This window comes from Bacillus vallismortis (assembly GCF_004116955.1).
Classification (GTDB): Bacteria; Bacillota; Bacilli; order Bacillales; family Bacillaceae; genus Bacillus; species Bacillus vallismortis.
Genome location: NZ_CP026362.1, coordinates 1,897,828 through 2,359,200 on the forward strand (window position 1 = coordinate 1,897,828; position 461,373 = coordinate 2,359,200).

General features: G+C 43.9%; 471 protein-coding genes, 1 tRNA gene, 14 pseudogenes, 10 riboswitches and 1 other annotated feature (2 of these 497 cut by a window edge). Of the genes and pseudogenes, 141 read left to right on the forward strand and 345 right to left on the reverse strand.

Translation table 11 applies throughout. The features are described 5' to 3' along the window. From BV11031_RS10305 to BV11031_RS10400, 20 genes are all read right to left on the reverse strand, one after another. Positions 1 to 101, reverse strand: partial view of a S8 family peptidase gene (locus BV11031_RS10305; RefSeq protein ID WP_010328071.1) — the beginning only. The gene continues 4,204 nt to the left of window position 1, outside the view; only the first 101 of its 4,305 coding nucleotides appear in the window; the start codon lies at positions 99 to 101; its stop codon lies beyond the left edge, outside the window. Positions 102 to 400: 299 nt separating this feature from the next. Further along, complete coding sequence (gene ftsZ / locus BV11031_RS10310) at positions 401 to 1,549, reverse strand: cell division protein FtsZ (protein ID WP_010328070.1); 1,149 nt, start codon at positions 1,547 to 1,549, stop codon at positions 401 to 403. Positions 1,550 to 1,584: 35 nt separating this feature from the next. Further along, positions 1,585 to 2,907, reverse strand: a complete 1,323-nt coding sequence (ftsA, locus tag BV11031_RS10315) for a cell division protein FtsA (protein WP_010328069.1) — start codon at positions 2,905 to 2,907, stop codon at positions 1,585 to 1,587. A gap of 174 nt (positions 2,908 to 3,081) precedes the next feature. Then, positions 3,082 to 3,447 (reverse strand): small basic family protein, encoded by a 366-nt coding sequence (locus tag BV11031_RS10320; protein ID WP_010328068.1) that lies wholly within the window; start codon positions 3,445 to 3,447, stop codon positions 3,082 to 3,084. A 17-nt stretch (positions 3,448 to 3,464) separates the two neighbouring features. After that, positions 3,465 to 4,172 (reverse strand): DUF881 domain-containing protein, encoded by a 708-nt coding sequence (locus tag BV11031_RS10325; protein WP_010328067.1) that lies wholly within the window; start codon positions 4,170 to 4,172, stop codon positions 3,465 to 3,467. Positions 4,173 to 4,195: 23 nt separating this feature from the next. Next, positions 4,196 to 4,891, reverse strand: coding sequence for a DUF881 domain-containing protein (locus tag BV11031_RS10330; protein WP_129550753.1), 696 nt, complete (start codon positions 4,889 to 4,891; stop codon positions 4,196 to 4,198). Continuing rightward, complete coding sequence (locus tag BV11031_RS10335) at positions 4,888 to 5,679, reverse strand: cell division protein FtsQ/DivIB (protein WP_010328065.1); 792 nt, start codon at positions 5,677 to 5,679, stop codon at positions 4,888 to 4,890. The genes BV11031_RS10330 and BV11031_RS10335 overlap by 4 nt, the downstream gene beginning before the upstream one ends. 129 nt (positions 5,680 to 5,808) lie before the next feature. Further along, positions 5,809 to 6,720, reverse strand: coding sequence for a UDP-N-acetylmuramate dehydrogenase (murB, locus tag BV11031_RS10340; RefSeq protein ID WP_010328064.1), 912 nt, complete (start codon positions 6,718 to 6,720; stop codon positions 5,809 to 5,811). Positions 6,721 to 6,750: 30 nt separating this feature from the next. After that, complete coding sequence (gene murG, locus BV11031_RS10345; RefSeq protein WP_010328063.1) at positions 6,751 to 7,842, reverse strand: undecaprenyldiphospho-muramoylpentapeptide beta-N-acetylglucosaminyltransferase; 1,092 nt, start codon at positions 7,840 to 7,842, stop codon at positions 6,751 to 6,753. Between the two features lie 120 nt (positions 7,843 to 7,962). Further along, positions 7,963 to 9,063: a stage V sporulation protein E gene (gene spoVE, locus BV11031_RS10350; RefSeq protein WP_010328062.1), complete on the reverse strand. Its 1,101-nt coding sequence runs from the start codon at positions 9,061 to 9,063 to the stop codon at positions 7,963 to 7,965. Positions 9,064 to 9,123: 60 nt separating this feature from the next. Next, positions 9,124 to 10,479 (reverse strand): UDP-N-acetylmuramoyl-L-alanine--D-glutamate ligase, encoded by a 1,356-nt coding sequence (gene murD / locus BV11031_RS10355; protein WP_010328061.1) that lies wholly within the window; start codon positions 10,477 to 10,479, stop codon positions 9,124 to 9,126. Continuing rightward, positions 10,480 to 11,454, reverse strand: a complete 975-nt coding sequence (gene mraY / locus BV11031_RS10360) for a phospho-N-acetylmuramoyl-pentapeptide-transferase (RefSeq protein ID WP_010328060.1) — start codon at positions 11,452 to 11,454, stop codon at positions 10,480 to 10,482. Between the two features lie 110 nt (positions 11,455 to 11,564). Continuing rightward, a complete protein-coding gene (locus BV11031_RS10365; RefSeq protein ID WP_010328058.1) occupies positions 11,565 to 13,049 on the reverse strand; it encodes a UDP-N-acetylmuramoyl-L-alanyl-D-glutamate--2,6-diaminopimelate ligase in 1,485 nt (494 codons plus the stop codon). A gap of 174 nt (positions 13,050 to 13,223) precedes the next feature. Beyond that, on the reverse strand, positions 13,224 to 15,164 hold the full coding sequence (locus BV11031_RS10370) for a stage V sporulation protein D (RefSeq protein ID WP_010328057.1): 1,941 nt from the start codon (positions 15,162 to 15,164) through the stop codon (positions 13,224 to 13,226). A gap of 133 nt (positions 15,165 to 15,297) precedes the next feature. Continuing rightward, positions 15,298 to 17,439, reverse strand: a complete 2,142-nt coding sequence (gene pbpB, locus BV11031_RS10375; RefSeq protein WP_010328056.1) for a penicillin-binding protein 2B — start codon at positions 17,437 to 17,439, stop codon at positions 15,298 to 15,300. Between the two features lie 5 nt (positions 17,440 to 17,444). Further along, complete coding sequence (gene ftsL / locus BV11031_RS10380; RefSeq protein WP_010328055.1) at positions 17,445 to 17,798, reverse strand: cell division protein FtsL; 354 nt, start codon at positions 17,796 to 17,798, stop codon at positions 17,445 to 17,447. A 39-nt stretch (positions 17,799 to 17,837) separates the two neighbouring features. Next, on the reverse strand, positions 17,838 to 18,773 hold the full coding sequence (gene rsmH, locus BV11031_RS10385) for a 16S rRNA (cytosine(1402)-N(4))-methyltransferase RsmH (RefSeq protein WP_010328054.1): 936 nt from the start codon (positions 18,771 to 18,773) through the stop codon (positions 17,838 to 17,840). A gap of 69 nt (positions 18,774 to 18,842) precedes the next feature. Continuing rightward, positions 18,843 to 19,274 carry a division/cell wall cluster transcriptional repressor MraZ gene (gene mraZ / locus BV11031_RS10390; RefSeq protein WP_010328053.1) on the reverse strand — a complete coding sequence of 144 codons (432 nt, stop codon included), beginning with the start codon at positions 19,272 to 19,274 and terminating at the stop codon, positions 18,843 to 18,845. A gap of 125 nt (positions 19,275 to 19,399) precedes the next feature. Then, complete coding sequence (gene bshC, locus BV11031_RS10395; protein WP_010328052.1) at positions 19,400 to 21,019, reverse strand: bacillithiol biosynthesis cysteine-adding enzyme BshC; 1,620 nt, start codon at positions 21,017 to 21,019, stop codon at positions 19,400 to 19,402. A gap of 70 nt (positions 21,020 to 21,089) precedes the next feature. Then, the gene (locus BV11031_RS10400; RefSeq protein ID WP_010328051.1) at positions 21,090 to 21,986 is read right to left on the reverse strand and encodes a 2-dehydropantoate 2-reductase; all 897 of its coding nucleotides are present in this window, start codon (positions 21,984 to 21,986) and stop codon (positions 21,090 to 21,092) included. A gap of 159 nt (positions 21,987 to 22,145) precedes the next feature. On the opposite strand from BV11031_RS10400, the gene BV11031_RS10405 reads away from it, so the two are divergent. After that, positions 22,146 to 22,628, forward strand: coding sequence for an N-acetyltransferase (locus BV11031_RS10405; protein WP_010328050.1), 483 nt, complete (start codon positions 22,146 to 22,148; stop codon positions 22,626 to 22,628). 55 nt (positions 22,629 to 22,683) lie between these two features. On the opposite strand, the gene gerR is transcribed toward BV11031_RS10405, so the two are convergent. From gerR to BV11031_RS10420, 3 genes are all read right to left on the reverse strand, one after another. After that, positions 22,684 to 23,268 (reverse strand): sporulation-specific transcriptional regulator GerR, encoded by a 585-nt coding sequence (gene gerR, locus BV11031_RS10410; RefSeq protein WP_010328049.1) that lies wholly within the window; start codon positions 23,266 to 23,268, stop codon positions 22,684 to 22,686. 145 nt (positions 23,269 to 23,413) lie between these two features. After that, on the reverse strand, positions 23,414 to 23,593 hold the full coding sequence (gene rpmF, locus BV11031_RS10415; protein ID WP_003154457.1) for a 50S ribosomal protein L32: 180 nt from the start codon (positions 23,591 to 23,593) through the stop codon (positions 23,414 to 23,416). A 21-nt stretch (positions 23,594 to 23,614) separates the two neighbouring features. Continuing rightward, positions 23,615 to 24,133, reverse strand: a complete 519-nt coding sequence (locus tag BV11031_RS10420) for a YceD family protein (protein ID WP_010328048.1) — start codon at positions 24,131 to 24,133, stop codon at positions 23,615 to 23,617. Between the two features lie 27 nt (positions 24,134 to 24,160). Between BV11031_RS10420 and BV11031_RS10425 the strand changes: the two genes are divergently transcribed. Together BV11031_RS10425 and BV11031_RS10430 are read left to right on the forward strand one after the other, a co-directional pair. Beyond that, positions 24,161 to 24,316, forward strand: coding sequence for a hypothetical protein (locus BV11031_RS10425; protein WP_052331635.1), 156 nt, complete (start codon positions 24,161 to 24,163; stop codon positions 24,314 to 24,316). Positions 24,317 to 24,342: 26 nt separating this feature from the next. After that, positions 24,343 to 25,590, forward strand: a complete 1,248-nt coding sequence (locus BV11031_RS10430) for a nucleotidyltransferase (protein ID WP_010328047.1) — start codon at positions 24,343 to 24,345, stop codon at positions 25,588 to 25,590. A gap of 17 nt (positions 25,591 to 25,607) precedes the next feature. Here the strand turns inward: BV11031_RS10430 and ddcP are convergent, their stop codons facing one another. Beyond that, positions 25,608 to 26,633, reverse strand: a complete 1,026-nt coding sequence (gene ddcP / locus BV11031_RS10435; protein ID WP_010328046.1) for a protease DdcP — start codon at positions 26,631 to 26,633, stop codon at positions 25,608 to 25,610. A gap of 1 nt (position 26,634) precedes the next feature. Further along, a complete protein-coding gene (locus BV11031_RS10440; RefSeq protein WP_010328045.1) occupies positions 26,635 to 27,417 on the reverse strand; it encodes a patatin-like phospholipase family protein in 783 nt (260 codons plus the stop codon). A 179-nt stretch (positions 27,418 to 27,596) separates the two neighbouring features. Here BV11031_RS10440 and spoVV point away from each other — a divergent pair, with 179 nt between their 5' ends. Beyond that, positions 27,597 to 28,823, forward strand: a complete 1,227-nt coding sequence (gene spoVV, locus BV11031_RS10445; protein ID WP_010328044.1) for a dipicolinic acid transporter SpoVV — start codon at positions 27,597 to 27,599, stop codon at positions 28,821 to 28,823. 12 nt (positions 28,824 to 28,835) lie between these two features. Here spoVV and coaD read toward each other — a convergent pair whose 3' ends face one another. From coaD to BV11031_RS10485, 8 genes are all read right to left on the reverse strand, one after another. Next, positions 28,836 to 29,321, reverse strand: coding sequence for a pantetheine-phosphate adenylyltransferase (gene coaD / locus BV11031_RS10450; protein ID WP_010328043.1), 486 nt, complete (start codon positions 29,319 to 29,321; stop codon positions 28,836 to 28,838). Between the two features lie 4 nt (positions 29,322 to 29,325). After that, positions 29,326 to 29,880 carry a 16S rRNA (guanine(966)-N(2))-methyltransferase RsmD gene (rsmD, locus tag BV11031_RS10455; protein WP_010328042.1) on the reverse strand — a complete coding sequence of 185 codons (555 nt, stop codon included), beginning with the start codon at positions 29,878 to 29,880 and terminating at the stop codon, positions 29,326 to 29,328. A 326-nt stretch (positions 29,881 to 30,206) separates the two neighbouring features. Continuing rightward, the gene (locus BV11031_RS10460; RefSeq protein WP_010328041.1) at positions 30,207 to 30,479 is read right to left on the reverse strand and encodes a YlbG family protein; all 273 of its coding nucleotides are present in this window, start codon (positions 30,477 to 30,479) and stop codon (positions 30,207 to 30,209) included. A 53-nt stretch (positions 30,480 to 30,532) separates the two neighbouring features. Further along, the gene (gene ricF / locus BV11031_RS10465) at positions 30,533 to 30,982 is read right to left on the reverse strand and encodes a regulatory iron-sulfur-containing complex subunit RicF (protein WP_010328040.1); all 450 of its coding nucleotides are present in this window, start codon (positions 30,980 to 30,982) and stop codon (positions 30,533 to 30,535) included. Between the two features lie 124 nt (positions 30,983 to 31,106). Next, positions 31,107 to 31,346 (reverse strand): YlbE-like family protein, encoded by a 240-nt coding sequence (locus BV11031_RS10470; RefSeq protein WP_010328409.1) that lies wholly within the window; start codon positions 31,344 to 31,346, stop codon positions 31,107 to 31,109. Positions 31,347 to 31,361: 15 nt separating this feature from the next. Continuing rightward, entirely contained in the window at positions 31,362 to 31,760 is a 399-nt protein-coding gene (ylbD, locus tag BV11031_RS10475; RefSeq protein ID WP_010328410.1) for a YlbD family protein, read from the reverse strand. A gap of 199 nt (positions 31,761 to 31,959) precedes the next feature. Beyond that, on the reverse strand, positions 31,960 to 33,000 hold the full coding sequence (locus tag BV11031_RS10480) for a CAP domain-containing protein (RefSeq protein WP_010328411.1): 1,041 nt from the start codon (positions 32,998 to 33,000) through the stop codon (positions 31,960 to 31,962). A gap of 81 nt (positions 33,001 to 33,081) precedes the next feature. Next, positions 33,082 to 33,528, reverse strand: coding sequence for a CBS domain-containing protein (locus tag BV11031_RS10485; RefSeq protein WP_010328412.1), 447 nt, complete (start codon positions 33,526 to 33,528; stop codon positions 33,082 to 33,084). A 139-nt stretch (positions 33,529 to 33,667) separates the two neighbouring features. Here BV11031_RS10485 and BV11031_RS10490 point away from each other — a divergent pair, with 139 nt between their 5' ends. Beyond that, complete coding sequence (locus tag BV11031_RS10490; protein WP_082022516.1) at positions 33,668 to 34,030, forward strand: YugN family protein; 363 nt, start codon at positions 33,668 to 33,670, stop codon at positions 34,028 to 34,030. A 31-nt stretch (positions 34,031 to 34,061) separates the two neighbouring features. Here BV11031_RS10490 and ctaG read toward each other — a convergent pair whose 3' ends face one another. The 6 genes from ctaG to cyoE (BV11031_RS10520) all read right to left on the reverse strand — a co-directional run bounded on the left by ctaG (position 34,062) and on the right by cyoE (BV11031_RS10520) (position 40,060). Then, complete coding sequence (gene ctaG / locus BV11031_RS10495) at positions 34,062 to 34,955, reverse strand: cytochrome c oxidase assembly factor CtaG (protein ID WP_010328414.1); 894 nt, start codon at positions 34,953 to 34,955, stop codon at positions 34,062 to 34,064. Between the two features lie 26 nt (positions 34,956 to 34,981). Beyond that, positions 34,982 to 35,314 (reverse strand): cytochrome c oxidase subunit IVB, encoded by a 333-nt coding sequence (gene ctaF, locus BV11031_RS10500; protein ID WP_010328415.1) that lies wholly within the window; start codon positions 35,312 to 35,314, stop codon positions 34,982 to 34,984. Positions 35,315 to 35,316: 2 nt separating this feature from the next. Beyond that, complete coding sequence (gene ctaE / locus BV11031_RS10505) at positions 35,317 to 35,940, reverse strand: cytochrome c oxidase subunit III (RefSeq protein WP_010328416.1); 624 nt, start codon at positions 35,938 to 35,940, stop codon at positions 35,317 to 35,319. Further along, positions 35,940 to 37,808: a cytochrome c oxidase subunit I gene (gene ctaD, locus BV11031_RS10510; RefSeq protein ID WP_026014445.1), complete on the reverse strand. Its 1,869-nt coding sequence runs from the start codon at positions 37,806 to 37,808 to the stop codon at positions 35,940 to 35,942. Before ctaD ends, ctaE begins: the two co-directional genes overlap by 1 nt. A gap of 32 nt (positions 37,809 to 37,840) precedes the next feature. Continuing rightward, positions 37,841 to 38,911: a cytochrome c oxidase subunit II gene (gene coxB / locus BV11031_RS10515; protein ID WP_010328418.1), complete on the reverse strand. Its 1,071-nt coding sequence runs from the start codon at positions 38,909 to 38,911 to the stop codon at positions 37,841 to 37,843. Positions 38,912 to 39,142: 231 nt separating this feature from the next. Next, positions 39,143 to 40,060: a heme o synthase gene (gene cyoE, locus BV11031_RS10520; protein WP_010328419.1), complete on the reverse strand. Its 918-nt coding sequence runs from the start codon at positions 40,058 to 40,060 to the stop codon at positions 39,143 to 39,145. A gap of 348 nt (positions 40,061 to 40,408) precedes the next feature. Between cyoE (BV11031_RS10520) and ctaA the strand changes: the two genes are divergently transcribed. After that, positions 40,409 to 41,326 (forward strand): heme A synthase CtaA, encoded by a 918-nt coding sequence (gene ctaA, locus BV11031_RS10525; RefSeq protein ID WP_010328420.1) that lies wholly within the window; start codon positions 40,409 to 40,411, stop codon positions 41,324 to 41,326. 40 nt (positions 41,327 to 41,366) lie between these two features. Here ctaA and BV11031_RS10530 read toward each other — a convergent pair whose 3' ends face one another. From BV11031_RS10530 to glsA, 5 genes are all read right to left on the reverse strand, one after another. Then, entirely contained in the window at positions 41,367 to 41,666 is a 300-nt protein-coding gene (locus tag BV11031_RS10530) for an FAD-binding domain-containing protein (RefSeq protein ID WP_082246293.1), read from the reverse strand. Positions 41,667 to 41,744: 78 nt separating this feature from the next. Continuing rightward, positions 41,745 to 45,191: a pyruvate carboxylase gene (pyc, locus tag BV11031_RS10535; protein WP_010328423.1), complete on the reverse strand. Its 3,447-nt coding sequence runs from the start codon at positions 45,189 to 45,191 to the stop codon at positions 41,745 to 41,747. A gap of 74 nt (positions 45,192 to 45,265) precedes the next feature. Then, positions 45,266 to 46,477, reverse strand: coding sequence for an FtsW/RodA/SpoVE family cell cycle protein (locus BV11031_RS10540; RefSeq protein WP_010328424.1), 1,212 nt, complete (start codon positions 46,475 to 46,477; stop codon positions 45,266 to 45,268). Between the two features lie 203 nt (positions 46,478 to 46,680). Next, the gene (locus tag BV11031_RS10545; RefSeq protein WP_003221339.1) at positions 46,681 to 46,962 is read right to left on the reverse strand and encodes an Fpa/YlaN family protein; all 282 of its coding nucleotides are present in this window, start codon (positions 46,960 to 46,962) and stop codon (positions 46,681 to 46,683) included. Positions 46,963 to 47,059: 97 nt separating this feature from the next. Beyond that, positions 47,060 to 47,989, reverse strand: a complete 930-nt coding sequence (glsA, locus tag BV11031_RS10550; protein WP_010328425.1) for a glutaminase A — start codon at positions 47,987 to 47,989, stop codon at positions 47,060 to 47,062. 102 nt (positions 47,990 to 48,091) lie between these two features. Between glsA and BV11031_RS10555 the strand changes: the two genes are divergently transcribed. Beyond that, positions 48,092 to 48,577, forward strand: coding sequence for a hypothetical protein (locus BV11031_RS10555; RefSeq protein ID WP_010328426.1), 486 nt, complete (start codon positions 48,092 to 48,094; stop codon positions 48,575 to 48,577). Positions 48,578 to 48,579: 2 nt separating this feature from the next. On the opposite strand, the gene BV11031_RS10560 is transcribed toward BV11031_RS10555, so the two are convergent. Beyond that, positions 48,580 to 49,908, reverse strand: coding sequence for a PhoH family protein (locus BV11031_RS10560; RefSeq protein ID WP_010328427.1), 1,329 nt, complete (start codon positions 49,906 to 49,908; stop codon positions 48,580 to 48,582). 154 nt (positions 49,909 to 50,062) lie between these two features. Between BV11031_RS10560 and BV11031_RS10565 the strand changes: the two genes are divergently transcribed. After that, positions 50,063 to 50,680 (forward strand): YhcN/YlaJ family sporulation lipoprotein, encoded by a 618-nt coding sequence (locus BV11031_RS10565; RefSeq protein ID WP_010328428.1) that lies wholly within the window; start codon positions 50,063 to 50,065, stop codon positions 50,678 to 50,680. 95 nt (positions 50,681 to 50,775) lie between these two features. Further along, positions 50,776 to 50,985: a YlaI family protein gene (locus BV11031_RS10570; protein WP_082246294.1), complete on the forward strand. Its 210-nt coding sequence runs from the start codon at positions 50,776 to 50,778 to the stop codon at positions 50,983 to 50,985. 155 nt (positions 50,986 to 51,140) lie between these two features. On the opposite strand, the gene BV11031_RS10575 is transcribed toward BV11031_RS10570, so the two are convergent. The 3 genes from BV11031_RS10575 to typA form a co-directional block, all read right to left on the reverse strand. Next, positions 51,141 to 52,493, reverse strand: coding sequence for an IS1182 family transposase (locus BV11031_RS10575; protein ID WP_010328610.1), 1,353 nt, complete (start codon positions 52,491 to 52,493; stop codon positions 51,141 to 51,143). Positions 52,494 to 52,617: 124 nt separating this feature from the next. Next, complete coding sequence (locus tag BV11031_RS10580) at positions 52,618 to 52,935, reverse strand: YlaH-like family protein (protein WP_003232274.1); 318 nt, start codon at positions 52,933 to 52,935, stop codon at positions 52,618 to 52,620. 56 nt (positions 52,936 to 52,991) lie between these two features. Further along, positions 52,992 to 54,830: a translational GTPase TypA gene (typA, locus tag BV11031_RS10585; RefSeq protein ID WP_010328432.1), complete on the reverse strand. Its 1,839-nt coding sequence runs from the start codon at positions 54,828 to 54,830 to the stop codon at positions 52,992 to 52,994. Between the two features lie 112 nt (positions 54,831 to 54,942). Between typA and BV11031_RS10590 the strand changes: the two genes are divergently transcribed. The 3 genes and pseudogenes from BV11031_RS10590 (at position 54,943) to BV11031_RS10600 (ending at position 57,440) form a co-directional block, all read left to right on the forward strand. Further along, the gene (locus tag BV11031_RS10590; RefSeq protein ID WP_010328433.1) at positions 54,943 to 55,131 is read left to right on the forward strand and encodes a YlaF family protein; all 189 of its coding nucleotides are present in this window, start codon (positions 54,943 to 54,945) and stop codon (positions 55,129 to 55,131) included. Between the two features lie 273 nt (positions 55,132 to 55,404). Next, a complete protein-coding gene (locus BV11031_RS10595; protein WP_010328434.1) occupies positions 55,405 to 56,016 on the forward strand; it encodes a hypothetical protein in 612 nt (203 codons plus the stop codon). A 77-nt stretch (positions 56,017 to 56,093) separates the two neighbouring features. Next, positions 56,094 to 57,440, forward strand: a pseudogene (locus BV11031_RS10600) (IS3 family transposase). Between the two features lie 56 nt (positions 57,441 to 57,496). Here the strand turns inward: BV11031_RS10600 and BV11031_RS10605 are convergent. The 4 genes from BV11031_RS10605 to BV11031_RS10620 are packed head-to-tail and all read right to left on the reverse strand — an operon-like array spanning position 57,497 to position 60,501. Then, positions 57,497 to 57,790, reverse strand: a complete 294-nt coding sequence (locus BV11031_RS10605; RefSeq protein WP_010328436.1) for an anti-sigma factor family protein — start codon at positions 57,788 to 57,790, stop codon at positions 57,497 to 57,499. Beyond that, positions 57,787 to 58,308 carry a sigma-70 family RNA polymerase sigma factor gene (locus BV11031_RS10610; protein WP_010328437.1) on the reverse strand — a complete coding sequence of 174 codons (522 nt, stop codon included), beginning with the start codon at positions 58,306 to 58,308 and terminating at the stop codon, positions 57,787 to 57,789. The genes BV11031_RS10605 and BV11031_RS10610 overlap by 4 nt, the downstream gene beginning before the upstream one ends. Continuing rightward, a complete protein-coding gene (locus BV11031_RS10615) occupies positions 58,308 to 58,577 on the reverse strand; it encodes a hypothetical protein (protein ID WP_010328438.1) in 270 nt (89 codons plus the stop codon). Before BV11031_RS10615 ends, BV11031_RS10610 begins: the two co-directional genes overlap by 1 nt. Next, positions 58,567 to 60,501, reverse strand: a complete 1,935-nt coding sequence (locus BV11031_RS10620; protein ID WP_121642508.1) for a hypothetical protein — start codon at positions 60,499 to 60,501, stop codon at positions 58,567 to 58,569. The genes BV11031_RS10615 and BV11031_RS10620 overlap by 11 nt, the downstream gene beginning before the upstream one ends. 286 nt (positions 60,502 to 60,787) lie before the next feature. Between BV11031_RS10620 and nprE the strand changes: the two genes are divergently transcribed. Beyond that, positions 60,788 to 62,353 carry a neutral metalloprotease NprE gene (gene nprE / locus BV11031_RS10625; protein WP_010328439.1) on the forward strand — a complete coding sequence of 522 codons (1,566 nt, stop codon included), beginning with the start codon at positions 60,788 to 60,790 and terminating at the stop codon, positions 62,351 to 62,353. Positions 62,354 to 62,584: 231 nt separating this feature from the next. Continuing rightward, positions 62,585 to 63,499 (forward strand): class I SAM-dependent methyltransferase, encoded by a 915-nt coding sequence (locus tag BV11031_RS10630; RefSeq protein WP_010328440.1) that lies wholly within the window; start codon positions 62,585 to 62,587, stop codon positions 63,497 to 63,499. An 80-nt stretch (positions 63,500 to 63,579) separates the two neighbouring features. On the opposite strand, the gene BV11031_RS10635 is transcribed toward BV11031_RS10630, so the two are convergent. From BV11031_RS10635 to BV11031_RS10645, 3 genes are all read right to left on the reverse strand, one after another. Beyond that, the gene (locus BV11031_RS10635) at positions 63,580 to 64,008 is read right to left on the reverse strand and encodes a GNAT family N-acetyltransferase (RefSeq protein ID WP_082246297.1); all 429 of its coding nucleotides are present in this window, start codon (positions 64,006 to 64,008) and stop codon (positions 63,580 to 63,582) included. A gap of 25 nt (positions 64,009 to 64,033) precedes the next feature. Then, entirely contained in the window at positions 64,034 to 64,831 is a 798-nt protein-coding gene (suhB, locus tag BV11031_RS10640; protein ID WP_010328442.1) for an inositol-1-monophosphatase, read from the reverse strand. Between the two features lie 138 nt (positions 64,832 to 64,969). Further along, positions 64,970 to 65,158 carry a hypothetical protein gene (locus BV11031_RS10645; protein ID WP_010328443.1) on the reverse strand — a complete coding sequence of 63 codons (189 nt, stop codon included), beginning with the start codon at positions 65,156 to 65,158 and terminating at the stop codon, positions 64,970 to 64,972. 237 nt (positions 65,159 to 65,395) lie between these two features. Here BV11031_RS10645 and BV11031_RS10650 point away from each other — a divergent pair, with 237 nt between their 5' ends. Then, entirely contained in the window at positions 65,396 to 66,034 is a 639-nt protein-coding gene (locus BV11031_RS10650) for a YktB family protein (RefSeq protein ID WP_010328444.1), read from the forward strand. 36 nt (positions 66,035 to 66,070) lie between these two features. Here BV11031_RS10650 and BV11031_RS10655 read toward each other — a convergent pair whose 3' ends face one another. After that, positions 66,071 to 66,337, reverse strand: a complete 267-nt coding sequence (locus BV11031_RS10655) for a UPF0223 family protein (RefSeq protein WP_010328445.1) — start codon at positions 66,335 to 66,337, stop codon at positions 66,071 to 66,073. Between the two features lie 184 nt (positions 66,338 to 66,521). Between BV11031_RS10655 and speA the strand changes: the two genes are divergently transcribed. After that, positions 66,522 to 67,994, forward strand: a complete 1,473-nt coding sequence (speA, locus tag BV11031_RS10660) for an arginine decarboxylase (protein WP_010328446.1) — start codon at positions 66,522 to 66,524, stop codon at positions 67,992 to 67,994. A 114-nt stretch (positions 67,995 to 68,108) separates the two neighbouring features. Then, positions 68,109 to 69,259, forward strand: a protein-coding gene (locus BV11031_RS10665; protein WP_129550754.1) for an IS3 family transposase whose coding sequence is annotated in 2 segments (ribosomal slippage) — positions 68,109 to 68,382 and positions 68,382 to 69,259 — 1,152 coding nt in all. Because the reading frame shifts where the segments join, the coding sequence is not laid out codon by codon here. Positions 69,260 to 69,319: 60 nt separating this feature from the next. Here BV11031_RS10665 and BV11031_RS10670 read toward each other — a convergent pair. Continuing rightward, on the reverse strand, positions 69,320 to 69,439 hold the full coding sequence (locus tag BV11031_RS10670; protein WP_082022512.1) for a GapA-binding peptide SR1P: 120 nt from the start codon (positions 69,437 to 69,439) through the stop codon (positions 69,320 to 69,322). A gap of 418 nt (positions 69,440 to 69,857) precedes the next feature. Here BV11031_RS10670 and slp point away from each other — a divergent pair, with 418 nt between their 5' ends. After that, on the forward strand, positions 69,858 to 70,232 hold the full coding sequence (gene slp / locus BV11031_RS10675) for a peptidoglycan-associated lipoprotein Slp (RefSeq protein WP_010328448.1): 375 nt from the start codon (positions 69,858 to 69,860) through the stop codon (positions 70,230 to 70,232). A gap of 46 nt (positions 70,233 to 70,278) precedes the next feature. Here the strand turns inward: slp and lpdA are convergent, their stop codons facing one another. From lpdA to BV11031_RS10700, 5 genes are all read right to left on the reverse strand, one after another. Beyond that, the gene (gene lpdA / locus BV11031_RS10680) at positions 70,279 to 71,691 is read right to left on the reverse strand and encodes a dihydrolipoyl dehydrogenase (protein WP_010328449.1); all 1,413 of its coding nucleotides are present in this window, start codon (positions 71,689 to 71,691) and stop codon (positions 70,279 to 70,281) included. A 4-nt stretch (positions 71,692 to 71,695) separates the two neighbouring features. After that, positions 71,696 to 73,027, reverse strand: coding sequence for a pyruvate dehydrogenase complex dihydrolipoyllysine-residue acetyltransferase (pdhC, locus tag BV11031_RS10685; protein WP_039073824.1), 1,332 nt, complete (start codon positions 73,025 to 73,027; stop codon positions 71,696 to 71,698). A 114-nt stretch (positions 73,028 to 73,141) separates the two neighbouring features. Beyond that, on the reverse strand, positions 73,142 to 74,119 hold the full coding sequence (gene pdhB / locus BV11031_RS10690; RefSeq protein WP_039073823.1) for a pyruvate dehydrogenase complex E1 component subunit beta: 978 nt from the start codon (positions 74,117 to 74,119) through the stop codon (positions 73,142 to 73,144). A gap of 3 nt (positions 74,120 to 74,122) precedes the next feature. Next, a complete protein-coding gene (gene pdhA, locus BV11031_RS10695; RefSeq protein ID WP_010328452.1) occupies positions 74,123 to 75,238 on the reverse strand; it encodes a pyruvate dehydrogenase (acetyl-transferring) E1 component subunit alpha in 1,116 nt (371 codons plus the stop codon). A gap of 423 nt (positions 75,239 to 75,661) precedes the next feature. Further along, a complete protein-coding gene (locus BV11031_RS10700) occupies positions 75,662 to 76,333 on the reverse strand; it encodes a YkyA family protein (RefSeq protein WP_010328453.1) in 672 nt (223 codons plus the stop codon). Positions 76,334 to 76,494: 161 nt separating this feature from the next. Here BV11031_RS10700 and BV11031_RS23360 point away from each other — a divergent pair, with 161 nt between their 5' ends. From BV11031_RS23360 to def, 3 genes and pseudogenes are all read left to right on the forward strand, one after another. Then, positions 76,495 to 76,632 (forward strand): hypothetical protein, encoded by a 138-nt coding sequence (locus BV11031_RS23360; RefSeq protein WP_411813429.1) that lies wholly within the window; start codon positions 76,495 to 76,497, stop codon positions 76,630 to 76,632. Continuing rightward, positions 76,599 to 76,697 (forward strand): annotated as a pseudogene (locus tag BV11031_RS23365) (YjcZ family sporulation protein); the annotation flags it as partial. The gene BV11031_RS23360 and the pseudogene BV11031_RS23365, both read left to right, overlap by 34 nt. 109 nt (positions 76,698 to 76,806) lie before the next feature. Beyond that, the gene (gene def, locus BV11031_RS10710; RefSeq protein WP_010328455.1) at positions 76,807 to 77,361 is read left to right on the forward strand and encodes a peptide deformylase; all 555 of its coding nucleotides are present in this window, start codon (positions 76,807 to 76,809) and stop codon (positions 77,359 to 77,361) included. A gap of 39 nt (positions 77,362 to 77,400) precedes the next feature. On the opposite strand, the gene BV11031_RS10715 is transcribed toward def, so the two are convergent. Then, the gene (locus tag BV11031_RS10715) at positions 77,401 to 78,174 is read right to left on the reverse strand and encodes a Cof-type HAD-IIB family hydrolase (RefSeq protein WP_010328456.1); all 774 of its coding nucleotides are present in this window, start codon (positions 78,172 to 78,174) and stop codon (positions 77,401 to 77,403) included. Between the two features lie 382 nt (positions 78,175 to 78,556). On the opposite strand from BV11031_RS10715, the gene rnpZA reads away from it, so the two are divergent. After that, the gene (rnpZA, locus tag BV11031_RS10720) at positions 78,557 to 78,766 is read left to right on the forward strand and encodes an RNA polymerase subunit omega 1 (protein ID WP_010328458.1); all 210 of its coding nucleotides are present in this window, start codon (positions 78,557 to 78,559) and stop codon (positions 78,764 to 78,766) included. A gap of 5 nt (positions 78,767 to 78,771) precedes the next feature. Next, complete coding sequence (rnjA, locus tag BV11031_RS10725) at positions 78,772 to 80,439, forward strand: ribonuclease J1 (RefSeq protein ID WP_010328459.1); 1,668 nt, start codon at positions 78,772 to 78,774, stop codon at positions 80,437 to 80,439. Between the two features lie 34 nt (positions 80,440 to 80,473). On the opposite strand, the gene ade is transcribed toward rnjA, so the two are convergent. From ade to abhA, 5 genes are all read right to left on the reverse strand, one after another. Further along, positions 80,474 to 82,207, reverse strand: a complete 1,734-nt coding sequence (ade, locus tag BV11031_RS10730) for an adenine deaminase (RefSeq protein WP_010328460.1) — start codon at positions 82,205 to 82,207, stop codon at positions 80,474 to 80,476. Between the two features lie 156 nt (positions 82,208 to 82,363). Further along, positions 82,364 to 83,029 carry a Ktr system potassium transporter KtrC gene (gene ktrC / locus BV11031_RS10735; protein ID WP_010328461.1) on the reverse strand — a complete coding sequence of 222 codons (666 nt, stop codon included), beginning with the start codon at positions 83,027 to 83,029 and terminating at the stop codon, positions 82,364 to 82,366. Positions 83,030 to 83,100: 71 nt separating this feature from the next. Further along, positions 83,101 to 83,928, reverse strand: a complete 828-nt coding sequence (locus BV11031_RS10740) for a gamma-glutamylcyclotransferase family protein (RefSeq protein ID WP_026014447.1) — start codon at positions 83,926 to 83,928, stop codon at positions 83,101 to 83,103. A gap of 13 nt (positions 83,929 to 83,941) precedes the next feature. Continuing rightward, positions 83,942 to 85,228, reverse strand: a complete 1,287-nt coding sequence (gene kinC, locus BV11031_RS10745) for a two-component sensor histidine kinase KinC (protein WP_010328463.1) — start codon at positions 85,226 to 85,228, stop codon at positions 83,942 to 83,944. Positions 85,229 to 85,416: 188 nt separating this feature from the next. Next, entirely contained in the window at positions 85,417 to 85,695 is a 279-nt protein-coding gene (gene abhA / locus BV11031_RS10750; RefSeq protein WP_003238863.1) for a transcriptional regulator AbhA, read from the reverse strand. Positions 85,696 to 85,978: 283 nt separating this feature from the next. Here abhA and mreBH point away from each other — a divergent pair, with 283 nt between their 5' ends. From mreBH to BV11031_RS10765, 3 genes are all read left to right on the forward strand, one after another. Next, positions 85,979 to 86,986, forward strand: coding sequence for a cell shape-determining protein MreBH (gene mreBH / locus BV11031_RS10755; RefSeq protein ID WP_010328464.1), 1,008 nt, complete (start codon positions 85,979 to 85,981; stop codon positions 86,984 to 86,986). 100 nt (positions 86,987 to 87,086) lie between these two features. After that, positions 87,087 to 87,221, forward strand: coding sequence for a protein YkpC (locus BV11031_RS10760; RefSeq protein WP_003238865.1), 135 nt, complete (start codon positions 87,087 to 87,089; stop codon positions 87,219 to 87,221). A 111-nt stretch (positions 87,222 to 87,332) separates the two neighbouring features. Continuing rightward, positions 87,333 to 88,565, forward strand: a complete 1,233-nt coding sequence (locus BV11031_RS10765; protein ID WP_010328465.1) for an aminopeptidase — start codon at positions 87,333 to 87,335, stop codon at positions 88,563 to 88,565. Positions 88,566 to 88,594: 29 nt separating this feature from the next. Here the strand turns inward: BV11031_RS10765 and BV11031_RS10770 are convergent, their stop codons facing one another. Together BV11031_RS10770 and BV11031_RS10775 are read right to left on the reverse strand one after the other, a co-directional pair. After that, on the reverse strand, positions 88,595 to 89,506 hold the full coding sequence (locus tag BV11031_RS10770) for a ketopantoate reductase family protein (protein ID WP_010328466.1): 912 nt from the start codon (positions 89,504 to 89,506) through the stop codon (positions 88,595 to 88,597). 62 nt (positions 89,507 to 89,568) lie between these two features. Next, complete coding sequence (locus BV11031_RS10775; RefSeq protein ID WP_010328467.1) at positions 89,569 to 91,188, reverse strand: ABC-F family ATP-binding cassette domain-containing protein; 1,620 nt, start codon at positions 91,186 to 91,188, stop codon at positions 89,569 to 89,571. 181 nt (positions 91,189 to 91,369) lie between these two features. Here BV11031_RS10775 and BV11031_RS10780 point away from each other — a divergent pair, with 181 nt between their 5' ends. Together BV11031_RS10780 and BV11031_RS10785 are read left to right on the forward strand one after the other, a co-directional pair. Beyond that, positions 91,370 to 91,639, forward strand: a complete 270-nt coding sequence (locus BV11031_RS10780; protein ID WP_010328468.1) for a hypothetical protein — start codon at positions 91,370 to 91,372, stop codon at positions 91,637 to 91,639. 79 nt (positions 91,640 to 91,718) lie between these two features. Then, a protein-coding gene (locus BV11031_RS10785; protein WP_128568190.1) for an IS3 family transposase occupies positions 91,719 to 93,067 on the forward strand; the annotation gives its coding sequence in 2 pieces (ribosomal slippage) (positions 91,719 to 92,163 and positions 92,163 to 93,067; 1,350 coding nt in all). Positions 93,068 to 93,115: 48 nt separating this feature from the next. Here the strand turns inward: BV11031_RS10785 and sipT are convergent. The 16 genes from sipT to BV11031_RS10865 form a co-directional block, all read right to left on the reverse strand. Next, positions 93,116 to 93,697, reverse strand: coding sequence for a signal peptidase I sipT (sipT, locus tag BV11031_RS10790; protein WP_010328471.1), 582 nt, complete (start codon positions 93,695 to 93,697; stop codon positions 93,116 to 93,118). 143 nt (positions 93,698 to 93,840) lie between these two features. Further along, positions 93,841 to 95,748, reverse strand: coding sequence for a PTS fructose transporter subunit IIABC (locus BV11031_RS10795; RefSeq protein WP_010328472.1), 1,908 nt, complete (start codon positions 95,746 to 95,748; stop codon positions 93,841 to 93,843). A gap of 14 nt (positions 95,749 to 95,762) precedes the next feature. Continuing rightward, positions 95,763 to 96,674: a 1-phosphofructokinase gene (pfkB, locus tag BV11031_RS10800; RefSeq protein WP_010328473.1), complete on the reverse strand. Its 912-nt coding sequence runs from the start codon at positions 96,672 to 96,674 to the stop codon at positions 95,763 to 95,765. Further along, on the reverse strand, positions 96,671 to 97,426 hold the full coding sequence (locus BV11031_RS10805; protein ID WP_010328474.1) for a DeoR/GlpR family DNA-binding transcription regulator: 756 nt from the start codon (positions 97,424 to 97,426) through the stop codon (positions 96,671 to 96,673). The genes pfkB and BV11031_RS10805 overlap by 4 nt, the downstream gene beginning before the upstream one ends. 278 nt (positions 97,427 to 97,704) lie before the next feature. Further along, a complete protein-coding gene (gene skiZ, locus BV11031_RS10810; protein WP_010328475.1) occupies positions 97,705 to 98,898 on the reverse strand; it encodes a sporulation-delaying-protein transporter subunit SkiZ in 1,194 nt (397 codons plus the stop codon). Next, positions 98,895 to 99,587, reverse strand: a complete 693-nt coding sequence (yknY, locus tag BV11031_RS10815; protein ID WP_010328476.1) for an ABC transporter ATP-binding protein YknY — start codon at positions 99,585 to 99,587, stop codon at positions 98,895 to 98,897. Before yknY ends, skiZ begins: the two co-directional genes overlap by 4 nt. Continuing rightward, complete coding sequence (locus BV11031_RS10820; protein ID WP_010328477.1) at positions 99,588 to 100,721, reverse strand: efflux RND transporter periplasmic adaptor subunit; 1,134 nt, start codon at positions 100,719 to 100,721, stop codon at positions 99,588 to 99,590. A 4-nt stretch (positions 100,722 to 100,725) separates the two neighbouring features. Further along, positions 100,726 to 101,421, reverse strand: coding sequence for a YknW family membrane protein (gene yknW / locus BV11031_RS10825; RefSeq protein ID WP_010328478.1), 696 nt, complete (start codon positions 101,419 to 101,421; stop codon positions 100,726 to 100,728). A 115-nt stretch (positions 101,422 to 101,536) separates the two neighbouring features. Then, complete coding sequence (locus BV11031_RS10830) at positions 101,537 to 103,351, reverse strand: ABC transporter ATP-binding protein (protein ID WP_010328479.1); 1,815 nt, start codon at positions 103,349 to 103,351, stop codon at positions 101,537 to 101,539. 10 nt (positions 103,352 to 103,361) lie between these two features. Continuing rightward, positions 103,362 to 105,119 (reverse strand): ABC transporter ATP-binding protein, encoded by a 1,758-nt coding sequence (locus tag BV11031_RS10835; protein WP_010328480.1) that lies wholly within the window; start codon positions 105,117 to 105,119, stop codon positions 103,362 to 103,364. Positions 105,120 to 105,339: 220 nt separating this feature from the next. After that, positions 105,340 to 105,573, reverse strand: a complete 234-nt coding sequence (moaD, locus tag BV11031_RS10840) for a molybdopterin converting factor subunit 1 (protein WP_010328481.1) — start codon at positions 105,571 to 105,573, stop codon at positions 105,340 to 105,342. Next, the gene (locus tag BV11031_RS10845; RefSeq protein ID WP_010328482.1) at positions 105,566 to 106,039 is read right to left on the reverse strand and encodes a molybdenum cofactor biosynthesis protein MoaE; all 474 of its coding nucleotides are present in this window, start codon (positions 106,037 to 106,039) and stop codon (positions 105,566 to 105,568) included. Before BV11031_RS10845 ends, moaD begins: the two co-directional genes overlap by 8 nt. Beyond that, a complete protein-coding gene (mobB, locus tag BV11031_RS10850) occupies positions 106,039 to 106,560 on the reverse strand; it encodes a molybdopterin-guanine dinucleotide biosynthesis protein B (protein WP_010328483.1) in 522 nt (173 codons plus the stop codon). Before mobB ends, BV11031_RS10845 begins: the two co-directional genes overlap by 1 nt. Continuing rightward, positions 106,521 to 107,813 (reverse strand): molybdopterin molybdotransferase MoeA, encoded by a 1,293-nt coding sequence (locus tag BV11031_RS10855; protein WP_010328484.1) that lies wholly within the window; start codon positions 107,811 to 107,813, stop codon positions 106,521 to 106,523. Before BV11031_RS10855 ends, mobB begins: the two co-directional genes overlap by 40 nt. Positions 107,814 to 107,830: 17 nt before the next feature. After that, the gene (locus BV11031_RS10860; protein ID WP_010328485.1) at positions 107,831 to 108,850 is read right to left on the reverse strand and encodes a molybdopterin-synthase adenylyltransferase MoeB; all 1,020 of its coding nucleotides are present in this window, start codon (positions 108,848 to 108,850) and stop codon (positions 107,831 to 107,833) included. 50 nt (positions 108,851 to 108,900) lie between these two features. Then, positions 108,901 to 109,500 carry a molybdenum cofactor guanylyltransferase gene (locus BV11031_RS10865; RefSeq protein WP_010328486.1) on the reverse strand — a complete coding sequence of 200 codons (600 nt, stop codon included), beginning with the start codon at positions 109,498 to 109,500 and terminating at the stop codon, positions 108,901 to 108,903. Between the two features lie 135 nt (positions 109,501 to 109,635). Between BV11031_RS10865 and BV11031_RS10870 the strand changes: the two genes are divergently transcribed. Further along, positions 109,636 to 110,601, forward strand: a complete 966-nt coding sequence (locus BV11031_RS10870) for a coiled-coil domain-containing protein (protein WP_010328487.1) — start codon at positions 109,636 to 109,638, stop codon at positions 110,599 to 110,601. A gap of 40 nt (positions 110,602 to 110,641) precedes the next feature. Here BV11031_RS10870 and rok read toward each other — a convergent pair whose 3' ends face one another. From rok to ahpA, 3 genes are all read right to left on the reverse strand, one after another. After that, on the reverse strand, positions 110,642 to 111,235 hold the full coding sequence (gene rok, locus BV11031_RS10875) for a transcriptional regulator Rok (RefSeq protein ID WP_010328488.1): 594 nt from the start codon (positions 111,233 to 111,235) through the stop codon (positions 110,642 to 110,644). Positions 111,236 to 111,689: 454 nt separating this feature from the next. After that, positions 111,690 to 112,142, reverse strand: coding sequence for a TlpA disulfide reductase family protein (locus BV11031_RS10880; protein WP_010328490.1), 453 nt, complete (start codon positions 112,140 to 112,142; stop codon positions 111,690 to 111,692). A gap of 67 nt (positions 112,143 to 112,209) precedes the next feature. Beyond that, positions 112,210 to 112,752, reverse strand: a complete 543-nt coding sequence (gene ahpA, locus BV11031_RS10885) for a biofilm-specific peroxidase AhpA (RefSeq protein ID WP_010328491.1) — start codon at positions 112,750 to 112,752, stop codon at positions 112,210 to 112,212. A 242-nt stretch (positions 112,753 to 112,994) separates the two neighbouring features. Between ahpA and BV11031_RS10890 the strand changes: the two genes are divergently transcribed. Both BV11031_RS10890 and BV11031_RS10895 read left to right on the forward strand, forming a co-directional pair. Further along, on the forward strand, positions 112,995 to 113,798 hold the full coding sequence (locus tag BV11031_RS10890) for a mechanosensitive ion channel family protein (protein WP_010328492.1): 804 nt from the start codon (positions 112,995 to 112,997) through the stop codon (positions 113,796 to 113,798). A 115-nt stretch (positions 113,799 to 113,913) separates the two neighbouring features. Then, positions 113,914 to 115,064, forward strand: a protein-coding gene (locus tag BV11031_RS10895; RefSeq protein ID WP_128568192.1) for an IS3 family transposase whose coding sequence is annotated in 2 segments (ribosomal slippage) — positions 113,914 to 114,187 and positions 114,187 to 115,064 — 1,152 coding nt in all. Because the reading frame shifts where the segments join, the coding sequence is not laid out codon by codon here. 61 nt (positions 115,065 to 115,125) lie between these two features. Here the strand turns inward: BV11031_RS10895 and BV11031_RS10900 are convergent. The 13 genes from BV11031_RS10900 to fadH all read right to left on the reverse strand — a co-directional run bounded on the left by BV11031_RS10900 (position 115,126) and on the right by fadH (position 124,867). Continuing rightward, entirely contained in the window at positions 115,126 to 115,371 is a 246-nt protein-coding gene (locus tag BV11031_RS10900; protein WP_010328495.1) for a YkuS family protein, read from the reverse strand. A 61-nt stretch (positions 115,372 to 115,432) separates the two neighbouring features. Next, positions 115,433 to 116,557, reverse strand: coding sequence for an N-acetyldiaminopimelate deacetylase (locus BV11031_RS10905; RefSeq protein ID WP_010328496.1), 1,125 nt, complete (start codon positions 116,555 to 116,557; stop codon positions 115,433 to 115,435). Positions 116,558 to 116,628: 71 nt separating this feature from the next. After that, positions 116,629 to 117,339 carry a 2,3,4,5-tetrahydropyridine-2,6-dicarboxylate N-acetyltransferase gene (gene dapD, locus BV11031_RS10910; protein ID WP_010328497.1) on the reverse strand — a complete coding sequence of 237 codons (711 nt, stop codon included), beginning with the start codon at positions 117,337 to 117,339 and terminating at the stop codon, positions 116,629 to 116,631. Between the two features lie 104 nt (positions 117,340 to 117,443). Further along, the gene (locus BV11031_RS10915; RefSeq protein ID WP_010328498.1) at positions 117,444 to 117,899 is read right to left on the reverse strand and encodes a flavodoxin; all 456 of its coding nucleotides are present in this window, start codon (positions 117,897 to 117,899) and stop codon (positions 117,444 to 117,446) included. 15 nt (positions 117,900 to 117,914) lie between these two features. Then, positions 117,915 to 118,808 (reverse strand): hypothetical protein, encoded by an 894-nt coding sequence (locus tag BV11031_RS10920; RefSeq protein WP_010328499.1) that lies wholly within the window; start codon positions 118,806 to 118,808, stop codon positions 117,915 to 117,917. After that, complete coding sequence (locus BV11031_RS10925; RefSeq protein ID WP_010328500.1) at positions 118,798 to 119,274, reverse strand: flavodoxin; 477 nt, start codon at positions 119,272 to 119,274, stop codon at positions 118,798 to 118,800. Before BV11031_RS10925 ends, BV11031_RS10920 begins: the two co-directional genes overlap by 11 nt. A gap of 111 nt (positions 119,275 to 119,385) precedes the next feature. Further along, positions 119,386 to 120,267, reverse strand: coding sequence for a transcriptional regulator CcpC (ccpC, locus tag BV11031_RS10930; RefSeq protein WP_010328501.1), 882 nt, complete (start codon positions 120,265 to 120,267; stop codon positions 119,386 to 119,388). A 147-nt stretch (positions 120,268 to 120,414) separates the two neighbouring features. Further along, complete coding sequence (gene cbpB, locus BV11031_RS10935; RefSeq protein ID WP_010328502.1) at positions 120,415 to 120,858, reverse strand: cyclic-di-AMP-binding protein CbpB; 444 nt, start codon at positions 120,856 to 120,858, stop codon at positions 120,415 to 120,417. Between the two features lie 137 nt (positions 120,859 to 120,995). Next, a complete protein-coding gene (abbA, locus tag BV11031_RS10940; protein ID WP_010886502.1) occupies positions 120,996 to 121,193 on the reverse strand; it encodes an AbrB antirepressor AbbA in 198 nt (65 codons plus the stop codon). Positions 121,194 to 121,326: 133 nt separating this feature from the next. Then, the gene (locus BV11031_RS10945) at positions 121,327 to 121,845 is read right to left on the reverse strand and encodes a ribonuclease H-like YkuK family protein (protein WP_010328503.1); all 519 of its coding nucleotides are present in this window, start codon (positions 121,843 to 121,845) and stop codon (positions 121,327 to 121,329) included. A 110-nt stretch (positions 121,846 to 121,955) separates the two neighbouring features. Continuing rightward, complete coding sequence (locus tag BV11031_RS10950) at positions 121,956 to 122,195, reverse strand: YkuJ family protein (protein ID WP_003218671.1); 240 nt, start codon at positions 122,193 to 122,195, stop codon at positions 121,956 to 121,958. A gap of 620 nt (positions 122,196 to 122,815) precedes the next feature. After that, positions 122,816 to 124,039, reverse strand: coding sequence for an EAL domain-containing protein (locus BV11031_RS10955; RefSeq protein ID WP_129550755.1), 1,224 nt, complete (start codon positions 124,037 to 124,039; stop codon positions 122,816 to 122,818). Between the two features lie 63 nt (positions 124,040 to 124,102). After that, positions 124,103 to 124,867 (reverse strand): 2,4-dienoyl-CoA reductase, encoded by a 765-nt coding sequence (gene fadH / locus BV11031_RS10960; RefSeq protein ID WP_010328505.1) that lies wholly within the window; start codon positions 124,865 to 124,867, stop codon positions 124,103 to 124,105. A 143-nt stretch (positions 124,868 to 125,010) separates the two neighbouring features. On the opposite strand from fadH, the gene BV11031_RS10965 reads away from it, so the two are divergent. From BV11031_RS10965 to BV11031_RS10980, 4 genes are all read left to right on the forward strand, one after another. Further along, on the forward strand, positions 125,011 to 125,871 hold the full coding sequence (locus BV11031_RS10965; RefSeq protein ID WP_010328506.1) for a metallophosphoesterase: 861 nt from the start codon (positions 125,011 to 125,013) through the stop codon (positions 125,869 to 125,871). 57 nt (positions 125,872 to 125,928) lie between these two features. Next, positions 125,929 to 126,423, forward strand: coding sequence for a L,D-transpeptidase family protein (locus BV11031_RS10970; protein ID WP_082246298.1), 495 nt, complete (start codon positions 125,929 to 125,931; stop codon positions 126,421 to 126,423). 75 nt (positions 126,424 to 126,498) lie between these two features. After that, the gene (locus BV11031_RS10975) at positions 126,499 to 127,791 is read left to right on the forward strand and encodes an MFS transporter (protein ID WP_129550756.1); all 1,293 of its coding nucleotides are present in this window, start codon (positions 126,499 to 126,501) and stop codon (positions 127,789 to 127,791) included. Between the two features lie 125 nt (positions 127,792 to 127,916). After that, the gene (locus tag BV11031_RS10980) at positions 127,917 to 128,381 is read left to right on the forward strand and encodes a YkyB family protein (protein ID WP_010328508.1); all 465 of its coding nucleotides are present in this window, start codon (positions 127,917 to 127,919) and stop codon (positions 128,379 to 128,381) included. A 42-nt stretch (positions 128,382 to 128,423) separates the two neighbouring features. On the opposite strand, the gene cheV is transcribed toward BV11031_RS10980, so the two are convergent. Continuing rightward, complete coding sequence (gene cheV, locus BV11031_RS10985) at positions 128,424 to 129,335, reverse strand: chemotaxis protein CheV (protein ID WP_010328509.1); 912 nt, start codon at positions 129,333 to 129,335, stop codon at positions 128,424 to 128,426. A gap of 206 nt (positions 129,336 to 129,541) precedes the next feature. On the opposite strand from cheV, the gene BV11031_RS10990 reads away from it, so the two are divergent. Together BV11031_RS10990 and BV11031_RS10995 are read left to right on the forward strand one after the other, a co-directional pair. After that, positions 129,542 to 129,703 carry a hypothetical protein gene (locus BV11031_RS10990; RefSeq protein WP_010328510.1) on the forward strand — a complete coding sequence of 54 codons (162 nt, stop codon included), beginning with the start codon at positions 129,542 to 129,544 and terminating at the stop codon, positions 129,701 to 129,703. 201 nt (positions 129,704 to 129,904) lie between these two features. Next, a complete protein-coding gene (locus tag BV11031_RS10995) occupies positions 129,905 to 131,086 on the forward strand; it encodes an aminotransferase A (protein ID WP_010328511.1) in 1,182 nt (393 codons plus the stop codon). 9 nt (positions 131,087 to 131,095) lie between these two features. Here the strand turns inward: BV11031_RS10995 and kinA are convergent, their stop codons facing one another. Next, positions 131,096 to 132,916 (reverse strand): sporulation histidine kinase KinA, encoded by a 1,821-nt coding sequence (gene kinA, locus BV11031_RS11000; protein ID WP_121642475.1) that lies wholly within the window; start codon positions 132,914 to 132,916, stop codon positions 131,096 to 131,098. A 163-nt stretch (positions 132,917 to 133,079) separates the two neighbouring features. Beyond that, complete coding sequence (locus tag BV11031_RS11005; protein WP_129550757.1) at positions 133,080 to 135,200, reverse strand: peptidoglycan D,D-transpeptidase FtsI family protein; 2,121 nt, start codon at positions 135,198 to 135,200, stop codon at positions 133,080 to 133,082. Between the two features lie 336 nt (positions 135,201 to 135,536). On the opposite strand from BV11031_RS11005, the gene BV11031_RS11010 reads away from it, so the two are divergent. Next, on the forward strand, positions 135,537 to 136,310 hold the full coding sequence (locus BV11031_RS11010; protein ID WP_010328514.1) for a CAP domain-containing protein: 774 nt from the start codon (positions 135,537 to 135,539) through the stop codon (positions 136,308 to 136,310). A 39-nt stretch (positions 136,311 to 136,349) separates the two neighbouring features. Here BV11031_RS11010 and BV11031_RS11015 read toward each other — a convergent pair whose 3' ends face one another. From BV11031_RS11015 to BV11031_RS11055, 9 genes are all read right to left on the reverse strand, one after another. After that, positions 136,350 to 137,216 (reverse strand): NAD(P)-dependent oxidoreductase, encoded by an 867-nt coding sequence (locus BV11031_RS11015; RefSeq protein WP_010328515.1) that lies wholly within the window; start codon positions 137,214 to 137,216, stop codon positions 136,350 to 136,352. Positions 137,217 to 137,355: 139 nt separating this feature from the next. Further along, the gene (mcpC, locus tag BV11031_RS11020) at positions 137,356 to 139,323 is read right to left on the reverse strand and encodes a methyl-accepting chemotaxis protein McpC (RefSeq protein WP_010328516.1); all 1,968 of its coding nucleotides are present in this window, start codon (positions 139,321 to 139,323) and stop codon (positions 137,356 to 137,358) included. Between the two features lie 584 nt (positions 139,324 to 139,907). Next, complete coding sequence (splB, locus tag BV11031_RS11025) at positions 139,908 to 140,936, reverse strand: spore photoproduct lyase (RefSeq protein WP_010328517.1); 1,029 nt, start codon at positions 140,934 to 140,936, stop codon at positions 139,908 to 139,910. 77 nt (positions 140,937 to 141,013) lie between these two features. Beyond that, positions 141,014 to 141,253 (reverse strand): splAB operon transcriptional regulator SplA, encoded by a 240-nt coding sequence (splA, locus tag BV11031_RS11030; protein WP_010328518.1) that lies wholly within the window; start codon positions 141,251 to 141,253, stop codon positions 141,014 to 141,016. A gap of 90 nt (positions 141,254 to 141,343) precedes the next feature. Continuing rightward, the gene (gene ptsP / locus BV11031_RS11035; protein ID WP_010328519.1) at positions 141,344 to 143,056 is read right to left on the reverse strand and encodes a phosphoenolpyruvate--protein phosphotransferase; all 1,713 of its coding nucleotides are present in this window, start codon (positions 143,054 to 143,056) and stop codon (positions 141,344 to 141,346) included. After that, positions 143,056 to 143,322 carry a phosphocarrier protein HPr gene (locus BV11031_RS11040; protein ID WP_003218637.1) on the reverse strand — a complete coding sequence of 89 codons (267 nt, stop codon included), beginning with the start codon at positions 143,320 to 143,322 and terminating at the stop codon, positions 143,056 to 143,058. Before BV11031_RS11040 ends, ptsP begins: the two co-directional genes overlap by 1 nt. Before the next feature lie 96 nt (positions 143,323 to 143,418). After that, positions 143,419 to 145,518: a PTS glucose transporter subunit IIABC gene (gene ptsG, locus BV11031_RS11045; protein ID WP_010328520.1), complete on the reverse strand. Its 2,100-nt coding sequence runs from the start codon at positions 145,516 to 145,518 to the stop codon at positions 143,419 to 143,421. Between the two features lie 229 nt (positions 145,519 to 145,747). Further along, positions 145,748 to 146,614, reverse strand: coding sequence for a glucose PTS transporter transcription antiterminator GlcT (gene glcT, locus BV11031_RS11050; RefSeq protein WP_026014449.1), 867 nt, complete (start codon positions 146,612 to 146,614; stop codon positions 145,748 to 145,750). Between the two features lie 62 nt (positions 146,615 to 146,676). Next, positions 146,677 to 147,642 (reverse strand): LacI family DNA-binding transcriptional regulator, encoded by a 966-nt coding sequence (locus BV11031_RS11055; protein ID WP_010328522.1) that lies wholly within the window; start codon positions 147,640 to 147,642, stop codon positions 146,677 to 146,679. Between the two features lie 106 nt (positions 147,643 to 147,748). On the opposite strand from BV11031_RS11055, the gene BV11031_RS23175 reads away from it, so the two are divergent. Beyond that, positions 147,749 to 147,874, forward strand: coding sequence for a hypothetical protein (locus BV11031_RS23175; RefSeq protein ID WP_010328523.1), 126 nt, complete (start codon positions 147,749 to 147,751; stop codon positions 147,872 to 147,874). Between the two features lie 49 nt (positions 147,875 to 147,923). Here the strand turns inward: BV11031_RS23175 and papB are convergent, their stop codons facing one another. Continuing rightward, positions 147,924 to 149,018: a di/tri-peptidase gene (gene papB, locus BV11031_RS11060; protein WP_010328524.1), complete on the reverse strand. Its 1,095-nt coding sequence runs from the start codon at positions 149,016 to 149,018 to the stop codon at positions 147,924 to 147,926. Positions 149,019 to 149,182: 164 nt separating this feature from the next. Between papB and BV11031_RS11065 the strand changes: the two genes are divergently transcribed. Further along, positions 149,183 to 149,386, forward strand: coding sequence for a hypothetical protein (locus BV11031_RS11065; RefSeq protein ID WP_010328525.1), 204 nt, complete (start codon positions 149,183 to 149,185; stop codon positions 149,384 to 149,386). Between the two features lie 37 nt (positions 149,387 to 149,423). On the opposite strand, the gene pfeT is transcribed toward BV11031_RS11065, so the two are convergent. The 5 genes from pfeT to BV11031_RS11090 all read right to left on the reverse strand — a co-directional run bounded on the left by pfeT (position 149,424) and on the right by BV11031_RS11090 (position 154,918). Next, positions 149,424 to 151,337, reverse strand: a complete 1,914-nt coding sequence (gene pfeT / locus BV11031_RS11070) for a metal-transporting ATPase PfeT (RefSeq protein ID WP_010328526.1) — start codon at positions 151,335 to 151,337, stop codon at positions 149,424 to 149,426. A 457-nt stretch (positions 151,338 to 151,794) separates the two neighbouring features. Next, entirely contained in the window at positions 151,795 to 152,292 is a 498-nt protein-coding gene (gene stoA, locus BV11031_RS11075) for an endospore biogenesis thiol-disulfide oxidoreductase StoA (RefSeq protein ID WP_026014450.1), read from the reverse strand. A gap of 49 nt (positions 152,293 to 152,341) precedes the next feature. Continuing rightward, the gene (gene ykvU, locus BV11031_RS11080; RefSeq protein WP_010328528.1) at positions 152,342 to 153,679 is read right to left on the reverse strand and encodes a sporulation protein YkvU; all 1,338 of its coding nucleotides are present in this window, start codon (positions 153,677 to 153,679) and stop codon (positions 152,342 to 152,344) included. A 117-nt stretch (positions 153,680 to 153,796) separates the two neighbouring features. Next, complete coding sequence (locus BV11031_RS11085) at positions 153,797 to 154,426, reverse strand: cell wall hydrolase (RefSeq protein WP_010328529.1); 630 nt, start codon at positions 154,424 to 154,426, stop codon at positions 153,797 to 153,799. Positions 154,427 to 154,723: 297 nt separating this feature from the next. Further along, positions 154,724 to 154,918 carry a hypothetical protein gene (locus BV11031_RS11090; protein WP_010328530.1) on the reverse strand — a complete coding sequence of 65 codons (195 nt, stop codon included), beginning with the start codon at positions 154,916 to 154,918 and terminating at the stop codon, positions 154,724 to 154,726. Positions 154,919 to 155,083: 165 nt separating this feature from the next. Between BV11031_RS11090 and BV11031_RS11095 the strand changes: the two genes are divergently transcribed. Next, positions 155,084 to 155,278, forward strand: a complete 195-nt coding sequence (locus tag BV11031_RS11095; RefSeq protein ID WP_010328531.1) for a YkvS family protein — start codon at positions 155,084 to 155,086, stop codon at positions 155,276 to 155,278. Positions 155,279 to 155,391: 113 nt separating this feature from the next. Here the strand turns inward: BV11031_RS11095 and BV11031_RS11100 are convergent, their stop codons facing one another. Beyond that, positions 155,392 to 155,682: a DUF3219 family protein gene (locus tag BV11031_RS11100; RefSeq protein ID WP_010328532.1), complete on the reverse strand. Its 291-nt coding sequence runs from the start codon at positions 155,680 to 155,682 to the stop codon at positions 155,392 to 155,394. 302 nt (positions 155,683 to 155,984) lie between these two features. Between BV11031_RS11100 and BV11031_RS11105 the strand changes: the two genes are divergently transcribed. Continuing rightward, positions 155,985 to 156,185, forward strand: coding sequence for a helix-turn-helix domain-containing protein (locus BV11031_RS11105; protein WP_010328533.1), 201 nt, complete (start codon positions 155,985 to 155,987; stop codon positions 156,183 to 156,185). Continuing rightward, positions 156,175 to 156,363, forward strand: coding sequence for a hypothetical protein (locus BV11031_RS11110; RefSeq protein WP_010328534.1), 189 nt, complete (start codon positions 156,175 to 156,177; stop codon positions 156,361 to 156,363). Before BV11031_RS11105 ends, BV11031_RS11110 begins: the two co-directional genes overlap by 11 nt. Positions 156,364 to 156,386: 23 nt before the next feature. On the opposite strand, the gene BV11031_RS11115 is transcribed toward BV11031_RS11110, so the two are convergent. Beyond that, positions 156,387 to 156,674: a DUF1433 domain-containing protein gene (locus BV11031_RS11115; protein ID WP_010328535.1), complete on the reverse strand. Its 288-nt coding sequence runs from the start codon at positions 156,672 to 156,674 to the stop codon at positions 156,387 to 156,389. Positions 156,675 to 156,784: 110 nt separating this feature from the next. Between BV11031_RS11115 and BV11031_RS11120 the strand changes: the two genes are divergently transcribed. Next, positions 156,785 to 158,206, forward strand: a complete 1,422-nt coding sequence (locus BV11031_RS11120) for a lipase (RefSeq protein WP_010328536.1) — start codon at positions 156,785 to 156,787, stop codon at positions 158,204 to 158,206. Positions 158,207 to 158,219: 13 nt separating this feature from the next. Continuing rightward, positions 158,220 to 158,531, forward strand: coding sequence for a hypothetical protein (locus BV11031_RS11125; protein WP_010328537.1), 312 nt, complete (start codon positions 158,220 to 158,222; stop codon positions 158,529 to 158,531). 475 nt (positions 158,532 to 159,006) lie between these two features. Here the strand turns inward: BV11031_RS11125 and queF are convergent, their stop codons facing one another. The 5 genes from queF to BV11031_RS11155 all read right to left on the reverse strand — a co-directional run bounded on the left by queF (position 159,007) and on the right by BV11031_RS11155 (position 162,699). Continuing rightward, a complete protein-coding gene (gene queF / locus BV11031_RS11135; RefSeq protein WP_010328538.1) occupies positions 159,007 to 159,504 on the reverse strand; it encodes a preQ(1) synthase in 498 nt (165 codons plus the stop codon). A 17-nt stretch (positions 159,505 to 159,521) separates the two neighbouring features. Continuing rightward, positions 159,522 to 160,253, reverse strand: coding sequence for a 7-carboxy-7-deazaguanine synthase QueE (gene queE, locus BV11031_RS11140; protein ID WP_010328539.1), 732 nt, complete (start codon positions 160,251 to 160,253; stop codon positions 159,522 to 159,524). Continuing rightward, positions 160,246 to 160,695, reverse strand: a complete 450-nt coding sequence (gene queD / locus BV11031_RS11145; RefSeq protein WP_082246295.1) for a 6-carboxytetrahydropterin synthase QueD — start codon at positions 160,693 to 160,695, stop codon at positions 160,246 to 160,248. The genes queE and queD overlap by 8 nt, the downstream gene beginning before the upstream one ends. Next, positions 160,688 to 161,347 (reverse strand): 7-cyano-7-deazaguanine synthase QueC, encoded by a 660-nt coding sequence (gene queC, locus BV11031_RS11150; protein WP_010328541.1) that lies wholly within the window; start codon positions 161,345 to 161,347, stop codon positions 160,688 to 160,690. Before queC ends, queD begins: the two co-directional genes overlap by 8 nt. 127 nt (positions 161,348 to 161,474) lie before the next feature. Then, positions 161,475 to 161,519: riboswitch (PreQ1 riboswitch) on the reverse strand. A 136-nt stretch (positions 161,520 to 161,655) separates the two neighbouring features. Next, on the reverse strand, positions 161,656 to 162,699 hold the full coding sequence (locus tag BV11031_RS11155) for a YkvI family membrane protein (RefSeq protein ID WP_010328542.1): 1,044 nt from the start codon (positions 162,697 to 162,699) through the stop codon (positions 161,656 to 161,658). A gap of 365 nt (positions 162,700 to 163,064) precedes the next feature. On the opposite strand from BV11031_RS11155, the gene clpE reads away from it, so the two are divergent. From clpE to motB, 3 genes are all read left to right on the forward strand, one after another. Beyond that, positions 163,065 to 165,164: an ATP-dependent protease ATP-binding subunit ClpE gene (gene clpE / locus BV11031_RS11160; RefSeq protein ID WP_010328543.1), complete on the forward strand. Its 2,100-nt coding sequence runs from the start codon at positions 163,065 to 163,067 to the stop codon at positions 165,162 to 165,164. Between the two features lie 389 nt (positions 165,165 to 165,553). Beyond that, a complete protein-coding gene (gene motA / locus BV11031_RS11165) occupies positions 165,554 to 166,366 on the forward strand; it encodes a flagellar motor stator protein MotA (protein WP_010328545.1) in 813 nt (270 codons plus the stop codon). Continuing rightward, entirely contained in the window at positions 166,338 to 167,123 is a 786-nt protein-coding gene (motB, locus tag BV11031_RS11170; protein WP_041952540.1) for a flagellar motor protein MotB, read from the forward strand. Before motA ends, motB begins: the two co-directional genes overlap by 29 nt. Before the next feature lie 38 nt (positions 167,124 to 167,161). On the opposite strand, the gene mhqR is transcribed toward motB, so the two are convergent. After that, positions 167,162 to 167,599, reverse strand: a complete 438-nt coding sequence (gene mhqR / locus BV11031_RS11175; RefSeq protein WP_010328547.1) for a MarR family transcriptional regulator MhqR — start codon at positions 167,597 to 167,599, stop codon at positions 167,162 to 167,164. Positions 167,600 to 167,794: 195 nt separating this feature from the next. On the opposite strand from mhqR, the gene kinD reads away from it, so the two are divergent. Beyond that, on the forward strand, positions 167,795 to 169,312 hold the full coding sequence (gene kinD / locus BV11031_RS11185; protein WP_162985562.1) for a sporulation kinase KinD: 1,518 nt from the start codon (positions 167,795 to 167,797) through the stop codon (positions 169,310 to 169,312). A 27-nt stretch (positions 169,313 to 169,339) separates the two neighbouring features. On the opposite strand, the gene BV11031_RS11190 is transcribed toward kinD, so the two are convergent. Both BV11031_RS11190 and spo0E read right to left on the reverse strand, forming a co-directional pair. After that, the gene (locus BV11031_RS11190) at positions 169,340 to 169,771 is read right to left on the reverse strand and encodes a hypothetical protein (protein WP_010328549.1); all 432 of its coding nucleotides are present in this window, start codon (positions 169,769 to 169,771) and stop codon (positions 169,340 to 169,342) included. An 85-nt stretch (positions 169,772 to 169,856) separates the two neighbouring features. Further along, complete coding sequence (spo0E, locus tag BV11031_RS11195) at positions 169,857 to 170,114, reverse strand: aspartyl-phosphate phosphatase Spo0E (RefSeq protein WP_010328550.1); 258 nt, start codon at positions 170,112 to 170,114, stop codon at positions 169,857 to 169,859. A gap of 202 nt (positions 170,115 to 170,316) precedes the next feature. Between spo0E and BV11031_RS11200 the strand changes: the two genes are divergently transcribed. After that, complete coding sequence (locus tag BV11031_RS11200) at positions 170,317 to 170,637, forward strand: YkvA family protein (protein WP_010328551.1); 321 nt, start codon at positions 170,317 to 170,319, stop codon at positions 170,635 to 170,637. A gap of 39 nt (positions 170,638 to 170,676) precedes the next feature. On the opposite strand, the gene mtnD is transcribed toward BV11031_RS11200, so the two are convergent. From mtnD to mtnE, 5 genes are all read right to left on the reverse strand, one after another. Continuing rightward, positions 170,677 to 171,213, reverse strand: a complete 537-nt coding sequence (mtnD, locus tag BV11031_RS11205; RefSeq protein WP_010328552.1) for an acireductone dioxygenase — start codon at positions 171,211 to 171,213, stop codon at positions 170,677 to 170,679. Between the two features lie 14 nt (positions 171,214 to 171,227). Further along, on the reverse strand, positions 171,228 to 171,857 hold the full coding sequence (locus BV11031_RS11210) for a methylthioribulose 1-phosphate dehydratase (RefSeq protein WP_010328553.1): 630 nt from the start codon (positions 171,855 to 171,857) through the stop codon (positions 171,228 to 171,230). Next, positions 171,815 to 172,522, reverse strand: coding sequence for a 2-hydroxy-3-keto-5-methylthiopentenyl-1-phosphate phosphatase (mtnX, locus tag BV11031_RS11215; protein ID WP_010328554.1), 708 nt, complete (start codon positions 172,520 to 172,522; stop codon positions 171,815 to 171,817). The genes BV11031_RS11210 and mtnX overlap by 43 nt, the downstream gene beginning before the upstream one ends. Continuing rightward, entirely contained in the window at positions 172,519 to 173,736 is a 1,218-nt protein-coding gene (gene mtnW, locus BV11031_RS11220) for a 2,3-diketo-5-methylthiopentyl-1-phosphate enolase (RefSeq protein ID WP_010328555.1), read from the reverse strand. The genes mtnX and mtnW overlap by 4 nt, the downstream gene beginning before the upstream one ends. A gap of 83 nt (positions 173,737 to 173,819) precedes the next feature. Beyond that, a riboswitch (SAM riboswitch) is annotated at positions 173,820 to 173,920 on the reverse strand. 41 nt (positions 173,921 to 173,961) lie between these two features. After that, positions 173,962 to 175,155 carry a methionine-glutamine aminotransferase gene (gene mtnE, locus BV11031_RS11225; protein WP_129550758.1) on the reverse strand — a complete coding sequence of 398 codons (1,194 nt, stop codon included), beginning with the start codon at positions 175,153 to 175,155 and terminating at the stop codon, positions 173,962 to 173,964. A 94-nt stretch (positions 175,156 to 175,249) separates the two neighbouring features. Here mtnE and BV11031_RS11230 point away from each other — a divergent pair, with 94 nt between their 5' ends. The 3 genes from BV11031_RS11230 to mtnA all read left to right on the forward strand — a co-directional run bounded on the left by BV11031_RS11230 (position 175,250) and on the right by mtnA (position 178,635). After that, the gene (locus BV11031_RS11230; protein ID WP_010328147.1) at positions 175,250 to 176,029 is read left to right on the forward strand and encodes a carbon-nitrogen family hydrolase; all 780 of its coding nucleotides are present in this window, start codon (positions 175,250 to 175,252) and stop codon (positions 176,027 to 176,029) included. Positions 176,030 to 176,112: 83 nt separating this feature from the next. After that, positions 176,113 to 176,267, forward strand: a riboswitch (SAM riboswitch). A gap of 105 nt (positions 176,268 to 176,372) precedes the next feature. Beyond that, positions 176,373 to 177,566 carry an S-methyl-5-thioribose kinase gene (gene mtnK, locus BV11031_RS11235; RefSeq protein WP_129550759.1) on the forward strand — a complete coding sequence of 398 codons (1,194 nt, stop codon included), beginning with the start codon at positions 176,373 to 176,375 and terminating at the stop codon, positions 177,564 to 177,566. 7 nt (positions 177,567 to 177,573) lie between these two features. Continuing rightward, entirely contained in the window at positions 177,574 to 178,635 is a 1,062-nt protein-coding gene (gene mtnA / locus BV11031_RS11240) for an S-methyl-5-thioribose-1-phosphate isomerase (RefSeq protein ID WP_010330203.1), read from the forward strand. 33 nt (positions 178,636 to 178,668) lie between these two features. Here mtnA and BV11031_RS11245 read toward each other — a convergent pair whose 3' ends face one another. The 3 genes from BV11031_RS11245 to kinE form a co-directional block, all read right to left on the reverse strand. After that, positions 178,669 to 178,794, reverse strand: coding sequence for a hypothetical protein (locus BV11031_RS11245; protein WP_010330202.1), 126 nt, complete (start codon positions 178,792 to 178,794; stop codon positions 178,669 to 178,671). Between the two features lie 90 nt (positions 178,795 to 178,884). Continuing rightward, on the reverse strand, positions 178,885 to 179,382 hold the full coding sequence (locus tag BV11031_RS11250) for a methylated-DNA--[protein]-cysteine S-methyltransferase (RefSeq protein ID WP_010330201.1): 498 nt from the start codon (positions 179,380 to 179,382) through the stop codon (positions 178,885 to 178,887). Next, entirely contained in the window at positions 179,379 to 181,595 is a 2,217-nt protein-coding gene (kinE, locus tag BV11031_RS11255; protein WP_010330200.1) for a sporulation two-component system sensor histidine kinase KinE, read from the reverse strand. The genes BV11031_RS11250 and kinE overlap by 4 nt, the downstream gene beginning before the upstream one ends. 252 nt (positions 181,596 to 181,847) lie before the next feature. Here kinE and BV11031_RS11260 point away from each other — a divergent pair, with 252 nt between their 5' ends. Further along, entirely contained in the window at positions 181,848 to 182,870 is a 1,023-nt protein-coding gene (locus BV11031_RS11260) for an acyltransferase family protein (RefSeq protein WP_010330199.1), read from the forward strand. 42 nt (positions 182,871 to 182,912) lie between these two features. Here the strand turns inward: BV11031_RS11260 and BV11031_RS11265 are convergent, their stop codons facing one another. The 4 genes from BV11031_RS11265 to htpX all read right to left on the reverse strand — a co-directional run bounded on the left by BV11031_RS11265 (position 182,913) and on the right by htpX (position 185,815). After that, the gene (locus BV11031_RS11265) at positions 182,913 to 183,083 is read right to left on the reverse strand and encodes a hypothetical protein (RefSeq protein WP_010330198.1); all 171 of its coding nucleotides are present in this window, start codon (positions 183,081 to 183,083) and stop codon (positions 182,913 to 182,915) included. Between the two features lie 2 nt (positions 183,084 to 183,085). After that, positions 183,086 to 183,241: a hypothetical protein gene (locus tag BV11031_RS11270; RefSeq protein WP_010330197.1), complete on the reverse strand. Its 156-nt coding sequence runs from the start codon at positions 183,239 to 183,241 to the stop codon at positions 183,086 to 183,088. A 153-nt stretch (positions 183,242 to 183,394) separates the two neighbouring features. Continuing rightward, positions 183,395 to 184,744: a TrkH family potassium uptake protein gene (locus tag BV11031_RS11275; RefSeq protein ID WP_010330196.1), complete on the reverse strand. Its 1,350-nt coding sequence runs from the start codon at positions 184,742 to 184,744 to the stop codon at positions 183,395 to 183,397. Between the two features lie 174 nt (positions 184,745 to 184,918). After that, positions 184,919 to 185,815 (reverse strand): protease HtpX, encoded by an 897-nt coding sequence (htpX, locus tag BV11031_RS11280; RefSeq protein ID WP_010330195.1) that lies wholly within the window; start codon positions 185,813 to 185,815, stop codon positions 184,919 to 184,921. Positions 185,816 to 185,984: 169 nt separating this feature from the next. On the opposite strand from htpX, the gene BV11031_RS11285 reads away from it, so the two are divergent. Together BV11031_RS11285 and sspD are read left to right on the forward strand one after the other, a co-directional pair. Continuing rightward, on the forward strand, positions 185,985 to 186,686 hold the full coding sequence (locus BV11031_RS11285) for a DUF1836 domain-containing protein (RefSeq protein WP_129550760.1): 702 nt from the start codon (positions 185,985 to 185,987) through the stop codon (positions 186,684 to 186,686). A gap of 130 nt (positions 186,687 to 186,816) precedes the next feature. After that, complete coding sequence (gene sspD / locus BV11031_RS11290) at positions 186,817 to 187,011, forward strand: acid-soluble spore protein SspD (protein WP_010330194.1); 195 nt, start codon at positions 186,817 to 186,819, stop codon at positions 187,009 to 187,011. Positions 187,012 to 187,021: 10 nt separating this feature from the next. On the opposite strand, the gene BV11031_RS11295 is transcribed toward sspD, so the two are convergent. From BV11031_RS11295 to BV11031_RS11310, 4 genes are all read right to left on the reverse strand, one after another. After that, the gene (locus tag BV11031_RS11295; protein WP_129550761.1) at positions 187,022 to 188,164 is read right to left on the reverse strand and encodes an anti-sigma factor domain-containing protein; all 1,143 of its coding nucleotides are present in this window, start codon (positions 188,162 to 188,164) and stop codon (positions 187,022 to 187,024) included. Next, positions 188,161 to 188,916 (reverse strand): RNA polymerase sigma factor SigI, encoded by a 756-nt coding sequence (sigI, locus tag BV11031_RS11300; RefSeq protein WP_010330193.1) that lies wholly within the window; start codon positions 188,914 to 188,916, stop codon positions 188,161 to 188,163. The genes BV11031_RS11295 and sigI overlap by 4 nt, the downstream gene beginning before the upstream one ends. A 320-nt stretch (positions 188,917 to 189,236) precedes the next feature. Beyond that, on the reverse strand, positions 189,237 to 190,025 hold the full coding sequence (locus BV11031_RS11305; RefSeq protein WP_010330192.1) for a TerC family protein: 789 nt from the start codon (positions 190,023 to 190,025) through the stop codon (positions 189,237 to 189,239). Between the two features lie 259 nt (positions 190,026 to 190,284). Continuing rightward, entirely contained in the window at positions 190,285 to 190,950 is a 666-nt protein-coding gene (locus BV11031_RS11310; RefSeq protein WP_010330191.1) for a DedA family protein, read from the reverse strand. A 173-nt stretch (positions 190,951 to 191,123) separates the two neighbouring features. Between BV11031_RS11310 and BV11031_RS11315 the strand changes: the two genes are divergently transcribed. The 3 genes from BV11031_RS11315 (at position 191,124) to BV11031_RS11325 (ending at position 196,338) form a co-directional block, all read left to right on the forward strand. Further along, positions 191,124 to 193,529 (forward strand): EAL domain-containing protein, encoded by a 2,406-nt coding sequence (locus tag BV11031_RS11315; RefSeq protein ID WP_010330190.1) that lies wholly within the window; start codon positions 191,124 to 191,126, stop codon positions 193,527 to 193,529. Positions 193,530 to 193,614: 85 nt separating this feature from the next. Continuing rightward, entirely contained in the window at positions 193,615 to 194,499 is an 885-nt protein-coding gene (gene ku / locus BV11031_RS11320; RefSeq protein ID WP_010330189.1) for a non-homologous end joining protein Ku, read from the forward strand. Positions 194,500 to 194,502: 3 nt separating this feature from the next. Next, entirely contained in the window at positions 194,503 to 196,338 is a 1,836-nt protein-coding gene (locus tag BV11031_RS11325; RefSeq protein WP_010330188.1) for a DNA ligase D, read from the forward strand. 86 nt (positions 196,339 to 196,424) lie between these two features. Here the strand turns inward: BV11031_RS11325 and BV11031_RS11330 are convergent, their stop codons facing one another. Together BV11031_RS11330 and BV11031_RS11335 are read right to left on the reverse strand one after the other, a co-directional pair. Continuing rightward, positions 196,425 to 197,444 carry a glycosyltransferase family 2 protein gene (locus BV11031_RS11330; protein WP_010330187.1) on the reverse strand — a complete coding sequence of 340 codons (1,020 nt, stop codon included), beginning with the start codon at positions 197,442 to 197,444 and terminating at the stop codon, positions 196,425 to 196,427. 12 nt (positions 197,445 to 197,456) lie between these two features. Then, positions 197,457 to 199,151 carry a DUF6044 family protein gene (locus BV11031_RS11335; RefSeq protein WP_010330186.1) on the reverse strand — a complete coding sequence of 565 codons (1,695 nt, stop codon included), beginning with the start codon at positions 199,149 to 199,151 and terminating at the stop codon, positions 197,457 to 197,459. 195 nt (positions 199,152 to 199,346) lie between these two features. Here BV11031_RS11335 and BV11031_RS11340 point away from each other — a divergent pair, with 195 nt between their 5' ends. After that, on the forward strand, positions 199,347 to 200,162 hold the full coding sequence (locus BV11031_RS11340) for a metallophosphoesterase (protein WP_010330185.1): 816 nt from the start codon (positions 199,347 to 199,349) through the stop codon (positions 200,160 to 200,162). Positions 200,163 to 200,189: 27 nt separating this feature from the next. Here BV11031_RS11340 and BV11031_RS11345 read toward each other — a convergent pair whose 3' ends face one another. After that, entirely contained in the window at positions 200,190 to 200,741 is a 552-nt protein-coding gene (locus BV11031_RS11345) for a YkoP family protein (protein WP_010330184.1), read from the reverse strand. 89 nt (positions 200,742 to 200,830) lie between these two features. Between BV11031_RS11345 and BV11031_RS11350 the strand changes: the two genes are divergently transcribed. Further along, a complete protein-coding gene (locus BV11031_RS11350; RefSeq protein ID WP_010330183.1) occupies positions 200,831 to 201,958 on the forward strand; it encodes an MGDG synthase family glycosyltransferase in 1,128 nt (375 codons plus the stop codon). A 4-nt stretch (positions 201,959 to 201,962) separates the two neighbouring features. On the opposite strand, the gene BV11031_RS11355 is transcribed toward BV11031_RS11350, so the two are convergent. From BV11031_RS11355 to BV11031_RS11365, 3 genes are all read right to left on the reverse strand, one after another. Next, on the reverse strand, positions 201,963 to 202,427 hold the full coding sequence (locus tag BV11031_RS11355; protein WP_014113553.1) for a MarR family winged helix-turn-helix transcriptional regulator: 465 nt from the start codon (positions 202,425 to 202,427) through the stop codon (positions 201,963 to 201,965). Positions 202,428 to 202,559: 132 nt separating this feature from the next. Continuing rightward, entirely contained in the window at positions 202,560 to 202,742 is a 183-nt protein-coding gene (locus BV11031_RS11360) for a hypothetical protein (RefSeq protein ID WP_010330181.1), read from the reverse strand. 81 nt (positions 202,743 to 202,823) lie between these two features. Then, positions 202,824 to 202,985 carry a hypothetical protein gene (locus tag BV11031_RS11365; protein ID WP_010330180.1) on the reverse strand — a complete coding sequence of 54 codons (162 nt, stop codon included), beginning with the start codon at positions 202,983 to 202,985 and terminating at the stop codon, positions 202,824 to 202,826. Positions 202,986 to 203,178: 193 nt separating this feature from the next. On the opposite strand from BV11031_RS11365, the gene BV11031_RS11370 reads away from it, so the two are divergent. Further along, complete coding sequence (locus tag BV11031_RS11370; protein WP_003239028.1) at positions 203,179 to 203,511, forward strand: MerR family transcriptional regulator; 333 nt, start codon at positions 203,179 to 203,181, stop codon at positions 203,509 to 203,511. Positions 203,512 to 203,553: 42 nt separating this feature from the next. On the opposite strand, the gene mgtE is transcribed toward BV11031_RS11370, so the two are convergent. From mgtE to ykoG, 7 genes are all read right to left on the reverse strand, one after another. Continuing rightward, on the reverse strand, positions 203,554 to 204,909 hold the full coding sequence (mgtE, locus tag BV11031_RS11375) for a magnesium transporter (RefSeq protein ID WP_010330179.1): 1,356 nt from the start codon (positions 204,907 to 204,909) through the stop codon (positions 203,554 to 203,556). A 17-nt stretch (positions 204,910 to 204,926) separates the two neighbouring features. Then, positions 204,927 to 205,049 (reverse strand): hypothetical protein, encoded by a 123-nt coding sequence (locus BV11031_RS23180; protein WP_010330178.1) that lies wholly within the window; start codon positions 205,047 to 205,049, stop codon positions 204,927 to 204,929. 90 nt (positions 205,050 to 205,139) lie between these two features. Then, a riboswitch (M-box (ykoK) riboswitch) is annotated at positions 205,140 to 205,307 on the reverse strand. A gap of 107 nt (positions 205,308 to 205,414) precedes the next feature. Next, positions 205,415 to 205,552, reverse strand: a complete 138-nt coding sequence (locus tag BV11031_RS11380) for a transcriptional regulator SplA domain-containing protein (protein WP_003218541.1) — start codon at positions 205,550 to 205,552, stop codon at positions 205,415 to 205,417. Positions 205,553 to 206,043: 491 nt separating this feature from the next. Next, positions 206,044 to 206,559 (reverse strand): PepSY domain-containing protein, encoded by a 516-nt coding sequence (locus BV11031_RS11385; protein ID WP_010328211.1) that lies wholly within the window; start codon positions 206,557 to 206,559, stop codon positions 206,044 to 206,046. Between the two features lie 91 nt (positions 206,560 to 206,650). Continuing rightward, positions 206,651 to 207,331 (reverse strand): PepSY domain-containing protein, encoded by a 681-nt coding sequence (locus tag BV11031_RS11390; RefSeq protein WP_129550762.1) that lies wholly within the window; start codon positions 207,329 to 207,331, stop codon positions 206,651 to 206,653. After that, on the reverse strand, positions 207,328 to 208,692 hold the full coding sequence (locus tag BV11031_RS11395) for an ATP-binding protein (protein WP_129550763.1): 1,365 nt from the start codon (positions 208,690 to 208,692) through the stop codon (positions 207,328 to 207,330). The genes BV11031_RS11390 and BV11031_RS11395 overlap by 4 nt, the downstream gene beginning before the upstream one ends. A gap of 3 nt (positions 208,693 to 208,695) precedes the next feature. Beyond that, entirely contained in the window at positions 208,696 to 209,382 is a 687-nt protein-coding gene (gene ykoG / locus BV11031_RS11400) for a two-component system response regulator YkoG (protein ID WP_010330480.1), read from the reverse strand. Between the two features lie 100 nt (positions 209,383 to 209,482). Then, a riboswitch (TPP riboswitch) is annotated at positions 209,483 to 209,595 on the forward strand. Between the two features lie 95 nt (positions 209,596 to 209,690). Between ykoG and BV11031_RS11405 the strand changes: the two genes are divergently transcribed. Genes BV11031_RS11405 through BV11031_RS11420 form a run of 4 tightly spaced genes read left to right on the forward strand, consistent with a single transcriptional unit; the run spans position 209,691 to position 213,254 of the window. Beyond that, positions 209,691 to 210,293 (forward strand): HMP/thiamine ABC transporter substrate-binding protein ThiU, encoded by a 603-nt coding sequence (locus tag BV11031_RS11405; RefSeq protein WP_010330479.1) that lies wholly within the window; start codon positions 209,691 to 209,693, stop codon positions 210,291 to 210,293. A gap of 1 nt (position 210,294) precedes the next feature. After that, positions 210,295 to 210,894, forward strand: coding sequence for an ECF transporter S component (locus BV11031_RS11410; protein ID WP_010330478.1), 600 nt, complete (start codon positions 210,295 to 210,297; stop codon positions 210,892 to 210,894). Continuing rightward, entirely contained in the window at positions 210,881 to 212,515 is a 1,635-nt protein-coding gene (locus BV11031_RS11415) for an ABC transporter ATP-binding protein (protein WP_010330477.1), read from the forward strand. Before BV11031_RS11410 ends, BV11031_RS11415 begins: the two co-directional genes overlap by 14 nt. Continuing rightward, a complete protein-coding gene (locus tag BV11031_RS11420) occupies positions 212,490 to 213,254 on the forward strand; it encodes an HMP/thiamine ABC transporter permease ThiX (RefSeq protein ID WP_010330476.1) in 765 nt (254 codons plus the stop codon). Before BV11031_RS11415 ends, BV11031_RS11420 begins: the two co-directional genes overlap by 26 nt. A 35-nt stretch (positions 213,255 to 213,289) precedes the next feature. On the opposite strand, the gene rsbRB is transcribed toward BV11031_RS11420, so the two are convergent. Next, positions 213,290 to 214,123, reverse strand: a complete 834-nt coding sequence (gene rsbRB / locus BV11031_RS11425; RefSeq protein ID WP_010330475.1) for an RsbT co-antagonist RsbRB — start codon at positions 214,121 to 214,123, stop codon at positions 213,290 to 213,292. Positions 214,124 to 214,344: 221 nt separating this feature from the next. On the opposite strand from rsbRB, the gene isp reads away from it, so the two are divergent. Together isp and metE are read left to right on the forward strand one after the other, a co-directional pair. After that, entirely contained in the window at positions 214,345 to 215,304 is a 960-nt protein-coding gene (gene isp / locus BV11031_RS11430; protein WP_010330474.1) for a serine protease Isp, read from the forward strand. A 131-nt stretch (positions 215,305 to 215,435) separates the two neighbouring features. Beyond that, positions 215,436 to 215,590, forward strand: a riboswitch (SAM riboswitch). 128 nt (positions 215,591 to 215,718) lie between these two features. Next, entirely contained in the window at positions 215,719 to 218,007 is a 2,289-nt protein-coding gene (metE, locus tag BV11031_RS11435; protein ID WP_010330473.1) for a 5-methyltetrahydropteroyltriglutamate--homocysteine S-methyltransferase, read from the forward strand. A gap of 37 nt (positions 218,008 to 218,044) precedes the next feature. Here metE and BV11031_RS23370 read toward each other — a convergent pair. The 3 genes and pseudogenes from BV11031_RS23370 to BV11031_RS11450 all read right to left on the reverse strand — a co-directional run. Then, a pseudogene (locus BV11031_RS23370) lies at positions 218,045 to 218,182 on the reverse strand (histidine phosphatase family protein); the annotation flags it as partial. Positions 218,183 to 218,439: 257 nt separating this feature from the next. Continuing rightward, positions 218,440 to 224,394 (reverse strand): pectinesterase family protein, encoded by a 5,955-nt coding sequence (locus BV11031_RS11445; protein WP_129550764.1) that lies wholly within the window; start codon positions 224,392 to 224,394, stop codon positions 218,440 to 218,442. A gap of 231 nt (positions 224,395 to 224,625) precedes the next feature. Further along, positions 224,626 to 225,450: a MerR family transcriptional regulator gene (locus BV11031_RS11450; RefSeq protein WP_010330470.1), complete on the reverse strand. Its 825-nt coding sequence runs from the start codon at positions 225,448 to 225,450 to the stop codon at positions 224,626 to 224,628. 777 nt (positions 225,451 to 226,227) lie between these two features. On the opposite strand from BV11031_RS11450, the gene BV11031_RS22945 reads away from it, so the two are divergent. Further along, the gene (locus tag BV11031_RS22945; protein WP_041952589.1) at positions 226,228 to 226,836 is read left to right on the forward strand and encodes a hypothetical protein; all 609 of its coding nucleotides are present in this window, start codon (positions 226,228 to 226,230) and stop codon (positions 226,834 to 226,836) included. Beyond that, complete coding sequence (locus tag BV11031_RS11455; RefSeq protein WP_052331650.1) at positions 226,837 to 229,740, forward strand: right-handed parallel beta-helix repeat-containing protein; 2,904 nt, start codon at positions 226,837 to 226,839, stop codon at positions 229,738 to 229,740. An 80-nt stretch (positions 229,741 to 229,820) separates the two neighbouring features. Here BV11031_RS11455 and BV11031_RS23260 read toward each other — a convergent pair. Further along, positions 229,821 to 230,182, reverse strand: a pseudogene (locus BV11031_RS23260) (histidine phosphatase family protein). A 178-nt stretch (positions 230,183 to 230,360) separates the two neighbouring features. On the opposite strand from BV11031_RS23260, the gene guaD reads away from it, so the two are divergent. After that, entirely contained in the window at positions 230,361 to 230,831 is a 471-nt protein-coding gene (guaD, locus tag BV11031_RS11465) for a guanine deaminase (RefSeq protein ID WP_010330468.1), read from the forward strand. Positions 230,832 to 230,835: 4 nt separating this feature from the next. Here guaD and BV11031_RS11470 read toward each other — a convergent pair whose 3' ends face one another. Continuing rightward, positions 230,836 to 231,939, reverse strand: coding sequence for a glycosyltransferase (locus BV11031_RS11470; protein WP_010330467.1), 1,104 nt, complete (start codon positions 231,937 to 231,939; stop codon positions 230,836 to 230,838). Positions 231,940 to 232,063: 124 nt separating this feature from the next. Further along, positions 232,064 to 232,474, reverse strand: a complete 411-nt coding sequence (gene ohrB / locus BV11031_RS11475) for an organic hydroperoxide resistance protein OhrB (protein ID WP_010330466.1) — start codon at positions 232,472 to 232,474, stop codon at positions 232,064 to 232,066. A 140-nt stretch (positions 232,475 to 232,614) separates the two neighbouring features. On the opposite strand from ohrB, the gene ohrR reads away from it, so the two are divergent. Next, the gene (ohrR, locus tag BV11031_RS11480; protein WP_010330465.1) at positions 232,615 to 233,067 is read left to right on the forward strand and encodes an organic hydroperoxide resistance transcriptional regulator OhrR; all 453 of its coding nucleotides are present in this window, start codon (positions 232,615 to 232,617) and stop codon (positions 233,065 to 233,067) included. Between the two features lie 23 nt (positions 233,068 to 233,090). On the opposite strand, the gene BV11031_RS11485 is transcribed toward ohrR, so the two are convergent. The 11 genes from BV11031_RS11485 to BV11031_RS11535 form a co-directional block, all read right to left on the reverse strand. Beyond that, positions 233,091 to 233,516 carry an organic hydroperoxide resistance protein gene (locus BV11031_RS11485; protein WP_010330464.1) on the reverse strand — a complete coding sequence of 142 codons (426 nt, stop codon included), beginning with the start codon at positions 233,514 to 233,516 and terminating at the stop codon, positions 233,091 to 233,093. A 126-nt stretch (positions 233,517 to 233,642) separates the two neighbouring features. Beyond that, on the reverse strand, positions 233,643 to 234,890 hold the full coding sequence (proA, locus tag BV11031_RS11490) for a glutamate-5-semialdehyde dehydrogenase (RefSeq protein WP_010330463.1): 1,248 nt from the start codon (positions 234,888 to 234,890) through the stop codon (positions 233,643 to 233,645). A gap of 11 nt (positions 234,891 to 234,901) precedes the next feature. Then, positions 234,902 to 235,999 carry a glutamate 5-kinase gene (gene proB, locus BV11031_RS11495; RefSeq protein WP_010330462.1) on the reverse strand — a complete coding sequence of 366 codons (1,098 nt, stop codon included), beginning with the start codon at positions 235,997 to 235,999 and terminating at the stop codon, positions 234,902 to 234,904. A gap of 360 nt (positions 236,000 to 236,359) precedes the next feature. Beyond that, on the reverse strand, positions 236,360 to 237,262 hold the full coding sequence (gene purU / locus BV11031_RS11500) for a formyltetrahydrofolate deformylase (RefSeq protein ID WP_010330461.1): 903 nt from the start codon (positions 237,260 to 237,262) through the stop codon (positions 236,360 to 236,362). 70 nt (positions 237,263 to 237,332) lie between these two features. After that, positions 237,333 to 237,650, reverse strand: a complete 318-nt coding sequence (ykkD, locus tag BV11031_RS11505) for a multidrug efflux SMR transporter subunit YkkD (protein ID WP_010330460.1) — start codon at positions 237,648 to 237,650, stop codon at positions 237,333 to 237,335. Continuing rightward, positions 237,650 to 237,988 carry a multidrug efflux SMR transporter subunit YkkC gene (ykkC, locus tag BV11031_RS11510; RefSeq protein WP_010330459.1) on the reverse strand — a complete coding sequence of 113 codons (339 nt, stop codon included), beginning with the start codon at positions 237,986 to 237,988 and terminating at the stop codon, positions 237,650 to 237,652. The genes ykkD and ykkC overlap by 1 nt, the downstream gene beginning before the upstream one ends. A gap of 77 nt (positions 237,989 to 238,065) precedes the next feature. After that, a riboswitch (guanidine-I (ykkC/yxkD leader) is annotated at positions 238,066 to 238,177 on the reverse strand. A 33-nt stretch (positions 238,178 to 238,210) separates the two neighbouring features. Next, the gene (locus tag BV11031_RS11515; protein ID WP_010330458.1) at positions 238,211 to 238,726 is read right to left on the reverse strand and encodes a GNAT family N-acetyltransferase; all 516 of its coding nucleotides are present in this window, start codon (positions 238,724 to 238,726) and stop codon (positions 238,211 to 238,213) included. Further along, positions 238,723 to 239,241 carry a DinB family protein gene (locus BV11031_RS11520; RefSeq protein ID WP_010330457.1) on the reverse strand — a complete coding sequence of 173 codons (519 nt, stop codon included), beginning with the start codon at positions 239,239 to 239,241 and terminating at the stop codon, positions 238,723 to 238,725. The genes BV11031_RS11515 and BV11031_RS11520 overlap by 4 nt, the downstream gene beginning before the upstream one ends. 88 nt (positions 239,242 to 239,329) lie before the next feature. Further along, positions 239,330 to 240,061 carry a DUF421 domain-containing protein gene (locus BV11031_RS11525; RefSeq protein WP_026014530.1) on the reverse strand — a complete coding sequence of 244 codons (732 nt, stop codon included), beginning with the start codon at positions 240,059 to 240,061 and terminating at the stop codon, positions 239,330 to 239,332. Positions 240,062 to 240,272: 211 nt separating this feature from the next. After that, complete coding sequence (gene hmpA / locus BV11031_RS11530; RefSeq protein ID WP_010330455.1) at positions 240,273 to 241,472, reverse strand: NO-inducible flavohemoprotein; 1,200 nt, start codon at positions 241,470 to 241,472, stop codon at positions 240,273 to 240,275. Between the two features lie 244 nt (positions 241,473 to 241,716). Next, positions 241,717 to 242,235 (reverse strand): acyl-CoA thioesterase, encoded by a 519-nt coding sequence (locus BV11031_RS11535; protein WP_010330454.1) that lies wholly within the window; start codon positions 242,233 to 242,235, stop codon positions 241,717 to 241,719. Between the two features lie 183 nt (positions 242,236 to 242,418). On the opposite strand from BV11031_RS11535, the gene BV11031_RS11540 reads away from it, so the two are divergent. Together BV11031_RS11540 and pgl are read left to right on the forward strand one after the other, a co-directional pair. Then, a complete protein-coding gene (locus tag BV11031_RS11540; RefSeq protein WP_010330453.1) occupies positions 242,419 to 243,279 on the forward strand; it encodes a dimethylarginine dimethylaminohydrolase family protein in 861 nt (286 codons plus the stop codon). An 89-nt stretch (positions 243,280 to 243,368) separates the two neighbouring features. Continuing rightward, complete coding sequence (pgl, locus tag BV11031_RS11545) at positions 243,369 to 244,418, forward strand: 6-phosphogluconolactonase (protein ID WP_010330452.1); 1,050 nt, start codon at positions 243,369 to 243,371, stop codon at positions 244,416 to 244,418. 42 nt (positions 244,419 to 244,460) lie between these two features. Here the strand turns inward: pgl and BV11031_RS11550 are convergent, their stop codons facing one another. The 10 genes from BV11031_RS11550 to proG form a co-directional block, all read right to left on the reverse strand. Continuing rightward, entirely contained in the window at positions 244,461 to 245,450 is a 990-nt protein-coding gene (locus tag BV11031_RS11550; RefSeq protein ID WP_010330451.1) for an ABC transporter ATP-binding protein, read from the reverse strand. Further along, entirely contained in the window at positions 245,447 to 246,352 is a 906-nt protein-coding gene (gene eepC / locus BV11031_RS11555; RefSeq protein ID WP_010330450.1) for a gamma-D-glutamyl-L-lysine dipeptidyl-peptidase, read from the reverse strand. Before eepC ends, BV11031_RS11550 begins: the two co-directional genes overlap by 4 nt. 17 nt (positions 246,353 to 246,369) lie before the next feature. Then, positions 246,370 to 247,449, reverse strand: a complete 1,080-nt coding sequence (gene ykfB / locus BV11031_RS11560) for an L-Ala-D/L-Glu epimerase (RefSeq protein WP_010330449.1) — start codon at positions 247,447 to 247,449, stop codon at positions 246,370 to 246,372. Next, a complete protein-coding gene (locus BV11031_RS11565) occupies positions 247,446 to 248,405 on the reverse strand; it encodes a S66 peptidase family protein (protein WP_010330448.1) in 960 nt (319 codons plus the stop codon). Before BV11031_RS11565 ends, ykfB begins: the two co-directional genes overlap by 4 nt. 87 nt (positions 248,406 to 248,492) lie before the next feature. Beyond that, a complete protein-coding gene (dppE, locus tag BV11031_RS11570; RefSeq protein WP_082246372.1) occupies positions 248,493 to 250,142 on the reverse strand; it encodes a dipeptide ABC transporter substrate-binding protein DppE in 1,650 nt (549 codons plus the stop codon). Positions 250,143 to 250,144: 2 nt separating this feature from the next. Continuing rightward, complete coding sequence (locus BV11031_RS11575; RefSeq protein WP_010330446.1) at positions 250,145 to 251,152, reverse strand: ABC transporter ATP-binding protein; 1,008 nt, start codon at positions 251,150 to 251,152, stop codon at positions 250,145 to 250,147. A 4-nt stretch (positions 251,153 to 251,156) separates the two neighbouring features. Beyond that, a complete protein-coding gene (gene dppC, locus BV11031_RS11580) occupies positions 251,157 to 252,119 on the reverse strand; it encodes a dipeptide ABC transporter permease DppC (protein WP_010330445.1) in 963 nt (320 codons plus the stop codon). A 5-nt stretch (positions 252,120 to 252,124) separates the two neighbouring features. Continuing rightward, positions 252,125 to 253,051, reverse strand: a complete 927-nt coding sequence (gene dppB / locus BV11031_RS11585) for a dipeptide ABC transporter permease DppB (protein WP_010330444.1) — start codon at positions 253,049 to 253,051, stop codon at positions 252,125 to 252,127. A gap of 18 nt (positions 253,052 to 253,069) precedes the next feature. Next, complete coding sequence (gene dppA / locus BV11031_RS11590) at positions 253,070 to 253,894, reverse strand: D-aminopeptidase DppA (protein WP_010330443.1); 825 nt, start codon at positions 253,892 to 253,894, stop codon at positions 253,070 to 253,072. A gap of 128 nt (positions 253,895 to 254,022) precedes the next feature. Then, positions 254,023 to 254,841: a pyrroline-5-carboxylate reductase ProG gene (gene proG, locus BV11031_RS11595; protein WP_010330442.1), complete on the reverse strand. Its 819-nt coding sequence runs from the start codon at positions 254,839 to 254,841 to the stop codon at positions 254,023 to 254,025. A 174-nt stretch (positions 254,842 to 255,015) separates the two neighbouring features. On the opposite strand from proG, the gene htrA reads away from it, so the two are divergent. Then, the gene (htrA, locus tag BV11031_RS11600; RefSeq protein WP_010330441.1) at positions 255,016 to 256,374 is read left to right on the forward strand and encodes a serine protease HtrA; all 1,359 of its coding nucleotides are present in this window, start codon (positions 255,016 to 255,018) and stop codon (positions 256,372 to 256,374) included. 438 nt (positions 256,375 to 256,812) lie between these two features. Here the strand turns inward: htrA and BV11031_RS11605 are convergent, their stop codons facing one another. The 4 genes from BV11031_RS11605 to BV11031_RS11620 all read right to left on the reverse strand — a co-directional run bounded on the left by BV11031_RS11605 (position 256,813) and on the right by BV11031_RS11620 (position 261,104). Then, the gene (locus BV11031_RS11605; protein ID WP_010330440.1) at positions 256,813 to 257,784 is read right to left on the reverse strand and encodes a glycosyltransferase family 2 protein; all 972 of its coding nucleotides are present in this window, start codon (positions 257,782 to 257,784) and stop codon (positions 256,813 to 256,815) included. A gap of 11 nt (positions 257,785 to 257,795) precedes the next feature. Next, complete coding sequence (locus BV11031_RS11610) at positions 257,796 to 259,928, reverse strand: glycosyltransferase family 39 protein (RefSeq protein ID WP_010330439.1); 2,133 nt, start codon at positions 259,926 to 259,928, stop codon at positions 257,796 to 257,798. Positions 259,929 to 259,950: 22 nt separating this feature from the next. Further along, a complete protein-coding gene (locus tag BV11031_RS11615) occupies positions 259,951 to 260,082 on the reverse strand; it encodes a hypothetical protein (protein ID WP_128568251.1) in 132 nt (43 codons plus the stop codon). 71 nt (positions 260,083 to 260,153) lie between these two features. Further along, entirely contained in the window at positions 260,154 to 261,104 is a 951-nt protein-coding gene (locus BV11031_RS11620; protein ID WP_010330438.1) for a ring-cleaving dioxygenase, read from the reverse strand. Between the two features lie 384 nt (positions 261,105 to 261,488). Here BV11031_RS11620 and steT point away from each other — a divergent pair, with 384 nt between their 5' ends. From steT to spoIISC, 6 genes are all read left to right on the forward strand, one after another. Further along, positions 261,489 to 262,805 (forward strand): serine/threonine exchanger, encoded by a 1,317-nt coding sequence (gene steT / locus BV11031_RS11625; RefSeq protein ID WP_010330437.1) that lies wholly within the window; start codon positions 261,489 to 261,491, stop codon positions 262,803 to 262,805. Positions 262,806 to 263,078: 273 nt separating this feature from the next. Continuing rightward, positions 263,079 to 263,696, forward strand: coding sequence for a DUF47 domain-containing protein (locus tag BV11031_RS11630; protein ID WP_003218470.1), 618 nt, complete (start codon positions 263,079 to 263,081; stop codon positions 263,694 to 263,696). A gap of 12 nt (positions 263,697 to 263,708) precedes the next feature. Further along, a complete protein-coding gene (locus BV11031_RS11635) occupies positions 263,709 to 264,710 on the forward strand; it encodes an inorganic phosphate transporter (RefSeq protein ID WP_010330436.1) in 1,002 nt (333 codons plus the stop codon). 109 nt (positions 264,711 to 264,819) lie between these two features. Continuing rightward, complete coding sequence (gene spoIISA / locus BV11031_RS11640) at positions 264,820 to 265,566, forward strand: toxin-antitoxin-antitoxin system toxin SpoIISA (protein ID WP_010330435.1); 747 nt, start codon at positions 264,820 to 264,822, stop codon at positions 265,564 to 265,566. Next, on the forward strand, positions 265,566 to 265,736 hold the full coding sequence (gene spoIISB / locus BV11031_RS11645; RefSeq protein WP_010330434.1) for a three component toxin-antitoxin-antitoxin system antitoxin SpoIISB: 171 nt from the start codon (positions 265,566 to 265,568) through the stop codon (positions 265,734 to 265,736). Before spoIISA ends, spoIISB begins: the two co-directional genes overlap by 1 nt. Positions 265,737 to 265,820: 84 nt before the next feature. Continuing rightward, complete coding sequence (gene spoIISC, locus BV11031_RS11650; RefSeq protein WP_121642401.1) at positions 265,821 to 265,958, forward strand: three component toxin-antitoxin-antitoxin system antitoxin SpoIISC; 138 nt, start codon at positions 265,821 to 265,823, stop codon at positions 265,956 to 265,958. Positions 265,959 to 265,989: 31 nt separating this feature from the next. Here the strand turns inward: spoIISC and BV11031_RS11655 are convergent, their stop codons facing one another. From BV11031_RS11655 to BV11031_RS11830, 36 genes and pseudogenes are all read right to left on the reverse strand, one after another. Next, complete coding sequence (locus BV11031_RS11655) at positions 265,990 to 266,883, reverse strand: N-acetylmuramoyl-L-alanine amidase (protein ID WP_010330433.1); 894 nt, start codon at positions 266,881 to 266,883, stop codon at positions 265,990 to 265,992. Positions 266,884 to 266,895: 12 nt separating this feature from the next. Next, positions 266,896 to 267,159, reverse strand: a complete 264-nt coding sequence (locus tag BV11031_RS11660) for a phage holin (RefSeq protein ID WP_010330432.1) — start codon at positions 267,157 to 267,159, stop codon at positions 266,896 to 266,898. Between the two features lie 15 nt (positions 267,160 to 267,174). Then, positions 267,175 to 267,444 carry a hemolysin XhlA family protein gene (locus BV11031_RS11665; RefSeq protein WP_010330431.1) on the reverse strand — a complete coding sequence of 90 codons (270 nt, stop codon included), beginning with the start codon at positions 267,442 to 267,444 and terminating at the stop codon, positions 267,175 to 267,177. A gap of 52 nt (positions 267,445 to 267,496) precedes the next feature. Further along, complete coding sequence (xepA, locus tag BV11031_RS11670) at positions 267,497 to 268,336, reverse strand: phage-like element PBSX protein XepA (protein ID WP_010330430.1); 840 nt, start codon at positions 268,334 to 268,336, stop codon at positions 267,497 to 267,499. A gap of 43 nt (positions 268,337 to 268,379) precedes the next feature. After that, positions 268,380 to 268,544, reverse strand: a complete 165-nt coding sequence (locus BV11031_RS11675; RefSeq protein ID WP_010330429.1) for an XkdX family protein — start codon at positions 268,542 to 268,544, stop codon at positions 268,380 to 268,382. Beyond that, positions 268,541 to 268,870 carry an XkdW family protein gene (locus BV11031_RS11680; RefSeq protein ID WP_010330428.1) on the reverse strand — a complete coding sequence of 110 codons (330 nt, stop codon included), beginning with the start codon at positions 268,868 to 268,870 and terminating at the stop codon, positions 268,541 to 268,543. Before BV11031_RS11680 ends, BV11031_RS11675 begins: the two co-directional genes overlap by 4 nt. Positions 268,871 to 268,884: 14 nt before the next feature. Beyond that, a complete protein-coding gene (locus BV11031_RS11685) occupies positions 268,885 to 270,942 on the reverse strand; it encodes a hypothetical protein (protein WP_026014528.1) in 2,058 nt (685 codons plus the stop codon). Between the two features lie 2 nt (positions 270,943 to 270,944). Continuing rightward, complete coding sequence (locus BV11031_RS11690; RefSeq protein WP_010330427.1) at positions 270,945 to 271,217, reverse strand: hypothetical protein; 273 nt, start codon at positions 271,215 to 271,217, stop codon at positions 270,945 to 270,947. Beyond that, a complete protein-coding gene (locus tag BV11031_RS11695) occupies positions 271,214 to 271,792 on the reverse strand; it encodes a YmfQ family protein (RefSeq protein ID WP_010330426.1) in 579 nt (192 codons plus the stop codon). The genes BV11031_RS11690 and BV11031_RS11695 overlap by 4 nt, the downstream gene beginning before the upstream one ends. Then, on the reverse strand, positions 271,776 to 272,822 hold the full coding sequence (locus BV11031_RS11700; RefSeq protein ID WP_010330425.1) for a baseplate J/gp47 family protein: 1,047 nt from the start codon (positions 272,820 to 272,822) through the stop codon (positions 271,776 to 271,778). Before BV11031_RS11700 ends, BV11031_RS11695 begins: the two co-directional genes overlap by 17 nt. Continuing rightward, complete coding sequence (locus BV11031_RS11705) at positions 272,815 to 273,240, reverse strand: DUF2634 domain-containing protein (RefSeq protein WP_010330424.1); 426 nt, start codon at positions 273,238 to 273,240, stop codon at positions 272,815 to 272,817. The genes BV11031_RS11700 and BV11031_RS11705 overlap by 8 nt, the downstream gene beginning before the upstream one ends. A gap of 58 nt (positions 273,241 to 273,298) precedes the next feature. Further along, a complete protein-coding gene (locus tag BV11031_RS11710; protein ID WP_010330423.1) occupies positions 273,299 to 273,565 on the reverse strand; it encodes a DUF2577 family protein in 267 nt (88 codons plus the stop codon). Beyond that, positions 273,565 to 274,542, reverse strand: a complete 978-nt coding sequence (locus BV11031_RS11715) for an XkdQ/YqbQ family protein (RefSeq protein WP_010330422.1) — start codon at positions 274,540 to 274,542, stop codon at positions 273,565 to 273,567. Before BV11031_RS11715 ends, BV11031_RS11710 begins: the two co-directional genes overlap by 1 nt. 15 nt (positions 274,543 to 274,557) lie before the next feature. Then, on the reverse strand, positions 274,558 to 275,217 hold the full coding sequence (locus BV11031_RS11720; RefSeq protein ID WP_010330421.1) for a LysM peptidoglycan-binding domain-containing protein: 660 nt from the start codon (positions 275,215 to 275,217) through the stop codon (positions 274,558 to 274,560). Beyond that, on the reverse strand, positions 275,210 to 280,144 hold the full coding sequence (locus tag BV11031_RS11725) for a transglycosylase SLT domain-containing protein (RefSeq protein WP_010330420.1): 4,935 nt from the start codon (positions 280,142 to 280,144) through the stop codon (positions 275,210 to 275,212). The genes BV11031_RS11720 and BV11031_RS11725 overlap by 8 nt, the downstream gene beginning before the upstream one ends. Next, complete coding sequence (locus BV11031_RS11730; RefSeq protein ID WP_082246371.1) at positions 280,145 to 280,285, reverse strand: hypothetical protein; 141 nt, start codon at positions 280,283 to 280,285, stop codon at positions 280,145 to 280,147. Between the two features lie 41 nt (positions 280,286 to 280,326). Beyond that, on the reverse strand, positions 280,327 to 280,773 hold the full coding sequence (locus BV11031_RS11735; RefSeq protein ID WP_010330418.1) for a phage tail assembly chaperone: 447 nt from the start codon (positions 280,771 to 280,773) through the stop codon (positions 280,327 to 280,329). Between the two features lie 87 nt (positions 280,774 to 280,860). Then, entirely contained in the window at positions 280,861 to 281,304 is a 444-nt protein-coding gene (locus BV11031_RS11740; protein ID WP_003220592.1) for a phage tail tube protein, read from the reverse strand. A 1-nt stretch (position 281,305) separates the two neighbouring features. Continuing rightward, positions 281,306 to 282,706, reverse strand: coding sequence for a phage tail sheath family protein (locus BV11031_RS11745; RefSeq protein ID WP_010330417.1), 1,401 nt, complete (start codon positions 282,704 to 282,706; stop codon positions 281,306 to 281,308). After that, positions 282,703 to 282,921: a YqzN/YkzM domain-containing protein gene (locus BV11031_RS11750; protein ID WP_010330416.1), complete on the reverse strand. Its 219-nt coding sequence runs from the start codon at positions 282,919 to 282,921 to the stop codon at positions 282,703 to 282,705. Before BV11031_RS11750 ends, BV11031_RS11745 begins: the two co-directional genes overlap by 4 nt. A gap of 3 nt (positions 282,922 to 282,924) precedes the next feature. After that, on the reverse strand, positions 282,925 to 283,365 hold the full coding sequence (locus tag BV11031_RS11755; RefSeq protein WP_010330415.1) for a phage tail terminator family protein: 441 nt from the start codon (positions 283,363 to 283,365) through the stop codon (positions 282,925 to 282,927). A gap of 12 nt (positions 283,366 to 283,377) precedes the next feature. After that, positions 283,378 to 283,863 (reverse strand): HK97 gp10 family phage protein, encoded by a 486-nt coding sequence (locus BV11031_RS11760; protein ID WP_010330414.1) that lies wholly within the window; start codon positions 283,861 to 283,863, stop codon positions 283,378 to 283,380. Further along, complete coding sequence (locus BV11031_RS11765) at positions 283,860 to 284,216, reverse strand: YqbH/XkdH family protein (RefSeq protein WP_010330412.1); 357 nt, start codon at positions 284,214 to 284,216, stop codon at positions 283,860 to 283,862. Before BV11031_RS11765 ends, BV11031_RS11760 begins: the two co-directional genes overlap by 4 nt. Further along, on the reverse strand, positions 284,213 to 284,596 hold the full coding sequence (yqbG, locus tag BV11031_RS11770) for a protein YqbG (protein WP_010330411.1): 384 nt from the start codon (positions 284,594 to 284,596) through the stop codon (positions 284,213 to 284,215). The genes BV11031_RS11765 and yqbG overlap by 4 nt, the downstream gene beginning before the upstream one ends. A gap of 21 nt (positions 284,597 to 284,617) precedes the next feature. Further along, positions 284,618 to 285,556: pseudogene (locus tag BV11031_RS11775) on the reverse strand (phage major capsid protein); the annotation flags it as partial. Positions 285,557 to 285,578: 22 nt separating this feature from the next. Continuing rightward, positions 285,579 to 286,406: an XkdF-like putative serine protease domain-containing protein gene (locus BV11031_RS11780; protein WP_010330409.1), complete on the reverse strand. Its 828-nt coding sequence runs from the start codon at positions 286,404 to 286,406 to the stop codon at positions 285,579 to 285,581. A gap of 19 nt (positions 286,407 to 286,425) precedes the next feature. Beyond that, positions 286,426 to 287,913 (reverse strand): phage portal protein, encoded by a 1,488-nt coding sequence (locus tag BV11031_RS11785; protein WP_026014527.1) that lies wholly within the window; start codon positions 287,911 to 287,913, stop codon positions 286,426 to 286,428. Between the two features lie 3 nt (positions 287,914 to 287,916). Further along, positions 287,917 to 289,218, reverse strand: coding sequence for a PBSX family phage terminase large subunit (locus tag BV11031_RS11790; RefSeq protein WP_010330407.1), 1,302 nt, complete (start codon positions 289,216 to 289,218; stop codon positions 287,917 to 287,919). Continuing rightward, positions 289,215 to 290,012 carry a phage terminase small subunit gene (gene xtmA / locus BV11031_RS11795; protein WP_010330406.1) on the reverse strand — a complete coding sequence of 266 codons (798 nt, stop codon included), beginning with the start codon at positions 290,010 to 290,012 and terminating at the stop codon, positions 289,215 to 289,217. The genes BV11031_RS11790 and xtmA overlap by 4 nt, the downstream gene beginning before the upstream one ends. Before the next feature lie 117 nt (positions 290,013 to 290,129). Beyond that, positions 290,130 to 290,639, reverse strand: a complete 510-nt coding sequence (locus BV11031_RS11800) for a sigma-70 family RNA polymerase sigma factor (protein ID WP_010330405.1) — start codon at positions 290,637 to 290,639, stop codon at positions 290,130 to 290,132. Between the two features lie 114 nt (positions 290,640 to 290,753). Next, complete coding sequence (locus tag BV11031_RS11805; protein WP_010330404.1) at positions 290,754 to 290,960, reverse strand: XtrA/YqaO family protein; 207 nt, start codon at positions 290,958 to 290,960, stop codon at positions 290,754 to 290,756. After that, positions 290,957 to 291,307: an XkdD/Y8K6 family phage-associated protein gene (locus BV11031_RS11810; protein ID WP_010330403.1), complete on the reverse strand. Its 351-nt coding sequence runs from the start codon at positions 291,305 to 291,307 to the stop codon at positions 290,957 to 290,959. The genes BV11031_RS11805 and BV11031_RS11810 overlap by 4 nt, the downstream gene beginning before the upstream one ends. Positions 291,308 to 291,391: 84 nt before the next feature. After that, a complete protein-coding gene (locus BV11031_RS11815; RefSeq protein ID WP_010330401.1) occupies positions 291,392 to 291,559 on the reverse strand; it encodes a hypothetical protein in 168 nt (55 codons plus the stop codon). Next, the gene (locus BV11031_RS11820) at positions 291,559 to 292,359 is read right to left on the reverse strand and encodes an ATP-binding protein (RefSeq protein WP_082246370.1); all 801 of its coding nucleotides are present in this window, start codon (positions 292,357 to 292,359) and stop codon (positions 291,559 to 291,561) included. Before BV11031_RS11820 ends, BV11031_RS11815 begins: the two co-directional genes overlap by 1 nt. Beyond that, positions 292,259 to 293,095, reverse strand: a complete 837-nt coding sequence (locus BV11031_RS11825; RefSeq protein WP_010330399.1) for a hypothetical protein — start codon at positions 293,093 to 293,095, stop codon at positions 292,259 to 292,261. The genes BV11031_RS11820 and BV11031_RS11825 overlap by 101 nt, the downstream gene beginning before the upstream one ends. Further along, positions 293,082 to 293,261 carry a hypothetical protein gene (locus BV11031_RS11830; protein WP_010330398.1) on the reverse strand — a complete coding sequence of 60 codons (180 nt, stop codon included), beginning with the start codon at positions 293,259 to 293,261 and terminating at the stop codon, positions 293,082 to 293,084. Before BV11031_RS11830 ends, BV11031_RS11825 begins: the two co-directional genes overlap by 14 nt. A 178-nt stretch (positions 293,262 to 293,439) precedes the next feature. On the opposite strand from BV11031_RS11830, the gene xre reads away from it, so the two are divergent. Together xre and BV11031_RS11840 are read left to right on the forward strand one after the other, a co-directional pair. After that, positions 293,440 to 293,781 (forward strand): HTH-type transcriptional regulator Xre, encoded by a 342-nt coding sequence (xre, locus tag BV11031_RS11835; RefSeq protein WP_010330397.1) that lies wholly within the window; start codon positions 293,440 to 293,442, stop codon positions 293,779 to 293,781. Between the two features lie 162 nt (positions 293,782 to 293,943). Continuing rightward, positions 293,944 to 294,539: pseudogene (locus BV11031_RS11840) on the forward strand (ImmA/IrrE family metallo-endopeptidase). 51 nt (positions 294,540 to 294,590) lie between these two features. On the opposite strand, the gene BV11031_RS11845 reads toward BV11031_RS11840, so the two are convergent. Then, the gene (locus BV11031_RS11845) at positions 294,591 to 295,427 is read right to left on the reverse strand and encodes a manganese catalase (RefSeq protein ID WP_026014525.1); all 837 of its coding nucleotides are present in this window, start codon (positions 295,425 to 295,427) and stop codon (positions 294,591 to 294,593) included. 74 nt (positions 295,428 to 295,501) lie between these two features. Further along, positions 295,502 to 296,104 (reverse strand): poly-gamma-glutamate hydrolase family protein, encoded by a 603-nt coding sequence (locus tag BV11031_RS11850; protein WP_010330394.1) that lies wholly within the window; start codon positions 296,102 to 296,104, stop codon positions 295,502 to 295,504. Positions 296,105 to 296,209: 105 nt separating this feature from the next. Between BV11031_RS11850 and BV11031_RS11855 the strand changes: the two genes are divergently transcribed. Beyond that, on the forward strand, positions 296,210 to 296,587 hold the full coding sequence (locus BV11031_RS11855) for a PH domain-containing protein (RefSeq protein WP_010328603.1): 378 nt from the start codon (positions 296,210 to 296,212) through the stop codon (positions 296,585 to 296,587). A 35-nt stretch (positions 296,588 to 296,622) separates the two neighbouring features. Here BV11031_RS11855 and BV11031_RS11860 read toward each other — a convergent pair whose 3' ends face one another. After that, a complete protein-coding gene (locus tag BV11031_RS11860; RefSeq protein ID WP_010330393.1) occupies positions 296,623 to 297,576 on the reverse strand; it encodes an N-acetylmuramoyl-L-alanine amidase in 954 nt (317 codons plus the stop codon). Positions 297,577 to 297,699: 123 nt separating this feature from the next. On the opposite strand from BV11031_RS11860, the gene BV11031_RS11865 reads away from it, so the two are divergent. Further along, entirely contained in the window at positions 297,700 to 297,954 is a 255-nt protein-coding gene (locus BV11031_RS11865) for a YciI family protein (RefSeq protein WP_010330392.1), read from the forward strand. A 124-nt stretch (positions 297,955 to 298,078) separates the two neighbouring features. On the opposite strand, the gene BV11031_RS11870 is transcribed toward BV11031_RS11865, so the two are convergent. From BV11031_RS11870 to yjoB, 4 genes are all read right to left on the reverse strand, one after another. Next, positions 298,079 to 299,431: an IS1182 family transposase gene (locus BV11031_RS11870; RefSeq protein WP_010328610.1), complete on the reverse strand. Its 1,353-nt coding sequence runs from the start codon at positions 299,429 to 299,431 to the stop codon at positions 298,079 to 298,081. A gap of 130 nt (positions 299,432 to 299,561) precedes the next feature. After that, complete coding sequence (gene phrA, locus BV11031_RS11875; protein WP_010330391.1) at positions 299,562 to 299,696, reverse strand: phosphatase RapA inhibitor PhrA; 135 nt, start codon at positions 299,694 to 299,696, stop codon at positions 299,562 to 299,564. Beyond that, positions 299,686 to 300,822: a response regulator aspartate phosphatase RapA gene (gene rapA, locus BV11031_RS11880; RefSeq protein WP_082246369.1), complete on the reverse strand. Its 1,137-nt coding sequence runs from the start codon at positions 300,820 to 300,822 to the stop codon at positions 299,686 to 299,688. Before rapA ends, phrA begins: the two co-directional genes overlap by 11 nt. A 140-nt stretch (positions 300,823 to 300,962) precedes the next feature. Then, a complete protein-coding gene (gene yjoB / locus BV11031_RS11890) occupies positions 300,963 to 302,234 on the reverse strand; it encodes an ATPase YjoB (protein WP_026014524.1) in 1,272 nt (423 codons plus the stop codon). Between the two features lie 149 nt (positions 302,235 to 302,383). Between yjoB and BV11031_RS11895 the strand changes: the two genes are divergently transcribed. After that, a complete protein-coding gene (locus BV11031_RS11895) occupies positions 302,384 to 302,848 on the forward strand; it encodes a DinB family protein (RefSeq protein ID WP_010330388.1) in 465 nt (154 codons plus the stop codon). Between the two features lie 224 nt (positions 302,849 to 303,072). Next, the gene (locus tag BV11031_RS11900; protein WP_010329479.1) at positions 303,073 to 303,837 is read left to right on the forward strand and encodes a sulfite exporter TauE/SafE family protein; all 765 of its coding nucleotides are present in this window, start codon (positions 303,073 to 303,075) and stop codon (positions 303,835 to 303,837) included. 38 nt (positions 303,838 to 303,875) lie between these two features. Here the strand turns inward: BV11031_RS11900 and BV11031_RS11905 are convergent, their stop codons facing one another. The 13 genes from BV11031_RS11905 to BV11031_RS11965 form a co-directional block, all read right to left on the reverse strand. After that, entirely contained in the window at positions 303,876 to 305,369 is a 1,494-nt protein-coding gene (locus BV11031_RS11905; protein WP_010329478.1) for a UxaA family hydrolase, read from the reverse strand. Further along, a complete protein-coding gene (locus tag BV11031_RS11910) occupies positions 305,366 to 306,808 on the reverse strand; it encodes a tagaturonate reductase (RefSeq protein WP_010329477.1) in 1,443 nt (480 codons plus the stop codon). Before BV11031_RS11910 ends, BV11031_RS11905 begins: the two co-directional genes overlap by 4 nt. Before the next feature lie 76 nt (positions 306,809 to 306,884). Next, positions 306,885 to 307,886, reverse strand: a complete 1,002-nt coding sequence (locus BV11031_RS11915; RefSeq protein WP_010329476.1) for a LacI family DNA-binding transcriptional regulator — start codon at positions 307,884 to 307,886, stop codon at positions 306,885 to 306,887. 84 nt (positions 307,887 to 307,970) lie between these two features. Continuing rightward, positions 307,971 to 309,239, reverse strand: coding sequence for an MFS transporter (locus BV11031_RS11920; RefSeq protein ID WP_010329475.1), 1,269 nt, complete (start codon positions 309,237 to 309,239; stop codon positions 307,971 to 307,973). A gap of 46 nt (positions 309,240 to 309,285) precedes the next feature. After that, on the reverse strand, positions 309,286 to 310,122 hold the full coding sequence (locus BV11031_RS11925; protein WP_010329474.1) for an SDR family oxidoreductase: 837 nt from the start codon (positions 310,120 to 310,122) through the stop codon (positions 309,286 to 309,288). Further along, on the reverse strand, positions 310,119 to 311,198 hold the full coding sequence (uxuA, locus tag BV11031_RS11930) for a mannonate dehydratase (RefSeq protein ID WP_010329473.1): 1,080 nt from the start codon (positions 311,196 to 311,198) through the stop codon (positions 310,119 to 310,121). Before uxuA ends, BV11031_RS11925 begins: the two co-directional genes overlap by 4 nt. Before the next feature lie 24 nt (positions 311,199 to 311,222). Beyond that, positions 311,223 to 312,242 carry a zinc-binding alcohol dehydrogenase family protein gene (locus tag BV11031_RS11935; protein WP_010329472.1) on the reverse strand — a complete coding sequence of 340 codons (1,020 nt, stop codon included), beginning with the start codon at positions 312,240 to 312,242 and terminating at the stop codon, positions 311,223 to 311,225. A 5-nt stretch (positions 312,243 to 312,247) separates the two neighbouring features. Beyond that, positions 312,248 to 313,249, reverse strand: a complete 1,002-nt coding sequence (allD, locus tag BV11031_RS11940) for an ureidoglycolate dehydrogenase (RefSeq protein ID WP_411813426.1) — start codon at positions 313,247 to 313,249, stop codon at positions 312,248 to 312,250. A gap of 115 nt (positions 313,250 to 313,364) precedes the next feature. Further along, positions 313,365 to 314,744: an MFS transporter gene (locus BV11031_RS11945; protein WP_010329470.1), complete on the reverse strand. Its 1,380-nt coding sequence runs from the start codon at positions 314,742 to 314,744 to the stop codon at positions 313,365 to 313,367. A 79-nt stretch (positions 314,745 to 314,823) separates the two neighbouring features. Further along, complete coding sequence (gene uxaC / locus BV11031_RS11950) at positions 314,824 to 316,245, reverse strand: glucuronate isomerase (protein ID WP_026014483.1); 1,422 nt, start codon at positions 316,243 to 316,245, stop codon at positions 314,824 to 314,826. A 198-nt stretch (positions 316,246 to 316,443) separates the two neighbouring features. Then, complete coding sequence (locus BV11031_RS11955; RefSeq protein WP_010329467.1) at positions 316,444 to 317,622, reverse strand: NAD(P)/FAD-dependent oxidoreductase; 1,179 nt, start codon at positions 317,620 to 317,622, stop codon at positions 316,444 to 316,446. 39 nt (positions 317,623 to 317,661) lie between these two features. Then, positions 317,662 to 318,084 (reverse strand): helical membrane plugin domain-containing protein, encoded by a 423-nt coding sequence (locus BV11031_RS11960; protein WP_010329466.1) that lies wholly within the window; start codon positions 318,082 to 318,084, stop codon positions 317,662 to 317,664. 391 nt (positions 318,085 to 318,475) lie between these two features. Further along, positions 318,476 to 318,973, reverse strand: a complete 498-nt coding sequence (locus BV11031_RS11965) for a cupin domain-containing protein (RefSeq protein ID WP_010329465.1) — start codon at positions 318,971 to 318,973, stop codon at positions 318,476 to 318,478. 130 nt (positions 318,974 to 319,103) lie between these two features. On the opposite strand from BV11031_RS11965, the gene BV11031_RS11970 reads away from it, so the two are divergent. From BV11031_RS11970 to BV11031_RS11980, 3 genes are all read left to right on the forward strand, one after another. After that, positions 319,104 to 320,078, forward strand: coding sequence for a DMT family transporter (locus BV11031_RS11970; protein ID WP_010329464.1), 975 nt, complete (start codon positions 319,104 to 319,106; stop codon positions 320,076 to 320,078). A 121-nt stretch (positions 320,079 to 320,199) separates the two neighbouring features. Beyond that, positions 320,200 to 320,952: an ABC transporter ATP-binding protein gene (locus BV11031_RS11975; RefSeq protein WP_010329463.1), complete on the forward strand. Its 753-nt coding sequence runs from the start codon at positions 320,200 to 320,202 to the stop codon at positions 320,950 to 320,952. Beyond that, positions 320,952 to 321,704 carry an ABC transporter permease gene (locus BV11031_RS11980; RefSeq protein WP_010329462.1) on the forward strand — a complete coding sequence of 251 codons (753 nt, stop codon included), beginning with the start codon at positions 320,952 to 320,954 and terminating at the stop codon, positions 321,702 to 321,704. Before BV11031_RS11975 ends, BV11031_RS11980 begins: the two co-directional genes overlap by 1 nt. Before the next feature lie 41 nt (positions 321,705 to 321,745). Here the strand turns inward: BV11031_RS11980 and BV11031_RS11985 are convergent, their stop codons facing one another. Genes BV11031_RS11985 through BV11031_RS12005 form a run of 6 tightly spaced genes read right to left on the reverse strand, consistent with a single transcriptional unit; the run spans position 321,746 to position 327,222 of the window. Continuing rightward, the gene (locus BV11031_RS11985; protein ID WP_010329461.1) at positions 321,746 to 322,618 is read right to left on the reverse strand and encodes a DUF6282 family protein; all 873 of its coding nucleotides are present in this window, start codon (positions 322,616 to 322,618) and stop codon (positions 321,746 to 321,748) included. Beyond that, entirely contained in the window at positions 322,615 to 323,289 is a 675-nt protein-coding gene (locus BV11031_RS22770; RefSeq protein ID WP_010329460.1) for an RraA family protein, read from the reverse strand. The genes BV11031_RS11985 and BV11031_RS22770 overlap by 4 nt, the downstream gene beginning before the upstream one ends. 13 nt (positions 323,290 to 323,302) lie before the next feature. Then, positions 323,303 to 324,412, reverse strand: a complete 1,110-nt coding sequence (locus BV11031_RS22775) for an isocitrate/isopropylmalate dehydrogenase family protein (protein WP_010329459.1) — start codon at positions 324,410 to 324,412, stop codon at positions 323,303 to 323,305. A gap of 6 nt (positions 324,413 to 324,418) precedes the next feature. Further along, positions 324,419 to 325,228: an alpha/beta fold hydrolase gene (locus BV11031_RS11995; RefSeq protein WP_208648963.1), complete on the reverse strand. Its 810-nt coding sequence runs from the start codon at positions 325,226 to 325,228 to the stop codon at positions 324,419 to 324,421. A 2-nt stretch (positions 325,229 to 325,230) separates the two neighbouring features. Next, on the reverse strand, positions 325,231 to 326,232 hold the full coding sequence (locus BV11031_RS12000) for a beta/alpha barrel domain-containing protein (RefSeq protein WP_010329457.1): 1,002 nt from the start codon (positions 326,230 to 326,232) through the stop codon (positions 325,231 to 325,233). Positions 326,233 to 326,262: 30 nt separating this feature from the next. After that, positions 326,263 to 327,222: a DMT family transporter gene (locus BV11031_RS12005; RefSeq protein ID WP_010329456.1), complete on the reverse strand. Its 960-nt coding sequence runs from the start codon at positions 327,220 to 327,222 to the stop codon at positions 326,263 to 326,265. Between the two features lie 366 nt (positions 327,223 to 327,588). Here BV11031_RS12005 and BV11031_RS12010 point away from each other — a divergent pair, with 366 nt between their 5' ends. Then, positions 327,589 to 328,380, forward strand: a complete 792-nt coding sequence (locus BV11031_RS12010; RefSeq protein WP_010329454.1) for a DUF4931 domain-containing protein — start codon at positions 327,589 to 327,591, stop codon at positions 328,378 to 328,380. 155 nt (positions 328,381 to 328,535) lie between these two features. Here BV11031_RS12010 and BV11031_RS12015 read toward each other — a convergent pair whose 3' ends face one another. Further along, positions 328,536 to 329,348, reverse strand: a complete 813-nt coding sequence (locus BV11031_RS12015) for a uroporphyrinogen-III synthase (protein ID WP_010329453.1) — start codon at positions 329,346 to 329,348, stop codon at positions 328,536 to 328,538. 172 nt (positions 329,349 to 329,520) lie between these two features. On the opposite strand from BV11031_RS12015, the gene BV11031_RS12020 reads away from it, so the two are divergent. Further along, positions 329,521 to 329,706 (forward strand): DUF8096 family protein, encoded by a 186-nt coding sequence (locus BV11031_RS12020; protein ID WP_010329452.1) that lies wholly within the window; start codon positions 329,521 to 329,523, stop codon positions 329,704 to 329,706. Positions 329,707 to 329,749: 43 nt separating this feature from the next. On the opposite strand, the gene BV11031_RS12025 is transcribed toward BV11031_RS12020, so the two are convergent. From BV11031_RS12025 to fdhF, 6 genes are all read right to left on the reverse strand, one after another. Further along, positions 329,750 to 330,928, reverse strand: coding sequence for a macrolide family glycosyltransferase (locus BV11031_RS12025; protein ID WP_010329451.1), 1,179 nt, complete (start codon positions 330,926 to 330,928; stop codon positions 329,750 to 329,752). Positions 330,929 to 330,950: 22 nt separating this feature from the next. Beyond that, positions 330,951 to 332,141, reverse strand: a complete 1,191-nt coding sequence (gene yjiB / locus BV11031_RS12030) for a monooxygenase YjiB (protein WP_010329450.1) — start codon at positions 332,139 to 332,141, stop codon at positions 330,951 to 330,953. A 513-nt stretch (positions 332,142 to 332,654) separates the two neighbouring features. Next, positions 332,655 to 333,281, reverse strand: a complete 627-nt coding sequence (locus tag BV11031_RS12035; RefSeq protein ID WP_082246331.1) for an NUDIX hydrolase — start codon at positions 333,279 to 333,281, stop codon at positions 332,655 to 332,657. Between the two features lie 76 nt (positions 333,282 to 333,357). Next, on the reverse strand, positions 333,358 to 333,999 hold the full coding sequence (locus tag BV11031_RS12040; RefSeq protein ID WP_010329448.1) for a DUF4352 domain-containing protein: 642 nt from the start codon (positions 333,997 to 333,999) through the stop codon (positions 333,358 to 333,360). Between the two features lie 197 nt (positions 334,000 to 334,196). Further along, on the reverse strand, positions 334,197 to 334,757 hold the full coding sequence (locus tag BV11031_RS12045; protein ID WP_010329447.1) for a helical membrane plugin domain-containing protein: 561 nt from the start codon (positions 334,755 to 334,757) through the stop codon (positions 334,197 to 334,199). Beyond that, on the reverse strand, positions 334,750 to 337,707 hold the full coding sequence (gene fdhF / locus BV11031_RS12050; protein ID WP_010329446.1) for a formate dehydrogenase subunit alpha: 2,958 nt from the start codon (positions 337,705 to 337,707) through the stop codon (positions 334,750 to 334,752). Before fdhF ends, BV11031_RS12045 begins: the two co-directional genes overlap by 8 nt. Positions 337,708 to 337,854: 147 nt before the next feature. On the opposite strand from fdhF, the gene BV11031_RS12055 reads away from it, so the two are divergent. Next, on the forward strand, positions 337,855 to 338,418 hold the full coding sequence (locus tag BV11031_RS12055; protein WP_010329445.1) for a YjgB family protein: 564 nt from the start codon (positions 337,855 to 337,857) through the stop codon (positions 338,416 to 338,418). A 98-nt stretch (positions 338,419 to 338,516) separates the two neighbouring features. Continuing rightward, positions 338,517 to 338,915, forward strand: a complete 399-nt coding sequence (locus tag BV11031_RS12060) for a ribosomal maturation YjgA family protein (protein WP_010329444.1) — start codon at positions 338,517 to 338,519, stop codon at positions 338,913 to 338,915. A 7-nt stretch (positions 338,916 to 338,922) separates the two neighbouring features. Here the strand turns inward: BV11031_RS12060 and BV11031_RS12065 are convergent, their stop codons facing one another. Beyond that, positions 338,923 to 339,822 carry a DUF2268 domain-containing putative Zn-dependent protease gene (locus tag BV11031_RS12065; RefSeq protein ID WP_010329443.1) on the reverse strand — a complete coding sequence of 300 codons (900 nt, stop codon included), beginning with the start codon at positions 339,820 to 339,822 and terminating at the stop codon, positions 338,923 to 338,925. Between the two features lie 125 nt (positions 339,823 to 339,947). Between BV11031_RS12065 and BV11031_RS12070 the strand changes: the two genes are divergently transcribed. Both BV11031_RS12070 and BV11031_RS12075 read left to right on the forward strand, forming a co-directional pair. After that, a complete protein-coding gene (locus BV11031_RS12070) occupies positions 339,948 to 340,115 on the forward strand; it encodes a YjfB family protein (protein ID WP_010329442.1) in 168 nt (55 codons plus the stop codon). A gap of 128 nt (positions 340,116 to 340,243) precedes the next feature. Then, a complete protein-coding gene (locus tag BV11031_RS12075; RefSeq protein WP_010329441.1) occupies positions 340,244 to 340,717 on the forward strand; it encodes a YjfA family protein in 474 nt (157 codons plus the stop codon). Positions 340,718 to 340,766: 49 nt separating this feature from the next. Here the strand turns inward: BV11031_RS12075 and BV11031_RS12080 are convergent, their stop codons facing one another. Then, entirely contained in the window at positions 340,767 to 342,167 is a 1,401-nt protein-coding gene (locus BV11031_RS12080) for a polysaccharide deacetylase family protein (RefSeq protein ID WP_010329440.1), read from the reverse strand. 253 nt (positions 342,168 to 342,420) lie between these two features. On the opposite strand from BV11031_RS12080, the gene BV11031_RS12085 reads away from it, so the two are divergent. From BV11031_RS12085 to BV11031_RS12100, 3 genes and pseudogenes are all read left to right on the forward strand, one after another. After that, positions 342,421 to 342,687, forward strand: a complete 267-nt coding sequence (locus tag BV11031_RS12085; protein ID WP_026014481.1) for a hypothetical protein — start codon at positions 342,421 to 342,423, stop codon at positions 342,685 to 342,687. A gap of 122 nt (positions 342,688 to 342,809) precedes the next feature. Next, positions 342,810 to 343,796, forward strand: a complete 987-nt coding sequence (gene cyoE / locus BV11031_RS12090) for a heme o synthase (protein WP_041952560.1) — start codon at positions 342,810 to 342,812, stop codon at positions 343,794 to 343,796. Between the two features lie 896 nt (positions 343,797 to 344,692). Beyond that, positions 344,693 to 344,878 (forward strand): annotated as a pseudogene (locus tag BV11031_RS12100) (DUF4177 domain-containing protein). A 105-nt stretch (positions 344,879 to 344,983) separates the two neighbouring features. Here the strand turns inward: BV11031_RS12100 and BV11031_RS12105 are convergent. From BV11031_RS12105 to manR, 5 genes are all read right to left on the reverse strand, one after another. Further along, positions 344,984 to 345,193, reverse strand: coding sequence for a hypothetical protein (locus BV11031_RS12105; RefSeq protein ID WP_010329435.1), 210 nt, complete (start codon positions 345,191 to 345,193; stop codon positions 344,984 to 344,986). Continuing rightward, on the reverse strand, positions 345,186 to 345,467 hold the full coding sequence (locus BV11031_RS12110) for a hypothetical protein (protein WP_010329434.1): 282 nt from the start codon (positions 345,465 to 345,467) through the stop codon (positions 345,186 to 345,188). Before BV11031_RS12110 ends, BV11031_RS12105 begins: the two co-directional genes overlap by 8 nt. A 298-nt stretch (positions 345,468 to 345,765) precedes the next feature. Next, a complete protein-coding gene (gene manA / locus BV11031_RS12120) occupies positions 345,766 to 346,713 on the reverse strand; it encodes a mannose-6-phosphate isomerase, class I (protein WP_010329432.1) in 948 nt (315 codons plus the stop codon). Positions 346,714 to 346,728: 15 nt separating this feature from the next. Next, positions 346,729 to 348,681 (reverse strand): fructose-specific PTS transporter subunit EIIC, encoded by a 1,953-nt coding sequence (locus tag BV11031_RS12125; RefSeq protein WP_010329431.1) that lies wholly within the window; start codon positions 348,679 to 348,681, stop codon positions 346,729 to 346,731. A 149-nt stretch (positions 348,682 to 348,830) separates the two neighbouring features. Further along, positions 348,831 to 350,777, reverse strand: a complete 1,947-nt coding sequence (gene manR, locus BV11031_RS12130) for a mannose transport/utilization transcriptional regulator ManR (protein WP_010329430.1) — start codon at positions 350,775 to 350,777, stop codon at positions 348,831 to 348,833. 537 nt (positions 350,778 to 351,314) lie between these two features. On the opposite strand from manR, the gene BV11031_RS12135 reads away from it, so the two are divergent. After that, positions 351,315 to 351,584 (forward strand): hypothetical protein, encoded by a 270-nt coding sequence (locus BV11031_RS12135; protein WP_010329429.1) that lies wholly within the window; start codon positions 351,315 to 351,317, stop codon positions 351,582 to 351,584. A gap of 193 nt (positions 351,585 to 351,777) precedes the next feature. On the opposite strand, the pseudogene BV11031_RS12140 reads toward BV11031_RS12135, so the two are convergent. Then, positions 351,778 to 352,059, reverse strand: a pseudogene (locus BV11031_RS12140) (antibiotic biosynthesis monooxygenase). A 284-nt stretch (positions 352,060 to 352,343) separates the two neighbouring features. Between BV11031_RS12140 and BV11031_RS12145 the strand changes: the two are divergent. Continuing rightward, positions 352,344 to 353,501, forward strand: a complete 1,158-nt coding sequence (locus tag BV11031_RS12145; RefSeq protein WP_010329426.1) for a response regulator aspartate phosphatase — start codon at positions 352,344 to 352,346, stop codon at positions 353,499 to 353,501. Between the two features lie 278 nt (positions 353,502 to 353,779). Here the strand turns inward: BV11031_RS12145 and BV11031_RS12150 are convergent. Beyond that, positions 353,780 to 353,852, reverse strand: a tRNA-Val gene (locus BV11031_RS12150). Between the two features lie 173 nt (positions 353,853 to 354,025). Here BV11031_RS12150 and BV11031_RS12155 point away from each other — a divergent pair. Both BV11031_RS12155 and BV11031_RS12160 read left to right on the forward strand, forming a co-directional pair. Beyond that, on the forward strand, positions 354,026 to 355,216 hold the full coding sequence (locus tag BV11031_RS12155; RefSeq protein ID WP_010329424.1) for a DUF819 family protein: 1,191 nt from the start codon (positions 354,026 to 354,028) through the stop codon (positions 355,214 to 355,216). 55 nt (positions 355,217 to 355,271) lie between these two features. Then, entirely contained in the window at positions 355,272 to 355,817 is a 546-nt protein-coding gene (locus BV11031_RS12160) for a GNAT family N-acetyltransferase (RefSeq protein ID WP_010329423.1), read from the forward strand. A 29-nt stretch (positions 355,818 to 355,846) separates the two neighbouring features. Here BV11031_RS12160 and metC read toward each other — a convergent pair whose 3' ends face one another. Then, positions 355,847 to 357,019: a cystathionine beta-lyase gene (metC, locus tag BV11031_RS12165; RefSeq protein ID WP_010329422.1), complete on the reverse strand. Its 1,173-nt coding sequence runs from the start codon at positions 357,017 to 357,019 to the stop codon at positions 355,847 to 355,849. After that, the gene (gene metI, locus BV11031_RS12170; protein WP_010329421.1) at positions 357,012 to 358,133 is read right to left on the reverse strand and encodes a cystathionine gamma-synthase/O-acetylhomoserine thiolyase; all 1,122 of its coding nucleotides are present in this window, start codon (positions 358,131 to 358,133) and stop codon (positions 357,012 to 357,014) included. The genes metC and metI overlap by 8 nt, the downstream gene beginning before the upstream one ends. Positions 358,134 to 358,201: 68 nt before the next feature. Further along, a riboswitch (SAM riboswitch) is annotated at positions 358,202 to 358,322 on the reverse strand. Between the two features lie 164 nt (positions 358,323 to 358,486). Here metI and BV11031_RS12175 point away from each other — a divergent pair. From BV11031_RS12175 to BV11031_RS12185, 3 genes and pseudogenes are all read left to right on the forward strand, one after another. Then, the gene (locus BV11031_RS12175) at positions 358,487 to 359,209 is read left to right on the forward strand and encodes an esterase family protein (RefSeq protein WP_010329420.1); all 723 of its coding nucleotides are present in this window, start codon (positions 358,487 to 358,489) and stop codon (positions 359,207 to 359,209) included. Positions 359,210 to 359,245: 36 nt separating this feature from the next. Beyond that, positions 359,246 to 359,760, forward strand: a pseudogene (locus tag BV11031_RS12180) (YjcG family protein). A gap of 3 nt (positions 359,761 to 359,763) precedes the next feature. Further along, positions 359,764 to 360,186 (forward strand): GNAT family N-acetyltransferase, encoded by a 423-nt coding sequence (locus tag BV11031_RS12185; protein WP_010329417.1) that lies wholly within the window; start codon positions 359,764 to 359,766, stop codon positions 360,184 to 360,186. A 103-nt stretch (positions 360,187 to 360,289) separates the two neighbouring features. Here the strand turns inward: BV11031_RS12185 and BV11031_RS12190 are convergent. Both BV11031_RS12190 and BV11031_RS12195 read right to left on the reverse strand, forming a co-directional pair. Beyond that, positions 360,290 to 361,440, reverse strand: a protein-coding gene (locus BV11031_RS12190; RefSeq protein WP_128568213.1) for an IS3 family transposase whose coding sequence is annotated in 2 segments (ribosomal slippage) — positions 360,290 to 361,167 and positions 361,167 to 361,440 — 1,152 coding nt in all. Because the reading frame shifts where the segments join, the coding sequence is not laid out codon by codon here. A gap of 110 nt (positions 361,441 to 361,550) precedes the next feature. After that, entirely contained in the window at positions 361,551 to 361,805 is a 255-nt protein-coding gene (locus tag BV11031_RS12195; protein WP_010329415.1) for a hypothetical protein, read from the reverse strand. 119 nt (positions 361,806 to 361,924) lie between these two features. Here BV11031_RS12195 and BV11031_RS12200 point away from each other — a divergent pair, with 119 nt between their 5' ends. Then, positions 361,925 to 364,204 (forward strand): ATP-dependent helicase, encoded by a 2,280-nt coding sequence (locus BV11031_RS12200; RefSeq protein WP_129550765.1) that lies wholly within the window; start codon positions 361,925 to 361,927, stop codon positions 364,202 to 364,204. 71 nt (positions 364,205 to 364,275) lie between these two features. Here BV11031_RS12200 and spoVIF read toward each other — a convergent pair whose 3' ends face one another. From spoVIF to BV11031_RS12220, 4 genes are all read right to left on the reverse strand, one after another. Next, the gene (gene spoVIF / locus BV11031_RS12205; RefSeq protein ID WP_010329414.1) at positions 364,276 to 364,530 is read right to left on the reverse strand and encodes a sporulation-specific transcription regulator SpoVIF; all 255 of its coding nucleotides are present in this window, start codon (positions 364,528 to 364,530) and stop codon (positions 364,276 to 364,278) included. A 136-nt stretch (positions 364,531 to 364,666) separates the two neighbouring features. Continuing rightward, the gene (locus BV11031_RS12210) at positions 364,667 to 364,831 is read right to left on the reverse strand and encodes a YjcZ family sporulation protein (RefSeq protein WP_010329413.1); all 165 of its coding nucleotides are present in this window, start codon (positions 364,829 to 364,831) and stop codon (positions 364,667 to 364,669) included. An 81-nt stretch (positions 364,832 to 364,912) separates the two neighbouring features. After that, positions 364,913 to 365,119: a hypothetical protein gene (locus tag BV11031_RS12215; RefSeq protein WP_010329412.1), complete on the reverse strand. Its 207-nt coding sequence runs from the start codon at positions 365,117 to 365,119 to the stop codon at positions 364,913 to 364,915. A 281-nt stretch (positions 365,120 to 365,400) separates the two neighbouring features. Continuing rightward, complete coding sequence (locus tag BV11031_RS12220; protein WP_010329410.1) at positions 365,401 to 365,757, reverse strand: DUF1360 domain-containing protein; 357 nt, start codon at positions 365,755 to 365,757, stop codon at positions 365,401 to 365,403. Positions 365,758 to 365,916: 159 nt separating this feature from the next. Between BV11031_RS12220 and cotV the strand changes: the two genes are divergently transcribed. The 5 genes from cotV to cotZ all read left to right on the forward strand — a co-directional run bounded on the left by cotV (position 365,917) and on the right by cotZ (position 368,482). Next, entirely contained in the window at positions 365,917 to 366,303 is a 387-nt protein-coding gene (gene cotV, locus BV11031_RS12225) for a spore coat protein CotV (protein ID WP_010329409.1), read from the forward strand. A 40-nt stretch (positions 366,304 to 366,343) separates the two neighbouring features. Further along, positions 366,344 to 366,667: a spore coat protein CotW gene (gene cotW / locus BV11031_RS12230; protein WP_010329408.1), complete on the forward strand. Its 324-nt coding sequence runs from the start codon at positions 366,344 to 366,346 to the stop codon at positions 366,665 to 366,667. Between the two features lie 94 nt (positions 366,668 to 366,761). Beyond that, positions 366,762 to 367,268 carry a spore coat protein CotX gene (cotX, locus tag BV11031_RS12235; protein WP_010329407.1) on the forward strand — a complete coding sequence of 169 codons (507 nt, stop codon included), beginning with the start codon at positions 366,762 to 366,764 and terminating at the stop codon, positions 367,266 to 367,268. Between the two features lie 151 nt (positions 367,269 to 367,419). Continuing rightward, positions 367,420 to 367,908 carry a spore coat protein CotY gene (gene cotY, locus BV11031_RS12240; protein ID WP_010329406.1) on the forward strand — a complete coding sequence of 163 codons (489 nt, stop codon included), beginning with the start codon at positions 367,420 to 367,422 and terminating at the stop codon, positions 367,906 to 367,908. Positions 367,909 to 368,038: 130 nt separating this feature from the next. Next, the gene (gene cotZ / locus BV11031_RS12245) at positions 368,039 to 368,482 is read left to right on the forward strand and encodes a spore coat protein CotZ (protein ID WP_010329405.1); all 444 of its coding nucleotides are present in this window, start codon (positions 368,039 to 368,041) and stop codon (positions 368,480 to 368,482) included. A 90-nt stretch (positions 368,483 to 368,572) separates the two neighbouring features. On the opposite strand, the gene cotO is transcribed toward cotZ, so the two are convergent. From cotO to BV11031_RS12295, 10 genes are all read right to left on the reverse strand, one after another. Next, positions 368,573 to 369,262, reverse strand: a complete 690-nt coding sequence (gene cotO, locus BV11031_RS12250) for a spore coat protein CotO (protein ID WP_129550766.1) — start codon at positions 369,260 to 369,262, stop codon at positions 368,573 to 368,575. A 100-nt stretch (positions 369,263 to 369,362) separates the two neighbouring features. Further along, positions 369,363 to 370,139 carry an enoyl-ACP reductase FabI gene (fabI, locus tag BV11031_RS12255; protein ID WP_010329404.1) on the reverse strand — a complete coding sequence of 259 codons (777 nt, stop codon included), beginning with the start codon at positions 370,137 to 370,139 and terminating at the stop codon, positions 369,363 to 369,365. A 122-nt stretch (positions 370,140 to 370,261) separates the two neighbouring features. Continuing rightward, positions 370,262 to 371,089 (reverse strand): bifunctional hydroxymethylpyrimidine kinase/phosphomethylpyrimidine kinase, encoded by an 828-nt coding sequence (gene thiD, locus BV11031_RS12260; protein WP_010329403.1) that lies wholly within the window; start codon positions 371,087 to 371,089, stop codon positions 370,262 to 370,264. A 19-nt stretch (positions 371,090 to 371,108) separates the two neighbouring features. Then, the gene (thiF, locus tag BV11031_RS12265) at positions 371,109 to 372,119 is read right to left on the reverse strand and encodes a thiazole biosynthesis adenylyltransferase ThiF (RefSeq protein ID WP_010329402.1); all 1,011 of its coding nucleotides are present in this window, start codon (positions 372,117 to 372,119) and stop codon (positions 371,109 to 371,111) included. After that, the gene (gene thiG / locus BV11031_RS12270; protein WP_082246328.1) at positions 372,116 to 372,886 is read right to left on the reverse strand and encodes a thiazole synthase; all 771 of its coding nucleotides are present in this window, start codon (positions 372,884 to 372,886) and stop codon (positions 372,116 to 372,118) included. Before thiG ends, thiF begins: the two co-directional genes overlap by 4 nt. After that, entirely contained in the window at positions 372,883 to 373,083 is a 201-nt protein-coding gene (thiS, locus tag BV11031_RS12275; protein ID WP_082246338.1) for a sulfur carrier protein ThiS, read from the reverse strand. The genes thiG and thiS overlap by 4 nt, the downstream gene beginning before the upstream one ends. Further along, entirely contained in the window at positions 373,083 to 374,192 is a 1,110-nt protein-coding gene (thiO, locus tag BV11031_RS12280; protein ID WP_010329399.1) for a glycine oxidase ThiO, read from the reverse strand. Before thiO ends, thiS begins: the two co-directional genes overlap by 1 nt. Beyond that, positions 374,176 to 374,793, reverse strand: coding sequence for a thiazole tautomerase TenI (gene tenI / locus BV11031_RS12285; protein ID WP_026014484.1), 618 nt, complete (start codon positions 374,791 to 374,793; stop codon positions 374,176 to 374,178). Before tenI ends, thiO begins: the two co-directional genes overlap by 17 nt. After that, positions 374,771 to 375,478, reverse strand: a complete 708-nt coding sequence (gene tenA, locus BV11031_RS12290; RefSeq protein WP_010329397.1) for a thiaminase II — start codon at positions 375,476 to 375,478, stop codon at positions 374,771 to 374,773. Before tenA ends, tenI begins: the two co-directional genes overlap by 23 nt. Before the next feature lie 81 nt (positions 375,479 to 375,559). After that, positions 375,560 to 375,668: riboswitch (TPP riboswitch) on the reverse strand. A gap of 61 nt (positions 375,669 to 375,729) precedes the next feature. Then, positions 375,730 to 377,574, reverse strand: coding sequence for a monovalent cation:proton antiporter family protein (locus tag BV11031_RS12295; RefSeq protein WP_010329396.1), 1,845 nt, complete (start codon positions 377,572 to 377,574; stop codon positions 375,730 to 375,732). A gap of 232 nt (positions 377,575 to 377,806) precedes the next feature. Here BV11031_RS12295 and prpE point away from each other — a divergent pair, with 232 nt between their 5' ends. Then, positions 377,807 to 378,541, forward strand: a complete 735-nt coding sequence (gene prpE, locus BV11031_RS12300; RefSeq protein WP_010329395.1) for a bis(5'-nucleosyl)-tetraphosphatase PrpE — start codon at positions 377,807 to 377,809, stop codon at positions 378,539 to 378,541. Between the two features lie 11 nt (positions 378,542 to 378,552). On the opposite strand, the gene BV11031_RS12305 is transcribed toward prpE, so the two are convergent. From BV11031_RS12305 to BV11031_RS12320, 4 genes are read right to left on the reverse strand one after another with little or no spacing between them, the layout of a single operon-like run. Further along, positions 378,553 to 379,452: an RluA family pseudouridine synthase gene (locus tag BV11031_RS12305; RefSeq protein WP_010329394.1), complete on the reverse strand. Its 900-nt coding sequence runs from the start codon at positions 379,450 to 379,452 to the stop codon at positions 378,553 to 378,555. Between the two features lie 12 nt (positions 379,453 to 379,464). Beyond that, positions 379,465 to 380,265, reverse strand: a complete 801-nt coding sequence (locus tag BV11031_RS12310; protein WP_010329393.1) for an NAD kinase — start codon at positions 380,263 to 380,265, stop codon at positions 379,465 to 379,467. Between the two features lie 17 nt (positions 380,266 to 380,282). Further along, complete coding sequence (yjbM, locus tag BV11031_RS12315; protein ID WP_010329392.1) at positions 380,283 to 380,918, reverse strand: GTP diphosphokinase; 636 nt, start codon at positions 380,916 to 380,918, stop codon at positions 380,283 to 380,285. Between the two features lie 28 nt (positions 380,919 to 380,946). Further along, positions 380,947 to 381,315: a UPF0738 family protein gene (locus tag BV11031_RS12320; RefSeq protein ID WP_010329391.1), complete on the reverse strand. Its 369-nt coding sequence runs from the start codon at positions 381,313 to 381,315 to the stop codon at positions 380,947 to 380,949. Between the two features lie 124 nt (positions 381,316 to 381,439). On the opposite strand from BV11031_RS12320, the gene BV11031_RS12325 reads away from it, so the two are divergent. From BV11031_RS12325 to BV11031_RS12350, 5 genes and pseudogenes are all read left to right on the forward strand, one after another. Further along, positions 381,440 to 382,012: a CYTH domain-containing protein gene (locus tag BV11031_RS12325; RefSeq protein ID WP_010329390.1), complete on the forward strand. Its 573-nt coding sequence runs from the start codon at positions 381,440 to 381,442 to the stop codon at positions 382,010 to 382,012. A 398-nt stretch (positions 382,013 to 382,410) separates the two neighbouring features. Next, positions 382,411 to 382,758: pseudogene (locus BV11031_RS23375) on the forward strand (lytic transglycosylase domain-containing protein); the annotation flags it as partial. 264 nt (positions 382,759 to 383,022) lie between these two features. Continuing rightward, positions 383,023 to 383,421, forward strand: coding sequence for a globin domain-containing protein (locus BV11031_RS12335; protein WP_010329388.1), 399 nt, complete (start codon positions 383,023 to 383,025; stop codon positions 383,419 to 383,421). Beyond that, on the forward strand, positions 383,418 to 384,317 hold the full coding sequence (spxH, locus tag BV11031_RS12340; RefSeq protein WP_010329387.1) for a protease adaptor protein SpxH: 900 nt from the start codon (positions 383,418 to 383,420) through the stop codon (positions 384,315 to 384,317). Before BV11031_RS12335 ends, spxH begins: the two co-directional genes overlap by 4 nt. A 313-nt stretch (positions 384,318 to 384,630) precedes the next feature. Further along, complete coding sequence (locus BV11031_RS12350) at positions 384,631 to 384,798, forward strand: hypothetical protein (RefSeq protein WP_010329386.1); 168 nt, start codon at positions 384,631 to 384,633, stop codon at positions 384,796 to 384,798. Between the two features lie 35 nt (positions 384,799 to 384,833). Here the strand turns inward: BV11031_RS12350 and pepF are convergent, their stop codons facing one another. The 4 genes from pepF to BV11031_RS12370 all read right to left on the reverse strand — a co-directional run bounded on the left by pepF (position 384,834) and on the right by BV11031_RS12370 (position 388,952). Further along, positions 384,834 to 386,663 (reverse strand): oligoendopeptidase F, encoded by a 1,830-nt coding sequence (gene pepF / locus BV11031_RS12355; protein WP_167470885.1) that lies wholly within the window; start codon positions 386,661 to 386,663, stop codon positions 384,834 to 384,836. A gap of 230 nt (positions 386,664 to 386,893) precedes the next feature. After that, entirely contained in the window at positions 386,894 to 388,045 is a 1,152-nt protein-coding gene (locus BV11031_RS12360) for a competence protein CoiA family protein (protein ID WP_010329385.1), read from the reverse strand. 158 nt (positions 388,046 to 388,203) lie between these two features. Next, on the reverse strand, positions 388,204 to 388,860 hold the full coding sequence (gene mecA / locus BV11031_RS12365) for an adaptor protein MecA (protein WP_010329384.1): 657 nt from the start codon (positions 388,858 to 388,860) through the stop codon (positions 388,204 to 388,206). Then, a complete protein-coding gene (locus tag BV11031_RS12370) occupies positions 388,827 to 388,952 on the reverse strand; it encodes a hypothetical protein (protein ID WP_120698858.1) in 126 nt (41 codons plus the stop codon). Before BV11031_RS12370 ends, mecA begins: the two co-directional genes overlap by 34 nt. Positions 388,953 to 389,136: 184 nt before the next feature. On the opposite strand from BV11031_RS12370, the gene BV11031_RS12375 reads away from it, so the two are divergent. Beyond that, positions 389,137 to 389,793: a TerC family protein gene (locus BV11031_RS12375; RefSeq protein WP_121642321.1), complete on the forward strand. Its 657-nt coding sequence runs from the start codon at positions 389,137 to 389,139 to the stop codon at positions 389,791 to 389,793. Positions 389,794 to 389,835: 42 nt separating this feature from the next. Here BV11031_RS12375 and spx read toward each other — a convergent pair whose 3' ends face one another. The 8 genes from spx to oppA all read right to left on the reverse strand — a co-directional run bounded on the left by spx (position 389,836) and on the right by oppA (position 398,077). After that, positions 389,836 to 390,231: a transcriptional regulator Spx gene (gene spx, locus BV11031_RS12380; protein WP_010329382.1), complete on the reverse strand. Its 396-nt coding sequence runs from the start codon at positions 390,229 to 390,231 to the stop codon at positions 389,836 to 389,838. A 180-nt stretch (positions 390,232 to 390,411) separates the two neighbouring features. Then, entirely contained in the window at positions 390,412 to 390,990 is a 579-nt protein-coding gene (locus BV11031_RS12385; protein ID WP_010329381.1) for a GNAT family N-acetyltransferase, read from the reverse strand. Positions 390,991 to 391,154: 164 nt separating this feature from the next. Continuing rightward, the gene (locus BV11031_RS12390) at positions 391,155 to 392,369 is read right to left on the reverse strand and encodes an MFS transporter (protein WP_082246327.1); all 1,215 of its coding nucleotides are present in this window, start codon (positions 392,367 to 392,369) and stop codon (positions 391,155 to 391,157) included. Between the two features lie 106 nt (positions 392,370 to 392,475). Further along, positions 392,476 to 393,393, reverse strand: a complete 918-nt coding sequence (gene oppF, locus BV11031_RS12395) for an oligopeptide ABC transporter ATP-binding protein OppF (protein ID WP_010329379.1) — start codon at positions 393,391 to 393,393, stop codon at positions 392,476 to 392,478. A gap of 1 nt (position 393,394) precedes the next feature. Further along, a complete protein-coding gene (gene oppD / locus BV11031_RS12400) occupies positions 393,395 to 394,471 on the reverse strand; it encodes an oligopeptide ABC transporter ATP-binding protein OppD (protein WP_082246326.1) in 1,077 nt (358 codons plus the stop codon). Positions 394,472 to 394,475: 4 nt separating this feature from the next. Continuing rightward, complete coding sequence (oppC, locus tag BV11031_RS12405; protein ID WP_010329377.1) at positions 394,476 to 395,393, reverse strand: oligopeptide ABC transporter permease OppC; 918 nt, start codon at positions 395,391 to 395,393, stop codon at positions 394,476 to 394,478. A gap of 3 nt (positions 395,394 to 395,396) precedes the next feature. Further along, a complete protein-coding gene (gene oppB / locus BV11031_RS12410; RefSeq protein ID WP_010329376.1) occupies positions 395,397 to 396,332 on the reverse strand; it encodes an oligopeptide ABC transporter permease OppB in 936 nt (311 codons plus the stop codon). A 107-nt stretch (positions 396,333 to 396,439) separates the two neighbouring features. Then, entirely contained in the window at positions 396,440 to 398,077 is a 1,638-nt protein-coding gene (gene oppA, locus BV11031_RS12415; RefSeq protein ID WP_010329375.1) for an oligopeptide ABC transporter substrate-binding protein OppA, read from the reverse strand. 473 nt (positions 398,078 to 398,550) lie between these two features. Then, positions 398,551 to 398,763 (forward strand) — a binding site (T-box leader). Between the two features lie 56 nt (positions 398,764 to 398,819). Between oppA and trpS the strand changes: the two genes are divergently transcribed. Continuing rightward, complete coding sequence (trpS, locus tag BV11031_RS12420; RefSeq protein ID WP_010329374.1) at positions 398,820 to 399,812, forward strand: tryptophan--tRNA ligase; 993 nt, start codon at positions 398,820 to 398,822, stop codon at positions 399,810 to 399,812. Between the two features lie 34 nt (positions 399,813 to 399,846). On the opposite strand, the gene BV11031_RS12425 is transcribed toward trpS, so the two are convergent. The 9 genes from BV11031_RS12425 to fabH form a co-directional block, all read right to left on the reverse strand. Beyond that, positions 399,847 to 400,599, reverse strand: a complete 753-nt coding sequence (locus BV11031_RS12425) for a YjbA family protein (protein WP_010329373.1) — start codon at positions 400,597 to 400,599, stop codon at positions 399,847 to 399,849. Between the two features lie 205 nt (positions 400,600 to 400,804). Further along, positions 400,805 to 401,719: an oligopeptide ABC transporter permease gene (gene opp4C, locus BV11031_RS12430; RefSeq protein ID WP_010329372.1), complete on the reverse strand. Its 915-nt coding sequence runs from the start codon at positions 401,717 to 401,719 to the stop codon at positions 400,805 to 400,807. Positions 401,720 to 401,734: 15 nt separating this feature from the next. Further along, positions 401,735 to 402,685 carry an ABC transporter permease gene (locus tag BV11031_RS12435; RefSeq protein WP_010329371.1) on the reverse strand — a complete coding sequence of 317 codons (951 nt, stop codon included), beginning with the start codon at positions 402,683 to 402,685 and terminating at the stop codon, positions 401,735 to 401,737. A gap of 74 nt (positions 402,686 to 402,759) precedes the next feature. Further along, entirely contained in the window at positions 402,760 to 404,388 is a 1,629-nt protein-coding gene (locus BV11031_RS12440; RefSeq protein WP_010329370.1) for a peptide-binding protein, read from the reverse strand. Positions 404,389 to 404,475: 87 nt separating this feature from the next. Further along, positions 404,476 to 405,465, reverse strand: a complete 990-nt coding sequence (appF, locus tag BV11031_RS12445) for an oligopeptide ABC transporter ATP-binding protein AppF (RefSeq protein ID WP_010329369.1) — start codon at positions 405,463 to 405,465, stop codon at positions 404,476 to 404,478. Continuing rightward, complete coding sequence (gene appD / locus BV11031_RS12450; RefSeq protein WP_010329368.1) at positions 405,462 to 406,448, reverse strand: oligopeptide ABC transporter ATP-binding protein AppD; 987 nt, start codon at positions 406,446 to 406,448, stop codon at positions 405,462 to 405,464. The genes appF and appD overlap by 4 nt, the downstream gene beginning before the upstream one ends. A 190-nt stretch (positions 406,449 to 406,638) precedes the next feature. Beyond that, positions 406,639 to 407,424 (reverse strand): DUF2268 domain-containing putative Zn-dependent protease, encoded by a 786-nt coding sequence (locus tag BV11031_RS12455; protein WP_010329367.1) that lies wholly within the window; start codon positions 407,422 to 407,424, stop codon positions 406,639 to 406,641. 75 nt (positions 407,425 to 407,499) lie between these two features. Then, positions 407,500 to 408,741: a beta-ketoacyl-ACP synthase II gene (fabF, locus tag BV11031_RS12460; protein ID WP_010329366.1), complete on the reverse strand. Its 1,242-nt coding sequence runs from the start codon at positions 408,739 to 408,741 to the stop codon at positions 407,500 to 407,502. A 22-nt stretch (positions 408,742 to 408,763) separates the two neighbouring features. Continuing rightward, positions 408,764 to 409,702 (reverse strand): beta-ketoacyl-ACP synthase III, encoded by a 939-nt coding sequence (gene fabH, locus BV11031_RS12465; protein WP_010329365.1) that lies wholly within the window; start codon positions 409,700 to 409,702, stop codon positions 408,764 to 408,766. Between the two features lie 188 nt (positions 409,703 to 409,890). Here fabH and BV11031_RS12470 point away from each other — a divergent pair, with 188 nt between their 5' ends. Next, entirely contained in the window at positions 409,891 to 410,094 is a 204-nt protein-coding gene (locus tag BV11031_RS12470) for a hypothetical protein (RefSeq protein WP_082246335.1), read from the forward strand. Positions 410,095 to 410,123: 29 nt separating this feature from the next. Here BV11031_RS12470 and comZ read toward each other — a convergent pair whose 3' ends face one another. The 4 genes from comZ to BV11031_RS12490 form a co-directional block, all read right to left on the reverse strand. Continuing rightward, positions 410,124 to 410,315 carry a ComG operon transcriptional repressor ComZ gene (gene comZ / locus BV11031_RS12475; protein WP_010329363.1) on the reverse strand — a complete coding sequence of 64 codons (192 nt, stop codon included), beginning with the start codon at positions 410,313 to 410,315 and terminating at the stop codon, positions 410,124 to 410,126. A 14-nt stretch (positions 410,316 to 410,329) separates the two neighbouring features. Then, positions 410,330 to 411,283, reverse strand: a complete 954-nt coding sequence (gene med / locus BV11031_RS12480) for a transcriptional regulator Med (RefSeq protein WP_010329362.1) — start codon at positions 411,281 to 411,283, stop codon at positions 410,330 to 410,332. A gap of 90 nt (positions 411,284 to 411,373) precedes the next feature. Beyond that, entirely contained in the window at positions 411,374 to 411,925 is a 552-nt protein-coding gene (locus BV11031_RS12485; protein WP_010329361.1) for a hypothetical protein, read from the reverse strand. Between the two features lie 80 nt (positions 411,926 to 412,005). Further along, positions 412,006 to 412,740, reverse strand: coding sequence for a lipase family protein (locus BV11031_RS12490; protein WP_010329360.1), 735 nt, complete (start codon positions 412,738 to 412,740; stop codon positions 412,006 to 412,008). 247 nt (positions 412,741 to 412,987) lie between these two features. Between BV11031_RS12490 and BV11031_RS12495 the strand changes: the two genes are divergently transcribed. Continuing rightward, positions 412,988 to 413,182, forward strand: a complete 195-nt coding sequence (locus BV11031_RS12495; RefSeq protein WP_010329359.1) for a YjzD family protein — start codon at positions 412,988 to 412,990, stop codon at positions 413,180 to 413,182. 48 nt (positions 413,183 to 413,230) lie between these two features. On the opposite strand, the gene BV11031_RS12500 is transcribed toward BV11031_RS12495, so the two are convergent. The 14 genes and pseudogenes from BV11031_RS12500 to BV11031_RS12565 form a co-directional block, all read right to left on the reverse strand. Beyond that, positions 413,231 to 413,410, reverse strand: coding sequence for a YjzC family protein (locus BV11031_RS12500; protein WP_010329358.1), 180 nt, complete (start codon positions 413,408 to 413,410; stop codon positions 413,231 to 413,233). Positions 413,411 to 413,533: 123 nt separating this feature from the next. After that, positions 413,534 to 414,684 (reverse strand): IS3 family transposase gene (locus BV11031_RS12505; protein WP_128568211.1). Its coding sequence is split into 2 segments (ribosomal slippage): positions 413,534 to 414,411 and positions 414,411 to 414,684, totalling 1,152 coding nucleotides; the frame shifts between segments, so codons are not numbered across the junction. 99 nt (positions 414,685 to 414,783) lie between these two features. Beyond that, entirely contained in the window at positions 414,784 to 415,743 is a 960-nt protein-coding gene (gene argF, locus BV11031_RS12510; protein ID WP_010329357.1) for an ornithine carbamoyltransferase, read from the reverse strand. Beyond that, a complete protein-coding gene (locus tag BV11031_RS12515; protein ID WP_010329356.1) occupies positions 415,731 to 418,823 on the reverse strand; it encodes a carbamoyl-phosphate synthase (glutamine-hydrolyzing) large subunit in 3,093 nt (1,030 codons plus the stop codon). Before BV11031_RS12515 ends, argF begins: the two co-directional genes overlap by 13 nt. Beyond that, positions 418,816 to 419,877: a carbamoyl phosphate synthase small subunit gene (locus tag BV11031_RS12520; protein ID WP_010329355.1), complete on the reverse strand. Its 1,062-nt coding sequence runs from the start codon at positions 419,875 to 419,877 to the stop codon at positions 418,816 to 418,818. Before BV11031_RS12520 ends, BV11031_RS12515 begins: the two co-directional genes overlap by 8 nt. A gap of 70 nt (positions 419,878 to 419,947) precedes the next feature. Continuing rightward, positions 419,948 to 421,105 (reverse strand): acetylornithine transaminase, encoded by a 1,158-nt coding sequence (locus tag BV11031_RS12525; protein ID WP_010329354.1) that lies wholly within the window; start codon positions 421,103 to 421,105, stop codon positions 419,948 to 419,950. Then, positions 421,102 to 421,878 (reverse strand): acetylglutamate kinase, encoded by a 777-nt coding sequence (gene argB, locus BV11031_RS12530; protein ID WP_129550768.1) that lies wholly within the window; start codon positions 421,876 to 421,878, stop codon positions 421,102 to 421,104. The genes BV11031_RS12525 and argB overlap by 4 nt, the downstream gene beginning before the upstream one ends. Before the next feature lie 14 nt (positions 421,879 to 421,892). Beyond that, positions 421,893 to 423,113, reverse strand: coding sequence for a bifunctional ornithine acetyltransferase/N-acetylglutamate synthase (argJ, locus tag BV11031_RS12535; protein WP_129550769.1), 1,221 nt, complete (start codon positions 423,111 to 423,113; stop codon positions 421,893 to 421,895). 19 nt (positions 423,114 to 423,132) lie between these two features. After that, complete coding sequence (gene argC / locus BV11031_RS12540) at positions 423,133 to 424,170, reverse strand: N-acetyl-gamma-glutamyl-phosphate reductase (RefSeq protein ID WP_010329353.1); 1,038 nt, start codon at positions 424,168 to 424,170, stop codon at positions 423,133 to 423,135. Between the two features lie 202 nt (positions 424,171 to 424,372). Then, a complete protein-coding gene (locus BV11031_RS12545; protein ID WP_010329352.1) occupies positions 424,373 to 424,912 on the reverse strand; it encodes an MFS transporter in 540 nt (179 codons plus the stop codon). Continuing rightward, a pseudogene (locus BV11031_RS12550) lies at positions 424,912 to 426,341 on the reverse strand (FAD-binding oxidoreductase). Before BV11031_RS12550 ends, BV11031_RS12545 begins: the two are co-directional and overlap by 1 nt. A gap of 61 nt (positions 426,342 to 426,402) precedes the next feature. Then, entirely contained in the window at positions 426,403 to 426,573 is a 171-nt protein-coding gene (locus tag BV11031_RS12555; protein ID WP_010329351.1) for a YqaE/Pmp3 family membrane protein, read from the reverse strand. A gap of 67 nt (positions 426,574 to 426,640) precedes the next feature. Next, entirely contained in the window at positions 426,641 to 426,949 is a 309-nt protein-coding gene (locus tag BV11031_RS12560; protein ID WP_010329350.1) for a metal-sulfur cluster assembly factor, read from the reverse strand. A 62-nt stretch (positions 426,950 to 427,011) separates the two neighbouring features. Beyond that, entirely contained in the window at positions 427,012 to 427,779 is a 768-nt protein-coding gene (locus BV11031_RS12565) for a prolyl oligopeptidase family serine peptidase (RefSeq protein ID WP_010329349.1), read from the reverse strand. A 120-nt stretch (positions 427,780 to 427,899) separates the two neighbouring features. On the opposite strand from BV11031_RS12565, the gene yitU reads away from it, so the two are divergent. The 3 genes from yitU (at position 427,900) to BV11031_RS12575 (ending at position 429,166) form a co-directional block, all read left to right on the forward strand. Further along, entirely contained in the window at positions 427,900 to 428,712 is an 813-nt protein-coding gene (gene yitU / locus BV11031_RS12570) for a 5-amino-6-(5-phospho-D-ribitylamino)uracil phosphatase YitU (RefSeq protein ID WP_010329348.1), read from the forward strand. 104 nt (positions 428,713 to 428,816) lie between these two features. Further along, a complete protein-coding gene (locus BV11031_RS22665) occupies positions 428,817 to 428,969 on the forward strand; it encodes a hypothetical protein (protein ID WP_010329347.1) in 153 nt (50 codons plus the stop codon). After that, positions 428,969 to 429,166, forward strand: coding sequence for a DUF3813 domain-containing protein (locus BV11031_RS12575; protein ID WP_010329346.1), 198 nt, complete (start codon positions 428,969 to 428,971; stop codon positions 429,164 to 429,166). Before BV11031_RS22665 ends, BV11031_RS12575 begins: the two co-directional genes overlap by 1 nt. A gap of 35 nt (positions 429,167 to 429,201) precedes the next feature. On the opposite strand, the gene BV11031_RS12580 is transcribed toward BV11031_RS12575, so the two are convergent. Continuing rightward, positions 429,202 to 429,657 (reverse strand): BsuPI-related putative proteinase inhibitor, encoded by a 456-nt coding sequence (locus tag BV11031_RS12580; protein ID WP_010329345.1) that lies wholly within the window; start codon positions 429,655 to 429,657, stop codon positions 429,202 to 429,204. Positions 429,658 to 429,675: 18 nt separating this feature from the next. Continuing rightward, positions 429,676 to 430,518 (reverse strand): YitT family protein, encoded by an 843-nt coding sequence (locus tag BV11031_RS12585; RefSeq protein ID WP_010329344.1) that lies wholly within the window; start codon positions 430,516 to 430,518, stop codon positions 429,676 to 429,678. Between the two features lie 137 nt (positions 430,519 to 430,655). Between BV11031_RS12585 and BV11031_RS12590 the strand changes: the two genes are divergently transcribed. After that, complete coding sequence (locus tag BV11031_RS12590; protein WP_010329343.1) at positions 430,656 to 431,507, forward strand: DegV family protein; 852 nt, start codon at positions 430,656 to 430,658, stop codon at positions 431,505 to 431,507. 64 nt (positions 431,508 to 431,571) lie between these two features. Here the strand turns inward: BV11031_RS12590 and BV11031_RS12595 are convergent. The 3 genes from BV11031_RS12595 to BV11031_RS12605 all read right to left on the reverse strand — a co-directional run bounded on the left by BV11031_RS12595 (position 431,572) and on the right by BV11031_RS12605 (position 434,135). Then, positions 431,572 to 432,722, reverse strand: a protein-coding gene (locus BV11031_RS12595) for an IS3 family transposase (protein ID WP_128568211.1) whose coding sequence is annotated in 2 segments (ribosomal slippage) — positions 431,572 to 432,449 and positions 432,449 to 432,722 — 1,152 coding nt in all. Because the reading frame shifts where the segments join, the coding sequence is not laid out codon by codon here. A 114-nt stretch (positions 432,723 to 432,836) separates the two neighbouring features. Further along, a complete protein-coding gene (locus BV11031_RS12600; RefSeq protein WP_010329340.1) occupies positions 432,837 to 433,127 on the reverse strand; it encodes a DUF3784 domain-containing protein in 291 nt (96 codons plus the stop codon). 111 nt (positions 433,128 to 433,238) lie between these two features. Beyond that, on the reverse strand, positions 433,239 to 434,135 hold the full coding sequence (locus BV11031_RS12605; protein ID WP_082246333.1) for a CvfB family protein: 897 nt from the start codon (positions 434,133 to 434,135) through the stop codon (positions 433,239 to 433,241). A 98-nt stretch (positions 434,136 to 434,233) separates the two neighbouring features. Here BV11031_RS12605 and BV11031_RS12610 point away from each other — a divergent pair, with 98 nt between their 5' ends. From BV11031_RS12610 to BV11031_RS12640, 6 genes are all read left to right on the forward strand, one after another. Next, on the forward strand, positions 434,234 to 434,725 hold the full coding sequence (locus BV11031_RS12610; RefSeq protein ID WP_010329338.1) for a YajQ family cyclic di-GMP-binding protein: 492 nt from the start codon (positions 434,234 to 434,236) through the stop codon (positions 434,723 to 434,725). A 105-nt stretch (positions 434,726 to 434,830) separates the two neighbouring features. Further along, a riboswitch (SAM riboswitch) is annotated at positions 434,831 to 434,948 on the forward strand. A gap of 91 nt (positions 434,949 to 435,039) precedes the next feature. Beyond that, positions 435,040 to 436,878, forward strand: a complete 1,839-nt coding sequence (locus BV11031_RS12615) for a bifunctional homocysteine S-methyltransferase/methylenetetrahydrofolate reductase (protein WP_010329337.1) — start codon at positions 435,040 to 435,042, stop codon at positions 436,876 to 436,878. A 297-nt stretch (positions 436,879 to 437,175) separates the two neighbouring features. After that, positions 437,176 to 438,033, forward strand: coding sequence for a GNAT family N-acetyltransferase (locus BV11031_RS12625; RefSeq protein ID WP_010329336.1), 858 nt, complete (start codon positions 437,176 to 437,178; stop codon positions 438,031 to 438,033). Positions 438,034 to 438,144: 111 nt separating this feature from the next. Next, positions 438,145 to 439,413, forward strand: a complete 1,269-nt coding sequence (locus BV11031_RS12630) for an MFS transporter (protein ID WP_010329335.1) — start codon at positions 438,145 to 438,147, stop codon at positions 439,411 to 439,413. Positions 439,414 to 439,420: 7 nt separating this feature from the next. Next, a complete protein-coding gene (locus tag BV11031_RS12635) occupies positions 439,421 to 440,536 on the forward strand; it encodes a mandelate racemase/muconate lactonizing enzyme family protein (RefSeq protein WP_010329334.1) in 1,116 nt (371 codons plus the stop codon). Positions 440,537 to 440,631: 95 nt separating this feature from the next. Next, positions 440,632 to 441,261, forward strand: coding sequence for a YitT family protein (locus tag BV11031_RS12640; RefSeq protein WP_026014477.1), 630 nt, complete (start codon positions 440,632 to 440,634; stop codon positions 441,259 to 441,261). A 43-nt stretch (positions 441,262 to 441,304) separates the two neighbouring features. Here BV11031_RS12640 and BV11031_RS12645 read toward each other — a convergent pair whose 3' ends face one another. After that, positions 441,305 to 442,063: a phosphosulfolactate synthase gene (locus BV11031_RS12645; protein WP_010329332.1), complete on the reverse strand. Its 759-nt coding sequence runs from the start codon at positions 442,061 to 442,063 to the stop codon at positions 441,305 to 441,307. Continuing rightward, positions 442,060 to 442,746 carry a 2-phosphosulfolactate phosphatase gene (locus BV11031_RS12650; protein ID WP_010329331.1) on the reverse strand — a complete coding sequence of 229 codons (687 nt, stop codon included), beginning with the start codon at positions 442,744 to 442,746 and terminating at the stop codon, positions 442,060 to 442,062. Before BV11031_RS12650 ends, BV11031_RS12645 begins: the two co-directional genes overlap by 4 nt. Before the next feature lie 186 nt (positions 442,747 to 442,932). Here BV11031_RS12650 and BV11031_RS12655 point away from each other — a divergent pair, with 186 nt between their 5' ends. The 3 genes from BV11031_RS12655 to cysC all read left to right on the forward strand — a co-directional run bounded on the left by BV11031_RS12655 (position 442,933) and on the right by cysC (position 445,532). Then, positions 442,933 to 443,646 carry a phosphoadenylyl-sulfate reductase gene (locus BV11031_RS12655; protein ID WP_010329330.1) on the forward strand — a complete coding sequence of 238 codons (714 nt, stop codon included), beginning with the start codon at positions 442,933 to 442,935 and terminating at the stop codon, positions 443,644 to 443,646. 108 nt (positions 443,647 to 443,754) lie between these two features. Beyond that, positions 443,755 to 444,924: a sulfate adenylyltransferase gene (sat, locus tag BV11031_RS12660; RefSeq protein WP_010329329.1), complete on the forward strand. Its 1,170-nt coding sequence runs from the start codon at positions 443,755 to 443,757 to the stop codon at positions 444,922 to 444,924. Beyond that, a complete protein-coding gene (gene cysC / locus BV11031_RS12665) occupies positions 444,921 to 445,532 on the forward strand; it encodes an adenylyl-sulfate kinase (protein ID WP_010329328.1) in 612 nt (203 codons plus the stop codon). The genes sat and cysC overlap by 4 nt, the downstream gene beginning before the upstream one ends. A 13-nt stretch (positions 445,533 to 445,545) precedes the next feature. Here the strand turns inward: cysC and BV11031_RS12670 are convergent, their stop codons facing one another. Next, positions 445,546 to 446,352, reverse strand: a complete 807-nt coding sequence (locus BV11031_RS12670) for an alpha/beta fold hydrolase (RefSeq protein ID WP_010329327.1) — start codon at positions 446,350 to 446,352, stop codon at positions 445,546 to 445,548. Between the two features lie 204 nt (positions 446,353 to 446,556). On the opposite strand from BV11031_RS12670, the gene BV11031_RS12675 reads away from it, so the two are divergent. Beyond that, complete coding sequence (locus tag BV11031_RS12675) at positions 446,557 to 447,195, forward strand: pentapeptide repeat-containing protein (protein WP_010329326.1); 639 nt, start codon at positions 446,557 to 446,559, stop codon at positions 447,193 to 447,195. Between the two features lie 7 nt (positions 447,196 to 447,202). Here the strand turns inward: BV11031_RS12675 and pdxR are convergent, their stop codons facing one another. Further along, positions 447,203 to 448,657: a MocR-like pyridoxine biosynthesis transcription factor PdxR gene (pdxR, locus tag BV11031_RS12680; protein WP_041952562.1), complete on the reverse strand. Its 1,455-nt coding sequence runs from the start codon at positions 448,655 to 448,657 to the stop codon at positions 447,203 to 447,205. 82 nt (positions 448,658 to 448,739) lie between these two features. On the opposite strand from pdxR, the pseudogene BV11031_RS12685 reads away from it, so the two are divergent. After that, a pseudogene (locus BV11031_RS12685) lies at positions 448,740 to 449,389 on the forward strand (LysE/ArgO family amino acid transporter). A gap of 49 nt (positions 449,390 to 449,438) precedes the next feature. Further along, positions 449,439 to 449,947 (forward strand): annotated as a pseudogene (locus tag BV11031_RS12690) (DinB family protein). 46 nt (positions 449,948 to 449,993) lie between these two features. On the opposite strand, the gene iolX reads toward BV11031_RS12690, so the two are convergent. The 3 genes from iolX to BV11031_RS12705 form a co-directional block, all read right to left on the reverse strand. Next, positions 449,994 to 451,022 carry a scyllo-inositol 2-dehydrogenase gene (iolX, locus tag BV11031_RS12695; protein ID WP_010329322.1) on the reverse strand — a complete coding sequence of 343 codons (1,029 nt, stop codon included), beginning with the start codon at positions 451,020 to 451,022 and terminating at the stop codon, positions 449,994 to 449,996. A gap of 198 nt (positions 451,023 to 451,220) precedes the next feature. Further along, positions 451,221 to 452,243 carry a LacI family DNA-binding transcriptional regulator gene (locus BV11031_RS12700; protein WP_129550770.1) on the reverse strand — a complete coding sequence of 341 codons (1,023 nt, stop codon included), beginning with the start codon at positions 452,241 to 452,243 and terminating at the stop codon, positions 451,221 to 451,223. Positions 452,244 to 452,260: 17 nt separating this feature from the next. Beyond that, positions 452,261 to 453,124 (reverse strand): AraC family transcriptional regulator, encoded by an 864-nt coding sequence (locus BV11031_RS12705; protein ID WP_010329320.1) that lies wholly within the window; start codon positions 453,122 to 453,124, stop codon positions 452,261 to 452,263. Positions 453,125 to 453,247: 123 nt separating this feature from the next. On the opposite strand from BV11031_RS12705, the gene BV11031_RS12710 reads away from it, so the two are divergent. Further along, positions 453,248 to 454,615, forward strand: coding sequence for an MATE family efflux transporter (locus BV11031_RS12710; protein ID WP_010329319.1), 1,368 nt, complete (start codon positions 453,248 to 453,250; stop codon positions 454,613 to 454,615). 29 nt (positions 454,616 to 454,644) lie between these two features. Here BV11031_RS12710 and BV11031_RS12715 read toward each other — a convergent pair. After that, a pseudogene (locus BV11031_RS12715) lies at positions 454,645 to 455,474 on the reverse strand (phytoene/squalene synthase family protein). A 207-nt stretch (positions 455,475 to 455,681) separates the two neighbouring features. On the opposite strand from BV11031_RS12715, the gene BV11031_RS12720 reads away from it, so the two are divergent. After that, positions 455,682 to 456,149 (forward strand): DinB family protein, encoded by a 468-nt coding sequence (locus BV11031_RS12720; RefSeq protein WP_010329317.1) that lies wholly within the window; start codon positions 455,682 to 455,684, stop codon positions 456,147 to 456,149. 144 nt (positions 456,150 to 456,293) lie between these two features. Here the strand turns inward: BV11031_RS12720 and asnB are convergent, their stop codons facing one another. Beyond that, positions 456,294 to 458,138 carry an asparagine synthase (glutamine-hydrolyzing) gene (asnB, locus tag BV11031_RS12725; protein WP_010329316.1) on the reverse strand — a complete coding sequence of 615 codons (1,845 nt, stop codon included), beginning with the start codon at positions 458,136 to 458,138 and terminating at the stop codon, positions 456,294 to 456,296. Positions 458,139 to 458,307: 169 nt separating this feature from the next. On the opposite strand from asnB, the gene BV11031_RS12730 reads away from it, so the two are divergent. Next, positions 458,308 to 458,865, forward strand: coding sequence for a DUF2777 domain-containing protein (locus tag BV11031_RS12730; RefSeq protein WP_010329315.1), 558 nt, complete (start codon positions 458,308 to 458,310; stop codon positions 458,863 to 458,865). Between the two features lie 30 nt (positions 458,866 to 458,895). Here BV11031_RS12730 and BV11031_RS12735 read toward each other — a convergent pair whose 3' ends face one another. Next, positions 458,896 to 461,373 carry the 3' portion of a peptidase S8 gene (locus BV11031_RS12735; RefSeq protein ID WP_010329314.1) on the reverse strand. Its footprint extends 204 nt past the window's final position, so 2,478 of the gene's 2,682 nt are visible here — the last part of the coding sequence; its start codon lies beyond the right edge, outside the window; it ends in the stop codon at positions 458,896 to 458,898.

Sequence of the window (461,373 nt, forward strand, 5' to 3'; positions counted from 1 at the left end):
CCTTTGCTGCTTGCCCCGGCTGCACCCGGAAACAGCAGTGAACCAATGACAACCGTACTTAAAACAGAGCTAATGAGTCTGTTTTTCGTTTGTTTCCTCATTTTTATCCCCCTTTTTCAACATGCTTTGCCAAAAAAAATGTCGTCCCTCCTTTTCCAAATGAATGGTTTGTCAGAACATCGCTGTACGTTAACTGTAGACAATTCACATTACAGATATTGTCGTTTTATGTCACTTTATTTCCATATATATGAAAATGATAAAATTGTCATGATATCCGAATGAGTCTTATAGTCTGCTTGGCGGCGATATGAAGGAATATATAGGAGAAAGGTCTTTAATAAGGAGAAAAGGTTGAAAAACAAAAAGGACAAAATCGAAAACGATTTTGCCCTTTCTATTAGCCGCGTTTATTGCGGTTTCTTAAGAATGTCGGGATATCAAGAGTATCATCAGCCGGCTGTGAGGTCTGACGGCTTACTGTGTTTTGTTGCTGAGGTTCCTCACGTTTCTGCTCACGCTTTGGAGCACTTTGATTATGTGTTTTAATGCTTTGGTTTAAACTTGGACGCTGAGGTTTTGTCACGTCCTTCTCTTGTTCAATGAAACCAGTCGCAATCACTGTCACCACAATCTCGTCTTTTAGATTTTCGTTAATAACAGAACCGAAAATCATATTTACGTCTTGATCAGACGCCGAAGCGACAATGTCTGCAGCTTCCTGAACTTCATACAAACTGAGATTTGTTCCCCCAGTGATGTTCATAAGGACGCCTTGCGCGCCGTCAATAGCCGCTTCAAGCAGCGGGCTGGAGATTGCTTTCTTCGCTGCCTCTGCCGCGCGGTTTTCTCCAGTCGCAATCCCGATACCCATCAAAGCAGATCCTTTGTTTGACATGATTGTTTTCACGTCAGCAAAGTCAAGGTTGATGAGACCAGGTGTAGCAATCAAGTCTGAAATACCTTGAACCCCTTGACGGAGGACGTTATCCGCTTCACGGAATGCTTCAAGCATCGGCGTGTTTTTATCAACAATTTCAAGGATTCGGTCGTTCGGGATCACGATCAGTGTATCCACCGCTTCTTTCATTGCTGTAATTCCGCCTGCAGCTTGAAGCTGTCTTTTGCGTCCTTCAAATGTGAACGGTCTTGTGACGACTCCGACTGTTAAAGCGCCTAAATCTTTCGCGATTTGTGCGATTACCGGTGCGGCACCTGTTCCTGTTCCGCCCCCCATACCAGCTGTCACGAATACCATGTCAGCGCCTTTTAACGCTTCTTCAATCTGCTCTTTGCTTTCTTCAGCAGCTTTTTTTCCGACTTCCGGATTCGCACCTGCTCCTAATCCTCTAGTCAGCTTTGCGCCGATTTGCATTTTCACTTCTGCTTTTGACAGGTTAAGAGCTTGAGCATCGGTATTCACCGCGATATACTCTACTCCTTGCACTTCATTTTCAATCATTCGGTTAACGGCGTTGTTACCGCCGCCTCCTACTCCGATTACTTTAATTGATGCTAAGCCGTCTATGTTTGTTTCGAACTCCAACATGCTAAATCCTCCTAATCTGCCGAATGACTATCTATCTATTCCCAAAACATGCTTAATAGTTTTTTCATTTTGCTCTGTTTATTATGTTCGGCTTGTGTTTTTTGTTTTCCTTTTGGCAGCTGCTGCATCTCACTCTGGTGATGATGCTGCTCTTGTTCCTCAATTGAAGAGACTGCGATTTCCTGTATCGCTTCTTCAGGCATCTTGAAGCCTATTTTTCTGCCTTGGATTCTTGCATTTCGGCAGGCGAATTGAATCAGGCCCACTCCCGTCATGTATTGAGGGTCTCTTACACCGATATAATTCGGGCTTGCCACCCTGACATTGTTTTGCAAAACATCCTGTGCCAATGACATGACACCCGGCATTGCTGCTTGTCCCCCTGTCAGCACGAAGCCTCCCGGCAGATCGGTAATTCCCATACTGCGAAGCTCTTCTGAAACAATTTCAAGAATTTCTTCAACTCTTGCTTCAATGATATTCGCTGCTTCCTGCTGTGTAAATGTTTGTTTTTGATTGGTGCCGATAACGGTTACCTCAAATACTTCATCTTCCGAAGCTTCGTCATAGTAGGCATGTCCAAATTGCTTTTTCACGCGTTCTGCTTCTTCTGTTGACGTCCTCAGTCCGATGGAGATATCTTTGGTGATATTTTCGCCTCCGAGTGGAATGACACGGGTAGAAGTGAGATGTCCATTCTCGAATACGGCAATGGTTGTTGACCCTCCCCCTATATCAATGAGAGCCACACCAAGATTTTTCTCGTCCTTTGACAATGCAGCAGAACCGGCTGCCAGCGGCTGAAGGCAAATATCAGTGATTTCAACACCGGCTCTTTCAACGCAGCGTAGCAAGTTATGTAAAATTGTTTTTGAACCGGTGATCAAGGTGCCCTCTACTTCTAAACGCACACCCAGCATTTTTTTCGGGTCGGTGATTTCATCTCTTCCATCTACGATAAACTGCTTAGGAATGACGTCCACAATCAGCTGTTCGTGCGGTACTGAAACAACCTGTGCCGCCTCCATCACTCGGCGCACATCTTCAACCTGAATTTCTTTATTTTCACTGGAAACTGCTACAACACCGTTTGTATCTTGAATATTGATATAATTTCCATTAACGCCGACAATAGCTTTTCTAAGCGGAAAACCTACCATTCTTTCAGCTTGGTCAAACGCTTTTCTAATAGAATGAACGGTTTCATCTATATCAACGATTGAGCCTTTTTTCAACCCTTCAGACGGCACATTTCCCACACCGATAATATTTAGGGAATCATCTGTCATTTCTCCGACGATCACTTTTGTATTGGACGTACCGATGTCAAGACTGACGTAAAGTTCATTGTTGTTCATTCTATGGCACCTCCTCACATTTCGATCATTTCTATTCTATTATTTGCGGAACAACAATACAATGAATGTGGCTTTACAAGTGTGTAACAAAAAATAACAACGGAATATTCCTTATGTGCTTTTCACATTTTATGTTTATTGAAAATATTCGTTATATCCTATGTATATCCTCTTTTATATCACATTTTTTTTATTTTTTTTAGAAAGAGTCCACTTTGTTAGTAGATTTCTTCTGATCACGGCAATATTCTGAAATAATCTGACACCAAATGCGAATATACCTGCTAAATACAAGTCTACACCAAGATGGACTCCCAGAAAAGCTAAACTTATTGCCAATATAATATTAAAAAAGAAACCGGAAACAAATACCATTTCATTATATGTACCTTGTAAATGCGCCCTGATTCCGCCGATTAATGTATCAAGTGCGGCAAGCACCGCAAGCGATAAATAGTTCGAGTATTCACTCGGGATCGTTAAGTTTGTCATCAGTCCAATCGCAATTCCGAGCACCAGCCCCAGCACGGGCAGCCACATGACGGTTCTCCTCCTTTTCAGTCTTTAAGCGGTGTTAGCTGTTGTACATCCAGTGGTCTGTCATATGCTTTTAATGTCAATTCGCTTTCAGATTTGCCGGCTTTTAATGCTAAATTTTCAGATGCAAAGAGATCCTCAAGACCTGATCCCTTCACTCTGCTGTACAGCATGTCCGGATCTTCGGCAAGCACATTTACTGTTAAAGGATAATCGTCAAGGTCGTATCCGTCTATTTTCGTTGTGCCATTTATATCCCTAATGACCGTATGATTCACAACTCTTCGCTCATTAATCGAGATATGCTCTGCACCAAAGGAGTTAAGTTCATTGATCAGCTTTTTCAGCAAATCCGGAGGCGGATTTTCAATCGGCTCTCCTGTTAAGCTTTCAGAAAAAAGCGGGGATATGGTGATGACAATTCCGCTACCTGTTATATCGGTCATGCCGGCTGTTTTTTTTAAGGTTTGCAGTGTATTATTAAGCGCGGTTTCTTTTGCCATTTCTTTCGTTTGCGAATAGCTATTCAGTAATTTATCATATTTGTTTATTTCATCCAGCAGCTTTTCCTGCTTCTTCTGCTCTGATGTCAGTTCTTCCCTTATATCCCACATATCTCTCGTATCACGGACTTGAGGGCGTTTTAACGAGTTAAACTGAACAGATATCATGAGCCCGAAGATGACCATAAGCACACTGATGCTCATGAAGGAACGCTTTATTTTCAATCTGTTTCACCCGCTTTTTACAGTCATTCCTTCGTTTTCAGAATCGGTTTTATTTGTACGTTTTTCTTTTTTTCTGCAGAAACAGAAATATGATCCATTGACAGCTGATTGATCAAACCGCCTGCTATATTTAATGAAGGCAACAGGACATCAGGATCTCCAATAGCGGATATCGTAAAGGGAGCGGGATGCTGCACTCCGTCTACCGTTACAACAGGACCGTTGCACTTGATATAGGAATCATGTGTCAAACGCTGGCCATTAACAGCAACGGCCGCCGCACCCGAAATATAGAGTTCGTTTACCACTTGAAAGATATGGCTTTCGTGAACGATGTAACTGTTCACATTCTCCCCTTCCGGTATGTAGGACGCATCTTCCAAGGTCACCTGAACACCCTCTCCCTGCACACCGACTTCCCCAATATACATTCTGTATTTTTCTGTATCTTCCAGGACGTTATAGTATTCCGTCTTTTCTTTCTTCAGCTTTTTCTCTTCCTCACGGACTTTGTTTTGCTTTTGATACAATTCTTTTTCAAGATTTTTATTTTCTTTCTCCTGTTTCAACAGTTCATCTCTCAGCGCATATTCTTTTTTCCACTCTTCCGGCCTAGCCGTGCCTGTCTCGTTTTCTTTGGTCGTTTGAAAAGAAAACGAAATCAAAAAGCCTGCGATCAGCATGATTAATGAAAGAAGGACTGCTGATTTGCCCCTCAATTTTCATCTTCCTTTTTAGCAGCTTTATCATTTTTTCCAAACTCTTCAAAATAGGTGGCAACTTCTAGATGAATAATTCCCTTTTTACTGCTGCTAAGCTGTGAAATGATAGAAGGGTACGTTTTCATTCGGTCTGCGAAGGTTTTTATAGACGCAGTGACAACATAACCGTCGTTCATGTACAATTTAATACGGTTTTCATCCATTTTTACAGGTGTATAGTAAATTTCTGAAATTGACTGACTTAAAGAATCTGACAAGGAATTAAGCTGTTTGGCCATTTGAGACCGTTTTTTCGCGTTAGTCCAATTCACCAAAATCGGCCCGGCATCATCCGGCGTTACTTCGGTTGGCAGAACAGAACCATTTTCAAGCACTTCATAGTACACATTGTTTTTTTGTAAATAAGCAATCGCCTTATATTCTTTGATTTCAATGTTAATTTTATTAGGAAGCGATTTGCTGATCACCGCTTTTTTCACTAATTTATTTTGCTGAATCTTCTCTTCTGTTTTTTTCTTGTCCAAACTCCAAAACTCAGTATCTCCGCTGTTAATATCGGAAAGGTCGATAATTTCCTTTTTGGATACATTCTCATTCCCTGTAACAGAGATTGTTGATACTTTACTGATTGGCGTCTGCAGGTACACGATGATCAACACCATCATAAAAAAGAGCATAATAAAAGAAATGAGACGGCGGTTTGCCTTCTGTTTCCGCTGCTCTTTAATTTTGGGAATCCGTTCTTCAATGTTTACAATTTTTTCTCGGTCATGCCCCGGGTTCATTGCCTGTTCACCTCATTCAAATGAAACAGCTGTTAAAAGTCTGTCTATTCCAAAACAAACGGCATACTATGATGCCGTTTGTCGTTTGCTTACAGTATATCATATGAACAGCTTCAGTCAGAACTTGAATCAGCGATTTTCACCGATGATTTCAACCTCTGTGTGCATATCAATCTCGTATTTTTCACGGATTGTCTTTTTCACATGGTCAATGAGATCAAGCACATCTTTTGCTGATGCGCCGCCCGCATTGACGATGAAGTTTCCGTGCATCTCCGATATCTTTGCACCGCCGATTTGATATCCTTTTAAGCCTGCTTTTTCTACAAGGTTTCCGGCGTGATTCGGAAGCGGGTTTCTGAATATGCTTCCCGCACAAGGGCTTGAATACGGCTGTGTATTTTTTCTGTAGTCTTTATTGCTTTGCATTTGCTGAACGATTGATTCCTTATCCTTCTGCTCCAGTTGCAGAACAGCTTCTAGGCAAACGCCCGGGCGTTTCTTTTGCAATACAGAAGTTCTGTAGCTGAAATCCATCTGCTCATTGGTCAGCCACTCAATCGTACCGTCTTCAAATAAAATATGTGCTTTAACGAGGATTTCGCTCATATCAGAACCGTGAGCGCCGGCATTCATATAAACCGCTCCGCCGACTGATCCTGGAATACCCGCAGCAAATTCCAAACCAGACAGGCCTTTTTTGCTCAATGATGTGGCAAGACGGACCACGGAATAACCGCCTCCGACCGTCACTCGTTCCCCTTCAAGCTTCAGATGGTCAAGACCGGCACCCAGCTTAATCACTACGCCTCTGATTCCCTCATCTAAAACAAGAAGATTCGATCCGCGGCCGATGACTGTCCACTTCACATCATATTTTTTAATAACGTCCATGATATCTTTGACAGCATCTACACTGCTTGGAATCACCAATACATCCGCAGGGCCGCCGATTTTCATCGTTGTATGATTCGCGAGCGGTTCATTTGCAAGGACCTTGCCGACTTCGCGTTCTTTTAATTCCTGTATCACTTTCTCCATCGTAAACCTCCGCATTCCATTGCTTTTCTATTATTTTTTCAATTCTTCGAGTACGTTGTATAAACGGGCAGCCGCGTCAGGAACGCCGAGTGACTTTGTCCGTTCGCTCATTTCCTTTAACGTTTGCTCATTTAGCACAATCCGGTCAAGCGCAGCAATCAGCTTTTCTCCGGTAAGCTCTGTTTCTTTCAGAACAATCGCCGCATCTTGCTGGCCGAGAGATCTCGCATTGACCTCCTGGTGATTCGCTGTTACGTATGGGCTTGGAATCAGCACACTCGGGATTCCAAGAGCAGTAATTTCAGCAATCGTCGTCGCACCGGCTCTGGCCACAATGACATCAATGGCCTTTAAATACTCCGGCATTTGATGAAGAAACGGCTTTGTGACCATATGATCAGCGGCACCTTTGGTTTTCAGCTCACTCATCACTTTTTCATAGTGAACTTCACCGGTAATATACAGCACTTGATAGTTTCTTGTTTTCAGCGCGTCCTGCATATCAATGACAGCACGGTTAATCGGTGCGGCGCCTCGGCTTCCGCCGAAAATTAAGACCGTTTTTTTCTCTTCAGAAAGCCCAAATTCAGCCATTGAACGGCCCGTCTTTATTGAGACGACTTCAGAGGCTCTCGGGTTTCCCGTAAATACAACTTTCTCGTTAGGAAAATGTGATTTTGCTTCTTCAAAACAGATCGCTACTTTATTAACATATTTTGCAAGAAACTTATTCGTGATCCCTGGCAGGCTATTTTGTTCATGGACAATAGTCGGAATTCCCATTTTCGCTGCAGCATAGACAACCGGCCCGCATACGTAACCGCCCGTTCCAATGACGGCATCGGGCTTAAATTCTGCTAAATACGATTTGCTCTTTTTTACACCCTTCAGAAAACGCATCACAGTTTTGACGTTTTCAAATGACAGCTTTCTTTTAAAGCCTGTAATTTCAATTGAACGGAACGGTATATTCTCCCGCTCAACTATTTTTTTCTCCAGCCCGTTTTCTGTTCCGATATATAAAAATTCCACTTCAGGATGACGGCGTTGTACTTCTTTAATAAAAGCAAGTGCAGGATAAATGTGTCCTCCAGTACCGCCTCCGCTTATTGCTATTCGCATATCTCTTCCCCCAGTCTACGTTCTCTATAACATAGCGATAACCCTGTTTTGTTGGACAGGGTTATCGCATCAATTGTTTCCCAGCTTCCTGTTTCATAGGACGCTTAGCAATACATTCCACTAATACCTCGAGTATCGGCTCACGTTCAGCAGAACGCCGACTGCCATCAGCATCAAGGTCAATGAAGAACCTCCATAGCTCAAAAACGGCAGCGTGATGCCTGTTACCGGAATAAGGCCTGTTACTACACCTATATTAATCATGACTTGAATGGCAATCATTGAAATAATGCCGACTGCGACAAAGCTTCCGTACAAATCAGGCGCACCGAGCGCAATTCTGATCCCTCTCCACAGCAGAACGCTGAAGAGGAGCAAAATAAGGGTTCCCCCGATAAAGCCAAGTTCCTCTGACAGTATGGCGAAAATAAAGTCTGTTTGCGGCTCAGGCAAATAAAAGAACTTCTGTCGGCTTTGCCCAAGCCCCATTCCGAACAATCCGCCGGGCCCCACTGCATAAAGCGACTGAATGATTTGGAAACCGCTGCCGAGCGGATCTTCCCATGGATTTAAGTAGGAGGTAATCCGCTTTATCCGATATGGAGCTGATAGGACGAGCCCAACAAATCCGCTGAGTCCGATGAGCCCGAGAAAGACGAAATGGGCGATGCGCGCGCCGGCCACAAAAATCATGACAATACAAGTTCCGACCATTACTGTCCCCGTTCCAAGGTCAGGCTGGCACATGATAATCAAAAAAGCTGAAAACACAATGCCAAGTGCCGGGACAAACCCCCGTTTGAATGATGTTATGTTTTTTTGCTTTTCAGAGAGAAATTTAGCAAGGAATGCAATCATCGCAAGCTTCATAAACTCTGAAGGCTGTATGCTGAATGCTCCGACTCCGATCCAGCTTCTGGAGCCATTCCGCACCATGCCGACGCCTGGTATCAAAACAAGCACCAGGAGGAAAAAGCAGATAACCATCAGTAATTTGGACCATGTCCTCCAAGTCCAATAATCAACATTCATGATAAAAAACATGGCAATGACGCCGATCCCCGCAAACAGAAGCTGCCGTTTCGCGAAAAAGAAAGAGTCGTCAAATTTATAATCCGCCCATACAGCACTCGCACTGTACACCATAATTAATCCGATTGTTAATAATAATAACGTAATGATGACCAATAACAAATCAGGCGATGTTTTTTTAGTAGTCAAAGCAACCGACACCCCAAGCTTAAAGTCATTAGGGCTGCCGATTTACTTCAAGACAAGCCCTTACTTAAGCATATGCACGGCATCTATAAACATGTCACCGCGTTCTTCAAATGTTTTGAATTGATCCCAGCTCGCACACGCAGGTGACAGCAGGATGACATCGCCTTCATTTGAGAGCGCAAACGCCGCAGATACTGCTTGTTCAACATTATCGACACGTTTGACATGTTGTATTCCCATCTCATTGCCGAGCTCCTCGAGTTTCGGTGCTGTCTGGCCAAATGTAAGCACCGCTTTGACATGCTTCATATACGGTTTTAAATCATCAAAACCATTTCCGCGATCCAGTCCGCCCGCAAGCAGAATGACCGGTTTGTCAAATGCTGAAAGCGCCTTGGTTGTCGCCAAAATGTTTGTTGCTTTACTGTCATTATAAAACTTGCGGTCTTTCACTGTTGTGACATATTGTAGACGGTGCTTCACGCCAGTAAAGCTTGTCAGCACCTTTTTGACAGCTTCGTTTGACACTCCTGCCGTTTTCACAACTGCGATGGCAGCTAGAATGTTCTCCATGTTATGAGTCCCGGGCAGCACAACTTCTTCAAGAGGAAGAATAGCTTCTCCGTTGAACATCAACATACCGTCTTTTGCGTAAGCGCCCTTTTCAAGCCTTTTGCTGACTGAAAAAGGAATGATGGCGGCTTTTCCGGCCTCAGCCAGCCGCACGACGGTTTCATCATCCTGGTTGACAACGGCTTTATCTGAAGCAGTCTGATGAAGGTACACTTTCTGTTTCGCTTTTTCATAGTTTTTTCGCGTATGGTGATAATCCAAATGAGCGTCAAATATGTTTAAAATCAAGCTGATTTCCGGTCTGAAAGCGTGTGTTCCCATCAGCTGAAACGATGACAGTTCAGTAACGATCCATTCATCCCCATCAGCATGATAGGCAACCTCACTTGCGACTGTGCCGATGTTTCCGGCAATCAGTGCTTTTTGCGAGTCAGCTTTGAGCATTTCATAAATCAGCGTTGTCGTGGTCGTTTTTCCGTTTGATCCGGTAATCCCGATAAACTTGGCGTTTGTCAGGTAGTAAGCGAGCTCTATTTCCGTCCAAACCGGAATGCCTCTTTTTTCCGCTTCCTGTACCATAATATTTTCATAAGGAATGCCAGGATTTTTGATCAGAACCGTGATTTGATGCTGATCGAACAGAGAAACAGGATGCTCTCCGCAAACAACCTCAATTCCTTTTTCAGAAAGCTTTTGCGCTGGTTCGTTTTCTTCAAAAGGCTTTTGGTCATTGACTGCAACATAAATGCCCTTGTCATGAAGAATAGATGCCGCCGCATACCCGCTTTTCGCAAGTCCCAGGATTAAAAAATGCTGATTCTGTAAAAATTGATCGTTTTCCACTTATAACCACACCTCGATGTAAATTCCTAAAACGGCAAGCAAAAGTCCCGCAGCCCAAAACGTTACGACCACTCTCCATTCAGACCAGCCGACAAGCTCATAATGGTGATGTAATGGACTCATTTTAAAGATTCGTTTACCTGTCGTTTTAAAGCTGATGACCTGCAGAATAACCGATAATGTCTCGATAACGAATACACCGCCGATGATAACCAGCAGGATCTCTAATTTCGTTAAAATAGCAATGGTAACAATGGCTCCTCCCAATGCCAGCGATCCCGTATCTCCCATAAAAACTTTGGCCGGATGAGCATTAAATACGAGGAAGCCCAGCACCGCTCCGACGACGGCAACTGAGAAAATCGCTACGTCATATTGAGACTGATTCCATGCCAGGATGGCAAAGGCGCCAAAAGCAATCGCAGCTGTGCCGGATAATAAACCGTCAAGACCGTCAGTCAGGTTAACTGCATTTGATCCGCCGACAAGCATAAATAGCACCAGGATAAAGTAAGCCCACCCAAGATCAAATGATAAGTCAGTTCCAGGCACGCGAATGTCCGTCGCAAAATTGTAGTAATGGTACACGGCATAAAATACAATCGCAATGATAATTTGTCCGATCAGTTTTTGCTTTGACGTCAATCCAAGGTTGCGCTTCATGACGACCTTGATGTAATCATCTAAAAAGCCAAGCAAACCGTAGCCGAGTGTTACAAATAGAAGCAGCACCATTTCCGGGCTTATTTCTGAAAACTTCTGTGTCATCACAATTGTTGTCACAATAATAGAAAGTATGATCATGACCCCGCCCATTGTCGGCGTCCCTGATTTTTTTTGATGTGATTTCGGTCCTTCTTCTCTAATACTCTGGCCGAATTTTAATCTTCTTAAAAACGGAATAAGAATCGGAGAGAGCAGAACACTAATTAAAAACCCCATTAAAATTGTAAACAGAATGACTTGCTCAAGCATTGTCCTTTTCTCCTCCTGTTTCTTTCAAACGACATACGTAGTTATCATATTCATGATTTTTTTCCATATGAGAAATCTTTTCAAGCTCCATTATTCAATAACACTCTTTCCTATGAATTTGTCTTATTCTTATTGAGTTCGACAATCGCTCTCGCCGCCACTTCAGCATCGTCAAAATCGAAAGTTTTGTTTCCGATCTGCTGATAGGTTTCATGTCCTTTTCCTGCAATGAGGACTACGTCGCCTTTTTTGGCATTGGCAATCGCGAAAAAGATCGCCTGTTCGCGGTTTGCAATGCTATGGTAGTATGCGTTCTCTACTCCGGCTTCCATATCTCTTAAAATCGCGCGAGGATCTTCACTTCTCGGGTTATCTGAAGTAAAAATCGGCTCGTCAGACAGCTCCACAGCGATTTTAGCCATTTTCGGGCGTTTCGACTTATCTCTGTCTCCCCCGCAGCCGACAACGACAAAGAGCTTTCCTTCTGTCATGTCTTTGCATGTTTTCAGGACATTTTCAAGGCTGTCCGGTGTGTGCGCGTAATCAACAATAACCGGAAACTCCTGCTGCTGATTCACCAATTCAAATCGGCCTCTTACACCATGCAATTCTTGAACCGCTTCAGTGATCGTTTCAAACGGTATGCCTGCTGCAATACATGTTGTAACAGCTGCCAGCACGTTATACACGTTAAACTGTCCAACGAGCGACATGGTGATATGTTTAGTGCCTTTGTTGGTCACAAGATCAAAGCTTGTGCCCTGTGCCGTGATCGTGATGTTTTTCGCCATTACATCAGCGTTGTTTTTTATTCCGTATGTAGAAATATGCGCTGCGGTCACCTTTTCAAAATAAGCGCTCGCCTCATCGTCAGCGTTCAGTACGGCACACTTTGGACGTTCATGGTTGAAAGCCCCGCCCAGCTGAGAAAAGAGCAGGCTTTTTGCCTGTCGGTACTCATCCATCGTTTTATGATAGTCCAGATGGTCCTGCGTTAAATTCGTAAACACGGCAATGTCATAATCACAGCCATGAACACGTCCTAAAGACAATGCGTGAGAAGAAACTTCCATGATGGCAGTGTCAACTTGCTTGTCATTCATTTTCTTAAACGTTTTCTGCAGCGTGACGCTTTCAGGTGTCGTGTTTTTAACGGGAAGTGTTTCATCGCCGATTTTCATGTACATGGTGCCGATCAAGCCTGTGCGTTTTCCCGCTTTTTTCAGAATCTCATCAACCATGTGGGTCGTTGATGTTTTTCCGTTTGTGCCAGTTATCCCGATCAGCTGAAGCTTCTTAGTCGGCTGTCCGTAAAACGCATCAGACAGAACGCTGAGCGCCCGCAGTGACTGCCGGACAATAATGACAGGCACATCCACATCAAGCTCTCTTTCTGCCACAATAGCCGCTGCGCCGCTTTCTACTGCTTTTTGGGCAAAATCATGTCCATCCACCGTATACCCTTTTACACATACAAAAAGACTCCCTTTCTTTACTTCCCTGGAGTCCATCTCAATTGAAGTTATTTCAGGGTCTTGTGAGTCGTTTACAGAAGGTTCGGTTGTTAAGTATCGTAGCAGCTTTGTTAGTTTCATCGTATCAAACCTCTCAACATTCTAATTCGTTCTTTTTATCATTGAAGTCACGTCAAATGATGTGATAATGATTTTAAGCATACAGTTCATATTTTAGCGTAAATAAAAGGATACATCCAGCTAATCTTGAAAGATATCAGCATTTTTCTGCAATAAAATAATAGGCAGCCCGAATCAATCGGCTGCCTCCTTTTCATCCTCTTCAGTCAAATAAACTCGTATCTTTGAGCCCTCTTTTACTTTCGTTCCGGCAGCCGGCGATTGTTTCACAATTTTGCTTCCTTTCCCGGAAGCATCCACATTGAGATTCACCAAAATCGACTCAAGATCTGAGACAGACATCCCTACAACATTCGGAACTTCTACTGTTTTTGTGTCGTTCCATTGGTACTTTTTCTCGATTTGATTTTTACGAGGTTTCACACCAAGCTCCGGCAGGCTGTCTCTCATCATATTCCCGACAATAGGCGCTGCAACCGTTCCGCCAAATTGAATCGTGCCTTTCGGGTTATCCACTGCGACATAGACGACAAGACTCGGATCATCAGCCGGAGCGAAACCGATAAATGATACAATGTGGTTGTTTTCAAGGTATTTTCCATCTTTAACCTTTTGTGCCGTTCCCGTTTTACCGCCGACACGATATCCTTCTACAAACGCGTTGCGGCCGGTGCCTTCTGCGACAACACTTTCTAAAGCATAGCGGATTTGTTTGGACGTTCCCTCAGAAATGACTTGTTTCTTTGCGATTGGCGATTGTTTTTTGACCGTTTTTTTCGTTACAGGGTCAATCCATTCCTTTGCGATATAAGGTGTATAAAGCGTTCCTCCGTTTACAGCGGCGGATACGGCTGCAACCTGTTGAATCGGCGTGACGGACACTCCCTGTCCGAAAGCTGTAGTCGCTTGCTCGACCGGGCCTACTCTGTCAAGCGGGAATAAGATTCCTGTTCCTTCACCTTGCAGGTCAATTCCTGTTTTTTGGCCGAAACCAAAGTCTTTAATATATTTAAAAAGCTTATCCTTGCCTAGACGCTCGCCCAATTCAACAAACCCCGGGTTACAGGAATTCTGTACAACTTCTAGAAACGTTTGCAGTCCGTGCCCGCCTTTTTTCCAGCACCGCAGTCTCGCTCCGTCCACTTCCACATGCCCTTTATCAAAAAATTGATCACGTTTCAAATTTACCTTTTGCTCTTCAAGAGCTGCTGCAAGTGTAATAATTTTAAAGGTAGATCCCGGTTCATACGTGCTCCATACCGGCAGATTCCGATTGTAGACGGACGGATCGACTGATTGATAAGCGGCCGGGTCAAAGTCAGGCCTGCTGGACATTCCCAATATTTCTCCGTTTTTCGGATTCATGGCCACTGCAATCATACCGTCTGGATGATATTTAGCTTCAGCGTTATCAAGCTCTCTTTCCAGTATCGTCTGAACCTTTGAATCAACCGTCAGCTTCAGATCAAGCCCGTCCTTAGACGGTGTATAATCGTCCGCTTCATCAGGCATTTTCTTCCCCTTGGCGTCTGTATAAAACTTAACAGAGCCCTTTTCCCCTTTTAAATCATCATCGTAATAAGCTTCCAGACCTAGGAGACCTTGATTGTCAATTCCAGCAAATCCGAGCACATGAGATAAAAAGCTTCCGAACGGGTAATGGCGGATACTGTCCTCCGCAACATACACTCCTTTTAAATCGAGCGCTTTGATTTCTTTCGCCTTTTCATTCGAAATCTTTCTCCCTTCAGGAGTTATCTTTTCGATTGACGCTTTTTTTGTCACATGCTTATATACTTTTTCTTCTGACATGTTTAAAACTGCCGCAAGCTGCTTGCTCGTATTCATCGGGTTTTGGACTTGGCGCGGCACGACGAATACGGTCGGCGCACTTTTGTTTGTTGCGAGCTTCACACCGTTCCGATCCAGGATTTCGCCTCTCTCCGGCTCAAACGGCAAGTTCCTGCTCCAGGAATCTTTTGCTAGCGAAGTCAGTTTTTCCCCCATCACAAACTGAACATACCCCAGCCTTGTATCAATGATCAGAAACACGATCACGCCAAAAAGCAAAACAAATAATAAACGTTTTCTAACCGTTACATTCGAGACGCGCAAGAGACCGTTCACTCCTTATTTAAGCTTGTTTCATTTTATGCCTGAACTTGGACAGGTAGAACGATGCTCCTCTGAAGGTATAAAAAAAGAAAGCCTGCATAATGGGGAAATCCCCAGCAAGCTTTCTTTCTATTTAATCAGGGTTTTTAAACGTCACCTTGATGACGGTTTTGTCTTTTATTTCTTTGTCCTTTTTAACGCTTTGGCTGACAGCGTAGCCTTGTCCGCTTACTTCCATATGAATCCCCGCCAGTTCGCCGTACTGAAGAACCTCTCTTCTCGACCAGCCAGTCATATCAGGCATTTTGATTTTTCCGCCCGTTTTCAGGAAGACCTTCTGATTGGTTAGAACCTCCTCATCCGCTTTCGGATACTGTTCTTTTACAGCGACATCACTGCCGATGACAACCGGTGTGAGATTCTCTTCCTTTGCTTTCTTTTGAGCACCAGCTACCGTTTGATCTGTCAAATCAGGCATCGTCTGCGCTTTTGTTTCTTCTTTATCCGAGTCAGATTTTTCAGTCGGTTCGATGTTCAGGTAGTGCAGGCTGTTTTTCATTGTTGGGTTGAAGATTTCAGAAACTGGGTCTGAACTGCTTTGTCCCGCTTTTAACTGCGGCTGCTGTACAGCAACATAAATCAAAAGCTCAGGATCATCTTTCGGAGCCATACCCATAAACGAAAAGATATAGTTATCTGTTCCGTCCAAATATCCGCCTTTACCTGCTATTTGTGCAGTACCTGTTTTTCCGGCAACATCAAACCCTTCAATTTTATAGGGCTTCCCTGTTCCGATTTTCGATGTAACGACTTCTCCCAAAATATCTCGCACTTTTTTCGCAGTGCTTGCAGAAATTGGAGTTCCGGCTGATTCCGGCTTATTTTGATAGACGGTTTTATCTGAGTCCGGATCAATAATATGGTCAATGACATAAGGTTTCATCATTTTGCCGTCATTTGCTATTGCTGTTGCGGCCTGAAGCTGCTGAATTGGTGTAACAGCAGACGCTTGGCCATATGCGGTTGATGCTTTATCGAATTCATACTTAAAGTTGATTTTACTTGAGACTTCTCCAGGCAAATCAATACCTGTTTTTTGATCCAAATTGAATTTGTGTAAATACTGATTGAGGCGATCGTACCCCAGCTTTTCTTTCGCCAGTTTCGCAAATGCAACATTAGACGATCTTAGGACGCCGTCATGATACGTTGTCGGCCCCCAGCCTACACCCTGATTATGATCCCTCACAGGTTCCCCGCCAACTTCAAACGTACCGGATTTGTATTTTTCATTCGGATTAAACACGTTTTCCTGCATCGCAGCAGCAAGTGTAAAAATCTTCATCGTTGAACCAGGTTCATACGCATATGAAATCAAATCATTATAGTAGTTTGTCACATCGCGTTTGTTCGGATCAAAGCTTGGGCGCTGTCCCATGGCAAGCACTTTGCCCGTTTTCGGATCGACGACTGCGGCCATGATTTTTTTCGGGTTATATTTTTTCGCCACTTTTGTCATGCTGTCTTCCAGAAAGGTTTGAATTTTCTGGTCAATGGTTAAATAAACATTGTCTCCATTTTTTGGCGCTGAAATTTTATTTTTGCTGTTCGGGAGCTCCCAGCCGGATTTGTCGCTTTCATAAGTCACATATCCGTCCTGCTCTTTCAAATACTTATCCAGTACCTTTTCTAGTCCCATCGCGCCGGAAATTTCATTTGTATCTCGATCAACCTCGGCATAGCCGATTAAATTAGATGCAAAAACACCGTTTGGATAGAAACGTTTTGTATCTCGTAAAAATGAAATGCCGGGAAGTTTTAGCTTTTCAATTTTTTTCTTTTGAGAATACGTGATATCCCGCCCCGCTGAACCGAACTCCACTTGTTTTGCATCCTTGTTTAAGATATCAAGGAGGTCAGCTTTGTCCATCTTTATCTCTTTAGACAGCGCTTCCGCCGTTTTTTCTTTGTTTTGAACATGCTGAGGGTGCTTTTTATCAGTGGTCATTTTTTCATCGAGAATAGCGATCAGCTTATACGTCGCTGTGTCCTCTGCAATCACTTTTCCGGTTCGGTCTAAAATCGAGCCGCGGCTTGCTTCGATGGTCCGTTTCTTTTCATGCTGTTCTGTCGCTTTTGTCGCAAGCACTTCACCATTTGCTTTTCCGGTTATTTGAATGTATGCCATTCTCCCCAGGATGACAAAGAAAAAGAGAGCGAAACAAATACTTAGAATCGCCGCTCCTCTATTCATAAATTTATTCTTTTTTGGCATTTGGATCATTCCTGTATGTTTTTCACTTTTTTATCTTTTAAATTCAAGCCGTTTTTTTCCGCAATGTCCATGATGCGCTGCGGTTTGCTTAAATCAGCAACGGTTTTTTCGAGGTCACCAATTTGCTTGTTTTCGGATGAAATTTGCTCCTCAAGTTTTTGTACCTCAATATTGGTTTGATATGCTGCATACGCCTTCGATACGATCAAAAGCGATACGCAGAGCACCACCGAAGCAAAGAGGACAAGAAGCACTTTTTCTCCGAGAGTAATGGAAGCCCTTTTCTTGACAATCACTTTTTTCTCAGGTCTGATCGCATGCCGCTGCTGTTTCTCTTGTTGGTAAGCTAAATTGCTCATAGGCTGATGACCTCCTTTTCATTTTGCCTTCGCGTTTCGTTATTTTCTTTTTTCGGCAATCCGGAGCTTCGCAGAACGGGCCCGATTGTTTTCTTCAAGCTCTTCTTGGGATGCCGTAATCGGTTTACGTGTGATGAGCTTCAGCTCTGGTTCAAACTCTGCCGGTATGACAGGAAGACCCGGAGGAAGTTCTGGAAGCGACGACTTTTCTTTAAAAGTGGTTTTGCAGATTCTATCTTCAAGCGAGTGGAAGGTAATGACTGATACCCTTCCTTCTGGTTTCAGAACCTCAATCGCCTGCTCCAATGCCTCTTCAAACACTTTCAGTTCATCGTTCACGGCAATTCTGATTGCCTGAAACACGCGTTTTGCGGGATGTCCTCCGCTCCTTCTCGCTGGAGCGGGAATCGCGTCTTTTATTAGATCGACCAGTTGGCCCGTAGTTTGAATAGGAGATTTGATTCTTGCCTCCTCAATTTTTCTGGCGATCTGTTTGCTGAACTTCTCTTCGCCGTATTTAAAGAAAATACGGACGAGATCCTCATAGCGCCACTCATTAACGACTTCTTTCGCCGTAAGCGTGGCCGACTGGTCCATCCTCATGTCCAACGGTGCGTCATGATGGTAACTGAATCCGCGTTCCGGTGTATCCAACTGCGGCGAGGACACCCCTAAATCAAATAAAATACCGTCTACTTCTGTAATGCCTTGTTCATTCAAACATTCTTTTAAATACCTGAAATTGCTTTTGATCAGAATGAGCTGCCCTTTATAATTGGACAACGTTTCTTTCGCATGCTGTAACGCCGTATCGTCTTGGTCAAAAGCGATTAAACGCCCCTTCTCGGATAACTGTTGCAATAAGTATGTACTGTGCCCAGCTCCGCCGAGTGTGCAGTCTACATATGTACCGTCCGGTTTAATATTGAGCCCGTCTACGGTTTCACGAAGAAGTACTGTCTTGTGTTGAAACATATTGTGTTGGTCCCACCTTTTATCAGGATGAATTGAAATTATTTGTAGAGTGTTATACACGAAGAATCATTATATATCAAACCCAATCATGTTTTCAGCAATTTCAGCAAATGAATCTTCTTGCTCTTCTGTGTATTGTTCCCAAATTACTTTACTCCACAATTCAATTCGATTAGAAACCCCGATAACAACACATTCTTTTTCCAGTTTGGCGTAATTCAATAGAGATGATGCAATATTTACCCTGCCTTGCTTGTCCAGTTCGCATTCGGTCGCCCCTGAAAAGAAGAAACGGGTAAACGCGCGGGCATCTTTCTTAGTGAGAGGAAGAGCTTTTAGTTTTTCTTCAATTTGTTTCCATTCGTGCATAGGGTAGCCGAAGAGACATTGGTCAAGCCCTCTGGTCAGCACAAACTGCTCGCCAAGGCCATCTCTGAATTTAGCGGGTACGATCATGCGGCCCTTCGCATCGATGGTATGCTGATATTCACCCATAAACATGATCTCTTGCCCCACTTTCTCTCCTTAACTCACCACTATCCACCACTTCTCTCCACAACTTCATTTTACACTGTTTACCCATAAAAAAAAACCCTGAACTAGTCAGGGTTCTTTAAAACTTTATTTCAAAGTTTGACAACTTGATGTTGATTTTGAAAAGAAAATGGCAGATTCTTGAATGAAATGAAGAATTTTGGGCCGTACCTGTTTAAATAATACATGATATTCCAAATTCGCTCTTGCGGCGCAAGCATCGGCTTAATGCTATTTTGGATTCTCTCATAATCCTTTAGGACGCAGCCTTCTTTTTCTTCAATTCGCTTTGTCACTGTCCGCTCTAAGAACTGTAGCTGATCCTGAATAAAAGCGGCATTCTTCAGGAGTAAAGGCTCCATGCTTTGGTCAACCTTTAACGCCTCCTGGCGGACTGTTTTGTGAATCGCTTCAATTTGGTTTTTTGCCTGATCTATGACCGCGGTAAACTCTTCTGGAATCTGGCGCTCAAAGTATGTCTCTCTTTGATTCTCCGTTCCGCGTTCAATCACGTCTTGTAATGAGATATTCCGTTCAAGCAACTTTTTCTCAATATGCCGTTCAAGTATCGTGATGTTCAGCCTTGGCATAACAGGAGGCATGTTGAAGCCCATCACCCGAAAGGCCTGTTTGAGCTCGCCCCAATAGTTGATTTCTCCGGGTCCTGCAATAAAGGCTAAAGTCGGAATGAGATATTCCTGCATTAACGGTCTCGTTACAACATTATTGCTGAAGCGCTCAGGATGTTCTTCTATATGTGTATAAAGTTCATCCATCGTCCATGCGAGATCAAGCTCATTTATGACAAAACGGCCGTTGTCTTTTTCAATTAAAAAACGCTCTTCTTCATATTCATAAAACAGATTCGCCTGCTCTTTTCCGGACTCAATAATGGGTTTGTAGCCAGCTTCACGCATGAAGGCCTGCTGATCTGAAACAGCAAGGGCGAGTTTATCATTTTCCTGAAGAATTTTTTGGAACATGGCCGTTTCCAGCTTTTTAATCCCCGGATCTCCAGAATTTAATAACACCAATCCCTCCTCTTGGAACAGATCCGCGATCAGCAGTTCAAAGAAATCAGTGAATGTAACAGATTCCCTTAAACATCGTTTCACGTTGTCGAGAAGTGCATTCGTATGATCTGTTTCTTCAAAAGCGGCAAATACATCATCGACCCATGCGGCGCATTTTTCCTGATCAAGCGATGTGCTCGCTGCCGAAGATTTCTTCCAATAAGACTGGGCCAGCTTTGTCTTCGCAGGACCATTCTCTCCAGATGTATGGACAAAATTAATCTCATCCAAATCGTGGTCTTCTCCGGCCACCCAAAAAATCGGTATGACAGGCACTTGCAGCTGCTTTTCTTGTTCCTTTGCTAACACAATGATTGAAATGATTTTATGTATAGTATAAAGCGGCCCTGTTAAAAGTCCGGCCTGCTGTCCGCCGACAACAGCGGCACTTGACGGATCCTTCAGCTTCTCAATAGCAGACTGCATGGCACTCGAACCAAATTTATGATGGTAGGAGGATAAGTACGCCGCCAATTCCTCTCTTGCGAAAAACCGGGAGGATAAGTCTTTCAGTCTGTCGCGCCATATGTCCTTATGATGAATGCTGTAATCAAAAAAAGAAGACATTTCTTCTTTGCCATCTATATAGTGCTGTACAAACACGTTCTGATTTTTGATGGAAAGTTCAGTTAGCTGCATCTTCTAGAACTTCCTTTCTCCAATAAATAGTTAGTTATCCGAAATGAGTATAGCATGTTACCGAAAAAGCTCAAAAGACTTTGTTTGTATTTCGCTCCAAAGCTTTAATGCTCCCATATAAAAACTCAAGGTGAACAGCATCAAGGCCTTGAAGGCTTGCTTCCTTCAATAAATATCCGATAATGGCGTCAGCTTCCGTCTGCCGGCCTTCGATAATATCAACCAGCATAGAAGAACGGTTTTCTTTTGTTTGCCCGCAAACGGCCAGAACCCGCTCCCAAGCCTCTTCTTCGTTTTCAAGCCTTAAAATGCGGGATGCCTCCTGAAAAACCAGCTTCATAAAAGCCAGATAAGCGGGGGTTGTCAGCAACTCTCCATTTTTCACCTGCAGTAACGCGGTTAATGGATTGATACAAGCATTTACAATCAGCTTGCCCGTCAGCAAGCGGTACCAATCCGCCTCATAACGAATTGGAAAATCCGAATGATTATGCTGAAACAAAGTGTTAAGTCGATCTGGTTCAGCGTCGTCGAACGTGCTCCATTTTATCGCACCCAAGCCGGTATGTTCAACAACTGTATCTGATTTTCTTACAGCTCCGTGCTCAACGATTCCAACATAAATGGAATGTCCGACGCGCCAGTCTTTCAAATCGTGGATATGCCCCATGCCATTTTGCAAAAACAATATATTCGTTTTCCCGACCCGTTCAAACAACGAAAAAACAGACTGAAGCTGATGCTGCTTCACTGTCACGACAAGAAGATCGAAATCCGAATTCAGACTCGTGTCCGCATTGCAATCAGTGCTGAATTCTTCTCCGCCTCTATCAAGCCGGACCCCTTCCGACTGAATAGCCGCAGCCTGCTCTTCCCGCCTCGTCACAACAGTCACCTCGTGATGAAGTGAAAAATAATAGGCGCATAAAAGACCGACGGAGCCTCCGCCAATAATCCCAATTTTCATGTTGTCACACCCAATTTAACATTTACGTATTATCATAGCAGAAGTACGAAAAAATTACTTCTCAAAGATTCCGTGTGCTTAAAATCAAAATTTAAATATTTGGATTTTTTAAATAAAACGTTTACAATATATGTAGAAACAACAAAGGGGGAGATTGGAATGGTAAAGGTAGAACGTCTGCTCGTCAACTATAAAACGCTTGAAGAATTCAAAAGGTTCAAAGAATATGGCATTCAGGAACTGTCCATGCTTGAAGATCTTCAGGATAATATTATTGAAAATGACAGCACCTCGCCTTTTTACGGGATTTATTTTGGGGATAAACTTGTAGCGCGAATGAGCCTATATCAAGTTAACGGCAAATCGAATCCTTATTTCGACAACCGTCAGGATTATTTGGAGCTGTGGAAGCTTGAGGTTCTTCCGGGCTACCAAAAGAGGGGATATGGAAAAGCGCTGGTTGAATTCGCAAAATCATTCAACATGCCGATACGGACAAATCCGCGAATGAAATCAGCGGAATTTTGGAATAAAATGAATTTTGAAGCTGTTAAATATGATATGGCGCGGGATAAAGGGGAAAACCCGCTCATCTGGCATCCTGATATGGACCAAGAAATGACACCGGGAGAGTCTGCATAGAAATAAAAACAACCGGCCTATACACACTCTATGGCCGGTTCATTTCAGGCGTTCCTTACGTTTCTTGAGCCGCTTTTTTCATTCTTCCGTCTTCTTTTGAAACAACCATTTTTCTGGCCCGATCCATAATATCGATCAGTGCCTTGTAATCCTCTTCTGTCATCTCTAGCTGGTTCCTCAATGTTTGGTTTTCACTCCGTACATCCTCAAGCTCTTTTTGCAGCGATTTGATTTCCTCCTGCAGTTTTTCCCTTTCAAGCTGAAATTCATGCACAGACGGCGTTTCTTTGAATTGTTCAAGAAATTGAATGACATCCTGAATGGACAAATCTCGTTTTCCTTCTGCTGACGGTGCCGCGGCAGTCTGCTTGACGGAATTCGGCATATTGACCGAATGAACGCCGATTTGTTTTCTCAGTTCTTTCCTCTGCTTTTTCGCAAGCTCTATGCCTGATTGGTATTGTTTTCTCACATATGAGTTCCATCTGAACCCGCATGCTGCCGCGGTTCTGGTCAGCGCCCTTCCAACCTCCTCAAAGGCGGATAGCTGTGTTCCTCCCTCTCGAATATGACGAAGCACTACTTCTGCCAGCAGCAAATCCTCATCCTGAGTCCAAGCATCTTGTCTTGTAATGGTCAAATTCAATCTCCCTCCATGTCAGCTTATTTATCTCATACATATGCCGGTAATAGATTAGATAGACTATTTGCACTCACAAATTTTCCGCAAGCTGACAAGGAGAGAAAAAGAAAAAGCGCAGGGCTTTCACCCAGCGCTTTTCTTATTAGTTACTTTTTACATTTATGTCTTTGCCGTTGTATGATCCGCATGCTTTGCATACACGGTGAGACAATTTCATCTCTCCGCATGACGGACATTCTGTCATACCAGGTACATTAAGTTTGAAATGTGTACGGCGCAATCTTTTCTTCATTTTAGAAGTTCTTCTAAAAGGTACAGCCATTATTCCCACCTCCTTAAAGAGTTAAGATTCATCATCTTGTTTTAAGAGCTTTTCTAGGGCTGCAAGTCTTGGATCAACTTGATTCTTCTTGTCTTCCTCCGAAATGACTTGCCAGTCCTTTCCTTCTTGAGGAGCAGCTCCTTTTTCTTGTTCAGATTCACAAAAGATTTGCATAGGGATTTCTAAAAGAATTTCTTCTTTCACGATCGGAGTTAAGTCGATAGCATCGTCCTCAACAATGTGAACGTCATCATCTTCTATATCATCCGTCTGATGAAATATAAACAGTTCTTTTGTTGAAATTTCAAATGGATACGGAACATCAACGAGTGTTCTTGAGCATGGCAAAATCATTTCGCCTGAAATTGTAAAATCAAACGAAACCTGTTTGGATTTGATATCCGCTCTGCCCTTCACCCGAACGGGAGAAATGCGGCGAATGTCAGAATTCACCTTTGTCAGCTCATGTAACTCAACTGTTTCATCAAACTCAAAACTTTGGTTCGGCATTTGATGCAGCTGATAAATCGTCCATTTCATTTGTATCACCTCATGAAAGCAACAAACATGATTATAGCTTTTAAGATTGTTTTTGTCAATATTTTTTCTTTACAGCATAATGCTGCCATTGACGTATCGTTGACAGCGGCATATGCGATGCATACACTTAAAATAAATATAAGGCGTAAGAGTTTTCATCAGCAAATGTACCATACGTTTTGAAACATAGCAAGAAAGGCGGAAAAAATATGAAAGCTGTCGGATTGGTGGTTGAATATAATCCCTTCCATAACGGTCACCTTTATCATGCCCAAACAGCAAAGCGGCAAACCGGATGTGACACGGCTGTTGCTGTCATGAGCGGACATTTTTTACAGCGCGGCGAGCCGGCGGTTGTGTCAAAGTGGGCCCGTACAAAAATGGCTCTGCAAAGCGGAATCGACCTGGTCATTGAGCTGCCCTATCTTTATGCGGTGCAAAAAGCGGAGATTTTTGCGCGCGGCAGTGTTTCCACCCTGAATAAACTTGGGTGCGAGGCGCTTTTTTTCGGAAGCGAAAATGGTGATATTGCGCCGTTTTTAGAAACAGCAAAGCTTATTGATGAGCATAAGGATACGTTTGATCAATGTGTCAAGGAAGAACTTAAAAAGGGGGCCAGTTACCCAGCCGCAGCAGCTATCGCCTTCAGATCCATTTTACATACTGAAAACGCACTTGATTTGTCAAAACCAAACAACATTCTGGGATATCATTATGTCACGTCCATTCTTTCCGGGGGATACTCAATGAAACCTTCTACCACAGCGCGCATTTCCTCGGACTATCATGATGCTGACCTTCCTGAAGGCGAAAACCATATCGCAAGCGCCACAAGCATCAGAAAAGCCATGTTTGAACAGAGTCTTGAAGCCTGCCTTCGTTTTCTTCCTGATACATCTGTAAGTGAATTAGCACATTACCGAAAATCTTTCGGACTGTGGCATACACCTGAAAGCTATTTTTCTTACTTAAAATACAGCCTGTCGATCGTAACAGCACAGGAATTACAGCAAGTATACGAGGTGGAGGAAGGCTTAGAGCACAGAATTCTTCGTTCGATCAGAAAAGCCAGCTCCTACCAGGAATTTATGCAGCTGCTGAAAACGAAACGTTATACGTGGACAAGGCTCCAGCGGATGAACACGCACATTTTAAACAGGGCAAACAAACAGGAGATGCATAATCTGCTTGCCGATAAAGAGGTGCCGTATATTAGGCTTCTTGGCATGACGAAAAAAGGACAGGCTTATTTAGCGGAAAAGAAAAAAGCGCTGTCTGTTCCGCTTGTCAGCAAACTGTCCTCATTCTCCCATCCTGTACTCGATCTGGATATAAAAGCAAGCAAAATCTACAGCCTGGCGATAGAAGAACCGCTGAGAACTGAATTTGACCTGCAGGAATACGGGCATGCACCGATTCGATATGACGAGGATGAACAACGTTTTTTTAATATATAGAAAAGCACCTGAGAATATCAGGTGCTTTTCGCTTTCAGCTTATTCAAATAATCAATCGCGTCCTGAATCTTATCAACAGGCACAATCTTCATATCTGAATCAATATCTTTTGCTGTTTTTACTGCGTTTTTATAATCGGAATTGCTGGCGCCGTTTTGATTTGGCGCGAAGAAAATGTCTTTTCCGGCTTTGTCTGCGGCGACGACTTTTTGATCAATGCCGCCGATCGGGCCTACTGTTCCGTCAACATCAATCGTACCGGTTCCCGCAATATCGTAGCCTTTTGTCTCGTCTGGTTTTGTCAGCTGATTATAGATTTCAAGAGACATCATTAACCCTGCTGACGGGCCGCCAATATTTTCGATTTCAAAATCAATATCAGGCTCCACTTTGACGTTTCTGTCCGTATAGAGCGAAACGCCGATTCCTGCGCGATCCGGCTCATCAGGAAATTGTTTTAATGTAAGGGTGACACGCTTTTCTTTTTCTTCTCTTTCGATTTTCAACCGTACTTTATCTCCCGCGTTTTTGCTGCTGATATAATCAATCAGCTTTTCAGCAGACTGATAGTTTTTGCCGTCTGCACTGATGATTTTATCACCGACTTCTATTTTCCCTTTTGCAGGCATGTTTTCTACAACTGAGCTGGCGTATATGCCGTTAAACGAATAGCTGACTTTTTTTCCTGCCTTTTGATAGGCGGCTATAACCGCGTTTTCTTGCGAGCTCTGCATCATTTGGAGCTGCCTTTTCATATACTCCTTATCTGATTCCCCTTCTTCCTTGATGCTTTCATCAGGAACAATTTCATAATAAGGGTGCATCTTTGCCCACACATATGTAAACGGATTAGCCGGCCCCACTTTGACAGTCATTAACGACAGACTCCCCGTTTCCGGATAGCCTCCCTCCACTTTTATCAGTGAAGCAAGCTCTGTCGCTTCTCCCGGTTTTGTAATATAGTATGGAAGTTTTATAAATGATAAAACGGCAATCAGAATGAGGATGACAAGCATCCAGCTAAAATGTTTTTTACGAAGCAAATTATGAGCCCTCCCAATTCTCTATTTCTTTTCTTATATTGCTGATCATTTGATTTGTCGCCTCCTCGCCTGCCGCTATCATTGCTTCAATATTGGCAAACGAGCTTGAGCTGTATGTTTCAAGAGAAGGGCGAATCATGATATCCGCGGCGATCGTCTGATGCCGCACCAATTCATTTTGCAGTATATCCATACTTTGCATAATCACATCAAAAATATGCCCCGCCGTTTCGGTTTTTCGAACTCTGGAGACATCTGAAGCGATGATAACATCAGCCCCCATGTCTTTGACAACCGAAACCGGAATTCGGTCGACGACCGCGCCGTCCACAAGCAGCCGCCCGTCCAGCTTCTGCGGAATAAAGATACCCGGTATGCTGATGCTGGCCCGCACCGCATCTGACACCGAACCCTTTCGGAACACAATCTTTTCTCCTGTCTGTAAATCACACGCAACAATGCCCAGCGGGATTTGAAGCTCTTCGATCGGTTTTCCGAATGTATAAGCATGCACAAGCTGCCTGACGCGATCGCCTTTTAAAAAACCGAGTCTTGGAACTGTATAATCAGCATAAAGCCGACGTTTAAAGGCTTTAGCGACTTTTTTCATCGTGGCTACGTCATGGCCGGCTGCATAGAAACTGCCTACCAAAGCGCCCATGCTGCTCCCGGCAATCATATCCACTTTAATGTGATGCTTATGTAAACTGGAGAGCACACCGAGATGAGCGAGCCCTCTGGCCCCTCCCGATCCTAACGCCAAGCCGATTTTAGGTTTAGCCAACGCGTTAACCTCCTGCCTGAATTCCCTGTATACCGAATTCTATGGTCTAAACTGAACCCCTATGCTCGTATATTAGTACAAAGATTCAAGAGGACAGGTACTGCTTGGCCGTTTCGTGTCATACATATTTTATCATGATATTCATGTTATTGGGCATTTTTAGCATCGGGGAGGTAAGAATGAACTTGTCGAAGATTCATACACTTTTAATTGCTTCGTTTTTTCTTTTTTTAACAGCGACTGTCATCTCACATCCACAGGCTTCATTCGAAGCCTCTAAAACCGGGCTTTCTATGTGGTGGGAGGTTGTGTTTCCGTCATTGCTGCCATTTTTTATTCTGTCTGAACTCTTAATCGGTTTTGGCATTGTGCGGTTTGTCGGTGTATTGCTTGAACCTTTTATGCGGCCGATCTTCCGGGTGCCGGGTGTCGGCGGCTTCGTTCTTGCAATGGGGATGGCATCAGGAAATCCGGCGGGAGCTAAACTCACTGCCCGTCTTCGGCAGGAAAAACAGATTTCAAGAGTAGAAGCAGAACGGCTTGCGTCGTTTACCAACTCTTCAAATCCGCTCTTTATTTTTGGCGCTGTTGCCGTCGGTTTCTTTCAAAACGCGTCATTGGGCATTTTATTAGCCGCTGCACACTATTTGGGGAATCTGGCTGTCGGTTTAACGATGCGTTCATATGGACGCAAGGAAGAGCAGCACCTCAGAGGAAAAAATACAATACCTTTTCCTTCGATCAAAGATGCCTTGCACGCTCTGCATACCGCCAGACTTGCGGAAAAACGGCCTTTGGGCAAAATTTTAGGCGATGCCGTAACCTCTTCTGTTCAAACCCTTCTTATGGTGGGCGGGTTTATTATTTTGTTTTCTGTCTTTAACAGGCTGTTATCCGTGGTGCAGCTGACTGATATTCTGTCTGTATTCACAAAAGGCGCGCTGACCTTGTTTCAGCTTCCGGCTCAACTGGACATCCCTCTATTATCAGGAATGTTTGAAATCACATTAGGAAGCAAACTTGTCAGCGAGACAGACGTTACTCTTCTGCAAAAAGCCATTATCGTCAGCTTTATTCTCGGGTTTAGCGGCTTTTCCGTTCAAGCTCAGGTGGCAGGTATTTTATCGGAAACCGATATCAGATTTAAACCATTTTTTATCGCGCGTTTGCTGCAGGGCGTGTATGCCGCTGTCTTCGTCATGCTTTTATGGAAGCCTCTATACACGGCATGGAATGATCCGTATCAGAATGTGTTCAAATCCCTTCATAGCGGCGAAATGCCAACAGCACTGATAAACGGCTGGAATCTGCTTGTACAAATTGGACCTGCTGTCACATTATGCGCGCTGTTTACGTACATTATCATTTTTACTTACAGACTGACAAACGGCACAAAAAAAGGATGAGTCCAACCCCCCTCATCCTTGTCTGAATTTTTGCTGAAGCGCCAGCTCTACTTCCGGCGGCACAAATTCTGATACAGAGCCATTGTATTTTGCCACTTCTTTGACGATGCTTGAACTTAAAAACGAATATTGATTGTTTGTCATCATAAAAAACGTCTCAATGGATTCATCAAGCACACGGTTAACAGATGTCCCCTGCATCTCATATTCAAAATCAGACACTGCTCTCAAACCTCTTAAAATCGCTTTCGCATTTTTTCGTTTGGCATAATCAATTAACAGTCCTTGCGACGTTTCAACTGTTATATTCGGAATGTCCTTTGTCACTTCTCTCAGAAGCTCACACCGCTCTTCAACACTAAACAAAGGTTTTTTTGAAGAGTTATTCAATACACACACATACACTTGTTCAAAAATATGCGCCCCGCGTCTGATAATGTCCAGATGCCCGTAGGTCACCGGATCAAAACTGCCGGGACAGACAGCTATACTCGCCACATCACTACCCCCTCTTTTTATAAATCGCTACACCTGTTAGCCCATAGATTTCTTTTCTTGTCATAACAAGATTTCCTACGGTTTCGGGAAGCTCGACCTCTCTGTCATGTTCAGCAACGATAAAGCCGCCGTCTTCCAGCATCTGATATTCATCAATCATCGTTAAAAGCGCTTTCAGCCTTTGTTCCTTATATGGCGGATCAAGAAAAATTCCCCGAAAGCCGGTTTCTCTTTTTGCAGCAGCTTGCAAAGCCCGTTCCGCATCATTGCGGTATACCTGTGCGTGTTTTGTAAGCTCCAGCGATTTTAAGTTTGATTTGACCGTTTGAATTGCTTTAAAATCACGGTCAACGAATATGCAATGCTCAAACCCTCGTGAAAGCGCTTCGATTCCAAGACCTCCACTTCCCGCGAATAAGTCCAGTCCCCTGCCCCCGTCAAAATAAGGGCCGATCATATTGAAAATGGATTCCTTCACTTTATCGGTTGTCGGTCTTGTTGACGTTCCCGGCACAGCCTTTAGTGAACGGCCTTTTTTTGATCCAGAAATTACTCTCATGTTCCACACCACTTTTTCTAAAAGCTATTTTGTTTTCTTATCCGGCCGGACGCCGCTATGTACATAGAAAAAAATCAACCCTATCTTAACATAAAGCATTCTTTCAAACAATGAACGCTAATCTTGATCAAACATGTGTATAGGCAGGTTGATCCTTGTCCATACTATAAGCAACAGCATCTAGAGGATGTTGTTGCCAACCGCGGAGAAGACTTACGTTTCCCCATAAGTTCTTCCTCCGGTTTCTCCTCTCCCTTTGCCTTCTCCTTAACTTGTTAAGGAATAGAAGGACCCCGCAGAAGTCTGCGGGGATTTTTTTTATACTGCTATATGCCGATTTTATAATCGTATTCCTTCGCTTTATCAAGCTTTGACTCAAATTCCAATTTTAAAAACGGTTTATAAGAAGGCTCCACTTTCTTTACAAATGAGTAAGATGCGATCTTTTCCATTGTTTTTTCAATTTGGTTCATATCGCAATATAGGACGACATATTTTAAGCGTTTTGATACATAGTGCACATTTCCGAACTTCCTCAGCATTTTGCTTTGTTTTAGGGAATGCAGATACACAATCATGCCCTGGCGCCTATTCTCCAATACAATCACCTGCCTGATTTCTCTTATATGTAAAGACGAGACGGCCAGTCTCGTCAGGACACTTTACATCCGCAGCTTCCGCCTGAACCGCAGCCGCCTCCGCATGAAGACAAACCGTCAAAATAAGGGTTCCCAGTCGGCACTTTCACATGCTCTGAAACAGCTGTTCCAATCTCGACGCTGACCTCATCAAGAATAGACTGGAGTTCATTTTCAGCTCTCTTAAAGTCAGCCACCTTATTGTTCAGATCCAGCTCCCGCTTGATCTCCCTCATTTTCCGGGATATTTCTCTATAGTCAGGATGATATTTGCCAAAACGCTGTACATCCTCATACTGCTCTTTTATTTTGATAAAAGAACGAATAATCCGCCCTGCCTCTTCATCTTCTTGGAGACGCTTGTAACAATTGCGGTAGTTCTCAGCCGTCTCCGACTGCAGAATCATCTCGGCAAGCTGCTGAGCTTCACTTTGAAGCCGCACGGATTCCATCGTCGCATACATAGCACGCACCTCCAGTTGTTAGTTTACCACGAAACCAGCCAATTGGAAAATGCTTAATCCGCAGCCCGAAAACAATCTGTCTCTCTGCATTTACATCATGAAAAAAGACCCTATTTCGGGCCTTTTAATCTTTTGTCCGCATCGCTTGAAACATTTGCATCATCATTTGCGCCATTTGAATCCCGTTTGTAAATTGATTCACCCTGTGCGGTATGGTTTTTTCATAAAAGTTCATCATCTCAAGCTGAAAGGAGGACAGATCATCCGGTTTCCTCGAAAGCCTGCGGTACCATATCGGCTGTTCTCTGATGAATCGTTTCCGTTGTTCGTTGGCTAGAATAAATTCCTGAACCTCTTTGCGCATACGAGTTCCCCTTTTTTAATCCTTTCGAAATGAAAAAGGATGCTGTCCTGATCCTGGCTGAGATTGGTTCTGGCCGCTCCCGGAAAATGTATGAAGAAGACTTTGCAGTGATGAAATTGACTGGCTCATTTTATTGATTTGTTCGTTCATTTGATTGACATCCATTTTTTTCACCGCTGTCACCATTTTAGAGACAAAATCATTTTTTTCCGATGTTTCCGGCACAGCTTTGGCAGCTTCTTCCGGTTCCCGATATGGATCCCAGATCGGGTCGCCCTCCCCGAAAAGGACCCAATTTTCATAGACGTCCTGCCAGCTTCTTTGTTCTTTACGCACTTCTTTTATCAGCTTGGGATGCTTTTTGACGAATTGTTTAAAGTCGTTGATTGAATGATTGGCATGTTGATTCGCCACAATCCTCACCCCCTCCGAAAATCGATACCTACTACAATGTATCGTTTTGCGAGGCATTGTGTTCGCCTATATTCATTCACAAAATAAATTTTTAGCTTTTCTCGATACACTCGTGAAAAACCCTTATTGAAGGATGCATTCAGATCAACAAGCCTTTGAAATTAGAAAAGCCGCGGAACCATTTGGCCGCGGCTTTTCATTACCATCGCTTAATAAAATTTTGAGTGTAATATTTCCGGTCTACTCCGACACCTAGATGCGTATAATCTGCATTTAGAAGCGCTTTTCGATGGCCTTCACTATTGAGCCAGCCTTCTACAGCGGCCGGACCGTCCACATAATTGTATGCGATATTTTCCCCCGCTTGCTGAAAGTCAACATTCCCTTTTTCTAATCGGTCTTTCAATGTCCCGTATTTTTTAGAAACATGGGAGAAATAGTTATTGTCCTTCATATCCTCGCTATGCCCAAAAGCCACTTCTGCCGTCGGCTGGTCCCACTCAAGCTTCGCAAGCCCATGCTTGACACGTATCACATTCGTCAGATCAAATATTTGCTTTTCACTCGTCGTTTGGATCTTTTTCCACTTATCATCTGAAACAGCTTCTGGTTTCATTAATTCACCGCGGTATACAACCTCATAAGGCCTTTGCTTGACAAAGGTTTGCGCATCAAATGCCCTGATGCTGGATAGCTTCCCCTCAAATTTGTCCATATACAGCTGGACATACATTTTTCCTATCTTTACAGTCGGCCTTGTATTGATATCCTCTTCAGAAAACTCAAAACGATAGGAATTTCCTTTATACTCTACATTCACAAACGGTGCAACCTGAGTCGTCTTGAATACTTCTCCGGTTGATTCGCCAATTTTGAATGGCTTTGCGTTAATATCATTCCCAGCTGCAAATAATGTGACTACTTTATGATTTAATACTCCGATTTGGACATACTGGTCCTTTCCTTGACTGTAAATCCACCAATTGTAGTCATAAGCGGAAGGGTCAATGCGTTCAGGTTCCCCAAGCTTTTTCGTTACTTCTTCGGCGGACTTGCCCATAAAGGACAATAACCCTGATGTCGGCATATGTATTCGTTTGCCGCTTTGCGCTTCCTCATTAGACACCTGAGGTTCACTGTCATTTGATTTTTTTTCAGGAGAAGCTCCATATTGAATAAACAGAACATAAGTTCCGCAGATAATCAAGAGGACAACCATTGCTCTCAATATATTTTTCAATCTATCACCCCCGTGCCATCACGTGTCTTGCCTTACATCTCATTACAATACAGCCTATTTAACATGTCAAAGATTTATGTGTTAATGAAAAAAGCCTTCTCTTCTGTCATCACCCTCGGATATATCCGATAGGGCGGTGCCTGCACGTTCATTCGTTTGCTCAGATAAAGATAGATCACCAAGCGTGACGATTCCAGTCAGCTTTTTGTTTTTTGTAACAGGTATCCTTCTGAGCTGATGTGATGCCATCAAATGAAGAACCTCATCAACTGAAGCATCTTCCTCCACACTGACAGGTTTTTCGGTCATCGCGTCAGTGATTTTTTGCGAGTTCGGTTTTTTTATCGCGATCCCTCTTAACACGAGATCACGGTCGGTCACGATGCCAACAAGTGTTTCTCCATCCTTATCAACTACCGGAACCGCACCTATATTCGCGTCCTTCATCTTCACTGCAGCTTCATATACATTATCTAATACCGTGCAATATTGCAAGTCGGCTGTCATCAGATCTTTTATTTTTGTCATCCGTATAACCTCCTTTAGTCTAGTGCTATTGTCGTCAAAATTTATTTTTTGCATACTTTCAAAGGAAGAAGATCCATTGAAAGTTTAACGCTTTCATACTATGATTGTCAGGAAAGGTAAATTTTATAAGGAGGGGTCAGTGTTGAAGTTTACTGAAAGCGGGCTTGAAGGGGTAAAGGCTGAGCTCAGCTGGCTAGACGACTTGATGGAAAGCAAAGGTCTCATCAGAGCGGGTCAATGGGATTATGAAAGAGTCACCTATGACAGAAAGTTTTCGACGATTGAGGGTACGTTTTACCTGCGGATACCGGGCATTGCGGCTGAGGGCGATGTAGGAAGCGGCCGCGCCGTGATTCAATTAATGTCCCCTCTCTTAGGCAAGCATTACTACCCGCACGGCGTAGAATATGGAGAAACGGAATTGTTCCCTGTACAGGTTGTAACAAAAAGCAAGGCACTGATTCAGGACATAACCGACACGCTAAAAACAGTTCAAATGTAATGAAAAGGTACAGCATCTTCTGCTGTACCTTTTATGATATGGTCTGCTGAATATACGGCGGTTCTTCCTGCCCGTCCTTTTCTCTTTCTTTCTTCACCCATTGGAAAAAAACAATCGCCAAAAAAGTGCCGTATACAATTTCCTGAATGATTTTCATCATGACTGCTCCGAGCTGCTGATCCTCCAACAAAGGGAGTGTATTGAACATCTCTGGTCCTGTTAATGGGATCTGCCCCATCATATCCGCAGGCACACAAAGCTTCATTGCTTCAGCCCACGCAGATGGATCTGTATAGGTGGCATATAACGGCGCACCGCTGAACATGATCAGCGCGCAAGCTGGCGTAAGCAGCATACCGTCCGCCATAATATATCCCAGTTTCATCAAGCCGCTGAGCTGCCGAAGGCGCTCTACCTTATGAACAAGCGGCCACCACATGAAAAACGCCAGCACAAAGATAAGCCAAGTCATTACCGTATGATAAAACGGGTCCGTTTTGACAGTATCAAAAATAAGCGGAACATGATATAAAGAAAAAATGCCGTTAAACAAAAGCAAAGCAATTAAAGGCGTCGTAAAAAATGAAAAAACCTGTTTAATGGCAGGCCTGAAAATGATTTTTTCCCAGAGCCATGCGGGAATTCCCGCAATCAATAATGGCGGGACGACCAAATACAGGACAGCCATTTGCACCATATGAGCGCTGAACATAATGTGTCCGAGCAGATCGACCGGACTCCCCTCCGCTGCATATAAAAACAGCATCGCCGATAGAAAGCACACCATCTCTTTACCTGTTATCCGTTCTGGCTTAGAAAACATTCGCCAGTAAAAATAGAGATAAAGCACCGTAATGCCCAACAGGATACAAAAAAGATAAGGGCTCCACATCGCGCGAAACCCAAACACGTCTAACTGATCCATTATTTCACCTCCGGCGGCTGTTCACATTACCACCATATAATTGTGACAAACGCAAGCACAGTGATGAACGCGACAAACATGCCTGAATACAAAAACAGTGCCGGCGCTTCATGCCCTTTTTGATTCATATGCATGAAATAATAAAGCTGGAAGATGACTTGAATCGCAGCTAGCAGAATAATGAAAGGAATTGTAAACCAGCTGCCGATGCCATCCGTTGCCACAGTCAGAAAGGCCACAATCGTAAGGCCGATCATTAAGCCAAAAGACAGAACCTGATATTTCATCTCCTGAGCGTGCTTCTTTTTCTTAAATTCAAGGCCGCTGTTGATATGCCTTCTGCTTTTTTTACCGACCATGTTTATCCCACCATCCCCATTAAATATACAACGGTAAAGATGAAGACCCACACGACATCAATAAAGTGCCAATAAAGACTTGCAACATAAAACTTAGGCGCCGTATACAGGTTTAGTCCCCTTTTGGCATTGCGGATCATCAGGGTGCTGATCCACATAAGCCCAAATGCCACGTGGGCGCCGTGTGTGCCGACAAGCGTGTAAAACGCGGAACCGAGCGCAGAGCTTGTGATCGTAAAGCCAAACTCATGGGTGTAATGCTTAAATTCATAGATTTCAAGTCCTAAAAATCCCGCCCCCAATAAGAGCGTAATTCCCAGCCAAAGCTGCATTTTTCCGAATGAAAAGTTCTTCATGTGGTACATCGCGTACACACTCGTTAAACTGCTCGTTAATAAGAGCATTGTGGCGATAAACACAAGCGTCACATCAAACATTTCCGTCGTAGGCGGGTCACCGGCGTTTGAATTCCGGAGTGCGAGAAACGTGGCGAAGAGAGACGCGAACAAAACTGTCTCTCCCCCAAGAAAAAGCCAAAAGCCTAAAAATTTATTTTTCCCTTCCAGTGTTACTTTTTCGGGAGAAGCTGGAAAGGTTTCCGCGGTGAATTTTTCTTCAATTTGCATTATGCCTTCACCCCTTTATCATCGTTCGGAAGTTCCTCTTTATGAATATGATAGCCGTGATCATCAATGACTGAGCGAAGCAGCATCGTGATAAATGTGATGCCGAGCCCGATAAAGATCACCGGCAGCCCCCAAGCGTAATCGGTTCTGTACAGCAGCCCGAACGCTGCGACAAAGAGGCCAAAGGAAATGATGAACGGCAGGATTGAGCCGTTTGGCATATGAATATCATCAACCGGTTCAGCCGGCGTCATTGATTTGTGTCCTGCCTGCTTCTCGATCCAAAACGGATCAAGCCCTCTGACAAAAGGAAGCTGTTTAAAATTATATTCAGGCGGCGGTGAAGAAACGGTCCATTCAAGCGTACGTCCGTCCTGCCATGGATCAGCTCCGACATATTCTCCTTTTACCGATGTCCAAATGACATTGACCAGCAGAAGAATAACTGCTGCCGCCATAAAAAACGCCCCGATTGTACTGATCAAGTTGCCTGTTTCAAGACCCTGGTCCGGCAAAAATGTATAAACCCGGCGCGGCATCCCCATTAATCCGACAAAATGCTGAATGAAAAACGTGAGGTGAAAGCCGATAAAAAACAATACAAATGAAATTTTCCCCATCGTCTCATGCAGAATTTTACCGAACATTTTCGGCCACCAAAAATGAACACCGGCTAAAAGGCCGAATACCACTCCGCCAATAATGACATAGTGGAAATGCGCCACCACAAAATACGTATCATGGAACTGATAGTCAGCAGCAGCGGCTGCCAGCATGACTCCCGTCACACCGCCGAGCACGAAGGACGGTATAAATGAGACGGCATACAGCATCGCGGTCGTATACTTTACATTTCCTCCCCAAATCGTCAATAGCCAGTTGAAAATTTTAATCCCGGTCGGAATCGCGATAGCCATTGTGGCAACTGCAAAAATCGCATTTGCAATCGGTCCGAGACCTGTCGTAAACATGTGGTGCACCCAAACCATAAAGCCCAGAAAGCCAATGAGCACGATGGCAAAAACCATTGATGAATACCCAAACAAACGCTTTCTGGCAAACACAGGGATGACCTCTGAAAAAATACCGAATGCAGGCAAAATTAAGATATAAACCTCGGGATGGCCAAAAATCCAAAATAAATGCTCCCAAATGACCGTATTCCCGCCAAGCTCCGGATTAAAGAAGTTGGTGCCGAACAGCCGATCCAGCATCATCAGAGCCAATCCGGCCGTCAGCGGCGGAAAGGCAAACAAAATCAATGCCGAAGCCACAAATGTCGTCCAAGTAAACAAAGGCAGCCTCATGTACGTCATGCCAGGAGCCCTCATGTTAATAATCGTAGCCAAAAAGTTAATCCCTGCTATCAGCGTCCCGAGCCCCGATATTTGCAGTCCGAGGACGAAAAAGTCTATGCCGTGCCCTTCCGAATGAAGCGAAAGTGAAGCGTATGATGTCCAGCCCGCGTCTGGCGCTCCGCCCAAAAACCAGCTTAGATTTAAGAAAATGCCTCCGAAAAAGAAGAGCCAAAAACCAAGCGAGTTTAAAAATGGAAACGAAACGTCCCGAGCCCCAATCTGCAAAGGCACGACCGCATTCATCAAGGCAAATAAAAGCGGCATCGCAGCCAGAAAGATCATCGTTGTCCCGTGCATTGTCATGACTTCATTGTACGCTTGAGCACTGAGAAAAGCATTTTCCGGCTTTGCAAGCTGGATTCTGATAAACATCGCTTCTATTCCCCCGACAAGAAAGAAGAATCCCCCGGCGATTAAGTAAAGAATCGCGATTTTTTTATGGTCCACCGTCGTCAAATAATCCCAAAGTATAGATCCGCGCGTCCGCTTTTCTGTAAGCGCATTCAACATATGTGACCTCCCCCAATATCTCCCTTTCTTCCCTACTTGCTTTCCGTTTTTAAGCCTTTTAAGTATTCATAAAGCGCATCTGTTTCACTGTCTGAGAGCTTCGGATAAGTTCCTGTCATTTTGTTCCCCGGTTTTATGCTCTCAGGATCCTTGAGCCAAGCTTTCACATTTTCTTCGTTGGCGTCTTTCACCCCTGCCACTTTTGCCCTTTCACCGAAGGTCGCTAAGTTGGGAGCCGTTCTTGCTGCTTCTGCCCGCTTATCATTCGGCTCAACGGCATGGCAGCTCAGGCAGTTCTTCTCTTTAAACAGTTCTTCGCCCTGCTTAGCCAAATCACTCTCTGCTGTAGACTTATAGTTTTTCATTTCTTTTGTCCAGCCCTGAAATTCTTTTGCAGACATCGTTTTCACCTTAAAATCCATCAGCGCGTGTGAAGGGCCGCAAAGCTCTGCACACTTCCCAAAAAACATATCTCCTGCCTCTTTGCTTCTTTTTGAATCAAATGTCAGGAAAAACTTATTTTCGTTATCCGTATTCGTATCAAGTTTTCCTCCAACTGAAGGAATCCAGAAGGAATGTTTGACATCTGAGGCTTTTAAATTAAAATATACACGCTGGTCTGTCGGCACAATCAGCTCCTGGCTTGTGATAATGCCGTAATCAGGGTATTCAAACTCCCACCAGTATAAATTTGCCCGGACATTGACTACAAGCGCATCCTCAGCTTTGCGGCTTTTCTTATCCATTGGTGATGTATCCGCAAGCTCTAGCGTATATAGTACGACAGGGATCACAAGAATAATGAGCAGCAAAATCGGGATCACAGTCCATGTGATTTCTAAAAATTTGTTCCCCTCTACCTGTTTCGGTATCGTGTTCTCACCGACCCGTGATCTTCTGAATCTCACAATCACATAAAAGAAGATAACAGATACTACTGCAACAACAACCACCATAATCAATGTACTGAGCACCGTCAGGTCATACTGTTTATCAGCCACCTCGCCAGCAGGCTTGAGCGTGGATAAAAAAGGTTTTCCACATCCGCTTAATAGAAGCGGCACTAAGGCTAATAATGAAATAAGACGCCAATGCTTTACCATTTCACCCAACCCCTTTTCTGGTCAATACAAAGGCGGAGAGCAGACTCGCAATCCAGCCTATCACCAATAAAGCACTTACATTTCCTCTTCTCTTAAATTATGAGTTTTTTTACTCAAAATGCCATCTATGTATAAAAGTAAAGCCGCCTGATGAAGGAAAAGGTCAAGGCGGCATTTACTAGTTGTCATCGATTATTTTGAAGCGATAAAACAAACAATGTATCTATTTTTTTAGAAAAGAGTCAAGACAACCATGGCAACGAAATAGATTGTCATGTAATTAAGCGAGTAAATGAACATCTGCGTTGCCCACTTCATGATATTTTTGGTGCGGAGGCCCATCAAGCCTAGAATCAGCCAGCCGATATTTAACAGCAAGCCGAGGATGACAATCGGAAGGCCCAGACTTCCAAGGAAAAACGGAAGCGGCATCAGGCACGCAACCCACACAATTATTTGTCTTTTTGTCACTTCAAATCCGTATACGACAGGAAGCATCGGAATATTTGCAGCTCTGTAATCCTCAGTTTTCTTAATAGCCAATGCTAAGAAATGAGGAATCTGCCAAATAAATAAAATCATGAATAATACCCATGCGACGACACCGATATGCCCTTCCACTGCCGTCCATCCAATAAGCGGCGGGACTGCACCGGAAACACTTCCTACTACTGTGTTAATGGTATAGCGGCGTTTCGTCCACATTGTATATAATACAACATACGTAAAGACTCCGATAAAACCGATAACAGCAGCCATGACAGTTGTCATCAGCAGCATGATCAATCCTAAAGCAACCAGCAAAATTCCAGACCATAACGCTTGAATTGGCTGAATTTTACCCGTAACCGTCGGTCTTACTTTCGTGCGCTCCATAAGATGATCAATATCCCGGTCATACCAGTTATTGATCGCGCAGGAGCCCGCAATAATCAAAGATGACCCGATTAATGTAAGAAGAACGGTGTTTATATTGCCTAAAAAACTCAAACCGGAGATATGCAGCGCAAGCCACATTCCAGTAAAAGTCGTGATGAGATTGGAATTGACGATCCCTATTTTAATAAGGGACAGAAAATCTTTCCATGCCGTTGTTTCTTCAATTTGTCCGTCTATAGCTGTATCATTTATGATTCTGGAGTTAGCCATAACGTAAACCTCCCTTACAAACCTAACGCAGGACAATAAAAAGCCTGCAACTCTATCATACAAGATAACCTCTTGTAAAAAAACATCCTATTAAATATTAAACGACAAACAGGAATTTATTTGTGAACTTTTTATGAATTTTACCGAAGATAAAGGCAATCGCCAAATCCCCAGTCCGTTTACCTTATTTCTATCAGACCCGGCATGAATAATCAAGTGTACATTTTCCGGAAGCCGCCATTCTATTATATTTTTGTGAACAAAAGGCTCTAAGAATTGCCTCGAAACACATATTCGCTTACACTTGGAACGTATATAAAATTGCAGCATGTTAAGAAGGTGAATTGTATGAATAAAGCATTAAAAGGGCTCGGTGTTCTGACAACTTTTGTCATGCTCATTGTTTTAATCGGAGGAGCTCTCGTTACAAAAACAGGTTCCGGCCAAGGATGCGGCAGACAGTGGCCGCTGTGTCACGGCCGTTTTTTCCCTGAAATGAATCCTGCTTCAATTATTGAATGGAGCCACAGATTCGCAAGCGGGATCTCTATTATCCTTGTGTTAAGCCTTGCGTTTTGGTCATGGAGAAAAATCACGCCGATTTTCCGTGAAACAACGTTTCTCGCGATCATGTCTATTATCTTTTTATTTCTCCAGGCACTGCTTGGCGCATTGGCTGTCGTATTCGGTTCAAACGCGCTGATTATGGCGCTTCACTTTGGCATCTCATTAATATCTTTCGCTTCAGTGCTCATTTTGACGTTGCTCATATTTGAAGCTGACAAATCGGTCAGAAAACTGGTCAAACCGCTTAAAATCGGCAAAAGAATGCAATTTCACATGATAGGAATATTAGTATATTCCTATATCGTTGTGTATACAGGCGCATATGTAAGACATACAGAATCAAGTTTGGCATGCCCGGATGTGCCGTTATGCAGCCCGCTAAACAATGGGCTCCCGACTCAATTTCATGAATGGGTGCAAATGGGCCACAGAGCAGCAGCTTTGCTGTTGGTTGTATGGATTATTGTGGCCGCTGTTCATGCCATTACTTCCTATAAAGATCAAAAACAGATCTTTTGGGGCTGGATCTCATGTCTTATTTTTATTACATTACAGGCGCTGTCCGGCATTATGATCGTATACTCTGAAATGGCTCTGGGCTTTGCACTTGCCCACTCATTCTTTATTGCCTGCCTGTTTGGAGTTCTATGTTACTTCATATTATTGATTGCACGGTTCCGTTACGAATCTAAACAATGATAAAGATTTCAGGCCAAAGCTCCCAATGCTTTGGTCTTTTTTATGCCATGTTTTTTGCCGTTTCATATGGCTCAATGGCAAGCCTCCGCTGAACTTGATGATCAATGAGCGGCTTGGGGTAATCCTCGCCGATGATGCAGGATGAACTCGCTTGAATTAGAGGCGCCATTTCCCATGGCTCGTGAAGAAATTCATCCGGAATATGTTTCAATTCAGGAATGTACCTTCTAATAAACAGCCCATCCGGATCAAACCTCTTCGATTGGGTGACAGGATTAAATATCCTGAAGTACGGAACAGCATCAGTCCCGACAGAAGCTGGCGGCTGCCATCGGCCAATGTTAGATGCAGATTTGTTTCACTCCGCTTTTCATTTAAAAAACAAGAGTGTATATCAAATGATATACACTCTTGTTTTTTATGCTTTTTCAATTTCGAGAAGAAGATCTCCCGTTTGGATCGGCTCGCCATTTTTCACATGAACCTGCTTGATTGTTCCTGAGAAAGGCGCCTGAACCGTTGTTTCCATTTTCATCGCTTCATTGATCATCAAATGATCACCTTTATTGACTTTTGTACCTGCCTCAGTCAACACCTTAATAACCGTTCCAGGCATGGAGGCTGCGATGTGGCTTGGATTTGTCCGGTCCGCTTTCAGCTTTTCCTGAACGGAAGACTTAATGCTTTCATCTTTAATCACAACTTCACGCGGCTGCCCGTTCAGTTCAAAATAAACGACACGAGTGGCATCAGGCTGGGGCTCGCCGATTGAAATCAGCTTAACAATCAATGTTTTCCCGCGCTCAATTTCCACTTCTATTTCTTCACCCAATGTCATGCCATAGAAAAATGTCGGGGTATCTAATACCGAAATGTCTCCATAGTTTTCTGCTGTTTTCACATAATCAGAGAAGACTTTAGGATAAAGGGCATACGCAACAGCATCTTGATCTGAAATCTCCAAGTTATGCTGCTCTTTAAATTCTTGTTTGATTGCTTCAAAGGATACCGGCTCAAGTAATTCTCCTGGTCTGACCGTAATCGGCTCCTGTCCCTTTAAGATCAGCTTTTGGAGTTTTTCAGGGAATCCGCCATGAGGCTGGCCGATATTACCTTTGAATAACTCAACAACTGAATCAGGGAAATCCAATGATTCGCCTTTTTCGTAGACGTCCTTTTCAGTCAAGTTGTTTTGTACCATGTATAGCGCCATATCTCCGACTACTTTTGAGGAAGGCGTGACCTTCACGATATCGCCGAACATATCGTTGACGCGTCTGTACATTGCTTTGACTTCATTCCATCGGTCGCCTAGGCCTACTCCCTTCGCTTGCTGCTGCAGGTTGCTGTATTGGCCTCCAGGCATTTCGTGCTCATAAATTTCAGTATGCGGCGACTTCATTCCGCTTTCAAATTCGCTATAGTATTTACGTACTGATTCCCAATATTGGGATAGCGTTTCAACGTTTTGGACATCCATTTCCGGACGGCGGGCGTTGCCTTCCATCGCATGATAAAACCCGCTCGCGCTAGGCTGCGACGTTAAACCCGCCATTGAGCTGACCGCCACATCTATGATGTCAACGCCTGCTTCAACGGCTTTCGCATACATATAAATACCGTTTCCGCTCGTATCATGCGTATGCAGGTGAACCGGAATGTCGATCGTCTCTTTCAATGCAGTAACGAGTTCATATGCAGCCTGAGGTTTTAACAGCCCCGCCATATCTTTAATTCCGAGAATATGAGCTCCGGCAGTTTCAAGCTCCTTCGCCATCGACGTATAATAAGCAAGATCATATTTCGTACGGTTCTTATCAAGGATATCTCCCGTGTAACAAATCGCGGCTTCTGCCACTTTACCCGTATCACGAACCGCATCAATGGCTAATGTCATCCCTTTTACCCAATTTAAGCTATCGAATATACGGAACACATCAATACCGGATTGAGCGGATTGCCTCACAAATTCTTTAATCACATTGTCCGGATAATTCGTATAGCCGACTGCGTTTGATGAACGAAGCAGCATCTGGAATAAGGTATTCGGCACTTCCTTTCGAAGGTCCTCCAGACGCTTCCACGGATCTTCTTTCAGGAATCGGTAGGCTACATCGAAGGTCGCGCCTCCCCACATTTCCATGCTGAATAGCTCAGGCCATAAAGCAGCCGTCGGATTTGCGATTTTTTTCAAATCATGTGATCTGAATCTCGTCGCCAATAAAGATTGGTGTGCATCCCTGAATGTTGTATCAGTTAAAAGGACAGATTTCTGTTCCTTCACCCATTTTGCAAGACCTTCTGCACCTTTTTCATTAAGGATTTGCTTTGTTCCTCTTGCAGGCTCCAGTTCAGCGTCCGCTTTTACGTGTATTGGCTTGTCAAACGCCGGTTTTTCTTTTTTACCGATTCCGGGGAACCCGTTCACTGTCACATTACCGATATACGTGAGCATTTTCGTGCCGCGGTCTTTCTGTTTAGGGAAATTAAATAATTCAGGTGTTGTATCAATGAAGGACGTATCATATTGCCCTGTCAGGAATTTATCATGCTTTGCAACGTTCTCAAGGAACGGAATGTTTGTTTTAATGCCCCTGATTCTAAACTCCTGAAGGTTTCGGACCATTTTGGCCGCCGCCTGTTCAAATGTTAAAGCCCAAGTTGAAAGCTTAACGAGAAGTGAATCGTAATACGGCGTAATCACGGCGCCTTGGAAGCTGTTTCCGGTGTCAAGCCGGACACCAAAGCCGCCGCCAGAGCGGTAAGCCATAATTTTTCCTGTATCAGGCATGAAATCATTCTGCGGATCTTCAGTCGTTACCCGCGACTGAATTGCATAACCGATTGTAGAAATGTCCTTTTGCTGCGGGATATTTACTTTTTTGCTGTGAAGACTGTGCCCTTGGGCAACAAGAATCTGTGATTGTACAATATCGACACCGGTAATCATTTCCGTAATTGTATGTTCAACTTGTACGCGCGGATTTACTTCAATAAAATAGAACTCATTGTTCGCGACAAGGAACTCAACCGTACCTGCGTTTATGTAATCCACATTTTTAGCAAGCGCAACTGCCGCTTCACAAATTTGATCTCTCAATTCAGATGACAGCGAGACACTCGGCGCTACTTCGATTACTTTTTGATGGCGCCTTTGAACGGAACAATCCCTTTCAAAAAGATGAACCACGTTGCCCTGCTTGTCTCCAATGACTTGAACTTCAATATGTTTAGGGTTTTCAATTAGTTTCTCCACATATACTTCGTCATTGCCAAAGGCTGCTTTTGCCTCTGATTTTGCACGATTATATGCTTCTTTTACTTCACTTTCATTTCTGACAATTCTCATGCCGCGCCCGCCGCCGCCAAGAGAAGCTTTAATAATCATCGGATAACCGTGAGTTTGTCCGAATTGTTCGACGGCTTCAAGCGTTTCTGCAGGACCATCGCTTCCCGGAATTACAGGAATTCCGGCTTTTTCTGCCTGTTCACGCGCCTTCACCTTGTCACCAAACATATTTAAATGTTCAGAAGTAGGGCCGATGAACACGATGCCTTCTTCTTCACAGCGTTTGGCGAATTGTATATTCTCAGATAAGAAACCGTATCCCGGATGGATTGCATCCACTTTGTTTCTTTTCGCAATATCGATGATACCCTCAATATCCAGGTAAGCATCAATCGGTTTTTTCCCTTCGCCAACCAGGTACGCTTCATCTGCTTTATAACGATGATAGGAACCGGAATCTTCTTTTGAATAGACCGCAACTGTACGAATATTTAATTCTGTACAAGCCCGGAATATACGGATTGCAATTTCTCCCCTGTTTGCTACTAACACTTTTTGTATAGATTGCTGTGACAAACTTTTTTCCCCCTTACCCGAATGGAATATAATCTATCATAAAGGAATATCCTTCCCATGTACACAGTTGTTTTTTACAGATAAACAGTTTTTTTGAGCTGCTTTTTCTTCATTCCCTTTGATGCCACAGGCTCTTTCTTTCTCTTATTCTCTGAATATTTGATATACATGCTGATGTTGGCTAATATCCCCATACTTGCCAGCAGCAGCACTAAAGAAGACCCTCCGTAGCTGATAAACGGCAGCGTAACTCCTGTAATGGGAATTAATCCGCTGACACCGCCAAGGTTAATAAACGATTGGATGGCGATCATGCTTGAAATACCGATTGCTAGAAGACTTCCAAACGGGTCCTCGCATTTTCTGGCTATATAAAAACCTTTTATGACGATAAACCCCAACAGAATAATCACAAACAATACCCCAAAAATACCAAGTTCTTCGGCAATGACAGCCATGATAAAGTCAGTATGCGACTCAGGAAGATACCCGTATTTTTGAATGCTTTCACCAAGTCCCATACCGAAAATACCACCTGATCCGATTGCATAATAAGAATTAATCACTTGCAGACCTGATGAGTCCGCATATTTAAACGGATCTTCCAGGCTCTCAAAACGATCTAAACGCTTTTCTGTCAGGATCTTGTCCTTATTTAGATAAATAATCGGGCTGACCAGGAGCAAAACAATCCCACCCAGCAAAACAAGCCTTGCCAGAGTCTTTCCGCTGAAACCGGAACACAAAATCATGCATGCCGCAATTAATCCGATAATCGCCGCTGTACCTAAGTCAGGCTGCATCGCGATCAATCCGCATAGAATGATTGTCATCACGACCGGAGGCGCAACCCCAGTTAACAAATGATCAATATAGCTTTGTTTTTTGGCGTAAACAGCCGCAAGGTATAGTATGACCACTAGCTTGACAAATTCGCCCGGCTGCAAACTCAACCCGCCAATTTTAAACCAGCTTTGCGCGTTTCCTGCAACATGCCCGAATACGAACAGCGAGATGAGCGCAAAAACAGAAACAAGCAGCATTCCTTTCTGAAACTTTTGGTGAGCCAATGCCTTGTAAGGAAACAAAGCCATGAATATAAAAAGTGCGCCACCCGCAATTAAAGCAAACAGCTGCCGCATGAAGAAAAAATTACTGCTTACTCCATACCGAGAAACAGCCGTAATCATGCTAGAACTGTATACCATCACTAAACCGAATCCGCATAGTAAAACAATCGCGAATATCAGTGAGTAATCATAAGATTTGAGCATTTTTTTTAACATAACATCCTCTTCCCTGCTTCCAACTTCCATTATCTATGGTTTTTATGTATTTATCTTTTTTATTTTACTACAATTTATCAAACGAGATGAAGAATCTCTATACGATTCGGAAGAAATGTGTAAAAAGGCCTTCTCCAAGAAAATGAGTGATAATAAGCGGTTATAAAAAAACCCAAACCGTTAATAAGTTTGAGTTTTATCATTTATTTACCTGTAAACGCGTCATGCAATGCAGACAATTCGCGCTCCAATGTGTATAAAAGGTCTTTACCGTCTTTTTCATCAACCAATCCCAGGCGGACAGCAAAATCGATTTCCCTCGAAAGCCCGAACATTTGAGTATCTAATACCTCTTCATATAAAGGACATTGAGGCATCGTTAAGTTATCCATTTGTACTCGGATCAGCTTCAAAATCTTCTCAGCGTCAACTTTTAAGAGTTCAAAAGCTTTTTGCCGATGGTCAACTATCATCTCTGAAGCCAAAAGTATCCCTCCGTTCCCCAGGCGAGTACCTAATTCTTCTATTTATCATAAAGGGTATCAGCAGAAAATGCAAGAGGATTTAAGCAGATGACATAAATTAAAAAATACTCAGTCTGTACATTTCAGACATGATTTCCAAAAGCTTCACACCCGCAATGCTGTTCCCTTTTTCGTCCAACGCCGGGCCGAAAATACCAATCCCGAAATCGTAAGGTGAAATACCCATAATCCCGCCGGATACGCCGCTTTTTGCAGGAATTCCGACCTTAATTGCAAATTCCCCGCTAGCATTATACATTCCGCACGTGACCATAAACGTTTTGCAAATTCTCGCAACATCTTTTGAGATAACCTGCTCTCCAGTCTCAGGATGTCTGCCGTTCAGCGCAAATACAGATCCGATTTTCGCCAAGTCCAAACTGTTCATTTCAATCGCACATTGCTTCGTATATAAATCCATTACCGCTTCTACATCATCTTCAAAAATACCGTACTGTTTCATATAATAACACATTGCCCGATTAATCATCGACGTGCTGTATTCGGATTCAGCCACTTCCCGGCAGTATGTAATCTGTTGGTTGTTTGTCAGCCTTCTGATAAACGTAAGTAAATAATCAAGTCTCTCTTTTACGGTTTTCCCTTTTATCAAGCTGGTCACTACCAATGCCCCGGCATTGATCATAGGGTTTAACGGCTTGCTCGGATTCACTGTTTCCAGCTTGATAATTGAATTAAACGGATCGCCGGTCGGCTCCTGTCCGACATAACTGAAAACCTTATCCTTGCCGTATTCCATTAACACCAAAGCAAGTGAGAGCACCTTCGATATACTTTGAAGCGTAAATGTTTTTTCCACGTCACCCGCTGACAGACAAGTATGATTGGAATAATAAATCGCCACTGACAGATCGTGTTGATTAGCTTTTGCCAAGGCGGGAATATAACTTGCCACCTCTCCCTTGTCCGTCACTTTTTTTGCCTCTTTCACTAAGGTTTCAAGCTCATCATTATGCCGGCATACCATGCAATCACCCTCGCTCCCTGAGCATGTCAATACACATAATTTGTACACAAAGTGACAATTCATGCGAAAACTTTTATAATTTTGGGAGAAGGGGGTTATATCATGAGTGTTATACAAGTAAAAGGCAATGTTACATATCCGATCACCATTGATCCGAGCGTGTGGATTTTTGATGATCGCAAATTTTTGTTTGACAGCAAAGGGGACAGCCAAGACATACATTTACAATCAGCCGGGGATGAATCAGACCTTGATCCTGAACGCGTCATCAGAGAGGGCCGGATTACGCCGCCTACATTGCAGACGGAAAAACAATACGAGAAGCAAAAACTAATGAACGGCAGTTTTGCCATGAAGCTTGGGACTGTGCTGAAAAATGCTGAGCCTCTCAGCTCCGCGACAGAATGCGTATTTGTCACAAGTTCTGGAAAGACCGCCGTCCCTCTGGAAACCGCACTGAACAGCATTGTCCATTTCAGTGAGGCAGGCAAGCCGATTCAAGAAGGCGGCCCAGTTCATATTTATTTTGAAGATCCAGTTGATCACGATCAGCCGATTACCGATATAAAAGAAATTGAAATCATGTAAGCTTACAGCAAGTCAGCGGCAAGCTGGGCGAGACCTGATCTCTCGCCTTTCAACAGCTTCACGCTGCCTGAGATGGGTTGTCCTTTAAATCGTTCAACTACGTAGGCTAAACCATTGTTCAGACTGTCTAAATATGGGTGATCAATTTGTTCTGGATCGCCCATTAAGACAATTTTGCTCCCCTCACCGACTCTCGTCAGCAGCGTTTTTACCTCATGCCTGGTCAAATTTTGCGCCTCATCAATAATAATAAATTGGTCCGGAATGCTTCTCCCTCTGATATAAGTCAGCGCCTCCACCTGTATTGAGCCAATACCCGCCAAAATAGCCTCGAGCTCCCCCGGTTTTTTCGCATTAAACAGAAACTCCAAGTTGTCAAAAATCGGCTGCATCCAAGGCTTTAGCTTTTCCTCTTTTTCGCCGGGCAAGTAGCCAATATCCTTGCCAACAGGAACAATCGGCCTCGCGACGACCAGCTTTTTATATATTCCCAAGTCTTCTGTCTGTAACAGTCCCGCAGCCAATGCTAAAAGTGTTTTGCCGGTGCCTGCTTTTCCGATTAAGGTGACAAGCGGAATATCTTCACGCAGCAAAAGCTCTAGTGCCATTGTCTGCTGTACATTTTTCGGCCTGATTCCCCATACATGTTCATCATCAAAAACAAGCCTTTTTAAGACCGTCCCTGTTTTATCCGCCATCCCTACAGCTGAAGAAGATCCTCCCAGCTCATCTTTCATTAATGCGAATTGATTCGGGTAAAATGTGTGCTGTTTCATTTCGTTTACTGAAATTTGATTTTTCCCATAAAAAGAGCTGAACAGCTGCTGGCTAATATATAAATCCTTGTAGCCACTGTACATTTCGTCATTGTCCACAACCCTGTCATTTAAGAAATCTTCAGCATGCAGCCCGATTGCGTCCGCTTTCACTCTGACCAATACATCCTTGCTGACGAGGATAACCGGCCTTCCAGCTTCTTTCGTCTCTTCCTCGAGGCTTAAGTTTTTCGCTACAGCCAATATACGATTATCATTCGTTTTTTCAATAAAGATTTCTTGCAGCTGGTGAAACGAACGATGATTCAGTTCAATTCTCAGTGTGCCGCCGGTGTCGAGCGGAACGTGCTCATGCAGCCTTCCCTTTTGCCTTAAAGCATCGATCAGCTTAGATACGTGCCTTGCATTCCTCCCAACTTCGTCCATATACCGTTTTTTTGAATCAACCTCTTCTAACACAACAGCAGGGATGACAACCTCATTTTCTTCAAAAGAAAATATCGCGTTAGGATCCTGTAATAACACATTCGTATCTAACACATAAATTTTACTCAAGTCTCAGCCTCCTGATATAAGGGTCAAAGTTCTTCCTGCTTCTCTTACGATGAAAAAGGTGATTGCCTGCTAAAATATATGTTTTTGTGAATAAAGATAGAAGGTTAATTCAACAATAAAATTAATGAATGCATTTCAAGGAGGGAACCCGCAAGTGCGAATTCTTTTCATTATGATACAGCTGACGCTTATCCTGTCCGCATGTGCCTATCAACAAGGAAACCAGGATCAAAATGTTGAAAAAGAATCAACAAGGCAGCAGGAAACCAAACCGATTCACGTAAAGGACACAACTCAGGAGACAAAAGACAATGGGACAAGAACGGACATTGCCAAGCATCTTGTCAGCGTTGCTGAAAAAATCCCCGATGTTAAGGATGCAACAGCCGTTGTGCTGGGGGGCTATGCCGTTGTAGGCATTGATGTCGATGATAATTTGGACAGAAGCAAAGTGGAAACCATTAAATACTCTGTGGCACAAGCTCTAAAAAATGATCGACATGGTGCCAACGCAGTGGTTATTGCTGACCCGGATACGGTCAGCCGCCTAAATGAAATGAGCAGAGAAATCAGTGAAGGCCGGCCGGTGACAGGCATATTAGATGAATTGGCTGCAATAGTCGGCCGAGTGCTTCCGGAAGTGCCAAACGATGTGATTGACGATGAAGATGAGCCGCAAACAAAGCAGCAAAATGACCAATTAAACAGAAAGCAGCAGCAGGAATTGGAACAGGAGCAAAATGATCAATCTGATCACCATATGAAAAAATAATGATGATGATTAAGCTATAGCCTTGTGCTTTAGCTTTTTCTTATTTTGGACAGTTTCTGATCCATGCTATAATACATGTTAGTGAAAGAGGTGATATGATGAGGGTCAAATGTTCTATTTGCGATAAAATTGAAACAATTGATGATGATACCCTGATCGCGAAACGGCTTCGAAACCGCCCAATCCATACATATATGTGCCAGGAATGCCACGATCGGATTAGCCAAAAAACAGAAGAACGGCTGAAAACGGGAAAATTCACTTTTCATCCAGGACAGCAGAAGAAAGAAAAAATCAAAAAATAAAGCGGCAGCTTTACCATACAGAACAAAAAAGACTCAGCTTCTCAGCTGAGTCAGCTTGTAGAGAAAACGACGTTTTTTCTACAAGCTTTTTTGTTTTTTGCTGTTTCCTTAGTTATTCAGCGGATTTCAAAAACTCAAAAAGAGCTCCCACATACCTAGCCCTGCTTGGCTAGGTATGTGGCAATCTTCTTCATGTTCTGGCATGCGGCTGTGAGGAGAACTTGTTCACTCACATTCCGTTTTCCCCTCAACCTGCAATAGCGAAGCCCATGCAGCTGTTTTGAATCTGCAAAGCTTCGCTCTATTTTTTCTTTTCTTTTTTTATAGAGGGTTTTTCCTGAAACAGATAAACGATTTTGTCTGACCTTTTCTTTATGGTCCTCCCATACATGCCGGGTGATGATCTTCTGGCGGTTCTTTGATCTTGTGCATTGCGCAAGCAATGGGCATGCGGAACAGGTTTCAGGATTTGATTTATATGACCTGTAGCCTTTTCGGTCAGTTGTTGAGTATGTAAGTACCTGCTGGTTCGGGCAAATGTAACTGTCTTGTTCACTGTCATAATGAAACTTCCATTTTGGAAACAAGCCTCTAGTAGGGTGATATCGTCTATGGGCAATAACGCCAAAAATATGGCGGTCGGCTAACCCTTTACAGATCGGAGTCGTTAAATAACCAGAATCAAGAGCGACGGCTTCTACTTCAAAATGAAATCGTGCAATTTGGTGATCTAATCGGTCAAGATAAGGCACAGAATCATGGACATTTCCAGGCGTAACATAGGCGTCGGTGATAATGTTATGTTTCATATCCGTTGTTCGGTGATCTAAGTAAAAGAAACCCTCCGGTTTGTTTTCACGATACATATATCCACTTTCCGGATCAGTGGTACTGTGGCGGATCTCTTTTTCAGCTTTCACCTCCTCTTTGGCCGGTAATGGCTTTTTTCCGTGCTCCTCCCGATCTTCTTGAATGGCTTCATTTAAATCTTTGATATAGTTTTGTGTATCCTGTTCAATCGTTTTTCTTGTGTATTTGTGCTTGTTGGCATTGGCTTTCAGATGAGTTGAATCGGTGAATAGGACACGTCCACCCACCATGTCATGATTGATGGCCTGAAGAACGATCTCATCAAAAATGTCTTGGAAAATCGTTGTATCTTTAAAGCGTGTGCGTCTGTTCCAGCTGATGGTGGAGTGGTGCGGAACTGGGTCATTGATATTCAGGCCCAAAAACCATCTGTACGCCATATTGTAGTAAATTTCTTTTTCAAGCTGTCTTTCTGAACGGATACCGTAGAGGTAGCCGATAAACATCATTTTGAATAAAATCAGCGGGTCGAGTGAGGGGCGGCCTTTGTTTTCGCTGTAGTAAGGCTTAACCTTTTCAATGATAAAAGAGAAGTCTATGTGTTTATCAATTTTTCGAAGCAAATGATCCTCTTCGACGAGTTGGTCAAGCAGAACAAATTCGGCTGCGTTTTGAGAAGAATTTCTTGTGTAGAACATGAGAAAGACACCGTCCTTTTTAGTCTTTCTTTTATTTTATTACAGAAGAATGGATATTTTAAGGAAAAATAAAGGCTGTCGAGATTTTCTCGACAGCCTGACTCAGCTTCTCAGCTGAGTCTTTTTATGATTTTGCAGACTGTCCCTTTTTCGACTGATATAGCCGAATTTTGTAAATGATTAAAATCAGCGCAGCGACGACCAATCCCTCTGCCACGGGTAAAAACACACCTAAAAAGGTCAAAACTGTGCAGCCTAAAGCCAGAAAGACATACACCACTGCTGATTTTAATACCGGAAGCCGTTTAGCAAATCCAAGCTTAAATACAATAACAGCCAACACAAAAATCGTCCCGTATAAAAGCCACATGCCTGCCGCAGGCTGCCGGTCTACTTGATATAGAGCAGCAAAGAACGACAGGCGTTCACTTACGTCATTCAAAAAGATTCCCTCCCCTGTAAACGTACGGGTTCTATCTTTTCAAATTCTGCAAGAGATTAAGACAATCCTGCTGTTTTTTTCTTTTTAGCCGCTTTTTCACGTTCGTTTTTATTGAGGATTTTCTTTCTTAAACGGATGGATTCAGGCGTTACTTCACAGTATTCATCTTCGTTTAAGTACTCTAGAGATTCCTCAAGAGACATGATGCGCGCTTTTTTAATTGTTGTTGTCTGATCCTTTGTCGCGGAGCGGACGTTCGTCTGCTGTTTCATTTTGCTGACGTTAACAACAAGATCGTTGTCACGGTTATGCTCTCCAACAATCATTCCTTCGTATACTTCAGTACCCGGTTCAACGAAGATGACACCGCGGTCTTCAATCCCTTGAATACCATAAGATGTCGCTTTTCCGTTTTCCATTGATACAAGCACACCTTGACGGCGGCCGCCGACTTGGCCCGCCTGCATCGGCTGGTAGCTGTCAAACGTATGGTTGAGAATACCAAAGCCGCGTGTTAATGATAAGAACTCTGTGGAGTATCCGATCAGTCCGCGGGAAGGAACTGTAAAGATAAGACGGACTTGGCCGTTACCATTGTTGATCATGTCAATCATTTCGCCTTTGCGGGCACCCATTGACTCCATGACAGAGCCTGTATGCTCTTCAGGAACATCAATTTGCACACGCTCAACAGGCTCACAGCGTACGCCGTCGATTTCTTTGATGATAACTTCAGGTTTTGAAACTTGAAGCTCATAACCTTCACGGCGCATATTTTCAATTAAAATTGACAAGTGAAGCTCACCGCGCCCGGAAACAACCCAAGCATCTGGAGAAGCTGTCGGCTCAACACGCAAACTCACATCCGTCTGAAGCTGTGAATGAAGACGTTCTTCAATTTTGCGGGCTGTTACATATTTACCTTCACGGCCTGCGAACGGGCTGTTATTCACGACAAATGTCATTTGAAGTGTCGGTTCATCAATGCGAAGCACTGGAAGCGGATCTTGATGGTCTACAGGGCAGACCGTTTCACCTACGTTAATATCTTCCATACCGGAAACCGCAACGAGGTCTCCCGCTTTTGCTTCTTCAATTTCCACCCGCTTTAAGCCTTGAAAACCGAAAATCTTTGTTACACGGAATGATTTAGCCGTTCCGTCAAGCTTCATAAGAGAAACCTGCTGACCGACTTTCATCGTACCGCGGAATACGCGTCCGATTCCGATACGGCCTACATAGTCGTTGTAGTCAAGAAGGGCAACTTGGAATTGAAGCGGCTCCTCTGCATTTTCAACAGGTGCCGGAACATGCTTAATAATGGTTTCATATAAAGATTCCATGTTTTCATCCTGCTGTTTCGGATCAAGACTCGCTGTACCATTAATTGCTGAAGCATATACCACTGGGAATTCAAGCTGCTCTTCATTGGCATCAAGCTCAATGAACAAATCAAGAACCTCATCGATCACTTCCTCAGGACGAGCAAAGTCACGGTCAATTTTGTTGACAACAACAACCGGGTTCAGGTTTTGCTCAAGGGCTTTTTTCAGAACAAAACGAGTTTGAGGCATACAGCCTTCATATGCGTCAACGACAAGAAGTACGCCGTCAACCATTTTCATAATCCGTTCTACCTCTCCCCCAAAGTCTGCGTGTCCAGGGGTATCCAAAATATTGATGCGTGTATCTTTATAGTTAATCGCCGTATTTTTCGCCAAAATTGTAATGCCGCGTTCGCGTTCAAGATCATTAGAGTCCATTGCGCGTTCAGCAACCTGTTCGTTGGCACGGAACGTACCAGCTTGATGTAAAAGCTGATCGACTAGAGTCGTTTTTCCATGGTCAACGTGGGCAATAATCGCGATGTTGCGAAGATCGTTTCGAAGTTTCACTTTTTCATCTCCTAAAAAAATTAGATAACTTTCATATTATACCACACTTCCTCTTTAAAAGCGTCACGTTTTTCAGTAAACTTACTATAAGACGTAAAAGGGGATGGAAAATATGAAAAAAACGAATTGGCTTTTCCTATTATTTGCATTTGCAGCGGTTTTCAGCATAATGCTGATCGGCGTCTTTATCGCTGAAAAAAGCGCCATAGGCATTGCAGGGAGCATTGTACTCGTTTGCGCCGTTATGGGCGGCGGATTTACATTAAAAAAGAAAATGCGCGAGCAGGGCTTGCTTGATTAAAAGCTTTGCCCGGCCGGAAACATTATAATCAAAAAACACCGCAAAGATAGCGGTGTTTTTCATTTCACCAAGACTTATCTCCCCTGTTTCTTAGCCGGGAAGATGCAAAACGGCATTTCATACATCGCCAATCGTCTTAAAATGACACATGTCACCAGCAAAAAGTAGTTCGGCAATGATATACATAACATATCTTAGAGCCTATTTTTAAGACACCAGTATATCCCTATAATGGAATTTGTATCACAATTCATAAAAGGGAGAGAAAAAAACATGAAGAAAATATTTGTAAAAAAAGCGATGCTAACGACTGCCGCACTAACCTCAGCTGCTCTATTCACGTTCGGCCCTGATGCAGCCAGCGCAAAAACTCTGGCTGATAACACGACTGTCCATGTTCAGCATGAGACAATCACAAACGAAGATCTCAATGCATTCATCGATATATTAAATCAAAGTATATACGAACAAGACGGTGTGTATTATTTTGACAGCGAAAAAGCTGTTGAGTTAGGAATGACAAATGAAGAGGCTCAAATAATCGCAACATTATGGGAGTCGACATCAGAATTTTTCAGCGTCGTTGCAAAATGTCTGTATGTCGAGGACGGAAATTACAAATTTGATACAGAAAAAGCAGTTGAACTTGGCTTCACAGAAAACGAAGCACTCGCTCTTGAACAATTGTTCTCCGCTGCTTCCCTAAAGATTCACATTCTTCAAGCAGCCATTGTATTACAAGACGGTGTATACAGCTATGATAAAGAGGCAGCGGTACAAGCAGGGGCGTCACCTTCGCAAGCTGACGTGTATGAAAAATTCTTCAGTGCTCTGTCACAAGAACAGCTTGCTGCAATCTACGACATGATTCATCCTCAAGCTTAATCTAAAAAAGCGCTTGCCGACATTGAAGTGCACCCCAAATTTTAGACACAGTCTAAAATTTGGAGGTGCTTTTTCTTTTGGCTAAATTTAAAAACGAAGAAAAAATCAATGCGGTCTTACGCTATATAAACGGCAACGAGAGTTTGCTTGGGATCGCAAATCATATTGGAGTGCTAAAAGGGTACTCCAATATTGGGTGAGAAAATATCAATATCACGGTGAAAAAGCGTTCTTAAAGTCATATACAAATTATCCAGTCCAATATAAACTAGACGTACTTGACTATATGAATGAACATGGGACGTCTATCTTAGAAACAGCTGCGATATTTAATTTGCCTTCTGACTCAACGCTTTGGAACTGGCAGCACGTAGTACAAACACAAGGAGCAGACGCCCTCAAAACAAAGAAAAAGGGGCGTCCGTCCATGAAAAAGAAAACAGGAAAGCAAGCACCAGCTATAGGATCAATAGAAGCATTACAGGCGGAAAACGAACGGTTGCGTATGGAGAATGAGTATTTAAAATAGTTGAATGCCTTAGTTCAAAACAAGGAACAATCACCAAACAAGACAAAGCGCAAGTAGTCTATGATTTAAGGCATAAGTATCCAGTGAAAGCACTTCTCAGGCTCGCAGGTATCCCACGCAGCACCTACTATTACTGCGTAAAGCATTTTGATCGCCCTGATCGAGATGCCGACATAAAAAAGATGGTTCAGCTTATTTTTAAAGAACATCAAGGCCGGTATGGATACCGCCGTATTCGTGATGAACTAAAGAATCGGGGACGAAAGGTCAATCACAAGAGGTGCAGCGCATCATGAAAGCCCTCGGACTAAAATGTATGATTCGAAAGAAGAAATATCGTTCATATAAAGGAACAATCGGCAAAGTGGCGCCTAACATTCTAGCGCGCAACTTTAAAGCTGAAAAGCCAAATGAAAAATGGGTCACGGACATGACGGAGTTCAAATTATTTGGGCAGAAGCTGTACGTATCGCCCGTATTAGATCTGTTTAATGGTGAGATCATTACCTATACGATTGGTTTAAGGCCTGTTTATTCTCTTGTTTCGGTGATGCTTGATCAGGCATTCAAGCATTTGAAAGATGGGGACAAGCCCATTATGCATTCCGACCAAGGCTGGCATTACCAAATGAAGCATTATAGGCAAGCCTTAAAAGAACGCGGGATTACACAAAGCATGTCCCGAAAAGGCAACTGTTACGATAACGCAGTGATCGAGAATTTCTTCGGCATCCTAAAGTCTGAATTTCTGTACCTAAAAGAATTTGAAAGTATCGAACACTTAAAGCAAGAACTTGAACGATATATTGACTACTACAATCAAAAACGAATAAAGGCAAAACTAAAAGGCATGAGTCCGGTACAATACCGAACTCATGCCTCAAAAACTGCCTAATGAAAACCCGTGTCTAACTTTAGGGGGTCACTTCAGTATCGGACAAGCGCTTTTCTTTATATCAGCAGTTTGATGATCAGCATCACGGCAACCGCCGCTCCAAACCAGCAAGCAGCTTTAACGATCAGCAAACCGTAGTACCTCTGTTTAAACCGCAATTCTTCTTCCGGCAGAAAAGCCTCCTCAACGGCTTGTCCACCTTCCCATTCAAAAGGCTCAGCCATCATCTCATACATTTCTCTGCATTTGCTGCATGTCTTTAAATGCTCTTCAATGACGTGTTCCGTTTCACATTTACAATCACCTTCAAGATACAGAGGGAGCAGGTCTCTTACTAGAAAGCAGGTCATATCCGCTCCTCCTCTCTTCTTTTCGTTATGTTTTTCTTTAGCTCTAATCTCGCCCGGTGCAGTGTGGTTTTCACCTTTGAAAGGCTCCATCCCAATATCTCAGCGATTTCTTCATAAGAAAGCTCTTGAAATTCTCTTAAAATCAGAACGGATTGATACTGATCTTTTAACTGCAGAAGCTCCTGCCTTAGGGTCTCACTTTCTACAGTCCGTGACAGATACTGTTCAGGCTGCTCATAAGTGGCTTGCGTTAATCCTTCATTCTTGCTGATATCAGTAAATTGGTATTTGACATCCCTGCGGTACCAATTGACAAAAGTGTGATGGGCAATGGTGTAAAGCCACGTTCTAATGGAAGAATGTCCCCTGAACGAAGTCAGGCCGTTAAGAGCCTTCACAAACGTGTCCTGCGCTAAGTCCTTGGCTGTTTCGAGATGATGAGTTCTTCTGAATAAGTAATTTAAAATTTCTTGGTAATACTGTCGATACAAGTCCTCAATAGAATCCCTGTGCTTCATTAAAAATAAAACCACACCGTCATCCAAATGGCCATTAAAATGAAACAGGCATACATGGCAGTCAAGTATACTTTCATATGTCTGATTTGGCTCTCTTCTTCAGCATCCGGGCTTCTCTCTGAACAAGATTCACTCTTTAAGCCCTCTACATTCTTTTGAAATAACGGCTCTTGCTGTTTCATCCATTTCATTGATTCATCCTCTAGCTCTCCTTCTTTATATAGATCATATAAATCTAAAAATACAGACGCTTTTTCTTTATGATTCATAAAGACTTTTCACCTCTTGTGTGTCTCCATCCACCACATAAGCATCATGGCGGTTTGAGCCAAACGGCTGAATAATGATCAGCCATGCATAATGGCGTTCATTTCCACTTCGAACGATGATCGGACGCATGCGTTTTTTGTAAATGACATCCGGATATTCCGAAGCTACTTTTTCATAAGCCAATTTGCCATTACGATACGTATACGGAAATGTCTTATCTGATGTATCACTGTAAGCATAAACGTGTAACAGTCCCTGATCTTCAAAAAACTCGTACATGTTAGATGAATCATGATACACTACCCCATCACTCTGCCTGCTTTTTTTCATTTCTGATACATCAGCATCGAAGACCGATAATATCTGCCGCTGCAGCTGGTTGTTTTTCAGTGAAATATTCTTTTTCATTGGAAGCGAAAGACTATGTAAGCAACCGGATTCACTCTCGAATTCCAAAACAATTCCATCCCTAGTTTCAACGCGCACCAAGTTACCAAGCATGCTGTCGATTTCAATATCTGCGATTTGATAAGTCTCTTTCGGTATTTTTAAATCTGTAAACATTTCATTCACTTTATCATGTATGTCCTGTTCTGTGATATGAACATGCTGAAGAGAATCAAGCTGATAAATCGAAGGGTCTTCGCTAAAGCCCATTAAGGTTTCCTTTTCCCAATAAAATACAGCTCCATCATCATGATCTTTTTTATGAAATTGATTTTTCAGGAATATACGAACGGCTGTCTGGCCGTCTTCCTTAGATACCGTTGTTTCGATATGATCCTTATTTAACACACGTCCGTGCTGCTCAAGGAAAGCAATGGACTTCCGTACGTACTCCTGATCAATCAGCGTTTTCCCATGCGGTTTTTTCAAATACTGATAATTACGTATCAGCTGGGATACTTCATCGACATCTGCCTCATAATTCATGCTTTTAAATGAGTAGAAATAATGCACATCCATGTTTGTACCGCGCAAATACAATGTCTCATCCGCAGGAAAAAACGACTTTAGAATCTGTTCCGCTTTTTCAGATGAAATGTGCTCTCCTACAAAATTGAATGAGTCATGAACATTTGCTGGCTTTGATACCGCGAAAGCAGCCGTTCCTACGTTATAGATCGGATTTAAGAGCAAGATAAAAAACACAATGACAGCCATCGTCAGCCACTTATTCACACGCACATAAACTTTGCCTGACTTTTGAAACAGATGATAGCTCATCAAAAATCCCGCCATTGTCAAATAAATCGAGTATGGCATCACTGCAGCATAATCAATGAAGGTATGCCCAGAAAATGGGACAAGCAGCAAGACGAGCAATCCGATAATCAGCGTATAAAATAAACCTAGTAAAAACTTATTTGTTCTCCAATACAGCTTGAAAAACAATAGATTCAATACAATAGGAAGAATAATGATGAAAAACAGAAACCCGAATACAATCAGCTCGACCCCATCCGGGTATTCCTTCCAATACGAAAAGAAACTGAATATCATTTGTACGATCGGCAAACTGACAACGGCAAGATCGAACGTATAAAACATGCCTTTTCCACCATGATTACAAGGCATCAGCATATAGTGAAAAGCCGTCAGCAGCACATACCCGTATAACAAAAAATGCACCAGCGGCAGCAGTTCATTGCCGTCCTCTCTTAAGTAAGCGCTGGTAAAGTTTGTAGCCTGTACCTGATGAATGAGTTCAACAGACACCCCGGCCAGCAACACAATCCGTAATAAGACACCTGCCAAAAACATCGTGCTGTACCGGTTTATTTTGGGGTGATGCACCACTAGATATATGCACGCCAGAACAACAATTGACCATTGGATCAGCAAGGTGCTTTGTCTGCTTAATATAAAATAACGTTCAAAATGCAATACATAATGACTGAATACATCCAACACGAACAACAATCCTTTACTTCTTATTAAGGCCTCACTCGGTTAGACAGCCGGCTTATCAAAAAGTTTCAAGAAGAAACAAAAATATCTCATCTTCCTCTTGATATGTAAAAACATAACTCTAGCAATGAGCCATCACATGACACTCGACTCATCTTGATATTATTCAACAAAAATAAACACAGGACAATTCTATCAATTTTGTCTAGTTATGTTAGTTTTTGTTGAGTATTCCAGAATGCCAGTTTAATATAACAATATAAAGATTATTCTGTATTTTCTAAAAGGGGGATTTATTGTGGGTTTAGGTAAGAAATTGTCTATTGTTGTCGCTGCATCGTTTATGAGTTTGTCAATCAGCCTTCCAGGTGTTCAGGCTGCTGAAAATCCTCAGCTAAAAGAGAATCAAACACATTTCCTCTCCAAAAATGCAATTGCACAATCAGGGCTATCTGCACCAAATGACAAGGCTGTCAAACAGTTTTTGAAAAAGAACAACAACATTTTTAAAGGTGACCCTGCCAAAAGGCTGAAGCTTGTTGAAAGCACGACCGACGCCCTTGGATACAAGCACTTTCGTTATGCCCCTGTGGTTAATGGGGTGCCTATTAAAGATTCACAAGTAATCATTCACGTCGATAAGTCCGATAATGTCTATGCGGTCAATGGTGAATTACACAATCAATCAGCTGCTAAAACAGAAAACAGACAAAAAGTCTCTTATGACAAAGCGCTGGCACTCGCTTTCAAAGCCATTGGTAAATCACCAGACGCTGTTTCTAACGGAATGGCCAAAAACAGCGATAAAGCCGAGTTAAAAGCCGTAGAAACAAAGGACGGCAGCTATCGTCTTGCTTATGACGTGACGATTCGCTACATCGAGCCTGAACCCGCAAATTGGGAAGTCTTAGTTGATGCCGAAACAGGCGACATTTTAAAACAGCAAAATAAAGTAGAGCATGTTGCCACCACTGGAACCGGAACAACTTTAAAGGGCGCAACTGTTCCTTTAAATATCTCTTATGAAAGCGGAAAATACGTTCTAAGAGATCTTTCAAAACCAACAGGCACGCAAATCATCACATATGACTTGCAAAACAGACAAAGCCGCCTTCCGGGAACGCTTGTCTCAAACACAACGAAAGCATTCACATCTTCATCCCAACGGGCAGCAGTTGACGCCCACTATAACCTTGGTAAAGTATATGATTATTTTTATTCGACATTTAAACGAAACAGCTATGATAATAAAGGCAGCAAGATCGTTTCTTCCGTTCACTACGGCACTAAATACAACAATGCTGCATGGACAGGGGACCAAATGATTTACGGTGACGGCGACGGTTCATTCTTCTCTCCGCTTTCCGGCTCTTTAGATGTGACTGCGCATGAAATGACACATGGTGTTACTCAAGAAACGGCCAACCTGATCTATGAAAATCAGCCAGGGGCATTGAACGAATCTTTCTCTGACGTATTCGGTTACTTTAACGATACAGAAGACTGGGATATCGGTGAAGACATTACGGTTAGCCAGCCGGCTCTCCGCAGCCTGTCCAATCCAACAAAATACGGTCAGCCTGACCATTACGCCGATTACAGAAATCTTCCAAACACAGATGAAGGCGATTATGGCGGCGTACACACAAACAGCGGAATTCCAAATAAAGCCGCTTACAATACCATTACAAAGCTTGGTGTCTCTAAATCACAGCAAATCTATTACCGTGCGTTAACAACGTACCTCACGCCTTCTTCCACGTTCAAAGATGCCAAGGCAGCTCTTATTCAGTCTGCCCGCGACTTGTACGGCTCAACTGATGCCGCAAAAGTTGAAGCGGCCTGGAATGCTGTTGGATTGTAATGTGGGACAAGCCTGAGATCACTCAGGCTTGTTTCGTTATATGTAACAATATGAATCAACCAAACATCAGGGTTGAGGAGGACTTCCAATTTTCTTCCATCCCTATGCAAAAAAGAGTAATATATATTGACAAAAAATTTATTTATGCTATAATTTACTATTAATATATTTGTTTGTATAATAAGATTCTCCTGGCCAGGGGAATCTTATTTTTTATGGGAGGATCATTTCATGAAGAAAAATGAGTCCAGCTTAACGTCTTTGATCTCAGCTTATGCCCGTGCGTATCACAGCCAATATGACACATCTCTCATTTTTGACGATTTTATCGCAAAAGATCTCATTAACGAAGAAGAGTTTACCAACATTAGCAAGAATATGATTCAAGGAATATCGTTTTTCAACAAAGAGATCGCCGATCGTCTGCAACATGATCCAGAAGAGATATTAAAGTGGGTTACACAAGTACAGCTTTCCCCGACGCCCTTAGCACGTGCTTCGTATTGCGAAAAAGTCTTGCACAACGAATTAATGCTGGGAGCAAAGCAATATGTCATTCTTGGCGCCGGATTGGATACTTTCTGTTTTCGGCATCCTGAATTAGAAAACACGTTACAAGTTTTCGAAGTTGATCATCCGGCCACACAGCAATTCAAAAAGAGTAAGCTGAAGGAGGCTAAGCTGACCATCCCTGATTTTCTTCACTATGTTCCTATGGATTTTACCAAAACGTTTTCCTATCAGCCTCTTATAAATGAAGGATTTGAAAACATAAAAACATTCTTTAGCCTTCTGGGAGTCTCTTATTATATAACAAAAGAAGAAAATGCAAGCCTGATTACACAATTATTTTCTCATGTCCCCTCAGGGAGTTCTATCGTTTTTGATTATGCCGATGAAACACTCTTTACTGCAAAAGGGAAGTCAAACCGAGTTGAACATATGGTGAAGATGGCTGCTGCAAGCGGAGAACCAATGACATCATGTTTTACTTATCAAGAAATGGAACAAATGTTAGAGTCAGCAGGTTTACTGATCTATGAACATCTAACACCCGACGACATTCATGACCTTTTCTTTGGCAATCGAACAGACGATTTATCGGCGTTTGAAACGATTCATTATATTCATGCGGTGAAAAAATAATGTTTCTTTTATCATAGATTCGCCTCTCATTTTCGGGAGGCTTTTTATGGTTAACAGCTTACAAAAATAAGCTGCCGTTATCATACGGCAGCTTTCGCTAAAGGCTTCACCAAGATCATAAATGATTTGCCTTTCTCATCTTTTTCCGTTTTCAGCTGTTCAAACCCGCATTGGCTCAAAAACAAGATCCATTCACTGCGGTCAATGGGAACTGCCGCAAACATCGCTTTGTGTCGGGCCTTGAGCGATGTGCTGATCCGTTCAACGATCATGCTCGCATGCCCCTTTTTTTCTTCAGCGGGGTCTACCAGCACCGTTCCCAGCCATGGTTTTCCGTTAGAAGGCGCCCACTCGAGATGATAGCTGAGGGCAACAGGCTGGCCGTCTTTTTCCCATACAAGCCAGGAGCCGTTGTACATGGAGTAGGAGATCATATAGCTTTCAGCATCTTTCTCCCCAAACTCCTCATCTCTCCAGACAGGATGAGCCTCTGCGAGCGCCTCTAACAAGCTGAGGTCGTCCTGTTCAAATAACCTACTTTCCAGCACGAAGGTACTCCTCAAATATTGTTTTATGTATAGCAGGATTGCCGGCCAGAACACCGTGATTTTCTAAAAAGGTAAACGGCTCACCCTCAATGGTCGAATAAATGCCTCCTACTTCATTTAACAGTACACAGCCGGCCGCATAATCCCATGGCGCAAGCCTCATTGTGATGTAAGCATCTATTCTGCCGGCCGCGACATTCGCCAGCTCTAAAGCAGCAGAGCCGTAGGAGCGTGTGCCTCTGACTCTTTTTACAAGGGGCGCTAACACACTCGGATCAATTCTTCTGTTTTCTGTTATCCATGTCGCGTTAATGCCAAGAATGGCTTCTTCAATGACAGTTTCTTTTAAAGGCGCCAGCTTCGTTTCATTCATATAAGCTCCTCTGCCGCTAAATGCGTGATAAAGCTCATCATGCACCACATCATAAATTAATCCGATTTTCCCTTCTCCATTTTCAAATATCCCGATTGAAATCGCAAAATTTCTTTGCTGGTGAACAAAATTCATCGTCCCATCAATCGGATCGATTATCCAGACAACTCCTTCCAGTGAGTGGAGTTTGTCTCCTTGCCCTTCTTCGCCGAGTATGCGGTGCCCCGGGAACGTTTCTTGAATGCGATCAATGAAAAATTTTTCCGTTTCTTTGTCAATATTGGTGACTAAATCATTCGGATTTGATTTCGTTTCAATCGTCAGATTTTTATGCATAGATTGTTTTATTCTCGCGCCTGCTTCTCTTACCCATTTTTTTGCAATTTCATCAATTTCCGTCCAATTTGCCATTCGTATGTGCCCTCTCTTCTATGTAGACCTTTTATTTTATAGGATACTGATAACGGCGGTGAAAAAGCAAGGAAAATGAAAAATATCCCTTCTCATGTAAAAACGAACCATTCACGCGGTTCGTTTTCACTATCGCTTTTACCCGTTAAGACGAATCCATTCTTTTCTGAGTCGCTCAAGTTTGTTTTTGCTTTGTTCAACCTGTTCTTCATTTTCTTTTTGCATTGCTTCATACAGGGTTGCCAATTCATAATCAACCTCTAGTCTCCAGACAGCTACACGATTGTCTTTCTCTTCCTTAAATCCCTCTTTCACAACTTGCCTCATTGTCTTTCGCCCCTTCCAGAGATCATTTGTTTGTAAAAAAGCATCCCATTTCGCCATTCAACAATGATTACTTCTTATATCGTATGATCCTTCTATTTACGTGTAACATGATTCTGAAAATTGTGTGTTTACCTATTCGTTTATTACCACATTTCCCCTTTCTTCAAACGTGCTCAATCTTTTGACGCTCGTATGAACTGTGATAAAATATGTTTACTTGCATGAAGGAGGAAAACGATGACTCAAATGCGTTTTACAGAAGAAGACTTTAACACATTTACAATAGAAGGCTTAGACGCGCGCATGGAGGTACTAAAAGAGACGGTCCGTCCGAAGCTTACAGCTCTAGGCGAACATTTCGCCCCGACTTTATCTGCTTTAACCGGAGATGAAATGTTTCCGCATGTGGCAAAGCACGCAAGAAGATCCGTCAATCCCCCTGCCGACAGCTGGGTGGCGTTTGCAAACAGCAAAAGAGGCTATAAAAAACTGCCGCATTTTCAAATTGGTTTATGGGAAAGCCACGTATTTGTGTGGTTCGCGATTATTTATGAATCCCCTATCAAAGAAGAGTACGGCAAATTGCTTGAAGCGAATCAGGAAACCATAACAAAGAATATTCCAGACAGCTTCGTTTGGTCCGCAGACCACACAAAACCGGGAGTACATAAGCAGTCTGAAATGGACAAGGAACAGCTGAAGACGTTGTTTGAGCGTTTGCAGACTGTAAAGAAAGCCGAGCTGTTATGCGGCATTCAGCTTCAAAAAGAAGAAGTGCTGAATATGAATAACCAGGAATTCCTTCAGCGCATCGACGATGCCTTTCAGCAACTTGCTTTCTTGTACCGATTCACCCAAAAGGTATCACGAGCATAAACAAGAGCCGGGGCATGAAATGCCTCCGGCTCTTTCTTACATCTTAATCTTCGCATGCTCAGATTCTCTCGCCTGTTTCACCGTGCGATAAGGAGAGTATGTACTTTGTTCCTCAAACTCACCGCATAGCTTTTTTTCCTCAGCCTTTCCAGGTACAATTTCCTTGAAACGGCGGTAAGCTTTAAGAAGCTCTTCACGATCTGCGCCTTTTTCATATGCAAGCTCAACCTGCTGGAAAAACGCAATCACATCCACTGCTTCTTCGGTTGTCCAATCTTCATTCATCGGATATTGGTACTCCATTTTCTTCACTCCTTATAGATTTGCTTCCTTCAAGAGAAAGCATCTTCATTAGATCATAAATTGTTCTTTACATTCTTTCAAGTTCATAATATAATTCATTTGTTTTACGTCTAAAAAACGGTTGAGAAACTGATTTTAATACACACTATTATGCATAGGTATGATTACAAAGGTGGGAAAACAATTGTCGCAACATGAAACACCCTTATATACAGGACTGAAAAAGCACGCAAGCAGACAGCCTGTTCAATTCCACATTCCCGGCCATAAAAAAGGGGCAGGAATGGACCCGGAATTCAGACAATTTATCGGTGAAAACGCGTTAAGCATAGATTTAATCAATATTGAACCATTAGATGACCTGCACGCGCCTAAAGGCATCATCAAGCAGGCACAGGATCTGGCGGCTGAAGCATTTGGCGCGGATCACACATTTTTTTCTGTTCAAGGAACAAGCGGCGCCATTATGACAATGGTGATGGCTGTTTGCGGACCTGGAGATAAAATTATTATTCCAAGAAATGTGCACAAATCAATCATGACAGCTATTGTATTTTCCGGAGCAATTCCAATCTTTATTCATCCTGAAATTGACAATGAATTGGGCATCTCTCACGGCATTACGCTCGAGTCTGCTAAACGGGCGCTAACCGAGCATCCAGACGCAAAAGGGCTTCTTGTTATCAATCCGACTTATTTCGGTGTTGCAGCTGATTTAAAAAGCATTGTTGAACTCGCTCATTCGTTTGATGTGCCCGTTCTAGTTGATGAAGCACACGGCGTTCACATTCACTTTCACGACGAATTGCCGCTTTCAGCCATGCAGGCAGGGGCGGATATAGCAGCTACAAGTGTACACAAGCTGGGAGGATCATTGACGCAAAGCTCTATTTTAAACATGAGAGAGGGCCTCGTTTCTAAAGACAGAGTGCAATCCATCCTGAGTATGCTGACAACAACGTCTACATCTTACTTACTTCTTGCCTCTCTGGATGTTGCCAGAAAACGTCTGGCGACAGAAGGCCATCAGCTTGCCGAAGAGACACTGAAGCTTGCCAACCAGACGAGAGACCGCCTCAATCAGATTGAAGGCATGTATTGTGTCGGTTCTGAGATTCTCGGTTCAAAAGCAGCTTACAGCTATGACCCGACAAAATTGATTATCTCTGTTAAAAATCTTGGACTTACAGGGCATGATGTTGAAAAATGGCTTCGAGAATCCTTTAATATTGAAGTGGAACTATCCGATTTGTACAATATTTTATGTATTTTCACCCCTGGTGACAGCCAAAATGACGCAGATCAGCTTGTAGAGGCATTAACAGAGATTGCATATCATATGTCAGAAAAAGATATAACACACCAGCAAACTGAGGTACTGCTTCCGGAAATCCCTTTATTGGCAATGACTCCGCGTGATGCTTTCTATGCCAATACGGAGGTCATTCCATTAAAAGAAGCATCTGGACGGATTATCGCTGAATTTGTCATGGTATATCCTCCTGGTATTCCGATCTTCATTCCTGGTGAAATTATTACAGAAGACAACATCAGCTACATTTTTAAGAATCTTGACGCAGGCCTGCCGGTTCAAGGACCTGAAGACTCAACTCTAAACATGATTCGGGTCATTAAAGAACAAAAAGCGATACAATAAATAAAAAGCATGCGGCCAAAGGGACTGACCCCATAAGATGAGACAAATAAAAACACCTTCAAGTTTGAATACGGATGATTGTTATCCGAAATTAGACTTGGAGGTGTTTTTTTTATGGGGACAAGAGTGAGTTATCCGCTTGAAGTGAAACAGAAGGCTGTAGACATGAGATTGGCAGGCGTGCCGATGAAAGAGATCATGCAGAAATTGAATATTAAGAATAAGACACAGGTTCAGACATGGGTCAGATGGTATAAGGCTGGTGATACACATCGATTTGAACAGCCTGTTGGAAAGCAATATACTTACGGAAAAGGTCCGGAGTATTCTTCCGAAATAGAGAAACTACAGGCAGAGAATCGTTACCTGAGACAACAGAATGAAGTTTTAAAAAAGTACAACGAATTGGAAAGGAAGTTGATAGCCAAACGTCAGTCGAACTTGTAGAAGTATTGCACCGATCAATGACCGTACAGGATATCTGTGTTCATTTAGGTATCTCCCGAGCGTCTTATTATCGTTGGAAGAAGAATCTGACGAAGGATCAACCTAAACGCCATTTAGAAAGACAAATCGGCACGTTGTGCCGAGAGCACAAGTATCGATATGGATATCGAAAAATCACAGCCATATTAAAAAAGGGAATGTGTATTAACCATAAAACGGTTCAGCGTATTATGCAGAAAAATCAATGGCAGTGCCGGGTTAAGGTGAAAAAGCGCAAGAAGAATGGGCAGCCATATGCCGTGGTCGATAATATATTAGATCGGAACTTTCAGTCTGATCATCCTCTTGAAAAACTAGTAACGGACATCACGTATTTGCCTTATGGACAGAAGCAATTATACCTTTCCAGTATATTGGATGTATACAATGGAGAAGTGATTGCTTTTACGATTGGAGATAAGCAGGACACAGACTTTGTCTTACACACACTTGATCAACTGCCAACACTGCCTGAGAACTGCGTGTTACATAGTGACCAAGGATCTGTGTATACATCTTACGAGTATCAGAAAGCAGTTAAAACAAAAGGCATTACCATGAGCATGTCCCGTAAAGGGACGCCCGCTGATAATGCCTCCATCGAATCGTTTCATTCCTCACTAAAGTCTGAAACGTTCTATCTTAACAGCATTGATCGAACCACGACCGCCATCGTAGAACGCACTGTCAAAGAATACATTTATTATTATAACAACATTCGTATTCAAACGAAACTAAACAACCAATCACCGATAAACTATCGGCAATTGGCTGTTTAAAAGGTGTTTTGATCCCTGTCTTAAAAACGGGGGTCAGTCCCCAAAGCCGCATGCTTTTTATTACTCTTCATCAACAGGACATTGACATTGTCCGCAGCATGATCCGTATAATGTTGTCACTTTCTCATCTTCAAAGTAATGAATGGCTTCGTTGCAATCTTGGCAAACAATCGTTCCCATCTCTCATTCCCCATTTCTTTGAATTTTGAAAACGCTTAATTTCTTTTGTTGCTATTATATTAATATGTCACATTTAAAATGTCAACATCAATTGTATAACACATTTAATTTATATATGATGATATATAGTGTCTTTTTTATTTTTCACTATACAATCTCATCCTCCAAAAAACAGCTTTAATCGATACATATGCAAAATACATCAGGTGATTTCGTGTTTTCTTAAACTTTCATGAAAGAACACAGCCACACATTCCTTATACCCCCAGACCGCTATGTTAAACGAATGATACGATATGTAATCTCACGTTAAAAACAGTTTCAATTATATAACAATTAGGTAACAAGGAGCAGATTAAGCCGCCACTCATGATAAACTAAAACTAGTTTACTATTGTTTATACAGAGGAGAAGATAGATGCGATATCGCGCGGTATTCCCCATACTGATAATAGTATTTGCTTTATCGGGCTGTACGCTTTCCACCATCAATCCGATGAAAAAAAGCCGGATTGACAATATTCATCATACACAAATTTTGTTTTTTTCTGATGAAAACCAAATTGATCAGGAAGCGCCATATTATGATGCACTGCTTGATTTAGAAAAAGATTATCCTAAGCAATTAGATAAAATGAAGGTTTATGATAACAAAAAAGGCTGGGAAGATGAAATTGAAACCGTTCCTACCCTTATGGTTGTTGACCAACGCCATGTCGTCGTGAAAATCGAGGGATGTGTGAAAAAGAAAGAAGATATCATTAAACCATTGCAGCATGTGCTGTCAAAATAAATAAAACAGCCCCCGCTTTAAGCGAGGGCTGTTTTTGATATGAGCATTATTTTACGATGTGAATCGGACTTCCGATTGCCACTTCAGCTGCTTCCATTGTGATTTCGCCCAATGTTGGGTGAGCGTGAATAGTCATCGCGATATCTTCAGCAGTCATGCCGCTTTCGATCGCTAAACTTAATTCAGAAATCATATCTGAAGCACTTGCACCGGCGATTTGCGCACCGATTACAAGGCCGTCCTCTTTACGAGTGATCAGCTTCATGAAGCCGTCTGTTTCGTTAAGAGAAAGCGCACGTCCGTTTGCTGCAAACGGGAATTTAGCAGCAACAATGTCAAGACCTTCTTCTTTTGCCTGCGCTTCAGTGTAACCAACTGATGCAAGTTCAGGCTCTGAGAAGACAACCGCAGGAATACCAAGGTAATCGATTTCTGCAGGCTCTCCAGCGATAGCTTCTGCTGCGATTTTACCTTCGTAAGATGCTTTGTGAGCAAGCGGTGGTCCTTCGATGATGTCACCGATTGCATAAATGTTAGGTACGTTAGTGCGGCACTGTTTGTCAGTTTTCACGACACCGCGGTCCGTCATTTCAATACCGACTTGCTCAAGTCCAAGCTCATCAGTGTTTGGACGGCGTCCTACTGTGATCAGAACATAATCAGCATCAACCGTTTTTTCTTCGCCTTTTACTTCAAACGTAACTGTTACGCCGTCTGGTCTTTCTTCAACGCCTTTAGCCATCGCATTTGTATGGATTTCAACGTTTCCTTTTTTCTTCAGTCTGCGTGTAACAAGAGAACTCATTTGTTTTTCAAAGCCAGGAAGAATTTCTTCTCCGCCTTCGAGAATAACAAGCTCAGTGCCAAAGTTAGCATACGCAGTTCCAAGCTCAGTTCCGATATACCCGCCGCCGATCACAACGAGCTTTTTAGGAATTTCTTTAAGAGCCAAAGCGCCTGTTGAATTTAGGACACGCTCAGTATATTTGAAGTTTGGCAATTCGATAGGACGAGAACCAGTTGCAATGATTGCATTTTTGAACGTGTATGTTTGAGCAGAGTTCTCATCCATAACACGAACCGAATTGCTGTCTACAAAATAAGCTTCACCTTTTACAACATCTACTTTGTTGCCTTTAAGAAGACCTCCAACACCGCCAGTAAGCTTGTTTACGACAGAAGCTTTCCATTCTTGAACTTTTGTGAAATCAACTGATACGTTCTCAGCCGTGATTCCCATGTCGTCAGAATGCTTCGCATTCTCATAACGGTGGCCAGCATTGATCAGCGCTTTTGAAGGGATACATCCAACGTTCAGACAAACGCCTCCAAGAGTTGCTTTTTCAACGACTGTTACTTTTTGTCCAAGCTGCGCAGCGCGGATGGCAGCTACATAGCCGCCAGGTCCCGCACCGATTACAAGAGTATCTGTTTCAATAGGGAAATCTCCTACTACCATAACATTACGCCTCCATTAAAATTAATTGTGGATCGTTCAGTAAACGCTTAATGTGATTTAATGCATTTTGCGCAGTTGCTCCGTCGATCATACGGTGGTCGAAGCTGAGAGAAAGAGCTAAGACTGGAGCTGCTACGATTTCGCCATCACGAACAATCGCTTTTTCTGCAATGCGTCCGATACCCAGAATCGCAACTTCCGGATGGTTGATAACCGGAGTGAACCATTGTCCGCCGGCAGAACCGATGTTTGTAATTGTGCAAGATGCGCCTTTCATTTCAGCTGGAGCAAGCTTGCCTTCACGAGCTTTTGTTGCAAGGCCATTGATTTCATCAGAAATTTCAAAGACAGATTTACGATCTGCATTTTTCACAACCGGTACAAGCAAGCCTTTTTCAGTGTCAGCAGCGATACCGATGTTGAAGTAATGTTTTTGGACTACTTCTTCTGTTTTATCGTCAATTGACGTGTTTAAAACAGGGAATTTTTTCAGTGCAGATGTAAGTGCTTTTACAACGTAAGGCAAGAAAGTCAGCTTGATTCCTTGGTCAGCAGCAACCTGTTTGAACTGTTTACGATGTGCAACAAGGTTTGTTACGTCCACTTCATCCATTAACGTTACGTGAGGAGCAGTGTGTTTAGAGTTAACCATTGCTTTTGCAATTGCTTTACGGATACCGCTCATTTTTTCACGTGTTTCTGGGAATTCGCCCTCAGGAGCTGGTACAGCAGCCGGTTTAGCAGCTGTTTCTTGAGGCGCAGCCGTTTCTTGAGGTGCAGCAGCTTCTTGCGCTCCTCCGTTTACAAAGCTGTCGATATCTTCTTTCACAACACGTCCGTTGTTGCCTGAACCAGTTACTTTACGGATGTCAACGCCTTTTTCACGAGCATATTTACGTACAGAAGGCATAGCGATGACGCGTTTGTTAGGGTCAACTTCTGCTTGATCCTGCTGACCTGCGCCAGTTGCTTTTGCAGGCTCTTGAGCTTGCTCTTCTTTCGCAACGTCTTGTCCAGCTTCTGCAGTTGACTGAACTTGTGCTTCAGTTTTCGCATCATCTGACTCTTCGCTGCCTTTAAATTGAAGGTCTTCGTAACCAGGTGCATCAAACGTAATGATCGTTTGTCCAACAGTTGCAACCGTTCCCTCTTCAACTTTTAATTCTAATACTTTTCCTTTAACAGGTGAAGGAATTTCTACTACTGCTTTATCATTTTGGACTTCAGCCAGTACATCATCTTCGTCTACCTCATCGTTAGGCTTGACAAACCATTTTACGATTTCGCCTTCGTGGATACCTTCCCCGATATCTGGAAGTTTAAATTCAAATGCCACAGTTTTCGACCTCCTAGTTTGATTAAGCAATTTTAAAGTTTACATCGTAAGCATTGAAAACAGATATATAATAGAGGGAAAACATTCATCTTCCCTCTCGATTATGCAGTTTGATTAAAATTCAAGTACTTTTCTTGCTGTTTCAAGAACGTCTTTATGGTTTGGAAGCCATACGCTTTCTGCTTGAGAGAAAGGAAATACTGTATCAGGCGCAGCCACACGAAGTACAGGCGCTTCCAAGCTTAAGATCGCACGGTCGTTAATTTCTGCTACTACGTTTGCACCAACACCGGCTTGTTTTTGTGCCTCTTGAACAACAATCGCGCGCCCTGTTTTTTCGACAGATGCGATGATTGTATCGATATCAAGCGGGCTTACAGTGCGAAGGTCGACAACCTCAGCAGAAATGCCGTCTTTTTCAAGCTCCTCGGCAGCTTTTAATGATTCGTGAACCATTGCGCCGTAAGTGATGATTGAAAGGTCAGTACCTTCACGTTTCACGTCAGCTTTGCCAAGCTCAATTGTGTATTCTTCTTCAGGAACTTCCTGACGGAAAGAACGATAAAGTTTCATATGCTCTAAGAAAACAACAGGATCATTGTCTCTGATCGCAGAAATTAAAAGTCCTTTAGCATCGTAAGGAGTTGATGGAATCACAACTTTGATACCAGGCTGTTGGGCAACAAGACCTTCTAAGCTGTCAGCGTGAAGTTCAGGAGTATGAACACCGCCGCCGAATGGAGAACGAATTGTTACTGGTGACGTCCAGCGGCCGCCAGAACGGTAACGCATACGAGCCATTTGGCCAGAAACCGAATCCATTACTTCGTAAACAAATCCGAAGAATTGGATTTCCATTACAGGACGGAAGCCGTTTAAGCCTAAACCAAGGGCAAGACCGCCGATACCAGATTCAGCAAGCGGCGTGTCAAACACACGGTCTTCACCGAATTCTTTTTGCAATCCTTCTGTCGCACGGAATACGCCGCCGTTTACACCAACGTCTTCTCCGAAAACTAAGACATTTTCGTCATTTTTCAGTTCTGCGCGTAACGCATCCGTGATTGCTTGAATCATTGTCATTTGCGCCATGGCTTACTTCGACTCCTTCTGTGTATAAATTTCAAATTGCTCCTCAAGATTGTGAGGCATTTTTTCGTACATGATTTTCATTAAATCCGTTACTTTTTGCTTAGGCTCAGCATCAGCTTTTTTGATCGCTTGCTTAATTTCTTCTTTCGTATCCTCGATTACTTTAGCTTCTTCTTCTTCAGACCATAAGCCTTTGTTTTCAAGGAACGCACGGAAACGTACTAGCGGATCTTTTTGTTCCCACTCATTTTCGATTTCTTTTGTGCGGTATTTAGTCGGATCGTCACCAGCCATTGTGTGCGGGCCGTAACGGAATGTAAGTGTTTCAATCAGTGTCGGGCCTTCGCCGTTGATTGCGCGCTCGCGTGCTTCAGCAGTTGCAGCGTATACAGCAAGCGGATCCATTCCGTCTACTTGTACGCCGACAATACCGGCAGATACAGCTTTTTGCGCGATTGTTTCAGCCGCAGATTGCTTTTCAACCGGAGTTGAAATCGCGTAACGGTTGTTTTGCACAACGAAGATTGCAGGTGCTTTATAAGCGCCGGCAAAGTTAATTCCTTCGTAGAAGTCCCCTTGGGAAGCTCCGCCGTCACCAGTGTAAGTGATTGCGACAGCTTTCTTGCCGCGTTTTTTAAGACCTAACGCAACACCGGCTGTTTGAATGTATTGAGCACCGATAATGATTTGTGGAGAAAGAGCATTCACATCATCAGGCATTTGGTTTCCTCTGAAATGTCCGCGAGAGAAAAGGAACGCTTGATATAATGGAAGGCCGTGCCAAATTAACTGAGGCACATCACGGTATCCAGGAAGAACAAAGTCTTCTTTTTCAAGGGCGAAATGCGTTGCAATCTGAGAAGCTTCTTGACCCGCAGTAGGAGCGTAAAATCCGAGACGCCCTTGACGGTTTAATGAGATAGAGCGTTGATCAAGCACACGCGTAAATACCATGCGGCGCATGAGCTCTTTTAATTGATCATCTGTTAAATCAGGCATCGCCGCTTCATTCACGACTTCTCCCTTTTCATTTAAAATTTGGAACGTTTCGAACTGCTTTTTAATGGCATCAAATTGCTTTTTGCTATCAACGATAGCTTTTTTCGTTTTTGCAGCCATACTAAGTCACCTCTTCCTTTCTTTTAAACAGTCATTAGACGTGCATTCCTTTTATACATACAAACTTAGGGTACCCTAAAGTATTATCAGTAAGTCGTATATATTTTAGCCGATCCCCAGTTTGCCAAAACCTTTTATGTAGGATAGTTACACTCTGCTTTGAACTGTATTATTTCGAAGTTGTAAAAAACTAATACAACACCGCTTAACATGGATTAGTTTACACCAAATAAAGAAGAACCGTCAATCGTTTTCATCGCTGATTTTCAATAATTGTATTCGCTTTACATTTTCAATAAAAAAACAGAAGCCGACTGCGCCCAAAACTGTACTAGTATACATCTATACACTGTACTACAATAGAAATGAAAATTTTGAACAATATCAATGTCTTCTGCATTTAAAAAAGAGCTGTTCTCAAAGTCAGCTCTTTTTCACTTGATAGCCTGCGGCATCGTATAGATCTTCTCGGGCTTCATTATATTTTTCTGTTTGTTCATTAAATTCTCCGCTATATTTCAGGACCTTTTTATAAGAAGCATTCACTTTATCGATCTGCTGGTCCAGAGCATCCCGTGTCAAGCTTTTGTCTTTCAACTGCATATACAGCTTTTTATCAAGCTGAAGCGCTTTATTATATTCTTCATACAGGGAGTCATAAGATGAATATCTTTTCTCCATCTGGCTTGCTGCGGCGTCAGCCTTTTCTTTTATGTGCTTATCCTTAATATGTTGAGCAGACGTTTTCGCTTCTTCAAATGCCGATTCCGATTTTTTGATGCTGTCATTTTCAATCTTTACATGTTCTTCACGCTTGCTGATATTTTCAAGCGCTTCGTTAGATAAAGCTGCAATTTTTTTATAGTCATCCATATTAAGTGTCATTACATCATCATAAAGCTGATTTTCTTTCGCTTCCAATTCTTTTAGCGTTTTCTGCTCTTCTAAAAACGGCTTCTCCGATTCTGCGGCTTTTTCTAATGACTGATGCAGTGAATCAACCGGGTCCTGCCCCATGCATCCTGATAACATCAGAGTCACAGCAAAAAAAACACCGATTTTCATCCCGGGCCGCCGTTTTAATGCGTCTTTCACGTTAAATCCCCCAATCTTGATCATTTCTACTATAGAATTCACCGGGTGATTTGGCAATAGCTTTCCTGGACGAGGAATACAGAAATCAAACCAAAAAAGTGAAAAATCAGGACAGATGACCATACAACTTTTTCGTTTTTACATAGGTTATAGTAGACGCTATGCCTACTCATAAAGGCTCTGGCGTAATTCAAAGAGGAGGTTTTGTAGTATGTATGGATATGGATACGGCGGAGGCTGCTGCGGTTATGGTGGTTACGGATATGGCGGGTACGGATATGGCCGCACATTTGCGCTAATCGTTGTTTTATTCATTCTGTTAATCATTGTCGGAGCTGCTTATTTAGGCGGAGGCTGCTGCTAATCACACAGCAAGAATTTGACCAGCCATCAACGGCTGGTCATTCGTTTCGTTGCACCTTTGTGAAGAAATCCGATATAATTTACATATTAAGCTTTAGGAGTGAAGTTTCTTGATTACTATGGAAAACATCGTACGTGACGGACATCCAGCCCTTAGAGAGACAGCTGAACCTGTTGAGCTGCCTGCATCTGACGCAGAAAAACAGCAGCTGGCCGACATGATCGAGTTCGTTAAGAACAGCCAAAATCCTGAATTGGCCGAAAAATACAAACTGCGTCCGGGCGTAGGACTCGCAGCTCCTCAAATGAATATAAAAAAACGAATGATCGCCATTCATGCGGAAGATTCTTCCGGCAAGTTATACAGCTATGCTTTATTTAACCCAAGGATCGTCAGCCATTCTGTTGAAAAAAGCTACTTAACAAGCGGCGAGGGCTGCCTTTCTGTTGATGAAGCGATTCCAGGCTATGTTCCCCGCTATGCTCGCATCAGAGTAAAAGGAACAACCCTTGAAGGAGAAAACATTGATATTCGTTTAAAAGGTTTTCCGGCAATTGTGTTTCAGCACGAGATCGATCATTTGAACGGCGTGATGTTCTATGACCATATTGATAAAGAGAACCCTTTCAAAGAACCTGAAAATGCAATTGCGATTGAGCGCTAAAAAAAATTGGCTGGCACAATTCAGTGCCAGCCAATTTTTTTATGTTAAAAGACCCAATTCTTTGACAGCGTACGCGATTCCATCCTCGTCTACCGGCTTTGTTACAAAATCCGCGATTTCTTTCAATTCTGGAACAGCATTGCCCATAGCCACGCCTGTTCCAACATACTCAATCATTTGCAGATCGTTTAATCCGTCCCCAAAAGCATATGTATCGCTAATATCAAACGGAAGGCGCTCGATCACTTTTTTGATTCCTTCAGCCTTCGAACCTCCATGCGGCAGAACATCAGTCGAGAGATCATGCCAGCGCACTAGATCAAATTCAGGAAAAGCCGCGTAAGCTTTTTCTTCTTCATCCCGGCAAAATAACAGAAGCTGAAAAATGTCTTTTCCTTCATAGAAAAGGTCATCGGTTTCTGGATAATCGGTTTTAAGGCTTCCGATTCCCTCCATGACATGAGGATGATCCGCAACAGTCGCTTTCATCGTGTCCTCAGCCATAAACACGACAGGATGTTTGCCCTCTCCCGCCTGCTTTAATAATCGTTTGATTGCCTCTTCAGGCAGAGGATTTTTATAAATCACTTGATTTTCAAAGACAACATACTGCCCATTGTAAGAAATAAACGAGTGTATACCCAGCTCTTCTATAATAGGCTTAACTAAAAACGGAGACCGCCCGCTGGCAATAAACACATGGTGCCCTTGGCGCTGCAGCTCGGCCACCGTTTTTCTCGTGCTTTCCGGTATATTCTTATCATGATCATATATCGTACCGTCAATATCAAAAAAGATTAATTTTGAATCCATTATAACTTCCCCTTTATCGTCTTGATCTGCAAATCCCACCTTCATCATACAAAAAGATTGCCATTCAGCAAACTATTTGGTTCAAAAAACACATTCAATTCCATTAATAACCACGAAAAGTCTTCCCCAATCTCCGTATACTATTTGTATAAAAGAACTATGGACAAGTTATGATGAAAGGAGGAAGGAACAAATGCTGCGCAAATTAAGAAAGAAACTCAGAAGACAATGGAACGGAATGCTCCGCAAGAAAGCCATTGCCTGACAAGGGATCTTCCGTTTTTCAAGGGATCCTTATTTTGCTCAAGGCTTTCCTTATATTCCGTTTTCGAATATAATAGAAGTAGCGAGTCTAACATACGGCATTTAAGGAGAGATTTGGATGATTTATAAGGTATTTTATCAAGAAAAGGCTGACGAAGTACCTGTTCGGGAAAAGACAGATTCACTTTATATTGAAGGCGTATCTGAGCGTGACGTCAGAACTAAGTTAAAAGAGAAAAAATTAAACATTGAGTTTATTACACCTGTTAATGGTGCATTTCTAGAATACGAACAACAGAGCGAAAATTTTAAAGTATTGGAGTTATGAGCGGTATGAAATTTGTAAAAAATGATCAGACTGCCGTTTTCGCCCTCGGAGGACTGGGCGAAATCGGTAAAAATACGTACGCGGTGCAATTTCAGGATGAAATTGTGCTGATTGATGCGGGGATCAAGTTTCCCGAGGACGAGCTGCTCGGGATTGACTACGTTATCCCAGATTACACGTATTTAGTCAAAAACGAAGATAAAATTAAAGGGCTTTTTATCACCCACGGTCATGAAGACCACATCGGCGGTATTCCGTACCTGCTCAGACAAGTGAATATTCCTGTTTACGGCGGTAAACTCGCGATCGGCTTACTTCGGAATAAACTTGAAGAGCATGGATTATTACGACAGACGAAACTGAATATTATCGGTGAAGATGATATCGTAAAATTCCGTAAAACGGCAGTGTCATTCTTTAGAACAACACATAGTATTCCGGATTCCTACGGTATTGTTGTAAAAACGCCGCCCGGAAACATTGTACATACTGGAGATTTCAAATTCGACTTTACTCCAGTCGGCGAGCCGGCAAACTTAACGAAAATGGCCGAAATCGGCAAAGAAGGCGTTCTATGCCTCCTATCAGACAGCACAAACAGCGAAAACCCGGAGTTTACCATGTCTGAGCGCCGTGTCGGCGAAAGCATTCATGACATTTTCCGCAAGGTGGACGGCCGAATCATCTTCGCTACATTTGCGTCGAATATTCACCGCCTGCAGCAGGTGATTGAGGCAGCTGTATTAAATGGAAGAAAAGTTGCCGTATTTGGACGCAGTATGGAATCCGCTATCGAAATCGGACAAACTCTCGGTTATATTAGCTGTCCTAAAAATACATTTATTGAGCATAACGAAATCAATCGTTTGCCTGCCAATAAAGTAACAATATTATGTACGGGAAGCCAAGGGGAACCGATGGCAGCATTATCAAGAATTGCAAACGGCACACACCGCCAGATTTCAATCAATCCTGGGGACACAGTCGTATTTTCTTCATCCCCTATCCCAGGCAACACAATCAGCGTGAGCCGGACAATCAACCAGCTGTATCGCGCGGGGGCCGAGGTTATTCACGGACCTCTAAATGATATTCATACATCCGGTCACGGCGGACAGGAAGAACAGAAGCTGATGCTTCGTTTAATCAAGCCTAAATTCTTCATGCCGATTCACGGAGAGTACAGAATGCAAAAGATGCATGTCAAGCTTGCAACAGATTGCGGCATCCCTGAAGAAAACTGCTTTATCATGGATAATGGTGAAGTATTAGCGCTTAAAGGAGATGAAGCTTCAGTTGCCGGCAAGATCCCTTCCGGTTCAGTATATATTGACGGAAGCGGCATCGGGGATATTGGCAATATCGTACTTCGTGACCGCAGAATTCTTTCTGAAGAAGGTCTGGTCATCGTGGTTGTCAGCATTGACATGGATGGCTTTAAGGTTTCAGCGGGACCTGATTTAATTTCCAGAGGATTTGTGTACATGAGAGAATCTGGCGACTTGATTAATGACGCTCAAGAGCTTATCTCAAACCACTTACAAAAAGTGATGGAACGAAAAACGACTCAATGGTCTGAAATCAAAAATGAGATTACGGATACACTTGCACCGTTCTTATATGAAAAAACGAAACGCCGCCCGATGATCCTTCCGATCATTATGGAGGTTTAAAAAAAGATGCACTCGCTTTGGAGTGCATCTTTTTTTATTGCAATGTTATGTGCTGGAATGACTTAACATCAAATAATCCCGTTGTCGTCATTTTGATATCAGGGATGACAGGCAAAGCCAAAAACGACAGTGTCAAAAATGGATTAAATCCGCCTGTGAAACCTACTTTCGACAATTGATCATGCAGCGACAGCAAGCTTTTATTCACCTGCTCCGCTGATTGGTCTGATAGTAAACCCGCAATCGGCAGCGGTACTGAATGAAGCTCGTCTCCATTATTTACAATGGTTAATCCTCCGCCAATTTCCTGAAGCTTATTAACTGCAGCCGCGATATCAACATCGTTTGTCCCGACGGCAATAATATTATGGGAATCGTGCGAAATGGTTGTGGCAATCGCTCCACTCTTCAATCTAAATCCATTCACAACACCAAGTCCGATTTCTTTTAACCCTTTATGCCGCTCAACAACAGCAATCTTTAACAAATCGAGCTCAGTGTCAGACTCAAAAACATGCCCTTCAGGAGCAGGAACACGTACCAGCCGTGTTTCAAGCTGATTTGGAATGATTTGAATCACATTGATTGGCTGATTTGGATCGATTGGCATATGAAAATTTTGTTTATTAAGAGGCGCAGCGAGTTTAACAGAATGAAGCAGGGCCGGTTCTGGTGAGGGAGCTGAAGCACTATCTTGATAGACTGCTTCACCACCTTCAGTAACAGTCTGTCCTTTTACCATTGTCTTTGTGACAGTGACGTTTTCCAGATCAGAAACAAAGAGCAAATCGGCGTCAAAACCCGGGGCAACCGCTCCCTTTGTATCTAATCCGTAGCATTCAGCTGCGTTAAGGCTTCCTAATTGATAGGCTAAAAAAGGGTCGAGTCCGGCTTCAATCGCCATTTTCACCTGATGATTCACACTTCCCTCTGACAATAAATCATCCACATGCTTATCATCTGTACAAAAGAAGAAACGGCGTGCGTTCTTTTCATTCACTGCCGGCAGCACACTGAGAGTGTTTTTTGCGACTGATCCTTCACGCATCATGACATACATCCCTCTTCTAATGCGATCAAGCGCTTCCTCCTTCGTTGTTACTTCATGGTCATTTAAGACATATGCAGTTCTATAAATATTAATGAGATCTGCCGATAAACCCGCTAAATGACCGTCAACCCGCTTTCCTGCAATACGGGCATCGAGCAGTTTCTGAACCATATCTTCTTCAGCCTGCTGAACTGACACATAGTCCATGACTTCAGCTAGCCCTAAGACTTCTTTCTCTTCGTAAAAAGGCTTTAAATCGGCAGCTTTAAGAACTGCGCCTGATCGCTCAAAGCTTGCGGCAGGCACACTGGAGGGAAGCATAAAATGAATATTCAGCGGTGTTTGCCGAGCCTGTTCAATCATAAATGCTATCCCTTTTTCACCAGATACATTCGCAATCTCATGCGGATCGGTAACAACTGTCGTTACACCATGCGGCAATACCGCTTTAGCGAACTCAATCGGTGTTACCATTGATGACTCAATATGTACATGTCCATCTATAAAACCCGGAACAATCATTTGTCCCTCTGCATCAATGACATTTTCGCCTTCATACTCGCCGAGGCCTACAATGACTCCATCTGTAATCGCAATATCTTCATATATCCACTCTTGATTATATACGTCCATGATTTTTCCGTTCTGAATGACGATATCAGCTTTTTGTCTTCGGGCTGAAGCATTCAGCCTATTGACCAGCTCTCCTTTATTCAAATAGGCCCCTCCTCTTTTTTATTATATGGTACAATATGCTATAGGAACGACCATGCTTAGTCAATAAAATATTAGGAAATTAACGCTCATTTCATTAAAGTCGTTATATTCTGATAATATTAAAAACACCGCCCTTTGGGACGGCTTGTTTTACTGCTATTTTGTATAGAGAACTCTTTTTTCAAAACGGGAAATGTCTGTCACTGATCCAATGACGATGAGAATATCTTCTTGATGTATCACTTCCGTTGCAAGAGGTGATACGATGACTTCCTTGCCCCTTTTGATAGCTACGATGTTAATACCGTATTTCGCACGAATATCTAAATCGAGAAGCGTATTTCCAGCCAGGCGGCTGTTAGCTACGATTTCAACAAGACTATGCTCTTCAGACAGCTCCAAATAATCAAGTACGTTATTGGACACGATGTTATGCGCAATTCGTTTTGCCATATCGCGTTCCGGGTGGACGATGTGATCGGCCCCGATTTTAGAAAGCACTTTTTCGTGATAATCGTTCTGCGCCTTCACTGTAATGGTATGAACGCCAAGTTCTTTCAGAATAAGAGTTGTTAAAATACTCGCTTGAATGTTTTCGCCGATTGCTACAATGACGTGGTCAAAATTACGCAGACCTAAATTTTTCAGGACAGATTCGTCTGTTGAATCACCGATAACGGCGTGGGATGCGATCTTGGCATACTCGTTGACTTTATCTTCGTCAATATCCATCGCCATAACCTCGACGCCTTCTTCGCTTAATGCTTTGCAAATACTGCCACCAAAACGGCCCAGTCCAATTACCGCAAATTCTTTTTTCATAATGGTGCTCCTTTACCTGACTTCATATTGATCAAATTTTATCATATTCTTTTGTAACAGTGTTAATATCGTTACCCTTTTGGCAGGGAATTCATATGCCACTTGAGCTTTTCAGCAAACTCCGATGACAAATACATCTCCGCTCCGCGTTCAATTTCAACCTGATAGTGCTGAGGCGGGGCAGTTTCCGGTTCTTTTTGGAGAACGAGAAAGGTTAAGCAATCTGTATAGCGCTCCCCACCTGCTTCAACGTCTACAAAGGCCGGCCGATACGCAAGAGATGCTACGCCCTCCCTTTTATATAAATAAGTGAGAGCAGAGAAAGGAATACGATATAAAACGCCTTCTGTTGTTCCTCCGTCTTCCATCATATCCGCTCTTGAGCCGTCTTCCCTTTTTAGGGTGAAGCGGGTTGTATATCCTTTTAAAACCGCTCTCCCTACTGGATCTTGAAAATAGTGTTCGACTCCCGCCTTTTGAAAGCGGGCATTGTCCATGCAGGACCCATAAGCAAAATAATAAACAGGATTTTGCGATTTGCTGATCATTTGATGTTCTTTCCAGTCACCGCTGCTAATTTTTGAAAAGCCGGCATATTTGGTTTTGTCCATATCATAAACAAGCGCTTTTTTGATTCCGTCATCCGTTTCTACAAGGACCGTATGTTTTTCACTACCTTGATAAAATTGATCGAGCTTATGTATACACCATTCATCTGCTTCATATAACTCGCCGCATATATAGCCTTCATCATCAAAAGCGGCTGCAGGCCCCTCATTTGAATCAAACAGACATCCCTTCGTTCTTGCCTGCTCATTGATACATACCGACTGCGCAAGCAGATGATGATTTTTTTCATGTTTTCTTAATGTCCCATATACAAACAGCAGCATGTGTATCGTCTTCCCCCTCTCAGCCGTTTGGTTTAAAAGGCAAAACAACTTGAAAGACACTGCCTTTTCCAGCTTCACTTTCGATTTTCAATTCTCCGTCATGCTCCTTCAAGATTCTTAAACAAATGGCAAGTCCGAGTCCCGTGCCCTTTTCTTTGGTTGAATAAAAAGGTTTGCCAATCTGCTTAAGCTTTTCCTGGGGCATGCCGTTTCCTTCATCTTTTACGCTTATCACGGCGTGAGAGGCTGTCTTAGCGGTTGAAATGGTAACGACACCGCCTTGTGGCATTGCCTCAATTCCATTTTTAATGATATTGATAAAGACCTGCTTCAGCTGATTTTCGTCTCCGTTAATGATACAGCTCTCTGTCTCTTTGAAATTTTTTTCTATGACGATATTGGACAAAATTGCATTGGTATCAAGCAATGTCGTAACTTGTTTCAGGATCTCGTTGAGGTGATGCGCCTTAAATGCGACCGCCTGCGGTTTTGCAAGCAGCAACAGCTCGCTGAGCACCAAATCAATTCTTTTAATCTCTGAAAAAATGATGTCAAAATAACCTTTTCTGTCTGGATATTGTGTTTTCATAATCTGAAGGAAACCGCTGACAGAGGTTAAAGGGTTTCTGACCTCATGTGCAATCCCGGCGGCAAGTTCACTTGTGATTGACAGTTTCTGTGATTCTCTCGCCAGCCGTTCATTAATCTCAATAAGCTCATCTTCGGCTTCTTTCCGCTCAGTGATATCTGACATTGTGCCCAGGCTGCCTGTAAATTGGTCATCTCGATCGTAGTAAAGTTTATAATGAACTTCTCCCCAAAAAATCGTGCCATTCTTTGTCACGTATTTTGCCGTAAACATGCCAGAAGAGGCTTTGTTTTGAATTTGGGTGTTGATGTGGTCGGCTACGTGCTTTTCTTTTATGAAGTAATCATTATACATTGTGCCCATACATTCACTGATGGAAAAGCCGGTTATGGCGGCCCACGCTTGGTTTAAATATGTAATTTCACCTTTGGCATTCGTTTGAAATACGATTTCCTGCAAATTATCCATGATGCGGTTTTTTTCTTCAGAAAGCTGTTTATACTTCCATTCATTATCCTTCATTTTTTGAACCAGCTGCTGTTTTTCATCAATATAATAAGCCAGCATCCAGACACTTGTTAACGTGACTGCAGTATACACAATATCAACAGGCCAATTAATCGGGTTTTTGCCTATAAAATAAAATAAATAATCCCAAAACATAATAAAAATCATTGCCAAGATGATGGAAATGATACGTGCTTGATATTTTCTCATATGACCACCTGCCGCTTGTGTTTCTCTATTTATTGTACCATTCTTCGACAAATAATTGAGTAAAATATGTAAAGTATCCCAAATCATTCATCACCTGATGTATATGATGCCATATCTTAGGCGGCGGATTCAGAAATCGGCAGAAAGAAAGGCGGAGATTGTTTCTTTCCGCCTTTTTCAACATGATATTATTCTTTTAAAGCGGCTTGGATTTCTTCGAGAAGCAGCTGTGCCCCCTCAGGGCTTAACGTAATCTTACCATTGCCGTATTCTTTATTATCTGAAGTGATTTCTCCGGTCATTAAACAAACCCCATGAGGTTTATACTTTTTCAAGATAATTTTATCTCCGTCAACAAAAAACTCAATGCTGTCTTTTATCGCAATATCCAATGCCCGTCTTAATTCGATCGGCATGACAATACGCCCTAACTCATCTACTTTTCTCACAACACCTATTGATTTCATAAAAAACCCTTCTTCCTTTAAATGTTTCTTTTCTCATGTAATGTTTAAGGATGAACCTCAATATATCGTAGACGTATGAAACTCAGAAAAAGTTTCCCGCTTTCTATAAGAATCACAAGATATTTTTACCATAAAACCGAAAAATGTATTACTTCTGTTACACTGTTCCATGATTTTTTACAAAAACATTTCTTTCCCGACACACACCCCCAAAAATCGCTTCATTTCTCAGAAACTTTAAATGTAGAATGATATAAAATCAGGATAGAGATTGGGTGAAAACATGTTTCAATCAACTGAAATCGGGATTGACTTAGGAACAGCTAATATACTTGTGTACAGCAAAAATAAAGGAATTATCTTAAATGAACCATCTGTAGTGGCAGTGGATACTACGACAAAAGCAGTCCTTGCGATCGGGACTGACGCGAAAAACATGATCGGGAAAACACCGGGAAAAATTGTCGCTGTCAGACCAATGAAAGATGGCGTGATTGCAGACTATGATATGACAACCGATTTGCTAAAGCACATTATGAAAAAAGCCGCAAAAAGCATCGGCATGTCGTTCAGAAAACCGAATGTAGTCGTTTGCACACCGTCAGGCTCGACAGCCGTAGAACGCCGTGCCATCAGTGACGCGGTGAAAAATTGCGGCGCGAAAAACGTCCATTTAATTGAAGAGCCGGTAGCAGCCGCCATCGGAGCGGATTTGCCGGTCGATGAGCCGGTTGCCAATGTGGTAGTAGATATCGGCGGAGGGACGACAGAGGTCGCCATCATTTCCTTCGGCGGCGTTGTTTCCTGCCACTCTATTAGAATCGGCGGAGACCAGCTTGATGAGGATATCGTTTCCTTCGTCCGGAAAAAATACAATTTGCTGATTGGTGAACGGACAGCTGAGCAGATCAAAATGGAGATTGGCCATGCTTTAATTGAGCATGTTCCTGATGCAATGGAAATCCGGGGACGCGATCTCGTGACAGGCCTTCCCAAAACCATTATGCTTCAATCTAACGAAATTCAAGATGCAATGCGTGAATCTCTCCTGCATATTCTTGAAGCCATCAGAGCTACACTTGAGGACTGCCCGCCTGAATTGAGCGGAGATATTGTTGACCGCGGCGTCATTTTAACAGGCGGCGGCGCGCTCCTTAACGGGATTAAAGAATGGCTCACAGAAGAGATTGTCGTGCCTGTACACGTGGCGCAAAACCCGCTTGAATCTGTGGCAATTGGAACCGGCCGTTCTTTAGAAGTGATTGATAAGCTTCAAAAGGCGATTAAATAGTCTTTTCCTGAAAAAATCTCACATGCAGCAAATTTCTTGCTTCTTTTTTCCTCACTCCCTTCATATTGTGGGAAATGGAGAAACGTTAAGGAGGAAACAGATGCTAAGAGATTTAGGAAGAAGAGTAGCCATCGCAGCCATTTTAAGCGGAATTATTCTTGGTGGCATGAGCATTTCTTTAGCCAATATGCCCCATTCGCCTGCAGGCGGCACTGTAAAACTGAATCATCCGTAATTTCGAAAAACCCAAGACATGTTGTTTTGGGTTTTTCACTTTTGCCTCCTTTCTTTCCTTTATGCGATCATATTTGATATGATGAGGAAAAAGCTTGAGGAGGAATGATTTATGGATTCATTTTCCCAGAAATTAAATACATATGCGCAGCTGGCGGTAGAGGTCGGCGTAAACGTGCAAAAAGGCCAATATGTAGTGGTAAACGCTTCAACAGACGTACGGGATTTTGTCCGTCTCATTGTGAAACACGCATATGAAAAAGGCGCAAAAAATGTCACGGTGAATTGGCAGGATGACGAAGTCGCCAAATTAAAATATGAACTCGCGCCGTTTGAAGCATTCGAAGAATACCCTGAATGGGAAGCAAAAGGCAAAGAAGAGCTTGCTCAAAAAGGAGCTGCTTTCATCTCTGTTGTGTCATCAAACCCAGACTTATTAAAAGGTGCAGATTCCAAACGGATCGCTGCATTCCAAAAAGCTGCAGGCAAGGCACTACATACATACAGACAATATATTCAATCGGACAAAGTCAGCTGGACTGTCGTTGGTGCGGCATCAGCGGGCTGGGCCCAAAAAGTTTTTCCCGGCAAATCAGAAGAGGAAGCGATTCAGCTTCTGTGGGAAGAAATTTTTAAAGCAACGCGCGTAAACGAAGACAACCCGGTTCAAGCTTGGATCAAGCATGATCAAAATCTTCATGAAAAAGTTGACCATTTAAACAAGAGACATTACGCCGCTTTACACTATCAAGCAGAAGGAACTGATTTAACCATTAAGCTGCCGAAAAAGCATGTTTGGGCTGGTGCGGGCAGTGTAAATGAAAGCGGCCATGAGTTTATGGCCAATATGCCGACAGAAGAAGTATTCACGCTGCCGCAAAAAAACGGGGTCGATGGAGTCGTATCGAGCACAAAACCGTTAAGCTATGGCGGAAATATTATTGAAAACTTCACCCTCACGTTTGAAAATGGCCGTATAATCGACATAAAAGCCGAAAAAGGTGAAGACATTTTAAAAGAACTGGTGGAAACAGATGAAGGTTCTCACTATTTAGGTGAAGTGGCACTTGTACCTTACGATTCGCCTATATCACAATCAAATATTCTTTTCTATAACACATTGTTTGATGAGAATGCGTCAAATCATTTGGCGATCGGGAGTGCCTATGCCTTTAACATTGAAGGCGGAAAGCAGATGTCACGTGAGGAGCTTGTCAAAGAGGGCCTAAATGAAAGCATTGCACACGTAGACTTTATGATTGGTTCTAAAGATATGAATATTGATGGAATTACGAATGACGGAAAAAGAGAGCCTATCTTCAGAAAGGGAAATTGGGCTTTTTAAATAAACAAAAGGAGGCTTTCACCTCCTTTTTATTTTTCTGCTTCATACATTTGCAGATTGGCATAAACCGTTTCTAATATAGGTGCTGCTAGAGATAAACGTTTTGCTTTTCCAAGTAAAAAGCCGTGCAGGTGGTCGCCTTCAGTCGTTTGACCGTTTTCCATATCCCGAAGCATGGAGGACTTCATATGATAAGACATGTTTGTCATCGTACGGAAGCTCTCTTCCTCAAGATCCGGATCAGCCGGAACGCCTTCTTTTCGCAGAATAGCGCCAATTTCCCCAATAAGAGTTTGCGCCGTCTGACGTCCGCCTTCTGATGCAAGTATCGGGCCAAGCGGCCTTTGAAATAATGTTGTAATCCCCGCTTGCGCCGCAATAAACAGATACTTTTTCCAAATGTCCTTCTCAATATGCCCGCTGATGATGACTTCTGCCTTGACGTCTGAAAATGCCTCTTTAAGCGCTGTTATTCGTTCCGTACGCTCACCGTTCCACTCTCCGAATACAAAACGATGGGATGCACTCGTATGATGAATTTCTCCCTTGTGATCTAGGGCACTTTCTATAAAACACAAACCGCCCAGCACCTGTTCTTTTGAAAATGCCGTAAACAGCTGCTCGTAGTGACGGTACCCGTTTAAAAAAGGGATAATGACAGATTCGCAATTGATAAACGGTTTGACATCATCGATCACTTGCTCAAGTGAATACGCTTTAGAAGCAATGATCACGACGTCAAACTGCCCTATTTCTCCGGCAGTGATTAATGCGGGCTGGAATGATACTTCCCCCTTTTCACTGTGGATGACAAGCCCGGTTTCTTTTAGCTGCTCAGCTCTTTTTTGGCGTACGAGAAATGTCACATCATTGCCTTTCTCTGCAAGGCGCCCGCCAATATACCCGCCTACTCCTCCTGCTCCGACAACTAAAAACTTCATTGTTATAGCCCCTTTCATATCTATGTAATAAAAAAAGCAGAGGAACATCTCTGCTTTTTTTATTACGCGTATAATTCAGCCAGTTTTTTCTGCACATCAGCATTTTCAAGGAACTCATCATAGCTCATTTGCTTATCAACAATGCCGTTAGGTGTAATTTCGATAATTCTGTTGGCAATGGTCTGTACAAACTGATGGTCATGGGATGTAAACAGCATAGCGCCTTTAAAGCTGATTAAGCCGTTATTGAGCGCTGTAATGGATTCCAAGTCTAAATGGTTGGTCGGCTCATCCAAAATTAAAATATTGGCGCCGGAAAGCATTGCTTTCGACAGCATACAGCGAACCTTTTCTCCCCCAGATAATACATTTGATTTTTTGTGGACTTCTTCTCCAGAGAACAGCATCCGTCCTAAGAAACCGCGTAAAAAGCTCTCACTTTGGTCATGAGGAGAATATTGGCGAAGCCAGTCTACAAGATTCAGATCACTGCCTTCAAAATATTCACTGTTGTCTTTTGGAAAATACGCTTGAGATGTCGTTACACCCCATTTAAACGTTCCGCTGTCTGCTTCCATTTCCCCAGAAATGATTTTAAACAGCGTGGTAACAGCCTGTTCGTTACGGCCAGTGAAAGCAATTTTATCTTCTCTATTCATGATAAAGCTGACATTATCGAGCACCTTTACGCCATCGATCGTTTTCGTTAAGCCTTCCACCTGAAGAACATCATTTCCGATTTCCCGTTCCGGTGTAAAGTTAACATAAGGATAGCGGCGGGAAGATGGTTTAATATCATCCAGCGTAATTTTATCGAGAAGTTTCTTTCTTGATGTCGCCTGCTTAGATTTAGACGCATTGGCGCTGAATCTAGCGACAAACTCTTGAAGCTGTTTGATTTGCTCTTCTTTTTTCTTATTCGCTTCTTGAGAAAGCTTTAATGCCAGCTGGCTTGATTCGTACCAGAAATCATAGTTTCCGACATAGATTTGGATTTTGTTAAAGTCAAGGTCAGCAATGTGCGTACACACTTTATTTAAAAAGTGGCGGTCATGGGATACGACAATAACTGTGTTTTCAAAGTTAATCAGAAACTCTTCCAGCCACTGAATGGCCTGAAGGTCCAAGTGGTTCGTCGGCTCATCGAGCAGCAGTACATCCGGCTTGCCGAATAACGCCTGTGCCAAGAGCACTTTTACTTTCTCTGAACCGCCAAGGTCTTCCATTTTCTTCGCATGAAGGTCTTCTGAGATACCAAGGCCTTTTAGAAGGATCGCAGCTTCACTTTCTGCTTCCCATCCGTTCAGCTCAGCAAATTCGCCTTCTAACTCAGCAGCCCGAATTCCATCCTCATCTGAGAAATCAGGCTTCATGTAAATGGCATCTTTCTCCTGCATGACTTCATACAGGCGTTTGTGGCCCATAATGACCACTTTTAGCACTTCATACTCTTCGTACTCAAAATGGTTCTGCTTCAAGACAGCAAGACGCTCGCCAGGACTCATATGAACGTCCCCTGTCTGAGGCTCGATTTCTCCAGATAGCACTTTCAGAAACGTTGATTTCCCGGCACCATTTGCACCAATTAACCCATAGCAATTGCCTGGGGTGAATTTAATATTGACATCTTCAAATAACTTGCGATCCGCAAACCGCAAGCTTACATTATTTACAGCGATCATTTATTATCCTCCATCATGTCTATCATCAATAAAAGTATACCATGAATGCAGGGCAAGAGAAATGATTCCCTGATAAATTGGAGAGAAAACACTTATACACTCAACGTTGCAAGCATATGTTACAATAAAACAGAAGAGGATGCATCCAGCTGGAAATTACACACTCTTATGGAGGAACACATTGAGGCTTTTAACACTTACTGAATATTGCTTATTGATCTTTTTCACGGGTTTTTACCTCGCTGTAACAGGCTTTACCGCTAAAGATGTCGGCTTATATATTGGCATAGCCCTTATTTACATATTTTCGCATATTTTTTCTAAACGGCTTTTAGAAAAACGCGGAAAAGAAAACAAACAGGTTCACCTTTTCTTCAGTGTGCTGGCCATTATCGGTTCAGTGTTTATTACGGTATTATGCATTGCATTAGTCGCTTCTTTTTCAAATTAAAAAACGCCTGCTGTCCAAAGGCCAGTGAAGTGCACCCCAAATTTTAGACACAGTCTAAAATTTGGAGGTGCTTTTTCTTTTGGCTAAATTTAAAAACGAAGAAAAAATCAACGCGGTCTTACGCTATATAAACGGCAACGAGAGTTTGCTTGTGATCGCAAATCATATTGGAGTGCATAAAAGGGTACTCCAATATTGGGTGAGAAAATATCAATATCACGGTGAAAAAGCGTTCTTAAAGTCATATACAAATTATCCAGTCCAATATAAACTAGACGTACTTGACTATATGAATGAACATGGGACGTCTATCTTAGAAACAGCTGCGATATTTAATTTGCCTTCTGACTCAACGCTTTGGAACTGGCAGCACGTAGTACAAACACAAGGAGCAGACGCCCTCAAAACAAAGAAAAAGGGGCGTCCGTCCATGAAAAAGAAAACAAGAAAGCAAGCACCAGCTATAGGCTCAATAGAAGCATTACAGGCGGAAAACGAACGGTTGCGTATGGAGAATGAGTATTTAAAAAAGTTGAATGCCTTAGTTCAAAACAAGGAACAATCACCAAACAAGACAAAGCGCAAGTAGTCTATGATTTAAGGCATAAGTATCCGGTGAAAGCACTTCTCAGGCTCGCAGGTATCCCACGCAGCACCTACTATTACTGCGTAAAGCATTTTGATCGCCCTGATCGAGATGCCGACATAAAAAAGATGGTTCAACTTATTTTTAAAGAACATCAAGGCCGGTATGGATACCGCCGTATTCGTGATGAACTAAAGAATCGGGGACGAAAGGTCAATCACAAGAAGGTGCAGCGCATCATGAAAGCCCTCGGACTAAAATGTATGATTCGAAAGAAGAAATATCGTTCATATAAAGGAACAATCGGCAAAGTGGCGCCTAACATTCTAGCGCGCAACTTTAAAGCTGAAAAGCCAAATGAAAAATGGGTCACGGACATGACGGAGTTCAAATTATTTGGGCAGAAGCTGTACGTATCGCCCGTATTAGATCTGTTTAATGGTGAGATCATTACCTATACGATTGGTTTAAGGCCTGTTTATTCTCTTGTTTCTGTGATGCTTGATCAGGCATTCAAGCATTTGAAAGATGGGGACAAGCCCATTATGCATTCCGACCAAGGCTGGCATTACCAAATGAAGCATTATAGGCAAGCCTTAAAAGAACGCGGGATTACACAAAGCATGTCCCGAAAAGGCAACTGTTACGATAACGCAGTGATCGAGAATTTCTTCGGCATCCTAAAGTCTGAATTTCTGTACCTAAAAGAATTTGAAAGTATCGAACACTTAAAGCAAGAACTTGAACGATATATTGACTACTACAATCAAAAACGAATAAAGGCAAAACTAAAAGGCATGAGTCCGGTACAATACCGAACTCATGCCTCAAATACTGCCTAATGAAAACCCGTGTCTAACTTTAGGGGGTCACTTCACAGCAAGGCGTTTTTATTTTGTTTGGCGCATTTCATTAAACGGGAAAAAGACAAACTTCGATGTGCCGACAATCCGTTTTTCCGCAATCAGCCCCAGCCCATTTCGGCTGTCCATTGAATTCAGCCGGTTATCTCCCATAACAAAATATTTGCCTTCGGGAACCTTAACCGGCCCAAAGTCGCCAGTCAGACTCACACCAAGTTTTTCTGCTTCCTTTTTATTTTGAGACAAGTAAGGCTCGGCTACTTTTTTTCCGTTTATATAAAGCGTATCATCCTTCATTTGAACGGATTCCCCAGGCTTTCCGATCAATCTTTTGACGTAATGGATTTTAGACGTCTCACCATCGATAATGACGATATCTCCGCGTTCCAGTTCGCCGATATAATTGACTGTTTTATTCACAAACAGCCTTTCGCCGTCGTGTAATGTGGGATACATAGATGAACCTTCGACTAAATAAGGTTCAAACAAAAAGTGACGGATCAAGAGAGCCAGCAGGACAGCGATGACAATTGCTTTTCCCCATTCCAAGTACGTATTGGTTTTTTTCTTTGCCGCTTCTTCAGTTTTCGTGTTTTTTTCCTCGGTCAAAGTGTTTCCTCCTAGACGGTTGCTATGTCAGTTGTTTCTCTTCTTTTACTTTATCATAAATGATTATAAAATACATAACTTAACCGCGCTCCCGCCAGCAGGATAAAGAAAAAGCGCCCCTTCAAATGAGGGACGCTTTTCTCTTATTTCTCTGTAACAGGTTTTTTAAGAATGCCGAGGATAATTGCCATCACGACAGCACCGATCACGATACTTAATAGGTAAAGCAGCGGATGGTTTGTAATGAAGGCTACGAATACTCCTCCGTGAGGTGCCGGAAGCGTTACACGGAAGAATTCAGTTAATCCGCCAGCAACAGCTGCACCAGCGACAGCAGCTGGAATGACGCGAAGCGGGTCAGCCGCAGCAAACGGGATCGCTCCCTCTGTTACGAAAGCAGCACCCATGAAGTAGCATGTAATACCAGCTTCACGGTCACGCTGAGTGAATTTGTTTCGGAAAATTGTTGTTGCAAGTGCGATACCAAGCGGAGGAACCATACCCCCGGCCATGATCGCTGCGTGAGGCGCGTAGTTGCCTGCATCGATCATCGCGATACCGAACGTAAAGGCTGCTTTATTAAGCGGGCCGCCCATATCGATCGCCATCATACCGCCCAAAATAATACCCATTAATACAAGGTTGCCAGTTCCCAGGCTTTCAAGCCAATTGGTTAAGAAGTTCATAAATGCCGCTACCGGTGTATTCACAACGAAACGCATGATAATACCAGTTAAGAAAATACCAAACAGCGGATAGATTAATACAGGTTTCAGTCCATCAAGTGACTGCGGAATAAAGACAAATGCTTTTTTCAATAGAACAACGATATAACCAGCCAAGAATCCGGCAATTAAACCGCCTAAGAATCCAGCATTTGCTTGAGTTGCCATAAATCCGCCGACCATACCAGGCGCAAAACCAGGACGGTCTGCTATACTCATTGCAATGAAACCGGCAAGAACAGCAACGATTAATCCTAGTGCATTGTCACCGCCGATAAACTTAAGAGCAGCAGCAAACGTGTTGTAAGTAGGATCGTCCGGATTGGAAGAATTAATTCCCCAGAAGAATGAAATCGCAACGAGAATACCGCCGCCGACTACGAACGGAAGCATGTTGCTGACACCGCTCATCAGATGCTTATAAAACGTGCTTCCGATGCTGCCGCCAGACTTGCCTCTCGCTTCATCATCATCGTTTGAAGCTGAAGAACCGCCGCCGCTGCCTTGGTAAACCGGCGCGTCTTGATTCATCGCTTTTTCGATAAGCTCTTGCGGGCGTCTGATACCTGCTGTAACAGGTACTTGAAGCACGCGCTTGCCTTTAAAGCGTTCCATTTCAACCTGCTTGTCCGCTGCGACAATGATAGCAGGCGCATCTTCAATTTCTTGGGCAGTCAGCTTGTGCTTAATACCGCTTGAACCATTTGTTTCGACCTTAATGTCCACGCCAAGCTCTTTCGCTTTTTCTTTCAGGGCGTCCGCAGCCATAAATGTGTGTGCAATGCCTGTCGGGCATGCAGTCACCGCTAGGATTTTCCCTTTTCCGGCAGGTGCTGGTGCCGCTTCTTCTTCTTCTTCCTCTTCGTCATCATCTTTATCGTGCTGATTAATAATGTCGATAATAGCATCTTCTGACTCAGCTTCAAGGAGCTGCTTGCGAATTTCTTCACGCATTAACAGCGTAGAAAGTCTTGACAATGCTTCAAGGTGAGTGTTGTTTGCGCCTTCAGTCGCCGCAATCATGAACACCAAGTGAGCCGGCTGGCCGTCTAATGATTCATAATCGACACCGTCTTTTGAACGTCCGAACGCGATCGCCGGGTTGATAACGCTTGCTGTTTTCGCATGCGGGATAGCGATTCCTTCACCGATCCCCGTTGAGCTTTGGCTCTCGCGATTTAAAATGGCTTCCTTGTAGGCTTGGCGGTCATTTAATTTTCCGGCCTTATCAAGAACAGTGACCAATTCGTCAATCACATTTTCTTTTTCTTTGCTCTCAATATTAAGCTTTATTGTATGCTTCGTTAAAAGCTCAGTTATTTTCACTTTTGTTTCCTCCTCTATAGACGTGTGACCTTAACTTCAGGAAGAAGCTGCTGGACAAATTCTTCTGTTCCGAGTTCTTCAGAGAACGCGGTAGCGCTGCCTGATGTAACACCTAAACGGAATGCTTCTTCAAGCTGCAGCTGTTTGGAAATACCGGCCAAAAAGCCTGCAACGACGGAATCTCCCGCTCCGACTGAGTTGACCAATTTCCCCTTCGGTACGTTAGCAAAATAAACAGCTTCTTTCGTAAATAGAAGCGCTCCGTCTCCTGCCATGGATACGATTACATGTTCTGCCCCTTGTTCTACAAGTTTTTTTCCATATGGGACAGCTTCTTCAACAGATGTAATGGTCGTGCCGAACATTTCTCCAAGCTCATGATGGTTTGGCTTCATCAAAAACGGTTTCATTTCTGTCGCTTTCATAAGCGCCTCACCAGAGATATCCAGAACAACACGCGCGTTCTGCTTTGTGCAGGCCTCCGCGATTTTTTCGTAAGTATCGTGAGGCAATGAAGATGGAATGCTTCCTGCTAGGACGACAATATCTCCCTCTTGCAAAGACTGGAACTGTTCTAAAAAGGCTTTGAAATCTTCATTCGAAATTGTTGGTCCCTGACCGTTAATTTCAGTTTCATCACCCGTTTTTAGCTTAACGTTGATACGGGTATCTTCTTTCACTTCAGAAAAAGCTGTTTCCAGGTTTTCTTTCTGCAAAAATGTTTTGATATATTCTCCGGTAAACCCGCCGACGAATCCGAGCGCTTTAGACGGTACATGGTGTCTTTTGAGCAGTCTCGATACGTTGATGCCTTTGCCCCCTGGATACTTTGTATCGTATGCGGAACGGTTCAGGCCTCCTAGAGTAAAATCTTCAACGTGAACAATATAATCGACAGATGGATTAAGTGTTACAGTGTAAATCATGGTTTCACTACCTTTACGACAGTTTTTTCTTGGTAATTATCGAATGTAAGCTCTTCAGCGTCAGTCGTAATGATTGTTGCGTCGCCCATTCCAGCGAATGCCGAAAATGAAATTTCTCCGAATTTCGAAGGGTCTGCTAAGACGTAAGCGTGTTTTGCCTGTTTGACAGCTTTCTGTTTTAAAAGGGCCTCATCAGGGTCCGGCGTTGTGAATCCAGCCTCTGTATGGACACCGTTTGTCCCCAGAAAACTCTTGTCGAATCTGTATTGATCCATGGCAACCAGTGAAGCGCCTCCAATAACCGCGCCCGTTCTGTGCTTTACGTATCCTCCAAGCAAGTAAAAAGAAATTTCTTTCCTTATTAGTGCTTCGATATGCATCGCCCCGTTTGTGACTACAACAATATCTTTGCTTTTATCCATAAAATCAATCATGTGCAAAGTCGTCGTGCCTGCATCAAGGTAAATGCAATCTCCTTCTTCTAAAAGGGAAACTGCTTTTTCAGCAATTTTCAATTTATCGTGAAGGTTTTTGGATGATTTTTCAAGCATATCGGGTTCAAGTCTGATATCGGAAAGCTTGGCTGCTCCCCCATGAACACGCTTTAAAAAACCGCGTTCTTCAAGTGTTGATAAATCTCTTCTGATTGTTGATTCAGAAGCGTTTGTAAGATTTATGAGCTCTTGAATTTTGACAACATCATGCTTTTCTATTTGATCAATAATCAATTGATGCCGTTCAGGAGTTAGCATGCTTCACCTCCTAATGAAAACGTATTCATTTTGAATACAATTTCATTGTAAACGCTTTTTTCAATTTAGGCAACTAAAATCATTCAAATTCATTCAATAACTATCAAAATCTTTCACGTTTCTCCATATTAACGTATGTCTATACGGTTTGTAAACTGTAAATTCGACAAAAATAAGGACAATTGTACGACATTTTCTTCTTATTTTAATGAAAAAAGTCTTTTATATTCATAGTAGAAAAACGGAACATAAAAAAACCTCATGCATATTGCATGAGGCTACTCGTAACGCAGTGCTTCAATCGGATCAAGCTTTGCGGCTTTATTTGCGGGAAGCATGCCGAAAATCACTCCAATGAGCATACTGAACAGCACGCCCCCGCCTACAACCTGCCAGGATATGAGTGACGGCCAGCCCGCAATGGCGGAAACAAGCGAGGCCCCTCCATATCCGATTCCAATCCCAATCAGTCCTCCGATCAGTGTCAGTACGACTGATTCAATTAAAAACTGAGTCAAAATCTGTCCTCTCGTCGCACCGAGTGATTTTCTGATTCCGATTTCTCGCGTCCGTTCTGTGACTGATACGAGCATAATATTCATGACACCGATCCCGCCGACCAAAAGAGAGATGCCTGCAATTGAGCCGATAATCGTCGTCATAATCGCTGTTACTTTGCCGATCCCGGCCGCAATCTCTTCCATGTTCATCACTTGATATGAATCCTCTGTGCCATGATTGTCATTCACCAGCTGTGTTGCTTCTTTTCCAGCTGTTTTTATGTCGTCTGCTGATTCGACTTGCAAGGATACGTTACTGAAATCACTTGTGCCAAAAGAGGATTTCATCATATTAAATGGCACATACATTTCACTCAAACCGAAAGAAAGCAAGCCTGTTTCTTTTTTCAGCACGCCGATGATTTCAACAGGCTGTCCGTTGATCCAGACCACTTCTCCAAGAGGGGATGCTTTATCAAACAGCTCTTCAGCCATCTTTTCAGAGATTACTCCGGCTCTTTTCCCCGCAAAAAAATCATGATCGGTAAAGGTTCTGCCGCTTTCGATTTTTAAAGAATTGACATTCATGTATCCATCGTTTATCCCGTTAACGGTAACATCCGTTTCTTCCTCATGATAACGTGCTTTCATACTTTCAGAAGTCGAGGCAACAACTTGTTTGATGCCCTCTATCTCTTTTAATCCTTTGATATCATTTTCTGTAAAAGTAGATTCTGCTAAGGCGTTCGGATTGCTTGCAAGCTCCTCATCGCTTGGCATATAGTACAGCTCCACGGTATTGCCCGGGCCGCTGATCGACTGCTTCAACATTTGCTCGCCGCCCTGTCCTACCGCAACCACGACGATGACAGAGCCTACACCAATGATAATGCCGAGCATCGTTAGAATCGAACGCATTTTATGGGCAAGGACGGAGCTTAAAGCCATTCTAATGTTCTCTAACAGGCTCATTCTCCCACGCTCCTTTGTCCGGAGCTGGCAGGAACAATGTGTCCGTCACGCACCATGACGATTCGATTCGTGCAATCTGCGACTTCCGGTTCGTGCGTAACAAGAACGATTGTCGTTCCCTCGGCATTTAATTCTGTAAATTGTTCCATAATCGCCACGCTTGTTTTCGTGTCCAGCGCGCCGGTCGGTTCATCTGCTAAAATCAATTTTGGCTCATTCACGATTGCCCTCGCAATGGCTACCCGCTGCTTCTGCCCGCCCGACAGCTCGTTGGGCATGTGGAGCATTCGATTGGCTAATCCGACCTTCTCCAACGCTCTCTCAGCCCGCTCTTGTCGTTCTTTTTTGCCTATACCGGAATAAATCATCGGCAGCTCGACATTTTTTTTTGCGTTCAGCCGCGGAAGAAGCTGAAATTGCTGAAATACAAAACCGATGGACCGGTTACGGACTGCCGCCAGCTCTTTATCTTTATATGAAGAAATGTCTTCGCCGTCCAATTTATACGTACCGGAAGTCGGCCGGTCAAGACAGCCGATAATATTCATGATCGTCGATTTCCCTGATCCTGACGGCCCCATAATCGAGACATATTCCCCCTGATGAATGTCCAAATCAATAGAATGGAGAACATCAAACGTTTCCCTGCCGATCTGATAGCTTTTTCTCACATTAGAAAGCTGAATCATTTATGCTTTCACTTCCGTTCCATCGGTCAACTGATCAGAGGGATTCAAAATGACTTGATCCTCTTGAGAAACCCCCTCTTTAATCTCTGTCAGATCATCTGTAACTTCACCGATTTTGACATCAACTCGTTTTGCTTTTCCGTCTTTTACTGTATATACATAATATTGATCATCTTCTTTTTTGACTGCCTTTGAAGGAAGCGTATTTGCTTTCCGCTTATCTGTTTCAATATTCATGATGAATTTAAAGCCAGGCTTTCCTTCTGGAAGATCCCCTTTTATTTTCACTTGAAGCGGATATTGGACCGCTTGTTCTGTTCCTTGTACCGCAGTGCTGTCCTGCTGATCCGGAACAAGTCCGACTGCGGACACTGTGCCTTTCCATGTTTTATCCTGAATAACATCTGAAGTGAGTGTGACCTTCTGGCCTTTCTTGACTTTCAGTGTATCGTATTCAGACAATTTCCCTGAGACGACAAGGTCTTTTGGATTGCCGATATGTATGACAGGCTCTTGAATATCTGATTTTTTGGATGCCGCTTCTTGGTTGACACTAATAACGGTACCTTCGATTTCGCTTTTGACTTCAAGATCTGACACCCGATTGGCAAGTGACTGCCGCTGGAGCTCGGTTTGTTTTAATTCGATCTCAGTTGTTTTTTTCTGCATTTGAAGCTCCGTCCGCTCAGATTCAATTTGTTTTTCTGCTTCTTTCTTTCCAACCTGTTTTGCCAGTTCTTTTTCTTTATGATTTAATGCTTTTAATTTTTCTTCAATTTGGTCAATTTGAAGCTGGTTGGATTCAGCCGTTAACCGGTTCTGTTCTTTTTCAAGGCTCAGCTGCTCATTTGTATAGGTGACTAAAGGCGTTCCCTTTTTCACTTTGTCGCCTTCTTTCACTTTAATGTCTTCTAATGTCCCTTTATCGGCTTCATAAAAGACATACTGTTCATTTGAAAATTGCAGGGTCCCGGGAACCATAACCGTTGACGAGATTTCTTTTTCTTCAAGACCTCCCGCCTCTATCTTCTGTCCGGCGCTGCCGCTTGCCGGGGCGGCAGACCGGTATATATTGATTCCAATGAAAAGTGCAACTAAAACTGCGATTCCAATTCCGATCCAGACTTTTTTCATGATGTTATGCACCCGCCACTGAATTGATTAAACCTGAAAAGAATGAAAATGCGACTAAAATCCCGAAAAGAACAATCACTGAAATCCATCCTGCTTTTTTTGAGATGCCGCCTGTTTTGTGAAGGCCGATTGCTAATAATACATAGCTCCATATGCTAAATATCTCAAAAGTATTTAACACGCTGGCAAGAGCTCCGTCAGACGGAATAATCCCCGCCAATGATGTCACGCTGTAAAGAGGATTCGCGTCAGTCGTGAAAATAACGATTCCGTTAACCAATAATCCAAGACTGCTAATCAAAGAGACAAACAGACCGAGAGAAAGCATTTTTTTGTATGTCGTAACTCCGCCTGAGATTTTTACACAAAGCCAATAAATAAGAGGGGCAATAAATAACGCTGCGATACCGCCGAAAATCGCGGCTGCCATTCCTCCAAATTTGGTGATTGTTGCGACTGTTTCAATTTCTTCAGCTGATAACCCTTGAGGGCCCGTGTTTTTCATAAGCTCACTATAATCCGTACCGAGTGATTGCAGTACCGCGCCGACGATGATAATCGCTGCAACAATAAATAGCGGTCCCCATACAGCCGGTCTTTCTCTTATTCTTTCAAATTGAATGGACGGATTTGTGATCACTCCGAAAAGTGACGGCTTTTCAGTCGCCGTTGCGCTGTTTTTTTCTACATTTGTTTCCATTTCAAAACCTCCTTGAGAATATCTAACAGATAATACGAGATGGGGTTCAAAAAGTTTCATGTTTTTTCAAATAAATTTCCAAAAGCCTTCAATATATAACTGAAGGCTTTCGCTCTTATTCTATTGCTTCGCTGTATTGCGTTTTCACAAGCCCGGCATAGATGCCTCCTATAGCAAGCAGCTGCCCATGGTTTCCTTCTTCCATTTTCTTGCCGTGATCAAGAACAATGATGCGGTCGGCGTCGCGGATCGTGGACAATCTGTGGGCGATCATCACTGCTGTACGCCCTTTCAATAGCGTTTTTAACGCCTGCTGAATTTTCACTTCCGTTTCTGTATCAATACTTGCGGTTGCTTCGTCAAGGATAATAATAGCTGGATCGGCGAGCAATGCTCTTGCAAATGAAATGAGCTGGCGCTGACCGGCAGAAAGTACGCTGCCCCTCTCCTCCACCTCTGTTTCGTACCCTTCTGCTAAACCAGAAATAAATTCATCCGCTCCGACCGCTTGGGCTGCTTTTATCACTTCTTCGTCTGAAGCACCCGGCCGGCCAAAACGAATATTTTCCATGATGGTTCCGGAGAAAATGAATGTATCTTGCAGCACGATGCTGATTTGGGAGCGCAAACTGGCAAGGGAAAGATCCCGAATTGGTATACCGTCTATTTTTATGGTGCCTCCCGTGGCATCATAAAAACGGCTGATTACATTCGCGATCGTTGTTTTTCCGCTCCCCGTATGCCCGACAAGCGCAAGCGTCGAGCCCGCCGGAATAGTGAAGGAAACAGCGTGAAGGGCTTTTCGTTTTTCATCATACGAAAATTCAACCTCTTCAAAACTAATCTCCCCATTTAATTTTTTCTTATGAATCGCGCCCCGCTTCTCTTTAACATTTGGCTGTTCGTCCAGAAACTCAAAAATCCGTTCTGATGACGCCATTCCCATTAACAGCTGGTTATAGACTTGCCCCAGTCTTGAAATAGGTTCCCAAAACATGCCCAGATAAAATGCAAAAGAAACGAAGACGCCAATCGTGATGGTTTCATTCATGATGAGTGTGGCGCCATACCAAATCAAGACACCCGTGCCAATCGCGTTTGTCATTTCTACCAGCGGACGGAACATGGCATTTTTTCTTGTGGCTTCTTGCCATGATTGATAGTTCTCCTGATTGACGCCATCAAAATACGCCGTGTTTTCTTCTTCCTGCGTAAATGCCTGTGTGACACGGATGCCCTGAATGCTTTCGTTCAAATGAGAGTTCAGCTTTGATTGCTTGAGGCGCACCTTTTGCCAGGAGCGGCGTATTTTTTTTCTAAGACTTGTTGAAATAAAAAACATAATCGGCAGTGTCACCATAATGGCTATAGTCAGCTCAGGACTCAGCGTAAACAAAATAATCATAACGCCGGCCAAAAGCAGCAAGTCGGTCAATAAGTTGATGACTCCGCTTGTAAAAAGCTCCTGAAGAGAGTTAATATCATTCATAATCCTGACCAAGATCGATCCGGCCGAGCGCTGATCAAAAAAACGATGGGATAAGCGCTGCACATGGGTAAATAAATGCTGGCGCAAATCGTATATCACATGCTGGCCAAGCTGGTTCATCCATTTAATTCTGAATACATTGGCGGCATAATTGAGCACATATAAACCGCTAATGATAAAAATGAGCTGGATCAGCAGCTCCGAGTTTCTCTCCGCAATGGCTTGATCGAGAACATAAACGCCGATCAAAATGGGAATCACAAGCTTCACAGCAGTCCCAATCAATACGGTAAGAAAAGAAAGCGGCAAAATCGTTTTTCGATATGGTTTAACATAGCCCAGCAGCCGCCACATTTGAGTCCAGTTAAACGGCTTTTCAATGATTTCATCTGAAGAATAATAGAAACGCTCCAAAATCCCTCGTTTTTCTGCTTGTTTCATATAGCCCTCCCTATCCGACCTGATGCGGCTCATTGATCATTTTGACATCACGGTATTGTAAATCGTAAATCTTTTGATAGTAGCCGCCTTTTTCGAGAAGCTCTTGATGTGTTCCCCTTTCACAAATCCGCCCTTTATCAAAAACGAGAATTTCATCGGCGTGTTTCAGAGAAGAAATGCGGTGAGCGATGATAAAGGTTGTGCGGTTTTTCATGACTTCTTTTAAAGCCAGCTGTATGCTGTGCTCTGTTTGCATATCTACTGCGCTCGTGGCGTCATCCAATATTAAAATGCTCGGGTTCAAACAAATGGCTCTCGCAATGGCGATACGCTGTTTTTGTCCGCCGGAAAGCCCCATTCCCCTCTCTCCAAGCATGGTGTCATATCCATCAGGAAGCTCCGTGATAAAGGCATGAGCCTGCGCCCTTTTTGCCGCTTCGATGATGTCTTCCATTGAGGCATCCGGCCTCCCGTACGAAATGTTTGATCGAATCGTAGATGAAAACAGAAAAGATTCTTGCAGAACGACCCCGATATTGGAGCGAAGGGTTTTTAACGAATAATCGGTGATAGGCTTATGGTCAATGGTAATCATTCCGCCAACAGGACTGTAAAATCTGGTGAGGAGCTGTGTAACTGAGCTCTTGCCTGAACCTGTCGGGCCCAATAGTCCGATTACCTTCCCGCTGTTTGCCTCAAAGCTGACATTGCTTAGCGCGTTTGTTTGTTCTTTACCGTATGCAAGAGAAACGTTCTTGAACATGACATCTCCTGTTAATCTTTGTTTTTGCATATCATGAGCATGATCTGTGATCTCTTCTTCTTTTTCAAGAATCTCCAGCAGGCGTTCACCTGACGCTTTTGCTTGAGAGAACATATTGATGACAAAGCCTAAGTTCATAATCGGCCACATCATATAATTGACGAGGCTGAAAAAAGCGACAAGCTCGCCGGGGTTGAGCTCGTTGTGCATGACCAGGTAGCCGCCGTATGAAAGGAGAGCCACAATACAAATATTGCCGATGAACTCCATTAAAGGGAAATACGCAGACCAAATGGATGATGTTTGTAAATACTGTGTCCTGTACTCCGCATTGGCCTTATTGAAATGGCTGATCTGAAAATCTTCTCTGGATAGAGATTTAACCGTATTGATGCCGCTGATATTTTCCTGGACTTTTGTGTTGAGTTTCGCAAACGATTTGCGAATCCCTCTGAAAGCGGGATGGACTCTTTTGTCAAACTGATATACCGCAACAGCGAGAAATGGCAAAACAGCGATTGTCACAAGCGTAAGAGGAACAGAATAGTAAAACATGACAGATAGGCTGATGGCGACCAGCAGACCGAATCGAATGAGCTCAGCGAGACCGTAAGATAAGAAAAAACGAAGCCCTTCAACGTCAGCTGTCAGTCTGGACATCAAATCCCCTGTTTTCGCGTTATCATAATAAGAAAAAGAAAGCCGCTGCAGTTTTTCATACAGGCCATTTCTCAGCCGATAAACGGATTTGATGCCGAACATATCACCTAAATATTGATGAAAAAAAGTGGCGGTTCCTTTCAAGGCCATTACCGCAATAAATCCTAAGCTAACCCATGCCGCAAGCCGATACTGCTTTCCCAGGACAATTTCATCAATCGTGATTTGCAGGATAATCGGGTAAACGACAGTAATCGCAGTCATCAAAAGCATGGCCAGAAGCGACCACATAAACACCTTTCTGTACGGCCAATAAAACATTTTTAACCTTTTAAATGTCTCCATATCCAGCACCTTTCCAATTTTTATCATCTTTACTATATCGGTACCCGAAATAAATTTCTATTGTTTTTTCGAAAATTCAGTCTAATAATGGAGTGAGTCTCTTACTTTATAGGGAGTCTCTTATGTAAAATAATGCTTACAGAAAATCATTGTATGCTGGGGATGCTTGGGGATATGCAAATGAAATACAGAAAAACCGGACGGCTGCATGCCGTCCGGTTCATCCCCCGCTGACAGGCGGAATGATGGCTACCGTGTCGCCTGAAGATACGGTAGTATTTTCTTTTACATAGCTTTCGTTTACAGCAATCATAGCTGTATCAATGGATTCGAGTCCGTATTGTTCTTTTAAACTTGCTTTTATTTCGTCTGTCGTTACTTGTTCCATATCCATTTCCAATGCTTGTGTTCCGGCCTGTTCTGCAAGCCCTGCAAATAAAAGGATTTTAATCATGCTGCTCTCCCTCGCTTACATCTGGTTTTCCGTTCGGATAAGCTGTGTTTTCAAGCTGGTCGCCGATCCATTGCTCTCCGTCCTCCCAAATTTCTTTTTTCCAAATCGGGACAATCTGTTTAATCCGTTCGATCGCATACTCATTGGCTTCATAAGCAGCTTTTCGATGGGGAGAGGATACAGCGATCACAACCGCTGCTTCCCCGATATCCAGCACACCTATACGATGGGTGATTGCGGCTGAAGCCCCCTCCCATTTTTCTTCAATTTCAATCCCGATTTGAGCCAGCATTTGCACGGCCATCGGTTCATATGCCTCATATTCAAGCCGAACCGTTCTTTTTCCGTTTGTCCATTCCCGAACCGTGCCAATAAATGTGGTAATAGCCCCGGCTTCCCGTTTCTCCACTTTTTTGATGACGTCTTCGGTAATAATAGGTGTTTTCGTGATCTCAAACCGTTCCATTATGCAGATTCCCCCTTCAGCTGTGAAAGCACAAAATCCACGGCAGCCGGATCATCCGCATGAAAAACGGACAATCCCTGATGCTCTGTTATATGCTCTTTTTTCCTATAGATGATGGCGATTGTATTGTCTGCCTGCAGTGCTTCTAGATCTTCCTTTTCGCTTAGTATAACCACTTTAGGATAAGGAGCTTTTTTAAAGCCTTCTATCAGAAGACAGTCTGTTTCGAGAAACTGATATAACCCAATCAACCGCGGCAAATCCCAATGGCGGCGGGCTGTCAGCTGTAACACACCCGCACCTTCTACCGCTGTCACATCAGCACCTGCCGCTTGATAACGGTCAGTGTCTTTCCCATTAGTGAACGTTTGCGGTTCACCACCGTGACCATGATGCTTTAGGCAGCCTAAATTGAGCCCCTGTTCAGAGGATTTTTCAAGAATACGTTCGATAAACGTTGTTTTCCCGCTGTTTTGAAATCCTACAACTTGGACGATTGGGAAAGGACGGACCAAGGCCATTCACTTCCATTCTCTTCTCTGATAAGCAGCACTTGAACCGTTCTGCCTGATTCGTATCCTCTCGTGCCGCCCGGCAGGATAATAAACGCATTTGCTTCTGCAAGTGACGTAACAGAGCTCGACTTATCCAATCCAACGGGTTCCGCCAGCAGCTGCCCTTCCTGGTGGTATACGAACGCACGTACAAAACGGGTAAATGGGTTCGGTTTCGGAAAATCCTTCGTCAAAACAGCTTCCGCACAAATCGAATGCGGTTTTTCATTGAGCAGCCATATCTGGATCATTGGTTTGACAAACAATTCAAAACCGACATAGCAAGCTGACGGATTACCTGACAGACCAAACAGGAGCGTATCATTTGCATGCGCCACCGTTGTCACGCTACCCGGGCGCATGGCAACCTTATTAAAGAGCACGTCCGCTCCGAGTTTTTCATAGATCGCAGGCAAAAAGTCAAAGTCACCCACTGATACACCGCCAGTTGTGATCAGAAAATCAACCTTTTTCATCGCTTCTTTGACCGCGGCAAAGCTTTGATCCAGGTCATCAGAGATTTTCCCTAAATAAAGCGGAGATGCGCCTGCTTCAACCACTTGCGCATACACCATGCTGGCATTGCTGTTGCGGATTTTCCCCGGTTCCAGCGGATCACTGACATTCAGCAATTCAGTACCGGTTGCAATAATTCCAACAACCGGCTTTCTTACGACAGGCACAGATGCGTATCCGAAGGTTGCCAAAAGAGCGGTCACTCCTGGTGTGACTCGGGTGCCCTTTTTCAATAAAACACTCCCTTTTTGAGCGTCTTCACCTGTTTTTGAAATATTATCCCCCGGCTGAAAGCGGCGTTTTAAAGACATAAATGCCTTCTTATTCTCTTCAAAGGTTTGAGTCAGCTCTATCATGACGACAGCATCTGCTCCTTCAGGGATTTGCGCACCAGTCATAATCCGCACGGCCTGAAACGGGCCAAGTTCTTTTTCAGATACAGCCCCCGCTCCAATATGGTCAATGACCTCAAATCGAACCGGGTTTTCACGTGAAGCTTCAGCCGTATCGCACGCTCGAACAGCAAAACCATCGTATGGCGAACGGTCAAAGGCAGGTACGTGGTGATCCGCTGTTACATCTTCGGATAAAAAGCGATGCAGGCAGTCTTCAAGCGCCACCCATTCTGTTTCCCCTTGTTTTTGAAAATGGCTGACACGCCGAATTGCCTCGTCTACCGGTATCGGTGTTCTTTTCTCCAGCATTCTGACCCCTCCTGTTGTTACAATCCAATTACTCTTGCCAGCACGGAATTGGCTTCTTTCACATCATTTGTTCCATGCACCAGTGCCCGTCCATCATTGAAAATGACGATTCTGAAATCCTCGTAAAAAATATGCAGCAAAAACGCATTGGCCTCGACCTTGCCGATTGTTTTCAGCCGATTGATAAGCTCTTGTTTCGGAATTCTTTTTAACGACTCTGACCTTACCTGTACTGTATCACGGCCGCATAGTACAGCGGCTTTTGGTGTGTTCCAGTCTTGGAGATAAGGATAAACCGCGTGTGCTCCGCAAGATGGGCAATTCTCACAGCGTACATTATTAACGTTAATCTTCATATGCGAGTTATTCCAAACATCGAATGTCACAAACCCTCGCTGTATCGCTTCTTTTTTTCCGGTTAACAGCTTTAATGCCTCTGCCTGCTGATAGGCCGAAACAATATGCACAGCTGGCGGAATAATGCCGGCAGTATCACACGTCGCCCCGCCGACAGGAATTTGCTCAAACAAACAAGACAGACAAGGCGTTTCTTCTGGAATGATCGTCATGAACATCCCTTGGCTGCTGACACAAGCGCCATAGACCCACGGTGTCTTTGTTTTCTGGGCAAGATCGTTTATCAGCATGCGGGTTTCAAAGTTATCTGTCGCGTCGATGACGACATCCGCTTTTTCAATCAGCGGCTCAAGCGTTTCGGCTGTTCCTTCGGTAACGTACGCCTCAATATGTATTTCGCTGTTAATCGCTGATAGATGCTCTTTGGCAGCCATGGCTTTCGGCATGTGGAGCTTGGCGTCGCTTTCTGTATAAAGCTGCTGCCTTTGCAGGTTGCTCCACTCCACATAATCACGGTCAATAATGGTAATGGTACCGACCCCCGCTCTCGAAAGCCCTTCTGCTCCTGCCGTCCCGAGCGCTCCTACACCGACAACCAGCACATGGCTGTCTGCCAGTCTTTTCTGGCCCTCTTCCCCTATTTGCTTAAATCTGATTTGCCGCGAATAACGCTCCTCCATCAAACCTGTTCTCCTTATCTTTTATGTCATCTTAACATGTTTTTGCCCCATCAGTCCCGCCTGAAGGAATCCGTTTTTTCTTCCAAACAGCTAAAATCATCACGTGTGTTCACGTTAATAAACTCAGCCGGATTTGCCCCAATTTCTTCATCTTGTACGTAACAAACCGATATACGGCTTAACAAATCTGATATTCTTAATCTCTTCTCACAAAGCTGATCATATAAAATGGGCATGATTCGTTTATGGTACATTGCAATCAATGGCTGCTCCCGTCCCCTTGAAATCGGGACGACCGCATCTATACCGGGAGTCATCAGACGCTTGAGCTCCAGCATCGTCCTTCTTTGGATCAGCGGCGTGTCACAGGACAACACAGTATAAAGCTCGCCGTCTGTCTTTTTAAAAGCGGTATATATACCCGCCAATGGCCCCATTCCTCGAAACGGCTCAGTATCTTGATATAATTCATTTTCACCGTTTTCTTGGAATCTACCAATCAACTCAGGACGGGTGATGATAACCGCATGTTCTCCAAGCGCCTCTTTGGTCCATTCGTAAAACATCCTGCCCTTCCATTTCACAAACGCCTTCGGTTCCCCAAAGCGCCGTGAGGCTCCTCCTGCCAGCAGTACGTTTATATGCTTCATGTCCTCTCACCTCTAGTTCGTTAAAATCATAGCAAAAGCAAGGCCCTAACGCCACTGCTCGTCTGTTTATTAAAGAGGAATAGCTGTTCAGTATTTGCATATTGTAGTGTTAACACCATGAGGGAGATGGTTCGAATGAAAAGATCAGGTCCTTTTTTCCACGATGTGTCTCAGGAGAACCTTTATTTAAAATCAGAGCTTTCAAGGTGCCATAAGCTGATTTCCGAACTTGAAGCAACCTACTTCCATCAGAAAAATAACAAACTGCTCAAAGAAAATAACGATATGAAAGAAAAACTTCAGCAGCTGTCCGCCGAATTAACGCAAATGTCAACGAAAGAAAAACACGCCTCCCACACCAGCCAAACCCTGCATCAAATAAGAGCTGAGCTCCTAGATAAAATCGTTGCGCTGCAGGAGCTCCTATCTGCTGAAACCTTCAAACGCAAAGCCGATATCGAAGAAAAACATAAACTTCATATTGCTAAAATTAAAATTGAAGAAGAAAATAAAAATCTGCATAAACGAGTCAGCCTTCTTCAATCCTCTATCCAGCGGGAACAGAACGCATTGCTTCAGGCAAAACACCATACCGAAAAGGTGAAAGCTGAAAACAGCCGTCTAAAAGAGCAAATGATAGAAAAAGAATATCAGCTAAAACATATTAAAATAGAAGTTGATCATATGAAAGATCGAATCATAGAAACGAAAGAAAGGCTGCTCGAAATAGAAAAAACGAAAGAAAAACTATTTCACGAAACTATTGTATCGTATAAACGGCAGCTTGATGAAAGTGATGCCTGGATTGCTTCTCATTTTGCCGATATTGATGGCGGCCCGAAACAAAAAGAAAAAACAGAAGAAAAAGCCCCAGCGGCCTATGCGCAGCCACATCATGTAGAGACCATACTTGAAGATGTCACCAAACAGGTACACGCGCTTCAAAAACAGCTCACCCGCGCCCAATCAACAGACCAGGCTATGAGCCATACGATCGAAGAACTGAAAGGCAGAGCCGCTGAAGAAAAACCTTATCAAAAATGGGTCTATAAGCTTAATCTTGAAAGGGAAAACAAACCTTCACAGAAAAAAAATCAATAAAAAACTGCTTGCGCACTACGCAAGCAGTTTTTCTGTCTATTTATTCATTTGTTGATTCCGCAGGTTCAACTGATTCTGCAGATTCGATTTCGCCTTCTAAAATATACTGGCCGCGATACGGCTTTTTCACTTCCGGATACATTTTAATTAGGCTTTGCATGAATGTTGTCATATTAGGGATTTCAAGACCGCTTTCTTTTTCAATCTCTTTTTGAAGCTCGGAGCTCTTAATCGCCGCGTTGTGGCGCTTTAAAGTTTTAATGGCAGCTTCTCGCAGCTTAGCTGCTTTTGATCCCGGTCTTGCCGTACCTCTTCTTCTTCGTGTTGTTCCGTCTGGTATACCGGCAGGAAGAGAGGAAATAGATTGAAGCTGAGGCTGAACAGACTGCTGCTGTGACGGCGGCTGATAGCTTCTGATCTCCTGAGCCGCAAGCTCAGCGAGAACCGGCAGAGAGTCTGGTTTTTTTTCAGAACGTAAATCCTTTTTGATTTCGGAAGGGCTTCCATTTCTGTCCAACTCTCTTAATTTTGCGTATATTTTATCACGTTCGATTTGATATTCACGAATGACTTTCACTTCAGCTTCATTTAATTGTTCTAACCGCAAGCGCAAAGCTTCTCTTTCATTAAACATTCCTCAATGTACCCCCTATCGAAATTAACATCTTTAAATAAGATATTAGATTACAAAAGTAATTTTATCAACTATTATTTTAGCATTTTACTATTATATTTACTCTATGAAAAATTCCTTATTTTCTGAAAAATATTTATTTTCCAGAAGAGTTCTTTATTCTCAAGGGTTCAAGGGACTTTTCGAGTTCATTTGGTATTATGTTGAAAATATATATTTTACTTACTTCTTTAAAAAAATGTAGTGTAATATCTACAATTTTCGAGTTATGGGCGATGAAATTTATCTAAAATTGAGGAAAAACATAAAAAAATTTGCTGTTTTTTCATCGTATCAATCCATATATCAACTTTCACCTTGCCCAGATTTGGAAAAATAATCTTCTTACTCATTTTCGATTCCTTTCTTATACAAATAAAAAAACCTGATGAGATCAGGTTTTTATGAAGAATCTTCAAGCCTGTTCTGTTTCAGACAGAACACGGTTCACACGTTTTTCAAGCATTTTCATCCCGCTGCCGCCGGCTTGAAAGTGACGAAGCTGGCCTGTTTTATCAAACACATAGTATGCAGGCACATAATCATTTTCAAATGCATCGGTTAAAGCATGATCACTATCAACAAAAATTGGCTGAGTGATATCATGTTCATCAGCTACTTCTTTTATTTTGCCCAGGTCAAGATCATCCTCGGAACGAGGCATATGCACAGCTATAACGTTCAGTTTATCTTGATATTGATCACGAAATTGATTCACTTGCGGCATCGCTTCTTTGCACAGATGGCAGCTGATGGACCAGAAATGAATAAGCGTCGGCTTTTCCCCGATCAATTGCTCTCTCGTTACTTCACCATTGAACCAGGCTTTTTCCCCAGTCAATTCAGGCATTGGCTGACGTAATTTCATTGCTTTCCCTCCTATTACACAAAAGGCCTAACAAATATGTCAGACCCTTTTTCGTTCTTAGAAAGAATTAAAGTGTTTTTTGGCCTGGTTTCCAGTTGGCCGGACAGAGTCCGCCGGTTTGCAGCGCTTGAAGAACACGAAGCGTTTCATCAACGTCTCGGCCAATATTGTTATGGAAAACAGTTTGATATTGGAGCTCGCCTTCTGGATTGATAATATATAATCCGCGCAGGGCCACACCTTCTTCTTCGATTAAAACGCCATATTCACGGGATACCTCGTGGTTTGTATCAGCTGCAAGCGGATATTTCAGCTGGCCAAGGCCGTTTTCTTTACGATCAGTATTTATCCACGCCAAATGAGTATGGATTGTGTCAGTTGACACTCCGATGACTTCTGCATCAAGATCTTCAAATTCGTCGTATCGGTCAGACATTGCTGTAATTTCCGTTGGGCAAACAAAAGTGAAGTCCATTGGATAGAAGAACAGCACTGTCCATTTGTCGTTTTTCATGTTTTCCTCAAGACTTACTTTGCCAAATTCTTTACTTGCAAGGACTGCTTCCATTTCAAAACGAGGAGCCTGTTTACCTACCATACGTTCTGCCATATGTATCCCTCCAATTATCGTTTGGCTTAAAAGCCGGATTCCCATGAAAATAAAGGATCATCATCTATATTTCGTTAATAACATCACAATGCCCATTATATAGGAGCTCATTTTCCGAGTCAATTTTTAACAATTCATGTTTGACTATGTCTGGAACATTTTTGAAGAAAAAGTTTAACATGTTCAAGTAAAGGGTAACAAACCTCAATATGCTGCAATCACTTCAGAAAAGGAGCCCCAATATGGATTTTATTAAACAATATGATTGGCCGGGACTTATTACACATGCCAGTGTCCTGCTCGTTAAACTCGTCATTATGATTTTCATCTACTTTATCGTTCGATCATTAGGCATGAAAATCATTAAGCATCTTTTTGCAAAATTCGAGGAGCAGAACAGTTTGTCCAAAGGACGCGCATATACGCTCCAAAGCCTGACTCTCAACATATTTTCTTACATATTGATTTTTATATTCTTCGTCATGGTTCTGGATTTGTTTCATTACGACCCTAGCGCTCTTTTAGCGGGAGCAGGAATTGTCGGACTGGCTGTCGGATTTGGTGCCCAAGGGCTTGTCAGCGACATCGTGACAGGTTTTTTTATTCTGCTTGAAAAACAATTGGATGTTGGAGATTATATTACGGTTTCCACCTTTGACGGGATTGTCGAACAGGTTGGCTTAAGAACAACTCAAATCCGCAGTTTTGATGGGACACTGCATTATATCCCTAACAGAAACATTACAAACGTGAGCAATCATTCCCGGGGAACAATGGAGGCTCTGGTTGACATAAAAGTGCCGGCTGAAAGAAACATTGATGAAACGATTCACATTTTACAGCAAGTATGCAATGAAACGGCAGCCGCTCTTCCGCAAATAATAGAGGGCCCAAATGTCATTGGGATTCAAGAACTTGGCACTTCCGAAATCGTGATCAGAGTCATTGCCAAAACAGAAAATATGGAACAGTGGCGCGTCGAGCGAGTGCTTCGAAAGGAAATAAAAACCGCCCTTGACCGCGCTTTTCCTAGAGAAACTGAGTAAATAAAAGAACCGAAGCTTTTTGGGACTGACCCCATAAGATGAGACAAATAAAAACACCTTCAAGTTTGAATACGGATGATTGTTATCCGAAATTAGACTTGGAGGTGTTTTTTCTATGGGGACAAGAATGAGTTATCCGCTTGAAGTGAAACAGAAGGCTGTAGAAATGAGATTGGCAGGCGTACCTATGAAAGAGATCATGCAGGAGTTGAATATCAAAAATAATACGCAGATTAAGACATGGGTCAGATGGTATAAGGCTGGTGATACACACCGATTTGAACAACCTGTTGGTAAGCAATACACTTATGGAAAAGGTCCGGAGTATTCTTCCGAATTAGAGAAACTGCAGGCAGAGAATCGTTACCTGAGACAACAGAATGAAGTTTTAAAAAAGTACAACGAATTGGAAAGGAAGTTGATAGTAAAACGTCAGTCGAACTTGTAGAAATATTGCACAGCACAATGACCGTGCAGGATATCTGTATTCATTTAGGTATCTCTCGGGCGTCTTATTATCGTTGGAAGAAGAATATGATGAAGGATCATCCCAAACGCCATTTGGAAAAACAAATCGGCACGTTGTGCCGAGAGCACAAGTATCGATATGGATATCGAAAAATCACAGCCATATTAAAAAAGGGAATGTGTATTAACCATAAAACGGTTCAGCGTATTATGCAGAAAAATCAGTGGCAGTGCCGGGTTAAGGTGAAAAAGCGCAAGAAGAATGGGCAGCCATATGCCGTGGTCGATAATATATTAGATCGGAACTTTCAGTCTGATCATCCTCTTGAAAAACTAGTAACGGACATCACGTATTTGCCTTATGGACAGAAGCAATTGTACCTTTCCAGTATATTGGATGTATACAATGGAGAAGTGATTGCTTTTACGATTGGAGATAAGCAGGACACAGACTTTGTCTTACACACACTTGATCAACTGCCAACACTGCCTGAGAACTGCGTGTTACATAGTGACCAAGGATCTGTGTATACATCTTACGAGTATCAGAAAGCTGTTAAAACAAAAGGCATTACCATGAGCATGTCCCGCAAAGGGACGCCCGCTGATAATGCCTCCATCGAATCGTTTCATTCCTCACTAAAGTCTGAAACGTTCTATCTTAACAGCATTGATCGAACCACGACCGCCATCGTAGAACGCACTGTCAAAGAATACATTTATTATTATAACAACATTCGTATTCAAACGAAACTAAACAACCAATCACCGATAAATTATCGGCAATTGGCTGTTTAAAAGGTGTTTTGATCCCTGTCTTAAAAACGGGGGTCAGTCCCTTTTTGCTTCGGTTTTTCATTTACTGAATTCTGCTTTCCACTTCGCTGCAAATTTCTTCAGCAGTCATCCCGGAAGCTGTAATGACGGGTGCTTGTGTTGCCGTATCAGCTATTCCTTGCACATTATTGTCAAGGCCTGTTACGACACAGCAGTCACAGCCTTTTGCATCGGAAGGGCTTTTCATCATGACAACGTCATATCCTTTTTCTTTTAATGCGGCTTCAACATCTGATAACGATTGTTCAATTCCAATTTTTTTTGCCATTATTGAACACCTCCGTTTACTAGAGTGCTCATTTTTTGGAATTTTATTCTTTCATTTGTACTTAATTGGCATAAACAGAAAAATAACCTGTCATGACGTTAACCGCTGTTTCTATCGCATTTTCATCAGGATTCAGCTTTGCGTGATGAAGCCCATGTTCAGAATCAGCACCAAGCCAGAACATGAAGCCCGGATATTTCTTCAGCATGTAGCCGAAATCCTCTCCAGTCATTGCTTCTTTTGCTGCGATTACTGTTGCTAGTTCATGTTCAGCAACAAAAGACATAAATTCTTCTGTCAGCCCGCTCGTATTATAAACTTGGTGATACACAGACGGATACGTTACTTTTCCTGTACAACGGAATCCGATTTCTATTCCTTTCACTACATCTTCAATCCGTTCCTTTACCCGTTTCATCGATTCTTCAGAAAGGGTGCGAATGGTGCCTTCCAAGCGGGCTGTTTCCGCAATGATATTTTGTGCTGAGCCTCCTGTAATGGTACCGACCGTAATAACCGCGCTGTCCAGCGGATCTGTGTTTCTAGATATGATCGTTTGCAGCTGGGTGACAAGTGTGCTTGCCGCTACAACCATATCTTCGGCAAGGTGCGGATAGGCCGCATGTCCCCCTTTTCCTTCCAAATCGATGACAAGCTCTGATGTATTCGCAAAAAGGAGGCCGCTTTTTGTCGCGATCGTGCCTACGGGCAGCTCTGGAGCAATATGCAATGCGGTGATGACATCAGGCTGCCACTTTTTTAATACATCACTCTCAAGCATTGGTTCCGCACCGCCAGGCCCTTCCTCTGCCGGCTGAAACAGGAAGAGCAAATCATGTTTGACCGGGTGGTAAATAAAATGGTCAATAATGCCGAGTGCAATCGTCATATGCAAATCGTGTCCGCAGGCGTGCATGTTGCCGTGATGCTCTGATGCGAATGGAAGACCGGTCTGCTCTTCAATGGAAAGCGCATCGATATCCGCTCTGTACGCCAGCATTTTCTCCGGCTCCGTCCCGTTGATCTTAACAAAAAGCCCTGTTCGCCATTTCTCAATTTCAATTCTGTCTTGCGGATATTGTTCCAAAACATTTAATAAATATTGCTGGGTTTTGTACTCCTGAAATCCAAGCTCCGGTATACGGTGCAGATCTCTGCGGATTGCGATGAGCTCCTCTTTCTTCATTCCTTATTCCTCCCTGCCTATACGAATAAGGCGTGGATAATATATCCACGCCTTTTTTATCAAACCATTCCTTACAGCTGGCGTAATTCCTGCTTGATTTCAGTTTTACCTTTTGTTTTCTCATCAATGTCTTTGATTTTTTTAGCAGGTGTGCCTGCAACGACAGTGTATGGCTCAACATCGTTTACCACGATTGCGCCTGCAGCCACAACCGCTCCTTTGCCTACTGTTACGCCTTCAAGCACAACAGCATTTGCCCCGATCACAACATCGTCCTCAATTACAACCGGTTGAGCGGATGGCGGCTCAATAACGCCCGCAAGCACAGAACCCGCTCCAATATGGCAGTTTTTGCCAACAGTAGCTCGTCCGCCCAAGACAACGTTCATATCGATCATTGTGCCTTCGCCGATAACTGAACCGATATTGATAGAAGCCCCCATCATGATGACTGCATTATCACCGATTTCAACTTGGTCGCGGATGATCGCGCCAGGCTCGATACGCGCTTTGATATTTTTAAGGTCAAGCATTGGAATCGCAGAATTGCGGCGGTCATTTTCAACCACATAGTCTTCGATTTTGCTTTGATTTTCTTCAATGGCTGTTTGGATTTCGCTCCATTCACCGAAAATGACACCTGTGTTTCCGTTGATAAAAGCTTTCGCAGATTCGCCAAAATTGATTCCTTCCAGCTCACCTTTTACGTAAACCTTTACAGGTGTAGATTTCGTGCTATTTTGAATAAATGAAATAATTTCATTTGCGTCCATCATTTTCATATGTATAGTCCTCCTCCTGATTTTCTACCTCATTACTGTATCAAAGGAAAGATACAAAGACAAGAAAAAAGGGAACAGCCGCTTGAGCAGTTCCCAGTGGTAAGTCAGACAGCGATTCCGCTTTTCTTTGCGAATTGTCTTCCGAACTCCATCAATTCTTGCTCTTCTTCACCTTCTGGATTATTTTCGATTTTTACTGAAGGCAGTACAATTTCGCCTCCGCGTTCTTTTATTTTTGCTTCAAGCGTATCAACTGCTCCACAGAAAAATTCATATGCTGTATCACCGGAACCGAATACAGCGCAAGTTTTGCCGGAAAAATCAATCTCATCCATATCTTCAGCAAGGTCTAAAAATTCATCAGGCAAATCGCCGTCACCCCACGTGTAGGTTCCCATCATAATATGGTCATAATCGTTAAACAGCTGTGCATCATCTATATCCATCACTTCGTAACGGTCTGCCTCCGCTTCCGCCTCTTGAAGGCCCTTTTCAATCAAATCTGCCATTGCTTCAGTGTTGCCAGACATTGTTGCATAAACGAGTAAAATCTTCCCCAATTCTTTTTTCCTCCTCTAATGAATCATTGCTGACACATCGTACGGCTGAACAAATTTACATTCATACAAGCCTGCACAAAAGAAATTCTCTTTCTGATTGGCCACTCTCCATCCATGCCCTTTAATGGTATCGAACCATTTTAACGACCTGGCTTCGAGGTCGGCCTGGTAAATTCTCGAATAACCATTTTCGTCTTGCATTGTTGTGACATATATAATTCCATCATCCTCTGAAATATCAAGAAATGATTCTTCATTTTTCATCATGCTGGATTGTATAGTGAACTCTTCATCAGTCAAAATATTCCGTACAGTGACAGCACCGCACTTACCTTTCACAGAACCCATCGCAGCCACTAGCCAATTTTCATTGAACACGAGCATGGATGCTGTCATGCGTGTTTCTTCTTTTTTAACGATTTGGACTGTGTCATGGTTAAAGTCATAAGCCCAAATGCCTCCAAAATATTCGTGTATTTGCGTGCCGATGAAAAGGCTGCTGCCCTGCAGGCACAATGAACGGATTACAGGGGGGTTATCAAATCCCGCAAAAGGTTTCGCTACGCGCCAAGAAACACCAAAATCATCCGATACATAAATGCAATGCTTGCCATGGGCGCAGGCAAACCCGTCGTTTCGGCCAGTAATCGCCCATACTGTTGCGTTTGTCGGAAAGCTCGACATCGTCCAGGTTTTCCCTTCGTCAGACGAACGAATGACCGTTCCCTTTTCACCGACGCCAAACAAGTAAGGCCCTATGTAACTGATGCCATGAATTTTGCTTTTCAAACGGAAAAGCTTTCTCCAGCCCTGCTCCAAAGAATAATGAAAAATGCCTTCTCTTTGTACCGCCACAAAATAACCTGAAGTAGCCGATGCCGTGACAGCAGTCGCTCCTTTATGAAACATGGGTCTTTTCCTTGCTGATATAATCCGCCCATGCAAGAAAATCTCTCGCAAACGCTCGGCAGCTTTCCACATCATCATCTGTTTCAGGCGCCAGTTCGATTTTCAATGTTTCCTGGTAAACAGCAGCTCCCGCCTCTTGCAGCATGACGCTGAACAAATTGACCGCTTCACAAAACTTCGGATAAGAATAGTCGCCAGACCCAAAGCAGGCTGTTTTCAAGCCATTAAGCTGGAGCTGTTGGACCTCTTCAAAAAAATCTTCCGCTTCGTAAGGCAAATCGCCGTCGCCCCATGTATACGTGCCAATCAGCACATAATCATAGGATGTTAAGGCAGAAACATCCGCATCATCTATCTCAATCCAGTCGATATCCAACTCATAATCCTGAAGCGTTTCTTTTATAATGACGGCAATGTCTTCCGTATTTCCTGACATGCTGGCATATGTAATCAAGGCTTTAGCCATGTTATCACCTCATCAATTGATAATGATTTTCAATATCATATGTAACACTTTAAATGATAATGATTTTCATTGTCAATATATAAATAAAAAAAGACAGCACATCGCTGTCTTTTAAAATGGATTTTCCTGATCCAGCATATCCTTTATGACTTGAACAAAAGCTTGAACTTGCTTCAGCTCAAAGGCAGGTTCATAGCCTAATAGCCATGTGTCCCGTCCAATTGGATGCTCTTTTGTGTCTAACAGTGGCATTTTATTGACTTTATCTTCATTTTGAAGAGTAACTGACGGCAATATGGCATAACCGATTCCGTGTAGCGCCATCTGTTTACACGTTTCAATCTGATCAACCAATATCGTCTGTTTTGGCGACGTTTTAAATTTTTGATGCCACCAATGCTGAATTTCCTGAAAATAAGTACTGTCGCTTTTAAACTGGATAAACGGCCGTTCGGTATGGGCAATATCTTCGATGCAGGAAATTTCAGTGTCGACTAAATACAGGTGATCTGTCATCAAGTAATCTTTACGGCCCTTCCACTCAGGGTTCCCTCTTATAATACCGATATGAACCTGATCCTCATATAAGCTTTTCAGCATTTCGCTGCTCCAGCCGGTAATGAGCGAAACCTTTGCATTCGGGTACTTTTCCACATACGTCTTCAGGACTTTAGGGAGCCAATGCTGGCCGATTATTGAGGCGACAGCAAGCTTCAATGTGCCGTGAATTTCACCTTCAAGCTCATCAATATTTTCTCTAATCCTTTCCTGCTCTAACGTTGCATCATTCGCAAACTGAATGATTTTTTCACCGGCGGGGGTTACCGTTAACCCTTTTTGAGATCGCAAAAAGATTTTAGTGCCCCACGCCTTTTCAATCGTTTGTAAGCGCTGAGATAAAGCCGGCTGAGATACAAAAAGCCGCTCCGCCGCCTTTCTCATATTTAACTCCTCAGCTAAAACTACGAGCATATGAAGCTCTTGAAGCTGCATGTCGTCCTCCTTTTTTATAATCAATAAGTTTTTCTTATCTCCCATTCTAATAAACTCTTCGTTTCTGATTCAAGTCCTTTTCTGGTTTAAATTATGTATGCGCTTTCTTTGTTGCTCTGCCAATATAACGTAAATAGGCCGTGAAGCCTACTTATTCAATGAGCGTATGTGCTTGTTTAACTCCTTTAATACCACTCTTCTCGTAAAAATCCCTTCAAACACCTGTTCATCGTTTTCCACACAGACAAATCCGTTATTAATGACCATGCTAAATCCCTTCATAATCGGATCATTTATATGGAGACGCGGAATATCTGTCAGCATGACTTCCTCAACTGTAATTTGGTCAAGCTTTTCAAACTCAATTCGCTCAAGCCCAAAAATGCTGTTCATAATCATATTTGTGCCGATTAAACCATGTAAACGATAGGAAGCATCAAGAACCGGGATAGCTGTGTATCCGGTTTTTGTCAGCACTAATAATGCGTGCTCAAGGTTATTGCCGACTTGAACGTGCGCTACTTTGTCCGCCTCAATCATGAATTGTCCGACTGTTGCCTCAAGAAGCTGGTCTGATTGTAAGCTTATCATGTTTTCGACCCCTTTTCATTTTCATCAACCATACATTCCCTATATTACAATAATATAAACTTTATCAGTATTTGTCGAAAAGTTTCCTCCAATAAAAAAGATACTCTTTTTACGAGTATCAATTATAGGGCATTACATTAATTTTCAAATCGAAATCGGTCGTATAGTGTTACAAGTTTTTTGTAGGTGGTTCCATCAACGTTTTTGGTTCCTGTCTCTATATCGTTGATTTCACTGCTCAAAAGCTCGATAGCATACTCATGGTTGATCAGGATATTCAGCAGAAGTTTTTGTTCTTCTTCTGTAAATCGTTCACCGATAAGACTCATTCGCAATCAGGCCCCCTGTTTTATACTGAATACCTCTGAAAGCAAGTCAACTTACTTTCAGCTCTACCGCTAGAATAAGTAATCAGAAAACAAACGTCAACCGCATAATTCGACATTTCCCTTGGCTTTTCAGCCGGAATTATTTTGTAAAACGATTTGCATAGCTGAAGGCAGTGTATGAATCCGGTTTTATTTTCGCCTCTATCCCCATGGAAGTAATACGGCCTGTCATTTCTTGAATCAGTTCTTTTGTAAGCCCTTTTTTTCCAATATCCAAGTGAACCTCAAAGGTCAGATCCGCTCCCTCACCGGTAAAGGGCAGGAGCAGATCTGTGATATCCATTAAGTGTCCATCCAGAATATAAGCGGCTATTTCCTGGCTGTACGCCGTTTCTAACGAAATCTTCTCCCGAAGGCTATGTATGGGTCTGTCGACTGTATGATTTTTCAAACAGCCCCAAGCTCCCTTGCCTGTACGATGCAAATGCAATGCGGTAATAAACTTGGTGTAATCGCGGTGGACCTGTGAATCGGTTCCGATAGATAACACATAGAAGGAACGGGGGTCCTTTCGAACAAAGGCTTTAAGCCGTTCCATCACATCTTGAAAGGTCATCTGTGCTTCTGAGAGATTATAAAACAGAAAAGAATCAGCCATGCCGACACTCCTTTTCAAGGATTTACAACCATGAAACAAGTATGTTCCTTATCGTTTATTACGATTACTTTTTACAGAAGCGGGAGCTTGTTCCCCTTATTTCAGGAACCTTACTGAAGAAGTTCAAAGATTTCGATGGAAACCATGTCGATATTATCAAACGGATATGTGTTAGGTTTTTCACCTTTTTGGAAAACTGTCAGCTCAAACGTTTGATTTTTTTCGAAATATTTTACACTGCATATTTTCTCACCATTTACTTCGAAATAACGCTGCATTGGCTCGTTAGCCGCTTCCGCTGTTTCTTGCAGACTTTGCAGCCGTGTGATGATACCCATTAATTGTGACATTCTAAAAAAAGACTCCTTTCAAAAAGCAACTTCAAATCAACAAGTATTTATTATAATACAAGTTCTATTGAGCATCATACCATAAAGTCGGACAGGATGGCATTTTCCCTGCTGAATTTAAGAAAAGAAAAAAAGTGAAAAAATGATTTTTTATTAGTTTGAGGCTTTTTTTTGAATGTCATGCACACATTAATGATTTTTTTAATATGCCCGCAGCGTCAAGAAGGCTTTTTTACTAATTCATCAAAATTTTCTTTTGAAATTTTGCAATATGTAATGATTCAGGAGTGAACATCTCGCCGCATTTGCCGACTAATATCTCTTACACCGCCATGCAGCATTGGTACGGGGTTCAGGCGCTGAATGTCTATTTTTGTTCCTCCCAGTGTTCAATGTTTTCCCCTAGTTAGGTTTATTGTTTTATTGATTGTCTTATGCTTTGGCAAAATAAAAAACTTGGCGGGGGTAGCGCCAAGTTTTTTCGGATCTTGATCTGATAGAGGGGTTGGGGAACAGAGAGTAGGTATCTCTCTATAATTAAATGATAATGATTATCAATATCAATGTCAATCGTTTTTTAACATTTTTTCAATTATTAAAAAAAACGGCCTTTCAGCCGCTTAAATCAATCCATCCTGCTCATATAAATAAGAGTAAGGCAAGTCTATAAATAAATACATCTGATCATCCATCGGATACGAAAACGTTCTGATCATTTCACCAGTTTCCAAATCGCTGTACAAATCACTGAAAAACCCTTTTCTGAGGTTTCTCATTCTCATGATATTCTCCAAAAAATAAGGACGCCAACTCCAATTCTTTTCCGCGTATTCCGGCTGGTAAATCCACTCTCCATCCTGTTTAAACACATTTCCCGTCAGCTGGTCGCCTTCTTCATCACACATGTAAATTCTAAAGCTGCAATCTGTCAGCTCTTTTGCGAGTTTTTTTATAAAGTCATCATCAGAAGACAAGTTGTTTTTTCTTAAAGATGTCACAGCTTGATGGACTCGTTTGTAAAACTGTTCGGAGTGCTCATAGACGGTTTCAAGCTTCTTTTTCTCATGTGTGATAAATTGGTGAAACTCAGCTTTAAGTCTTTGCTTCAATACATCTCTCTGTGGAAACGTTTCAGAAGGAGACAACAAGTAATACCCCTGAAAATAGCGGCCGCCGTTTCTCCAAGCGTATTGAAGCTGGAAGTTCGCCTCAATATCTTCATACAGCAGTGCTGCACCGATTTTTCTCGCTAATAAAGATATGCTGTACAGCACATGCTCATATGATGGTGACGGCTGTGATATTTTCAGCGCCTGCAAATCGATTTTTAACAGATCTGGTGAAAGCAGTGCGATTCTGTCCAGGTTGCTGCTTTCTTTCCCGATGTTATCAACTGCGATTTTAATTCCGTATGTACGATAGTAGGCAAGCATATGGTAGAGCTGCTCAATATCCCCTTCAAAATTGTGCTCCGTAATTTCAAGCACAAAACGATGAAGTTCGATTCCCTTTGCTTCATACTCTTTCAGAAGCTCCAGAAAGCTTTCACCATGATCAAGCATCAGCAGATTGGCGTCCTGATTCATAAAAATCAGCAGATCAGAATCAGCCTCTAAAAAGCGGTCAAGAGCTTGGCGGATAATTCTGTTATCCACCTCTAATTTATATTCTTCGGGTATCCCCGCGTCTAAAAAAAAGGGCCCGAGACTTTGGATTTCTGAATCTGCCATTATACGCCCAAGCACCTCATACCCAACGATTTTCTGCTCCTCAGCACTGAAAATCGCTTGGTAATATGGAAGGACATCATCAATGTTCGTTAAAATATCAAGTGGATCCAACATGTTATCACCTGCTTCTCTATCTTTGTCTGATTATACCACATTGAATCCAAAGTTTAATATGCTTTAAAATGGATAAGGATTGAGCCATTGCCCCCCATCTAGAGTGACACATTCCCCATTCATATAGGAAGCTTCATCAGAAAGCATAAACGCGGCTAAAGATGCGATTTCCTCCGGTGTGCCGAGCCGGCCGAGCGGCACACTGTTCAGCGTTCGGGCTCTCGCTTTTTCTGATTCAAATAGTTTCTCCGCACCGCCTGTTCGTTCAATTGGGCCGGGTGCAATCGCGTTTGTGCGAATGCCGTATTGGCTCCCCCACTCCACGGCCAGCGTTCTTGTCAATGACAATACCCCTGCTTTCGCTGCAGCGGAATGGACGACCCCCGCTCCCGCTCCCCAAGCGTATGTGGCGGCCATATTTAAAATGACGCCCTGCTTCTGCTTCTCGATCCAATGTCTGGCTGCAGCTTGGCTGCAAAAAAATGTGCCGTTTAAGACAATCTCAATTACGGCTTTCCATCCATTGGGCGTCAGCTTTTCTGCCGGGCAAATAAAGTTTCCGGCCGCATTGTTGATCAACGCATCAAGCCGCCCAAATGCTTTTATCGCTTCTGTCATCATGTCAGAAGCGGCGGAATCAGAACGGACATCCATTTGAAAACAGGCGACCTGTCCCTCAAAGGTTTCAATGTCTCGTTTCGTTTCTGCGAGTGCTTCCTCGTTCCTCCCTGTCACCATAACGTACCAGCCTAATTCAGCCTGTCTTTTTGCCATTGCTTTTCCCATGCCGCTTGACCCGCCGGTAATAACAACCGCCTTTTTTTCCATGATTTCTCCCCCTTGTTATGAATGAGTATTCATTCAATTTTATTCTATCATGATATGCCGGCTTTTGTCAGTACATGCTGATATGAGATTTTTTCAAGATACAGATGATATAATAGAAAAACTCTATTAAAGGTTGGTTTGAAATGAAAAAGATGTCCAGAAGGCAATTTCTAAAAGGAACGTTCGGGGCTCTTGCTGCAGGAGCTTTAGCGGCCGGCGGCGGATACGGCTATGCCAGATATCTGGAGCCGCATATGATCGAGACAACCGAACACACAATCAAAAGCTCTCTCATCCCGCACGGATTTGACGGTTTCAAAATCGTGCAGTTTAGTGATACACACTTGAGTGATTCTTTTACTCTTGAAGATTTAAAGACTGTTATCCAGTCAATTCATGAATCTAAACCTGATCTCATTGTGTTTACAGGTGATATCATCGATAATCCTGATACGTACCAGCAACATCAGGCAGTCATTCCATTATTGAGAAAACTATACGCGCCCTTTGGCAAGTTTTGTGTTTACGGCAATCATGATCACGGAGGCTATGGAACTGCCGTTTACAAAAGCCTGATGACGGCCGGCGGTTTTACGGTATACCGCAATGGCTATCAAACATTGTCGCTTGCAGATGGCAGCAAAATCGAGATTGCATCACTTGATGACTTAATGCTAGGAAGCCCGGACTATGAAGGCATCCTTTCAAGGCTAAGTGACAGACTTTTTTCTATTCTGCTCGTCCATGAGCCTGATGCAGCGTTAAAAACAACAGGCTATCCGGTGAACCTTCAGCTTTCCGGCCATACACACGGCGGCCAGATTCAGCTTCCTTTTTACGGGCCGATTATTACACCTCCTTATGGAAAGGTCTACACAGAGGGAATGTATCAGACAGGCAGCACCCATATTTACGTGAACCGCGGCCTCGGGATGACCAGATTGCCTTTGCGGTTTCTGGCCAAGCCTGAAATCTCTGTCTTTACCTTAAAAAGCGCAAATTAATGTAGCAGGATGGGCTCCTCATCAATACTTATAAGTAAAAAAGAGAGGATGAGGAAACTGCTTACGTACCAGGTAAAGCAAGGTGAAACACTAAGCAGCATCGCGGCTGATTTCAGAATCAGCACCGCTTCATTACTCAATGCTAATCCGTCACTGCAGGCAGGGCTCACTGCGGGACAGTCCATTGTCATCCCCGGCCTCCCGGACCCTAATACGATTCCGTATCATATCTCAGTCTCAATCGGCGCGAAGACCCTTACGCTGTTCCAGAATAATCGAATAATGAAGACCTATCCGATTGCGGTCGGCAAAATACTGACCCAAACGCCGACTGGAGAATTTTATATTATTAACCGCCAGCGCAATCCCGGCGGCCCATTCGGCGCTTATTGGCTAAGCCTTTCTAAGCAACACTACGGAATACACGGGACGAATAATCCTTCTTCGATTGGCAAGGCTGTCTCTAAAGGCTGCATTCGTATGCATAACAAAGATGTGATCGAACTCGCTTCAATTGTGCCAAACGGAACAAGAGTCATGATTAACCGGTAATGTTTTCTTATTTGTTTCAAAAACAGGCGGTTTATAATATGATAAAGTGGGACCTTTAGGGTAAGGAGCGTTTTTATGGATATATTTAAAAATCGTAATTTTGTTCGTCTATTTTTCGCAGCACTCGCTTCTCAAATGGGGACGACAGTAGGCAACATGGCATTTGCTTTTTTCTTGCTGGACCGCTTCAGCAGCCAGCCTTCATATACGACCTTGGCGGAGCTGATGTATTCTCTTCCGACCGTATTTGTATTTCTGATCGTGGGAGTCGTCGCGGACCGGTTTGACAGAAAAAAGGTGGCGGAAAACTGCGATTGGATTAGAGCAGGTCTGACTGTCGTCCTTTTTTTCACTTTATTTACCGGCAATATTCCTCTTGTTTTCTGTATTTTATTTGTCAGAAGCGCTGTCACGAAGTTTTTCTTTCCGGCAGAAAACAGTTTGGTACAAGCCATCCTGCCAAAGGAGCATTATGCCAAAGCAGCTGGGCTTAATCAGATGCTCTTTAGTATTTTTATGGTGTTCGGAGTCGGAATAGGTGCTTTTATGTACAACACAATCGGAATTGAAGGCGCCATTATTCTCGATTTTGTCAGCTTTATCATTTCCGGGCTGCTGATCCGCAGTTGCCGAATTCCAAAGGAAGCCCGACAGCCAAATGGCGCATTCAGCTGGAGAAAAGCCTCTGTTAAAGATTCAATAAATGATTTTAGAGAAGGCATTCTCTATATATCAAAAAACAAACTGCTGGCATCCCTGATTTTCGGCTTCTTCATTTTTGGATTTGTCAACGGGGGATTCGCCGTATTGCCGATGTTTACAATGAAATATGGATTGGCGCCCGACCGTTATGAATGGCATACGTCTGTATTTACGATCGCACTCGGTTTTGGGCTGCTGGCGGGAAGTGTTCTCGGCACGATCATCTCAAAAAAAGTGAAACCCCATTTTTTAATGTCGATACCGATTTTTATCGCAGGTTTGCTGATTTTTGTCCTCGGCTACACAAATGTGTTATGGGTATATTACGCGGCAGCATTTGTCCTCGGAATGTGCATCGGACCGGTCAACATTGCGATCGGAGGCTGGATGCCAAAGATTGTTCACCCTAAGCTGATGGGACGTGTAAGCGGGTTGCAGGACCCTTTTATGATGTTTGCACAGTCACTGACACTCGGCTTAGTTGCGCTGTTATTCCCTAAATTTGTTTCAAACATTGATTATCTTTATTACGGCATGGGCGTTATCACCCTGCTTGTTTTTATTTTTTATTTTGTTGCACTGCCAAAATACAGTGCACAGGCTGTGGAAGTCAATGTTCAGGAAGTCTTTCAAGAGCAGCCCAAAAAGAAAGTAAAATCTGTATAATTTAAGTTGTTAATGCGCTTTTTTTCTCAGAAAAAAGCGCATTTTCACATTCAATATTTGCATTTCAACTTTAAAAAAGTATAATCTAATCATATAGAATTTGATAAGAGCAAAGGAGAGAAATAATGGACGACCATGCATATACGAAAGATCTGCAGCCAACCGTAGAAAATCTTTCAAAAGCAGTTTACACTGTGAACCGCCATGCAAAAACCGCCCCTAACCCTAAATACCTATATCTGCTGAAAAAACGGGCTTTGCAAAAGCTTGTCAAAGAAGGTAAAGGAAAGAAAATAGGGCTTCATTTTTCAAAAAATCCAAGGTTCAGCCAACAGCAATCGGACGTGCTTATCTCAATCGGAGACTACTATTTTCACATGCCTCCAACGAAAGAAGACTTCGAACATCTTCCGCATTTAGGTACACTTAATCAATCGTACCGAAATCCTAAAGCTCAAATGTCTTTAACAAAGGCGAAACACCTATTGCAAGAATATGTCGGCATGAAAGAAAAGCCGCTTGTGGCAAATCGCCAGCAGCCAACTTATCATAAACCCGTCTTTAAAAAACTCGGCGAGAGTTACTTTTAACATAAAAACAGCCGTGCCCCCTCGGGCATCGGCTGTTTTTATTTATTCGATAACATACGTATCCACTTTTTTAATCAAATCACTGATCTCAGGCTTACTGATCTGTTCATCTGCGCCAACGACTTCCCCGCGGTGACGCAAATCATCGGTAATTAGCGATGAGAAAATCATAACCGGCACGTCTGAACTTTTCGGATTTTCCTTCAGCAGCTTTGTGAGCCTGTGTCCATCCATTTTTGGCATTTCAATATCAGTGATAATCATATCAATCTGATCAGATAAATCCGTTTCGTTTTCAGCAAGGTCCATGATATACTCATAGGCCTCTTTTCCGTTTTCAAACGAAGAAATATTATTGTACCCAGCCTCTTTTAATTCATCCTGCAAGAGGCGCATTAAGAGCGGTGAATCCTCTACAATAATAAGCTTTTTATCAGCTCTTCTTTGATCGAAGCCCTCGGTATGCATATTGTACGTATCCACACCTGAGTCTGATTCAATATCATAAATAATTTTTTCATAATCAGGCAAAAAGATCATCAGGTTTTCGAGCTTAATAATCCCGGTAAGATGCCGCTCCATTCCTTGGTTTAACGATGTCGGCTTTTCAATTGCTTCCCAGGATACTCTGTGAATTTGAGACACAGAGCCGACATGGAAAACAATTTTCCGTTTATTAAATTCAGTTACGATATATTTCTCATCTTTTGATCCGTCAGGCTCCACTCCAAAAAATGAGAAGAGGCTGATCACAGGGAGAATTTCTCCTCTGAGCTTGATCATTCCTTCTACATGCTGATGAGAGTGAGGCACAGATGTTACCTCAACCGGCTGAATAATTTCCCTTACTTTCATGACGTTAATTCCGAAAGCATTATCGCCCACGCCAAACTTCACAATTTCCAATTCATTTGTTCCAGAATCCAATAAAATTTCGTATTGTTGTAACGACACTTCAATCCCTCGCTATTCGCATTCAGTATTGTACTGTATATATCGGCGTAAATTGTAAAAAGTGAATGGTATGGCTCTTCAAAATCGGATTCGGAGAGCGTTAAGACGCGTTTCTCTAAAAAAGAAACTTTTTTCCTACTAACCATTGACTTTCCAACTAGCAGTGATAAAATAGTCAAGGATTTTTCCAAAGAAGGGTGTAAATAATGGGTACCTTAGTAATATTCAAAGAAAATGAAATGACTGTTTTAGAAGATATCAGTGAAGAGACTTACCTGCATATGAAGAAAGAATCAGCTGACCTTCAAGAAGAGCATCCCCCGTATATGACTTGGCACGAAGACCTTCACTTTGATTATGGTTATTAATGAAAGCAGCACATATAAACAATAATAGAACATGATACAATAAAGACAATCAAAACGCTGGTTGTCTTCTTTTTTTCTGTAAAGAAAGGTATGTTTAGAAAAAAGGCGCATACAATCGAAATATATCGGCTAAAAAGGTGACAAATAGCCAGCTAGTGGTAAAATAGGATAAACTCATTATATTTGTTAAGGTGATGAATTATGGAACATTTGCTGAATCCGAAAGCAAGAGAAATTGAAATTTCAGGAATACGCAAATTCTCAAATCTTGTAGCCCAACACGAAGATGTCATTTCACTAACAATCGGCCAGCCAGACTTTTTTACGCCGCATCATGTGAAAGCTTCCGCAAAAAAAGCCATTGATGAAAACGTGACGTCATATACTCCGAACGCCGGCTACCTGGAGCTGAGACAAGCTGTACAAATTTATATGAAGAAAAAAGCGGATTTCAACTATGATGCTGAATCTGAAATCATCATCACAACAGGCGCAAGCCAAGCCATTGATGCCGCATTTCGGACGATGTTATCTCCTGGTGATGAAGTCATTATGCCGGGCCCGATTTATCCAGGCTATGAACCGATTATCAATTTGTGCGGCGCTAAGCCTGTTATTGTTGATACTAGGTCTCACGGCTTTAAGCTTACTGCCCGCCTGATTGAAGAGGCTCTGACTCCTAACACCAAGTGTGTCGTGCTTCCTTATCCGTCGAACCCTACCGGTGTGACTTTATCTGATGAAGAGCTGAAAAGCATCGCTGCCCTTTTAAAAGGCAGAAATGTCTTCGTATTATCTGATGAAATATACAGTGAATTAACATATGACAGGCCGCATTACTCCATCGCTACGCATTTGCGGGATCAAACGATTGTCATTAATGGCTTATCAAAATCACACAGCATGACTGGCTGGAGAATTGGATTTTTATTCGCGCCGAAAGACATTGCTAAGCACATTTTAAAGGTTCATCAATACAATGTGTCGTGTGCGTCATCAATTTCTCAAAAAGCCGCGCTTGAAGCTGTGACAAACGGCTTTGACGATGCCCTGATTATGAGGGAACAATACAAAAAACGACTGGACTATGTATATGACCGCCTTGTCTCCATGGGACTTGACGTTGTCAAACCGTCGGGCGCGTTTTATATCTTCCCTTCTATTAAATCATTTGGAATGTCTTCATTTGATTTTAGTATGGCTCTTTTGGAGGATGCTGGTGTCGCACTCGTGCCGGGCAGTTCATTCTCAAAGTATGGTGAAGGATATGTGAGATTGTCTTTCGCATACTCGCTGGATACGCTAAGAGAAGGGCTGGACCGCTTGGAAATATTTATATTAAAGAAACGGGAATCCATGCAGACAATAAACAACGGCGTCTAAGCCGTTGTTTTATTTTTTTGGAAATGAAATTTTAAACGCTGTGCCTTTTTCCGGCTGGCTGTCTACATGGATGGCTCCCTGATGATTTTCAATGATATTAAATGTAACCATCAGCCCAAGCCCCGTGCCTTTTTCTTTTGTCGTTAAAAATGGTTCACCAATTCGGTTCAGCACCTTTTCAGGTATGCCTTCTCCTTCATCTTTGATCGTGACATGAACAGAATGCTCATCCTCAGTTATGATAATGTCTACTGTTCCTCCGTCAGGCATTGATTCAACCGCATTTTTAATTAAATTAATGAATACCTGCTTCAATTGATTCTGATCACCGTTTATATAAATGCTGTCTTTTTGATAGCTTGTTCTGATAAAAATGCCATTCAAATTCGCCTGCGTTTCCAACAGGGCCGAGACCTCACCAATTAATTTTTTTAGGTTCAAATATTCTTTAACGGCATTTTGCTGGGGTTTCGCCAGCATGAGAAGCTCACTGAGTATTAATTCGATGCGGCTGAGTTCAGAAAACACAATATCAAAGTAGTGTTCATTTTCTTCCATCGTCGGTTTCATCAGCTGTAAAAACCCTTTAATCGCTGTCAGCGGGTTGCGGATCTCATGGGCGATTCCCGCCGCGAGCTGCCCTGCGATTGATAATTTTTCCGATTGCAGCATCAACTCTTCTGTTTGTTTTCTCTCAGAAATGTCTCGAAGAATGACTTGGACTGCCGCTTCACCAAAAAAGGTCGTCGGAATGCAGACCATCTCGGTATAGATGACCCTATTTTGGAAGGTAAACCAGGATTGCTTGACAATTTCTGATTCTGTTTTTTTCTCGGCGATGTTTTGAATTCTCTCTTTTACATCCTCATGATCGCAAGGGTGCAGCTGATCATATATGTTTTTGCCAATTAAATCCTCATAGGTAGCTGCTTCGAACAGTGAGATTCCCGACTCATTCATAAACACCCATTTCCCATTGTGAATCACCGCAATGGTATCGATTGAATTTTGAATGAGCAGCTGATATCGTTCACGGCTTTTTTGCAGGATGGTTTGGAATTTTTTCCTTGAAGAGATATCGATCAGCAGCAGCAGTTCAGCCTGCTGGTTTTTGTAGACGGTCGGGGACGCTTTCACTTCTAAATGAACAGGTGTGCCATCAAGCCTTTTCCACGTCTGTTCAATCATTCCGACTTCCATTCCTTTTTGCATTCGTATAATCCTGTTTTTCACGATATCGTGATATTCTTCTTCAATAAATTCATAGGACCATTTGCCAATAATAGTATCCTTGCTTTTCGCTCCCAGCATTGAAAGCATCGCGCTGTTTGCATAGACGATCTTTCCTTTGACACTGATGCATAGCGGACTCGGGAGATTTTCAACTAACCGTTCATAATCATCTGTTATATATGTAGTCGATTCCGGGCTTGCAGGCTCGATTTCATGTTTTTCGAAGCTTAGGGGTTGATGGCCTGTTTCTTCTTCAAGAACTTTCATTTTCAAAATGATTTCCCGTTCTGTCCGCTCAGCTCTTGTCGTCACAATTTCTACTGCAGCCTCCACCCACACAATCGTATGATCTTTTTTTATAAAACGAAAGGTACACGGCATCAGATGATGTTCATTATAAAAGTAGCTTTCAACTAAAAATTGGTCTTCCTCATGCAGGAACGTTTTGAGGAATGATCCGATCATCTCTCCTTGGAGATAGCCCAAATGCAGTTTGGAGTTGGCAGATATATAAATGATGCGTCCATTAGAGGCCAAGACTGCATGAATATCGGTTTTTGTTTGAAATGGTTTAACATGCTGCGTATCCTGTTCCACAGAATCCCTCCTTTGCATGATCATCTTGTTTCGACATATACAGATTGACTTTTACCTAGTATGATTCGCTAGAAAATCAGGATTCTCCTTCTATTCTTATGGTGAACGTCATTTTTTGAATAAATGAAAGGGCGCACAATCATTCAGATGTGCACCCTCTTTTTTATTTTTTGCTGTGTTTTTTTTCGAGCTCTGCGTAAGCGTGGATAGCTCTTTTCGCAATAATTTTATTGATCTTATCATCATCCTTTACAGAAGGTACAACGACACTGAAAGCCACTTTTGGATTTTTCGACGGGTAATAGCCTACAAAAGTTAGGTTATATGTTTTTTTCCCCCACCAATTACGGTTCGTGCCATAGTAAAATGTTTCCGCTGTTCCTGTTTTTCCGGAAACATCTTCTGTAAACGTATTTTTAGCAGTCCCTGAAGCGGTAACTAATTTCATTCCTGTCTTTACCTGCTGTATATCACTTTCTGTATTGTTAATTTTATTGAGAATGTTTGGCTTTCGTTGTTCAATTGTTTTTCCGAGACCGTCTTTATTGCTGGGCTCATGAATACTTGTAACAATTCTTGGCTGAATACGATAGCCTCCGTTGGCTATGGATGAAATGTACTGCGCCATTTGAAGCGGTGTGTATGTATCGTATTGACCGATTGCCAAGTCTAATATTAATCCCCCTACAGCATCAGGCGTGGTTTGCATACCGGCTGATTCCTGCGGCAGATCAATACCTGTCTTTACACCCAGGCCAAATTGGCTGTAGTAATTTCTCATTTTGTTCAAATCCTTCTGGTCAGCGGGAAGAGGTCCATGCGGCTTGTATGTAACACCGGCAATATGCATGGCGACATTAAACATGTATACGTTTGAGCTTTTTTGCAGTGCGGTTAATTCGTTAATAGTTCCCATATTCATATAGGACTTCTTAGGCTTGTTACCGTTTCCTGCAAAATAAAGAGGTGTATCCACAAAATATTTATAATGCGGAATCCCGTCCTGATAGCCGGCAAGTACGGTGGCACCCTTCACTGCCGAACCCATTTCATATTGGGTCGTAAATGCGCCTATCGCATAATCTTGAATTTTGTTTGTTTCTAAATCTATCTTTTTTCCCGCCATCGATAAAATATCGCCGTTATTCGGGTCCATCATCACGACAAAGGCTCTGTCAAGCATATAGTTCCCACGTGCACGGCTGTTTCTCACTTCTTCTTCAATGATCTTTTCTACTTTTGCCTGGAGCTCCATATCGAATGAAAGCCGTAGATCGTATCCCCTGCTGCCCTTATCAATGGTTTTTTGGCTGACGACATTTCCTTTATTGTCTTCTACGTATTGCACTTTTTCTTTATGGGAATTTAAGTAGTCTTCATATTGATATTCTAAATAACTTTTCCCCACCCTGTCATTATTGGCATAACCTCTTGTTAAGTAGAAATCTTTCCGGTCGCTGAGCAGGCCTTGTTCAGGTGTTGTGACGCCCCCGAAAACGGAATAGAGGGTTTTATCATAAGGGTATTTTCGTGTCCAATCATTTACGATGTCGATTCCCGGAAGCTCTTCTAAATGCTCAGAAACAATTGAAATTTCATCATATGTTAAGTCATTTTTTGGTCTTTGCGCGGAGCTTTTCTTCTCATCGAGCAGCGTGCCATTTTTTCCAGTGCTGTTGCTTTCATTTGGATTCATCGCCTTTACAATTTGAGGTTCGTAAGCATTGCCGCTTGAAAACCTTGTATATATCGCAGCAGTTTCCATTTCTTCATCATTTCGCTGAATAGCCTTCAATTCTTCATCCGGAACACGCTCGATTTGGAGTTTGTAAGCCTCCGCCCCTTTCAGATTGCTTTCAGATTCCTTGAGCAGAGCAGCAGCTTTTTTCGGATGGGATGCGATCCAGTAATCACGCAAATCCCTATCCTTCAAAAATTCTGTATCAATATGAATGAAAGCAGCAAGCTTCTTCGCTGTTTTGATTTTATCCTCTGTTTTTGTGCTTGATGTTGAAACATAGACAATTTCAGGCACGCTCTGGTTATCGACAGCAACTTTCTGATTTCTGTCATACATCTTCCCTCGAGGCGCGGGATAATACGCTGTTTTTGCATTTGCTACCTCAGCGTCTTCTTCATGCTGTTCACCTTCAACAATTTGAACAACACCAAGCTTGAAAATTAATGCAGTGAATAGAACAAAGACAGCAAGGAAAAAAAGGTTCATTCTGATCGCTCTGTTTCCTTTGCTCTTTTTCTTTGGTTCACGTCCTATTTCAGTCACTTCTGGTTACCCCTCTCAGATCATTCAATATATTTACATATACTGAGATTAATTGTAACACCTTTGTAATAGTTGTTACAGCAAAAAGGGATAAAAAAAACTGTCAATATAAAAACATATTTAAATTTAACTAACGATTCAAAAAAAAGGAAGACATGTAACAGTGTGATAAAACATGATTTGCAGCTGATTCCCTGCTTTTCAAGGATTCAGCACACACTAGTTACAAAAATGACAATCTCTCTTTGTCAAAGGAAAGTGATGGTTGCTTTATGACAAAAAAGCTATGTTATGATTTTTTTGTAGAAACAAACAACTCTAGGAGGTTATGAACTCATGAAGAAAGCATTTATTTTATCTGCTGCCGCTGCGGTTGGATTATTCACATTCGGAGGCGTACAGCAAGCATCAGCGAAAGAACTCTCCTGCCAGCATGTGGTAAAGGTAAAAATGGGGAACACAGTGCAAAACATGTCCCTTAACGATATCGTCAAAAAATTGCATATTAAAACAAATATCAAAACGTTAAACGCTGCAAATGAAAAAGAGCTTAAGAAGCTTCTTCAAAAACATGCGAAGCAATCTAACATGAATATTCAGGATGTTCAAAAGACAGAAACGGCAAAACCTGCGAAAAAGACAGCTGAAAAAGCAGCTCCTGAACAAAATACTGCTTCTAAAGCACCTGCAGCTGCTGAAAAAACAAATAAAACAACATCTGCGCCTTCATCTGTAAGCACATATGAGAAAAAAGTTGTTGAGCTTACAAATGCAGAAAGACAAAAACAAGGCTTAAAGCCGCTTCAAATTGATGAAACATTAAGCAAATCTGCACGCGCAAAATCTCAAGATATGAAAGACAAGAACTACTTTGATCATCAAAGCCCAACTTACGGTTCACCGTTTGATATGATGAAATCTTTCGGTATCAGCTACAAAACAGCAGGTGAAAACATTGCCAAGGGCCAGAAAACACCAGAAGAAGTAGTGAAAGCCTGGATGAACAGTGAAGGACACAGAAAAAACATCCTAAACGCTAACTTTACTCATATCGGTGTCGGCTACGTTGAGTCCGGAAGTTACTGGACACAGCAATTCATCGGAAAATAATACAAAAAAGATTGCCTGTATCGTACCAGGCAATCTTTTTTATTTTACCCAAAGCTTGTATATACTCTGAGTTCCGCTGTTTTCTTCACCTTGTGCAGCGAGCTTGTCATATAAGGATTTCGCGAGCGATAAGCCTGGCATTTCTTCTCCCATTAATTCCGCTTCCTCCAACGCAATTCCCATATCTTTAATAAAATGCTTCACATAAAAGCCCGGTTCAAAATTGCCTTGCAGCATACGGGGAGCAAGATTTGACAATGACCAGCTTCCCGCTGCGCCCGTTGTGATGCTTTTCAGGACATTTTCCGGCTGCAAGCCAGATTTTTGTGCATATGCCATCGCTTCAGCCACACCGATCATTCCAGCTGCAATTGCAATCTGATTACACATCTTGGTATGCTGGCCGCTTCCAGCCGGTCCTTGGTATTGAATATTTTCTCCCATTAAAGAAAAAATCGGCATGCAGGCCTCAAAGGCTTCTTTTTCTCCACCAACCATAATTGCGAGTGTTCCGTTTTGTGCACCGATATCTCCGCCGGAAACAGGGGCATCTAAAGCGAATAATGCTTTTTCTATAGCCGCTTCAGCAATCTTCTTCGCCAGCGAAGGCTTAGATGTCGTCATATCAACCAGATATGCGCCTTTTTTTGCGTTTTCAATGATTCCGCTGTTTCCGAAATACACTTCTTCAACGTCACTGGGATAGCCGACCATTGTAATGATAACGTCCGCTTCTTTTGAAAGATCTTTGACGGTTTCTTTCCATACCGCGCCTTTTTCCAGGATGGTATCTGCTTTTTCTTTTGTCCGGGTGTACACCAATACAGGATGCCCGTCATTCAGAATATGTGATGCCATGCTCTTTCCCATCACGCCAAGACCGATAAAACCAATTGTTTTTTTCAAAGTCATTCCTCCCAGAGGCTTTATTTGGATTTTAGTTAAAATTTATCATATTTCCTTCATTTTCTAGACTACCATATCTATTCTTCGTATAGTAGACTCTTCACATAAAAAAATCCCCAAGTTTTTGGGGATGTAAGGGTTACAATGTGAATTTCGCAATTGTGTTCATCAGCTCTTGGCTTGCATGCTTTAATGTTTCCGTTGAGTGTTTGACTTTATCAAGGGTGATCAGCTGCTCATCAGTTGATGCATTCACTTCTTCTGCTGCAGCGGCTGATTCCTGTGATATGGCTGAAATGCTTTGAATGGCTTCAGAAATCGCGAGCTGTTCATTACTCATTCTTTGAATTTCTTCGTAAATGTGGTCAATGCCTTGAACAAGTGACTGCATTTCCACGGTAATCGTGTTTAATACTTCTCCAGTCTCATGAATGGCACTGTTTTGTTCATCATTCATTCTGCTTGCCTCAACCATTGCGTGAGAAGCTTCTTTCGTCTCAACCTGGATAAGCTTCACAGTCTCGCTGATATGCTTTGTCGAAAGCGCAGATTGCTCAGCAAGCTTCCGTACTTCTTCGGCTACGACAGCAAATCCTCGTCCGCTTTCTCCGGCTCTGGCAGCCTCAATGCTGGCATTTAAGGCAAGCAAGTTCGTTTGGTCAGAAATATTCGAGATCGCTGTAACCACTTCTTCAATATTCTTTGTTTGATTTTCTAAATCAAGCAGCATTGTTTCAACTTTTTTCGTTTCCGTGTTGGCTTCGTTTGACTTCATCAGCAGCTGGCCAAGCGCATCAAGCCCTTTATAGCTTGCATCCTCAGACGATTTTGAGCGTTCTTTCATTCCGCCTGCCTCCGCAGCAATTTGTCTGATTTTTGTTGACAGACTTTCTGATTTTTCGTTAATGGTCTCTACTTCTGAAGCTTGTTCCGATGCCCCTGCTGCCACTTCTTCAATCGCTTTTGCAATCTGTCCGCTTGTTTCATTTGTTTCGGCGGAGACAGCTGTTAACTGCTCAGAGGTATCAGATACTTTCCCTGAAGACAGTCTCACTTGTTCTACCATTTCCTTCATATTTTCTACCATCTGGTTAAAGTCTCTAGTGAGAATCCCGACTTCATCCTTGGATTTAGATTCAGCATGAACGGTTAAATCGCCTGCGGAAACTGCCTTTGTTTTTGCAATCAGCTGCTGTATTGGACCGGTTATCGTTTTGGCCAGAAAGTAGCTGAGAATGATTGTAGCGACAAGCGCAATCAATGATATCAAAAGATTCGCCCGATTCATTTTATCGGAAATCCACATTAATTTGTCAGTATCAAATTGCGTTCCGACTTTCCAGCCCGTTTCTGCAATCGTTTGGTACACAACCATTTTCCCATTGTCATCCTGTATCCCTTTTTTGTCAGATGCAATGGTGTTCAGTGTTTGATCCTTTGATATATTTTTCCCTTGATTTGACGGATGGGCTAAAAGATTGCCGCCCGCATCAGCTAAAAAGGCAAATCCATTGTAGGGCACCTTTTGCTTATTGACCATGCTCTGGATGGCGGAGAGCTTCAAATCGTAGCTGGCAACCCCCATCACTTTTTGCCCGTCAAGAACCGCTTTCGAAGCGGTGACAATCATATCTCCCGTCACGACATCTTGATAAGGCTCCGTCCAAACGACTTGATCAGGGGTTTCAGCTGCAAGCTTATACCATGGTCTCGAGGTTGGATCATAATCATCAGCAAAATCGGCTTTCGGATATGTAAACATTTCTTTTTTGGCGGTGCCTATGTAAGCCATCGCAACATAATCATCATGATCTTTGATTTGTTTAATATCATCGTTAAACAGCCGAGAAGCTTCTTTGCTTGGTTTCGTTACAAACGTATGAGTTAATTCCCCGTTAGCCAATCTTGATAACGATGTGGCATAATTTTTTAATTGCAATTCAATATTTTGTTCAAGTGACTGCGTCACGTTTTGAGTAGTATTTTTCCCATCCTCTGTAATCATCGGTTTTAGTGTCAGATACGAAGACAGCATTAAAAGACCAACTGTGACGATTAACATGATCGAAACAAAAACAGCAATCTTCATGTGAAGTTTTTTAAACAAACCAATCCCCTCCTACTTTCTATATCGGTCCTTTCGTTTAAAAAATGAATAATCAAAAAATAAATTATATGAAAAACGGAATATATTTACTGAAAATTCAATCTCATTTTTAGTTGAAACAACGTAAGGAGAGGAATGGCCATATAAAAAATGTATGTGCACAACGGCCGTAAGTTGGGGCGATGATTCAAAGGCCGACAAAATGGCGATGATTTCTAATCAAAGAGATGGAAATACTTTCATTGTAGTGAATATTTCAGTTTTGATTGCTTCGAATTGGAAAATGGCTCATGAACACCATGTATGAGCTGACTGTTGAGAAACGGCTTGTGCGCTTCTCGGCGGCGGGCGTATTCCTTCTATCATAGATTCGCACACCAGATCAGTGCTGTACAATACATGAAGATGTGATAAAGGGCAAGAAAAAAGCCCATGTGCCCTCTTTCTCCTCCAGTGCGGCCGTTCACTGATTCATGTAATCGGCAATGATTTCGAGGATAAAGAATGATTGAATGTCGGTGTCTTAATGGAATGGAAAAATTCTTTTAATATAAAAAAGCGAGCTGTTCATCACAACAGCCCGATTAAGTGAAATATTCGAGTTTCGCATTAGGGAAATAAGCATCAATATAGGATTCAAGCGTTTCCCGAAGATCATGTTCTTCATCTTTCTGATAAATATATTTTCCGATCCCGTAACGGCCCCATTTATAACGCCGCTTTTCTTCATCTAATTCGAGTTTTGTCTTTGGATAATTCTTCTCAATCACCCGTTTGGCTGGTTTGGTAAAACGGTGCTGTATTAATTCAAACGTAATATCATGTCTAACGTCCTGCGGCAAAGCAGCGTCAAGCTTTTCAAACAAATGTCTGTATCCTTCTTCCCAGCCTTCATGAATATAAATTGGCGCTACTATAAAGCCTAGCGGATACCCTGCTTTTGCAACTTTTACAGCGGCCTCTATCCGTTTATCAAGAGGTGAGGTTCCCGGCTCAAAGTTTTTAATTACATAGTCGGCATTAATACTGAATCTAAATCTTGTTTTCCCGTTATGCTTTGCGTCTAAAAGGTGATCGACATGATGGAATTTCGTTACAAATCTAAGCTTTCCGAGATCACTTTGTCCAAAATGTTCAATGGCGCGCTTCAACGTGTGAGTCAGGTGATCAATTCCGACAATATCTGATGTACATGAAGCTTCAAACCTTGTGAACTCCGGTGCTCGCTCCTTCATATACTTATCTGCCTGATCTAAAATCTCTTCGACATTGACATAAGTTCTGATATACGGCTTTGATCCCATGGTTGTTTGCAGGTAGCAGTAATGGCAATGCCCCATGCAGCCTGTTGCAAACGGAATGGCATATTCAGCCGAGGGTTTGGAAGAGTCAAACTTTAATGTTTTTCTGACACCGATGACTAAAGTTGATTTCGCATTGCGATATTGTTGAAGGTGGTTTTTCCCAGGAATATTACGCACCTGATTGTGGGATGTCGTTTCTCTGATTTCAATGCCCATGTTCTCAAATTTATCCTGCAGTTCTTGGGCCAACGGGTATTCCAGCGCTCTCGGTTCAATATACACAAGCTGCGGAACAAATGGGTTCTGCATAATGCCACATCCTTTTCCTTTACTAACGTTACTTTTCTCATAAGACGGAAAGGATATGAGTTGTAATGATTTCCTTGTTACTCATAAGGATCGATATCAAATAGTTCTTTGTAAAGTGATTTCGCTTCTTCATAGCTTGCAAACACAGCATCATCCTCTGCAAACGGATGATAGGTCTCAAAAATAAACAGAGAAAGCTCACCTTCATGGTATGGGTGATGCACAATTTCTGCTTCCTTTATGTGGGCAACATTGGCGGCGTGCGGATTTCTGTAGATCACATACACCTGATCTCCTGCGTTAAATTGGTTTGACATACTATCCCTCCTAGCCATGTTATTGTGCCCTTTTATACCCTTGCTTATGAAAAAAACCAGACAGGCCGGAGGCCGTCTGGTTTTTGTATATTACTTGAATGTTTCTTTTACGAACGCGACAACTTCTTCTGTCGTGCTCATGGATAAGATTTTCTCTTTGAATGATTCAGCTTCTTGTTTAGACAATTTGCTGATTTGCGTTCTAGCCGGAAGGATAGAAGTTGCGCTCATTGAGAACTCATCTAAGCCTAAGCCGAGAAGGATTGGAATCGCAATCTCGTCTCCTGCCATTTCTCCGCACATGCCAACCCATTTTCCTTCTTTGTGCGCCGCTTCAATGACGAGTGTAATTAAGCGCAGGATTGCCGGGTTGTATGGCTGATACAGGTAAGATACACGTTCATTCATACGGTCAGCAGCCATAGTGTACTGGATCAAATCATTTGTTCCAATACTGAAGAAATCAACTTCTTTAGCAAACTGATCAGCGATGACTGCAGTTGACGGAATTTCAACCATCATACCGACTTCAATATCATCAGATACAGCCTGTCCCGCTTTGACAAGCTTTTCTTTCTCTTCAAGCAGGATCGCTTTTGCTTCTTTGAATTCATTAACTGTCGCAATCATAGGGAACATGATTTTCAAGTTTCCGTATGTACTTGCACGAAGCAGCGCGCGAAGCTGTGTTCTGAAGATTTCTTGCTCTTCAAGGCAAAGACGAATCGCTCTGTAACCCAAGAACGGGTTCATTTCTTTAGGAAGCTGCAGGTAAGGAAGCTCTTTGTCTCCGCCGATATCAAGTGTCCGCACGACAACTGATTTTCCTTCCATACGCTCAAGAACCGTTTTGTAAGCATCAAATTGCTCATCTTCTGTAGGCAGCTGATCTCTTCCCATGTAAAGGAATTCTGTACGGTAAAGGCCAACTGCTTCTCCGCCGTTTTCAAGAACGCCTTTTACATCATCAGGCGTACCGATGTTTGCTGCAAGTTCTACATGATGGCCGTCTTTTGAGACAGTCGGTTCATTGACAAGCTTCGCCCACTCAGCTTTTTGAGCCAAATAAGCATTATGTTTTTCTTCATACTCTTTTACAGTTTCCGCAGATGGATCGATAATGACATCGCCATTGATACCGTCAACGATAACAGTCACGCCGTTTGGGATCGTGCCTGTAGCCGTTTTCGTACCGACAACTGCTGGAATCTCAAGAGAACGAGCCATGATGGCAGAGTGAGATGTACGTCCGCCGATATCAGTCGTGAATCCTTTTACGAACTCGCGGTTTAATTGAGCTGTGTCAGACGGTGTTAAGTCTTCAGCTACAATAATAACCTCTTCTGAGATCATGCTCGGGTTTGGAATTTCGACGCCAAGCAGGTGGCCGGTTACGCGTTTTGTTACGTCGCGAATATCAGCCGCACGCTCTTTCATATATTCGTTGTCCATTGATTCAAACATAGTAACGAACATAGAAGACGTTTCTTTTAAAGCGAATTCAGCGTTCACTGAATCAGTGCTGATTTTTTCTTTCACAGGGTTTAGCAGCTCAGGGTCACTGAGAACTAAAAGGTGAGCAGAAAAAATGTCAGCTTTATCCTGACCAAGTTCTTTCAAAGCGTGCTCTTTAATTTTTTCGAGCTCTTCTTTTGAACGTGCAATTGCTTCATCAAAACGGCTTACTTCCGCTTCAGAATCAGAGATGTTTTTCTTTTCAACCGTTAAATCTGGCTCTTCAAGCCGGTACGCTTTTGCAATCGCGATGCCGGCTGAAGCGCCAATCCCTTTTAATTCTTGCATTACTCGCCAAGTCCTTCGCTTTTCATTGTTTCTTCTAAAGCGTTAAGAGCATCGTTTTCGTCAGCGCCAGTAGCAGAGATTGTGATCTCAGCGCCTTTAGCGATTCCAAGAGACATAACACCCATGATAGATTTAAGGTTTACTGTTTTGCCGTTATATTCTAAATTAACGTCAGCGTCGTATTTGCTTGCAGTTTGTACTAGAACTGTCGCAGGACGAGCGTGGATTCCAGAATCTGCAGTTACTTTAAATGTTTTTTGTGCCATTTTTATCATTCTCCTTTTAACTTAAAGCTATATTACTTCACAATATTATATCATACAGCTGTACTTGTCATCTGACAAGCACAGCGTACTAACACCTTATTTTTCAATCTTCACAATTTCTTCTTGTTCTCTTTTGACCGAACCGCTTGCCTTAATGCTGACTGATTCTCCTTCAGCAAGATTCGTAAACACAATCGGTGTCATGAGAGATGGTACATTCGGTTTGACTGCGTCAAGATCAACTTCAAGAAGTTTTTGTCCGGGCTCAACGCGGTCTCCTTCTGATACGAAAGACGTAAATCCTTCACCCTTCAGGCTGACCGTATCAATGCCAAAGTGGATCAAAATTTCTCTTCCGCCGTCGGATTGCAGGCCAATCGCGTGTTTTGTCGGGAACACATTTAGAATTTTTCCTCGAACCGGCGATACAACAACACCTTCTGAAGGGAGAACCGCAAAACCGTCGCCCATCATTTTTCCTGAGAAGACTTGATCAGGAACATCGGTAATCGGGTGAATTTCCCCGGTAATCGGAGAAACGAATACTTCCTCGCCGATTTCATTTTGCAGCGGTTCTGCAATGACTTCCTCAACCTGCTGACCTACTTCTTCTTGGGCAGATGTTGTCGGTTCAGGTCTTGGCTTGCGTCCCGCAATGATATCTTGCATTTGTGTTTTTAAACCGTCAGAGCGAGGTCCGAAAATAGCCTGAATGTTGTTGCCGACTTCCAGCACGCCGGAAGCGCCAAGCTGTTTCAGACGGTCTTTATCAACCTTTTTCTGATCGTTTACAGTCACACGCAGACGAGTGATACAAGCATCAAGGTGTTTGATATTTTCCTGGTCACCCATTGCCTGCAGGATCTCATAAGGAAGATCTCCAGCTTCACCTGTTTTCCCAGTTGCTGCAGTTTCAGCAGCAGCATCTTCGCGTCCCGGTGTTTTCAGATTAAATTTGCGGATGGCAAATCGGAATCCGAAGTAGTAAACGACCGCAATCGCTAAGCCGACAGGGATGACAAGCCACCATGCCGTCCGGTTCGGCAAGATACCGAATAGGAAGTAGTCAATAAGACCGCCGGAGAATGTCATCCCAATTTTAACATTCAACAGCTGCATGACCATAAATGAAAGCCCTGCGAACACACAGTGGATCGCAAACAAAACAGGGGCAACGAATAGGAATGAGAATTCCAATGGCTCTGTGATCCCTGTTAAGAAAGAGGTCAAGGCCGCAGAACCCATAATACCCGCAACGAGTTTTTTGTTTTTCGGTTTTGCTTCATGATAAATCGCAAGCGCCGCGGCAGGCAGACCGAACATCATAAATGGATATTTACCTGTCATGAACGTACCTGCTGTTAACTGTACGCCGTCTTTAATCTGCGCCATAAAGATACGCTGATCCCCGCGGATGATTTCCCCTGCTGCACTCTTATAGCTGAAGAATTCATACCAGAACGGCGAATAGAAAATGTGGTGCAAACCGAATGGAATGAGCGAACGTTCAATTACCCCGAAGATAAATGCCGCAAGGGTTGGATTCGCTTCCACTAATCCTGTTGAAAAGGCATTCAATCCATTTTGGATAGGAGGCCAGATCACTAACATAATAAGACCCAGAATCAGTGCAGAAATTGACGTAACAATTGGAACGAAGCGTTTACCCGCAAAGAAACCAAGATATTGCGGCAGTTCAATTGTGTAAAATCTGTTGAACAATAAGGCAGCTAACACACCGACGATAATACCGCCGAACACGCCTGTCGCCAAGGTAGGTATACCAAGCATGTTTACATATGCTGGATGGTTCTCCGTGAAAAACTTGGCTCTTTCGATTGAATCGGAAGGAATGGTTCCGTTTGCAAGAAGAACCGCACTCATGGATACGTTCATCACCAAATAACCGATAATTGCTGCAATCCCTGCAACTCCATCACCGTTGGCAAGCCCGATGGCTACACCTACTGCGAATAGGAGCGGAAGATTATCAAAAACAATCTGTCCAGCGCTTTCCATAACACCTGCTACGAGCTGGACATTGTCATTGCTCAAGAAATGCAGGACTTCAATCATGTCCTTATTTTGCATGGCATTTCCGATCGCAAGCAGGATACCCGCAGCCGGAAGGATCGCAACTGGAAGCATAAGCGCGCGCCCGATTTTTTGAAGAACGCCGAATAATGCTTTAAACATAAGAATTGACCTCCTCTTTTTACTAGTCTGACCTTACAGCTAAAAATCATGACAACGAATTCACAGGCGTAAATCTCCCAGTTTAACCGTTTACATTTGCCCTTTTACACAACAAAAAGGGCATGAGCAAAATTGGGTGCACAAAAGAACGAGAATTGATTTCCCGTTTTTTCCCCTCAATCACTCATGCCTGATCGGATCAGTAACACGTTATAAGGATAAACTGATTTTATGAAATTTTATTGGTTAATCGGTACAGATGAAGCGTCAGATAAACCGCTTCCGCCTCATGAACTGGTTTCTTTAATGTTTGCTGCAAGATTTTAATCAATTTCCAAGCTGTATTGTAGCATAGCGGATATTCATTTTTCAATAACAACATTAATTTTTCTGGTTCTTTAGTCGGTTCTTCTTTTTTAATTCTTTCTATTGTAAATCTGATATGGCGGATCAGCCGCAAATAGTTGACACTTTCTTTGTTCACTTTCATTTGAAATGAGTCTTCAATCACCTCGACAAGCTGCGCCATCAGCTGCGAGTGCTGATTGACTTCGGACAACGGACGGTTTGTCAGGGCCGAATGAATATGAAGGGCGATAAAACCGATCTCCCCTTCCGGAAGGAAGATTCCCGCTTTTTCATTGATCATATCTATGACTTCTTTGGCTATTTGGTATTCTTCAGGGTATAGTGATTGAGTCTCCATTAAAAATGGATTTTTCATATCAAAGCCCTGCTGCTGTCTTTTGATCGCAAATGCGATATGGTCAGTCAGCGCAATGTGAATATGTTCATTTAATGAGTGGTTCGTCCTATTGCTAATGTGATAAATGACATCGTTTGAAATATCAACAAGCTTTTCATCAACATAGTCAAGGAGCTTTTTAAACTGTTTTTGTTCCTTTTCGTCTTTTAAAATGAACATTTTCTCGTAGCCTTTATCTTCAATGACGTCATCTTGTTTTTTTCCGAAACCAATCCCTTTTCCGATTAAAACGACTTCACTGTATTTATGATGAGAAGCAATTAATACGTTATTATTCAGTACCTTTTTCACTGTAAAGGACCCATTCACGATCCTCAGCTCCTTTGTCATTCAATACCTCATATCGTACATAACGAACGGAATGCACGTCAAACATTTTTTCAGCGCTTTCACTAAACAGTCGATCTTTCGATGAGGCGGTAATCGAGAACTTTCTTTTCAATCGGCTGTCCCTGAATTCTTTTTTCCAGCATCGCAAACGCCTGCTTTCCCATTTCCTTTGTTTGAATGTCGATCGTTGTGATACCAAGCGATTGGCTGATTTCATGGTTATCAACGCTTAAAATGGCAAGCTCATCTGGCACCAATACCCGCCGCGCCTTTGCTTCAAGTAAAAGCCCTGCTGAAACTTGATCATTGGCGACAAAAATAGCCGTCGGCTTCTCCTTCCAATTTTTCCATTTATGAAAGAGCGCCTTCCCATCATTGATTGAAATCGCTTTCTCGATCACCCAATCTTCATGAAATGCCTCTCCGATCTCTTCCAATGCTTCTCTATAGGCTTTGATTCGAAAATGGCTGTTCATGCCCTTCTTTCTTGCCAAACAGATGGCTATTTTTTTATGGCCTTTGGCCATTAAATAGTCCAATCCGTACCTGAATGCTTGTTCGTGAGGGATGCTGATGGTTGAAAAACGGCCGATATCTGAATTCTGGCAAAGCAATATCGGGCCCTTCCAATCCATGAGCCTCTCATCAGCAAGCGCTTTCGAACAAAAAATCAAGCCGTCAACTTGGCGCTCTTTTAACTGGGTCAGCGCAAAAATTTCTTTCTGAATATCGTAGTTGGTTTGGAATAAGGAGAGGTGAATCCCGGATCCCTCGGCTGCATCAGCTATGCCTCCAATCAGCTCTGCAAAATAAGGCAAATTAATTGTCGGCAAGACAACGCCAATCATGTTTGAATATCCTTTCGATAAATGCACGGCATGGATATTTCTCGTGTACGCCAACGCTTCCATTGCCTCAAACACCCTATTTCTTTTATCTTCGCTGACGTAAGGATGGTTGTTGATGACTCGGGAAACCGTTGTAATGGAGACACCGGCTTTTTCTGCAATGTCTTTAATATTGGCCATAGATTCCCTTCTTTCTAAAACCCCTTGATCTGGAATGCGTTTCATACAATATGATATGAACATACCAGACATATTTTATGTTTTTAGCTGAAAGGAGAAGGATTACATGGGTTTCTTCATTTTAATTGGATTATGTTTAACTGTTCTCGGCGGCAGCTATCTCGCTGTAAAACCGCTCAACCAAAATCATGAAATCGAACCATTTCGAACATTTGATGATTTTTTTATTTAATGCAGATAAAAAAGGACGATGTCGAGAACAAAGTCCTTTTTTATTCCTGTTATGGCAGTATGATCAATTCCTTCGGAAATTGGGTCAGAGCAACCGCTCCGTTTTTTGTCACATGAACGTCATCCTCTATGCGCACGCCGCCGATCTCAGGCACATAAATCCCTGGTTCGATCGTGTAGACCATGCCTTCCTGCAGCAGTGTATCGTTGGCTTGGCTCATTGATGGGTACTCATGGACAGAAATCCCGAGTCCGTGTCCCAGCCGGTGAGGAAAATAATCACCGTATCCCGCCTTTTCAATGATACCGCGGGCAGTTAAATCCAGATCTCCGATTCTGACTCCGGGTTTGCTTGCCTCAATCGCGGCTTTTTCCGCTTGAAGCACCGTTTCATAAATCTCTTCTTGCTTCGAATTGATGCTCTTGTATGCAAATGTTCTTGTAATATCAGAGCAGTACCCGTCAAGAATAACCCCGAGATCAAATAAAACAAAATCACCTTTCTTCAATGTGGCTGTGCCCGGATTTCCGTGAGGCTGGCCTGATTTTTCCCCGAATAAAACCATTGTGGAGAAAGACATGCCCTGAATCCCTTTTTTCTTCAACTCATACTCGATTTGAGCGAGCACTTCCACTTCACTAATGCCTTCACGTAAAGCGGCTGTGCCGACTTCAACACCGAAATCAGCAAGCTTTGCCGCCTCTTGCAGCAAACGAATTTCCTTGTCGTCTTTAATGAGCCGAAATTGATTGAGAGTTTCTTCGGCTGAAACAAACTGAGCCCCGCCGACAGAGTGCTTCAGCTGTTCTCCACGTGACAGTGAGATCGAGTCCTTTTCTACCGCAAGTGTATGTATGCCGATATGTCGCTTTTTCAAGGCTTTCTCTATCAGCTCCCACGGATTTTCGTGATCCGCATAGCCAATGATTTCATGATTCCATCCTGCGTTGCGGGCCTGGTCTGCTTCCATTCCGGGACAAACAAAGAAAGGCTCTTCTTCTTGAAAAATAAATAAGCCCATTAATCTTTCATGCGGCTCTGTGTAAAAGCCGGTTAAGTAAAAAACATTTTCTTTCGTATGAATAAATGCGGCAGTATGCCCTGCTTCCTTCAGCCATGAAGAGACGCGTTGTATTCTATTCACTTTTTGTTCCTCCCTGCCGTTTCAATACATCGTTCTATCTTTTCATTGTAACAGGTTTTACAGGTGTTTGCCTTTTGCGGCGCTTCATTTTCAGATCCATTTTATTTCCTCTCTCCCATCCTGTATACTGACATTAGAGTTCAAACGCAGGGAGTTGTTCCGTTTTGCTGATGAATTTTTTTAGGCGAAAAGCAGTTATGCTCTTAACGGTTTTGGGAATTTCCGCTCCTTTTATTGGCATGAAGATGGTTGGTTTTTACTATTACAGCTCGATCATAGGCTGTGCAGCGGGCTGCCTATGCTGCATCCTTGCACTCATCCTCGTTACGAAAAGACCTGAAAAAGACAAAAAAGAAGGAAAAGCTTGATACATAAAAAACCAGCAGCCCAATTGGACTGCTGATTTTATTTTAAAAGTCTTAATCCATTCAATATAACCAAGATCGTACTTCCCTCATGACCAATCACGCCAAAAGGCAATTCCATCACCTGTAAAAAGTTTGCACAAATCAGCAAGCAGATGACAGCTAGAGAAAACACGATATTTTGTTTGACAATCCTGTTCATTTTCCGTGACAAGCGGCACATGTTTACGAGCTTTTTCAAATCGTTTTGCATGAGGACCATATCGGCGGTCTCAAGAGCGACATCTGTTCCGCCGCCCATTGCAATGCCGACATCCGCCGCTTTGAGTGCCGGCGCATCATTGATTCCGTCACCGACCATTGCAATCGTTCCGAATTCTTCTTTTAACCGTTTGATTTCATTCACTTTTTGGTCAGGCAGGCATTCTGCTGCAACAGTTGTCATTCCGGCTTCCTTCGCTATCGCTTGAGCCGTGTCCTCATGATCCCCTGTCAGCATGGCCGTTTTAATCCCCAGTCGGTTCAATTCTTCCATGACCTCTTTTGCTTCTGGCCTGATTTGATCTTTCAGTGCGATACAGCCTGCTATTTGGTCATCCTTTTTCACAAATACAATCGTATAGCCGCTTTGAATAATATCAGGTGCTGTTTGTTTGATAAATTGTGCTGCCTTTTCCTCGCCGATAAAACCCGCTTTACCGATCTTCCATTTCGCGCCCGACACTTCTGCCATAACACCAAACCCTGATGTTTCTTCTATAGATATGTATCCGGACTGATTCACGCCGCGGCTTTCAGCATATGCTGTTATAGCTTGAGCGAGCGGATGGCTTGATTGCGTTTCGATGGCATAGACGGCCTCCAGAACCTCCGTTTCACTGAATCCGTCTGCGATCTTGACAGTTTCGACAGCAGGCTGCCCTTTTGTTACAGTGCCTGTTTTATCAAAGGCGATCATTTGCACAGAGCCCAGCTGCTCAAGATAGACACTTCCTTTTACAAGCATGCCGTTACGAGCGCCATTAGAAATCAAGGAAAGCGCCGCCGGCATAATAGAGGCGACAAGCGCGCAAGGTGACGCGACAACCATAAACACCATTGCGCGGTAGAAGGTTTCACTCCAGCTCCATCCAAGCGCAAAGTGCGGCACGAATAACAGGAGCCCCACTACAATCAGCACACCTTTTACATAAGCATTTTCAAATCGTTCGATGAAAGCCTGTGCGGGTGAAACACTGTTTTGGGCTGATTCAACCAGTTTGATGATTTTTCTGAACAACGAATCTTCATTTGCTTTTGTGACACGGACGGTTAAGGAGCCGTTGCGATTCACAGTCCCCGTAAATACCGCGTCACCGATGTGTTTTTCTACAGGCATTGACTCACCTGTTAATGCTGACTCGTCTAGATTTGTTGAGCCTGATTCAATGACACCGTCTGCCGCTACTCGTTCTCCGGGCTTGATCACAATCATATCACCGGCCTTCAAGTCGGAAACCGCAACTCTTTTCGTTTCGCCATTGACCATCAGTGTCGCCTCTTCTGGCTCAAGTTGCATCAAAGAAGTTAAATCTCTGCTGCTTTTATTCATCGTGTATGTTTCTAAAGCGCCGCTTAAAGAAAAAATAAATATTAAAATAGCACCCTCTGCCCAGTATCCGATTAATGCCGAACCAATGGCAGCGAAAATCATTAAAAGTTCTACATTCAGTGTTTTGGATTCGAACGTTTCTTCGATTCCTTCCTTTGCTTTAGCAAACCCGCCGATCACAAAAGCCAGCAGGTAAAGCGATACTGACAATACTTGATGTCCGGATAAGAGCCAGCCGGCCAAAATAAGAGCGCCTGATACGAGTGCTGCAATAAGCTCAGCATGCTGTGCCCAGTTTTTTTCTCTCTGTTCTGTTTTTAATGGCTCGTGCGGATCGTGTGGAGCGATAACTTGTTCATTCATATCAACTTCTCCTCTCTAATTGAGAACGCAAATCATCTTCATTTCCCTTATAAAAACAAAATTGCTGCCCAAAAGGCAGCTTTATTGTCTGATATTCCTTGATGTCTTCCTTTATTATAGCACGCCCGAAGAAAATTACAATTATAATTATTTTAATTTCTTCTTGATAATAATTATCATTAATATTTATCCAATTCTTCTTGAAACATAAAAAGCTGAGAGTTTATGCCCTCAGCTACAGAAAAATGGTTTTCGTTTTCGGATGGTGTTGAAAATCCTTGAAGTCTAGGAAAGACGAGTATTGGAGCAGACTTCCACAGGATGTGATGAAGTTAAGGCAGGACGCCTAAGCATTTAGCCGCCGTTCCTTTCATAACACGTGAGCACCAACGTGCAGGACTGACACCGAATGCGAGGGTTTGTCGACACGCTAAAGCTTAAAGACTACACGCTCAGCTTATTCTTTCGTCCATTCTTTCAGTTGTTCTGCCGTCATTGGGCCTACTTTTGTTTTTTCAATTTCGCCCTTTTCATTTAGCAAAAACGAAGTTGGGATCGTGATGATATGGTACTCCTTCATTAATTCTCCTTTTGAATCAAGAACAATCGGAAAGGTCAGCTTGTTTGCTTCAATAAAGTTTTCGACAGTTTGCTGATTTTGCTCCGCGTTCACTAAATTCACTGTTACCAGCTTCACGTTCCCAGATTGATGGGCATCATAAAACGATTGAAACTGTGGAAGCTCCTTTTTACAGGGCGGACACCATGAGGTCCAAAAATGCAGGATCGTTTTTTGCCCTTTATGCGGGATCGAGATATCCTCCCCTTCTATCGTTTTCATAAGAAAAACAGCGGGAACTGCAGGCTTTTTATCCTCAGCGGCTGCTACATCGGGAAGGCACGCAATCATCCCCAATAACATAAGGCATACAGCAAGCAAGCGCTTCGTCAACATGGAATCTTCCTTTCATGCTTTTTAATTAGCTTGCCCCTGCTTTTCTTTATCATCCTTCAATACGCGGCGTTCTGTTTCCTCCCGTAAGAAAAACAGATACACGCAGCGCTTTGCAGATCGTGGCATAGTGCAGGCTCGTCAGCAAAATCATGCCGGTGTTCATTCCCAAAATAATCCCGAGCATTTGCAAATTCTCCATTGACCCCAGCACATACATCATACTTAGCGCAACGATATGACTCCACACATTGTGATAAAAAGCTTCTTTCACAAATCCCATCCCGATTAAGCACGCCTGCAGCGGCATGACAAACAGATGAAAGAGAAAATATGGCCACAACAGCTGCAAGTAATACTGCGCCTCAGGTGAGTGAAAAAACAGATGTGTCAGAGGGCCTGCAAACTGGAACATGATCCAGACAGCCGGTATACCGTAGCCAAATGTAATGAAAATCGACTGCTTCAGCCTTTTTAATACGATGTCATATTGCGAAAGCGCATAAGCTTCCGAAATACTAGGTATCATGACAACCATTAACGAATGGGCAATGAAAGCAGGGAACGAGCCTATTGTTACAGCCACCCCGGCAAGCATTCCGTATTGATCAATTGCAGCTGTCCCGGCAACGCCAGCTGCCAAAAGCGCTCCTTTTACTAAAAAGGGTTCAATTGCGTTGACAATGGCATGAAAAATACGCAGCCCTGTTGTAGGAATGGATACAGCAAGCAGTCGTTTTCTTACATCCTTTCCGCGCAAATGAATGTGCTGCTGGCCGGATACCGCCCGCCTCGCGATGATAAATTGTGAATATAAATAAACAAGCACGACCACATCACTCACGACGAGGACAAACAAGGAAATCAGCACAGCCATATCCAATTCAAATGAGTACCATTGAAAAAAGAGGAATAGGCACAAGAGCTGGATGATTTTTTTCAGCACATTGGCGATTGCGATTTTCCCCATTTTTTGAACACCCATAAAGTAGCCCCTGGCAATTGAAGTAAAGGCGACAATAGGAATTAAGCCGATCACAATCCCTTTAATAAACGGGTGGTATGTATCAAATACCGGAATAAACGGAAGCGCAATACTGGCGGCGGCAGTAGAAAACGCTGTAAAAACGGCTGTCATTTTGAAAGCGTGCCTCAGCATGCTTTCATGAAGCTTAGGGTTTGACTCGGCAATAAATTTAGAAATCGAGATCGGCAATTCCAGGCTTGCGATAACGATAATTAAAAAGATCGTGGGCAAAATACTCATGTAAAGCCCCATCCCGTGCTCGCCAAGCTCCCGCGCCAAAATCATATTCACGACAAATTCAAGGCATTCGGCGAAAAAGGCGGCAATGGATAAAAGAATGATCCCTTTCACAAATCGATTCATGATGTCTCTCCTTGTCTCTTGTACTATCAACATCATATGAGACAAGTTCAAAAATTATTTTATTTTTACTCTTTATATAAAAAAAAGCACAGCTGAGACAAATTGTCTCTTCTATGCTTAGATGGCAAAAATGTGCCCGCCGATTTTTTCTATGATTTTTCTTGAACGAATCCAATCATCCGACGCTGTTTTTGGATTATAAAAGAATATGGCATCTGTTTCTCTATTTTGTGAGGACAGCGCTTCTTCAGCAGCAGCAATCGATTCTTTATCAGGTTTTTGCTTAATGCTTCCGTTTGCGACTGGTTCAAAGGCGTTTTTCTGATAAATAACCCCTCTAATGGTATCAGGAAACCCTTTTTGTTCCGTTCTGTTCAGCACAACGCTTGCTACAGCGACCTTGCCTTTATAGGATTCTCCCTTAGCTTCTGCGTGAATGAGACGAGACAGCAGATCTTTTTCAGACTGTGTATATGTTTCTTTCTTTTCAGTTGTTTTGGCTGGCTTGTCTTTTTCTTTCTTTTCAGTGTGTGCTGATAGCTTGATCGGCTTTATTTTTTTCTTCTCCTTATCAGCAGACAGTGAAGGGAAAGATCCGTCTGTACCTCGTTCTATATGTGAAAGCCATTTCGCTTCTTCATGTTTTATCTTCTTTGTGCTCATGAGTGAAGCATGTGTATGTTCAATTTTTGCCGCAGGCATGAAACAAAGAAGAAAAACAGCCAGAGCAGTGAATTTTGTCGTCATACAGTTTCCTCCTTAAAGTGCTCAAAAAACACTTCACCACCTTAACAAGAGATCCATTCATTTTCACGGAAAAAGATTTTCCAACTCTCCCAAGGAGGCATCAGGATGGAATATACCGGATGACAGACTGATTAATGGAAGAAAAACAGCCCGAAATTCTATAAATCTTGTCAATGCGAAACACATTTATCCATTTTTGGCGATTTACATTTTGTTTACACCTGTTACAGTTGCTTGTCATAAAAGGCCTGCATTCTGTCACATATGATAAAAAGGCTCCTCACAAATGAGAAACCTTTAGCTTCTTGGCTGTTCTAAATATTGAAAGATCACATCTCCGCCTTGTTGGGCAATACCTCGGAAATATTTAAAATCATCTTGTTTAGATAATACAGCCCTGAACTCCAAGAAATGCTCTTTCTGGACTCTCAGTTCGTTAATTGTGCCGGTGCGCAGCTGGTCAATCATTTCTATTATCTCTTCTGGACGCAATGAAATCCCCCCTTTTTTCTTTTTATTGACGAAAATCAATATATCATCTTTATCGCATCTGGACAATTCATGAGGGAGATAACACTCCTTATCACTTTACTTCTTAATGAAAATACTGCAAAATACTTTCAAAAGGCATTATTATGTTAAAAGGAGAGGAAGCTTGTGAAAATCGCTAAGGTTGGAAACGTCATTGAATTTAAAAATGGATTAACCGGTGTTGTTGAAAAAGTAAATGAGAATTCTGTTATCGTTGATGTGACGATCATGGATAACTATCGGGATCTTGAGTTAGATTCATTGACAGTTGTTAATCATAAAAATTATAAGATCATCAGAGACTCCTATAAAACCTCCTAATTTCCCACATTCATTCGCAAAAACTGCAAGACGGTCAATTAAACACCTTACATATGAAATTCGCTTTCTCAAAAGCTGCCGGCCGGCAGCTTTTTTACAACAAAAAACACCGATTATGAATCGGCGTTTTGGTGTGTTTCCGTTATTTCTATATAGAAATCGCTGACGGACCCTGCTTCGTACAGGTTGGTCAATGACGTTGAGTAATTGGTGATATCACCCCGGAAGGCAAGACTCTCGTCAGGAATCTCGACGTTGAACGTTTTTTCATACAACAGGACAGCGATATCATGATAAGTCTCACTTGTCACATTCAGGGTGAAAGCGATTTTGCGCTTCGGCTCGCTTTCCACTTTAAATGCATCCATTTCTAGCGTTACATCATTTAAACGCAATGTCTTCACTTCGTATCACTCCTTTATAAGTCCATGCATCTTAGCATACCTTAACAAACGTTTACAACGAATCTGTTCTCCAACCGTTATATTAACCATTTCTTAAAAAAAGACACCTTTACAAACATACGTTCGATAAATTATAATAAAACAGACGAGCTGCCATCCAGCATCCCGTCTTTTCATGGGAAAGCGGCGAGTGACATTCCCCCGGATTCACTCGTCTTTTTTTACATAAGTCCAGCGATGAATATGATTTTAGGGGATGGTTGGTTTAGTTAAATAATGAAAAAGTTAATATAGGAGATCTTTTGGAAAAGCAGGATCTTTCGCTCAGAGCTCTTGCTGATAAATGCGGAATAAGACATGCAGCGTTAAGCGAGCTAATAAATGGTAAGAGGCAGAATATTAATTTCGGTCATATTGAACGTATAGCAAATGCCTTAGATATTGAAGATATAAACGAGATTATAAGTTTAATCGAAGTAGAAGGAGATAATCTTGATATTTGAAGGAGAAAAACAAGAATGGCTACTCTTTAAGGAGAGGGATCTATCGATGAGAGTTTTCGAAACCAATAGTACATACGAAGCATACGCGACAATAGCAGGCAAAGGTACGCATGCAGCTCGCGGTTTAGAAAAATGGTCCACGATATCCGAGGCAATTGAAGGTATAATTCAAAAATAAAAACGCCACGACTGGCGTCTTTATTAATAATCACACTCTTTCTCCTGACACTCCGGCTTCTCTTCTGCATCGACTGATGAAACCCCTATTTCGTCATTAGTTTCATCATAAAGTCCAAAGAATTCTTTTTCCTTATTACCATTCAAATACCCTTTTACAGAAATACCGCCCATAGGATTTATTTTGTACTCTTTATAGTATGTAATTTGATTTATATCGCTGTAATTAGCTTTTATGTAACTATCCATTTTTTCTTTCGCTTGGTTAAAGAGTTCTTGTTCTGTTTCATCTTTATCATGTTGGTACTTCATGTAAATACCTCCTAATGCTATAATTACAACAAAGATTAGGATAATTATGTTTTTTTTCACAAACTCATCCTTTCTTATATTAATTTTACATCAACTTTGAGGTGTTGTACATGTCTAAAAACGTCGTTGTGCCGAAAATCAGTGATCGAGAATACTATTATATAAGCCAAATATCTTATGATTATGAAACCCTTAAAAATCATTTGAAAACCCAAAAACCCTTAAAAATAAAATCTCCTACTAGGTGGTACGTTGACCAAATAAAATCAGACGATGACACAGGGCTTGACGCGGTTGTATTAGTGCAAGCGGAACAGAAAAACGGCAAATGGGTGAAATCCAAAAACCCAGAAAATGTTGTCGTATCCTTTGCAGGAACGGATCTCACAAAAGATCCTATTAATGACGGTGTAAAAGCCGACGGCGGCAACATTGTTTTTGGAAGCGACCCCAAAAATGGAGCTCATTATATCGTTAAAAAGGACGCAAAAGACACGTCTAAAACACTCGGAAAATATAACGGAACACCTTCTCAAGACGCGATGCTTACAACCGGAGACTATAAACTCATTATGAAAACATCGCAAATCGACCAAGCAGATCAGCTCGTTAAGGAAGTTAAAAGAAAGTATAACGGAACATCGACGATTGTTTCAACAACCGGCCATTCGCTTGGAGGCTCAGAAGCTGAATACAGTGCGGTCAATAATGATATTTATGCGGTCGCGTTTAACAGCCCTTCTGTCGTCAAACTGCATACTGATAACAAGCAAAAAGAAATAAACGATGGCTTGTACGACCCTTACGTGAGGTCTATCATCAACCCGGATGATATGGTCGGAGCCGGTTACTGGAACGAATATGATCGCCACAACGGGACCACAATTTACACAAAAAATCCAGCTCTATCGCAATTCAGTCGCGAACAGAGACTTAGCGGGAGATGGAGTGACCAAATCGCTAAGAACCTCGCCTACTTTATAGGCACAGTTATTGTTCGCAATCCAGATACACACGGTTTAAATGAGGCTAATTTTATCTTTGATGAAAACGGAAATATCACAAACGTAAACGGCGATGGGCTTGTGTACGAAAAAAACTTAAACGTATTGCTGCCGGCTGGCACGATCAACGGCGGGGATGCCATTAAAGTCACTCCAAAAAGTGCGAAAAAACTCGCCGAAAAAGTTGACGCAATGGTCGAGGATCTGAGAACGATGATAAAAGAAGCGCAAAATGCTTATCAAGAGCACGATGAGAAAGTTGCCGAACTAAAAACGGAATTTTACGGTCAAGTTGGGCATGGCTTTTATGACCAGCTTAATGCGCAGGATGTAACAAATACGTTAGAGGATATAGCTCAATCTTACGATAAAGGACCAATATTTTACGACACACAGGCAGAACAATCATACATAGACTCATTGCAGGCAGCGATTACAGACCTTGAGGAGATAGGCGGCTTCTTGAATAAAATCGCCGACGACTTTGAGGAAAAAGATCAAATGCTTGCCAATTGGCTTAGATTATAGGAGTGACAAAGCAATGCCAACGTTAGATAACCTTTTAGAACATAAAGATGACCCGATGCGAAAACAGCTGCAGCGCCAAATGCTGAAATCGGGGATGACGCAAGTGGCAAATACTAAGCTGGCTACCGTTCAAAAAAATCTTAAACCAAAGTTCGAAATGAATTCGCTGCAGGAAGAATTAAACGATGTTTATTCAGCCCTTTTATACAGCTTTGAGGGAAAAGCACAAAAAGCACTCGCTCAGCGGATTAGCGAAAGTGCCTTGCTGATCGTTAACGCGGAAAACGACGGAGAAACTTTTGTTACTAGCTTTAAAACGAGATAAAAAGCTACCTTAATTATCGATGATAACCAGCAGTTTACTATAGACAAGTTCAGTCACAAAGGTGATCGAAATGAAACTAAACGCTACACCACGCCTACACGTTGTTATGAAGGCAAAAGGATGGACGCAGGCAAGACTCGCATAAGTCCCGCAAGATTCAATAAGAAGAGTCGCCACGAAGGTTGGCATATTTCCCCTATTGCGGAGGCGCTCGGCGTGGAAGTCAAGGAGCTATAAAAAAATAGAGGAAACTACGGAAGATGACGCTGAGTAAATCGGCGTCTTTTAAATAATTTTATCAAATAAAAATCCCCGTCAAAAAGACAGGGATCATGGTCATACGTTTATCTATTTTGAGTCACGGCGTGGTCACAGGAGGGCCGCCAAATTGTGACGGGGTCACATTTCCGCTTACAAATAATGCTAAATGTTCGGATTTTACTGTGACTTCACTCCGTATCACACAACGGATTCTTTAACGATTATCAATCGTCTCCGGATACAAATCATGATTCATCATACGGTACTCGGCCATCTTTTCATACTTCGTGCCCGGTTTTCCGTAGTTTGTGTACGGGTCAATTGAAATTCCGCCTCTTGGCGTGAATTTGCCCCATACTTCAATGTAGCGCGGGTCCATTAATTCGATCAAGTCGTTCATGATGATGTTCATGCAGTCTTCGTGGAAGTCACCATGGTTTCTGAAGCTGAACAAATACAGTTTTAATGATTTGCTTTCAACCATTTTTTCATCAGGAATGTAGCTGATGTAGATTGTTGCAAAGTCAGGCTGCCCTGTTTTAGGGCATAAAGATGTGAACTCTGGGCAATTGAATTTTACAAAGTAATCACGGTTTACATGTTTATTCGGAAATGATTCCAGCACGTCCGGCGCATATTCAAACAAATAATTTGTTCCTTGGTTGCCAAGCAGTGTGACACCTTCTAATTCTGAGTCTTTTCTTGTCGTCATATTTATCTTCCTTTCTATTATACGCCGCGTTTGTTGCCCCATAACAGGGTGTGCAGCTGCGGAAGCACCCTGACCAGATTCAGCTCCGCGTCAGCAGCTACCTTATCAACAAGCGCTTCATATTTTCCTAGCAAATGTGCAATCAGTGACTGATCATCTGTCGTATGCACGTCATCATTACCGACTTGTAAATAAAACGGGATTCCCGGGTAACGCTTGTGCACTGTTTTTGCAAACGCCAAATCTTCATCATTAAAAATGACTACCTTCAAGCTGACTGCGTGCTGCCTGTTATTCTCTTTAAGTGAAGTCAAAATGTGATCGAGCTTTTGAAAGTTCGTCACCATTTTTGAGCTTGGCGGTTTTGGAGAAATTGTCAGATCATCGATCAGCGTAAACCAATCTTGATAAACGGTCCCTTGGGTTTCCAGCGCTGCACGAATGTTGTTTTCCTTCAGCAGTTCGATAAAAGCATCCAGCTGCTTTAACAGGGCCGGGTTGCCGCCCGAGATCGTCACGTGGGAAAACGCGTCTCCCCCAATGTCTTTAAGCTCTGCAAAAATCTCCTCAGCCGTCATCCAGCGAATATCTTTTTTAGCAGACCCGTCCCAAGTGAAGGCGGAGTCACACCAGCTGCAGGAATAATCACAGCCGGCTGTGCGAACGAACATTGTTTTCTGTCCGATCACCATGCCTTCTCCTTGAATCGTCGGGCCGAAAATTTCTAATACAGGAATTCCTTTAGCCATTCAAACCACCCTTTTTCGGACGGTAGACACAGTAACTGGTCGGTGTTTCACGGACAAACACCTGTACACAGCTTGGCTTATTCTCCAATGTGTCTAAATAAGCCTGTACGTTGTCATAAATCGTTTTCGCCACGACTTCAGTTGTCGGCAGGGAATATCGATCGTCTTGAGAAAAATCATCATGATCATTTAAAAGCGTATGATCATAGTTTCCGTGCACCAGTTTTTTGAGCACGCTGAAATTGACAAGGAAGCCGGAGTCGTCAAGTTCGTCGCCGGCAACAGTTATATTTACGGTATACGTATGCCCGTGAACCCTGCTGCACGCTCCCGCACTTTCCCGGGGGATAAAGTGGGCAGCTGAAATGTGCATATCCTTATTCAATTCAAATGAATAAGGATGCTGGGCCTGCGGATAAATTTGAGATAACAATTTATGCACGCTCCCCTTTCATCGCCATATATTCTTCATAACCTCTTGAACGTAGGTGGCATGCCGGACATTCACCGCAGCCGTCTGCGATAATGCCGTTATAGCATGTCAGCGTGTTGTTTTTCACAAAATCAAGCGCGCCAAGCTCATCTGCAAGTTTCCATGTTTCCGCCTTATTAAGCCACATGAGAGGCGTATGAATGACAAACGGCTTCTCCATTGCCAGGTTTACCGTTACATTGCAAGATTTCACGAATTCGTCACGGCAGTCAGGATAACCGCTGAAGTCTGTCTCGCAAACTCCTGTAATAATGTGGCGCGCGCCAATTTGATATGCCAGAATAGACGCAAAGGATAAGAATACCAAATTGCGGCCCGGAACGAATGTGGATGGCAATTCGCCGTCTTTTGCTTCTATATCAATATCATTTCTTGTCAAAGCATTCGGTGCAAGCTGGTTTAAAAGGGACATATCGAGCAAATGGTTTTTCACACCCAGCTTTTCCGCAATCGATTTTGCGACTTCAACTTCTTGTGAATGACGCTGATTATAATGAAAAGTCACCGTTTCGACTTCTTTGAATTCCTGTAAAGCCCATAGTAAGCAAGTGGTACTGTCTTGACCGCCGCTGAATACGACAATTGCTTTTTCTTTTTTCATGATTCCTCTCCTTCTCCGCAATAAAACCATCGGCGAGAGACATCGCTACAGCTGATTCACACAAAAAAACACCTTGTCGGAAGGTGCTCTAGAAAAACGTAAAAAAGGCCGTATCCAAGGATACAGCTCGTCCTTAGTTTTTTATAGAGGGTGTAGCTAGAACCTCTCCCGCATATCGCACGGATTTTCTTCAATTTTTCACTTCTGCTATCTTACCATAATACTGTTTTTCCTGACAATAAAAAAGTCAGCCCTGACTTCCCGAGCAAACATTGCTCTGCAATGACGGCCCGCTTCATTAGATGTATTTACAAGCCGGGCTTCCGGGGGACCTTTTTGCAAATCAGGGCGCCTATGAACGCCAGACTCACATAACCAAACAAGGGATAAATCGTTGAAATGAGCTTTCCGTATCCTATTTGGCTCGTAATGTAAGCCGTGGTCATAATGGCTGCAAAGATATATTTGCTTTTTATCGGAAGAAAGCTTTGCACTTGTTTTTCCAATCCGTATAGATTGCCGATAACCGATGTGAACACTTCGCCGAATATAATGAGCAAATAAATCAAATGGACAGATCTTGCAAAGAGATAAACCACTTGAGCCATCGGTATATCATACAAAAAAACATCCGGCAGCATCGATAAAGACAGAAAACTCGCGGACAGCACAATCGTCAGCATCGTGCCTCCGATTAAAGCGCCTTTTTTTATCACTTTTTCCGATGACATTTCATTCGCCAGCGGAACCAAAACCGCTTGAGCAAGCGATAAATTTAAAGCGCCGTAAGAAAACGCTGATAACAGCCAATCCCAGCGGTGCGGCCATACCCACTGATCTGCGTTACGAGACTCGGTGAAAATAAAAGAGTCGGCCACCACAATCATAGAAAAGATGATTAAAAGAGGAACAACAAACACATTGACACCAAAAATGCCTTTTACCCCTCTAGTCATTACAATTAAGCTCAAACCAATTGTAATCAGCATCCCTATCTGTGGAGACATCCCCAGCTGTTCCTCAAAAAGCGCCCCTGCCCCGGAAAGCATAACAGATGTCACGCCGAGGAGAACAAACAGCATAAACACATTGATAAACCGCCCGGCAGTCGCCCCGAACAAGAATATGTTCATTTCTTGATAAGAATTGGCATTGATTCGCTTTGAAATGATCATCAGCTTGGCACCCAGAAACGTAAACATCCCGCCGCTGACGATAATACCGAATAAACCGAACCAGCCAAACTTCAAAAAAAATTCAACTATTTCTCTGCCAGTCGCAAACCCAGCTCCGACTACTGTCCCCACATACACAAAGGCAAGCTGACTTGCCGACCCTTTTGATTGTTCCATTTCTCCCCTCCGAACGAATCGCCGTTTTGTCCTCATGCGCCTTTTTATAACCTATGAGACAAGTAGCTTGAAAAGAAGGAGAAAACATGTTTTACTTTGTAAACAATCCAAAAAGATTTTGTGCAAATGACTTGAAAGTCAAAGAAGGTCAGAGTATACTATGAATCAAAGCTGGTCAAATGAACCGGCGTTTTTAAAAACCAATTGGTCAAAGTTAGTCAAATAATCAGACAGCTCTGAGCATATCGTTTTGAAATCCGATAAGTTTCCCGTATACTAATAGTCAAAGAAGGTCAAATACAAGCGGCCTTTTTATTCACATTCATTGGTCAAAGAAGATCAAATATTTAAGGAGGTTTTGGCAAATGCGTTGTCAACATTGTCATCAAAACGAGGCGACGATTCGCCTTAACATGCAAATAAATTCCGTTCATAAACAAATGGTTCTATGTGAAACTTGCTATAACAAACTGACTCGTCAACCTTCAATGAGCATGGGGCCTCACTCATTCGGTTTCCCGTTTGAACATGCATCCCAGCCGAAAGAACAAAACGCAGCAAAACAAAGTGAGAAAAAAGGGTTGCTTGATGAGCTTGCCCAAAATATTACAAACGGTGCAAAAGCCGGTCTCATCGATCCCGTCATCGGGCGTGATGAAGAAGTGGCGCGCGTGATCGAAATTTTGAACCGCCGCAACAAAAACAATCCTGTTCTCATTGGTGAGCCGGGTGTAGGGAAAACCGCCATCGCCGAAGGGCTCGCTTTAAAAATTGCTGCTGGTGATGTTCCAAACAAACTGAAAAACAAAGAACTCTACTTGCTTGATGTTGCATCCCTTGTTGCAAACACAGGGATCAGAGGCCAATTTGAAGAGAGAATGAAACAGCTGATCACTGAGCTGAAAGAACGAAAAAATGTCATTCTGTTCATTGATGAAATTCATCTTCTCGTTGGTGCAGGCTCTGCAGAAGGATCAATGGACGCAGGCAACATTCTCAAACCAGCCCTGGCCAGAGGCGAACTGCAAGTCATCGGTGCGACAACACTGAAAGAATACCGTCAAATCGAAAAAGATGCTGCGCTGGAAAGACGTTTTCAGCCTGTCATGGTACAGGAGCCTTCCATTGAACAGGCCATTCTCATTCTAGAAGGAATTAAAGACAAATACGAAGCATACCATGGCGTGACATTCAGTGATGAAGCAATCAAAGCATGTGTGACTTTATCATCCCGCTACATTCAGGACAGACATCTGCCTGATAAAGCAATTGACTTATTAGATGAAGCAGGTTCAAAAGCCAACCTGTTATTTGATGAGCTGAATGATGAGGATGCGGCCGAACGCTTAACCGCGATTGAAGCTGAAAAAACAAAAGCGCTGGAAGAGGAAAATTACGAACTGGCAGCAAAGCTCCGTGATGAGGAGATCGCATTAGAGAAAAAACTGAACAGCTCTTCCGCCCATTCCGCTGTCACTGTGGAAGCTGACCATATTCAGGATATCATTGAACAAAAAACAGGCATCCCTGTCGGCAAGCTGCAGGCGGATGAACAAACAAAAATGAAAGAGCTTGAAGCAAAACTTCATGAACGTGTAATCGGACAAGAAGCCGCTGTTCGAAAAGTGGCAAAAGCGGTAAGACGAAGCCGCGCCGGATTAAAGTCCAAAAACAGACCAGTCGGCTCCTTCCTATTTGTCGGTCCTACCGGCGTAGGGAAAACAGAGCTTTCTAAAACGCTGGCGGATGAACTTTTCGGCACAAAAGACGCTATGATCCGCCTTGATATGAGCGAGTACATGGAAAAACACGCCGTATCCAAAATCATTGGTTCACCGCCTGGATATGTCGGCCATGAGGAAGCTGGACAACTAACAGAAAAAGTGCGCCGCAATCCTTACAGCATCGTGTTGCTGGATGAGATTGAAAAAGCACACCCTGACGTTCAGCATATGTTCCTGCAAATTATGGAGGACGGCCGTCTGACAGACAGCCAAGGCAGAACCGTAAGCTTTAAAGATACTGTCATTATTATGACAAGCAACTCGGGTGCTGGTGAGAAACAAACGAAAGTCGGTTTCCAATCAGATGACAGTGTATTCGAAGAACAAACATTGATTGATTCACTCAGCATGTTCTTTAAACCTGAGTTCCTCAACCGCTTTGACAGCATTATTGAGTTCCGCTCACTGGAAAAAGAGCATTTGGTCAAAATCGTCAGCCTGCTGCTTGGAGAACTTAAAGAAACATTGGCAGAACGCGGCATCACCTTGAGTGTGACAGACGAAGCGAAAGAAAAAATCGCAGAGTTGGGCTACCACCCTTCATTCGGCGCACGTCCGCTCAGAAGAACCATCCAAGAATGGATTGAAGATGAAATGACCGATCTGCTGATTGACAATAGCGAGATCACAAGTTTTCACGTGGCTGCAGAAGATCATACAATCAAAGTGCAAGCGAAATAACAAAAAGCGGTTTCCTGTCTAGGAAGCCGCTTTTTTGCGGATTCATACTCTTGACTGATAAAATACCGTCCCTTCCCCTGAAGTGTTACTCCCCTTCATCCTATACACTTTTACTTAAGGAGGGATGATACATGTTTATATACAGTGAATATTTATTTCTATTATCCTATGAAAACCGTCTGAAGGACAGCTTGCGAGAAAGCTGCCAATCTCAATACCGCTAAACACGAGGGCTTTTCAATTTTGAAAGGCCCGTATTTGTTTATTTCTCCCTTCTATTCCTCTTCCTTGAATATTTCATGAACAAATTCACAAAGTCCCTAAAGTTCCGGGTACCGAAACCGATATTAACCATAGACAAGCTAGTAAAAAAGGATTTGGTGAAAACTATGGATAAAACTTCGTTAATTGGTGTTATTCTTGCTTTTGTGGCATTGAGCGTGGGGATGGTTCTGAAGGGCGTCAGTTTCAGCGCGCTTGCAAACCCCGCTGCCATTTTAATTATTATCGCCGGGACCATCTCGGCAGTCGTTATTGCGTTCCCTACAAAAGAAATTAAAAAAGTGCCCGCTCTGTTCCGAGTGTTATTTAAGGAAAACAAACAGCTGACAATTGAGGAGCTCATTCCTATGTTCTCAGATTGGGCCCAGCTTGCGCGCCGCGAAGGCCTACTTGCTTTAGAAGCAAGTATTGAAGATGTAGACGACGCTTTCCTGAAAAACGGACTCAGCATGGCTGTTGACGGACAAAGCGCGGAATTTATCAGAGATATTATGACAGAGGAAGTTGAAGCGATGGAGGACAGGCACCAGGCTGGAGCCGCTATTTTTACACAGGCGGGAACGTACGCACCGACACTTGGCGTACTCGGCGCTGTAATCGGCCTGATTGCCGCCCTTTCTCATATGGATAATACAGATGAGCTTGGACACGCCATCAGTGCGGCTTTCGTTGCCACCCTTCTCGGTATCTTCACGGGATATGTATTATGGCATCCTTTCGCAAATAAATTAAAACGAAAATCAAAACAAGAAGTAAAACTGCGTGAAGTCATGATCGAAGGCGTCTTATCCGTATTAGAAGGACAAGCACCGAAAGTCATCGAACAAAAGCTTTTAATGTACCTTCCTGCGAAGGACCGCTTGAAATTTGCAGAACAAGGAGAGGCGCAAAATGGCGAGAAAAAAGAAGAAGAAGCATGAGGACGAGCACGTTGATGAATCATGGCTGGTTCCTTACGCCGATATCCTAACTCTTCTCCTGGCATTATTTATTGTGCTGTACGCGAGCAGTTCGATTGACGCAGGCAAGTTTAAGATGCTTTCAAAATCATTTAATGAAGTCTTTACAGGCGGCACGGGAGTCATGGATTATTCCAGTGTCACCCCCCCTGAAAACGAGTCAGACGGAATAGATGACGTGAAAAAGGAAAAAGAAGAGAAAGAGAAAAACAAGAAAGAGCGAGAAAAAGCGGCTGATCAAGAAGAACTTAAAAGTGTGAAGAGCCAGGTAGAAAAGTTCATCAAAGATAAAAAGCTCGAACATCAGCTGGAAACAAAATTGACTAGTGAAGGTCTTCTGATTACGATTAAAGACAGTATATTCTTTGACTCTGGGAAAGCGACCATACGTAAGGAAGATGTTCGGCTTGCACAAGAGATTTCCAATCTTCTTGTGATTAACCCGCCGAGAAACATCATCATCAGCGGCCATACTGATAATATGCCAATAAAAAATTCAGAATTCCAATCAAACTGGCATTTAAGCGTCATGAGAGCGGTAAACTTTATGGGACTCCTGATAGAAAATCCTAAGCTCGACGCAAAAGTGTTCAGTGCCAAGGGCTATGGTGAGTATAAGCCGGTGGCTTCCAACAAAACAGCGGAAGGCCGAAGCAAAAACCGGCGCGTTGAAGTTCTCATCTTGCCGAGAGGCGCGGCAGAAACAAATGAACAATAAAAAAAAGGAAGCCCTGTGACATATCAGGCTTCCTTTTTTTACTTATGATGAAACTGTTTTGCGTTTAACCCTACTCTTTTTAACATTTCTGTACACATCTCTACCTCTTCTTCGCTTAATACGCTTATCATTTCATCAATTTCAGCAGCGTGATTAGGAAAAATATCATTCAAAAGACTGATACCTTTATCAGTGATTTGTGCAAATGTCACTCGCCTGTCTGTAGGAGACGCTTTCCGAATGAGGAGATCTTTTTGCTCCAGCTTATCTACAACGTATGTGATGCTTCCGCTAGCCAAGAGAATTTTATCCCCTATCTGCTGCAGCGGCTGATCGCCTTTATGGTACAACAGCTCAAGCACAGCAAATTCAGTCGGATTCAGTCCATGCTTATGAATATGCTTATTCATATGATCGTTAATAGACCGATACGCGCGCGACAGCACGATAAATAACTTCAGTGATTTTTCTGTCATGTCTCAATCATCCTTTTAGAAACCGTTACAGAGAAACATTAATAAACAAAGACGAAAATGTCAATAAAAATCTTTCCAATATTTCTCTTCTTTTTTATCATATAAGCGGTTCAACATCTTTTTCTTATTTTTTTGGTTATTTTTTCTTATTAAAGAAGAAGAAACAATGATATAATACCTCTAATCAGGTGTAAGTTGGAGCGATGCAAATTGAAAATACTAAAAGGCGCCTGCGGGAGAGTCAAACTTTATATCATACTGGTCGTGATTCCGGCACTCGTCATCAGCTTTTTTGTATATGAAAAAGAAAAAGATACAATAGCTATAGAACATAAGCAGGAAGCAAGTGTGATGCTGAACCTTCACCGCAACAAAATCAATTATTTAATCGGTGAAACAATGGCGAGAATGACCTCTTTGTCCATCGCCATTGACAGACCGGTTGATATAAACAAAATGCAGTCGATTTTGGAAGAAACCTTTGATTCAGAGCCGAGATTTTCCGGTCTCTATCTTCTGAACACTAAAGGAGACGTCACTGCAAGCACATCAGAATTAAAAACGAAAGTAAACCTGGCCGACAGATCTTTTTTTGCAAAAGCAAAGGAAACAAAAAAGACAGTCATTTCAGATAGTTATTCAAGCAGAATTACTGGCCAGCCGATTTTTACCATTTGTGTCCCTGTTCTGGACTCAAAAAAAAATGTGACAGATTATCTTGTCGCAGCGATTCAAATTGATTATTTAAAAAACCTCATTAACTTGCTGAGCCCTGATGTTTATATTGAAGTGGTGAACCAAGACGAGAAAATGATTTTCACGAGCGGACAAGCCTCTCATGCCAAAGATCAGAAACCAGTCAGCGGATACCTGGATGAAATCAGCTGGAATATGAAAGTCTATCCGAACCCTGTCACAATAGAAGAACTGACGAAAAGCCTTTTGCTTCCGCTTTCATGTATTATTGTTCTGCTGAATATCCTTTTTATTCTAGTGCTGTATTACTTGCTGAAACGCAAGACCCAGCTGGAGCGCTCCGAAAATGAGGCGCAAAAATTAGAGCTGATCGGGACGCTTGCTGCCAGCACGGCTCATGAAATCCGCAATCCGCTCACTGGCATAAGCGGCTTTATTCAGCTGCTGCAAAAGAAATATAAAGGTGAAGAAGATCAGCTGTACTTCTCCATTATTGAACAGGAGATAAAACGGATTAATCAAATTGTGAGCGAGTTTCTCGTTCTCGGAAAACCGACAGCAGAAAAATGGGAGCTGAACTCACTTCAGGATATTATCGGAGAAATTATGCCGATTATTTATTCTGAGGGCAATCTATACAATGTTGAAGTCGAATTACAGTATTTAACCGAAAAGCCTTTACTCGTAAAATGTACAAAAGATCATATTAAACAAGTGATTTTAAATGTAGCAAAAAATGGCCTTGAATCCATGCCTGAAGGAGGAAAACTGACGATCTCCTTGGAAGCTTCGGATCAAAAAGCCATTATCAAAGTTGTGGATAACGGTGAAGGGATTTCTCAGGAAATGCTGGATCACATCTTCCTTCCCTTTGTTACTTCTAAAGAAAAAGGAACCGGCCTCGGCCTTGTCGTATGTAAACGGATCGTGCTGATGTACGGAGGAACCATTCATATCGAAAGCGAAGTGCGAAGAGGTACAGAGGTAACGATCAATCTCCCCGTATCCGCTTCATAGCCCCCCTGACGATGTCAGGAGGGCTTTTCATCTTCGTGACCGGGCATTGCCATTTGACTTGCTCGCTGTTCTGCCTGAGAAGAGTATTGTAATGACGCGCAACAGCATTTTGAGAAGCAAAAAAAACATAAAAAACACCAAAAATCCCTTTAGGCCCTCAGTAGCATCTAAAAACTCCATATTCCCTCTCCCCGTCACTTTCTGCTGAATTTCTATCGCAAATACGACAACAATGATGACTGTAACGGTATAGATAAAGGACAGGGCTGTCATGCTCCATTTTGAAAGCCATATAAATACAGCGTGAGTGACACCGAAAAAGATAATGCCAAAAATGCCAATCACCCAGAAATGCATTTCTTTGTCGGTTAAATGAATCCCAAACATTTCGCATAATGAAATAAAAGCATCATGAAATTGATTGACCATTTCAGTAATGATAACCGCCAGTTCTTTCATCAGTTCCCTCTTTCATATGAATTTTCCCAGAAAAAAAGAGCGCTTCTGGAAAGCTCTCTCTTTATATATGCATCTGATAGCGCCGCTATTTATTTGCATCATAAGCAGGCATGACATCCCTGCGAGGCCACAAGCCTAATTTCTTTACAAGGCCTTGAATGCCTTGAGAATGTTCGCTTTCTTGCATTAGCTGGTGATATTCATTCATTAAACAATCCAGCTCCTGACTGTGTTTGATCGTGTCATGGCCTGTAAATCCCTGTTTTCTAGCGGCATCTATCATTAACTTTCTTTTTTCATCAATAGACACCAACAATTTTTCATGTTCTGAAGAACCGCCCATTCACTTCACCCCTCGCCGCTAAGAAATAGGAAACAAGTTTGATTGGGTTATTGTGCATTATTACAGATTATACTTTATTTGTAAACATATTTTCATTAAATAAGTTATTTTTTCAGGTATAATAGATTTATTGATAGGATTAGAAGAACAATACCCAGATGAAGAATATCTTAAACACGCCGCTAGGCAGGAGGTATGCCACATGAAGAAAAAGAAAGCATTGATGCTCGGAGCGGCAGGCGGAAAAGCGATATTAAAAAGAAAAAACCGGAAAAAATGTATCGAGCACATCACTGTTTTTTTCCAAATGCTTCGTGATTGGAGAAAAGGCGACTACCCCCGTTCACAGGTTAGAACGCTTTTGCTCCTCACTGCCGCCATCTTGTATATCGCCATGCCGCTCGATATCATGCCAGACGTTATCCTTGGTCTTGGAATCATAGACGATGCAGCTGTATTAGGTTTGCTTTGGACGCTGATTAAAAAAGAAATATCTCAATATGAAAAATGGCGTTTGCAATAGATATAAGAAGCCCCGTTCAATGAACGGGGCTTTTGCTGCTTATTGATTCACGCTGTCTTTTTCATAAATCGGAACCCAACCTTCAGTTGTGACAAAGATTCTCACCGCGACAACTTTCCGATCCTCCTGAAGTGTGAAATAATGGCGGATATTTTCAGGCACGGAGATTAAATCTCCAGGGTTTAAACGGACATCAAAAAACGTGCCATCTTTGCCTTGAATGACAAAAATGCCGTGTCCGCTTACAATAAAACGAACCTCATCGTCTGTGTGATGATGCTCTCTTTTAAAGTTCTCAAGCAGTTCATCAAGTTTCGGATTGGCATCTGACAATGAAATAACATCCTGTGCTTTGTAACCGCGGCGGTTAGAAATATCTTTAATTTCCGTTTCGAATGTATTGAGGATTTGTTGTTTTTCTTCTTCTGTCAGATCGTATTTCTCTGAGAGATGTTCCGGAAGCTTCGCGATATCCCATTGCTCATAAATCACCTCTTGACTATCCAAAAAGCTTGCTACTTCCTCTTGATTTTCAATCGTTGTATTTGTCTTATCATGAATACGAATTGTTGCCATTTCAGTTCCTCCTTTTAGTTAACCAGCTGGTGCTGGAGTGTTTTCAATTTCAAATGGTAGCTGAACAAAAATTCATACGCTTCAAGCACTCTTTTTGCTTCAAATGCTGTTTTTCCCCAAGCGGTAATACCGTGATTTCGGATCAGAACGGCTCCCGAATCTTCTGAAATCTCTTCCGCAAACAGTGCCGCAAGTGTCGGAATATGGGCTGGATTTTCAATGATCGGGATAGCCACTTCTGCATTCTCTTCCCACAGGCCGAGCGCTTTTATGATTTCCTGGCCTCTGAATGTGATTTTCTTTTGGTCTCGGTATAGCTCTGAGATCACATTATTGTTTACTGTATGGACATGCAGGCAGCATCCGGCATTGGTTTTATTGTACAAATGTGTGTGCAACAGCGTTTCCGCTGACGGTTTTAGAGAATGCCCGCTTTCGGCAGGCTCTCCGTTTTGATCCACCAGCAGAAAATCTTCATCCGTCTCTTTGCGTTTATCTTTACCGCTTGCGGTTACGAGAAAGGTTAAAGGCTCATCAGAAACTTTAATAGACAGGTTGCCGCTAGTCGCCGGAAACCAGTCTCTTTCGGCCAATTCCCGTTTTACTTCAGCGAGCTCTCGCCAGCGTTCTTGTTTTGCAGCCATTCCTGTACCTCCGTTACATTCTCGATTTCTTTTCTAATTTCATAAAAATCTTGATACGGGAGATGGTTTAGGTTCCGCTCCCTGCATTCGTTTAATAAATAATCCCTTGCAAAGCAAAGGTCGGACAGCTTTGCAGCCTCCACATCTGTAACCGAATCGCCGATCATGATGATATATTGGTTCGGTTCAGCGAGTTCATGTATCACTGACGGCTTGCAGCACCCGCATTGATTGCTGCAAGTTCCTTTGCAAGAATGAGGCCAGTCAATATGAATATAGTCATTGTCAAATGACGCATGGTTGCAATAAATACGCTCTTTCTCCACAATGCCTTCAAGCAAAGGATACACAAAAAAGTCCATTCCTCCGCTTACGACATAAAACGGAATCTCATGCTCCTTGACAAACGCTACAAATTCGCGAAAGCCTTCCCTGATTTTTGCATCTTCCAATACAAATCTCGTAATCTCTTCTTTTAAACGGCTTGGCAGAAGGCCGAACATCCGCCCGACACCTTCCTTGATCGACAGCGTTTTGGAAAGGACGCCGTCTTTTAATGCGTTCCACTCCGGCGGAGCGAATGTTTTCATGATGTTTATAATGTTGTCATTCATCGTGATGGTGCCGTCAAAATCACAAATAATGAATGGCTTTCGAGTCGTCATAAGGCTTCAACCTTTCCCCATTTATCAAGCGCCAGCTTCAGATCTTTGCATTGTTCGGCTTTTTCATCAATCGGCTGAGCTTCTAAGACAGCATCAATTATGGCTCTGAACGCTTTGCCACCGCCCTGGGCGCCGTTCGGATGTCCGTGTACGCCTCCCCCGGCGTTTATAATATGATCTATGCCGAAATCCCGCATTAAAAGCGGAACCATACCGGGATGAATGCCTGCTGACGGAACGGCAAATGTTTGGTTAAAGGCATCCTCTCTCACACATTCTTCGTGAATCGCCAGCGCATCTTCTTTTGGAAGCGCAACTGAACCGTACGGAGATGGGAAGAGACTGAAGTCGGCTCCGCAATACCGGTTCAATTTTCCGAGCAAAAGAGCGTGAGAAAATCCGTAGAACGGAGAAGACGTAAACGCCCCGCTGACAGCTGGATGAGCCATAATCGGGATTGCGATTTCGGGATCTTCCGCCAGACTTTGCATGACGTCCAAGCCGTAAGCGAAGACATTAAACAATAGCGCATCCGCCCCCAATTCAGCAGCGCGTCTCGCTTTGTCGTTCAGATCAGCCGTACGCCCGGTCAAATTGACCGCATACAGCGTTTTATGCCCGGTTTGCTCATACGTTTCTTTCAATACTTGCTTTCCTTCTGTAATTCTTGTTTCAAAAGGCGCCAGGCCTGTCTCAAAGAAAATTTCATCGTCCTTAATCAGGTCAACTCCGCCAAGCGCCTGCTGTCTGAGCTGTTCTTTAATATCACTCAGGTCTCTTCCGATAACCCCTTTGAAAATGCTCATTAACAGCGGTCTCTCAAACTCTCCCAGCAGCTTTCGAATGCCGTATACACCAAACTTCGGTCCCGGCAGCGTGCGCTTAAACGCGTCAGAGAAGTGAAGATCGAGTAATTTGATTTTTCCGTCCAGCGACAGCTTCCCAAACACTGTTGTCAGCAAAGCCGGGATATCCTGAGAGAAATTGATGTCAGGATAGGCAATTGTGATCACCGCTTGTTTTCCTGACGCAGGAGTCCCCTCTCTTTCCTCGACCTTTATCACCCGTCCCTTGTGCTTTTGCATTTGCTCCTGTTTTACAAGGGGCAGATCAGTCCAGGAGCCTACTGTCAATCCTGTTGCGATTTGTTCCGCTTTTTTCTCTGTATCGGCTCCCGGTTCGGTCAGGAGATATGTTGCTAATAACTCACCCATGCCAGAGCTCCTTTCATTTCATCCATATAAAAAAACCTCTTCAAACAGCAATCGCGTCTAAAGAGGTTTCGTTTCTCGTCCGAATCTTATCTCTCAGCCGCCAGCTGCAAGAATTAGCACCGTGCTTTATAAGTCGGTTGCCGGGCTTCATCGGGCTCGTCCCTCTGCCTGCTCTTGATAAGAAAATATAGATTTTATAAATTATTTTGAATTATCCCATCGTTATCAAGTCTTGTCAATGCTTTTTTGGGTAAACAGGTTCAGCTTCCCAATTCGATAAGCGGCCTCTTTGAGTCTTTCTTCACTTGTCAGCAGCCCGACTCTGACATAGCCCTCGCCATATTCACCGAAACCATTTCCAGCCGCAACGGCCACATTCGCTTTTTCCAGCAAAAGGTCTGAGAACTGCTCGGAAGTATAGCCTTCAGGCACGGGCAGCCATGCAAAAAAAGAACCTGCCGGAGCAGCCACTTCCCAGCCGATCTCCCGGCATGACGCAATCCAAGCGTTTCTCCTGCTTTCATATCGGGCATTTTGCTCCGCCACGCACGTTTGATCACCTAGCAGTGCCGCCGCTGCAGCCTCCTGAGTCGCTCTGAAAAGACTGACAAACATATGGTCTTGATACAGATTGATCGCTTCAATGACCGAAGCGTTTCCGACGGCAAAGCCGATCCGCCACCCCGCCATATTATACGTTTTTGACAGCGTATAAATTTCAATGCCGATATCCTTCGCACCTTCAGTCTGCAAGAAGCTTAACGGCTTACAGCCGTCAAATCCTACAGCGCCGTAAGCAAAATCATGAACAACACAAATCCCGTTTTCTTTTGCAAAACTCACGGTTTCTTCAAAAAAACCGGAGGTAGCAACAGCTCCAGTCGGATTATTCGGATAATTCAAGTACATCAATTTCGCCTGTTCTCTCACTTCAGCGGGGAATTTGCTGTAATCAGGCAGAAACGCCCTGTCCTTTACGAGCGGCATCATTTCCATCTTCGCTTTCGCGAGTGCCACACCTGACCAGTAATCAGGATAGCCCGGATCCGGAACTAAAATCGTATCTCCGGGATTCAGCAAACATTGCGGGAGCTCAACCAGACCGGCTTTTCCGCCGAATAATACAGCGACTTCCGTCTCCGGGTCAAGGTCAATGCCGTATTCTCTTTTATAAAATGCCGCCGCTGCTGATTTCAGGCTGTATGAGCCGCGAAAAGACGAGTATTTATGATTGTCAGGATCAGCAACGGCTCGTTTCATTTCCTCGACGATATGTTCCGGAGTCGGCTGATCCGGATTTCCCTGTCCGAGATTGATGACGTCATGTCCTTCTGCAAGCTTTCGGTTCACTTTTTGCACCAAAGAAGCGAAGAATTGCTTAGGCAGCTCCTTTAATACATGAGACTGTTCAAATTTCATCTATTCTCACCTTCTAAAAAAATCTTGAAATGATAGTCCATCATCATATATGGTTAAATGAAAAAAGTAAAGAAAAATGTGGAGTGATCAAAAGATGAAATGGACCATATCTTGCCTGCAATTTGATATTTCATACGGAAAGCCTTCAGAAAATATCAAAAAGGCTGAATTCTTTATCGAAAAAGAAAGCAAACACGCGGATGTTCTTGTTCTTCCTGAACTATGGACGACCGGCTATGATCTGGCCAACCTTGATGAGATCGCCGATAAAGACGGGCGTTCTGCTCAGAGCTGGCTGAAGAAAACAGCAAAAAAACATGGCGTCCATATTGTCGCCGGATCGGTTGCTGTCAGAAAGGATTCCGATGTTTATAATACAATGTACATTGCGGATAAGGAAGGACAAATCATTAAAGAGTACAGGAAGGCCCATCTTTTTCAGCTGATGGATGAGCATGTGTATTTATCAGCCGGCTCCGAAGATGGATATTTTGAGCTTGATGGCGTCAAAAGCTCAGGATTGATCTGTTATGATATCCGTTTTCCGGAGTGGATCAGAAAACATACGACAAAAGGCGCCAACGTGCTGTTTATTTCTGCGGAATGGCCTCTTCCCCGCCTTGATCATTGGAAAAGCCTGCTTATTGCGCGGGCCATCGAAAATCAATGCTTTGTCGCTGCCTGCAATTGCACTGGGTCAAATCCAGATCATGAATTTGCCGGGCATAGCCTGATTATTGATCCATGGGGACGTGTACTTGCTGAAGGCGGCCGGGAAGAAGGCGTTGTGCGTGCGGAAATTAACCTTCAGGAAAGCGTTGAAGTTCGGGAAAGCATCCCTGTTTTCGATGATATCAGAAAAGATTTATATTAAAAAATAGATTGACAACTCACTAAAACACCTGTTACTATGTTCATCAACTGATAAATTAGAATTGTTTAACAAGTGAATATATTCTCTTATCGAGAGTTGGGCGAGGGATTTGGCCTTTTGACCCCAACAGCAACCGACCGTAATTCCATTGTGAAATGGGGCGCATCTTGTTCGCGCCGAGACGCTTGTCTCTAAGGCACGGTGCTAATTCCTTCAGATCTGATCTGAGAGATAAGAGAGGCGGACATAAATGTTAAGCCTCCTTCTCTCTGAGAAGGAGGCTTTTTTACGGCCATTCAGCTGCAAACATATCAAAGAGATTACATAATTGGAGGTTATGACAATGGCAGTCACAAAAACACCTTTATACGAAACGTTAAATGAAAGCTCCGCTGTGGCGTTGGCGGTGAAGCTTGGCTTATTTCCAAGCAAAAGCACGCTGACATGCCAGGAGATCGGCGACGGCAACTTAAATTACGTTTTTCATATTTATGATCAAGAACATGACAGAGCATTGATTATTAAGCAGGCGGTTCCTTATGCAAAAGTCGTCGGAGAAAGCTGGCCGCTGACAATCGATCGCGCCAGAATCGAAAGCAGCGCTCTCATCCGCCAAGGCGAGCATGTCCCTCATCTCGTTCCAAAAGTGTTTTATTCTGACACAGAAATGGCGGTTACCGTCATGGAGGATCTTTCTCATTTGAAGATCGCAAGAAAAGGGCTCATTGAAGGTGAAACCTATCCGCACCTGTCACAGCACATCGGTGAATTTTTAGGCAAGACCCTTTTCTATTCTTCAGATTACTCGCTTGAACCTAAGGTAAAAAAACAGCTTGTTAAACAGTTTACAAATCCGGAGCTGTGCGACATTACGGAAAGGCTTGTTTTTACAGACCCTTTCTTTGACCATGACACAAATGATTTTGAAGAAGAGCTTCGTCCTTTTGTCGAAAAGCTCTGGAGAAATGACAGCGTCAAAATCGAAGCGGCTAAACTTAAAAAGTCTTTTTTAACATCTGCAGAAACGCTGATTCATGGTGATTTGCACACAGGGAGCATTTTCGCCAGCGAACATAACACAAAGGTGATTGATCCTGAATTTGCTTTTTACGGACCGATCGGCTTTGATATTGGCCAATTTATCGCCAACTTATTGTTGAATGCACTCAGCCGTGACGGAGCTGACAGAGAGCCGTTATATCACCATGCCAAGCAGGTCTGGGAAACGTTTCAAGAAACATTCACTAAAGCTTGGGAGAAAGACAGTCTCGATGTTTACGCGAAAATCGACGGTTACCTTACTGATACGTTCAGCCATATTTTTGAAGAGGCGATCGGTTTTGCGGGCTGCGAGCTGATACGCCGGACGATCGGCCTTTCCCATGTGGCTGATCTGGATACAATCGCGCCGTTTGATAAACGAATCGACAGAAAACGGCTGGCGCTTGAAACCGGCACAGCCTTTATCGAAAAACGTTCGGAATTCACAACGATCACGGATGTTATTGAATTATTCAAGCTACTTGTGAAGGAATGATCCATTCATGACCCATTCATTTGCTGTTCCTCGTTCTGTTGAATGGAAGGAAACAGCTATACTCATTTTAAATCAGCAAAAACTTCCGGAAGTGACGGAATATTTGGAACTGACGACCAAAGAGGCTGTATTTGACGCCATTGTCACACTCAAAGTAAGAGGCGCTCCCGCCATCGGCATTACGGCTGCCTTTGGACTTGCGCTTGCCGCCAAAGACATTGAAACAGATGATGTCACGGAATTCCGCCATAAACTTGATGGCATCAAACAGTATTTAAACCGTTCACGGCCTACAGCCATTAATTTATCTTGGGCCCTTGAGAGACTGAGCCAATCGATCGAAAATGCCATTTCCGTAAATGAAGCAAAAACGAACCTTGTCCATGAAGCGATTCAGATTCAGGTCGAGGATGAGGAAACGTGCCGGATGATCGGCCAAAACGCCCTGCAGCTTTTCAAAAAAGGCGACCGGATTATGACGATCTGCAATGCAGGCTCTATAGCGACAAGCCGCTACGGAACGGCGCTCGCTCCATTTTACTTGGCCAAACAAAAGGATTTGGGACTGCATATTTTCGCCTGTGAAACAAGGCCAGTCCTTCAAGGTTCACGACTTACTGCGTGGGAGCTGATGCAAGGGGGCATTGATGTCACTCTGATTACAGACAGCATGGCTGCTCATACGATGAAGGAAAAACAAATTTCCGCCGTCATCGTCGGAGCCGATCGAATTGCTGGGAACGGTGATACGGCAAATAAAATTGGAACATACGGTCTCGCGATTTTAGCAAATGCCTTTGATATTCCGTTTTTTGTCGCCGCACCATTATCTACATTTGATACAAAAGTGAAAAGCGGCGCTGATATTCCGATAGAGGAACGGGATCCAGAGGAAGTAAGGCAGATTTCCGGAGTCCGGACCGCACCATCCGATGTGCCTGTCTTTAACCCCGCTTTTGACATTACACCGCATCATCTCATTTCAGGAATCATCACAGAAAAAGGGATTATGACCGGTAACTATGAAGAAGAAATTGAACAGCTGTTCCAAGGCGAAAAGGTTCACTAAAAAACCGCTGGACTTTGCTCATTATGGGCCGAGTCAGCGGTTTTTTTGTTTATTTTTATTGATATGAATGATTTCATCTTTTTGAGCGCTTGATAAGATATGCAGTTTCACAAACAGTTTGGCAAAACCGGCAATTTTTTCAGAGCGGCTCGGCTTCAATGGCTTTGTCCTCCTTTTTCATCAGACCAACTTTTTTAACTTAATAAAATGATATGTCGGGCAGTAAAAAAAGGGAACGTGCCATATGTTTTATTTTTCGTTGTAGGAGATTTGCTCGATGTTCAGCAAAAATGCTTTAAGGTCGGTTTTGCTCCCGGCGTATCCTGTTAACGCGCTGTTTTTGCCGATGACTCTATGGCATGGGACGAAAATTGGCAGGTCATTTCGCTTATTCGCCTGTCCGACGGCGCGCACCGCTTTCGGGCTGCCGACCGCAGCGGCAATGTCAGCATAGCTTCTCGATTCTCCGTATGGTATCATCGTCAGCGCCTTCCACACTTTTTGCTGAAAAGGGGTGCCCTTTTGGCTGAGCGGCAAAGAGAATGTCTTTCTTTCGCCGGCGAAATAGTCATGAAGCTGGGCTTTCGCTTCCGCTAAACATGGCGTTTCCTTGTGTTCTGTGTGCTGAACGGTTTCTTTCCAATCCATCCAATCTTCCTGACTGAGAAATAGACGGGTAATCTGGCCATCCTCCTCGGCAATGATAAGTTCCCCGAGAGGCGTTTCCGCTGTCGTATAGTAGCTCATTCATCAGTCCTTCTTTCTTCAGCATTCTGTCTGACGGGAAGTGTAAGGTGGAAAACGGTGCCCTTGCCTTCTTCGCTTTCTACCATGATCTCGCCTTGATGTTCTTCAATAATTTTATAGCTTACCATTAGCCCAAGTCCAGTTCCCCGTTCCTTTGTCGTATAAAACGGTTCACCTAGGCGCCTTACTTTATCTTCTGACATTCCGACCCCCTCGTCTTTTAAGGAAATGAGAACATGATCTTGATCCAAAGTCCTTATCGTAACTGAGATGTTTCCGCCGTCAGGCATCACTTCGATGGCATTTTTTAATATATTGATAAATACTTGTTTTAGCTGATTCGGTTCACAGTAGATGGGAGGAATGTCGTCCATTAAATCAAGATGCATTTGTACGTTGCTGAGATTGGCTTGCGCGTTCAGGAGGTCTACGGTGTCTCTCATAATTTGGGTGACATGTTTTTCTTCATACATGATGGCCTGGGGCTTGGCTAAAATCAAGAATTCGGTGATGATGGATTCGATGCGCTTTAGCTCTGAGGTGATCACGTTGAAGTAAAGGGCGTAGTCTCCCGCCACACTTCCTTTCAGGAGCTGTATAAAGCCTTTAAGTGCTGTCATCGGATTTCTGATCTCATGAGCGATGCCGGCAGCGAGTTCGCCGACAACATGAAGGGTATCCGACTTGCGCAGGCGTTCCTCCAGTTCTTTTCGCTCCGTTACGTCTTTAAAGATAGCCAGGTTCATGTTTTGAATAATATTTCGTTTAAATGAGAATTCAAGTTTTCTATTATCGCTGCTGCTCAGCAAGAACGGAATTTCGTTGTCCATTTCATCAAAATTAATCTGTCTTGCCGGTGATGCAAGGTTTTCTATATCGTACGAAGAGATAATATCTAACAGGCTGTGCTTTTTTATCTCTTCATGTGACAGGCCTAGAATTTTGCTTGCTAACGGGTTGGCGTCAATGATCCTGTATTGATTGTCGAACAATACATTGCCATCCATTGAGCCGTTGAACACTTTTCTGAATTTCAGCTCGCTTTCCCGAAGCTCTTTTTCCATCCGCTTTCTGTCGCTGACATTTCTTAATATCGTCAGATGCTGGTTTTCGAGTATGGTTCGCTTTGACGTAAATTCGAGTTCTTTAAACTGGCCGTTCCCCATTTGAAACAGCATCTCTTCTCTAATTTCTCCGTATTTTGCGTATTTCTTTTTCGTTATGCTGTATTTGCGCTGCGAATGAACGAGAAAATCACAAAGCTTTCGTTTCAACAGCAAATTCATCGGCAGCTCGAAGATTTTACAGGCGGATTGATTCGCCTTCACGATTCTTCCGTCATTTGACCAGATGATAATGGCGTCCATCGCATTTTCAAATATTTCTCTGAAACGCTCCTCACTTTTAAATAGCTGAAGCTCCATAGACCGCTTCTCTGTGATATCCCTCATAATGGACATATAAAAACCGCTGATGATGTTAGATGTAATCGTGAATTCAAATAGCTTATGGACTCCTGAACGAAGCTTGACGGGCAGCTCCCCCTTCGCTTTTCCCTTGCGGTTGAGCGTCTTCCAGGTATTATCGAAATCTTTATGTGAGCCGCTGTCTATGAATTCATATAATGATAAATGAGACAGCTCATTTTGATTGATTTCAAAACTTTTACAGAAGGACAAATTGGCGTCAATAAAACCGCCATCTTTATCAAACAGGACGATTCCGTCAACAGCTCTGTCAAACAAGTCCTTAAACAGCTGTTCATTCATAGAGAATTCCCGCTCCAGAATCTTCTTGGAAGATATATCTCTCATGACAACAAAAAAGAAATCCTCGCCAATTCCTCTTTTGGCCAGAAACTCTATGTATTTTATCGCTCCGCCATCAAGCCTGACCGGCACCTCCTTCCATAGGAAACCTTTCTTAAAAAACTTCTTTACAGCAAGGTTCAGCTCATCCTTTGGAATAGAAAACAAAAAATCCAAAACGGAGCGATTCTTCAAGTCTTCCGAATCAACTTGAAGCATCCTCTCCGTGGCTTCATTGGCCTGAACGATTCGCAATTCATTATCACATATAAAAATAGCATCGAGCGTATTGTTGACAATCACTTGATGCTGATTCAATTCCTTTTTCAGCCGTGCATTTTCTTCTTTGAGGCGCTTCAGTTCTTCCCGCAGCTCTGAATTTGTCTGGGCATCAAGAGTTTCCATGCGCGTACACTCCTTCTTCAAAACCTATCCCTCAATATTTCTACAAAATGCGGAAACTTCCTTCATTTGCCCTATAAGTTTCAGAAAATTTCAGTGTGATGACATAACGAAGACATTTTCTACGTTCCTTACCACCACTTTACATCGTCCTAACAATCAGCTGTTTTTTTCATTCGTTTTTCCTCTTTTATTTTAAAATAGATACCAGCAGGGAATAATCTCTTAGTGACTGATGAAAGAGAAGGTGATGCTATGAGTAAATCGCGTGACAGTTATTTTGATAATGCCAAATTCTTATTGATATTCCTTGTTGTATTCGGTCATATTCTTCGTTCTTTTATTCATGATAACAACTTTATGCTCTACCTTTACAAGTTCATTTACACATTCCACATGCCTGCTTTTATCCTTGTCTCCGGTTATTTCGCGAAAGGCTTCAAACGCGCCGGTTATGTGAAAAAGCTGGCGGTCAAGCTGATTATTCCGTATTTGATTTTCCAAATCATCTATTCCGTCTTTTATTACATGATGCAAGACGAAAGCATAGCAAATGTGAATCCGATTGATCCGCAATGGTCGTTATGGTTTCTCGTAAGCTTATTTTTTTGGAACCTGCTGCTTTATCCTTTTTCAAAGCTTTCAAAGCTGTGGGCGCTGTTTGTCAGCTGCGGCATTGCCGTGCTGATCGGTTATCTAGACTTTGTCAGCAGCACGCTGAGCCTGTCGCGAACATTTGTATTCTTGCCGATGTTCCTTGTCGGGTTTTATTTGAATAAACATCATTTTGATTTATTGAGGTCCAAGCGAGGCAAACAAATCGCGCTTGGGGTGCTTGCCGCCGTATTCGTCATCTGCTGGGGCATTGACTTTGACTATTCTTTTCTGTTCGGCTCTAAACCGTATTCTTCGTTTGGAGACGTTACCTTGGCAAGCGGGCTTTCCCGAATCGGCTGGTATGTACTCGCCTTTGCGGCAACCTTCAGTTTTTTAGCGCTCGTTCCGCAAAAGAGGTTTTTCTTTACGAAATGGGGAACCCGGACTTTTTACGTGTATTTGCTTCATGGGTTCATTATTAAAACTCTGAGACAGGTCGGGCTTGAGGATTCGCTTGCTGACTATCAAAGCTTAGTGATTCTCTTGCTTTTAACGGCAGCCTTGACATCAATCCTCTCCAGCAATTTTGTTAAGACAGTGGCTCAGCCATTCATTGAGCTGAGAATGACCAACTTATTGCAATTTGTCAGAGGAACGGGCAAAAATGCTTATTTAAAATAGGAAAGCACCTCTTAAGCGGGCCTCCGCCTAAGAGGTCTTTTTTTATTTTTGTTTGTTCTCTTTTTTCTTTTCAGGCTTTGTGATTTCTAGTGTCTCGATGATTTTCCCGGCATTGTAATCCCCTAATTCACTTGAGAATTCTTCCTCCAGCACCTGCTTATTCATAGGCTTTTTATGATTTTGCATATCTCTGCTATGGCGGTTTTTCTTCAAAATCACATGCCTCCTTGCCGGCCCTGTTTGGAATTGCGGTTTGCACCTCTAAAATTCGGGTTGTCATGATACTGGGTCTTAAATGAATTCGGGTCCATGCTCTCGGTAGGTGTATTGTTATTTTTAATGGCTTCATCGACTTCGGCTTTGCGCTTCATACGAATCCTCCTTGCCTGTTTTTAGAGATTTTTTCGTTAAATGATGCAGGAGCGCTAAACCGCCACCTGTAGATGTTAGGTTCTCCAACTGAAACAGAGGCACACATCTTTTTTTTGGCAATTAAAAAACACCGCACAACATGCGGTGTTTTTCTATCCGATAATCACTCTTTCCTTCGGATAATGATAATTCGCTTCAATTTCTTTTCTTCCGATCAAATACAGGAAGGTCAGAATACCGATTCGCCCGATAAACATGCAAATCATAATGACACATTTTCCAACGCTGCTCAAATCAGCAGTAATTCCAAGTGACAGACCGGTTGTACCGAACGCTGAGCACACTTCAAATAGAATCTCCAGCAATGAATGCTCTTCTGTAATCGTAAGTATGAGTGTCGCGCCAAAAACGAGGAGGATCGCCATCATGGCGACAACAAGCGACTTCATGAGATCAGCAGGATGCAGTTCCCGTTTGAATACCTTTACTGACTTATTGCCGCGGGCAAAATGAAACAGCGCCAGAAGAGTCAGGGCAAAAGTCGTTGTCCGTATGCCTCCCCCTACTGAACTTGGCGACGCTCCGATAAACATCAGCGCACTCATAAACAGCAGAGTGGGGTCAGACAGCTGGCTGATATCAATCGTGGCCAGCCCTCCGCTCCTTGTTGTCGTTGATTGAAATAGAGAAAGGAATAAAATATCATGCCACGATTTACCGGCAAACAAATGATTTGCTTCAAGCACATAGATTCCTATAGAACCAAACAAAACAAGCGCGCCAAACATGCTAGTTGTAATTTTTGTAAATAAGCTAAACGGATATCTTCGGTTTTTTGAAAACAAAAAGTCTTTCACTTCCACTAAAACGGGGAAACCGATGGCTCCGAAAACGATCAATAACAGTGTAATAAATTGCACAAAATAATCATGCCGATATGGAATTAGAGAGCTGCCTGTTATATCGAAACCAGCATTTGTGGTTGCACTGACACTGGCAAAAAAACCATGCAAGTAAGCATCTTGAATGGAATCGTAGTAGGTTAAAAAATATGTCCCAAGAATGATCGCGCCAAAGAACTCAATCCATAATATGAGAAAGAGAATCTGTTTCATGAGATTTACGATCCCAGAAAATTGTGATTGATTTTGATCGATCATCATTAATTTCCGTTCTTTTAATCCTATTCTTTTGCCCATTAACAGCCAAACAGAAGTGCCTAATGTCATAATGCCAATTCCGCCAAACTGCAGAACAAACGCAAGAATAACAATTCCTGTTGAGCTAAATGTATCAGCGGTATTCACAACAGAAAGCCCGGTGACACTTACGGCGCTCACTGCTGTAAACAGAGCGTCGATAAAAGACCACTCTGCCCCTTGTTTATGGGCTACAGGAAGGCTCAATAAAATAACTGCAACCGTCACCGCTAGAAAGTAATAAACAGCGATCAGCTGGGCCGGCGACAATGCCTGTATCAATTTTCCAAACTTTAATTTCATGTAAAATCCTTCTGCCTCTCTTTTTAAGTACGGTAATTATTCTAAAGATATTGGACACATTTTTAAAGGCTTTTACGCAACATTTTCTTAACTTGCTTATTTTTTTATCATTTTAGTCAAAGGATAAAATAAAAAACCTCTGAGAGGTTCTCTCAGAGGAACAAGATGTTTGTTTTATTTAGCTTCTAACCGTCTGATTCGCTCATCCAAATCAGGGTGAGTAGAGAAAAGCGAAGAGTGCTTCTTACCATTAATTTTTAATGTTTGAACAGCTGCCTGATCGTCTTCCTTAATGCGGGAAGAATAGCTCTGAAGCGTACGCAGCGCGTGAATCATTTTATCCTTGCCCGCCAGATCGGCTCCTCCTCTGTCAGCGTGGAATTCACGATGGCGTGAGTACGCAAACACAACAAGGCTGCCGAGAATGGAAAAGACAATCTGAAAGACAATCACTGCAATAAAATGAACGATCGGCGCAAGGTCTTCCTTGACAAAACGGCTTGCAATCCATGCTGCGATACGGGATAAAAAGACGACAAAGGTATTGACGATACCTTGTAAAAGCGTCATCGTTACCATATCACCGTTAGCGATATGCGCGACCTCGTGGGCAAGCACACCTTCAACCGCGGCATCATCCATTTGCTCCAGCAGCCCTGACGACACTGCCACAAGAGAACGGCGTTTTGACGGTCCAGTCGCAAATGCGTTCACTTCAGGCGACCGGTAAATGCCGACCTCCGGCATTTTCGTTAAACCGGCAGAACGGCTTAACCGATGAACACGATCAACCAATTGCTGTTCTTCGTAACTGAGCGTGTGTTTTTCCGGATTCAGCACTTTGACGCCCATCATCGTCTTTGCCATCCATCTGGACATCGCAAGAGACGTAAAGGAGCCGACAAAACCAACGACTAAACTGAACACAAGGAGCGCAATAGGATTGATACCGCCATCAGCGGTAAAGTACGTCCCGACTCCGGTAACCGAGCTTAAAACAGATAAAACGATCCCGATTGTGGTAAGCACCAAAATATTTGTTAAAATAAACAGAAAAATTCGTTTCGCCATAATAACCTCCGTTATTTTAAGTTCAAAAGAACCTGTATATTTAAATTATAAAACATCTGTTTGAAAATGCAAGGAATTAGACGTATGATGTTAATGTATTGCTGACGCTTCCATTTGAATTCATACATAGACTTTATCTTCGCGTCAAATTGTTTTGAAGAGGTGAACAATGAACATTTTCAAACTCACTCGAACCGATATGGTGCGGCTGCTGTATTCCCTAAAAGGACAGGGAGAAATAAGCCCGCTTGACATAGTCGTCCAATCAGCGAACATGTCAGCAAATAAAGCTGCCAATCATCTTGAAATTCCTGAATTTCTTTCAAGATATGAACGAAAAAAACAAAAGAAAGAATACGGGCTCTCTACAAACGAAATTGTAGAACTTGGCAACTTATGCGAGCTGACTTCATTAAAGTCAACCGCAATCCAAAACTGGGTAAAGCGTGATTTCAAAGATTTGATCGGACATCCTGAGCTGGGCAAAAAATATTCGGTTGAACAGGCTGTCATACTTTTAATTGTACGTGATTTAAAATCCATTTATGACTTTGAACATATACGGGGTATTTTAACAGTAGCGTTTAACACCATCTCAGACAGAACCGATGATGTCATCAGCCCGATTTCTTATTATGAAAGCTGCGCATACGTGCTTGATGCCGTTCATCACCAGGACAAGCCTTCTATGAAGGAATCGAATCTGCAGGAGATCGTCGAACAGGAAACTGATCGCCTCCGCGACCGTTTTGAAGAACTGAATGACAGCCAATGGCTTAAAATCAGACAGATTATAGCCATTACAGTTCTCTCCATTTTAACGTTCCATATTCAGGCAACCGCACATAAAATGACAGCTGACATCTTATAAGCTGCGGCACCCCCGGCTCAAATCCGGGGGTTTTCCTATTCTCCACAACAATTGCCAGCATAAATAACCCCCGTACATTTCAAACTAAATACGCGTTAAGAATTCTTTATAGAAAAAGGAGATGAAAAAGATGGCGAGCAGAAATAAACTCGTTGTTCCAGGGGTGGAGCAGGCACTAGACCAATTTAAACTCGAAGTGGCTCAAGAATTCGGTGTGAACCTTGGTTCTGATACAGTCGCACGCGCTAACGGCTCTGTAGGCGGAGAAATGACAAAGCGGCTGGTACAGCAAGCACAGTCACAAATAAATGGCACAACTAAATAAATCCAGGCCTTTATTCGCCGGGGTCACTCGGCGAATCTTCAGTTTGGGCTGAATGATTTTCACTGTTGTAGCCGTTTGGGTTACGGCGATCAGAAGCGTTATCTCCACTTGACGAAGAACGATTCTTTCCTTGCTCACCGTTATTCCAATCCCTGTGATATTGGCTTTGATCCTTCCCAGTGCTGTTTCCTTCATTTCCTTTATCTTGAGGATCTTGTATTGGGGTTTTTTGATCCCCATCTTTTTCAGGGTTTATGTTTTCATCTGATTCCTTTACTTTCTTATCTTTGTCACCATTGTTAGTCTTATCATCTGTTGTATCTTTTTTCTGATCTTTGGAATCCGTATCATCCAGCTGTTCATGATCTCCTTGCTTGCTGTCCTGTCCGTCAGGTTGATCGATGGTTTCATCCTCATTTCCGGCATTCTTCTGGTCCTCTGTATCGGATGGTTTGCTCGGGTCCTCTTTTGAATCTTTATTGTCATTCATTTCAGTTGATTTGATGTAGCTGCCTGTTGAAACGCCTTTTTTTCTTGCTTTTTCCCTTGTTTGCATATCTGACTCAAGAGATTCCATGCGGTATGTTGTTTTATATTTTTCGGTCACATCATTGAGCTGTTTTTTCACAGCTTTTTTATATGTATTGTCTTCCGTATTTTCATAAACAGTCGAAATCAATATTTCTTTCGATTCCTTTACATATCCATGTTCACTGCAGTCGGTAATAATATCATCTATCACCTTTTTAAAATCTGTCTTCTCCCAATCATCTATATCATTAACGACCTTCTTTCCCTCATCATTTAGAGGCGTCAGTTCAATCACTTCGTAATCGCTGTTTAACGCCATTTCAACGCTTGGATTAATATCAATTGTCATATACGCATAGGCCTTATTATTAGAAAAAACGGGGAGAATAATAAAAATAAAAAGCATAATAGCGGTCATCATAACGATCCCCATTTTGAAAGGGCGCAGTTTGAAAAAATCAAAAAAGCTGGCCCTTCTGCCCATGCGTGATTCACTCGGAAGCATGATTTCTTCTCCGATTTCATAGCTGCGGCGATCATTTTTTGCTTTTAAAAATTGTCCGTCAGGGGTCAGCAACGTGACGAATTTTCTATTTTTCTCTACTATAATCCCTCTTCTCATGAGTGCAGCACCCCTTTAAGATAATCTTTCAAATAAATATAATCACCTGTAGTGATAATACACATCGCAATAATATATTTTCGGTTTCTCTCAATCGTTTTTCGGCTTACAGAGACTAGCTGTTCGAGCTGTTTCACCGGAAGCTGTTTCTTTGTATACAGGATAGCGGCCAATTCTTCATGTTCAACAAGGGTCATAGCCACCTTTATGGCGTTTTGCCTTGCGTCCGCGTGCTTTGGAGAGTTTTCAAGCAGCTCTTGAAACGATAAACCATAATCTTTGAGCTGCTTTTGGAAATAGATGATTTCCTCCCGCCTCTGCTCCTGTTCAATCTGACGGCGGTATTCATCAATGGAAAGCTCAGCTTCAATCAGGCTTTGCGATGACTCCTGATCGTCCCCTTCCTGTAAATCGATATTAATATTTTGTGCGCTTCTCGCTTCTTTTCTAATGTAATCAATGACTTTTCTTTTTATAATAAGCTCAGCAAAGGCGAGCAGAGAATTCCCTTTTTCAGGTGAATATTTTTCAATAGCTTCATTAAATGCGATGAGCCCGATGCTGAACTCATCGTCTTTTTCATCTATATATCGTTTACAAACGGATGAAACCGTCTTTGCGATAAATGGCTTATATTGCTGTATTAATTGATTCTGCAGATCTTTATTGCCTTTTTGTATACTTTCAACCGTTTTTTCAAGCGTTTGCTTCTTTTTTCCTAATTTAAACAAAAGGCTAAGCACTGGTTTCACCTCAGTTCCTCCCTATAACTACTCATTAATGATAGCTAATTTGATAGGGATTCGCAAAGGAGAAAAAGAAATATTGATTTCCAATGTCTCAATTATGACAAACCATTCTGACGTACTATACATGATTTCGTGCCTTTCTAGAGAATTAAGGGGGTTTTATCAGTGTTTTTTGTAACAAAGCTGTTATAAAAATGTTATTTTATTTCGGCTATGAAAACGTTTCAAACATGAAGAGACTCCGCTTTTTAGCAGAGTCTCAGAACGATGCGAGGGTTTGTCGACATCTGAAACGCCGCTTTCTTCAAGCGGAGTCTTTCAGATTATGCCCTTTCCCGGCTGTTATTTTGTTCGTTTTGTGTGCCCTCCGGCTGTTTTTTACCTGACATGAACCAGCCGCAAACCGCAATTGCCGCTAAGACAACCCAGAATATCAGCTTCCATGTTCCAGAATGGATAAAGTGCTCGGAAACAATTGCGATGTCGTGATGGGCAAGTGTGTATAAAGCGAGCTTCACTCCGACCCAGCCGACAATGACAAAGGCTGCCGTTTCTAGGCTTGGACGTTCCTTTAATAACTTAACAAACATTGAAGCCGCAAACCGCATGATCACCAGGCCAATGATTCCACCGGCCAATATGACGAGAAATTGTCCCCCGTCAAGTCCGCCGATCTTCGGAAGTGAAGTTGCAGGAAGCGTAACCGCCAGCGCTACTGCCGCTAAGATAGAATCAACCGCAAACGCGATATCTGCCAATTCAACTTTTAAAACAGTCGGCCAAAAACCGCTTTGCTTCGTCTCTTTATGTGTGTCTTCTTTTTTAAATACGTATCTTTTCAATAAGTGGCTGATTGAGATATACAGCAAGTAGATCGCGCCAATCGCTTGAACCTGCCATACGTTGACCAAAAAAGAAATGGCGAATAAAGAGCCAAACCGCAGAACAAAAGCTCCTGCCAATCCATAAAATAAAGCCTTTTTTCTTTTTTCCTCCGGCAAATGTTTTACCATTACCGCCATCACTAACGCGTTATCAGCGGCCAAAATACCTTCCAGCCCGATCAAGACGAGAAGAACCCAACCATACTCCAATAATAATGCTGCATCCATAAGTGATACCCTCCCCAAAAAGTTGTTTTCTTTCTCTTCATCCGATCTTATGACGGCCGGTCCATGCAAAAAAGACCTTTGCCGACATAAGGCAAAGGTCTTGCTAGACATGAATGAAGGCATGCCAACAAAGCCGATGGATCTCACAATCCATGAAATGACGACTTTGTTTCCGGAACACAATCCGGACGCTACTCCCCTTTGGGATTTCAAGAAATATGATTTTATACGTCAATGATATGCGTAGCGCGATGATTTGTCAACGCTTATTTTTTAAAAATACAGATAAGTCTTCGGCGTGCGCGCGTTTTTTCCTCTTTTTGATCAGCAAGTAGGCCACGAACAAAGCCAAAATGGCGATCCCGATCGGAAGCATGTATTGATCGAGAATAGAGCCGACTTCCTTCCAATTTTCACCGAGCTTCACACCGAGGTACACATATACAAATGTAATGGGCAGCATGGCGATGAAAGTGTAAATCGAAAACACCCAAACGTTCATTTTTGCAATGCCGCACGGTATGGAGATCAATGTGCGGATGCCTGGCAAGAAACGGCCGCTAAAGGCCACAAAGCCCCCGTGTTTTTTAAAAAATTCATCCGACTTATCGAGGGCTTCAGGCTTAATGAAGAGGTACTTCCCGAAACGCTCAAGAAACGGCCTCCCGCCGTATCGGCCTATCCAATATAGCGTGAGCGGGCCGGCCACTCCTCCGAGAGATCCTGCCAAAACAGCGCCGGCAAGCGTCATATCCCCTTTAGACACCCAATAACCCGCAAGCGGCAGGACGATTTCAGCAGGGATAAACTCAATACAGAGCGCCAGAAATATTCCAAAATAAGATAAGCTTTTAAATGCTTCTATCCAAGACATAACCAGTTCTTCGATATCCATCACTTCCCTTTTTTCATCTTTATGTATCATACATTTTGTTTTTTTCGGAAAACGTCAACATGATTTTAACACATATTTCACGGTCAGCTGAACTAAAAAAAGACCTCTTTCAATTTCTATGATCTCAAAGGCTGTAACTCTGCCGTTAAGCAGCCGATAATAATGAGAGTCAACAAGACTGGAACAACGGGGGGAATCTCCATTTGGAAATACACGTATCGTATAATATAACACTCATATGTTTATCAATTCTAATTGCCTGTGCCGCAGCGTATATTTCCCTGGAACTGTCAAGGAAAGTCACCATTCATACAGGTTTAAAAAGTAAGATCTGGCTGATTGGCGGCTCACTTATTATGGGATTCGGTATTTGGTCAATGCATTTTGTCGGGATGATGGCCGTCGATATCGACATGCCGATCCAATATGAATTCATGCCTTTAATTGCGTCCATTGGCGCAGCTGTATCCGGATCATTTGTGTCCCTCTATTTTGTCAGCCGGCACATTCTTACATATTATAGACTGCTTACCGGGTCAGTTGTGCTTGGCGCGTCTATTGCATCTATGCATTATATCGGAATGTCTGCCATTTCCCGGGTAATGATTACGTACGAACCGCTTCTTTTTACAGCATCCATTCTGATTGCGATTGCGGCCTCTTTCGTCTCGTTAAAAATATTCTTTGACTTGGCCATGAAAAAACATTCTGATCACCTTATGATCTATAAAGTCATCAGTTCGATTGTAATGGGGATAGGCATTTCAGGCATGCAATATACAGGGATGCTTGCGGCAACTTTCCGTTTGGATATGGCACCGCCCGGAAGCCATATGGAAATCCATACGTTTCATTGGTCGATTTTTGTTGCGTTAATTATTTTCTGTATTCAAACGCTATTGTTATTCAGTTCCCATGCCGATCGAAAGTTTATTAAACAAAGCGAACGCATAAAGGATAATGAACAGAGATTTGAGTCTTTGATCGTCCATAATATTGACGCCATCTTTATTTTATCATTAGAAGGTGAGATTATATCCTCTAATCACGCTGGCGAGGACATGATCAGAAAATTTGGATTCAACATGAAAAATTGGAAAGATTATACTTCAGAGAAATTCAAACAACTTTTTGAGCAGGTCAAACTAGATAAACAAGCCATCAACAGTGACAGCGAACTAATCACTGAAAAAGGCCAGTTTCACTTAAATATTACGCTCATACCCGTTGAAGTTCATCAAGAGCTGGACAGCATTTATGTCATTTGCAAAGATATGACAAAGCAGTATAGGGCAGAAAAAGAAATCCATAGAATGGCTCATTACGATTCACTTACAGATTTACCAAACAGACGGCATGCCATCTCTCACTTAACAGAGGTGCTGAATCGCGAGCATACCTTGGATTATAACACCGTTGTCTTCTTTCTAGACTTAAATCGATTTAAAGTGATAAACGATGCGTTAGGACATAATGTCGGTGATCAGCTGCTTCAGATGACAGCTAAACGCCTGTCATCTGTTGTACCTGATAATGGGTTTATCGCCCGTCTCGGCGGTGATGAATTTATTATTATATTGACTGACGCCAATACCGGAACAGGCGAAGCGGATAGTGTAGCAAGAAAAATAATCCAAAAATTCAAAAAACCTTTTAAGATTCAGGAGCATACACTTATTACATCTGTCAGTATCGGAATTGCGATATCACCGAAAGATGGGACGAACGGTCTTGAATTGATGAAAAAAGCCGATATGGCGATGTATGCCGCCAAAGAGCGAAACAAAAGCAAATACAGATTCTATTCTTTTTCAATCGGCAACAAAGAAACGGTCAAGCTTAACCAAGAGATGGAGCTCAGAGAGGCAATAGAAAACGATCGATTTATCTTGCATTATCAGCCGCAATTCAGTGCAAAAAACCAAAAAATGACGGGTGCTGAGGCGCTGATACGCCTTGTCACACCTGACGGACAGCTGCGTCCTCCCGGAGAATTCATCGGCGTTGCTGAAGAAACGGGTCTCATTATTGATATCGGAAAGTGGATTATAGATGAAGCATGCAAGCAAGCAAGAGCCTGGTATGAGAAAGGCTTTGATCTTTCTGTCGCCATTAATATTTCCGCCAGACAGTTTCAATCCGAAGAACTGATTCCTCTGATCAAGGATACGCTTGATAAATACCAGCTCCCACCGCAGCTCCTGGAAGTGGAAGTGACAGAAAGCATGACAATGGACAATCTCGATCACTCCAAGAAGGTGTTGTCGTCTTTAACGGAATTAGGCATCAGGATCAGCATTGACGATTTTGGAACAGGGCACAGCTCCCTTAGCTATTTAAAGGACTTTCCGATACACAGGCTTAAAATTGACAAATCGTTTATCGACGATATTCAGACACATCCGAAATCAGAGCAAATTACCGGGGCGATTATTGCCATGGGACATCAGCTGTCTTTGCAGGTGATTGCTGAAGGCGTGGAAAACTCAGCCCAAAAACAGCTTCTTTACGAAAAAGGCTGTGACCATTTACAGGGCTTCTTTTTCAGCAGGCCGATACCGCCGGAACAACTCGAACAATTAATTCTCGAACAGCCGCCGCTTTCATAGCGACGGCTGTTTTTTTACCCATAAGTTACTACACATGAATCGTTCTCCACCTCTTCACACTAAAGAAAAAAAGGGGTTTATCGATATGCATACAATGTGGAAGGGATCGATCAGTTTCGGATTAGTAAACATCCCAATCAAGCTTTATGCGGCCACAGAAGATAAAGACATCAAGCTGCGCAGCCTCCATAAGGAGGATCACGCACCCATCAAATACGAAAAAATTTGCACGAATTGCGATAAAACACTCGGTCCTGATGAAATTGTGAAAGGATATGAATATGTAAAAGGAAAATATGTTGTGCTGACGGACATAGATCTAAAAAGCTTAAAGCAGGAGCATGAGGAAAAAGCGGTTGAAATTGTTGACTTTGTTCAGCTTCAGGACATTGATCCGATTTATTTTAACCGCTCCTACTTTGTCGGACCCGGAGATAACGGCACGAAAGCCTATACCCTTCTCCGTGAAGCGCTGCGTTCAACCGGAAAGATCGGCATCGCCAATATGACAATCAGATCGAAGCAGCAGTTAGCCATTCTCCGCGTTTATGAAAATTGTATCGTAATGGAGTCTATCCATTATCCTGATGAGGTCAGAAGCGCGGTCCATGTCCCGGGTGTACCGGATCAATCGAATGTAAATGATAAGGAGCTGCAAACCGCGATCACATTAATAGATGAACTGACAGCTGAGTTTGAGCCGGAGAAATACGAGGATACGTACAGGCAAGCGCTGCTGCAAAGAGTCAACGACAAGCTCGAAAATAAGGAAACAGCCGTCACACCTGACAAAGCGCCTCCTCGTGAAGATGTCATTGATCTGGTCAGCGCCCTGCAAGCAAGCATCGACAGAACAAGAAAGCCGAACCGGGAAAAACCGGCAGCAGAACCCGCACAAGCCGCTGAACCGAAAGGAGCCGGAGATAAAAAACAAAAAACGACTAGAAAAAAAGCCTCCGGCACGTCATAGCCCATGGCGTTCACCATGCAGCCCGTCCTTACTTCGTCACCGCCAATCGGAGCAGAATGGCACTACGAAATAAAATATGACGGGTACCGCTGTATTCTCAGCATCCATTCAGCAGGTGTGACCTTAACCAGCAGAAATGGCTTGGCGCTTACCAGTACCTTCCCTGAAATCACGCAATTCGCCAAAACTGCCTTTCAGCATATGGAAAAAGATCTTCCGCTGACACTAGATGGCGAAATCGTATGTTTGGTGAACCCTTGCCGTTCAGATTTTGAGCACATTCAAGTACGGGGGCGTTTGAAAAGACCGGATAAAATCCAAGAAGCGGCCAATGCGCGGCCGTGCTGCTTTCTCGCCTTTGATTTGATAGAGCGCCGCGGAGAGGATGTATCGTCTCTTTCGTATCTGGATCGAAAAAAATCGCTGTATAGCCTGATGGCCGCCGCAAAGCTTCCTGCATCTCCAGACCCTTATGCAAAGGAAGCTATTCAGTACACCCCCTCCTGCGACCATTTTGAATCGACCTGGGAGAAGGTTGTGAAATATGACGGAGAAGGAATTGTAGCGAAGAAAACAAACAGCAAATGGCTTGAAAAGAAGCGGTCATCCGATTGGCTTAAATATAAAAACTTTAAACAAGCTTACGTTTGCATAACAGGGTTTAACCCCAATAATGGATTTTTGACGGTGTCAGTGCTAAAACACGGCGTAATGACACCGATTGCCTCTGTCTCGCACGGAATGCGTGATGAGGAAAAAAACGCCATACGCGAGATTATGGAACAGCATGGACATCGATCACCAACAGGCGAATTTACGCTTGAACCATCGATTTGCGCAACCGTTCAATACTTAACGATTCTCCAGGGCACATTAAGGGAGGTATCGTTTGTCGGTTTTGAATTTCAAATGGATTGGAGCGAATGCACGTATGCCCAAGTCATACGCCATTCCAAAACCGTCCATCCGAAGCTTCAGTTCACAAGCCTGGATAAAGTCATATTTGAAAAGAATAAAAAAACAAAGGAAGATTTTATTCAGTACATGATTGAAGTCAGTGACTACCTGTTCCCATTTCTGAAAGACCGTGCCGTCACCGTCATCCGCTATCCGCATGGATCTGGGAGCGAATCGTTTTTTCAAAAAAACAAACCGGACTATGCGCCGGATTTTGTTCAATCTTTCTATGACGGAAGCCATGAACATATCGTCTGCGAGGATATGTCCACTTTATTATGGCTTGCCAACCAGCTTGCTTTGGAGTTTCATGTTCCCTTTCAAACCATTAAAAGCAGGCGTCCGGCTGAAATTGTCATTGATTTGGACCCGCCCTCACGAGAGGACTTTCTTATGGCCGTGCAGGCTGCGAATGAACTGAAGCGGCTGTTTGACTCCTTCGGTATCACATCATACCCGAAGCTGTCCGGCAACAAGGGCATCCAGCTTTATATTCCCTTGTCCCCTGAGGCATTTACGTATAAAGAAACACGCCAATTCACACAGCTGGTGGCAGCGTACTGCACCAATGCATTTCCCGAGCTATTTACCACCGAACGCCTGATCAAAAACAGACACGGCAAATTGTACCTTGATTACTTGCAGCATGCTGAAGGAAAAACGATTATTTGTCCTTATTCGACAAGAGGAAACGAGCTTGGCACTGTCGCAGCCCCGCTCTATTGGCACGAGGTCCAAACCTCCTTAATACCTTCTATGTTTACAATTGATACCGTCGTCGAACGGATTAGAAAGCAGGGCTGCCCTTTTTTTGATTTTTACCGCAGTCCGCAAGACGAACCTCTTAGCGCGATTTTACATCAGTTGAAAAAACAAAGCTGACTCACGTTCGAGCAGGGACGCCAGCCAGTATCATGAGGTTTGTCAACATGCGAAAGAGCTGACGATATAAGTCAGCTCTTTTTCGTTCAACTGTACTTTTTTTCTAGCCTCTCTTTTTCTTGACGCTGAAGCGGGCTCAGCGGCTCATTATACAAATCGATATCAATCGCATATTTCGGCCGCCTTTTCACTTCGGAAAAAATGGTTCCGATATACTCTCCGATGATCCCGATTCCCATTAATTGCAGTCCGCCCAAAAACCAAATGGAAATAATGAGCGACGTCCAGCCTGCGTTTGTATGGCCGAGCAGCTTTTGTATAAAGGCACCGACTCCCGCCACAGCGCTGAGGAGAAATAAAACAAAACCTAAAAGCGTAAAAAAGCGTATCGGCGCGACACTGAATGATGTAATCCCGTTAAAAGCGAATGAGAGCATTTTTTTCAGCGGATACTTCGTTTTTCCGGCAAAGCGCTCCTTCCGGTCATACAAGACTTCGGCTGATCTAAAGCCGATCATGGGAACAATGCCTCTTAAAAACAGATTCGCTTCCGGATAGCGTGCAAGCTCTTCAAGCGATCTTTTATTCATTAAACGAAAATCAGCATGATTATAAATTAATTTAATTCCAAGCTTATTCATGAGGCGATAAAATCCTAAAGCGGTCGTCCGCTTGAAAAAGGTATCGGTTTTTCTGCTGCGGCGGACACCGTAAACGATCTCGCACCCCTCATGAAACTTTAATATAAAATCCCGGATAACAGAAATGTCGTCCTGCAGATCAGCATCAATCGAAATCACGCAGTCAGATTTGTTCTTCGCTTTATGCAGTCCGGCTAAAAGCGCTCTTTGGTGCCCGACATTGCAGGCTAATTTTAAGCCCGTAATCTTCTTGTTTTTTATGCTCTCCATGGCAATCAAAGCCCAAGTGCGGTCTTTGCTGCCATCATCGACAAACAGGATTTTACTGTCTTCAGCGATTAATGTTTCTTCAATTAATCCGTCTATAACCCCTGTCAGCTGACGGCAGGTCTCTTGAAACACTTCCTCTTCATTGAAACACGGAACGACGATGGTTAACACTGGCTGTGGCTGTGGCTGTTTCAATCGATATCCTCCTTATTTTGTTTCATATAAATAAATGCGCCAGGCCGAATCTTTATGGTCAAACGTCTTTACCAGCGCGAGATGGTTTTGATCAGCATTCATGATCGGAACGGCAGAAAAAATGTAACGCCCGCCCATTTTTTTAAATACAGCTGTATTTAATTGAAGATGATTGATCGTTTTGTTCGAGTTCTTTTTAAAATCGTATCGTTTCCCGAGCTCATCGACAAAAAGGTAGCAACGGCTTCCCCATTCATCAAAATATTGTTTCAGCCGAGCGTTTTTTTCCAGCTCTTTTTCAATGATTTGCCTAAATTGATATTTATATGAAAGCGGATACAAGTTGTTATACGTATCTAATGTGTAAAACCCGTTATATTGGGCGATAGACGGATGCAGTCCAATGCTCGCCACCCTGTACGAGTCTTGCGGACGCCCGATATACTCCTTAATCTCCTTGAATTGCTCAGATGCATAAAACTCCCGGAATGTCGGCGCGTTGTAGTGGACGCCATACGTATATTCTTCATTAAAAGGCGCCAACACCATCAGCTGTGCAGCGACTGCACCGTGCACAAGCCATTTCCACCCTCTCCCCATCCGCCAAATAAGGTATAAAGCAAGCGCAAAGCTCACGTATATGACAAGCGGCCGCAGAAAATGAAAACGGGCAAAATTAAATTCAGCTAAAAAGGCAAATTTCTGCTTTGGCACCGCCCATATTTTGTTGAACCAAAACGCATACCATAAAGACAGGCCGTAATTTAGCCCACATAAAAACAGATAAACATTTTCCAGCTTTGTCCGATTTCGCTTGAACAGTATAGCTGCGAAAACAATCAGCAGAATCGGGAGGATGACAACGGTATGAACGGTCATCACATGATTATGGCCGTAGACAAAGTTTTTCACGGATAGACGAAGTGAATGCCATACATCATGCCGGGATGAGATAAATTCAAGCCGATGCATCGGCGCGTGGGAGAACAGCATCGAGTACACGAGCCGATATTCAACGAAAAGATAACTACTCGTCATAAATGCAATACTGCCTAAAAACATCAAATTCCCTCTTCTTTTTGTGATGGCATCATATAGCCAAAAGCACGCCATTCCTGCCAAGAAAAAGAAGAAACCTAAAACAAAGCTTGAGTATAAAGGAAGCAAACCGAGCGTCAGCCACTCTCTCCAAGAGATATCACCTTTTCGGATATTCAAAAAAGCCCACAGTGCCAAAGGATATCCAAGCGTACTCAGCATTCCAGAAGGCCAAAAAGGTGTTAAGGCAAATGCCAGCGATACGCCTATTCGGATAAAAGCCGCTTTTGGCTCCGGAATCACATGTTTCTTCAGCAATACATACATTCCAAAAAAAGCGACGACCCTCGTAATCGTCTGGCTTATCGCATAGGCGGTCATGGAAGAAAAGAAAGCGTGCAGCCAAACAATTCCGCTCCACTCAGTGCCAAAAGCATCTCTCGGCAGCCCGTTAATAATTTGCGGAATGGCAGCGTCAACCTTGCCGACGATTTCTCCGCTGTCTGCCAAAACCTTGTACCAAGCGATATTGGAATCTAAATTATCGTGGACGCGAATATGGGCATCTTCCTTTAAAATAAAAAGCGGTGATACATACAGCAAAAGGAGAAATAATGCGATCCAGAGATAATATGTTTCTTTTTTGTGTTGTCTCATCAATCGTAACATCGCTTACACATCCATTTGTTATACTGACTCCATATCCGGCATGTTCTGCCTCATGTGTCAAAATTTATTATACCTTTTCCCTTCCAAAACATTCATCAGAAGACAATCCGTTTTCACCCCGTCTGTTACCCATTAATTCCCGCTATCTTTAAGGTACGACCACTTACTATACTGATAGAAGGGAGGGGATATACGTTGTTTACAATCTTACTTTCATTGGCCATAATACTCGTATCTGTGCCATTTATATATAGAGCGAACCGCAATACAAAAGATGTGAAGGTCAACACCATTTCAATTGATCAAAAAGACGGCCTTCCAGCCAGAAAAAAATTGAATATCCTTCATTTATCAGATTTTCACTTAGAAAACATTTCTGTTTCACCTGAAGAGCTATATCGCTTAACAAAGAATCAGCCTGTGGATATCATTGCGCTTACCGGAGATTTTCTAGATCGGAAACGCAATATTCCGAAGCTGGCGGGTTATTTACATGCATTGCAAAAGCTGAAGCCTGCATATGGAATGTACGCGGTGTTCGGCAACCATGATTATGTATTGAAAGATAAGGACTTTCAGAGATTGAAGCGTGTTTTAGAGGAAAACGGCTGTATCACGCTCCAAAATGAACATGTTCAAATCGAGACGGCTGCAGGGCCTGTCAATATTATCGGAATTGATGATTACAGCACGAAACGCAGTAATATTACCGGCTCTTATCAAAATCTAGAAAACGGCTATCAGCTCGTATTAACACATGACCCAAACATTATTCTGGATATGAAAGATGTTCATTTTGATTACCTGCTATCAGGCCATTTCCACGGCGGGCAAATTCATTGGCCAAAACCGTATCATTTGGTGAAAATGGGCAAGCTCGTGCGCATGAACATGATTAAAGGCCTTCATTATCACAATGATAGACCGTTTTATATCAGCGAAGGCTTGGGACAAACCGGTGTGAATATCCGTGTCGGAAGCCGCCCCGAAGTGACATTTCATCAGATTTAATCAGAAAAGACTGTGCTGACCAAAGCATCAGTCTTTTTTTTGGTAAGTGTTCTCAAGCTTTTCTTTTGAGATAAACAAATAGGATGAATTCGGTATTTGCCGCAAGCTTGCTGGCCTTGACGTTAAATATAAAATTGGCAGATGGGTCATCTTTTTAAAGCATCTGTAAAAGGGGTTGACCGGAGGAACCACGTCAAAGCCGAGTCTTTCCACGCCTTTGTCAAGCATCGTAATCCCAATGATTCCTTTGATTTTCTCTCTTTTTTTATGATTGTTGATGTAATCCAAAAGTATCGGCATCGATTGATATACTTTTTGATAGATAATGATCCCCTTTCTGACGGCGCTCTCAATGCTTTGCAGCTCTCTGGCCAGCTTAATGTTGTGCAGGTGGATTTTTACGAGCACATCATTTTTTCTGATATGCGTTCCGTCGCTCAGCACGACATGATGCCCTTTGTACTTTGTCAACCTGACCCGAAAGACGCTTTTTCGATCTTTGTCAATCAAGGTTAATCTTGAAAAAAAGAAATAAATCGGATCAATCACTCTCCAGATGGAAAGGAGACAGGTTTTCATCTCTTCACTTCCTTATGATCAAATACACCCTTATATTTTGTGACCATTCTCCCCAAAATATAGTTGCCATATTTTTTAGGAGGACCATCATGAAAAACATTCTCATTTTTCCTTTTTTAAGCATTTCCACCGGGCACCACCATGTTGCAGATGCCCTTCAGGCTGAACTGGATTCTCAAGGATTCGCATCTGAGAAAATGGATATCTTTTCACACACATATAGACGATTAGAAAAATTGACCTCTGGGGCGTATTTAAAATGGATTCAGCACTTCCCGAAAACGTACAGCGGCATTTACAGGCTCCTCGCCTGCGGCCAATATCAGATTGACAAACGCTATACCATGTACGAATGGCTGTTCACACAACAAATGAGACACATCCTTAATGAAAAGCAGCCTGATTTCGCCTTTTGCACACATGCGCTGCCTTCCTATCTGCTGAATCGGCTAAAGCCTGAATATCCGGATATGACGGTTGTGAATGTATATACCGATTTTTTTGTGAATCAATTATGGGGACGAGAGAACATTGATTACCATTTTGCTCCGAGTATTGATATCAAGATGCAGCTCATGTCTGAAGGAATCGATCAAAAAAACATATTCATGACTGGCATTCCCGTTCACCGGATGTTTGAAAGAGGATCAGATGACACCTGTCAGCATCATCCTCCATATACCATCATCATCACAGGCGGCAGTATGGGAGTCGGGGGTATTTTGAAATGGGTTCAGGATCTGTCGCCAGGCGGAAATATCTTATACAAAATATTATGCGGCCGGAACGAAAAGCTCTACAGCTATGTCAAAAGTTTACGCCACCCTTTGATTGAGGCCATTCCCTACCTTCACAGCAAAGCAGAGATGAACCGTTTATACGAACAGGCTTCAGGCATTATGACAAAACCTGGGGGCGTGACCATCAGCGAATGCTTACAGAAACGGCTTCCTGTCTTTATTTATCATGCGCTGCCAGGCCAGGAGGAAATGAATGTGAACCTTCTAAAAAAACGGAAGCTTGTCACAGATATGAGGAATTGGAACATGCAGCAAGCGGAAGAACGTATTGAGGCATTTTTTCAATCGAATGAACAGGTGAAAGAATATGAAAAACATGTCAATGAATATCTCGGCGAAATCTCTGATCGGAAGATAGAAGATGTGTTAAAAAGGCTTATAAGAAACAAAAAACACTCCCTGACACAGAGAGTGTAACTAGTTAACGAAACAGCAAATGCTGGCTGTGAATGCCTGCTTTCTTCAGCAGATCGATCAGCTGGTCCTGTTCATCAGGCGATAGGCCTGAAAACGCTCTCGCAATACGCAGTGCATGAATCGGATAAATTTTATCCAAATACTCATTTCCCTTGTCAGTTAAATGCGCGTAAACAGAACGTTTATCTTTCGGGTCCTGCTCCCTGACTAAAAACCCGTTTCTTTCTAATTTGTCAATGACATATGTGACGTTTCCGCTCACTAGCAGAAGTCTCGACCCAATTTGCTGTAATTTTTGCGGGCCTCTTGTGTAGAGAAGCTCCAATACAGCAAATTCAGTCGGATTAAAGCCATGCTCTTTGCTGTCACGGATACTATGTTCAGACACACTTTTGAAAGCCCTTGCAAAAACTCTGTACAAATTCATCGCACGCTCAACTTCTTCTTCGTTAAACGATAATCTCATCATATCTACCTCGTATATAGGATTTTTATAAAAAAATAATGAAAACCCTTACATATAATAAGAGTTCAGTCCCTTACTATATGTATTCGCTATCATTCGAGAAATTCCTTCTAAAAGTAAAAAAATCCTTATACATTATCTTGTATAAGGATATTTTTTGTGATTTGGAATGCTGCGAAAGAAATACGCATATTCCTTCCGCAGTTCGGAAATCGTCATTTTGTTCATGACTTCTTTATTATAAACTCCAATTTGAAAGAGTTTTTCAGAATAGTGGCTTCTTTCTTTTTCTAAAGCGGATTTTAATAAATTACTCATAGCGTCCTCCTTCATTATGAGGTATCCTATACACAAGATACTCTTTTTACATGAACGTGGTATGAATCTAATGTAAAGAATTTATGATGACGAAGATTGTCGGTAATGTCCGTTTTGAACTGATCTTAATAATTGAAAAGCATGCTCTCCGGCAAGCTGCATAAACGTCTCCAGCATTTGATCACGCTTGATATCCAACTCTATAATTTCTCTTGCCAGTGAGACCGCTTTTTCTTCCTCCATGATTATCCTTCCTCCTCAGTCATTCATTACATAAAGGATAAAACGCGCTTGGGTGTGACGCATTATTCTTGTTAATTTTTCTTCCGTATTTTTTCAAAAATCTTCTATTTGATGTTAGAAAATATGACAAGCGTCAGGTTTTTTCTCATTGTTTTTTATATACTATTATCAAAAGACAGCCAGGGGTGGAAAAATGACCACAGAAGATCATTCTTATAAAGACAAAAAAGTGATTTCAATCGGGATTGTGAGTGAATTGACAGGATTGTCCGTAAGACAGATCAGGTATTATGAGGAACGAAAGCTCATTTATCCTCAGCGTTCTTCAAGGGGAACGAGAAAATATTCTTTTGCCGATGTGGAGCGGCTGATGGATATTGCCAATAAACGTGAAGACGGCGTTCAGACGGCTGAGATTTTAAAGGATATGCGAAAAAAAGAGCAAATGGTAAAAAACGATCCGCAAGTGCGAAAAAAAATGCTGGAGGGGCAGCTTAATGCGCACTTTCGGTACAAAAACCGTTAAATGACAAAAGTCCGACTCACAATTGAGACGGACTTTTGTCATTTATAATGAGTGTATAAATGCAGTGGCAATGCCAAAATAAATTAATAAAGACAAAATATCGTTTAACGTTGTAATCAGCGGTCCTGAAGCGATCGCCGGGTCTACCTTCAGCTTGTGCAAAATAATTGGGATAATGGTTCCTGACATTGTGCCGATAATTAAAGTGAAGAACAGTGAAGAAGCGACAACAAATCCCAGCAGCGCGTTCCCCTGCCATAAGACAGAAACTATTGCAATCAGCACTGAACAAACCGCTCCGATATAAATACTGGTTCTGAATTCACGGAAGATCAGGCGCACAATCGTTTTTTTGTTCAATTCTTCTTTAGACAACCCTCGGATGACAACCGCGAGAGATTGTGTCCCCGTATTTCCTGTCATCCCTGACACCATCGGCATGAAAAACGCCAGCGCGACAACCTGCTGCAGCGCATCTTCAAAATAACTAATAATGCTTCCGGAAATCAGCCCGATAAACAAGAGCAAAATCAGCCATGGCAAGCGCCGGTATGCCGCCACATACGCCTTTGTGTCAAAGGTGATGTCTTTACCGGAAGCGGCAAACTTTTCGTAATCTTCATCAGCTTCCCGTATGACAACGTCGATAATATCATCTACTGTTACAATGCCGACAAGCACGTTGTTTTCTTCCACAACCGGAATCGCCAAGAAATCGTACCGTTCAATCAGGCGGGCAACCTCTTCCTGATCCTGAAGAGCGTCTGCAGATATGACGCGGGTAAACATTAAATCCTGCACCTTTTCTTCAGGTTCGCCCAGAATCAAATCGCGGTAGGATAGCACGCCCACCAGCTGTTTGCTTTCATTGATGACATATAGGTAGTTGATCGATTCAGCGATTTCGGCAAAGCTTTTCAATTTGACGACCGCGTCTTTCACCGTGTAATGCTGAGGAATCCACACAAACCGGTTTGTCATCATGCGTCCCGCTGACTCGGCTGGATAATTCATCAAAAGCTGAACAGCTTTGGACTCTGACGCTTCCATGCTGGACAAAAGCTGCTCCTTTAGTTCTTCGTCCATTTCTTCAAGCAATTGCGCGAGGTCATCGTTGTCCATTTTGTTCATCGCAAGCGTTGCTTTTGTTTTTCCGACTTTATTTAAGACGGCAAGCTGATATTCGCGTTCCAGCTCCCCGATCATATCAGTGATATCATCTACAGTTAAATAAGATAAATAGCGGGCGCGGTGTTTTTCCGGCATTTCTTTGAAAATAAACGCCATATCATAGGGCTGAAGCTCATCAATAATGCTTCTGAAATCCCTAATCTTCCCGTCTCGCAATAAAATAATGATGCGTAAAATGAGTTCGTCATAGGTCATGTTTTGAACCATCGGGACTCGTACCTCCTCTACGGAGACGTGCCGGCCTCGCCTGAAGGTGCGGCAGATCGTCTCCTCATCGTGTAATCAATTGTCTTGCTGTCATAGTATATGGGTACCTCTTCAGATTGACTCGAATGGGGAGAATCCATACTCCGCACCTCCTTTGATCAGTTTCGTTTTCAAGGCATAAAAAAAGCCTTCAGGATTGAAGGAGAAAGAAGCACGGCAAAAAAGCGTGCGAGCGCCTTCAATCGTAGAGCTTTAGCACTGTATGGCATAGGATTTAATCATCCAGCTGCGTTAAAAATCACCTTATGTCGATGATTTCTGTTGACCCATTGGCGTCTTTGGACATTTTTGGGCAGCAGCGTATCTCCATACAGGAGCCTCACCTAACGAAGTTCTTAATTGAATTGACACACTGAGATTACAGAAAAAAACAAGCTGTGTCAACTCAAAAAAGTAATTAATGCGCTTTCATCATAATAATGGAACAAAACAAGGGCCTAAGCCCTTATTCTGTTGTTTGCGTCTCATCATCTTCTGAGAGCAAATGATATGTTTCATGAAGAAATAAAGCATATTCTCCTTCTTTTGTCGGATGAGGGACATATTCAGCCTGATTGATGTATTGCTCCTCTTTCTTTTCCATTTGTTTCGCCTCCTTTTCTGCTTAGATTGTCCAAACGAAGGTTTTCTTATCATGAAAAACCCCCGCTGCTAACGGGGGTTCCAGATTGTAGACAAAGTCCTAAAACGGTTTTTGTTTTAGGACTTTGTCATCTTTTCAGCGTGATTGAAAACCCTTGAAGTCTAGGAAGGACGAGCATTGGAGCGTAGTGAATGTTATGATTCGTGAGCACCAACGCGCAGGACTGACAACGAATGCGAGGGTTTGTCGACACGCTGAAACCCCCGCTGCTAACGGGGGTTCAAACTGTTGACAAAATCTAAAAATGTTTCCGCTGAAAACCCTTGATGTCTAGGAAGGAAGGACGAGTATGAAAGCGGACTTCACAGGATGTGATGACGGCGGTGTTTAGGCATGACGCCTAAGCATTTAGCCGCCGCTCCTTTCATATCACATGGGCACCGAAGCCAGTCCTGACAACGAAAGTGAGGGTTTGCGGACACGCTGAATGATTAGTCGTCTATATCCTGCTTAACGATCCGTCCATCCTTTGCGGAAATGTCAAATTCCGTCTCAATGCCTTGTTTCGTTTGGATCTCAATGTCGTAGATGTAAGCGCCGTCGTCTTCGTCAAGCTTGCTTTCTGTTACGGTTCCATTTGTTTGCTTTAAGGCTATTTCTTCAGCTTCTTTCTTTGTGATGGAAACTTGTTCTGCTTTCTCCTTTAACGGGTCATTGAGCGCTTGTTTTGAATTGATGTCCACATAAACGTCGTAGTCTTCACCGTCTTTTTCAATCTCCACTTCATAGACTTCTCTGCCGTTGTAAATGTCTCTGTCAATGTCGTCCACTGTTCCGTCAACAACCGTTTGGGCAATTGATTCTGCTTCCTGTTCAGTAAGTGCTCCAGGATTTGCAGCGGCAGTCTGTGTATTTTCATTGTTTTCTTTCGCAAACGCGTTGTAGCTGAATCCGCCAGCCGCTAAACACCCTGCTAAAAGACCAACCATCCATCTTTTTTTAAGCATAATCGATTCCTCCTTTGTTTTGTATGAGTACAGTTTACATCCTCAACATGAAAGAAAAACGAGAGAAAGATGAGAATTTGATGAGAAACCGTCAGTCTTCATACACAATGTTCGCAACCTTTCCGGTGTAGGCATTAATTTTCACTGTCGCTTCTTTATGATCCGGAAGATCAACATCCACTTCAAAGATGAGAGTCCCCTCACTTTTTTCGAGATCTGCGTCATCCGCCGTCCCGCCCGTTTCCCGCTCTGCAATTGTTTTGGCTTCTTGTTTCGTTATCGGTGTTTTTTGCTGATCTTCACCGCTGATTCGATCAGCAGATACGACCGCCTTTGCCTGCATGTCTACCTTTACTTCGTATGTTTCTCCATTTTCTTTTTGAATGGTATATGTGGCAACACGATCCTGTTGTGTTTGTTTTTTGACGATTCCCGGGACCCGCCCTAGCGCGAGATGCTCGGCTTCTTTTTCTGTCAAGACAGTTGGATTCATCGCTTTTACTCTGTTCATCGAAAGAACGTCAGCAGATGCTGCGTCAGCTTTTATAAAATAAGTGCCCTTTGGATTTTCAAGGGTCATGTCATATGTTTTTTTATCCTTTGATTGTGTTACTTTCGTAACCTCGCCTTCATAAGAGGCTTCGATTTTTTTTACGACATCATCCTTTGACAGTACATCATCATGGATTTGCCGAATGATGAGAAACATACAGATGATGACGGCTAAAACCGCTGCTGCCGCAACAGCTGCTGCCTTGATTGTTTTGTTCATCTGCCTCCCCCGTTCTGTTCTTTGAATTGCATAGTGACGGTTGTCCCTTCATCCGGATTGCTTTTGACAGACAGCCCAATGCCGTGTTCATCGGCGATTTGTTTGGCAATGGAAAGGCCTAAACCTGTTCCCCCTGTTTTTCTGTTCCGCGCCTCATCCGCCCGATAGAACCGTTCGAACAGGTGCGGGATATGCTCCTCATCTATTCCGATGCCTTCATCCCTTACTGACAGAAACGGAAGTCCATTCCTCGTTCCTGCTGACATCACAATAGGTTTTTCACTATACTTTATTGCATTATCGAGCAAAATGGTCAGCAGCTGCTTGATGCGTTCTTCATCAGCTATTACAAACAGGCTTTTTTTATCTGTTTCAAGCAAAATGTCCTGCTGATAGACAGGCTGGAGCGTTTGAATGACGGTGCGCGACACTTCAACCAGGTCGATTGTTTTCAACTCAAGATCAAGTCCTTCATGGCTTTTTGCCAGCGCCAGAAGCTGATTGGTCAGTTTTTTCATATGCAGCGCTTCTGAATAAATTGCTTCTATCGATTCTTCAAGCACTTCCGGCTTTTTTGCTCCCCACCGCTTCATCAGACTGCTGTAGCTTTCTATAATCGTGAGCGGAGTTTTCAGTTCGTGTGAAGCATCTTGAACGAACTGCTGCTGTTTATCGTAGTGCTCTTTCAGCATCATCGCCATCTCATTAAATGTCAGCCCCATCTGATATAACTCGTCGTGCGACTGTCCTTCCAAGGAAATCGTTTTGAATGCTTTCTCCCGCTGTATGTCTTTCATCGTCATCATTAATCGTCTGATCGGATTGATGATATGGCGGGCCAGCAAGCTGCCGGCAAAAAAAGAAGCGATACAAACAGCGGCACTTGCAGCGATTAAGATGATTTTCAGCAGAAACAGACTCTCTTCTGTGTTCTCCAGCCTTTCAACCAGCTGAAGAGATACCACTTGCCCATCAGCCCAAATCACCGGAACAGCAGCTTCAGCAAACAGTTTGCCGTCATGTTTCCTTACATCTGCCGTTTCCCCGCTGTGAAAAGAGAGTGGGAAATCTTTATACCCTTTTTCTTTTGTTATGGTCATGACAGCTTTTTGATCACCATTCACTACACGGACCATGCCGTTTGCTGGAAGGTAGGCCTGCAGCATGTCCTGCAAAGCCACTCCCTCTGTTTCAGCAGCATGCAGCGCTTCGGCAATGGTATCCGCCTCATCAGCAAGCCGAGCCGCATCCTTTGATGTCAGCCCAGCCGAAAAAATGAGATAGACTGCCGTGTGGACCAAAATCAATAAAATCAACAGCGATATGGATGTATACAGATGAATTTTGGTCTTTAGCTTCATCGTTTACCCCTTAATGGCATAGCCGACCCCGCGAACAGTATGGATCAGCTGTTTTTCGTAAGGATAGTCCAGTTTTTTTCTGATGTATCTGATGTAGACATCGACCACATTTGTATCACCGATATAATCAAATCCCCATACTGTGTTTAAAATCTGCTCCCGTGTCAGCACTTGCTGCGGATGTTTCAGCATATAGACGAGCAAATCAAATTCACGCGGCGTTAATTCTACCTCTTTGTCTCCGCGTCTCACTTCACGGGTTTTTTCGTTCACCCGCAAGTCGTCATATGTAAGAAAGGTGCTGATACCTTCTGTTTTTGTTTCATTTTGGCGCAGCGCCGCCCTGATTCTTGCAAGCAATTCCTCAATTTCAAATGGCTTGGTGACATAATCGTTCGCTCCGATGTCCAATCCTGTTACCTTATCAGGTATACTGTCGCGCGCCGTTAATAAAATAACTGGTGTGTGCGAATCTGTTTTTCTTAAGCGGCGCAGCACTTCCAGGCCGCTAAGCCCCGGAAGCATGACATCAAGAAGCACCAAGGAGTACCCTCCTTCTATGGCCGCGTTCAGTCCTTCTGTGCCATTGTGTTTAACGGTGACGCCATATCCTTCATATTCCAATTCCAGCTGAAGCACTCTGGCGATTTTTTCCTCATCTTCCACAATTAATAGGTTCCCTTTTTCCAAATCCGACCACCCTCTCCTGTCCCAATATGAAAAAATGATTTCTTTGTTTACAAAATGATTCTTATCATCTATTATGATGTCAACATAAAAAATTGTATACGGAAAGCACTAGGGGTGCTGTTTTTGGCTGAGATAAAGCGCGAGAGTACGCGCTTTGATCCCTTATGACCCGATCTGGATAATACCAGCGTGGGGAAGTGCAGGTTGACCGAATGGTGTATTTTTTTGTGCGCTTAATCGGTCTATGACTGCATATTCCCTTAGGATATGCAGTTTTTTATTTTACCAAAAAACAGGGGGTTAAAGAAATGGAACACATATGCGGCACAAGCAGAATCGCCGGTTTTCGGTTCTCTTTATATCCGATGTCGGATGATTTTATCAGTGTGATCAAGTCTGCGCTGAATAAAACCGACACATCTAAGGTTTGGGCGAAAACCGATCATATCAGCACAGTTCTGCGCGGTTCAATTGATCATGTATTCGACGTTGCCAAAGCGATTTATCTTTATGCGGCGAACAGCGCAAAACACATCGTCATGAACGGGACGTTTTCCATCGGATGCCCGGGCGATACCCAAGGAGATACATATCTTTCCGCAGACGAGAAGCGTGTCAATGAAGAGGCTATCCGGAGCCTGAAAGCGGAAGCGCCATGCCAATTTGCCCTTTATCCGATGAATGAGCCGGATTATATGGGCTTAATCATGGAAGCTGTCGACATTGCGAAAGCAGAAGGCACATTCGTACAGGGTGTCCATTACGCGAGTGAGCTTGATGGGGATGCGCATGACGTATTCAGGACATTGGAAGCCGTTTTCCGCATGGCTGAGCAGCAAACAAAGCACGTAACCATGACTGTGAATCTCTCAGCTAACAGTCCATCAAGAAAAAACCGAAAGCAGGGATAAAATGAAAAGCTGGAAAGTAAAAGAAATTGTCATCATGTCCGTTATCAGTATCGTTTTTGCCATTGTTTATTTATTATTTACGCATTTTGGAAACGTACTCGCAGGTATGTTCGGGCCAATCGCCTATGAACCGATTTATGGCATTTGGTTTATCGTTTCTATCATTGCCGCGTACATGATTCGAAAACCGGGTGCGGCGCTTATTTCTGAAGTGATCGCCGCTCTCGTTGAATGCCTGCTGGGAAATCCGTCCGGCCCGATGGTCATCGTCATCGGCATCGTTCAAGGTCTCGGGGCTGAAGCTGTATTTTTCGCGACACGCTGGAAAGCATACTCTCTTCCAGTCCTTATGCTGGCGGGAATGGGTTCTTCAGTAGCCAGCTTTATCTATAATCTTTTTGTTTCTGGCTATATCGCCTATTCACCAGGCTATCTTTTCATTTTGCTCATGATCCGTCTTGCTTCCGGCGCGCTTCTTGCGGGACTTCTCGGAAAAGCTGTCAGCGATTCTCTCGCTTATACGGGTGTGTTAAACGGAGTGGCGCTCGGAAAGGAACTGAAAAAGAAACGGAAACGGATATCAGAACATGCAAGCCTTTGATAAGCTTCTGACGGTTGACCAGCTCAGCTTCTCTTATGAAGAAGACGAGAAACCGGTATTTCAAAACATCTCGTTTGCGCTTCAAAAAGGAGAATGCGCTTTATTGTTAGGACCGAGCGGATGCGGAAAAAGCTCGCTCGCCCTTTGTTTAAACGGTCTTTATCCGGAGGCTTGCGACGGCATACAGTCCGGACATGTGTTTTTATTTCAAAAACCGGTCACAGATACCGAATCTGTTGCTCAGCATGCCGGGGTCGTCTTTCAGGACCCGGATCAGCAGTTTTGCATGCTGACGGTAGAGGACGAAATTGCTTTCGGGCTGGAGAATCTGCAGATTCCAAAAGAAGAGATGACAGAGAAGATCGATGCCGTTTTAAACACATTACACATTCCACATGTAAAAGAAAAAACGATATCCACTTTGTCAGGAGGACAAAAACAGAAAGTTGCTCTTGCCTGTATACTGGCCATGGAGCCTGAGCTGATTATATTAGATGAGCCGACTTCTCTATTAGACCCTTATTCAGCGCGGGAGTTCGTTCATATGATGAAAGATCTTCAGCGGGAAAAAGGCTTCAGCCTCCTTATCATTGAGCACCAGCTTGATGAATGGATACCTTGGATTGAGAGAACCATTGTACTGGACAAAGAAGGCAAAAAAGCGCTGGATGGCCGAACGGTAGATGTATTTCAGCACGAAGCGGAAACCTTAAAGAAACTAGGTATCGCAATTCCAAAAGTGTGTGACCTGCTGAAAAAGCGCAGCATCCCTTTCACTCTATCAAAAGAGCGACTGTTCAAAGAGCCCTTTCCTCCCTGCCATGCCGAAAAGAAAAAAGTTCATTTCGGGGAGAGTGTGCTGGAAGTCAGCAGCCTTTCGTTCGCAAGAGGGCAGCAGACGATTTTCGAAGACATCGGTTTTTCATTGCGTGAAGGCACTTTGACGGCGCTTGTCGGCCCGAACGGCACCGGGAAATCAACGCTCTTATCCGTCCTCGCCCGTCTGATGAAGCCGAAAAGCGGAAAGATTCTTCTATATGGAAAGCCGCTGCAATCGTATAAAGAAACTGAACTGCGAAAACGAATGGGATTTGTTTTTCAAAACCCGGAGCATCAGTTCGTCACAGGCACAGTATATGACGAGCTGCTGTTCGGCCGGAAAGTAAATGCTGAAACTGAGAAAAAAGCGCAGCATCTGCTGCATCGTTTTGGTCTTGCGCATTTGGCTGATCATCATCCGTTTGCCATCAGCCAAGGGCAAAAACGGCGCCTGAGCGTCGCCACCATGCTCATGCATAACGTAAAGGTTTTATTATTAGACGAACCAACCTTTGGCCAGGACGCCCGCACGGCGGCTGAATGTATGGACATGATTCAGCGTATTAAGGAAGAAGGAACCGCTGTTCTTATGATTACACATGATATGGAGCTTGTCTCTTCGTATGCCGACAGCGTCCTTGTCCTGCACGATACGAATTTGGCTTTTGACGGATCTCCAGCGCAGCTATTTTCTCAGGAAAAGGGGCTTGTCCAAAAAGCAAAGCTTACCCTTCCCCTTTTATATGAATGGATGGCCTGCCAGAAGGAGGTGCGTGATGAAGCAGCCGTTACATCATATTAATCCGGCAGTAAAAGCGGCGGCGGTTTTTTGCTGTGTCGTCATGCTATCGTTCATTTACAACCCTTACACCCCTGCGTGTTTTTATGTCATCATCGTAGCGGGTGTCCTAGTGGCGGCCAACATCCCATTGAAAAAATGGTTTTTGTTTACGATTCCGTTTTTGATTTTGGCATTCGGGTGCGTATGGACAGCCGCTGTTTTTGGAAAGGTTCCGACAACTCCGGATAATTTCTTGTTTCAGGCCGGCCCTATCTCGATCAACAGTGATAATGTCTCTGTCGGCATCTCTCTCGGTTTTCGGGTTTTGTGCTTTTCCGCCTTATCAATGATGTTTGTTTTTACGACCGATCCGATTTTATTTATGCTGAGCCTTGTCCAGCAGTGCAAGCTCTCACCAAAGCTCGCATATGGCGTTATTGCAGGCTTTCGTTTTCTTCCTCTGTTAAAGGATGAAATCCAGCTGATCCAGCAGGCCCATAAAATCAGAGGAGGAGCGGCAGAGAGCGGGTTTATTGAGAAAATCAGCGCCTTAAAGCGGTATACCATCCCGCTTTTGGCAAGCGCCATCAGAAAAGCGGAGCGGACAGCGCTCGCAATGGAATCGAAAGGGTTTACAGGAAGCAGAAACCGGACATATTACAGGACCCTTACCGTTAACCGCCTCGACTGGCTGTTCTTGTGCCTCATTCTCTTGCTATTCGCAGGATCTTTTCTCGTATCCTTATGTTTTGCCTCATAAAAAATCCGCTATCGGCGATGATAGCGGATTTTTTCTTATTGATGATAGTTTAAAGCCTGGGCAAGATTGGTTTTAATTGTAATATTCGAAAAATCAATCCCCAGCTGTACAGCGGTTTGCGCGATTTCCGGCCTGATTCCTGACAGGGTTGACCTGACACCGATTAAAGTGAGCGCCTCGATCAATTTAAAGATTTGGTGCGCCACCATCGTATCAACCACAACCACACCTGATAGATCAATTAATAGATGCTCCACGCGCCTTTTTGCACAAGCATGAAGCGTGTTTTCCAGAATGAACTTTGCCCGCTCAGTATCAATGTCTCCGACAAGCGGCAGCAGAGCTGTTGATTTGCTCAGGGTAATGACAGGCGAGCTTAATTCCAAAATCATCTCTCTCTGGGCGTTTAACTGCTGTTTGGCATTCGCTTCAGCGTGATCAACGAATGTATAAATGGTAAAATCAAAAACTCTTACAATCAAATCGGCCCATTTTTGTTTCTCCTCCGGTTCAAGCGCCGACTCATTTTCTTTTGCGAACTTCTCAAGATACTTCGTATATAATCTCCGGTTTCTCATAAACTCCCGAATCACATACTGAACCGGAGTGTCGAGATGCTTTTGATCGTTCGTCAGTTCAATGACCCACTCTTGAAATTCTTCGAGAAATTGTTTTTCCGGTAAAACATACATGTTATTCAGATGCCTGTAAAACTCTCTGTCCTGCTCTTTCAATTCTTCCGTTACAGATGCATTATGTAAGGCGTAAAGCGAATTCGGATCACTTTCCTCCATTGTTTCAATCCATTCCTCTGCCATTTGTTCCACATGCTCTGAAAAAAATGCATATAATTTTTCATTCAGTTTCATCACACCGCTCCTTTCCCCAACACTATTATAACTTGACTGACAGCTGAATCCTAGTCATACATGCTGAGCCATCCAATATTTTGAAATTTAATCATTCTTTGGGGTGTATCCTATTTTTTCAAAATGCTTCAAATGGCTCTGTCCGAGCGGTTGCTTTTTTCATATAATATGAGGCAACACCCTTGAATCCACTTGCAAGCATAAAAAAGGAGGGCTTTTTTATGAATGGTGAAATCCGCTTGATCCCGTATGTGACGAATGAGCAGATCATGGATGTAAACGAGCTTCCTGAGGGCATTAAAGTGATTAAGGCGCCAGAAATGTGGGCAAAAGGGGTAAAAGGCAAAGATGTAAAAATTGCAGTATTGGACACGGGATGCGACACAAGCCATCCAGATTTAAAGAGCCAAATCATCGGCGGAAAAAACTTCACGGATGATGACGGCGGCAAGGAAGATGTGATTTCCGACTACAACGGACACGGCACACACGTCGCCGGAACGATTGCAGCTAACGATTCAAACGGCGGCATTGCCGGAGTCGCGCCTGAGGCAAGCCTATTGATTGTAAAGGTTCTGGGCGGCGCAAACGGAAGCGGCCAATACGAATGGATTATTAACGGCATTAACTACGCGGTGGAACAGAAAGTTGATATCATCTCGATGTCCCTTGGCGGACCGAGCGATGTGCCAGAATTAAAAGAAGCGGTGATAAACGCCGTCAAAAACGGAGTGCTTGTCGTTTGCGCAGCGGGTAATGAAGGTGACGGAAATGAACGAACAGAAGAGCTTTCCTACCCTGCAGCTTATAATGAAGTCATCGCGGTTGGATCTGTTTCCATAGCGCGTGAATTATCAGAATTTTCTAATGCAAATAAAGAGATCGATCTTGTGGCTCCGGGAGAACAGATCTTATCGACCCTTCCTAACAAGAAGTACGGAAAACTCACCGGCACCTCAATGGCTGCCCCTCATGTCAGCGGAGCGCTTGCTTTAATCAAAAGCTATGAAGAAGAATCTTTTCAAAGAAAGCTTTCTGAAACTGAGGTTTATGCACAGCTGATCCGCAGAACACTCCCTCTTGATATTGCAAAAACGCTGGCAGGTAATGGCTTCCTATATTTAACCGCTCCTGATGAGCTGGCAGAAAAAGCAGAGCAATCACATTTGATGACCCTATAAAATTATTTTTCTTATATAACATAATCCAAATATAGTAAATATAATTTCAAATTCTATGTTGACAACAAATTTGGATTACTGTTAAGATTACCAACAAATGATTTAACTTTTCAAAAAATTAATAACATTTTCTCTTATCGAGAGTTGGGCGAGGGATTGGCCTTTTGACCCCAACAGCAACCGACCGTAATTCCATTGTGAAATGGGGCGCACTGCTTTTCGCGCCGAGACTGATGTCTCATAAGGCACGGTGCTAATTCCATCAGATTGTTCTGAGAGATGAGAGAGGCAGTGTTTTACGCAGAAAAGCCTCTTTCTCTCATGGGAAAGAGGCTTTTTAGTCGTGAAAAAACCTCTTAGCAGCCTGTATCCGCGGGTTAACGAGAGTGTTTTACATAAAAAGGAGGAGAAACAATGACAACCATCAAAACATCGAATTTAGGATTTCCGAGAATCGGACTGAACAGAGAATGGAAAAAAGCACTTGAAGCGTATTGGAAAGGCAGCACGGATAAAGATACATTTTTAAAACAAATCGACGACCTTTTTTTATCCGCAGTTAAAACACAAATTGACCAGCAGATTGATGTTGTGCCTGTTTCTGATTTCACACAGTATGACCATGTACTCGACACAGCCGTCAGCTTCAACTGGATTCCGAAACGATTCAGACATTTGACTGACGCTGCCGATACATACTTTGCGATCGCCCGCGGAATAAAAGACGCTGTATCCAGTGAAATGACAAAATGGTTTAATACAAATTACCATTACATCGTTCCGGAATATGACGAGAGCATCGAATTCCGCCTGACAAGAAACAAACAGCTTGAAGACTATCGCCGGATCAAACAGGAATACGGTGTGGAGACCAAACCTGTGATTGTCGGCCCTTATACGTTCGTTACGCTTGCTAAGGGATATGAACCGTCTGAAGCAAAAGCGATCCAAAAACGCCTAGTCCCGTTATATGTACAGCTTTTGAAAGAGCTTGAAGAAGAAGGCGTAAAATGGGTTCAAATCGATGAGCCGGCGCTCGTCACCGCCTCTAGCGAGGATGTCAGCGGCGCAAAAGAATTATTTGAAAGCATCACAGGTGAGCTTTCCTCCTTGAATGTGCTTTTGCAGACGTATTTTGATTCTGTTGATGCCTATGAAGAGCTGATCTCTTACCCGGTACAAGGAATTGGCCTTGATTTCGTTCACGATAAAGGCAGAAACCTGGAACAGCTGAAAACACACGGGTTTCCAGCAGACAAGGTGCTGGCAGCCGGCGTTATCGACGGACGCAACATTTGGAAAGCGGATCTCGAGGAACGCCTTGATGCCGTTCTTGATATTCTGAGCACTGCAAAGGTTGATGAACTGTGGATTCAGCCTTCCAGCAGCCTGCTGCACGTTCCGGTAGCGAAGCACCCTGATGAGCATCTGGAGAAGGATCTGCTGAACGGCTTATCCTATGCAAAAGAAAAGCTAGCCGAGCTGACAGCTTTGAAAGAAGGCTTGGTATCAGGAAAAGCGGCGATCAGCGAACAGATTCAGCAGGCGAAAACTGATATCCAGGCGCTCAAACAGTTTGCAACAGGCGCACATTCTGAACAAAAGAAAGAGCTTGAGCAACTAACCGATAAAGACTTTAAGCGCCCAATTCCGTTTGAAGAACGTTTAGCCGTGCAAAATGAATCTCTTGGCCTTCCGCTTTTGCCGACGACTACAATCGGAAGCTTCCCACAGTCCGCTGAAGTGCGGAGCGCGCGCCAAAAGTGGCGGAAAAATGAGTGGTCTGATGAACAGTATCAAAACTTTATCAATGAAGAAACAAAACGATGGATTGATATTCAGGAAGAATTGGAACTTGATGTCCTTGCTCATGGTGAATTTGAACGGACAGACATGGTCGAATACTTCGGTGAAAAGCTGGCCGGGTTCGCCTTCACAAAATACGCTTGGGTTCAATCATACGGCTCACGCTGTGTCCGTCCGCCAGTCATTTACGGAGATGTTGAATTTATTGAACCGATGACAGTAAAAGACACAGTATATGCACAGTCCCTGACATCCAAGCATGTGAAAGGAATGCTGACCGGTCCTGTTACAATCTTAAACTGGTCTTTCCCTCGAAACGATATTTCGAGAAAAGAAATCGCCTTCCAAATCGGGCTCGCCCTTCGCAAAGAAGTAAAAGCGCTTGAAGACGCAGGCATTCAAATTATTCAAGTGGATGAACCGGCGTTGCGCGAAGGCCTGCCATTAAAAACCGAAGATTGGGATGAGTATTTGACTTGGGCGGCGGAAGCATTCAGATTAACCACTTCATCCGTCAAAAACGAGACGCAAATCCATACGCATATGTGCTACAGCAACTTCGAAGACATCGTCGATACGATCAATGATCTTGATGCTGATGTGATTACAATCGAACACAGCAGAAGCCACGGAGGATTTTTAGATTACTTAAGAGAGCATCCGTATCTGAAGGGCTTAGGCCTAGGTGTTTATGACATTCACAGCCCCCGTGTGCCGTCAACTGAAGAAATGTACAACATTATCGTTGATGCGCTTGCCGTCTGCCCGACTGACCGCTTCTGGGTCAATCCAGACTGCGGTTTGAAAACAAGACAGCAGGAAGAAACGGTTGCAGCATTGAAAAACATGGTCGAAGCCGCAAAACAGGCAAGAGCTCAGCAGACACAGCTTGTATAAAACGACACCATCTGTCTTTGGCAGATGGTTTTTTCTATTAGAAAGCGGAAATCGGTTTCCGATGCTTCCCGTCTCCTTCTACTACTATTTTGGCTGTTCCATTTTCATCACATTCCACAAGGCTCAATGATGTATCATGTATGTAAGCAGAATTCCAAATGTCATTAAGGCGTTTTCACCGTAACAGGTTATAGGCAAACCCTTACCATATTTATTCACTCAATTCAGATGATTAAGATTGACACCCGAGTAGGTGGGGGTGACTAACCCCCAACCTCTCATACCGCCGTTGCACCGTCGTTTCATCTAAGTCCAACGCATGTTCTGATATCGGTTAGCTAGACCCTTGCGCCTTTTTTGTTTGTAGTTGTGTCAGTATCTGGACTGGCTGCACAAGGTCTGGTTGTACCCGAAGTCCCACTCTCCTCACTATTACCGCTTTTCCTTCTTTTTTGTTTTGACAGACTTTGATGGCCCTGTTGTAGATTCATTGCCTACTGCGTCAATTGCTTCTATTTTAAAGGTATACTTTGTTCCTGCTGCCAGCCCCGATACTTTATAACTGCTTTCTGTAACGGTAGCAAGTTCAGTTTCATCTTGATATACTTTATAACCGCTAACCTTGTCACTAGCCCCACTCCAGGTCAAAGTGAGGCCTGTATCTGTTACATTCGAGGTTTTTAACTTTCCTTTGTTCCATAGAGTTGTTGTATCTTCTTTAATCACCTCAACACCATCAACGATTAGTTTGATGTCACTGAAGGTAATGTCAGCATTTCTCGCTACAAACATTCCTACATAAACGTAATCGGAATCAATACTTGTTAATTTAAAATCAAAACCTCCTGTAATCGTAGCTTCAGTCCCAAACATAGCAGCATAGCCATCTGAATTGCTCTCAATCCGAAGGTTAACCGTATCTCCTGGGGATATTGGGCTCTCAGCCGTTCCACCTTGAGTAAGCACTCCACTCTTCCTTGCAAAGGAATTCCAATACCTTCCGTCTGCTGCTTTTGTCAGTTTCAAAGGTGCTGCTGCAACATAATCACCCAGAGCTGTCGTCATATTCGAATCAATGTACATTTCGTCTCTGGCCATCAAACCAAAGGATACTTGATCGTTGTATTCAAAACGATTAATCTTAGCTTTTGCAGTCAGCTTAAATGTACTGTTTGCAGGAACCTTATAGTAATACATCGCAAGCCCATCCACGTTACTAGCAATTTTCCCCTTATTATTCCTAACAGCGATGTGCATATTTCCACCATCATCGGTTTCTAAGGTTTGATTTTCCGTATTTGGACTACCACCAACATTACCAAAAACCGTACCTTTCCAAATTCCATAGTCAGCCCATAACTCACTTTGCGGCAATTCACCTGTATAAGATGGTTCCTCGTAATTTGGATTAGAAACGAGTATATCTGCTTTCGTTGGTGCTTGTGTATCAATTACATGCTCAGCTAGCCCACTAATGCCTAATGCCTTAATCGTCTTGGTGATAAGGTGTGCATGATAGGCTGCACCCCATATATTAGTGTGGGTATTATCTACACTTTCCGATTTCGACGATGTCCATGAATGTAGATACAACGTTTCATCCGGACCTAATTGATCATATACATTTTTCGTTAATGTTGTCATATCTACTACTGGAATTTCTAAATCAACGCCTAAATTTCGGATGGCTTGTGCATAATCTCCACCTTCAAATTCTCCAGAACTGGCTGTAATATGAAGATTCGAATTACTCCACTCACCAGTTGATGTTCTTCTTACAATTGGGGTAGTCAAGATGACTTGAGTTCCTGCCGCTTGAGCCTGCTTAATATAATTCTCATACAAAGAGTTCGCAAAGGATCCCTGATCCGAATAGGTTCCATTGGGATTTGTATATCTGTCAACTTCATGCTTCTCATCGTTATGCCCAAAACCTATTAATAAGTAATCTCCGCTCTTCATACCGTTTAGTAACGTTTGATACTCAGGATCAGCGATATAGCTTTTTGAACTTCTTCCTGACAATGCAAGATTTTGTATAGTGAATGAGCCACCCAAATAATTTTCGATATGAGTCCCCCAACCATATCTTGGATAATAGTAGTTGTCTGAGAAGGCACTTACGGTTGAATCGCCAACAATCCAAATGGTTGAAGTAGGATCAGTCGTTTTTGCTGTTATTGTCACCTTTATGATAACTCCCGGAGCAAAACCGTCTACGGTTCCGTGAACTTTCACTGTTCCAACCTTTGTAGTGTCAACCGTATCCCAGGTCACATCCACATCCTTTTGAGTTCCATCACTGTATACCACTTTTACAGTTTGTGGAAGTTCAGCTGCATTTCCTTGAGTTACAGCTATATCTTCTGGTTGTACGATTGAAGTTATGATAGGTTGCTCCGGTACAGCAGATAGACTGTTAATTAAAGCTTGTGTTTCATTCGTCCAATAGTTATCTAACTCTTTTGTATAAACGCCGTTTTCATCACGAGTAAAAACACTTACTTCGCTGCGTGAATTAACTTCAAATAGTACACTCCCCTTACCGTCTACAGCGCCTACTCTTACAGGTGGAATCACGTAGCTGGAGATGTTATATCCAAGGTCCTGTATTCCCTTGGTTAGTAAACCACTGTTATAAAATCCTCCAATTTTATTATTGTGAGTTGAATCGGCAGGATTCATGATAGCCCTAGCTACAGGAGAGACTCCATTATTGGCTGCAGGATCATTTTTATATGCCTTTTCAAAGGATTCCTTTGTCAAATCAAACATATTAATGACCTCAACACCCTGCTCTTCACCCAACTGCTCAACGGCTTTTACATAAGCATTATTGGACGTTGTTATTGTTCCTGTTGTAGTATCCGTTGCATCATGATGAGGCCTAATCGTTCCATCGGAGTTAAAATATTGTCTTGAAACCGGAGTTACTAAAATAGGTGTGGCACCTGAATTTCTTGCTACATCAATATATTGCTGCAAATACCACTTGAAGGTACCGCTTGTATATGGAAAATACTCTGGCCCATATTTTGAAAGGCTCTCCGGCGTTGCTTCCTTCATACCCGGAACAGAAGGGTAAATACCATGTTCATCCGATTCTCCCATAGAGACAAATCTATCTAAAAGATATCCAGTTTGATTTGATGAATCATTATGTCCAAACTGAATCAGCAAGTAGTCACCAGCTGCAATAGTCGAAGCAATTTTATCAAGACTTCCCTCATTGATAAAGCTTCTCGAGCTTCTACCTCCGTTCGCATAGTTCACAATATTCACTTTATCGTCATTAAAAAAGCTCTGTAAATATTCTCCCCAGCCACCTGAGCCTGATGATGAGCCATAAGTCTTAACCGTTGAATCACCTGCTAAATAAATATTTACACGCTCTCCATCCGGAATTTCATTATCTCCGCCACCGGATGAGCCAGCCTTAACCAAATTGTCAAGCTGAACAGACATCGGAGTGCTCTTTAAACCATTAACGGTTTCCGGTGTAACAACAGCCTTAATATAATAACCTTCATCGGCACTAGTTATCTTATAATTTTTTGAGATATACGCTGTTGTTGCATGGATTAACGTTTCCGTTCCATCAGGACTTACCTTATACCACTGGATTAACGAACTGTCGTTTTGATTATCATTTGGATCCTTAAACTCATAACCTAAGCTAATCGTGTTTCCGGTGTAAGGCATATTAATATCATCGTCTGTTGTAAAGAAAGGATTAATCTTAAATGTCGGAGCAGCATCACTGTCAGCTGAATAGTAAGATGGTTTCCACCCTCCGAGGTAATTCTCAACATTTATAGCGTCTGCTTGTTTTTTTGTCAAAACGGGTACTCTTCTTTGCGATGTATCGACAGCTTTACCATTATAAGTTGTGTTGTATTCTGCATAATTTGCATTTTCAGGTTGATTGCCAGACATCTCATGCCAACCGCTTGGATTCATGATATCGCTTGTCTGAAGCTTAGTATTTAGGAAGGTTACTTTTGCCCCTGCTCCCCATGGTCTTCCAAAATAACCAGGTGAAAACAGCTTTTCACTGTCTGCCGTAATTGTACTGTTCCTAAACAGGTACCCATAGGAAGCTGTATCTTTCGCTGCTGTTATATAACCGCCAACAGCCTGCTCACTGTAACCAGCAAAATTCAATGTAACATTATCAAATACTACGTTCCCATCACCAAATATATAATCTGTGTTGCCTTCTATAAAAGAGTTCTTAAAATAACTGCGATTCGTACCTGTATAAAGGGTATCCTGACTTCCAAGAAAACGACAGTTCAAAAATTCTGCACGGTCTCCCTCCATGATCATTGCTGCCGCTCTTTCTGTAGCTGCTTTTGACGTAACATCAGTAAAAGAATTTCTTTCTACATTTATAGAGCTTCCAGCTACATTGGCCAACTCCACACCATCTGCTAATTCCTCATCTGTCACATATTTGTTAAAGGAATTTTCAAATATGATGTTTTGAGCTTTGAAGTTTTCTGCAGCACTGGTGACATACACAGTACCTCCCCATTTACTGGCGGTATTTTTGGAATACTGATCAAATGCCCTCTCTTCATCATAGAAGCCGTCATCCCCGATGCTGTAATATTTATATCCAATACCGTAATACCACGTAATTTTCACTTGCGTATTTGGATCACTGGTTGGGTTTGGATTGGAATTCACAAGGGAAATGTATGGAGTTTGTATTACAAGCTGCTCCCTGTATACCCCCGGCGCAATATGAATGGTGATTCGCTGCTCTTCATTGCTCGGGTTCATTCTGGCCGCTACAGCAAGAGCTTCCTTCACTGTATGATAGTTATGTTCCTTTGAGCTATCACCAACATATAAGTCAGCAACCCATGAAAGGGGCTCTGGCTCCGAATGGTTAACAAACAGAATATCCTTTGTCGTATCCTGTCCACTAATAACGACGTGAGTGCTTGTGCTATCATTCTCAGAACTAGTCGCTGTAACGCTGTACACTCCTTCTCTGAGACTAACCGTATATCCTCCGTTCGAAACGGTCCCGGAATACACGTATCCATCATTAACATTAGTAAATGTCATACTTGAAATTTGAGCTGTTGATGATAATCCCTGGAATGTACCTGTTGCCGTATATACTGGTTTTTTATCAACTGTAATATCCTGAATAGTGTCAGCGCTTACATTTATTCGACCACCATCAACAACTTCATAATCATTGACACCAGAAATAATGGCTGTATACAGCAGTCCATCCTGAACATCAGCTGTAAATGTCATGTCCTGTGTATTAACTGTGGCTGTAACTGGTGAAGCAAGGCTACCCTCTTCAGGATGAAACTTGATTTGTAATTTACTTACATCATAACTGCTGTCAAAGCCCATAATATCCCCTCTTACTGTGACAAGCTGGTTAGCCACAACATCTAAGCTAATCGTTTTCCCCATTGCAATATCAGACGTTGACGTGCTAACTACCTTGGTTTCATCAGTAAATCTGTATTCCGGAACACCCTTTAAAGTGGCAATATACTCATAACCAGTTGCTAAAACTGCATCAAAGGTATTGTCTGCATTCATATTCACTGTAGTTGTATCACCTGTTGCCTGATTCGTAAACGTAAGTGCATAATCTGTAGAAATATCACTGCCATTTACATTCACAGCGCCACTTACCTTAACTCCAGGAGTTCTAACTACTCGATGGAACCAAGGCTTTCCTCCTGAAGTCGCTGAAACATAAATTTGATAGGAGCCTGAATACTGTGCTATAAACTCAACTTTTTGTGCTGTTCTAGTAAAATCAGCAGCACTATCCTGAACTTCCGAAGTATCCGGTGTTACGGTTACTTTTGAACCGTCTATACTTACCGCTGCGTGAACGAAGTGGATGGTTTCATCTCCATTGCTTGTGCCACCATATACCGTAATTTTATCTCCTGCAACAACATGCTCCAGAGTCAAAAACCTTCTCTCTGTACCTCCCGTACCATTTGCGTAATAAACGCCGTTTGATTGATATCCATCCTCATAACTGTGCTCTTGATTTTCCCAGCTACCAGAGGAGTTATCACCGACAGTCGTGCCATCAGCTTTATCATAATAAGACCTGTCACTTGTAACTGGATTAGCTACGGTTAAATCACCATAAGAAGTGGTTTCAAATGTACCAGATTTAATGGTGGTTTTCTTGTCAAGAATATCGGGTGTGATATTGTTGTTGTATAATTCCCCCGGCGTTTGGATTCCCCCAAAATCCCATACATCAATTTTTCTGCTGTTAGATGTGTCACTGGCTAATGCTAAACCACCAATACTGTTTAAGGCTAAGGTGAAAAGCGTTGTAAATACAAGGGCTTTCCTAAAAGCTTTTCTAGACTTGCTTTGCATTATTACACCCCTCTCAATAATTGGTGATAGTTCTTTAAATTCATGATCCCTCAAAGACATATTAGGAGATTAAATGGATTCGTCCGCTTTCGCATTTTTATCTAACAGCCATTATTCAACTAGATCGGACATCCCTTAATAATCGAATAGTGTGTCACCTCCTCTTTCATCTTTTCCTAGGTCTGCATAAGTATTATGAAGGTTGACACAATGTCAAAGTCAATAAAGCGCTTACATTTTTGTTATAGGAATACCTAGTAAAATATACTGTATCTCTTGATTCTCTTCCAACACATTGGCAACTACAATCCCAATAATATCACCAGTCACCTGTAAATTGTGATCCTCCATATATTGAAAAGGTTCATTAAGTAAAAATTTCTTTAAACTATTAGACTTACTGGCCTCGTCAATAGTTAACGGTAGCTTGGCCATAGTGAGCAGAGATTTGCGTTTATCATATTTTTCCGTATATTCATTATGTGCTATCTGATATTTTTCTAAATGGACGCTCTTTATGGCCCAACCTGCATTTAAAATGATATGGTCTCTTTCAACGTCTTCCTTTCGTATTAAGTAAATCCTTTGTACCTCAGGTGATACATTCAAAAATTTTTGTACAGTTACTAGTCTATTAGGTTCTTTTAAAATCTTATCCCCACTTTGATAAAGTACATATGACAAATCAACGCAATCTCTGATATAGCAATGGTTTAAGCCATTCGCCTTTTTCATTAGAACCAAATCATCTTTTAATCTATGTCTTAAATTTTTTAAATAGCTAATCTTATTGTCAAAATCCTCTATTTTCCTCTCAAATGCAGTTATTAACCCTGGCAATTCACTGCTCTTCATCTCGTCTATTTCAGGAAGTGTAAAATCATACTTCCGCAATAACTTTAGGTTCATTAACATGATAATATCTTCTTCATGATAATATCGGTAGTTACTAGTTTCAGATCGTTTCGAAGTAATATAGCCCATTTTTTCGTATCTTCGGATTGTGTTAGTGGAAAAGTTAAGTAAAGCCGCTACCTCACTAATCTTGTATTTCATAACAACCTCTCCTCAAAGTTTAGTGTATACTTCTTCACATCTATTTCCATCTTTTAGTGTGTTTTCTGTACGATTCGATACCACTGTTGCTCCACACTAAGGAATCTTTAGTAAACCTGCTAGCAAGTATTTTCTTGATTACTTGATGTTCTCGTCTTCAAACAAATTGCTTGCTTCGTGCTCTTTGGATAGTTTCTTAGTTTTTCTGCGTACTCTTGAATCTTGACCTTCTCCTTCAGGTTCAACTTGATCTTTCTCGGATTTAGATTATGTTTGAACTCTCGGGAGGTGGTCAAAGTCTTTTGAGGTCGAGTCTCCATTTACCCGGGAGTAGAACTTTATCTGTGAAAACGGAGCGATATTTAAGCATATGTAAGTCACATGTTTCTAAAGAGAGACAGCTCTCAACGTGGACTGAAGAGCGCTTCCTCTTCTCATGACTTTTAATGGCCAGGACGATCTTACCATCTCTGTCGGTGCCTGACAGCGGATTTCGGGAATTTTCTTTTGCAACTCCCTTACTATAAAGGTTTCAAAGTAAGTTGATTACACCTAATATTCAGTTCATTATTGACAGCGCTTTCAAACGTGGGTATTTTAAAATTACAACGTTGTTAACACAAACCACTTTTTATATCCACTATTTAACTCCATTCTACTTCAATCGCAGCAAACTTATCCAAAAAACATGCCTGGCAATTTAATTTATCTGGAGGTGTTTGACCGAACTTACTTTGTCTAAAACTTATCTAAAATTATATAAGGAGGCGTTACTAAATGAAACAACCGCGCTTTGTCAAAAACATAGCAATGATTGCTATCTTTTTAATGTTATTTTCTAATATGAATCTGACAGTGTTCGCACAAACTTTCAACAATCCACTTGGAGATGGATGGAGCTTTGAAGCTTTTGGCTCTAACACAAGTGACGGCAAAAACACGGCACCTACTGATAATGGGGACGGATCCCTTACAATCCTTGCTGAGGGCGGAAAAATTGCAAGCAATGAAATTGGTATATCCTTTCAGTCTTTAGAACTTAATGCCTCAGATAACTTTGAAATCACAACAACAGTGTCAGCCGACTCCTATAGTCCTGACAAACAGCGTGGTTTCGGTCTGATGATACTTGATCAAACAGGTGAAGATAAAGATGGGAAAAACCGTCACAATTACATTGCTGTGGGGGCCCTTGATGGGGATCTTCGAGGGTATTACAGTAAAGGCGGGCTTACCAAGTTAGACGTTTTTCCAAATAGCGTAAGTCCCGCGACTGGAGAATCTTATAACTTATCTATCAGAAAATCAGGAGATACATTCGTTGTTACCTCCAATGGGGAACGTGAGACATTCAAACTTGAGGATGCCTTTTCGGGGGATATCTGAGTGGGATTGTTTGTAGCTCGTAATGGTCAAATTACATTTTCAAACACCACAATTGATGTCTCTGATGTAGTTACTGATGAACTTCAAGCAAACAAGGATGATATAAAAACTGAGTATCTGGGGGACAAAGAGCTTAGGCTGGAAGGATTAGAAGCTACTGCTGTTAATGGAGACCATTCAGAGCCTCCCGTTGCCAAGACACGTGTTACTGGATATCCTCGAACAACATATACCGTTGGGGATGCGTTTAATGCAGATGGTCTGGAAGTATCTAAAATATATGACAACGGAGACCAGGAAGTCCTAAACTCAGATGCTTATGAACTTGATACAAGTAATTTCAATCATTCAATCGCAGGTGTCTATACAATTGGTGTAAACCCAACTGACAGCTCAATCGACGGCACTTCGTTTGATGTAACTGTACGGGAAGAAGCAGAAATAGTTTGGAACGAAATCCGATTCGGCCATTCTACGGGTGATGATACAAACTATATTGAATATCTTGATAACGGAGGCATTCGAGTCGTTGCAGAGGGGACAAGTGCCGGCAAAATTACTGGTGATCATGATGGGATTACCTTCTATTACACCGAAATTGATGCTAAGAAAGATAACTTTACACTTTCTGCTGATATCAAAGTGAACGAATATGCAAAAGTTTCCCATGATGGTCAAGAATCTTTTGGTATTATGGCCCGTGATGCGATTGGTGAAAATGGAAACAGTGGTGTATTTGCTTCCAATATTGCTGCTATCGGAGGATTTAGCGGTGGCACAAAAGAAATGAATGGTACACAACTGTTTATCCGAACCGGGGTAGAATCTTCAGATGGAACTGGGAGTCAAGGGATTCAAAAAACGATGCTTAAAGCTGAGCGACCATCAATTGATAACACTCATCCTGCTGAAGACTATCGTTTAACGCTCTCGAAAACAAACAGTGGTTATACTGGACAATTAAATAATGGGGATGAAGCGGTTTTCTTTGAACCAGAGATTTTAGATGTCCAGGATGGCAAGATTTACGTAGGTTTCTATACTGCAAGGTTAGCAGATATTGAAGTTCATCATATCGACTTGGATATAACAGCATCTGCTACTGATGCACCAAGGGTATATCCTCCTGCTGAACCTGCTGAACCTGTTGAGCCAAACTTCAGCATTGTATCCCGCGACAAAACTTCTGAAGCGAAATATGATTTACTATTGAAATCAAATGTTGACGGAGTCCTAACAGTTAAAGCTGGCCAGGAAGTAATTGCTGGCAATTTAAATATAACCGAAGGGGAAATTGTCAAGGTGCCTGCTACACTTAAAGAAAATGCTGACACAAACTTTCGTGTGACATTCTTGCCAGGCGACACCCAATATTTAACTTCTTACGATAAGATAGTGAAGAACTTTACCGTATCGATGAAAACTTTTAGAGATGGTGAAGATATCCATGTCTCTCCTGATGGCACAAGGACTGGAGATGGCGCATTAGCAAATCCACTTGACCTAGATACTGCCATTGAATACGTGCAACCTGGACAACGAATTATCGTTGCTGACGGTAATTATGTAAGAGATTCTAAACTGGAAATTTCTAAATATAACGATGGTACAGAAAGCTCGAGAAAGTATCTTGTCGCTGCTAACGGCGCACGTCCTGTTATCGACTTTGATAAACGCTCAGAAGGTGTCATATTAAGTGGTAACTACTGGCATGTAAAAGGAATTGATGTTGCACGATCTGCAGCTAACACAAAAGGTTTTGTGGTTGGCGGACACCACAATATTGTAGAAAACAGCAGATTCTATGAAAATGGTGACACTGGTTTGCAAATTAGTAGAACAGACGGTGATGCTCCCCGTGAAGAATGGCCGTCTAACAACCTTATTTTAAACAGTGAATCCTTTGATAATGCAGACCCTGCCCACAATAACGCAGATGGATTTGCAGCTAAGCTGACATCTGGAGAAGGAAACATTTTCCGTGGCTGCATCTCGCACCATAACATAGATGATGGCTGGGATCTTTACACTAAAGTTGGAAGCGGAGCGATCGGGGCCGTTACCATTGAGGATAGTATTGCTTATGATAACGGCACATTAACAGATGGTACGGTTGGTGATGGCGATAAGAATGGATTTAAGCTAGGTGGCGAAGGTGTCCATGTCCCACATATTATTCGAAACAGTATAGCATTTAATAACGGGGCAACTGGTTTCACCGGCAATAGTAATCCAGGAATAATCACAGAGGGCATCATCTCATACAACAATGGAAAAAACATTGACTTTTCTACGTACTCTGGAATTGAAGAAGACTTTAAGTTAAGTGGCGTTGTTTCCTACCACAGTGGAGTTAATGCTACTGATACCTATCCTAAGGACGCTCTATCAGACGATAACTACTTCTTTAATGGCAAGGAATCTGTGAACGCATCTTCAGATGTCATTACAGATGAGAACTTTGTAAGTTTAGATCCAGAACTTCCGTATGAACGTGATGAAGATGTAGAAGGCTTAGAATCAAATATAATCTGGGGGGATTTCCTGCAATATCTCCCAACTATAACAGCTGAGCTGGCGGTGCGCCCGGCTACATTAAAACTCAACGAAAATAAAAACAGCAAGGCAGTTTTAACATCTTATCTGGTATTTGCTGACGAAACTGTTTTAGAGAATATCGACTTTGCCAGCCTTCTTTTAAATGGAAAAGTCGTTCCAGCTGAACATCAAAAGAAAGATCCTGTCGTTGACTTTAACAATGATGGTATAGCTGCATACAAAATCGTATTTCCACGACAGCAGCTGTTAAGCACTCTGGAAAAAGGAGAGCAGAGGGTGACAGTTACCGGAACATTAACAACAGGGCAAAAATTTAGAGCAACAGGCATAGTTACAGTAAAATAATTCAAAAAGGATGGTGCTTTCTCCGTTAAGCAGAACACTCTTGATGAAGAAAACCTAAATGAACAGGCAAAAGGCATACCTCACTGGTATGTCTTTTTTGCTACTGCTGAATTTTGGTGTTGACACTTTCTGAGATCCGCTAACAGGATTAGATGGCGATAAGCTTTGGGATAATGAAAATAAGCATGATAAAGCTCTGGTTCGTCCTTTTCAATCTCCTTTTGTTTTTTCCCTTTCCATGAGCCCAGTGACGTTTCTCTGAATATATGATCTATTACCAGCTGGAGCCTGCGCGGTCCCAGTACGGTTTTGCAGTCTCTTCTGTTCGCTTGCTCGGGCTGATGTAAACCTGATTGAATTCAATATCCCGCAAACGCTCCCCATGAGCGCGGGCGTTGTATTGTCTAAGTTCTGTTAAATCAGAATCCTGCCAGTCCTGCATCCGTTTTTCAGTTCCATTGAGCCTGTCCGTGCCTGGCAATATATAAATGCAGCATGATTCCCCTCCTCTGATCTTAGAAAATCCCCCAAATATTTTGTTAATTTTGCACTTTTTCGAGAATGAATTTTGCCCTTTTTTCGGCTATACTGATAACACTCAATTGACAGGAGGGTTTGAAATGAGTCATGAAATGTTCTTAAAACGGGCTGTCGACCTTGCACTAGATGGAGTGAACGCAGGAGTTGGCGGGCCTTTCGGTGCTGTTATTGTAAAAGACGGTGCCATTATTGCCGAGGGGCGGAACAATGTCACAACAAGCAATGACCCGACTGCCCACGCGGAAGTGACAGCTATTCGATACGCCTGCGAGGCGCTTGAAACACACCAGCTCGATGACTGCATTTTGTATACGAGCTGCGAGCCATGCCCCATGTGCTTGGGTGCCATCTACTGGGCGCGGCCGAAAGCCGTTTACTTTGCAGCGAAACATACAGACGCTGCTGAAGCCGGATTTGATGATTCATTCATTTATCAAGAAATTGATAAGCCTGCTGAAGAAAGAACGATTCCCTTTTATCAAGTGACTCTGAAGGGACATTTATCCCCGTTTCAGGCATGGCGGAACTTTGCCAATAAGAAAAAATATTAAAGGATCAGGCATGTGCGGCCTGATCCTTTGTTAATTCGCTGAGAAGCCGCTGTGCCCGTGCGCACTTCGGGTTTTCTTTCAGCGCTTTTTGCAAATACAAAACCGCAGTCAAATGCTGATTCATTTCAGCATGACAGACACCGAGCCAGCAGCTTGATCTAAAATTGGCCGCACCCTTTACCTGTATGTACTGATGATTTTCATGATTGGTTTGCAGGCAAGCTTCAAACGCCGTGATCGCATCTCTGACTTTTTTAAGCTGATACAAGATTATTCCTTTGTAATAGTGAAGCGTACAGTAGTCGGGATAATGCCTCAGCGCTTCATTGATATCGCGTTCCGCTTCTTCGTACCGTTCTGCGTCAATGAATAATTTAACCTTTACATAATAGCTAGCAGGCGGCGGGATTTGCTTTTTTCTTTTACATTCGTTGATACAGTCCATTGCCAGCCGGATCGCTTTATCAGCTTCGTATCCTCTCTCATACTCAACTGCTTTCTGACAAATGAGAAACGGGTCAGTGAAGGGTTTATGCGATTTTGCATTCAATAAACTGATGTTGCGTTGATGCTTTTGCTTTGCCTCCTGCTCTAAATAGCCGTAATGGTGAATGGTACATGGAAGCGAGAAAGTGCTGCTTGCGTCTTCTCCCTCAGGCCTTTCGCCAATACTTCCTGTAAACGTGATGTGTCGCTGATTCCGGATCAGCCTGATCTGACTTTGTTCAAACGCTTCATTTTCATTCCATTGCTTCCCTGTATAGCTTACAACCTTCACGCAACCAAGAGGCGGCAAGCTGTCAGTCAGCAGCGAAAGCAATAGGGCGCCCGTATCCGGGTCTAGTTCTTCATCAGCATCCAAGATTAATATCCACTCTCCTTCGGCATACTGCAAGCTTGCATTTCTCGCCTGCGAAAAGTCCTGTTCCCATCTATGATGATACACTCGGGCATGAAAGCTTGTGCAAATGTCTTCCGTACGATCGTTTGATCCAGTATCAACCACAATGATTTCATCAGCAATATGCTCCACACTCTCTAAACAGCGGGCGATATGGCGTTCTTCATTTTTCACAATCATACATACTGACAGCTTTGGCCTTTTCATGTGCTCACCTTTTCTCTCGTCTGAATTTACCTATACTACATGTATTCACACTTTGAATAGATCATGCCCGCCCCGCATGCTTCTGCACAAAAAAACATCCTGAGAACCCTCAGGATGCCGGTCATTATTTTAATTCTAATTTGACATCAATATTTCCTCTGGTTGCCTTTGAATAAGGACAGAAATCATGAGCAGCATTGACAAGCTCTTGCGCCTTGTCGCGATCCAAATCTTTCGTATTCACAACAAGTGTGACGCCGATTTTAAACCCGTCGTCGCTCTCATCCTTCATGAGGCTGACTTGTCCTTCAATTTCGGAATCAATCTCGATATTTTGTTCTTTGGCCACGTGTTCGAGCGCGCCGCCGAAGCATGCAGCGTATCCTGCCGCAAAGAGCTGTTCCGGGTTTGTGCCGGTTTGTCCTTCTTTTTTTGCATTGGGCATGACAATGTCATAATCAAGTACGCCGTCATCTGATGTAATATGTCCTGCCCGTCCGCCTCGCGCGGTTGCTTTTGCTGTAAATAGTGCCATATGTCTCAACCTCCTTATTTGTATCTAATAGTTATATTTCCCTTTCTGATCTTTTTAAACATGCTATGTTGCCGAGAATAGGAAAAGTGATGTTTTTCAGATACAATAGAATGGAATGTCAGAAAGAGTTGGTGAACAAAATGAAAAATGAATTTGACCATATGAAATTGGAGAATCAGCTATGTTTTTTGCTATATGCGAGTTCGCGTGAAATGACAAAGCAATACAAGCCGCTGCTAGATCAGCTGAATGTGACGTACCCTCAATATTTGGCTTTGCTATTGTTATGGGAACATGAAACACTTACTGTCAAAAAGATGGGCGAGCTGCTGTATTTAGATTCGGGAACGCTCACTCCGATGCTAAAACGAATGGAACAGCAGGGCTTAATTACGAGAAAACGATCTGAAGAGGATGAGCGGTCCGTGTTGATCAGCCTGACAGAGGACGGAGAATTACTAAAAGAAAAAGCGGCTGACATTCCTGGGAAGATTCTGGGACTCTCACATCAGTCCGGAGAGGACCTGAAACAGTTAAAATCCGTTCTATATACATTGCTGGAAATACTTCATCAAAAAAATGAGGATGCCTGATATGGAGGCATCCTCTCTTTCGTTTATTCAGCTACTTCCAGCGTAACATCGATATTTCCGGAGGTTGCTTTTGAATACGGGCAGACGCCGTGCGCTTTTTGCACAAGTGCCTGTAATTCTGCTGCACCGACTCCTTTTCCTTTCACCTGCAGCTTCACACCCAGCTTGTAGCCTTGATCCGCTTCATCCTTTAACAGGCTGACATGCGCTGTCACCTCTGTCTCCACTTTCACTCGTTCTGTTCTTGCTACCAGCTGCAATGCGCTGTCAAAGCAAGCTGCGTAACCTGCGGCAAATAGCTGCTCCGGATTTGTCGCTTTTTCTAATTGATTTGCTCTCGGTGTCCCCGGCATTGCGACATCAAGCTCAAGAACGCGATCTGATGATATCACCTTTCCTTCTCTGCCTCCTACCGCTGAAACAGTTGCAGTAAATAATGCTTGACTCATTTTTCATTCCCCCAATTCATTTTATACAATTAAATTGTACACAACTTAATTTGCAGTGTCAATTTTCGGTGCACAAAAAAAGCTTATCCCGTTAAGAGATAAGCTTTTTCACCGAACTTTCCCCCGCTATTCGCGGATTTGCCCTGTTCCTTTAATGATATATTTAGTAGAAGTCAGTGCAGGAAGCCCCATCGGCCCTCTTGCATGTAGCTTCTGCGTGCTGATGCCGATTTCGGCTCCGTATCCAAATTCAAAGCCGTCGGTAAAACGGGTTGACGCATTATGGTAGACAGCGGCAGCATCGACAGCCGTTTGGAAATAAACTGCGTTCTTGTCATCTTCAGTTAAAATCGCTTCTGAATGATTGGTACCGTATTGTTGGATATGCTTCACAGCTTCTTCGACGTTCGCAACCGTCTTTACGCTGAGGACAGGCGCTAAAAATTCCGTTTCCCAATCTTCTTCGGACGCTTTTTTGCTTGAAGGATGAAGGTCACATACACATTCATCTCCGCGAATGTCAACTCCCGCGTTTTCCAGCTGAGTCAGCAATTCTTTCCCGTGTTTTTCCGCCCACGCCTTGTGAATCAGCAATGATTCAATTGCATTACAGACAGAAGGGCGCTGTGTTTTGGCGTTTACGACAACCTTTTCCGCCATTTGCGGTTTGGCAGTCTCGTCAATGAAAATATGGCAGTTTCCTGCTCCGGTTTCTAACACGGGCACCGTTGATTCTCTCACAACGAGATCGATCAGCTTTTTGCCTCCGCGCGGAATTAATACGTCTAGGCCATCGTTCAGTGTAAAGAGTTCTTTTGCCGTTTCTCTGCTCGTATCCTCAATCAGCTGGACGGCGTCAATTGGAAGCGGAGACTGCTCAAGCGCTCTGTGAATGACATTGACGAGGGCTTTGTTGCTGTGAATGGCTGAGGAGCTCCCCCGCAGGACAACCGCGTTTCCCGTTTTTAAGCAGAGGGTGGCCGCGTCGACTGTTACGTTCGGTCTCGCTTCATAGATCATTCCGACCACACCAAGCGGAACACGGATTTTTTCAATCAGCAGGCCGTTCTCCTTTTCAATCGTTTCAAGAGATTCACCGACTGGATCTGCCAAATCAATTAAAAGCTCAACCGCGTCCGCTATATCAAAAATGCGTTTCTCATCCAATGTCAGGCGATCAATGATATCTGATGTTAAGCCATTGTTCTTTCCATTCTCAATATCTTTCGCATTTTCAGTTAAGAGAAAATCCTTTTCTTGCCGGATCCCGTTTGCGATAAGACTGAGCGCCTCATTTTTTTCAGACGTTGTTTTCATGATCAGTTCCGCTGCTGCTTCATTTGCCAGTCTCGCTTTTACAGAAACTTCACTCATTTTTCCGCCTCCTAGTCTTTTATATTGACCCAGTCATTCCTGTGGATCACCTCAAACGTTTTCTCAAAATCGAGTTCATCACTGCGTTTGCCTTTGGCCGCCATTATCTCCTCGGAGGAGTAATGTGTTTGGCCTTTTCCGATCACGCCGCCCGGCCCCCGAACTTCTACGACCGCCCCTTTTGGAAAGCTTCCATTTACGCCAACTACGCCAGCAGGCAGCAGGCTGCTTCCGTGATGGATCATCGCCTCCTCGGCACCCGCATCAATCACAATTTCTCCTGCGATCGGTGAGTGGAACTGAATCCACTGTCTCGTGTTGTTAACCGAGGATCGTTCTTTGTCACCGATGTAAGTGCCGTCTCCCTTGCCGTCCAAAATATCCGCAAGCTTTTGCTCTCCGCTTCCTGTTCCAATGAACACTTTCACGCCAAGAGACAGAGCGGTTTGTGCGGCTAACAGCTTTGATTTCATACCGCCGGTGCCGACCTTTGATCCGGCTGAACCCGCATACCCCAGCAATTCAGGCGTGATCTCTGGCAAATCATCAAATCGTTTCGCCTCAGGATGTTCATTCGGATTGGCATCATACAGCCCGTTGATGTCAGTGAGAATCATAAGCTGGTCCGCATGAATCAATCCGCTCACTAACGCAGAAAGCATGTCATTATCACCGAATGTCAACTCTTCAACAGATGTAGAGTCGTTTTCATTGATAATCGGAATGACACCGCGCTCCAGTAATTCCATAATCGTTGCGTACGCGTTTCGATACCGTTCTCTTTTCGAAAAATCATTTCTCGTTAAAAGGATCTGCCCCGGAGTCAGTGCGTATTGTTTGAATTGATTCATATATTGCTGCATTAACAGTGTTTGTCCGACCGCGGCCGCCGCCTGTTTTCCTTTAATGGTAACGGGGCGGGACGGATAACCGAGGCTGGAAAACCCCGCCGCTACGGCTCCCGAGGTAATCAGAATCATTTCATGTCCCGCTTTCTTCAACAGTGAAATGGCTTGAACATGCTCTTTGATTTTCGCCTCATCAATGCTTCCGTTGCTATTCGTGAGCGAACTGCTTCCTATTTTCACTACTATTCTTTGTTTTTTCATTTATTCTCCTCCGCGGCTCTTCGCCAGCCAACTTACAATAAAAAAACCCATTTCATCCTGATTCATAAGGACGAAATGGGTTTCCGTGGTACCACCTTGATTGAACGCACTTATGCGCGCTCCGCTTTCCTGTAACGCCAGGTTATGCGCCTAGGTTTTCCCCCTAAGACTCCAAGGCAGGTTCGGCAGGTTTCATGCGGCAAAATGTTTCAGCGGTTCATTTTGCTCTCTGTCACAGAAAGGTCTGCTTACTAATCCTCTTCAACGCTCAATGATTTTTTTATATTATGCAAAGAAAAAAGTCTCTTGTCAAGTTTTTTATCATCAAAAAGAGCCCGCTTGGCGCGGGCCTTTTGCAGTCTAGTTAAAGACGATTGTTTTATTTTCGTGAACGATGACGCGGTCTTCCAAATGCCATTTCACTGCACGGGCAAGCACGCTGCGTTCAATTGTTCTGCCGATGTTTTTCAGCGCTTCCGTATTGTCACGGTGGTCTACGCGCTCAATATCCTGTTCAATGATCGGCCCTTCGTCAAGATCGTTTGTCACATAGTGGGATGTCGCTCCGATCAATTTCACGCCGCGTTCGTAAGCCCGTTTGTACGGATTCGCACCGATAAAAGCAGGCAGGAATGAATGGTGAATATTAATGATGCGATTCGGATGGGCTGAAACAAAGTCAGGGGTTAAGATTTGCATATAGCGCGCAAGAACGATCGTATCAATCTCATATTGCTCAAGCAGTTCAAGCTGCTTTTTTTCGACTTCCGCTCTGATGTCTTTGTTCGCTTTCATATAATGGAATGGGATATTCAGCCGCTCAACCAGTTCCCTCGCTTCCTCATGGTTGCTGATGACAACAGCGATTTCCGCCATAAGGTTGCCGGTTTGCCATTCCCAAATCAGCTCATGCAGGCAGTGAAGCTCCTTTGATACAAAAATGGCGACACGTTTCAGTTCGCTTGCCAATGTTAAGCTCCATGTCATGTCAAATGTTTCTGCAACAGACGCAAACGCCTCCTGCAGTGTTTCTTTTTTCTCACGAATGCCCTCGCAGTTGAATTCGATTCTCAGGAAAAATCGGCCGCCTTCAGGGTCTGTCGTATATTGGTTGGATTCTATAATATTGGCGCCGTGTTCAAATAAAAACGCGGAAACCGCAGAAACGATACCCGGCTGATCAGGACAGCTGACCAAAAGACGCCCTTTGTCCTCATTTCCGTCGCGGAATTCGTTTAACCGCTGAGTCATATATGATTTCATGAATAATCCCTCTTATCTTTGTAAGTCTAAACTATTTATCCATTATACTGAAGATTTGATAAAAATCAATTTATGACAGAATTTTTAAACCAACCGCTGAGCACAAAATCAAAGCGATAAAGAAGATCCGTTTGGCGTCTTTCGGCTCCTTGTAAAAGAGGATGCCGACAAGCGCCCCGCCTGCGGTGCCAATGCCTGTCCAGACAGCGTAAGCCGTGCCCATCGGAATGGTTTCCATTGCATAAGACAGCAAGGAAAATGAAGCGGCAAAACCAACAATGATCAACAGCACCCATTTCATGCTTTTTTCTTTCGCATATTGATTCATAAGGGCCACGCCGGCCATCTCCAAACAGCCCGCGCACAATAAACTGATCCAGTGCAGCATTATGCCTCGCCTCCTTTTTCCTCTGTCTCATCCTGTGTCACAAGCTTCAATCCGATTACACCAAGTAGGAGCACACCGATTAACAAAAGCTTCGGCCATCCAACCGGCTCATGAAACAGAATGATTTCACTCAGCACTGTTCCTGCCGTGCCAAGTCCGGTAAAAACGGCATACACGGTTCCGACAGGCAGACTGTTTGTCGCCTTCATTAAAAGATAAAAACTGACTATGATGCCGACGGCAGTGCCGCTCCATGTTAATGCTGAGTCAGCATGCTTTAAGCCTACCACCCAAACAACCTCGAAAACGGCGGCAAACACGACTAATCCCCATTTCATTTCAAGTCATTCCTTTCTTTCTGGTAAGAATCTCCGAAAACAAAAAAACCCCGGACAGTCGTCTCACATGAGATTGACTCTCCCGGGCTTTTTTCCCTCCGTGTGCATACACGCCTCTATTTACGCGTATGTGTTTTCTCTCGGACCAGTCCATGTCCATTGACATGCGGAACCCTAGAAAACTTTACCTGACATCATGATACTATAACTCGTCTCTTTCTTTCAATTGTAAGATTTTCTTTCATATACCGCGATCGGTTTATTCCATTTTCTGATCGTTCTGCTGTAAACCATGCCGATGTGCTCCGCCACCCGTATAGACGCTTTATTATCCGGGTCAATCAAAGCCGCCATCTTGCCGAACTGCCGCTCGTTGAAGCCGTAGTCCAAGCAGGCCTGAGCCGCTTCTTTCGCATAGCCGTTCCCCCAGTGGCGGCGGGCCAACATATAGCCGATTTCCATGACTGTTTGATTTTCAATCTGTTGGGGAACGATGCCGCATTGCCCCAAAAAGTCTCCCGTCTGTCTATCTTCAGCAATCCACAGACTGACGCCGTACCCTTTTTCATTTCTTTTGTTCCAATTGATCCAATCGCGGGTTTGCCTTTTATCTTTTAAGCCGGAGTAATATTTCATCACATCAGGGTCGTTAAAAAGCTTAAGCAAAGAGACATTATCCCGATCTTCCATACAGCGCAAACGAATTCGGTCAGTCACAAGCTTCGTTTTAGCGCTCATATCATCCTGTCCTGCTTCCATTCTTTTTTGAGGGCTTCAATATGGGCTTGGTGATAGCGGTTATGATCCGCCATATGCCAAATCCCCCACCTTACTGTCGCAGTGTCATCAGCGTAAGTAAGCGGCCGATGCAAATCATCATCGGTTAAGGTGAAACATACCGATTTCAGCTCGTTTACCACATGCTGATGTCCTCTTAGGAGTTCATCTAAACCGGGTTGGTTTTTTGGTTCAGGCAGCTGTCCGTTTCCATCTGTCATCGGGCCGTATGTCCGCTCAATATGATCTGGTATCCGATTTTCCTTGAGACGCCAAATCCACCTGATATCAACATTTGCGATATGGCGCAACAGCTGTGCCGTGCTGTTTTTTGTTTGGCAGCTGCCCTTATAATATAGTTCACCCTGTGTCATGTGACTTACAATAGAAGCCAGACGGAGACTGTTTTCTTCCACTGCGGAATACAGCAGACTAACCGTCGGCGCCATGTCGTTTCTAATACATAAGTCCTTCATGTTCAGCTCCCCCCTTACTAGGTACATTTGACACCAAGAAAAAATTCCCTTTAAAAAAGAAAAAAGCTCCCTTAAATAGAGAGCAGGATCAATTGTTATTTCCCGGTTTATATAAGTAGGGATCATGCTGCGGGCCGTTGGAGGAATTCACATCAAGCGAGATATCGCCATGGGCATTCATCGTGCCTAGTGTGACCGAGGACAGCAGTTTAGGGCTGTACCCTTTTTCCTCAAGCTGCTCAAACAGCCAGGATCGGTTTTTTTGAAGGTATTTCAAATTATGGTCAAGGATTTCGCCATCCAATATGAGTGGGATCGGGATAAAATTCCGTTCAGCTTCCATATTCAAATCCCGCACCTGCACCGCTCTCGCTTCCTCTTTTGGAATGACGCTTACTTCTCCCGTTTCCTCAATGATGGCAAGATCAATGTCAGCCGGATCGGCATAGCCCTTTTCCCTCAGCTTTCCGAGCAGTTCATTAACAGTCAGCCTTTCTTTACGCAGTCCCTGTTCATCAATATCTCCGTTTCGGATTAAGACTGTCGGGCTTACGACAAGCAACCATCTCCATTTATTAGAAAGGGAGAGCTTGGTCATCAGGAGATAAAGCACCAAAAAAGCGCCTGCGTAATAAATGGACATCGGCAGCCTGGATGTAAGAATCGGTTCACTGATAATCGTACCAATCGCGAAGGTCAAAAGCAGATCAAAATTGTTCATTTGTGACACGGCTTTTTTACCGGCAAGCCGAAACAAAATATACGCAATTGAAAATACAATAACTGGCTTCAGCAAAAATGCCCATACCATCCATAACACTGATCCCCTTACCTCCATCCGCTCGTTATATTGAGCCTATTGTTCCCTGAGGCAGAGCCTCTATGCGTCATTTCCCTTTTATCCGTTCCTAAATAGGCGAATATCTCTAACGGCTGAGTCAGTATCGTCGGATGCAGAAACAGTCGCCTGTCTGCCACTTCTATCATGATAAAAAAACTCTTCTCTTAGCGAGAAGAGTTTCACGGGGTGCTCAAACAGACTGTGCCAAACTTAATTGCGGGCCGAACAGCTCGTAATGGATAGATTCCGGCGCTGATCCGAGTTCTGACACAAGCTTATGCATTGCCGTAATAAATGAAGGGGAACCGCAAATATAATAATCCGCGTCTGTATTGGCAATCAGTTCTTTGAGGAACTGCTGATCAATCTGTCCTTCATGAAATTGAAGATCACCTGCTCGGTCTTCCTCAGTCGGCTCACGATACACAAATGCGGTTTTGACAGAAGAATGGTTTGCAGCTTCTTCCACCTCATGGCGCAAAGCGTGGTATTCACTGTTTTTCGCGGCATGAATGAACAGAATCTGCCGTTCAGGCTGCTTAGAAACAGATGTTTTCAGCATGCTGATCATTGGTGTAATACCAACTCCGGCACTGAGCAGAACGAGATCTTTTTGTGATGAAGGATTCAAAACAAAGTCCCCTGCCGGTGCGCTGACCTCTAGTGAATCTCCCTCATGCAGCCCATCGTGTAAATAGGAAGATACGGCCCCGTCTTTCTTCACTGAGATTCGATAATAGTCTTTTCCCGGCATATCAGACAGGCTGTATTGACGAATATGCGTATATTCAGAACCAGGAATCCGCACTTTGATGCTGATATACTGTCCTGCTTGACATTCAGGTAACGGCTTGCCGTCTTCCGGCTTCAAATAGAAGGATATAATTTCTTTGCTTTCCCGCTCTTTTTTCGCAATGACGAATGGCTTATACTCCTTCCAGCCGCCGGCTTGCTCTTCCGCCTGCTCATACATTTCTTTTTCAATTCCGATGAACGCGTCAGCGATTACGCCGTACGCTTTCTCCCATGCCTGGATAATATCAGGTGTCGCGGCGTCTCCCAGAACATCTTTGATCCCAATCAGCAAATATTTGCCGACGATTGGATAATGTTCAGCCTTGATTCCGATACTGCGGTGTTTATGGCCGATTTGTTTGACGACAGGAATAATATTTCCGAGCTGGTCAATATTTGCCGCAGCTGCAATAACGGCATTTGCAAGGGCAGTTCGTTGCGTTTTTTTCTTTTGATTGGTTTGATTAAACATGTTCAGAAGCTCTGGATGATCGTGGAACATCAGATCGTAAAAACGGCCAGTGATTGCTTCTCCATGCTGTTCTAATACGGGTACAGTGCTTTTAATGATTTCGATTGTTTGATTATCTAACATCGCATAAACAATCCTTTCAAAAGATGTATTTAAAATATATCTTTAAGATACACGATCCCGCGAATAAAAGATATATTTCAAATGAATCTTTAATAAATTTGTCACAAAATTATCCATTTAATGTGATAATTGTTGCTTTTTTATAGCATCCCCTAGCAAATACGGACTACCCCCTGTCATGATCACTAGCGGAAAGACGCAAGCACAAAAAAACCCAAAACAACTTGTGTTTTGGGTGTAACGATTACCAAGGTTTTTCAGTTCCAAGCGCATTTGCTAGCGCCTGGCTGTGTTTCTTGCGGTTCTTCCGTTCATTGGCGCGCTGAACGGCTGTATTATGAAGCATCACCTCTTCTTCCGTTTCCGGCACAACTCTCGGAACAGGCATCGGTTTGCCATTTGAATCCAATGCGACAAATGTCAAAAAGGATGTCGCGGCAAGCTCCCGTTCTCCAGTCATCAGATGCTCCTTAATGACTTTCACAAACACCTCCATCGAGGAAGTGCCGACCCATGTCACATATGACTCCAAGCAGACAGACTCCTTTTGGCCGATCGGCTTCAAAAAATCGACTGAGTCCATTGAAGCGGTTACTGTTTCACGTCTGCAATGGCGCGCCGCGGAAATAGAGGCAATGTCATCGATATAACTCATTAATTTTCCGCCAAACAGCGTATTATGGTTGTTCGTATCAAGCGGGAACACCCTGCTGGTTTTTACAACCTTTGACTCTTTACAAAATCTTGTTTCTGGTGTTTCCATATCTTTCTCCCCTTTGATGTCTGATCGTTTAGCAACATACACTCATATTCTCCTATTAAACAATATTCTCTGCCATTTGTCTAAAATTTAAAATGGTTTACCTGTCTTCTTTCCAAAACGTTTAATGATTTTGGTGATGGGGGAATAATACCTGTATTCTTCAAACGGTCAGGAGGAGAACCTATGGAAGCATCTATCCCGAAACAACAGCAAAAAACGGTATGCCGAACGGAATACGGCACACTTCAGAAAGTTGTTTTATGCAGTCCCGAGCACATGACCATAAAAGATGTCATAAACGAAACCCAAAAACATTTTGAAGATGACAATATCCATGTCAAAACCGCCACAGATCAGCACAGCCGCTTTGTTGAAGCACTCAGGTCACACAACATTGAAGTCATTCATTTGCCCGTGCGCGACGGACTCCCCGAGCAGGTCTTCACTAGGGACATAGGGTTTGTCATCGGAGAAAAAGCCTTCCTCTCAAGCATGACTGAACCGATTCGCCAAGGGGAAGAAGCCATCATAAAAGATTTTTTTCACAGGCAAGGCATTTCTTACACCCGTATGCTTCATACAAGCATTGAAGGCGGTGACGTCATTATTGATGAAGATATCGTCTACGTCGGTATCAGCCAGCGCACCGACATATCAGCCATCGGCCAGCTAAAAGAGGAGCTACCTGAATATACAGTCGTTCCAGTGCAGCTGCATGAAAAATTTTTGCATTTGGACTGCGTATTTAACATCGTATCTGAAAACGAAGCGTTAATTTATCCTAATGCCCTTAAGCCAGAGGCAGTTCATATGCTTGCAAAACGTTACGATCTCATTGAAGTGCCCGAGGACGAACAATTTACGCTTGGCACCAATGTCCTTTCAATCGGGAGAAAAACGATTATCAGCCTCCCTTGCAACCGCCATGTCAATCAGCAGTTATTAAATAGAGGCTACCATATCATCGAAATTGACCTGACAGAAATTATCAAATCAGGCGGCTCCTTCAGGTGCTGTACGATGCCGCTGATTCGCGGTGAATGAAGAATCCTCCCCTTTTCTACGTTTTGAACAGCTTATTTTATCAAGATACGTTAATATAGAGGTGACATCATTTTTAAGGGGGCATTCGCATGACAAAGTACATAGGGTATGTCGGAACGTATACAAAAGGCGGAAGTGAAGGAATTTATTCTTTTGAGCTTGATACTGAGAAAAAATCACTCAGTGAGCCAAAGCTTGCCGCTAAACTGGGCAATCCGACGTATGTAACACCGAATAAAAACAACACCATTCTATATTCAATTGAAAAAGCAGACGGCCAAGGCGGAGTTGCTGCCTATCAAATCGATCAAAACAGCGGCGAATTAACATTTCTGAATCATCAGTTAATCGATGGCCCATCGCCATGCCACGTAAGCGTTGATGATCAAAATCAGTTCGTACTGACTGCCAATTATCACAGCGGGAAGGTCCACGCTTTTCCGGTTCAGGAAGACGGAAGCTTGCAATCACCTGCTTCAGAAGCCGCCCACACAGGAAAAGGGCCGCACGAAAGACAGGAAAAACCGCATACACACTACGCTGGATTCACACCTGAACACAACTATGTTGTAGCGGTTGACTTAGGAATTGATAAACTGTACACCTATAAGCTGAAGGACGGCGGATTCACTGAATCCGGAAGCCATGCCTTCGCTCCCGGCGCAGGACCTCGCCATATCGCTTTTCATCCGAAAGAAAAATACGCTTATGTGATGACAGAATTAAGCAATGAAGTGATTGCGCTTGAATACAATCCGACAGCCGGAGAATTTAGAGAAATCCAGGTTGTCTCTGCCATTCCTGATGATTTTACGGATAACAGCCAGGGAAGCGCCATTCATGTCACACAGGACGGACGTTTTGTTTATGTCGCAAACAGAGGCCATGACAGTATCGCTGTCTTTGAAGTGAATCAATATTCAGGCGAGCTGGCTTTTGTGGAAAGAGTTTCGACAGAAGGAAACTGGCCTCGTGATTTCGTCCTTGATCCAACAGAAGCGTTCCTTGTTGCTTCAAATGAAGAAACAGGCAACCTTGTCCTATTTGAAAGAGACAAAGAAACCGGCCGATTGACAGTGCTTTCTTCAACTGTTTCCGTCCCTTACCCGGTTTGTGTAAAGTTTTTACATCAAGTATAAACAAATGGAGTGGCTCTAGTAAAAAGGAGCCACTCTTTTTATTTATCTCACTTTTTCCTTCGTTTCAGCATTTCGATACAAATGGCAAGCGACAAATCGGCCTGCTTCAATTTCCTGAAGCTGGGGACGGGATTCCCCGCATTCAGGCATCGCCTCCGGACAGCGTGTCCGAAACACGCAGCCGCTCGGCGGATTGACCGGGCTCGGCAGCTCCCCTTTTAAGAGGATGCGCTCGCGCTTATCCTCCAATTCAGGGTCCGGAATCGGAATCGAGGACAAAAGCGCCTTTGTATAAGGATGCAGCGGTTCGCGATACAAGGTGCCGCTCTCTGTAATTTCCATCATGTGCCCTAAGTACATCACACCGATCCTGTCGCTGATATGCTTCACCATCGAAAGATCATGGGCAATAAATAAAAACGTAATCCCTTTCTCTTTTTGAAGCCGCTTCAGCAGGTTGACCACCTGCGCCTGAACCGAGACATCAAGTGCAGAAATCGGTTCGTCCGCCACAATACATTCAGGGTTCAGCGACAGTGCTCTGGCAATCCCGATTCTTTGTCTCTGCCCGCCGCTGAATTCATGAGGATAGCGGCTGCCAAAGTCCGGGTGAAGCCCCACTGCCTCAAGCAGCTCGTCCACAATGAGAAGCCGCGCTTTATGGGTATTGTATAGATTGTGAATCTCCATCGGCTCCAAAATGATTTCTCGGACGGTCATGCGCGGGTTTAATGAAGCATAAGGATCCTGGAAAATCATCTGCATCTTGCGGTTGAAAGCAAACTGCTCTTTCTCACTCAGTGAGTGGAGGTTTGTGCCGCGGTATTTCACACTTCCTTCCGTTGGCTGATACAGGCGCATCAGCACTCTCCCTAAGGTTGATTTTCCGCACCCTGATTCACCGACTAGCCCGAATGTTTCTCCCTCAAGAATCTGAAAGGTAACCCCGTCGACGGCTTTGACCGTCCGTTTTTTCCCTGCGTCAAAGTGCATTTTCAGCTGGCTGACCTCTAACAAAGGCAGTGGCGTCATTTGTCTCCCTCCTTCTCTGAAAAACAGCGGCGGACCGCACCAAGTTCTTTTTCATAGATGGTCTCTTTCAACGTGAGGATTTCGATTGATTTCCCTGTCTTTGGAGAATGAAGCATTTTCCCGCCGCCGACGGACAGACCGACATGATGAATCGCTCCTTTTCCTTCCCCATCAGCAAAAAACAGCAGATCACCGGCTTTCATAGCATCAAGCGGGATGTCCTTCCCCGCCTTTGCCTGATCTCCCGCATCACGAGGGATGCTGTATCCATTGGCTTTACATATACTGTACATAAACCCTGAGCAATCAAATCCAAATCCGCTGATCCCTCCCCACAGGTAGGGCAGTCCGAGAAAAAACATCCCCGATTGAATGATGTCTTCAACAGTCCCTTTCTGTTCGCGAACATGCGCTGCGTCCGTTTGCTTCACAAATCTTTCCCCCAAAGGTGTTGAAACCTTAAGATATCCGTTTTCTTCTGCAATAAAGGGCAGGAGCGTTAAAAAGCTTAATTCAATTTCCTTTTCGCCATTACTTTTATATAAAAAGGCAGCAGGTTTGCTGATCATCACATCGCTTTGCGTCTGAATGAGGCTTATTTTTTTCAGCTGGTTCTTTCTCATCCAGCCCGGATATCCGCGCGGATCCTTTCGGGATGGCTGGCTCGGCACGATCACAGAAACCCATTCGCCCTGTTCTCCTGTCACCAATACCTTTTCGCCAAAGAGAACCTGGGTCTGGATCACATTGTCTGTACATAATCCAAGCCTGTCATCATACGTCATGCGCTCCAGCCAGTCTCTGATCATTACGGTCGGACGAAGCATCACTTGGTCAGCAGGACGCGGCGAATCAGGCGCGGTCCAAATGTTGGCCACTGCTGATATGACAGTATGCATCATGGTTTTATTTCCCCTTTCTATAGCGCAGCTCCGGTGATACCGAGACCCGGTCTGTCAGGCATCGTAATTTTGCTGTTGCTGTATGTGATGCCGCCTTTGATGACATCTGTTTTCAGCATCAGCGGCGCGTCAAAATCAAAGCGTGTGATATTTCTTTTGCTTGCGGCGAAATGCGCCGCGGCCGTAATGCCCAGCTTCGTTTCGATCATGCTGCCGACCATGCACTCCACTCCGCACACCTCGGCCATGGCATTGATTCTCTCTGCTCCGCTGATGCCGCCCGCTTTCATCAATTTAATATTAAGTAAGTCAGCGCTCCGGGTTTGAAGAATGTCGAACGCCTGCCGCGGCGTAAACACACTTTCATCAGCCATAATCAGTGTATCTGTCGCATCTGTCACCTTTTTAAGCCCAGCGAGATCGTCTTTATGGACAGGCTGCTCGACAAGCTCAATGCCAAGACCTGCATCCTCCATTTTCCGAATGGCTGTTATCGCTTCCTTCGGCGTCCACCCCTGGTTGGCGTCTAATCGAAGTTTCACGGCTGGGCCGACACGTTTTCTGATTTCCTGGATTCGGGTGATATCTGTTGCAATATCATCTTTGCCGACTTTTATTTTCAGCGTTTGAAAGCCTTGTTTGAGATATTGCTCAGCATCAGCTGCCATCTCTTCAGGCGGGTTGACACTGACGGTATAGTCCGTTTCCAGCGTATCTCGGTATCCGCCGAGCAATTGGTAAAGCGGCAGTCCGCACATTTGCGCCCAGCCGTCGTATACCGCCATCTCCACAGCCGCCTTCGCGCTCTGGTTTCCTGTGAGGAGATGCTGAATGTCGTGAAAAATGGCCTCACAGCCGGACAGGCTTTTTCCAACTAGTGCCGGCTTCAAGACATTGTGAATCGCACTTTCAATGCCTTCCATGCTGTCTCCTGTAATCACCATCGTCGGAGGCGCCTCCCCCCATCCGATAGCGCCGTTGTCATAAGTGATCCTTACAATGACCGATTCAGCTGTATGCACAGTGCGAAGCGCGGTTTTAAACGGCTTTGTCAGCGGTACGGCGATTCGGGTTGTTTCGATTCGCGTGATTTTCATGTCTTCAGCGCCCCTTCTGAAACGCCCGCCTCGATCACGACTGTTTTTTGTTCTGTATTCATAGCAGCTTGCGCACCGATCGGTACGGCGAAACTCGGTGAGCAGTGGCCGATTTTACATCCTCTCAGAGCAGGCTTGCCCGCCGATACAATATAGTCTTCAAGCACCTGCTCAAGCGAGAGGGACTTCTCCCTCTTCACCGGGACACAGTTATGAAAATCACAAACAAGAATTCCGGCTGCATCGGTCAACTTTCCTGCCATTTTCAGCTGATTCAGCATCCGGTCGATTTGATACGGCTCCTCGTCTATATCTTCAATAAACAGAAGTTTGCCTCTCGTATCAATTTCAAACGGCGTGCCCAGCGTAGACGTCAGCAAAGAGAGGTTTCCTCCGACAAGCTCGCCTTCCGCTTTCCCCGGAACAAGCACGGTTAGCGGAGAAAGCTCTTCAGTATAGGTGAATTCCGTCTCTTGGAAGAGCTGCTCATACGACGCTTTTGTCAGCGGGTGAACATCGTCGAGGCCAATATCTGAGCTGAGCATCGGGCCATGGAAGGTGACAAGGCCTGTGTTTTGATGGATGGCAGTATGTAAAAACGTAATATCGCTGTACCCCCAAAAGATTTTAGGATGTTTGCGGATTAAGCTGAAATCAATGCCGGCGGCGATACGTCCTGTCCCAAACCCCCCGCATGCGCACAGCACGGCTTTTACCTCCTCGTCTCTGAACATCTCATGGAGATCAGCCAGCCGCTCATCATCCTGTCCCGCTAGATAACCGTGCTGGTTTTTTAGCGCCTTGCCCAATTTCACCTTTACACCTAGCTCTTTTAAAAATAAAAGCGCGGTGTCAAGCTTTTTTGGATCCGGGGGGCTTGCGGGCGCGATTACTCCGACTGCATCACCCTTTTTCAGCGCTTTCGGCTTGTGATTCAACTGAATCGCTCCTTTCATTTGCTCTGCACCCTACGTATACGTGCAAGAATGAGAAAAAATACCGCTTCTTCGCCATAAAGAAGCAGTATTTCTCAATTGCCGGCGTCAGTTTTTATCGGCCCATTTTAAATCGATATAGCCGACAGGATGCCGGACGATTCCCTTCACATGTTCGTTTTGAAGATTGACCTGGTTATAGAAATAAACCGGTATGATCGGCGCTTCATTGACCAACAGCTTTTCCGCTTGATGCATGAGGGAAAAACGCGTTTTTTCATCGGCTTCATGTTTCGCTTGCTTGATCAGCTGATCATATTCTTTATTGGCCCAGCCTGTGCGGTTCATCGAATTTCCTGTTTGGAAGGCTTCCAGAAAACTAATAGGGTCGGCGTAATCAGGCAAAAATGAGCTTTGAGAGAATTGGAATTTTAGCGCTTTTTGGTCTTCTAAAAATACGTTCCATTCCATATTGGCCAGCTTCACATCGACTCCAAGGGTATGTTTCAATTTTTGCTGGATCGCCTCGGCAATCTTTTTATGCTCGGGCTTTGTGCTGTAAGTGAGAGTGATCGCAGGAAGCTTATCATAGTTTTCTTCCTTCATGCCCTTTTCCAGCAGCTGCTTCGCTTTGTTTTCGTTTGGTGTGAGCAGGTCTCCTCCCGCTTCACGGAAATCCTTGCCGTCAGGCTGCGTAAACCCGGGCGATACAAAAGCATGCGCCGGCTTTTCATTGTTTTTCGTGACGTACTTTACAATTTCCTCCTGATCGACAGCCAGCGCAAAGGCTTTTCTGATGTTTTCATTTTGGAAGGGCTCCATGTTCACATTAAATCGGTAAAAATAGAGGCCCGCCTGGCTGGCAATGCTGACTTTTTCCTGATCCATCAGCTGGCCGCTCAGCTCAGCAGGGACATAAGCGGTATCCAGTTCCCCAGACTGAAACATCTGGTAATCTGTATTTCTGTCACTGACCATCGCCCATTTCACCTTGTCAAGCTTCACGGTATCTTGATCCCAATACGTGTCGCTTTTCTCCATTGTGATGCTGTCATCATGCTTCCATTCCGTCAGCTTAAACGGACCGTTCCCGACAAATGTATCCGCCTCAGCAAACCACTTTGGATGTTTTTTATCGACCTTTTCGTTTACTGGAAAATACGCCGGATTGGACACGACGCTGAGAAAATATTTTTGCGGTGCTTCAAGCGTTACTTCAAGGGTTCGATCATCCTTTGCCGTCACCTTCACATCCTCTTTTTTCCCTTTCCCGCTGTTATACGCTTCACCGCCTTCAATAAAATAGCCTAGAAACGCGGAGGAAGCCCCTTTTTTCGGATCAAGCATCCGTTTCCACGCGTATTCAAAGTCTCCGGCCGTTACCGGATCTCCGTTTGTCCATTTCGCATTGTCCCGTATCGTAAATGTGTAGGTTTTTTTATCTTTTGACACAGACCACTTTTCCGCCATTGCCGGTTCAGGCTCATGATCTTTCCCGAGGCGCGTCAGCCCCTCCATGATGTTATTCAACGGCTGCCACGATACATTATTAAAACCGATCGGCGGATCGAATGAAGTCGGTTCATTCTCGTTATTTACATACAGCACTTTTTCTCCGCTTGTTTTCGCTTTGTCATTACCGCTTTCTTTTCCGGCCTGTTCGTTTGCTGTACATCCCATCAACGCAAATGAAAGCCCTAATGCAAGACTCATTCCCCATAGCTTTTTCACTCGTTTCATTCTCTTCCCCCTATTCATGATCAATCCTTCGCGTCGCCGTACAGCACCGCATGCTCAGCCCGTTGATCCTGCAGCCAGCAGTTGACGGTGTGCGTGTCAGACCTGATCGTCTGGCCCGGGTATACCCTGTCACACACGATCATCCTGTTCGGACAGCGGGCGGCAAACGGGCAGCCTGGCGGAGGTGAAAATAAATCCGGCGGCGTCCCGTCAATTGGAATCAGCTCCGCGCCCTCCGTATCCAACCGCGGGACAGAGTTCAGCAGCCCTTTCGTATAAGGATGCTGAGGCTGATAAAAAATATCTTTTCTCGTGCCGATTTCCGCTATTTTGCCGGCATACATCACTGCGACTCTGTCGGCAACTTGGGCAACGACCCCTAAATCGTGTGTAATCAGAATGACAGACACATTCGTTTTTCTCTGAATCTCTTTAAACAGCTCCAAAATCTGTGCCTGAATGGTCACGTCAAGAGCGGTGGTCGGTTCATCTGCGATTAAAATATCAGGCTCGCAAATGAGCGCCATCGCAATGACGATCCGCTGTCTCATGCCGCCGCTGAATTGGTGCGGATACTGTTTGAGACGCTCTTCGGGATCGGGAATGCCGACCATTGACAGCATGGAAAGCACTTCTTCCCTCGCCGCTTTTTTGCTCATGTTTTTATGGCGCAGAAGTGCTTCCCCCAGCTGGTCTCCGATCGTCAGCGTCGGGTTTAACGCCGTCATCGGGTCTTGAAAAATCATAGAAATGTCGGCTCCCCTTATGCTTCTCATATCTTTGTCAGAGAGACGGCAAAGGTCTTTCCCCTTAAATAAAATGCTGCCGTCCGTCACCTTCGCTGAGTAGGACGGAAGCAGGCCCATGATGCTTTGGGAAGTAACGCTTTTGCCGCAGCCGGATTCGCCGACGATTGCAAAGGTTTCACCTTGATACAAATCAAAGCTGACCCCTCTGACGGCCTGAACCGTCCCGCCGTAAGTCGTAAAAGAAACGTGCAGATGTTTGACTGACAGAACTTTTTCCATACAGCTACCTCCTCAGCTTAGGGTCGAGCGCATCCTGCAATCCGTCCCCGAGCACATTAAACGCATACATTGTTAAGGAAATGAAAAAGGCCGGAAAAAACAGGCGCCACCAATGCCCGGATAAAATTGTAGGCAGGCCGTCATTCGCCATCACACCCCAGCTGGCAAACGGAGCCTGTATGCCGAGGCCGAGAAAGCTTAAAAAGGATTCTGCGAATATAGCGGCAGGTACGGTTAATGTCATTTGTACGATAATCGCTCCCATTGTATTCGGAAGCAGATTCTTCCGGATGATGCGAAAGGTTTTCGCACCAAAGGTTTTCGAGGCGAGTACATATTCATAATGTTTCATCTGAAGCACCTGCCCTCTTACAATTCTCGCCATGCCAACCCATCCGGTCACAGTCAGCGCCACAATGATAGTGCCGAGTCCCGGCCCCATCAGCACCATCAGCAAAATGACAACAAGCAAATACGGCAAGCCATACAGCACTTCGATAATCCGCATCATGACGCTGTCAGTCCTGCCGCCTTTATAGCCGGCAACACCTCCGTAGATAACTCCGATCACAAAATCAATCAGCGCTGCCATCACGCCGACAAATAACGAAATCCTCGCTCCGTACCATGTGCGGGTAAACACATCCCGGCCGAGCTCATCGGTGCCGAACCAATGCTCGGCTGAAGGCGGAAGATTTTGCTCGGTCAGTGATTGGCGCGCGACACTATGGGGCGATAAAAAAGGCCCGATTACTGCCATGACAAAAAGAAATAAAAGAATCAAGAGCCCCGCCATCGCTAATTTATTTTTCTTCAGCCTCCTCCAGGCATCCTGCGTGTATGACAAACTCGGCCGCTTAACCGAATCGGCTTCTCGATTTTTTTCCTGATTCGAGACAAACCACTCATCCAGCACCTGAAAATCTTGCTCTGACTGGCGTTCATCTGTTTGTACAGGGAGATTCACACGCCTCACCCTTTCTTATGCAGTTTAATGCGCGGGTCTAAGAGACCGTAAGCCAAGTCGACCAAAAACAGCATGATGATCAGAATGACGCTGTAAAAAACGGTCGTTCCCATAATCACGGGATAGTCCCGCTGATTAATGCTTTCAACAAAATATTTTCCCATTCCCGGAATGGCAAAGATTTTTTCAATAACAAAGCTTCCTGTTAAAATGCTGGCGACGAGTGTGCCCAAGACGGTAATGACGGGCATGAGTGCATTTCTGAGTGCGTGTTTTACGATAATTTTGAACGGAGAAAGCCCTTTTGCCTTTGCTGTGCGGATATAATCCTGTGTCAGGACTTCGACCATGCTTGACCGTGTCAGCCTGGCAATGATCGCCATTGGCCCAACAGCAAGCGCTGCGGTCGGAAGCACCATATGAATCGGGCTCGTCCATGTGGCAGCGGGAAATAGTTTGAGATTGACAGCAAATTGCTGAATGAGCAATGTTGCCAGAATAAAATTCGGGATGGAGATGCCAAGTACAGCCAAACTCATCGCGGCGTAGTCCAAAAAGCCATTGCGGCGGAGCGCAGCGATTACGCCCAGCACGAGCCCTGAAATCACAGCAATGACAATCGCTGTCATTCCAAGCTCAAAGGAAACGGGAAATCCGCGTTCCAGCATGTCATTTACGCTGTCTGACGGTTTTTTAATGGAAGGTCCGAAATCGAATGTAATGATGGATTTTAGGTAGATGATGTATTGGAAAATGAGAGGATCGTCTAAGTGATAGTAGGCTTCGAGATTTTTTTGAACGGCTTCATTTGTGCCTCTCTCCTCGTTAAAAGGAGATCCGGGAATGACCTTCATAAGAACAAAAGTCAGGGTGGTAATCACCAAAATCGTAGCTGCCATTGCCCCAAAACGCTTCATCATGTATCGAGCCAATGCCTAAAACACCCCCCTTCAGCAGAATGATGTCCGCATCGCAAGCTCAGTCATGACAAGCATCGCCTGATAGGCTTCAAGCATGTCCTTCGCCTGAAATTGAACGGTTGTGGTACCCGGGTTGATTTCAGTTCCCGGCATCAGATTGGCCCATTCTGCCTGGCCGTAATTGGCGAATTCAATGCCTAAGATCGGTCTGTCAGGCGGTGTGAGCGGTTTGACTTTGTCTTTGTTTTGCAAGGCAAATGCGGTTTTTTCTGTCAAAAGCCGGCCGGCTTTCGCGGGGGACATGCACTTCACTGCGGATCTTGAAATGGTTTGTTTGACAACGGCTGTCGTGACATTCGGTATGAGCTCTTCCGCTTCCTTGGCCGCCCGGTCATCTCCGGCTACCATTAACACCGGGACATCATAATAACCGGCAACATACGCATTTAACCCAAGCTCACCGACAGGCCGATCGTTTATGTAAAAATGCCTGACGCCGAAAATCATGCTGTGTGACATCACACCCGGAGTCGAAGCTCTCGCATGATAACCGAGAAACAAAGCGCCTGTGAACGTATCATCCAACCCTTCTACCATTGAAAACGGTTTGACGTCACCGGAAATCAAGTCTGCTTCAGGATGAAGCTTTTCGACCAACAGATTATTCATCTTCGAATGGCTGTCATTGACCAGCACCTCGGTACACCCGCTATTAAACGCTTCGGCAATACAGTAGTTTGCTTCTTCAGTCATGATAAGCCGCCCGCGTTCGTAATTTCGCTTGCCGGAATCTACAAAGGTATCATCCGGAAGACCCGAAATCCCTTCCATATCTACTGACATGTACAGCTTCATAACACTCCTCCTTTTTACTAAATTATGAATATTCTAACAAATTATATTAAAAAAAGAGGAAAAATGCAATATAGCCGGGGCAAATCACAACTTTTCAGTGATAAAAAAATGAATCCTCTTTCAAGGATTCACGTTTGTTTCTCCGCCTGTTCTGTTAGCAGCTCATATTTTTTCAAGGTTCTTTCAAACATCTCATCAAAAACGTCCGGCACCGAGGCCCGGATCACCTCAGCTCCCTCTCCTGTGATTCCGCCTTTCGTTGCGACACGTTCCAGCGTTTCCTCGAAAGATACCTTCTTTTCGATCAACAGCTTGCCAGTTCCATACAGCGAGTGAATCAGAAAATCAAAGGCTTCTTCCTTGGACAGGGTGCTGTTTCTGACTGCAGACAGCGCCAGTTCTTCGAAGATAGCAGCTATGAACCCTGGTGCCGAGCTCGTCAAATTGCTGGCGGCGTCTATATTCGATTCATTGATTTCTCGTACACGGCTGAAAACCGATAACCGTTCATTCAGGCGTTCTTTTTGATCAGCTGTCAGTGTTTCACTGTGAACGACAAGCGAGATGCCCGCTTCTGCTTCGGACGTAATGGCAGGGATGACACGTGATATACCGGCTTCCGTTTCAGCCTCCAAAAGACGCAGCGGCACACCGGCGGCAATGGATACGATATGCGTGCTCCTGTTCACATACGGGTGCAGACGGCGCATTGTTTCAATAATATTTAGCGGCGGGACACATATCAATATCAAACGGCATGCATCCGCCCAGTTCTCAAGCGAATCAACCGATACATGTGGATAATCTGATATCAGCGCCTTCAGCCGCTCCCCTTTCGTTCTTGTTTCAATAAAGAGTTCATTCTCCTTAATTTGTCCATGCTTCAACAGCTGCCTGGCGATCATATCGGCCATGCTGCCATATCCAATCAATCCAATCTGTTCCATCGACTCAGTCCTTTCATATACAATAAGAAGTGTACCGTTTTCCGCCCTTTTTCACAATTTCCCATAATCTTTTCATTTTTATCCCACAGTTTTTGTTTATGATAAACTCAAGTCATAAACCTATCATAATCAAATTGAAAAAATGTATGAAAATAGAGAAATGGAGTGAACATGATGGATAACTATCGTGACGAAAACAAGACGGAAGGAAATGAGAATGAGGTCTTTCTAGCGAAAGAGAACGATCAGGGCACCTCCCACTCAGCCCGTAACGTCATTCATGATCAGGAGAAGAAAAAACGAGGCTTTGGATGGTTCAGACCGTTGCTTGGCGGTGTGATCGGCGGCAGTCTCGCCCTTGGCATTTACACGTTTACACCGCTTGGCGACCATAATGCTCAGGATACAGCAAAACAATCATCAGGCCAGCAGCAAACGCAATCTGTTACTGCGAAAAGCACATCCTCTGAATATGGCAAAAGCTCGTCAGACTCAAGCAGCTCATCTGCATTCAAGAGCGAGGATTCTTCTAAAATCTCAAATATGGTGGAAGAGATTTCACCGGCCATTGTCGGTATCACTAATCTTCAGGCCCAGTCAAACAGCTCTTTGTTCGGCTCTGGCTCATCCGGTTCCAGCGAAGGTACGGAAAGCGGTTCAGGATCTGGTGTCATGTTTAAAAAAGAGAACGGCAAGGCTTATATCATTACGAATAACCACGTCGTAGAAGGGGCATCTTCACTGAAGGTATCTTTATATGACGGCACGGAAGCGACAGCAAAGCTGGTAGGCAGTGACTCGTTAACAGACTTAGCGGTCCTTCAAATCAGTGATGACCACGTAACAAAAGTGGCAAGCTTTGGCGATTCATCCAATCTCAGAACAGGCGAGACCGTCATTGCGATAGGAGATCCGCTCGGAAAAGACCTGTCCCGCACAGTAACGCAAGGAATTGTAAGCGGTGTGGACAGAACGGTTTCAATGACCACATCAGCCGGTCAAACCAGCATTAACGTGATTCAAACCGACGCAGCGATTAACCCGGGTAACAGCGGTGGTCCATTGTTAAATACAGACGGCAAAATCGTCGGCATTAACAGTATGAAAATCAGCGAAGATGATGTTGAGGGCATTGGATTTGCGATCCCCAGCAACGATGTAAAACCGATTGCAGAAGAATTGCTGTCTAAGGGGCAAATTGAACGCCCTTATATCGGTGTCAGCATGCTTGATTTAGAACAAGTGCCGCAAAACTACCAAGAAGGCACACTCGGCCTGTTCGGCAGCCAGCTGAATAAGGGCGTATACATCCGTGAGGTCGCCTCAGGCTCTCCTGCTGAAAAGGCTGGATTGAAAGCGGAGGATATTATCATCAGCCTGAAGGGCAAAGAAATCACTACAGGCAGTGAACTGCGCAATATCTTATATAAGGACGCAAACATCGGTGATACCGTGGAAGTGAAAATTCTCAGAAACGGCAAAGAAATGACGAAAAAAATCAAACTCGATCAAAAGGAAGAAACAACTTCGTAAGACATAACGCCTCAGGCCGCAAAGCGGCCTGAGGTTTTTTATTGGACAAAAGGCCTGTAAGCTCTGCGAAACAACCTGCCTCAACATCTGAGAAACTGGCCTGAACATGAAAATCGTGGGATCAAGCATGGTATGAGCAAGCTTAATTTTCCTGCGCTAAAGCTTTCTCCTTTCTGAATCGACGGCTGGGGAGTTGCACTGGGGCCAGTATTCTATTACATAATCGATACGTCTCTCATCGTGTGTTTCTGCAACGCCCTCGAGATATTCAGCTGAATTCAGACAAACCGAAGTCGACACTATTTTATTTCAGCATGACTGAACCGCAATCCAAGTTTACAATCCATCAGTCCCATAAACGATCTACGTCTGTTGCTTTAATCGTTTCGCAGAACATGAACATAAAACCCCCTGTCCGCCGCGGACAGGGGGTTCATATTATGACATATGCTGGTCTCTATAGAGTCTTTTGCTTTCAATTCCATACGATTTCTGAACGATGTAAAGCGGCCTGTCTTTAGCTTCATCATAAATCCTGCCGATATATTCGCCAATCATGCCCAGAATCAGAAGGACGATGCCGCTGAACAGGAGCTGGATCACAATAAGTGATGACCAGCCTGTAATTGTGCTGTCTGTAAATAGCTTCAGATACAGCACGATAAACATATACAAAAATCCCGCACCTGACATGAACATCCCCGCATAGCTTGCCAGCTTCAGCGGCTTGTGCGAAAACGTCGTGATGCCGTCCATTGAAAGCTTCAGCATTTTCTTCAGCGGGTACTTTGTTTCTCCAGCGAGCCTTTCATCACGTATGTACTCGACCGCTGTCTGTTTGAAGCCCACCCAGCTGACGAGCCCTCTGACAAAAGGATTTTTTTCTTTTAATCTCTTCATTTCATCACAGACTTTTCTGTCCATGAGGCGGAAATCCCCTGTATCAATCGGGATTTCAATATCCGTCATGCTGCTGAGAAGCCGGTAAAACATAGCCGCGGTTTGTTTTTTGAAAAAGGTTTCCCCTTTTCGTTTTGTCCGCACGGCGTACACGACCTCATAGCCTTCCTTCCACTTTTCAATCATATCTAAAATCAGTTCAGGAGGGTCCTGCAAATCGGCGTCAATGACGGCGATTGCATTTCCCTGTGCATAATCCATACCCGCTGTAATGGCGATCTGGTGCCCAAAGTTCCTTGAAAAATCAATAATTTTCACTCTTGGGTCGATCAGGCTGCATTCCCTTAAAATCTCAATACTGCGATCTTTGCTTCCATCGTTGACAAAAATCAGCTCGTAGTTTTCCTTCGTTTGATCCATGACCTCTTTTAAGCGCTGATAGGTTTCATGAATGACAAGCTCCTCGTTATACACAGGTACAACAACCGAATATTGAATATGTCTGCTCATGTTTATCCCTCCTATTCATCAGCATTCAGTTCGTATAATGCAGCTGACTGATTCATTCCGCGAGGCCCGCCGCCCATTTGGCTGTTTCCGCCTGAAGTCTTGCTGTTGCTTGATGTATCAGCTGAATCATTATTTTCTGTTTTCTGATCAGATGATGCTTGTTGATCTGAGCTTGATTGCCATTGATCTGAGGACACTTTCTTCCCGTTTTTCTGAACCCATTCAACAATATCGTTGTTTCCGCCTCTTCCCATTCCAGACGCTAAGAAGTATTTCACTTTTCCTTCTTTTACGAGCTTTTTAAATTGAGTCAGCGTAATAGCCGGGTCAGAACCGCTGAATCCGCCGATTGTCATGACCGCTTTTTTTGTTTCAATAATATATGGCGCCGCTGTGTTCGAGTCGGTTGTGGCAAATAGATATTCGGCTCCGGCGTTATGTTTCTCCAAATATGTGATCAGTTTTTCATTTACAGTCGCCTCGGACATCCCCATGCCTTTTCCGCTGGCTGAAGCGAGTTGAGGTCCTGTTTCAGGCTGTGAGCTGTTGCCTCCGTAAAGAAGCGGTGTGCTTGCCCAATAAATCGGCATCACCAGCAATGTGAGAAGAGCTGCAAGTGACACATAATAACTGATCGATTTTTGGCGCTGTTTGAACATCAGCAGCGCCATCGCTGACAACGCGCCAATCACACCTAGCCCAATGCTCCAGCCTGATCCGATTTGATCGGTATAGTTTCTGAGAATAAACAATTCAAATCCAGTTGTGGCGATGATCGCTGCCGGCAGAAGCCATGATGTCCAGCCTGTCTGATTGCGGTACAGGTGAACAAGGGCAACCCATCCCGCACCGACAAGCGCCGCAATCGGCGGTGCCAGCATAATGAGATAATAATGGTGGAAAAATTCCGCGACACTAAAGAATCCGGCAATCGGCACAAGCCACGCGACCCAGAATACCGTTTCTTTCTGCGTTGCAGATAATCTTCTTTTTTCTCTTGCACCTGCGATCAGTAAGCCTGCAATTCCAAAAAGCGCAAATGGTATTAGCCAGCTGATTTGATCAGATAATTCCTGTTGGAAAAGCCGCAGTGGACCCGGTGTTCCCGTTCCGAACATTCCTGAGCCTGATTGCATTTTCGAGCCGGTGCCTGTACTGCCTTCCCCTCCGTCTCCGTCAGGTCCGCCTTGGCCGCCGCTTGGCATTTGGCCATTGGATGGAGGCGCCGGCATACTGTCATTTTGGCCATCACTTGATGAACTGCTGCTTGATGACTGGTCAGTTTGTGATGAATGGTTAACAGAAGACGGCATTTCTTTTGAAGCATCTCCATCTGGCCCGCCCTGGCCGCCGGAGTTTTGGCCAGTCAGCCGCTGAATCCCGTTATATCCGAAAGCCAATTCTAAAACAGAGTTGGTCTGGCTGCTTCCGATATAAGGCCGTTTATCCGCAGGGATATTGTCAACAATGAGCGGCCATGATAACGAAACGGCGGCTAATACGGCTAACGCACTTACCAAGGAAATGATTTTTTTCTTGATTGTGGCGTTTGCCGCAATCAGATAGAACAGTAAGAAGGCCGGTAAAATCATATAAGCTTGAAGCATTTTTGTATTAAAACCTACTCCGACGACGAAAAATGCTGCTAACAGCCAGATTAGCTTTCCTTTTCTGATCGCTTTAAAGAGAAGCCATGTGGCCAGCAATAAGAAAAATACCAGTAATGCATCAACATTATTTGTACGTGCCACAGCTACTGCAATCGGCGTACATGCCATCACAAATGAGGCAATGCGCGCCGCCGTCTTGCCGAATGTCGGCTTTATCAGCAAATACATCAGAAAGACTGAACCTATACCCGCCAATGCTTGAGGAAGAATGACGCTCCACCCGTGCATACCGAAGATCAGTGCGCTGATCGTTTGGATTTGGTATGTAACGGGCGGTTTATCAACTGTTATAAAGCCGGCAGCATCGAACGAAGCATAAAAGAAATGATGAAAGCTTTGCATCATACTTGTAACTGCCGCGGTGTAATAAGGATTCACCGTGTCATCTTTCCAAATGTTATAGATATTTAAGAATGCTGATGCGAGCAAAATGAGGATGAGGATGATATCCAGCTCGCGTTTTTTCTTTTCCACTTGTTTTTCACTCCTTTTTGTATCACTTTGAAATAGTGTAACAAGCAAATATGAATAAACTGTTAATAAACAAAGGCAATATTTTTGCCGAGGCCATTTCTTGCCAATCGTCCATATATATAACGTGTTTCGAGCCATTTCTCCCAATCGGCATCTCATATTCCCCGCCCCATTTATGCGATAAAAAGAGCCTTCCGGTACGCCGGAAGGCAAATGAATCACAAATTATTGAATCGGTTTTAGTTTTGCTTCAATTTCAGCTCTTCGATGCTCAAGGTATGGCGGAAGAGCAATCGTTTGGCCAAGCTCATCAAGGTTTTCATCTACCATAAAGCCCGGTCCGTCGGTTGATAACTCGAACAAAATGCCGTTCGGTTCTCTAAAATAAAGCGCCTTGAAATAGTAGCGTTCAACGATGCCTGAGTTGCTGTAGCCTTCCCGGCTGATGATCCGGTGCCAGCCGGCAAGTTCTTCTTCATCTCTTACCCGGAACGCAACATGGTGGACACTCCCTTTTCCTTGGCGCTCGCGTGGAAGATCGTTTCTTTCTATTAAATGGATTTCTGTTGCAGCACCGCCTTCTCCAGATTCCAAAATAACGGCGGTTCCTTGTCCTTCGACTGATTCACGGCTGATTTCTGTAAAGCCGAGAATATTTGTCAATACGTGTAAGGTTGGATCAGCGTATGGCACAGTCAATTCAACCGGCCCTAACCCGCGAAATGAAAACTCTTCCGGAATGCAGCTCTGTTGAACAGGCAGCCCATATCCTTTGCCTTTCTCATCAGCAGTCAGCACCAAGCGCTGTCCTTCATGATCTTGGAATGCCAATATGTCGCGTCCCGCTCTTTTCGCGATGCCGCTATGCGCCACCTGATGCTCTTCAAAACGTTCTTTCCAATAATGCAGGGCTCCCGTGCTTGGAACGCGCAAACCAATAGAAGAAATACTGTTTGTACCCGCATGAAACGGCGCAATGCGGGGAATCTCGAAAAACGTCAGCTCAGTGCCCGGATTTGCCACTTCATCTCCGTAGAACAGATGATACATTGTCGGTTCATCCTGGTTGACGGATTTTTTGACGAGTTTTAATCCTAATACTTTTTTATAGAAATCCAAGTTTTTTTGTGCGTCGGCCGTTAATGCAGACACGTGGTGAATACCGTTGACTTTCATATGCTATCCCTCCAGGTTATTTTATCTCGATTTCGAGATATTATATCATAGTTGTATAGTTAGTGTTCTAATAACAAGGTATTTTATTCCCTTGTGAAAGTCAACATATCAGCTTCAACGAAGATTCGTTATTTTCACAAAAATTCACACCTCGCTCGATGCGGGAAAAACTCCTTACAAAAACACGAACTTTATATCCTTATTAACAGCAATTTATTCGTTTATAACATTTCAAATCAGGGATATCTTTCATTTTATCAGCTGTAATAATGCAAATATCGAAAATCAGAAAATTTATTTTATTTCACTTTTCTAAAATAGGGTTTACAATATGAAAAATAGATTCTTCATCATGAAGCTTCAACATCATAGGAGGTTAAGGACATGCATACTGAAGACAACGGGTTAAAAAAAGAGATAGGTCTCTTGTTTGCCCTTACTCTTGTTATCGGAACCATTATCGGTTCAGGTGTGTTTATGAAACCTGGCGCCGTTCTCGCTTATTCCGGAGATTCAAAAACAGCGCTTTTCGCTTGGCTGTTAGGCGGAATTTTAACACTGGCGGGCGGTTTGACAATCGCGGAAATTGGAACGCAGATTCCGAAAACCGGCGGGCTCTATACGTACCTAGAAGAAGTGTACGGAGAGTTTTGGGGATTTTTGTGCGGCTGGGTACAGATTATCATTTACGGTCCGGCGATTATCGGCGCGCTGGGTTTATATTTTGGATCTTTAATGGCGAATCTTTTCGGCTGGGGATCTGGCCTATCTAAAGGAATCGGAATCTTAGCCGTTCTCTTTTTATGTGTCATTAATATTATTGGTACAAAATACGGCGGCTTCGTCCAAACGCTTACAACAATTGGAAAGCTGATCCCGATTGCATGCATCATCATTTTTGGCCTTTGGAAAGGCGATCAGCACATCTTTACAGCAGTAAACGAAAGCATTTCTGATATGAACTTCGGAGCAGCCATTTTGGCTACACTGTTTGCTTACGACGGATGGATTCTTTTGGCCGCTCTCGGCGGAGAAATGAAAAATCCTGAAAAACTGCTGCCACGCGCAATGACAGGCGGATTATTAATCGTAACAGCCATCTATATTTTTATTAATTTCGCATTGCTTCACATCCTGTCAGCGAATGAAATTGTCACACTAGGCGAAAATGCGACAAGCACTGCTGCCACCATGCTCTTCGGTTCCATCGGCGGAAAACTGATCAGTATCGGTATTATTGTCAGCATCTTCGGCTGCTTAAACGGAAAGGTTCTTTCCTTCCCGCGTGTGTCCTACGCGATGGCCGAGCGCAAACAGCTTCCATTTGCAGATAAACTGTCACATGTGCATCCGACGTTCCGCACGCCATGGATTGCGATTTCCTTCCAGATTGCTGTGTCTTTGATCATGATGCTGATCAGCAACCCTGATAAGCTTTCGGAGATCTCTATTTTCATGATCTACATTTTTTATGTCATGGCCTTTTTTGCAGTATTTATCCTCCGCAAGCGAACAAAGGGAGAAAAGCGCGCCTACAGTGTCCCGCTTTACCCATTCATGCCGATTTTGGCAATCGCGGGCTCATTCTTTGTATTAGGAAGCACTCTGATTACAGATACACTGAGCTGCGGATTATCCATTCTGATCGGCCTTGCCGGACTGCCTGTTTATTACTGGATGAAAAAACGAAAGGCAAGCTGATAAAACGGTTCCCTCATTTAGGGAGCCGTTTTTTGGTGTAACAGAAGAGAAATGTTGACAGGAAAAACACAACTTTTGATATACTTTTTACGTTAAGCAGAGGGATTTTGCACATTTGGTTCGTTTTTTGTGCCGAAGCAGGCCAATATATGGACATGATTTACCGAAAAAGTCAAGGCACGTTTTTTTCGACTTTACCTGTTTTTTTTCGACAAAAGGCTATATAATAATTTGATGTGTGCATTGTCTCATTCAAACTATGGAGGGTTTTTAATGATAAGAAGAAAAAAAGATAAGTTCTCACTCCTTTTAACAGAAATCGCAAAAAATATAGACGAAACTGCCGAATATTTTGTGAACTTTAAGGTCACAAACCAAACGACGCTTAAAGAATTCGCAGATACGTTAAAAGAATATGAAACAAAAGGTGACAATCATGTTCATGTCATGATTAAAGAGCTTAACAAAGCGTTCATCACTCCTATTGAACGCGAAGATATCCTTCAGCTGACAAACAGCCTGGATGATGTGCTTGACGGTATCGAGCATTTTTCTGCCATGATGGAGATTTTCTCAATCACTTCATCAGACGAGCATATCGATAAATTCAGCGGATACATCAGAGAATGCGCGAAAGAAATTTTGATTACAATTGAGCTGCTGGCAGAAAACCGCTTAAAGGATATTCAGCCACACGCAATCAAAATTAAAGAGTACGAGCATAGCTGTGACAACCTGCACAGAAAATCATTAAAGAATCTTTTCGGAAATGAAACAGATCCGATCAAAGTGATTCAATATCGTGAAATTTACGAAACACTTGAGGAGATTGCTGACTCATGCCAAAGTGTTGCCAATAATCTTGAAACCATCATTATGAAAAACGCGTAACGAGGGATAAAAATGGATATTCTATTCATATTAACGATACTAATAGTCATTTGTGCTCTGGCGTTTGATTTCATCAACGGGTTTCACGATACCGCGAACGCCATTGCAACGTCTGTATCGACAAAAGCGCTGAAACCGCGTCATGCCATTATTATGGCGGCTGTGATGAACTTCATCGGGGCCATGACATTTACAGGTGTTGCCAAAACCATTACGAAAGACATCGTGGACCCTTATACACTGGAAAACGGCTCAGTTGTCATTTTGGCTGCGCTACTTGCCGCGATTGCCTGGAACCTGATCACATGGTACTACGGCATTCCAAGCAGTTCATCTCATGCCATCATCGGAGCTATTGCCGGTGCAGCTATTGCGGCAGCGGGTTTTGCTGCGTTAAATTATAAGGGCTTTATCAAAATCATTGAAGCACTCATTCTATCACCCATTATTGCCTTTGTTCTTGGTTTTATTCTTTACAGCATCGTTAAGGTGATTTTTAAAGACAGCAATTTGTCGAAAACGAACAAGCAATTCCGCAGAGTGCAAATTGTAACAGCTGCCCTGCAATCATATACGCACGGAACAAACGATGCGCAAAAAGCCATGGGGATTATCACAATGGCTCTCATCACAGCGAATTTACATACTTCTGCTAATGTCATTCCAACATGGGTGCAATTCGCCTGTGCGACAGCCATGGGTCTCGGCACTTCAATCGGCGGCTGGAAAATCATCAAAACGGTAGGCGGAAAGATCATGAAAATCCGTCCGGTAAACGGTGTTTCCGCTGACTTAACAGGAGCAGCCATCATATTCGGCGCCACATTTATTCATTTGCCGGTCAGCACAACCCACGTCATTTCTTCATCAATCCTTGGCGTCGGTGCGTCACACCGCGTAAAAGGCGTAAACTGGGGCACAGCTAAACGCATGCTCGTTACATGGGTCATTACGCTTCCGATTTCAGCGACACTCGGTGCCATCGCCTACTTTATTTTAAATATGATTTTTTAATGGTACACCGCTTCTGTCAAAGGAGCGGTTTTTTTGATGAAACAGGAAAACCAGCCGGATCTCTCGAATACAATAAGCAGAACCTATTTCAGATGTGAGGGATTCATGTATGCTTTTATTCTTTCAGATCATGGTCTGGTGCATCATGGCCGGATTAGGCTTGTACGTTTACGCCACGTGGCGTTTCGAAGCGAAAGTCAAAGAAAAAATGCCCGCCATCGGGAAAACATGGTACTTGCTGTTTGTTTTGGGTGCTATGATATACTGGACATATAAGCCCTCTTCCCTGTTTGACGACTGGGAACGGTATCTCATTGTCGCCGTCAGTTTCGCTTTAATTGACGCTTTCATCTTCTTAAGTGCGTACGTCAAAAAACTGGCCGGCAGCGAACTGGAAACAGACACAAGAGAAATCCTCGAAGAAAACAACGAAATGCTTCACATGTATCTCGATCGGCTGAAAACATACCAATACCTATTGAAAAACGAACCGATCCACGTTTATTATGGAAGTATAGATGCATATGCTGAAGGTATTGATAAGCTGCTGAAAACCTATGCAGATAAAATGAATGTAACGGCCTCCCTCTGTCACTATTCAACACAGGCCGACAAGGACCGATTAACTGAGCATATGGACAATCCCGCGGACGTGCAAACACGGCTCGATCGAAAAGATGTGTATTACGACCAATACGGAAAAGTGGTTCTCATCCCTTTTACCATCGAGACACAAAGCTACGTCATCAAGCTGACGTCTGACAGCATTGTCACTGAATTTGATTATTTGCTTTTCACATCATTAACGAGCATATATGATTTGGTGCTGCCAATTGAGGAGGAAGGTGAAGGATAATGGAACGCGCGTTTCAAAACGGGTGCGAGCCCAGAGCGGCAAAACCGTCAAAGATCCTGAAAAAACGTTCAACCACCAGTGTCGCAAGTTATCAAGTCAGCCCGCATACAGCAAGAATCTTCAAAGAAAACGAACGGCTGATTGACGAGTATAAACGAAAAAAAGCATGATCACACTAAAAGGACAAGGGAAAACAGCTCTTGTCCTTATTCCTTTTCTTAAAGGGCTACATATAATAAAACAAACAGAGGATATTGTCAGGTGATATAGTGAAAAAATTGGTGAGGCGTGTGAAGTTAGTTGATTACGGAAAGTTTGGCCTTTCCGGGTATTCGCTTCGGGTGAGGGAGCGCAGTGCAGGTATATTAAAAAAGTTGAAGAAGAAGAAATAAATCCCGGAAACTCCGGGATTTTTTGCTGTGATTAGCTTAATTGCGCTGCAATCTTCGCTTTAGTCGCCGGTCCGTAAATACCGTCGGCCGCTAAACCGTTAACAGACTGGAAACGCGCAATCGCATCAGCCGTTTTCGGTCCGTAAATGCCATCAATTCCGTTGTCGGCAGCTTCTTTATCAGGGTAAAAATGAAGAGCGGCCAGTGCTCGCTGCACCTGAAAGACGTGTTCCCCTGAGGTGTAAGGCGTTGTCAGTTTGATGATACCGTCCGGGAGCGGATAAAGCTCTGGTTCTTCAGCGTTCGATGGCGCACTTACAAGTAACACTTGACCGACCTGAATGAGATTCGGGTCTTCAATATGATTCCATTCTTGCAGCTGAGCAACAGTCACACCGAACGCTCTCGCTATGGAGGTAAGCGTGTCACCCTGTTTCACGACATAGGTTTGGCTGCCGCCTCCCCCAATCCCTGCTTTAAATGTATCCCACGTAGCCAACAGCCGGCGCGGACATTCCTTCCCAGACCAGTACTTATGAGGGACGACATTGGCAAGACTGATCTTGTGCTCAGCCATTAATGTTTTGATAAGCCACTGGGCATTTGCTGTTGCTTGTGCGAAATCTCCATCCGCATTTTCACAAATTTCAATCCCGATAGAAGCCCGGTTGCCGCTGCCGTTTCCGTCTCCCGCATGCCAGCCGTTTTCATTTAATGGCAAATGCTGATAAATGTCTGTATCATCAACAGTAAAATGCCAGCTTGTCGCCGTATCAGGATTTTTCAAATAGCGGGCATGCGCCTCAGCATCCGCTCCGGGTGCAGTGTTCGCTGTATTATGAACTGTAATAAAAAGCGGTGTCATGAGGTAGCCAGGACGGTTATTTGCCCCGACTGGAATAAAGTCTTGAATCACGTTCAGCATGTTCAACTCTCCTTATTTCGTCAAATTATTTTCCTTTAACAAGTCACGCTGTTTTTTCCCTTTTTCTGTTACATAGTTGTTTTTAAACCAAGCGGCTAGTGTCGTTCCAATTGTAAAAATGAGAGAGACTGCAGTATAGAGAGCGTCCGCAAGCTGATTGACCTGCTCCTCCTGAATGCCCAATGGTGATTTGCCAAACATCAGCATGGTTTGGTTAATGAATGCAACCAAAAGAAGCACCGTCCTGATGACCGTGCCTTTGTCATACGTTTTCATATTCATAATCCTCCTTTACTGCTGCAGCAGGTTGTACATAATCGCGATGGCTCCGCCAATGATCCCTGTGCATACCGCTGTAATCATGGCACCTGTGATGGTGCGTTTAATCCACGTTGTATTTTCATCAATTTTATTTAATTTCTCGTTCAGCGTCATGATCTGCTGATCTTGCCGGTCAGACACGCGTTCTAATACGGAAACCCGCTGCTCAAGCGCTTTGTGTTCACCCTTTATGTCTGTTAAATCTTGCTGAAACACATTCACATCAACTTCTTGCTGCATGACTCACTCCCCCTTTACATACGGATCACCTCCCTTCCGAGGGCCGAAATGGTTACGAAACCACAGTTCCCTTTACTGAAAGAATCCCGCCTGTGATATTGGCAATCTCCATGATAATCTCCTTAAACCCTTTAATATCAAAGGCCCACGCCTCAGCTTTCCCTAACGTACCCAAGGCAGTGGACGCATCCTCGGATTTCACGCCTCTTATCGGAAGTTTCTGCCCCGACAGCGATTTACCCCAAAACTTCACCTCACTCGTTTCCGCTGTGCCGTATACTTCAACGAGTAAATGCTCGGCACCGTTCACAAGTAAAGCAGCACCTTCGCCGGCGGAATCGGCATTTTCATGAAAGACAAAGTCAAACGTGTTGCCGGCTTTTACTTTCAGCAAGCCATCGTCTGTCTGAATCGTCGAAAAGTCAACCTGCAAAGGGGCTTTTTCACTTACTCGCACATCCATTTCTCCCGCGCCTACTGATTGATAGACTGCAAATTCCGATTGCTGAAGGTTCCCATTTACATAACGGAAGCGGTAATAGCGTTTAGACAGATATACCCAGTCCGTCTCCGTCAGGACACCAGCTGAGACATTAACTGCTGCTGTCGTTGTCCAAACATTGTTATTCTCGCTTTCTTCCACAAAGAGCGTGCCTTCGCGATCAGCATACGCCCAGCCCTTTACTTTCGAAATCAGAACGGCGCCCAGTCTGTCTTGTCCGAGCTGACTATATGCCTCAGTTGCCTTTAAGGCAGCGTTCGTTAAAATCTCCGCAACACCTGACAAATTCGAAACAGGTGTCACAAAATCATTTTTCTCTCCTCTGTAGGGCTTTACAGCTCCGGCTTTTCCAGTCTTATCGAGAGGAAATTCGTATTGATACTTCACCATCTTCATCCTCCTTTTGTTCTAAAAACAGGCAAAATAAAAAAGCCTACATGGCTTTACCGGTAATTTCTTTATACTGGTCAGGAGTAATCAGCTTTTTGTTCACACCCTCTGCCAGATCCTCAATTGAACAGTCTTGATATGCGATGGCCTGTCTCACCATCTCCGTTGTCGCCCACTCAAAATGCAAGGCAAGCACCCAATAATTCATTCGGCATGATCTCCTTTCAAGGAAAGTAATGAAAGCTTGATATCTGACAGCTCGCTCCCCAATGTTTTGTTCAACTCTTCAAGCTGCTTGCGAGCCAGCTTTTCCTGCGACAATGCCTGAGCAAGAAACTCAATCTGATTAGGCGGATCGTACGGCGGATTTTTTCGTGATTCCTCCCACCAGGATTCGAGTTCTTTTTGCGTTGGGATGGGGGTGCGCAGGTTCCATTCAGCTATATAAGACCCTTCCCCGTCATTTTGAACGATAAAATCTTTTGTTGGATCTGTATTGGGATATTTATACATGATTGCTTCTGCGATCATCATTTTTCCTCCTATACTTATACTGTAGGATAGTTAAGCCCTCCAATTTCTTGAATGTTTATAAAATTGTATGCCTCGTTATAATCGGATACACCTCTTCTATCACTACCACCATAGTTGCAATAGCAATAGATCTCTATATAATCACCTTTGTTCATAGGAACAGTTACATAACCATTTAAGCCAAGGTACATTTCATTTTGCTTATCAACAAAATCCCCTCTCTTATGGTCAACCGGTTTATACAATGATCCATTTAGATAGAGTTTCAAATGAAAATTGATGTATGCCGGTGTATTTATCATATACAGCCCAACTCCTACTAAAAACATTCCATCATTAGGAGCAACGAATCTACTATTTTTTGTATCAAAAGCATTGTGACTGTCTTTAATTTTCCGATTAAACTGAATCTTTGTATGGGCTGCTTTATCCAAATACTGAATACCCGTAGTTCCTATATTCGCATGTGCAAACCCAGAAATTTTATGCCAAGCTGTCCAGCCGGAACCAGTCCACCAGTGCCGTATCCATGTTCCAGTACTATGAATGTAACTGTCAGATTCATTTCCAGTCCCATAAAAATATTGAGTAAATCTATAATCATGATATTTCTCATTTTTTACGATTCCGTAACCAAATGGATAACCCGTAGTATTTCCTTGACCAACATCCATTAGTGTTAGCCCTCGGGGATATTCATTTCCTCCAGTTCTTGCGTCTTGAATTGCATTAGAGCCTGTAAGTATCGTTAAATTTTGATTTGTATAATTTGTATCAACATAGTTTTTAGCATCAGCTAAGGCTTTATCTGCTTTACTTTGTGAACCTTCTGATGTTTCTAACACATACCAATCAGAATAATCAGTACTATTAACAGCTACCCTCGTATAAAGAGTTTTCGTAGAGATGCTAAACCAATCTTGGCGTGTAGCCCATTTATTTGCAGAAGGATAGATAATTAGTAAACCTGTTCTGTTATCATTGCTCGGAAATTGATTTTGCAAAACTGGATTAGCTACCATGTAATTAGTGTCTAAGCGATAAGTGCCCGGCGGCAGGCTCAGATCATTCGCATCGGTTATTGAATTTAATGGTCTAGTAATAAAGGCTGTACTGTTCGTATAATTTCTTGATTGGTTCAAAGCAGTATCAGCTTTTTTTTGCGCACCATCAGGCGTTTCCTGCTTAACATTTTCAACATTTCCGAGACCCACTTGCTGCTTAGTAACTGAATGTGGATTAGTTTTATCATTATTATGAATATCTAATCCAGATTGTACTTTATCCACAATATCCGTTGTTGCAATTTGTTTCCAGCCTCTAAACTCACCGTTTGTGTGAACCATTCCAATCCACATTGTAATTCCCCAACTCTGATAAGCTACTATCGTTTTCCTTCCTGCAACACCTTCTATGATATCGTAGTTATACCAAGATGCATCTCCTTCCACCGGATTGTTTACGACTGATTTACCAACCCCATAATAAAATCCAGTAGGTAGCGTTAAGATATCAGTACTTTCTGGGATTAGTGTTCTTTTACCATCATCTCCAGTAAGTTTAATTAGTTGTGCAGCATTCCATTTATTTCTTTCATTATCAGATATATGAGACTTAGTATTACTTACATGAGCATCAAAATCTGTTTGCGAAGCTTGTTTCACATTTTCTACATTTCCAAGTCCAATTTGTGCTTTTGTTACTTGGTTAGGGTTATCCCTCCGTGCAGCAAAACTGTCTGTATAGGCTTTGGCATTTGCTTCTGCTTGAGCTGCTTTAACCTGAGCTCCAACTGGTGTTTCTTTCGCATTCCATTCACCACGTTCTGCTGATGTAATATGGCGCACCTGATCTTGCTCATGCTTGTCAAAATCCTTCTTCGCCGCCTGCTGCACGTTTTCCACATTCCCCAGCCCGACTTGCGCCTTTGTTGTGTTGTGGGGGTTGTTCATGTCGTTTTTGTGGGCTGCCAGGTCTGTGTGGGCGTCTTTTATGCCTTTTTCCCAGCGGTTGACGTCATCTTCGTTGATTGGATCATCCGGGAGCCAGTCTGTTTTTTCTTCGTATGCCATGGTTACACCACCTCAAAAGTAAATCTGAAATCGAGTGTTCTGTTTTCGCTGACGTCCAGGTCTGTTTTTCTCTCTGTGATCACGTTGCCCAGTTCGTCAAAAATTTGCACCGTTTCGATATGTTTGATGTCTTCCTCACGTTTTGTCAGAACGGTGACTGTCGCTCCGTCAATGGTGAGTTCTACTATTTCTGTTTTTTGTCCGTTCAGCAGCACGTGATCAATTCTGCTTTTTAAATCTGCCGCTGTACGTTCTCTGTATATGGTTGAAATCAAGTTAAAACCACCTCATTGTTGTTAAGGGTGACCGAATAACCGACCTTCAGCTCACTGGCTGTTCGGTATCTGCGGTTATTCAGGATGACTGTGTCTTTGATTTGTAGCGTCTCGTTCAATCCGCCTCTGAGCGTATACGCCAAATGAGCGGGCTTCATGTTTTCTATCGCTTCAATCAGCTCATTCATGTGCTGAAGGTCATCAACATTGATATCCACATTAAATCGGTATTCGCCGGGCAGCAGGCGGACCTGTGCAGAGGGGTTCTTCAAGAAACGATTCACCGCCTGCTCAATGGCCTTGTAGGTGATTGGCGGAATGTTCGACATTTTTGAAATGAGACGCAGTCGCCTGATCTCATCCGTATCGCCTGATTCCCGCGGGACGTTTAAAATCTTTTCCCAGCGGCTGAGCCCCCATGTCGCTGTCGGCACAAATAGCTGATCAGTCAGATCAAAGATGCTGTGATTCTGTTGATCAAACTCAGGCGCCTCCGCTTTCAACAGCTCAGCCATTTCTTTCAGGCTGGTGAGAAACGGCGGCAGATACGCTGTCATGTCATCTTGTTTGCTCAATGATGTTCACCTGCCCAAGCTTCGGAATTTCCACGTCGCTCAGCACGAGATTTTCCGAGGTTCCATTGATTTTAATATTGGAATAATCACTGACTGACGGTGAATTATAGACGATATTGTTAATTTGAGAAAGGCGGATGACGTTCTCTTCAAACGCCATTTTCTTAAAGAGGTTTAAAACCCCCTCTTTGATTTCCGACTTTACTTCTTCAATTGAGTGATTGATCTCAGGCAGCACTTCGGCAGAAATCTCAACTTCCTTCCAGACCGCGCTTTCGACTGTGACATAGGCTCCAATTGGCGCCTGTCCCTCACCCTGTCCCGGTTCAGGATCAATATAATCTTTCACTTTTTGTATCAAGATATCGGAAGCGGGCTCAAGATTCACATTCGTGACGACGATTTTGACCGTGCCCTCTCCCTTCCAAAGCGGAAAGATCTTTGCTTTCCCAATACCGTCCACCTCTTCAGCCCACTCTTTATAGTGCATTTTGTTAGCGCTGACAGCCTCGCGCCGAACTCTTGTAAAATACCGTTCTCTTAGGCTGTCGTCTCCTTCTTCCTCTCGACCCGGGATTAGGATTTCTTTAACAATGGCTGTCTCTAATCCGGGAATGGTATCCAGCGACAATAAATTGCGTCCAGTCAGATTGGCGTTTCCCGCTTCACCAGGTGTTTCACAGATGAGCGTTCCATCTGCCGTATATTGAAAATAAAGATGATCCACATAAAAGCGGGAGCCCACAGGAATGGTAACGCCAGACGTAAACTCTCCCGCTCTGACCGCCTTTGTCGCGGCTGTCCGTTCAATCCCCGCTTCCGCTGCGCGCCGGTCTAAAAATTCGCCTTGGGCGGTATCAGAAAAGACCAGCTCGAGCACGGTGTCCAGCCATATATACGACTTCGCAAGCTCGGCTGCCGCCGGAGCTAACGCATTATAGATAACGCTTCCTTCTCTTGTGTCAATATCTGCGGAAATGCTGTTCAGCATGCGTTCCATAATATTTTCAAAAGTCTGCTCCTCAAACATCTGCACCAATCACCTCCTCAATCTCAAGCGCCCCTTCATCTGTCTCCACCACAAAGGAAACATGAAACGCATCACCTTGTTTTTCTATCTCAAAATTTGTTACAGCAGATATCCGGTCGTCATAAACCAGTGCCTCTTCAATTAGCCTCGGAATCTCCATTTTTTTATAGGCATCTGTCGTTTCATGGTCTGTCAGCACGTCCTGAAGCTCATTTCCGACATTATGGCTGTACACCGAATACGAATAGCGTTCTGTTTGTAAGGCGATATACACGAATTGTCTGATCGCTTCAAGCCCGGTAATCAGTTCATTTGTAATTCTTCCGTTTACAAAATCTATTTTGTATGTTTGCGAGGTTTCAATGACGTCACTTTCATCCTCAAAATCCTCAAACTCCATTTCTGGTGTCAGGGCCATGCCGCCCACTCCTTTATGACAAGCTAAATAAAAACCCCTTCGTATGGAAGCGGTTTGTCTATACTTTATCTAAAATAAAAAACGATTGACCGCCAGTCAGAGCCGCGGTCATGACGCGATCCCCCGGCTCGAGTGCATCATCTTCTCCGGACTTCATCCGTTTTGGGATGATGAGAGCGTCAGCCGGTATGATCAGTTTGCTGTTTTCTTTTAATTTGATTTCAACAGGAGAAACCGAAACCACCTCAGCCGGAAGCAGCTCCACCGGAGACTCAGCGTCAACTGCACCGACGGCCAAATGTTTAATCGCCTCACTTAATCTCATCAGGACACTCCTTCCGGCATGGTATTCTTTTCGACAACATCAATGGTCATCGTATGTTTCGTTCCTTTAAATTCGTGCCGGTCCGTATCTACCCAGTAGGTTTTCTTGATCCCGGCCTCCGGAATGGATATATAGACAGGCAAACCGCTCCTTACTTCCGGAATGCCGACCGCCTGTATATTTTTCAGCTCTTTTTTGACGCCCTTTTTTTCAGCAAGGCGCACATCTGCCCGCTGCTGCAGCTGAGCCTTGTTGATGTCATCTGTGACCGTTTCTGTATATTGAAGCACACCGTATTTGTTTACGCCTGAACTGTCCTTGGCAGACGCTTTATACGTCTTATTGTCCTTCTGCCGGCGGAGCACCACCCGTGTAGCAGTGTCGTTTATGGAAGTGCTGTACTGGTAGCCCGTGATATTGACACCCGTTTCCAGCACCCATACTTCCGACGGATCTGGCCAAGCGCGCAAGCCGAGCTTTCCTTTTTCCGAATACAGCTGATAATGTCGCCCTGTCTGGCTTTTCGTCTGTTTCAACGCTTTCAATATGATGTCATATAAGGTCGTATCATTTTTTATGACGAGGCTTTTGATCGTATGGCCTGTGTTCGCAATCGAGGTTGTCGGTATTTGAAAATCATTGGCGATCCTCCTGATCATCTGGTCGGCTCGCTGATTGGAGAACACGTACACGTCCTTATTTTTGACCAAGTATTGAAGCATATCATACGCGCTAAAAGCAAGCGTATGCTCGTCCGGTGTTCTTGCAAAAACAATGCCGCGAAAAAGCTCTTTTCCCTTCCACTTAAACAAGACCGTATCACCCTCAGTAACGCTGTAATACGTCTGGCCGCCCTGTTTGATGACGATGGTCGCTTCTATAGAGCGAGGCGCCTGATAACGGTGGCCTTCCAGCGATACGCTTTCTGCCACTAGCTCGAGCCACTCTGTGTCTTTAATGACAAACAGTTCTATCATCACACATCACCTGTTTCATTGCGGTATCTTTAATTTTTGGCCGGGAAAAATCCAGTGCCCCGGCTGCCTGATGTTCCGTTTGCTCCGTTTGATCATTGCAGTTTTATTGGCGTTCCAAATTTTGCGCCATTGCGTGCTCTTCCCATAAAACCTGCCGGCAATGTCCCACAGCGTATCTCCCTTTTTTACGGTGTAGGTTTTGGGAGACGCCTTCGACGGGCGTTTTGCCTTAGTTTTTTTCTTCTGCTTGATTTTTCGGGGGGAAGCGGTTTTGTATTCTTTCAGGACGATATCAAAATCCCTATCTCCTATCTCTTTGTCCCCTTCACTGTATTTAAGGCTTTCAATGCTGCATGTCATATTGATTTTTGTTCCCGTAATTAAAAATTGGACAGGCTTTTTAGCCTTCATCCATTTTTCAATTTTCGCAATGGCATTCTCAGGAGACGGTAAATTTTGATATTCAGCTATCGGTGTATACTTTTTTGGAAAAAAAGAAGAAAATGAAATTTCTTTCGCTCCAGGTTCTTCAATAAACGTTAGTTCTCCCAGACCTGTAATCTTTACTGAGTCATTCTGTACACTATTTGCTATATCAATTGCTTCGGGAAGAACAGGAAACCGCAGCTTTTCCTTCCCCTGTGATATCCAAAATTCATAAACAGACTTAGTCAAAAGCTACGACCCCCTTTGTTCCGGTGTTTATGTCTTTTTGTAACTCATCAAGCAATGCCTGCTTAATTTTCGCTACTAGGCTGTCAGCGTCCTGTCCATTATGGAAATGCTGATCGCCGTTAAACTCAATCTTAATTTCTTTCGTTCCGGCCGTTTGGATCGTTTGCCGGGTTCCAGAGGTAACGGCTGAAACTTGGCCTGAAGAAAGCTCAGGCTGCTGGGATTGAGATGGATCTGTCACTTCCATTCCCAGTGCTTGCGCCGCTTTCTGAAGGAGGTAGCGGCCGCGGATGCCCCGCTCCTCAGGAATGATCCATTCCCGCTTGTTTCCTTCACCGACACGGGCGATTTGCTCTTTTGTAATCAGTCCGCCGTTGGCATAACCGACGTACGGACCGCCACGTTTCAAGCTTTTAATACCAGGTACATTGTCAATTGAACCGTATCTGCTTTTGATATATCCTATAGCGGCAGCAGCGTTGTGAATCGGATTTTTAATGTTACCCATACCCGGTGCTTTATGAGCATTGAATGTGGTCGGAACTGTCTGCATCAGACCTTGCGATGGATTCCCTGCCTTCGCGTTACTATCCCAAAGGTTAATAGAGTTAGGATTGCCCCCTGATTCATACTGTGCAATCGTCATTAATCCTGAAAGCCAGCTTAATGGTGTTTTTGTGGCCATCATTGCAGCCATAAGCCACTGCTTCACATTTCCGCCTACTGCACCCATTCCGGAATAAGCAGCCGCCAGTGATCCAGCTTGCTTTTCAGCATATTTTTTCACATCGACAGAATCCAGACCTTTTACAACACCTACAGAGGCAAAGCGACCGAGACTCATCATAACTCGAGAAGGCGAATGAATATCTAGCTCTTCACGGAATGCCTTTTCAACTTTTTTCGCGAGTTCCTTGGCAGCTTCATGAACGTCACTTGCCTTAGAAGTCATACCTGAAACAAAATTCCCGATCATGCCGCTGCCCCAGCCGTTTGAGGATTCCTTCGAACGGACAAACGGTTTATTCACATGAGTATTCACGTACTGATCAGTGCCAGTTTGTGAACTATTTTGACCCGAAGCAAACCCTTTGATCGTACCAGTTCCCCATGAAGAGGATTTATTCACAGTGTTCTGGAATGGTGTTTTGACTTTCGTCTGCAAATAGCCGTCTGTACCGGTTGCAGTGCCGTTTTGACCCTTGGCATACCCGCTTACCATTTGTTTACCGTAATTGGGTGAAGCAGAAATCATTTGTGTAAATGGCGTATTGATGTTTTTCTTTTTCCAGTCTTCCATATTGACCGGCTCTTTGCTGATGCCTTTGCCAATGCCTTCTGAAAATTGCTGTCCGAGTGCGGACGCTTGGCCTGTAAGATTTGCAGTGTCCATTGATGGAGAAGTTGATCCTGATAACGGGCTGGCAGCTGCTCTTCCCGAGACAGATACCGAACTTCCACCAGAAGACGAAGCGGCTCCCATGTCGTCTACGACTTGCATACCGAGTTTAGACGCCGCTTGTGAAAGAAGCATTTTGCCACGGCCTCGGTTGTTATCAACAGGGATAACGAATTCCTTGCCGGCTTCACCGATCCATGAGATGGTTGGTTTGGTGATGTAACCGCCTGTGGCATTTTTATCCGGATCCTTACCTTTATCCGGATCTCCGCCGCCGGTTACAAAATTGATCACTTTACTAGCTACGCCGCCAGCTTTATCCCAAATTTTCTTCACCCAGCCGAACGCTTTAGAAAAAGCATCTGAGATGGCTTCTCCAACCTTTGCAAGAGGTTCTTGGATATTCTTTTTAAACCAGCCGCTCAGACCCTTCCATATCTTCTTGACGGTATCTATTGCTTTTTGGAAAGCGTCAGAAATTCCCTTGCCTACATCTGAGACTGTATTTTTGACCGGGTTCCAAACTGTATTCATGAACCATCCCGATACTGTACTGAAAACACTCTTAATCTTATTCCATGCACCAGTCATTTTATCCCAGATTGTGGTTGCCGCTCCGATAACAGCGGATTTTACTGGCCCCCACACATTGCTCATAAACCAGGATGCAACTGCACTGAACACATTTTTAATCGTCGTCCATGCACCTATAATTTTAGACCAAATGGCTGTAGCCACACCGACAACCGCCGATGACACAGGTGTCCAGACATTGTCCATAAACCATGTGGATACGGTACTGAAAATGGTTTGTATCGTTGTCCATGCGTTTACAATGTTTGACCATATGCTTGTAGCTACGCCCACAACTGCTGATGATACTGGCGTCCAGACATTATCCATAAACCATGTTGATACAGTTCCCCAAGTATCCTGAATGGCTGACCATGCACTTTGTGCCCCCTCTGTAATGCTGTTCCATGTATCATTTAGAGCGCCAGCATCAATTGCCTTACCTAAACTTTCTCCGCCGAAAGATCCTGCAATTCCTCCTATTGCACCGCCAATCACTGTCCCGACTCCCGGAACAACACTTCCAATTGCCGCTCCGGCTGCTGCTCCTGCTAGACCTCCGCCGGCTGAACCTACTTTTTCACCGGCATTATCCTTATTGATTCCGGCTAAGTCAGTAAGAGACAAGATTTCGCCTAATCCTGGGATTCCTTTCGCGGCTCCTTTTAAGCCCTTCAGTCCCCCCTTCAAACCTTTTGAACCTCCCAATGATTTCAGAAGACCTGAAAAACCTTTACCGGACGCGCCTTTAGCTGCTTTTGCGGATTTCGGTGTATTCACAGAATTTGTTTTATTGCCTTTCGTTGATGAACCGTTTCTGTTTTTGACTTTTTTGCTTTTGCCTGTACTGATTCCGGCACAGCAGCATCCGCAAGCCCTGCCCCATTTTCCGCCTGACTTCTTCGATTTAGAGCCCGACGCTTTTTTGTTCATAGAAGGTTTTTTCGTGCGGTTTGAGTTGTTAGAAGTTGCGTTCTTTGTATTGGCTTTTGGTGCTTTTTGTTTCCCTTTGCTTCCGTTGGATTTTCCCCCAAGCAGACCACCAAAATCCAAATTCCCCAGTTTTTCAGCAATGCCTTTTATAATCTTTTCAAAAAACTCTCCCGCTTTTTCAATAATTTTATCAGGGCTGAATTTCTCAAATTTTTTCGCGATTTTGGAGACAATGTTATCAACAAACTTTTCCGCTTTATTGGCGATTTTATCCGGGTTCAGAAAATTAAATTTATCCGAGATTTTGTCAATGATATTCGTTACAAAGTCTTCTGCTTTCGTGATAATGGCATCGGGACTAAATTTGCTCACGATATCATCCACTTTTTTCATAAAGGACTCTGTAAATTTGTCCAATTCATTAAAAATCGTTTCCGGGCTGAATTTACTTACGACATCGTCCACCTTTTTCATAAAGGACTCTGTAAATTTGTCCAGCTGCTTAAAAATGGCTTCAGGACTGAATTTACTTGCGATTTCGTCTACTTTTTTCATAAATGAGCCTGTAAACTTATCCAGCTGCTTAAAAATGGCTTCTGGGCTGAATTTGCTTGCGATTTCGTCTACTTTTTTCATAAATGAGCCTGTAAACTTATCTAGCTGTTTAAAAATGGCTTCAGGACTGAATTTACTTGCGATTGCATCTACTTTCTTCATAAAAGAGCCTGTAAACTTATCCAGCTGTTTTAGAATCGTTTCCGGACTGAACTTTGTCGCAATCGCATCAACCTTACTCATGAACGATGTTGTGAACTTATCCAGTTGTGCTAGAATTGTCTCCGGACTGAACTTCGTTGCGATTGCATCCACTTTTCCCATAAATGATGTTGTGAACTTATCCAGTTGTGCCACAATTGTCTCCGGACTGAACTTTGTTGCGATTGCATCCACCTTACTCATCAACGATGTTGTAAACTTATCCAGCTGGGACAGAATCGTTTCTGGGCTGAACCTTGTCGCAATTGCATCCACTTTTCCCATAAATGATGTTGTGAACTTATCCAGTTGTGCCACAATTGTCTCCGGACTGAACTTTGTTGCGATTGCATCCACTTTACTCATGAATGATGTTGTGAACTTGTCCAGCTGAGTTAACATTGTTTCCGGGCTGAATTTTGTCGCAATCGCATCCACCTTATTCATGAACGATGTTGTAAATTTATCCAGCTCTGTTAAGATTGTTTCCGGGCTGAATTTTGTGGCGATGTCATCCACTTTTTCCATGAATGATGCAGCAAATTTGTCCAGTGCTGTCAAAATCGGTTCTGGATCAAACATGCTTGCAATACCACCGGCATTTCCTCCGGTTGAAGGAGCTGCTTTGTCGGGTGAATCTGAGCTTCTTCCCATGCTGTCAATTCTTTTCTGCAAGGAATCCAGCTTACCTGATACCTTGTCATTAATAGCCAGCTCCAATTTGTTGTCTTTTCCTGTTAAGGCATCAATACCTGCTGAAATGCGACCGACTGTTTTCATGACGTGATCAATCACGCGTATCGTAACAGAGTAGCCACTTTGAAGTGCGTTTTGCATATAACGCTGTATTTTTTGAACAGCCGGCGAAATTTGGTCTTCTGCACTCAGCATGATCGTAAATCCTTTAAATCCCGCAACGAGCTCTCTTAATCGTTCAAACTTTGCTGTTGCTCGGTCATTGGCGCCAATTTTAATAGATACCGATGCCGGCAATCCCTGCAATTGAGTTTGAACCTTCTGAATGACAGTGCTGGCATCATCCTCAGCCGAAATGGAAATCATTTGGGCGCCAAGCTTTTTCTTTAATGATTTTTGTATGCGGTCAATTGTCCTTAACACACTTTTGCTCTCTTTTCGTATATCGATAGCCCTATTTCGCTGCGTTACTTTTCTATACTTTTCAAGCGCTCTAAATCCATTTTGTATCTTTCTTAACTTTTTGCTTACACGGTCTTCCATCTCAAATCTTGCTGTCAGCTTTGCCAATTACGATGCCCCTCCTTTCTTTGCTTGTTTTTCAAGAAGATCCAGCTTATAACCGATCAGCCCATACAACAGCGCCTTAAAATTGCGCGGCGCTTCATGCAGTTCTAATAAATCAGATGGAGAATAATGAAGCTCGTGCATCGCATAGTAGAGATACACGGCTTCTTTATGTCCATCTTTGATTAGTTTTTTGCTTCTTCTTCCAGGTCTTCTAATTCATCTTCGAAGCCATTAATCTCAATCGCTTTGTTTAACCAGTTTGCGTATTCGCCCCCGACGGACAGGACGCGTTTCGCAACTTCTACCGGGTCGGCCGTTTTGTATGCTTCTCGAAGATCTTTTGAGCGGAAGTCAGGATAAACGGTTGATTCCACTGCGATTCGGGCATAAAAGCGCTGGCTGTCTAAGTCTTTTACACGGCCTCTGCCTTTGACATTTTTATACGTTGTTGTTTCTTTCTCCAATTCATCAATGCGCTCTGTCGTGATCGCTTTAAAAACAAATGGCACGATGTTCCCTTTTTTATCAACAAAACGCTTTGAGATCGGCACTTTGATTTCCTCAGCTTCAATTGTTTTCCCCGGCATAAAAAAGGAAAGATCATATACGTTTTCGTTCTTCTCGCTCATGTAAAAAACTCCCTTATCTTTTAATTGATTTCATCATGTAAAAACAGGCCTTTCTGAGAAAGGCCTGTACGGCTTGTTCAGCTCTCATTAAAACGTGTCAGAAAGCTTTTCAGGCACGTCGAAGTCCTCGAATGTAAATGGAACTTCTTCCTCTAATGCTTCTGAATCGACATCAAGGCTTGCGATTTTCGCTGAGTCAAAGTTGACGTCGTAAAGCGTGACTCTTTCCGTGCCTCTTCCGGAGGACTTATCATCCAGCACAGCTTGCAGCGTAAAGTAAGGATCACTGCCTTTTTTGACGTAGTCCATCATCAGGATCACGAATTTTGATGTGACTTTATAGAACGTCGCTGTTCCTGTTCCGTTTGCCCCTGTTGTTTTATGGCCGGTCATGCGGCGGCCCATAATGTTTACTTCAGACTTGTTTTTCTCGACATTTGCTTCAAATGTTTTGATGTGCGCCATTTCTTCGCCATCGAGAAATAAGCGGCCTTCTTTTCCTGAAATTGTGTTTTGCGCTTTTAATGCCATATTAGTTTACCTCCACATTAAAGTAGAATTTTTCTGCCGCGTCGACAGGCTGTACAGCCAAGTCGATCAAGAAGCCGTCACGGTCTTCATTCATGGAAATGGTGATATCTTCATCAGAATCAAAGCCGGTGATGCCGCCCGCATCCTGAAGAGTTGTCATGTATTGCGTGATCATCGTTTTCACATACTGAAGCCCGTCTTCAGACGCCGGAATATCGCTTCCGCTGCCTTTTCGTGATTTGATTAAAGTTTTCAGCTCGCGAGTCAAATCATTATTTACAGCGTCCAGAACTCGAACAATTTTATTTTTCGCAAACTTTTTGTTTTTCTCGGCTGTAAATGTGACGAGTGAGTTAATGTCTTTTTCTACGCTCACGGATTTATCGCGGGCATCGAATGTGAATAAAAATTCGCCTTTGCCCAGACGTTCAACAATCGCATCGTGGTCAAGGCGGTGTAACACATCAACAGCGCCTTCATACTCTACAAATGTCAGTGATTGGTTAAAGGTAGCTCCTGCGCTTGCTCCAGCTACCCAAGCCGTTGCTTTGTCCGGCGGAACTTCCGTGCCATCCTCCAACAGCACACCTTCTGTTACGTTGATGATGCCTTCATAGTCACCGGCATAATTGGCTGTGACCCCTTGCACTTTTTGTCCTTGGCCGTCGCGCAGGCGCTTAATGAAAGCGGCAAACGTCGCCTTCAGCTGATCACCTTCCGCAACAGGCAGCACAATCACATCAAAGCTCTCCGTTTCAGCCGCGGCTAAGAAATCTGTATAGTCGGAGTTGACAGGGGCCTTATCCGTACCGCCGGATAAACGGATTCCCGCAGATGCATTCAGTGTCTCAGCTGAAGTATCTCCTTCTGAACCAGTGAGCGGAATGGTCGAAGAAAGATCGCCTGTTCCAGTAAAGGTGACATAGCCGTTAGCTGTTAATTCTTCAGCCTTTTTGACCGTCTGCTTATCAACCTCTGATTCATCCATATACGTTGTCACATCAAAAGAAGCAGCATCCAGCACATTTGGGTTGATGCGGATGATAATGTCATTGCCTTTTGAACCGCCATATACAGCTGTCGCTTTGACGCCTTCAGCAATATTAGCAGACGCTCGGACACCTTCGGTTAAACGGTACATCAATACCGTTTGTGCATTTTTCTTCGCTTCACGCAAAAGCAATAAGGACGGATCATCAATGCTGAGGCCCACTTTTTTGTTTAGGTCCTCAACACTGGAAATGGAAACGAACGTTTTCGCTTCGCCCCAGCTTGATGCGACTGGAAGCGCGACAGTTCCCCGCTCACCGAGTGACACCCGCTCCTGTGCTGTCGTTTTAAAGTTAAAATAAATGCCTGCACGTTCTTTTTCTTTGCCTGTTGTAAATGTTCCGCCATTCATGATGACATGACCTCCTTGGTTAGAAATGTTTGAATCAATCGATTGGCTTCTGATTTCGTCATACGTGTTTGATCCACGCCAAATAAAGCCCCCTGAAGGATATCCGGCTTAACGCCGAACAGCTCCTTCGCGTGCTTAATCAAATCCGCTGTATCAAAAAGAGCTTCCCGGCTCTCTGTATGTACAGCCTTCTTCTGTTGTTTGTTCTTTGCCACCGCTTATTTCACCCCGCTGTTCATGTCGATATCCTGTAAGACAGGCTGTTCTGATTTGTGATAATAATATCGGCTGCTCCACCTGATCACCATGACCGCCTCGCCCCTGTCTCCTACCCTAGTCTCGATTCGGGTAATGCGAACCATATCCCGCGTCTTCTCACCGGATTCATTGAGCAGCGGAACCATGTTTCTCGCCTCTCGGATGGCATCCGCGAGCCTGTCCGCTTCATCCAGCGCCTGAACGGAGTCATGATGAAACAGCTTCACATTGAGACTGTAGGTTTTTTTAAATGTGGAGACCGTATCTGTTTCCTCGAAAACAGATGGCGATGGGACGTATAACGACGGCACCTGAAACTGATCAGGCAGCTCTCGTTCATATATGGGAACAGACCACTGGCTGTATAAAAACGCCATGATCGATCCTGTTTCGCTGTTCATCCTGCTCCTCCTTTACAGCTTCTTCAGCCACTGGCGCCATTTGCTTTCCAGCGATGTTTCAAACAGCTGTTCATATAAAAGCAGCGCATGGTCCCAGTAGCTTGTGCCCGGAATCCATTTTTTCTTGAGTGCCATTCCCGTGGAAGCGGCGGGATCATAAATAAACCGCGCACCTTGAAAATGCCCCGGCACCCATCTGACATTTTCTTGTGACGTCCAATGGCCGTCATTCAGAAATGAAGCGTAATCAAGCTGTGTCCCCACCTCAAGCGAAAGCCCTCCGCTTTGCGCAATCCAGAGATTGTCCTCCGCGCCTTTTTGAAAGGAGCTGAGCAGTTTTTCTGTATCAATCGTTTGTGTGCTGATCAGTTCAGATTGAACGATTTCCAGAAAATCTTGCCCGCACTCCTCAAGCCAGCGGGACGCCTGATGTGAAAAGCCGCCTGATGCCGCTTTTTTTAATGATGTATTTAGCTGTTTCAGCCCCGCTATTTTCATAGGCTTTCATCCCTAACCGCGATGACTTCCCAATGATGATGTCTGATCCTTTTCGGCAGCTTTAGTATATATTGATGATTCTCCCAAATGATTTTATCGTTCACGCGGATGTCCGCTGACAACGGAAAATGGACGAGAAAGCTATGGTATACAGTTTGATCCGGTTCTTCCTGAATCAGCTGCTGCGTTTTTTCGGTAAAATAGCAAGGAACACCTTGTTCATCGGGTATGTCCGGATAGGAAATCACCGGCTGCAGCTTATCGGCCGGAATTCCGAATCGGCCTGCAGACGGCGCTTTTGTTGCTTCATGATAAATGTCGCAGCGGTGAATGAGCATGTGCTGATAGCTCATAAAGACCTCACCTTCAGTCTGGAGGACTCGGGAAAGTAGCCAGGCGTGATAAACGCTTCGAGCAAATGATACACCTCTGGCCGCTGAATGCCTCCGTCTCCGGACATCGTGTAAGAATAATCCCCCATTTTTTCAGACTGATAGCTTGATGAGGCTGATTCATCGCTGTTTACAAGCGCAAAATACTGGGCTAGTTTCAGCAAAGCCAATTTCGCCTTGTCGGGCAGCGGGTCATAAACGCTGTCTTCAAAGCGGTGGCCCGTGATGAGGGCCGCTTCCGCTTCCGCCTCGATGATATCCTGTGCCAGCAGTTCTTCCGGCCTGTTTTTCACTCGATCAAAGACCGAATAGGAGGCTACGTCAGTCGGTTCAATGAGCATGAGCTGACCACCCCGTTTCTATTATTCTTTTACGTTAATTAATTTCGCGCAGGCATCCTCTTCCTCGAACTTGCTGTCCAGCTTGGCTGTTAAGACGATAACGAATTTACGGGCGCGGATGTCTTTGTCGACTTCAATACGGATATTGCGGGAGAAGCCGAGAATGATATTTTTCGGATGTGTGAGAATGATATCGGAAGCGTCATATTGCGCGTCTCCCTCACCGACTGTGTACGGCTGCATATTGGATACCCCTTTAACCGGGATGCCGAATGCTGTTGACAAGCCGCCCTGAACAGCCTGGTCCCCAAGGTTTGTCTGGCGGTCTGCCACACGGTCCTTCCATTCAACTTCTAAGCCGTGAGACGTATAGAATCTGAAGTCCTGAGGAATGCGCAAATATTTCGGCGGAACAGCCTTTAAGCCTTTCTTGAATGTCGCTCTGGACAGTTCCTCACCGTTCATGTCCACGATATGGGACACCGCTTGTTTACGGATGCCGTCCAGCTGTGCCAAATACGGATCAGCTGATGCTGTATCGCCGTTTACAATCAGCTCTTCAATATCAACTGCTGCGCGCTCTGCTAAAATTTGCATAATGGTTTGCTGCAGGCCGTCTTTTTCAATATTGTTTTCGAGTGTGTCATACGTAATGTTGATTTCCGCAATGACTTCCTTCGCGTTCAGCTGGACAGTGCTGGTCGTTGGAACAGTCAGCTCGTCGTTTGACAGTGCTTTTCCTTCTTGAGCCGCCCGCAGAATACGCTGGCCAAAGCCGATTTTCTCAAATTTTTGCGAGTCATTTTCCATTTGAATCACGCGGGATTCACTGAAAATGGTCGGCGTGTTTTGCACCATGCGGATGAAAGCCGATGCTTGCGCAGGATTCATAAGCCCGCCGCTTTTTAAAGCAGAAAGCGACATTTCCGCTTTCCGAATGATCTCTTGATTTCTCAATTGATTTCCTCCTCTTTGACTGGTTTTACAGCAGTCCGCTCCAGATTGATTTTTTCACTTGCTCTGTATTGCCGCCCGCATCGTCCGCTGTCTGTTTAGACGTGCCTCGCGCTTTTTCCAACGCCTCGATGCGTTCGATCACCGGGGCGATCATGTCCTCAACGAGTGTTTTCAAACGCTCGTCATCACCCGTCTGCTCCGGCTTTTCCTCCATATTTGTATTTTTTTCAATTCGTTCAAGCCGTTTGAGCAGAGGGTACAGCGCATGCTCGAATGATTCTTTCATGTCTTCTTTTCTCATTTCTTCAGTCTCCTTCCCTGTTTTGTCAGCCAGCATCTGCTTGAATACACTGAAGAATCCCGCTTTTTCAACCGGTTCTTCCTCATACACATCAGCAGTGCCCGCCATGCTGTAGCCGGTAATGATTCCAGCCTTGATCTGTTCCCACACCTCGTCAGACGCTCTTGTTACGAGCACCCACGAGCCTTTTGCAATCTGCTTTGACCCGATCATAAAATCATCGGGCGCCACATATGACTCGACCACGACGCCGGTTCCGCCCTCAAAACTGTGATTGATGTCAATCTCCCGTGCCTCCGCGAGAAATCCGTGGGCTGCTTTTTCAATTTCCTCGGCGGTCATAAAATCGCCGTGGGCGTCAGGAACATCAGGCTCGTACACGATTCCGTACACGAGCTTTTGTTCGTCCTGCTCACTTTTTGTAAACAGCCGAACCTTTTTTTCAAATGACGGAGGTCCCGCTGACTTCGTAAAGAAAAATTCTGTTTGGTTAGCCGCCTTGTCCACATAGCTGACAAAGCTGATTTTGGCATTTTTTAATTCCCGCGCCACCTGCTTGATTCACCTCCCTTCAGGACGTTTTGATCTCATCGATGCTTTCTTTCAGCCCCTGCATGAGCGCAGCCAGGTTTGTTTTTTCCGCATCCTGTCCTGCAGGCCGTTTATACATTTCTTCGGGCCACTCCTCCAGCGTTTTGCCAAGCACCCGTCCGGCAAGATCGCGTAAATCATTCGGCGAGACCGCTCCCGCTGTAATAAAAGGACCGAGCACTTTCGCAATCTCAAGCGGATCACGAAAGTCCGGTCCTTTTAATGTCAGCCTGACGTCATGAATATTCAGCTCCGGCAAAAGCAGTGTGTTCAGTTTATTCACGAGCGTTTTTCGCTCCGGCTGAAAGACCTGCTCCTCCGTAATTTTTCTGGCGGTATCGGCTGTCGCCCGGTTGTATTCCTGGGCCTCGCCTGTATACAACGGCGGGAGGCGGAACGCCGAGCGCAGCTTATTTCTGCTTTTTTCATCGTATTCAAGAAACAAGGCGTCGTTTTGGAGAATTTCCGCGAGTGATTTGATTTCAACAGAAACCGGCGTAATATCCTCTCCCCCGTGCAGGTCCTTCTCTTTCGCGATTCCCTCCGCTTCAATAAGGAGGAATTTATGGGCATTTTCCACGCCTTCAAGATCATTCATGTACTCTTGCAGTTCCCGATAAGAAGCTTCCGACAGCATCCCGTTTTCCACTGTGATGGCGGCGGGTACGTGACGGCCCTGTTTAAAATACATAAAATTGAGCTCTTCGGCTTTTCGCGCCCCGTATAAATTAACGATATTGCCGACCCAGCGGGGCACCCCGTATACACCGCTTCCGATTTTGAGGTGAATCGCTTCATTCGCTTGATGCTTCTCTGCCAATGTGTTTACATATTCACCCGTTCGCATGTCCATTTTTCGCGGATCGCCGTATTCCTTGAAAAACACTTTCTCTCCATTGATCATCTGCACATATTTTCGGAAGCGTTTTTGCCTTTTGATCCTCTTCACTTTCCCGTTTTCTTCGTATACAAATGAAACCTCGACTGGTTCACCGGCTCCGCATACTCGCATATGCTTCACATCTAAATATTCAATGCCAGCCGGTTTTCCCATCCCGTCACGCAGCACTTCCATAAACCCGTTGCCTGTTTTTTCTCTGTCTTCGATGGCATAGCCCAAAATCATTTCAGCTGATTCGTCAAAGTGAAGGCATTTATAAAAGGCTTCGAGTCTGGCCCATTCTTGTTCCGCTTTTTTCTTTTTCGTTTGATCGACATCACTCGCGTTGACATCAAATGTGTACTCAACATCGAATCCAAAACCTGTAATATTGACTTTGTACGCATCAATGCATTGCTGGAGAATCGTCGAGTACTCAGCAATGCTTTTGAGCTCGATCATATTGTAAGGCGGTGCGATAATATCGTCTCCGTACAGCTCAGAAAAGTCATCTTCATAGATTTGCTTTGTCTGAGGAGCGGCGGAATTGGATTTGAACACAGTCGCTCTGACTGTTTGATTGTGCATCATTTATGACCTCCTCCTTTCACGGTTCGGCCGGATCCGTTTGTGTCCTGTCTCTTTCATATCAGCCACCTCATAGTCATCAAGCGCATACCAAATGGCAGACAGCGTATGCGGGTCAATCGTGAATTCATCCTCTATCAGCGCGCCGTTTTTGTCTTTGGCATACGTCAGCGTCTTGAGCTCATAGATCACATTTTCACAGCGGTCCGAACAGAAGATCTTTTTGAATCGTTTCACTTTTTTTGTGTATTGAAGCCTTGAGCCGGGAAACTTTCTGGCTCCGACCATTCGAAAGCCCTGCTGACGGAAATATTGGATGCTTTTCGGTTCAGCAGCGTCGGCTTTAATCAATTCCTGCGTATCAATAAACTCACGCAGCTCCTCAGCCGTCCTGTCATCTGTCATTTTGTTTCGATAATACTCCCAATAAATGTAGAGGTGTTTTTTCTCAGGATCGACAGCGAGCCGGATGACGGCATTGTAGGATTCCTCAAACCCAAAATCCATGCCTGTCCGAAAAATCGGCTGGCCGATGGCTTCGATGCGTTCTTTTACTTGATCATGCGGAAGCACCTCGAACTGCGGCAGCACCCTGATCCCATTGACGCCGAATCGTCCTTTACGGGCAATCCGGTATAAGTCAGGATCATACGCCTTGAGTCCGTCAAGCTGTTTCACATAGCTTTTCGGAAGAAAGAGATTGTCGTTTGCCGTGGAATGATGATAATACGTATCTCCCTTCACAATCGTCCGCTTTTCGTAAAGCTCGCTGTCATCCAGCACAAACCGTTTATTGCGCTCATCCCGAAAAAAATGCCGGTACGTCCAATTGGAGGTGCCGACGGGATTGGTGGTGCAGATCATGTGTAGCTTCAGCTCAGGGTGGCGCAGACGACCGATTAATTCCTTAAAGCCTTCGTACTTCACCTCTGAGCATTCTTCAATCCATATTAAAGAAATGTTATGAACTGATTTTAATTTCGCCGGATTGTCCATTCCTTTGAACATGATCCGGCTGCCGTTTTGAAAACGAAGCTGCAGCGGGGAAGAAAGAGGTGCCACAGCCTTTGTGAGGCCGAGCTCTTCGACCACCTCTTGAAACAAGGAGTAGGTTGAATCCCGATGGGTATCGAACACTTCACGGATGACAAGAGCCGTCCGTTTTTCCTTCAGCAGCTTTAATACGATTTTCAATGCGGTATGATAGCTTTTGGATGAGCCGTAGCCGCCGACGAGAAACTGGTACGTCTGCTCCCAATTGAACACGTAATCTTCGAAATGAGGGTTGATTTCTTTTACAATCATGGGTTGCCCTCTTTTCGTTTGATCATGATTTCAATCGGCGCTTGGCTGTCATCTGTTCTCTCCGCTTTTTGTTTGGCAAGCTTTAATTTCTCGTTTTCAATTTTTTGTTTCAATTGATCCGGAAACAAATCGAAATATAAGGACAGCTTCTCGAGCGCCTTCATTTTATCGGCGAGCTTGATGGCGATGCCTTCTTTGCCGAGCTTCGCTTCCGTTACAATGGTGCCGTCCACAAGCCCGGAATCTTTGACATCGACATAGCTGATTTCCTTCATAATCGGATTATCATCTTCATCAAACAGCGGCCCCGATTTCCCGATTGCCTGGACCTCTTTTTTTCCGAAAGTCACATAGTCCGTTATATCCGCAAACGCGATTTTGATGTAAACCTGCAGCACGTCCATCGCTTCAATAAACATTTCATTGACCATTTCTTTTTTAATGCGCCTGATTTCAGCAGCGACCTTTTCATTCTTTAACAGCCGGCTGCCCGTCACATGGGCGCTGTCCGGAGAATAGCCCGCTTTGATTGCCGACTGTGTGGCATTGAAGCTTTTGACGTAATACAGGCAAAACAGCCGCTGCCGTTCATTTAATTCATCACTATCTATCCGGCGCTGTTTTTGTTCGTTTCTGGCTTCAGAAAACAAGGCCTCTTTCCATTTGTCTTGTTTTTTCCAGATGCCGATTGTTTTCGCGGAAACGCCGATTGTCTCCGCGATCGCTTGATTTGTGATCTTTCCTTGATGTTGTTGATAGATTGCTAATGCTTGTTCGCGCTGTTGTGTTTTCATGCTACGGCATCACCGCCACCTCCGGCATGGATGTCTATTCATAAAAGCGGCTGATCCTGCCAGCCGCTTATGTGTCATGCTCTATTCACTTATAGGTGGCAAACGTATGACAAGCGTTCAGGCAAGCGATTGATTCATTTCTTCCTGCTGTCTTTGCATCTTGACGATCGCCCGTTTAATGGTCGTTTGCACAGTCGATTTTTTCACGCCGAGAAGATCAGCAATCCGTTCATAAGAAAAGCATTCTACCTTATGCAGCAAAAATATTTCTTTTTCCCTGTCCGTTAACAGGGATAACGCTTCTTGGATTCTCTCTCTGTCTTCTTCTGATACCTGTCCGTCCGGCTCAACCATCATAGCGCTGGAAAATGATTCGATGATTCTCGGATCCTTGATCATCAGCCGCTGGTACGCATCACGCCGGTCAATCGCCCGTCTGATGCCGGGCTGTCTTCCTTTTTCAAGCCATTCTGTTACATATTCCAGATCGGTAATCATGTTTCGGATGATTTTTTTATCCTTCAGCTCTTCAGCTGAGAGCATGGATTCATCTGCTTCCGCGAAGGGTTTATATTGAGTTCTCGTCTGTTTAAGCGTGCGTTTATATTCAAATAGTAAGTCTTGCATTCTATGATCCTCCTTATTTTGGACAAAAAAAACGGACACCAATCAACGCACAAATGCTGTGCAAGTTGATCAGTGTCCGCAGGCTTTCCGTCTTGGACGTATTCTTTTTTCGCTTTAATTTAATTTATAGCCGATTTCAAATTCCACGCGGGCAAGGTCTCCCTTTCTCGTTTCAACGAGCGTTTTTCCATGCTCCGGCGCTTCCGCAATCCATGCTTCCCGTTTGACGCCGTCCACAATAATCACATGGATTTTTCCCTCCTCCAGCTGGCTCTCCAGCGTGATGGAATTGATATTGACTAGTTTTTTAGGATCGATCATGTTTCTTTTCCTCCTTTTGGCGGTTCTGCGCTTGTGTTGGCTTTTTCTAATAGCTGAATGATGCGCTCTTTTGAATGAATAGAATTCCCTTTCAGAAAATCAAGAGCTGCTTGAGACGCTTCCAGCAGTTCTGGCGCAGCCGCCATTAAAGCGGCATTCATGTTTTGCGAATATGAGCTGAGGTCAAATACAGCAGCAATCAGCCTCCCGTTTGAATAGGGGAATCTTTCTTTTTCTTCTTCACTGTAAGCTGAATAAATATAGATCGGTTTTGTATCCCCGCACGGGACGGCACGCCACGGTGCGGGGCTTTTCTCTGCCTGTTTTGTTTTTTCCAATACCTTCACTTCCCGTCATCCTTATACCATTGTTCAATGTTTTTTTCCGTTTGCTTCGCCCGAAACAGCAAAGCTATGAAAGCAGTCAGCTTTTTAATCATGGATATTCAGCCTCGCTTTTCCCTCTGTCATCATTTCCTCCAGTTTTTGAATGACCGGCGTTAAATCAGTGCCGGAGCGGCAGTTCGGACATGGATGAAAAACGGCGCCAATGTCTGTATGCTCCACGATGACTTTCTTTGTCAGACAAAGCTCGCACATTATCTGGCCCCCTCCAATCTATGATTCAGCTCGCGGGCTGTTCCTTTGATAATCACTAAATAGTCACTGCACATTTCGTAGATTCTCGTCCCGAGCGCTTCATCAACCCGGACAAGTGTTTCGATCGTCAGCTCGCTCGAAAGCAAAATCGGTTTGTGATTTAAGTAGCGATAGTTGAGTACCGAATACATTTGCTCTAATTGCCAATCGGTGGCGCGGGGTTTGCCATTAACCGGTTTAAACAGGTCATCGATGAACAGCACATCTGCCTGCTTTATCCGGTTCAGCTTCGCTTCCAAAAGATCAAAATCATTTTTCAAATCGGTAAAGCCCTCCACAAACGGAAAATAAATGACCGGCACATGGCGTGTTTTCATCAAATCGTTGGCGGCAGCGGTCAAAAGATGCGTTTTCCCTGAGCCGGGCTGTCCTAAAAGGGCGATGCTATTTTTCCGGCTATCCTTGATTTGTTCATAATCCGCCACATACTCTTTTGTGCATTCAAACGCGTCTTCTATAGCCTGCGGCTTCCCCTCAATGCTGAACGCTTCGAAGCCCAGCTGTCTGAAGGCAGGGGTAATCTCACTGGTACCGAGGAGCCGCTTCACTTTCCGTTCTGCTATACAGCTGCACCTCGTCCATACCTCCAGGCCGTTCTGCTGGATGAGATAGCCTCCCTGATCCTTGCATCGCGGGCAATCATACCGGCTTGCGTCTGATTCGGCCGGTTTGTCCGCCAGTAATGGACGTCTCCCTCTTCTCAGCTCGTCTAAAATCTGCTCGATTGTTCGTTTTGTCATGTCTTTCCATCCTCTCATGTTGAATCGCGGTGTTTTTTTTGGCCTGCTGCGCGAAAAATCGGTCTTCAATAAATTTCGAGCAGTAGCGAAAGGCCTTGATTGTTTCTGAAGTGGCGGTCCGCCGGTTTTCAAAGGCTTGAAAGCATTCCTCAAGCCATTTGATTGTTTGCGTTACTGGAACGCCGATGGCGACAATACGGGCGATGGCTTGATAATCTCTGGAGGAAGGATACACGGTGCGTCCTTCTTGAGCCGACCGTAATTGTGTAAAGCGCTTCGCAATGTGATCCACTGCATCAATAGCAGCAGTATTGTTATTTGTTTTATCTTTATTTGAGCGGACGTCTGTGTCCGGTGCCTGCGGCGAAAATGGCCGTTCCGTTATGCTCAGGTGTGCCATTTTGTCCGATCTGAAGCTGTATTTTTTGGAATGCTTTACCGAAATCACCAGTCCATATGGCGCGCGGACAGCCTTTATGTACTCATGGGCTTCAAGGAGCTCCAGCCATCTTCTGACGGTTTTTTCACTGACACCGAATACAGCCGCCATTTCTCTTGCTTTTAACGGCTTATGTCCGAGCACGATTCCCCAGCATACCCCGTCTTTTTCAATTTCTTTTGTTGTTGAGCTAATGAACCAGAGAAACAGCCATAGAGCCGGACCGATTTTGTCATAATGTTCTGAATTCAATAACCCTGAATACGTTGGAAAAGGATAGCTTTTATCGGTTTTCATTGTACGCAGCTTCTCCTTTTAACAGCATATATGTTTGAAACTGTGCTTGCGTTTCAAAGTGGAATACCGGAAGGCCGCATGGCGTAAACGAAATGGTGCCGCCGGATTGTCCGAGATGGCGCTGATCTATGGGATTTTCACTAAAAACAATTTGGATGGGATACATGTGATCACTCTCCTGATCTGTTTTTGATACATTTCGTATCAGCTGTATCCAAGTATAAACGATACATTCTGTATCATCAAGTTATTTTTGATACTTTTTTTATCATCCCTTTATTTTGATACATTTTGTATCTATAATCAATAGTAACTTAGAGAGTTTAAAAAAGAGAGGTCATAGCATGATAGGCGGCAGATTGAAGAGTCTCAGAGGGAAAAGGACGCAGGAAGAAATCGCATCACACATCGGTGTATCACGGGCTCGATATTCCCACTATGAAAACGGGCGGAGCGAGCCTGATTACGATACACTGCAAAAGCTGGCTGATTACTTTCAAGTAACGGCTGATTACTTATTAACAGGGAAAGACAAAAAAGACGACGACGATATGTTTTCAGATCCGGACCTGCAGCTCGCATACCGTGATATGCAGGATTTTTCCCCCGAAAGCAAACAGCAGGCCATCGAGTTTATCAACTATTTAAAAGAAAAAGAGAAAAACCGAAAACCAAAAAATAAATAAATCTTTCTCCGTTCTCTAAAACATATGAAAAATAGACCGATATAAAGAAAAAATTGTTTATTTTTTTTAGAAAAGGGAAAGATTTCTACACACTTTCCAGTCCTATACGGGGCTTTTCTTTCTCGCTAAAAACAGAACAAACGTTCGAAAGGGAGTATTCAATTGGGCGATTACTTATCACATCTGGAGGAATACGTAAAAAATGTATACAGTCGGCTGGGCATCACCTCCCCGCATCACATTGACATGCTGAAAATCGCAAAGGACCTTGATATTTGGGTTCATTTTGAGGATATGGGGAGCATGATGGTCAAGTACGACGGGATGTACAGCATCGTATTGAACCAGAGAAAATCACGTGAAGAGCAATGGGAGGATTTTGGCCATGAGCTGTGCCATGTGTTAAAGCATGCAGGCAATCATTTTCAGATGAACAAGCTCTTCAGGGAATTGCAGGAATTTCAGGCAAATCAATTTATGTACCACTTCTGTGTGCCAACCTTTATGCTGTTGCAGATGGAGCTGCCGCAATGGAGAAGCCAGGCGCTTGCCACAATCGCGTCTGTATTCCGGGTGACAAAAGAATTTGCGATAAAAGGCTTGAAATGTTTGAACGGCGTAAAGCAGGTATTCAATTTCAGAAGCGGCTCGCTTATTTATTATCACACAAGCGGCCAAATGCGTACGAGGAAGGCGATCAGCAGCACTTGCAGGTCGCTGAAGAAAAAGCGTTATATCATATCGGCAAAAACAGGTAACCAAAAATGGGCTGGGAACAGATATCATCTATCCTCAGCCCGGCAGAAAAACTAGCATTTTGACATTGGAGGCATCGTATCATGCACCCACATTGGCGCCGGTTTAAGATGAGGCGCAGGCCCAAATGCAATCGGGGCCGGAATATACCTGAATTCTCCCCGTCCGTCAAAGGCTTCGCCATGAGCCCATCTTCCTTGTGAGCTTTCATCCCCTCTGGAAAAGTTAAACAGGTCATAAGCCACTTCACGCTTTTCGAGTTCACGCGGGAACGTCGTTGGCACCACAATATCCCGTTCTCTTTCTTCCAACTCTCTAATGGCCGCATACCACATATTTTGATGATAAGTATCCCTTGCAATTAAAAACGAGAGCATATCCCTTACACCAGGATCATCAGTCATCGCATACAGCCGGGTCACCTGAAGGCGCCCTTGAGATTCCGCATTTAAGTTTGCGCGAAAATCCGCGAGCAAATTCCCGCTTGCAATAATGTATTTGGCATTCCACGGATAGCCCTCACTATCTGATGGCATTGCACCCAAACCGGACACAATCGCATGCTGAGGATTCATTCCCGACATTACTGCTGCAATAGCGGGATTGCTTTTATAAGCATCCTCCTGTACATCAGCTGGCGCATGATCCAGAAGTCTGGAAATCATTGTCGCCAGCATTTCGACGTGTGCAATCTCTTCAGTGCCTATGTCACATAACAAATCTTTATATTTGGCATCCGCCCTGCAGTTAAAGCCTTGGAACAAATATTGCATCATCACACTGATCTCACCGAATTGGCCGCCCAGTATTTCTTGAAGCTTTTTCGCATACACCGGATCGGGATGAGCTGGCTTTGCTTGATATTGAAGCTCTTTAATATGATAAAACACATGCATTCCTCCCTACACTTTCACACAACCTCAGCGTATGAAGGAATGGGCCGATCGTGCAGGTCCCGTTTCATTTATTCATAAAAGCCGAGCTTAACAGCTTCCACATATCGATAAAATAGATCGTTTTGTGTGTAGCTTTTATCATAGCAGCCAAAATGGCGAAACAACGCCTTTCGCTGTGCCGTGCTTACTTCCAATTGCAGCCCCATTTCCCTTTTCGTCCGATTGACAATATTTTCGGGATGGACACCTGCCAGCCGGCCTTTCTCACTCGTGAGCTCGGCGCTGAAGCCCGCTTCATTCAGCCGCTCACAAATGAGCTTGGCTTTTTTACGATCCGCGCCTCCGACCAGTGTATGCGGAGTTTTCGGATCATGGTACCCATGAAATGCCAATGCGTAATGGTGGGCATTGACTTTTTCTAAAGCCAGCGGCTCGTCAAACCGAGTGCTTGTCAGGTGTAAAGAACGGTTGTTTCGCTGCTTCACACCTTCAAATAAATAAATGGAACATTGATCGGAAAAAGCCCGCACCAATTCACTGACACCGGGCTCAATTTTGCCGCCGTGGGGACCGAGAACAATAAGCTCACTTCCGTTTTTCTCGTCATATATAATCCGGTACTCCGATTCAGAAGCAGAAAGGGCTGCAAAACTTTCATACTTATCTTTCATTTTGAACGCTCTCCTTTACCAGTCAGCACCAGTTTACTCTACTCATCTATGAATGAAAACCTTTTTATTGTATGATTTGATCAAGCACATATCAGGAGGGATATCATGGGATTTATTGATGGATTACTTGGAAATGCGTCGACACTGTCAAAGGCTGCGGCGAGGGAAGAACTGGCTCATATTTTGCTGGAGGGCGAGAATGTCAATGCCGCGTTTAAATTGGTTCGCGACCTACTTGTCTTTACTGATAAGCGGCTTATTCTTGTAGATAAGCAGGGAATCACAGGCAAGAAAACGGAATTTCAATCAATTCCGTACAAAAGCATTTCTAGATTCAGCGTAGAGACCGCCGGCCGCTTTGACCTAGATTCAGAGCTGAAAATTTGGATTTCCGGCGCGGAACTTCCCGCTGTTTCAAAACAGTTTAAAAAAGATGAAAGCATTTATGATATTCAAAAGGTTCTTGCAGCAGTTTGTATGTAAGGTGAAACGGAAGCTCAGCAGCTTCCGTTTATTGATTACAGCTTTTCCATTATTTTTGCTTTTGTTTTCGGACCGTAAATCCCATCTGCCGTTAATCCGCTGACAGACTGAAAACGTTTCACGGCATTTGCTGTTTTCGGGCCATAAACACCGTCAACGCCATGGTTTTCCGCCCCTTTATCAGGATAAAAATAAAGAGCAGCTAAAGCGGTCTGCACCTGTTTTACGTTTGTCCCTTTCGTCAGCGGGCTTGTCACTTTGATCACTCCGGATGGGAGCGGATAGGAAGATGTGGCATGGCTTTTACAAGAAGATGCCGCTTGAGACAGCTTAATCACCTGTCCGACTTTGATGTGATCCGGGTCAGTAATATGATTTATGTTTTGCAGTGTTTTCACACTGACACCATGCGATGCAGCAATACCGGACAGTGTGTCGCCTTTTTTCACATGGTATTCAGACGCCGAAGAAGAGACTGAAGCCTTTTTTACTGACACGCTTCCGTTCAATTCCTTTTCAATTGCCGCCTTTACTTGATCCCAGCGCCCCTCTGATAAAATGCGGTGCGGGCAGTACTTGCCGCTCCAGTCCTGATGCTTTCTCACCCGGTCTATTCCCCAGCCGCTCTCTTTCAAAAGCTGAGCCACGAAAGAAATCGCCAAGGCTTCGGCCGCTTCATACTTTGGACCTCCCGATTTGCTGTAGCAAATCTCAACACCGATTGATTTGCGGTTTCCTGTACCATTTGTGCCATCACCCGTATGCCATGCGTTTCGGTTAAGCGGCAGACCTTGAATCACCTCTTTATCATCGACTGCAAAATGGAAGCTTGTCGAGCTGGTATTTCCAATCATATAGCTGATTTCATTAGCCGCTGAGGCGTCGTTTGCCGTGTTGTGGATGGTAATGTATTCAGCGGACATCGCATTGGGGCACTTCAGCGCGTATTTCGCCCCAGAAACCAAATTTTGCTTTACTTGAATGCTCACCTATCATCTCTCCTTTTTCTTTTTCACCAATAGGTGGCATTCGTAGGACGAAAAGCTCATTTCATCCGTCACCGTAATATGGATAATTGTGTTAGACTGAAATTCAATAGGAGGGAAATGATCATGCACACGTATTTAATGCTGACAACAAGAACAGATCAATTCAATCAGGAGCACGTAGCCGGACACTATGAATTTTTGGACCGCTTACAGGCAGATAAACGTTTAAAAATGTTCGGGCCATTCAGCGACGCCACAGGCGGAGCCTACGTCATTGAAGCAGGTTCGCCAGAAGAAGCGAAGGAAATCGGCCATCAAGATCCGCTGGTGGCAAGCGGATCTTCCGAGCTGACGATAAGGGAATGGAAGCTGAAATAAAAAAGACCCCTGGGGGTCTTCAGCTTGTAGAGAAAACGACGTTTTTTCTACAAGCTTTTTTGTTTTTTGCTGTTTCCTTAGTTATTCAGCGGATTTCAAAAACTCAAAAAGAGCTCCCACATACCTAGCCCTGCTTGGCTAGGTATGTGGCAATCTTCTTCATGTTCTGGCATGCGGCTGTGAGGAGAACTTGTTCACTCACATTCCGTTTTCCCCTCAACCTGCAATAGCGAAGCCCATGCAGCTGTTTTGAATCTGCAAAGCTTCGCTCTATTTTTTCTTTTCTTTTTTTATAGAGGGTTTTTCCTGAAACAGATAAACGATTTTGTCTGACCTTTTCTTTATGGTCCTCCCATACATGCCGGGTGATGATCTTCTGGCGGTTCTTTGATCTTGTGCATTGCGCAAGCAATGGGCATGCGGAACAGGTTTCAGGATTTGATTTATATGACCTGTAGCCTTTTCGGTCAGTTGTTGAGTATGTAAGTACCTGCTGGTTCGGGCAAATGTAACTGTCTTGTTCACTGTCATAATGAAACTTCCATTTTGGAAACAAGCCTCTAGTAGGGTGATATCGTCTATGGGCAATAACGCCAAAAATATGGCGGTCGGCTAACCCTTTACAGATCGGAGTCGTTAAATAACCAGAATCAAGAGCGACGGCTTCTACTTCAAAATGAAATCGTGCAATTTGGTGATCTAATCGGTCAAGATAAGGCACAGAATCATGGACATTTCCAGGCGTAACATAGGCGTCGGTGATAATGTTATGTTTCATATCCGTTGTTCGGTGATCTAAGTAAAAGAAACCCTCCGGTTTGTTTTCACGATACATATATCCACTTTCCGGATCAGTGGTACTGTGGCGGATCTCTTTTTCAGCTTTCACCTCCTCTTTGGCCGGTAATGGCTTTTTTCCGTGCTCCTCCCGATCTTCTTGAATGGCTTCATTTAAATCTTTGATATAGTTTTGTGTATCCTGTTCAATCGTTTTTCTTGTGTATTTGTGCTTGTTGGCATTGGCTTTCAGATGAGTTGAATCGGTGAATAGGACACGTCCACCCACCATGTCATGATTGATGGCCTGAAGAACGATCTCATCAAAAATGTCTTGGAAAATCGTTGTATCTTTAAAGCGTGTGCGTCTGTTCCAGCTGATGGTGGAGTGGTGCGGAACTGGGTCATTGATATTCAGGCCCAAAAACCATCTGTACGCCATATTGTAGTAAATTTCTTTTTCAAGCTGTCTTTCTGAACGGATACCGTAGAGGTAGCCGATAAACATCATTTTGAATAAAATCAGCGGGTCGAGTGAGGGGCGGCCTTTGTTTTCGCTGTAGTAAGGCTTAACCTTTTCAATGATAAAAGAGAAGTCTATGTGTTTATCAATTTTTCGAAGCAAATGATCCTCTTCGACGAGTTGGTCAAGCAGAACAAATTCGGCTGCGTTTTGAGAAGAATTTCTTGTGTAGAACATGAGAAAGACACCGTCCTTTTTAGTCTTTCTTTTATTTTATTACAGAAGAATGGATATTTTAAGGAAAAATAAAGGCTGTCGAGATTTTCTCGACAGCCTGAAGACCCCTGGGGGTCTTTTTTCGTCAACATCATGTTTGATTTCGTGCCGCAATATGAAATGTTTTATCTTCTTTGTCTGCTGTTTCTCCTGGATGGACCATCACCTGAGTAAAGCTGAACCCGACCGCAACGAGCAACAAACCTGACATCCATTTAGATTTCATATAAACAATCTCCTCTCTGGATTTGTTTTTGTGCGTGCACCATTTTCTCATAAAATGAAAGTGCTTTTTCAGGCTGTCCGTTTTCTATATAGAATTGGGCAGCATCATGCGCCAGCTCTTCAATATAAGGATACAGCATATGTTCTTCAAGAAATTGAAAGGTGTGTGAGACTGATTCTGTGTTCATGTTTTTTCCGTATAACGCATGTAAAAATTGAAAAAGCTCCACAAACAATTCATCACTGTATTGACGGGCGATTTCCAATCCTTCACGATACTTTTTTTGCGCTTCGGCATCATTTTTTTGTTTATACAGAACCTGTGTTAAAGAGTAGATAGAATGCGGAAGATTATCGAACTTTTCCGACTTGCAAATAGAAACGGATTTCTCAAAGTATTCGGCTGCCTTTTGCAGTTCACCCATTTTCTCAAAACAGTTTCCGAGATTATACAGGGCCGAACTGATCAAGCGGGGATTGCCTTCTTTCTTTGCAAGATCTAAAGCCAGTTCTAAGTGGGGCAATGCTCTTTCTGGATACTGCATATCATCATAATTTCCTGCAATAACGAATTCACATTGGATTCTGCGGACGGTGTACGTTTCATACATTTGGTACGTTTCTAATGCCTGAACGGCGTAGCTCATTGAAACATAGGTTTGTTTTAAATTGTAAAAGATCTCGGCCATTTTAAAAGCAAACTCGGCTTTTTCAATATCATCCGAGACGAGGGCAAGATTCTTTTCCGCCCGTTTATAATACATCATGGCACTGACAAACATTTTCTGCTTAAATTCAAACATTCCGCGAAAAAAGTTAAAGTAATAATCGAGAAGCCCGGTCAGCTTGTACTGATTCCCTTCTATGTCTTCTAATAATTCTGAAAATTCCAGCTGCGACGTGTCCTCTCCTAAAGGCTTAATGTAATCCAGCATGACTCGATGCCTGAAATCCATTAAAGAATAATACAGCAGCAAATCTTGGTCTTCTTCCATATCCTCGATTTCTCTTTCTACTTCGAGCTTGACCCGTTCGGCTTCAGCCACGTGGAACTGCCGGATATGGGTATACCATTCATTAATTTTAAGCCCGACATAAGAGGACGGAATCGTCTGCTTCATCCTCAATTAATCCCCCCTTTTGAGTTACCCGAGATATGTCATATTTTATCATATTTACTAGAAAAAGAAGAACGCAAAAAGACCGCAATTGTCGAATTTCGGCTAACCGCAAAAAAAGCGCGGGTTTTCAAAACCCGTGCTTTCATTTAGTGAAAACCGACCTTGTTTCTTTCCATCCAGCTTCCGTGCCGGCTTTTTCTTTGTTCTCCTGTCATGTCTTTTACCATGGCTTCAATATGATGCTCCCCTTCTTGGTGCCATTGAAGGGCGGAAGATACATATAATTCTCCCAACTGGGCAAAGGAAAAGCCTTCTGTAAGCTTCGCGGCACTTTTGATTTCTTCTTCATTCAGGAAGATGTCAAAGCCTCTCATTTTCATATATTCCCGCCGCAGCTCTTCATCCGGAAGCCCGATTTCGTAGGCACGGTCAAACCGTCCTGCACGATTCATCAAGCCCGGATCGATCTTTTCGGGATAGTTTGTCGTGCCGATGAGAAAAATCCCCTCTTTTGATGTCGCGCCGTCCAGCGTATTGAGAAAAAAGGATCGCACATCTTCCGGCATTGAATCTATATCCTCGATGACCAAAACTGCTGGAGCGAGGCGTCTCGCTGACTGAAAGACTTCTTCTATTGTCTCGCTCGACGTAAATTCTGTAATTTGCCAATAGGCAACAGGTGCATCGATACTGCCTGCAATCGACTTTACTAATGTTGTCTTTCCATTTCCGGGAGGTCCATATAACAGGATGCCGCGCTTGTAAGGGATGTTATACGTTTGATAAAACGTTTTATCACTATGAAAAAATTGATCAATTGACCGGTATATCTCTTTTTTCAACACTGGGCTCATCATCACCTGATTTCGTTGAACCTCTCTGACGATCGCTTCCTGTTCTTTTGAAGTCCCGCCATCCCCATCCGTAAAAACGGTCACTTTCCGCTTGCTTCTTTCCCAAAGGCGTGGTCTGACGCCCTCTAAGAATGCACGCATTTTTTCATCGTTAACCGCAAACAGGCAATCGAAACTCATCATGCTCCCATCTTGGAAATATGGAATTCTGGCAAAAGCAACACCCTTTTCAGGATATGCATATACGCTGTTTCGTATAGATTGATGAACGGTATAATCCGGTTCTTTTTCATCTTCATCGTAAGCAAAGGTTTTCTTTTCAAGCTTTTCAAATATATAAGCCACATGCTTAGGCTCCAATGAACCGCTGCGGACATCTTCTTCAAGAAGCTCCCAGTACTCAGTGTTCGGGTCATCACTTGCATAAAGCTCATAGAAAACGCCATATTGATCATAAAGCGCCTCTTCAATTCGTGTTATAAGATAACCGAAAGTGCCGTAGCCCGCCGCAGCTCTTTCATTCTCTTTTTCTTCGTACTGATAAATGAAAGGTATGTTTGTCATGTTAATCTCCATTTCTTGATCTTTTGTGAACGTTATATAGACGATTGACTTCGCTTTTTGTTTCATCCCACAGCATATTGCTTGTGAAATGATAACCGTTGATATAGGATTTCATTGCACCATTTATTTTTCATATGGAGGAGATCATATTGAGTCAATCCAATCAAATTGTGAGCCATTTTTTATCCCATCGAAACGTGACAAATGAGCTGGCTGAAAAAATCAGCAAAGACCATTACAGCTACAAACCGGCTGAAACATCAATGTCAGCGGAGGAACTGGTCAAACACATTCTTACGTCTTTCCACTTGTTTGCAAATGTCATTAAAGAAGGCAACGCCTCACCATTCCAAAACAAACAGGAAGAAATGGAAACAGATCTCAATGTTTTGGCAAAAACATATACAGAAAAAACGGCCGCTATCCTTGAACAGCTGACAGAAGAGCAACTGGACAGAGAAATTGATCTGACAGCCACTTTTGGCAGAAAAATCACAGGCCGCACACTGCTTCAGCTTGCGATGGAGCATGAAATTCACCATAAAGGCAACCTGTTCGTTTATGTGCGGGAAATGGGGCACACAGAACTTCCTTTCTATCAGCAGCGCATGTAAATACATAAGACAAAAAGATACCTGTCCAGGGTATCTTTTTTTGTGCCTCTGGCTTCCTGCTGGATCCTGTCCAGACACTCATTCTAGGGCAAATGAATAAAGATATTGAGCAAACCAAATTTTCAAGCAGCAAACGCACAAACATTCTAAACATTCAATTGATTAACTTGACCTAATTATATATAATCTGATAAAAATAGTCGGGTTTTCAGGAGGCCTTTATCATGAGTGTAACAATCATATTGATGGGTTTGTTTGTCGGAGCCTTAGTGGGATTGACAGGAGTGGGCGGAGCGGCCTTATTAACTCCTCTTTTAATTGTGCTTGGCATTAATCCTTCGATCGCTGTCGGTACGGATCTTGTATATAACTCGATCACAAAGCTGTTTGGCGTTGCTTCCCATTGGCGGCAGAAAACGATTAACTTTACATTAGTCAAATACTTAGCCATCGGCAGTATTCCGAGTGCTTCTTTAGCCATTGGCATATTGCATTTGTTCCCCGCCTTTCATCAGCATCAGGAAGACATTATAAAGCACGCTCTTGGCTATGTGTTAACGCTAGTTGCCATTTCCATTATCGTTCGTTTGTTTTTGGATAGAAAACTTCGCCCCAACCGCTGGCAGCTGATGCCGCTTGAAAATAAGCGGACGCTCACGATTCTCATTGGTGTCGTGTTTGGATTTATCGTCGGATTAACATCAATCGGTTCCGGATCATTATTTGCCATTGCCATGATTTACTTATTTAACATGAAAGCGTCACAGATTGTCGGAACCGATATCGCGCATGCTTTTCTTCTCGTGACAGCAGCAGGCATCTTGAACGCAAGCTTCGGAAGCGTCGACTATATGCTGGCAGCTAACCTGCTGCTCGGTTCAATTCCCGGCGTGCTGATCGGAAGCCATCTCTCGCCTCGCTTCTCCCCGCGTCCGCTGCAATTTATTATGGCGTCCATTATACTGATCAGCGGCTTAAAACTGATTTAATGAAAAAGGCTATCCCCTCGCAGGATAGCTCTTCTTCATTATAACGTCACACCTGATTTAAAAATGGCAAGTTCTCTGAAATCATTTTTTTCATGGTTCACAAGCTGACCGCTGGCCACTTCAATCATATAGTGGATAAACTCCCGCAGTACATATTCCTCATGCACATCATCCTCCGCTAAAAGACCCGCGTTGAAATCAATCCAATGCGGCTTCGTCTCGTACAGCTGGGTGTTTGTCGCGACCTTCACCGTCGGGACAAAGGTGCCAAACGGCGTGCCTCTTCCCGTTGTAAACAAGACAATTTGGCAGCCGGCCGCCGCCAATGCGGAGGACGCGATTAAGTCATTGCCTGGCGCGCTCAAAAGCGTCAGCCCGTTTGTCTTGAGCACTTCGCCGTATTTCAAGACATCCGTGACAGGAGAAATCCCCGCTTTTTGCGTGCAGCCCAGCGATTTATCCTCAAGCGTAGAGATGCCGCCCGCTTTGTTGCCCGGTGAAGGGTTTTCGTACACCGGCTGTTCGTGTTTGATAAAATATTGTTTGAAATCATTGATTAAATGGACAATTTTATGAAACACTTCCTCATTGGCAGCCCGCTGCATCAGGATGGTTTCCGCACCGAACATCTCCGGGACTTCCGTCAGCACCGTGCTTCCTCCCTGTGCGATGATATAGTCTGAAAAACGGCCAAGCAGCGGATTTGCCGTTACGCCGGAAAAACCGTCCGACCCTCCGCATTTCAGCCCGATTTTCAGTTCAGACAGCGAAATGTCTTCTCTCCTATCCCCTTTAGCGGCTTCATGAATTTCCTTCAGCAACGCAACACCTGCCTCCATTTCATTCGTCACCGACTGCGATTCAAGAAACTTCACCCGATTCAGATTCACATCTTGCAGCGCTTCCTTCATTCCTGCCAGCTCGTTGTTTTCACAGCCAAGCCCTAACACCAAGACGCCGCCGGCATTTGGGTGGCGAATGGCATTTAGAAGGATTTGCTTCGTATTTTCGTGGTCGTCGCCAAGCTGCGAGCAGCCGTATTGGTGTTTTAACACGAGCACGTTATCGAATGGAGCGATATCCCCCGTTTCTCTGACAAAACGCTGGAGCATTTTTTCAGCGATCCCGTTGACGCAGCCGACAGTCGGCACAATCCACAATTCATTCCGTACACCGGCATCTCCGTTTTCTCTTCTAAATCCCTTAAACGTCCGGTTTTCATTTGAATACGGATTTTCATCAAATCTCGGTGTATAGCTGTATGTTTGGATATCAGACAGGTTTGTTTTCGTATTATGGACATGAATATGCTCTCCGATCGATATATCTTGTGATGCATGCCCGATTGGAAATCCGTATTTGATGATGCTGTCGTTTTCTTTGATAGGCTGCAGCGCAATCTTGTGGCCTCTTTTAATATCATCCTTCACTTCAATCGACACGCCGTCCGCATTCAGCTGCTCTCCCTTCCCGATATCCCGCAGAGCAAGAAGGACATTATCTTGTTTATGAATCTTGATAAATGACTTCATCGCACTTCTCCCCTTTGTGTGCAGCATTGTTTAAGAGCCCGCTGCATGCCCAGCTTATGAATATGATTCAAGTGATCAGCGACTCTTTCAGTCAGCCTCGGTATCTCGTTCAGATCTGCCCCCCACAGCCGCTCTTCGCCTAACACCCTTGAGGCAATACGGAGCATGTCTCCATTCTCCTGATGCCACACCTCTGTGAAAAATTGAAGAACAGCCGGATCATCCTGCAAATACTCGTTTCCCTGATAAAAATACAGAAGAGCGCTGAAAGCAAACACCATGCGTTCAGGAAGCTGTCCTTTCTGTTCAACATATTCCTGAATGGTCGGCAAGTTTCTCGTTTTGAATTTGGAAACGGAATTCAATGCGATGCTTTCTAAATAGTGCTTCATATACGGGTTTTTGAAGCGATTCAGCACATCATTAGCATATTGAGAAAGCCCTTCCATTTTTAAAACAGGAAGAATGTCGTCACTGATCATCTCTCTAATAAACTGCCCTACTTCCGGATGCTCGACAGCATCCCGCACCGTTTTCAAGCCATATAATAAAGCCACTGGCGTCATGGCCGTATGAGCGCCATTTAAAATTCTCACTTTTTTAACCCTGTAAGGGGTCAGGTCGCTGACGATCTTTGTATGGAGCCCGGCAGCCGCAAAGGGCAGTTCCTCTCCAATCCACTTCGGCCCCTCGATCACCCATAAATAATACTGTTCTCCCACAACAATCAAATCATCTTGATAGCCCAGATCTGCCGTGATCTCATCAATGCGATCCACAGGAAAACCCGGGACAATGCGATCTACTAAACTATTGCAAAACGTGTTGGCCTCATGAAGCCACTGTGTAAACCCTTCTTCCAGCTTCCATAGATCCGCATAATGAAGAACCGTTTCCTTCAGCTTTTCGCCATTATTCTCGATCAGCTCACATGGGATTAAGACACACCCTTTTGTCTGATCTCCTCTAAAAGCCTGATAGCGAAAGTAGAGAAATGCCGTTAATTTCCCAGGGAATGTTTTTTGCGGCCTATCCTCTAAACGATCCTTTTCATCACATACAATACCAGCCTCAGTGGTATTGGAAATGATAAATCTCAGGTCTTCGCTTGAAGCCAGTTCTTTGTACGCTTCATAATCAGAAAACAGATCAATGCCGCGGCTGATTGAGTTGATAATCATATGCTCTTTTACCGCTTCTCCGTCTTTCATTCCCTGTAAAAAAAGCGTGTATAAACCATCTTGCTGATTTAACCTTTTGATTTTTTCTGACCCTCTCGGCTGCACAACTGCGATGCTCCCATGAAAATCAGTATGTTGATTCAATTGATCAATCTGCCAATCGACAAACCCTCGCAGAAAGTTTCCTTCTCCAAATTGAAGGATTTTTTCCCGGTACTGAGTATAGTGATCGTACACGTTTTTATTGAGCTTCTGCACCTTCATTGCCTCCCTCTCTTATTTATGCACACGTTAACATTTTTCTGTATAAAGAATGCCCGCTGAACACGGGGCATCACATCGTCAATTGTCTAACTGAATCACGGACCTTAAATTCTGTATTTTCGAAGATTTTTTCTGCTTTTGTTTCCGGTTCGCTGATCAGCGACAACAGTTTTTGCGCGCCGAGCACGCTGATTTTCTCCACTGGGCGCTTTACTGTTGAAAGCCTTGGTGTGATGTATTGCGAAAACCCAATATCATCAAATCCGATTACGGAAATGTCATCAGGAACCCTCAGGCCCTTGGCGAATATCGCATTCATCGCTCCGATTGCCATATCATCATTCGAACAAAAGACAGCGGTTGGAGGATTCGGCAGTGCCAGCAGCCGTTCCATCGCTTGAAAGCCGCTTTCCATATCGTATTGCCCTTTGACACTGTATTCATGTTTGATCGGTATATGATGATGAATCAATGCGGCTAAGTAGCCCTCCTTTCGCTGCTGGGAGGATTTAAAGCCTTCTATTCCTTCGATGATGGCGATATCTTGATGTCCGTTTGTAATGAAGTATTCTACAGCTTCCTGAGAGCCTTCCTTGTCATTGGACAAGATATTCGTGATGCTGCGGTCATCAATATCGCGGTTCAGTACGACGAGCGGGATGTTTTTTTCCCGAATATGATAAATAAAAGAATTATCAATGTCACTTTGGCTCATTAAAATGATGCCGTCATATCTCATCGGCGTAACAGAGTCATAGGTTTTCAGATCATCAATGCCGCGCACATAAAGATTGTAATTCTCACTTATGGCTTGGTTTACGCCTTTGATTGTATGAGCAAAGAAGCTGTGTGAGGTTCCGTTTGTAATGCTTGTAAAGAAAAGCCCGATCGTATGAGACTTTTGCATCGCCAGGCTTTTCGCGTTTACATTTGGCGTATAGTTGAGCTGTGCTGCGAGCTCCAGTATTTTTTTCTTCGTATGTTCTTTGATGTAAGGGCTGTTGTTGAGTGCTCTGGAAACGGTTGTGTGGGATACATTTGCGAGTTTTGCGATATCTTTTATGGTTACCATCTAATTCCCTTCCTTACCATACCGGCTGCGATTTACTGTATATTGTATCATCAAACATACCGCCTCTCCCACTATATTTCCAGATTAATAAGTCACCGAATCCTTCGTTCCTGTTCCTGCCGGTTTGCCGATGATCGGACGGACAAAACGAATAACAGCAAGTGAAGCGAAGACCGCCAGCCCTCCGGCAAGCAAAAATGCTCCAGAAAACGTGCCCGTTTGGTCAACGATAAAACCGGTGAAAGCCGGGCCGATAATTCCTGCCGTGTTGGCGAGGAAATGCATGAAGCCGCCTACAGAACCGACATTGTTTTGATCGACCACATCTTGAATGACAGCCCAATAGATCGCGCCGGTCAAATAGAGAAAGAACACTGATAAAGCGACAAGTGTTACAGCGCCCGCAGTAGTTGTCACAATCCCTGCCAAACCAATCAGGATCGCTGATGAAAACAAACATGAGACAAGCACAACCTTGCGCGAGAACAGCACACCTTTTCGGGCTGTTTTTTTATACACATAGTCAGAAACAAATCCCCCTGCCGCAAGGCCGATGAAGCCTAAAATCCACGGAATGACCGTAATCACACTCATCGATTCAACACTTAATCCCCGCTCTTCGACAAGGTAGCTCGGAAACCACGTCAAAAAGAAGAAGAGGATGTAGTTGTAAGCGAAAAAAGCAAATGCTGTGAACAGGACTGTTTTTTGCTTCAGATAAAAGATGAGCGGAATGTTTTCACGGGGAGACGTTTCTGTTTTGATCGCGGGGGCATCTCCCATCGCCGCTGGCGGCTTTTCTTTGACGAACTTGAGCCAAAGCACTGCCCATAATAATCCAATGATCATAATGAGAACGAAGGATACCTTCCAGCTGAACGCGATTGCGATCATGCCGACGATCGGTCCGGAAATGGCTCCCCCGAGCGGCGTTCCGCTATTGGTCACCCCGATAACGGACGCCCGTTGTGTCGGCGGGAACCAGTTATTCACCATCTTGTTGATGGTCGCAGACAGCGGACCTTCTCCCATTCCAAAGAGGATGCGTATCATCAGCAGGCTGACAAAACCAACGGCGAGGGCGACTGCGCCGCTGAACAGCGACCAAACGACCATGGCGACAAACAAGGTCAGCTTCGCCCCATAGCGGTCAGACGCCACTCCCCCAAGAAAATTGAAAATGGCGTAACCAACTGAAAAACTGCTGAAAATCAAGCCCATTTGCGTGGCAGACAATGTGAGATCATCCTGAATAAAAGGTGCGGCAATAGAAAGCGCCGAGCGATCCAGATAATTAATCACCCCTGCCAGGAACAAAAAAAGGATAATGGGAAGCTTATCTTTTGAGAACATCTCAACCTCACCCCTATGTTGGTTCAGTTTCTGTTGCGCTGATTCACTACACGCCTGAATAAGCCATAAATCCTCCATCGACAGGAACGGTGATCCCGGTGACAAAACCGGAATAGGATTCATCCGCCAGCCAAAGAAGTGTGCCGAGCAGATCCTCCGGTTTTCCAAAGCGCTTCATCGGTGTTCCCGCAATAATTTTGTTTGAACGTTCGGTTAAGGTTCCGTCTAGATTGATCAGCAGAGCATGATTTTGTTTTGTCAGAAAAAAGCCTGGGGCAATCGCATTGACCCGCAGTCCGGTTTCGGCAAAATGAACGGCCATCCACATCGTAAAATTATTGATCGATGCTTTGGCGGCACTGTATGCCGGAACCTTCGTCATCGGTGAATAAGCACTCATGGAAGAAAGGTTGATAATTGCAGGTGAATCAGCCTTCAGCAGCTCTTTTCCAAACACTTGAGAGGCCAGAAACGCACCGGTGAAGTTGGTGGAGAATACGGTTAAAAAGCCCCCCTCATCCAGATCAAAAAAGGATTGGCCTTCTCCCGCTTCTTCATACGTCTCCACATCGGTTATCGCATCAGGATGATTGCCGCCAGCCCCGTTTATTAGCAGATCGACAGAGCCAAACCGGCCGAGGATATCCTCCTTTGCCTGCACCAGTGACCCCCTGTCCAGCACATCCGCAGAAACAGAGCATGCTGTTCCGCCAGCAGCCGCAATCTTATCCACGACCGCTTGGCCTTTTTCAGCTGTCCGGTTCAATATCGCTACCTTCATGCCTTGTCTGGCAAGCTCCCGGGCCATCGCTGAGCAAAGCACGCCGCTGCCGCCAGTGATGATAGCCGTTTTACCAGCCAGGTTCTCATGCCGCGGAATCATGCTTTCACCTCTTTTTTCGCCATTGCTTCGTATGCGTCCCACAGCCCGTTCAAATACATAATGCCAAGGGCCCGATCGTACAAGCCATAACCCGGGCGGCTTTGCTCACCCCAAAGATGGCGCCCATGATCTGGTCTCACATATCCTTCGTAATCCTGCTTATGCAGTTCTTCCATCACGCCTTGAATGTTGATCGAACCATCATTTGTCAGATGAGATGTTTCAATAAAATCGCCATTCTCGTAAATTTTCACATTGCGAATATGTGAAAAGGGGGCGATGCCGCCATACGTTTTAGCGATTTCCATCATGTCATTAGCGGGATTGGCCCCCATTGAACCTGTACAAAGGGTGATGCCATTAGACGGTGAATCTGATATCGCTCTTAGTCTCTTATAGCTTGCCTCCCCTGTGATTATGCGCGGCAGTCCGAAAATCGGCCATGGCGGGTCATCCGGATGAATGGCCATTTGAACACCGTGACTTTCTGCAACCGGAAGAATTTCTTCCAAAAAGAATGATAAATTGTCCCATAGCTGTTCTTCATCGACCGTTCTGTATGCTGCAAACAGCTCTTTGATCCGGGCTAATTTTTCGGGCTCCCACCCCGGCAGTGTCATGTCAGATGCTTGCTCCACCGTCCGAATCAGCTCTTGGGGCTCAAGGCTCTCCACCTTGGCCTTTTCAAAAAACAAAGCGGTTGATCCATCCTCCAGCGGGCGGAACATGTCCGTGCGTGTCCAGTCAAACACCGGCATAAAATTATAGCAAATCACTTTCACGCCAAATTCGGCAAGATTGCGGATTGTTTGTTTGTAGTTTTTAATATACCGGCCGCGTTCTTCATTACCGAGTTTAATCGCTTCATGAACATTCACGCTTTCTACAACTTCAGCATGAAAACCATAGGATTGAATATATTCGGTCTCTGCTCTAATTTCATCTTTTTCCCACACATCGCCGACAGGTTTTTGATGGAGAGCCCAGACGATGCCTTTGACTCCGGGAATTTGCTTCACGTGTTCAAGTGTGACTGTATCGTTGCCTCGGCCATACCATCGAAATGTCATATTCATGTGTACACCTCCGGATTCAGTCGATTAATCAAACGTGATGACGGCTTTCCGCACTTGATCTGGTTGCTCCTTGATAAGCTGAAATGCGTGATGGACGTCATCTACTGAAAATGTATGCGTTATCAGCCCATTATGCATTAACCGTCCTTTATTCAAAAGCTCTACCACTTTCGGAAACTGATTGGTCTGCAATCTCGATCCGGTTATCGTGACTTCTTTTTTGGTTATCGGCAGCTGAGAAATTTGTGCCGCTCTTTCATCAAATCCAAGGACAACCACATGCCCCGCCGGAGAAACGGCCTCAACTGAAAGCTCAAAAGTCGCCGGCAGACAAACCGCATCAATGACCACATTGGCTCCTTCATTCCCAGTCCATTCCCGGACCCGATCAGCAACATGTTCTGTTTGTGCATTTACGACAGCATCGGCACCGTTTTCTTTCGCAAATGCCAGCCGTTCGCTGTTCAAGTCAGTCATCATGACGGCAGCGCCCGCCAGCTTCGCCATTTTTAACACACAGATCCCGATGGGCCCCGCTCCCTGGATCAGAACGGTGTCTCCTTTTTCCACCTGGCCTCTCCACACTGCCTGGGCGCCTATCGTATAAGGCTCGGCCATGACCGCTTCCTCCCAAGGCAAGTCCTTTGAGACTGCGTGAAGCTGTCTTTCCGGAAGCACAACATATTCCCGCATGCCGCCGTCCACATGTACGCCGAACACAGAAAGCTTTGCGCAGACATTCGGGCGCCCTTTGCGGCAGGCATAACACGTCCCGCAATAAGAAATCGGCTCAATCACAACGTGGTCACCGGTTTTTAGGCTCTGCACATTCGCGCCAACTTCCTCCACTTGCCCCGTTACCTCGTGTCCGATGACTCTCGGGAGGGTGGCGAGCGGATTCGTGCCATGATAAATGTGCATGTCTGAGCCGCAAATCCCGGCTCGCTTGACTTTCACGAGCACTTCATCATCCTTTGATAGAACCGGCTTCTTCATCTCCGCTGTCACCAGATCATACGCCTTTCGCACTTGAACCGCTTTCATTTTTCTCACCTGCTTTTTAAAAATTGATACACGCTCCGAGCGATTGATATTCCGTGCACCTTATTTCTTTCTTCATGCAGCTGTTCGATCTCGCCAGGTACATACACTCTCTCGACTCCAGTAGCCGGCGGTGACTGCTGCAATTCATTGAGCATGGCATCCATCTGCTCTAAAAACGTATCATGGTCTGTAAAAAAGGACGGATTGATCGCGCAAACGTAATGACCCAGCTTTCTTTTTTGCTCAAGCCCGCTGTACATTTTGGCGATATGAGGGCCAAAAGCCGCGCCCGCCAGCAATCCGGAAAACACATCCACTATTATAGATAGCCCATAGCCTTTCGGGCCGCCGAATGTTGAAAGAGAGGCGACCTTGTAAGGATCAGTTGCTGCTTCTCCGTTTTCATCGACTCCCCATCCCTCGGGAATGGCTTCGCCCTCTTCACGGGCCTGCAAAATCTTCCCAAAAGCCACTTTGGAGGTCGCCATATCAAGGATAAACGGTTTTTTATGCTTAGCAGGGACACCGTAAGCAATCGGATTTGTCCCTAAAAATGGAGCCCTCCCTCCAAAAGGGACAACGATACTGTCCGTATGCGTCATTGCCATACCGATCAGCTTTTCGTCAGCCGCTTTTTGCACAAAATAGCTTAGCGCTCCGCAATGGCTGCTGTTTACAGCCGTCACCATGCCGACTCCGTTTTTCTTTGCCATGTCCATTGCGCGGTCCATCGCCATATCACAAATCACATGGCCGAATCCGTCATCACCATCCAGTATCCCGGTCACAGGCCCGGTTTCTTTAAAAACAGGATGTGCTTCAGGGTTGACCCCTCCTGCCCTTAGCCTGTTTACATAGTGTTCTGTTCGCAGCACACCATGTGAGTGCACATTGCGTAAATCGGCGTGTACGAGGACATCTGCCACTTTTTCTGCGTCTCGTTCATTCAAATGGGCACAGGCCAGCTTTTGCCGAACAAGTTTCTTTGCTTCTTCAGCTGATATCATTACCGTGTTCAATCACATGCCTCCTTCCTCTTTCATTCTTTGGGCACTCTCAATAGAAAACCCTTACAAATATATTTATTTACGGATTATTTAAAATATTCTATACTTTATTTTGTCAGCTCTTTTGATGAAGATCCTGAACAATCTGTGCATGCTGCTGGTCTGTGAGTTTATAGAGAAAGCCGATAATGATCATCGCTAATGCCAAAGCTATAGCAGGATACAGAAGCAGCAGCGCTTTGATTCCGATCAGCGCCTGTGCTGTCTGGACAGCATTCGGCACATAGCCGATAATCCCTAAACCAATACCCGAGAGAAAACCCGACAATGACTGGGCAAGCTTTCTGGAGAAGTTAAAAAGTGAATATGTCGTTGCTTCTTTCCGTTCACCGGATTTCCATTCGCCATAGTCAATAATATCGGAGACAAGCGCCCACGTGATGCCATTTGGGATACTGATTCCGATAAAGGCGATGCTGGCAAGAATCGTAAACACATAAACGTTTGATGGAAGCATAAAGTTGACCAGATCCGCGGCCACACTGATGCCGAAGCCGATCATTGCCGTTCTTTTCTTTCCAAATATTTTGACGAGCTTTGGCAGAAATATGACGCCCAAAAAGGAAGAACCGATAATAATAAAGTTCATATACGCCATCAGTTCAACATTGCCTAGATTATATTGTGCGAAATAGACGAGCATGGCGGATTTAATATTGTATGCGGAAATTGAAAAAATCGTCATGAGGACAAGGGTTAACAGCGGTTTGTTTGTGATAAATGTTTTGACGACAGATGAGAGTGTTAATTTTTCTTTTGGCGCTTCCGATATGACAATGCGCTCTTTGCAGTTGCGGTAACAAATATAAAACCAAATCACGCCGAGTGCGGCGAACAAGCCCATGACCACCGGGTAACCGACCTTTGGATTATCAAACTTGACGAGCAGCGGCATCACGGCCACACTTGTGATAAACAAAGCCCCAAGTGATCCAATTTGGCGGAAAGTCGAAATGGAGGTTCGGTCCTCAGAGTTTTGAGTCATCGCTGCTCCTAATGAGCCGTACGGAATATTCACAAATGAATAGCCGATGCCCCAGATCATATAGGATGCATATGCATAAATGAGTTTTCCGGTCGTTGATACATTGGGAGACAGAAAGATAAGAACAGTAAGCACTGCGAGCACGATGCTTCCGATTAATAGATAAGGCCTGAATTTCCCCCGTTTGCCGATATGTTTGCGATAATCAATAGATGATCCGACAATCGGATCTGTTATCGCCGCAAACAGCTTGCTGACTAAAAAAATGCCGCCGGCCATAGCAGCCGGGATTCCCGCTACATCAGTAAAATACTTTAATAAATAAATTTGGCCGAGATCAAACATAAAGCCGTTGCCAAAATCACCAAAACCATAGGATATTTTCTCTTTCAATGAAAGCCTTTTCTCCGTTTCGAGTGACACAACCTTATTTGCTAGTTCAGTTCGCATCTTCCACCTCTGTGTTTAAAAATTTTCGGGTAGTGGCCCGCTCAGGATGACGCATGATCACGCCTAAGCGGACATGTGGTTATACGTTTGCTTTCTCTTCTTGAAATTGAAAGTAGTGTTTCGCATTGTCATAGCAAATTCCCCGAACAATGCTTCCCAAAAGCTCCATGTCACGCGGCACTTCACCGTTTTCCACCCATTCCCCAATCAAATTGCAAACGATCCGCCTGAAATATTCATGGCGTGTATAGGAAAGAAAGCTTCTGGAGTCTGTGAGCATACCGATAAAGCGGCTGAAAAGCCCGACGTTTGATAACGCTTTCATTTGCTCGAGCATCCCGTCTTTTGTATCGTTAAACCACCAGGCTGTGCCAAATTGTATTTTTCCCGGGGTAACACCGTCCTGAAAACTGTTGATCATGCTGGCGATGACATAGTTATCGTTTGGATTCAATGAATATAAAATCGTTTTCGGAAGCTTGTTCTTCATCTCAACTGAGTTCAGCAGCTTGTATAAAGGTTTAGCAATGTCTTCATCATTCATAGAATCATAGCCTGTGTCAGGTCCGAGCCTCTTCATCATTTTTGTATTCGTGTTTCTTAAGGCATTGATATGAAACTGCATCGCCCAATCGAGCTCCGCATACAAACTGCATAAAAACTGAAGCGTATACGTCTTAAATTTCTTCTCATCCTCATAAGAAATCTCTGTTCCTTGTAATCTGTCAGAAAAAATCCGTCCCGCTTCCTCTTTTGTCGTTTCAGCAAATACCATCGAATCTATCGCGTGATCAGACACTCTGCCGCCGGCTGAGTGGAAGAATCGCACCCGTTTTTCCAGCGCCTCTAGAAACTCATTATAGGTTGTAATCGGTATGGCTGCCGCATCTTCAAGTGCCTGCACCCAATCAGGAAAGCCTTCACGATTGATCTCAAGTCCCTTATCCGGCCGAAACCCGGGCAGCACGCTGACAGGAAAATCTTTGTCTTCTTTTAATAATAGATGGTATTCAAGAGAATCAACAGGATCATCAGTTGTGCAAACGACCTTTACATTTGATTTCACGATGAAATCCCTCGCGCCAAAGCCTTCTCCTTGAAGCAGTTCATTTGTCCGTTTCCATATCGCGGGCGCTGATTGCTCATTTACAATCTCATCAATGCCAAAATAACGCTGCAGTTCTAAGTGAGTCCAATTGTAGAGCGGATTGCCAATCGCCATCGGCACGGTTTTCGCCCAGGCCATAAACTTCTCCTCATCAGGCGCATCACCGGTAATGTATGTTTCTTCAATTCCATTGGCTCTCATGAGGCGCCATTTGTAATGGTCTCCATACAGCCAGGCTTCCGTGATGTTTTGAAATTTCTTATTTTCATAGATTTCTTTCGGGCTTAAGTGGCAGTGATAATCAATAATCGGCATGTCTTTCGCATGATTGTGATAGAGGCTGACAGCGGTTTCATTTTTCAGCAAAAAATGTTCACCCATGAAGGGTTCCATGTCCTCACCGTCTTTCATTCGATTTCAAAATGTTCACGTTAACATTTTGATTTAGCTTTATTTTACCTTTATATTCCTCTGCAATCAATCTCTTTTTTGAAAATGAATTGTTAACGTTAGCAAACACATAAAAAAAGACATTGCCGGAAAGCATCCCGAAAGGATGGCTTTTGGCAATGTCGATCCCACAAGAAAGGCTTAGTAAGCCAGGCTGAAAAGTCCTTTAATGTGTGTTAAGTAGCGTACGTTACTTGCTTCTTTCATCAAGGAAGCAGGAAGGCCTTTAAGCGGTGTAGAATTAGCACCAATGATGGCAACCGCATCTTTGCGTCCAAGGCTTGCAAGTGTACCAGAGTTTACTGGATTGAATGTTTCAAGCGTTTTGCCTTCTAAGTAAGCGAATAGGTTGTAGCCGATCAGCTCACCCATTTGCCATGCGATTTGTGCAGTCGGCGGGTATGGACGGCCGTCTGGCCCGAAGTAAACTGCGCTGTCACCGGCAACGAATACATCCTCATGAGATGTAGATTGCAGGAAGTCGTTTACTGTTGCGCGTCCACGGTTCACTTCAAGACCTGATTCACCGACTAATGGGTTGCCTTGTACGCCGCCAGTCCAAACAAATGTGTTGGCAACAACTTTTGATCCGTCTTTCAGATCAATCACGTTTCCTTCTACATTTGTAACAGGCAGGCCTGTTAAGAACTCTACGCCGCGTTTTTCAAGGCTTGCAGTCGCACGTTCGATCAGATCATCCGGAAGAACAGGAAGGATTTTCGGACCTGCTTCAACGAGCTTCAATTTGATTTCTTTATGGTCTACACCATATTTTTTTGCAAGGTTCGGCATGATGTCAGCAAGCTCACCGACAAGCTCAACACCTGTTAAGCCGCCTCCGCCGATAAGGATTGTTGCATCAGCTTCGTTTTTCGTTTTAGAATACTCGCGCACACGATCTTCAACATGCTGGAAGACTTTGTTCGCATCAGCAGCGGATTTCAATACCATGCTGTTTTCTTCAAGGCCCGGGATGCCGAAGTAAGCTGTTACAGAACCAAGGCCTACAACAAGCGCATCGTAAGATAATGTAGAACCGTCAGCAAGCGCAACTTCTTTTTTATCAACAGAGAAAGAGCTTACTTCCGCGATTTTAAGATCAATGTCTTTGCCTTTGAAAAGCTTTTCTAATGGCATTGCAACCGCTTTTTCAGACACGTTGCCTGCTGCAAGACGGTGTAATTCCGTAATGATTTGGTGAGTTGGGTATTTGTTTACCACTGTCACTTTTGCTTGTTCTTTTGTGTAATGTTTGCGAACTGTTAAAGCAGAAAGAACTCCGCCATAACCAGCGCCTAGAATGACAATATGTTTTGACATCGTATATCCTCCGTCCTTTATATCAATTTGAGTCTGAGATTATTTTTGGTTTTCGCGTTCGTTCATGACTTCAAGGTAGCTGTTAGCAAAACGGAACAGCTTTTGCGCTTGAGGGTCTTTCAGCATGCGCAACAGGCCGAATAGACCAATCGTTTCGTTGCTTGCATCAGCGCGGTCTTTCGCTTCGATTGCAGTCGCAGCCACTTCTTTCGCTGTTTCTTTTACAGGCTCAAGCATTTCAGTGATCGCACCGACAGTATCGCTTTTTAACACTTCGTCAGTTGCTACAGACTGAGCGAAATCATAAGACTTCGTTAAAATATTCACTAACTCAGTCAGCTTTGGAAGCTGGTCAACTAGAACAGTCAGTGATTCTTGAACTTCCGGCTTTAACAGCTGATCAATAAGATCTTGCTGGCTTTGGCTGACAGACGCATTTGTTTGATCGATTGTTTCTGGCATATCCAATTCTCCTTTACTATAAGCAGTTTGCAGATTTTTTTGGAAAGGGTAGTGCCTCTCCCTGGTCTCATGTTTGAAAGCATAAGAATAAGGATTGTGAATTCGTGCACAATCATTTACAAAAATAAATGTTTACTACCCAGTTTTTCATCTTGCCATATTCAGTATTATTTTTATCTCAAAAATAAACAATTGAATAAGTCAAAAATCCTTTACTCTCTCTGAAAATAGCAAACACAAAAAACTCCAATTCGATTACCTTCTATATGATAACACTTTTTGAACAAAATTTGAACGTGAATTGCTTCGATTATGAAATTAATTTAAATAAAGCCCGTATCATAACGTTTCTGCGGCACTAGTTATTGACAATCCGGCAATTTTCTCCCCTTCACTTGACCCATATTTCCAAAAGAGGAGCTCTTTTTCCTGTGATCGGGTCATTCGCCGGCAATGAGACCTGCTTGATCTGTTTCACCGCTTCGTCCCGTTCATTTGGCTCTCCCGTCTTCATATCGTACTGAACGCCTCCCGGATAAGCGCCAATAACGTTAAAATCGCCGCTCGCGCTTTGCTTTTTATGGCCAACTCCAGCTGGAATCACGACTGCGTCGCCCGATTTGAAGGGAATGGCAACTCCTTTTTCTCCCCCAAACTGAATCACAGCCTCTCCCCGGACAGCAACCAGGACTTCATGCGCATTGCTGTGATAATGATGGTATGGAAAAACACTTCCCGACCAGCTGTTTGACCAGCCATGCCGATTGACGATCCGCTCTGCCGAACCGGTGTCCTTGAGTGCGTTTTGATACACAACGAGCGGAAAATCAGGGTGGTTCGGAATCCTGCCGTCATCCTGAAAAAAGTAGGTCTGTGTCTCTGGTTCCATCAATGTCACCTCCATTTTTTGTCTTCCACACATTGCGGTTTGTAAAACATGCTTATTTTCTCACGACTTCATTGATCTGTGCGAGATCGAGTAGTATAGTATAAAAAATAATGCCAGAATGAGGGATATCATGAAAGCAATCATCATCGGAGTATTGGCTTCACTCTTTTTTGCCGTTACCTTTATTTTAAACAGAGCGATGGAATTATCCGGAGGCAGCTGGCTTTGGAGCTCTTCGCTGCGATTTATTTTTATGGTGCCGTTTTTATGTGTGATTGTCATCATGAGAGGGACATTCGCCCCACTCTTACTAGAGATGCGGAAAAAACCGTTTTTTTGGATCAAATGGAGCTTTGCCGGCTTCGTGCTTTTTTACGCGCCGATCACATTTGCGGCTGCATACGGTCCAGGTTGGCTCGTAGCCGGAACTTGGCAAATCACCATTGTAGCCGGCGTGCTCCTATCTCCTCTTTTTTATGTCAAAAAAGAGATGCCGGGCGGCCCGCAGCTCGTTCGGCAAAAGATTCCCCTTGTTTCACTTGGCACGTCCGTAATCATTCTGATCGGAGCGGCGCTCATCCAGCTTCAGCATGCAGAATCGCTTTCCGGAAAGATGCTGCTTTTCAGTGTGCTGCCGGTTGTCATTGCGGCTTTTGCCTATCCGTTAGGAAACCGGAGAATGCTCGAAGAATATGGAGGCCGGCTTGATACATTTCAGCGCGTGCTGGGAATGACCTTGGCGAGCCTTCCGTTCTGGCTGATCATAGCAGCTTACGGGTGGTGGTCAGACGGCCTTCCAACAGCGGGGCAAACCGTTCAATCCTTCTTCGTTGCCATCAGCTCAGGCGTCATTGCCACCGTTTTATTTTTCTGGGCAACTGATATGGTAAGAGACAATCCGCAAAAGCTCGCGGCCGTTGAAGCAACCCAATCCGGTGAAGTGATATTTGCGCTGCTTGGTGAAATCGTTCTGCTGTCAGGTGTTTTTCCATCCTTTTTATCATTTGCCGGTTTATTCATTATTATTGCAGGGATGGTGTTGCACACCTTTGCTTCACAACTGGGAAAACCGAAAAAGAACACACAGTCAAACCTGACCGCATAGCATCTGCAGGAGAATGGGCGAAAGCCTGTTCTCTTTTATTTTCGCTACCAAAAAGCATCTATTTCACGTTATATTTACATAAAGGATCATCCTACTTATATACTGAAAGGTGAATAATATAATGGAAGCAAACGATCAAACACATAACAGACCAGCCATCTCCTTCAGATCAGTCAGAAAAAGCTATGAACAAGATAGACAAACTTATGATGTATTGCAAGATGTCACCGGAGACATTCAACAGGGCGCAATCGTCGCCGTTTTAGGCCCTTCTGGTTCAGGCAAAAGCACCCTCCTGTCGATGTGCAATGTAATGAGAACGCCTGATAGCGGCGACATATACATATACGGAAAAGAAGTCCGAGAATGGAATGTCAATGAGCTGAGGCGAACGGCGGCCCTCGCGTTTCAATCGGCTCCCGTTCTTGACGAGACAGTCCGTGACAATCTTAGTCTGGTCCAAAGGCTGCATCAATCCCAGCAGCACTCTCCTGAGGAGCTCGCATCTCTTACAGGGCTACCGCCAGAGCTCTTAGACAGAAGCGCCAAGGATTTATCAGGCGGACAGCGGCAACGGCTGTCACTAGCCAGAACACTCGCAAACCCTTCCTCTATTCTTTTATTGGACGAAATCACATCGGCTTTGGACCCGGTTTCCGCTCTTGAGATTGAGGAACTGATCAAACGCCAGCATCAAGAGAAAAAATGGACGGTCATGTGGGTGACTCATAATATGGAGCAGGCGAAGCGAGTTGCCGACACCATTTGGTTTATGGCGGACGGACGGCTGCTGGAAATTGCTGAAACCGAAGCGTTTTTCTCCAATCCGCAGCATGAAGCAGCGAAAGAGTTTTTGAAGGGAGGGACCCGATAATGGATTACCTTTCTCTCTCTTTAACGATGATCTTTGTTTTGATCGCCTTGTTTTTATCCAAATCCTTTAAAGCCGGCGTTGAAAAAGACATGGTCATCGCCACGATCCGGGCCGCGGTACAGCTGCTTGTCATCGGTTATGTCCTATCGCTGATTTTCCGCGGAGACCACCCTGTTTTTATCTTGTTCATGATACTGCTAATGCTGGCAGTGGCGGCACAAAATGTCGTCAAACGAAAGAAAAATACGATCGGTTCGTTTTGGAAAGTATTCGTAGCGTTAGCGATTGTAGAAATGGTAACGCAAGGCATTTTGCTGTCTCTTCATATCATCCCGTTTACGGCCCGATATGTCATTCCGATCAGCGGAATGGTCATTGGAAATTCGATGGTGCTCGCAAGTCTGTTTTTAAACCGGCTTAGCTCAGAAATCGGTGTTCGCAAAGAAGAGATACAATTGATATTGTCTCTTGGAGGCACACCGAAGCAATCCATACAGCGTATTCTTACTTCAGCGATGAAAATGAGTATGATCCCGACGCTGGAAAGCCAAAAAACGCTGGGGCTTGTTCAGCTTCCAGGCATGATGACCGGCCAGATTTTAGCGGGCGCGGACCCGATTCAGGCGGTACGCTTTCAGCTCTTAATCGTATTTACAACGATGGCGTCAGCCGCGCTGACATGTGTGATCTTAAGCGTTCTGACATACCCTTCTTTATTTACAGCGCATCAGCAGCTGAAGGAAAATGGATAACCGAAAAAGATGAGCCCTTCCCGAAACGGAAGGGCTCACCTTTATTTCACGCCTAAAAAAGCGGTTGGATTCAAATAACAAATCTCATCAGCGATTTTTTGATTAAAATCAAATCCGTTTGCTTCAGCAGCTTTTTTTACCTCTGTCACATATTCCGTATATCCCTCAGTTACTGTCCCATTCTTTAACTGGCCGAAATCCGTCGAGACGCATATGCGATCTGTTCCCCATGTTTTCAGCACTTCAACTAAATCCTCGTGCCGGTCATAACCGATTTTGCTCATTAAAACAGCAAATTCAACATAGACGTTTTTGGAGGAAGACAGCATATCAATGACCTCAGCGATTGTAAAATTTGTACACTGGTAAAACGGGTGCGTAATCATCAGCTTACATTTTTGCTTTTCTGTTTCTTCAATCAGCATATACACTTCTTCTTTTGAGGAATGGCCTGTCGCTAATGGAATGTTAAACGCCGATGCTACTTGAATGACTTCCTTTGTTTCTTGACGCAGTTTTCCGTTTTCGCTGACCCTTTCATATTTCACTGTATGTTCAGCTAAAACAGGATGAGATGTGGTTTGTTTTGTTTTTGGTTTGTTTGACGGCAAGGTCAAAGTGGGAAACCAAATCATCATTGAAGAATGATCCGGACTGTTCGCAGCAATCGCTGCTTCCACCACCGACCGGTTAATGCCGCCGTTGTACTGGTTTAATGTAATAGATCCAAAGAGCGGCAGCCCCATCTCCCGGGCCGTGCGCGCAAGCGGCGTTGTGGCCATCAAGTGGCTTTTCATAACGGCTGCCCCATTGTTCGCTTTTAGTTCTTCACCCAGATTAAAAATCGTATATCTTCTATTATACGTATCAGGCCATGCGTGGACATGAAGATCTAAAAATCGCTCAAGTTTCATTTGGCTGTCACTTCATTCTCCCAAGGTCGGTGATACTTATACATGTCACGCGCTTCTTTTAAATGTACGCCCCGCGAAACGGCTTCTTTGATTTTCTCTTCTGTTTCTTCAATGGCTCTAGAACGCTTGATGACTTCTTCGGCAACGTCTTGGGGAATGACGATCACGCCATTTTGGTCCGCGCGGACAAAATCGTTCGGCTGAATGACCGTGCCGCTAATCGTGACAGGGACCTGATGGGCTGTCTTTTTCGTCCGGCCTTTTCCCGTTTTCATATAGACAGAAGTACTGAACATGGCGTACTCCGTTTCCCGAATATAATCAATATCACGGCAAGCACCATCTATTACAGTGCCCGCGATTTTCTTTTGAATCGCCAATTGGGTTAAAATATTGCCCCATACAGTACAGTCCGTACGGCCGTTATTAGCAAGAATAACAACTGAACCCTCTTCGGCCTCATCAATAAAATCGGCTGCCTTGGCAACTTGCTGTTCCTCTTCGCTCGGATCTCTGTATTCCACTGTAAACGCTGTTCCGCAAATATCAGCAGACGTGTTTCTCGGTACGATACCGCTTAATCCGCCATCTATGTTTAAACTATCCAATGCGTCGGAAATCGTCGGCGTATCAAACGATTTCAATTCTTTTATGATTTGTTGATGATCCACTTATTTGGCCTCCCTAGCAATTTTCAATGATGGCATTTGCCGTTTCTTTTGTGCTTGCGATCCCGCCTAAATCGTACGTAAGCGTTTTTCCTTCTTTTAATACTTTGTTGACAGCGTTTTTGATCCGCATGCTTTCTTCCATAAAACCGCAATGCTCAAGCAAAAGAGAAATGGTCAAAAATTGCGCCATCGGATTCACTTTCATATTTCCGGCATGTTTTGGCGCTGAGCCGTGTACCGGTTCAAAATATGCATTCTCGTAGCCGAAGTTAGAACTCGGCGCAAGGCCTAAGCCGCCCATAATGCCCGCCCCGAGATCAGAGAGGATGTCGCCGAATTGATTTTCACTGACAATGACGCCGAAATGTCCCGGATCTTTTACCATCCACATCGCTGTCGCATCAACGTTTTGGACCTCCCAATCCACTTCTGGATAATCCTTCGCCACTTCTTCTAAAATGGTTAATGCAAACTGACCGGACTGCCTCATCACATTTGGCTTATCTGACCACGTCACTCGCTGGTAGTTGTATTTTTTCGCCCATTCAAAGGCAAACTTCAACAATCGCCTTACACCATTTTTCGTAATCAGGCGAATCGCGGCGCCGCCATCCTCTTCTCCGTCAAGCTGCCAGTTATTTAGTCCGTTCTTGTTTGCCTGAATAAAATCATACAAATCTTTGGGAATCGGTGAAAAGTCGAGTCCCGCATAAAGTCCCTCTGTGTTTTCGCGGATGACGGTCATTCTAAACTTTTTTGAATGCTGATGGTCTAAGCTGTAAGCCGGACGCACATTGGCGAACAATTGTAATTTTTGTCTCAGCTGGATGACAGGTGAAACATACTTCAGGTCTTGACCTTGCAATGACGGATCTAATTCTTTTAGGCCCTGAGCATGAGGTTTGCTGGTAATTGCGCCCAATAATGTCACATCACATTTATCAATTAAATCCCACGTTCTTTGCGGAACCGGATCCCCTTCTTTTTTCCAAAACTCCCATCCGATATCACCAAACTTCAGATCAATATCGACACCTAATCGGTCAAATACCGGCAAACTGCATTCGATCACTTCAGGACCGATTCCGTCTCCTGGTAAAACTGCTGCTGTTAATTTTGCCATATGTTTTTACACCTCTGCTCCAAAATGTGAATCAATAAATTTCTCGATTACTTGTTTGACTTCTTCTGGTTTTTCACCAAACATGCGCATACCGCTGTTTTGGATAAAATCGATGTTCGCCTGCGGCAGATATCTTTCAAAATATTCAGATTCCTCTTGTCCTAATAATATTGATTCTTCGCCGAAAATGATTTGAATCGGCGACTTCATCTGTTCATGATATGCTTTTCCGTTATGGTTGATAATGGCTTGGACACCGGCTTTCATTTTGGCAACGGCGATCGCCTCATCTTCTCTGTCTGTCGTCTCCAACTGGAATAACGGCAGCTCGCTTTCTTTGACGACCCACGGCACTAGACCCGCTTGAAGCCCTTTGATGCCAAATTTGTCGCAAAGCATATACCATGTGGAAAAGACGGCCTTTAATTTTTTATTTGGGCAAAGCATGGTGGATACCAACAAAACAGGAGTGTCTGCGTATTCATTGAACGTGCTTAAATACTGAGCCATCATCCCGCCAAGAGAAAAGCCCCAAATCATATAAGGGGTAATGTTGTTCTTTTCGACATAATCATGTGCCCACTGAGCCAATTCAGGAACGGTAAATGTATCTTGTCCCTTATGTTCCTGTATCAGTTTTTCCGGGACATCTAAAATCAGAAATGTATAGTCGTTCAGGTACGGTGCAAGTGATACCAGCCATTCTTCCCGGCTTAATGCGTCTGCGTCCATTCTCGGCAAAACCAAAATCACTCTGTCTCCGGTTCCTAACTCCAGCTTCCAGCTGCGTTTTGCGTTTTCTTTGTTCATCATCATACTCATCCTACTTGACTCAGCTCGGTGCTTCGCAGCGCAAACTCCGCACGATGAACCAACGTCTGTTTTTCTAAAATAACGAGTAAATCCAATAATTTAAGGCCGCTTGATTGCGCCATTCTATCGAGCTTGTCTAATACATCTAAATTCAAATTATGCAGTCCCGACAAAATCCCTTCTTCTTTGTCATAGAAGGAATTCTCTGACGTATCGTTAATGAATAGGGTGTAGGCTTGTCTTGATAGCTGGATTAATTCACAAATGTCATATTTTTTGCTGAGGTCTAAGCGGTTGAGTATCGCTGCAAATGTCTCGATGCACAGGTTACCAGGCCCTTTTCCAAAACCGTATAAACTTCCGTCAATGAACTGGACACCGCATTGGATCGCATCAATTGCATTTGCCGATGCAAGGCCTAAATTGTCATGAGGATGAAAACCGAGTTCTACAGATGAATGTTCTTTCAGCTTGGTAAATAAAGATGAAACAGCAGGCGGCATCATGGCTCCGTTGGAATCAGCCAAGTAAATGTAATCGGCTCCCGCCTCTATTACTTTTTCTGTAAATACAATGATGTCTTGGATATTGGCGTGACTTGCTCTAATTAAGTTTGCGCTGACATGAATGCCGTGCGCTTTCAATTCTTTGATGACCGGAAGACTGGCATCCGTTTTCGCAAGAGGAATGCATAAACGAACCATACCGACAGATGGGTGCTTCATCCGTTCAAGAAATTCTTCTTGATATTGTGCCGGGTGCAGCATGAGCACCAATTGTGAGCTTGACCCCGACCCTATCGCGGAAGCCATCTCTTCTATGTATTCAATCGGACAGCAGCTTTGAAGATTCATTCCTTCGTGTGAAGACACATAACCAATTTCGATAAAATCAACATTCGCTTTTGAAAGTCCGCTGACGACTTGGCGGGCGGCATCTAAATTGATCTTCGCCCCTTCAACATGAACTGATTCTCTTAACGTGACATCCATTAATTTTATACTCATCTTAAAACCCCTTTTTGATTGGATTTGATGCTATACCGCTTCTTTTTTGCTTGTCTTTACCGCAGGCATGACAGACTGACGTCTTTGAAAAATATTATTTAATACAATCGCACCGATCGTTAAGAAAGCCCCGCCCGCTTCAACAGGCGACATTCTATACCCTGCGATGATGGAAATGATAAACGAGACAATCGGAACCAAGTTCATAAACAAAGAACCATTGATTGGTGTCAATATCTTATTGCCGATATTCCATGCAAATACGCCGATTACACCTGCAAAAATACTCATGTAAATCATTTCCCACTTGATGTCCATGACTTGATCGACAGAAGGCACTTCCACTTTTCCTAATAGTACGAATATTAAAATAACAACAATAGACGTAATATTTCCGAAAATACAGCTCAAAGCCGTGTAACGCAAGGATGACCATTCCGGAAAGCTGCTGCCTCCAATCGTATAAAGAACCCAGGCTAACACGCTGATTGACATGAGAATAATAGGAACTGCCTGCTTATTACTGTCTGCGAAGAAAGCAATATCTCCCTTTGTCACGACCAGCAGCACACCGATGAAGGACACCGCAACCAAAAGCAATGTAACATTCGCCGGCCTGTTCTTTTTGTACACCCATAAAACAAGCAATGACACCATTGGGATCAGCGCCATTAAAATAGAGCCTAAAATAGCCCCGTTATCGCCCGCCATCTTTTGCCCTAAAAATACAAGAAAATTATAAGCGCAGAATGCCATACTCCCATAAAACCAGATTGGAACCAGTTTCCCTTCTGTTTTAAAACTTTTGGCCCCCTCTGTAAAAAACAGAATGACAGATAGCACCACTGCCACAATCAAATAACGTATCAATGTAAAAAAGAATGGATCAATATGTTTCAGAGCTCTTCCGGCGACAGGCCACTGCGCTCCAAAACAAATACCTGCAATCAGGCAAAAAAGCACGCCTTTTTTAAAATGCGATGTTGTCATGTTCTCACTCGCTCCTTTTGTGGTGAAATACTCCCAATTTTCTCCTTTCCATAAGATATTTCCTAATATACACAGATGGGTAATATTTGTAAACTATTATTTTCAAAACATTTTTATTTTTATAAATTTTGAATTTATAAGTTTCGGCTCACGAATAAACAGTCTTAAACCTGCGTCATGTCGGGATTTTACGCTTTTTGGAAACGTGAACATTCCGCATTATTATTTTTCACAAAAAATAAATTCTTTTATTTTTTTGGTGAATGTAAACAAAAATAAAGAAAATATTGAAAGCAGAATGTAACCCATATAGAATGTAAAAGTGACATAAGAAATTTAGAAAATTTTGAAAGGTCGTTTTATCAAATGCAAAAATTATATTTTTCCAGCTATATCGGTGCCCAAAAACCTGAAACCATTGTCAATAAACAAAACGCCTGTCCTTTTTGTGACCGAGATAACCTCACCGGCATTTTAGAAACAGAAGGGGATATGATTTGGCTCGAAAATAAATACCCTACCATCCAGGATACGTACCAGACGCTGATTGTTGAGACAGGCCAGTGTGACGAAGATATAACGACTTACAGCATTCAAAAAATGAGAAAACTGATACAGTTTGGTTTAGAGAAATTAATACATATGGAGAAAGATCCTCAATACAAAAGCGTCATATTGTATAAAAACCACGGCCCGCTTTCTGGCGGCAGTATAAAACACGCCCATATGCAGATTGTCGGATTGAAACATGCGGATTATATGGAATCACTTTCATATGAGAATTTTCTGGGGATCAAGGTTGCAGAACATCCTAATAAAGCTGAATTCAATCTGTCGAGCGATCCGATTATGGGTTTTACGGAAATGAATGTGATCATTAGTGACTCGCTGGAGAATACTGACCTGATGGCTGATTATATTCAAACAGCTGTTACCTATTTGACCCAAGATTTCAGCTATAAATGCACAAGCTATAATTTATTTTTCTATCATACAAATCAAAAGATCATCTGCAAAATCGTGCCGCGATTCGTTGTTTCCCCTTTCTTCGTTGGCTATAAAATCCCGCAGGTCTCGGTAGATCAGCGTTTGCATGAAATAAAAGAAGAATTGCAGACAAAATTGAATGCCTCACGAAAAGAAAACAATGTGCTATGAAAACATAATGCTTCGAAGTTTGACAGTATAAAAACAGCTGATGGGTATAAATGCGGGGAGGCTTCAGGAGCCGTTTTCACTTTCAGATGCAAGCTTCAGTCTTTTGCCGGCATACAAAAAGCCGCTTCCTTTCGGAAAAGCGGCTTTTGTACTGGTTATTCTTTTTCTTCATAATACTTAGACAGCTCAATAATCATCGCGCCCATCCGTTCAATCTCCGGAGCGAGCAATCTTGTCATGCCTTCTTCCCTCAGCGCTTCCGCGGTCACTTTGCCGACAGCCGCAGCGATAGCGCGCTCTTCGAATACAGCCTTCACTTCATTGATATAGCCGCGCTCCCTGGCAAAGTCAAACAGGGAACGAACCTGAATGGCCGTTGTAAAACAAACGGCGTCGATCTCACCATTCATCAGCTCCCGGCATAACTTATCCACTGTTTCCTTCTCAGGCGGGATATGCTGATAAGGCAGAATCGGCAGGACAGACGCGCCCTTTTCTTCAAGAAATGCCATGAGGGCCGGCGCATTTTCTCCATGAAGCTGCACCATGACTGTTTTTCCAGAAAAATCGTGGGGCTCCAGAGAACGGATTAAGCCTCTTGTTGTCCCGTCTTCATCAGAAGCTTGGGGTGTGATCCCAAGCTTTTTCAGCACAGACAGCGTTTTGTATCCCCGGCATGCCGCTTTCGCTTGGCGAATGGCCTGCAGAAACTCATCTTTCAGACCGATTTTCTCTGCCATATCGACAAGCGTCTCCGTGCCGATGCCTGTCGTGAAAATGACCCAGTCAGCTTTCTCCTCCACAAACGTCCGCAAATCCGGCTCCACCTGCTTCTCTGCTAAGTAAACCGTTCCTTGGAGAGGACGGATGACAGGTGTTCCGCCCTGTTTTTCAATGATTGTGCTGATCTCTTCCGTTTTTCGGGAGCCCCCGATCGCCACGCGTTTTCCATGTAATCCTTTTCCCATACCCGCTTCCTCTCCTCTATGCATATGTTTTTATGTATACGAGCTTAATAAAGCTATTGTGGCGCAAACCAAGGGAGAAATCAAGATCAACCTAAGCCCCTAAAATCCATTGAATACGCCGGCAGCTTGCTGTAATATAAACAGCAGACATGTTTTCTAACGGAGGTTCGCCATGGACACAAAAGAAGAATATGAGACTAAAGGCTTCGATACAACGATCGTTTACGAATTCAATGAATACCCGGACGTCCGCAGCGGGCGCTGCGATAACTGTGATTACACACTGTTCAAAAGCTCTGTTAAAGGCGGAAAATTTCTAAGAGAATGCCGGAGATGCGGAATGAAAAAGAACATTTAAACAAAAAAACCGAAATCGAATGTTTGATTTCGGTTTTTGTGATTTATTGTGTAACCGCGGATTTTTTCATAAACGCTTCAATCTCAGCTGCCGCACGCTCCGCTCCGCCCGCCTCTTTTACATCCTTTCGCATGTTCTTGACGCGGTTTAACACCCCTGGATCACCGGATACAGCCTGAACCGCTTCCTGAAGCTTAGAAACCGTTACTTCCTCTTTCGGCAAATAAACGCCGAGGCCTAAATCATCGACACGCTTTGCGGTGAGCTCCTGCTCATACATTTGCGGAATAACAACAAGCGGCACAACGGCATTCATCGCTTCCATCGTACTGTTCATCCCGCCATGAGAAATAAACAAATCGGCTTTCGCCAACACCTCAAGCTGCGGCACGCTTTGGCGAATGGTAAAGTGAGCAGGGATATCATCCAAGCTTTCAGGATCAATCGTTTTCCCGACCGACATGATCACTTGCCACGAAGAATCCCGAAATGCCTCGATGCACATCTTGTAAAATTCCGGCCATGCGTTAAACGCCGTTCCCAATGAAATCAGCATAAGCGGGCGATCACCCTTTTCAATCAACAGGCTTTCTTGTTCCGTCCGTTTTCCAAGGGAAGGGCCGACAAAACAGAAACGGTCATCGAACGTCTCATGCTGGATTTGAAAAGACTTCGGCATAAACACAATATTTAATGGTTCCGGCACAGCTAATTGTTCAAATGAAACAACCGGCAATTGCTCTTGCTCCAAGTAGGCTTTAAATTCAGCCTCGGCCTCTTTTATCATTTTCAGCATGTCTTCGCTTCCGAGCTGAAAGGATTCATTTTGGGCATAGGATGAACAAAGCTTGACAGCGGGCACATGAAGCTTGTCAGCAAACAATTTTCCAGCCAGCGCGACAAAATCATAGATGATCAGATCAGGCTGATCATCTTGATATAACTCCTCAAGCTGCGGCAGGATGCTCAGTGATTCTTTTAAGAGAATGAGCGGCGCGTCATTCTTTTCCATCTTCTCCCTGATTTGTTTAGGGTCAATATTCAAGGATGTACGATAGATCAATGCTTCTCCGCCGGCTTGCTGTACAGCAGGCGCGAACTCCTCCGTCGTGGCATAGGTGACACGATGCCCTCTCTCACAAAGCTTCTCTACTAATGCAAGCGTAGGATTGACATGCCCGTACGCCGGGATATTGATCATCGAAATATGGTACTTTTTCATGAATCTCCATTCTCCTTCTCTATTAAATTTTCACACGGAAGCTCTTTAATCCGTATATCACGCTGTTTTCAATCGGTGTGATACTGACACATTCCATATGAGGAAAAGCAGAAACCAAAGACGTTAACGCGATATTCGCTTCAAGACGGGCAAGGGGCGCCCCAAGACAAAAATGGATGCCGTGCCCAAACGCGATATGCGGATTGGGATGGCGGTGAATATCAAACAGGTGTGGCCTGTCAAACTTCGCTTCATCACGATTTGCTGACGCCACAAAAGCCAGAACCATATCACCTTCTTTCATGTGGTGTCCCCCGATCTCTGTATCTCGCTTGGCAATGCGCCTCAAAACCGGTGCTGGCGCCCTGAAACGCAGGGCTTCCTCCACTGCCTGAGGCATGAGTTCAGGATGGCTCCGCAGTTCCTCATAAACATCCGGCGTTTCCAATATGCTGTACATTGCATTTGAAATCAGGTTTGTTGTGGTTTCATTCCCGGCCACCAATAGCAGCGTGCAAAACGGAATCAACTCTTCTCCTGACAGCTTCTCGCCTGTTTCTTCCGCTTTCACTAAAATTGAAATGATATCCTGTGCCGGTTTGTTTCGCTTTTCTTCTATGATGTCGGCAAAGAACGCGGCCAGTTCTTCCTCGCACTTGTTTCGTTCTTCCATAAAGGCTTTTTCAGCTTCTTCACTTTTATCCTTCGGCGTGCTGACCAGAAGATCAGACCATGTTTTAAACCGATCCATATGCTCAGAAGGCACCCCGAGCAGCTCAGATATCACGATGACCGGAAGCGGATATGAAAAATCGCGCACAAGATCAAACTCGCTTCGCCCCTGAAACGTTTCAATCAGTTCATCTGTGATCTCCTGAATTCTCGGTTCCCATTGCTTCATCACACGCGGCGTGAAGGCTTTATTCACTACAGAACGGATTTGCGTATGCCTTGGCGGGTCCATGTTAATGATGGAATTTCCAATAGCGCTTGACTGCTGCGGCATATAACTGGAAAACAGCTCTTTATCGCCAATGACTTTTTTGACATCATCATATAGAAAAACGCTCCACACTTGGTTTTCTTCATCATAGGAAACAGGCGCATCCTTTCTCATCGATTCGTACCACGGAAACGGATGATAAGCATCCTGTTTGTTTTTTCCATTGAGCAGTGCTCGCTGCAAGGCTTGCCGCTGGTTCAGCACATTCATGTATTGTCACTCCCCTTGAAAGAATTCAGCAAATAACGTTCGTCTTCACCTCCCGCTTTCGAGAAAGAGAGGGACAATCAAGTATAGACAGATTGATAACAGCAGGCAGGCGATCACGATGTCCAATGCAGGCATCATATATTCCCTCTCGAATTTCGTTCATCTTACCATAATCTCTCAATTTTTTTCTATTCTGCACCCCTCCTTTGGCTCACAACGTGACCTTAGACATAAGCATGCAAATTCAATATGCATTCAATTGCACACGTTCCAATAAGAAAATCCCCCTATTTTCAGCCAATAGCACTAACTCTCAAAAATGACTTTTCCATTATGCGAACTATCTGACTCTATGATGAACTAAAATGTGGCAACTCTAGACCCTTTTTAAAAAACAAGATGTCGGCAGCTGATTAGAAGGAAAAGTGAAAACAAAAAACCAGCCATAAAACTCGCATCGTAAAACATATTACGCTATAAAAAAAGAAAGAACCCGGAAGGCTCTTTCTTTGCTTAGTCACATATCGTTCTCTTGTCCGGATGGCGCAAAAAGTCAAACAGCATGCTGAGCTGTGAGGGTGTGTTTCGTTTTGGAGAAAGCGGCGGGAGCCTGTCTTCCGGAAAAAAAGCGGCATGATTCGTCTCAATTCCTGTTTCACCATGTCCCCCTGTTATGCTGCATTCAATGAATATCTTATAATAGTGATACGGCTGAGGCGGATGAGTGTGCTTATGGCTGTCTAGCACGGCCAGCAATCGAGACGGTTCTGTGTCATACCCCGACTCTTCTTTGATTTCCTTGATCACGTTTTCAGCCGGCGATAACCCAATCTCACAAAACCCACCCGGCAGTGACCACAGCTCATCATGCTTCTCCCGAACAAGCAAAATCTGATTGTCTCGGAATACTGCGCCGCGCACATCCGCTTTTGGTGTCGGATAGCCTTTCTCGCCCTTCCATAAATCAGTGATGACTTCCATTTCCGTCTGTGAGTAATCCGCCATCATCTCTACGCTGAGCTTCATCAGCTCTTCGTACCTTTCCCTGTCATACACATCCTTGGAAAAAGCGAGTCCCGCCTGTGCGATCGCCCGAATCCGCAGCGCCCGTTCCAGCCATTTGGTTTGCACTTTGATCACTCATCCTTTCACATGATTTGTCACTATAAAAAAGCACGTTTCCCACTGATGAAAACGTGCAACTGTCAATCTATTTCTAATCTAACTTCACCAAATAATCCATATTGTCCTTCACTCTCTCTTCAAAATTACTGCTTGTGATATCAGCTAAAAACGGATTATATACCAGTGTGTAATGTTTTTGTTCTCCTTTAGGGATGACATAACTGAGTACACCTGTAACCTTTTTCCCTGATATTAGTGTTCCTTCCAAAAGTATTCTGCCCTGCTCTTCAATAGAATAAACTGGCCGGACTGATTGATCATTCTTATCTTTTAAGTCTAACCCCATGAAATTGTAGCTTATCGAGTCTTTCCCTATGTTTTCTATCGTAACTTCTATAATGAGCCGTTCCTCATCTTCTTTTAATGTTTTTGACTTAGAGTCTACAGCTCCTCCAATTTCCGTATATTCACCTTTTTGCACGCTATCAACTTTATTCACTGTAAAATTCGTATGTCCTGCTTTAAACGTTTCTCCTATTTTATGTATTTGATCATCTTGTTTAATCTTCGGCTCACCGTGTTTTTTCAATTCCTTATCAATTTCCTTTTTAAGCTCTTCTTCCGATTTTTTCTCTTTCGGTTTTTCTTTTTCTGACGCGTCACTCGATTGGCTGCACGCGGAAAGCGCAAGCCCGATCGTCAGGGCAAATAATAGTATTAAGACTTTTTTCACGACTGTTCCCCCATCTAAAGTAATCGATTTCTATTATAATCAGGTTTTACCTTTTCCTGACAGGTAAGAAAGTAATGATTTTATCTATTTTATCCATTACCAACTGACTCTTTTCTGGTGTTTGAACATTTTTCACTAGTTCATTAGTCCTTTTTATCAAAAAACCCGAGCTGGCAGCAGCCGGCTCGGGCAGGTGGTCAATCTCGCTTATTCATGTCCCTTTTCTCTCGAGGTTCCTGTTGTTGTTTTTGATGCTCCGGAGGCTGAGTCGTGCGTTCCATCTCCTTTGTATCCTGTCCCATTCCTTTTAAAAACGAGAAAAGCAGTGTAATGGATTTGTTGATTTCCGGGTCTTTGAGCGAACGGATGATATCGAAATAACCTGTTTTCTCTTCGCTGTCCTTCTGTTCCACCGCGTTTGCCACACCCGCATTCACTTTCAAAATGAGGGGCTCCAGCTGTTTCACATCCAGCATGCCGAGCGTTCCAAACAGAAGAAGCAGATTTTTCAGCGTATTGGCCGTTTCCTCTGTATCTGCCTTTTTCACTAGAATATCGAGGACTTTATCCCCTTGGCCAAAAAGGCCGCGGAGCAATGGCAGGGCGCCGCGCTCGTTCATGTGGCCGAGCATTTGCAGCGTTTCTAGAATGGCTTCCTTATTTTCAACTAATGCATCTTCAATTTCTTTCATATCACGCTTACGCTGATCCTCTTCGGTTACTTGGATTTTCTGGATTTGTTTAATTGCTTTAGCCATTACGCCCAATCCCCCTTTTCACTGCGTCGCCAGGGAATATATAATCCTTCCGCGCCCATTTCTTTTGCACTTGCACACCGATTTGCGGCTGCGGGTTGCCATTGCGGTGATTGATTTTAGGGAGCGGGTTGGTTCCGTCGCGCTTCAAAATTTCCATTTTGGCTGATGTTTCTTTGTATGCCGGCGTATCGGTATCCTTATCTGCATGGCTGCTAGTTAACAGGTTGATCGCTGCTTCCCCTGAATCGTTCATTGGCAGATATACTTCCTTCCCTTTGACACGATCAGTGATCAGACATTTCACTTTGACATTTCCGAAAGGCGATGTGAGTCTGACGAGTGTTCCGTCCTCAATTCCCCGTTCTGCCGCTAGCTCAGGAGAAATTTCTAAGAATACTTCCGGTGTTTTCTCCGAAATCCCTTTTGATTTGTAGGTTAAGTTTCCTTCGTGGAAATGTTCTAAGAGCCGCCCATTGTTGACGTGGATATCATATTCCTCACCGAATTCATCAGGCTCCGTCCACTGAACAGGATAAAGAATGGCTTTGCCGTCCGGAAAAGGAAACCGCTCTGTAAAGAGTAAAGGCGAATCCTTTCCATCAGCGCTTACAGGCCATTGCAGAGAATTGTAGCCTTCAAGACGTTCATAGGTAACGCCGGCATAAATCGGCGACAGCATCGCTGCTTCCTCCATAATGTCACTAGGGTGTTCATAGCACCAGCCAGCGCCAAGCTTATTGGCTACTTCCATAATAATTTGCCAATCAGGCTTTGATTCGCCCAACGGTTCAAACACCTGATACAGCCGCTGAATACGGCGTTCTGTATTGGTAAAGGTTCCCTCTTTTTCGAGACTTGGGCTCGCAGGAAGAACAACATCGGCAAACTCGGCTGTTCGTGATAGGAAAATGTCCTGCACCACAAAAAAATCAAGCTTTTCATATGCGGCGTGCACATGATTGATGTTGGAATCGACAAGACCCATTTCTTCCCCTTTTACATACATCGCTTTCAGCTGGCCTGAATGGATTTTTTCAATCATTTCGTGATTGGTCATGCCCGGCTCCTTCGGCATCGGCACACCCCATGCCCGCTCGTATTTTTGGCGGACTTGTTCATCCGTTACATTTTCATAGCCAGGCAGTTTGTTAGGCATGCTCCCGAAGTCACTCGCCCCCTGCACGTTGTTATGGCCGCGCAACGGATAAGAGCCTGTGCCCGGTTTTCCGTAGTTTCCTGTCACAAGCAGCAGATTCGAGATCGCCGTGCTCGTGTCGCTTCCGCCAATATGCTGTGTCACGCCCATTGCCCACAATGCGCATACACTGTCTGCTTGACCAATCATCTCGGCCATTTGGATGAGCGTTTCTCGATCTATTCCGGTTTTCTTCTCCGCATATTCAAGTGTGTACGGCGTGAGGCTTTTCACATATTCATCCCGTCCGTTCACTTTTTCTCTTAAAAATCGTTCATCAGCCTTGCCGTTTTCAATCAAATATTTGGCAATGGCATTCAGCCAGACGATATCTGAACCTGCACGTGGCTGAACAAATAAATCAGAGCGCTCTGCCATTTCGTGCTTTCTGATATCCGCTACGATCACTTTTTGCCCTTTCAGCTTATGAGCCCGTTTAATGCGCGTGGACAAGACCGGATGGGACTCTGACGTGTTTGAGCCGATAATCAATACAAGATCCGCTTGCTCGATATCTGTAATCGACCCTGAGTCACCGCCATAGCCAACTGTCCGGAACAGGCCGGCAGTTGCGGGAGATTGGCAATAGCGCGAGCAGTTGTCCACATTATTTGTGCCGATGATTCCTCTGGCCAACTTTTGCATAAGGTAGGATTCCTCGTTTGTGCATTTAGAGGATGTAATAAAGGCCAGTGAATCAGGGCCAAACGAGTCTTTCAAATCGGTGAACTTGCTGGCGATCAGGGTTAACGCTTCCTCCCATTCCGCTTCACGGAAATGGTCGCCTTCGCGGATCAGCGGCTTTGTCAGGCGCTCCTCGCTGTTTACGAAATCCCAGCCAAACTTTCCTTTCACACAGGTAGAAATGCCGTTCGCCGGCGCTTCCTCCTGCGGCTCGACTTTTAGAATGTCTCTGCCCTTTGTCCAAACATCAAAGCTGCAGCCGACCCCGCAGTATGTGCAGACGGTTTTCGTTTTCTTGATTCGTTCATCACGCATGGCGGATTCCATATCAGAAATGGCAAGAATGGAGCCGTAACCTGTTTCTACGCCTTTTGTGATCTCGATCATCGGACGCAGTGTTTCGTCATTGATTCCTGTTAAATATCCAGCTTCCCCTTCCATTCCTTTTTCCATCATCGCATTACATGGACAAACCGTTGAACAGTGGCCGCATGACACACACGACGACTCATTGATCGGCACATCATTATCCCAAATGACGCGCGGTCGTTTCCGCTCCCAGTCAATGGTCAGTGTTTCAGTCACCTGAACGTCCTGGCACGCTTCAACACAGCGGCCGCACAAAATACACTGATCCGGATCGTACCGGTAAAACGGATTTGATTCATCCTTATGGTAAGGCTTCTGATCGAACGGGATGCTTTGGTGATTGACTTTCATTTCTTTCACCGTATTATGTATTTCACATCCCCCGTTGTTGTAATCGCAAACTGTACAATAAAGCTCATGATTATATAAAATCTTGTCCATCCCAATGACCTGCGCTTTTTTCACATCAGGCGAAAGCGTATCAATGACGTCTCCATCCTTTACTTCAGCGGAGCACGACCTCTTTAGCTCACCATTGATGCTGACGATGCACGTATCACATGTTTCAATCGGCCCTAAGCTGGGATGATAGCAAACTTGCGGCACTTCAATTGAACTGTTGTTCAAGAGCTGAAGCACCGTCTGGCCTTCGGACACTTCCATTTCAACGCCGTTTATTGTGATTTTTTTCTGTTCAGCCATCTCCATTCCCCTTTCTTGCTTGTGTATATACCGAATTACCCATTTCTGTTCCCTTACAAGTGATCAATAAAACATCCAAAGCGCACTAAAAGGTTTTATCCCAATTACACCGGGAAACGGGATGGTAGATAAAAAAGGAGGGATCGCATGAAAAAAACAATGTCTGTTCTAACAGCGGCAGCCGCACTGTCAGGCACTCTATCCGGCTTTGGCGCAGCCCCCTTTCCAAATCAAACTCAAGCAGCCACGCTCTCCGAAGACACGAATCAATCTGCCGACGAGCTTGTCAAAGATCTCTATAACACCGCCTATAAAGGGGAAATGCCTAAGCAGGCGCAAGGCCTTGTCATTAACAAAAGCACGAAAGGCGACGTCCATGCCGCATTAGGGGAACCGGAAAGGCCGATTGCCGGAGACAATCGATTTGAATTATATCGCTGGAATATGGGGCAGCCGGGCTACGGGTTTTCCTACCATCAAGACATGACCATTTCAGAAATCCGCTACTTTGGAACCGGCGTGGAGCGGCAGCAGAATGTAGGCGGGGTTACCCCGGAAGTGCTGCGAAATGAATTAGGCCGCGCAAATCGAGTATTAACCGTCCCATTCACCGACGAGATCGATTATGTATATGATACAGGCCAATATGAACTCCATTTTGTAATGGGCACGGACCAGGCCGCTGACCATGTAAACCTTAAAGCAAAATAAATACTTGATGCGGCTCGTCAGCCGCTTTTTAATTGGACAAGCAGAGGAATATTCCTTACAATCATGGGAGTTGAGCAGAGACGGGGTATCAATTTTCAATGAAGCGAAAACGATGGGTATATGCAGCTCTTACCATCATCATCATGACGATAGGGCTGGGATCCAGAACATTCTCCAGTGTTCTGCCGGATGATGTCAATCCTTATCTGGGGGACTCGCTGTGGGCCGCCATGATCTTTACGGGATGCGGGTTTTTATTTCAGAAAATGAATACAATAATGACGGGCATTATCAGCCTTTCTTTCTGTTTTTTCATTGAAATCAGCCAGCTGTATCACGCAGATTGGATCGACCAGATCAGAGACACTTCTCTTGGCGGCCTTGTACTGGGATACGGTTTTTTATGGAGCGATATCGAGGCGTATACGATCGGAATTGCACTCTGTACCGCCATAGAATTGATCGTTTTGGGACTCAAAAAGCGCCGCAACATGTGACGCTTTTTCAGTTGCCAAACAGGCCGCAATGGGAAAGAATGGTCTCCGCATCCAAGAGCGTTGCCTCGCTTATCGTAACTTGATGTTGAGCCATAAATGACTGAACGGCATGATACCCAACCGCATAACCGGCAAAGGCTGATAATCCCGCGGGCTCATAGCCTTGGACTTTCGCGATTGGATCACCAAACATATAACGGCTCACCTCCGAAAAGCCTTTCACATCTAGCACCTCATTGATGACATCAATGGAATGCCGCAGATCTTCTTGATCAAAACGTGTTACCCAAGGACCCAACTGCTCATCGCCAAACAGTTCTCTGGCAAATGACTCAGCCAACCCCTCAATCACAAGATAATCCCCGACACTCACAGAGCCATGATGAAAATCAACATACGAAAACCGCAGATTATGATGAAACTCATGAGCAATAATGGAAGGAATCCTCGGCAGGTTATAGCTGTCCGGATTCATCCATACATGAATAAAGCCCGGTATCCCGCCAAATCCGCAATAGCCTTTTTGCAGCTGAAGTTTAGTGGGATCAGCGATATAAAGGCCGAATTTGATCTTGTCTGCATTCACCCGCATCTGTTCACGCTCAGCAAAATGGATACATTGCCGCAGCGCAGATTCAGCTGTCTCTTCAGCACATGATTCTTTCAGTATTTGCAGTGCTTTCTGCCCGGCTTCAGCATCACGGACATCCAAATAACCAAGCATTTTCACAGCCATGAGGACATCATAGCCGTTCTGCTCCTTCGCTCTTAGCGGAACATGGATGGCGCTCCACATCTTTTCAAATGGCTTCATCATCGTATACCGAAACTCATCAACTCTTTTCTGTTCTTCCATTGAAAACAACTTTTCATATTGCTCAAAGGTTTTTTCCATTACAAATTTCATCCTGATTTCCCCTTGTTAAAAACATACGGTATGCCGCAGCGTAAGGGTCAACATGCAAAATTAAGCCCTTTTGCACTGTAAAATCATCCAAAGCCGCCGATAGGTAAGGCATAGGAGGTGGAACGATGGATATTCCCGCTTTATCAGTTGCGATGCATCAAGCATCACTTGCCCAAAATGTTGAGGTTGCCTTAACGAAAAAAATGCTGGATACCGCCCAGCAAAATGCCGATCAAACCTTAAAGATGATTCAGCATTCGACGCTCGGACAAACCATTGATGTAAAAGCTTAACCTCATACCAAAGGCGGCCGGGAGCTCCATCCTCCCGGCCGCCTTTATTGTTCACAAAAAAGCATGCATGTTTTGACTGTTCCCCCGTATGATGTATTGTTTGCCATATGAAGGAGGTCATAAAGGACATGAAAAAACGGTTTACAAAGGCTTCATTGGTGTTATTCGCAGTTGTATTTATGTGTGCCTTTAAAGGAACGCCCGCCAATGCGGAAACCCATGCCTACGATGGAAAAAGCCCTTATTACAATGATTGCGCGTCCAGCGGCACTACAAAAAAATCTTCAAACTTAGTGAATGCCAACAATCAAGTCATCGGAGTGGTCGAGCTTAAATTCAGCAGTACATGTAAAACGGCTTGGGCAAAAATCACGATGAACAACACATTGGCAACAGGCTTTGAAGCAAATGCGGAGATTACACGGAACACGGACAAAAAGAGATACAATTGTGATTCTGCAGGCGGCAACGGAAAAGCGGTGGCCGGCCAAAAATCTTGTTATACACCGATGGTTTATGATTTAGACCCAAGGACTTCTTACGCTTTCGGCAAGTATTCAGGGCCGAATCTGAATGTTTGGGCCACCACAGGCTCTTACTAAAAAGAAAAAAGGCTGCCCAAACGGAAAACATCCGCGCAGCCTTTTCGTATTAATTCGCTTCTCTTTGTTTTTTAACTTCTTCAAGCTGGGAGACTGTCACCAATTGATAGCCTTGATCGGTGAGTTTTTTGATGATTTCATCGGCCGCATCAGCAGAGGTGCGGTAAATGTCGTGAATCAAGATGGTTCTTCCATCTCCCGCCTGACTCATGACCCGGTCAACGATCGTTTTTTTATTGCGTTCTTTCCAGTCTTCCGGATCAACATCCCATAATGCGACATCCATTTTCAATTGGCTCCGCAGCTCATCATTAATGCCGCCGTATGGAGGCCTTACAAGCGTTGGGCGGTATCCGCTTACTTTTTCAATCACATCCTGCGTGTCGTTAATCTGCTTTAACGCTTCTTTCACTGAAAGCCTTGTGAGAAGCGGATGGCTCCATGAATGGTTCCCCACCTCATTCCCTTCTTTCAGCATCCTTTTCAGTGTTTCCGGATAATATTGCACCCTGCTCCCAAGAACAAAAAACGTGGCATGCCCCTTATGTTTCTTCAAGGAGTCCAAAATCTGATTTGTTGTCGCAGGATTCGGGCCGTCATCGAAAGTAAGAGCGATGACTTTTTGATGGGGATCAATCGCTTCCTCTTTTGGCAATGAAATCACTTCATGCTTCGGCTTTTGCTCTTTTATTTTATTTTTGTTTTTTTCTTTATCAATATATTGCTCTTTCACAATGTCTTTTAAAAGGCTTTTCTTAATCGCAATCGATCGCTCTCCAAGATAGCCTGCCGCGACCTGATACGTATCGAAATAAAATTCGATATAATCTTGCTTGATGGCAAAGCGGCTGAAATTTTCTTTTTTCGGTGCCGTTCCTTCCTTTAATAGGGCATCATCCGCACGAATGTCCTTATCTTTTTTCAACTCATGATACGCAATGAACGAAAGCTCATGTAAATAGTCGGCGTCCTCTTTGAAAATATCATCAATTGAAAGAAAAGCTTGCTTACTAAAATCATAGTTAAACGTTTTTGTAATGGTTTGTCCATGTGCACCGGCGATATATTGATATTCATGAAATACAATCGCTACTGTCTGCTTGGCATAATGGGCAATTTTATAATCAACGTTTAATTCGTTGCGTTTTTTTGTATGTTCCTGATCGACGTCTTTCGTTTCCTTTTGAAATTGGCGAACCTCTTTCTCTGCGAAACTCTTTAATACCCCATCTATTTTTTCATTTTTAAAAACAGGATAATTGACCGCGTAATTGAACGTTTTACCGTCATTCACAAGCGTAGCGATCTCCACATTCCCATATTGAGAATCAGCCTTTACTTTCGTCATGACTGTTTCTTTTTTCAGTGAATTATGGAAAAAGCCAATGAGGCCTGCCACACATACAACTGTTAATAAGATATGAAACCATTTGATTCTTTTTGCCAACACCCCAAATTCCTTCCTTCATGACCATTTCGATTTATGTTTCATTAGTTAAAACTGTATCTATTTAGAAATATTTTTGTAACATTAAAGTAATATTTATTTCATATTTGTAATGTTATGAGATTTAGAAGTTCTTGTCAATCCTTTTCTTCAGAGAATTCATCATAAAAAAAACGATTTTAAGAATGTACATACACCCAACTCAAACATCGAGAATATGGTAAAAGGAATAAAAAAAGCTAGGGAGGTTTTCCTCTTGGAATACCCTTTGAATGAACAGCCATTTGAACAAATGACACCTTATGATGAAAGACAGCCTTATTATTATCCGCGCCCACGACCGCCTTTTTATCCGCCTTATTATTACCCAAGACCGTTCTATCCGCGGCCGCCTTACTATTACCCGCGCCCACGACCGCCTTACTATCCATGGTCCGGTTATGGCGGCGGTTTCGGCGGCGGCTTCGGCGGCGGCTTCGGCGGCGGATATGGCGGAGGATATGGCGGAGGATACGGATACTAAGCGCCATTAATCAAAATGGGGGCAGTCCAGCTCCCCATTTTTTTGTTTTAAAAACGACAATATTATGACAAATCTAGGAAATAATTGTGATTCTATAGCCGTCTTGTTACGATTACAAAAGCATGCAGTTTTGGGGAGGTGTCTTTTTGGAGAATACAAGTGATTCTGCAGCCATTTCTGAAGCCAAATACATAAAACCTTCAAATCGGGTAACAGTTTACGATTTTATCAAACTTGCAAAACCCGGGATTATCATATCAAACTCGATCGCTGCCTTCGGCGGATTCTGGATCGCGTTTGCAAGCGCAGAAAAACCATTAACAGGAATGGCTTTTTTGATGACAATGGTGACAGCAATGCTCGGAACTGCATTTGTTATGGCTTCCGGCACTGTCTATAACAATTATTTTGACCGGCATATGGACGCAAAAATGGCGCGCACCCGCAGCAGAGCGTCGGTCACAGGGAAAATGCCGCCAGCCATGATCGTCACGTATGGTTCTGTTTTAGGAATCACCGGTCTTGCGATGCTCTACTCCCTCAATCCATTAACTTCCCTTCTCGGACTGGCCGCTTTTATTTTTTATGCAATCATCTATACCATATGGGTGAAACGAACTTCTGTGTGGAGTACATTTGTCGGGAGCTTTCCCGGAGCTGCGCCGCCATTGATGGGGTATTGTGCGGTAACCGGTGACATCAGTATGACTGCAGTGCTGTTGTACGCGATCATGTTTCTGTGGCAGCCGCCGCATTTTTGGGCGATTGGAATCAGACGCAAAGAGGAATATCGGGCAGCGGGCGTTCCGCTCTTGCCTGTTGTAAAAGGAAATCATGTAACAAAAATAAAAATGCTTCAATATATTGCAGTTCTGGTGCCGGTCACACTATTATTTCCTTTCTCTCTTCCCGCCGCCCATATCAGCTCATTTTATTTCTTAGCAGCCCTGATTCTCGGATGCATATGGATCAAAAAAAGCATCCAGGGATTCAAAACGGACGATGACGTGAAGTGGGCAAAGGATATGTTTATCTACTCGCTCGTTTATTTTTGCTTGCTGTTTTTCTTCATGATGGCAGATTCATTTGTCATGTTATTGATTAGGTGATTATCATGCAAAAGAGCCACACATTAATGTGACTCTTTTTTGTTTGGAAACACAGCCTCTAATAGAAATGCCACGCAAAAAAACACAGCCATGCAAATCAAGAACCGGACGATCTCACTCAAAATCCAGCTATCAGCAATACGCATACCATCGGTTTCATGAAGAGTTGCACATATTGAAAAAATCATGAGTATATATTTTAAGGTTCTTTGTTCATGAAATACCATCGCTTTCTTACATTGATCATGCAAACTCCATTCGGAGAAAAAACATGCCTGCATCACTGCATGTTTTGATTGTAAGAAGTCCTTGTTTTTTCAGCCAGCCATTTGCTAAGTTCAGGCAAACAAATGAAAAACGCTTCTGAAAAAAAATAAATCTTTTGCGATAAACAAAGCGGCGGAAAGCTCGAACCGGCTGATGCTGTACTCTCTCCTAATGAAAATAAGAACATTAGAAAATGTAGTAACGGCATGAAAAAAATATATAGCATCCTTAATACGTGGATCGGGACGTGTACCTTTTTCTTAAAACCAATACAAGAAAAAATAAATCCATAAACGAAAAGACAGTACGTCCCCCAGCCTAGTATCGGGTGTGCGCTAAACCACAAAAATAAAATTGCTAACAAATACATCTCGTTCTCCAATCATAAACTCGACTCTTTTTTCCATCATCAGGTATTATAAGCCAAAAACAAACAAAAGAATAGACATGTTTCTATATTTAGTACATGAACAAAAAGAGAAGTAAAAAGGAAACCTATCTAGATGAAAAACTTATGAGGCTTCTCCCTCTTGAATGGATTTATATTTCCATTTGAATAAACACTTTCTTAAAGACTTCGAAACTTCTTTGCCAATCTAACGTATATCTTCACAAGGAGGTTTCAAACGATGAAGGAGTATGAATTCGTAAGAGTTGAACTGAGTACCATGAGAAGAAGGCCTAAAGAAGACTACCAGCAAATCATCCATGACTATGCCAAAGAAGGCTGGTAATTCATTCAGATTTTTGCGCCCAGTATCAACGGGTATGGAGCGGCTGCTTATTTTGAAATGATATTTGAAAGAGATGCGTAAAAAGCTTAGTCTATGGGTCTAAGCTTTTTCATTTGCCCTTTATATCCCAATCTCGTTGCGTACCATGTATACAAGTTCAGCAAATGATTGCTCACATGCTTTGGCTTATTCTTGCTGCACTATTTTTAGGTCCATACCGATTTTCCCTGCACTGACCAATGATAAAATCAAGCGCTGCATCAATATGGGCCGGGAACCTTTGCATGCCAATTGGTGAGCAATTAAAACAAAAGCAGGCTCCCATAAAAAGAGGGAAAACCCTCCCTCTATACTGAGAGCGGGTTCAACAATGATTAATTCCGTTTCCTTATTCATCTTTCTTATCTTTATCGGTATCTTCAGCATCCTCAACTGGATCTTCTGGATCAGCTTCATTATCGTTTTCATCATCTTGATTGATGGTATCATCCTCATCGACACCTGGCACGTTGTTATTGTCCGTATCTTGGTTGTTTCCGTTATGATCTTGATCGTTCTCTTCAACATCTGGGGCATTGTTGTCATTATTTTCATCTTGATTATTATTACAGCCCATTAATACAAAACTGGATAGGAACAACGCACCTATCATTTGCAGCCATTTTTTCATTTTCATCCTCCTTTCTTCATTTTCATCCCTATCAGTTTGTCCAGCATGCTTTCTTTCATTCGTTGCATTCTTATCTGTTCTAACTTGATAACTGAAAAGAAATGGCTCGAAGATGAAGCAATACGATAAATAACAGCTCTTTTATTTGGTGATTTTGCATTGCTTGAGTGTGGTTTAAATGAAGGAAGCTGATCACATCCTTTCATACCATCAAAAAAACCCTTCCATTTAAGAAGGGTTTTCCATTCTGCGACCGTCAAGCCAAGCGTGAATTGATACACTTGTTATCTAGATCGTTTCATAGATGAGAGACGATACACTCTGCCCGCCCCTCCAGTTTAAATACTCCAAAACCGTACGGCAGCAGCATATGATCTCCTTTTTTGAAGGTATTGATATTCACACCGGAGATCATACGGCCTTCTCCTTCAATCACACTGACCAGAAGGAACGGTTTTTGCTGTTTTAATGTCGCAGCTCCTGTTAAACGCCATTTTTCCACTGTAAAGTAAGCACATTCAACAAACGTGGTTGTAAGCAAATCATCTGTTTGTTCATATTGAATAGTGTGACGATCTGAAATGGATGGAACCTCTATGACTTCTAAGCTCTTCTCCAGATGAAGCTCGCGCATATTGCCTTCTGCATTTTTTCGCTCGTAATCATATAATCTGTAGGTTGTATCAGAATTCTGCTGTGTTTCTAAAACGAGAATGCCTTTTCCAATCGCATGAACGGTACCGCTTGGCACATAGAAGAAATCCCCCGGCTTTACCTTTACGCGGCGCAAAAGCTCCTCCCATTCTCCAAGTTCAATCATCGAGATCAGTTCTTCCTTTGTTTTTGCATTGTGGCCGTAAATGATCTCTGCGTCTTTTTCGCAATCAATGATGTACCAGCATTCGGTTTTTCCGAGCTCTCCGTTTTCATGTATATTGGCGAACTCATCGTTCGGATGCACCTGAACGGATAAATCTTGGTCCGCATCTAATATTTTTGTAAGCAGAGGGAAACGGTCCCCTTCAAGCTGTCCGAATAAATATCTGTGGTGCTCCCATAATTCGCAGAGCGTGAACCCTTTATACATCCCGTTTTGAACAACGCTTTGCCCATTTTTATGAGCAGCAAAAGCCCAGCATTCCCCTGTTCGTTCTGACGGAATGTGATAACCGAAATCAGCTAAAGCGGCGCCGCCCCAAATCCTCTCTTTGAAAACAGGCTTGAAAAATAACGGTTCAGTCGTCATGAAAATCCCCCCGCATTACACGATTTCATCCAGCAGCTTGTATGCCTCTTCTTTTGTTTGCACGGAGAGCAGCCGGTTCCTATAACTGTCATTCATTAGTTTCCGGGATAACATCTGCAATATTTTCAAATGCTGGTTCCCTCTGCTATCTTCCGGGACAGCTATCATAAAGATTAATTTCGCATCTGATCCATCGAGGCTGTTCCAGCCAACGCCTGATCGTTTGATCCCAAAGGCAACACTCGGTTCCCTGACCGACTCAGATTTTCCGTGCGGAATTGCGATATTCATGCCAATCGCCGTTGTGCCTTGTTGTTCACGTTTCAAAATGGCTTGTTTAAACCCGCTCTCGGACAGCAGCATACCTCTCTGTGACAGCTGTTGAATCATTTCATCAATAATGTCGTCCCTGGTCTCTCCGGATAAATGTGGGTCAATCAGCTCTGGGCTGATGATGTCTGTCAGTTTTTTGATTTCCGTCATCCCGGCTTTTTGGCTTTCGGCTTGAGTCGGCTGCGTTATTTCTTTCGCCGCAGCAGCTTCACTTGGCGGTGTAGTTTCGCTGAGCACAGGGGACGCCACCGTAATATCCTTTTTTAATACATTGATGAACAGAGCAGTGACAAGAGATCCCGCAATCACAGCAATAAAAAACATCAAAACATGATCAACTGCGCCAAGCACTGCGACGATAGGTCCGCCATGCGCCACTCTGTCTCCGACATTTCCAATCATCGCAATCACAGAACCCGTCATAGAACCCGCCATAATACTGGGAATGACCCGAAGAGGATCCTGCGCCGCAAATGGAATGGCTCCCTCAGTGATACCGAAGAGTCCCATCGTAAATGCCGCTTTCCCCATTTCTCTTTGAGATGCCTCGAACTTTCTTTTTCCTAAGAACGTTGCAATGCCGAGGCCGATCGGCGGTATACAAATGGCGACGGCAATCGGTCCCATAATTTCATAGTTTCCTTCTCCGATCATGGCCGATCCAAATAGAAATGCCACTTTGTTTACGGGACCGCCCATATCAAATGAGATCATCGCACCTAAAATCAATGCCAGCAGGATCGAGCTCGACCCTTTCATACCTGCCAGCCATACCGTTAAAGATTCGAAAATTTGGGCTACAGGTGCGCCGATCAAACACACAAACGCCAAACCTACAATCAGTGATGCAAACACCGGGATAATAATAATCGGCATAATCGGCTGGATTGCTTTTGGAACTTTTAATTTTTTGATCCAAAGGGCAGCATAGCCGGCCAAAAATCCGGCTATGATACCGCCGAGGAAACCGGCGCCGCTTGCGCTGTCATAAAAACTTCCAGTCGCTGCAATATATCCGCCGATCATCCCAGGCACAAGCCCCGGTTTATCAGCGATACTATAGGCGATATACCCGGCTAATATCGGAATCATGAACGAAAATGAAGCACTGCCGATCTGTTCAATCGTTTTCCAGAAAGAATCATCCGGAACGACTAAGCCTTTTGGCGTTTTTTCGCTCCCAAGCGTTAATGCAACCGCTATCAATAAACCGCCGACGACAATGAAAGGAACCATAAACGAAACACCGTTCATCAAATGTCGGTAAATCGGATTTTGTTTCTTCTCCTGTTGATTGGTTGATACCGGTTTTGAAGCGGGATGGTAGACCGAGATATTCCCGCTAAGTGCTTTTTGAATCAATTCTTCCGGTTTGCGAATGCCGTCCTGAACCCCGACAGACAGCAATTTTTTGCCTATAAACCGGTCTTTGTTTACCGAGCGGTCTGCCGCAATAATGATCGCGTCCGCTTCCCGAATGTCCTCCGCGGTTAGCTCATTTTCCACTCCGATTCCGCCCTGGGTCTCGACTTTGATGGAAACGCCTAATCTGTCGGCAGCTTTTTGCAGATTTTCCGCTGCCATATACGTATGGGCAATTCCGTTCGGACAAGAGGTTATCGCCAACAGTTTCATATACATCCTCCTTTACACTATGAATCATAAGATCTTGTCTCAACTGTATACTGAAATCAGGCTGTAAAAATGGCTTTATTTTACCGTTAATTTCGGAAATAAAGGCATTTTTCCTTATAAACAAAAAAAGCAAGGAATCAATCCCTGCTTTAATAATCCAAATAAGATAAAAATGTCATGATGTCTGTTTCTTTCGTCAGCTTCTGGACGAAAGCCGGCTGCTCACTGAGATATGAAAGCTCACGAAACAGCTGCTTTGTCATATTTTGATCCTCGTGTTTGACAGCGAGCATAAAAACAAGCGATACTTTCTCATTTCCCCAATCAAGCGGTTCTTTTAATGTGGCAATCGCGATGGCTGATTGTTTGATATATTTAACGTTTGCATGAGGAATGGCTATGCCTGCCCCGATATTTGTCGCCGCCATTTTCTCCCTCATCACCGCATGAACCGCATACTCTTTTTCAACATAGCCTTTCTCAAACAAAGCAATCGACAGCTGTTCAATTAACTTGTAGCGGTGCTCTGCTTCTTGCTGCAAAAATACCAAAAAAGGCGTTGTATTGTTCAGCATTTGAAATGTTTTGTTTTCGCGTTGCGATTTTTCAAGCTGATCGACAAATACGTTCAATTCTTTCTCATCGCCAGGCTCTAAAAGCGGTGATACAACAATGTGAGGAATCGTTATATATTCCAAAGCAACGGTGGAGATGACAAGATCAATATCCTCATGCTTTTTTATAAAGTCCGCTAAATCCGATTTTGCGATACAAGCCATGACAGCGATTTGATGACATTTCCGTTCAATTTTCGTCCGCAGCAATTGTGACATCCCAATGCCCATGTGGCAGACGATGATCGCCTTTTTACGCGTCTCGCTGCTGTGATGCATTCGTTCGATCGCTGCCTGAAAATGCAGTGTCAAATATGCCGCCTCTTCCTCGGGAATATGAAGATCAAACGTTTGATTGATGTCTTCCAAAACGTCAATGATCAGGTGAAACAAATAAGGATACATCTTTTTGATGTCATAAAGCATAGGATTTGATACAGAAAGATCGTAGCTCAGCCGTTGTAACACAGTATTCAAATGAATGCTCAATCCGTTAATCAAATCCTGATCTTTGTGAAAATCCAGCATTTTCAGCTCTGAAACACGATGGATTAAATGCCTTACCACCTTAGGAAGCACAGCGTTTTCAAGGGTCTCTTCTTGCTGCTGTAAGTGATAACGAACTTTCCCGCCCAATATATGTAATGTTAAATACACGGCTTCTTCTTCAGGAAAACGGATGGCAAAAACCGGCTCAAGCCGTTGCAAACAAGCAAATGTCCATTGATATTCTTTCTTCCTTTTTACGGCCGCCATTTCTTTTGGGGACAACGAGATCGGCTGTTTCATTTTGATCCGGCGAACCATGAACAAAGTATGCAGCAGCAAATTCTCAAATGTTTCATCTGTAAAATAGAGAGAATGCTTTTTTTGTAATGCTTTGATTTCTTTCGTCACAAAGTCGACTTCATAACTTAAAAACTGGCTTTTCATAAATTGGCTTGCAAACTCGGTGCTTTCAATCAAATCAGATATTCTTGCCAGTGCTTTTCTTTTATTTTTTTCGTTCCCTTCAACTTTTAATCCAAGCCGCTGCCTCGAAACCAGTGTGAGATCAAATCGCTTCAGCCACTCCTCTACCGCACATAGATCCTTTTTAATAGAAGATCGATTGACAAAATGCTGAGCGGCCATTTCTTTTGCGGAAACAGGCTTTACATTCATTAATAAGTCATAAGCCATTTGCAGCATTCTTTCTTCATCTGTCCGCCGCCTAGAATGGACATGTACTGTATGTAATTGTTGGCTTAACCAAGCCCTTTCCTGTTCCTCTATATGTAAAAAGACGCCTAACCCTGGTTTCCGAATGAGCTGGGCCTGAGAATGTTCATTGAGATAATCCTCGATCGCTTTCAAGTCATTCCTGATCGTTTTCTCAGAACACTGTACCCTGTCTGCGAAATCTTGCACAACTAAATAGTCATCAGGTTCAGATAACAACAGATACAAAATCTCTTTTTGTCTTGTATTCATGTATTTCATCTGTTTTCTATCCTTCCTGTCAGTATCCGCTTGAATAAATGATAGTATAAGTACACTATAAATGTAACCGTTTACATTATAACGTGAAATCATAGAGTCAAAAGTTTTGTTTTTTACCGAAGCTTCCGGAAAAAAGGGTTTTTATGTTATTAGAGTTATTCTATAATCCGATATGTGATCAGCAATTTTTACGAATTTTAGAGATCTATTCGAATAGTGAGGGGTAAAGCATTATTTTATGTTATGAAAATTTTAAAAGGTTTAGATGAAATTTCTGGTGAGTATCTAGATCGCTATCCAGGAAATAAGTTTATGAATATAAAAATACATAAGAAATTAAGGTTACTTTTGATATTTCCTGAAATTTTAACTCAATTGTGATTTTAAAGTCCATATATCCAATTCACATCAGAAACAATATCCTCAGAGCCGCCCCCTCTTAATCGTTAACAAATAATTAACAATTATTTACAAGGATGTTTTTTCGAAAAATCGAATTCTTTTGATGTAACAAAAAAAACTAAAGGAGTGTTTAAAATGAAATTGAAAAAAGTTTTAACTGGTACTGCATTGTCCCTTGGTTTACTCGTTTCTGCAGCTCCCGCTTTTGCTGCAAGCCCTACTGTAGATGGTGCGAGCCAGGAAAAAGTAACTCCCCAGGCTGAGCTGAAAACTATCTATCTCACAGCCAATACACGTGGAGAACTTCTAAATGTAACAGTATTTACTGGTGTTAAATACTATTTAAAAGATGCCTGGCAGAATAGTGATGGTACATGGACAGGTAAATATCAAGGATGGTATTAAAAAATATGAGAGATAAGAGATTTTTCTCTTATCTCTTTCTTGAGACCAACTCGCTCTCTATAAAAATCTTATCTTTGTGAATAAAATAATAATCGTTGGCAGAGTTGGGCAACAATCCGATCCGCCAACAATTTTCCTATAAAGTACAGTGGTTGTTTCAAAGTCTATGACTGTCTCTTTTGAAGGTGCCTTTTTAATCATTCACATTGCATTTCATTAACCATTCGACTTCAGTTAATTCTTGTTTTTGAACATCTTTTGGGTGTTTTTTCGTGAAATGGGCTTTAACAGCTTCTTCGTTTTCCCAAATCTCCCAAAGCATTATTTTTCGTTCTTATGATTCTAGCGGATAAGCATGAAATGTAATACACACTGCTTCTTTCTTCGTTTCTTCCTCAAGTTTTTTAAATTCCTTCATTATCTCATTAAGGTCTTTATCACTGATGCTTTTTAAGCATGCGGTTATGTAATGCATCGAAATCCCCCTCCTCTTCACACCATTTTATGGCTTTTCATTATAATATTTTCTTGAAAATAGTCATTTATAAATCATTAAACGACATTGGGAAGCCTTTTTAAACAAACTTTCTATAAATTCTAAAGCAAGCTATCGGGTCCGTATCAGACGATTTGATCCTTATTTATGCTTATTCTGACCTTTTTTAGTCCGAATAGAAAGATTTTTCAAAAAATAATTCTATAAGAGGGTGTCTTTGGTGGTATAATATTAAATAAATGTAAATAAAAGGAGGTATCCAATTGTCTGTTTCGGATTTAATCCCATATCATTACGTAACTACAGATATTAATCATTGGTATGTTGTAATAAAGCAGGGACGAGTTGAGAAAGCAAAAGAAATGAAACAAAAAGTTGAAAAAGAATTTGATATGATGGAGAAAAATGAAAAGGTAGCAGTCTATCTTCAGCTATTAAAGCTACGCCACGAAATAATGCTGTCGTATCTCGAGCCTGACTCTGTTAAAAATATAGATTGTGTTTATTCTGATCTCAAAAAGACACGGGAAAGTATGGCTCCTGAATCTCTTACGAATACAATTGAGTTCTATTATCACTTTTTCACCGGTATGTATCATTTCAGAACAAGAGATTTAGTTATTGCTTTAACATATTATCGAGAAGCTGAAAAATATCTTGATTTATTAGACGAAAACGCAAATACAGATAAGGCAGAGTTCTATTTCAAAGTTTCAGAGGTCTATTACTATATGAAAGAGACTCATTTCTCCATGAATTATGCTCAGCGTGCATACTCTATATTTAAAGGGCAAAAAGATGCTCAGGATAACCTAACATATGGCAAAGAAATGATCCAATGTCAGTTTGTTATTTTTGGAAACTGGCTAGATAAAATGTGTTATGAGGATGCTTTAAAAACAGCTCAAAAGGCTTTAGATGATGCTTTAAAAATAGGAGAGCAACATTTAATTGGTTCCGCTCATTTTAATGTCGGTTTATGTTATAATAACCTTGAAGAACTTGACAATGCTGACAAACATTTTCAAATCGCCTATGGAATTCATAGGGATCGCAAACACATATATGAGTCTAAAGCGATTTTTAATCTAGCATATGTCAAAGCAAAGAAGAATGATTTAAAGGCTGCTTTAGAATTGTACCAGGAAGGTCAGAAGGTTGCTTCCAGACACAACAATCAGGAAGTAACAGAGAAATTAAAACTGGTTAAAGGTCTTTATTTATCATTCGACTTACAAACACTTAGAGAAGTGTTCAAGTTCTTCAAAGATAAAAACCTTTATGGTGATATGGAAGAATACGCTGTTGCTGATTTTTTGACCAACAAAGAAGATAGACATGATGCGGTCGATTTTTATCAAATGGCAATTGAAGCACGCAAACAAATTCAAAGGGGGAAGCATTTAAATGAAAAAATGTAAAATTGCAATTTGTTTAGCGCTCTTGCTTGGCGTTGTTGGAGTATCTAGCGCTTCATACGCTCTTTCTGAGCAGTCCACTTATAAGGTCGCAGATAGAGCAGCAACTTAATATGATATTAAGAAACAACCCCATTTTGGACTTTACAAATGGGGTTTTTATTTTATCTTCTCAATTCAATATTTATTCCTGTGTTTTCATTTAAATCATATACTGCATTAATAAAACCGACAACCCCTATAAAAAGTAAAAAACCCTTGCTACGCAAGGGTTTAAGCTATGATTCCGACTGGGCTCGAACCAGCGACCTCTACCCTGTCAAGGTAGCGCTCTCCCAGCTGAGCTACGGAATCACGATATGTAAGTGTTTCTGGGTATATTATTGTCTTTCTGACAAGTTCTATTATATAACCTCCTCCCCTATTCGTCAACAGCTTTTTTAGAAAAACTTTTTTTCGGACTTGCTGTTCTGTTCATCGGCTATTATAATATGTCTTAATTTTCTAATAATAGGGGTGATAGAGGATTGCATTCTTTGATTTCTTCTGATGATGTTTGGGTTTTGTGGGGATTTATTGCGGTGTGGGCAGCAGTGAGCATCGGGCTGGAGCAGCGCTTTAAGTGGGCGTCCGCTGTGTCTGGCGCTATCATTGCGCTTTTAGGTGCTATGGTGTTTACAAATATAGGAGTTCTTCCTGTTGAATCGCCTGTATATGATACTGTTTGGTCTTATGTGGTGCCGCTGGCGATTCCCCTTTTGCTGTTTCAGATCAATGTGCGGCAGATTTTCAAGGAAAGCAGGCGTTTACTGTTTATTTTTCTGATTAGCTCCGTCGGAACTGTGCTTGGGAGCGTCCTTGCTTTTTTTCTGTTCAATCAGCATATTCCTTACCTCGATAAAATCGGCGGAATGATCAGCGCTTCTTATATCGGCGGCGGGATCAATTTTGCGGCGATGGCGGCGAAATTTGAGACGCCGGGGGAATATGTGTCGGCTGCCGTTGTGGCTGATAATATTATGATGGCACTTTTGTTTTTGATCTTAATCAGCATTCCTGCAGTGAAATGGTTTCAGCGGCATTATGCTATGCCGTTTGAAGAAAAAGTGAAAGCCGATGGAAAGAGCGGAAACAGTGCAGAAAGCTATTGGAAACGGAAGGACATTTCTTTAAAGGATATCGCTTTTAATACCGGTGCTGCTTTTGCGCTTGTTGCGGCTAGTGTGAAGATTTCCGGCTATTTTAAAAGCCTTTTTTCTCATCCCCTGTTGACCGGAACGCTTGGCGATCAGTATCTAATGCTTACGTCTTTAACGGTTCTTATCATTTTTCTTTTCCCGCGTTTTTTTGAAAGGCTCAATGGATCTCAGGAGCTTGGAACCTTTTTGATTTATTTATTTTTTGTGGTGATCGGCATTCCTGCAGATTTGCGCTTAATCGTCACCAATGCGCCTCTTATTCTATTATTTGTCTTAGTTGTTGCGATCAGCAATTTAACTGTTTCCTTAGCCGTCGGAAAATTATTCCGCGTGCGGTTTGAGGAAATTCTGCTCGCTGTCAATGCTGCTGTCGGGGGGCCTACGACAGCGGCTGCGATGGCAATTGCCAAGGGATGGCGTGAGCTTGTTGCCCCCATCATGCTTGTCGGTACGCTCGGTTACTTAATCGGGAACTATGTCGGCACCTTTTTGGGAAATTGGTTTTCTTCTTTTTTATAAAAAGGATAATTGCAGTTTCCTTAGAATAATGTAAGAAGATTGGGGAGATTACTGTATGCTAAAAGGAAAAAACATCTATGTAAGACCTTTAGAGGTAAAGGATGCGGAAGAACATCTGCGGCTGCAAAGCGAAAACCGGGATTTTTTTGAACAGTTTTCCATGATACGCGCAGACGATTATTATACGGTTGAAGGGCAAAGAAAACGAATAACTGAGTATCAGCAAAGACTGGAGAAGGATGAAGAGTATCATTTTGGCATTTTCACTGCGTCAGACAATACATTAATCGGCACGGTTTCGCTCTTTCAAATCATCCGCGGGGCGCTGCAAACGGCGTTCATCGGGTATTTTTTAGACAAAGCCCATAATGGAAAGGGCCTGATGACAGAGGCCGTCAAATTGATTGTTGATTTTGCGTTTCACGAATTGAAACTGCACCGTATTGAAGCCGGTGTGATGCCCCGCAATCTCGGATCGATGCGTGTATTGGAAAAAGCGGGGTTTCATAAAGAGGGCATTGCCCGTAAAAATGTGAAAATCAACGGCGTTTGGGAGGATCACCAAGTACTCGCGATTCTGAATCCAGATGATGAACAGTAAAAGAAGCCGGGCCATCCCCGGCTTCTTTTTTAACGAACCGCCACTGGCGCAATTTCTTTCAGCGCTTGTTCGAAATCACGTTTCAAATCATCTGCGTTTTCGACACCGACACTGAGACGGAGCAGTCCGTCTGTGATGCCGCGTTTTTCACGCTCTTCCTTCGGCATTGCCGCGTGAGACATCGTTGCCGGATAGGACAAAATCGATTCCACGGCGCCAAGGCTTACAGCAAAGACCGGAAGTGATACATTCTCTACTAATTTCTTAACGGCATCTTTGCTTTCAAGCTCAAATGATAGCACGGCGCCCGCTCCCGCCGACTGGCCTTGATGAATGTCAGCGCCCGGATGATCAGCCAGACCCGGATAATACACGCGTTTCACCGCCGGATGCTCCTGGAAAAATTCCGCAAGCCGCTGCGCTGTTTGGCTTGCTTTTTCTAAGCGGACCTGCAATGTTTTTAATCCGCGCAGCACAAGCCAGCAATCTTGCACGCCAAGGACGGCGCCGAATGCGTTTTGCAGCTTATACAGCTGCTTTCCAAGCTCTTCATCCTTGACAGCAGCCAGGCCTGAGAGCACATCGCTGTGTCCGCTCAAGAACTTTGTTGCGCTGTGAAGCACAATATCCACGCCGAGATCAAGCGGCCGCTGCAGTGCCGGTGTCATGAAGGTATTGTCCAGAAAGGTCAAACAGCCGTTTTCTTTTGCGAGCTGAACCACCGCTTTTATATCAGTAATCCCAAGTGTCGGATTTGACGGTGTTTCCATATAAATGACCTTCGTGTTTGGTTTGATATTCCGCGCCACTTCATTCATGTCCGTCATGTCGACAAACGTATGCTCAATGCCAAACCGGGTCAGCACCTCTGTCACCATGCGGAAGGTTCCGCCGTATACATCTTCTGTCACAAGAACGTGATCGCCCTGTGACAGAAGTAAAAATGCTGTCGAGATCGCAGCCATGCCTGAGCTAAAAGCCAATCCTCTCGTTCCGCCTTCCAGTGCGGCAATGGTTTCTTCGAGCGCTGTTCTTGTCGGCGTGCCTGAGCGGCTGTAGTCATATGCGCCAAACTCTTCAAATGAAGATTGATGAAATGTTGATGCATGCTGGATCGGCACACTGACGGCCCCTGTTGAACCGTCTGTTTTAAATGGATTGTGCACGAGCTGGGTTTCCAGCGTCCAATTGTGATTACTCAAATGAAACAGCTCCCTCTTTGACCTGACATAACGCCTGTTTTAGGTCTTCTTTTAAATCCTCCGCATGTTCAATTCCGACCGAAAAGCGCAGCAGACGATTGCAAACCCCGTTTGCGATGCGGATGTCTTCAGGAATATCCATGTGCGTCTGTGTGGCTGGATATGTAATAAAGCTCTCCACCCCGCCGAGGCTTTCCGCAAAACAAATGGTCTTCAGCGCTTTTAAAAACGGGTTCACCCACTCTTCTTTTTGCAGACGGAAGGACAGCATGCCGCCTTTTCCGGGATGCAGCACATCCGCAATTTCTTCCTGCTCTTCTAAAAACGCCGCAAGCTCCTGCGCGTTTGCCTGATGCTGGCGCATTCTGAGGCTCAGCGTCTTCATTCCTCTCATGAGAAGCCATGAATCAAATGGAGGCAGGACAGCACCGATGGCATTTTGGTGTTGAAACATTTCTTCTCCAAGCTGTTCATCTTTCACAACGACAAGCCCTGCAAGCAGGTCGTTATGCCCGCCTAAATACTTGGTTGCACTGTGTATCACAATGTCGGCTCCCAGCTCAAGCGGCTGCTGCAAGACCGGTGTGTAAAATGTATTATCAACGATCAGCAGAATACCGTGCTCTTTTGTGATCTGGGCGATCTTTTCAATGTCCGCCTCCTGCATGAGCGGATTTGTCGGCGTTTCCACAAACACCGCTTTTGTATTCGGCGTTATCTTGGAGCGTAAACAGTCTTCGTCGCTGAAATCATCATAATGAAAGGTCAAGCCGTATTTTTTCCATTCATTTTCAAACAAGCGGTACGTGCCGCCATATAGGTCGGATGAAACGATCAGTTCGTCTCCGCTTTTAAATAGCGCCATAATTGTTTGGATGGCCGCCATTCCCGAACTGAAGGCAAGCCCTCTCGCTCCGTTCTCTAAGCTGGCGATCGCGTCCTCCACAAGCTGGCGTGTCGGATTTTTTGTGCGGACATAATCAAATCCGGTTGATTCACCGATCCCTCTGTGGCGGTATGCTGTTGATAAATAAATAGGAGGACTCACTGTCCCCGTTACTTCGTCGCTTCGGTTCCCGATTTGGGCTAATTTCGTTTCAACATGCTGTGACATATAGCTGCACCTTCCCTTTTCAAAATAAAAAACCCCTTCTTCATAAGAAGAAGGGGTTTAAACGCTTCCTCTTATCTTCCAAGCATAAAACGCTTGCTGGATTTAGCACCTTGGCGCTTTGCACATATGCAAAACAGGCCGGTTGCTGAGGTTTCTAAGGGCCAGTCCCTCCACCTCTCACGATAAGAAATATCGATTTCAATTTTCTGATTGTTTTATATTAACTTAATTCGCAGTTTATTTCAATACTTTTTTCTTCGAGTTCCGAACGGTTTAAAGAGAGAAATTTCTAATAATTCATGGTACAATAATGGAAAACGCAAGAAAGTCTAGTTGTCCTGGAGGAATGTATTATGGCACCGAAAAACGGCACAGTGCAAGAAAAGAAATTCTTTTCGAAAGAGCTTAACGAGGAAATGACATTGCTCGTTTATCTGCCGTCCAACTACTCCCCTCTTTATAAATACCATGTTATTATCGCGCAGGACGGCCACGATTATTTCAGGCTGGGGAGAATTGGCAGGCAGGTCGAGGAATTGCTGTCCAAACGTGAAATTGACCGGAGTATTATTATCGGTGTTCCTTATAAGGATGTTGATGAACGCAGAAAAACCTATCATCCGGAGGGCTCCAAATTTTCGGCGTATAAACGGTTCATCGCCCATGAGCTCGTACCGTTTGCGGATGATGAGTATCCTACTTATCATGTCGGCTACGGACGCACGCTAATCGGCGATTCGCTCGGAGCAACCATATCGCTCATGACAGCACTCGATTATCCGAATATGTTCGGAAACATCATTATGCAGTCTCCCTATGTTGACAAGCATGTATTGGAGGCCGTGAAGCAATCGGACAATATTGAACACCTCTCTATTTATCACCAAATCGGCACGAAAGAAACTGACGTCCACACGACTGACGGGAACATTCTGGACTTTACAGAACCGAACCGTGAGCTGAAACAGCTGCTGGAGAAGAAGCTTTCAGATTATGAGTATGAGCCATTTGAAGGAGACCACAAATGGACATACTGGCAGCCGCTTATCACGCCGGCGCTGAAAAAAATGCTTTAATACTCAATCATACTTTATTTCCAGGAGGGACATAATATGAAATACGGAATCGTTTTATTTCCATCAAAAAACTCCAAGACCTTGCGAACTCTTACAGAAAGCGCTATGATCCGAGCTATTCCTTGATCCCGCCCCATATGACGCTGAGATCATCGTTTGAATTGGCGGAGGAGAAAGCCGATCAGCTAGTATCACATCTGAGAGCCATCGCAAGGGAGTCCCATCCGGTCGTTCTCAAATTGACAAAATACAGCTCATTTGCGCCTGTCAATAATGTCATTTACATCAAAGCAGAACCGACGGAAGAATTAAAAACACTCAATGAAAAACTATACACCGGTGTGCTGGCTGGTGAACAGGAATACGCTTTTGTCCCGCATGTGACGGTCGGCCAAAATCTTTCCGACGATGAGCATTCGGATGTTCTGGGACAATTAAAAATGCAGGAAGTGTCGCATGAAGAAATCATTGATCGTTTTCACTTACTTTACCAGCTTGAAAACGGATCATGGACCGTATATGAAACCTTTTTGCTAGGCAAAGGAGAATAATATTTGGAAGCAGTTATCGCAAAAAATGAACAACAAATGAAAGACGCATTTTATGTAAGAGAAGAAGTCTTTGTCAAAGAACAAAACGTGCCTGCTGAAGAAGAAATTGACGAACTTGAAAATGAGTCTGAGCATATCGTCGTATATGACGGCGAAAAGCCTGTCGGTGCCGGAAGATGGCGTATGAAGGACGGCTACGGCAAGTTAGAGCGGATTTGCGTATTGAAAAGCCACCGCTCCTCCGGTGTCGGCGGCATCATTATGAAAGCGCTCGAAAAAGCGGCCGCGGACGGCGGTGCTTCGGGCTTCATGTTAAACGCGCAAACGCATGCTGTTCCGTTTTACAAAAAACACGGGTATCGTGTGATTTCTGAAAAAGAATTCCTCGATGCCGGCATTCCCCACGTACAAATGATGAAAGACTAAACAGCATCCGGGTCTATTGAGATCCGGATTTTTTCAAGCACATAAAAAACCGTTCTCTGGATGGGACTGACCCCCGTTTTTAAGACAGGGATCAAAACACCTTTTAAACAGCCAATTGCCGATAATTTATCGGTGATTGGTTGTTTAGTTTCGTTTGAATACGGAAATTGTTATAATAATGAATGTATTCTATGACAGTGCGTTCTACGATGGCGGTCGTGGTTCGATCAATGCTGTTAAGATAGAACGTTTCAGACTTTAGTGAGGAATGAAACGATTCGATGGAGGCATTATCAGCGGGCGTCCCTTTACGGGACATGCTCATGGTAATGCCTTTTGTTTTAACAGCTTTCTGATACTCGTAAGATGTATACACAGATCCTTGGTCACTATGTAACACGCAGTTCTCAGGCAGTGTTGGCAGTTGATCAAGTGTGTGTAAGACAAAGTCTGTGTCCTGCTTATCTCCAATCGTAAAAGCAATCACTTCTCCATTGTATACATCCAATATACTGGAAAGGTACAATTGCTTCTGTCCATAAGGCAAATACGTGATGTCCGTTACTAGTTTTTCAAGAGGATGATCAGACTGAAAGTTCCGATCTAATATATTATCGACCACGGCATATGGCTGCCCATTCTTCTTGCGCTTTTTCACCTTAACCCGGCACTGCCACTGATTTTTCTGCATAATACGCTGAACCGTTTTATGGTTAATACACATTCCCTTTTTTAATATGGCTGTGATTTTTCGATATCCATATCGATACTTGTGCTCTCGGCACAACGTGCCGATTTGTTTTTCCAAATGGCGTTTGGGATGATCCTTCATCAGATTCTTCTTCCAACGATAATAAGACGCCCGAGAGATACCTAAATGAATACAGATATCCTGCACGGTCATTGTGCTGTGCAATATTTCTACAAGTTCGACTGACGTTTTGCTATCAACTTCCTTTCCAATTCGTTGTACTTTTTTAAAACTTCATTCTGTTGTCTCAGGTAACGATTCTCTGCCTGCAGTTTCTCTAATTCGGAAGAATACTCCGGACCTTTTCCATAAGTGTATTGCTTACCAACAGGCTGTTCAAATCGATGTGTATCACCAGCCTTATACCATCTGACCCATGTCTTAATCTGCGTATTATTTTTGATATTCAACTCCTGCATGATCTCTTTCATAGGTACGCCTGCCAATCTCATTTCTACAGCCTTCTGTTTCACTTCAAGCGGATAACTCACTCTTGTCCCCATAGAAAATACACCTCCAAGTCTAATTTCGGATAACAATCATCCGTTTTCAAACTTGAAGGTGTTTTTATTTGTCTCATCTTATGGGGTCAGTCCCGGATGCGAACGGTTTTTTATACATATCGATTAATATATGTGCCCATCCCTTTTTCTCGCAACATCTTATAAAGAGAGCGCTTACGTTTCATCTCGTTCACTTTTCTTTCAGCGGCCGTTTGATTCTCCTGCTGTTTCTCCAGTTCCTTGTATACCCGCTGAAATGGAACATAGTTGATTTTTTCGGTTCCGGCGTAATCCTGCTTATGACCGATCGTTCGATTTGCATATTGAGCGTATTGCTGGTTTTGAATGTGACCTGCATATATCATACGATACCCACCCTTCTGCTATCTCTTTTCCCTTAAACATACTTTTTGAAACACGTTTCTTTTGTTATGATAGTCTTTGTCTGTATTGAACACCTTTTTTTGATTGGGAGGACCCCTTTTTGAAATGCGCCCGACTGAATGATCGAACGATACATTTATATACATATTCGAGAGAACACTATCAATTCCTCTTTGAAGAAGGAATAAAAGGACATTTAGTTTGTTCTCATTGCGGAAAACCCGTTTTGTTAAGACTCAACATCGCTGATCCTCCGGAGTTTATCCACCGCCAGCCAGGCCACTTTCCGGCATGTGAAGAGGCCTGCGGAACGAAACCCGCTCAAGAGGAGAAAAAAGAAGAGTATCAGGAATCCGGTGTCTTTCGTTTGCCCAAGGGAAAAGCGATTGCGGCTGACTCGTCTCCAGCTGTCGCGGAATGGCAGCGGCCGAGAAGCATTAAACCCGGAACACCATTCGTCCAAAAAACAATAGAACCTGATACGAGCCTTTTTCCGTCTGTCGGCTTGAACACGGATCAGCTGAAAGCTGTCACGGAAACAGAAGGCCCTCTGCTTGTGCTTGCAGGTGCGGGAAGCGGAAAAACACGCGTGCTGACGGCTCGTGCCGCCCACATGATTGAACATTTAGGCATAGCGCCGGAAAATATGCTGCTTGTCACCTTTACGACAAAAGCCGTCGCCGAAATGAAAGAGCGCATGGCGAAGCAGTATGGATTACAGCCGGCAAAAGTCAGAAGACTTGTCACCGGAACATTCCACAGCTTCTTTTATAAAATCTTGTATCACTATGATTCTGCCAAATGGAACGGCGAGCATTTGCTGAAAATGGAGTGGCAGCGGGAACAATATATCAAAAAAGCACTCTATGAAGAAGGCATAGATGAAAAAGAGTTCCCCGTTGATCAGGCGCTGCAGCAGATCGGCTTTTGGAAAAACACTTATGTGCCGAATGAACGCATCCCTTTACAAGATGAGTGGGAAAAACAAGTCTATCGATTATATGAACATTATGAACGCCAGAAAAAAGAAAACAACCAATTTGACTTTGATGACATGGCTTCTGCCTGCTACGAATTGTTTATCAATCAGCCGGATCTTCTGGAACAATATCAATCTCGGTTTACTTATATATTGATTGATGAGTTTCAGGACATTAACCCGGTTCAATATAAAATCATGCAGATGCTCGCCAGCCCTGAGCAAAACCTGTGCTGCGTCGGGGACGACGATCAGTCTATCTACGCGTTTCGCGGAAGCAATCCATCTTTTATTCTTGATTTTCAGAAGGATTATCCCGGAGCGAAAACGATTTATTTAACCGCAAACTACCGGTCAACACACCCAATCGTTTCCAGTGCTGATATCGTTGTGAAAAAGAACAAAAACAGATATGCCAAAATGCTTGAAGCCGCACGCGATGACGTCCAGGTCCCTATGCTGTTTTATCCTTATGACGAAGAAGAAGAGGCCACAATGGTCGTATCCGATATCAAAGAAAAAATTCAAAACGGGGCAACCCCTGAAGACTTTGCGGTTCTCTACCGCACAAACAGCGGAGGCCGCGCCATATATGAAAGGCTTCATCATTCGTCAATTCCTTATACAGCTGACCGCGGTGTCCAATCGTTTTACAGCAGACGCATTGTCCGCCAGATTCTTGCATACTTGTACGCCAGCCAAAATGAGGATGACACTGAGGCGGTTAAGCACTTGCTGCCTGCCTTGTTCTTAAAGCAATCCGCTTTGAACACACTGAAGGCGCTCTCGATTACCGAGGACTGCTCCATGATTAAAGCGCTGGCCAAGCTCCCTGATCTGAAGCCGTTCCAGCTCAATAAAATCAAGAAAATCGTGCCATTTTTTGCAAGCCTCCGCACGATGAAGCCGGTTGAGGCAATCACCTTCGCCGAAGGAAAAATGGGCTTCTCCGAGTATTTAAAAAAACGGGGGAACGAAGGCAACAAGCTAGAAAAAGGCTCCGATGACCTGCGTGACATTAAAGTCGTCGCCAAAAAATTCAAAACCATTCCTGACTTTCTCGCCCACGTAGACCATATGAGGGCCGCCGAGAAAAACAAAACGGATGATAACGGCGTTCAGCTGATGACCATTCATCGCTCAAAAGGCCTTGAATTCAAAACGGTTTATGTGTTAGGCGCGGTTGACGGCTCGATACCGCACGATTTCTCATTAGAAACAGCGAGAAAAGGCGATGAAGCGGCTCTTGAGGAAGAAAGACGACTATTATATGTAGCCATGACCCGGGCCGAACAGCATTTATATTTGTCTTGTCCCGCCAACAGACGCGGCAAAACGGCCCACCGCTCAAGATTTTTGTATCCCCTTTTACAGCAAGTAAGACAGCCCTTGCATAACTAACAGCCCGGCAGTGATCTGCCGGGTCTTTTCTGTAAAAAAAGCCCGCTGAAAAAGTCAGCCAGGCCATCCGCTTATTTGTTATCCAGCATTTTAGAAATTGTGCCAAAATCAAGCTTTTCTTTGCCGCTTGTAATCGATTGAACAATTTTATCTTCTAATTCCTTTGGCACGCGTCTGTTTGCCAGCTGTGCGACACGGCTAATTACGCTGCGCACTGTGTTTTCATCTTTAAAATTGGCGTTTTGAAGAGAGCCGGCAAGATTCATGACATCCTTCATATTGACGCCTGTTTTCTTTTCAATATTTTTAAAAAATTGATTATCCATAATGCGCCTCCTTTAGGCGGAGTAATACGATATTATATGAACACCAATAAGTGATGTGCCTTTCTCATTCCATTTTTTCCTCGAATCAGTTTACAGACTCAAGGAAGCGCGGATTTTCCGCACTTCCTCTAACGTTTTAGCAGAAATAAGATGCACCTACGATGATAAGGAGAATGAACAATACGACTAGAAGAACAAATGTTGAACCATAGCCGCCGCCGTAACCGCCAGCATAACCGCCATAACAGCCGCCACCGCAGCTGCCGCCGTAGCCGCCGCCAAATCCGTATCCAAAGCCCATAGTTAAGCACCTCCTTTACTCTCTATACACTATGTGAGCCGCTTCAATCGGTTTGGATATACGCATAGGGCGATTGCGGATTTATAATTGTCCGTACTGGTCCTGGCGTTTTTTAAGGAAGGCTTCGGTTTTTTCTGCCAGCTCTTCAATTTCCTCTTCAAACGCCAGACCAGCTTCGTCAAATGCATCCAAGTCTTTTCTGATGCGGCTCATGATGTCTTCATGCTCTTTTTGCTTTTGTTCGTGAGGTTCATATTTGCCTTCAATCCATTTTTCGAACTCATTCACTAATATCCCCCCACTTATGATATATGCTGGACGAGACCACTCCGTTAAAAAACAAAAAACCGGAGCCCCCCCGGTTTTCGTTGTCAGGCTATTGAGGCTTTTTCTTTTTCTTTCCGCACCCGCAGCCTTTCTTTTTGATCTTTTTTGATTGATATGATGAATCTGTATATGGAGTTTTTTGGGAAGGTTTATTGAATTGATTCATGTCGTTCCCTTCCTTTCCTTATGTCATATATGCTACTTTATGCGTATTCTTGAAGAAAGTTGCTGGTGGCAATGCCTCATTCTTGCAGCCATTTTGATACGAGTGTTTCTATAATGCCGGCAAGACCGGCGATCGCCAGCAGTAAAATCAGCCACTGCGCCATTTGCGGAATCAAAGCCTGGAACAAAATCAAAAATCCGGCGCACCACACGCCTGTACACCAATAGCAGCTCAGCAATTCACCAACAAAGGCCCTGATGCCAGTCCCCTTGATGACAATATACGTTTCCACGTTCCCGTCCGCATCCTTTTCTTCCTTCTCTTCTTGAAACAGGCTGCGAAGCGGCGCCATAATCGTGTCAAACACCAGCAAGCGTGCGAGCCGGAAGACCGCAAGCGAAAGAAGAGCAATTGTCAGCCCATTGATAACCACTTGTTCACTCCTTTGCCAATCATGATCCCTTCACATATATGCAAAAACCCTATTCTTCATGAATTGTATCTTGTCCGGCGCAAAATTGGTTGTTTTTCTTATTCCGCTCTGCACCCCATTTGCATTATATAGAGTATGGATAAGAAAGGAGTGAAGGTTATGTCGATTGAAGAAAAAGTTGAATCCCTGCATCCTGCAATATTTGAGCAATTATCAAGCGAATTCGAGCAGCAGATCGAAGTGATTGATTGCGAAAATATCACAATAGATACATCACATATAACATCTGCCCTTTCTATACAAGCCTTTGTGACAACCATGATTATCCTGGCGACCCAGCTCGTCATCGCCGATGAGGATTTGGCTGACGCAGTCGCAAGCGAAATTCTTATTCTCGATAGCTCCCAAATCAAAAAAAGAACCATCATTAAAATTATCAACAGCCGAAACATCAAAATCACTTTGTCTGCCGACGAAATAATAACCTTTGTACAAATCTTGCTTCAGGTGTTAAACAGCATTCTCAATGAACTTGACGTCCTTTAACCCTTTCTTTTCACAAACTTAAAAGCCGAGGTGAGAAAAAATGTCAGATAACGATAAAATCAAAGAAGAGCTTGCAAAGCTTCCGGAAGTTGATCCGATGACGAAAATGCTGGTCCACAATATTTTTCTTAAACATGGTGTCACAAAAGACAAAATGAAAAAAGTATCAGACGAAGAAAAAGAAATGCTCTTAAATCTAGTAAAAGACTTGCAGGCTAAATCCGAAGCGTTAATAGAAAACCAAAAGAAGAAAAAAGAAGAAACAGCCGCACATGAGCAAAAGAACGAAAAACCGCTAAGCCGCCGAGAGCAACTCATCGAACAGCTCAGACAAAGACGGCAAAACAATAACAATTCAAATTAATCATAAAAAATAGGGCACTTCATCATGATATATGCCTCAGTCAAAGTAAGAGGCTCGCTCATTTAATAACAGTAAAAGAAAAGGAGGAATAGATATGGAAAGCAGACCATATTCTTGGGTTGCACTTGATCCTGACTGTGACCACCCGTTAGACGAAAAAGAAAAAAAAGAAGACAGAAAATGCAATTGCGATGTTTGCTGTAATGGCAATGGGTTTGGCAACGACAACGCCTTTATCGACCAAGATCTAGCTCAGGCAAATCTCAACAAACAAGTCTCCGATGAAACGATTATCATCAGAGATTCTTGTGACATCAATGTTACATCTACAGACGTTCAAGCCGTAACTTCAGTCGTAACAGCACTTAATGCAGCTGTCGTAACAGCTACTCTGACATCCATTGCAGATGGAGTAATTGCCGAATTAGTCGCACAAGATTTATTGCAACTTACAGCTAACAAACAAGTTAACCGCCAAAAACTTCTCATCGAATGCTCCCGCGGCGTAAATGTCTCAACAGTAGATGCCGATATCGCAACTCTTATCTCTACAGCAACAAACACCCTTGTAGCGATCCTAGTTATTACTCTTGTTCTCTAGAACCTAAAAGCAGAGCTAAAAACGCTCTGCTTTTTCTTATTTTCCAAGCATATGATGAATATATAGACGTTCACCCACACCAAGTGGGGCACGGGTACATATGTTGTTAAGGACTAAAGTCAAATACCCTATAAAGAAGGAGCTGAAATCAATGAGCTGCGGAAAAACCCATGGCCGGCATGAGAACTGTGTATGCGATGCAGTGGAAAAGATTTTAGCAGAGCAGGAGGCAGTTGAGGAACAGTGTCCTACTGGCTGCTATACAAACCTTTTGAATCCGACAATTGCAGGTAAAGACACAATTCCGTTTCTCTTGTTTGATAAAAAAGGCGGATTGTTCTCCACTTTCGGAAACGTGGGGGGATTTGTGGATGATATGCAATGCTTTGAGTCCATTTTCTTCCGCGTTGAAAAATTATGCGATTGCTGTGCAACACTGTCTATTTTACGCCCGGTCGATGTCAAAGGCGATACCTTAAGTGTTTGCCATCCTTGCGACCCGGATTTCTTTGGGCTTGAAAAAACAGATTTTTGCATCGAAGTGGATCTCGGATGCTTCTGTGCCATTCAGTGCCTGTCACCGGAGCTAGTTGACAGAACATCCCCTAACAGAGACAAAAAGCATCATCACAATGGATAAACACTTGTAAAGAGGAATCCCCTTCCAAACTCTATTACAGGTGCAAATCATTCAGCTGCCTCCGGCGTGAGGCAGCTGACTCTCCATCATTTCGCCAGTCTCAAGAAATTTATAAGGCAGGAGGGATAATATGAGCCAGAAAACATCAAGCTGCGTGCGTGAAGCTGTAGAAAATATTGAAGATCTGCAAAACGCTGTTGAAGAGGACTGCCCGACAAGCTGCCATTCAAAGCTTTTATCACCAACCCATTCGTTGGGCGATACAGTGCCTTTCGTGCTGTTTACATCAAAATCAAATCCTCTGGTCGCTTTCGGAAATGTTGGCGAACTGGAAAACGGACCTTGCTTTAATACTGTATTTTTCAGAGTGGAAAAAGTTCATGGCAGCTGTGCGACACTGTCATTATTAATCGCATTTGACGAACACAAACACATTTTGGACTTCACCGATAAAGATACGGTTTGTGAAGTGTTCCGACTTGAAAAAACGAACTACTGCATTGAGGTGGACTTAGACTGCTTCTGCGCAATCAATTGCTTAAATCCTCGACTAATTAATCGCACGCACCATTAATGAAAGACTGAAAAGCTTGCAGCTCTGCAGGCTTTTCTCTATGAAAATAAGCTGCCGGGAACATCTGCCGGGCAGCTTTTTTCGTTTCCATTAAAAACCGAGCGGGTGCAAGGAGGTGATTTCATCAATCGCCAGTTCAGTCGGCGCGCCGTTTCCAGTCGTGCGGAGCAGGACGGAATCATTTCTTCTACCGACAATCACGCCTCTGTACGTTCTTCCGTTGGCTTCAATCAAACAAAGCGCTCTCGGCATGTTATGGGGCAGCTTTGTTAAAAAATCAATTTTTTCGTGGATCGTCATCTTGCTCATCGGTTTTTTCACTTTTCTTGCCGGCGGTGCTTTTTCCTCCGCTTTGGCAGCATTATGGACAGCCTCCGGTTCTTTTTCAGGCTTCCGGGCCTCAAGTTCAAGTGCAGGCTCTTCCTTTTTTTCAGCTTTAGGAGGCTCGTGTTCAACGGTTTTTTCAACGGCTTGCGGCTCTGCTTTCTGTTCCTGCTGGTTCTTTTTATTCTCTGGCGCTCTCACCTCTTGTATTTGCTGGCTCACTGGCTCAGCAGCAGGCTTTTCCTCTGCTTGTTTGATATCCGTTGGCACGGCTTCCTCCTGCTGTTTCTCATGGTAGGCAGGCTTTTCCTCTGCTTTTGGCGGATCGGGTTTGTCGGTCTTTTTTTTGATGACGATCTCCTGCATGGATGACCTTGTTGTTTCTGCGTAATCCGGCTGAACAATATACATGAGCGGTTTTTTATCCGCGTTTCGTTTCTTATTAGACATCTTCATCCCTCCGATTGTGTCATATTCTATCTATATGACAGAAAGCTGAAAATCAGAAGAAATAAAAAAGCAATCCCTGTTTGGGATTGCTTGCCATGATCCTGCCTTAGCGGGCAGTGATATGGAAACCTGAATCAACGTGAAGATTTTCACCTGTAATGCCTCGGGACATATCGCTGAATAAGAACGCAGCTGTATCGCCTACTTCTTCAGGTGTTGTCGTGCGGCGAAGCGGCGCACGCTCTTCGATGTCTTTTAAGATCGAGTTGAAATCGCTGATGCCTTTAGCAGACAATGTTCTGATCGGGCCTGCGGAAATGCTGTTGACGCGGATATTTTCTTTTCCTAAGTCGGCAGCTAAATATTTCACACTTGCATCAAGAGAAGCTTTCGCTACACCCATGACGTTGTAGTTTGGCATCACAAGCTCTCCGCCAAGGTAAGTCAAAGTGACAATGCTTCCGCCTTCAGTCATCATCGGACGAGCCGCTTTGACAACAGCTGTCAGAGAGTATGAGCTGATGTTATGAGCCAAAAGGAAACCGTCACGATTTGTGTTTAAGTATTCGCCGACAAGCTCTTCTTTGTTGGCAAACGCGATACAATGCGCGATACCGTGGACCACACCGACCTGCTCCTTAATGCTTGCGAAGCAAGTTTCGATTTCCGCGTCGTTTGTGACGTCGCAAGGAAGAATAATGGAGTCATTGCGTTCTAATGTTCCGGCAAGCTCTTGAACTGATTTCTCCAGGCGTTCTCCTGCGTATGTGAAAATCAAGCGTGCTCCCGCTTCATGCAGAGAGCGCGCAATTCCCCATGCGATACTGCGTTTGTTGGCAACTCCCATCACGACAATGTTGCGGCCTTCAAGTGAAACATTCATATGTATAAAGCCTCCTATATTTTATAAAGACATAGTATTAGTACCTGATCTTAATTCTTATCATATCATAACCTTGTCCAGATGAAAAGCGCATACAACGACAAACATGAAAGAGACCACCATCAGCTGGTGATCTCATTGGCTTGTTTTAAGCTGTTTCGTTTAAAGGCGAAATGGTTTGTCGGTCCGTGGCCCGATCCGATGCCAAGCGTATGTTCCACCGCTTCGCGGACAAAGTTGGCCGCAACCTCGAAAGCCTGATGGATGCTGTCTCCTTTAGCGGTTTGAGCTGTTAATGCCGTAGCAAAGGTGCAGCCTGTGCCATGCGTATGTTTCGTATCGATATAAGGATGGCTAATTTGCATAAACATGCTCCCATCGAAAAGAAGGTCAGTAATGTGATTGTCCTCAGGCTGGTGCCCGCCTTTGATAATCACGTTCTGCGCCCCCATCTCGACGAGCTGCTCCGCTGCTTTTTTCCGGTCATCCAGTGAGCGGATTGTCATTCCAGTCAGCGTTTCTGCTTCCGGCACATTCGGCGTAATCGTGTAGCTTCTCGGAATGAGCAGCTCTTTTAAGGTGGCAACTGATTCATCATGCAGCAAGGATGCACCGCCCTTTGCAATCATAACTGGATCAACAATCACACGGTTAAACCCGTACTCGTCAATTTTTCTCGCCACTTCTTCAATCATTTCCGCATTCCAGAGCATTCCCGTTTTTACGGCGTCTGGTCTCAAATCTTCGGCAACAGCGTCAATTTGCTGGCTCAGCGCCTCCACAGTCAGCGGATACACCCCATGCACGCCAAGCGTATTTTGAGCGGTTACCGCCGTAATGGCAGACATGCCGAAAACATCAAGCTCCTGAAAGGTTTTAATATCGGCCTGTATCCCTGCGCCGCCGCCTGAATCAGAGCCGGCGATTGTCATTGCTTTATAAATCGTCATTACACTACACTCCTTAAAATTACCCGATCCATTTATGATAAATGGATTTTGCCCGGGCAATATCATTCGTTCCATGGATCAATGCTCTGCCGTCCCGGAACAGCACCATTTTCATATCATCCGAGCGGCAGGAAATTAAATACGGGTTCGCGGCTACATGAAGCCCTGCTTGCTTCAGCTGGCCGGCCAGCACTTCAAGATCCGCTTCTTTTGTGAAGGATGATCTGATTTGCACCGTGTTCCTGCCGCACAATACAGCCGCTTTTGTTTGGTTCTCATATGACAAAAACGGAAATTCCTTTGTGCCACAGCTTGGGCATGCGTCATGTTTGAGGCCTGCCACTCTCACCTCTGACCGTTCGTTTTTCCACAAGTCAAAAGAGCGCAGCAGTGGCTCGCACTCCTCTCCTGTCAGCAGCTTCAGGGCGTCTGTCACCTGAAAGACCGCTACCTGCATAACAGCCGGGCTGATGATGCCGGCTGTGTCACATGTCGCTCCGCCAATCGGAAGTGTATCAAGCAAGCAATGCAGGCAGGGGGTCGATCCCGGCACTACGGTAAAGGTAAGACCGTAGCTCCCTACACAGGCACCGTAAAGAAAAGGAATGCCTTCTTTTACCGCAGCGTCATTTACGATCAGGCGGGTTTCAAAATTATCGGCCGCATCCACTATGATGGAAGCATCCTTAATCAGCTCGAAGATATTTTCAGCTGTCACATCCATGACAAGGCCCGTCACATCAACATCGCTGTTAATCGAACGGAGGCGATGCTCAGCAGCGGCCGCTTTCGGCATTTCTTTTTTGACATCATCTTCTGTATACAGCTGCTGGCGCTGCAGGTTGCTCCATTCCACATAATCTCTGTCGGCAATCTTCACAGAGCCGACACCCGCTCTGACCAGCATTTCAGCACTCGCTGTTCCAAGCGCGCCGGCGCCGATAATCACGGCGCGCGATTCTTTCAATTTCTTCTGGCCGGCTGGGCCGATCGGAGCAAACAGCTCCTGTCTGGAGTACCTGTCCGTCATACAGGAAGACCTTCTCCCGGACTGCTTGCCGTTCCGTATTGCTTAAGCGGAATGCGTCCCGCCTCATAAGAAAGGCGTCCCGCTTCCACCGCGAGCTTCATCGCACGCGCCATTTTCACAGGATCATTCGCGCCAGATACAGCCGTATTGAGGAGTACGCCGTCCGCTCCAAGCTCCATTGCGTATGCCGCGTCTTTAGGCGATCCGATGCCGGCGTCCACAATGACCGGCACTTTTGCTTGTTCAATAATAAATGACAGATTCAAAGGATTTAAGATTCCTTGTCCAGAGCCGATCGGAGATGCACCAGGCATGATGGCATGAACGCCAAGCTCTTCCAGCTTTCTTGCGAGCACAACATCATCTGATGTGTACGGGAGCACGATAAACCCTTCTTCAAGAAGCTGTTCGGACGCTTTTAATGTCTCAACAGGATCAGGCAGCAAGGAACGTCCGCACCCGATGACTTCCACTTTAATCATGTCACAAAGTCCTGACGCTTTCGCCAGCCTCGCGATCCGTACCGCTTCTTCAGCGGTGCTGGCGCCCGCTGTATTCGGCAGAAGCGTATATTTGGATAAATCAAGCTGTTCCAGAAAATTAGGCTGAGACGCTTCAAAGATGTTCATTCTCCGCACAGCAAATGTTAAAATATCAGACTCGGAAACGGCCACCGCTTCCTTTTGGATGTCAAACGATGGGTATTTCCCCGTCCCCAGCAACAATCTTGATTGAAATGATTTCCCGCCAATGGTTAACATGCTCATCCGCCTCCTACAAAATGGACAATTTCAATGACATCGCGATCACAAAGCTCAACTTCGTGATAATGTTCTTTGCCGATAATTTCTTTATTTCTTTCAACGATAACGATTTTATTTTCAAGCTGATAGAACGCCAGCAGGTCTTGAATTGTACCTTTGTCTTTTTCCCACTTCACGTCTTTACCGTTCAGCTGTAGCATCATATCTGAACCGCCTCCTTGCGATCAATTCGGAATGCGTGCAGCCAGTCTGGATTGACCTCCTTATTCATGATGAGATCACTGACCAAAGCGCCGGTTGCCGGAGCAAGCAGAATCCCATTTCTGAAATGGCCCGCCGCAAATACAATACGGCTGTCCTCAGGGTGTCTGCCGATGTACGGTTTTCCGTCCTTTGTTCCCGGACGCAATCCAGCCCAAAAACGATCCACCTTCATATTCTGAATGGCCGGCAGCATCGTTTTTGCTTTTTTCATAACCGATTCCAGCCCGCCAAGATCCGGTGTTTCACTCCAATCACCCGGCTTCATTGTCGCGCCGACAACCAGTCTGCCACTTTTTCTCGGTACGATATAGCAATGGTCATGGTAAAGTGTTTTTGTCAGCGGTATCTCATCATTCCAAACAGACAGGCACTCCCCTTTTACAGGGAAAAATGAGTGATTCAGCCCAAGCTGCCTAAAAAACATTCCGCTCCACACCCCGCTGGCAACCGCGACATGATCCGCCCATACATAGCCATTCGGCGTTTCGATGGACAGCGCTTCACCGCCACGTTCCACATTGAGGACGGGCGTATGCTCAAAAATCTCAGCCCCAAGCGCTTTTGCCGCTTTCACATATGCCTTGCAAACAAAATAAGGCTCAACATGCACATCATCTTGAATAAAGGCTGCCCCGAAAATGTCACCTGACGTATAAGGCTCTTTTTCTAAAACTTCTTCTTTTGTATGCCAGCTGACAGAATCCAAGCCATCCATCTTCCTCAGCCGCAGCATGTCTTCTTCAGAAAACGCAAGCTTAAACATCCCGCCGTTATGCTGCATGATATCAATACCCGATATGGTGTAAAGCTCTTCCCCAAGACCTTTGTACAGACGCTGGCTGTGCATGGCGAAATCAAAAAACGCGTCACGTTCCTCGCATTCGGCATGGGCGCCCAGCATTCCGGCAGCAGCGCTTGTTGTTCTGCCGCCCATTGTCCCGCTTTCAAACAAGGCGATTGTTTTGTTTTCCTTTGCTAAATGATAAGCAATCGCGGAACCGATAATCCCGCCTCCAATGACAATTGCATCATAATGCCTTTTCATAGCGCATCTCCTTTAGCGTACGGGAATATTGTCTGGCAGCTCCCAAAGGATCAGCGGATGAAAAAATTCCCGACATGACAGCGATCCCGTCTGCCCCCGCTTGTTTTACGCCTCTTAATCTGCCCGGTGCCATCCCGCCAATCGCAATAACCGGGATGGACACCCGCTGCTTGATAGTTGACAGCAAAGACAAGCCTCTGCCTTCAAGGCCCTTTTTACAATCCGTTTCAAACACATGGCCGAACAACACACAGTCCGCATCTTCCTTTTCTGCTTGAATCGCTTCCTCCAGTGAATGCACCGACCGCCCGATATGAAGGTGCGGAAATCTGGCTCTGACCTGCTTCGGTGAAAAGCTGCTGCTCGGCAGCTGCACACGATGAATCGCTGAAAAAAGCGCAATATCCACTCGTCCGTTCATGACCAATTTCCGCTTATCAACACCGCTTTCAGATAAAAGCTCAATCAATTTCAAAATGTCAGCCGCAGATTTAGACCGCTCTCGAATGTGTATGCAATCCACTTCATTCTGAATGGCTATGATGACTTCCGCTAACACTTCAACCGGCTTGCAGTCATCAGTTATGGCGTGAAGCTCCAAGTTCCTCCACCTCTTTTACGCCGCGGTCGGACCAGCCTTCTTTTCGATTGGCCATCCCCCAAAATTGATACTCATAAAAGCTTGAAATAACAAAATTCTCTTTCATCTTGGCACGCACTTCCTCCGTGCTGTTTTCCGCCAGCTCATCAAAGCGGTTGATTTGTTCTTCGACCTGCTGTCTGAACCAGTCACCGCCGTATGTGCTGATCCACTTCTGATAAATCGGATGCCCCGGATCACATGTCAGCAATTTCTCGCCAACCTCGTAATACAGCCAGTAGCACGGCAGAAGGGCTGCTAAGATCTCAGCAAAATTCCCGCTCAAAACCGAACGGTACATATGGGATGTATATGAGTACGCCGTTGGAGACGGCTTAAAGGCCTTACGCTCTTCCTCACTGATCTCCAACAGCTCCGCAAACTCGCGGTGAAGCGCCATTTCCGCCTCATATGTACCTTGGGCGTGGCTTGCCATCCGTCCCGTTGTATAAAGGTCCTTCGCATAAGCGGCGCCAAACGATTGCACCTTCGCAAAATGCGTTAAATAATAAGAATCCTGAAGCACGTAGTATTTAAAACGGTCAATCGGAAGCGTTCCATCACCGATTCCCTGAACGAACGGATCGACAAAGCTCCCTTCCCACCATTCTGCGGCTGCACTGCGGCATTCTTCTGAAAATTTCACACGTCATTCCCCCTGTCTGATAAATAAAAAAACCACTTTCCCGCAAGGAAAAGTGGTTTGGAATTGGCATAGTAAACGAACACAAATACCGCTCCACTTCCCTACGCAGGTCTGAACCTGTTCAAGTTATGAGGGTCTAAAAGTCACACTTTTATCTCAGCCCTTATGAAGGACACCCCTAGTGGTTATACAAATACATATTGAATTGTTCTGCATCTCTATATTAACACGAATCCCTATTTGGTCAAGGTTTATCCTTCCAACGATTTCTTAAGTTCCGTTACATACCCCCGAGATCCGGTGACAATTAAGCGGTCACCCAATTTCAGCCTTGTATCCCCATGAGGAACGATGCTGTCCACACCTCTGAAAATCCTGACAAAGATGACATCGCCTGTAAAAGGGAATTCCCGCAAAATCACACCGTCGTATGTGCTGTTTTCCATATTAATTTGATACAGCGAAGACTCTTCGTTCGTGAGCAGCTTCATGACACCAGGCGCTTCTATTAGCGCGCGAAGCAGTGTTTTTGTCGACAGCAGCATAGAAAAGATGTTGATTCCCTGCTCCTTCAAAGTTGCTTCATTTTCGGGTGATCCGACGCTGGCAATCACTCTTTCTGTTCCTTTTTCTTTTGCAAGTAGTGCAATCTCCGCATTCATGTCTTCATTCCCGGTCGCAACAACCAGGATATCCGTATCAAAAATGCCGAGTGATTCAAGCGTCCCGTGTTCATAATTAGAAATCGCTTCAACAGAAAAAACTGATTCCGACAGCTTTTCCTCCGCGTTCTCTTGATAGACATGCACAACACGCACGTCATACTCCTCTTCCGGCAGTTCAAGAGTAACAGGCAATGTCATTTGGTTTGCGCCGATAAACGTAATGGTCTTTTTCTCCTCCGGCTGCTCCTCCCGTTTGTATAATTTTTTAAAGAAGACCGGTGAAAAAATACTGGCAATGACGGCTACTAACGTCAGCGCTCCTGACATATTTGCGCTGATCACGTGAAGCTGCTGGCCGATTGTCGCAGCGGCAATCACGAGAGAAAGCGTTGACGTCAGCAGAAAACCAGACGCCAAAATGGTGCGGTTATCATACCACTTCTTCAAGTACAGGACGGGAATAATTTTGCTGACTAACAGCGCCAAAAGCAGAAGCGGGATCATGATCAAAATTTTCGGATCTTGGAAAAGGGTCCAAATATCCAGCTTCACTCCGACCATCACAAAGAAAATCGGAATCAAGAACCCATAGCCGAATGAATCCAGCTGCTGAACAAGTTCTTTATTTGGCGAAAGAAGGGAAACGAGAACCCCCGCTAAGAAAGCGCCGAGAATATTTTCCGCCCCAAGTGATTCAGACAGGGCAACGAGTACGATAATTAACGTAAAAATGGCACGCGTCCCAATCTGAATCGTCCCTTTTGACATAGACTCAACAAATGAACGATGTTTAAAGACCCGGCCGAAAAAGTAAAGCACCACTCCGGCTGCAAACAGGATCATCAAGAGCCACATGTTTCCGCTGTCTTCTCCGTATAGAGAAGAAAACACGGCAAGAAGAATCATCGTGACCAAATCAGCAATAACGGCAACAAGCAAAATAATCTGCCCGATATTTGAATTCATGATCCGTTCTTCTTTTAACGTTGGAACGACAACGCCTAACGAAATCGTTGAGATAATGAGCGTCATTAAAAACGCATTTTCGATAAATCCTGCCAAGACGAACCCATAGGACAGCAGCAATGATAAAATAAATATACCGGCAAAAATAACGGACGCCGCAGCAAACGTATTGGGCACCGCTTTGCCGTTCGGCAGGAGCTGCTTTTTCTTTCCTTTCTCAAACGATGAAAAATCAATTTCAAGCCCACTTAAAAACATTAAAAAGATAAATCCGAGCAGAGAAAGCGTCTCAAGCCATGTATCGCCCTCGACAACTAAATTAAGACCGCTTTTTCCGATAATCAGCCCCATAATGATTTCTGCAACAACAACCGGGATGGTCAGTTTAAAGCGATGCAAAAGGATGGGTGTCAAAAATGCAACGATAAGTACAACAACTAAAGATGCGACAGATGAATGCGCCATAATCAGAACCTCCTTTTTAAGTCAGGGTTATTTCAGTTCTCAATCAAAGAACAAAACCTCATTTTAAAAAAACATAACGCGATTTTAACAAGGATGGTGATAAAAAATAAAGTAAAAAGGTCTTATTTCTTGTTTAGAAAATAATTCTTCTATATTTTGCACATAAAAGCCTGTGATGACTCACAGCACTTTGCTCCATAATAAATAAAACAATCGGCAAGGAGGATCACGCATGGCTTACGATATCATCAGCGATATTCATGGCTGCTATGATGAAATGATGGCATTAATCCAAGAGCTTGGCTATTCAATAAAAAATGGAGTACCTGTCCACGAAGAAGGAAGGATGCTCATTTTTGCTGGAGATTTAACTGACAGAGGACCGAAATCGATAGAGGTCATCCGCTTTGTAGCCGGCGCTTACGAAAAAGGCGCTGTGCGTTATGTTCCTGGAAATCATTGCAACAAGCTGTACCGCTACTTAAAAGGAAATCCCGTGAAAGTCATGCATGGCCTAGAAACTACAGCCGCAGAGCTTGAGGAACGATCTAAAGAAGAAAGAAAAACAATCAGCGATCAGTTTATGAAGCTGTATGAAAAGGCGCCGCTTTACGACATCTTACATAACGGAGAATTAGTTGTCGCCCATGCTGGCATAAAGGCTGACGATATCGGCAAATATACCCGCAGAGTGAAGGACTTTGTGCTTTACGGCGATGTAACGGGTGAAACGTACCCGGACGGCAGACCTGTCAGACGTGATTGGGCTGCATCCTATAGCGGAAGCGCTTGGGTGGTATACGGACATACACCTGTGAAAGAGCCTCGAATAGTCAATCGCACCATCAACATTGATACAGGCTGCGTGTTCGGAAATAAATTGACAGGCTTTCGATTCCCAGAAATAGAAACCATCTCTGTTCCAAGCTCCCTGCCTTATGACGAATCGAGATTTCGTCCCATATAAAAAGGAGAGAATCAATGATTCTCTCCTTTTATCAGGTCTTTCATATCTTGAGGCAATGTAGCATGAAACGTCATGCTCTCCTGCGTCAGCGGATGGATAAATGAAAGCCGCTCGCTGTGAAGGGCCTGCCGGCCAATTTCCCGTCTCGTTCCGCCGTACAGTGTATCGCCGCACAGCGGATGCCCGAGGTAGTTCATATGTACACGAATTTGATGGGTTCGGCCTGTCTCAAGCTGCAATGTCACCATTGTGATCTCATCAGTGGCATGTGTGACATGAAAATGGGTAACAGCCTTCTGGCCTTCCGGTGTCACCACCCGTTCAATAATACTGTCAGGATGTCTGCCAATCGGAGCATCGACAGTTCCTTCCACCTGTGTCATCCGCCCGTGAACCACTGCCATGTACCGGCGTCTCACAAGCCCGCTTTTTTGCGCTGACGATAAAATCGAGTGGGCAAAGCGATGCTTGGCAACAAGCATGAGACCTGATGTATCCCGGTCTAGCCGGGTGACAAGATGAACTGTCGCCAGCACTCCATTTATTTGATAATGATGGATGATTCCATTTGCAATGCTTCCGGATGGGTGCTCTCTCGAGGGAATTGATGATACATACGGCTGCTTGTTCATCACAAGCACGTGCTCATCCTCATACAGGATATCGAGCGGAACAGGTTCTGCCAATAACGTGTCGCTCACCTGTTCCTCGGGAAACTTCACGACAAGAAAATCTCCCTTTCGCAAAACGTATTTGACCGTTACATGTTCACCATTGATCAGCAGGTCACCCCCGGCAAACTTGATATCGGTTAACAGACGTTTCGAAATTCCCAGTTTGCCGGCGTATTCTTTTACAGTCATTCCGTCTTCAGCAGAAGTAATGTTCTTTCTGATAATAAATGGTTCCACGATACGTCCTCTCTATTCACCTTTTCCGATAAACGAATCCTGGACTCTTTTCCAAAATGGAAACGGACGAAATCTCGCAAACCTCACATTTTCGGATGCAACCTGGCAGCGGATCGACTTCACGTCCTTATGAAGAAGGGTTAAATGGTCAATCGTCACTTGAAAGTCGACTTCGTTTCTCGGTTTAATCATGCAATCATGATGGGAAGGCAGAAGCAGCGGCGATCCGACCGTCCGGAATACACGGTTATTAATAGAAGCCATTTCCGCGAGTTGGATCGCTCTGATAGACGGATGGATAATTGCTCCGCCCAGCGCCTTATTATAGGCTGTGCTGCCGGATGGCGTTGACAAGCAAAGGCCGTCGCCCCGGAAGGTTTCAAAGAGCTGTCCCTTGATTTCCACATCAGCCACAAGGCTTCCTTCTATGCTTTTAATCGTACATTCATTCAATGCTAAATATCTCTCTTCCCGATCGTTTTCGTGATAAGTCACAATCACTTCGAGAAGCGGATATTCGACTGTATGATAAGGCGTTTTCGCAATCGCGAGAACAAGCTTTTCAATTTCATGAGGAACCCAGTCGGCATAAAACCCCAGATGACCCGTGTGAACGCCGACAAATGCCGTTTTGTCCAAGCGGTCGCTGTATCTGTGAAAAGCATACAAAAGCGTTCCGTCGCCTCCGACTGAAATGACGATTTCCGGTTCATTTTCATCCAGTTCCATATCAAAATCCAATAAATACGCCTGTATTTTGCTCTTCAGCGTATCAGAAACTTGATCTCCTTTTGATGATACGGCAAATTTCATGCTTTTCTTCCCCTTTACTATTGTTGCTCGCTTCCTTTTTTCTTTCTTGAAAAGGCAGCTTGAGCCTCCTGTATTTCACCCCTGATCTCCGACATCTCTTCATCTAGCCGGGAAGCAGCTTCAGATGCGCGCTGAAGCCTTAGTTTCACTTTTTCAGGAATGTTTCCGCTGTATTTATAATTCAATGAATGCTCAATGGTCGCCCAAAAATTCATCGCCAGCGTACGGATCTGTATTTCCACGAGAACATGCTTTTCTCCGGACACCGTCTGTAAAGGATAAAGCACGACAAGATGATATGACCGGTATCCGCTCTCTTTATGTTCCGCAATATAATCCCTCTGATCCACAACGGTGAAATCTTTTCTGGCGAAAAGCATCTCTTTTACGATTTGGATGTCATCGACAAATTGGCACATGATTCTAAGGCCCGCGATATCCTGCATGGTTTCAATTTCATGCAGCGGTATGCTTTTCTTTCTCGCTTTTTCAAGTATGCTCGCCACAGGCTTGACGCGTCCGGTCACAAATTCGATCGGCGAATGTTCGTCCTCGTATTCATATAGTGTGCGAATCCCCTTGAGCTTCACTTTCAACTCTTCGACAGCCTGGCGGTACGGCACTAAAAAACGCTCCCATTGTTTGTCATCCATCATACATCCCCCAATTCCGAACCGGTTTCTATAAAAATACGCTCTTCACTTTGTCTTCCATTTCTTCTCCATAGTTTACATTATCTTTAATATTTTCTAAAAGATACTCTAATTCATCATGCAGGCCGGCCAGTTCTATTGATTTGTCTCCCGCCTCTAAAACAACCGGAATTCTTTGTGCATGCGCCTGCTTGAGTTCCGGCCACATATGTTCCTTTATAATGGCATATTCAAAAGAATCAGCTAATTCAAGTATGTATACAAAAGCAAAGTTGTCAGAATCAACAAGCATTTGACCTGACGGCTTGCGTTCCGCTTCATTGCCTTCTGTCTCACAGACAAGGCGAAGCTGATCATCCGATAATGTTGCGTTCAAGATTTCGATTCTGTTTTGCATAATGCTCTCCTTTTCCAACAAAAGTACAGTTTCATTTTATCATATCAAGCTTGATATTGATAAACGTAACATCTAAAGAGATAATAGTAAAAATAAGATTTACGGGGCGGAAAGGAAGAAAAACATGAGCCAAGAAATTGAGATAGAATTCAAAAACATGCTAACCAAACAGGAATTTGACAACATAACAGCGGCACTCCAGCTGACAGAAAAAGATTTTACAGACCAAAACAATCACTATTTTGACACAGACAGCTTTTCACTGAAACAAAAACACGCTGCGCTTCGGATCCGCAGGAAAAACGGCGAGTATGTCCTGACATTAAAAGAACCTGCAGACGTGGGGCTTCTGGAAACGCACCAGCGGCTATCAGGGGTATCAGATCTTGCTGGTTTTTCAATTCCCGAAGGCCCTGTGAAAGACCAGCTGCATCAGCTTGAGATTGATACAGATACCATTCAATACTTTGGATCTTTAACAACAAACCGTGCTGAAAAAGAAACAGAAAAAGGCTTAATAGTTTTAGACCACAGCCGATATTTAAATAAAGAGGACTTTGAAATCGAATTTGAGGCGGCAGACTGGCATGAAGGCCAACAAGCCTTTGAGAAGCTGCTTCAGCAATACAGCATTCCTCAGCGAGAAACCAAAAATAAAATTTTGCGTTTTTATGAAGAAAAACGAAAGTCTATATAAGGTGGAATGACATCGTGAACGTAACGAATTGGGCATCTTTACTTCAGCTTCAGGCATTACAGTCCATATCTAATGCACGCAGCACAGGCACTCAAAATGATGCGGAAAGCCCGCTCTCAAGCTTCAGCTCTTTACTCAGCCAATACACAAACGGCTTGACGATACAGCAGCAAGCAACAGCACCTTCTGCACAGTCAATCCCGCTCAACCTGCAGAACAACGCTAGTTCAACAGCGCCATCACTGCTTTCAGCATACGGGCTTCAATCATATACAAGTAGCCATTCAGGCTATATCACAAAAGCGGCAGAAAGCACCAAAACAGCTGCTGCTGATGTATCTACAAACAAACAAGAAACAAAACGGATCAGTTCGGGAGACTTCTCCATAGACAGCGCGATTAAAAAAGCCGCTGATAAATATGGCGTCGATGAAAAACTAATCCGCGCCGTCATTAAGCAGGAATCAGGCTTTAATGCAAAAGCTGTCAGCGGAGCAGGCGCGCTTGGCTTAATGCAGCTGATGCCGTCAACAGCACGCTCACTTGGCGTTTCCAATCCACTGGACCCGCAGCAAAATGTGGAAGGCGGAACGAAATATTTAAAACAAATGCTGAATAAATACGGCGGCAATGTGTCTATGGCATTAGCGGCTTACAACGCCGGACCGGGAAATGTTGACAGATACGGCGGCATTCCTCCTTTCAAAGAAACGCAAAACTATGTAAAAAAAATAACTTCAGCCTATTACGCGTAACCAGAGCGGCTTTTGCCCTCTGGTTTTTTTGCGAAGTGAAATCCTACGCATTCCTGATTTTTATGTGATATGATATGAAATACAAACCTCGGCTCTCAGCCGAAACTAGCCATCAAACGCATAAAAGGCAGTTTGTTTGTAGAAATGATGCCTTGTTGCTAAAATAAATCATAGATGAAATGCAGTACTATATAAAATTACTTTTTGCAATAGGATTTATGATTCCTATTAGCCATATTTAAAGGAGTAGTCAACATGGGACAATCGTTTAACGCACCTTATGAAGCGATTGGAGAGGAACTTCTATCGCAACTTGTTGATACTTTTTATGAGCGTGTCGCGTGTCATCCTTTGCTGAAGCCGATTTTTCCAAGCGATTTAACAGAAACCGCCAGGAAACAGAAGCAATTTTTGACTCAGTATTTAGGCGGGCCTCCGCTTTATACTGAGGAACACGGCCATCCTATGCTCAGAGCAAGACATCTTCCCTTTCCAATTACAAACGAGAGAGCTGATGCGTGGCTCAGCTGTATGAACGACGCAATGGACCATGTAGGGCTTGAGGGCGATATTCGTGAGTTTTTGTTTGGCCGGCTGGAATTGACAGCAAGACATATGGTGAATCAAACGGAAGCGGGGGATCGATCATCTTGACAAACTATCAGCATGAGCAATACTTCGCCCATTGTCACGGCCATCCAAAAAAACCGCTTGAAATTTATATGTTTGTAGACCCTTTATGTCCTGAATGCTGGTCCTTAGAGCCCGTCATGAAAAAACTGAAAATCAGATACGGACGTTTTTTCACTTTGCGCATTATCGCTTCAGCGAGCCTTACCGCGTTAAATAAAAAACGAAAAAAGCATCTTCTTGCAGAGGCATGGGAAAAGATCGCAAGCCGCTCCGGCATGTCGTGTGACGGCAATGTCTGGCTTGAGCAAGATCCCCCGCTTTCATCGCCTTATATGGCTGCTCTCGCTTTTAAAGCAGCCGAACTGCAAGGAAGAAAAGCCGGCATGCAATTTCTCAGAAATATGCAAGAAAGCCTGTTTGTTTCAAAGAAAAATATTACGGACGAAAATGTGCTTTTGGAAATTGCGGAAAAAACGAGTCTCGATCTTGAAGAATTCAAAAAAGATTTGCATTCTCAAAGCGCGGTCAAGGCGCTTCAATGTGACATGAAAATTGCCGCTGAGATGGATGTGTCCGCGAATCCGACGCTGACATTTTTCAATACACAGCATGAGGACGAAGGACTTAAAGTACCCGGCAGCTATTCATATGATGTATATGAAGAAATCCTATTTGAGATGCTTGGCGACGAGCCGAAGCCATCGGAAACACCGCCTCTGGAATGTTTTATTGAATATTTCCGCTTCGTTGCCTCGAAGGAAATCGCTCTCGTATATGACCTGAGCCTTGAAGAGGTAGAAAAGGAAATGAAAAAATTGGCATTCGCTAAAAAGGTTGCCAAAGTGGAAGCCAAACACGGAATGTTTTGGAAGTCTCTCAGCACTTATTCAGATGAATATCAATCATGTGAAAAATAGCCGCAGGCGTATATATGCTTGAGGCTGTTTTTTTGCGCCCTTAACCAAACTTACGTTCTGTTCAAAACACTAAAGAAACCGCGCCGGGATAAGCGCGGTTTCATATGTCTTAACGACAACAAAGGGGATGGGAGAAATTTTTCACGGTCAAACAAAGGGGTAATGTTTGTTTGTGATCAATTTCACATCCTTATGATAACAAAAGATGTCGACTTTTGACAACCTCTATGCTTAATGTTCATATTTTTGTCACAAAACATAACGGAGCCTATTCACTCATATCCTATAAGGAAAAAGGACGAGGAGGAACGCTATGGTGCGTATTGTCATATCAATTGTATGCATTGCCGTTTTTTTCTGTTTGAATATACTTGGCATGATGCAGATGCTGCCGCTTTATATTACCTCTCCTCTGCTGTTTCTGTCTATTTTGTTTACCCTCTACCGCCTGAACCACCGCAAAACCTTCAAAGGGTTTTAAAAAGCCTGTGCAGATTTCTGCACAGGCTTTCTTTTTTAAGACTGCTTGACTTTCATCAACAGCTCTTCCATTTCATCAAGTTTTTCTTCAAACATTTTGCACGCAGCTTCGATCGGCTCTGGAGACGTCATATCAACGCCCGCTTTTTTCAGGACATCAATCGGGTATTGTGAGCTTCCCGCTTTCAGGAAGTCAATATAACGGTCAACCGCCGGCTTTCCTTCCTTCAGTATCTGGCTGCTTAACGCTTGGGCAGCGCTGTACCCTGTCGCATACTGATACACATAGTAATTATAATAGAAGTGAGGAATCCGCGACCATTCAAGGCCGATTTCCTTATCAATCACCATGCCGTCTCCGAAATACTTTTTATTCAGGTCGTAATAGACATTCGTCAGAAGCTCAGGTGTGAGCGGCTCCCCTTCTTGCGCCTTTGTATGGATCAGGTGTTCAAATTCAGCAAACATCGTTTGTCTGAAGACCGTTCCTCTAAAGCCCTCAAGCATATGGTTGAGGATATATAAGCGCTGTTTTTCATCATCTAAATTGTTCAGCAGGTATTCGCCAAGTAGCGCTTCGTTTGTCGTAGATGCAACTTCCGCGACAAAGATGCTGTAATTGCCGTATGGATATGGCTGATGCTTTCTCGTATAGTAGCTGTGTACGGAATGGCCAAACTCGTGCACGAGTGTAAAGAGATTATTGACGTTATCATGCCAGTTCATCAAAATATACGGATTCGTGCCGTAAGATCCTGATGAATAAGCGCCATTGCGTTTGCCTTTATTTTCATACACATCGACCCAGCGGTTTTCCAGCCCTTCTTTTAAAATAGAGGCGTATTCTTCTCCTAAAGGCGCCAGGCCTTTCAGCATGTAATCTTTGGCTTCCTCATACGTGACCTTCATCCCCGCATCCTTCACAAGCGGTGTATACAGATCATAGATATGCACTTCATCAAGCTCAAGCACTTTTTTTCTCAGGGCGATATAGCGGTGCAGGAGCGGCAAATGCTTATTTATCGTTTTGACGAGGTTGTCGTATACTTCCTCAGGAATACTGTTGTTAGAAAGCGCGGCTTCACGCGCTGACTTGTACTTTTTCACTCTCGCGTAGAAGTTGTCCTTTTTCACAGTGCCGCTTAGAGTCGTGGCCATTGTGTTTTTATATTGTCCATATGTTTGATATACTGCGTCAAATGCATTTTTGCGGACTTCACGGTTTTCACTTTCTAAGAAATTAATAAAATTGCCGTGAGTAATCTGTTTTTCATTTCCCTCTTCATCTTTAATCGACGGGAATGTAATCTCGGCATTATTTAACACGCTGAACGTGTTGGAAGATGACCCCAGCACATCGGAGGCTTCAGCAAGCAGGGCTTCTTCCTTCTCGCTCAGCACGTGCGGGCGTTCCTTTGTAATCTCCTCAATCGCATGGGAGTACAATTTCAATTCTTCTTTTTCAAGAATAAACTGCTGCAGTTTGTCTTCTTCTATGGATAAAATTTCCGGAACCAAATAAGCGGTTGCGCTTGCGGCCTGTGTATACAAGTTTCCGGCCTTGTCGTTCAGCCCCTGGTAAAAGGAATTCCCGGTATCTTGGTCAGAACGCATATGCGCATATGTGTACAGCCTGCCCAGCCGCTCCATCACTTTATCTTGAAACGTAAGAGCTTCGTATAAATGATCGGCTGAATCTGCCAGCTTTCCTTTATACTTAGATAAATCCGGAATTAATTCTTTTACAGCTTGAAATTCTTTATTCCAGGCCTCATCATTAGGAAAAATATCCTCTAGTCTCCATGTGTCTTCTGCCTTTACCTCACTTCTGTCAGGCAGTTGGTTTGCTTTTTTTTCCTCAGCCATGGTGATCCCCCTCGTTTTCTTTGATTCAAGCCAATTGAAAAAACCGCTGTTTCCCAATAAACTTGTGTTGTGAATATCTTCCGGTTTTTCACTGCCTTTTGTCAAATCATATGCAGTAATGAAGAGAACGAATGCCAAAAAAGCAGTAAAAACTCGAAAAACCTTTCCTTTTGTGCCTCTCAAAGCCAGCCCACCACCTTTTGTCTTAGGGTGAGCCAAATAGGTCAAACTCATTCTATAAAACAGCTGCGGTCACTTTCTATGAGTTCCTGTAATGAGCGTACACCCTCTGCAGGCTGGTTCAGCACATATACTTCTTTCTGAGTCTCCCTTAAAAATCCCTTCTTGCACAAGAAATCAATGTACTGTTTAACAGCTTCAGATAGACAGTCTTCGCTGCATTCGTATCTGAGTGAAATGTTCTTTTCATGAATGTGCAGTTTGACCTGCTGTAAAACGGCTGAAAAGCGAATTGGCGCGCGTTTACGCCCAAGACGTGTTATAAACAGATAAAGAAACCCCTGCCACACAAAAACAGGGCTCTTAAAAACAGCCCCTTTTTTCACAGGGACAAACACTTCAGTCGGGAGAAAAGAAAGGGGTGTCTGCCGCTTCTCATAAAACAGCTGCCTGAGGCGATTGGTCTCCTTGGAGATGAAGCGATGGGGTTTATGGCGAAAACGGTGAATGGCTTTTATCCAGGCGGAATATTGAAATGGGGGCATCTGTTCACTGAAAAAAAGATCGTTTGCAGTTGCACGATGGATAGGGATGGTTTGAACAGAGGAATAAGAATGGTTCGCGTAAAACGGAATGATGCAGCTGAGCCGGCTAAACGAACGCGTTTCCGGGCAATAACATATCAGGGATTTATAAGGACTGACATTGATAAATTGCCAATGGAAAGCTGAAAACTGATAAAAGGATGGAGCAGTTCGTTTTAAGCGGCTTTGTCCCATAATCCATTGCACGAAGATTTCTTCTCGTGTGAAGCCCTCTGTCCGCTTTTGAAAGACATCTGGAGCGAGAGTGGCACATTGATATTCAACCGCAAGCATGCGCCCCTTAATCTTTGCCATGATGTCAGGTCTTTGTTTGATTTTCTTGATATATGGTTCTAATACAGGAGAGGCATGTTGCGTTTTCAGCCATACATACAGCTGTCTTTTTCCTTCTAAGTGGTAGGCGCTTTCCGGTTCTACTTCTATCGAACAGGACTTGTTCTGTTTATGGGCGAAATGAGGCGCTTTTTGAAGTCCGAGCTTCACATCAAGCTCTCCCCCGCACACAGGGCAGAAGAATCGTCCCCGCTTTAATTTTCGGCTTTGCTGAGCGCCTAGAAGGTGAAACATTTGGCCGTCTTCAGTCACAGCACTAAACATTGTCATCTCTCCTTTCCAGATGAGGTATACTTTCTGGAAAAATGGATGAACTCCTGTTCGCTGTATGTTCGGTGTATATGTATATTTTTGATTTTAGTTCTCAAAAGTGGCATTTCATTGCATAAAAAAAAACCGATTTCCGGAAAGAAATCGGTTTTTTATGACGCAAAGTGTTTTTTTATCGTTTCCAGAGCTTGCTCAGAAATAATCAGCTTGCCGTATTCTTCGAGACGGTGTATGCTGATTGAGGATTCATTTGCATACTCCAACAGGATGCTTAGCTGATTTTCAACCTCTTCATCAGTCATATTGCCAAAATCCACATATAAATAATATCGGTTCTCAAACGAATATAAAGTCGTTTTGCTTCCGTTAACGTTTAATTTAGATAGAGAAATAACATCCTCAAAATCGTCAAACCGCAAGACAAATTGAAGCTTTTGCTCCTTCTCTTCCTGATTGACGTCTTGCTCTTCTTTTTGGAAGTCATCCAGCAAGGCGTCAAGATCCTCAGATGCTGGTTCTTGCTTTTTATCCTCAGGAATCGGCAGTTCGAGCTTTTGTCCGTCTTTGGAAAGCTGGGCTTTTGTGACGATAATTTCCAAACCTTTGTCCAGTGCCTGAACTTGAATCCAAAGAGGGCCTTCCACAGCGAATTCCTCTTCCTCATGAACTTCATCCATGACTTCCCAGAAAAGTTCTTCACTGCGCTCACGGTTATACCAGATTTCTTCTCTGTCAAAACCGCGATCTTCAATATCTCCGTAAGACATATAAAATTTTACTGTATGCTCGTTAATTCTTTCAATTTCCATTTGCCAACCTTCCCTTCTATATAAGATGTTGAAGGGACATCTAAGCTCCCGATTAATAGTACTTTACTACACTTTACCCATTCCGTCCACATCTTAACCTTGAAGAACGGCCAGTGTGAATTCCTTTGTATTTCTATTTTATGATAAAACAGTCACAAAAGAAATAAAAATGCACCTTTGCCCAAAAAACGGCAGTTGTGCGGCTGATATCATAAAATACGACCCGTCTCATATAGTAGTAGTACAAGCGATGGAACGAAAGCGAGGTGCCGATTCATGGAGCATGACTATCTAATTTCTCTGCTTATGATTGTGGGGATCGACCTGATCCTCGGCGGAGATAATGCGGTCGTCATTGCCATGGCCAGCAGAAATTTGCCGGACAAGCAAAGACAGCAAGCCATTCTTCTCGGAACATTTATCGCCGTTGCCATGAGAATCGGGTTAACAAGCGCAGCGGTATATCTTTTGAACATTCCTTTCTTGCAGTGCGCCGGCGGCATTTTCCTGCTGTATTTAGGATATCAGCTGCTGATTGAAAAAAAAGACACCCAGCACATCAAAAGCAGCACCTCTCTGTGGAGAGCGATACGAACGATTGTGCTTGCAGATCTCTTTATGTCGCTGGACAACGTCATAGCAGTCGCCGGAGCGTCACACGGTGAATTTTCTCTCGTTATCATCGGTTTGTGTGTATCGGTGCCAGTTATTATTTGGGGCAGCAAACTCATCCACATTGCACTTGAGAAAATCCCGCTCCTGATTTACGCGGGAAGCGGGCTGCTTGCTTATACTGGCGGGGAAATGATTGTCAGGGACAAAAAGCTGTCTTTTTTTATGGCGCAGCACGGCGCAATTGAAACGCTCCTCCCCATTTTAACGGTCGCGTTTGTTATCCTGGCGAGTATTTATTATCAGCAGGTAGAAAAATAAAAGAAGGCTGATGACTCAGCCTTCTTTTGATGATACGATCTATTAGTTTGCCAAACGCTGTGCTTCTCTTAATTGGAAAGAGCGGACTTTTCTTGGCAGGAAACGTCTGATTTCGTCTTCGTTATATCCAACTTGCAAACGTTTTTCGTCGATAATGATCGGACGGCGAAGCAAACCTGGGTGCTCGTTGATCAAGCTGTATAAATCTTGCAGCGGCATAGATTCAACGTTCACGTTCAGTTTTTGGAATACTTTTGAACGGGTTGAGATGATCTCATCTGTTCCGTCCTCAGTCATTCGAAGAATTTGTTTGATTTCATCAATTGATAAAGGTTCAGAGAAGATATTTCTTTCTTCAAATGGAATCTTGTGCTCCTCCAGCCACGCTCTCGCTTTTCTGCATGAAGTACAGCTTGGTGATGTGTATAGTGTAACCATTCATCTTCACTCCTCTAATTAGTAGGATGAACATCTATTTTATTCTTAAATTGAAATTACTCTAAAAAAGGAATCTTTATAGGTATTATACTATAAAAAAGTAAGTGTGAACAGTATCCTAAGAAAAAAATGTGTCAATCCAGCAAATTTTTAATTTTAATGATATGTTCTGATTCTCAATTAGTCTAACTGATCGAAAATATTTTTTTGTTTTTCATCATCAATGAATTTCAGGACCTCATCCGTCTTTTCGTATGATTCCCCATACCATTTCTCATCTTTATAAGTATGAATGTTTTCATATGTCTGTTTCATGGCTTCAAGAATTTCTTCTTCTGATTCTGTTTTCGGTGACCAGTACAGAATCTCCATCTTGTTTACTTCATTCGTAGCCAATGACCGGCGCCGGTACCCAATTGACTGAGCATGCTTGAAATGCTCTCTTTGATAAAATCTCAGGCGCTTTTCTGTATCAACATCATCTTCATCCACAGGCTCCACCTCGAGCAATATCGGCTTATTTTTCTTTTTCAGCTTCGCGATCAATTTGCCGCCAAGCCCCTGCCCTCTTGCATCCTTAGACACATACAGATAATCCACGAAGATAAAAGACTCAAATTCCGCAAACATTAAAATATGATGTTCGCCTTCATCTTTATGATAAATATCGCTCCGCTCTTTTAATAGAGCTTCCATATGCGCTTTTGATTTCATTTCTTCAATTGGAAAGTACTCGCTAAGCTTTTCATACCAGTTCATTGATTTGCTCCTTATGAGTTCATTGTCTTCATACTTTTAGATATACCCCATTTCTTCTTGTTTAAACAGCTTTACATCTATAAAGACGTACGAACTTCCGCCATGGTTTCATTTTTTTTCAGCCGGCGCTCGGTTCATTGTGAAGGGTATGCAAAAAGGCCTCATTAAGTGCTGCTTTCTCTTCTATAATGAAGCAGCCGCGGCTGTGCCAGTGCGATAAAAAAGGTTATGCCATATAATGCGGCAGCCGCGATAAAAACCGTTTTCGCACCAGCCGTATCAGCCACGAGCCCCATAATGGAGTAGGTGACGCCGGACCAAGGAGTCAAAATCGCATTTTTGGCAGCCATGATCCCGATACGCTTCTGTTTCGGAATAACCTCCTGAAGCACGGTTTCCTGGCAAATATCACGCACCTGATAAAAAGGCCCCATTGCAGCACAAGCAAGAGCACATAAAAACGGAATTGGAGAAAATGAGAACAAAAGAGTCAGCATCGACATGACTAGCGAGCTAAACATAATGGCAAATCCCATTTTCCGCTCAAAAAAAGCAGAAAAACGAATGGCAATGACACTGCCGACAATGGCACCTACAAAATAAGAAGCGTTAAACATCCCCCACCACACCTCTGTTTCATGCAAAACAGCCACCGTAAATGCGAGAAGAATCGCAGACGACCAAACAGAACCTGCCAAAGCTTCTATCATGTCCATTAGCGTAATGTCTCTTACAATAGGGATGATCATGACATCCTTCCATATACTCCCAGCAGATGCTGGTTCAGCTGTGCCATCAGCCACTTCTTCATTTACCTGAAGCAAACAAATCGAAGCCCCTGAAAGGACAAACAGGAAAAAGGCTGCACCGACAACGAGTTCAAAAGGTAAAGCATACGTCAAAAGGCCTCCTAGTCCCCAGCCTGCAGTCAGAAACAATTGATTCGAGAGGGAGATGACGCCATTTGCTTTCACATATTGTTCTTTTGAAACGATCATCGGCAGCAGCGCGAATCTTGCCGGCTGAAAAAAGGCGCCTGTGAAAGAAAAACAGAACACAAACAGCAGCGTTACCCAAAAGAAAATCTGTCCGTGATGGGTGACGCTAAAAGCCATCAGGATTGTAAAGGCCGCTCTCAGCAGATTTGCGCCCGCAAGCACCTTTTTAAAACCGAGATTACGAAGCACCGCAGAAATGCAAAAGCTCGCCGCTATACTCGCAAACGACATGAACGATAAAACAAGACCCGCCAAAAAGACAGCATCGGTCATTTGATAGACCCGGACCATTAAAACGATTGTGACAAGGACTCCTGCTAAAGATTGAAGGGATTGAGACAGCAGCAGTGCAAAAACATGTTTGTTATGCAGAAATTGTATCGTATTTCGCCTCCGTTTTTTCCTCTAACTGCAAATATTATCATTCTCACTTTCTATGATTGCGCAAAAAAATCCTTCAAGACGTTTCTCTTGAAGGATTGAAGAATCATGAGTAAGCTTTAAATTCCACTTCCGTGCACATCACAAAATGTCCCGGTGTAACTTCACGGAATTCCATCGTTTCCCCATCTTTTAATTGATGGACAGATGGATCGTATTTCTGGCGGACGCGATTTCTCTCGTAATCCGGATCAGGAAGCGGAATCGCCGAAAGCAATGACTTTGTATATGGGTGAAGCGGATTTTCATAAAGCTCATCTGCTGGCGCAAGCTCAACAAGTTTACCGAAATACATCACTCCGATGCGGTCGCTGATGTATTTGACCATCGATAAATCATGGGCGATAAACAGATATGTGAGCCCTTTTTCTTTTTGCAGGTCTTTCATTAAATTCACGACCTGCGCTTGAATAGATACATCCAAAGCAGAAATCGGCTCATCCGCGATAATGAACTCCGGATCAACAGCAAGAGCTCTGGCAATCCCGATTCTTTGGCGCTGGCCGCCGGAAAATTCATGCGGGTAGCGATTCGCGTGCTCCTTGTTTAAACCGACTGTTTCCAAGAGCTCGTGAACCCGCGCCATTCGCTCTTTTTTCGTTTTCGCCAGCTTATGAATATCGAGGCCTTCAGCAATAATATCAGCAACTGTCATTCTCGGATTCAGGGATGCATATGGGTCTTGGAAAATCATCTGCATTTTGCGGTTGAATTCAAGCAGCTTTTTCCGTGATTTTTTCCCGTGCACATTTTCGCCGTTGAAGAGCACCTCACCATCGGTTGCTTCATACAATCGAATGATGCTTCGGCCTGTTGTCGATTTACCGCAGCCAGATTCACCAACCAGCCCTAACGTTTCACCTTTATAGATATCAAATGACAAATCGTCTACAGCCTTAACCGTTCCTTTTGGCGTGACAAAGTGCTGTTTTAAATGTTTGATTTCTAATAGTTTCTCAGTCAATTTATTCACCTTCTCTCACTAAGACAGGTTTTTCATACGTATTTGCCAGCTTACGCATTTTCGCTTTTACCGCTTCAGGCGGCTCTACCTTTGGCGCGTCGGGATGAAGCAGCCACGATTTGACATAATGAGTATCGGACACCTTAAACATTGGCGGCTCCTGTTCAAAATCGATTTTCATCGCGTAAGAGCTCCGCAGCGCAAAAGCATCTCCTTTTGGCGGGTTTGTCAAATCAGGCGGCGTGCCCGGGATTGCAGTCAGCTGTTCTTCTCCTGAACTATCCAGTGTCGGCATAGATGCAAGAAGCCCCCACGTATATGGATGTCTCGGATCGTAGAAAATCTCGTCGACCGTACCGGTTTCTACAATCTGTCCCGCGTACATGACAGCGACCCGGTCAGCAACGTTGGCCACAACACCAAGATCGTGTGTGATAAAGATGATGGATGTGTCAATTTTCTTTTGCAAGTCCTTCATCAATTCAAGAATTTGCGCTTGTATCGTTACATCAAGAGCAGTTGTCGGCTCATCGGCGATCAAAAGCTTCGGATTCGCCGCAAGGGCCATGGCAATGACAACCCGCTGTCTCATTCCGCCTGAAAATTCGTGCGGAAATTGATTGACCCGTTTTTCCGGCATCGGGATACCGACTAACTCCAGCAGTTCGATTGCGCGTTTTTTCGCCGCTTCCTTGGAAATCTTATCGTGTTTAAACAGCACTTCGGTAATTTGTTTGCCAACTTTCATCGTCGGATTTAAAGAGGTCATCGGATCTTGGAATATCATCCCGATATCTTTTCCACGGACATTTTGCATCTCTTTTTCGGAAAGCGGCACCAGATCCTTGCCGTCAAACAAGATCTCACCGCGCTTAAAATAACCCGGAGGCATTGGAATCAGCTTCATGATCGCTTGAGAGGTCACACTTTTTCCGGAACCTGATTCTCCGACGATAGCCAGTGTCTCCCCCTTATCCAGATGGAAATTCACCCCGCGGATCGCCTGAACCTCTCCGCCATATGTTTTAAATGAAATCGCTAAATCTTTTACTTCTAATAGGCGTGTCACCCGTATCACTCCCTTATTTACGTAACTTAGGATCCAATGCGTCTCTTAATCCGTCGCCGATCACGTTAAAGCCAAACATCGTAATGCAGATGAAACCGGCAGGGAAGAATAAACGCCACGGATAATAGGTCAAAGCAGGCAATCCGTCAGAAGCCATCGTTCCCCAGCTTGCCAGCGGAGCCGGAACACCAAGTCCCAAATAGCTTAAAAAGGCTTCTGTAAAAATCGCAGTCGGAACTGTCAATGTCATCGTAACCAAGATGGAACCCATTGCGTTTGGCACGATATGTTTAAACAGCAGACGGGATGTTTTTGCACCAAGTGTCTGTGAAGCAAGCACATATTCCTGATTTTTCAGCTGCAGCACTTGCCCGCGTACGATTCTGGCCATATTAATCCAGCCCGTAATGGTCATGGCGATAATGATCGTTAACAGTCCTTTCGGCAGCACAACCATTAGTAGGATGACCATTAATAATGAAGGAACAGCCCAAAGGATATCGGCGATACGCATCATAACTTCATCCGTTCTGCCTCCGCGGAAGCCTGAAATGCTTCCCCAAATCACGCCGATCAGCAAATCAAGAACCGCGGCCGCTACACCGATAAAGATTGAGATTCGCGCACCTACCCATGTACGGACGAAAATGTCCCTTCCAAGGTCATCTGTTCCGAACCAATGATCTTTTGAAGGCGGCTTATCCGCATTTAAAAGATTAGTAGTCGAATAATCATACTTTGAGAACAGCGGCGCAAAGATCGCCATAAGGATAATAAGCACAATGATGACAAGCCCGACCATCGCAAGCTTATTGCTGCGGAAACGAAGCATCGCATCTTTCCAGAGGGAAAGGCTCTTTTTACTGATTTTTTCGGCATCGCCGGCATTCGCTGCGGCTGGTTCAAACAGGTTTTTTGGAATGTTTTGCATGGCCTAGGCTCCTTTCTTTGCTTTGGAAAGCTTGATTCTTGGATCAATAATGCCGTATAGCACGTCTACGATTAATACACACAATAACAGGATGACACTGAAGAACACTGTTACACCCATAATGACTGTATAATCACGGTTTGTAATACTGTTTACGAAGTGCGAACCAAGCCCCGGGATCCCAAAAATCGTTTCAATAATGAAGCTTCCCGTTAAAACCTGCGCGGCCATTGGCCCCATATATGTAACGACTGGCAATAATGCGTTTCGGATGGCGTGCCGCACTGTAACTGCTGGACGGGACAGCCCTTTTGCTTTCGCTGTGCGAATATAATCACTGTTTAACACTTCGATCATGCTTGAACGGGAAAGTCTGGCAATAAACGCCATCGGCATGGAAGCAAGTGCGATTGAAGGCAAAAAGGTGTATGCCCAGGACTCCCAACCCGCGACGGGAAACAGATCAAGCTTCATGGAGAACACATATTGCAAAACAGCCGCCATGATAAAGCTCGGAACTGAAATACCAAATATCGTTAAAATCGCGACGGTATAATCCTGCCACTTGTTATGGTAAAGGGCTGCTATAACCCCAAACAATACACCAAACGCTAAAGCGAGGAGAATAGCTTCTGCTCCAAGAGTGAATGAAACGGGGAAACCTGAACTGATCAGGTCGTTAACACTCTGACCTTTATATTTAAATGACGGTCCGAAATCCCACATTGCAACTGATTTTAAATAACTGGCGTATTGTACAAACAGCGGCTTGTCCAAGCCATAATGCGTATTTAAGTTTGCTTCAATTTCAGGCGGAAGCTTTTTCTCACCTGAAAATGGCCCGCCCGGTGCTGCTTGCATTAAGAAGAATGTCACGGTTACAATCACAAATAATGTGATAATCATATAGACTAAGCGTCTTCCGATATATTTTAGCAAGGGGGAACACCTCCATGATTTTTACATTTTTTGTACTTTTCAGCAAGAAAGGTATATGGGAAATAAGTCCCCATATACCTTGAGGTTTTTGTTTTCACAAATCTGACTTATTGAAAGTACGCGTTTCTGAAATAAATTTCTCCGGTCCCAGTAAGGATGGTTCCTTTCAGATTTTCGTCCTGCACCCAAGGAATCGTATAAAAATAAATTGGCGCTACCGGCATTTCATCAATGAAAATACCTTCTGCTTTTTTCAGCAGCTCCGCACGTTTTGTTGGATCTGTTTCAGTTTGCGACTGATTCAGAAGCTTTTTGAATTCTGGATTTTCCCAGCCAGTATCGTTATTACCTCCGTCTTTGTCACGGAACAATTCAAGGAAGTTAATAGGGTCGTTGAAGTCGCCAAGCCAGCCCATACGGCCGATTTGATAATCTTGGCTGTGAAGCTTATCAATATAAACATTCCATTCTGAGTTATCAAGTTCAACATTCACGCCTAAATCTTTCTTCCACATTTCTTGGACAGCTTGAGCGATTTTGGCATGTGCGTCATCAGTGTTATAAGACAATTTGATTTTCGGCAGGTCAGACGCCTTGCTTAAGCCCATTTCTTTCAGGCCTTTTTCAAGGTATTCTTTTGCCGTTTTGATATCATTGTCTTTGAAATAGCCTTCTTTGTTATCTTCAAATCCCTTCATTGTCGGCGGCACCGCAGCCATTGCCGGGATTTGTTCTCCTTGTGTAATATTTTTAACAATCGATTGGCGGTTAATCGCATAGGATAATGCTTTACGGATATTGACGTTGTCTAACGGCTTCGCTTCAGTATTGAATTTGTACCAATACACACCTGCCATTGGCTCAACATGTAAAGAACCGTCTTTTTTCAGGGTAGGGAGCGATTCAGTCGGAAGCTGTCCGAGCGGCAAACCGGCCCAATCAAGTTCACCAGCTTGGTATTTTTTCAGTTCTGTATTGTTATTGTTGATCATCACCATTTTAATTTTCTTCAGTTTGACTTTGTCTTCTTCCCAATACTGGTCATTTTTCTCAAGAGTAATAGATCCGCTGTGTTTCCATGCCGTCATTTTGAACGGGCCGTTTGAAACATAATCGTCTCCGGCATTTGTGTTCCATTTTTTATTTTTCTCAGCTATTTTCTTGTTAATTGGCATATACGTATAGAATGCAGTTAATTCTGTGAAATATGGAGTCGGGTTATTTAACTCAACCTTTAGCGTTTTGTCATTTACAGCTTTTACAGCCACATCATCAAGGCTGCCTTTTCCTTTGTTCGCCGCTTCAGCACCTTTTATGTAATAAAGCTGATAAGCGTATTGCGATTCATTATTAGGGTCAAGCGCCCATTTCCAGGCATATTCAAAGTCTTCCGCTGTTACCGGGTCTCCATTAGACCATTTCACACCATCTCGAATAGTGAATGTATAAGTTTTGCCGTCCTTGCTTGTTTCAATTTTAGATGCCATGCCTTCTTCTGGCTCACCATCAGCGTTCATGCGTGTCAATCCTTCAAAAGTCTGACGGATGACCCCGCCTGATACTGAATCATTTGCCAATCCCGGATGTAAGGAGAACGGCTCAGTTTTAATATTAATGTTAAGCGTCGTCTTTCCTTTGCTGTCCTTTTTCCCCTCACCGTTTGATCCGCCGCCGCCAAAGCCGCACGCGCTCAATACGAGAGTGAAAATAAGCATCAACGTGACAATCGACCAACGTTTTTTCATATTCGCAAACCCCCTAAATAATAATTTTTCAGCTCCTTACGGCTAAATCCTCAGAAATATCAGACAAATGAACCTGTGTTTCCATAACTTTTATTCTGTTCCGTCTTTTCTGATTATTTTTGTAAAAAAGCTGTAACAATAGAGTGAACAAGTTCATTATAATGAAACAAATAATTTATTGCAATATTATTTTATCAATTTAAAATATTAGAACTTCGTTAGTTTTTCTTCCACGAACATAATATCCTTCTACCGATTAAAGCATAAATTGATTAAAACCTATTTTGCCAGTTTTCTTCCCATATTGCTTTTTACATATAATATCTAGCTATTTTCATGCTGATAGAAGTTATCATTTAGGCGGTTTTACAGTACCCGGGGTATTGATATCATTACAATGTTACTCGGAAAAAGAATGTTTTTTCATGATGACAATTGGTTATAATTGATTTATAATGAAGCAATCAAAAGAAAAGCGTGCTATGAAAAAGAGTAGTACACATTTCACCTGTTTGAAGAGAGTCTGCGGTGCTGGGAGCAGATAACGGGCAATGTGGAATGGACTTTGGAGCAGCTGACCGAATCCGAAAAGTAGGCTCAGCCGGAGCAGTCTCCGTTAAAAACGTCAGAGTGATTCCATTTTAATGGAATAATCAGGGTGGTACCACGGTTCATTCGTCCCTTTTTTACAGGGGAAGAGTGAGCCTTTTTTATTATGTTTTAAGAAATGAGGTTGATTTTCATGAAACAAACGATTTTTTCAGGCATTCAGCCAAGCGGCTCTGTTACGCTCGGCAACTATATCGGTGCAATGAAGCAGTTTGTCGAACTGCAAAATGATTATAACAGCTATTTTTGCATCGTGGATCAGCATGCGATCACCGTGCCTCAAGACCGCCTTCAGCTCAGAAAGAATATCCGCAGTCTGGCGGCTCTTTACTTAGCTATCGGACTTGATCCAGAAAAAGCCACTTTATTTATTCAATCAGAGGTTCCCGCGCATGCGCAGGCCGGATGGATGATGCAGTGTGTTGCATATATCGGCGAGCTTGAACGGATGACTCAATTTAAAGACAAGTCCAAAGGCAATGAAGCTGTTGTCTCCGGCTTGTTAACGTACCCGCCGCTGATGGCCGCTGATATTTTGCTGTATGGAACGGATCTTGTGCCTGTCGGTGAGGATCAAAAGCAGCATCTCGAGCTGACACGAAATCTCGCAGAACGCTTCAACAAAAAATATAACGACATCTTTACGGTCCCGGAAGTGAAAATTCCAAAAGTCGGCGCACGCATTATGTCTCTTAATGATCCGCTAAAGAAAATGAGCAAATCTGATCCGAACCAGAAATCTTATATTACCTTGCTGGATGAGCCAAAGCTTCTTGAAAAGAAAATCAAAAGCGCTGTGACAGATTCTGAGGGGATCGTGACATTTGATAAGGAAAACAAACCAGGCGTTTCCAACCTTCTTACGATTTATTCAATCCTCGGCAATACGACCATTGAAGAGCTTGAAGCAAAGTACGAAGGGAAAGGCTACGGCGAGTTTAAAGGTGATTTGGCAGAAGTCGTGGTTAACGCATTAAAACCGATTCAGGACCGCTATCATGAACTCATTGAATCTGATGAATTAGACCGGATTCTTGATGAAGGCGCGGAACGTGCGAACCGGACAGCAAACAAAATGCTGAAAAAAATGGAGAACGCCATGGGTCTTGGCCGAAAAAGACGCTGATCAAAAAACCGCTCTTGGCAAAGAGCGGTTTTTTTCAGTTTACCTTTGATTCGTTTTCCATTTCCCATAGCTTTTCGAAAAAAGGCTGTCCTTTTATCAGGTTTTCGCAAAAAGCCAAATGCTTGTCCGACCAGCCTTCAATTGTTTCGTTATACAGCATGTCCCAAATCTCTTCAAAGCTCATCCGTTTGATTTGTTCATACATATGCGGGTTCCATTCTGTATACCAGTAGCCGATTTCAGCGCGGTTATTCAGCCCTTTTAATTGATCCAGCGCCATAAACATCAGCTGCTTGATTTGCCGTTCTTTTCTTGTCAGCCCTCTGACGTGCTCTGGTGCTAATGATAAAATGTGATATTCTTTGGAGGATTCGAGCTTCTTTGCTTCAAATTCATATGTTTCAGGCTCTACATCTTTTACCATTTCATAAACGAGCTGCTCCTGTCTTGGGATCAGGCGGCTTTTTCTGACAGGGATTGTGTAGCCGATTGTGTCGACAGCCAAAATGCCAATTCCGTCTGTTACGACAAAACAATACTCAAGCTTTGTCCGCTCATGATTTTTCCGAATGTACGATTTTTGATGTACGTCGTCAAGCAACCCTTTCGGAAGCTCAGACAAATCATTCTCTATGTAATGAAACAGAACCGACGGTACCCTTAACAGCGGCACTTGATCCAAAAGCTCAACCGTATCTTCTTTGCGCCATTCATGAAAGTGGCATACATTGTAGCCATTTTCTTCCCCTTCAAACCAATTGACCCACACATCATGAAGAAATAACATCTCTAACCCCTCACTTTTATAAAAACTGTTGTCCACAGTATAGGCAAGGCACAGAGAAATTATTCCAAAGAGATTGAGGAAATCTGGAATCGCTGGGTTTATATCAGAATCACAAAAAGCAGATCTCTTTGTAGATTTTCTACCAAAAAGAGATCTGCTTTTCTTCTGATTTCGTTATATTTCATAACAAATATTGTTTTCATTTTTATTTAATATTCTTTGGGTCCAATGCATCCCGCAGGCCATCACCGACAAAGTTGAAGCATAAAACAGTCAATAAAATTAATAGCCCGGGAAATAATGGGTACCACCATGCTTGAATCATTAATGTAAAGTTTTGAGCATCCTGAAGCATGTTTCCCCAGCTTGCGATTGGCGGCTGGATACCGAAGCCCAAATAGCTTAAGGTTGATTCAGCTAATATGACACTGCCTACTTTTAAAGTAGCGGAGACAATAATCGGCCCGATACAATTCGGTAAAATATGCGAAAAAATAATTTTATGATTTTTGGTGCCGATTGTTTTAGCAGCCAATACAAATTCTCTTGACCTAAGAGATAGGAACTCACTTCTGACAAGCCTAGCTGTTGTGGTCCAGCCTGTCAGAGAAAAAATTAAAATTAATTTATCCATCCCCGGTTGAAAAATTGTCACCAAGGTAATAAGAAGAAAAATATCCGGAATAGATAAGACTACATCGACTACCCTCATCAATACAGCATCTACTATCCCTTTAAAGTACCCCGCTAAGGCGCCCACAACGGTACCTATCGTAATGGCACCAATTACTGAAACAAAACCGACCAATAAAGACACACGAGCTCCGTATAACACCCTTGTAAATATATCGCGCCCAAACTTATCTGTCCCCATTAGATTTTTAGAACTTGGAGGCTTCAGTTTATTTAAAAGAGATTGACTCTCAGGTGAATAAGGCGCAATAAAAGGGGCGAAGACCGCCATTAAAATAATAACTGTTAATATGATACCTCCAACAACAGCAAGTTTATTTTTGAAGAACTTCTCAAAAAAGATCCTAGTCATTGTCTCTGGTTTTTTTCTAATATTTTCTTTTAGCTTTACCTCATTAGAGGGAGCTACAGTGTTTGGATGTGTCATATGCGTCTCCCCCTTTTAATATTCAATACGCGGATCAACTAAAGCATACAAAATATCCGCAATTAAGTTACCCAGTACAACCAAAACAGCAGAAATAACAGTCATGGCCATAATAACCGGATAATCTCGCGAGAATGCCGAATCAATAAATAACTTGCCTAATCCCGGCCAAGTAAAAATCTGCTCAACCACGACAGCACCACCAATAAATGATGGAATCATCAATCCGAAAATTGTAATAACAGGCAGAAGTCCATTTCTCAAGCCATGTTTGAAAATAACTTTATTTTCTTTAAACCCTTTTGACCGAGCTGTTCTTATATAATCTTGCTTTAATACATCGAGCATACTTGAACGTGTATATCGAGTAATACCGGCCATATCAGCAGTTGCTAAAACAAATGCAGGCAAAATTATATGATGGAGCCTGTCAAGTATGCTAAAGTCAGCGTTTAATGTGCTGACGCCCCCTGTAGGAAACCAGCCGAGATTTACAGAAAGAATCATGATAAGAATTAATCCGAACCAGAAATTTGGTATTGCCAGTCCTAAAAATGATGTGACAGTAATCCCATAATCAAGTTTAGAATAAGGGCGTTTTGCGGAAAGAACTCCGAAAGGAATTGAAATCAGAAGAGCAACAAGAGTTGAAAACACCATAAGCACCAAAGTATTCGGTAAACGTGAAAGGATTAGATCAGAAACTGGTGTACCCTTTTTCACAATAGATGTCCCAAAGTCACCTTGAAGCATATTTCCTAGCCATTTTAAGTATTGAACAGGTTCCGGGTCATTGAGTCCATACTTTTCAATAAATTTCGCTCTGTCAGCCTGACTGATTGTTGGATCCATCATTAGTGACATCGGGTCACCCGGTGCCGCTTTCATTATCGCAAATGATAATATTGTAATGCCTAAAAGAATTGGCAGAGACATTAATGTTCGACGAACAATATATGTAACCATATTCTTGTCCCCTTTTCTAAAATAGGATAAAGAGGAAAGGATGCAGGATCCTCACCTCTCTAGGGATTTCATTATTATTGTTCAAGCCACCATTTTTCAATATGATATAAGTCATTTTTGGGATGGAATACATAGCCATGCATGTTTGTCGGAATTGCCCTGTGATAATTGTAATAAAACAGGAATGAATAAGGCTGATCCTCTGCAATCAATTTATAGATTTCTTCATATTTTTTCTGATATTCTTTTCTGTCTGTAATTGATTTAGCTTCTTCTAAAAGTTTATCGACTTTAGGATTCTTATACCATATGTTGTTTAATCCGTTCTTAGATTGACTGGAGTGGAAAATCGAAAATTGATCTGGGAATGTAGCCAAGCTCCATCCTAGAAGTAATGCATCATAATCCCAATTCGGTGCGCTTGTTTGTTCAATAAGAGCACTAAATTCTACTATTTGTGGTTTTGCTTCAATTCCTACTTCTTTAAGTTGCTGCTGAACGACAACTGCTAAATCTTCCCGCATCTTATTCCCTTGGTTCGTTTTAATCGTAAATGAGAATTTCTTTCCATCCTTATCAAGGTAACCGTCTCCGTCTGTATCTTTCCATCCCGCTTCTTTCAATAGTTTCTTAGCTTTTTTAGGATTGTAATCAAATGTAGGTACATCACTTTTCGGGTAATTCCAAGATAGCGGACTTTCAGGAACGTTTGCAACTTCACCATCACCGTTTAACACCTGATCTACCATTGCTTTTCGATCAAGTGCATGCGTAAGAGCTTGGCGGACTTTTTTGTCTTTAAATAATTCATTTTTCTCATTCCAACCAATGTAACTGTAGTTCAAACCAAGATCTGATTTAACTTCTACATTATCAAATGTCTTGACTGTCTCGAAATCAGTACCTGGAACAACAAAGAAATCAATATCTCCAGCCTTTAACTGCGCAACAGCTGCATTTGAATCCGGGATCGTTTTTACTGTAACTGTATCTAAATAAGGTCTTCCGCCGTAATAATCTTCATTGGCTTCAAGTTTTACATAATCTCCTTTTTTCCATTCAGCAAACTTGAATGGACCCGAGCCAATTGGATTCTTCCTATTAAACTCATTTTCGCCTAATTCTGAAACTGGCACTTTCCCTAAAATGTGTTTAGGCAGAATACCGTAACTATCTAAAACAACATTGTAAAAATACGCATCCTTTTTCTTTAGTTTAAATTCAACTTCATAATCACCTTTTTTCGTCACTGACTCAAGTGACTCAAAACCCGATCCGCGTTCACCATTATAATCTTTATTTAAGGGGATGCTGTATGTGAAAACAACATCATCCGCTGTAAGCTCTTTTCCGTCATGAAATTTTACACCTTTTCTAATCTTGACATTATAAGTCAGTCCATCCTTGGATTCCGTCACTTTCTCGGCTAGCGCAGGCTTCACATTTAATTTTTCATCTGTTTCTAATAATGTGCTATAGATCATCCCTTCAATATCTGAACTGGAGACATCTGTTGAATAAAGTGGATTAAACAAAGTTGGCTCCCCAGTTGAACCCACAACCAAATCCCCGCCTTGCTGCGGTTTTCCGTTTGATTTTTTCTCGCTGCTGCTGCTCGATTTTGATCCGGAGCAGGCTGATAAAAAGATGGCCAGAACCATCAATACACTTAGCATCATCAGTGCGGTTTTCCGTCTTTTCATTCAATATTCCCCCTCTTGAAATGTTCGTTCTTCTAAGCTGTTGTTTATGTAGTGTGCATACCCCCTCTCAAAGCTGTGCGGGCAACATTAGCTATAAAGGTGACAAGCCACAAAGTGGCTGGGAGCAGCTTCTTTGAATTCTGGTATTTGTTCCTTGCATATTGGCTTTGCAACAGGGCATCTCGTATGGAAAACGCAGCCTTTTGGCGGATTGGCCGGACTCGGCAGTTCTCCCTTCAGGACGATGCGTTCGCGTTTGACAGATCCTATTCTTCTTGTAACCGGAACGGACGATAGAAGAGCTTGCGTGTAAGGATGTAGCGGATTGTCATATAACTCGTGCTTTCCGGCCAGTTCCATCATTTTGCCGAGATACATGACTCCGACTCTGTCGCTGATATGGCGGACAACACTTAGGTCATGAGAGATAAATAGATACGTTAGATTAAATTCTTCCTGTAATTCCTCCATTAAGTTAATCACTTGGGCCTGAATGGATACATCAAGTGCGGAAACCGGCTCATCTGCGATGATCAGCTCCGGATTCAATGTAAGCGCTCTGGCGATCCCGATCCGCTGACGCTGGCCGCCGGAAAATTCATGGGGGTAACGGTTGGCAAACGACGGGTGAAGGCCTACTCTCGCAAGCAGTTCTTCGACTTTCTCGTTTCGTTCCCGCATCGTATACATGTGGTGCGTATGTAACGGCTCCTTAATGATAGAACGCAGCGTTTTTCTTGGATTCAAAGATGCAAACGGATCTTGGAAAACCATTTGAATATTTTTGCGGACACTTTTTCGCAGCTTTTCTTCTGACAGGTTGGAAATATCCTGCCCCTTAAAAAGAATTTGGCCTTCTGTCGGTTTGTACAGCCTGATCATCGTCCTGCCGGCAGTCGATTTCCCGCAGCCTGATTCTCCAACGATTCCGAGGGTTTCTCCTTTTTTCAGCGAAAAGGAAACACCGTCCACCGCTTTTACATCGCCGACTTTTCTTTGAAAAAAGCCTGAGCGGATCGGGAAGTATTTTTTCACGTCACGAAGTTCTAAGATTGTTTCTTGATTAGCTGCTGTCATGATTGTTCGGCACCCTCTTCCTCATATAAAAAACATCTCACCGTTCTTCCGCTTTTGTGCGTCAAAAGCGAAGGCTGATTTGACCAGCATTTATCCATGGTTTTCGGACACCTTGGGGCAAATCGGCACCCCGGCGGAAGGTTATCTGGTGTCGGCACGCTGCCTTTAATCGCGTTTAATTTATCAATCTCTCCATCTATGACGGGAATCGACGTAAGCAGGCCTTCTGTGTAAGGATGAAGCGGTTCTAAAAATAAGTCGTCGACAGCGGCATTTTCTACGACTTGTCCGCAGTACATGACAATGACTCTGTCGGCTGCTTCCGACACGACACCTAAGTCGTGTGTGATGAGAAGGATCGACGTGTTGAACTTCTGACAGAGATCTTTCATGAGCTCGAGAACTTGGGCTTGTATTGTCACATCCAGCGCTGTCGTCGGCTCATCGGCAATGAGCAGTTTAGGATTGCAGCTGAGTGCGATGGCAATCATCACCCTCTGCCTCATTCCGCCGGACAGCCGATGCGGATACTCCTTCATCATTTGCTCGGCCCGGGAGAAACCGACCATCTGCAAGAGCTCAACAGCTTTTTGGCGCGCTTCTTTTTTCTTCATGTTTTTATGGTAAACCAGCACTTCGGTAATTTGTTCTCCGATTGTTAACACCGGATTAAGGGAGGTCATTGGCTCCTGAAAAATCATGGATACTTCGTTTCCGCGGATTTTGCAAAAGTCATTTTCAGTGAATGAGGTGAGGTCTTTGTCTTCGAGTTTAATAGAGCCGTCCATGATTTTTCCGCCGGCGCTTTGGACGAGGCCCATAATGGATAAAGAAGTAATGCTTTTTCCGGAGCCCGATTCACCTACAAGCGCGACGGTTTCGCCTTTGTTGATGTGAAAATCGACTCCGTCAACCGCAGGGATCGGCTCCTTTTTCCTAAAAAAATAAGTCTTTAAATTATTCACTTCTAAAAGTGTGCTCATGCTAGCTCCCCTTTCCCCCTCTTGTTGTCAAACATTTTCAAGAGAAAGCAATCCCTTTATTCAGAAATAATAAATAATATTGAATAATCGAAAAATTTTATAGTTGTATATTATTACAATCATTTTGCAAAATCAAGAATTTTTTAGGATAAATGTAATATTATTAACGAAATTCCATTATTTTATTCTTTTAAAGCGTTGCATTCAAAAAGGTTTCGGCGGGAATGGACAGCCCGTCTGCCGTGTTTGCTTTGTTTGCGGTTAAATATTTTTTTACAATATTGAATCCGACTGCGTATCCAAGCATTTTAGGATGATATCCTTTTCCGAATAACAGCTGTGAAAATAAACGGTTTTCCCGTTTGATATCCAAGTTGGGTGCGATTTTTTTCTCGTATAAAGCCTGCAGCTGCTTTTCGGTATACCAAGATGTCCATTCAGCCGTTTGACTTCGGCCGAACCTCTCATAAACAGCATATTCTGCCAGCCCCTCCATGATGATTGTATCAAGCAATGTGACATCCTTTTCCTCTTTTGTCAGATGATCTAACCGGCAAACGTGATGATATTCATGTGTCATTAGGGCAGAGACTGACGCAAAATCCAACTCTGACGAGAGAAAGAGGAACATCTTATCTTGAAAGGCGAGTCCTGATTTTGAGCCGAATTCTAAACGAATTGTTCTGTTTCGCACGTCAACCGGAAGCGGGACAATTGGTACATCAGGACCTTTCCATTTGTTTTTCAGATACTGTTCTTCCTTTTGAATATGCTCGTAAAACCCTTTTTCTTTCAGCTTGGAAGCTGTATCGCTGCCTTCTTTTATGTTTTTAAACATTCCATGATGCTGAAGGTGCCCCAAAATGCCTTTCCAGTCCTTTTTTTCAATCCCTGAAAAAAGCGGGACAATGTAATGCGCCAAATCATTTATTGAAGCAGCCTGGCTAAGCCAGCTATATGTTTGTTCCACACTCATGTGATCGCCTCCTCTTTTTATCCTATGCGCGCAAAAAAAACCGGCTACCCTTTAAGGGCAGCCGGTTTGGCGTAGTTATGATTGGTATTTCTTAAAGATCAATGTGGCATTATGTCCGCCGAATCCCAATGAGTTGCTGAGAACATAATTGAGATCCTGTCTGCGGGCTTCATCAGGCACATAATCTAAATCGCATTCTTCGTCAGGTGTTTCAATATTGATTGTCGGCGGGATCGTACCTTCTTTAATGGCAAGCACAGAGAAAATCGCTTCAATACCGCCAGCTGCTCCTAAGAGGTGGCCTGTCATCGATTTTGTAGAGCTTACCGCAAGTTTATGCGCATGCTCGCCGAAAACGGTTTTGATTGCCATTGTTTCGTATTTGTCATTGTAATACGTGCTTGTTCCGTGAGCATTGATATAATCAATGTCTTCAGGAAAAATGTCCGCATCTTTAATGGCTTCTTGCATCGCTCTCGCTCCGCCTTCACCGTCTTGGGCCGGAGCTGTGATATGATAAGCGTCTCCCGTTGAGCCATAGCCTACAATTTCTCCGTAAATCTTAGCGCCGCGGGCCAGAGCGTGCTCAAGCTCTTCAAGAACAACAATCCCTGCGCCTTCACCCATGACAAAGCCATCACGGTTTTTGTCGAACGGACGGCTTGCTGTTTTCGGATCTGGATTAGTAGACAGCGCTTTGTTTGCGCTGAATCCCGCGAATGACATTCTTGTCAGCGGCGCTTCTGTTCCGCCTGTGACCATTACGTCAGCATCGCCGCGCTGAATGACTTTAAACGCGTCACCGATAGAGTTTGTTCCTGTAGCGCATGCTGTAACCGTACAAGAGTTGACCCCTTTTGCTCCTAATGCAATAGAAATCTGGCCTGTCGCCATATCAGGAATCATCATTGGCACGAAAAACGGGCTGACCCGTCTTGGGCCTTTCGTTAAGAAGATTTCAAATTGTGACTCTAGTGTTTCAAGCCCTCCGATACCGGAGCCTACCCAAACACCGACTCTCGGCGCGATCTCATCGGTAATGTTAAGATCCGCGTCTTCAACCGCCATTTTTGCAGCTACGACCGCATATTGTGTGAAGCGGTCCATTTTTCTGGCTTCTTTTTTATCCATATAATCTTCAACATTGAAGTCTTTTAATTCAGCGGCTACTTTCGCCGGATATTCTTCAGCATCAACACGAGTGATCGGACCGATTCCGGACACACCGTTGATTGCGTTATTCCAACTTGTATCAACGTCGTTGCCAAGCGGAGATAATGCTCCAAGTCCTGTAACAACTACTCTTTTTTTACTCATCTTGTGTGCACCTCACCTTTTTTTAGCGGCCCCAGCGGATTGCAATGGCGCCCCATGTTAATCCTCCGCCGAATCCTACCATGACGACCACATCGCCGTCTTTGATTTTACCGGCTTCCAATTCCTCTACAAGAGAGATCGGAATGGATGCGGCAGAAGTATTTCCATATTTATGAACTGTTTTGGACATCTTTTCGACAGGAAGCTCTAAACGCTCGCGAGCGGCTTCCATGATGCGGATATTCGCCTGATGCGGAATCAAAAAGTCGACGTCCTCTTTTGAGAGTCCGGCTTTTTCAATCACATTTACACATGATTCTCCCATTTGGCGGACTGCAAATTTGAAAACTTCTCGTCCATTCATGATTGTATGTCCTTTTTCATTAAGATACAAGTGCTGACCGCCTGTGCCGTCTGCACCTAGCTCAAATGAAAGGATCCCTCTGTCATCGCTGACCGGGCCGACTACCGCAGCGCCTGCTCCATCTCCAAACAGAACGGCTGTATTGCGGTCTTCCCAGTCTGTAATGCTTGAGAGCTTTTCTACACCAACAACAAGAACATGCTTGTAGGTTCCGGATTCAATAAATTGTTTACCGGTTACAACCCCGTACATGAAGCCCGCACAAGCCGCGCTGATATCCATAGCGCACGCTTTTTTCGCGCCGAGCTCTTCTTGAATCATACAAGAAACCGTAGGGAATGACTGATCAGGTGTAACAGTCGCAACCAGAATCATATCCAGATCCTCTGCTGCCACTTCGGCTTGTTCCAGCGCTTTTTTCGCCGCTGCAACAGCCATATGTGATGAATACACATCATCTGCGGCAATTCTTCTTTCTTCTATTCCTGTTCTGGTACGAATCCACTCGTCAGAAGTTTCAACCATTTTTTCAAGGTCATGATTTGTTAAAACTTTCTCGGGAATATAACGTCCAACACCAAGTATTCCAGCTTTCATAAGGGAAGACTCCTTTATATTGTAAATTTAGAAGATCAATCAGGTTGTGATCAATTATTAGTATCAGGTACTAATTCTATCCTATTTTTTTTCACATGGCAATATATTCGTCTAAACTATCAGTTCATCTTATTCATAGAGTATTGTATATAGAAAGGAGGCGTACGCAGTTGGATGTGTTTTCAAAGATGATGTTCGGCGATTCCGCAAAACAAACAGAAGAGAAGGAAGAGCAGCAAGAGGAGGTATCCCAGACGAACGAAGAAGAGACGTTTCATTACATGCATATTATGGACCAAATCGGTTCAATTATGAACTCTATTGATCAAATCAAGCCCGCTTTAAAGGAGCTTGCGCCTATGATTTCCGCTATTAAAAAGAAAATCATGTGAAAAGCCACTTTCGAAAAAGTGGCTCCTTCTTATTCGGTTTCAGATTTCGCGTCAGACTTGCCAAGCTCATAAGCTTCAGCCATTACCGTGGTAAATAGATTCATAAATGGCTGTATGGCCTCCATTGACAGCTCAATGCCTGATTTTTCAAGCTGTTCTTTCGCTTCAGGCAAGTATTTCATGGCAATTTGCAAGAACTCCATGGATTTTTCATGTTGCATATGACGTCACTCCATTATTCGTTTTTTGGCAGTTCGCCTGTTTTGTTGTACGTTTTGATCAGCCTGTCGATTCTTTGCTGAAAGTCTTTATCGACAAGCGGGCTGAATGTTCCCATTTCAACAACGCCGGTTTTCAGGTCGTAGTAATGGTCGCCGCCTTCAAGGGAGCCTTTGTCGAATTGCTCAGCGATGATTTCATAGGCCTTGTCCACATTTTGCACCGTGCTGGTTAACACGGTATTTTCGCCCAGTTCTGATTGATCTGTGACGTAGCCGATGGCATAAAGGCCGTCTTTTTTAATCTGCTGAATGACAGGAACATTATACCCGTCTCCGGCGGGATACACAACATCCGCGCCTTCGTTCTTCATTTTCTGATAAAGCTTTACTGCCGTCGTATCATCATCCCAATGAGCCGTATATTTCGTGTTTACTTCTATATTCGGATTTTCATATTTGGCCCCTTTGATAAAACCGTCAACCTCTGGCTGCCATGTAAAGGAAGCGATCACGCCGACCTGATTTGTTTTCGACAAATGGGCAGCCGTCATTCCTCCAAAAAAGCCCATTGCCTCGCCGCTGAAATGGACACTTGTCACATTATCCCCTTTCGCTTTCGCATTAGAAATGACAAATTCCATATCCGGATAATCTTCGCTTACCAAGTTAAACACCTCTGCGTATTCACTCCCGTGGCCATAGAGAAGATTGACGCCCCGCTTATGAAAATCATCAATCGCATTTATGATATCTTCATCTGTTTTAACGCCTTCTTTATAGTAGACGTCCACATTGTATTTTGATTGTATATTCAGTAATCCTTTATACCCTTTTGTGCCCCATACGAGGTCGTTAATCGTATCAGGAAAGAGCATGCCGACCTTCTCAATTTTTCCTTTAAACGGAGTTTGTCCACATCCGCTTAATAAAAGGAGGACAGAAAAGATCATGACAAGCCTTGTGATCAAGTCATGTTCAACTCCTTTTGACAAGCTATAACATGTATTATTTTTATACGTTTATTGTATCTAGAAAACGTGAAACATGGAAGGTGTTTCTTAATATTTGTCGAAAATTGATGAATATTGTCTTTTCCACTCGACAATTTTTGCTTTTGCTTCTTCTTTTGAGGTTTTTTCTGTGACTTGCAGATCGAAAATCTGATGATCGCGGCTTGGTTCAAGCAGGAACCTCAGCAGCTCCTCAGCGACATCGTCTGTGTAGCAGCCGTCTTCCTCGGTTTCTTCTTTCCATGGCCCATACATTTTCGGCAGGATCACCGCTTTTTCTGAACCTGTCTTTTCACGTTTTTCCCATTCTTTTCGATCTTGTTCATAGATTAATAGATAAGGAGAATCAAATTGGTCTAAAGGTAAAAAACTGCCGTATTGGATACAAATTGTATCATATTTTCGCTTACCAATACGTTCAAGCCGGCAAAAGAGTTCATTTCTCCCAAGCCACATGAGTCTTTCTTCTAAGTACATTTGTCTCATTTCATCTTCTGTTTCCGCCAGTATAACGTCAACATGTATGCCTTCATCCATCATTCGCTCGCATAATGAAAGGCCGAAAAATTCGTCCGCACCTACAATCAGTGTTGATTCCATTGCATCTGCCGCCCTTCCGGTTTTTCATTTCCAAAGCAAAACAGCCTCCGCAAAAGTGAAGGCTGTTGTTATTGTATTCTCTATAACTCTTTTTCATGCCTGTGAAAGAATTTGCAGATTGATGCATACAGTCTGCTTGGATGCTCAAACAAATGAAATGTCATGTCGACCGGCGCGCCTTGCTTCTGCTGTTTTTCCTTGAATGCCTCCGCATGTACGCTGTACGGATAGGGAGCTCCGGTCATCCGCTGCCATATATGAACCGGCACGACGCTCGAATAGCTTTCAATTGTTTTGTAACGGAACGCTTCCGCTTCTTTTTCAGAAATTCCGTAGCTTTCCGATACCTCTTTCAAAAATTGCTTATAGAAAAATTTATTTTCTTTTTCTGATTCATAATGTGCCTGAAGATCGAGACAAGGATTCAACATTGCGGCTGAGCGGATATGATCCGGGGAAAAACGAAGCAATTCATTGGCCGTGAGAGCACCCATGCCCTCTGCTAAAATATGAATCTTCGGATTGAGGATTTCCTGCTTCAGAACGGAATGTATCAGCTGTTTGGCATAGGCGACCGCTTTTTCCGCGCCCCAATGCCTTCCGTACAGATTGCTGTTAAAAAGAGTATATCCTTCATCCCTCAGCATGTTCAGAAGCTGGTTTCTGCCGTAATGCTGCAGCCAAAAGCTAGAATCATTCCCGACAAAGTGGGTTCTGTCCCCCAAGATAAAAATGCCGAAGCCGTTTGGGCGATAGGGCAAATGAATCACATTCTGCTCCGTTCCCAATTGAAAGTATCTTTCCGTTATTCCCATCGCTTGCCCGCCTCCTTTCACACTTCATCTCACGCTATCTTATGTAAAAAGAAACGAAACGAATAAGGTAAAGTCCTAGCCTTTATCAGTTTTGGCTATTATACCATTTGATGATCTTTTTATTGGATTTAAACCGTATCGAATCAGGTATTTTGTCTTCTCATTTTCTTTTAAAATTGGATTCCCCCTTCGCTTTTTGTATGGTATGATAGCTTTTAGAATAGACTGAGAAGGACGAGGTGGAAACGTGCGATATATTATTGCCTTTATTTGGACGTTCCTTTTATCACATATGGCATGCTACTTGATTGCCAGCATGAACAGTGTTGCATATCAATTCAATGAATTCAAAACATCATCTGTCATTGCTGTTATCCTGTATGTCTTGATCATGGTTTTAGCGGAAATCATGCCTATGAACAAAAATGCCGACCAGCATTAAAAATGCGAAAAACCCAAAACATGTCATTGTTTTGGGTTTTTTTCTTGATCACGGCTTTCTTTTGTATGTCCACAGCCGGTTGTGATTTGATGTTTCGGGGAACATTTCCCCTGCTGACAGATGGATTTTTTGCGGGTTTTTTACCATACTTCCTGTCTCGCCGATTTCAACGTAGATGCCATTGTTGGGCGCTTTCTGTCCCGGCCGGAATTGATGCTGCTGTCCCACTATTTTTCCTCCTTTTCCTTTTTGCTGTAGTATGCGCCTAAGCGGCTGTGAATATGTTGCCATCAAAAAACTGCTGAGTCTGGGGGACTGACCCCCGTTTTTAAGACAGGGATCAAAACACCATTAAACAGCCAATTGCCGATAGTTTATCGGTGATTGGTTGTTTAGTTTCGTTTGAATACGAATGTTGTTATAATAATAAATGTATTCTTTGACAGTGCGTTCTACGATGGCGGTCGTGGTTCGATCAATGCTGTTAAGATAGAACGTTTCAGACTTTAGTGAGGAATGAAACGATTCGATGGAGGCATTATCAGCGGGCGTCCCTTTGCGGGACATGCTCATGGTAATGCCTTTTGTTTTAACAGCTTTCTGATACTCGTAAGATGTATACACAGATCCTTGGTCACTATGTAACACGCAGTTCTCAGGCAGTGTTGGCAGTTGATCAAGTGTGTGTAAGACAAAGTCTGTGTCCTGCTTATCTCCAATCGTAAAAGCAATCACTTCTCCATTGTATACATCCAATATACTGGAAAGGTACAATTGCTTCTGTCCATAAGGCAAATACGTGATGTCCGTTACTAGTTTTTCAAGAGGATGATCAGACTGAAAGTTCCGATCTAATATATTATCGACCACGGCATATGGCTGCCCATTCTTCTTGCGCTTTTTCACCTTAACCCGGCACTGCCACTGATTTTTCTGCATAATACGCTGAACCGTTTTATGGTTAATACACATTCCCTTTTTTAATATGGCTGTGATTTTTCGATATCCATATCGATACTTGTGCTCTCGGCACAACGTGCCGATTTGTTTTTCCAAATGGCGTTTGGGATGATCCTTCATCAGATTCTTCTTCCAACGATAATAAGACGCCCGAGAGATACCTAAATGAATACAGATATCCTGCACGGTCATTGTGCTGTGCAATATTTCTACAAGTTCGACTGACGTTTTACTATCAACTTCCTTTCCAATTCGTTGTACTTTTTTAAAACTTCATTCTGTTGTCTCAGGTAACGATTCTCTGCCTGCAGTTTCTCTAATTCGGAAGAATACTCCGGACCTTTTCCATAAGTGTATTGCTTACCAACAGGTTGTTCAAATCGGTGTGTATCACCAGCCTTATACCATCTGACCCATGTCTTAATCTGCGTATTATTTTTGATATTCAACTCCTGCATGATCTCTTTCATAGGTACGCCTGCCAATCTCATTTCTACAGCCTTCTGTTTCACTTCAAGCGGATAACTCACTCTTGTCCCCATAGAAAAAACACCTCCAAGTCTAATTTCGGATAACAATCATCCGTATTCAAACTTGAAGGTGTTTTTATTTGTCTCATCTTATGGGGTCAGTCCCCTGGCTCAGCAGTTTTTTGATGATTCCTCTTTGTATAAAACGGCCTTCAGCAATGCTTTTTGCACATGGAGACGGTTTTCCGCCTGTTGGAATACCGCCGAATTCGGCCCGTCAATAATCTCCGCTGTCACTTCCTCTTCACGGTGCGCAGGGAGGCAGTGTAAAAATGTATAATCAGGCTTGGCATGGCTGACAAGCGCCGCATTCACCTGATAAGGGGCAAATACAGTGAGACGCTCTTGTTCTTCCGCTTCCTGCCCCATGCTTGTAAACACATCAGAATAAATCACGTCCGCGCCTTTTACAGCTTCAACCGGGTCCGCCGTAAGCGTGATAGAAGCGCCCGACTGACGCGCAGATGCTTTCGCCGCTTCCACCGCTTCATCTAACACTTCGTATCCTTTTGGCGAAGCGATCGAGATATCACAGCCCATTTTCGCGCAGCCGATCATTAATGAATGCGCCACGTTATTTCCGTCCCCGATGTACGCGACTTTCACGCCTTTAAGCTCCCCTTTTATTTCCTTTATCGTCAACAGATCCGCCAGCGCTTGGCATGGATGGTATTTATCCGTAAGTCCGTTGATGACCGGAATGTCGGCTTCTTTGGCAAGCTCCTCCACCTTTTCATGCTCAAAAGTCCGGATCATGATGGCATCCACATAGCCTGACAGCACTTTTGCCGTATCAGCGACAGTTTCACCGCGCCCCAGCTGCAGATCTTTCTGATTTAAGAAAAGAGCGCTCCCGCCCAGCTGCGCCATGCCGGCTTCGAATGAAACGCGAGTCCGTGTTGATGATTTTTCAAAAATCATCGCCAAGGTTTTGCCTTGGAAAATAGGCTGGATTTTGTTTTGCTTCAGTTCACCGGCTTCTGTGAGCAGGGCGTTTATACCCTGTTCACTAAGATCCTGTAACGTTAATAAATCTTTTCCGTATAAACTGGTTTCCGTCACTGTGTGCATGATGCCACTTCCTTTTTATAGAGATCTTTGAGAGATACAGGCTGCGCATGGCCTGAACCGCTTTGTAAAAACGCCCGCACAGTTTCTTCTTCTGTAAAGATCGTAATGCCATGCGTCATGGCTTCTAAACGTTCTTTACGCGCTTCTTCAGAGCCGCTCAGATTAATGTGGAGCGCTTTTCTTTCCTGCTCCATCCATGAGGCAAATGTCCCTTCATGAACCGTAAATCCGGCTTTTTCAGCTAACTTTTTGATATCTTCCGGCCCGTTTTGCAAATAAATGCTTCCTTTTTGCTTCCATACATGTGTATAGATTTTTTTCAAGGCGCTGTCGGCATTGTATGCAACACACATGCCTTCTCCTGTTGATTTCATTTCCGGCCCAAGCTTGACATCCACATCCTGAATCGCATGGGATGAAAAGACCGGGAACTTCACGGCAACCCCATGATGATTCTGAACTGCCGTGTTTACATCTTTTAAAGACGCTCCCGCCAGCAGGCGTGTGGCAAGCGGGATCATCGGAACGCCCATTACTTTGCTGACAACGGGAACCGTGCGGCTCGCTCTCGGGTTCACTTCAAGAACGAGAATGTTTCCATTGTCGATCACAAATTGAATGTTCATGATGCCTTTAAAAGAAAGCTTACGGACAATTTTTTGCGCGGCATCTTTTATGCCCTGCTTTAGCCCGCTTGTGATGGACGGTCCGGGAAGGATGGCAAAGCTGTCTCCCGAATGGACACCTGCCCGTTCAATATGCTCGGTATATGTCGGGATAAAGACATCTTCACCGTCGGAAATCAAATCAATTTCGACTTCTTTTCCTGACACATACTGATCAATTAAAATCGGGTACGGCATGCTATCCTCACCGTTCAGCAGCTGAGAAAGCTGAGCTTGCGAGTGAACAATAATCATGCCCATTCCGCCGATGACGTAAGATGGGCGGATCAGCACCGGATAGCCGATTTCATTTGCCTTTTCAACGGCTTCTTCTTTTGTATAAGCGATTTCTCCCTTCGCGTGGTTCAAGCCAAGCTCATCTAGAAGCTGATAGAATTGATCCCGATCCTCTAACACGTCAAGCGTTTTAAATGAGGTGCCGAGAAGGGTAATGCCTGCTTTTTCGAGCGCTTCAGCAGCATTGATCGCGGTTTGGCCGCCAAATTGTACGATTGCAAAATCAATGTTTTCCCGCTCTGCCACGTTTAAGATATGCTCCGTTGTCATTGGTTCAAAATACAGGCGGTCCGCAATTTCATAATCGGTGCTGACCGTTTCCGGGTTATTGTTCATCATGATTGTTTCAAACCCAAGCTCTTGCAGTGTCAGCACGCCATGGACGGCACTGTAATCAAATTCAACGCCTTGGCCGATCCGAATTGGGCCTGAACCAATAATCAGCGCGCGTTTTTTCTCTTTGCGGCTGATGTCCCCATCGGTCTCTCCGAAATATGTGGAGTAAAAGTAGTTTGTTTTCGCATCAAACTCTGCCGCGCATGTATCGACGATTTTGAAGGACGGTGTAATGCCCATCTCCTTGCGAAGTGCGCGCACTTCTTCTTCTGTTTGGCCAATCAGAGAGGCAATCGTTTCGTCTGAAAATCCCTTTTCCTTTGCTTTTTTCAATAATTCAAAAGAAAGATCGCTGCCCGCTTCCGTCATGCGGTTTTCCAGTTTGATGATATTGTCAAAAGTATGAAGGAAAAACGGATCAATTTTTGTTTTCGCATGAATGTCATCCATCGGCACCCTGCGGCTCAATAGCTCCATGACAACGAAAAATCTGCGGTCGTCCGGAGTGACTGCCAACTCCCATAGCGCTTCAATCGATAAGCCGCTGAGCTCTGGAAGGTGTGTGCCGGCATTTTTCAGTTCAAGGGACGCGGCTGCCTTTTGTATCGCCGCTTCTAAATTCCGTTCAATCGCCATCACTTCACCGGTGGCTTTCATTTTTGTGCCAAGCTTGCGGTCTGCGTTTTTGAATTTATCAAACGGCCAGCGCGGAAATTTGACGATCACATAGTCCAGCGCCGGTTCAAAGCTAGCGTAAGTCGAGCCTGTGAGCGGATTTTTCAGCTCATCAAGGGTGTATCCTACGGCCAGTTTCGCAGCCATCTTCGCAATTGGATAACCGGTTGCTTTAGAGGCGAGAGCCGATGACCGGCTTACCCGCGGATTGACTTCAATGACGTAATATTGCTTGCTGAATGGATCAAGCGCGAATTGAATGTTGCATCCGCCTACGACATCAAGTGCTGAAATGATCGTCAGACTTGCCGTCCGCAGCATTTGATAGTCTTCATCCGTCAATGTTTGTGACGGCGCCACAACGATAGAGTCACCTGTATGCACACCGACCGGATCGATGTTCTCCATATTGCAGACGGTAATGCATGTGTTATGGCTGTCACGCATCACTTCATATTCGATTTCTTTAAAGCCGGCAATGCTTTTTTCCACAAGGCATTGGTTGATCGGGCTAGCTAATAGCGCCTGCTTAATCATGCCAGTAAAAGCTTCTTTATCAGGAGCGATGCCTCCGCCCTTGCCGCCTAATGTGTAAGCAGGTCGGATAATGACGGGAAACCCGATCGATTCCGCAAAACGGAGGGCGTCGGCCTCGTTATCGACAATTTCACTCTCCGGCACAGGCTGGTTCAATTCGTTCATTAACGATCGGAATTTTTCCCGATCCTCTCCTTTTTGTATCGTCTCAACAGATGTGCCGAGAAGCTTGACGCCGTGCTCTTTTAAAACACCCGTTTCTTCAAGCTCCACCGCTAAATTCAAAGCGGTCTGCCCGCCTAAATTAGCTAGAAGCCCATCAGGCTGTTCTTTCTGAATGATGGCAGTCAGGCTTTCTGCTGTCAGCGGCTCAAAATAAATATCATCAGCGAAGGCTTCATCGGTCATAATGGTCGCCGGATTGTTGTTGACGAGGATTACCCGATAGCCTTCCTCCTTCAGCGCGATGCATCCTTGAGTGCCTGAATAATCAAATTCTGCCGCCTGGCCGATGATGATCGGGCCTGAGCCGATTACTAATATGCTTGAAATACTGGTGTCTTTAGGCATGGGCGATTTCTCTCCTTGCTGGTATCACATTCTTTACATAATCATCAAAAATCCATTCACTTTCCGCCGGTCCGGGATGGGCTTCCGGGTGGAATTGAACACTCATGACAGGCAGTTTTTTGTGGGAAAGCCCTTCAACTGACGTATCATTGACATGATGAAACCTGATCGTGAGCTCTTCTTGATTAATGGACTGTTCATCAACCACATAGCTGTGATTCTGGCTTGTCATGAAGACGCGCTTCGTTTCACGGTCGATGACCGGATGATTTGCTCCCCTGTGTCCGAACGGCAGCTTGAATGTATTTCCTCCGAACGCGAGCGCGATCAGCTGATGGCCGAGACAAATGCCGAGAGTCGGATAATGGCAAACGATGCTTTTGATCTTTCCTAAATACGGCTGAATGGCTTTCGGGTCTCCAGGTCCGTTCGATAACACAATGCCGTCCGGCTTGATGTCGTGTACAGCTTCCATTTGCTGATACGGCACCACGGTGACCTTGCAGCCTCGTTTGACGAGTGATGACGCGATGGACTTTTTATAGCCGAAATCAATGAGGGCGATATGTTTATGTCCGTCGCCAAATGTGCTGATTTCCTGTGCGGATGCCTGTTCTGCCACGTTTTCAGGCTGAAGGGCAATCTCAGCTGCTTCTTTAGAGGCTGTGACAGTTGCCCCCATTGTTCCGTTTGTCCGGATTTTTTTCACGACAGCCCTCGTGTCAACATGGGTCAACAGCGGAATGTTCCATTTTTGCAAATACTCCTTGAGGCTGTATACGGCTTCATGATGAGAAAAGTGATTGCACGCCTCGTAGACCACCGCGGCTTTCACTTGCGGTTTTTTGCTTTCAAAGTCCTTTTCATTAATGCCGTAGTTGCCAATCAGCGGGTAGGTAAATACGATAATCTGCCCTTTGTACGATGGATCTGTCAACACTTCTTGGTAGCCCGTCATCCCTGTAAAAAAGACCGCTTCTCCCGTGCAGCTTTCATGACTGTCCAGCTCGCCGCTGAACGCTGTTCCATCTTCTAACACTAAATAACCTTCCATCTCACAGCCCACCTCTTGATGAATAATTAATTATAAAAATGAATTTTTATGCTATTTTACCGAAAAAAAATCACTGGTTTACAGCGGAATAATGAGCGATCGCCTGTTTCAGCTTACTGACGGCTTCTGTCATTTCATCCTTTGTCACGGTCAGCGGCGGCAGCAGCCGAATGACGTTCGGTCCGGCCGGCAATACAAGCAAACCTAATGTCTGCAATTCAGTAATGATGTCGGCAACCGGCCCATCACACTCAATTCCAAGCATTAACCCTTTACCGCGAATTTGTTTGACAAACGGGCTCTTTAGCCCAGCCTCGAGCTGTTCTTTTAAAAACGTCCCTTTGTCAGCAGCCTCTTGCAGAAAGTCAGGCTGGAATACAATTTGCAATGTGGCATTCACAGCAGCCATCGCCAGCATATTTCCTCCGAAAGTTGTTCCGTGAGAACCAGGGGTAAATGCTTCTCCCAGTTGTTTCTTGCCGATGACAGCGCCAACCGGAAAGCCGTTCCCCAATCCTTTTGCGACTGTGATGATGTCCGGTGAGAGTCCGAAGTGCTCGTATGCGAAGCCCTTTCCCGTCCGTCCGATCCCGGTCTGGATTTCATCAACGATCAGAAGAGCTTGCTTTTCTTTGCAAAACGATTGAACGGCTGTTAAAAATTCAGCGCTTGCCGGATTGACTCCGCCTTCTCCCTGCACTGTCTCAAGCATCACCGCGGCAATGCCGTCTTCTTCCCTAAGAGCTTCAAACGCGGAAGAATCGTTGTATGGCAGACAATGAAAACCTTCCAGCATCGGGCCGAAGCCTGTTTTGATTTTATCCTGTCCGGTCGCGGCCATCCCCGCATACGTGCGGCCGTGGAACGATTGAAGGAACGTGATGATTTTCGTTTTTCCAGTTGCTTTTCGGGCGAGCTTGATCGCGCCTTCATTGGCTTCCGCGCCGCTATTGCAGAAAAAGACGAGATCTCCCGCACTGTGCGCCGCCAGCTTTTGTGCCGCTTGCTCTTGGAGACTGTTTTGAAACAGGTTGGATACGTGCCATACGCTGTCAAGCTGATTTTTAACTGCTTCTGTAACCGTTTCATGGCAGTGGCCTAGATTAGATACCGCAATTCCCTGAATGAAATCGAGGTAGGTTTTGCCGTTATGATCCTCAACGTACGTTCCCTTTGCTTTTTTTATGTCAATATCCCAGCGGCCGTAGGTTTGAAACAAGCTGCTCATGAAACAGCCTCCTTTGCTTTAACGATTTTTGTTCCTTGAAAGGTTTGTTCTGTGAAAAATGATCCTTTTCCGTTTACGATCATGACTTCAGAAACCTGATCTGACAAAGCCGACAAAGCTGAATTGACCTTCGGAATCATCCCCCCAGTGATCACTTCCTGTTTGATCAGCGTATGAACTTCTTCAGGGGTCAGAACGTCGAGACGCTGTTTTTCTTTCATGATCCCATCGACATCTGTGACGAACATCAGCTTATCAGCTTCGAGCGCTCCGGCGACTGCTGAAGCAGCCAGATCGGCATTCACATTCAGCGTCTTGCAGTCACTCGTCATAGACAACGGCGCGATAACAGGAATAATGCTCTTTTCCATCAGCGCGTTCACCATGGATGCATCGACCTTTTTGATTTCTCCGACTTCCCCGTATGCTTCCGGATCGAGATAATCAGCCTCCAAAAGGCCGCCGTCCTTACCAGAGATGCCCGCTGCACGCAGTCCGTGTTTGGCAAGCTCCGCAACAAAAAATTTATTCACCGAGCCGGATAAAACCATTTCCGCCACTTCGAGCACCGGCTTCGTCGTTTTCCGCTGTCCTCCTGAAAACTCTGTTTTGATGTTTAACCGTTTCAGCATATTTGTGATTTCCGGGCCGCCGCCGTGAACGATCGCCAATTTCCATCCTGACGCCATCAGTTCTTTCAGGTTATGAAAAAATTCCTCCGACAGCTCTCGGATGACACTTCCCCCGCATTTAAAAACGATTGTTTTCTTCATCATGCTCCCCTTTATTACGTGCGATAACTCGCGTTAATTTTGATATAGTCATAGGTTAGGTCACAGCCCCACGCTCTTCCTTTCCCGTCACCTTCATGCATCTTGATGATAATGGCGATTTCATCTCCTTCAAGGTACTCCTTAGCGAGAGATTCAGAGAATGGCTGAGGTTTATTGTGCTTAAACAGGCATTGGCCTCCGAGATAAACTTCTACTTCTTCTGCCGTTACCTGAGCTGCGCTGTGCCCGATGGCTCCGATGATGCGCCCCCAGTTGGCATCTGTTCCATAGACCGCTGTTTTCACGAGACTTGAGCCGACAATTTTTTTGGCAATCACGTTTGCGTCAAGATTATTTTTCGCTCCCTGCACTTGGGCTTCGATTAGCTTTGTCGCGCCTTCTCCGTCTCTGGCAATCTCTTTTGCCAAATCCTCGCAAGTGAGCAAGAGCGCTTTTTTAAAGACCGGCCAATCTGGATGATCTTCTGTCAGGCATTTATTTTTCGCGCAGCCGTTTGCCATGACCAATACCATGTCGTTCGTGGATGTTTCACCATCAACTGTGATTTGGTTAAATGAAACGTCAGTGATATCGCGAAGCGCTTTTTGCAGCGTTTTTTCTTCGATGGCTGCATCTGTTGTGACAAACCCCAGCATCGTGGCCATGTTCGGGTGAATCATTCCCGAACCTTTCGCCGCTCCGCCGATCGTGACTGTTTGACCGCCGATTGTCAGCTCATAGCACGTCTGCTTAATCACCGTATCGGTTGTTAAGATCGCTTCTTCAAAATCTCCCGATCCCGCAGGTGTTTGTGTCAGCCGTTTGATGCCTGCCTGAATTTTTTCCATGTCTAAATACTCGCCGATGACGCCTGTTGATGAAACGGCGACAAGTTCCGGCTCAATATCAAGCTGTGCAGCAAGGCTCTCCCGCATTGTGTATGCGTCCTTTATGCCCTGTTCTCCCGTGCAGGCATTGGCAATGGCGCTGTTGACGATGACGGCTTTCAATGCTGATCCATGCTTTAAGCTGTCTTGTGTGACTTTGATCGGAGCGGCCTGAAAGTGGCTTTGGGTATAAACCGCCGCACTTACGGCTGGTGTCTTGCTGATAATGACGCCGAGGTCTTTTTTTGAGTAGCGCAGCCCGCAATGCACGCCCTTTGCCTGAAAACCTTTTGGCGAGGATACATCACCTGTTACTTTTATAATTTGATCTTCACTTAACTGAATCATGGTTCGATTCTCTCCCGTTCTATGGATAAATTGGCGTCATGGTGAGCCCAGTCTCTTCATTCCAGCCATTCATCACATTAAAGTTTTGCACAGCCTGACCGGCGGCACCTTTCATTAAATTATCGATTACCGAGACGATCGTGACTCTGTTCGTTCTCTCGTCAAGCGCAACGGCGATATCACAGAAATTGCTGCCGTACACTTCCTTCGTTTGCGGATACTGCCCTTTTGGCCTTACTCTCACAAAATATGAATCTTGGTAAAATTCCGAATATAATTGATGCAAGTCATCTGCTGAACGATCAGAGGTTAATTGTGTGTACATCGTCGCCATGATGCCCCTTGTCATCGGCACCAAGTGAGCCGAAAAAGTAATAGGCCCGAGCCCCGGCTGCCATTCTTGCAGCGCCTGTTCAATTTCCGGCGTGTGCTGATGTTCATTGACTTTATAAATTTTAAAATTGTCGTTCAGCTCAGAAAAATGAGTTCCCATGGATGCTTTTCGTCCCGCTCCGGAAACACCGGTCTTCGCGTCAACGATAACGAACGATTCATGAAGCAGTTTCTGTTGGGCCAATGGCGCGAGGCCAAGCAACACCGCAGTTGGAAAACAACCCGGATTGGCAATGAGTTTCGCCTGTTGAATTTGCTTTTGATTCAGTTCTGCAAGACCGTATACGGCCTCATGAATCACTTCCTTTGGTGCTGAATTCCGTTTATACCACTTTTCATATTCAGTGGGCTCTTGTATCCTCAGATCACCTGACAGATCAATCACCGGAATTCCCGCGTCTGCCAGCTGCGGAGTCAATTCACTTGATACCCCGGGCGGCGCGGCAAGAAACATGAGATCTATTTCGTGTTTGATCGTCTTCAGATCAATTGGCTTCAGCTTCTGATCGGCTAAGCCGGCAAGATGAGGATACACCTCGCTATAGACATTTCCTTCACCGCTGGATGAATAAAGTATACATTCCTCTGCATGAGGATGATGTGAAAGGATCCTGACAAGTTCAGTGCCTCCATAACCTGTAGCGCCTACAATTCCTATTTTCAAAACAAGTTCACCTTCTTGGTCTTTGTGAAATTATTTAACATTATAGCATGAATAAAAATTAATTCAATCGTATATTTAATATTTTTATTCACTTATACATTTTCTGTTCACTGAAAAATCCGCTCAAAGCAAATAACGTTGTTGCATCAAAAAACACTGACCTGTCGCTTTTTTCAAGCGCATAAAAAACAGGCTGACCGCGTCAGCCTGTTTTCATCATCATCAATCCGCTCACAAAATAGACAATAGAGCTTGCATAAAAAATCATTTGCACCGTAAAAAAGTCGGCGAGAAATCCGCCGAGCATAATGGCTGCGGCTGAAAAGATCGCCGTCCAAAAGTGGTAATTCCCAATCTTTCTTCCCCGCTCTCCGCTGTCTGTAAGATCGGCGATCAGCACTTTTTCTCCGTGCTTTTGCATCGCTCCAAAGACCCCTAACAGCACTTGGACGATGTACACTTGAACAACGCTCCCAATATGCGGGACATACAAAAGCAGGACGGCCATGCCCCAAGAATTCGTCAGCAGAAAATAACGGCTGTCGAGCCTTCCAGACAGCCGTCCGAGGAGCGGATAAATGAGCGCCCCGCTTAGCCCGAACAATCCGTAGGAAAAACCGAACTGCGTGTAGCTTGAGCCGATGTTTTTCACAAACAGAATATAAAACGGAAAGATCAAGCTGCTCGCGAAAAAGACGCTGCTCTGTGAAAATGTGAGCCATTTTAATTTGTTTTTCCCCATTATTTATACCTCTGATAAAAATAATTCATAAAGCGTTCATCCGGGTCATACGTTCGTTTTTTCTGAAAAAACGCTTCGCTTTTCGGATACGCCTGCCTCATTTGCGCTTTTGTCTGGTAGGTCATATACGGCAAATAATAGCTGCCGCCGTGCATGATGGCAACGTCTGTCATGCGCCTGATGATCCGGGCGGTGTCTGCCTGGGCTTCTTTTGAAAACCCCTCGTTGATTAAAAGCACGAGCGAAAACATATCATCCTTTCCATAGGAAAGGTCGGCTTTTTCATTTTTCTGCACGTAGCGGATCGTAATGTTCACAAGGTTTAAATCCTCGTCAGACAGCGTTTGTCTCAGGTCGTCAATATAGGACGCATACTCCTTCACCGGCACAAAGTATTCCTGCAAAACATCTGTGTTGTCATTGTTTTCATATTCGAGAAATGCTGATTCGGACCGCATGACATTATTGCGTGTGATCTTTGTGCCGTTTTGGCTCAGAAAATAGGATTTCTGCGTGTTCCACAGCCAATTTCTGCCCCATTCATACCGTCTTGACAAGCCGAGTGCAAACTTGTGGCCCCGGTATACTCGTCTTCTTTAAGATCGCTGTATGATGACAGCTGATCCTGATCATCTGCCACTTCATAATTCGTAACATACATGTCTTCCAGAAAACCTTTTTTCGCTGTTGAAATTCGCGCCAGATGCATTCGGACATCCGGATTTCCTTTTACGTGCTTTGTAAAATAGTCTGCGTATTCACTGTCATTCATTTTTTCCGTCTTCATGACATACAGCTCATCATCCGTCAGCTCAAGCGTTACATCAAGAATTACGCCAAAAAGACCGTACCCTCCGATGACTGCTGTAAACAAATCATCTTTTGGGGTGACGGTGACGATCGTTCCGTCCGCTTTTAAAAGCCGAAATGATTTGACAGTATCAATCAGCGAGCCGTAGCAGATATCACGTCCGTGGGCATTGGCGCTGAGAGATCCTCCAATGGTGAAAATATTTTGTGACTGCATGACCTTTACCGCAAGTCCGTATGGATTCACATATTTCTGGATGTCATTCCACGTCGCGCCGCTTTGGACTCTGATGGTTTTTTTCTCTTGATCAAGTGATAGGATTTTGTTGTAGCCTGTCATGTCGAGAACGATGCCGTCCTCATAATATGTATGGCCCCCCATGGAGTGCTGGGTCCCGGCGATTGAAATCTTTATGTTTTTTCGATTGGCCTCTTTGATCGTGTCAATGAGCGTTTCCTCTTCCTGCCCTTTCACTGTCTGCTTAATTTTCACAGGCATCAGCCGGCTGACATCCGTCATCTCGTTTGTGTCTGTTTTTTGCTCTGAGTGCACAGAGTAGGCAAACAGGGCCGCATACGCGCCTGTACAAAGCGCGAATGCAAGCAATTTCTTTTTCATAGCGCTCTCCCTGCTATTTTTATGGCCATTATACCATATCTCACGCCCTCATTTTTCCATATTATCTCCTTGCCCGTTTTTCAGCGCGGCGGTCAGCCACGACAAAGCAGGCGTGAATCGCGCCCGGCAGCCAAAAGATACAGGTCAATATGAGGTTCAGCAATGCCTGAAACGGTTTTCCCGTCAACAAAACGGCGAGCGGCGGGCACAGGACAGCCAGCAGATACATCATTTTCTTTCACTCCTTTCAGCTGTAAAAAAGGACAGCCTCACAGTAAGGCTGTCCTCTTTTGTTTGTTTTATTGAATGCCAAGCGCGATTTTCGCGTATCTGGACATTTTATCTCTTGTCCAAGGCGGATTCCACACAATGTGAACCTCCGTCTCTTTTACTTCTGGAATGTCCGCTAACGCTTTTTTCACTTCATCCACAATAATCGGCGCTAAAGGGCACCCCATTGATGTCAGTGTCATCGTCACGTGCGTTAAGCCGTCGTCATCCATATCAACATCATATACCAAACCAAGGTTCACGATATCAACGCCAAGTTCAGGATCAACAACCTGTTCCAGGGCGCCCATGATGTTTTCTTTTAATGCTTCTTCCACGTTCCCTCACTCCTTTTTCTACAGTATAACGTAAATCCGGCCCTTCTTCACACCATTGTGCTTTATAAGTGCGTATCAAACCATTCAATCGTTTGTAACACAGCTGTTCGCGGGACTTTATGGTCGGCGTGTTCATCTCCGATAAATTGGAGGCGTTCCGGCTGTTCGCTGTAATGCGATTTAATCGTCTCATAAAATTTTCGGGTCGGCGCGTAAGGCACGACTTTATCTTTTGCGCCGTGCCAAAATAGTAGCGGGCGCTGGCGCAATTTCTCCGGCTGAAGGCTGAGATCCCGCATTTCGAGACGCTTCGTCAGCTCTTCTACCTTTTCTTCCGGCACCTCGATATCAATGCCCTGAGTTTGAATATGGTCAATCTGCTGCTGAAACAGTTCCACGTAATTCGGGCTCCCCATCAGGCTGACGCCGGCTTTTATCCAATCGTAAGCAGTCAGTGCGCCAAGCGTTGTGATGCCGCCCATTGACGTGCCGGCTAGCCCAATGCGGCCGCTGTCTATCAGGCCCTCACTTTCAAAGTGGGTTTTGAGTGCGCCGATCTCTTCAATCTCGTTGAGGACAATGTCCCAAAAATGGCCGGCCAGCTCTTCAACAGCCATTTGCCCACCTCGTTCGCCATGGTGCAGAGCCTCCGGCAGAATGGCTCTGAAGCCCTTCTCCGCCAGCAGATAAGCAATATGAAGATTGTGTTCTTTCGCGCTCGTAAAACCGTGGATAAAGATCACGAGAGGAACAGCGCGGTGCCTGTTCTCTTCCTTTACAATATGTAAAAACGGAATACCGGAAACGGTTTGATTTTCAATTTGGATCAAAATGTGTCCCTCCTTAGGATAACCATAATCATAAGTGTAACATGTAGACAATAAAGATGGTAAAAAGCTACACTGTAAGTAAGGCAAAACAAGCAAATTCTAAGATTAAAGGAGCTTTTCATGGAGACAAAACCCTATTTAATCGCATTAGACTTAGATGGAACGTTATTAAAGGATGATAAAACCATATCCGAAAACACCCTTCGGACGATACAGCGCCTAAAAGATGACGGGCATCATGTCTGCATCTCGACAGGCCGGCCATACCGTTCAAGTTCCATGTACTACCAGCAGATGGAGCTGACAACGCCGATTGTCAATTTTAACGGAGCATTTGTCCACCATCCGCAGGACGACAGCTGGGGACGGTACCATACCTCGCTGCCGCTTGATGTTGTCATGCAGCTGGTGGATATCAGCGAGAGATACAACGTACATAATGTGCTTGCTGAAGTCATTGACGACGTGTATTTTCATTACCATGACGAGCACTTGATTGATGCTTTTAACATGAATACAACAAATGTGACAGTCGGAGACTTGCGGGAAAATCTCGGTGAGGATGTTACATCTGTGCTCATTCATGCAAAAGAAGAAGATGTGCCGTCCATACGCTCCTATTTATCGGATGTACACGCCGAGGTGATCGATCACAGAAGATGGGCCGCGCCGTGGCATGTGATAGAAATTATTAAAAGCGGAATGAATAAAGCGGTCGGCCTTCAGAAAATAAGCGATTATTACAACGTGCCAAGGGAGCGGATCATTGCTTTCGGGGATGAGGATAACGATTTGGAAATGCTTGAATTCGCCGGCTGCGGCGTTGCGATGGGAAATGGAATTGACGCGGTCAAGCAGGTGGCCAACCGAACTACGGCTGCAAATGAAGAGGACGGCGTGGCAAAATTCTTGAAAGAATATTTCTCACTGTAAAGGCATGCCCGTATTAATTTTTGCCACTTATAAACCTGACTTTGCCCCACCATACTATTGTAGACGACTCATCTCGTCAAAGTATGGAAGGGGGCAGTCTCAAAATGGGTAAACGAAGCAAATCCAGAAGGTTTATTCACCAGGGTAAAGACTCCATCGGGCAACACGCCGCAAGATTTCCATATCGGTCTACTTTAGAAGAAGCTCACCAGCATGCCGCGGCACGAGACTCGGCTGAAAGGCAGTATGAATATTAATGAGAAATGAACTGTTTCAGCAGGCAAAATCATTTGTTCAACAGGCTGTCATGGTGACAAACGGCTTTGAGGAAGGCGATCAGGATCAAGCGATTCTGAGAGCCAAAAATGCTGTGTCTTCTGCGTACGCCAACTCGACAGATGCAGAACGTCGCCAGCTCCATCAGTTTCAGGATCAGCTGGACAAACTCCAATAAAAAAAGGCTATGGCGATTGATTCGCCATAGCCCTTTTATTTCACTTCAAACTGCTGAACAGCCTGAATCTGCTTGAGATTTTCCGCTCTGCCCTTAAATGTCACCTTCACCTCATAGGTTCCAGGCTCAGGGACTTCCTTCCATACATCAGAGAAATCGTACGTTTCTCCAGGTTCAAGTGTCAAGTTTTGAAAAGCCTGCGTAAACATTTTGTCTTTCGAATAACGGTATCTTTCTTTGCGCTCAGAATCATACACGACAAGTTCAAATTTTTGCCCTGTGCTAAATTGAAACTCGATCGCACGTTCACTTTGGTTCTTCAGCGACATGTTAAACTTGATTTGTTCAGGCTCCTGAATTACGTCAACAGATAAAACAACCTCTTGATTCTCCATTCCGCCTGATACCTCCTTATCGGGTTCTGTCTGCTCATCCTTTCCGCAGCCTATCAAAAGCAGTACGGGCAGGAGCATCACAAGCAGCCGTTTCACGACTTCCACCTGCTTTCGTCAGTCTTTTCTAAAGAAGCCAAAAATCCCAGTTGTTTGCACAATGTTTGTAAATGCTTTCGGATCGACTTCTTTGACGATCTTCTCTAAATCGTACAGTTCATACCTTGTGATGACGATAATCATCATCTCTTTCTGTTCATTCGTAAAGGCTCCTTTGGCCGGAACAGTGGTAATGCCGCGCACCATTTTTCCGTAAATGGCTTCCTTGATTTCGTCCGCTTTTTTCGTCACGATCATCGCCGTGAGCTTCATGTGGCGCGTGTGAATGGCATCGATCACCCTTGTTGTCACATACAGCGTAACCAGGGTATATAATGCTTTCTCCCAACCTTGCAATAATCCTGCCGTCAAGATGATAATCCCGTTTAGAATGAAGAAATACGTGCCGATGGGTTTATCCTTCCACTTTGCAAGCACCATGGCGACGATATCGAGCCCGCCTGTCGAAGCGCCGTATTTTAATGTTAAGCCGATACCGACCGCAGAAATGACACCGCCAAACACCGCGTTCAGCAAAATGTCATGTGACAGGCTTGTTTCCGGCAGGATTCCCATAAACAATGTAGTCAGCCCGACACTTAAAATACTGTACACCGTAAACGATTTGCCGACCTTCATCCATCCTAGAATACCGACCGGAATGTTTAAGAGGAACAAGAGCGTTCCCGTCGATATGTAAAAGGGGGCGTATTGAACAATGACGCTTGATAAAAGCTGGGCGACTCCCGTAAATCCGCTGGCATATACATCTGCGGGAATTAAAAATAAGTTCAGCCCGGCCGCATTAAGTAAAGCGCCGATGATGACGACGAGTAATTTTTTTGTTTGATCTAGTACCATGGCATGTTCCTCCGCTCTATCTTCTTTAATATGTTTTCCCTTAAAACAAATATTTGAACACGATTTTGGCAAATTAATATGATATAGTTGGCTTAACTCTTATGATAACGAGCGATAACAGAAAGAAGGGAAGCAATATGACAGTTCATCTCATCGCTGACAGCGCCGCCGATCTGCCCCGTTCTTACTTTGAAGAAAACGGCATTGGCTTTATTCCGCTCAGGGTTTCTCTCGGCGATAAAGAATTCGAGGATGCAGTCACGATTGATGCGGATCAAATATTTGAAGCGATGCAAAATGGAGAAACGCCTAAGACGTCCCAAGCTTCACCGCAAACGATTAAAAATGTATTTTTGCAATATGCCAAAACAGGTGAGCCCGCTCTTTACATTGCCTTTTCCTCAGGCCTTTCCGGCACGTATCAGACAGCTGTGATGATGGCCAATGAAGTGAAGGAGGAATTCCCCGATTTCGATTTGCGGGTCATCGATTCCAAATGCGCTTCATTAGGATACGGTCTGGCCGTCCGGCATGCCGCCGATCTCTGTATCAACGGGAATACAATACAAGAAATCGAAACGTCTGTAAAGAACTTTTGTGAACAGATTGAGCACATATTTACCGTTGATGATCTGACCTATCTTGCACGAGGCGGCCGCATCTCCAAAACATCTGCTTTTGTCGGCGGCCTGCTCAATATTAAACCGCTGCTTCAGATGGAGGACAGCAAGCTTGTGCCTCTGGAAAAAATCCGCGGACAGAAAAAACTTTTCAAACGGATCATCGAAATAATGAAAGAGCGCGGTGATGATTGGGGCAATCAAACCGTCGGAATCAGCTACGCCGCGGATGAAGATAAAGCCATTAGCATGAAACACTTAATTGAGGATGAGTTCAAGCCGAAAGAGATCATCATCCATTCAATCGGCTCTGCGATCGGGTCGCACGCCGGCCCCGGCACATTGGCGATATTCTTTTCAAGAAAATGAACAAACAAAAACCTCCAGTATTTGGGGACTGACCCCCGTTTTTAAGACAGGGATCAAAACACCATTAAACAGCCAATTGCCGATAGTTTATCGGTGATTGGTTGTTTAGTTTCGTTTGAATACGAATGTTGTTATAATAATAAATGTATTCTTTGACAGTGCGTTCTACGATGGCGGTCGTGGTTCGATCAATGCTGTTAAGATAGAACGTTTCAGACTTTAGTGAGGAATGAAACGATTCGATGGAGGCATTATCAGCGGGCGTCCCTTTGCGGGACATGCTCATGGTAATGCCTTTTGTTTTAACAGCTTTCTGATACTCGTAAGATGTATACACAGATCCTTGGTCACTATGTAACACGCAGTTCTCAGGCAGTGTTGGCAGTTGATCAAGTGTGTGTAAGACAAAGTCTGTGTCCTGCTTATCTCCAATCGTAAAAGCAATCACTTCTCCATTGTATACATCCAATATACTGGAAAGGTACAATTGCTTCTGTCCATAAGGCAAATACGTGATGTCCGTTACTAGTTTTTCAAGAGGATGATCAGACTGAAAGTTCCGATCTAATATATTATCGACCACGGCATATGGCTGCCCATTCTTCTTGCGCTTTTTCACCTTAACCCGGCACTGCCACTGATTTTTCTGCATAATACGCTGAACCGTTTTATGGTTAATACACATTCCCTTTTTTAATATGGCTGTGATTTTTCGATATCCATATCGATACTTGTGCTCTCGGCACAACGTGCCGATTTGTTTTTCCAAATGGCGTTTGGGATGATCCTTCATCAGATTCTTCTTCCAACGATAATAAGACGCCCGAGAGATACCTAAATGAATACAGATATCCTGCACGGTCATTGTGCTGTGCAATATTTCTACAAGTTCGACTGACGTTTTACTATCAACTTCCTTTCCAATTCGTTGTACTTTTTTAAAACTTCATTCTGTTGTCTCAGGTAACGATTCTCTGCCTGCAGTTTCTCTAATTCGGAAGAATACTCCGGACCTTTTCCATAAGTGTATTGCTTACCAACAGGTTGTTCAAATCGGTGTGTATCACCAGCCTTATACCATCTGACCCATGTCTTAATCTGCGTATTATTTTTGATATTCAACTCCTGCATGATCTCTTTCATAGGTACGCCTGCCAATCTCATTTCTACAGCCTTCTGTTTCACTTCAAGCGGATAACTCACTCTTGTCCCCATAGAAAAAACACCTCCAAGTCTAATTTCGGATAACAATCATCCGTATTCAAACTTGAAGGTGTTTTTATTTGTCTCATCTTATGGGGTCAGTCCCTTTGGTGCAGTCTGGAGGTTTTATATCAATGTTTTCTTTACATACATGATGACTCCCGCTCCATATGCCAAAATCATAGGCGGAATCAGCTGGTCTTGTCCTTGAAACGAAATAAACCCGTTTAACAGAATAAATATCCCTGAATTCAGAAAAAAGTATCCCGCAATTCTAGCCAGACGGTCTTTGTCACGTATCCGGGACTCGCCGAAACCGGACAGTATCCATGTTTGCTTTTTTATTCCTGCCATATAAGCAATCCAAAAGAAAAGCCCCGCAATCAAGATCAATAAAAAATCGATCCGAACTTCCATGAACTCTCCCCCCTGTCTTTTCACTGACAAAACACTCTGTCTCCCGTAATGATACGTAACAGCATTTTATTTGTGAAGTCCTTATATAAAAAATAGAAGGCGCGAGGCCTTCTATTTTTTCTCGTATGTCCATCCATTTTCCTGATACACTTTTCCATTTTTCATTAAATGGCCGAGCGCGCGTTTAAAAGCGGCTTTGCTCATGTTAAAACGTTCTCTAATATCGTCAGGCTCGCTTTTGTCGCTATACGGCATAGCGCCGTTTCTTGTTCTCATATACGTCAGAATGTACTCGGCATCTATAGACAACGCATCCTGTTTTCTCGGAAGCAGCGACATGTTGACTGAACCGTCTTCTTTTACTTGAATCACCCGTCCCGTGATTCTTGAGCCGAGTCTTGGCTCCTCTTTTCTTTCTGACGGATGGATAAAACCGCGGATGCCGTCGTCCGTAATGATGAATGAACCCGTTGCGATCAATCTGTACACCGTACCTGTCAGCTCTTTATTCATCAGGTCTTCTGAGGCGTCAGTAAAGAGTTCGCTGATGATATCTTCCGGCGCTGGTTTCGCAAACATGCGCCCCCGGTTCGTCACCTTCAGCATACAGTAGAGCTTGTCGCCTTTTTGCGGCCAGACATCCTCGTATGGCGGCAAATGCTCAGTTGCGACAAGCGCATCCTTGGATAAGCCGACATCAACGAAAACGCCCATATCTTCCACTTTATCCACCACTTCGACCCAGCCGTACTCGTCCGCGCTGATGGACGGAATTTTCATCGTGGCCGCAAGTCTTTCCTGCTGGTCGACGTATATAAAGACCTCTACTTCGTCTCTGTCCTCGATATCCTCAGTTATTTCACTGTTATGTAAGAGAATCGTGTCTTCTCCATCGGTCAAAAAGTAACCGAAGTCGGTTTGGTGATCTATACTCAAGGTTAGTTGCTGCCCTGGTCTCATGCTATCGTCCTTCCTGTTCCGCTTGTTTTCCGCGGATTCTGTTAACATTTTTTCCAATCATCACAAATTGATTCTTTGTTCTGTTGGAAGTTTCTCTTTATTCTACTATAATCAACACATAAGTTAAATGTTATGGAGGTTTTCATATGGCAAAAGAAAGTTCATTTGATATTGTATCCAAGGTCGAGTTGCCTGAAGTGCAAAACGCGATCCAAATCGCACTCAAGGAAATCAGCACACGCTATGACTTTAAAGGCAGCAAAAGCGATATTACTTTAGATAAAGAGGAGCTTGTCCTCGTTTCTGATGACGAATTTAAATTAAGCCAGCTGAAAGACGTGCTGGTCAGTAAATTGATTAAGCGAAACGTGCCGACAAAAAACATTGATTACGGCAAGATTGAAAGCGCGTCAGGCGGAACGGTGCGCCAGCGCGCCAAACTTGTTCAAGGCATTGACAAGGATAATGCCAAAAAAGTTAATGCGATCATCAAAAACTCCGGATTGAAAGTAAAGTCACAAGTGCAGGATGATCAAGTTCGTGTAACCGGTAAAAACAAGGATGATCTGCAGCAGATTATCACAGCAGTGAGAGGCGCAGATTTGCCAATTGACGTTCAATTTATAAATTTCAGATAAATTTTCTGAATCCTATTGATTATTGTCTTTATTTTCGGTAAATTTGGAGAAAGGGAAAAAGCCCCGCAGCTTTTGGCATTTCCTTATACGAAAACTTCATATCCGTTCTTATCAAGAGAAGCAGAGGGACTGGCCCGACGAAGCTTCAGCAACCGGTGTAATGGCGTTCAGCCATGACCAAGGTGCTAAATCCAGCAAGCTCGAACAGCTTGGAAGATAAGAAGAGACAAAATCACTGACAAAGTCTTCTTCTTAAGAGGACTTTTTTTATTTCTCTTTTTTTCCTTGCTGAATGTGAATAAAGGAGGCAGACAATGGGACTTTTAGAAGATTTGCAAAAACAGGTGTTAATCGGTGACGGCGCCATGGGGACGCTCCTCTACTCCTACGGCATTGACAGGTGCTTTGAGGAACTCAACATTTCAAAGCCGGAGGAAATTCAGCGCATACATAAAGCGTACGTTGAGGCTGGAGCCAATATCATTCAAACAAATACGTACGGAGCCAATTATATTAAATTATCCAGGCACGGGCTTGAGGGTGACATTAAAAAAATGAATCAGGAGGCAGTGAAGATTGCGCGGGCTTCAGCAGGCGATGCGTACGTTTTGGGGACAATGGGCGGCATCCGCACATTTAATAAAAACGCGTACAGCCTTGACGAAATCAAACGCAGCTTTCGCGAGCAGCTGTACCTGCTCCTGCATGAACAACCGGACGGCTTGCTGTTGGAGACGTATTATGATTTAGAAGAAGCCCGTGAAGTGCTGAAAATCGCACGCAAAGAGACCGCCCTTCCAATTATGCTTAACGTCTCCATGCACGAGCAAGGTGTACTGCAGGACGGGACACCGCTTTCTGAAGCATTGCGGTCAATCGCGGATCTCGGGGCTGATATCGTCGGCATTAACTGCCGGCTCGGCCCTTATCACATGATTGAAGCGCTAAGCGAAGTGCCGATTTTTGATGATGTGTTTTTATCCGTTTATCCGAACAGCAGTCTTCCTTCGCTGGAAGAGGGACGGCTCGTCTATGAAACAGACGACACATATTTTCAAAACAGCGCCTTAGAATTCCGCAAGCAAGGCGCGCGGATTATCGGCGGCTGCTGCGGCACCACGCCAAATCACATTCAGGCGATGGCGGAAGCGGTTGGCGGGCTTGCCCCCATTACTGAAAAAGAAGTCAAAGTCCCTGCTAAAGAATGTATTTCTGTTCAGCATGAGCGGACAGAGCCCGGTTTGAATGAGATCGCAGTTGAAAAACGCTCCATCATCGTAGAGCTGGACCCGCCGAAAAAATTGAGCTTTGATACGTTTTTGTCCGCCGCTGCTGAATTGAAAGAAGCAGGAATCAACGCCCTGACGCTCGCCGACAATTCTCTGGCTACTCCGCGAATCAGCAATGTTGCCTGCGGCGCTCTTGTGAAGCAGCAGCTCGATATGCGCTCCCTTGTCCATATTACATGCCGTGACCGAAACATTATCGGCTTGCAGTCACATTTAATGGGCCTTGATACGTTAGGGCTGAATGACGTGCTGGCCATTACAGGCGACCCTTCTAAAATCGGGGATTTTCCGGGAGCGACGTCTGTGTATGATTTAACATCCTTTGATTTAATCAGGCTGATCAAACAATTCAACGAAGGGCTGTCCCTGTCTGGAAAACCGCTTGGCAAGAAAACGAATTTCTCAGTCGCCGCCGCATTTAATCCTAACGTGCGCCATCTGGATAAAGCGGTAAAACGGCTTGAGAAAAAAATAGATTGCGGCGCCGATTATTTTGTTTCACAGCCTGTCTATTCCGAGCAGCAGCTCGTCGACATCCATAACGAAACAAAGCATCTGAAGACGCCGATCTATATCGGCATTATGCCGCTCACAAGCAGCCGGAACGCTGAATTCATCCACAATGAAATCCCAGGCATTAAGCTGTCTGACTCTATTCGCGAAAAAATGGCTCTCGCCGGCGAGGATAAAGAGAAACAAAAAGCGGAAGGCCTTGCGATTGCACGCTCCCTGTTGGATACGGCATGCGAGCTGTTTAACGGCATCTATTTGATCACGCCTTTTCTCAGATCTGACTTGACCGCTGAGCTCACATCGTATATCCAGCAAAAGGATGAGCAGCGCCAAAATATCTATTTGCATTAATACTAGAGACCGCCTGAACCAATCAGGCGGTCTATTTTTACCGCATTCGTGTTACGATATAAAAAAGCCATTTTTGAGGAGAAACATCATGCTCTAGTCAAAACCATTTTCGCGGAAGATACATACGACACCCTGCAAAAACCGGCAGACAAAGGCGTGCAGTCAGTATGGCACAATGCAAGACAACTTGTCTAAGGCTGCTACGCAAAGCTTGGCTGGGAACCGTTTGAGCTTCCTTCCCGGCATTGGCACACATGTTGTGATGTACAAAACACTCGGAAGAAGCAGGTGACCTGTATGAAGATAGCAGATGAGCTGATTGAGCTTCACGAAAAACATACCCCCGGTCTATTGCGGCTTTGCAGGCAAGCCGGGTGGCCGGATTATGGCGAACAAGAACTGAAAATGCTTGTCCAACAAGGACGCTTTTTCGGTTATCAAAATGACCGCGGAGACCTCATTTCCTGCATCGGCTTGTTTTTGTTTGGCCGTCTTGCTTCAATTGGACTCGTCATCGTGGATAAGGAATACAAACGGCTCGGTCTCGGGCGGCGGATGGTAAACGCGTGCATCAGCCAAACGGATGAAAGCACATCCATCAGGCTTTGCTCCACAACAGAAGGTTTGCCTCTTTATGAAAAAGCAGGTTTTCATACGGCGGGGTCAGTCCGAAAGTACAGCTGTCACAGGTTTCAACCGATTGAAAAGCGAGATTACCTTGATGCTGAACTGACCTCCTTTCGAGAACAAGACTTTCAAGCATTAGCCGCTGCCGACCTGGCGGCTTTTGGGGGAGATCGGTCAAACCTTCTGCAACAGCTTATTTCCGCTTCAGAGGAATGTATCATCGCCAGAAACAACGAGGGGCATCTGATTGGCTACGGCCTATCTGTACAGACACCTGCCAACTTGAAATTCGGACCCGTCATTGCGCCATCATCGGACATTGCTGAACGACTACTCAACAGGCTGGCCGCCGGCAAACAAGGTCCGATGCGCATCGATTTACCAGCAGAACACACATCGTTTCATAACAGGCTGATAAAAATGGGATTTCAAGGAGACGCAGAGGCACCGCTTATGCTTTACCAGGAAAAGATGCTACCTGACCAGAATGGACATTTATATGCGTTGATTTCACAGGCGCTCGGTTAACCCTCTTTTTTCCCGAACAGGCAGTTTCTGTTCGGTTTTTTGCTGTCTAAACGTTGAATAAACGAAGCTATCAGGGACATTCTAAGCAGAAGAAAAGGAGTGTGCTCTGAGATGGAATCATCAAAACAAAATAACGGAATGACGATTGTTGCAATTGGTTCAATTCCTTTAATATTAACACTTGGAAACTCAATGCTAATTCCGATTTTGCCAAAAATGAAATCTGAACTTCATTTATCACAATTTCAAGTCAGTCTCGTGATCACAGTATTTTCCTTGATTGCGGCGTTCGCCATTCCGATTGTCGGTTATCTCGCAGACCGGTTCTCAAGGAAAATCATCATTATTCCCTGCTTATTTCTGTATGGTGCCGGCGGCTTGTTAGCCGGATTTGCCGCAGGTTTTTTTGACAATGCCTACCCTTGGGTCATGGCAGGACGGGCGCTTCAAGGAATCGGGGCAGCCGGAACCGGCCCGATTGCCATGGCGCTGACGGGGGATCTGTTTAAAGGCGCCCAGGAAAGCAAGGTGCTCGGCCTCGTTGAAGCTTCAAACGGCATGGGGAAAGTGCTTTCGCCAATCATTGGCTCCCTTATCGCCCTGCTTGTCTGGTATGGCGCGTTTTTTGCCTTCCCTGTGTTTTGCATCATTTCGATCGTGCTGACTTGGGTTTTTATTAAAGAAAAGAAAAAGGAAAAAGAACCGCCCCCGATCGGAAAATACGCGAAAGGCCTGTTAAGTGTTTTTAAACATGAAGGCAGATGGCTATTTACCGCTTATTTAGCCGGTGCGACTTGTTTGTTTACCTTGTTCGGGATCCTTTTTTACCTATCTGATGTCCTTGAAAAAACGTACGATACCGACGGCGTCAAAAAAGGCTTGATTTTGGCGATTCCGCTTTTGGTCATGTGTGTGACGTCCTATATAACCGGAAGCAAAATCGGAAAAAAGCAATCGCTGATGAAAAAGCTGATCGTCCTTGGATTGGCTTTTATGACGGTTTCTTACGCGTCATTGTCTTTCATTGAAAATCTTGTGTTCTTTATCAGCGTTCTCGTGTTAAGCAGTATAGGGTCCGGCCTTGTCCTTCCTTGTGTGAACAGCTTTATTACCGGGGCTGTCGGTAAAGAAAGACGGGGATTTGTGACCTCGCTGTACGGATCGGTTCGCTTCTTGGGGGTTGCCATCGGGCCTCCCATTTTCGGCCGCCTCATGCAATGGTCCAGACCCGGCATGTTTTTAAGCATTGCGGGATTGACGCTTGTTGTCGGCATTCTCGTGATGTTGCTCATCCATGTGAATCAAAACAAAGAAGACACAAAGGAAAAAGAAGATTCTAAAAAGGCTGGCAATCGACTTCAGCCTGCTGAGGAAAGGTAGTATCAGTTTGAAAATCGAACGGGTTGAGACCTTTCCGCTTTTGCATCGATTGAAAGAGCCGTACGGAGACGCAAACGGATTCAAACAGTATCGAACTTGCTATCTCATCAGAATTGTCACAGAAAGCGGGATTGACGGCTGGGGAGAGTGCGTTGATTGGCTCCCGACTCTCCATGTCGGTTTTACCAAACGGATCATTCCTTATCTTTTAGGAAAACAGGCCGGCAGCCGCCTGCCATTAGTGCGCACGATTCAGAAATGGCATCAGCGCGCGGCCTCCGCCGTGAGCATGGCGCTGACAGAGATTGCGGCCAAAGCTGCGGATTGTTCGGTTTGCGAACTATGGGGCGGGCGGTACAGAGAAGAGATCCCTGTGTACGCCTCTTTTCAATCGTATTCAGATCACCCGCAATGGATCAGCCGTTCTGTTTCCCATGTAGAGCAGCAGTTAAAAAAAGGCTTTAAGCAAATCAAAGTCAAAATTGGCGGGACTGCATTTGAGGAAGATCTTCGGCACATTAACGCCCTGCAGCATACGGCCGGCAGCTCCATGACGATGATTCTGGACGCAAACCAAAGCTACGACGCCGCGGCCGCTTTCAAATGGGAACCTTATATTTCAGAGTGGATGAACATTGGCTGGTTTGAGGAGCCTTTGCCCTTTGATCAGCCGCAGGATTACGCGCTGCTCCGCAGCCGTTTATCTGTTCCAGTTGCCGGGGGAGAAAACATGAAAGGAGCGGCTCAATTTGCCTCCCTTCTTTCACAGCGGTGCTTGGATATGATTCAGCCTGATGTCATGCATGTCAACGGGATCGATGAGTTCCGGGACTGCCTCCAGCTCGCGCGTTATTTCGGCGTCAGAGCATCTGCACATGCCTATGATGGATCGCTTTCACGCCTATATGCTTTATTTGCGCAGGCCTGCCTGGCCCCATGGTCTAAAATGAAAAGTGACCAAATTGAACCGATTGAGTGGGACGTCATGGAGAATCCTTTTACAGATCTCATCAGCCTTCAGCCTTCAAAAGGAATGGTCCACATTCCGAAAGGCAAAGGCATTGGCTTAGACATCAATATGGACATCATCAGCCGCTATAAGTGGGATGGCTCAGCCTATTAAGCTGGGCCATTTCCTTTTTTGCAGACATAAATCTTGGACAGCCTCATAAAATGGAAACAGCGGACAAGTCTTTTCATAAAGGAGCAATTGACGTAATGGCTGAACTGCTGATGAAAGCAAAACTCACGTTTATGATTGTCGTAGGCGGCGTACTACAGGGACTCGGCATGTCCTTGTTTTTATTTCCGCATGATATTCCGACAGGCGGGGCAGCAGGTATTGCGGTGCTATTGCATTATCTGTTTCAGATTCCCCATGGCTTTTCAGTATGGGCCGTGAATGTGTCGATGCTTTTTACCGCTTTAAAATGGTTGGAGATGAGAACATTCACCGGCACCCTCGCCTCGATTACCGTCACCTCTGTCTCGGTATTGATCTTTGATGCGATTGTTCCGGATATCACATCAAACTTATGGATTGATCTGGCAAGCGGCGCTGTGTTATTGGGACTCGGTATCGGACTTTTATACAAATATAAAATTTCAAACGGAGGATTCGGAGCCCTTGCCCTGATGATTTCCATTTATCGGGGAGGCAATCCAGGAACGATCCTGCTCATCATGAATTGCATCATTTTTATGGTGACCGCTTCAATTATTGACTGGGGCATCGTGTTTCAAGCCCTGATATGCCAAGTGATATCAACAAGAGTCATTGATTTTATCTATAACATCCGCCTGACTTCCCTTCCCTATCTCACGCCTATGTACCGCCATAAAAAATAATAGGCAGAGGCTCTCAGTAGGCGAGAGCCCCGCAGCCACCGTTTTACAAATAAAAGGTATCGGATCTTAACCCTAAACGCAGCGTCTCCAACGCGATCGCATCTTGAAACGGGATGTTGGCCAGATTCACATTCGACCCGACCCTTTGGATAAACCCCTGCTGGAGCGTTTTGTTCGGCGCTTCAAAAATCAGCCTTGTGATATCAATATCCGAGGAAATGATGTCATCAACAATTTGAAACCGGACATCCCCGCTGCTGGAACAGATTCCGCCTGTCCCGCTTTCCCTTGCCTCCGTCATCACTTTTTCCGCACCCGCTTCCATATCCTCAACGATATACTCAAGCCATTCCTCGGAGCTTTGCCGGCTTGATAATTCCGCATCCTTGCTGCCCACCTCGCTCAGCACAAGAAATTCATCAGAAAAATCTGCAATATAAGCCGCTTTCTCTTTATTTGTCATTGGAAGCGTGCCATTTGAAATTTCGATATATTCACAGCCGAAATAGGTGCAGTACCGATGAAATTCATTCACTTTTTTCTGGCTTACATACTTTTCAAAAAGTGTGCCGCCAAAGAAAAATTGAATGTCGTGCTCTTTCAGCGTGCTGATTTTTTCTTCAAGGTCTTTCGTAAGTAATGATGTGCCCCAACCGAATTTCACAAAATCAATATAGTCAGACGCCGCGGTGATGACATCTTTGAAATATTGCAAAGGATAGCCGTTATCAATTAAAATGGTCTGCCCGGTTTCTCTCGGCTTGCTTGTTCTCACTGGCAATTCTAGTGAAAAATCATTCATATTATGACCCTCTCTATCGTAGGAACTTCTCTTTCTTGTCTCACTTTCATGACAAAATCGCCTGTCAATTCTTTTGTGCAATAGGCGATGTCTTCTGGATCAAACAATGGCTGGCGGCGGTCAAAAAATTTCTCCGCAACAGTAGAGCGATTGATTCTTTCCATCGCCTCCGCAGCCGTTACCTCATTTGTCCCTTCAATGATGCCCTTTATATACTGCGCACACGCCATGTCGTCATCACCTGACGGATGGGAAGCGACAATGTTGATCACGCAATTCTTGTCGCCAAGCGTTTTCACGTGCTCTGCCGTTGTTCTGGCGTTGGAAAATCCAGTCACGAACAGGTGCTTGGCGTTCAGCGCCCCTAACGCCGCTGTGACGCCGTTTGTTGTTTTCTGGATCAGGCGCTTATCCGCCATGTCCTGCTCCGCCATGCGTTTTGGCGAATTATCCAAATCAAATCCGCTGATACCGACCCCCTTTTCTTCTCCCGTCAATACGTAATCCGGATAGGTGTTTTTCAGTGCAAAGGCTTCGTCAGCTGTCCGGACCAAGTAAATCTCTTTCGCCCCGCCGATAAACGCATAATGGGCGACCGTAAAGGCTCTGATGACATCAATGACGATATGAATATCCCCCGGGGCAAGCGTATGATGATGCCCCTGATAAATGGTAATCGGCATAATACCTCTCCTTGGGCATAAAACCATTTTGCTTAAAAGCATATTCAGGCGGTCTCTTAATGGTTCCGCTCCTCATTTTAGGCGCGGGCCGCACCTGAAAAACCTGAACCTTTATGCAAAACATGAATAGTCTGCCTATAACTCGATCAATAGATAAAAAACAGAGATGCAAACGGGGGGAAAACGTTGAAGGAGCAAATCATCACTTATGACACGTGGAACGACACGCTGTCCAAACAGATAACAGATCAATTGATCGATGAGCTCGATGTGTTGAAATGGGCTTTCCGAACATACGGGGATAAGATTGTGTACGCGTGCAGCTTTGGTGCAGAAGGAATGGTGCTACTCGATCTCATATCAAAAATCAACAAAAACGCGCACATCATCTTTTTGGATACAGGGCTGCATTTTCACGAAACGTATGAGCTGATCGAGACCGTCAAAGAGCGATATCCGGCATTTACAATCCAGCTGCTCAAACCCGAGCTCAGCTTAAAAGAGCAAGAAACAAAATACGGTGGAGAACTGTGGAAACATAACCCGAATTTCTGCTGCCAATTAAGAAAAATTGAACCGCTGCAAAAGCACCTGTCCGGCATGACAGCTTGGATTTCGGGACTGCGCCGTGAGCAATCACCCACGAGAAAGCATATTCAATACGTGAATCTTGACCTGAAGTTCAAACTGATCAAAATTTGCCCACTCATCCACTGGACATGGGATGACGTTTGGACGTACATCCGCCTGCACCATTTGCCTTATAACAAACTGCACGATCAACATTACCCGAGCATAGGCTGTGAAATGTGTACGTTGCCTTCCTCGGACCCGGACGATGAGAGGGCCGGAAGATGGGCCGGACGGGAGAAAACAGAATGCGGCCTGCATCAAAATTAATGGCGGCATGTCTTTGTTAAGGGATTGAAAACATGTTGAGCGCTGCTAAAGCTTTCAGCAAGCGCAGATAAGAAAACAAAGCAAACGTAAAAATGGAGGTTGAACACGTTGAATGGAAACGAACCCCATGGAGGGGTGTTAATCAACCGCTGCGAACCCGCATGCCATTTTGAAGGGTGCACGTGCGAAGCGGAGCTGGACCAACTTGCACTGAGCGACCTGGAGCTTATCGCGATCGGCGGCTACAGCCCGTTAACTGGGTTTTTGGGAGAAAAAGATTATCATTCTGTTGTGAAAGAAATGAGGCTGGCAAACGGATTGCCGTGGAGCCTGCCGATTACGCTAACGGTCAAGGAAGAAACAGCAAACAAGCTGTCTGCCGGAGATCGTGTCAAGCTTGTGAGAGACGGCGTTGCCTACGGCATGATCACAGTCACTGATATTTACCGGCCTGATAAAACACAAGAAGCGCTGTCTGTTTATAAAACAACCGATCCTGCCCACCCAGGCGTAAAAAAATTGCTGGAGCGTCAGGATTACTATATCGGAGGGCCTGTCACGGTCAGCCGCCTTCCCGACAAATCCTTCGAACAGTTCTATGCGGCGCCTGCCGAAACAAGAGCGGCCTTTACAAAACTCGGCTGGAAAACGATTGTTGGTTTTCAAACCAGGAACCCTGTTCACAGAGCGCATGAATATATTCAAAAAACAGCGTTGGAAACGGTCGACGGTCTGCTGCTTCACCCGCTTGTCGGAGAAACGAAGTCAGACGATATCCCGTGTGATATCAGAATGGAGAGCTATCAGGTTTTGCTTGATCACTATTATCCAAAGGATCGTGTCATGTTATCGGTTTTCCCTGCCGCCATGCGGTATGCAGGTCCGCGTGAAGCGATTTTCCATGCGCTCGTCCGCAAAAATTACGGCTGCACCCATTTTATTGTAGGCCGAGATCATGCGGGTGTCGGCAGCTATTACGGAACGTACGACGCGCAACATATTTTTCAATCATTCACAGAAGAGGAGCTGGGCATCAAGCCGCTGTTTTTTGAACACAGCTTTTACTGCCGGAAATGTGGAAACATGGGCACCTCAAAAACGTGTCCGCACAGCCCAAGAGACCACATCCACTTATCGGGCACAAAAGTGAGAGAGCTTCTTCGCCAAGGCAAAAAGCCGCCTAAAGAATTCAGCCGGCCTGAGGTCGCCAACGTGCTGATCAAGGGACTTCATCAACAGCCTGTTGCGATCCAGCAAAACAACGGGGGATTGCAATGACTCACAAACCGAACATCATTTGGCACCCCGCTGCCATTTCAAAGTCTGACAGACAATCCTTAAACGGACACAAAAGCTGCGTCCTCTGGTTTACCGGGCTGTCAGGCTCAGGAAAATCGGTGCTGGCCAATGCCGTTGATGAAAAGCTGTACCGGATGGGCATTCAGAGCTATGTGCTTGACGGCGATAATATCCGCCACGGCTTAAACAAAGACCTTGGTTTTCAGACTGAAGACAGAATTGAAAACATCCGCCGGATCGGAGAAGTGTCGAAGCTGTTTGTCGATAGCGGGCAAATGATTTTAACGGCTTTTATTTCTCCATTCAGAGAAGACCGTGACATGGTCAGAGCGCTCTTTCCTCAAGGAGAATTCTTTGAAATTTACGTAAAATGCCCGCTGCATGTCTGCGAACAGCGCGATCCGAAGGGCCTTTATCAAAAAGCGCGAAACGGAGAGATCAAACATTTTACCGGGATCGATTCTCCGTATGAAGCGCCGCTTTCACCGGACTTCATCATTGAATCAGACCAGATCTCTATTTCCGATGGAGCTGAAATCATCATTACGGAACTGCAAACCAAAGGCATCATAAAAAAACCCGAATGATATCGGGTTTTTCTTATGATTTGGCGAATTGCGCAATCAAACGGTTCATCTTCTCTTTTTCCTCATAAAAAGCCCCGTGCCCGCTGTTTGCAAACGGAACCAATTCCGACTGCTTGATGCCGCGCTTCAATTCTTTCGCGAAATCAAACGGTGCAATTTGATCCTTACTCCCGTGCAGGATCAGCGCTGGAACTTTGATTGACACAAGATCCTTTCTGAGATCCTCGTCTCTTAATGCATGGCCTGAGCGGATCGTCCCGTAGGAGGAAGCCTCCAGCATCAAATTGAGAAACCACCCCCTGAGCTCTGGTGATACCTCTTTCTCAAAAAATTGTTTCCCTAAATCATCCAGCGTTTTTGGCCGATCCATTTTGAATTGTTCAATCATATCGTCAATATCCTGCTTCCTCATCCCGTACGGATAACCCGGGCGTTTTGTAAATGCGGGCGCCGCTGCTGACAATAAAATCAGCTTATCAATATCCGCTCCATCATGCCTTGCCATATAACGGATGGCAATGGCGCTGCCCATCGAAAAACCGGCAAGCACCGCGTTCTCAAGCTGCAGCGTATAAATGACTGCCTTCACATCGTCGGCCATCGTATCATAATCGTAGCCTTCCCAAGGGCGGTCAGATTGCCCATATCCCCGGAAATCAATGCCAATAAAACGAAATCCTCTTTTCGGAAGCTCATTCATTTGATATTCAAACATCTTATGATTCAACGGCCACCCGTGCAAAAAGATGATCGGCCTTCCATGCCCGATATCCTCTACAAACAATGTGACATGCTCCTCGGTTTTGACGTAATGCCCCATTCCGCATTCCTCCTGTTCCCTTTTCTTTCCCGGCCTGTAAACGCCTTGACGCACAGGAAGCTTTCCATTTATGCTTACAAAACAAGCGGGCTGCTGTACCAAGAAAAGGCTCTTCACGATTCACTATATGTAGCAATCCCCGTAACGATCTATTAAATTGATCCCGGAGACTTCTGGTTTTCGGGCAGCAAAGGATGTCATCACATGAATAAAATAGTGATTCAAAAACCGCACATACCGGAAAGCCTGCAAACCGCAGATTTTCATGAAACCGTGACACAGGATGATGTGGTCAGCATGCATTTGTTTGAAAATTGTACAATCTGCGGTGCAGATATTGAAAGACTTTGTATCGAAAAATCGATATTTAGAAATGTCGTATTTATTGATGTGTCTTTCCGGCATATTGAACTGACCGATGTGGTCTTTGAAAAATGTGATCTGTCAAACGCCGATTTCAGCGGGGCTGTCATTCACAGAACTTCCATTAAGCAATCCAAAATGGTTGGAATGAATGCAGCGGACTCAACGCTGCGGAATGTTTCGTTCGAGGAGTGCCACGGACATTTCAGTTCTTTTTCGTACTCAAATATGAAACAGGTTCGTTTTGCGCACTGTACCCTTATGCAAAGCGAGTGCAGCAATATGACGCTCCAGCAGACACACTTTGACGGATGCGAACTGGAAAGCGCCAACTTTACCGGCACATCCCTTCAGAACATGGACATCAGCACGTCCCGTTTTGACCAGCTTCACGTCTCCCTCGACAAATTGAAAGGCTGTAAAATCGCGCCGGAGCACGCGATTGCTCTCGCCAGGGCGCTTGGAGCTGTCGTAGTATAACAAATGCTTAAGACATCATCAGGCGGCGGGCTGTATCAGCTGCCGCTTGAATGCCCGTTTCCAAATCCGCAAGAGATGCATAAGAATATGACAGCCTGATGCTGCTTCGCTCTTCGCCGTTGTAAATAGAACCGGGATTCACCAGCACCTGCTGTTTCAGCAGTTCATGAAAGAAACGGCTGACAGGCAAGGGTTTGTGAAATGTCACCCATATATAAAAGCCGCCGGCGGGAATCCGCCACGTGGCGATGTCTCCGGCATATCGCTTGAGAAACTGAACTGCCGCGTCTCTCTTTTGTTTTAAGACCCCGCGTATCCAAGTCAGATGCTTTTCATAATGCCCCTGCGACAGCCATTCGGCGGCCGCCCACTGGGACAATCCGCTCGAGCCGTAGTCTGTCTGCATTTTAATGTCGGCCAGCCGTTCAATGACCGGTTCCGGTCCGGCCAGCCAGCCGATTCGAAGGCCAGGGCTCACTGTTTTTGAAAACGTGCCCACATATAAAACATTGCCTTCATGATCCATTGCTTTTAACGGCTGTGGCGGTTTTTCTTCAAACCATAAATCACCGTACGCATCATCCTCAATAATCGGCAGCTGCTCTTTTTTTGACAGGCCGATGATCTCTTTCCTTCGCTGCTCTGACATGACAGTGCCCGTCGGATTATGAAACGACGGTATGGTGTAAAGCAGCTGTCCCCCGTATTGTTTTCGATAAGAAGAAACCAGCCCCGTTTTGATTCCCGATTCATCCATCGGCAAGCCGCGAAGCCGCATCCCCGCTGATTGAAACACATGCAATGATTGAAGGTAGGACGGCTTTTCGGTCAAAATGACAGAACCTCGTTTTAAAAGCCCGATCGAGATGAGCTGAAGCGCCTGAAGTGCCCCGGACACAATGAAAATCGCTGACGGTGATACATGGATCTGCTTGCTTTTTAAATGATCCGCCACTGCCTCCCTCAACTTAGGATTTCCTTTCGGCTGCTCGTATCCTAAAGACAGGGCGTGCGGATTGATCTGCTGAAACATCCGGCGCATTGTGTCAACAGGCAGCAGATCCGGTGAAAGCTCCCCTGTGCCTAATCTGATGATATCCGCTCTTGGTTCGTTTTGATGAATCCCCTGAATGATAGAAGAATTTGGGTGATGAATGCCCGAACGGACGTAATCGTTCCAATCGAGCGGAGGCTCAGCCGCCAGCACGCTCCACGTACTGTTTACAACCTTCGTGCCCCCGCCCCTTCTCCCCTCTAACAGGCCTTGAGATGTGAGTTCATCAATGGCTACTGTCACTGTGCTGCGGTTCACTTGAAACATATCGGCCAGCGTTCTCTGCGAAGGAATTTTCGTCCCCACAGCCCACTCTCCGTGAAGAATTTTATCTTTCATGTATTGTTCGATCTGCCGATGCAGCGGAACATCCGAATATCGGCTTGGCTGCCATTGCGTCAAGGTCATCCCCCCTCTTTTCTTCACATTATACATTTGGCTGGTTCTCATCCCAACCAAATGGCCGGTGACTCGGGAAAAAATCTCCCTTATGATTGAAAAAACAGATGTGAAAGGAGTTTTTTCCGCATGAATGCAATCATTCACGGAGTTGTGCTTGCCTTTGGCCTCATTTTGCCGCTGGGAGCGCAGAATGTATTTATTTTTCAGCAAGGGGCGTGGCAAAGGCATATTTGGCGGGCACTTCCTGCCATCATCAGCGCTTCTGTCTGCGATACTCTGTTAATTGTTTTAGCTGTTGCTGGCATATCTGTCATCGTCCAGCAGCTGCCTGTGTTTGAGACAGTCATGATGGCCGGCGGATTTTTGTTTCTCCTCTATATGGGCTGGGTGACTTGGAACAGCCGTCCGGAAGCAAACCAAAATGAGGAAAATACGTTCACAGCTAAAAAACAAGCTGCGTTTGCGGCCGCCGTTTCTCTTTTAAATCCGCACGCTATTCTGGACACGATCGGCGTCATTGGCACGAGCTCGCTCCAATACTCTGGGAATGAGAAATGGCTCTTTATGACCGCATGCATCGCCGTGTCTTGGATTTGGTTTATCAGTCTTGCGATAGCGGGACGGCTGTTTCAGACAATGGATACAAGCGGCAGGCTTATGCTGATCCTAAACAAATGCTCGGCAGTTGTAATGTGGATAGCAGCAGGATATTTCGGGGTATCATTATTCAGAAATTAAAGGGAAAACAAAAGAGACAGCGAATGTCATAGAAAAGGAGGCAATGCTGATGACTGATGCTAAACAGTTTATGACTACCATACCTGGGCAAACAAGCGAATATTCAATCATATCGAAAACCTGCCAGAGGAAACGGCTTATCAAGAAGTACAGAGCGTATTCCCTTCTATCAGCGATGTGCTGCTTCATATGTGCAGGGCTGACTACATTTGGCTGAAGACTCTTTCAGGAGCAACCTACCAAGAGGTCATAGACAGCGTCGGAAAATTCGAGGCCGCGCATCGTAATTTGGCAGTGATAAAAGAGCATGTTTCTGAACTGGAGGCACAGTATCACGCTTTCTTCAGCCGCCAGACGGACTTTGAACAGCAGGTCTTATTTCAGCATCCGACACACGGGACACTGGCAACAACTTATACAGGAGTCATCCTGCATGTCGTCAATCACGGCACGTATCATAGAGGGAACGTGACCGCTATGCTGAGACAGCTTGGCCATCCAGGCGTACCTACTGATTATGTGTACTATTTATATGAAAAGAAAGAAAGCAAGGGCTAACTGTCCTTGCTTTTTTGATCGCAAAGATGTGCGGGAGTGCCGACGCCTATAAACGAATATGAGCACGATTCACATCCAGCTGTACAGGCCTGCCGGATCGATACGAATGGGTCGCGGCAATGCCGACTTCTAAATTGATCGTTGCATCGACATCTGTCACGATCGGTGTTTTTCCATCCCGCACACACTCGGCAAAGTGCTGCAGCTCTAAGCAGTAGGCTTCATGAAAACGAGTTTGAAAGTCTGGGATAATATCATAGCTGCTCCCTTTAGACGTCAGGATGGTCACATGTTGATTTCTCAATGTTCCTATGAAAATACTGCCCTCTGTCCCGATAACTTCCGCCCGGATGTCATGTCCGTATGGAGAGGTTCTGCTTGCCTCGACGTCCCCCGCTGCGCCGGAGTCAAATTCGATATACGTCAGCGCCTGATCGACATCACCATACTGCTCCATAAACGGGTTGTTCAGGATCCTGCCGTGTCCGGAAACAGAAGTGATTTCCGCTTTCAACAAATAACGGGCGATATCATAGTCATGGATGGAGCAGTCTATAAAGATCCCGCCGCTGTGTTTGATAAACGCTGCCGGAGGCGCTCCCTGGTCACGCGTAAAGCCTTTATAATAGATGGGTTTGCCGATTTCTCCAGCGTCGATCCGCCGTTTGGCATCTGCGTACGCGGGATCGAATCGCCTCATAAAGCCGACTTGGCAAATGACGCCGGTCTCTTTCACTTTTTCAGAAACCGCTTTTGATTCCTCAAGGCTTAATGTTAACGGTTTTTCAACGAAGATGTGTTTTCCGTTCTCCGCTGCTTTGATGATCATATCGCCATGTGTGCTTGTCGGCGTTACGATAATGACAGCGTCAATGCCGGGATCTTCTAACAGCTCATTCGGGTTCTCAGACCATTTTTCGATACCGAATTCTTTGGCAACCTGCTCCGCTCTCCCTTTCATCGGATCAGCGACACTGACCAGCTTTGCTCCCGAAACACGGGTGACGAGATTTTTCGCATGATCATAGCCGAGCCGTCCTAATCCTAATACCGCGCATCTTACTTGATGTTCCACGTCCCATCCTCTCCTTTACCGCATTTTTGAACCGCTTTAGGAAAGCGCTTTCTTCCGATAGCTAAAAAAACAGCGCTCCAAACTGCTTTCACACCTTGCGCAAGCGCTTTCTCAAAAGGTGGTTTCATTTTACAATGTCTTATGCCTGCACGCAATATGTTTTTTGGCTTCAACTGTCAACATGAAAAAACCCGCTCATTAGCGGGCTCGTGTTTTGAGCGGTGATGTGGAATGCCTGACCACAAGCTCAGGCGGCAGCACGATTTTTTGTTTCGTCTTTCGTTTTCCTTCGATGGCTTCGGCCAGCAGCTCGATGACGCACTGCCCCATATCTTTAATCGGCTGGGCCACGGTCGTCAGGGGCGGGGCCGCCATTTCTGCAAGTATGGTGTTATCAAAACCGATGATGGAAAGGTCATCCGGCACTTTTATGCCTCTTATCCTCGCAGCTTGTATGGCGGCGCAGGCCAGTACGTCGTTGAAGGCAAAAATAGCCGTCGGGGCGTTCCTGTCCAGCAATTTTCCCGCTTCTTCTTTGCCGCTTTCCAAAGAAAACCGCGTCGGAACGATAAGCGATTCATCGACAGGCACGTTCGCCTCCTCCATCGCCTGGCGGAAGCCTTTGATCCTGTTTTTTTCACCCGTTGTTGATCCGTCCCCAACAATGCAGGCGATGTTCGTATGCCCGAGTGACAGCAGGTGCTTGGCTGCCTCATAACCGCCGCGAACGTCATCCATGACAACAATATCCATCGGAAGCAGCGGCTTATCCTGCGAAATCATCGCAAGCGGAATTTGTTCGCTGGCGATTTCCTCCAAAGCAGACATGCTGTCATGATTCTCAATCCCAGTCGCAAAAATAATGCCGTCCACTTTTTTCTGCTTCAGCACTGAAAAATACTTTGTTTCTTTTTTCGGATCGTAATCAGTGCTGCAAATCATCATTTGAAAACCGAGCTCATCCGCCTTTTCCTCAATGCTTTTGGCCAGTTCGCAGTAAAACGGATTTGAAATATCTGGCGTCACAAGCGCAATCATATTCGTTCGTTTTCCCGTCAACGCCGCGGCATGGACATTGGGCGTATACGCCATTTCCTTCATGACATTGATCACCTTCTGCCGCGTTTTGCCGCTGATTCTGCCGGTATTGTTAATGACACGCGACACCGTCGTAATCGAGACCCCCGCCGCCCTTGCCACATCGTAAATGGTCGTTTTCATATTCATCCCTCGTCTGGTTATTGAACTTTCCGGCTGACAATTTTCCGGTATTCAATTGGTGAAATGCCTTCTATCTGCTTGAAGAGTTTGGAAAAGTATGTCGGGTCTTCCATTCCGACTGTTTCCGCAATGACGCCCATTTTATCGTTTGTAGAGGATAGAAGACGCTTCGCTTCCGTCATTCTCACCCGGTTCGTATATTGTGCCGGGGTAACGCCGAGCACCTGTTGCATGCAGCGGCTCACATAATCCTGATGATAGTGAAGGGCGAGTGATAGATCTTTGATTGTCGTTTTTTCCTTATAATGCTCCTGTAAGTACCGGGCCGCCTCCCAGGCAACCCGCTCTTTCGCAGACGGAATTTGAAACGCCTCTTTTTGAAGATGCAGCATCAGCTCCTCAAATAAGATTTGTTTTCTAAGCGGCAAATCGGAGTTTTCCGCGGAGTAATCGATCAGCCTTTCAAACTGCTGCGCCATAAACTGCGGGCGCTGCACCTTGCCTTTTCTCGGCAAAGCCAGTCCGTAGCGGGCCGGCTCCACGAAGCTCCCTTTCTCCTGTTGCAGCTCAGACCAATTGCTGCCTCCCTTTGCCGTCAATTCATATCGGTTTTCATCAAAGTGAAGCCAATAATAGGAGGTCGCTTCATCACTGCCCTTCGTTCCATAGTGTTCAAGACCGGGAGAAAGCAAGATGTACTCGCCTCCCTCTACAGAGAACGATTGTTCATTTTCCGTTATATATAACGTTCCCTGCTTGACGTATATCAGGTCAAACACAGAGAATACGCGTTTTACATGGGTTTCTCCCCTTTTAAAAACCCCTTCTCCGGCTGCGATAAATACCGGGAATGGGGGAACTGTAAACTGGATGCGGGGCATTTTGATCATCCTCCTTTTTAAGTCGGATTTTTGCAAGAAGTATCGTTTATCTCCCTTTTTATTATAAGGAAATGGAGGTACACTTTAAAACGTTGATTTTATTTACGAAAGGGGTTAGACACAATGAAACAAGCTGTCTTCAAATCAACTGCTTTGAAAAAACCCGCTGACAAATCGTTTTCCTTATTTACGCTTACTTGGCCGATCTTTATTGAGGTCTCATTATATATGTTTATGGGTAATGCCGATACACTGATGCTCAGCCAATACTCAGACAACAGCGTGGCAGCAGTCGGCGTCAGCAACCAGATTTTGAATTTAATTATCGTGATGTTCAGCTTTATCGCAACAGGAACGACCGTGATCATTTCACAATTTTTAGGGTCACGGCAAAAGAAAGAAGCCATGGAAGTCGCTTATGTGTCAATCGGCGCCAACTTCTTCATCAGCCTTGCCATCAGCGCCCTTGTCTTTTTCGCAGCGGTCCCTCTCCTTCATATAATGGGATTATCAAACGAACTGATGCCTGATGCGAAAGTCTTCTTGCAAGTTGTCGGAGGTCTGTCCTTTATTCAAGCTTTAATCATGACATTCAGCGCGATCTTAAAAAGCTATGGTTATACAAAAGATACGATGTTTGTCACAATCGGCATGAACCTTTTCAATATTGCCGGAAACTTTATTGTGATTTTCGGCCTGTTTGGCTTTCCTGTTCTCGGCGTTACCGGTGTGGCCATATCCACATCTATCGCCCGCGTCATCGGATTAATCGCGATGATTGTCATTGTCAACAAACGCATTCAGCTTAAGATGTCACTGAAAAAAGTCTTTCATATGCATAAAGAGCATTTGCGCAAGCTGCTGAAAATCGGCATCCCTTCTGCGGGAGAACAGCTTTCATACAACCTGTCGCAAATGATTGTCACTTATTTTATCGCCATCATGGGCGCGCAGGCTTTAACAACAAAAGTGTACACGCAAAATATTACGATGTTTATTTTGCTGTTCGGCACCGCGATCAGCCAGGGCACGCAAATTTTAATCGGCCGCTATATCGGCGGCAAACAGTTTGACGCCGCTTATGAGCGCTGCATGAAGAGCTTATATTGGGCACTCGGAATTGCCGCGGCAACATCAGTTTTAATGACGATCTTTTCAAAAAACCTGATCGGCATCTTTACACAAAGCCCTGATATTATCGCGACTGCGAGCCTTTTGATTGCGATGACGATTATTCTTGAACCGGGCCGTTCATTTAACGTCGTCATAATCAACTCCTTGCGGGCGGCTGGCGATGCGAAATTCCCTGTCTACATGGCCATGATTTCGATGTGGGGCATCGGGCTCCCTCTTGCTTATCTATTCGGCATCCACCTCGGTTTCGGTCTTGCCGGCATTTGGATTTCCTTTATCGCGGACGAATGGGTCCGGGGAATCTTAATGTATAGAAGATGGCGCTCACGCATCTGGATTCAAAAAGGTATGGCATAACACCCGGCACAAACAAGGTCGGGTGTTTTTTATATGTCAGACAGAATCCCCTTCGCTTCGTTCTCCGTGACCTCGTATTGCTGGCGAAAGACATCGTGCTGCGCCGACCGGATTTTTTCTAAAACAGCACGGTGCAAATGAATAGCGGCTTTCACCGTTTTTTGAGAATACTGCGGACATAGCGGCAAGGCATCCTGACACTCCTCAAGGTAGGCTTCCGCTTCAAAAGCGATATACTCCCATGTCATTGTGAACGGCTTATTGACGATTCCCTTCTGAAGATCGTCCTCTGTATAGCCGAATTGCTGCATCACCTGCCGGGGGATGCGGTTTTTTTGCTGTTGGCTCGTGCCGAGATCACGTAAGGTTCGAATCAGCTGTATAGCCAAGCCGAGAGAGACGGCTGCTTGTTTGAGCTGATCTTGGTTTCGGCGTGTCAGTATCGGCAGCAGCATCAATCCAGCCGCACCGCCCGTCTGATATGCGTGCATGAGCAGTTCATCAAGGCTTTCGAAAGGTTTATCTTCCGCTTTCTGTGCGGCAAAGAACTCACGAAATGGCTCGCTGTCCAATGTAAAGGTCTGGTACGCATGGCTAAAAGCCTTCCACAAAAAATGATTCCCGTTATATGTCCCGGAAAAAACCTGTTCCGCCTCAGCTTCAATAGCAGATAACGCGTTCTCATCCGCATTGGCCGCCGTATGGCAAAACGACAGTACCGCCCAAGCAGCTTGTCTTTGCTTTAGCGGGAGAAATGAGAATGCTTTGAAACAGGCTGGCGCGCAATCGCTGACGATCTGCCCGCACTGCTGATAGGCTTCTTTTATCTCTTTCATTTCTTTTCACTCCTATGTATCACTGCTTCTTCCAGTCTATTATGTTTTTTCCCAATTGTATATGAAGAAAAAGCCGATTCAAACTCTTTGTAAAAGGTAAGTGAGTATGTTTTTATGATGACAGCTACACTTGTCTTTCATGTCACAGGCAGGTTACTTCAATAAAAAGAGGAATGTAAGGGGAAAAGGATAATTGTTATTTGATGTATTCTATTAGTGGAGTGATGTGAATGATAAAATTTTTTGAGTATAACAGGCAGGTAAGGGATCAATGGTTTACTTGGTGTCATCAACTAACCACTGAAGAGTTGCTGAAAAATCGTCTTGGTGGAGTAGGAAGTATTTTATATACCCTTTTTCATATTATTGACGTGGAATATAGTTGGATTCGTGCTATCCAAGGGAAAGAAGATATCGTTGTTCAGTTCGCTGATTATCATACACTAGATCAGGTTAAATCCCTTTCAAATCGTTTCCGGACTGACATTATTGACTTTTTAGATACAAAAGCAGATGAAATAAAACATGAACTTGTAAGCGTTCCTTGGGATAAAGAGGAATTATATACGAGAGATGATATATTGCACCATATCATAGCTCACGAAATTCACCATATCGGCCAACTTTCTGTATGGGCCCGGGAATTAAAATTAAGCCCCATATCAGCTCATTTCATCGGGAGAAAATTGAACTATTGAAGTAACGGAGGGCTTTCGTGCAACAAGCCATGCTTCAATATAAAAAAGGATAAGTAGAGCCTATTTTCTGCCCACCTATCCTTTTTTTAGTTTATAAGTCTGACATTCCATTGGGAACCTTGTAGATCATCATGTTAAATACCTTTATCCCTCATCAATATCAATGCGATACGCTTCAAACCATGTATGGATTTGAGCTAGATGGGCGATCAGCTGAGGCCCCTTCATAAGCTGCCCGAACCACGGAACCTTGAAAGAGGAGCCTTCCGTTTCTAAAAGCTGATCCAATTGTTTTCTGTCCAGCAGCGTATGGAGCACGGAGTCTTTTTGGTTTCTGATCGTTTTCAGCCATTCACTGACGCCTTTTGTATATTCCGGGTGGTGTGTTTTCGGATACGGGCTTTTTTTGCGATACAGAATGTCATCTGGCAAAATGCCCTCGAGCGCTTTGCGTAAAATGCCTTTTTCCCGGTTGTCATGCATTTTCATTTCCCATGGGATATTCCATACATATTCTACGAGCCGGTGATCAGCGAACGGCACCCGCACTTCAAGGCTCGCTCCCATGCTCATGCGGTCCTTCCGATCCAAAAGGTTCGTCATAAACCAAAGCATATTTAAATAGAAAAGCTGTCTTCTTGCTTTGTCCACACCCGTTTCTCCGTCTAATAGTGGTGTTTCCGCCAAGGTTTCTTCGTATTTGGCATTTACGTATTCTTTGAGATTCATTTTTTTCTGCCATGATTCAGAAAGCAGCTTGATCCGTTCCTCTGTCGATCTCATCCATGGAAAGCCCGACTCCACGTCTGCCGTATGGAACCACGGATAACCTCCGAAAATCTCATCCGCGCACTCTCCCGACAGGCTGACGACAAAGTCCTTTTTGATTTCCCGGCAAAACCACAATAGGGATGAGTCGACATCAGCCATTCCCGGCAAGTCTTTGACCAGCACGGCTTCCTCCAAATGATCGACGAGATTCTTTTGGCTGATAACGCATTTGTGGTGAGTTGTGCCGAAGGCCTCTGTCATTTTTTCGATCCAAGGCCCATCATCATTCGGCTGAAAAGCGCTTGCTTGAAAAAATTTATCGTTCTCTTCGTAATCAATCGAATAAGTATGAAGCGGCGCATTTCCTTCCTTTTCAAAATGGCCTGCCGCAACCGCCGTAATGGCGCTTGAGTCCAGTCCGCCTGATAGGAACGTACAAACCGGCACATCCGATACAAGCTGCCGCGTCACCGCGTCCTGAAACAACGATCTGACATTGGCAACCGTGTCATCAAAACGATCCGTATGGTGTTGGCTTTCAACATTCCAATAACGCCAAATATTCAGTCCGTCTTTGGAAAACGTCAGCGCGTGAGCCGGACGGACTTCTTTTATGCCTTTAAATACACCAGTGCCCGGTGTTCTGGACGGTCCGAGCCCGAAAATTTCAGAAAGCCCTGTTCTGTCCACTCGCGCTTTGATCTCAGGGTGCGCGAGGATCGCTTTGATCTCTGACCCAAAGAGAAAAGAAGATCCTTGCTCCGTATAAAAAAACGGCTTCACGCCGAGACGGTCTCTCGCGGCAAACATGAGATCGCGCTTTTCATCCCACACAGCAAAAGCGAATATGCCATTGAGATGGTCTACACAGTCTTCCTGCCATTCAATGTAGCTGTGCAACAGCACCTCGGTATCTGATGTCCGCTCGAACTGATGGCCCCGCGCCCGCAATTCTTTGCGCAGATCCTCCGTGTTATACAGCTCTCCATTGTAAATAATGGTGTACGTACCCCCTTGAAAGGTGCATGCCATCGGCTGGCGCCCGCCTTCAATATCCACGACCGCCAGCCTTTTATGTCCGAATAAAACATGGTGCTCTCCCCAAACGTTAGAATCATCAGGCCCCCGTTTGGAAAGAGTGTCTGTCATTCTATTCATCGTTTGTTTTTCCTGGACGAGCTGCTTTTTAAAATCGATCCAACCCGTAATTCCACACATGTGATATCAGCTCCAATCCCGTTTCTTTCATAACAAATTCGTTTCTTTCAGCACCTTAGTAAGTTTATGCATCTATAGGCAGATAGTTGATTTGTCCATAAAAGAGTTGTATGGGACAGGCTTGAATTGGAAAGAAAAGAGAGGAAAGAAGAAAAAGGAGACAACATTGATGAAACGGAAACAATTATTATATAAAGAAGAACGAAAGTGGGAATACGGCACCATTTTTATTGAAGACGGCATCTGTTTAATCGAAACCGGAGAAGGCGAGATCCTTCTCGCGGACAGTCTCCATCACAGCCCAATCTGGATTCATCATAAAGGAAAGTGGGAGCAGGCCAGCTTTCAGAAGCAATCGGTTCTATCATGCGGTGAAGAAAACATCTCCCTTTCAGGCGGAGAGCGCATTCGTTATGAAAAATCAGTCAAGCGGCCGCTCATCGCGCTTTTGGATTCGCTTGATGACGAAACCTTTCTCGCATTTTTACAGCACTTGCACAGTTTTGGCTTATCGGTATTCGATTGCGTGTTTTCTTATAATAAAGACGTCTTTTCGAATACTTCGGAGGAGCAGGGTGTTTCTTTTTATCATTTTTCAAACGACACCGCCCAATGCGCGATGCAGCATCACTACAGCCATGACGGGACAGGCGACCGGTTCGAATGGACGGCTTCAAATGGAAAGCGTTCCATTATGTATTCAGCCGTCCAGCGGGGGCGCAAATAAAAAAGCGGTGCAGGGAGCACCGCTTTTAGATTACTTTTCAACAACAACTTTTACATCCTTGCTTTCTTTTTTGTCTGGGTCAGCAGCCGTGACGTACAGCACCGTTCCGGCTTTTTGTTTTTTGATTTTCACCGAAAATGTTCCTTTCGCGTCAGCTGTGGCAGAAGCAATGACTTTCTTTGATTTGTTTTTCACTCTGATCATCGCTTTGCTGTTCGCCTTTCCTTTCACAGCCGTATCCTTCGCTTTCATCGCGTTTACTTTCGGTGTGCCGGAAGGTTTCCCTTTAACAACGACAACTTTATACGAGGTTTTTGCATCGCCTTTTGCCGCTTTCACATACAGCACTTGATCAAGTTTTTGAGTCGGGATATTGACCTTGAACGCACCGTCTTTTTCGGCTTTGGCGCTGCCGAGTTTTTTCTTGCCGTTCATGACCTCGATAAGCGTGCCTTCCTTCGCGCTTCCTCTGACAGCTGTTTGTGTGTTTTCAAGCTTGTTGACCTTGAGCTGTATATCAACCGCGCTGACAGCCTTCATGACATTCAGCCGCCCGTAACCTGAGTGCCAGTCTACTCCAGGCGTCTTCGGAATGTCAATCGGATCGCCATTATCGTCATACATTTCTTCTTCCTCGCCATCAACGCTTTCAAAGGAAATATCGTCCGCCGTCTTTTTCAAAATATCCTCTGCTTCTGTTCTTTTCAGCTTTGGATTTTGAGCAAACAACAAGCCCGCAGCTGCAGCAGCATATGGCGTCGCCATGGATGTCCCGCTCATGTACGTGACATTTCCGTTCGGCACTAAGCTCGGGATATCAGACCCTGGTGCGGAGATATCAAGACCCTTTCCATAGTTAGAAAAATCCGCGGTCATATCCATGCGGTTCGTCGCCCCGACTGACATCACATATTTAGAAGAAGCGGGATAAGATAAGGAATTGGCTCCGTCATTCCCGCTGGCTGCGGCAATCAAGACATTTTTGTCAGCTGCGTATTTCAAAGCAAATTCAAGCACGCGGCTATAGCCTCCGCCTAAACTTAAATTAATCACCTTGGCTCCTTTGTCAGCAGCATATTTGATGCCGAGGGCAATTTGTTCAGTATCTCCGTAACCTGTAGAATCAAGCACTTTTACGGGGATGATTTTCGCTTTGGCGTTCAATCCAGTCATCGAGAAGCCATTATCGCTTTGGGCGGCGATAATGCCTGCGACGTGTGTCCCATGCCCTTGATCATCCATTGCGTCGTTATTCCGTCCGACAAAATTGCGTCCAAGATCGGTTCTTACTTTTCCTTTTAAATCGGCAAGCGAGCTGTCCACACCTGTGTCTACCACCGCAATCAAGGTATCGTTCAGCTTGCGTTTGGACAGCAGGGTGCTGGCAGGCTCGTATTTCACATCCGCGTTTTTGACACCGCCGTTTTCACCATTGTTTTTGAGCGGCCATTGATAAGGATATTGAATATCATTTGCCAGGCTTTTGTATTCCTGCACAGGCTCCGCAAACTCTACGTTAGACATTTTGGATAATGTCGCAGCAGCGCTTTTGACCCGTTTTGCGCTTGCCGTATATGTGCCGTTTCGTTTCTCGTCTTTCGGAAGCTCAAATGAATACAGATTGTCAAACAGTTTCTTCGCCTTTTTCACATTGGAAATGTCTTTTTTCGATTGCGCGCTCGCAGAAAACCCCTTCATTTCATTATGTACGGATGAGAGGCTTTTATTGTTCTTCACCTTGAAAATGACCTTTGTTGTTTCAACTTCACTTTTTGCCGCCATTTTGTTTTCTGTTAGAATGTTTCCAGCTGTTTTGCCTTGCAGCTGCTTCATATTGAATCGTTCCGCCTGCTTCTTCATCTTTTCTTTAAGAAAAGACGGGACTGATTGTAAAGCTTTCTCGTATAGCCGATTGATCGCTTTTTGATCCTTTTCAGTTATCTGATATGAAGAAGACGCTCCGTTTTCAGACACATCATCAAACAATGGCTTTAATGTCATAAGATCCTGATAGATTTCATTTCTCGCTGTTTTATTGAGTGCGAGCTTCGCCACGATAAACGGCGCCGCTTTGTAGTAAAGGCTAGTCAGCTCTTTGCCTTCTGCTGTTTGGCTCAGCTGCTCATCACGAATCGCTCTCAGCTTGTCCAAGATGCTTTTGCCCGATTTTTTCTGATCGACACTCATTTCCACCGGACATGCTTCTTCCTGTTCTACATCTGACGGCTGCTTATTGGTGCCTTTATACCCAATCGTATACTTGGCTTCCGCAGGGGCTTCTACCGTCCCGCCGTCCTCTGGCTCTTCTTCTCCAAGGTATTCAACTTTTACATAGTAAGGGCCGTTCCACGCGTATGGAAAAACAATGTCGTTTTTTCCATCATCTTCCGAGTAAGAACGGTACATCTCAAACGTTTCATCTTTAAGCGCTTTCTCCTTGCTAGGATATACAGATACATTCAATACTGAATCACTCTTTACGGACAGTGCCATATGTGAGTTTTTCTG

Bases quoted from the DNA above. Each gene is read 5' to 3' on its own strand.
- BV11031_RS12360 (WP_010329385.1), bottom strand. From the start codon at position 388,045: ATGTTTAGTGCTGTGACTGAAGACGGCCAAATGTTTCACCTTCTAGGC.
- BV11031_RS12600 (WP_010329340.1), bottom strand. From the start codon at position 433,127: ATGGAAGTTCGGATCGATTTTTTATTGATCTTGATTGCGGGGCTTTTC.
- ykkC (WP_010330459.1), bottom strand. From the start codon at position 237,988: ATGAAATGGGGATTAGTCGTGTTTGCCGCCGTTTTCGAGGTTGTTTGG.
- BV11031_RS22775 (WP_010329459.1), bottom strand. From the start codon at position 324,412: ATGGCAAAATTAACAGCAGCAGTTTTACCAGGAGACGGAATCGGTCCT.
- BV11031_RS11575 (WP_010330446.1), bottom strand. From the start codon at position 251,152: ATGGAAAAAGTTCTGTCAGTCAAACATCTGCACGTTTCTTTTACGACT.
- eepC (WP_010330450.1), bottom strand. From the start codon at position 246,352: ATGATGCATACTGTCATATCAGCAGTGGCCAACATTTGGACCGCGCCT.
- yjoB (WP_026014524.1), bottom strand. From the start codon at position 302,234: ATGACAAACATACCTTTCATTTATCAGTACGAAGAAAAAGAGAATGAA.
- BV11031_RS12525 (WP_010329354.1), bottom strand. From the start codon at position 421,105: ATGAGCAGCTTGTTTCAAACCTACGGCCGCTGGGATATTGACATAAAA.
- abhA (WP_003238863.1), bottom strand. From the start codon at position 85,695: ATGAAATCAATAGGTGTTGTGAGAAAAGTAGATGAGTTAGGGCGTATT.
- coxB (WP_010328418.1), bottom strand. From the start codon at position 38,911: ATGGTAAAGCATTGGCGTCTTATTTCATTATTAGCCTTAGTGCCGCTT.
- BV11031_RS12195 (WP_010329415.1), bottom strand. From the start codon at position 361,805: ATGATATATGCAGGTCACATTCAAAACCAGCAATACGCTCAATATGCA.
- BV11031_RS11010 (WP_010328514.1), top strand. From the start codon at position 135,537: ATGAAGAAAGCATTTATTTTATCTGCTGCCGCTGCGGTTGGATTATTC.
- BV11031_RS12720 (WP_010329317.1), top strand. From the start codon at position 455,682: ATGATAAAATTTTTTGAGTATAACAGGCAGGTAAGGGATCAATGGTTT.
- BV11031_RS12705 (WP_010329320.1), bottom strand. From the start codon at position 453,124: ATGCCCCGCATCCAGTTTACAGTTCCCCCATTCCCGGTATTTATCGCA.
- BV11031_RS11250 (WP_010330201.1), bottom strand. From the start codon at position 179,382: ATGAGCTACTATACGACAGCGGAAACGCCTCTCGGGGAACTTATCATT.
- BV11031_RS11790 (WP_010330407.1), bottom strand. From the start codon at position 289,218: ATGATTGTAAAAGAAATCAACCCTCATTTCGAAGATTACGTGTTCAAT.
- mraZ (WP_010328053.1), bottom strand. From the start codon at position 19,274: ATGTTTATGGGTGAATATCAGCATACCATCGATGCGAAGGGCCGCATG.
- BV11031_RS11285 (WP_129550760.1), top strand. From the start codon at position 185,985: ATGAACATTTTCAAACTCACTCGAACCGATATGGTGCGGCTGCTGTAT.
- BV11031_RS11655 (WP_010330433.1), bottom strand. From the start codon at position 266,883: ATGCTGAACGTGATTCAAGACTTTATTCCAGTCGGGGCAAATAACCGT.
- BV11031_RS11345 (WP_010330184.1), bottom strand. From the start codon at position 200,741: ATGAAAACCTGTCTCCTTTCCATCTGGAGAGTGATTGATCCGATTTAT.
- BV11031_RS10820 (WP_010328477.1), bottom strand. From the start codon at position 100,721: ATGAAAAAAGTCTGGATCGGAATTGGAATCGCAGTTTTAGTTGCACTT.
- BV11031_RS10890 (WP_010328492.1), top strand. From the start codon at position 112,995: ATGGATTTTATTAAACAATATGATTGGCCGGGACTTATTACACATGCC.
- BV11031_RS11960 (WP_010329466.1), bottom strand. From the start codon at position 318,084: ATGCCAGAAACAATCGATCAAACAAATGCGTCTGTCAGCCAAAGCCAG.
- BV11031_RS10570 (WP_082246294.1), top strand. From the start codon at position 50,776: ATGATGAGGGTCAAATGTTCTATTTGCGATAAAATTGAAACAATTGAT.
- BV11031_RS11945 (WP_010329470.1), bottom strand. From the start codon at position 314,744: ATGCGAACTGAACTAGCAAATAAGGTTGTGTCACTCGAAACGGAGAAA.
- manR (WP_010329430.1), bottom strand. From the start codon at position 350,777: ATGAAATACATGAATACAAGACAAAAAGAGATTTTGTATCTGTTGTTA.
- BV11031_RS12610 (WP_010329338.1), top strand. From the start codon at position 434,234: ATGGCAAAAGAAAGTTCATTTGATATTGTATCCAAGGTCGAGTTGCCT.
- ptsG (WP_010328520.1), bottom strand. From the start codon at position 145,518: ATGTTTAAAGCATTATTCGGCGTTCTTCAAAAAATCGGGCGCGCGCTT.
- BV11031_RS11785 (WP_026014527.1), bottom strand. From the start codon at position 287,913: ATGCACAATCAAACAGTCAGAGCGACTGTGTTCAAATCCAATTCCGCC.
- BV11031_RS10900 (WP_010328495.1), bottom strand. From the start codon at position 115,371: ATGGCAAAAAAAATTGGAATTGAACAATCGTTATCAGATGTTGAAGCC.
- BV11031_RS11305 (WP_010330192.1), bottom strand. From the start codon at position 190,025: ATGGATGCAGCATTATTATTGGAGTATGGTTGGGTTCTTCTCGTCTTG.
- ftsZ (WP_010328070.1), bottom strand. From the start codon at position 1,549: ATGTTGGAGTTCGAAACAAACATAGACGGCTTAGCATCAATTAAAGTA.
- BV11031_RS10770 (WP_010328466.1), bottom strand. From the start codon at position 89,506: ATGAAGTTTTTAGTTGTCGGAGCAGGAGGAGTAGGCGGGTATATTGGC.
- proA (WP_010330463.1), bottom strand. From the start codon at position 234,890: ATGAGTGAAGTTTCTGTAAAAGCGAGACTGGCAAATGAAGCAGCAGCG.
- ftsL (WP_010328055.1), bottom strand. From the start codon at position 17,798: ATGAGCAATTTAGCTTACCAACAAGAGAAACAGCAGCGGCATGCGATC.
- BV11031_RS11450 (WP_010330470.1), bottom strand. From the start codon at position 225,450: ATGAAATACAAGATTAGTGAGGTAGCGGCTTTACTTAACTTTTCCACT.
- pepF (WP_167470885.1), bottom strand. From the start codon at position 386,663: ATGGCTGAGGAAAAAAAAGCAAACCAACTGCCTGACAGAAGTGAGGTA.
- motB (WP_041952540.1), top strand. From the start codon at position 166,338: ATGGCGAGAAAAAAGAAGAAGAAGCATGAGGACGAGCACGTTGATGAA.
- BV11031_RS12045 (WP_010329447.1), bottom strand. From the start codon at position 334,757: ATGGCTAAAGCAATTAAACAAATCCAGAAAATCCAAGTAACCGAAGAG.
- BV11031_RS10650 (WP_010328444.1), top strand. From the start codon at position 65,396: ATGACTCAAATGCGTTTTACAGAAGAAGACTTTAACACATTTACAATA.
- BV11031_RS10470 (WP_010328409.1), bottom strand. From the start codon at position 31,346: ATGCGCAAAGAGGTTCAGGAATTTATTCTAGCCAACGAACAACGGAAA.
- xtmA (WP_010330406.1), bottom strand. From the start codon at position 290,012: ATGAAAACACAACAGCGCGAACAAGCATTAGCAATCTATCAACAACAT.
- pdhB (WP_039073823.1), bottom strand. From the start codon at position 74,119: ATGGCGCAAATGACAATGATTCAAGCAATCACGGATGCGTTACGCGCA.
- BV11031_RS11925 (WP_010329474.1), bottom strand. From the start codon at position 310,122: ATGATTCCGCGGCATGAGAACCTGGCTGGTAAAACGGCTATCATCACT.
- metE (WP_010330473.1), top strand. From the start codon at position 215,719: ATGACAACCATCAAAACATCGAATTTAGGATTTCCGAGAATCGGACTG.
- BV11031_RS11995 (WP_208648963.1), bottom strand. From the start codon at position 325,228: ATGATGATGAACAAAGAAAACGCAAAACGCAGCTGGAAGCTGGAGTTA.
- BV11031_RS11515 (WP_010330458.1), bottom strand. From the start codon at position 238,726: ATGAGCGCTAAAACGAAGCTTGTGACTGACCGAATTCGTTTGCGCTGT.
- BV11031_RS11660 (WP_010330432.1), bottom strand. From the start codon at position 267,159: ATGAAAACGTATGACAAAGGCACGGTCATCAGGACGGTGCTTCTTTTG.
- BV11031_RS12630 (WP_010329335.1), top strand. From the start codon at position 438,145: ATGGAATCATCAAAACAAAATAACGGAATGACGATTGTTGCAATTGGT.
- BV11031_RS11870 (WP_010328610.1), bottom strand. From the start codon at position 299,431: ATGTTCTACACAAGAAATTCTTCTCAAAACGCAGCCGAATTTGTTCTG.
- BV11031_RS12325 (WP_010329390.1), top strand. From the start codon at position 381,440: ATGAGCCAAGAAATTGAGATAGAATTCAAAAACATGCTAACCAAACAG.
- BV11031_RS11415 (WP_010330477.1), top strand. From the start codon at position 210,881: ATGCAAGCCTTTGATAAGCTTCTGACGGTTGACCAGCTCAGCTTCTCT.
- BV11031_RS12005 (WP_010329456.1), bottom strand. From the start codon at position 327,222: ATGACAACATCGCATTTTAAAAAAGGCGTGCTTTTTTGCCTGATTGCA.
- BV11031_RS11335 (WP_010330186.1), bottom strand. From the start codon at position 199,151: ATGTTACGATTGATGAGACAACACAAAAAAGAAACATATTATCTCTGG.
- BV11031_RS12000 (WP_010329457.1), bottom strand. From the start codon at position 326,232: ATGAGTATAAAATTAATGGATGTCACGTTAAGAGAATCAGTTCATGTT.
- kinC (WP_010328463.1), bottom strand. From the start codon at position 85,228: ATGAGAAAATATCAAGCACGTATCATTTCCATCATCTTGGCAATGATT.
- BV11031_RS12135 (WP_010329429.1), top strand. From the start codon at position 351,315: ATGAAATTGAAAAAAGTTTTAACTGGTACTGCATTGTCCCTTGGTTTA.
- trpS (WP_010329374.1), top strand. From the start codon at position 398,820: ATGAAACAAACGATTTTTTCAGGCATTCAGCCAAGCGGCTCTGTTACG.
- mhqR (WP_010328547.1), bottom strand. From the start codon at position 167,599: ATGACAGAAAAATCACTGAAGTTATTTATCGTGCTGTCGCGCGCGTAT.
- BV11031_RS11800 (WP_010330405.1), bottom strand. From the start codon at position 290,639: ATGCAAGACTTACTATTTGAATATAAACGCACGCTTAAACAGACGAGA.
- pfeT (WP_010328526.1), bottom strand. From the start codon at position 151,337: ATGAATGAACAAGTTATCGCTCCACACGATCCGCACGAGCCATTAAAA.
- BV11031_RS11635 (WP_010330436.1), top strand. From the start codon at position 263,709: ATGGATATTCTATTCATATTAACGATACTAATAGTCATTTGTGCTCTG.
- thiG (WP_082246328.1), bottom strand. From the start codon at position 372,886: ATGAGCATGTTAACCATTGGCGGGAAATCATTTCAATCAAGATTGTTG.
- BV11031_RS10320 (WP_010328068.1), bottom strand. From the start codon at position 3,447: ATGTGGCTGCCCGTGCTGGGGCTGGTGCTCGGAATTGCGATTGGACTG.
- ykvU (WP_010328528.1), bottom strand. From the start codon at position 153,679: ATGAATCGATTTGTGAAAGGGATCATTCTTTTATCCATTGCCGCCTTT.
- xepA (WP_010330430.1), bottom strand. From the start codon at position 268,336: ATGGTGAAGTATCAATACGAATTTCCTCTCGATAAGACTGGAAAAGCC.
- ctaD (WP_026014445.1), bottom strand. From the start codon at position 37,808: ATGTTGAATGCGCTTACAGAAAAGCGGACGCGCGGATCTATACTTTGG.
- BV11031_RS10405 (WP_010328050.1), top strand. From the start codon at position 22,146: ATGGTAAAGGTAGAACGTCTGCTCGTCAACTATAAAACGCTTGAAGAA.
- BV11031_RS12025 (WP_010329451.1), bottom strand. From the start codon at position 330,928: ATGAAAAAGTACCATATTTCGATGATCAATATCCCGGCGTACGGGCAT.
- argF (WP_010329357.1), bottom strand. From the start codon at position 415,743: ATGCACACAGTGACGGAAACCAGTTTATACGGAAAAGATTTATTAACG.
- BV11031_RS22665 (WP_010329347.1), top strand. From the start codon at position 428,817: ATGGGTAAACGAAGCAAATCCAGAAGGTTTATTCACCAGGGTAAAGAC.
- BV11031_RS11370 (WP_003239028.1), top strand. From the start codon at position 203,179: ATGACCACAGAAGATCATTCTTATAAAGACAAAAAAGTGATTTCAATC.
- bshC (WP_010328052.1), bottom strand. From the start codon at position 21,019: ATGCAGCTAACTGAACTTTCCATCAAAAATCAGAACGTGTTTGTACAG.
- BV11031_RS10995 (WP_010328511.1), top strand. From the start codon at position 129,905: ATGGAACATTTGCTGAATCCGAAAGCAAGAGAAATTGAAATTTCAGGA.
- cotV (WP_010329409.1), top strand. From the start codon at position 365,917: ATGTCGATTGAAGAAAAAGTTGAATCCCTGCATCCTGCAATATTTGAG.
- queE (WP_010328539.1), bottom strand. From the start codon at position 160,253: ATGGCTAAAGGAATTCCTGTATTAGAAATTTTCGGCCCGACGATTCAA.
- BV11031_RS10870 (WP_010328487.1), top strand. From the start codon at position 109,636: ATGAAAAGATCAGGTCCTTTTTTCCACGATGTGTCTCAGGAGAACCTT.
- rsmH (WP_010328054.1), bottom strand. From the start codon at position 18,773: ATGTTTCAACACAAGACAGTACTTCTTCGTGAAACCGTAGACGGGCTC.
- suhB (WP_010328442.1), bottom strand. From the start codon at position 64,831: ATGGCAAATTGGACGGAAATTGATGAAATTGCAAAAAAATGGGTAAGA.
- fdhF (WP_010329446.1), bottom strand. From the start codon at position 337,707: ATGGCTGAACAGAAAAAAATCACAATAAACGGCGTTGAAATGGAAGTG.
- ctaF (WP_010328415.1), bottom strand. From the start codon at position 35,314: ATGGTCGGTAAAAAAAGCAGAAGGCATATCAACAGCGGCCTTGAATTT.
- ctaA (WP_010328420.1), top strand. From the start codon at position 40,409: ATGAATAAAGCATTAAAAGGGCTCGGTGTTCTGACAACTTTTGTCATG.
- BV11031_RS11815 (WP_010330401.1), bottom strand. From the start codon at position 291,559: ATGTGCGAGCTTTGTCTGACAAAGAAAGTCATCGTGGAGCATACAGAC.
- BV11031_RS11365 (WP_010330180.1), bottom strand. From the start codon at position 202,985: ATGGAGGAAGAAAAAGCGGTCTCACTGGCAAGAGAAATTATAGAGTTG.
- BV11031_RS11970 (WP_010329464.1), top strand. From the start codon at position 319,104: ATGAAAGCAATCATCATCGGAGTATTGGCTTCACTCTTTTTTGCCGTT.
- BV11031_RS12055 (WP_010329445.1), top strand. From the start codon at position 337,855: ATGAAAAAAACAATGTCTGTTCTAACAGCGGCAGCCGCACTGTCAGGC.
- BV11031_RS12110 (WP_010329434.1), bottom strand. From the start codon at position 345,467: ATGAAAAAATGGCTGCAAATGATAGGTGCGTTGTTCCTATCCAGTTTT.
- BV11031_RS12020 (WP_010329452.1), top strand. From the start codon at position 329,521: ATGGACACAAAAGAAGAATATGAGACTAAAGGCTTCGATACAACGATC.
- fabI (WP_010329404.1), bottom strand. From the start codon at position 370,139: ATGAATGTTTCACTTGAAGGCCGCAACATTGTCGTGATGGGAGTTGCC.
- dapD (WP_010328497.1), bottom strand. From the start codon at position 117,339: ATGAAAATGATGGACGCAAATGAAATTATTTCATTTATTCAAAATAGC.
- proB (WP_010330462.1), bottom strand. From the start codon at position 235,999: ATGAAAAAACAAAGAATAGTAGTGAAAATAGGAAGCAGTTCGCTCACG.
- BV11031_RS10775 (WP_010328467.1), bottom strand. From the start codon at position 91,188: ATGATCGCTGTAAATAATGTAAGCTTGCGGTTTGCGGATCGCAAGTTA.
- BV11031_RS11915 (WP_010329476.1), bottom strand. From the start codon at position 307,886: ATGGTAACCATAAAAGATATCGCAAAACTCGCAAATGTATCCCACACA.
- BV11031_RS11700 (WP_010330425.1), bottom strand. From the start codon at position 272,822: ATGTTTGAGGAGCAGACTTTTGAAAATATTATGGAACGCATGCTGAAC.
- motA (WP_010328545.1), top strand. From the start codon at position 165,554: ATGGATAAAACTTCGTTAATTGGTGTTATTCTTGCTTTTGTGGCATTG.
- BV11031_RS11520 (WP_010330457.1), bottom strand. From the start codon at position 239,241: ATGAAGGACTTATGTATTAGAAACGACATGGCGCCGACGGTTAGTCTG.
- rok (WP_010328488.1), bottom strand. From the start codon at position 111,235: ATGTTTAATGAAAGAGAAGCTTTGCGCTTGCGGTTAGAACAATTAAAT.
- phrA (WP_010330391.1), bottom strand. From the start codon at position 299,696: ATGAAATCTAAATGGATGTCAGGTTTGTTGCTCGTTGCGGTCGGGTTC.
- spx (WP_010329382.1), bottom strand. From the start codon at position 390,231: ATGGTTACACTATACACATCACCAAGCTGTACTTCATGCAGAAAAGCG.
- BV11031_RS10400 (WP_010328051.1), bottom strand. From the start codon at position 21,986: ATGAAAATTGGGATTATTGGCGGAGGCTCCGTCGGTCTTTTATGCGCC.
- BV11031_RS10425 (WP_052331635.1), top strand. From the start codon at position 24,161: ATGATTATAGCTTTTAAGATTGTTTTTGTCAATATTTTTTCTTTACAG.
- BV11031_RS12320 (WP_010329391.1), bottom strand. From the start codon at position 381,315: ATGCAAAACAGAATCGAAATCTTGAACGCAACATTATCGGATGATCAG.
- cotY (WP_010329406.1), top strand. From the start codon at position 367,420: ATGAGCTGCGGAAAAACCCATGGCCGGCATGAGAACTGTGTATGCGAT.
- BV11031_RS11535 (WP_010330454.1), bottom strand. From the start codon at position 242,235: ATGGAAACACCAGAAACAAGATTTTGTAAAGAGTCAAAGGTTGTAAAA.
- uxuA (WP_010329473.1), bottom strand. From the start codon at position 311,198: ATGAATATGACATTTCGATGGTATGGCCGAGGCAACGATACAGTCACA.
- ku (WP_010330189.1), top strand. From the start codon at position 193,615: ATGCATACAATGTGGAAGGGATCGATCAGTTTCGGATTAGTAAACATC.
- BV11031_RS11275 (WP_010330196.1), bottom strand. From the start codon at position 184,744: ATGAAATTAAAGTTTGGAAAATTGATACAGGCATTGTCGCCGGCCCAG.
- splB (WP_010328517.1), bottom strand. From the start codon at position 140,936: ATGCAGAACCCATTTGTTCCGCAGCTTGTGTATATTGAACCGAGAGCG.
- cotX (WP_010329407.1), top strand. From the start codon at position 366,762: ATGGAAAGCAGACCATATTCTTGGGTTGCACTTGATCCTGACTGTGAC.
- BV11031_RS11200 (WP_010328551.1), top strand. From the start codon at position 170,317: ATGAAGAAAAAGAAAGCATTGATGCTCGGAGCGGCAGGCGGAAAAGCG.
- BV11031_RS10925 (WP_010328500.1), bottom strand. From the start codon at position 119,274: ATGGCTAAAGCCTTGATTACATATGCCAGCATGTCAGGAAATACGGAA.
- BV11031_RS11485 (WP_010330464.1), bottom strand. From the start codon at position 233,516: ATGAGTCAAGCATTATTTACTGCAACTGTTTCAGCGGTAGGAGGCAGA.
- cysC (WP_010329328.1), top strand. From the start codon at position 444,921: ATGACTCACAAACCGAACATCATTTGGCACCCCGCTGCCATTTCAAAG.
- glsA (WP_010328425.1), bottom strand. From the start codon at position 47,989: ATGGTATGCCGGCATAATGATGAGCTTGAAACCTTAGTGAAAGAGGCA.
- BV11031_RS11310 (WP_010330191.1), bottom strand. From the start codon at position 190,950: ATGATACATAAAGATGAAAAAAGGGAAGTGATGGATATCGAAGAACTG.
- BV11031_RS11715 (WP_010330422.1), bottom strand. From the start codon at position 274,542: ATGATAGAACTGTTTGTCATTAAAGACACAGAGTGGCTCGAGCTAGTG.
- ohrB (WP_010330466.1), bottom strand. From the start codon at position 232,474: ATGGCACTATTTACAGCAAAAGCAACCGCGCGAGGCGGACGGGCAGGA.
- cotW (WP_010329408.1), top strand. From the start codon at position 366,344: ATGTCAGATAACGATAAAATCAAAGAAGAGCTTGCAAAGCTTCCGGAA.
- BV11031_RS12710 (WP_010329319.1), top strand. From the start codon at position 453,248: ATGAAACAAGCTGTCTTCAAATCAACTGCTTTGAAAAAACCCGCTGAC.
- ktrC (WP_010328461.1), bottom strand. From the start codon at position 83,029: ATGAAAAAAGAATTTGCGGTAATTGGACTGGGCCGTTTTGGTGGCAGT.
- kinE (WP_010330200.1), bottom strand. From the start codon at position 181,595: ATGGAAACTCTTGATGCCCAGACAAATTCAGAGCTGCGGGAAGAACTG.
- yqbG (WP_010330411.1), bottom strand. From the start codon at position 284,596: ATGCTCATTGAACCGACTGACGTAGCCTCCTATTCGGTCTTTGATCGA.
- mgtE (WP_010330179.1), bottom strand. From the start codon at position 204,909: ATGGTTCAAAACATGACCTATGACGAACTCATTTTACGCATCATTATT.
- BV11031_RS11965 (WP_010329465.1), bottom strand. From the start codon at position 318,973: ATGGAACCAGAGACACAGACCTACTTTTTTCAGGATGACGGCAGGATT.
- fadH (WP_010328505.1), bottom strand. From the start codon at position 124,867: ATGGAAAAAAAGGCGGTTGTTATTACCGGCGGGTCAAGCGGCATGGGA.
- BV11031_RS12675 (WP_010329326.1), top strand. From the start codon at position 446,557: ATGAATAAAATAGTGATTCAAAAACCGCACATACCGGAAAGCCTGCAA.
- BV11031_RS23180 (WP_010330178.1), bottom strand. From the start codon at position 205,049: ATGGATTCTCCCCATTCGAGTCAATCTGAAGAGGTACCCATATACTAT.
- BV11031_RS11420 (WP_010330476.1), top strand. From the start codon at position 212,490: ATGAAGCAGCCGTTACATCATATTAATCCGGCAGTAAAAGCGGCGGCG.
- BV11031_RS12615 (WP_010329337.1), top strand. From the start codon at position 435,040: ATGGGACTTTTAGAAGATTTGCAAAAACAGGTGTTAATCGGTGACGGC.
- BV11031_RS11920 (WP_010329475.1), bottom strand. From the start codon at position 309,239: ATGTTCTCAAAAGATAAGCTTCCCATTATCCTTTTTTTGTTCCTGGCA.
- BV11031_RS10830 (WP_010328479.1), bottom strand. From the start codon at position 103,351: ATGAAACAAGCAGAAAAACGAGGGATTTTGGAGCGTTTCTATTATTCT.
- BV11031_RS11900 (WP_010329479.1), top strand. From the start codon at position 303,073: ATGAGTGTAACAATCATATTGATGGGTTTGTTTGTCGGAGCCTTAGTG.
- BV11031_RS10485 (WP_010328412.1), bottom strand. From the start codon at position 33,528: ATGACAAAAATAAAAGATCTGATGACAGCCGACTTGCAATATTGCACG.
- BV11031_RS10955 (WP_129550755.1), bottom strand. From the start codon at position 124,039: ATGTTGGATCCACTTGATATTTTAACGAACATTGATGATGTCCTTCCA.
- manA (WP_010329432.1), bottom strand. From the start codon at position 346,713: ATGACGACTGAACCGTTATTTTTCAAGCCTGTTTTCAAAGAGAGGATT.
- BV11031_RS11410 (WP_010330478.1), top strand. From the start codon at position 210,295: ATGAAAAGCTGGAAAGTAAAAGAAATTGTCATCATGTCCGTTATCAGT.
- BV11031_RS11125 (WP_010328537.1), top strand. From the start codon at position 158,220: ATGCCAACGTTAGATAACCTTTTAGAACATAAAGATGACCCGATGCGA.
- BV11031_RS11380 (WP_003218541.1), bottom strand. From the start codon at position 205,552: ATGGAAAAGAAAGAGGAGCAATACATCAATCAGGCTGAATATGTCCCT.
- ccpC (WP_010328501.1), bottom strand. From the start codon at position 120,267: ATGCAGCTTCAAGAGCTTCATATGCTCGTAGTTTTAGCTGAGGAGTTA.
- BV11031_RS10430 (WP_010328047.1), top strand. From the start codon at position 24,343: ATGAAAGCTGTCGGATTGGTGGTTGAATATAATCCCTTCCATAACGGT.
- dppA (WP_010330443.1), bottom strand. From the start codon at position 253,894: ATGAAGCTGTACATGTCAGTAGATATGGAAGGGATTTCGGGTCTTCCG.
- rpmF (WP_003154457.1), bottom strand. From the start codon at position 23,593: ATGGCTGTACCTTTTAGAAGAACTTCTAAAATGAAGAAAAGATTGCGC.
- BV11031_RS11385 (WP_010328211.1), bottom strand. From the start codon at position 206,559: ATGCTTAAAAAAAGATGGATGGTTGGTCTTTTAGCAGGGTGTTTAGCG.
- BV11031_RS12645 (WP_010329332.1), bottom strand. From the start codon at position 442,063: ATGAATGATTTTTCACTAGAATTGCCAGTGAGAACAAGCAAGCCGAGA.
- BV11031_RS10865 (WP_010328486.1), bottom strand. From the start codon at position 109,500: ATGAAGCATATAAACGTACTGCTGGCAGGAGGAGCCTCACGGCGCTTT.
- htpX (WP_010330195.1), bottom strand. From the start codon at position 185,815: ATGGCGAAACGAATTTTTCTGTTTATTTTAACAAATATTTTGGTGCTT.
- appF (WP_010329369.1), bottom strand. From the start codon at position 405,465: ATGACAGCAGCTAATCAAGAAACAATCTTAGAACTTCGTGACGTGAAA.
- BV11031_RS10945 (WP_010328503.1), bottom strand. From the start codon at position 121,845: ATGGCTGATTCTTTTCTGTTTTATAATCTCTCAGAAGCACAGATGACC.
- BV11031_RS10805 (WP_010328474.1), bottom strand. From the start codon at position 97,426: ATGCTAACTCCTGAACGGCATCAATTGATTATTGATCAAATAGAAAAG.
- BV11031_RS11680 (WP_010330428.1), bottom strand. From the start codon at position 268,870: ATGATGATCGCAGAAGCAATCATGTATAAATATCCCAATACAGATCCA.
- BV11031_RS12605 (WP_082246333.1), bottom strand. From the start codon at position 434,135: ATGTTAACAGAATCCGCGGAAAACAAGCGGAACAGGAAGGACGATAGC.
- BV11031_RS10595 (WP_010328434.1), top strand. From the start codon at position 55,405: ATGAAGAAAATATTTGTAAAAAAAGCGATGCTAACGACTGCCGCACTA.
- BV11031_RS11620 (WP_010330438.1), bottom strand. From the start codon at position 261,104: ATGAAAGTCAACGGTATTCACCACGTGTCTGCATTAACGGCCGACGCA.
- queF (WP_010328538.1), bottom strand. From the start codon at position 159,504: ATGACGACAAGAAAAGACTCAGAATTAGAAGGTGTCACACTGCTTGGC.
- spoVV (WP_010328044.1), top strand. From the start codon at position 27,597: ATGAACTTGTCGAAGATTCATACACTTTTAATTGCTTCGTTTTTTCTT.
- BV11031_RS10615 (WP_010328438.1), bottom strand. From the start codon at position 58,577: ATGAATCATAAAGAAAAAGCGTCTGTATTTTTAGATTTATATGATCTA.
- BV11031_RS10555 (WP_010328426.1), top strand. From the start codon at position 48,092: ATGAGTGTTATACAAGTAAAAGGCAATGTTACATATCCGATCACCATT.
- BV11031_RS10980 (WP_010328508.1), top strand. From the start codon at position 127,917: ATGGACGACCATGCATATACGAAAGATCTGCAGCCAACCGTAGAAAAT.
- BV11031_RS11675 (WP_010330429.1), bottom strand. From the start codon at position 268,544: ATGAATTATTGGGTGCTTGCCTTGCATTTTGAGTGGGCGACAACGGAG.
- BV11031_RS12590 (WP_010329343.1), top strand. From the start codon at position 430,656: ATGACAGTTCATCTCATCGCTGACAGCGCCGCCGATCTGCCCCGTTCT.
- BV11031_RS12385 (WP_010329381.1), bottom strand. From the start codon at position 390,990: ATGAACTGGTATGAAAAGCTTAGCGAGTACTTTCCAATTGAAGAAATG.
- BV11031_RS10965 (WP_010328506.1), top strand. From the start codon at position 125,011: ATGAAAAAGATGTCCAGAAGGCAATTTCTAAAAGGAACGTTCGGGGCT.
- ftsA (WP_010328069.1), bottom strand. From the start codon at position 2,907: ATGAACAACAATGAACTTTACGTCAGTCTTGACATCGGTACGTCCAAT.
- mobB (WP_010328483.1), bottom strand. From the start codon at position 106,560: ATGGCCTTGGTCCGTCCTTTCCCAATCGTCCAAGTTGTAGGATTTCAA.
- ctaG (WP_010328414.1), bottom strand. From the start codon at position 34,955: ATGGATCAGTTAGACGTGTTTGGGTTTCGCGCGATGTGGAGCCCTTAT.
- BV11031_RS10845 (WP_010328482.1), bottom strand. From the start codon at position 106,039: ATGGAACGGTTTGAGATCACGAAAACACCTATTATTACCGAAGACGTC.
- mreBH (WP_010328464.1), top strand. From the start codon at position 85,979: ATGTTTCAATCAACTGAAATCGGGATTGACTTAGGAACAGCTAATATA.
- spoVIF (WP_010329414.1), bottom strand. From the start codon at position 364,530: ATGGATAATCAATTTTTTAAAAATATTGAAAAGAAAACAGGCGTCAAT.
- spoIISB (WP_010330434.1), top strand. From the start codon at position 265,566: ATGGAACGCGCGTTTCAAAACGGGTGCGAGCCCAGAGCGGCAAAACCG.
- BV11031_RS10630 (WP_010328440.1), top strand. From the start codon at position 62,585: ATGAAGAAAAATGAGTCCAGCTTAACGTCTTTGATCTCAGCTTATGCC.
- BV11031_RS22945 (WP_041952589.1), top strand. From the start codon at position 226,228: ATGAAACAACCGCGCTTTGTCAAAAACATAGCAATGATTGCTATCTTT.
- BV11031_RS11865 (WP_010330392.1), top strand. From the start codon at position 297,700: ATGCACACGTATTTAATGCTGACAACAAGAACAGATCAATTCAATCAG.
- BV11031_RS10920 (WP_010328499.1), bottom strand. From the start codon at position 118,808: ATGTTTCATAAAGGAGCGACTGCTGTCACGGCATCGGCTACTTCAGGT.
- BV11031_RS11055 (WP_010328522.1), bottom strand. From the start codon at position 147,642: ATGGCCAATATTAAAGACATTGCAGAAAAAGCCGGTGTCTCCATTACA.
- BV11031_RS10860 (WP_010328485.1), bottom strand. From the start codon at position 108,850: ATGGAGGAGCGTTATTCGCGGCAAATCAGATTTAAGCAAATAGGGGAA.
- BV11031_RS10670 (WP_082022512.1), bottom strand. From the start codon at position 69,439: ATGGGAACGATTGTTTGCCAAGATTGCAACGAAGCCATTCATTACTTT.
- BV11031_RS11850 (WP_010330394.1), bottom strand. From the start codon at position 296,104: ATGAAAGATAAGTATGAAAGTTTTGCAGCCCTTTCTGCTTCTGAATCG.
- BV11031_RS12455 (WP_010329367.1), bottom strand. From the start codon at position 407,424: ATGAGTGTGGAACAAACATATAGCTGGCTTAGCCAGGCTGCTTCAATA.
- BV11031_RS10335 (WP_010328065.1), bottom strand. From the start codon at position 5,679: ATGAACCCGGGGCATGACCGAGAAAAAATTGTAAACATTGAAGAACGG.
- BV11031_RS11210 (WP_010328553.1), bottom strand. From the start codon at position 171,857: ATGGCTGCAAAACAAGAACGCTGGCGAGAGCTCGCTGAAGTAAAACGG.
- BV11031_RS23360 (WP_411813429.1), top strand. From the start codon at position 76,495: ATGCCTACTCATAAAGGCTCTGGCGTAATTCAAAGAGGAGGTTTTGTA.
- xre (WP_010330397.1), top strand. From the start codon at position 293,440: ATGATAGGCGGCAGATTGAAGAGTCTCAGAGGGAAAAGGACGCAGGAA.
- mtnA (WP_010330203.1), top strand. From the start codon at position 177,574: ATGACCCATTCATTTGCTGTTCCTCGTTCTGTTGAATGGAAGGAAACA.
- cyoE (WP_010328419.1), bottom strand. From the start codon at position 40,060: ATGGCTAACTCCAGAATCATAAATGATACAGCTATAGACGGACAAATT.
- ahpA (WP_010328491.1), bottom strand. From the start codon at position 112,752: ATGGCAGAACGTATGGTAGGTAAACAGGCTCCTCGTTTTGAAATGGAA.
- BV11031_RS11980 (WP_010329462.1), top strand. From the start codon at position 320,952: ATGGATTACCTTTCTCTCTCTTTAACGATGATCTTTGTTTTGATCGCC.
- BV11031_RS10590 (WP_010328433.1), top strand. From the start codon at position 54,943: ATGAAAAAAACGAATTGGCTTTTCCTATTATTTGCATTTGCAGCGGTT.
- purU (WP_010330461.1), bottom strand. From the start codon at position 237,262: ATGAAATCATATATGACTCAGCGGTTAAACGAATTCCGCGACGGAAAT.
- BV11031_RS11985 (WP_010329461.1), bottom strand. From the start codon at position 322,618: ATGAAACTTGAGCGATTTTTAGATCTTCATGTCCACGCATGGCCTGAT.
- BV11031_RS11470 (WP_010330467.1), bottom strand. From the start codon at position 231,939: ATGAAAAGGCCAAAGCTGTCAGTATGTATGATTGTGAAAAATGAAGAA.
- yknW (WP_010328478.1), bottom strand. From the start codon at position 101,421: ATGGAAACAAATGTAGAAAAAAACAGCGCAACGGCGACTGAAAAGCCG.
- BV11031_RS12490 (WP_010329360.1), bottom strand. From the start codon at position 412,740: ATGGGAATAACGGAAAGATACTTTCAATTGGGAACGGAGCAGAATGTG.
- proG (WP_010330442.1), bottom strand. From the start codon at position 254,841: ATGGAACAGATTGGATTGATTGGATATGGCAGCATGGCCGATATGATC.
- spoIISA (WP_010330435.1), top strand. From the start codon at position 264,820: ATGCTTTTATTCTTTCAGATCATGGTCTGGTGCATCATGGCCGGATTA.
- comZ (WP_010329363.1), bottom strand. From the start codon at position 410,315: ATGCAACATGAAAAATCCATGGAGTTCTTGCAAATTGCCATGAAATAC.
- appD (WP_010329368.1), bottom strand. From the start codon at position 406,448: ATGAGCACACTTTTAGAAGTGAATAATTTAAAGACTTATTTTTTTAGG.
- BV11031_RS11820 (WP_082246370.1), bottom strand. From the start codon at position 292,359: ATGACAAAACGAACAATCGAGCAGATTTTAGACGAGCTGAGAAGAGGG.
- BV11031_RS11190 (WP_010328549.1), bottom strand. From the start codon at position 169,771: ATGAAAGAACTGGCGGTTATCATTACTGAAATGGTCAATCAATTTCAT.
- BV11031_RS11710 (WP_010330423.1), bottom strand. From the start codon at position 273,565: ATGAGATTAAGTGAGGCGATTAAACATTTGGCCGTCGGTGCAGTTGAC.
- BV11031_RS12425 (WP_010329373.1), bottom strand. From the start codon at position 400,599: ATGTTATTTCTTCATGATGTGTGGGTCAATTGGTTTGAAGGGGAAGAA.
- mtnD (WP_010328552.1), bottom strand. From the start codon at position 171,213: ATGGCAACAATTCGTATTCATGATAAGACAAATACAACGATTGAAAAT.
- BV11031_RS11755 (WP_010330415.1), bottom strand. From the start codon at position 283,365: ATGAACAGCGAAACAGGATCGATCATGGCGTTTTTATACAGCCAGTGG.
- BV11031_RS11540 (WP_010330453.1), top strand. From the start codon at position 242,419: ATGGAAGCATCTATCCCGAAACAACAGCAAAAAACGGTATGCCGAACG.
- BV11031_RS11935 (WP_010329472.1), bottom strand. From the start codon at position 312,242: ATGAAAGCGGTTCAAGTGCGAAAGGCGTATGATCTGGTGACAGCGGAG.
- oppA (WP_010329375.1), bottom strand. From the start codon at position 398,077: ATGAAAAAACGTTGGTCGATTGTCACGTTGATGCTTATTTTCACTCTC.
- asnB (WP_010329316.1), bottom strand. From the start codon at position 458,138: ATGTGTGGAATTACGGGTTGGATCGATTTTAAAAAGCAGCTCGTCCAG.
- BV11031_RS10575 (WP_010328610.1), bottom strand. From the start codon at position 52,493: ATGTTCTACACAAGAAATTCTTCTCAAAACGCAGCCGAATTTGTTCTG.
- BV11031_RS11740 (WP_003220592.1), bottom strand. From the start codon at position 281,304: ATGGCATTAAAAGCGCAAAACACAATTTCAGGAAAAGAAGGCCGCTTA.
- BV11031_RS12700 (WP_129550770.1), bottom strand. From the start codon at position 452,243: ATGAAAACGACCATTTACGATGTGGCAAGGGCGGCGGGGGTCTCGATT.
- yjiB (WP_010329450.1), bottom strand. From the start codon at position 332,141: ATGAATGTGCTGAACCAGCGGCAAGCCTTGCAGCGAGCACTGCTCAAT.
- BV11031_RS10610 (WP_010328437.1), bottom strand. From the start codon at position 58,308: ATGAAGCACAGGGATTCTATTGAGGACTTGTATCGACAGTATTACCAA.
- yknY (WP_010328476.1), bottom strand. From the start codon at position 99,587: ATGATTCAGCTTTCTAATGTGAGAAAAAGCTATCAGATCGGCAGGGAA.
- ohrR (WP_010330465.1), top strand. From the start codon at position 232,615: ATGAAAAATGAATTTGACCATATGAAATTGGAGAATCAGCTATGTTTT.
- BV11031_RS12520 (WP_010329355.1), bottom strand. From the start codon at position 419,877: ATGGAAGGTTATTTAGTGTTAGAAGATGGAACAGCGTTCAGCGGCGAG.
- BV11031_RS10605 (WP_010328436.1), bottom strand. From the start codon at position 57,790: ATGACCTGCTTTCTAGTAAGAGACCTGCTCCCTCTGTATCTTGAAGGT.
- BV11031_RS11975 (WP_010329463.1), top strand. From the start codon at position 320,200: ATGGAAGCAAACGATCAAACACATAACAGACCAGCCATCTCCTTCAGA.
- opp4C (WP_010329372.1), bottom strand. From the start codon at position 401,719: ATGACACATCCAAACACTGTAGCTCCCTCTAATGAGGTAAAGCTAAAA.
- rnpZA (WP_010328458.1), top strand. From the start codon at position 78,557: ATGATTTATAAGGTATTTTATCAAGAAAAGGCTGACGAAGTACCTGTT.
- steT (WP_010330437.1), top strand. From the start codon at position 261,489: ATGCATACTGAAGACAACGGGTTAAAAAAAGAGATAGGTCTCTTGTTT.
- pgl (WP_010330452.1), top strand. From the start codon at position 243,369: ATGACAAAGTACATAGGGTATGTCGGAACGTATACAAAAGGCGGAAGT.
- BV11031_RS12555 (WP_010329351.1), bottom strand. From the start codon at position 426,573: ATGATGTATCTGCTGGCTGTCCTGTGCCCGCCGCTCGCCGTTTTGTTG.
- BV11031_RS12375 (WP_121642321.1), top strand. From the start codon at position 389,137: ATGGAGCATGACTATCTAATTTCTCTGCTTATGATTGTGGGGATCGAC.
- BV11031_RS12440 (WP_010329370.1), bottom strand. From the start codon at position 404,388: ATGAAAAGACGGAAAACCGCACTGATGATGCTAAGTGTATTGATGGTT.
- BV11031_RS11230 (WP_010328147.1), top strand. From the start codon at position 175,250: ATGAAATGGACCATATCTTGCCTGCAATTTGATATTTCATACGGAAAG.
- cotO (WP_129550766.1), bottom strand. From the start codon at position 369,262: ATGAAGATGTCTAATAAGAAACGAAACGCGGATAAAAAACCGCTCATG.
- BV11031_RS12070 (WP_010329442.1), top strand. From the start codon at position 339,948: ATGGATATTCCCGCTTTATCAGTTGCGATGCATCAAGCATCACTTGCC.
- BV11031_RS12010 (WP_010329454.1), top strand. From the start codon at position 327,589: ATGCAAAAATTATATTTTTCCAGCTATATCGGTGCCCAAAAACCTGAA.
- mtnK (WP_129550759.1), top strand. From the start codon at position 176,373: ATGGCAGTCACAAAAACACCTTTATACGAAACGTTAAATGAAAGCTCC.
- mtnX (WP_010328554.1), bottom strand. From the start codon at position 172,522: ATGACGACTCGAAAGCCATTCATTATTTGTGATTTTGACGGCACCATC.
- BV11031_RS12640 (WP_026014477.1), top strand. From the start codon at position 440,632: ATGGCTGAACTGCTGATGAAAGCAAAACTCACGTTTATGATTGTCGTA.
- sspD (WP_010330194.1), top strand. From the start codon at position 186,817: ATGGCGAGCAGAAATAAACTCGTTGTTCCAGGGGTGGAGCAGGCACTA.
- BV11031_RS10365 (WP_010328058.1), bottom strand. From the start codon at position 13,049: ATGAAACTAACAAAGCTGCTACGATACTTAACAACCGAACCTTCTGTA.
- argB (WP_129550768.1), bottom strand. From the start codon at position 421,878: ATGAAGAAAACAATCGTTTTTAAATGCGGGGGAAGTGTCATCCGAGAG.
- BV11031_RS11445 (WP_129550764.1), bottom strand. From the start codon at position 224,394: ATGCAAAGCAAGTCTAGAAAAGCTTTTAGGAAAGCCCTTGTATTTACA.
- BV11031_RS12125 (WP_010329431.1), bottom strand. From the start codon at position 348,681: ATGAAACTGTTGGCGATAACCTCTTGTCCGAACGGAATTGCCCATACG.
- BV11031_RS23175 (WP_010328523.1), top strand. From the start codon at position 147,749: ATGGGTTTCTTCATTTTAATTGGATTATGTTTAACTGTTCTCGGCGGC.
- BV11031_RS11355 (WP_014113553.1), bottom strand. From the start codon at position 202,427: ATGATGAGATTATCGTTTAACGAAGAAGAAGTTGAGCGTGCGATGAAT.
- pdhA (WP_010328452.1), bottom strand. From the start codon at position 75,238: ATGGCTGCAAAAACGAAAAAAGCTATCGTTGATAGCAAAAAGCAATTT.
- BV11031_RS10540 (WP_010328424.1), bottom strand. From the start codon at position 46,477: ATGTTAAAAAAAATGCTCAAATCTTATGATTACTCACTGATATTCGCG.
- BV11031_RS11120 (WP_010328536.1), top strand. From the start codon at position 156,785: ATGTCTAAAAACGTCGTTGTGCCGAAAATCAGTGATCGAGAATACTAT.
- BV11031_RS12575 (WP_010329346.1), top strand. From the start codon at position 428,969: ATGAGAAATGAACTGTTTCAGCAGGCAAAATCATTTGTTCAACAGGCT.
- BV11031_RS12515 (WP_010329356.1), bottom strand. From the start codon at position 418,823: ATGCCTAAAGACACCAGTATTTCAAGCATATTAGTAATCGGCTCAGGC.
- BV11031_RS11395 (WP_129550763.1), bottom strand. From the start codon at position 208,692: ATGAAGCTAAAGACCAAAATTCATCTGTATACATCCATATCGCTGTTG.
- hmpA (WP_010330455.1), bottom strand. From the start codon at position 241,472: ATGTTAGATAATCAAACAATCGAAATCATTAAAAGCACTGTACCCGTA.
- uxaC (WP_026014483.1), bottom strand. From the start codon at position 316,245: ATGGAACCCTTCATGGGTGAACATTTTTTGCTGAAAAATGAAACCGCT.
- BV11031_RS12210 (WP_010329413.1), bottom strand. From the start codon at position 364,831: ATGGGCTTTGGATACGGATTTGGCGGCGGCTACGGCGGCAGCTGCGGT.
- clpE (WP_010328543.1), top strand. From the start codon at position 163,065: ATGCGTTGTCAACATTGTCATCAAAACGAGGCGACGATTCGCCTTAAC.
- thiO (WP_010329399.1), bottom strand. From the start codon at position 374,192: ATGAAAAGGCATTATGATGCAATTGTCATTGGAGGCGGGATTATCGGT.
- BV11031_RS11350 (WP_010330183.1), top strand. From the start codon at position 200,831: ATGAAAAACATTCTCATTTTTCCTTTTTTAAGCATTTCCACCGGGCAC.
- BV11031_RS11615 (WP_128568251.1), bottom strand. From the start codon at position 260,082: ATGCCGATTGGGAGAAATGGCTCGAAACACGTTATATATATGGACGAT.
- BV11031_RS11565 (WP_010330448.1), bottom strand. From the start codon at position 248,405: ATGAAAGGAGCGATTCAGTTGAATCACAAGCCGAAAGCGCTGAAAAAG.
- BV11031_RS11155 (WP_010328542.1), bottom strand. From the start codon at position 162,699: ATGGAACAATCAAAAGGGTCGGCAAGTCAGCTTGCCTTTGTGTATGTG.
- mtnW (WP_010328555.1), bottom strand. From the start codon at position 173,736: ATGGGTGAGTTATTAGCAACATATCTCCTGACCGAACCGGGAGCCGAT.
- BV11031_RS10880 (WP_010328490.1), bottom strand. From the start codon at position 112,142: ATGAAATTACGTCAGCCAATGCCTGAATTGACTGGGGAAAAAGCCTGG.
- murG (WP_010328063.1), bottom strand. From the start codon at position 7,842: ATGCGAATAGCAATAAGCGGAGGCGGTACTGGAGGACACATTTATCCT.
- BV11031_RS11085 (WP_010328529.1), bottom strand. From the start codon at position 154,426: ATGACGACAAAATTCACTGCTCTGGCTGTTTTTCTTCTTTGTTTCATG.
- pbpB (WP_010328056.1), bottom strand. From the start codon at position 17,439: ATGCCAAAAAAGAATAAATTTATGAATAGAGGAGCGGCGATTCTAAGT.
- BV11031_RS10835 (WP_010328480.1), bottom strand. From the start codon at position 105,119: ATGGAGACATTTAAAAGGTTAAAAATGTTTTATTGGCCGTACAGAAAG.
- BV11031_RS12585 (WP_010329344.1), bottom strand. From the start codon at position 430,518: ATGGTACTAGATCAAACAAAAAAATTACTCGTCGTCATCATCGGCGCT.
- BV11031_RS11830 (WP_010330398.1), bottom strand. From the start codon at position 293,261: ATGTATCCCATCCAAATTGTTTTTAGTGAAAATCCCATAGATCAGCGC.
- mraY (WP_010328060.1), bottom strand. From the start codon at position 11,454: ATGCTTGAGCAAGTCATTCTGTTTACAATTTTAATGGGGTTTTTAATT.
- BV11031_RS11360 (WP_010330181.1), bottom strand. From the start codon at position 202,742: ATGAGTAATTTATTAAAATCCGCTTTAGAAAAAGAAAGAAGCCACTAT.
- BV11031_RS10950 (WP_003218671.1), bottom strand. From the start codon at position 122,195: ATGTCACAATTAATGGGTATCATCACACGGCTGCAAAGTCTGCAAGAA.
- rsmD (WP_010328042.1), bottom strand. From the start codon at position 29,880: ATGAGAGTAATTTCTGGATCAAAAAAAGGCCGTTCACTAAAGGCTGTG.
- BV11031_RS12650 (WP_010329331.1), bottom strand. From the start codon at position 442,746: ATGCCGATTACCATTTATCAGGGGCATCATCATACGCTTGCCCCGGGG.
- BV11031_RS11805 (WP_010330404.1), bottom strand. From the start codon at position 290,960: ATGATCGATCCTAAAAAACTAGTCAATATCAATTCCATCACGCTGGAG.
- BV11031_RS10905 (WP_010328496.1), bottom strand. From the start codon at position 116,557: ATGAAGAAAGAGGAGCTCATCGCAATCCGCAGAGATCTGCACCGTATA.
- BV11031_RS11295 (WP_129550761.1), bottom strand. From the start codon at position 188,164: ATGAGAAGAGGGATTATAGTAGAGAAAAATAGAAAATTCGTCACGTTG.
- BV11031_RS12105 (WP_010329435.1), bottom strand. From the start codon at position 345,193: ATGAATAAGGAAACGGAATTAATCATTGTTGAACCCGCTCTCAGTATA.
- BV11031_RS11735 (WP_010330418.1), bottom strand. From the start codon at position 280,773: ATGAGCGAGAAGAACGAAAACGTATATGATCTTTCCTTTTTTATGCCG.
- rsbRB (WP_010330475.1), bottom strand. From the start codon at position 214,123: ATGAAACTGAATGAAAAATTATATGCATTTTTTTCAGAGCATGTGGAA.
- BV11031_RS10420 (WP_010328048.1), bottom strand. From the start codon at position 24,133: ATGAAATGGACGATTTATCAGCTGCATCAAATGCCGAACCAAAGTTTT.
- thiD (WP_010329403.1), bottom strand. From the start codon at position 371,089: ATGACGATTTATAAAGCAATGACAATCGCCGGCTCTGATTCAGGCGGC.
- splA (WP_010328518.1), bottom strand. From the start codon at position 141,253: ATGTCAAACCAATTTAACGCAGGAGATCAGGTGTATGTGATCTACAGA.
- mecA (WP_010329384.1), bottom strand. From the start codon at position 388,860: ATGGAAATTGAAAGAATTAACGAGCATACAGTAAAATTTTATATGTCT.
- cotZ (WP_010329405.1), top strand. From the start codon at position 368,039: ATGAGCCAGAAAACATCAAGCTGCGTGCGTGAAGCTGTAGAAAATATT.
- BV11031_RS12350 (WP_010329386.1), top strand. From the start codon at position 384,631: ATGGTGCGTATTGTCATATCAATTGTATGCATTGCCGTTTTTTTCTGT.
- BV11031_RS11705 (WP_010330424.1), bottom strand. From the start codon at position 273,240: ATGGCCCTGACACCAGAAATGGAGTTTGAGGATTTTGAGGATGAAAGT.
- BV11031_RS12335 (WP_010329388.1), top strand. From the start codon at position 383,023: ATGGGACAATCGTTTAACGCACCTTATGAAGCGATTGGAGAGGAACTT.
- BV11031_RS12470 (WP_082246335.1), top strand. From the start codon at position 409,891: ATGATGTTCGGCGATTCCGCAAAACAAACAGAAGAGAAGGAAGAGCAG.
- BV11031_RS11040 (WP_003218637.1), bottom strand. From the start codon at position 143,322: ATGGCACAAAAAACATTTAAAGTAACTGCAGATTCTGGAATCCACGCT.
- BV11031_RS10855 (WP_010328484.1), bottom strand. From the start codon at position 107,813: ATGCTGGAGAAAAGAACACCGATACCGGTAGACGAGGCAATTCGGCGT.
- glcT (WP_026014449.1), bottom strand. From the start codon at position 146,614: ATGACAAAGGAGCTGAGGATCGTGAATGGGTCCTTTACAGTGAAAAAG.
- BV11031_RS12370 (WP_120698858.1), bottom strand. From the start codon at position 388,952: ATGTGGACGGAATGGGTAAAGTGTAGTAAAGTACTATTAATCGGGAGC.
- BV11031_RS11685 (WP_026014528.1), bottom strand. From the start codon at position 270,942: ATGGCATACGAAGAAAAAACAGACTGGCTCCCGGATGATCCAATCAAC.
- BV11031_RS12015 (WP_010329453.1), bottom strand. From the start codon at position 329,348: ATGGGAAAAGGATTACATGGAAAACGCGTGGCGATCGGGGGCTCCCGA.
- BV11031_RS12075 (WP_010329441.1), top strand. From the start codon at position 340,244: ATGAAAAAACGGTTTACAAAGGCTTCATTGGTGTTATTCGCAGTTGTA.
- BV11031_RS12670 (WP_010329327.1), bottom strand. From the start codon at position 446,352: ATGGGGCATTACGTCAAAACCGAGGAGCATGTCACATTGTTTGTAGAG.
- BV11031_RS11405 (WP_010330479.1), top strand. From the start codon at position 209,691: ATGGAACACATATGCGGCACAAGCAGAATCGCCGGTTTTCGGTTCTCT.
- ykkD (WP_010330460.1), bottom strand. From the start codon at position 237,650: ATGCTGCACTGGATCAGTTTATTGTGCGCGGGCTGTTTGGAGATGGCC.
- BV11031_RS12435 (WP_010329371.1), bottom strand. From the start codon at position 402,685: ATGGTTACATATATTGTTCGTCGAACATTAATGTCTCTGCCAATTCTT.
- BV11031_RS11955 (WP_010329467.1), bottom strand. From the start codon at position 317,622: ATGTCAAAACATATTGTCATTCTAGGCGCTGGTTATGGCGGAGTTCTT.
- BV11031_RS11665 (WP_010330431.1), bottom strand. From the start codon at position 267,444: ATGCAGCAAGAAGTTGATGTGAATGTGTTTCAGCAAGATTTAACAGAC.
- BV11031_RS11260 (WP_010330199.1), top strand. From the start codon at position 181,848: ATGAGTAAATCGCGTGACAGTTATTTTGATAATGCCAAATTCTTATTG.
- ctaE (WP_010328416.1), bottom strand. From the start codon at position 35,940: ATGCAAATTGAAGAAAAATTCACCGCGGAAACCTTTCCAGCTTCTCCC.
- rnjA (WP_010328459.1), top strand. From the start codon at position 78,772: ATGAAATTTGTAAAAAATGATCAGACTGCCGTTTTCGCCCTCGGAGGA.
- pdxR (WP_041952562.1), bottom strand. From the start codon at position 448,657: ATGACCTTGACGCAATGGCAGCCAAGCCGATATTCGGATGTTCCGCTG.
- spo0E (WP_010328550.1), bottom strand. From the start codon at position 170,114: ATGGGCGGTTCTTCAGAACATGAAAAATTGTTGGTGTCTATTGATGAA.
- BV11031_RS11745 (WP_010330417.1), bottom strand. From the start codon at position 282,706: ATGAATGGCGGAACATTTACAACAGGCAAAGAAAAAGAACGTGCAGGC.
- oppC (WP_010329377.1), bottom strand. From the start codon at position 395,393: ATGCAAAACATTCCAAAAAACCTGTTTGAACCAGCCGCAGCGAATGCC.
- skiZ (WP_010328475.1), bottom strand. From the start codon at position 98,898: ATGAGCCTGTTAGAGAACATTAGAATGGCTTTAAGCTCCGTCCTTGCC.
- BV11031_RS11905 (WP_010329478.1), bottom strand. From the start codon at position 305,369: ATGAAGTCATTTATCAAGATTCATAAACAAGATAATGTCCTTCTTGCT.
- BV11031_RS12065 (WP_010329443.1), bottom strand. From the start codon at position 339,822: ATGAAATTTGTAATGGAAAAAACCTTTGAGCAATATGAAAAGTTGTTT.
- BV11031_RS12295 (WP_010329396.1), bottom strand. From the start codon at position 377,574: ATGGCGCATTCATCTGTCGCATCTTTAGTTGTTGTACTTATCGTTGCA.
- BV11031_RS12485 (WP_010329361.1), bottom strand. From the start codon at position 411,925: ATGGAATCAACACTGATTGTAGGTGCGGACGAATTTTTCGGCCTTTCA.
- BV11031_RS11115 (WP_010328535.1), bottom strand. From the start codon at position 156,674: ATGAAGTACCAACATGATAAAGATGAAACAGAACAAGAACTCTTTAAC.
- pfkB (WP_010328473.1), bottom strand. From the start codon at position 96,674: ATGATTTACACTGTAACACTTAATCCATCTGTCGATTATATTGTTCAC.
- BV11031_RS11550 (WP_010330451.1), bottom strand. From the start codon at position 245,450: ATGACGCCACTGCCTTTGTTAGAGGTCAGCCAGCTGAAAATGCACTTT.
- cyoE (WP_041952560.1), top strand. From the start codon at position 342,810: ATGCAGTTTTGGGGAGGTGTCTTTTTGGAGAATACAAGTGATTCTGCA.
- BV11031_RS11270 (WP_010330197.1), bottom strand. From the start codon at position 183,241: ATGAAGCGCAAAGCCGAAGTCGATGAAGCCATTAAAAATAACAATACA.
- metI (WP_010329421.1), bottom strand. From the start codon at position 358,133: ATGTCACAGCATGTTGAAACGAAATTAGCCCAAATCGGGAACCGAAGC.
- BV11031_RS11390 (WP_129550762.1), bottom strand. From the start codon at position 207,331: ATGAACAAAACAATCAAGGCAGCAGCTGTTGCGGCAGCAGCGGTTTTA.
- dppE (WP_082246372.1), bottom strand. From the start codon at position 250,142: ATGAATAGGGGGAAGAGAATGAAACGAGTGAAAAAGCTATGGGGAATG.
- slp (WP_010328448.1), top strand. From the start codon at position 69,858: ATGCGATATCGCGCGGTATTCCCCATACTGATAATAGTATTTGCTTTA.
- stoA (WP_026014450.1), bottom strand. From the start codon at position 152,292: ATGTTGACGAAGCGCTTGCTTGCTGTATGCCTTATGTTATTGGGGATG.
- BV11031_RS12160 (WP_010329423.1), top strand. From the start codon at position 355,272: ATGCTAAAAGGAAAAAACATCTATGTAAGACCTTTAGAGGTAAAGGAT.
- yitU (WP_010329348.1), top strand. From the start codon at position 427,900: ATGGAGACAAAACCCTATTTAATCGCATTAGACTTAGATGGAACGTTA.
- BV11031_RS11855 (WP_010328603.1), top strand. From the start codon at position 296,210: ATGGGATTTATTGATGGATTACTTGGAAATGCGTCGACACTGTCAAAG.
- moaD (WP_010328481.1), bottom strand. From the start codon at position 105,573: ATGATTAAAATCCTTTTATTTGCAGGGCTTGCAGAACAGGCCGGAACA.
- BV11031_RS11325 (WP_010330188.1), top strand. From the start codon at position 194,503: ATGGCGTTCACCATGCAGCCCGTCCTTACTTCGTCACCGCCAATCGGA.
- fabF (WP_010329366.1), bottom strand. From the start codon at position 408,741: ATGAGTAAAAAAAGAGTAGTTGTTACAGGACTTGGAGCATTATCTCCG.
- thiS (WP_082246338.1), bottom strand. From the start codon at position 373,083: ATGCTACAGCTGAACGGTAAAGACGTGAAGTGGGAAAAAGACAAAGGT.
- guaD (WP_010330468.1), top strand. From the start codon at position 230,361: ATGAGTCATGAAATGTTCTTAAAACGGGCTGTCGACCTTGCACTAGAT.
- cbpB (WP_010328502.1), bottom strand. From the start codon at position 120,858: ATGATAAGCTTACAATCAGACCAGCTTCTTGAGGCAACAGTCGGACAA.
- BV11031_RS11630 (WP_003218470.1), top strand. From the start codon at position 263,079: ATGATAAGAAGAAAAAAAGATAAGTTCTCACTCCTTTTAACAGAAATC.
- BV11031_RS12310 (WP_010329393.1), bottom strand. From the start codon at position 380,265: ATGAAATTTGCCGTATCATCAAAAGGAGATCAAGTTTCTGATACGCTG.
- BV11031_RS12175 (WP_010329420.1), top strand. From the start codon at position 358,487: ATGGCACCGAAAAACGGCACAGTGCAAGAAAAGAAATTCTTTTCGAAA.
- allD (WP_411813426.1), bottom strand. From the start codon at position 313,249: ATGATATCAGCTGAAGAAGCAAAGAAACTTGTTCGGCAAAAGCTGGCC.
- BV11031_RS12625 (WP_010329336.1), top strand. From the start codon at position 437,176: ATGAAGATAGCAGATGAGCTGATTGAGCTTCACGAAAAACATACCCCC.
- BV11031_RS12730 (WP_010329315.1), top strand. From the start codon at position 458,308: ATGAAACGGAAACAATTATTATATAAAGAAGAACGAAAGTGGGAATAC.
- lpdA (WP_010328449.1), bottom strand. From the start codon at position 71,691: ATGGTAGTAGGAGATTTCCCTATTGAAACAGATACTCTTGTAATCGGT.
- BV11031_RS11765 (WP_010330412.1), bottom strand. From the start codon at position 284,216: ATGAGCTATCAGCACATGCTCATTCACCGCTGCGACATTTATCATGAA.
- BV11031_RS10645 (WP_010328443.1), bottom strand. From the start codon at position 65,158: ATGAGGCAAGTTGTGAAAGAGGGATTTAAGGAAGAGAAAGACAATCGT.
- argJ (WP_129550769.1), bottom strand. From the start codon at position 423,113: ATGATTCAGTTAAGTGAAGATCAAATTATAAAAGTAACAGGTGATGTA.
- yjbM (WP_010329392.1), bottom strand. From the start codon at position 380,918: ATGGATGACAAACAATGGGAGCGTTTTTTAGTGCCGTACCGCCAGGCT.
- BV11031_RS10765 (WP_010328465.1), top strand. From the start codon at position 87,333: ATGGATTCATTTTCCCAGAAATTAAATACATATGCGCAGCTGGCGGTA.
- htrA (WP_010330441.1), top strand. From the start codon at position 255,016: ATGGATAACTATCGTGACGAAAACAAGACGGAAGGAAATGAGAATGAG.
- BV11031_RS10975 (WP_129550756.1), top strand. From the start codon at position 126,499: ATGGATATATTTAAAAATCGTAATTTTGTTCGTCTATTTTTCGCAGCA.
- ricF (WP_010328040.1), bottom strand. From the start codon at position 30,982: ATGTATGCGACGATGGAATCCGTGCGGCTTCAAAGTGAAGCTCAGCAG.
- BV11031_RS11760 (WP_010330414.1), bottom strand. From the start codon at position 283,863: ATGAAAATAGCGGGGCTGAAACAGCTAAATACATCATTAAAAAAAGCG.
- BV11031_RS11605 (WP_010330440.1), bottom strand. From the start codon at position 257,784: ATGAGCAGACATATTCAATATTCGGTTGTTGTACCTGTGTATAACGAG.
- queC (WP_010328541.1), bottom strand. From the start codon at position 161,347: ATGAAAAAAGAAAAAGCAATTGTCGTATTCAGCGGCGGTCAAGACAGT.
- prpE (WP_010329395.1), top strand. From the start codon at position 377,807: ATGGCTTACGATATCATCAGCGATATTCATGGCTGCTATGATGAAATG.
- mtnE (WP_129550758.1), bottom strand. From the start codon at position 175,155: ATGAAATTTGAACAGTCTCATGTATTAAAGGAGCTGCCTAAGCAATTC.
- BV11031_RS10655 (WP_010328445.1), bottom strand. From the start codon at position 66,337: ATGGAGTACCAATATCCGATGAATGAAGATTGGACAACCGAAGAAGCA.
- ykfB (WP_010330449.1), bottom strand. From the start codon at position 247,449: ATGAAAATCACGCGAATCGAAACAACCCGAATCGCCGTACCGCTGACA.
- BV11031_RS10715 (WP_010328456.1), bottom strand. From the start codon at position 78,174: ATGGATTCAAAATTAATCTTTTTTGATATTGACGGTACGATATATGAT.
- BV11031_RS10990 (WP_010328510.1), top strand. From the start codon at position 129,542: ATGGGTACCTTAGTAATATTCAAAGAAAATGAAATGACTGTTTTAGAA.
- fabH (WP_010329365.1), bottom strand. From the start codon at position 409,702: ATGAAAGCTGGAATACTTGGTGTTGGACGTTATATTCCCGAGAAAGTT.
- BV11031_RS10760 (WP_003238865.1), top strand. From the start codon at position 87,087: ATGCTAAGAGATTTAGGAAGAAGAGTAGCCATCGCAGCCATTTTAAGC.
- thiF (WP_010329402.1), bottom strand. From the start codon at position 372,119: ATGACGGACAGGTACTCCAGACAGGAGCTGTTTGCTCCGATCGGCCCA.
- isp (WP_010330474.1), top strand. From the start codon at position 214,345: ATGAATGGTGAAATCCGCTTGATCCCGTATGTGACGAATGAGCAGATC.
- BV11031_RS12060 (WP_010329444.1), top strand. From the start codon at position 338,517: ATGAAGCGAAAACGATGGGTATATGCAGCTCTTACCATCATCATCATG.
- BV11031_RS12545 (WP_010329352.1), bottom strand. From the start codon at position 424,912: ATGGGGAAAAACAAATTAAAATGGCTCACATTTTCACAGAGCAGCGTC.
- murB (WP_010328064.1), bottom strand. From the start codon at position 6,720: ATGGAGAAAGTGATACAGGAATTAAAAGAACGCGAAGTCGGCAAGGTC.
- BV11031_RS11730 (WP_082246371.1), bottom strand. From the start codon at position 280,285: ATGCACGAGCTTCATTATTCTCCATCTGATTTATTAGAACTGCATGAA.
- BV11031_RS11825 (WP_010330399.1), bottom strand. From the start codon at position 293,095: ATGAAAACCGATAAAAGCTATCCTTTTCCAACGTATTCAGGGTTATTG.
- ptsP (WP_010328519.1), bottom strand. From the start codon at position 143,056: ATGCAAGAATTAAAAGGGATTGGCGCTTCAGCCGGCATCGCGATTGCA.